General features: G+C 72.9%; 384 protein-coding genes, 4 tRNA genes, 1 other RNA gene and 5 pseudogenes (2 of these 394 running past the window's edge). 150 read left to right on the top strand and 244 right to left on the bottom strand.

The window, feature by feature from the left end; translation table 11 throughout:
- From OG617_RS20945 to OG617_RS20875, 15 genes are all read right to left on the bottom strand, one after another.
- Positions 1 to 348, bottom strand: the start of a protein-coding gene (locus OG617_RS20945; RefSeq protein ID WP_405094743.1) for a hypothetical protein. 459 nt of this gene lie to the left of the window's left edge; only the first 348 of its 807 coding nucleotides appear in the window; it begins with the start codon at positions 346 to 348; its stop codon lies beyond the left edge, outside the window.
- Positions 349 to 408: 60 nt separating this feature from the next.
- Complete coding sequence (locus OG617_RS20940) at positions 409 to 675, bottom strand: hypothetical protein (protein WP_405094742.1); 267 nt, start codon at positions 673 to 675, stop codon at positions 409 to 411.
- 280 nt (positions 676 to 955) lie between these two features.
- Complete coding sequence (locus OG617_RS20935; RefSeq protein WP_405094741.1) at positions 956 to 1,459, bottom strand: hypothetical protein; 504 nt, start codon at positions 1,457 to 1,459, stop codon at positions 956 to 958.
- Complete coding sequence (locus OG617_RS20930) at positions 1,456 to 2,610, bottom strand: DUF4407 domain-containing protein (RefSeq protein WP_405103855.1); 1,155 nt, start codon at positions 2,608 to 2,610, stop codon at positions 1,456 to 1,458. Before OG617_RS20930 ends, OG617_RS20935 begins: the two co-directional genes overlap by 4 nt.
- 96 nt (positions 2,611 to 2,706) lie before the next feature.
- Entirely contained in the window at positions 2,707 to 6,198 is a 3,492-nt protein-coding gene (pglX, locus tag OG617_RS20925; RefSeq protein WP_405094740.1) for a BREX-2 system adenine-specific DNA-methyltransferase PglX, read from the bottom strand.
- Positions 6,195 to 10,328 (bottom strand): BREX system serine/threonine kinase PglW, encoded by a 4,134-nt coding sequence (gene pglW / locus OG617_RS20920; protein ID WP_405094739.1) that lies wholly within the window; start codon positions 10,326 to 10,328, stop codon positions 6,195 to 6,197. The genes pglX and pglW overlap by 4 nt, the downstream gene beginning before the upstream one ends.
- Before the next feature lie 201 nt (positions 10,329 to 10,529).
- Positions 10,530 to 12,497 carry a DNA/RNA helicase domain-containing protein gene (locus OG617_RS20915; RefSeq protein ID WP_405094738.1) on the bottom strand — a complete coding sequence of 656 codons (1,968 nt, stop codon included), beginning with the start codon at positions 12,495 to 12,497 and terminating at the stop codon, positions 10,530 to 10,532.
- A gap of 110 nt (positions 12,498 to 12,607) precedes the next feature.
- A complete protein-coding gene (locus OG617_RS20910) occupies positions 12,608 to 14,512 on the bottom strand; it encodes a DNA/RNA helicase domain-containing protein (protein WP_405094737.1) in 1,905 nt (634 codons plus the stop codon).
- Positions 14,513 to 14,625: 113 nt separating this feature from the next.
- Complete coding sequence (locus tag OG617_RS20905; protein ID WP_405094736.1) at positions 14,626 to 15,003, bottom strand: nucleotide pyrophosphohydrolase; 378 nt, start codon at positions 15,001 to 15,003, stop codon at positions 14,626 to 14,628.
- Positions 15,004 to 15,104: 101 nt separating this feature from the next.
- Positions 15,105 to 16,772: a SulP family inorganic anion transporter gene (locus tag OG617_RS20900; protein WP_405094735.1), complete on the bottom strand. Its 1,668-nt coding sequence runs from the start codon at positions 16,770 to 16,772 to the stop codon at positions 15,105 to 15,107.
- A complete protein-coding gene (locus OG617_RS20895; protein ID WP_405094734.1) occupies positions 16,769 to 17,164 on the bottom strand; it encodes an ArsR/SmtB family transcription factor in 396 nt (131 codons plus the stop codon). Before OG617_RS20895 ends, OG617_RS20900 begins: the two co-directional genes overlap by 4 nt.
- 188 nt (positions 17,165 to 17,352) lie before the next feature.
- Entirely contained in the window at positions 17,353 to 19,788 is a 2,436-nt protein-coding gene (locus tag OG617_RS20890; protein ID WP_405094733.1) for a glycoside hydrolase family 2 protein, read from the bottom strand.
- A complete protein-coding gene (locus OG617_RS20885) occupies positions 19,785 to 20,696 on the bottom strand; it encodes a carbohydrate ABC transporter permease (protein ID WP_405094732.1) in 912 nt (303 codons plus the stop codon). The genes OG617_RS20890 and OG617_RS20885 overlap by 4 nt, the downstream gene beginning before the upstream one ends.
- Entirely contained in the window at positions 20,693 to 21,709 is a 1,017-nt protein-coding gene (locus OG617_RS20880) for a carbohydrate ABC transporter permease (RefSeq protein ID WP_405094731.1), read from the bottom strand. Before OG617_RS20880 ends, OG617_RS20885 begins: the two co-directional genes overlap by 4 nt.
- A gap of 123 nt (positions 21,710 to 21,832) precedes the next feature.
- Entirely contained in the window at positions 21,833 to 23,116 is a 1,284-nt protein-coding gene (locus OG617_RS20875; RefSeq protein ID WP_405094730.1) for an extracellular solute-binding protein, read from the bottom strand.
- Positions 23,117 to 23,495: 379 nt separating this feature from the next.
- On the opposite strand from OG617_RS20875, the gene OG617_RS20870 reads away from it, so the two are divergent.
- Positions 23,496 to 24,515 (top strand): LacI family DNA-binding transcriptional regulator, encoded by a 1,020-nt coding sequence (locus tag OG617_RS20870; RefSeq protein ID WP_405094729.1) that lies wholly within the window; start codon positions 23,496 to 23,498, stop codon positions 24,513 to 24,515.
- A gap of 33 nt (positions 24,516 to 24,548) precedes the next feature.
- Here OG617_RS20870 and OG617_RS20865 read toward each other — a convergent pair whose 3' ends face one another.
- Positions 24,549 to 27,176 (bottom strand): putative bifunctional diguanylate cyclase/phosphodiesterase, encoded by a 2,628-nt coding sequence (locus OG617_RS20865; protein WP_405094728.1) that lies wholly within the window; start codon positions 27,174 to 27,176, stop codon positions 24,549 to 24,551.
- Between the two features lie 259 nt (positions 27,177 to 27,435).
- Here OG617_RS20865 and OG617_RS20860 point away from each other — a divergent pair, with 259 nt between their 5' ends.
- Positions 27,436 to 27,813, top strand: a complete 378-nt coding sequence (locus OG617_RS20860; RefSeq protein ID WP_405094727.1) for a PH domain-containing protein — start codon at positions 27,436 to 27,438, stop codon at positions 27,811 to 27,813.
- 30 nt (positions 27,814 to 27,843) lie between these two features.
- Here OG617_RS20860 and OG617_RS20855 read toward each other — a convergent pair whose 3' ends face one another.
- Positions 27,844 to 28,770 carry a 2-hydroxyacid dehydrogenase gene (locus OG617_RS20855; protein WP_405094726.1) on the bottom strand — a complete coding sequence of 309 codons (927 nt, stop codon included), beginning with the start codon at positions 28,768 to 28,770 and terminating at the stop codon, positions 27,844 to 27,846.
- A gap of 80 nt (positions 28,771 to 28,850) precedes the next feature.
- On the opposite strand from OG617_RS20855, the gene OG617_RS20850 reads away from it, so the two are divergent.
- Both OG617_RS20850 and OG617_RS20845 read left to right on the top strand, forming a co-directional pair.
- The gene (locus OG617_RS20850; RefSeq protein ID WP_405094725.1) at positions 28,851 to 30,116 is read left to right on the top strand and encodes a PQQ-dependent sugar dehydrogenase; all 1,266 of its coding nucleotides are present in this window, start codon (positions 28,851 to 28,853) and stop codon (positions 30,114 to 30,116) included.
- Between the two features lie 99 nt (positions 30,117 to 30,215).
- Positions 30,216 to 31,805, top strand: a complete 1,590-nt coding sequence (locus tag OG617_RS20845) for a metallophosphoesterase (protein ID WP_405094724.1) — start codon at positions 30,216 to 30,218, stop codon at positions 31,803 to 31,805.
- A 45-nt stretch (positions 31,806 to 31,850) separates the two neighbouring features.
- On the opposite strand, the gene OG617_RS20840 is transcribed toward OG617_RS20845, so the two are convergent.
- The 6 genes from OG617_RS20840 to ligA all read right to left on the bottom strand — a co-directional run bounded on the left by OG617_RS20840 (position 31,851) and on the right by ligA (position 42,929).
- Positions 31,851 to 34,208, bottom strand: a complete 2,358-nt coding sequence (locus OG617_RS20840; RefSeq protein ID WP_405094723.1) for a transketolase-like TK C-terminal-containing protein — start codon at positions 34,206 to 34,208, stop codon at positions 31,851 to 31,853.
- Between the two features lie 117 nt (positions 34,209 to 34,325).
- Positions 34,326 to 35,825 carry an Asp-tRNA(Asn)/Glu-tRNA(Gln) amidotransferase subunit GatB gene (gatB, locus tag OG617_RS20835; RefSeq protein WP_405094722.1) on the bottom strand — a complete coding sequence of 500 codons (1,500 nt, stop codon included), beginning with the start codon at positions 35,823 to 35,825 and terminating at the stop codon, positions 34,326 to 34,328.
- A 13-nt stretch (positions 35,826 to 35,838) separates the two neighbouring features.
- A complete protein-coding gene (gene gatA / locus OG617_RS20830; RefSeq protein WP_405094721.1) occupies positions 35,839 to 37,314 on the bottom strand; it encodes an Asp-tRNA(Asn)/Glu-tRNA(Gln) amidotransferase subunit GatA in 1,476 nt (491 codons plus the stop codon).
- A complete protein-coding gene (gene gatC, locus OG617_RS20825; protein WP_405094720.1) occupies positions 37,311 to 37,616 on the bottom strand; it encodes an Asp-tRNA(Asn)/Glu-tRNA(Gln) amidotransferase subunit GatC in 306 nt (101 codons plus the stop codon). The genes gatA and gatC overlap by 4 nt, the downstream gene beginning before the upstream one ends.
- Positions 37,617 to 37,853: 237 nt before the next feature.
- Positions 37,854 to 40,340, bottom strand: a complete 2,487-nt coding sequence (locus OG617_RS20820; protein ID WP_405094719.1) for a putative bifunctional diguanylate cyclase/phosphodiesterase — start codon at positions 40,338 to 40,340, stop codon at positions 37,854 to 37,856.
- Between the two features lie 333 nt (positions 40,341 to 40,673).
- Positions 40,674 to 42,929: an NAD-dependent DNA ligase LigA gene (gene ligA / locus OG617_RS20815; RefSeq protein WP_405094718.1), complete on the bottom strand. Its 2,256-nt coding sequence runs from the start codon at positions 42,927 to 42,929 to the stop codon at positions 40,674 to 40,676.
- Between the two features lie 197 nt (positions 42,930 to 43,126).
- On the opposite strand from ligA, the gene OG617_RS20810 reads away from it, so the two are divergent.
- Complete coding sequence (locus tag OG617_RS20810; RefSeq protein WP_405094717.1) at positions 43,127 to 43,699, top strand: type II toxin-antitoxin system PemK/MazF family toxin; 573 nt, start codon at positions 43,127 to 43,129, stop codon at positions 43,697 to 43,699.
- A gap of 141 nt (positions 43,700 to 43,840) precedes the next feature.
- Here OG617_RS20810 and OG617_RS20805 read toward each other — a convergent pair whose 3' ends face one another.
- The 9 genes from OG617_RS20805 to OG617_RS20765 form a co-directional block, all read right to left on the bottom strand.
- A complete protein-coding gene (locus OG617_RS20805; protein ID WP_405094716.1) occupies positions 43,841 to 44,854 on the bottom strand; it encodes an ADP-ribosylglycohydrolase family protein in 1,014 nt (337 codons plus the stop codon).
- 124 nt (positions 44,855 to 44,978) lie between these two features.
- Positions 44,979 to 45,347: a VOC family protein gene (locus OG617_RS20800; protein WP_405094715.1), complete on the bottom strand. Its 369-nt coding sequence runs from the start codon at positions 45,345 to 45,347 to the stop codon at positions 44,979 to 44,981.
- Between the two features lie 35 nt (positions 45,348 to 45,382).
- A complete protein-coding gene (locus OG617_RS20795) occupies positions 45,383 to 46,387 on the bottom strand; it encodes a methionine synthase (protein WP_405094714.1) in 1,005 nt (334 codons plus the stop codon).
- Positions 46,388 to 46,405: 18 nt separating this feature from the next.
- Positions 46,406 to 47,479: a tRNA 2-thiouridine(34) synthase MnmA gene (gene mnmA, locus OG617_RS20790; RefSeq protein ID WP_405094713.1), complete on the bottom strand. Its 1,074-nt coding sequence runs from the start codon at positions 47,477 to 47,479 to the stop codon at positions 46,406 to 46,408.
- A 140-nt stretch (positions 47,480 to 47,619) separates the two neighbouring features.
- The gene (locus tag OG617_RS20785) at positions 47,620 to 48,795 is read right to left on the bottom strand and encodes a cysteine desulfurase family protein (RefSeq protein ID WP_405094712.1); all 1,176 of its coding nucleotides are present in this window, start codon (positions 48,793 to 48,795) and stop codon (positions 47,620 to 47,622) included.
- A 181-nt stretch (positions 48,796 to 48,976) separates the two neighbouring features.
- On the bottom strand, positions 48,977 to 49,936 hold the full coding sequence (locus OG617_RS20780) for an electron transfer flavoprotein subunit alpha/FixB family protein (RefSeq protein WP_405094711.1): 960 nt from the start codon (positions 49,934 to 49,936) through the stop codon (positions 48,977 to 48,979).
- A gap of 11 nt (positions 49,937 to 49,947) precedes the next feature.
- Positions 49,948 to 50,727, bottom strand: coding sequence for an electron transfer flavoprotein subunit beta/FixA family protein (locus OG617_RS20775; RefSeq protein ID WP_405094710.1), 780 nt, complete (start codon positions 50,725 to 50,727; stop codon positions 49,948 to 49,950).
- Between the two features lie 238 nt (positions 50,728 to 50,965).
- Positions 50,966 to 51,373, bottom strand: coding sequence for a hypothetical protein (locus OG617_RS20770; protein ID WP_161687675.1), 408 nt, complete (start codon positions 51,371 to 51,373; stop codon positions 50,966 to 50,968).
- Positions 51,374 to 51,375: 2 nt separating this feature from the next.
- Positions 51,376 to 52,173 carry a GNAT family N-acetyltransferase gene (locus OG617_RS20765; protein WP_405094709.1) on the bottom strand — a complete coding sequence of 266 codons (798 nt, stop codon included), beginning with the start codon at positions 52,171 to 52,173 and terminating at the stop codon, positions 51,376 to 51,378.
- A gap of 41 nt (positions 52,174 to 52,214) precedes the next feature.
- On the opposite strand from OG617_RS20765, the gene OG617_RS20760 reads away from it, so the two are divergent.
- From OG617_RS20760 to OG617_RS20750, 3 genes are read left to right on the top strand one after another with little or no spacing between them, the layout of a single operon-like run.
- On the top strand, positions 52,215 to 52,607 hold the full coding sequence (locus OG617_RS20760) for a YidH family protein (protein WP_405094708.1): 393 nt from the start codon (positions 52,215 to 52,217) through the stop codon (positions 52,605 to 52,607).
- Positions 52,604 to 52,903, top strand: coding sequence for a DUF202 domain-containing protein (locus OG617_RS20755; RefSeq protein WP_405094707.1), 300 nt, complete (start codon positions 52,604 to 52,606; stop codon positions 52,901 to 52,903). The genes OG617_RS20760 and OG617_RS20755 overlap by 4 nt, the downstream gene beginning before the upstream one ends.
- A gap of 28 nt (positions 52,904 to 52,931) precedes the next feature.
- Positions 52,932 to 53,345 carry a PLD nuclease N-terminal domain-containing protein gene (locus OG617_RS20750; protein ID WP_405094706.1) on the top strand — a complete coding sequence of 138 codons (414 nt, stop codon included), beginning with the start codon at positions 52,932 to 52,934 and terminating at the stop codon, positions 53,343 to 53,345.
- 93 nt (positions 53,346 to 53,438) lie between these two features.
- On the opposite strand, the gene OG617_RS20745 is transcribed toward OG617_RS20750, so the two are convergent.
- From OG617_RS20745 to OG617_RS20730, 4 genes are all read right to left on the bottom strand, one after another.
- Entirely contained in the window at positions 53,439 to 54,254 is an 816-nt protein-coding gene (locus OG617_RS20745) for an ABC transporter permease (protein WP_405094705.1), read from the bottom strand.
- Complete coding sequence (locus OG617_RS20740; RefSeq protein ID WP_396675941.1) at positions 54,251 to 55,225, bottom strand: ATP-binding cassette domain-containing protein; 975 nt, start codon at positions 55,223 to 55,225, stop codon at positions 54,251 to 54,253. Before OG617_RS20740 ends, OG617_RS20745 begins: the two co-directional genes overlap by 4 nt.
- Before the next feature lie 146 nt (positions 55,226 to 55,371).
- Positions 55,372 to 56,994 (bottom strand): acetolactate synthase, encoded by a 1,623-nt coding sequence (locus OG617_RS20735; RefSeq protein WP_405094704.1) that lies wholly within the window; start codon positions 56,992 to 56,994, stop codon positions 55,372 to 55,374.
- Positions 56,995 to 57,065: 71 nt separating this feature from the next.
- Positions 57,066 to 57,839 carry an enoyl-CoA hydratase/isomerase family protein gene (locus OG617_RS20730; protein WP_405094703.1) on the bottom strand — a complete coding sequence of 258 codons (774 nt, stop codon included), beginning with the start codon at positions 57,837 to 57,839 and terminating at the stop codon, positions 57,066 to 57,068.
- Positions 57,840 to 57,936: 97 nt separating this feature from the next.
- Here OG617_RS20730 and OG617_RS20725 point away from each other — a divergent pair, with 97 nt between their 5' ends.
- From OG617_RS20725 to OG617_RS20715, 3 genes are all read left to right on the top strand, one after another.
- Positions 57,937 to 58,458 carry a DUF6232 family protein gene (locus OG617_RS20725; RefSeq protein WP_405094702.1) on the top strand — a complete coding sequence of 174 codons (522 nt, stop codon included), beginning with the start codon at positions 57,937 to 57,939 and terminating at the stop codon, positions 58,456 to 58,458.
- A 327-nt stretch (positions 58,459 to 58,785) separates the two neighbouring features.
- The gene (locus OG617_RS20720) at positions 58,786 to 59,268 is read left to right on the top strand and encodes a DUF6232 family protein (protein ID WP_405094701.1); all 483 of its coding nucleotides are present in this window, start codon (positions 58,786 to 58,788) and stop codon (positions 59,266 to 59,268) included.
- Between the two features lie 81 nt (positions 59,269 to 59,349).
- Entirely contained in the window at positions 59,350 to 60,033 is a 684-nt protein-coding gene (locus OG617_RS20715) for a hypothetical protein (protein WP_405094700.1), read from the top strand.
- Positions 60,034 to 60,037: 4 nt separating this feature from the next.
- Here OG617_RS20715 and OG617_RS20710 read toward each other — a convergent pair whose 3' ends face one another.
- Positions 60,038 to 60,937, bottom strand: a complete 900-nt coding sequence (locus tag OG617_RS20710) for a ribokinase (RefSeq protein WP_405094699.1) — start codon at positions 60,935 to 60,937, stop codon at positions 60,038 to 60,040.
- A 19-nt stretch (positions 60,938 to 60,956) separates the two neighbouring features.
- Positions 60,957 to 61,799 carry an ABC transporter ATP-binding protein gene (locus tag OG617_RS20705; protein ID WP_405094698.1) on the bottom strand — a complete coding sequence of 281 codons (843 nt, stop codon included), beginning with the start codon at positions 61,797 to 61,799 and terminating at the stop codon, positions 60,957 to 60,959.
- A gap of 131 nt (positions 61,800 to 61,930) precedes the next feature.
- Between OG617_RS20705 and OG617_RS20700 the strand changes: the two genes are divergently transcribed.
- Positions 61,931 to 62,947: an ABC transporter ATP-binding protein gene (locus OG617_RS20700; RefSeq protein WP_405094697.1), complete on the top strand. Its 1,017-nt coding sequence runs from the start codon at positions 61,931 to 61,933 to the stop codon at positions 62,945 to 62,947.
- Entirely contained in the window at positions 62,944 to 63,954 is a 1,011-nt protein-coding gene (locus OG617_RS20695) for an ABC transporter permease subunit (protein ID WP_405094696.1), read from the top strand. The genes OG617_RS20700 and OG617_RS20695 overlap by 4 nt, the downstream gene beginning before the upstream one ends.
- A 76-nt stretch (positions 63,955 to 64,030) precedes the next feature.
- Here OG617_RS20695 and OG617_RS20690 read toward each other — a convergent pair whose 3' ends face one another.
- Entirely contained in the window at positions 64,031 to 65,200 is a 1,170-nt protein-coding gene (locus tag OG617_RS20690; protein ID WP_405094695.1) for an ROK family protein, read from the bottom strand.
- A 176-nt stretch (positions 65,201 to 65,376) separates the two neighbouring features.
- Here OG617_RS20690 and OG617_RS20685 point away from each other — a divergent pair, with 176 nt between their 5' ends.
- Positions 65,377 to 66,828 carry a glycoside hydrolase family 3 N-terminal domain-containing protein gene (locus tag OG617_RS20685; RefSeq protein WP_405094694.1) on the top strand — a complete coding sequence of 484 codons (1,452 nt, stop codon included), beginning with the start codon at positions 65,377 to 65,379 and terminating at the stop codon, positions 66,826 to 66,828.
- A gap of 358 nt (positions 66,829 to 67,186) precedes the next feature.
- On the opposite strand, the gene OG617_RS20680 is transcribed toward OG617_RS20685, so the two are convergent.
- Together OG617_RS20680 and OG617_RS20675 are read right to left on the bottom strand one after the other, a co-directional pair.
- The gene (locus OG617_RS20680) at positions 67,187 to 68,788 is read right to left on the bottom strand and encodes a cation:dicarboxylate symporter family transporter (RefSeq protein WP_405094693.1); all 1,602 of its coding nucleotides are present in this window, start codon (positions 68,786 to 68,788) and stop codon (positions 67,187 to 67,189) included.
- Between the two features lie 94 nt (positions 68,789 to 68,882).
- On the bottom strand, positions 68,883 to 69,545 hold the full coding sequence (locus tag OG617_RS20675; protein WP_405094692.1) for a GNAT family N-acetyltransferase: 663 nt from the start codon (positions 69,543 to 69,545) through the stop codon (positions 68,883 to 68,885).
- 478 nt (positions 69,546 to 70,023) lie between these two features.
- Between OG617_RS20675 and OG617_RS20670 the strand changes: the two genes are divergently transcribed.
- Complete coding sequence (locus OG617_RS20670) at positions 70,024 to 70,221, top strand: DNA repair protein (RefSeq protein WP_405094691.1); 198 nt, start codon at positions 70,024 to 70,026, stop codon at positions 70,219 to 70,221.
- A 43-nt stretch (positions 70,222 to 70,264) separates the two neighbouring features.
- Here OG617_RS20670 and orn read toward each other — a convergent pair whose 3' ends face one another.
- Positions 70,265 to 70,861: an oligoribonuclease gene (gene orn, locus OG617_RS20665; protein WP_405094690.1), complete on the bottom strand. Its 597-nt coding sequence runs from the start codon at positions 70,859 to 70,861 to the stop codon at positions 70,265 to 70,267.
- A gap of 67 nt (positions 70,862 to 70,928) precedes the next feature.
- Here orn and OG617_RS20660 point away from each other — a divergent pair, with 67 nt between their 5' ends.
- Positions 70,929 to 72,218, top strand: coding sequence for a glycosyltransferase family 87 protein (locus OG617_RS20660; protein ID WP_405094689.1), 1,290 nt, complete (start codon positions 70,929 to 70,931; stop codon positions 72,216 to 72,218).
- A gap of 37 nt (positions 72,219 to 72,255) precedes the next feature.
- Here OG617_RS20660 and OG617_RS20655 read toward each other — a convergent pair whose 3' ends face one another.
- The gene (locus OG617_RS20655; RefSeq protein WP_405094688.1) at positions 72,256 to 73,464 is read right to left on the bottom strand and encodes an RNA-guided endonuclease InsQ/TnpB family protein; all 1,209 of its coding nucleotides are present in this window, start codon (positions 73,462 to 73,464) and stop codon (positions 72,256 to 72,258) included.
- 22 nt (positions 73,465 to 73,486) lie between these two features.
- Between OG617_RS20655 and tnpA the strand changes: the two genes are divergently transcribed.
- Complete coding sequence (gene tnpA, locus OG617_RS20650; protein ID WP_405094687.1) at positions 73,487 to 73,903, top strand: IS200/IS605 family transposase; 417 nt, start codon at positions 73,487 to 73,489, stop codon at positions 73,901 to 73,903.
- 245 nt (positions 73,904 to 74,148) lie between these two features.
- On the opposite strand, the gene OG617_RS20645 is transcribed toward tnpA, so the two are convergent.
- From OG617_RS20645 to OG617_RS20630, 4 genes are all read right to left on the bottom strand, one after another.
- Positions 74,149 to 74,748 carry a hypothetical protein gene (locus OG617_RS20645; protein WP_405094686.1) on the bottom strand — a complete coding sequence of 200 codons (600 nt, stop codon included), beginning with the start codon at positions 74,746 to 74,748 and terminating at the stop codon, positions 74,149 to 74,151.
- A 154-nt stretch (positions 74,749 to 74,902) separates the two neighbouring features.
- Complete coding sequence (locus OG617_RS20640) at positions 74,903 to 75,634, bottom strand: YcnI family protein (RefSeq protein WP_405094685.1); 732 nt, start codon at positions 75,632 to 75,634, stop codon at positions 74,903 to 74,905.
- Positions 75,635 to 75,649: 15 nt separating this feature from the next.
- On the bottom strand, positions 75,650 to 77,326 hold the full coding sequence (locus tag OG617_RS20635; protein WP_405094684.1) for a copper resistance CopC/CopD family protein: 1,677 nt from the start codon (positions 77,324 to 77,326) through the stop codon (positions 75,650 to 75,652).
- 92 nt (positions 77,327 to 77,418) lie between these two features.
- A complete protein-coding gene (locus OG617_RS20630) occupies positions 77,419 to 78,063 on the bottom strand; it encodes a zf-HC2 domain-containing protein (protein WP_405094683.1) in 645 nt (214 codons plus the stop codon).
- A 107-nt stretch (positions 78,064 to 78,170) separates the two neighbouring features.
- Between OG617_RS20630 and OG617_RS20625 the strand changes: the two genes are divergently transcribed.
- Genes OG617_RS20625 through OG617_RS20610 form a run of 4 tightly spaced genes read left to right on the top strand, consistent with a single transcriptional unit; the run spans position 78,171 to position 81,216 of the window.
- The gene (locus OG617_RS20625; RefSeq protein WP_405094682.1) at positions 78,171 to 78,785 is read left to right on the top strand and encodes a sigma-70 family RNA polymerase sigma factor; all 615 of its coding nucleotides are present in this window, start codon (positions 78,171 to 78,173) and stop codon (positions 78,783 to 78,785) included.
- 31 nt (positions 78,786 to 78,816) lie between these two features.
- Entirely contained in the window at positions 78,817 to 79,338 is a 522-nt protein-coding gene (locus OG617_RS20620) for a MauE/DoxX family redox-associated membrane protein (RefSeq protein ID WP_405094681.1), read from the top strand.
- A complete protein-coding gene (locus tag OG617_RS20615) occupies positions 79,331 to 80,047 on the top strand; it encodes a DsbA family protein (RefSeq protein ID WP_405094680.1) in 717 nt (238 codons plus the stop codon). Before OG617_RS20620 ends, OG617_RS20615 begins: the two co-directional genes overlap by 8 nt.
- Complete coding sequence (locus tag OG617_RS20610) at positions 80,044 to 81,216, top strand: hypothetical protein (protein ID WP_405094679.1); 1,173 nt, start codon at positions 80,044 to 80,046, stop codon at positions 81,214 to 81,216. Before OG617_RS20615 ends, OG617_RS20610 begins: the two co-directional genes overlap by 4 nt.
- Positions 81,217 to 81,269: 53 nt before the next feature.
- Here OG617_RS20610 and OG617_RS20605 read toward each other — a convergent pair whose 3' ends face one another.
- Genes OG617_RS20605 through OG617_RS20590 form a run of 4 tightly spaced genes read right to left on the bottom strand, consistent with a single transcriptional unit; the run spans position 81,270 to position 83,981 of the window.
- Positions 81,270 to 82,034, bottom strand: coding sequence for an energy-coupling factor ABC transporter ATP-binding protein (locus tag OG617_RS20605; RefSeq protein ID WP_405094678.1), 765 nt, complete (start codon positions 82,032 to 82,034; stop codon positions 81,270 to 81,272).
- Positions 82,031 to 82,801, bottom strand: coding sequence for a cobalt ECF transporter T component CbiQ (gene cbiQ / locus OG617_RS20600; RefSeq protein ID WP_405094677.1), 771 nt, complete (start codon positions 82,799 to 82,801; stop codon positions 82,031 to 82,033). Before cbiQ ends, OG617_RS20605 begins: the two co-directional genes overlap by 4 nt.
- Before the next feature lie 11 nt (positions 82,802 to 82,812).
- On the bottom strand, positions 82,813 to 83,265 hold the full coding sequence (locus OG617_RS20595) for a PDGLE domain-containing protein (protein WP_405094676.1): 453 nt from the start codon (positions 83,263 to 83,265) through the stop codon (positions 82,813 to 82,815).
- Positions 83,262 to 83,981, bottom strand: a complete 720-nt coding sequence (locus OG617_RS20590) for an energy-coupling factor ABC transporter permease (protein WP_405094675.1) — start codon at positions 83,979 to 83,981, stop codon at positions 83,262 to 83,264. The genes OG617_RS20595 and OG617_RS20590 overlap by 4 nt, the downstream gene beginning before the upstream one ends.
- 162 nt (positions 83,982 to 84,143) lie before the next feature.
- Between OG617_RS20590 and bcp the strand changes: the two genes are divergently transcribed.
- The 4 genes from bcp to OG617_RS20570 all read left to right on the top strand — a co-directional run bounded on the left by bcp (position 84,144) and on the right by OG617_RS20570 (position 85,955).
- Entirely contained in the window at positions 84,144 to 84,620 is a 477-nt protein-coding gene (gene bcp, locus OG617_RS20585) for a thioredoxin-dependent thiol peroxidase (RefSeq protein WP_396675977.1), read from the top strand.
- Positions 84,621 to 84,651: 31 nt separating this feature from the next.
- Complete coding sequence (locus OG617_RS20580) at positions 84,652 to 85,248, top strand: HNH endonuclease signature motif containing protein (RefSeq protein ID WP_405094674.1); 597 nt, start codon at positions 84,652 to 84,654, stop codon at positions 85,246 to 85,248.
- Positions 85,239 to 85,312: transfer RNA gene (locus OG617_RS20575), tRNA-Leu, on the top strand. Before OG617_RS20580 ends, OG617_RS20575 begins: the two co-directional genes overlap by 10 nt.
- Before the next feature lie 91 nt (positions 85,313 to 85,403).
- Positions 85,404 to 85,955, top strand: coding sequence for a GNAT family N-acetyltransferase (locus OG617_RS20570; protein ID WP_405094673.1), 552 nt, complete (start codon positions 85,404 to 85,406; stop codon positions 85,953 to 85,955).
- Between the two features lie 45 nt (positions 85,956 to 86,000).
- Here OG617_RS20570 and OG617_RS20565 read toward each other — a convergent pair whose 3' ends face one another.
- A complete protein-coding gene (locus tag OG617_RS20565; RefSeq protein ID WP_405094672.1) occupies positions 86,001 to 87,002 on the bottom strand; it encodes a helix-turn-helix transcriptional regulator in 1,002 nt (333 codons plus the stop codon).
- A gap of 62 nt (positions 87,003 to 87,064) precedes the next feature.
- Between OG617_RS20565 and OG617_RS20560 the strand changes: the two genes are divergently transcribed.
- The gene (locus tag OG617_RS20560; RefSeq protein WP_405094671.1) at positions 87,065 to 87,490 is read left to right on the top strand and encodes a VOC family protein; all 426 of its coding nucleotides are present in this window, start codon (positions 87,065 to 87,067) and stop codon (positions 87,488 to 87,490) included.
- An 89-nt stretch (positions 87,491 to 87,579) separates the two neighbouring features.
- Here the strand turns inward: OG617_RS20560 and OG617_RS20555 are convergent, their stop codons facing one another.
- Both OG617_RS20555 and OG617_RS20550 read right to left on the bottom strand, forming a co-directional pair.
- On the bottom strand, positions 87,580 to 88,395 hold the full coding sequence (locus tag OG617_RS20555; protein WP_405094670.1) for an MOSC domain-containing protein: 816 nt from the start codon (positions 88,393 to 88,395) through the stop codon (positions 87,580 to 87,582).
- Positions 88,392 to 89,225, bottom strand: coding sequence for an O-methyltransferase (locus OG617_RS20550; protein WP_405094669.1), 834 nt, complete (start codon positions 89,223 to 89,225; stop codon positions 88,392 to 88,394). The genes OG617_RS20555 and OG617_RS20550 overlap by 4 nt, the downstream gene beginning before the upstream one ends.
- 159 nt (positions 89,226 to 89,384) lie before the next feature.
- Here OG617_RS20550 and OG617_RS20545 point away from each other — a divergent pair, with 159 nt between their 5' ends.
- From OG617_RS20545 to OG617_RS20535, 3 genes are all read left to right on the top strand, one after another.
- Positions 89,385 to 90,464 (top strand): LCP family protein, encoded by a 1,080-nt coding sequence (locus OG617_RS20545; RefSeq protein ID WP_405094668.1) that lies wholly within the window; start codon positions 89,385 to 89,387, stop codon positions 90,462 to 90,464.
- Between the two features lie 346 nt (positions 90,465 to 90,810).
- A complete protein-coding gene (locus OG617_RS20540; RefSeq protein ID WP_405103853.1) occupies positions 90,811 to 92,115 on the top strand; it encodes a sugar transferase in 1,305 nt (434 codons plus the stop codon).
- Between the two features lie 98 nt (positions 92,116 to 92,213).
- Positions 92,214 to 93,599 (top strand): glycosyl hydrolase family 28-related protein, encoded by a 1,386-nt coding sequence (locus tag OG617_RS20535; protein ID WP_405094667.1) that lies wholly within the window; start codon positions 92,214 to 92,216, stop codon positions 93,597 to 93,599.
- Positions 93,600 to 93,725: 126 nt separating this feature from the next.
- Here the strand turns inward: OG617_RS20535 and OG617_RS20530 are convergent, their stop codons facing one another.
- From OG617_RS20530 to OG617_RS20505, 6 genes are all read right to left on the bottom strand, one after another.
- The gene (locus tag OG617_RS20530) at positions 93,726 to 94,961 is read right to left on the bottom strand and encodes a hypothetical protein (protein WP_405094666.1); all 1,236 of its coding nucleotides are present in this window, start codon (positions 94,959 to 94,961) and stop codon (positions 93,726 to 93,728) included.
- 3 nt (positions 94,962 to 94,964) lie between these two features.
- Positions 94,965 to 96,569, bottom strand: coding sequence for an O-antigen ligase family protein (locus tag OG617_RS20525; RefSeq protein ID WP_405094665.1), 1,605 nt, complete (start codon positions 96,567 to 96,569; stop codon positions 94,965 to 94,967).
- The gene (locus OG617_RS20520; RefSeq protein WP_405094664.1) at positions 96,566 to 97,738 is read right to left on the bottom strand and encodes a glycosyltransferase family 4 protein; all 1,173 of its coding nucleotides are present in this window, start codon (positions 97,736 to 97,738) and stop codon (positions 96,566 to 96,568) included. The genes OG617_RS20525 and OG617_RS20520 overlap by 4 nt, the downstream gene beginning before the upstream one ends.
- Positions 97,739 to 97,743: 5 nt before the next feature.
- Entirely contained in the window at positions 97,744 to 98,859 is a 1,116-nt protein-coding gene (locus OG617_RS20515) for a glycosyltransferase (RefSeq protein ID WP_405094663.1), read from the bottom strand.
- Positions 98,846 to 99,991, bottom strand: a complete 1,146-nt coding sequence (locus OG617_RS20510; RefSeq protein ID WP_405094662.1) for a glycosyltransferase — start codon at positions 99,989 to 99,991, stop codon at positions 98,846 to 98,848. Before OG617_RS20510 ends, OG617_RS20515 begins: the two co-directional genes overlap by 14 nt.
- A 157-nt stretch (positions 99,992 to 100,148) precedes the next feature.
- Positions 100,149 to 101,420 (bottom strand): hypothetical protein, encoded by a 1,272-nt coding sequence (locus OG617_RS20505; protein WP_405094661.1) that lies wholly within the window; start codon positions 101,418 to 101,420, stop codon positions 100,149 to 100,151.
- A 104-nt stretch (positions 101,421 to 101,524) separates the two neighbouring features.
- Between OG617_RS20505 and OG617_RS20500 the strand changes: the two genes are divergently transcribed.
- The 6 genes from OG617_RS20500 (at position 101,525) to hutH (ending at position 109,746) form a co-directional block, all read left to right on the top strand.
- Positions 101,525 to 102,379 (top strand): MurR/RpiR family transcriptional regulator, encoded by an 855-nt coding sequence (locus OG617_RS20500; protein WP_405094660.1) that lies wholly within the window; start codon positions 101,525 to 101,527, stop codon positions 102,377 to 102,379.
- Positions 102,380 to 102,392: 13 nt separating this feature from the next.
- Positions 102,393 to 104,048: a urocanate hydratase gene (gene hutU, locus OG617_RS20495; protein WP_405094659.1), complete on the top strand. Its 1,656-nt coding sequence runs from the start codon at positions 102,393 to 102,395 to the stop codon at positions 104,046 to 104,048.
- Positions 104,045 to 105,319: an allantoate amidohydrolase gene (locus tag OG617_RS20490; protein ID WP_405094658.1), complete on the top strand. Its 1,275-nt coding sequence runs from the start codon at positions 104,045 to 104,047 to the stop codon at positions 105,317 to 105,319. The genes hutU and OG617_RS20490 overlap by 4 nt, the downstream gene beginning before the upstream one ends.
- A 229-nt stretch (positions 105,320 to 105,548) precedes the next feature.
- On the top strand, positions 105,549 to 106,943 hold the full coding sequence (locus tag OG617_RS20485; protein WP_405094657.1) for a formimidoylglutamate deiminase: 1,395 nt from the start codon (positions 105,549 to 105,551) through the stop codon (positions 106,941 to 106,943).
- A gap of 74 nt (positions 106,944 to 107,017) precedes the next feature.
- Complete coding sequence (gene hutI, locus OG617_RS20480) at positions 107,018 to 108,220, top strand: imidazolonepropionase (protein WP_405103851.1); 1,203 nt, start codon at positions 107,018 to 107,020, stop codon at positions 108,218 to 108,220.
- Complete coding sequence (gene hutH / locus OG617_RS20475; RefSeq protein ID WP_405094656.1) at positions 108,208 to 109,746, top strand: histidine ammonia-lyase; 1,539 nt, start codon at positions 108,208 to 108,210, stop codon at positions 109,744 to 109,746. Before hutI ends, hutH begins: the two co-directional genes overlap by 13 nt.
- 65 nt (positions 109,747 to 109,811) lie before the next feature.
- On the opposite strand, the gene rdgB is transcribed toward hutH, so the two are convergent.
- The 9 genes from rdgB to OG617_RS20430 all read right to left on the bottom strand — a co-directional run bounded on the left by rdgB (position 109,812) and on the right by OG617_RS20430 (position 116,868).
- Positions 109,812 to 110,429 (bottom strand): RdgB/HAM1 family non-canonical purine NTP pyrophosphatase, encoded by a 618-nt coding sequence (rdgB, locus tag OG617_RS20470; protein ID WP_396676003.1) that lies wholly within the window; start codon positions 110,427 to 110,429, stop codon positions 109,812 to 109,814.
- Positions 110,426 to 111,151 (bottom strand): ribonuclease PH, encoded by a 726-nt coding sequence (gene rph, locus OG617_RS20465; RefSeq protein WP_161687583.1) that lies wholly within the window; start codon positions 111,149 to 111,151, stop codon positions 110,426 to 110,428. Before rph ends, rdgB begins: the two co-directional genes overlap by 4 nt.
- Before the next feature lie 78 nt (positions 111,152 to 111,229).
- Positions 111,230 to 111,976 carry an MBL fold metallo-hydrolase gene (locus tag OG617_RS20460; protein ID WP_405094655.1) on the bottom strand — a complete coding sequence of 249 codons (747 nt, stop codon included), beginning with the start codon at positions 111,974 to 111,976 and terminating at the stop codon, positions 111,230 to 111,232.
- A gap of 233 nt (positions 111,977 to 112,209) precedes the next feature.
- Positions 112,210 to 113,175 (bottom strand): PLP-dependent cysteine synthase family protein, encoded by a 966-nt coding sequence (locus OG617_RS20455; RefSeq protein WP_405094654.1) that lies wholly within the window; start codon positions 113,173 to 113,175, stop codon positions 112,210 to 112,212.
- A 12-nt stretch (positions 113,176 to 113,187) separates the two neighbouring features.
- Positions 113,188 to 113,532, bottom strand: coding sequence for a MoaD/ThiS family protein (locus OG617_RS20450; protein ID WP_161687578.1), 345 nt, complete (start codon positions 113,530 to 113,532; stop codon positions 113,188 to 113,190).
- 73 nt (positions 113,533 to 113,605) lie between these two features.
- On the bottom strand, positions 113,606 to 114,094 hold the full coding sequence (locus OG617_RS20445) for a Mov34/MPN/PAD-1 family protein (RefSeq protein WP_405094653.1): 489 nt from the start codon (positions 114,092 to 114,094) through the stop codon (positions 113,606 to 113,608).
- 53 nt (positions 114,095 to 114,147) lie between these two features.
- Positions 114,148 to 114,642: a DUF2017 domain-containing protein gene (locus OG617_RS20440; protein ID WP_405103849.1), complete on the bottom strand. Its 495-nt coding sequence runs from the start codon at positions 114,640 to 114,642 to the stop codon at positions 114,148 to 114,150.
- A gap of 2 nt (positions 114,643 to 114,644) precedes the next feature.
- On the bottom strand, positions 114,645 to 114,935 hold the full coding sequence (gene clpS, locus OG617_RS20435; RefSeq protein WP_161687572.1) for an ATP-dependent Clp protease adapter ClpS: 291 nt from the start codon (positions 114,933 to 114,935) through the stop codon (positions 114,645 to 114,647).
- A 148-nt stretch (positions 114,936 to 115,083) separates the two neighbouring features.
- Positions 115,084 to 116,868: a hypothetical protein gene (locus OG617_RS20430; RefSeq protein WP_405094652.1), complete on the bottom strand. Its 1,785-nt coding sequence runs from the start codon at positions 116,866 to 116,868 to the stop codon at positions 115,084 to 115,086.
- A 201-nt stretch (positions 116,869 to 117,069) separates the two neighbouring features.
- Here OG617_RS20430 and OG617_RS20425 point away from each other — a divergent pair, with 201 nt between their 5' ends.
- From OG617_RS20425 to OG617_RS20410, 4 genes are all read left to right on the top strand, one after another.
- Positions 117,070 to 119,745 carry a LuxR C-terminal-related transcriptional regulator gene (locus OG617_RS20425; protein ID WP_405094651.1) on the top strand — a complete coding sequence of 892 codons (2,676 nt, stop codon included), beginning with the start codon at positions 117,070 to 117,072 and terminating at the stop codon, positions 119,743 to 119,745.
- 16 nt (positions 119,746 to 119,761) lie between these two features.
- Positions 119,762 to 121,048, top strand: a complete 1,287-nt coding sequence (locus tag OG617_RS20420) for a nicotinate phosphoribosyltransferase (RefSeq protein ID WP_405094650.1) — start codon at positions 119,762 to 119,764, stop codon at positions 121,046 to 121,048.
- A gap of 85 nt (positions 121,049 to 121,133) precedes the next feature.
- The gene (locus OG617_RS20415; RefSeq protein ID WP_405094649.1) at positions 121,134 to 121,715 is read left to right on the top strand and encodes an isochorismatase family protein; all 582 of its coding nucleotides are present in this window, start codon (positions 121,134 to 121,136) and stop codon (positions 121,713 to 121,715) included.
- A 42-nt stretch (positions 121,716 to 121,757) separates the two neighbouring features.
- The gene (locus tag OG617_RS20410) at positions 121,758 to 122,999 is read left to right on the top strand and encodes an MFS transporter (RefSeq protein WP_405103847.1); all 1,242 of its coding nucleotides are present in this window, start codon (positions 121,758 to 121,760) and stop codon (positions 122,997 to 122,999) included.
- 76 nt (positions 123,000 to 123,075) lie between these two features.
- Here the strand turns inward: OG617_RS20410 and ctaD are convergent, their stop codons facing one another.
- Complete coding sequence (gene ctaD, locus OG617_RS20405) at positions 123,076 to 124,833, bottom strand: cytochrome c oxidase subunit I (protein WP_405094648.1); 1,758 nt, start codon at positions 124,831 to 124,833, stop codon at positions 123,076 to 123,078.
- A 141-nt stretch (positions 124,834 to 124,974) separates the two neighbouring features.
- The gene (locus OG617_RS20400; RefSeq protein ID WP_405103845.1) at positions 124,975 to 126,081 is read right to left on the bottom strand and encodes an FAD-dependent monooxygenase; all 1,107 of its coding nucleotides are present in this window, start codon (positions 126,079 to 126,081) and stop codon (positions 124,975 to 124,977) included.
- Positions 126,082 to 126,399: 318 nt separating this feature from the next.
- Here OG617_RS20400 and OG617_RS20395 point away from each other — a divergent pair, with 318 nt between their 5' ends.
- Positions 126,400 to 127,551 carry a GH12 family glycosyl hydrolase domain-containing protein gene (locus tag OG617_RS20395; protein ID WP_405094647.1) on the top strand — a complete coding sequence of 384 codons (1,152 nt, stop codon included), beginning with the start codon at positions 126,400 to 126,402 and terminating at the stop codon, positions 127,549 to 127,551.
- Between the two features lie 152 nt (positions 127,552 to 127,703).
- On the opposite strand, the gene OG617_RS20390 is transcribed toward OG617_RS20395, so the two are convergent.
- The 5 genes from OG617_RS20390 to OG617_RS20370 all read right to left on the bottom strand — a co-directional run bounded on the left by OG617_RS20390 (position 127,704) and on the right by OG617_RS20370 (position 132,671).
- Complete coding sequence (locus OG617_RS20390; protein WP_405094646.1) at positions 127,704 to 128,297, bottom strand: hypothetical protein; 594 nt, start codon at positions 128,295 to 128,297, stop codon at positions 127,704 to 127,706.
- Between the two features lie 81 nt (positions 128,298 to 128,378).
- Positions 128,379 to 129,164: an aldo/keto reductase gene (locus OG617_RS20385; RefSeq protein WP_405094645.1), complete on the bottom strand. Its 786-nt coding sequence runs from the start codon at positions 129,162 to 129,164 to the stop codon at positions 128,379 to 128,381.
- 76 nt (positions 129,165 to 129,240) lie between these two features.
- Positions 129,241 to 131,025 carry a glycoside hydrolase family 15 protein gene (locus tag OG617_RS20380; RefSeq protein ID WP_405094644.1) on the bottom strand — a complete coding sequence of 595 codons (1,785 nt, stop codon included), beginning with the start codon at positions 131,023 to 131,025 and terminating at the stop codon, positions 129,241 to 129,243.
- Between the two features lie 75 nt (positions 131,026 to 131,100).
- Positions 131,101 to 131,493: a cupin domain-containing protein gene (locus OG617_RS20375; protein ID WP_405094643.1), complete on the bottom strand. Its 393-nt coding sequence runs from the start codon at positions 131,491 to 131,493 to the stop codon at positions 131,101 to 131,103.
- Positions 131,494 to 131,777: 284 nt separating this feature from the next.
- Positions 131,778 to 132,671 (bottom strand): sulfotransferase domain-containing protein, encoded by an 894-nt coding sequence (locus tag OG617_RS20370; RefSeq protein WP_405094642.1) that lies wholly within the window; start codon positions 132,669 to 132,671, stop codon positions 131,778 to 131,780.
- Between the two features lie 86 nt (positions 132,672 to 132,757).
- Between OG617_RS20370 and OG617_RS20365 the strand changes: the two genes are divergently transcribed.
- Positions 132,758 to 133,921 (top strand): beta family protein, encoded by a 1,164-nt coding sequence (locus OG617_RS20365; RefSeq protein ID WP_405094641.1) that lies wholly within the window; start codon positions 132,758 to 132,760, stop codon positions 133,919 to 133,921.
- Positions 133,922 to 134,016: 95 nt separating this feature from the next.
- Here OG617_RS20365 and OG617_RS20360 read toward each other — a convergent pair whose 3' ends face one another.
- Positions 134,017 to 134,298, bottom strand: a complete 282-nt coding sequence (locus OG617_RS20360) for an adhesin (RefSeq protein ID WP_405094640.1) — start codon at positions 134,296 to 134,298, stop codon at positions 134,017 to 134,019.
- A gap of 240 nt (positions 134,299 to 134,538) precedes the next feature.
- Between OG617_RS20360 and OG617_RS20355 the strand changes: the two genes are divergently transcribed.
- Complete coding sequence (locus OG617_RS20355) at positions 134,539 to 135,279, top strand: MIP/aquaporin family protein (RefSeq protein WP_405094639.1); 741 nt, start codon at positions 134,539 to 134,541, stop codon at positions 135,277 to 135,279.
- Between the two features lie 71 nt (positions 135,280 to 135,350).
- Positions 135,351 to 136,934 (top strand): D-alanyl-D-alanine carboxypeptidase/D-alanyl-D-alanine-endopeptidase, encoded by a 1,584-nt coding sequence (gene dacB, locus OG617_RS20350; RefSeq protein ID WP_405094638.1) that lies wholly within the window; start codon positions 135,351 to 135,353, stop codon positions 136,932 to 136,934.
- Positions 136,935 to 137,057: 123 nt separating this feature from the next.
- Here dacB and OG617_RS20345 read toward each other — a convergent pair whose 3' ends face one another.
- Together OG617_RS20345 and OG617_RS20340 are read right to left on the bottom strand one after the other, a co-directional pair.
- A complete protein-coding gene (locus OG617_RS20345) occupies positions 137,058 to 137,387 on the bottom strand; it encodes a hypothetical protein (RefSeq protein ID WP_405094637.1) in 330 nt (109 codons plus the stop codon).
- Positions 137,388 to 137,497: 110 nt separating this feature from the next.
- A complete protein-coding gene (locus OG617_RS20340) occupies positions 137,498 to 138,091 on the bottom strand; it encodes a pentapeptide repeat-containing protein (RefSeq protein ID WP_405094636.1) in 594 nt (197 codons plus the stop codon).
- 65 nt (positions 138,092 to 138,156) lie between these two features.
- On the opposite strand from OG617_RS20340, the gene OG617_RS20335 reads away from it, so the two are divergent.
- Complete coding sequence (locus OG617_RS20335; protein WP_405094635.1) at positions 138,157 to 139,389, top strand: serine hydrolase domain-containing protein; 1,233 nt, start codon at positions 138,157 to 138,159, stop codon at positions 139,387 to 139,389.
- A gap of 159 nt (positions 139,390 to 139,548) precedes the next feature.
- The gene (locus OG617_RS20330; protein WP_405094634.1) at positions 139,549 to 140,190 is read left to right on the top strand and encodes an NAD(P)-dependent oxidoreductase; all 642 of its coding nucleotides are present in this window, start codon (positions 139,549 to 139,551) and stop codon (positions 140,188 to 140,190) included.
- A gap of 48 nt (positions 140,191 to 140,238) precedes the next feature.
- Here OG617_RS20330 and OG617_RS20325 read toward each other — a convergent pair whose 3' ends face one another.
- On the bottom strand, positions 140,239 to 140,901 hold the full coding sequence (locus OG617_RS20325) for a DUF6642 family protein (protein WP_405094633.1): 663 nt from the start codon (positions 140,899 to 140,901) through the stop codon (positions 140,239 to 140,241).
- Between the two features lie 315 nt (positions 140,902 to 141,216).
- On the opposite strand from OG617_RS20325, the gene OG617_RS20320 reads away from it, so the two are divergent.
- From OG617_RS20320 to OG617_RS20305, 4 genes are all read left to right on the top strand, one after another.
- Entirely contained in the window at positions 141,217 to 142,005 is a 789-nt protein-coding gene (locus OG617_RS20320) for a D-Ala-D-Ala carboxypeptidase family metallohydrolase (RefSeq protein ID WP_405094632.1), read from the top strand.
- Positions 142,006 to 142,253: 248 nt separating this feature from the next.
- Entirely contained in the window at positions 142,254 to 142,670 is a 417-nt protein-coding gene (locus tag OG617_RS20315) for a YbaB/EbfC family nucleoid-associated protein (protein WP_405094631.1), read from the top strand.
- A complete protein-coding gene (locus OG617_RS20310; protein WP_405094630.1) occupies positions 142,667 to 143,005 on the top strand; it encodes a type VII secretion target in 339 nt (112 codons plus the stop codon). Before OG617_RS20315 ends, OG617_RS20310 begins: the two co-directional genes overlap by 4 nt.
- Positions 143,006 to 143,084: 79 nt before the next feature.
- On the top strand, positions 143,085 to 144,293 hold the full coding sequence (locus OG617_RS20305) for a hypothetical protein (protein ID WP_405094629.1): 1,209 nt from the start codon (positions 143,085 to 143,087) through the stop codon (positions 144,291 to 144,293).
- Between the two features lie 372 nt (positions 144,294 to 144,665).
- Here the strand turns inward: OG617_RS20305 and OG617_RS20300 are convergent, their stop codons facing one another.
- Together OG617_RS20300 and OG617_RS20295 are read right to left on the bottom strand one after the other, a co-directional pair.
- Positions 144,666 to 145,397: a response regulator gene (locus tag OG617_RS20300; protein ID WP_405103843.1), complete on the bottom strand. Its 732-nt coding sequence runs from the start codon at positions 145,395 to 145,397 to the stop codon at positions 144,666 to 144,668.
- Positions 145,376 to 146,713 (bottom strand): sensor histidine kinase, encoded by a 1,338-nt coding sequence (locus OG617_RS20295; protein WP_405094628.1) that lies wholly within the window; start codon positions 146,711 to 146,713, stop codon positions 145,376 to 145,378. The genes OG617_RS20300 and OG617_RS20295 overlap by 22 nt, the downstream gene beginning before the upstream one ends.
- A gap of 130 nt (positions 146,714 to 146,843) precedes the next feature.
- On the opposite strand from OG617_RS20295, the gene OG617_RS20290 reads away from it, so the two are divergent.
- The 4 genes from OG617_RS20290 to OG617_RS20275 all read left to right on the top strand — a co-directional run bounded on the left by OG617_RS20290 (position 146,844) and on the right by OG617_RS20275 (position 150,779).
- Complete coding sequence (locus tag OG617_RS20290; RefSeq protein ID WP_405094627.1) at positions 146,844 to 147,761, top strand: ABC transporter ATP-binding protein; 918 nt, start codon at positions 146,844 to 146,846, stop codon at positions 147,759 to 147,761.
- Complete coding sequence (locus OG617_RS20285; RefSeq protein WP_405094626.1) at positions 147,758 to 148,552, top strand: ABC transporter permease; 795 nt, start codon at positions 147,758 to 147,760, stop codon at positions 148,550 to 148,552. The genes OG617_RS20290 and OG617_RS20285 overlap by 4 nt, the downstream gene beginning before the upstream one ends.
- A gap of 2 nt (positions 148,553 to 148,554) precedes the next feature.
- On the top strand, positions 148,555 to 149,253 hold the full coding sequence (locus OG617_RS20280) for a hypothetical protein (RefSeq protein WP_405094625.1): 699 nt from the start codon (positions 148,555 to 148,557) through the stop codon (positions 149,251 to 149,253).
- Between the two features lie 110 nt (positions 149,254 to 149,363).
- Entirely contained in the window at positions 149,364 to 150,779 is a 1,416-nt protein-coding gene (locus tag OG617_RS20275; protein WP_405094624.1) for an amino acid permease, read from the top strand.
- Here the strand turns inward: OG617_RS20275 and OG617_RS20270 are convergent.
- The 7 genes from OG617_RS20270 to OG617_RS20240 all read right to left on the bottom strand — a co-directional run bounded on the left by OG617_RS20270 (position 150,746) and on the right by OG617_RS20240 (position 156,930).
- Positions 150,746 to 151,441 carry a 4Fe-4S single cluster domain-containing protein gene (locus OG617_RS20270; protein ID WP_405094623.1) on the bottom strand — a complete coding sequence of 232 codons (696 nt, stop codon included), beginning with the start codon at positions 151,439 to 151,441 and terminating at the stop codon, positions 150,746 to 150,748. The two genes, OG617_RS20275 and OG617_RS20270, sit on opposite strands and share 34 nt — an antisense overlap.
- Positions 151,419 to 152,465, bottom strand: a complete 1,047-nt coding sequence (locus tag OG617_RS20265) for a ComEA family DNA-binding protein (protein WP_405094622.1) — start codon at positions 152,463 to 152,465, stop codon at positions 151,419 to 151,421. The genes OG617_RS20270 and OG617_RS20265 overlap by 23 nt, the downstream gene beginning before the upstream one ends.
- The gene (locus OG617_RS20260; RefSeq protein ID WP_396676053.1) at positions 152,449 to 152,661 is read right to left on the bottom strand and encodes a DUF2997 domain-containing protein; all 213 of its coding nucleotides are present in this window, start codon (positions 152,659 to 152,661) and stop codon (positions 152,449 to 152,451) included. Before OG617_RS20260 ends, OG617_RS20265 begins: the two co-directional genes overlap by 17 nt.
- Entirely contained in the window at positions 152,658 to 153,113 is a 456-nt protein-coding gene (locus tag OG617_RS20255) for a hypothetical protein (protein WP_405094621.1), read from the bottom strand. The genes OG617_RS20260 and OG617_RS20255 overlap by 4 nt, the downstream gene beginning before the upstream one ends.
- Positions 153,114 to 153,165: 52 nt before the next feature.
- Positions 153,166 to 154,791 (bottom strand): AAA family ATPase, encoded by a 1,626-nt coding sequence (locus OG617_RS20250; protein WP_405094620.1) that lies wholly within the window; start codon positions 154,789 to 154,791, stop codon positions 153,166 to 153,168.
- 71 nt (positions 154,792 to 154,862) lie between these two features.
- Entirely contained in the window at positions 154,863 to 155,843 is a 981-nt protein-coding gene (locus OG617_RS20245; RefSeq protein ID WP_405094619.1) for an MBL fold metallo-hydrolase, read from the bottom strand.
- A gap of 154 nt (positions 155,844 to 155,997) precedes the next feature.
- Positions 155,998 to 156,930: a serine hydrolase gene (locus OG617_RS20240; protein WP_405094618.1), complete on the bottom strand. Its 933-nt coding sequence runs from the start codon at positions 156,928 to 156,930 to the stop codon at positions 155,998 to 156,000.
- A gap of 136 nt (positions 156,931 to 157,066) precedes the next feature.
- Here OG617_RS20240 and OG617_RS20235 point away from each other — a divergent pair, with 136 nt between their 5' ends.
- From OG617_RS20235 to OG617_RS20225, 3 genes are all read left to right on the top strand, one after another.
- Complete coding sequence (locus tag OG617_RS20235) at positions 157,067 to 158,041, top strand: LysR substrate-binding domain-containing protein (protein WP_405094617.1); 975 nt, start codon at positions 157,067 to 157,069, stop codon at positions 158,039 to 158,041.
- Positions 158,042 to 158,094: 53 nt separating this feature from the next.
- A complete protein-coding gene (locus OG617_RS20230; protein ID WP_405094616.1) occupies positions 158,095 to 159,291 on the top strand; it encodes an endonuclease in 1,197 nt (398 codons plus the stop codon).
- Positions 159,292 to 159,484: 193 nt separating this feature from the next.
- Positions 159,485 to 160,336: an aldo/keto reductase gene (locus OG617_RS20225; RefSeq protein WP_405094615.1), complete on the top strand. Its 852-nt coding sequence runs from the start codon at positions 159,485 to 159,487 to the stop codon at positions 160,334 to 160,336.
- Positions 160,337 to 160,419: 83 nt separating this feature from the next.
- Here OG617_RS20225 and OG617_RS20220 read toward each other — a convergent pair whose 3' ends face one another.
- On the bottom strand, positions 160,420 to 161,361 hold the full coding sequence (locus OG617_RS20220; RefSeq protein ID WP_405094614.1) for an RICIN domain-containing protein: 942 nt from the start codon (positions 161,359 to 161,361) through the stop codon (positions 160,420 to 160,422).
- Between the two features lie 259 nt (positions 161,362 to 161,620).
- Positions 161,621 to 162,133 carry a GNAT family N-acetyltransferase gene (locus tag OG617_RS20215; RefSeq protein WP_405094613.1) on the bottom strand — a complete coding sequence of 171 codons (513 nt, stop codon included), beginning with the start codon at positions 162,131 to 162,133 and terminating at the stop codon, positions 161,621 to 161,623.
- A gap of 88 nt (positions 162,134 to 162,221) precedes the next feature.
- On the opposite strand from OG617_RS20215, the gene OG617_RS20210 reads away from it, so the two are divergent.
- Complete coding sequence (locus tag OG617_RS20210; RefSeq protein WP_405094612.1) at positions 162,222 to 162,908, top strand: SMI1/KNR4 family protein; 687 nt, start codon at positions 162,222 to 162,224, stop codon at positions 162,906 to 162,908.
- A 49-nt stretch (positions 162,909 to 162,957) separates the two neighbouring features.
- Here the strand turns inward: OG617_RS20210 and OG617_RS20205 are convergent, their stop codons facing one another.
- The 6 genes from OG617_RS20205 to OG617_RS20180 form a co-directional block, all read right to left on the bottom strand.
- Entirely contained in the window at positions 162,958 to 163,362 is a 405-nt protein-coding gene (locus OG617_RS20205) for a hypothetical protein (protein WP_405094611.1), read from the bottom strand.
- Entirely contained in the window at positions 163,359 to 163,619 is a 261-nt protein-coding gene (locus OG617_RS20200; protein WP_161687487.1) for a hypothetical protein, read from the bottom strand. The genes OG617_RS20205 and OG617_RS20200 overlap by 4 nt, the downstream gene beginning before the upstream one ends.
- Before the next feature lie 14 nt (positions 163,620 to 163,633).
- Positions 163,634 to 164,341 carry a hypothetical protein gene (locus tag OG617_RS20195; RefSeq protein ID WP_405094610.1) on the bottom strand — a complete coding sequence of 236 codons (708 nt, stop codon included), beginning with the start codon at positions 164,339 to 164,341 and terminating at the stop codon, positions 163,634 to 163,636.
- 744 nt (positions 164,342 to 165,085) lie between these two features.
- A complete protein-coding gene (locus tag OG617_RS20190) occupies positions 165,086 to 165,943 on the bottom strand; it encodes an SAM-dependent methyltransferase (RefSeq protein ID WP_405094609.1) in 858 nt (285 codons plus the stop codon).
- Positions 165,944 to 166,091: 148 nt separating this feature from the next.
- Positions 166,092 to 167,186: an FAD-binding oxidoreductase gene (locus OG617_RS20185; protein WP_405094608.1), complete on the bottom strand. Its 1,095-nt coding sequence runs from the start codon at positions 167,184 to 167,186 to the stop codon at positions 166,092 to 166,094.
- Positions 167,183 to 167,560 carry a globin gene (locus tag OG617_RS20180; RefSeq protein WP_405094607.1) on the bottom strand — a complete coding sequence of 126 codons (378 nt, stop codon included), beginning with the start codon at positions 167,558 to 167,560 and terminating at the stop codon, positions 167,183 to 167,185. The genes OG617_RS20185 and OG617_RS20180 overlap by 4 nt, the downstream gene beginning before the upstream one ends.
- 277 nt (positions 167,561 to 167,837) lie before the next feature.
- Between OG617_RS20180 and OG617_RS20175 the strand changes: the two genes are divergently transcribed.
- From OG617_RS20175 to OG617_RS20165, 3 genes are all read left to right on the top strand, one after another.
- Positions 167,838 to 168,998, top strand: a complete 1,161-nt coding sequence (locus OG617_RS20175; protein WP_405094606.1) for a helix-turn-helix domain-containing protein — start codon at positions 167,838 to 167,840, stop codon at positions 168,996 to 168,998.
- Positions 168,995 to 169,579 (top strand): isochorismatase family cysteine hydrolase, encoded by a 585-nt coding sequence (locus OG617_RS20170; protein WP_405094605.1) that lies wholly within the window; start codon positions 168,995 to 168,997, stop codon positions 169,577 to 169,579. The genes OG617_RS20175 and OG617_RS20170 overlap by 4 nt, the downstream gene beginning before the upstream one ends.
- A gap of 166 nt (positions 169,580 to 169,745) precedes the next feature.
- On the top strand, positions 169,746 to 170,576 hold the full coding sequence (locus OG617_RS20165; protein ID WP_405094604.1) for an inositol monophosphatase family protein: 831 nt from the start codon (positions 169,746 to 169,748) through the stop codon (positions 170,574 to 170,576).
- Here OG617_RS20165 and OG617_RS20160 read toward each other — a convergent pair.
- Entirely contained in the window at positions 170,570 to 171,187 is a 618-nt protein-coding gene (locus OG617_RS20160; protein ID WP_405094603.1) for a DUF6879 family protein, read from the bottom strand. The two genes, OG617_RS20165 and OG617_RS20160, sit on opposite strands and share 7 nt — an antisense overlap.
- Before the next feature lie 767 nt (positions 171,188 to 171,954).
- Here OG617_RS20160 and OG617_RS20155 point away from each other — a divergent pair.
- Positions 171,955 to 172,620 carry a hypothetical protein gene (locus tag OG617_RS20155; RefSeq protein WP_405094602.1) on the top strand — a complete coding sequence of 222 codons (666 nt, stop codon included), beginning with the start codon at positions 171,955 to 171,957 and terminating at the stop codon, positions 172,618 to 172,620.
- A gap of 21 nt (positions 172,621 to 172,641) precedes the next feature.
- A complete protein-coding gene (locus tag OG617_RS20150) occupies positions 172,642 to 173,514 on the top strand; it encodes a peptidoglycan-binding protein (protein WP_405094601.1) in 873 nt (290 codons plus the stop codon).
- 70 nt (positions 173,515 to 173,584) lie between these two features.
- Here OG617_RS20150 and OG617_RS20145 read toward each other — a convergent pair whose 3' ends face one another.
- Together OG617_RS20145 and OG617_RS20140 are read right to left on the bottom strand one after the other, a co-directional pair.
- On the bottom strand, positions 173,585 to 174,922 hold the full coding sequence (locus OG617_RS20145) for a hypothetical protein (RefSeq protein WP_405094600.1): 1,338 nt from the start codon (positions 174,920 to 174,922) through the stop codon (positions 173,585 to 173,587).
- A gap of 24 nt (positions 174,923 to 174,946) precedes the next feature.
- Positions 174,947 to 176,707 carry a hypothetical protein gene (locus OG617_RS20140; RefSeq protein ID WP_405094599.1) on the bottom strand — a complete coding sequence of 587 codons (1,761 nt, stop codon included), beginning with the start codon at positions 176,705 to 176,707 and terminating at the stop codon, positions 174,947 to 174,949.
- Positions 176,708 to 177,003: 296 nt separating this feature from the next.
- Between OG617_RS20140 and OG617_RS20135 the strand changes: the two genes are divergently transcribed.
- Positions 177,004 to 177,219 carry a hypothetical protein gene (locus OG617_RS20135; RefSeq protein WP_405094598.1) on the top strand — a complete coding sequence of 72 codons (216 nt, stop codon included), beginning with the start codon at positions 177,004 to 177,006 and terminating at the stop codon, positions 177,217 to 177,219.
- Between the two features lie 31 nt (positions 177,220 to 177,250).
- On the opposite strand, the gene OG617_RS20130 is transcribed toward OG617_RS20135, so the two are convergent.
- Positions 177,251 to 178,573 (bottom strand): AAA domain-containing protein, encoded by a 1,323-nt coding sequence (locus OG617_RS20130; protein ID WP_405094597.1) that lies wholly within the window; start codon positions 178,571 to 178,573, stop codon positions 177,251 to 177,253.
- A gap of 307 nt (positions 178,574 to 178,880) precedes the next feature.
- On the opposite strand from OG617_RS20130, the gene OG617_RS20125 reads away from it, so the two are divergent.
- Positions 178,881 to 181,043, top strand: coding sequence for a choice-of-anchor J domain-containing protein (locus OG617_RS20125; protein ID WP_405094596.1), 2,163 nt, complete (start codon positions 178,881 to 178,883; stop codon positions 181,041 to 181,043).
- A 28-nt stretch (positions 181,044 to 181,071) separates the two neighbouring features.
- Here the strand turns inward: OG617_RS20125 and OG617_RS20120 are convergent, their stop codons facing one another.
- Complete coding sequence (locus OG617_RS20120; protein WP_405094595.1) at positions 181,072 to 181,287, bottom strand: hypothetical protein; 216 nt, start codon at positions 181,285 to 181,287, stop codon at positions 181,072 to 181,074.
- A 127-nt stretch (positions 181,288 to 181,414) separates the two neighbouring features.
- On the opposite strand from OG617_RS20120, the gene OG617_RS20115 reads away from it, so the two are divergent.
- The 3 genes from OG617_RS20115 (at position 181,415) to OG617_RS20105 (ending at position 186,461) form a co-directional block, all read left to right on the top strand.
- Entirely contained in the window at positions 181,415 to 181,885 is a 471-nt protein-coding gene (locus OG617_RS20115) for a macro domain-containing protein (RefSeq protein ID WP_405094594.1), read from the top strand.
- A 404-nt stretch (positions 181,886 to 182,289) separates the two neighbouring features.
- Positions 182,290 to 183,831: a hypothetical protein gene (locus tag OG617_RS20110; RefSeq protein ID WP_405094593.1), complete on the top strand. Its 1,542-nt coding sequence runs from the start codon at positions 182,290 to 182,292 to the stop codon at positions 183,829 to 183,831.
- Positions 183,828 to 186,461, top strand: a complete 2,634-nt coding sequence (locus tag OG617_RS20105) for a hypothetical protein (protein ID WP_405094592.1) — start codon at positions 183,828 to 183,830, stop codon at positions 186,459 to 186,461. The genes OG617_RS20110 and OG617_RS20105 overlap by 4 nt, the downstream gene beginning before the upstream one ends.
- A 79-nt stretch (positions 186,462 to 186,540) precedes the next feature.
- Here the strand turns inward: OG617_RS20105 and OG617_RS20100 are convergent, their stop codons facing one another.
- Both OG617_RS20100 and OG617_RS20095 read right to left on the bottom strand, forming a co-directional pair.
- Positions 186,541 to 186,840 carry a helix-turn-helix domain-containing protein gene (locus OG617_RS20100; RefSeq protein WP_405094591.1) on the bottom strand — a complete coding sequence of 100 codons (300 nt, stop codon included), beginning with the start codon at positions 186,838 to 186,840 and terminating at the stop codon, positions 186,541 to 186,543.
- Positions 186,840 to 187,175: a type II toxin-antitoxin system RelE/ParE family toxin gene (locus tag OG617_RS20095; protein ID WP_405094590.1), complete on the bottom strand. Its 336-nt coding sequence runs from the start codon at positions 187,173 to 187,175 to the stop codon at positions 186,840 to 186,842. Before OG617_RS20095 ends, OG617_RS20100 begins: the two co-directional genes overlap by 1 nt.
- A gap of 118 nt (positions 187,176 to 187,293) precedes the next feature.
- Here OG617_RS20095 and OG617_RS20090 point away from each other — a divergent pair, with 118 nt between their 5' ends.
- From OG617_RS20090 to OG617_RS20080, 3 genes are all read left to right on the top strand, one after another.
- A complete protein-coding gene (locus OG617_RS20090) occupies positions 187,294 to 190,362 on the top strand; it encodes a DUF3427 domain-containing protein (protein WP_405094589.1) in 3,069 nt (1,022 codons plus the stop codon).
- A gap of 189 nt (positions 190,363 to 190,551) precedes the next feature.
- A complete protein-coding gene (locus OG617_RS20085) occupies positions 190,552 to 192,063 on the top strand; it encodes a B12-binding domain-containing radical SAM protein (protein ID WP_405094588.1) in 1,512 nt (503 codons plus the stop codon).
- 77 nt (positions 192,064 to 192,140) lie between these two features.
- Positions 192,141 to 192,575 carry a VOC family protein gene (locus OG617_RS20080; RefSeq protein WP_405094587.1) on the top strand — a complete coding sequence of 145 codons (435 nt, stop codon included), beginning with the start codon at positions 192,141 to 192,143 and terminating at the stop codon, positions 192,573 to 192,575.
- A 111-nt stretch (positions 192,576 to 192,686) separates the two neighbouring features.
- Here OG617_RS20080 and yidD read toward each other — a convergent pair whose 3' ends face one another.
- Both yidD and OG617_RS20070 read right to left on the bottom strand, forming a co-directional pair.
- The gene (yidD, locus tag OG617_RS20075; RefSeq protein ID WP_396676108.1) at positions 192,687 to 193,058 is read right to left on the bottom strand and encodes a membrane protein insertion efficiency factor YidD; all 372 of its coding nucleotides are present in this window, start codon (positions 193,056 to 193,058) and stop codon (positions 192,687 to 192,689) included.
- A 52-nt stretch (positions 193,059 to 193,110) separates the two neighbouring features.
- Positions 193,111 to 194,280 carry a hypothetical protein gene (locus tag OG617_RS20070; RefSeq protein WP_405094586.1) on the bottom strand — a complete coding sequence of 390 codons (1,170 nt, stop codon included), beginning with the start codon at positions 194,278 to 194,280 and terminating at the stop codon, positions 193,111 to 193,113.
- Positions 194,281 to 194,537: 257 nt separating this feature from the next.
- Here OG617_RS20070 and OG617_RS20065 point away from each other — a divergent pair, with 257 nt between their 5' ends.
- The 3 genes from OG617_RS20065 (at position 194,538) to OG617_RS20055 (ending at position 198,189) form a co-directional block, all read left to right on the top strand.
- On the top strand, positions 194,538 to 196,091 hold the full coding sequence (locus OG617_RS20065; RefSeq protein WP_405094585.1) for a gluconokinase: 1,554 nt from the start codon (positions 194,538 to 194,540) through the stop codon (positions 196,089 to 196,091).
- 43 nt (positions 196,092 to 196,134) lie between these two features.
- Complete coding sequence (locus OG617_RS20060) at positions 196,135 to 197,670, top strand: SLC13 family permease (protein WP_405094584.1); 1,536 nt, start codon at positions 196,135 to 196,137, stop codon at positions 197,668 to 197,670.
- A 360-nt stretch (positions 197,671 to 198,030) separates the two neighbouring features.
- Positions 198,031 to 198,189, top strand: coding sequence for a hypothetical protein (locus OG617_RS20055; protein WP_405094583.1), 159 nt, complete (start codon positions 198,031 to 198,033; stop codon positions 198,187 to 198,189).
- Between the two features lie 86 nt (positions 198,190 to 198,275).
- On the opposite strand, the gene OG617_RS20050 is transcribed toward OG617_RS20055, so the two are convergent.
- The 7 genes from OG617_RS20050 to OG617_RS20020 form a co-directional block, all read right to left on the bottom strand.
- Positions 198,276 to 199,034: a MerR family transcriptional regulator gene (locus OG617_RS20050; protein WP_405094582.1), complete on the bottom strand. Its 759-nt coding sequence runs from the start codon at positions 199,032 to 199,034 to the stop codon at positions 198,276 to 198,278.
- Positions 199,035 to 199,082: 48 nt separating this feature from the next.
- A complete protein-coding gene (locus OG617_RS20045; RefSeq protein ID WP_405094581.1) occupies positions 199,083 to 201,302 on the bottom strand; it encodes a putative bifunctional diguanylate cyclase/phosphodiesterase in 2,220 nt (739 codons plus the stop codon).
- A 263-nt stretch (positions 201,303 to 201,565) separates the two neighbouring features.
- The gene (locus OG617_RS20040; protein WP_405094580.1) at positions 201,566 to 203,038 is read right to left on the bottom strand and encodes a hypothetical protein; all 1,473 of its coding nucleotides are present in this window, start codon (positions 203,036 to 203,038) and stop codon (positions 201,566 to 201,568) included.
- Positions 203,035 to 204,144, bottom strand: a complete 1,110-nt coding sequence (locus OG617_RS20035; RefSeq protein WP_405094579.1) for a hypothetical protein — start codon at positions 204,142 to 204,144, stop codon at positions 203,035 to 203,037. The genes OG617_RS20040 and OG617_RS20035 overlap by 4 nt, the downstream gene beginning before the upstream one ends.
- Positions 204,141 to 205,544: an MFS transporter gene (locus OG617_RS20030; protein ID WP_405094578.1), complete on the bottom strand. Its 1,404-nt coding sequence runs from the start codon at positions 205,542 to 205,544 to the stop codon at positions 204,141 to 204,143. Before OG617_RS20030 ends, OG617_RS20035 begins: the two co-directional genes overlap by 4 nt.
- Positions 205,545 to 205,636: 92 nt before the next feature.
- Positions 205,637 to 205,816: a hypothetical protein gene (locus OG617_RS20025; RefSeq protein ID WP_405094577.1), complete on the bottom strand. Its 180-nt coding sequence runs from the start codon at positions 205,814 to 205,816 to the stop codon at positions 205,637 to 205,639.
- 6 nt (positions 205,817 to 205,822) lie between these two features.
- Positions 205,823 to 206,056: a zinc-ribbon domain-containing protein gene (locus OG617_RS20020; protein WP_350886817.1), complete on the bottom strand. Its 234-nt coding sequence runs from the start codon at positions 206,054 to 206,056 to the stop codon at positions 205,823 to 205,825.
- Between the two features lie 95 nt (positions 206,057 to 206,151).
- Here OG617_RS20020 and OG617_RS20015 point away from each other — a divergent pair.
- Together OG617_RS20015 and OG617_RS20010 are read left to right on the top strand one after the other, a co-directional pair.
- Positions 206,152 to 206,431: pseudogene (locus OG617_RS20015) on the top strand (DNA-binding protein).
- Positions 206,428 to 206,745 (top strand): helix-turn-helix domain-containing protein, encoded by a 318-nt coding sequence (locus OG617_RS20010; RefSeq protein WP_161687434.1) that lies wholly within the window; start codon positions 206,428 to 206,430, stop codon positions 206,743 to 206,745. The pseudogene OG617_RS20015 and the gene OG617_RS20010 overlap by 4 nt, the downstream one beginning before the upstream one ends.
- An 82-nt stretch (positions 206,746 to 206,827) precedes the next feature.
- Here the strand turns inward: OG617_RS20010 and OG617_RS20005 are convergent, their stop codons facing one another.
- The 3 genes from OG617_RS20005 to OG617_RS19995 form a co-directional block, all read right to left on the bottom strand.
- A complete protein-coding gene (locus OG617_RS20005) occupies positions 206,828 to 206,980 on the bottom strand; it encodes a hypothetical protein (protein ID WP_405094576.1) in 153 nt (50 codons plus the stop codon).
- A gap of 95 nt (positions 206,981 to 207,075) precedes the next feature.
- Positions 207,076 to 208,419 (bottom strand): class I SAM-dependent methyltransferase, encoded by a 1,344-nt coding sequence (locus OG617_RS20000; RefSeq protein ID WP_405094575.1) that lies wholly within the window; start codon positions 208,417 to 208,419, stop codon positions 207,076 to 207,078.
- Positions 208,416 to 209,813 (bottom strand): FAD-binding oxidoreductase, encoded by a 1,398-nt coding sequence (locus tag OG617_RS19995; protein WP_405094574.1) that lies wholly within the window; start codon positions 209,811 to 209,813, stop codon positions 208,416 to 208,418. Before OG617_RS19995 ends, OG617_RS20000 begins: the two co-directional genes overlap by 4 nt.
- Positions 209,814 to 209,896: 83 nt before the next feature.
- Here OG617_RS19995 and OG617_RS19990 point away from each other — a divergent pair, with 83 nt between their 5' ends.
- Complete coding sequence (locus OG617_RS19990; protein ID WP_405094573.1) at positions 209,897 to 210,181, top strand: DUF427 domain-containing protein; 285 nt, start codon at positions 209,897 to 209,899, stop codon at positions 210,179 to 210,181.
- Positions 210,182 to 210,507: 326 nt separating this feature from the next.
- On the opposite strand, the gene OG617_RS19985 is transcribed toward OG617_RS19990, so the two are convergent.
- From OG617_RS19985 to OG617_RS19960, 6 genes are all read right to left on the bottom strand, one after another.
- On the bottom strand, positions 210,508 to 211,002 hold the full coding sequence (locus tag OG617_RS19985) for a hypothetical protein (RefSeq protein WP_405094572.1): 495 nt from the start codon (positions 211,000 to 211,002) through the stop codon (positions 210,508 to 210,510).
- Between the two features lie 475 nt (positions 211,003 to 211,477).
- Entirely contained in the window at positions 211,478 to 213,430 is a 1,953-nt protein-coding gene (locus OG617_RS19980; RefSeq protein ID WP_405094571.1) for a vWA domain-containing protein, read from the bottom strand.
- 3 nt (positions 213,431 to 213,433) lie between these two features.
- Positions 213,434 to 214,879 carry a magnesium chelatase gene (locus tag OG617_RS19975; RefSeq protein ID WP_405094570.1) on the bottom strand — a complete coding sequence of 482 codons (1,446 nt, stop codon included), beginning with the start codon at positions 214,877 to 214,879 and terminating at the stop codon, positions 213,434 to 213,436.
- Between the two features lie 63 nt (positions 214,880 to 214,942).
- A complete protein-coding gene (locus tag OG617_RS19970) occupies positions 214,943 to 215,911 on the bottom strand; it encodes an aldo/keto reductase (RefSeq protein WP_405094569.1) in 969 nt (322 codons plus the stop codon).
- A gap of 179 nt (positions 215,912 to 216,090) precedes the next feature.
- On the bottom strand, positions 216,091 to 217,242 hold the full coding sequence (locus OG617_RS19965; protein WP_405094568.1) for a hypothetical protein: 1,152 nt from the start codon (positions 217,240 to 217,242) through the stop codon (positions 216,091 to 216,093).
- Complete coding sequence (locus OG617_RS19960; protein ID WP_405094567.1) at positions 217,239 to 217,751, bottom strand: SigE family RNA polymerase sigma factor; 513 nt, start codon at positions 217,749 to 217,751, stop codon at positions 217,239 to 217,241. Before OG617_RS19960 ends, OG617_RS19965 begins: the two co-directional genes overlap by 4 nt.
- Before the next feature lie 160 nt (positions 217,752 to 217,911).
- Between OG617_RS19960 and mgrA the strand changes: the two genes are divergently transcribed.
- The gene (gene mgrA / locus OG617_RS19955) at positions 217,912 to 218,901 is read left to right on the top strand and encodes an L-glyceraldehyde 3-phosphate reductase (protein WP_405094566.1); all 990 of its coding nucleotides are present in this window, start codon (positions 217,912 to 217,914) and stop codon (positions 218,899 to 218,901) included.
- A gap of 23 nt (positions 218,902 to 218,924) precedes the next feature.
- On the opposite strand, the gene OG617_RS19950 is transcribed toward mgrA, so the two are convergent.
- From OG617_RS19950 to OG617_RS19940, 3 genes are all read right to left on the bottom strand, one after another.
- Positions 218,925 to 219,344, bottom strand: coding sequence for a barstar family protein (locus tag OG617_RS19950; RefSeq protein ID WP_405094565.1), 420 nt, complete (start codon positions 219,342 to 219,344; stop codon positions 218,925 to 218,927).
- A gap of 489 nt (positions 219,345 to 219,833) precedes the next feature.
- Positions 219,834 to 223,430 carry an AAA domain-containing protein gene (locus OG617_RS19945; protein WP_405094564.1) on the bottom strand — a complete coding sequence of 1,199 codons (3,597 nt, stop codon included), beginning with the start codon at positions 223,428 to 223,430 and terminating at the stop codon, positions 219,834 to 219,836.
- Positions 223,430 to 223,810: a hypothetical protein gene (locus OG617_RS19940; protein WP_405094563.1), complete on the bottom strand. Its 381-nt coding sequence runs from the start codon at positions 223,808 to 223,810 to the stop codon at positions 223,430 to 223,432. Before OG617_RS19940 ends, OG617_RS19945 begins: the two co-directional genes overlap by 1 nt.
- 478 nt (positions 223,811 to 224,288) lie before the next feature.
- Between OG617_RS19940 and OG617_RS19935 the strand changes: the two genes are divergently transcribed.
- Both OG617_RS19935 and OG617_RS19930 read left to right on the top strand, forming a co-directional pair.
- Entirely contained in the window at positions 224,289 to 224,891 is a 603-nt protein-coding gene (locus OG617_RS19935) for a GNAT family N-acetyltransferase (RefSeq protein WP_405103841.1), read from the top strand.
- A 67-nt stretch (positions 224,892 to 224,958) separates the two neighbouring features.
- Complete coding sequence (locus OG617_RS19930; protein WP_405103839.1) at positions 224,959 to 226,254, top strand: MFS transporter; 1,296 nt, start codon at positions 224,959 to 224,961, stop codon at positions 226,252 to 226,254.
- A 49-nt stretch (positions 226,255 to 226,303) separates the two neighbouring features.
- Here the strand turns inward: OG617_RS19930 and OG617_RS19925 are convergent, their stop codons facing one another.
- Genes OG617_RS19925 through OG617_RS19910 form a run of 4 tightly spaced genes read right to left on the bottom strand, consistent with a single transcriptional unit; the run spans position 226,304 to position 230,938 of the window.
- Complete coding sequence (locus OG617_RS19925) at positions 226,304 to 227,431, bottom strand: acyl-CoA dehydrogenase family protein (RefSeq protein ID WP_405103837.1); 1,128 nt, start codon at positions 227,429 to 227,431, stop codon at positions 226,304 to 226,306.
- A gap of 47 nt (positions 227,432 to 227,478) precedes the next feature.
- Positions 227,479 to 228,438: an NAD(P)-dependent oxidoreductase gene (locus OG617_RS19920; RefSeq protein ID WP_405094562.1), complete on the bottom strand. Its 960-nt coding sequence runs from the start codon at positions 228,436 to 228,438 to the stop codon at positions 227,479 to 227,481.
- Between the two features lie 8 nt (positions 228,439 to 228,446).
- Positions 228,447 to 229,895 carry an aldehyde dehydrogenase family protein gene (locus tag OG617_RS19915; protein WP_405094561.1) on the bottom strand — a complete coding sequence of 483 codons (1,449 nt, stop codon included), beginning with the start codon at positions 229,893 to 229,895 and terminating at the stop codon, positions 228,447 to 228,449.
- Positions 229,895 to 230,938: an ABC transporter ATP-binding protein gene (locus OG617_RS19910; protein ID WP_405094560.1), complete on the bottom strand. Its 1,044-nt coding sequence runs from the start codon at positions 230,936 to 230,938 to the stop codon at positions 229,895 to 229,897. Before OG617_RS19910 ends, OG617_RS19915 begins: the two co-directional genes overlap by 1 nt.
- 125 nt (positions 230,939 to 231,063) lie before the next feature.
- On the opposite strand from OG617_RS19910, the gene OG617_RS19905 reads away from it, so the two are divergent.
- From OG617_RS19905 to OG617_RS19890, 4 genes are all read left to right on the top strand, one after another.
- On the top strand, positions 231,064 to 231,555 hold the full coding sequence (locus OG617_RS19905; protein WP_405094559.1) for an Lrp/AsnC family transcriptional regulator: 492 nt from the start codon (positions 231,064 to 231,066) through the stop codon (positions 231,553 to 231,555).
- Positions 231,556 to 231,623: 68 nt separating this feature from the next.
- Positions 231,624 to 232,571 carry a nickel ABC transporter permease gene (gene nikB, locus OG617_RS19900; RefSeq protein ID WP_405094558.1) on the top strand — a complete coding sequence of 316 codons (948 nt, stop codon included), beginning with the start codon at positions 231,624 to 231,626 and terminating at the stop codon, positions 232,569 to 232,571.
- A complete protein-coding gene (locus OG617_RS19895) occupies positions 232,561 to 233,484 on the top strand; it encodes an ABC transporter permease (protein WP_405094557.1) in 924 nt (307 codons plus the stop codon). The genes nikB and OG617_RS19895 overlap by 11 nt, the downstream gene beginning before the upstream one ends.
- An 81-nt stretch (positions 233,485 to 233,565) precedes the next feature.
- On the top strand, positions 233,566 to 235,701 hold the full coding sequence (locus OG617_RS19890; RefSeq protein WP_405103835.1) for a thiamine pyrophosphate-dependent enzyme: 2,136 nt from the start codon (positions 233,566 to 233,568) through the stop codon (positions 235,699 to 235,701).
- 142 nt (positions 235,702 to 235,843) lie between these two features.
- Here OG617_RS19890 and OG617_RS19885 read toward each other — a convergent pair whose 3' ends face one another.
- A complete protein-coding gene (locus tag OG617_RS19885; protein WP_405094556.1) occupies positions 235,844 to 236,503 on the bottom strand; it encodes a D-2-hydroxyacid dehydrogenase in 660 nt (219 codons plus the stop codon).
- Between the two features lie 71 nt (positions 236,504 to 236,574).
- On the bottom strand, positions 236,575 to 236,919 hold the full coding sequence (locus OG617_RS19880) for a hypothetical protein (protein WP_405094555.1): 345 nt from the start codon (positions 236,917 to 236,919) through the stop codon (positions 236,575 to 236,577).
- 155 nt (positions 236,920 to 237,074) lie between these two features.
- Between OG617_RS19880 and OG617_RS19875 the strand changes: the two genes are divergently transcribed.
- Entirely contained in the window at positions 237,075 to 238,211 is a 1,137-nt protein-coding gene (locus OG617_RS19875) for a tyrosine-type recombinase/integrase (protein ID WP_405094554.1), read from the top strand.
- Here OG617_RS19875 and OG617_RS19870 read toward each other — a convergent pair.
- From OG617_RS19870 to OG617_RS19860, 3 genes are all read right to left on the bottom strand, one after another.
- Positions 238,208 to 238,429: a hypothetical protein gene (locus OG617_RS19870; protein ID WP_405094553.1), complete on the bottom strand. Its 222-nt coding sequence runs from the start codon at positions 238,427 to 238,429 to the stop codon at positions 238,208 to 238,210. The two genes, OG617_RS19875 and OG617_RS19870, sit on opposite strands and share 4 nt — an antisense overlap.
- Positions 238,430 to 238,939: 510 nt before the next feature.
- Positions 238,940 to 239,012 (bottom strand) — tRNA-Ala (locus OG617_RS19865).
- A gap of 84 nt (positions 239,013 to 239,096) precedes the next feature.
- A complete protein-coding gene (locus tag OG617_RS19860) occupies positions 239,097 to 239,687 on the bottom strand; it encodes a YqgE/AlgH family protein (protein ID WP_405094552.1) in 591 nt (196 codons plus the stop codon).
- Between the two features lie 242 nt (positions 239,688 to 239,929).
- Here OG617_RS19860 and OG617_RS19855 point away from each other — a divergent pair, with 242 nt between their 5' ends.
- Together OG617_RS19855 and mdlC are read left to right on the top strand one after the other, a co-directional pair.
- On the top strand, positions 239,930 to 240,733 hold the full coding sequence (locus tag OG617_RS19855) for an S-methyl-5'-thioadenosine phosphorylase (protein WP_405103833.1): 804 nt from the start codon (positions 239,930 to 239,932) through the stop codon (positions 240,731 to 240,733).
- A 150-nt stretch (positions 240,734 to 240,883) separates the two neighbouring features.
- A complete protein-coding gene (mdlC, locus tag OG617_RS19850; protein WP_405094551.1) occupies positions 240,884 to 242,479 on the top strand; it encodes a benzoylformate decarboxylase in 1,596 nt (531 codons plus the stop codon).
- A gap of 16 nt (positions 242,480 to 242,495) precedes the next feature.
- Here mdlC and OG617_RS19845 read toward each other — a convergent pair whose 3' ends face one another.
- From OG617_RS19845 to pruA, 8 genes are all read right to left on the bottom strand, one after another.
- On the bottom strand, positions 242,496 to 243,599 hold the full coding sequence (locus OG617_RS19845; RefSeq protein WP_405094550.1) for a hypothetical protein: 1,104 nt from the start codon (positions 243,597 to 243,599) through the stop codon (positions 242,496 to 242,498).
- A gap of 494 nt (positions 243,600 to 244,093) precedes the next feature.
- Positions 244,094 to 244,470, bottom strand: a transfer-messenger RNA (tmRNA) gene (gene ssrA, locus OG617_RS19840).
- Between the two features lie 107 nt (positions 244,471 to 244,577).
- Positions 244,578 to 245,057, bottom strand: coding sequence for an SsrA-binding protein SmpB (gene smpB, locus OG617_RS19835; RefSeq protein ID WP_405094549.1), 480 nt, complete (start codon positions 245,055 to 245,057; stop codon positions 244,578 to 244,580).
- 138 nt (positions 245,058 to 245,195) lie between these two features.
- Entirely contained in the window at positions 245,196 to 246,071 is an 876-nt protein-coding gene (gene ftsX, locus OG617_RS19830; RefSeq protein WP_396676168.1) for a permease-like cell division protein FtsX, read from the bottom strand.
- 67 nt (positions 246,072 to 246,138) lie between these two features.
- Complete coding sequence (gene ftsE, locus OG617_RS19825) at positions 246,139 to 246,819, bottom strand: cell division ATP-binding protein FtsE (RefSeq protein WP_117665857.1); 681 nt, start codon at positions 246,817 to 246,819, stop codon at positions 246,139 to 246,141.
- A gap of 118 nt (positions 246,820 to 246,937) precedes the next feature.
- On the bottom strand, positions 246,938 to 248,059 hold the full coding sequence (prfB, locus tag OG617_RS19820; RefSeq protein ID WP_396676169.1) for a peptide chain release factor 2: 1,122 nt from the start codon (positions 248,057 to 248,059) through the stop codon (positions 246,938 to 246,940).
- A gap of 165 nt (positions 248,060 to 248,224) precedes the next feature.
- A complete protein-coding gene (locus tag OG617_RS19815; RefSeq protein WP_396676171.1) occupies positions 248,225 to 248,740 on the bottom strand; it encodes a helix-turn-helix transcriptional regulator in 516 nt (171 codons plus the stop codon).
- Positions 248,741 to 248,906: 166 nt separating this feature from the next.
- The gene (gene pruA / locus OG617_RS19810) at positions 248,907 to 250,535 is read right to left on the bottom strand and encodes an L-glutamate gamma-semialdehyde dehydrogenase (protein ID WP_405094548.1); all 1,629 of its coding nucleotides are present in this window, start codon (positions 250,533 to 250,535) and stop codon (positions 248,907 to 248,909) included.
- Positions 250,536 to 250,973: 438 nt separating this feature from the next.
- Here pruA and OG617_RS19805 point away from each other — a divergent pair, with 438 nt between their 5' ends.
- Entirely contained in the window at positions 250,974 to 252,035 is a 1,062-nt protein-coding gene (locus tag OG617_RS19805) for a hypothetical protein (protein ID WP_405094547.1), read from the top strand.
- Positions 252,036 to 252,093: 58 nt separating this feature from the next.
- On the opposite strand, the gene OG617_RS19800 is transcribed toward OG617_RS19805, so the two are convergent.
- Complete coding sequence (locus OG617_RS19800) at positions 252,094 to 252,603, bottom strand: DUF6912 family protein (RefSeq protein ID WP_405094546.1); 510 nt, start codon at positions 252,601 to 252,603, stop codon at positions 252,094 to 252,096.
- 189 nt (positions 252,604 to 252,792) lie between these two features.
- Here OG617_RS19800 and OG617_RS19795 point away from each other — a divergent pair, with 189 nt between their 5' ends.
- From OG617_RS19795 to OG617_RS19785, 3 genes are all read left to right on the top strand, one after another.
- The gene (locus tag OG617_RS19795; RefSeq protein WP_396676179.1) at positions 252,793 to 253,020 is read left to right on the top strand and encodes a helix-turn-helix domain-containing protein; all 228 of its coding nucleotides are present in this window, start codon (positions 252,793 to 252,795) and stop codon (positions 253,018 to 253,020) included.
- A gap of 99 nt (positions 253,021 to 253,119) precedes the next feature.
- A complete protein-coding gene (locus tag OG617_RS19790; protein WP_405094545.1) occupies positions 253,120 to 253,722 on the top strand; it encodes an Rv3235 family protein in 603 nt (200 codons plus the stop codon).
- Positions 253,723 to 253,972: 250 nt separating this feature from the next.
- Positions 253,973 to 255,031 (top strand): IS110 family transposase, encoded by a 1,059-nt coding sequence (locus OG617_RS19785; RefSeq protein WP_405094544.1) that lies wholly within the window; start codon positions 253,973 to 253,975, stop codon positions 255,029 to 255,031.
- A gap of 194 nt (positions 255,032 to 255,225) precedes the next feature.
- Here the strand turns inward: OG617_RS19785 and secA are convergent, their stop codons facing one another.
- The gene (secA, locus tag OG617_RS19780; protein WP_405094543.1) at positions 255,226 to 258,147 is read right to left on the bottom strand and encodes a preprotein translocase subunit SecA; all 2,922 of its coding nucleotides are present in this window, start codon (positions 258,145 to 258,147) and stop codon (positions 255,226 to 255,228) included.
- A 160-nt stretch (positions 258,148 to 258,307) separates the two neighbouring features.
- Here secA and OG617_RS19775 point away from each other — a divergent pair, with 160 nt between their 5' ends.
- Both OG617_RS19775 and OG617_RS19770 read left to right on the top strand, forming a co-directional pair.
- The gene (locus OG617_RS19775) at positions 258,308 to 259,477 is read left to right on the top strand and encodes a GNAT family N-acetyltransferase (RefSeq protein ID WP_405094542.1); all 1,170 of its coding nucleotides are present in this window, start codon (positions 258,308 to 258,310) and stop codon (positions 259,475 to 259,477) included.
- Positions 259,474 to 260,592: a GNAT family N-acetyltransferase gene (locus OG617_RS19770; RefSeq protein WP_405094541.1), complete on the top strand. Its 1,119-nt coding sequence runs from the start codon at positions 259,474 to 259,476 to the stop codon at positions 260,590 to 260,592. Before OG617_RS19775 ends, OG617_RS19770 begins: the two co-directional genes overlap by 4 nt.
- 34 nt (positions 260,593 to 260,626) lie before the next feature.
- Here the strand turns inward: OG617_RS19770 and hpf are convergent, their stop codons facing one another.
- On the bottom strand, positions 260,627 to 261,247 hold the full coding sequence (gene hpf, locus OG617_RS19765; RefSeq protein WP_405103831.1) for a ribosome hibernation-promoting factor, HPF/YfiA family: 621 nt from the start codon (positions 261,245 to 261,247) through the stop codon (positions 260,627 to 260,629).
- On the opposite strand from hpf, the gene OG617_RS19760 reads away from it, so the two are divergent.
- On the top strand, positions 261,128 to 261,490 hold the full coding sequence (locus OG617_RS19760) for a hypothetical protein (protein ID WP_405104122.1): 363 nt from the start codon (positions 261,128 to 261,130) through the stop codon (positions 261,488 to 261,490). The two genes, hpf and OG617_RS19760, sit on opposite strands and share 120 nt — an antisense overlap.
- A gap of 18 nt (positions 261,491 to 261,508) precedes the next feature.
- On the opposite strand, the gene OG617_RS19755 is transcribed toward OG617_RS19760, so the two are convergent.
- From OG617_RS19755 to mtrA, 4 genes are all read right to left on the bottom strand, one after another.
- Entirely contained in the window at positions 261,509 to 262,186 is a 678-nt protein-coding gene (locus OG617_RS19755; RefSeq protein ID WP_405103829.1) for a ComF family protein, read from the bottom strand.
- 54 nt (positions 262,187 to 262,240) lie between these two features.
- On the bottom strand, positions 262,241 to 264,052 hold the full coding sequence (locus tag OG617_RS19750) for an LpqB family beta-propeller domain-containing protein (RefSeq protein WP_405094540.1): 1,812 nt from the start codon (positions 264,050 to 264,052) through the stop codon (positions 262,241 to 262,243).
- Positions 264,049 to 265,746 (bottom strand): MtrAB system histidine kinase MtrB, encoded by a 1,698-nt coding sequence (mtrB, locus tag OG617_RS19745; protein WP_405103827.1) that lies wholly within the window; start codon positions 265,744 to 265,746, stop codon positions 264,049 to 264,051. Before mtrB ends, OG617_RS19750 begins: the two co-directional genes overlap by 4 nt.
- Positions 265,747 to 265,816: 70 nt before the next feature.
- On the bottom strand, positions 265,817 to 266,506 hold the full coding sequence (gene mtrA / locus OG617_RS19740; RefSeq protein ID WP_117665835.1) for an MtrAB system response regulator MtrA: 690 nt from the start codon (positions 266,504 to 266,506) through the stop codon (positions 265,817 to 265,819).
- Positions 266,507 to 266,709: 203 nt separating this feature from the next.
- Between mtrA and OG617_RS19735 the strand changes: the two genes are divergently transcribed.
- The 5 genes from OG617_RS19735 to OG617_RS19715 are packed head-to-tail and all read left to right on the top strand — an operon-like array spanning position 266,710 to position 272,009.
- Positions 266,710 to 267,561 (top strand): hypothetical protein, encoded by an 852-nt coding sequence (locus OG617_RS19735; RefSeq protein ID WP_405094539.1) that lies wholly within the window; start codon positions 266,710 to 266,712, stop codon positions 267,559 to 267,561.
- The gene (locus OG617_RS19730; RefSeq protein WP_405094538.1) at positions 267,558 to 268,154 is read left to right on the top strand and encodes a DUF4129 domain-containing protein; all 597 of its coding nucleotides are present in this window, start codon (positions 267,558 to 267,560) and stop codon (positions 268,152 to 268,154) included. The genes OG617_RS19735 and OG617_RS19730 overlap by 4 nt, the downstream gene beginning before the upstream one ends.
- Positions 268,151 to 269,713 carry a DUF4350 domain-containing protein gene (locus OG617_RS19725; protein WP_405094537.1) on the top strand — a complete coding sequence of 521 codons (1,563 nt, stop codon included), beginning with the start codon at positions 268,151 to 268,153 and terminating at the stop codon, positions 269,711 to 269,713. The genes OG617_RS19730 and OG617_RS19725 overlap by 4 nt, the downstream gene beginning before the upstream one ends.
- Positions 269,710 to 270,702 (top strand): AAA family ATPase, encoded by a 993-nt coding sequence (locus tag OG617_RS19720; protein ID WP_405094536.1) that lies wholly within the window; start codon positions 269,710 to 269,712, stop codon positions 270,700 to 270,702. Before OG617_RS19725 ends, OG617_RS19720 begins: the two co-directional genes overlap by 4 nt.
- Positions 270,699 to 272,009: a DUF58 domain-containing protein gene (locus OG617_RS19715; protein WP_405094535.1), complete on the top strand. Its 1,311-nt coding sequence runs from the start codon at positions 270,699 to 270,701 to the stop codon at positions 272,007 to 272,009. The genes OG617_RS19720 and OG617_RS19715 overlap by 4 nt, the downstream gene beginning before the upstream one ends.
- Here OG617_RS19715 and OG617_RS19710 read toward each other — a convergent pair.
- Entirely contained in the window at positions 271,987 to 273,000 is a 1,014-nt protein-coding gene (locus tag OG617_RS19710) for a stage II sporulation protein M (RefSeq protein ID WP_405094534.1), read from the bottom strand. The genes OG617_RS19715 and OG617_RS19710 overlap by 23 nt on opposite strands.
- Before the next feature lie 41 nt (positions 273,001 to 273,041).
- Between OG617_RS19710 and OG617_RS19705 the strand changes: the two genes are divergently transcribed.
- On the top strand, positions 273,042 to 273,947 hold the full coding sequence (locus OG617_RS19705) for an RDD family protein (protein WP_405094533.1): 906 nt from the start codon (positions 273,042 to 273,044) through the stop codon (positions 273,945 to 273,947).
- A 38-nt stretch (positions 273,948 to 273,985) separates the two neighbouring features.
- On the opposite strand, the gene efeB is transcribed toward OG617_RS19705, so the two are convergent.
- The 11 genes from efeB to nfi form a co-directional block, all read right to left on the bottom strand.
- Positions 273,986 to 275,266, bottom strand: coding sequence for an iron uptake transporter deferrochelatase/peroxidase subunit (gene efeB, locus OG617_RS19700; RefSeq protein ID WP_405094532.1), 1,281 nt, complete (start codon positions 275,264 to 275,266; stop codon positions 273,986 to 273,988).
- A 46-nt stretch (positions 275,267 to 275,312) separates the two neighbouring features.
- Positions 275,313 to 276,449 carry an iron uptake system protein EfeO gene (gene efeO / locus OG617_RS19695; protein ID WP_405094531.1) on the bottom strand — a complete coding sequence of 379 codons (1,137 nt, stop codon included), beginning with the start codon at positions 276,447 to 276,449 and terminating at the stop codon, positions 275,313 to 275,315.
- Positions 276,450 to 276,470: 21 nt separating this feature from the next.
- Positions 276,471 to 277,391 carry an iron uptake transporter permease EfeU gene (gene efeU, locus OG617_RS19690; RefSeq protein ID WP_405094530.1) on the bottom strand — a complete coding sequence of 307 codons (921 nt, stop codon included), beginning with the start codon at positions 277,389 to 277,391 and terminating at the stop codon, positions 276,471 to 276,473.
- 183 nt (positions 277,392 to 277,574) lie between these two features.
- The gene (gene ahcY, locus OG617_RS19685; RefSeq protein ID WP_396676211.1) at positions 277,575 to 279,074 is read right to left on the bottom strand and encodes an adenosylhomocysteinase; all 1,500 of its coding nucleotides are present in this window, start codon (positions 279,072 to 279,074) and stop codon (positions 277,575 to 277,577) included.
- Positions 279,075 to 279,353: 279 nt separating this feature from the next.
- Positions 279,354 to 280,517 (bottom strand): mannose-6-phosphate isomerase, class I, encoded by a 1,164-nt coding sequence (manA, locus tag OG617_RS19680; protein WP_405094529.1) that lies wholly within the window; start codon positions 280,515 to 280,517, stop codon positions 279,354 to 279,356.
- Positions 280,518 to 280,519: 2 nt separating this feature from the next.
- Positions 280,520 to 281,548 (bottom strand): cation diffusion facilitator family transporter, encoded by a 1,029-nt coding sequence (locus OG617_RS19675; RefSeq protein WP_405094528.1) that lies wholly within the window; start codon positions 281,546 to 281,548, stop codon positions 280,520 to 280,522.
- 87 nt (positions 281,549 to 281,635) lie between these two features.
- Positions 281,636 to 282,832, bottom strand: coding sequence for an SIS domain-containing protein (locus tag OG617_RS19670; RefSeq protein WP_405094527.1), 1,197 nt, complete (start codon positions 282,830 to 282,832; stop codon positions 281,636 to 281,638).
- Positions 282,829 to 283,014, bottom strand: a complete 186-nt coding sequence (locus OG617_RS19665; protein ID WP_117665810.1) for a Trm112 family protein — start codon at positions 283,012 to 283,014, stop codon at positions 282,829 to 282,831. Before OG617_RS19665 ends, OG617_RS19670 begins: the two co-directional genes overlap by 4 nt.
- Positions 283,015 to 283,075: 61 nt before the next feature.
- Positions 283,076 to 284,461, bottom strand: coding sequence for a phosphomannomutase/phosphoglucomutase (locus tag OG617_RS19660; RefSeq protein WP_405094526.1), 1,386 nt, complete (start codon positions 284,459 to 284,461; stop codon positions 283,076 to 283,078).
- Positions 284,462 to 284,530: 69 nt separating this feature from the next.
- The gene (locus tag OG617_RS19655; protein ID WP_405103825.1) at positions 284,531 to 285,637 is read right to left on the bottom strand and encodes a hypothetical protein; all 1,107 of its coding nucleotides are present in this window, start codon (positions 285,635 to 285,637) and stop codon (positions 284,531 to 284,533) included.
- A 144-nt stretch (positions 285,638 to 285,781) separates the two neighbouring features.
- Complete coding sequence (gene nfi / locus OG617_RS19650; RefSeq protein WP_405103823.1) at positions 285,782 to 286,396, bottom strand: deoxyribonuclease V; 615 nt, start codon at positions 286,394 to 286,396, stop codon at positions 285,782 to 285,784.
- 301 nt (positions 286,397 to 286,697) lie between these two features.
- On the opposite strand from nfi, the gene OG617_RS19645 reads away from it, so the two are divergent.
- On the top strand, positions 286,698 to 287,246 hold the full coding sequence (locus OG617_RS19645) for a hypothetical protein (protein ID WP_405094525.1): 549 nt from the start codon (positions 286,698 to 286,700) through the stop codon (positions 287,244 to 287,246).
- Positions 287,247 to 287,324: 78 nt separating this feature from the next.
- Here the strand turns inward: OG617_RS19645 and OG617_RS19640 are convergent, their stop codons facing one another.
- The 12 genes from OG617_RS19640 to OG617_RS19585 all read right to left on the bottom strand — a co-directional run bounded on the left by OG617_RS19640 (position 287,325) and on the right by OG617_RS19585 (position 323,544).
- Positions 287,325 to 288,050, bottom strand: coding sequence for a Clp protease N-terminal domain-containing protein (locus OG617_RS19640; RefSeq protein WP_405094524.1), 726 nt, complete (start codon positions 288,048 to 288,050; stop codon positions 287,325 to 287,327).
- Positions 288,051 to 288,302: 252 nt separating this feature from the next.
- Entirely contained in the window at positions 288,303 to 289,598 is a 1,296-nt protein-coding gene (locus OG617_RS19635; RefSeq protein ID WP_405094523.1) for an ATP-grasp domain-containing protein, read from the bottom strand.
- Entirely contained in the window at positions 289,591 to 294,483 is a 4,893-nt protein-coding gene (locus tag OG617_RS19630; RefSeq protein ID WP_405094522.1) for an amino acid adenylation domain-containing protein, read from the bottom strand. Before OG617_RS19630 ends, OG617_RS19635 begins: the two co-directional genes overlap by 8 nt.
- Before the next feature lie 5 nt (positions 294,484 to 294,488).
- Complete coding sequence (locus tag OG617_RS19625) at positions 294,489 to 295,436, bottom strand: zinc-binding alcohol dehydrogenase family protein (RefSeq protein ID WP_405094521.1); 948 nt, start codon at positions 295,434 to 295,436, stop codon at positions 294,489 to 294,491.
- 29 nt (positions 295,437 to 295,465) lie between these two features.
- Complete coding sequence (locus tag OG617_RS19620) at positions 295,466 to 296,221, bottom strand: thioesterase II family protein (RefSeq protein WP_405094520.1); 756 nt, start codon at positions 296,219 to 296,221, stop codon at positions 295,466 to 295,468.
- The gene (locus OG617_RS19615) at positions 296,218 to 298,494 is read right to left on the bottom strand and encodes a lantibiotic dehydratase (RefSeq protein ID WP_405094519.1); all 2,277 of its coding nucleotides are present in this window, start codon (positions 298,492 to 298,494) and stop codon (positions 296,218 to 296,220) included. The genes OG617_RS19620 and OG617_RS19615 overlap by 4 nt, the downstream gene beginning before the upstream one ends.
- Positions 298,495 to 298,499: 5 nt before the next feature.
- Positions 298,500 to 298,715 carry an MbtH family protein gene (locus tag OG617_RS19610; RefSeq protein WP_405094518.1) on the bottom strand — a complete coding sequence of 72 codons (216 nt, stop codon included), beginning with the start codon at positions 298,713 to 298,715 and terminating at the stop codon, positions 298,500 to 298,502.
- A complete protein-coding gene (locus OG617_RS19605; RefSeq protein WP_405094517.1) occupies positions 298,702 to 303,216 on the bottom strand; it encodes a condensation domain-containing protein in 4,515 nt (1,504 codons plus the stop codon). The genes OG617_RS19610 and OG617_RS19605 overlap by 14 nt, the downstream gene beginning before the upstream one ends.
- A complete protein-coding gene (locus tag OG617_RS19600) occupies positions 303,213 to 309,887 on the bottom strand; it encodes an amino acid adenylation domain-containing protein (RefSeq protein WP_405094516.1) in 6,675 nt (2,224 codons plus the stop codon). Before OG617_RS19600 ends, OG617_RS19605 begins: the two co-directional genes overlap by 4 nt.
- Positions 309,884 to 316,285: an AMP-binding protein gene (locus tag OG617_RS19595; RefSeq protein ID WP_405094515.1), complete on the bottom strand. Its 6,402-nt coding sequence runs from the start codon at positions 316,283 to 316,285 to the stop codon at positions 309,884 to 309,886. Before OG617_RS19595 ends, OG617_RS19600 begins: the two co-directional genes overlap by 4 nt.
- On the bottom strand, positions 316,282 to 321,741 hold the full coding sequence (locus OG617_RS19590) for an SDR family NAD(P)-dependent oxidoreductase (RefSeq protein ID WP_405094514.1): 5,460 nt from the start codon (positions 321,739 to 321,741) through the stop codon (positions 316,282 to 316,284). Before OG617_RS19590 ends, OG617_RS19595 begins: the two co-directional genes overlap by 4 nt.
- Positions 321,742 to 321,774: 33 nt before the next feature.
- On the bottom strand, positions 321,775 to 323,544 hold the full coding sequence (locus tag OG617_RS19585; protein WP_405094513.1) for an ABC transporter ATP-binding protein: 1,770 nt from the start codon (positions 323,542 to 323,544) through the stop codon (positions 321,775 to 321,777).
- A gap of 247 nt (positions 323,545 to 323,791) precedes the next feature.
- On the opposite strand from OG617_RS19585, the gene OG617_RS19580 reads away from it, so the two are divergent.
- Positions 323,792 to 325,039 carry a helix-turn-helix domain-containing protein gene (locus OG617_RS19580; protein ID WP_405103821.1) on the top strand — a complete coding sequence of 416 codons (1,248 nt, stop codon included), beginning with the start codon at positions 323,792 to 323,794 and terminating at the stop codon, positions 325,037 to 325,039.
- Positions 325,040 to 325,124: 85 nt separating this feature from the next.
- Positions 325,125 to 325,952 carry a DUF72 domain-containing protein gene (locus OG617_RS19575; protein ID WP_405103819.1) on the top strand — a complete coding sequence of 276 codons (828 nt, stop codon included), beginning with the start codon at positions 325,125 to 325,127 and terminating at the stop codon, positions 325,950 to 325,952.
- Between the two features lie 55 nt (positions 325,953 to 326,007).
- Here OG617_RS19575 and OG617_RS19570 read toward each other — a convergent pair whose 3' ends face one another.
- The gene (locus OG617_RS19570; RefSeq protein WP_405094512.1) at positions 326,008 to 327,063 is read right to left on the bottom strand and encodes an MsnO8 family LLM class oxidoreductase; all 1,056 of its coding nucleotides are present in this window, start codon (positions 327,061 to 327,063) and stop codon (positions 326,008 to 326,010) included.
- A gap of 130 nt (positions 327,064 to 327,193) precedes the next feature.
- On the opposite strand from OG617_RS19570, the gene OG617_RS19565 reads away from it, so the two are divergent.
- A complete protein-coding gene (locus OG617_RS19565) occupies positions 327,194 to 327,655 on the top strand; it encodes a MarR family winged helix-turn-helix transcriptional regulator (protein ID WP_405094511.1) in 462 nt (153 codons plus the stop codon).
- 160 nt (positions 327,656 to 327,815) lie between these two features.
- Here the strand turns inward: OG617_RS19565 and OG617_RS19560 are convergent, their stop codons facing one another.
- The gene (locus OG617_RS19560; protein ID WP_405094510.1) at positions 327,816 to 328,295 is read right to left on the bottom strand and encodes a substrate-binding domain-containing protein; all 480 of its coding nucleotides are present in this window, start codon (positions 328,293 to 328,295) and stop codon (positions 327,816 to 327,818) included.
- Here OG617_RS19560 and OG617_RS19555 point away from each other — a divergent pair.
- Positions 328,191 to 328,868: an SDR family NAD(P)-dependent oxidoreductase gene (locus tag OG617_RS19555; protein ID WP_405094509.1), complete on the top strand. Its 678-nt coding sequence runs from the start codon at positions 328,191 to 328,193 to the stop codon at positions 328,866 to 328,868. The genes OG617_RS19560 and OG617_RS19555 overlap by 105 nt on opposite strands.
- A gap of 352 nt (positions 328,869 to 329,220) precedes the next feature.
- On the opposite strand, the gene OG617_RS19550 is transcribed toward OG617_RS19555, so the two are convergent.
- The 19 genes from OG617_RS19550 to OG617_RS19460 all read right to left on the bottom strand — a co-directional run bounded on the left by OG617_RS19550 (position 329,221) and on the right by OG617_RS19460 (position 350,885).
- Positions 329,221 to 330,384 carry an acyl-CoA dehydrogenase family protein gene (locus tag OG617_RS19550; RefSeq protein ID WP_405094508.1) on the bottom strand — a complete coding sequence of 388 codons (1,164 nt, stop codon included), beginning with the start codon at positions 330,382 to 330,384 and terminating at the stop codon, positions 329,221 to 329,223.
- Entirely contained in the window at positions 330,381 to 331,619 is a 1,239-nt protein-coding gene (locus OG617_RS19545) for a CaiB/BaiF CoA transferase family protein (RefSeq protein ID WP_405094507.1), read from the bottom strand. Before OG617_RS19545 ends, OG617_RS19550 begins: the two co-directional genes overlap by 4 nt.
- Positions 331,616 to 333,100 carry a glycerol kinase GlpK gene (gene glpK, locus OG617_RS19540; RefSeq protein ID WP_405094506.1) on the bottom strand — a complete coding sequence of 495 codons (1,485 nt, stop codon included), beginning with the start codon at positions 333,098 to 333,100 and terminating at the stop codon, positions 331,616 to 331,618. The genes OG617_RS19545 and glpK overlap by 4 nt, the downstream gene beginning before the upstream one ends.
- Complete coding sequence (locus OG617_RS19535; RefSeq protein ID WP_405094505.1) at positions 333,097 to 334,752, bottom strand: glycerol-3-phosphate dehydrogenase/oxidase; 1,656 nt, start codon at positions 334,750 to 334,752, stop codon at positions 333,097 to 333,099. Before OG617_RS19535 ends, glpK begins: the two co-directional genes overlap by 4 nt.
- Before the next feature lie 52 nt (positions 334,753 to 334,804).
- Positions 334,805 to 335,824, bottom strand: a complete 1,020-nt coding sequence (locus tag OG617_RS19530; RefSeq protein ID WP_405094504.1) for a DUF2804 domain-containing protein — start codon at positions 335,822 to 335,824, stop codon at positions 334,805 to 334,807.
- A complete protein-coding gene (locus tag OG617_RS19525) occupies positions 335,817 to 337,268 on the bottom strand; it encodes an NAD-dependent succinate-semialdehyde dehydrogenase (protein WP_405094503.1) in 1,452 nt (483 codons plus the stop codon). The genes OG617_RS19530 and OG617_RS19525 overlap by 8 nt, the downstream gene beginning before the upstream one ends.
- Positions 337,265 to 337,957 (bottom strand): GntR family transcriptional regulator, encoded by a 693-nt coding sequence (locus OG617_RS19520; protein ID WP_396676229.1) that lies wholly within the window; start codon positions 337,955 to 337,957, stop codon positions 337,265 to 337,267. Before OG617_RS19520 ends, OG617_RS19525 begins: the two co-directional genes overlap by 4 nt.
- A 10-nt stretch (positions 337,958 to 337,967) precedes the next feature.
- Positions 337,968 to 339,131 carry a mandelate racemase/muconate lactonizing enzyme family protein gene (locus OG617_RS19515; RefSeq protein WP_405094502.1) on the bottom strand — a complete coding sequence of 388 codons (1,164 nt, stop codon included), beginning with the start codon at positions 339,129 to 339,131 and terminating at the stop codon, positions 337,968 to 337,970.
- A 34-nt stretch (positions 339,132 to 339,165) separates the two neighbouring features.
- Complete coding sequence (locus OG617_RS19510) at positions 339,166 to 340,038, bottom strand: carbohydrate ABC transporter permease (RefSeq protein WP_405094501.1); 873 nt, start codon at positions 340,036 to 340,038, stop codon at positions 339,166 to 339,168.
- Positions 340,032 to 341,015, bottom strand: coding sequence for a carbohydrate ABC transporter permease (locus OG617_RS19505; protein ID WP_405094500.1), 984 nt, complete (start codon positions 341,013 to 341,015; stop codon positions 340,032 to 340,034). The genes OG617_RS19510 and OG617_RS19505 overlap by 7 nt, the downstream gene beginning before the upstream one ends.
- 14 nt (positions 341,016 to 341,029) lie before the next feature.
- On the bottom strand, positions 341,030 to 342,409 hold the full coding sequence (locus OG617_RS19500) for an ABC transporter substrate-binding protein (protein ID WP_405094499.1): 1,380 nt from the start codon (positions 342,407 to 342,409) through the stop codon (positions 341,030 to 341,032).
- A gap of 58 nt (positions 342,410 to 342,467) precedes the next feature.
- Positions 342,468 to 343,595 (bottom strand): zinc-binding dehydrogenase, encoded by a 1,128-nt coding sequence (locus OG617_RS19495; RefSeq protein WP_405094498.1) that lies wholly within the window; start codon positions 343,593 to 343,595, stop codon positions 342,468 to 342,470.
- Between the two features lie 347 nt (positions 343,596 to 343,942).
- Complete coding sequence (locus OG617_RS19490) at positions 343,943 to 344,140, bottom strand: hypothetical protein (RefSeq protein ID WP_405094497.1); 198 nt, start codon at positions 344,138 to 344,140, stop codon at positions 343,943 to 343,945.
- Positions 344,137 to 345,054 carry an ISAs1 family transposase gene (locus tag OG617_RS19485; RefSeq protein ID WP_405094496.1) on the bottom strand — a complete coding sequence of 306 codons (918 nt, stop codon included), beginning with the start codon at positions 345,052 to 345,054 and terminating at the stop codon, positions 344,137 to 344,139. The genes OG617_RS19490 and OG617_RS19485 overlap by 4 nt, the downstream gene beginning before the upstream one ends.
- A 30-nt stretch (positions 345,055 to 345,084) precedes the next feature.
- Positions 345,085 to 345,900 (bottom strand): IS3 family transposase, encoded by an 816-nt coding sequence (locus OG617_RS19480; RefSeq protein ID WP_405094495.1) that lies wholly within the window; start codon positions 345,898 to 345,900, stop codon positions 345,085 to 345,087.
- 5 nt (positions 345,901 to 345,905) lie between these two features.
- Positions 345,906 to 347,104, bottom strand: a protein-coding gene (locus OG617_RS19475; RefSeq protein WP_405094494.1) for an IS3 family transposase whose coding sequence is annotated in 2 segments (ribosomal slippage) — positions 345,906 to 346,816 and positions 346,816 to 347,104 — 1,200 coding nt in all. Because the reading frame shifts where the segments join, the coding sequence is not laid out codon by codon here.
- Complete coding sequence (locus tag OG617_RS19470) at positions 347,013 to 347,312, bottom strand: hypothetical protein (protein WP_405094493.1); 300 nt, start codon at positions 347,310 to 347,312, stop codon at positions 347,013 to 347,015. Before OG617_RS19470 ends, OG617_RS19475 begins: the two co-directional genes overlap by 92 nt.
- Complete coding sequence (locus OG617_RS19465; protein ID WP_405094492.1) at positions 347,309 to 347,626, bottom strand: transposase; 318 nt, start codon at positions 347,624 to 347,626, stop codon at positions 347,309 to 347,311. The genes OG617_RS19470 and OG617_RS19465 overlap by 4 nt, the downstream gene beginning before the upstream one ends.
- A 301-nt stretch (positions 347,627 to 347,927) precedes the next feature.
- Entirely contained in the window at positions 347,928 to 350,885 is a 2,958-nt protein-coding gene (locus OG617_RS19460; protein WP_405094491.1) for a tetratricopeptide repeat protein, read from the bottom strand.
- A gap of 267 nt (positions 350,886 to 351,152) precedes the next feature.
- Between OG617_RS19460 and OG617_RS19455 the strand changes: the two genes are divergently transcribed.
- The 12 genes and pseudogenes from OG617_RS19455 (at position 351,153) to OG617_RS19400 (ending at position 362,236) form a co-directional block, all read left to right on the top strand.
- Entirely contained in the window at positions 351,153 to 351,491 is a 339-nt protein-coding gene (locus OG617_RS19455) for a transposase (protein WP_405094490.1), read from the top strand.
- A gap of 66 nt (positions 351,492 to 351,557) precedes the next feature.
- Positions 351,558 to 352,628 (top strand): IS3 family transposase, encoded by a 1,071-nt coding sequence (locus OG617_RS19450; RefSeq protein WP_405094489.1) that lies wholly within the window; start codon positions 351,558 to 351,560, stop codon positions 352,626 to 352,628.
- A 74-nt stretch (positions 352,629 to 352,702) separates the two neighbouring features.
- A pseudogene (locus OG617_RS19445) lies at positions 352,703 to 353,389 on the top strand (transposase); the annotation flags it as partial.
- 726 nt (positions 353,390 to 354,115) lie between these two features.
- Complete coding sequence (gene ltrA, locus OG617_RS19440) at positions 354,116 to 355,864, top strand: group II intron reverse transcriptase/maturase (RefSeq protein WP_405094488.1); 1,749 nt, start codon at positions 354,116 to 354,118, stop codon at positions 355,862 to 355,864.
- Positions 355,865 to 355,936: 72 nt separating this feature from the next.
- A pseudogene (locus tag OG617_RS19435) lies at positions 355,937 to 356,455 on the top strand (IS30 family transposase); the annotation flags it as partial.
- Between the two features lie 7 nt (positions 356,456 to 356,462).
- Positions 356,463 to 356,750, top strand: a pseudogene (locus OG617_RS19430) (transposase); the annotation flags it as partial.
- Positions 356,751 to 356,864: 114 nt separating this feature from the next.
- On the top strand, positions 356,865 to 358,613 hold the full coding sequence (locus tag OG617_RS19425) for a helicase-associated domain-containing protein (RefSeq protein WP_405103817.1): 1,749 nt from the start codon (positions 356,865 to 356,867) through the stop codon (positions 358,611 to 358,613).
- 16 nt (positions 358,614 to 358,629) lie between these two features.
- Entirely contained in the window at positions 358,630 to 359,166 is a 537-nt protein-coding gene (locus OG617_RS19420) for a DUF6933 domain-containing protein (protein ID WP_405094487.1), read from the top strand.
- Between the two features lie 202 nt (positions 359,167 to 359,368).
- Entirely contained in the window at positions 359,369 to 360,172 is an 804-nt protein-coding gene (locus OG617_RS19415; RefSeq protein WP_405094486.1) for a transposase family protein, read from the top strand.
- A gap of 538 nt (positions 360,173 to 360,710) precedes the next feature.
- Positions 360,711 to 360,836, top strand: a pseudogene (locus OG617_RS19410) (IS5/IS1182 family transposase); the annotation flags it as partial.
- A 234-nt stretch (positions 360,837 to 361,070) separates the two neighbouring features.
- Positions 361,071 to 361,625, top strand: a complete 555-nt coding sequence (locus OG617_RS19405; protein WP_405094485.1) for a papain-like cysteine protease family protein — start codon at positions 361,071 to 361,073, stop codon at positions 361,623 to 361,625.
- Between the two features lie 11 nt (positions 361,626 to 361,636).
- On the top strand, positions 361,637 to 362,236 hold the full coding sequence (locus OG617_RS19400; protein WP_334444827.1) for a hypothetical protein: 600 nt from the start codon (positions 361,637 to 361,639) through the stop codon (positions 362,234 to 362,236).
- A 261-nt stretch (positions 362,237 to 362,497) separates the two neighbouring features.
- Here OG617_RS19400 and OG617_RS19395 read toward each other — a convergent pair whose 3' ends face one another.
- From OG617_RS19395 to OG617_RS19360, 8 genes are all read right to left on the bottom strand, one after another.
- The gene (locus OG617_RS19395; RefSeq protein ID WP_405094484.1) at positions 362,498 to 363,217 is read right to left on the bottom strand and encodes an IS6 family transposase; all 720 of its coding nucleotides are present in this window, start codon (positions 363,215 to 363,217) and stop codon (positions 362,498 to 362,500) included.
- Between the two features lie 96 nt (positions 363,218 to 363,313).
- The gene (locus tag OG617_RS19390; RefSeq protein ID WP_350884698.1) at positions 363,314 to 363,628 is read right to left on the bottom strand and encodes a hypothetical protein; all 315 of its coding nucleotides are present in this window, start codon (positions 363,626 to 363,628) and stop codon (positions 363,314 to 363,316) included.
- A gap of 275 nt (positions 363,629 to 363,903) precedes the next feature.
- The gene (locus OG617_RS19385; protein WP_405094483.1) at positions 363,904 to 364,218 is read right to left on the bottom strand and encodes a hypothetical protein; all 315 of its coding nucleotides are present in this window, start codon (positions 364,216 to 364,218) and stop codon (positions 363,904 to 363,906) included.
- Positions 364,219 to 364,738: 520 nt separating this feature from the next.
- Complete coding sequence (locus OG617_RS19380) at positions 364,739 to 365,116, bottom strand: hypothetical protein (RefSeq protein WP_405094482.1); 378 nt, start codon at positions 365,114 to 365,116, stop codon at positions 364,739 to 364,741.
- Between the two features lie 19 nt (positions 365,117 to 365,135).
- The gene (locus OG617_RS19375) at positions 365,136 to 365,345 is read right to left on the bottom strand and encodes a flavin reductase (RefSeq protein WP_405094481.1); all 210 of its coding nucleotides are present in this window, start codon (positions 365,343 to 365,345) and stop codon (positions 365,136 to 365,138) included.
- Positions 365,346 to 366,325: 980 nt separating this feature from the next.
- Entirely contained in the window at positions 366,326 to 367,210 is an 885-nt protein-coding gene (locus tag OG617_RS19370) for a phosphotransferase family protein (RefSeq protein ID WP_405094480.1), read from the bottom strand.
- 7 nt (positions 367,211 to 367,217) lie between these two features.
- Positions 367,218 to 368,585: a hypothetical protein gene (locus OG617_RS19365; protein WP_405103815.1), complete on the bottom strand. Its 1,368-nt coding sequence runs from the start codon at positions 368,583 to 368,585 to the stop codon at positions 367,218 to 367,220.
- Between the two features lie 380 nt (positions 368,586 to 368,965).
- Positions 368,966 to 369,041 (bottom strand) — tRNA-Lys (locus OG617_RS19360).
- Between the two features lie 186 nt (positions 369,042 to 369,227).
- On the opposite strand from OG617_RS19360, the gene OG617_RS19355 reads away from it, so the two are divergent.
- Together OG617_RS19355 and OG617_RS19350 are read left to right on the top strand one after the other, a co-directional pair.
- Complete coding sequence (locus tag OG617_RS19355) at positions 369,228 to 370,499, top strand: Ig-like domain-containing protein (protein WP_405094479.1); 1,272 nt, start codon at positions 369,228 to 369,230, stop codon at positions 370,497 to 370,499.
- A gap of 209 nt (positions 370,500 to 370,708) precedes the next feature.
- Complete coding sequence (locus OG617_RS19350) at positions 370,709 to 372,007, top strand: Ig-like domain-containing protein (RefSeq protein ID WP_405094478.1); 1,299 nt, start codon at positions 370,709 to 370,711, stop codon at positions 372,005 to 372,007.
- Between the two features lie 58 nt (positions 372,008 to 372,065).
- Here the strand turns inward: OG617_RS19350 and OG617_RS19345 are convergent.
- From OG617_RS19345 to OG617_RS19325, 5 genes are all read right to left on the bottom strand, one after another.
- Positions 372,066 to 372,138, bottom strand: a tRNA-His gene (locus tag OG617_RS19345).
- A 145-nt stretch (positions 372,139 to 372,283) separates the two neighbouring features.
- Positions 372,284 to 372,730, bottom strand: coding sequence for a hypothetical protein (locus OG617_RS19340; RefSeq protein ID WP_405094477.1), 447 nt, complete (start codon positions 372,728 to 372,730; stop codon positions 372,284 to 372,286).
- Complete coding sequence (locus tag OG617_RS19335) at positions 372,727 to 377,085, bottom strand: toxin glutamine deamidase domain-containing protein (protein ID WP_405094476.1); 4,359 nt, start codon at positions 377,083 to 377,085, stop codon at positions 372,727 to 372,729. The genes OG617_RS19340 and OG617_RS19335 overlap by 4 nt, the downstream gene beginning before the upstream one ends.
- A gap of 17 nt (positions 377,086 to 377,102) precedes the next feature.
- Entirely contained in the window at positions 377,103 to 377,447 is a 345-nt protein-coding gene (locus OG617_RS19330) for a hypothetical protein (protein WP_405094475.1), read from the bottom strand.
- Positions 377,448 to 377,452: 5 nt separating this feature from the next.
- Positions 377,453 to 377,884: a YbaB/EbfC family nucleoid-associated protein gene (locus tag OG617_RS19325; protein WP_405094474.1), complete on the bottom strand. Its 432-nt coding sequence runs from the start codon at positions 377,882 to 377,884 to the stop codon at positions 377,453 to 377,455.
- A gap of 68 nt (positions 377,885 to 377,952) precedes the next feature.
- On the opposite strand from OG617_RS19325, the gene OG617_RS19320 reads away from it, so the two are divergent.
- On the top strand, positions 377,953 to 379,182 hold the full coding sequence (locus OG617_RS19320) for an SUKH-3 domain-containing protein (protein WP_405094473.1): 1,230 nt from the start codon (positions 377,953 to 377,955) through the stop codon (positions 379,180 to 379,182).
- A 2-nt stretch (positions 379,183 to 379,184) separates the two neighbouring features.
- On the opposite strand, the gene OG617_RS19315 is transcribed toward OG617_RS19320, so the two are convergent.
- Positions 379,185 to 380,624: an aldehyde dehydrogenase family protein gene (locus OG617_RS19315; RefSeq protein ID WP_405094472.1), complete on the bottom strand. Its 1,440-nt coding sequence runs from the start codon at positions 380,622 to 380,624 to the stop codon at positions 379,185 to 379,187.
- A gap of 142 nt (positions 380,625 to 380,766) precedes the next feature.
- Here OG617_RS19315 and OG617_RS19310 point away from each other — a divergent pair, with 142 nt between their 5' ends.
- The 5 genes from OG617_RS19310 (at position 380,767) to OG617_RS19290 (ending at position 386,875) form a co-directional block, all read left to right on the top strand.
- On the top strand, positions 380,767 to 382,203 hold the full coding sequence (locus OG617_RS19310; RefSeq protein WP_405094471.1) for a gamma-aminobutyraldehyde dehydrogenase: 1,437 nt from the start codon (positions 380,767 to 380,769) through the stop codon (positions 382,201 to 382,203).
- A gap of 3 nt (positions 382,204 to 382,206) precedes the next feature.
- Positions 382,207 to 383,478: a 4-aminobutyrate--2-oxoglutarate transaminase gene (gene gabT, locus OG617_RS19305; protein WP_405094470.1), complete on the top strand. Its 1,272-nt coding sequence runs from the start codon at positions 382,207 to 382,209 to the stop codon at positions 383,476 to 383,478.
- Between the two features lie 165 nt (positions 383,479 to 383,643).
- Positions 383,644 to 384,924, top strand: coding sequence for a GAF domain-containing protein (locus OG617_RS19300; RefSeq protein WP_405094469.1), 1,281 nt, complete (start codon positions 383,644 to 383,646; stop codon positions 384,922 to 384,924).
- A gap of 41 nt (positions 384,925 to 384,965) precedes the next feature.
- Positions 384,966 to 386,471: an aldehyde dehydrogenase gene (gene adh / locus OG617_RS19295; protein ID WP_405094468.1), complete on the top strand. Its 1,506-nt coding sequence runs from the start codon at positions 384,966 to 384,968 to the stop codon at positions 386,469 to 386,471.
- Complete coding sequence (locus OG617_RS19290) at positions 386,471 to 386,875, top strand: DUF779 domain-containing protein (protein WP_405094467.1); 405 nt, start codon at positions 386,471 to 386,473, stop codon at positions 386,873 to 386,875. The genes adh and OG617_RS19290 overlap by 1 nt, the downstream gene beginning before the upstream one ends.
- Before the next feature lie 139 nt (positions 386,876 to 387,014).
- Here OG617_RS19290 and OG617_RS19285 read toward each other — a convergent pair whose 3' ends face one another.
- The 9 genes from OG617_RS19285 to OG617_RS19245 form a co-directional block, all read right to left on the bottom strand.
- Positions 387,015 to 387,758: a DUF559 domain-containing protein gene (locus OG617_RS19285; protein WP_405094466.1), complete on the bottom strand. Its 744-nt coding sequence runs from the start codon at positions 387,756 to 387,758 to the stop codon at positions 387,015 to 387,017.
- A gap of 347 nt (positions 387,759 to 388,105) precedes the next feature.
- Entirely contained in the window at positions 388,106 to 388,858 is a 753-nt protein-coding gene (locus tag OG617_RS19280) for a G5 domain-containing protein (RefSeq protein ID WP_405094465.1), read from the bottom strand.
- A gap of 186 nt (positions 388,859 to 389,044) precedes the next feature.
- Positions 389,045 to 389,170 (bottom strand): hypothetical protein, encoded by a 126-nt coding sequence (locus tag OG617_RS19275; protein WP_405094463.1) that lies wholly within the window; start codon positions 389,168 to 389,170, stop codon positions 389,045 to 389,047.
- 19 nt (positions 389,171 to 389,189) lie between these two features.
- A complete protein-coding gene (locus tag OG617_RS19270) occupies positions 389,190 to 390,392 on the bottom strand; it encodes a saccharopine dehydrogenase family protein (RefSeq protein WP_405094462.1) in 1,203 nt (400 codons plus the stop codon).
- Positions 390,392 to 391,813, bottom strand: coding sequence for an NAD(P)/FAD-dependent oxidoreductase (locus OG617_RS19265; RefSeq protein ID WP_405094461.1), 1,422 nt, complete (start codon positions 391,811 to 391,813; stop codon positions 390,392 to 390,394). Before OG617_RS19265 ends, OG617_RS19270 begins: the two co-directional genes overlap by 1 nt.
- Complete coding sequence (locus tag OG617_RS19260; protein ID WP_405094460.1) at positions 391,810 to 392,652, bottom strand: ABC transporter permease; 843 nt, start codon at positions 392,650 to 392,652, stop codon at positions 391,810 to 391,812. The genes OG617_RS19265 and OG617_RS19260 overlap by 4 nt, the downstream gene beginning before the upstream one ends.
- Positions 392,649 to 393,563 carry an ABC transporter permease gene (locus tag OG617_RS19255; protein WP_405094459.1) on the bottom strand — a complete coding sequence of 305 codons (915 nt, stop codon included), beginning with the start codon at positions 393,561 to 393,563 and terminating at the stop codon, positions 392,649 to 392,651. The genes OG617_RS19260 and OG617_RS19255 overlap by 4 nt, the downstream gene beginning before the upstream one ends.
- Positions 393,560 to 394,726 carry an ABC transporter ATP-binding protein gene (locus OG617_RS19250; protein WP_405094458.1) on the bottom strand — a complete coding sequence of 389 codons (1,167 nt, stop codon included), beginning with the start codon at positions 394,724 to 394,726 and terminating at the stop codon, positions 393,560 to 393,562. Before OG617_RS19250 ends, OG617_RS19255 begins: the two co-directional genes overlap by 4 nt.
- A gap of 5 nt (positions 394,727 to 394,731) precedes the next feature.
- On the bottom strand, positions 394,732 to 395,916 hold the full coding sequence (locus OG617_RS19245; protein WP_405094457.1) for an extracellular solute-binding protein: 1,185 nt from the start codon (positions 395,914 to 395,916) through the stop codon (positions 394,732 to 394,734).
- 210 nt (positions 395,917 to 396,126) lie between these two features.
- On the opposite strand from OG617_RS19245, the gene OG617_RS19240 reads away from it, so the two are divergent.
- The gene (locus OG617_RS19240; protein WP_387020114.1) at positions 396,127 to 396,639 is read left to right on the top strand and encodes an Lrp/AsnC family transcriptional regulator; all 513 of its coding nucleotides are present in this window, start codon (positions 396,127 to 396,129) and stop codon (positions 396,637 to 396,639) included.
- Positions 396,640 to 396,659: 20 nt separating this feature from the next.
- On the opposite strand, the gene OG617_RS19235 is transcribed toward OG617_RS19240, so the two are convergent.
- Positions 396,660 to 396,869, bottom strand: a complete 210-nt coding sequence (locus tag OG617_RS19235; protein WP_405094456.1) for a DUF397 domain-containing protein — start codon at positions 396,867 to 396,869, stop codon at positions 396,660 to 396,662.
- Positions 396,860 to 397,630, bottom strand: coding sequence for a helix-turn-helix domain-containing protein (locus OG617_RS19230; RefSeq protein ID WP_405094455.1), 771 nt, complete (start codon positions 397,628 to 397,630; stop codon positions 396,860 to 396,862). Before OG617_RS19230 ends, OG617_RS19235 begins: the two co-directional genes overlap by 10 nt.
- Before the next feature lie 777 nt (positions 397,631 to 398,407).
- Here OG617_RS19230 and OG617_RS19225 point away from each other — a divergent pair.
- Positions 398,408 to 399,754 carry an aspartate aminotransferase family protein gene (locus OG617_RS19225; RefSeq protein WP_405094454.1) on the top strand — a complete coding sequence of 449 codons (1,347 nt, stop codon included), beginning with the start codon at positions 398,408 to 398,410 and terminating at the stop codon, positions 399,752 to 399,754.
- Positions 399,755 to 399,767: 13 nt separating this feature from the next.
- A complete protein-coding gene (locus OG617_RS19220; protein WP_405094453.1) occupies positions 399,768 to 401,144 on the top strand; it encodes an NAD(P)/FAD-dependent oxidoreductase in 1,377 nt (458 codons plus the stop codon).
- 11 nt (positions 401,145 to 401,155) lie between these two features.
- On the opposite strand, the gene OG617_RS19215 is transcribed toward OG617_RS19220, so the two are convergent.
- Positions 401,156 to 401,530 (bottom strand): DUF3499 domain-containing protein, encoded by a 375-nt coding sequence (locus OG617_RS19215; protein WP_396678027.1) that lies wholly within the window; start codon positions 401,528 to 401,530, stop codon positions 401,156 to 401,158.
- 174 nt (positions 401,531 to 401,704) lie between these two features.
- Between OG617_RS19215 and OG617_RS19210 the strand changes: the two genes are divergently transcribed.
- Positions 401,705 to 402,154, top strand: a complete 450-nt coding sequence (locus OG617_RS19210) for a metallopeptidase family protein (RefSeq protein ID WP_161687237.1) — start codon at positions 401,705 to 401,707, stop codon at positions 402,152 to 402,154.
- Positions 402,155 to 402,254: 100 nt separating this feature from the next.
- Here OG617_RS19210 and OG617_RS19205 read toward each other — a convergent pair whose 3' ends face one another.
- The 3 genes from OG617_RS19205 to OG617_RS19195 all read right to left on the bottom strand — a co-directional run bounded on the left by OG617_RS19205 (position 402,255) and on the right by OG617_RS19195 (position 407,120).
- Positions 402,255 to 402,512, bottom strand: coding sequence for a WhiB family transcriptional regulator (locus OG617_RS19205; protein ID WP_007074725.1), 258 nt, complete (start codon positions 402,510 to 402,512; stop codon positions 402,255 to 402,257).
- A gap of 716 nt (positions 402,513 to 403,228) precedes the next feature.
- On the bottom strand, positions 403,229 to 405,829 hold the full coding sequence (locus OG617_RS19200; protein WP_405094452.1) for a bifunctional FO biosynthesis protein CofGH: 2,601 nt from the start codon (positions 405,827 to 405,829) through the stop codon (positions 403,229 to 403,231).
- Positions 405,830 to 406,127: 298 nt separating this feature from the next.
- On the bottom strand, positions 406,128 to 407,120 hold the full coding sequence (locus OG617_RS19195) for a hypothetical protein (RefSeq protein ID WP_405094451.1): 993 nt from the start codon (positions 407,118 to 407,120) through the stop codon (positions 406,128 to 406,130).
- A gap of 100 nt (positions 407,121 to 407,220) precedes the next feature.
- On the opposite strand from OG617_RS19195, the gene cofD reads away from it, so the two are divergent.
- Together cofD and OG617_RS19185 are read left to right on the top strand one after the other, a co-directional pair.
- A complete protein-coding gene (gene cofD / locus OG617_RS19190; protein WP_405094450.1) occupies positions 407,221 to 408,171 on the top strand; it encodes a 2-phospho-L-lactate transferase in 951 nt (316 codons plus the stop codon).
- Positions 408,168 to 409,253 (top strand): coenzyme F420-0:L-glutamate ligase, encoded by a 1,086-nt coding sequence (locus tag OG617_RS19185; protein WP_405094449.1) that lies wholly within the window; start codon positions 408,168 to 408,170, stop codon positions 409,251 to 409,253. The genes cofD and OG617_RS19185 overlap by 4 nt, the downstream gene beginning before the upstream one ends.
- Before the next feature lie 133 nt (positions 409,254 to 409,386).
- Here OG617_RS19185 and OG617_RS19180 read toward each other — a convergent pair whose 3' ends face one another.
- Positions 409,387 to 410,382 (bottom strand): winged helix-turn-helix domain-containing protein, encoded by a 996-nt coding sequence (locus tag OG617_RS19180; protein WP_405094448.1) that lies wholly within the window; start codon positions 410,380 to 410,382, stop codon positions 409,387 to 409,389.
- A gap of 350 nt (positions 410,383 to 410,732) precedes the next feature.
- Between OG617_RS19180 and OG617_RS19175 the strand changes: the two genes are divergently transcribed.
- Positions 410,733 to 411,329, top strand: a complete 597-nt coding sequence (locus OG617_RS19175) for an NUDIX hydrolase (protein WP_405103813.1) — start codon at positions 410,733 to 410,735, stop codon at positions 411,327 to 411,329.
- Between the two features lie 107 nt (positions 411,330 to 411,436).
- Here the strand turns inward: OG617_RS19175 and OG617_RS19170 are convergent, their stop codons facing one another.
- On the bottom strand, positions 411,437 to 412,528 hold the full coding sequence (locus OG617_RS19170) for a mannose-1-phosphate guanylyltransferase (RefSeq protein ID WP_405094447.1): 1,092 nt from the start codon (positions 412,526 to 412,528) through the stop codon (positions 411,437 to 411,439).
- A gap of 52 nt (positions 412,529 to 412,580) precedes the next feature.
- Entirely contained in the window at positions 412,581 to 413,726 is a 1,146-nt protein-coding gene (locus tag OG617_RS19165; protein ID WP_405094446.1) for a glycosyltransferase family 4 protein, read from the bottom strand.
- 151 nt (positions 413,727 to 413,877) lie between these two features.
- On the opposite strand from OG617_RS19165, the gene OG617_RS19160 reads away from it, so the two are divergent.
- Positions 413,878 to 414,567, top strand: a complete 690-nt coding sequence (locus OG617_RS19160) for a TIGR03089 family protein (RefSeq protein WP_405094445.1) — start codon at positions 413,878 to 413,880, stop codon at positions 414,565 to 414,567.
- A gap of 53 nt (positions 414,568 to 414,620) precedes the next feature.
- On the opposite strand, the gene OG617_RS19155 is transcribed toward OG617_RS19160, so the two are convergent.
- Together OG617_RS19155 and OG617_RS19150 are read right to left on the bottom strand one after the other, a co-directional pair.
- On the bottom strand, positions 414,621 to 416,666 hold the full coding sequence (locus OG617_RS19155; protein ID WP_405094444.1) for an acetoacetate--CoA ligase: 2,046 nt from the start codon (positions 416,664 to 416,666) through the stop codon (positions 414,621 to 414,623).
- Between the two features lie 155 nt (positions 416,667 to 416,821).
- Entirely contained in the window at positions 416,822 to 417,340 is a 519-nt protein-coding gene (locus tag OG617_RS19150) for an acyl-CoA thioesterase (RefSeq protein ID WP_161687218.1), read from the bottom strand.
- A 23-nt stretch (positions 417,341 to 417,363) separates the two neighbouring features.
- On the opposite strand from OG617_RS19150, the gene OG617_RS19145 reads away from it, so the two are divergent.
- From OG617_RS19145 to OG617_RS19130, 4 genes are all read left to right on the top strand, one after another.
- Positions 417,364 to 418,032, top strand: a complete 669-nt coding sequence (locus tag OG617_RS19145) for a hypothetical protein (protein WP_405094443.1) — start codon at positions 417,364 to 417,366, stop codon at positions 418,030 to 418,032.
- A 256-nt stretch (positions 418,033 to 418,288) separates the two neighbouring features.
- Positions 418,289 to 419,122, top strand: a complete 834-nt coding sequence (locus tag OG617_RS19140; RefSeq protein WP_405094442.1) for a hypothetical protein — start codon at positions 418,289 to 418,291, stop codon at positions 419,120 to 419,122.
- Entirely contained in the window at positions 419,119 to 420,231 is a 1,113-nt protein-coding gene (locus OG617_RS19135) for a hypothetical protein (RefSeq protein WP_405094441.1), read from the top strand. Before OG617_RS19140 ends, OG617_RS19135 begins: the two co-directional genes overlap by 4 nt.
- A complete protein-coding gene (locus OG617_RS19130) occupies positions 420,231 to 422,504 on the top strand; it encodes a BREX system ATP-binding domain-containing protein (RefSeq protein ID WP_396678001.1) in 2,274 nt (757 codons plus the stop codon). The genes OG617_RS19135 and OG617_RS19130 overlap by 1 nt, the downstream gene beginning before the upstream one ends.
- A gap of 50 nt (positions 422,505 to 422,554) precedes the next feature.
- On the opposite strand, the gene OG617_RS19125 is transcribed toward OG617_RS19130, so the two are convergent.
- Genes OG617_RS19125 through OG617_RS19110 form a run of 4 tightly spaced genes read right to left on the bottom strand, consistent with a single transcriptional unit; the run spans position 422,555 to position 428,997 of the window.
- Positions 422,555 to 423,889 carry a hypothetical protein gene (locus OG617_RS19125; protein ID WP_405094440.1) on the bottom strand — a complete coding sequence of 445 codons (1,335 nt, stop codon included), beginning with the start codon at positions 423,887 to 423,889 and terminating at the stop codon, positions 422,555 to 422,557.
- Positions 423,886 to 424,914: a hypothetical protein gene (locus tag OG617_RS19120; protein WP_405094439.1), complete on the bottom strand. Its 1,029-nt coding sequence runs from the start codon at positions 424,912 to 424,914 to the stop codon at positions 423,886 to 423,888. Before OG617_RS19120 ends, OG617_RS19125 begins: the two co-directional genes overlap by 4 nt.
- The gene (gene fxsT, locus OG617_RS19115; protein WP_405094438.1) at positions 424,911 to 428,696 is read right to left on the bottom strand and encodes an FxSxx-COOH system tetratricopeptide repeat protein; all 3,786 of its coding nucleotides are present in this window, start codon (positions 428,694 to 428,696) and stop codon (positions 424,911 to 424,913) included. Before fxsT ends, OG617_RS19120 begins: the two co-directional genes overlap by 4 nt.
- A gap of 34 nt (positions 428,697 to 428,730) precedes the next feature.
- Positions 428,731 to 428,997 (bottom strand): hypothetical protein, encoded by a 267-nt coding sequence (locus OG617_RS19110; RefSeq protein ID WP_405094437.1) that lies wholly within the window; start codon positions 428,995 to 428,997, stop codon positions 428,731 to 428,733.
- 86 nt (positions 428,998 to 429,083) lie between these two features.
- Here OG617_RS19110 and OG617_RS19105 point away from each other — a divergent pair, with 86 nt between their 5' ends.
- A complete protein-coding gene (locus OG617_RS19105; protein ID WP_405094436.1) occupies positions 429,084 to 430,526 on the top strand; it encodes an aKG-HExxH-type peptide beta-hydroxylase in 1,443 nt (480 codons plus the stop codon).
- A gap of 63 nt (positions 430,527 to 430,589) precedes the next feature.
- On the opposite strand, the gene OG617_RS19100 is transcribed toward OG617_RS19105, so the two are convergent.
- The gene (locus tag OG617_RS19100) at positions 430,590 to 431,753 is read right to left on the bottom strand and encodes an acyl-CoA dehydrogenase family protein (protein ID WP_405094435.1); all 1,164 of its coding nucleotides are present in this window, start codon (positions 431,751 to 431,753) and stop codon (positions 430,590 to 430,592) included.
- A 245-nt stretch (positions 431,754 to 431,998) separates the two neighbouring features.
- Between OG617_RS19100 and OG617_RS19095 the strand changes: the two genes are divergently transcribed.
- The 3 genes from OG617_RS19095 to OG617_RS19085 all read left to right on the top strand — a co-directional run bounded on the left by OG617_RS19095 (position 431,999) and on the right by OG617_RS19085 (position 438,791).
- Positions 431,999 to 433,423: a UDP-glucose/GDP-mannose dehydrogenase family protein gene (locus OG617_RS19095; protein ID WP_161687196.1), complete on the top strand. Its 1,425-nt coding sequence runs from the start codon at positions 431,999 to 432,001 to the stop codon at positions 433,421 to 433,423.
- 162 nt (positions 433,424 to 433,585) lie between these two features.
- Positions 433,586 to 438,496, top strand: a complete 4,911-nt coding sequence (locus OG617_RS19090; protein WP_405094434.1) for an SCO7613 C-terminal domain-containing membrane protein — start codon at positions 433,586 to 433,588, stop codon at positions 438,494 to 438,496.
- A 127-nt stretch (positions 438,497 to 438,623) separates the two neighbouring features.
- Positions 438,624 to 438,791, top strand: coding sequence for a hypothetical protein (locus OG617_RS19085; protein ID WP_405094433.1), 168 nt, complete (start codon positions 438,624 to 438,626; stop codon positions 438,789 to 438,791).
- Between the two features lie 64 nt (positions 438,792 to 438,855).
- Here the strand turns inward: OG617_RS19085 and purE are convergent, their stop codons facing one another.
- The 3 genes from purE to OG617_RS19070 all read right to left on the bottom strand — a co-directional run bounded on the left by purE (position 438,856) and on the right by OG617_RS19070 (position 442,657).
- The gene (gene purE / locus OG617_RS19080) at positions 438,856 to 439,347 is read right to left on the bottom strand and encodes a 5-(carboxyamino)imidazole ribonucleotide mutase (protein WP_405094432.1); all 492 of its coding nucleotides are present in this window, start codon (positions 439,345 to 439,347) and stop codon (positions 438,856 to 438,858) included.
- Between the two features lie 41 nt (positions 439,348 to 439,388).
- Positions 439,389 to 440,549: a 5-(carboxyamino)imidazole ribonucleotide synthase gene (locus OG617_RS19075; protein WP_405094431.1), complete on the bottom strand. Its 1,161-nt coding sequence runs from the start codon at positions 440,547 to 440,549 to the stop codon at positions 439,389 to 439,391.
- Between the two features lie 68 nt (positions 440,550 to 440,617).
- Positions 440,618 to 442,657: a thioredoxin domain-containing protein gene (locus OG617_RS19070; protein ID WP_405094430.1), complete on the bottom strand. Its 2,040-nt coding sequence runs from the start codon at positions 442,655 to 442,657 to the stop codon at positions 440,618 to 440,620.
- Between the two features lie 282 nt (positions 442,658 to 442,939).
- On the opposite strand from OG617_RS19070, the gene OG617_RS19065 reads away from it, so the two are divergent.
- The 6 genes from OG617_RS19065 (at position 442,940) to OG617_RS19040 (ending at position 449,004) form a co-directional block, all read left to right on the top strand.
- Complete coding sequence (locus tag OG617_RS19065) at positions 442,940 to 444,619, top strand: hypothetical protein (RefSeq protein ID WP_405094429.1); 1,680 nt, start codon at positions 442,940 to 442,942, stop codon at positions 444,617 to 444,619.
- Positions 444,616 to 445,533 (top strand): hypothetical protein, encoded by a 918-nt coding sequence (locus tag OG617_RS19060; protein ID WP_405094428.1) that lies wholly within the window; start codon positions 444,616 to 444,618, stop codon positions 445,531 to 445,533. The genes OG617_RS19065 and OG617_RS19060 overlap by 4 nt, the downstream gene beginning before the upstream one ends.
- On the top strand, positions 445,530 to 446,354 hold the full coding sequence (locus tag OG617_RS19055) for a hypothetical protein (RefSeq protein ID WP_405094427.1): 825 nt from the start codon (positions 445,530 to 445,532) through the stop codon (positions 446,352 to 446,354). The genes OG617_RS19060 and OG617_RS19055 overlap by 4 nt, the downstream gene beginning before the upstream one ends.
- A gap of 62 nt (positions 446,355 to 446,416) precedes the next feature.
- A complete protein-coding gene (locus tag OG617_RS19050; RefSeq protein ID WP_405094426.1) occupies positions 446,417 to 447,121 on the top strand; it encodes an NUDIX hydrolase in 705 nt (234 codons plus the stop codon).
- Positions 447,122 to 447,215: 94 nt separating this feature from the next.
- Complete coding sequence (locus OG617_RS19045; RefSeq protein ID WP_405094425.1) at positions 447,216 to 448,247, top strand: phosphatidylinositol-specific phospholipase C domain-containing protein; 1,032 nt, start codon at positions 447,216 to 447,218, stop codon at positions 448,245 to 448,247.
- Positions 448,248 to 448,446: 199 nt separating this feature from the next.
- Positions 448,447 to 449,004, top strand: coding sequence for a hypothetical protein (locus OG617_RS19040; protein ID WP_405094424.1), 558 nt, complete (start codon positions 448,447 to 448,449; stop codon positions 449,002 to 449,004).
- 361 nt (positions 449,005 to 449,365) lie between these two features.
- Here the strand turns inward: OG617_RS19040 and OG617_RS19035 are convergent, their stop codons facing one another.
- The 3 genes from OG617_RS19035 to mca form a co-directional block, all read right to left on the bottom strand.
- A complete protein-coding gene (locus OG617_RS19035; RefSeq protein ID WP_405103811.1) occupies positions 449,366 to 451,855 on the bottom strand; it encodes a putative bifunctional diguanylate cyclase/phosphodiesterase in 2,490 nt (829 codons plus the stop codon).
- 228 nt (positions 451,856 to 452,083) lie between these two features.
- Positions 452,084 to 452,365, bottom strand: a complete 282-nt coding sequence (locus tag OG617_RS19030) for a hypothetical protein (RefSeq protein WP_396677969.1) — start codon at positions 452,363 to 452,365, stop codon at positions 452,084 to 452,086.
- Between the two features lie 48 nt (positions 452,366 to 452,413).
- On the bottom strand, positions 452,414 to 453,295 hold the full coding sequence (mca, locus tag OG617_RS19025; RefSeq protein WP_405094423.1) for a mycothiol conjugate amidase Mca: 882 nt from the start codon (positions 453,293 to 453,295) through the stop codon (positions 452,414 to 452,416).
- Positions 453,296 to 453,490: 195 nt separating this feature from the next.
- Here mca and OG617_RS19020 point away from each other — a divergent pair, with 195 nt between their 5' ends.
- Together OG617_RS19020 and greA are read left to right on the top strand one after the other, a co-directional pair.
- The gene (locus OG617_RS19020; RefSeq protein WP_405094422.1) at positions 453,491 to 453,925 is read left to right on the top strand and encodes a DUF4307 domain-containing protein; all 435 of its coding nucleotides are present in this window, start codon (positions 453,491 to 453,493) and stop codon (positions 453,923 to 453,925) included.
- 140 nt (positions 453,926 to 454,065) lie between these two features.
- Positions 454,066 to 454,566, top strand: a complete 501-nt coding sequence (greA, locus tag OG617_RS19015) for a transcription elongation factor GreA (protein ID WP_396677963.1) — start codon at positions 454,066 to 454,068, stop codon at positions 454,564 to 454,566.
- A 53-nt stretch (positions 454,567 to 454,619) separates the two neighbouring features.
- Here greA and ilvA read toward each other — a convergent pair whose 3' ends face one another.
- The 4 genes from ilvA to OG617_RS18995 all read right to left on the bottom strand — a co-directional run bounded on the left by ilvA (position 454,620) and on the right by OG617_RS18995 (position 459,535).
- The gene (ilvA, locus tag OG617_RS19010; RefSeq protein WP_405094421.1) at positions 454,620 to 455,840 is read right to left on the bottom strand and encodes a threonine ammonia-lyase; all 1,221 of its coding nucleotides are present in this window, start codon (positions 455,838 to 455,840) and stop codon (positions 454,620 to 454,622) included.
- The gene (locus tag OG617_RS19005; RefSeq protein ID WP_405094420.1) at positions 455,837 to 456,832 is read right to left on the bottom strand and encodes a DUF4328 domain-containing protein; all 996 of its coding nucleotides are present in this window, start codon (positions 456,830 to 456,832) and stop codon (positions 455,837 to 455,839) included. The genes ilvA and OG617_RS19005 overlap by 4 nt, the downstream gene beginning before the upstream one ends.
- Before the next feature lie 134 nt (positions 456,833 to 456,966).
- Complete coding sequence (locus OG617_RS19000) at positions 456,967 to 458,376, bottom strand: amidase (RefSeq protein ID WP_396677958.1); 1,410 nt, start codon at positions 458,374 to 458,376, stop codon at positions 456,967 to 456,969.
- A 16-nt stretch (positions 458,377 to 458,392) separates the two neighbouring features.
- Positions 458,393 to 459,535 (bottom strand): cystathionine gamma-synthase, encoded by a 1,143-nt coding sequence (locus OG617_RS18995; protein ID WP_405094419.1) that lies wholly within the window; start codon positions 459,533 to 459,535, stop codon positions 458,393 to 458,395.
- A 152-nt stretch (positions 459,536 to 459,687) separates the two neighbouring features.
- Here OG617_RS18995 and OG617_RS18990 point away from each other — a divergent pair, with 152 nt between their 5' ends.
- The gene (locus OG617_RS18990; RefSeq protein WP_405094418.1) at positions 459,688 to 460,107 is read left to right on the top strand and encodes an HIT family protein; all 420 of its coding nucleotides are present in this window, start codon (positions 459,688 to 459,690) and stop codon (positions 460,105 to 460,107) included.
- Positions 460,108 to 460,253: 146 nt separating this feature from the next.
- Positions 460,254 to 460,916: a peptide-methionine (S)-S-oxide reductase MsrA gene (gene msrA / locus OG617_RS18985; RefSeq protein ID WP_405094417.1), complete on the top strand. Its 663-nt coding sequence runs from the start codon at positions 460,254 to 460,256 to the stop codon at positions 460,914 to 460,916.
- 129 nt (positions 460,917 to 461,045) lie between these two features.
- On the opposite strand, the gene OG617_RS18980 is transcribed toward msrA, so the two are convergent.
- On the bottom strand, positions 461,046 to 461,373 hold the end of the coding sequence (locus OG617_RS18980; protein WP_405094416.1) for a PKD domain-containing protein. 1,349 nt of this gene lie beyond the right edge of the window; the window shows 328 of its 1,677 coding nt (coding positions 1,350–1,677); its start codon lies beyond the right edge, outside the window; the stop codon is at positions 461,046 to 461,048.

Genomic DNA, 461,373 nt, shown 5'->3' with positions numbered 1-461,373 from the left:
AAGCGACCGGTAGAAGTCATCGCCGCTGTCCTCCTGACGCTTGCCGGCCGCTCCCATCCACCACCGCGCACCGGCTTCAGCGATCTCCGGGCCGTGGTCGACGGCATGATCAAGTTCCGTGACGGCACCACGGAAAGAACTGACTTTGACCTTGAACCAGACCCAGTCTTTGATCGCCCGAATACGTTCTGCGCTACCGGCTCCAACCTCTTCCGGAACCTGCTGCGACTTCGCAACGAGAGCATCCTTGACTTGGTGCAAGGGAAGCTCCAGGGCAGGAAAACTCAAGCCAAGATCCGATAAGCATCGCTTAGTCGGCCTCACGAAGTAGGGGGTGGGCTGGCTCACTCCGCGATATTAGCCCAAACCCTCGCACTAGAACAGCGCAGGGACGGCACGGCCAACGAATTACTTCGATTCCGAGAAGCCACCAAGTTCGTCGAGTTCGCTGCGCGACATTCCTGTCAGAAGAGCGACAGAGCCAGCGGTGGAGCCATCAAGCTGACGAAGAGCTTCGCCCACTGCCTGCTGGATCTCCGCACGATGATTCTCGATGAACTCACGCACTGCAACGTCAACGACATCCTTCTTCGAGCGACCGAGGAAGTGAGCAGCATGAGAGATCAACTGGTCGGTCTGGGTATCTACCTTGATCGGCGTGGCGGCGGTAGCCATTACTCCCCCTCTTGGTGGACAGGTTACCCAAGTACCAAAGTACCAGCCACCCCGGTTGGCGCAACCGAGACAGCGATCCTCACCGGCCAACTCGGAAACGGACAATATTACGGAAACCCTGTGAGCGACGCAGTCCAGGGCACCTGGGCCGAGCAGTACCTATGCGGCAGCCTCCTTGCGACAGCACCTGGACGGCCCAGACGCTCACCTTCAGCCGCACCGTGTGTTCCGCCTACGTCCGAAAGATCAGACCAGCTCGCTGACGGTCGCGAAGGGGGGATCAGTTCTTGCGTCTGAGATCCAAGCCGTAGACGAGCAAGCCCGCGCCCACAACCAGGCAGGTCATCATGACGAGGACCCGGCCCTTGGGGGAAGCCGGGGTGAACCAGAAGGTGATCAGTTCCTGTATGCCTGCCCCAAGGAAGGCGCCGCCGAAGGCCAGGGCCGACGTGCGCCAGGTGTCGCCGTCGGTGCGGATTAACTCCTTCGTGGCGGCATCGATGTGAATCTTGGAGACGGTCTCCAGGCCACGCAGGCGGGCGATCCGGATGGCCCGAATCCCGATCTCCCTGATTAGACGGGTGTTCGCCTTGAGGAGTTCGGCCGCGCCCTGCCGGCCGAAGTCGAGCGGGGTGTCGCCACCGGTCAGTTCCTCTTGGATCTGCCGCAGCGCCTCATGCAGATCCCTGGTGCCCCCTGCGAAGTCGAAGGGCGCACCGACCGAGTCGTCGCCAGCGCTCCAGCCATCCGTCCCCGCCCCGTCCCGGCTGGCGGTCTCCGTCATCCTCGCACCCCCGGCCGGCCGGAAATCTCGGACGTAAAGTCCTGCTGGCGCTCTTCCAACGCCCTGAACAGGTCCCTTGCGACAGTCGCTCGATGGGCCACCAGCGAGTCGATGTTCTCCTTTTCGAGCATTCGGACGACGCGATCGTGGCCCGTGACGCCCATCAGGATCCTCATCAGGGCGGGAAGCATCTCGATCAGGATGATCGTCAGGCGGAGGGTCCACTCAGCGGCAGCTACGTATCCCCCCTCGGCGGTCAGCTCGCCCAGGGCCTTCAGTCGCTCGATAATGCCGACCTTGCCCTGGCTCTGGCGTGCCCTGGCGACCTCTGTCTCGATCTCCCCCTCGACATCTTCGGAGGCACGGGCCAGGAACTGCCCCGATTCCTCGCGAAGGGCAGCGGTCGAGGCGTTCAGCTTCCGTAGCTGGTCCTGCTTGTCGGAGAGGCCGCTGTCTCTGGCATAGCGATCCGCGATCTGGCGCTTGAGCATGCAACTCGGCCCTTGGCCCGGCCTGCCGCTAGCGCTTTCGCCAGCTTTCCCGGTGCATTCCTTGACCGCCTCCTGTTGGAGGCGACTGGCCTCGGAGGAGATCAACTTGATCTCCGCCTGGAGCGTCGCAGCCTCCCGTCTGGTGCGCGATAGATCATCGAGCTTAACCAGCACCGGATCGAATGAATCCAGCCGCCGCCCTTCACACGCCGGGGAGTCGGGGACGGGCGGCGTCCCGTCGGCCACAAGGCCGTTGCAGGCCCGCAGCTCGCTTTCCAGTCGCAGGACGGACTCCTGCCTCGATCTCGCGACATGCTCCTCGATGGCGGTGTGGAAGATGCCCAAGAGCAACGGCTCAGCCAGGATGACTCCGAGCAGGACCGCCAACGCGAGCCTGCTCAGGGTCCTCGAAATCGCCTGCCGTACGGCGCTGACGCCGGAGGCCGTAGCCAACCACCGGTCCAGGCTGAGGATCAGGGCTCCCCAAAGCAGCGCGATGAACGGGATCGACCAGTTGAAATAGCCGAAGGAGTAGTAGAGGGCCAAGCCGAGGGACAGCGTCGCAAAAGTGGTCGTGATCAGCACCACGGACCCGAGGCTCGTGTACCGGATCCGCTCGCTGGGCACCAGGGTGAGGATGTCCTCGCGCGCCCCGGCCAACGAGCGCAGGAGCCGCGTGACACTGAATGATCGAATGGAGTGGCCGCTCAATTGGTCTCCAGGTTCGCTCTACTGGCCTCGTCCACCACTGTGAGATCAGCCGTTCGCGTGCACCGCCAGGGTGGCGCGGTAGGCGCCAAGCTGAGAAAGCTCGGCATCAACGAGGTCGGTGAAGAACTGTGCGGGTGAGCCGGGGAAGCCGGGTCGCTCGTCGGCGTACCACTGGTGCAGCCACGGCTCCAGCTCGGCGATGCCGGCGAGCAGCGGCAGCAGCCGCTCCGCCGGCCAAGCCGCCTGCAGCTTCCGGTCCAGGTAGACGGTCGCCAGCGCCTGTGCCTGGGCGAGGTGGTCCCACCCAGCCCAGCCGAGCAGTTCCGTGCCGTCGTTGTCTCGGCCCGCCTTCGGGTACGAGATGAACCGCTCCTTCGGCACGTCGAGCTTGCCCCGCGCCCGCCAGTACGACGGCTTGGCGAAGTCGGCCGAGGTGTACTTCGGCGGCACCGCGATCTGCACGTCCTCGCCCGCGTCCTCCAGCCGCTGCTGCATCCAGGTCCGCTCCCACTGCGCCCGCTTGCGCAGCCCGGACGACTTGTAGCGGTGGACGGGGAGGTAGGGCACGTGCTCGTCGGCGACCAGCTTCGCCAGCGTCTTCGTCAGGTCGTAGTCGTCGCGGCCGACCCACAGCTCCAGCACCGACCGGAAGTCCTCGTCGTGGCGCACCTTGTCGGCAAGCTGTGCGACCGACTGCGGCGTCGGCCGGTCACCCCACAGCTCGGATGCCTCCAGCCGGTCCAGCAGCCAGTCCCGCAGCGCCTTGGCCTGCATCGCGTCCCAGCCCTCGGTGGCCCAGCGCCGCTTGCATTCCGGCCGCTCGATCAGCGCGATGTTGCGATCCGACTCGATGACCTCGATCCGCCGCTGCACCAGCGCTCGGTAGTCGTCGGGCCAGTGCGCCGGCAGCTCCGTGATCGGCGTCGACCCGTGCCGCCCGAACCACTGCGTCTCCACCTCGCCGGCCGCCATCTTCCGCGCCAGCACGATCTCGAACGCCCGCTCGCCCAGATTCAATGCCGGCGGCTCGGCGCAGGCCAGCTCCCCCTCAAGTAGCCCGTAGAGCCGGTAGACCTCCCAGTCCAACTCCTCCTGCGCTGCGATCATTCGTGCGCGGGTCGCGTCGTGGTCGGCGTGCGCCGCCCGCAACCGCTCCCGAGTCGGCACGCCGGACTCCGCGACCGCTGCCGGGGTCAGGACGGCGAGTTGCTGCGCCAGCGAGTCGAGCAACCGCGCCCACACCACCGGATACACCTCCGGCAGCGAAAACTCCTGAATCTTCGTACCAGTAAACTCGTACCGATCAGACCACTGTTCTGCGCTGACTCTTGCTCCGTCTCCCCCGATCGGATCACCGCCCTTTGGGTAGCTGACCTGCTTGAGCCAGAAGCAGGCGGTCGAGCTGTTCAGCACCCCAAGCAGCCGCAGATGGTCATCCTCCGTCGCCCCCTCCGGCAACTTGATCACCGGCGCCGACTGCTTGAATACCTTTCCACCACGATCTAGCACAAAGTGGTTGTGCGTCGCCACGAACGCGAAGGCGATGGACAGGGCCGTCCGATAGGCGGAAGCAGTGTGCTGGTGATACTCCCACCAGCGAAGGCCGGCATCAGCCATGCTTCCCTGGAAGGTTCGCCTCGCCGCCAGCATCGCCTTCCAGGGCCACAACTCAACGGAGAGTCCTGCCTCATCAAGGGCCGCGTCGTAGGGATACCAGATCGTGTCTTCGGGGGACGAGTTCCAGTCACGAACCACCTCGCCGATCAGCAGTGGGCGCAGGGCGTCGGAGTGGGCCGAGGTCCGGAGCTTCCGGCCGAGCGGTCGCATGAAAGCTTCATCAGCCCCGGCCCTGATGGCACGCCCTACGGGTAGGTCGATGAGCTTCGACATCTTGATCGCATCAGCCTCCAGCACAGCAACCAAATCGCCTGCCCCGCCCCCGCTGAGACTCCACGGGTGTGCGGCGAGCCGATCACGCGGAAGGCCGATCACGGTCACCCAGTCGGACGGGGTTGACGGGTCATCCACACCCGCCTTGATGGCTGACCACACCAGCCCTACAGCGGGGTCTTCCGGCTGGGCTGGTTCTCCTCGAATACCGAGAACAGTCAAAACGGTTCGAGAGTGCCGGCGGTCCTTGGGCCGTCCGACCAAAATCACGGTTGGCGTGCCGTGGCCGGGGATGTAGGCACCGGAGGTGTCGATGACCTCGGTCAACTCGACCTTGTGAGAGAGGTAGTTCTCCACCAAATGTTTGCCGAACTCGCGTTTCATGAACCCGTTACCGGTGATCTGGCCAACGTGTCCGGCACCCTCGCCGTGCTCGTCAGAGCGCTTGGCCAGGTCGAAGAAGCGTTGGGCGAACGGCACCGTCAGCGCGTACTGCCGGTGACAGACATCGGGGTACTCACTCCGATAGCGGTCGTTCAGCGCCTTGTCCTTGACGGTGATGTACGGCGGGTTGCCGACCACCACCGTGTACTGCCCCTCTTCAAGGTAGGCAGCCAGCACGTCGGCGTCCTCGGTCACGTACGCGAAGGCGTTCCCGCCCTCCAGCTCGGCGAGCATGTCCCCCTGGTGCCGGGATTTCCGCCCCCAGTGCAGCAGTGAGTCACCGGTCGCCACCCGCACCGTCCACGCTGGCGTGCGCTCCAGCGACGTCAGCCCGCACTCCTTCATCGCCGCGATCAGCAGCCGGAACCGGGCGATCGCCACCGCGAACGGGTTAATGTCCACCCCGGTGACCTGCCCGAGCGCCCGCTCCACCAACTCCCGGATGTCGGTCGCCGGCTCGCGCTTCCGCCACATCCTCACCAGCCGGCCGAACGCCCCGAGCAGGAAGTGCCCCGACCCGCAGGTCGGGTCGATGACCGACGTCTCCGGCAGGCCGAACTCCTTCACCGCCGGCTCGAACGTCCGGTCGAGGATGAACTCCTCCACGAAGTCCGGCGTCTGCAGCAGCGCGTACGTCTTCTTCGCGTGCACCGACAGGTCCTGGTACAGGTCGCCGAGGAAGCGGGTGTCGAGATCCTCGACCCGCAGCGACGCCAGGCCCGGCCCACGCCGGAAGAACTCCGACAGCCTCTCGGCCGCCTCGCCGGAGATGTCGAACCGCCACACCGGGTTGCGCTCGTCAAAGATCTTGCCGGTGGCCCGCAGCCCGCGCAGGTACTCGAACGCCTCGCGCAGCCACTCCCGGTCGTTGTGCCGGGGGTTGTCGATCAGGTACTGCTGGCGGTGCTGCACCGCCCGCTCGGCCGGGGCCGCCAGCTCCGGCCCGCCGATCCACAGCGGCTCGACCAGCTCGTTGTCCTCGCAGAAGCGCACGAACACGCAGCCCAGCACCCAGGCGACGGCCGCCTGGTCGAGGACGTCCTCCAGCCAGGTCTCGAACGTCCCCGCAGTGCGCTTCGCCTCTTTCGCCCGGGCGTGCTCCTTGTCCAGCGACGACTTCAGCTCGGAGTCCCGGGCGACCTGCCCGCGCAGGTCGTCGGTGAGCGCGGTGACCTGAGCCTGCAGGGCCTTCAGGGGGATCATCGGGGAACGTTCCTTCTCTCCAGGGCGGGGGCGTCGCTCCGCTCCTCGGGCAGCCACAGCGTCTGGCTGGCCGGGGAGGTGAGCGGGAGTTGCTGGCCGTCGAGCAGGGCAGACTCGGTGCGGCGGACGGGCACCAGCAGCAGCCGGGCGGCGGGGCGGGGCCGGGTGGGGTCGGCCAGCTCCTGGACCAGCCGGAGTTGCTGGTAGCGGGCCAGCGGCGCGGCCTCGGTGATCAGCACCGGCCTGTCGGTGTCGGCGAGCGCCCGCTCGATCGTCGGCATGACCTCGTGCTGGAACAGCTCCACCAGGGACCGGAAGTCGGCGTCGGTCGACCGGCCGGTGTCGGCGGCGACGATCACCTCCCAGGGGAAGCCGAGCGACCGCAGCCGCTCCAGCATGATCGCGGTGACGTCGACCTCGGCAAGGTCGTACCGGTCCAGCAGCGCCCGACGGGCGCGGCCCGGCCGCCGGATCGAGGTGAGCAGCACCAGGAAGCCGCGCCGGTCGATGGCGTCGGTGAGCCGTTGGCGGGTGCGCTCGTCGGCGTCGGGCTCCAGGATCGGCCCGATCGTGCTCAACGAGCGGGTGCCGGTGACCGACGAGGTGCGGTCCGGCGGGACGTACCGGCCGGTGGCCGCATCCCAGAACAGTGGGATCTCCCGCAGCAGGCCGTCCAGCTTCGGCCGGGGCGGCAGCTCCTCGGCGCGGGGGAACCGGGTGTGCACTCTGGCGCGTACCGTCTCGGGGTCGAGGCTCTGGCCAACCAGCGCGCCCGAGGCGAGGCGCAGCGCGCGCTCGGCGGGCATCTTCTCCGCCGGGTAGAGCTGGCCCTGCGCGTTGACGGCAGCCTCGCCACCGCTGCCGGCGGCGGCGAGTTGGAGGAGTCGCGCGTCGCTCAGCGGCGGCATGCCGGCCGGCGGGGGTTCCAGCGCCCGCAGCTCCTCCACGGCACGGGCCCGGGTGGGCAGCGGGTCCGCGCCGGCCAGGACTGCGGCCCGGCGGCCGAGCCGGGTCACGTACCCGAGCAGGTCGTCGGCCGTGCGCTCGGTGCCCGGGTCGTCGGGCTCCCGGCCGATGAGCACGGTGTCGCCGCCGCGCAGCCGCTGCATGGCCAGCCGGGCATCGCCGCCCCGGGCCAGCTCGGTCTCCACGGCGGCGCGGACCAGGCCGATCGCCTGGGCCGTGCGCTTCGGCTCGGCCGTGTAGGAGCCGCGGGCGGCGATCAGCGCCTCGGCGATCTCCTCGCCGGACGCCACCCCGCCGCGCCCGTCGAGCAGCGCGACGATCTCGTCTTGGACGAGGCCGAGGGCGGCGTTCGGCTGCCAGTCCCGGGTGACGATCCGCTTGAGCAGGGTGGAGATCTGTGGCTGCTGCTTGCCGGTCACCCGGGCCACGTCCGACTGGGACGGCCAGCGCAGGTGGCTTCCCTTGTCGTCGGCGGCCTGGCCGAGCAGCACCTGCACGGCCGTGCGGTGCCAGGCGATCCGGCCGGTCACCTCGGGCAGCAGGGTGGCGCAGAGCGCCTCGACGCCCTGGGCGTACGGCCGGACCGGAGTCGCCGGCTCGGGCTCGGCCTCGAGCAGGTCGCGCAGTTCCCGGGTGCGGGCCAGGATCTCCTTGCGGGTCGCGTCGGGGACGCCCCGGGCGCGGGTCAGCGCGGACGGTTCGGCGTCCAGCAGCTCGCCGACGGTGGTGATGCCGAGCCGCTCCAGGGCGGAGCGGGCCCGCGCGGTCAGCTCGGTGGCCTCCAGGGGCGAGCTGCGGCCCAGCGGGGCGACCGCGCCCGTGTCGTCGGTGGGCGCCGCCGGCTCGGGGATCTCCCGGAACACCGCCCGCCAGGCGTCGGTCATCTCGTCGAGGGTGTCGAACCGGTCGGCGGTGTCCCGGGCGAGGGACTTGGCGAAGAAGGCGACGAGCCGGTCGGCGACCGAGGAATCGAAGGCCGCGGGGTCGAGGGTGACCTCGTCGGGGACGGTGGCCGGGTTCGCGCCGTCACCCCACCGGGGCAGCGCGCCGGTGGCCATCTCGTACAGGGTGACGGCGGCGGCGAAGCGCTCGGCGGCGGCGTCGAAGCGCAGCCGGCGCGGCGGCCCGAGGAACGGGTCGAGGTAGGCGGTGGTGCCGGCGGTGAGCTGGTCGGCCGGCACGGCCGCGAGGGAGAAGTCGAAGACGCACAGGTGCGGCTGCTTGTCCTTCGGCCGGGGGCGGGACGCGAGGTTGGCCGGCTTGATGTCCCGGTGCCAGACGCCTTGCCCGTCCAGGAAAGCGACGATCTCGAGCAGGTCCCGGCCGTAGCGCTCCAGCAGGCCCAGCGCCAGCCGGCCGCCACGCAGGTCCTCGGCGAGGGTGCGCTCTCCGGCGTTCTCCAGCAGCAGCGCGGTGCGGTTGCCGACCTTGATCGGGCCCTGCACCAGGGCGGCGACCCGAGAGTCGCGCAGCCTGTCGACGGTGTGGGCCTCGGCGGCGAACCGGTCGGCGTACTGCTCGTCGCGGGCCACCTTGAGCACCAGCTCGCGCCGGCCCTCGGGGGTCTGCTGGGCGACGGAGAGAGCGATCGCGGTGGCGCCGCTGCCGAGGTTGCCGAGCACGGTGAGGCCGCCGTCGAGCACGTCGCCCCGGTGGGCCTGCAGCGGGTCCAGCACCGGCTCGGGCTCCGGCGCGGTCAGCTCCTCCCAGACCAGGTCGATCCAGGTGAGGAACTCCCCGACCCGCTTCATCCGCTGCGCCGGGTCGCCCCGGGTCGCGTCGTAGACGGCCGAGACCAGCGCGTCCGGCATGCCGTCGACGACCGCGTCGAGGTGCAGGCCGCCGTCGGCCACCGCCGCGAGCAACTCCTCGGCGGAGGCCGCCGGCTCGGCCCCGGCGAAGATCCGGTACGCCAGCGCACCGAGGGAGAAGATGTCGAGCTGGTGGCCCGGCAGCTCCTCCAGGATGGCCGCCTCGGGTGCCTGGTAGCGGCGGACCACGTCGTCGAAGAACAGCTCCAGGCTGGCCGGGTCGGTCGGGGAGCCGAGCGTGGTGACCCGGGTGCCCGGCAGCCGGCCGCCGGTCTGCCAGTCGGTCACCACGAGGCTCGGGCGGGCGCTCTCCGGGTCGCAGACGAAGACGGCCCGGGGGCTCAGCGAGCGGTGCGACAGCCGCCGGGAGTGGGCGTGGTCGACGATCTCGGCGAGGTCCTGCACGAGCTGCAGCCGCTGCGCGAGCTGCAGCCGGCCGTCGCGCTCGGCGAGCCACTGGTCGAGGCGTACCCACTCCTGGCGGTGGTCGAAGACGACCGCCGGGCCCCACGGGTGCTCGACCAGGTCGAGGGCGCGGGCGATACCGGGGTGGTGGATGCCCTGCAGCAGCCGGAACTCCCGCTCCGCGGCGAGCTTGATCTTCGGTACGTCCTCCTCGGCGGCCCGGCTGGTCAGGTAGAACCGGACCCGGCGCAGCAGCTCGGCACCGGCGGTGTGGTCGGCGAGGAAGTCCTGCCAGCCGATGCCTTCGGCGAACGGCCGCTGGTGCAGCACGAGCTGATTGACCCGGCGGTCGGCGACCGAGGGGCGGATCCGCGCTCCCCGGACCATCTCGAAGATCTGCCGGCCGCGCACCGCGTCGACGTGGTGCCGAACGTCGACCGGCTGGGCGAGCAGCAACTCCTTGAGGCCGGGCAGCTTCGAGTTGCCGCCTTCGAGCCCGTAGACGTGCTGCCGGCCGATCTCGTCCAGCTCGGAGCGGAAGTTGGCGGCGTGCAGGAAGACCGCCGCCTGCACGTAGGGGACCTTCGCGCCGTGCGGGGCGTACTGCTGGATGACGCTGCGCAGCCGCTTCGCCTTGCGGTTGGCCAGGATCAGCGGGCTGTCGATGACCTGGGTCCGCCCGTTGGGCATGTGCCGCCGCCACTGCTGGCCGTCCCCCGACACCCGGCCCTGCCAGTGCTTGAGTTCCAGCACGTAGAGGCCGCTGCGGGTGAGCACCAGGGCGTCGACCTCGTTGATCGAGCCGTCGGTGCCGACGAACTCCACGTTGGCCCAGACGCGGTAGGGCTCCGCGTCCGGCAGGTATGCGGCCAGCTCGCGCAGGCCCTCCTGCTCGTGCTGGTACGCACTCGGATTGATCTGCTCCCAGCGCGGTGAGTCCTCACGCATGCCGCACCGTGCGTTCCTGCGCGATCATCAGTGCCACTCCCGGATAACCAGACCGTCCTACAGCCCGGTGGACGGTACCGTCCGCTGTCATTGCTGCCCATAGCCGTCAGGTCAAGACAAGTGAACCGGACGTTGGAAAGCGGTATTGACCGCCCCGATTCGGTGCCTCACCTGGGAATTCGGATTCCCTACGCCACCCTGTCAGCTCTTCCGTCGGGAATCCGACAGTCCCTGCTGGATGGTGTCTCTTCCCACCCGTTCGCCGACCCGCCGCACGCCCGGCGCAACCGCCGGGCCACGACGGCGGGGGCGAGGCATCAGCCGCGACAGGAACTCCTGTGTCTCCGGATCGACCGAGTAGAGAAGGGTGCCGAACAATCCCCGGGTGAGCAGCACCTTGTACGCGTTGCGGATCAACCGGTCGAGATTTCTCGCCTTGGCCACTCCGTCGCGGGAAGCCAGCTGGGGATCACGCAACTCGCCGGGCCGGGTGACGAACCGACCGCCCCGTACCACCAGATCCGGTCCCAGAATCACCCCCGACCAGTGGTACTCGAAGCCCTGCGCGGTGTAGATGCAGCCGATCTGGTGAAACCCGCCGGGGTCCGTCGCCCAGTAGGAACTCGACGGGATACCGGGCGGCGGAGCCTCCTCATAGGCGTTCCACGGACGCGCCCACCCGTCGATGCGGACGTCCGGCGCCAGCCGTCCGCCCCGAGACTTCGTCGTCCACGGCCAACAGAAGCCCGCCGAGATCCTGGCCGTCTCGCCCTGATCGTTCTGGTGCCGAAGGATCGACTCCATCTCCTCGGGCGAGTTGGCCAGCGCCAGCCGGAAGTTCTCGTCCCCGGTCCACCGGTACGGGTCCGTGTTCTCCAGCCCCAGCAGGCAGCGCACCCACCGCTCGTACCGAGGGCTGCCGCCACACCGGAACTGCGCGCCCAGGGTGACCTCGTCCACCTCCAGGTCCAGACGATGCGCCGCCTCCCTGATCGCGGCGATGCTGCCCACCTCGTCCGGCCGCACGACCTGGTGGTCGTCGAGGAGGAAGACCGGCACCTTTGCCGCGTCGATCAGCTCCTGCACCTGCGGTCGGTCGGCCCGCCACGACCCACGTGCGCTGCGCTCCCGGATCCGGTGCGACTCGTCGCAGATCAGCACGTCGAGCCCGTCCTTCCGACTGGTCGTGAAGTTCATGAAGTACTTGAACAGCCGATCAGACCGTTGCGACGGGTGCAGCGGCTGCTTGCGGGCGTAGAGCTGCAGGGTTCGGGTGAACGCCTTCGAGCCGGTGGCGTGGTTGACCTGACGCCCCTCCCGCAGCAGGTCGACGAAGAGGTCGAGCGCGATGGCGCTCTTGCCGGTGCCCGGCCCACCGGACACCACCACGACTCGTTTGCGTCGGCCCGCGTCGGCCCACCGAACCGCCCGCATGACCAGCTCGTATGCCTCACGCTGCTCGTCGAGCAGGACGAAATGCCTCCGGCTGCCCACCTCGTCGGCCGCGATCGCCAGTAGCCGCGCGCTCTGTCGCACCGGGCTGGTCAACAGCCGGTGCGCGGCACGCCCGTCGCGGACCTTGGAAAACCTTGCCGCCAGGTAGCCGGGGAAGCGGTCGGCGTGGTCCGGCGTGTAGAGCATGTTGCGGTAGCTCCGGGGCGACGGCCGATCGGGGATGCTGCCGGCAGTGGCGTTGTGCAGGTACGCCATGCCATGCACCGCTTCCGGCCATTCGCGCAGCCGCTCAAGGTGGTCCACCAGGTAGGAGCAGTACGCCTCGACCTGCACCGAGGGGTGCAGCAGCGGCCTCGACGTCCACGGTGCCCGCAGGAGGCAACCGGCCTCGTCGTACCGCTCCGCCGCACTCCACTGCTTCAGCTCGACGACCAGGTACGCCGGGCGCGAGTGCAGCGGTTCGGCACCGGCCAGGATGACGTCGATCCGTTGGCTGCTGCGGGGAAGCTGGTACTCCACCAGCGCGTCGAGGTCACCGAACCCCAGTTCGCAGAGGTGTTGGGCGAGCGCCGGCAGGCTCCTGCGCCACGACTCCCGCTCGGGCTCCTGCACCGAGTACCCGGTGGCGACCAGGTGCGCGGAGACCTCGTCGACGAGTCGCCCCGCTTCGGCCAGCTCCAGGATCTGGGCGGGTGTGGTCTGGTACGCCGGCACTGACGGACCCCCAAGACACGAGAATCTCGTGCGGTGGGGGCATCTCCCTCACAGGAAGCCCGTCGTTCCGCTCAACCGACCGTCACCCTAGCGACACGCTTCGGCTGCCGCTACCCGGCCGCTTTCTCGAACCGGACCTCCGGCGCGTGCTCGACCCGCACCAGGCCGCGCAGGTACTCGCGGGTCTCCTCATCCGTCGCGTACAGCACTGTGCCCCGCATTCCCCGGGTGAGCAGCACCTTGTACGTGTTGCGGATGAGCCGGTCCGCCTCCTGGTCGCTGACCGACTTCTTGCTACGGAAAGCCGGGTCCTTTGACTCCTCGCGGCGAGTCACCAGCCGCCCGTCCCGGGCCACCAGGTCCGGGCCGATGACGACGCCCGACCAGTCGTACTCGAAGCCCTGCGCGGTGTAGACGCAGCCGACCTGCCCGAACCCGTTCGGGTCGGTGGCCCAGTAGGCGCTTCCCGGGGCGTCGCCGACGCTGCGTTCGCTCTTGACGTTCCACGGCCTGGCCCAGTCGCCGATGGTCACGTCCGGCACGAGCGTGCCGTCCGGCCTCGGGTCGCTCCAGGGCCAGCAGTAGCCGGCCGACATCCTGGCCGTGCCGCCGGTCTCCTGCCGGTCGGCGAGCCACTCCTCCATCTCCCACGGCGACTCCACGACCCGTACGTCGAACCGGCCGTCACCCGACCAGACGGACGGCTCGCCGCCGTCGAGGCCGAGCAGGTCCAGGACCCACTGCTCGTACGCCTCGCTGCCGCCGCAGCGGAACTGGTCGTGCAGCGAGACGACATCGAGCTCCAGGCCCAGCTTCTCGGCGAACGCCGAGATGACCTCGACGTTGCCCAGTTCACCGGGCTTGACCACCTGGTGCTCGTCGAGGAGGAAGACCGGCACCCGGGCGACGGAGAGGAGTTCCTCCAGTTGCGGACGGGCGACGTCTCGGCGGGCCTTGGTCGTGTACCGGTTCACCGAGGTCTCGCGCACCCGGTGCGCCTCGTCGCAGATCAGCACCTCGATGTCGTTCGCGCCGGCGTCCATGAAGCTGTTGAAGTACTTGAACAGGCTCTGCAGGCGGGTCGATCCCCGGCCGGCGTAGCGGCGCAGGGTCTGGGTGAAGGACCGGGAGCCGGTGGCGTGCAACACGGACCGGTTCTGCCGCGCCAACTCACCGAGGACCGACAGGGCGATCACACTCTTGCCGCTGCCCGGCCCGCCCGCCACGATCACCGCCTTCTTGTGGTTCGCCGTCCGGGCCCGCTCGACCGCGTGCATGACCAGCTCGTACGCGACGTGCTGCTCGTCGAGCAGGGTGAAGTGCGAGCTTTCCTTCAGCTCGGCCGCCGCGTACGCCAGCAGGTGCCGGCTCGGGCGCACGGTGCTGGTCAGGAACCGGTCCGCGGCACCCGCCCCCGAACTGGCGGCGAACCGGCTGCGCAGGTGGTCGAGCCACCGGCCCCGGCGTTGCCCGGTGAAGATCCGGCTCTGCTCGGTGGCCGGCCGGTCGAGCAGGTCGACGACGTCCCGGTCCACCGCGTTGTGCAGGTACGCGGCACCGCTCAACCGCTTCTGCTCCCGGCCGAGGATCCCCAGGAAGTCGCTGAGATAACGGCAGTAGTCGGCCACCTGGACACCGGGGTGCAGCCGTGGCCCGCGGACCTGTTCGACGGCCACCAGGGTGTCGGATTCCTCGTAGGCCGTGGCATAGCTCCACTGCTTGAGTTCGACCACGAGGTACGAGTCGTCCCCGGTGCGGGGGTCCGTTCCCGCCAGGACCGCGTCGATGCGTCGGCTCGTCAGCGGGAGCTGGTACTCGACCAGCACCTCGACCTGGGCCAGGCCGGCGTCGACGAGATCCTGGGCCAGCACGGGCAGACTGCGCGCCCAGGCCCGCTTCTCGGCGGGAGCCACTCCGTGGCCGCTGTGCCGGGCCCGCTCGGCCAACACGTCGACCAGGCTGCCGTCGGTGGCGAGTCGCAACAGGCCAGCAGCAGACGTGCGGTACGCCGACATGGGGAAGAGCCTCCAGGCAGCACGAAGTGTTCGCGGCCGGGGCTGTCCGTGCTCCGGAAAGCCCATCGGACCGCCTTCTACCCGAAGACCCTATCTATAAGATCAATCTACGGCTACGACTCCGACGCCTTGGCAGCCGAGCCCCGCACCCGGTCCGCCGGGTATCGCCGGCCCGCTTCCGCCAGCTTGTCCTCTGCCGCTCGGACCAGGTCGATCCCGAGTACGTCGGCCAGCCGGGTCAGGTAGATCATGACATCGCCGATCTCGGCGCGCACCCGGCCACCCAGCTCCGGATCGGCCATCAGCCGGATCGACTCCTCCGGCGTCAGCCATTGCAACTCCGCCAGCAGTTCCCCGACCTCGCCGGCCAACGCCATCGCCAGGTTCTTCGGCGTGTGGAACTGCTGCCACTCCCGGTCCTGGGCGAACCTCCGTAGCTGGTCGGCAAGCGCCGCCACGGTCTCCAGGTTGCGGTCGTCACTCCGGCTCATGTATGTCTCGGCTCGTTTCGATGGGTACGTCGGTGCCACCGCAGATCCTGACACGGCTGGCGCCCCGCCGCCTTGGCCCATCAGGCGAGCCGCTCCAGAGGTCAGTGGGCGCCGGCCAGGGCCAGGTGGCGGGCGTGCCGGATCGCCGCCGGGGTGTCCGGGAAGACCAGGCCGTCGCGGCGCAGTTCCTCCGCCACGCCCAGCACGCTGAGCACCTGGTCGTGCCCCGGCGTCACGCCGGAGAGCAGCACCGCGATCCCCCGCCCCCGCAGCCGCCGGATCGCGTCGCCGAGCACCTGCGCGCCGGTGGCGTCCATGGTGGACACCCGAGACATCCGCAGGATGACCACCCGGACGTCGGCGACGTCGGAGAGCTGGAGCAGGAAGTTGTGCGCGGCGGCGAAGAACAGCGGCCCGTCCAGCCGGTACGCCACGATGTGCGCGTCGAGCAGGGCGTGCTCCTCAGCGCTGTGCTCCCCCGGCTCCAGCGGGACCTGCTCCAGCCGGGCGCTGCGGGCCACCGCGCGCAGCGCGATCACGATCGCCACGGCGATGCCGACGGCCACGGCGGTCACCAGGTCCCAGATCACCGTGACGGTGAAGGTGAGCACGAGCACCAGCGCGTCGCCCCGGGTGGCCCGCGCCAGCGCCCAGAGCGAGCCGGCCTCCACCATCCGTACGGTGGTGGCGAGCAGCACCCCGGCCAGCGCGGCGAGCGGGATCCGGCCGACCAACGGAGCGGCGGCGAGCACGATCGCCGCGAGCGCGGCGGCGTGGGTCAGCGCGGCCAGCTTGGACGACGCACCGGCGCGCACGTTCACGGCCGTGCGGGCGATGGCGGCGGTGGCCGGGATGCCGCCGAACAGCGGCGAGGCGAGGTTGGCCAGCCCCTGGCCGAACAGTTCCTTGTCCGGGTCGTGCCGCTCGCCCACGGTCATCCCGTCGGCGACGGTGGCCGACAGCAGGCTCTCCAGCGCCGCGAGGGCGGCAACCGCGAGCGCGGACGGCAGCAGCACGCCGACCGCGCCGAGGTCGAGGAAGCCCAGCGACGGCGCGGGCAGCCCCTGCGGCAGCGCGCCGATGCGGACCAGGTCGACCGGGGCGGTCTCGGCGAGGATCGTCGCGGCGGCCACGCCGAGCAGCGAGAACGGCAGGCCGGGCCGCCAGCGGGCGCCGAGCAGCATCAGCGCCGCGACGCCGAGGGCCACCGCGAGGGCCGCCGGCCGGGGGTGTACGACGAACCGGACGACCGCGTCGGCGGCCACCGCCCACACCCGGTCGCCGTGGGCGTCGGTCACGCCGAGCGCGGCGGGCACCTGTTGCAGGGCGATGACCACGGCGATGCCGGCGGTGAAGCCCTCGATGACGGGGGTGGGCAGGTAGCGGACGTACCGGCCGAGGCGGGCCAGCGCCAGGGCGATCAGCACCAGGCCGGCCATCGCGCCCACCATCAGCACCCCGGTCGGGCCGAACTGCTGCACCACCGGGACCAGCACCACGGTCATCGCCCCGGTGGGGCCGGAGACCTGGAGGTTGGAGCCGCCGAAGACGGCCGCCACCGCGCCGGCGACCACGGCGGTGACCAGCCCGGCCTGCGCGCCCAGGCCGGAGGTGACGCCGAAGGCGAGGGCCAGCGGCAGCGCCACGATCGCGACGGTGAGCCCGGCGAGCAGGTCCCGGCGGGGCGAGCGGCGTACCGCCTGCCAGTCGGCGCGGCCGGGCAGCAGGCCGAGGACCCGGTCGCGGACGGCGGCGGTCGCGGCGCTCACCGGCTCTGACCGGCCCGCGAGCCATCCGACCCGGCGCTCGTGGCGGCGTCGGGATCGGGACCGGTGCCGCCAGCGCGCAGTTCGTCGAGCAGGGCGTCCCGGTCGGTGAGCACCGCGCCGAGGATCCGCCGGCCGGCGGCCAGCAGGTCGGCCACGTCGGGGGTGCTGAGCGAGTACATGACCAGGGGGCCGTCCCGGTACGAGGTGACCATGCCGGCACGGCGCAGCACGGCGAGCTGCTGGGAGAGGTTGGACGCCTCGACGTCGATGGCCGCGAGCAGCTCCCGGACGGGCTTCGGCCCGTCCTGGAGCAGTTCGAGCACCCGGATCCGCGCGGGGTGCCCGAGGGTGCGGAACAGCTCGGCCTTGGCCTGGTACAGCGGCACGGACACCCGTTGACCCTCCCTCGATCGATGAAGACATGACGAATTTACCACTTGCGGAATTCTTCAAGTCATCATGTGAGCTGATCGACACGATGTGCGGGATGCTGCGGCGTCCCGGCGTCGGGTTACCGCAACATCCCGCACGTGGTGTGCCCCTTCCCGCCGTCGGAGGCGTCGGGAAGGGGCCGTCGGATTCAGTTGACCGTGCGCAGGACCGGCCGGGTGGTGAGGGCCGCCGGGTCGAGCGGGCGCGGTGCGCGGACGACGAACGTCGCCGACTCACCCGGCAGCAGGGTGACCAGGGCGTCGTCGACCTCGGCGCCAGGGTCGAGCCGGTCCGGGAACAGGGTCAGGTCGCGCAGGATCGTCCGCGCGGTGACCCGCACCCGCTGGTCGCCGTCGACGTCCTCCACCGTCGCGTCGAACTCCGCAGCCGGCCAGTCGGCGTCGCGGTCCTCGGCGAACACCCAGAATGCCCGCCCGGCCTCCTGACCCGCCTCGGCCACCAGCAACTCCCGCCGGGCATCTTCCGGCCGCGTCAGGTCCGCCGGCAACTCCAGCGTCACCGAGGCGTACGCCGGCACGTCGAGGTCGTACGTCGTCTTCGCCCTCGGCTCGCCGGCCAGGGTGAGCCGGGTGACCGTGGCGGCGGCCCGCCACGGCCGGCCGGTCTCGTTGACCGCCACCAGCGCCAGCCCGCCGTCGCGGGGCTGGACGGTGAGCAGCCGGTCGGCGTACGCGCGGCGCAGCGCGTACCACAGGGGTTTGCGGCGTCCGTCGCCGTCGATCGCCGACCAGGAGGTCACCGGCCAACAGTCGTTGAGCTGCCAGACGATGGTGCCCGCGCAGACCGGCCGGTGCGAGCGGAAGTGCTCCACTCCGAGCTGGATGGCCCGGGCCTGGTTGAGCTGTGTGAAGTAGTGCCACTCGTCGAAGTCGGCCGGCGGCGGCAGGTGCGCGTCCAGGCCGCGCTGGAGCTTCGCGTCGCCGTTGGCGGCCTTCTGGTGGTGGGCCATGCCAGGCGAGTCGTGCGCGAGCGGGTCGTCGGAGATCGCCCGCCGCAGGGTCGCGTACGCCGGGGGCGCCTGGTAGCCGAACTCGGCGACGAACCGGGGGACGTACTCGCGGTATTTGATGTAGTCGTCGGTGTTCCACACGTCCCAGATGTGCGTGGTGCCGTGCGCCGGGTCGTTCGGGTGGATCTCGTCGCCGCCCGACCAGGGGCTGCCCGGCCAGTACGGGCGGGTCGGGTCCAGCTCGGCGACGATCCGGGGCAGCAGGTCCAGGTAGTAGCCCCGGCCCCAGGTTCGGCCCGCGAGGGGCTCCTGCCAGTCCCAGTCGTGCCAGCCCCAGATGTTCTCGTTGTTGCCGGTCCACAGCACCAGCGACGGGTGGGCGGCCAGCCGGGTGACCTGCTCGCGCGCCTCGGCCTCGACCTCGGAGCCGAACGGCTCCTCCTCCGGGTACGCCGCGCAGGCGAACAGGAAGTCCTGCTGGACCAGCAGCCCCATCTCGTCGGCCAGCTCGTAGAAGTCCTCCGACTCGTACCGGCCGCCGCCCCAGACCCGCAGCAGGTTGATGTTCGCCCCGGCGGCCTGGTCGAAGCGCTCGGCCAGCCGCTCCCGGGTCACCCGGTTGGGGAACGCGTCGTCGGGGATCCAGTTGACGCCGCGCACGAACACCGGCACGTCGTTGACGTGCAGGGCGAACGCGGACCCGTGCTCGTCCGGGGCGGTGTCCAGGCGGATTGTGCGGAAGCCGATCCGCCGGGACCAGGCGTCCAGCTCCCGCCCGTCGGCGCCGTGCAGGGTCACCGTGAGGGGGTGCAGCGGCTGGTCCCCGTACCCCCGGGGCCACCACAGCGCGGGGTCGCGGACCTCGACGGTCAGCGCGGCCGTGCGCTGGCCGGCCGCCACGACGGCCTCGGCGGTGGCGCCGGCCACCTCGGCGCGGACGGTGACCGGCACCTCGGCGGTACGCTCGACCTCGACGCGCACCTCGACCCGGCCGACGCCGTCGGCGACGGTGACCAGCGGGCGGACGGTCGCCAGCCGGGCCGTGGACCAGGCGTCCAGGGCGATGCCCTGCCAGATGCCGGCGGTGACCACCGTCGGCCCCCAGTCCCAGCCGAAGTTGCAGGCCGTCTTCCGGATGAAGTTGAAGGGCTCCGGGTACGCGTTGGGCCGGTCGCCGAGCCGGTCCCGGTGCGCCTCCGCGTAGCGGTACGGCGAGTCGAGGCGGACGGCCAGTGTGTTGGCCCCCGGCCGCAGCGCGGGGGTGACGTCGAACCGGTGGCCTCGGTGCATGTTCTCGGCCCGGCCGACCTCGGCCCCGTTGAGGGTGACGGTGGCGACCGTGTCGAGGCCGGCGCAGGCCAGGTCGACCCGGTCGGCGTCGCCCGGTGGCCGGTCGAAGGTGTTCTCGTACACCCAGTCGGTGCGCCCGATCCAGGCCAGCGCCGTCTCGTTGTCGTCCAGGTACGGGTCGGGGATGAGACCGGCGACGAGCAGGTCGGTGTGCACGCAGCCGGGCACGGTCGCCGGGACCGCCCGGTCGACGATCTCCGGCGGCACCTGCGGGCCGGGGACGGCCCGCAGCACCCACCCCTCGGGCAACGGATGCCTGGTCACGACTTCACCGCACCTTCCATGATTCCGCGGACGATCTGGCGGCCACCGACGAACAGCATGATCAGCAGCGGCACGGTGGCGACGAACGCCCCCGCGAGCACCCTCCGGTAGATCACGTAGTTGCCGCTGGCCAGGTCGGAGATGGCCACCATCGAGGTGGGGAAGTCGGTGCCGCTGAGCGTGATCAGCGGCCACTGGAAGTCGTTCCAGGTGCCGACGAACGTGAGCAGGCCGAGCACGGCCAGCGCCGGGCGGATCGCCGGCAGCACGATGTTCCAGTAGACGCGCATCGTGGTCGCGCCGTCCATCCGGGCCGACTCGACCAGTTCGTCGGGCACGGTGTTGAGGATGAACTGCCGCATGTAGAACACCCCGAACGCGGTGACCAGGCCGGGGGCGATGACCGCGAGCAGGGTGCCGTTCCAGCCGAGCTTGCCCATCACGATGTAGAGCGCGACGATGCCGAGCTGGTTGGGCACGGTGAGGGTGAGCACCACGAAGAGCATCAGCCACCTGCTGCCCCGAAACCGCAGCTTCGCGAAGGCGAACCCGGCCAGCGAGCAGAAGAACAGCACCGAGGCGGTGACCGCCGTGGAGACGATGGCGCTGTTGACCAGGCCGGCGGCGAAGTAGACGTCCTGGAGGGAGAAGACCTCGTTTAGGTTCGTCATGAACCGGTCGCCCGGGACCACCGCCGGCGGGATCTTCGCGAGCGCCTCGTCGTTGCTGGTGGCGATGACGAACATCCAGTACAGCGGGAACGCGGAGAGCAGGATCGTCGTCGCCAGCAGCAGGTACGTCCAGACGCCGGCGGCGGTGTCCTGCGGGGCCCGGCCCTTCAGCCGCGCCCGGTTGCGCCCGTGCGACCCACCGTCGGCCGCCCTCGGCGCGGTGTCGACGGCACTCATTGGCGGCCTCCGGACAGACGGTTCGTCAACAGCGTGTTGATGCCGGCGACGACGAGGATGATCAGGAACAGGGCCCAGGACATCGCGGCGGCGTAGCCGAGGTCGAGGTCCTTCCAGCCGACCTTGTAGATGAGCTGGGCGATGGTCTGCCACTCGCCGTTCGGGCCGCCGGTGGCCGCCTGCGCGTTCAGGTCGAACAGCATCGGCTCGGTGAAGAGCTGGAGCCCGCCGATGGTGGAGAGCACCACGGTGAAGACGACGACCGGCTGGATCATCGGCACGGTGATCCGCCAGAGCTGCCGCCACGGGCCGGCGCCGTCGATGGCCGACGCCTCGTAGACGTCGCGCGGGATGGACTGCATCGCGGCCAGGTAGAGCAGCGCGTTGTAGCCGATCCACTTCCAGTTGACCATGGTGGCGATGGCGATCCAGGAGTGCGGCTTGTCGGCCCGCCAGTCGGCCGGGGCGTCGCCCCCGAGGCCCACGAGGCCGAGCAGCCAGTTGGCCATGCCGAAGTCGCGGGAGAAGAAGACGCTGAACACCATGGTCGAGGCGACCAGCGGGGTGACGTACGGCAGCAGGATGCCGACCCGCCACCAGGTCTGCGCGCGCAGCTTGCGGTTCAGCAGCGAGGCGACCACCAGGGCGAGCAGGAGCTGCGGTATCGAGGAGAGCAGGAAGATGCCAAAGGTGTTGTAGAGCGCGTTCCAGAAGTCCTCGTCGCCGAGCAGCTTCGCGAAGTTGTCGAAGCCCGCCCAGGGCGGCAGGGTCGGGTCGTCGAGCTGGTAGTTCCGCAGCGAGACGACCCCGTTGAAGATCAGCGGGAAGAGCCCGAAGACTCCGAAGATCAGGAAGAACGGGGCGATCAGCAGGTACGGCATGTAGCGCATGTCGAAGCGGTACAGCCGGTTGCGCCAGGTGAGCCGCCGCTCGTCGGCCCCGGAGCCGTCGGCGCCGCGCTTGCGCGGGGTACGACGGCCCGGCGGGGCGGGCGCGGCACGGGTGGGGGACATGGGACGCTCCTGGGCCGAGGTGGACTGTCTCCGGGGCGGGATGCCGGAGCGTCGGGGTGCCGGGGTGCCGGGGTGGGACGCCGGGGCGGTGGCGGGACGGCCCCGCCACCGGTCACCGGATCGTCAGGACCTGCCGGCCTTCTCGGCCTCCCTGACCGCCTCCGCCCAGGCGGCGTCCGGCTTGAGGGTCTTGTTCTCCACCCGCTTGATGACGTTCTCCACCGCGACACGGGTCGGGCCGTTCTTCCTGCCCAGGTACTGCGGGGTGAGGCCCTGCGCCATCTTCGGGAAGATCTGCCCGACCGGCGCGTTGTTGAAGAACGGGTTCTTGAACTCGGCGATGGCCGGGTCGGAGTACAGGGCCGGCTGCGACGGCAGGTTGCCGACCTTCTTGAAGACCTCGATCTGCTGCTCCGGCTGGACCAGCCACTCCAACAGCTTGTACGCCTCGTCGGCGTGCTTGCTCTGCTTGGGGACGGTCAGGAACGACCCGCCCCAGTTGCCGCCGCCGCCGGGCACCGCCGCGATGTCCCACTTGCCCTCAGTGCCGGGGGCGGTGTCCTTGATGTGGCCCAGCATCCACGCCGGGCAGGCGAGGACGGCGAAGGCGCCGCTGGTGAATCCCTTGTCCCAGTCGGCCTGGAAGCTGGTCAGGTTGGCCGAGATGTTGGCCTGGAGGGCCTTGACCGTGTAGTCGAAGGCGACCTTCGGGCCGCCCTCCATCTGGAGCTGCTCCTGTTCGCTGTAGAAGCCGGTCTGCTGTTGGCCGAGGACCGGGTTGAACAGGTTGGTCCCGGCGTCGAGGAACTTCTTGTTCGTCCTGGCGGTGTACTGCTGGCCGACCTCGATGAACCGGTCCCAGGTGGGCCAGAGCGCGGAGACCTGGTCCCGCTCGGTGGGCAGGCCGGCGGCCTTGAACAGGTCGGTGCGGTAGCACATGGCCAGGCCGCCGACGTCGGTGCCGAGGCCGATCTGGGTCTTGCCGTCGGCGGACAGCGACTGCTTCCACTTCCACGGCAGGTACTTGCTCTCGTACTGCCCGGCGCCCTTGTCCAGCAGGTTGACGAACTTGTCGGACTGGCTGCGGAACTGGACCATGAAGCCCTCGTCGATGGCGGCGATGTCCGCCGCGCCCGAGCCGGCGACCAGCTTCTTCTGCAGGTCCTCGTGCTGCGCGTTGTACTCGCCCGAGTTGAGCTGGATCTTGACGTTCGGGTGTGCGGCCTCGTACCTGGTCTTCAGGTCCTGGAGCCCGAAGTCGCCCCAGAAGTTGATCTTCAGGGTGACCGCGCCGCCGCCCGCCTCGTCGCCGCCGCTGGCGCTCTTGCCGCTGCACGCGGCCACCACGGCGAGGCTGACCGCGCCCACGGCGACCGCGCGGGCCCAGTGGGTCCAGGACCGTTTCATGTCATCCTCCGAGCAAGATGGGAACGCTCCCGACATCGAGAGACGTCGACTGAACCGGATAAGTGAAGCCACCGTACGATCCCGTCTCTGCGGTGTCAACGAGCGGTTAAGCCCGGGGTCGTTCCGCAACATCCGGCCGCCATGGGAGCGCGATCATGCGTGGTTGACCCCTCTCCGGCCCAACGACCGACGGCGGCGGCGAACCGCCCCCGGCCGACGACCCGTATCCTTAACCGGGCAAGCGATCCGTCATTCCAGCCGCGAGGCGACTCCGGCCCGGGCACCCGCCGGGCCGGTTGCAGTAGCGTGAGGGCCGCCGGTCACCCCGGCGCCGTGACACCCGCCCGGGGCGGGCCCAGCAAGTGGAGGAGACACGCCGGTGAAGCGGCCGACCATCGCCGACGTCGCGCGGCGGGCCGGGGTGTCCAAGGGCGCGGTCTCGTACGCGCTGAACGGGCAGCGCGGCGTCTCCGAGGCGACCCGGCAGCGCATCCTGGCCATCGCCGCCGAGATCGGGTTCAGCCCGAGCAGCGCCGCGCGGGCGCTCTCCGGCGCCACCGCCAAGGCGGTCGGCCTGGCCCTGTGCCGCCCGGCCCGGATCCTCGGCATCGAGCCGTTCTTCATGGAGCTGATCAGCGGCGTCGAGGCCGAACTGTCGGCCCGGTCGTACGCGCTGACCCTCCAGGTGGTCGCCGACCAGGACGCGGAGATCGCGGTCTACCGGCGCTGGTGGGCCGAGCGCCGGGTGGACGGGGTCTTCGTCTGCGACCTGCGCACCGACGACCGGCGGGTGCCGGCGCTGGAGGAGCTGCAACTGCCGGCCGTGGTGATCGGCGGCCCCGGCCACACCGGCTCGCTGGCCAGCGTCTGGTCCGACGAGGCCGCGGCGCTGGCCGAGACGGTGGAGTACCTGGTCGCCCTGGGCCACCGCCGGATCGCCCGGGTCGGCGGCCTGCCCGCGCTGCTGCACACCGAGATCCGCAGCGACGCGTTCACCGAGGTGTGCGGGCGGCTCGGGCTCGACGAGTCGGTCACCGTCTGGTCGGACTACACCGGCGAGGAGGGGGCGCGGGCCACCCGGCGGCTGCTCAGCTCGCCGAACCGCCCCACCGCCGTCATCTACGACAACGACGTGATGGCGATAGCGGGGCTGTCCGTGGCCCAGGAGATGGGCCTTCAGGTCCCCGGCGACCTGTCGATCGTCGCCTGGGACGACTCCCCGCTGTGCCAGCTCGTGCACCCGCCACTGACCGCCCTCGGCCGGGACATCCCCGCGTACGGCGCGCACGCCGCCCGGCAGCTGCTCCGGGTGATCGCCGGCGAGCCGACCGGCGGCCTCCAGGACGAGACCGCGCACCTCACGCCCCGGGGCAGCACCGCGCCGCCCCGGGTCAGGTGAATCGGTTCAGCACCGCTCACCGGCCCTGACCCCTCACCGGGACGCGGACGGGAACTCCTCGAAGTACGCCTCCACCCGCTCGGCCGTCGCCGGGCGGGCCAGCGCGAAGCCCTGCCCGTAGCGGCAGCCGGCCCGGCCGGCGGCGTCCGCCTGGGCCGGCGTCTCCAACTGCGCGGCGACGATTTCCAGGCCGAGCCGGTCGCCGAGGCTGACCACCACGTCGACCAGTTGGTTGTGCCCGCCGTCGGCCCCGTCGACCCGGTGCGGGGCCAGCTTGAGCAGGTCGATGGGGAGCCGGCGGAGCTGGGCCAGCGAGGCGTGCGCCGCCCGGAAGTCGTCCAGCGCGGTGCGCACGCCGAGCGAGCGCAGCCCGGCGAGCCGGGCCACCATCGTCGACAGCTCCGCGCCGATGCGCGGCTCGGCCACCTCGACCACCAGCCGCTCCGGCGACAGCCCGTGGGTGGCCAGCACCGCCGCGGCGCGCTGGAGGAAGTCCGGCGCGGCCAACTCCCGAGGGGTGACGTTCACCGACATCCAGAGCCGCCGACCCCCCGCCGACCAGTCGGCCAGCTGGCGGCAGGCCCGGTCCAGCACCCAGCGGCCCACCTCGCCGACGAGGTCCAGGTCCTCGGCGACGGGGAGCAGCTCGGCCGGGAGCACGGTGCCCAGCACCGGGCTGCGCCAGCGCAGCAGCGCCTCGGTGCCCACCGGCAGCCGGTCGGCCAGCCCGAGCACCGGCTGGTAGACCAGGTCCAGCTCGCCCCGGGCCACCGCGCCGGGCAGCTCCCGCTCCAGATCGAGCCGGCGGACGAGCTGCTCCTCCAGGTAAGCGTCGTACCACTCGATCCGGTCCCGCCCGAGCTGGGCGGCCCGCCGGCGGGCCAGGTCCGCCTGGCGCAGCACGTCGTCGGCAGCCGCGTCGGGGATCTCGGCCAGGCCGATGCTGGCCTGCAACCGGACCTCGTCGCCCGCCACCCGGTACGGCTCGCCGAGCGCCTCCAGCAGCCGGGTGCCCAGCGCGTACGCCAGCACCGGGCCGGCGGTGGTGACCACGCCGAACTCGTCGCCGACCAGCCGGGCCACCAGGTCGTTCGGGCCGACCGCCGCGCGCAGCCGGCGGGCCACCTCCACCACGACCACGTCGCCGACCGCGTGGCCGCGACCGTCGTTGACCGCGCCCAGGCCGTGCAGGTCCACCACCAGCAGCGCCCCCTGCCCGCCCCGCCGGGCGGCCAGCTCGCGCAGCAGCTCGCGGCGGTTGGCCAACCCCGTGAGCTGATCGGTCGCGGCGAGCCGGTGCACCGCGCGCTCCAGCCGGCGACGCTCGCCGACGTCACGCACGTGCAGCGCCAGCGCGTGCACCTCGGGCACCCCGCGCTGGTCGCTGATCGTGGACTCGGTCTCCCGCCACACCCCGTGCCCGTCGCGTATCCGGGCGGCCAGCAGCGTCGGCCGGGCACCGGCGCGCACCTCGTCGAGCAGCAGCGCGGCGCGCGGGACGTCGGCGGGGTGCAACAGGTCGGCGAAGGGCCGGCCGAGCACGTCGGCGTCGATCAGCCCGAACAGCCGGGCCGCGGCCGGGGACTGCCAGCGCACCCGCAGCCCGTCGTCCAGCAGCAGGATCAGGTCGTCGCCGCCCGAGACCAGGGCCCGGAAGTGCGCCTCCTGGGCGGTCAGGCGGGCGGCGTACCGGCGGTTGTCGGTGGCGGTCATCAGCTCCCGGACCACCAGCGGCGGGGTCACCGCCAGCCCGAGCAGGATCGCCCCCGGCGTGAAGTCGCCGTGCGCGTAGAGGTGCCCGCCGGCGGCCAGGGCGGCGATCGCGGCCGGCGCGCTGACCCGGGGCCAGACGGGCGGCGGGCCACCCGGGCGGCGCGGGTCCCCGGCGGCCACCCGGCGACACCCGGCTGCGGTGAGCAGCGCCCCGACGACCAGCGGCCCGATGGTGGTCAGCAGGGCCCGGTCCGGGGCGTCGTAGGCGAGCAGCACGATCAGCCCGAGCAGGCCGAACTGGGCCGCCCCGGCGCCGAGCAGGCAGATCGCCGCACCGGGCCGGCGCCGCCAGTCGGCCAGCGCCGCGACGCCGATCACCGCGAGGCCGAACCCGCCGGCCACCACCGCGACCCGGGCGGCTGGCGGGGTCTCCCCCGGCGGGAGCAGCACCCAGGCGGCGAAGATCAGGCTCAGGCCCAGGCTGACGATGTCGACCACGCGGCGGACCCGGGCCCGGTTCGGCAGCCGGCTGCGGCCGGGCAGCAGGAGCAGCCCGCCGGTGTGCAGCAGGGCTGCGGCCCCGAGACCGGCCGTGCCGACGGCGACCCGCAGGCCTGTGCCGACGAGGGGTAGCACCGCGACGGTCAGCCCGACCGTGGCCACCGCCGCGTCGAGCAGCCCGGCGGCCGAGCGGCAGCGGGTGGCGCGGCGGCCGGCCCGGTCGGGGCCATCGCCGGGCGACCCGGCGGACCGGACGGGCGCGGCCAGCAGGGACAGCCGGACACCGGCCAGGATGCTGCCGGCGGCGCCGGCGAGGGCCACCGCGGCCAGCGGCGGGATCGCGCCGGCGCCGCCGGCGAGGGCGAGCAGCGCCGCCGTCGCCAGCACCAGCAGGTCGGCGGGACGCGGGAGGCTGCGGGAGGTGCCGGAGGGATACGCGACGGACACGGCGATCGCCTTCGTGAGGGGGCACGGGCGGTGCGGTACGACGGTGCGGTTGCGGTCGGCGGCGTCGCCCGGCGTGGCGGTCCGGGGCGGCGTGGGCGCGACTGGTTCGCCGGCCCAACATGATGAAACGATCCATCGTCACCACAGGAAACGGTTACCAGGTCGGGAACATGAGTGATTCAGGTCACTGTCATGGCGCCGGTCACCCGCGTCCCCGCCCGCCCGGGGCCCGACCCCGCCCAGGTGGGATCATCGAGGGGTGAGTAGCGCCGAGACCATCCGCTTCCGCCCCAACCAGGCGATCCTGGTCGCGGCGGTGATCGCCTTCATCGGGGCGCTGCCCCTGGCCGCCGCCGGGTGGTACTTCCTGCCGGTGCTGCTCGTCCCGCTCGCCGTCGCCGTCTGGGCCTGGCGCTCCGGCACGGAGGCGGACGCCCGGGAGCTGCGCCTGCGGGCGCTGACCGGGCAGCGTCGGATCGGCTGGGAACGGATCGTCGAGCTGACCGCCGACGCCCGGGGCCGGGCCGTCGCCCGGCTCGACGACGGCGAGTGGCTGGTCCTGCCCGCGGTACGCGGCACCGAGCTGCCCCGGCTCGTCGCCGTCACCGGCCAGACCCTGCCCGGCCACACCGCCTGACCCGCCTGACCCTGTCGGGCCGGGGACGGGTCAGTAGCCGTCCGAGACCGTGTTGATCAGTGGCTGGCCGGCGACGAACCGCCGCACCTGCTCCCCCACCAGCCGGTACGCCCGGGGCAGCAGCCCGCGCACCGAGCCGGCGACGTGCGGGGTGAGCAGCACGTTGGACAGCCCCCACAGCGGGTGGTCGGCGGGCAGCGGCTCGGGGTCGGTGACGTCCAGCGCGGCCCGCAGCCGCCCGGAGACCAGCTCGGCGACCAGCGCGTCCGTCCGGGCCACCGGGCCACGCGCGGCGTTGACCAGCAGCGCGCCGTCGGGCATCGCGGCGAGGAACTCCTCGTCGACCAGGCCCCGGGTCGCCTCGGTGAGGGGCACCAGCAGCACCACCACATCGGCCTCGGGCAGCAGCGCCGGCAGCTCGTCGACCCCGTGCACCCCCTCGGCGGGGCGGGCCGTCCGGGCGACCAGGGTGAAGGTCACCTCGAACGGCGCCAGCCGGGCGCGCACCGCCGCCCCGATCGAGCCCGCGCCGACGATCAGCACCCGCTTGCCGGCCAGCTCGTCGGTCGGGCAGACCCGGTCGTACGCCCACTCGCGGCGGGACTGGGCGACGGCGAAGGCGGGGAAGCCGCGCAGCTGGGAGAGAACCGCGGTGGCCACCCACTCGGCGGTGCCGGAGTCGTGCACCCCGCGCGCGTCGCAGAGCGTCACCCCGTCCGGGACCCGGCCGACCCAGGCGTCGGCCCCGGCGGAGAGGAGCTGCACCACCCGCAGGGCGGGCAGCTCGCCGAGCAGGGCGGCGGCGTCCCCGCCGGACAGGAACGGGGGCACCCAGAACCGCACGTCGGCCACGTCGGACGGGAGGCGGGACGGCGACTCGGCCACCTCGACGGTGACCCCGGGCGGCACGTCACCGAGCAGGCCGTGACCGGCCGGGTGCGGAATCCATACCTTCACGCCCGACGACGATAGCCGCCCGGCGACGTCGGTCCCCCGCCGGTGCGGGCGAACCACCCGGTGACGGGGCCCGGGCGGCGATGACCGACCGCCCGCCCCGGCGACAGACCCGGGCAGGGCTACCGCGCGGCCACCGCGCAGGACCCGTCCGGGCGGCTAGGCTGGGCAGGGTGAGCCCCCGTCGCCCGTACCCCCGGAAGACCTCCGTACGCGCGGTGGCCGCGGCGTCGTGCGCGGCGCTGCTGCTGGCCGCCGCCGGATGCAGCTTCGGCGAGCCGGACCCGGACCCGGCCGGCGAGCCGCCGAACCTGCCGACCCCGTCCGCCTCCGCCCCCGGCGGCGGCACCGGCCAGCAGATGGTCGCCACCGTGCTGGCCAAGGGCCTGCGGGTGCCGTGGGGAATCGCGTTCCTGCCCGACGGCGGCGCGCTGGTCACCGAGCGGGACAGCGGCCGGATCCTCCAGGTCGGGCCCGGGTCCGGGCGGGACGGGCTGACCGTCACCGCCGTGCAGACCGTGCCCGACGTCGCGGCCGGCGGGGAGGGCGGCCTGCTCGGCATCGCCGTGTCCCCCCGCTACGCGACGGACCGGACGGTCTTCGTCTACCACACCGCCGAGCGGGACAACCGGATCGTCAAGCTGGAACTGGGCGGCCGGCCGACGCCGGTCCTGACAGGCATCCCCCGGTCCGGGACCCACAACGGCGGCGGGCTCGCCTTCGGCCCGGACGGCTACCTGTACGCCAGCACCGGCGACGCCGGCAACCGGGAGTCCGCGCAGGACCAGAAGAGCCTCGGCGGCAAGATCCTGCGGATCACCCCGGACGGCAAGCCGGCCCCGGGCAACCCGTACCCGGGGTCCCCGGTCTGGTCCCTGGGGCACCGCAACGTGCAGGGACTCACCTGGGACGCCGGCAAGCGGATGTACGCGGTCGAGTTCGGCCAGAACACCTGGGACGAGATCAACCAGATCACCAAGGGCGGCAACTACGGCTGGCCCCTGGTCGAGGGGAAGGCCGGCGACAAGCGGTACACCGACCCGCTGGTGCAGTGGAAGACCTCCGACGCGTCCTGCTCGGGCCTGGCCGCGACCGACCGGCTGCTGGTCACCTCCTGCCTGCGCGGGCAGCGGCTCTGGCTGGCCGAGCTGACCGACACCGGCACCATGCTCGGCCAGCCCCGGGAGCTGCTCACCGGCAAGTACGGTCGGCTGCGGGCGACGGTCGCCGCGCCCGACGGGTCGATCTGGGTCACCACGTCCAACCACGACGGGCGGGGCCAGCCGGCCCCCGAGGACGACCGCATCCTGCGCCTGGTCTTCTCCGACGGCGGCGCGGGGCGTGGCTAGCCGCGACGCGTAGCGGCCGTAGCACCCGGACCGCGCGGCGCGGCGCGGCGGAATCCAGGGTTTGCCAAGATCCTTCATTGGGCAGGTCAGAATCTCAGCATGGACGGCCAGGAGAACGAACAGCGAAACACCGGGGACGCCGACACCCCGGCGACCGGTCGTGGCCGGCGCTGGGCCCTCCGGCGCAGAGGCGGGGACGTTTCGCCCGGCCGGGGCCGAGGCCTGGCCCTGACCCGCCGGGTGGGCGTGGCGCTCGCCGTCGTGGCGATCGCCCTGGCCGGGGTGGTGATCGGCACCTTCGCCGGCGGGCGGGTGCAGACCGACATCGGCCCGTTCCGGGCCGAGCTGACCCTCGCGCCCGCGCTCACGGGCGGCACCACCGTCGACATCCCGCCGCTGGGCGCCCTGCACCTGGACAGCCACGACGGGCCGACCCACCTGACCGTGGGGCTGGGGGCACTGGACCAGCGACGCACCGAGGCGCTGATCGGCGACCCGGCGAGCATCAGCCGGGCCAGCCAGTCCGCCGTCACCGACGTCCGCACCGGGGTGATGCGCCTCGGCCTGCGTACCGTCGGCGCGACGCTGCTGGTCACCCTCCTGCTGGCCGCCCTGGTCTTCCGGGACACCCGGCGCACCGCCTGGGCCGGGGGTCTGGCCCTGGCGGTCACCGCCGGCAGCCTCGGCCTGGCCGCGTCCACCCTCCGCCCGCAGGCCATCGAGGAGCCCCGGTACGAGGGGCTGCTGGTCAACGCCCCGGCGATCGTCGGTGACGCCCGGAAGATCGCCAACGACTACACCAAGTACGCCGAGCAGCTCCAACGCCTCGTCGGCAACGTCAGCCAGCTCTACACCACCGTGTCCGCCTTGCCGGTGTACGAGCCGGCACCCGGCACCACCCGGATCCTGCACGTCTCCGACATGCACCTCAACCCGTCCGGCTGGCAGCTCATCCGCACCGTGGTCGAGCAGTTCGGCATCGACGTGGTGATCGACACCGGGGACCTCACCGACTGGGGCAGCGAGCCGGAGGCGTCCTACGTCGGGTCGATCGGGCTGCTCAAGAAGCCGTACGTCTACATCCGGGGCAACCACGACTCGGGGAAGACGGCGGCTGCGGTGGCCCAGCAGCCGAACGCGATCGTGCTGAACAACTCGACCACCACCGTCGCCGGGCTGACCATCGCCGGCATCGGCGACCCCCGGTTCACCCCGGACAAGGAGACCTCGCCCGCCGGCAGCGGCCTGACCAAGCAGGTCGCCGACCAGGTGATCGGGGCCGGAGACCAGCTCGCCACCACCGTCCGCAACTCGCCCACGCCGGTGAACATCGCCCTGGTGCACGACCCGGCGTCGGCCGGGCCGCTGTCGGGCACCTGCCCGCTGGTCCTCGCCGGCCACACCCACGCCCGGCAGGTCTCCAAGCTGCCGCAGGTGCCGGGCCAGATGCCCACCCAGCTCATGGTGGAGGGGTCCACCGGCGGGGCCGGGCTGCGTGGCCTGGAGGGCGAGAAGCCCACCCCGCTGTCGATGACGGTGCTCTACCTCGACAAGGACAAGCTGCTCCAGGCGTACGACGACATCACCATCGGCGGGACCGGCCAGTCGCAGGTCAACCTGGAACGGCACCTGGTGCGGGACCCGAAGGCCGGCGCCGAGGTCCCCGTCACCCCCACCCCGACCCGCTGAACGCGGCGGGCCGGGGGACGGGGACGCGGGAGACGGCGGGGACGGTCAGCGCAGGGACAGGGCGGCCAGGGCGGCGTTGACGATGCTGCCGGGCAGCAGGTCGTGCAGCTCGTACAGCTCGCGGACGCTGCCGGACTGGCCGAACTCGTCCACCCCCAGCGGCACAGCGTGCGCGCCGAGGGCCGAACCGAGCCAGGCCATCGCGTGCGAGGCGGCGTCGTGCACCGTCACCACCGGCACCCGGTCGACGAACGCCGACCGCAGCGCCCCGGGCACGCTCGGCACGGTGGCCGTCCGCACGCCCTGGCGCAGGGTGCGCTGCCAGGCCCGGTAGAGCCGGTCCAGGCTGGTCACGTCGACAACGTGCGCGGCGACGCCCTCCTCGGCCAGCTCGGCGGCGGCGGCCAGCACCTCGGGCAGCACCGCGCCGGACGCGGCGAGCTGCACCACCGGGGCGTCGGCCAGATGCGGGTACACCTCATGCGCGTCCACCAGCCGGTACGCCCCGGCGACCGCCTGCCGGCGCAGCACCGCGTCGCCGAGCCGGGCCCGGGCCGCCTCGAAGGGGGCCTGGTCGATCGGGCGGGTGCTGAGCCGGAAGTAGTACGCCCCGTCCTCGGCCGGCGCGGCGGTGGTGGCCGGCACGCCACCGGCGGCGATCTGCCCGAGCGCGTCGCAGAGCAGCCAGTCGAGGGTGGCCGCGTACGCCGGCTCGACGAAGGTGACCCCGGGCAGCTCCAGCCCGACCGAGGCGGTGATCGTCGACTGGTGGGCGCCGCCCTCCGGGGCGAGGGTGATGCCCGACGGGGTGCCGGCGACCACGAACCGGGAGCCGGAGTACGTGCCGTACAGGAACGCGTCGAGGCCGCGCAGCACGAACGGGTCGTAGACCGTGCCGACCGGCAGCAGCGGCTGCCCGGACAGGTCCCAGGACAGGCCGAGCTGGCCGAGCAGCAGGAACAGGTTCATCTCCGAGATGCCCAGCTCGATGTGCTGGCCCGACGGGCTCTCCGTCCAGCGCAGCATCCGGTCCTCCGTCCAGGACCGCTGGGCGGTCGGGGCGAACACCCCGGTCTTGTTGATGAACCCGGCCAGGTTGGTGGAGGTGGCCACGTCCGGGGCGGTGGTGACCAGGTACGGGGCCAGGTTCTCGTCCCGGGCCAGCTCCACCAGCACCCGACCGAAGGCCTCCTGGGTGGAGACGGGCTTGTTGGCGCGTACCCGGGTGGTCTCCGGAACGGCGACCGGCAGCGCCCGCTCGCGGGGCGCGCGGGACAGCGCCTCGCGGCGCTCGCCGGCCCGGATGCCGGCGGGGCTCGCCGGGTCGAGGCGGTCCCACTCGGTCTCGGCGGTCAGACCCTGGGCGGCGCGCAGGGCGTCGACCTGCTCGGTGGACAGCAGCGCCGAGTGGTTGCGCGGGTTGCCGGCGATCGGCAGCCCCCACCCCTTCACCGTGTACGCGAAGACCACGCTGGGCCGGTCGGTGACCGCGTCGCACTGGGCGTACGCGTCGAGCATCGCCGTGAGGTCGTGCCCGCCCAGGTCGGTGACCAGCGGGCCCAGCTCGTCGTCGGCGATGTCGGCGATGAACTCGGCGATTCCGGCAGGCGCCCCGTCGAGGAACTGCGCGCGCAGCGCCAGGCCGGCCAGCCCGAACAGCGACTGGTACTGCTCGTTGGGCATCGCGTCGATCCAGTCGCGCAGCGCCTCCCCGCCCGGCCGGGCGTATGCCTGGGCGAGCCGGCGGCCGTACTTGACCTCGACGACGTGCCAGCCGGCGGCCTCGAACTGGCCGCGCCACTGGTTGATCCGGATGCCCGGGACGACCCGGTCCAGGGACTGGCGGTTGAAGTCGACCAGCCACATCACGTTGCCCAGCCCGGTGGTGGCCGGGTCGGCGACGGCCTCCCAGATGTTGCCCTCGTCCAGCTCGGCGTCGCCGATCAGCGCGACGAACCGGGAGTGCGGGCGCTCGCCGAAGTGGGCGTCGACGTACCGGCGGGTGACGGCGGCGAACAGCGGCGCGGCAGCGCCGAGGCCGACCGAGCCGGTGGAGAAGTCGACGCCGTCCGGGTCCTTGGTGCGCGACGGGTACGACTGGAGGCCGCCCCGGGCCCGCAACCTCGGCAGGTACGACCGGTCCAGGTTGCCCAGCAGGTACTGGACGGCGTGGAAGACCGGGGAGGCATGGGGCTTGACCGCCACCCGGTCCTCGGCGTCGAGATGGGCGAACCACAGCGCGGTCATCGCGGTGACCAGGGAGGCGCTGGACGCCTGGTGGCCACCGACCTTCACCCCGTCGCCGGTGTCCCGATCGTGGTTGGCCGCGTCGACGATCCGGGTGGCGAGCCAGAGCACCCGCCGCTGGATCTCGTCGAGGACATCGAGGTCGTGCTGGTTCACGGTGGCTCCATCCGGGCGTCGCCGTTGACGCCCTCGCGAGGGGGTGCGGGTAGCCGGGTAGTCGGAAGAGGCGGGAAGGCCGCCGCCGGTCCCGGCGGCGGCCTTCCCGGTCGGGGCTCAGCCCTGGGCGCCGAGGCGCTCCAGGATCAGCTCGCGGACGGTCTTGGCGTCGGCCTGGCCCCGGGTGGTCTTCATGACCGCGCCGACCAGCGCGCCGGCCGCCGCGACCTTGCCGCTGCGGATCTTCTCGGCGATGCCCGGGTTCGCGGCGATCGCCTCGTCCACGGCGGCGGTGAGCGCGCCGGTGTCGGAGACGACCTCCAGGCCCCGGTTGGCCATGATCTGGGTGGGTGAGCCCTCGCCGGCCACCACACCCTCCAGGACGGTCCGGGCCAGCTTGTCGTTGAGCTTGCCGGCGTCGACCAGCCCCTGGAGCTCGGCGACCTGGTTCGGGGTGGCCCCGATGTCGGCCAGCTCCACGCCGGTCTCGTTGGCCCGGCGGGACAGCTCGCCCAGCCACCACTTGCGGGCGGCGGCGGGGGTGGCCCCGGCGGCGACGGTAGCCTCGATCAGCTCGACCGCGCCGGCGTTGAGCACCGACTGCATGTCGGCGTCGGACAGACCCCACTGCTCCTGGAGCCGACGGCGGTGCAGCCGGGGCAGCTCCGGCAGGGCGGCCTTCAACTCGGCCACCCACGCGGTGTCCGGGGCGAGCGGCACCAGGTCCGGCTCCGGGAAGTACCGGTAGTCGGTGGCGGTCTCCTTGGAGCGGCCCGGCCGGGTGCCCCCGGTGTCCTCCTGGAAGTGCCGGGTCTCCTGGGTGATCCGGCCACCCGCGTCGAGCACCGACGCCTGGCGCAGCATCTCCGAGCGGACCGCCCGCTCCACCGAGCGCAGCGAGTTGACGTTCTTCGTCTCGGTGCGGGTGCCCCACTCCGCGCCCGGCAGGTTGAGGGAGGTGTTCACGTCGCAGCGCAGCGAGCCCTCCTCCATCCGCACGTCGGAGACGCCCAGGGAGCGGATCACGTCGCGCAGCTCGGCCACGTACGCGCGGGCCACCTCGGGGGCGAGTGCCCCGATGCCGGGGACCGGCTTGGTGACGATCTCCACCAGCGCGATGCCGGCCCGGTTGTAGTCGACCAGCGACTCGGTCGCGCCGTGGATTCGCCCAGTGGCGCCGCCGACGTGCAGCGTCTTGCCGGTGTCCTCCTCCAGGTGCACCCGCTCGATGCCGATCCGGACCAGCTCGCCGTTGACCTCCACGTCGAGATAGCCGTCGACGCAGAGCGGCTCGTCGTACTGGCTGATCTGGAAGTCCTTCGGCATGTCCGGGTAGAAGTAGTTCTTCCGGGCGAACCGGCACCACTGCGCGATGGAGCAGTTCAACGCGAGGCCGATCCGGATCGTCGCCTCGATGGCCGCCTTGTTCGCCACCGGCAGCGAGCCGGGCAGGCCCAGGCAGACCGGGCAGACCCGGGTGTTCGGCTCGCCGCCGAAGTCCGTCGGGCAGCCGCAGAACATCTTGGTGTTCGTGCCCAGCTCGACGTGGGTCTCCAGGCCGATCACCGGTTCGTAGCGCGCAACGACATCGTCGTACGCGGGCAAGGTGGTCGTCATCGGTGCTCCTGCCTCACAGTGCCGGTGGGGTGAACGTGCCGACCGCGGACTCCAGCGCGGCGGCGACCCGGTACATCCGGTCGTCGGCCATCGTCGGGGCCATCACCTGAAGGCCGACCGGCAGCCCCTCGGAGAGGCCGCACGGCACCGAGATGCCCGGCCCGCCGTACAGGTTCGTCGGGATGGTGTACAGGTCGGCCAGGTACATCTGGTACGGGTCGGCGGTGCGCGCGCCGATCGGGAACGCCACGAACGGCGTGGTCGGCGAGATCAGCGCGTCGACCTGCTCGAACGCGGCGGTGAAGTCCCGGGTGATCAGGGTCCGGACCTTCTGCGCCTGCCCGTAGTAGGCGTCGTAGTAGCCCGAGGAGAGGGCGTACGTGCCGAGCATGATCCGGCGCTTGACCTCGGGGCCGAAGCCGGCCTCCCGGGTCAGCGACATGACCTCCTCCAACGACCGGTTGCCGTCGTCGCCGACCCGCAGCCCGAACCGGACGCCGTCGAACCGGGCCAGGTTCGACGAGCACTCGCTCGGCGCGATCAGGTAGTACGCCGGCAGGGCGTACTTGAAGTGCGGGCAGGAGATCTCGACGATCTCCGCGCCGAGCTTGGCCAGGGCGTCGACGGACTCGCGGAACGCGGCCATCACGCCCGGCTCGCCGCCCTCGCCGGAGAACTCGGTGACCACGCCCAGCTTCACGCCGGTCAGGTCGCCGGTCGCGCCGAGCCGCGCGGCGGCCACCACGTCGGGCACCGGCTGCGGGATGGAGGTGGAGTCGCGCGGGTCGTGCCCGCCGATCGCCGCGTGCAGCAGCGCCGCGTCCAGCACCGTACGCGCGCAGGGGCCCGGGGTGTCCAGCGAGGAGGAGAACGCCACCAGGCCGTACCGGGAGGTGCCGCCGTAGGTGGGCTTCGCCCCGACGGTGCCGGTGACCGCGCCGGGCTGGCGGATCGAGCCGCCGGTGTCCGAGCCGATCGCCAGCGGCGCCTCGTACGCCGCGATGGCGGCGGCGCTGCCGCCACCGGAGCCGCCCGGGATGCGGTCGAGGTCCCACGGGTTGTGGCTCGGCCCGTACGCCGAGTACTCCGTGGAGGAGCCCATGGCGAACTCGTCCATGTTCGTCTTGCCGAGCATCACCGTGCCGGCCGCCCGCAGCCGCTGCACGATCGTCGCGTCGTACGGCGGGCGCCAGCCCTCAAGGATCTTCGACCCGACGGTGGTCGGCACGCCCTTGGTGGTCAGCACGTCCTTCACGGCCACCGGGACGCCGGCCAGCGGGCCCAGCTCCTCCCCGGCCGCCCGGCGCTCGTCTACCGCGCGGGCGGCGGCGAGCGCGCCCTCCGTGTCGACGTGCAGGAAGGCGTGCACCCGGCCCTCGACGGCGGCGATCCGGTCCAGGTGGGCCCGGGTCACCTCGACGGCCGAGGTCTCCCCGCCGGCGACGAGACCGGCGATCTCGACGGCGGTCAGCTTGGTCAGGTCAGTCACGACGCCACATCCTCGTCCAGGATCCGCGGGACGCGGAACCGCTGTTCCTCCACGTCGGGCGCGCCCGACAGGGCCTCCGCCGGGGTCAGGCCCGGCACCACCACGTCCTCGCGCAGCACGTTCGTCAACGGTACGGAGTGGGAGGTCGGCGGGATGTCCGCCGCGGCGACCTCGCCGACCTGGGCGACCGCCTGGAGGATCGTGTCGAGCTGGCCGGCGAAGGTGTCCAACTCCTCCTCCGTGACGGCGAGCCGCGACAGTCGCGCCAGGTGCGCGACCTCCTCGCGGGAGATGGCGGCCATCAGTGCCCCCTTCGTGGCTGTCGTGCTGGTTTCTGACGGGTGGCCCGCCGCGCGTCGGGATGACGATGACGTGCGGTGACCGGAGCGAGTCTATTGTCCAGCACCGACCCGGCGTCCCCGACTCCCCCTCCGGCCCGGCTCCCTCTCCGGGCCCGGCTCCCTCTCCGGGCCCGACTCCTCTCCGACCCGGCGTCCCGATTCTCCCTCCGGCCCGGCGGCGCCCAGGACGCCGTCGGGTCAGCGGCCGCGCGGGGGCCGGCTCTCCGCGCCCCGCGCGGCCGGCCGCAGCGGCCGGTACCGGGCGAGCCACGCGGCCAGCTCCTCGGCCGGCATCGGCCGGGCGTAGAACCAACCCTGCGCCACGTCGCAGCCGGCGGCGTGCAGCAGTCGCCAGGTCCGCTCGTCCTCCACCCCCTCCGCGACGACCCGCAGCCCGAGCGCCCCGGCCAGCTCGATCATCGACCGGACGATCGCGGCGTCGTCCGCGTCGTCGACCATCCCGAGCACGAACGACCGGTCCACCTTCACCTCGGACAGCGGCAACCGGCGCAGGTGCTGCATCGACGAGTACCCGGTGCCGAAGTCGTCCAGCGCGATGGCCACCCCGATGGCGTGCAGCCGGGAGATGGTGGCCAGCACCCGGCGCGGGTCGGCCATCAGCGCGCCCTCGGTGATCTCCAGTTGCAGCCGCTCCGGCGGGACGCCGAAGCGGGCCAGCCGGTCGGCGATCTGGTCGGCGATCTCGCCGGTGTGCAGGTCCCGGACACTGACGTTGAGCGCCGCCCGCAGGCTGATCCCGGCCGCCGACCACTTCGCCAACTGCTCCACCACGTCGTCGACCACCCGGCGGGTGAGCAGTCGCATGACCGCGCTCTGCTCGGCGACCCGGATCAGCTCCTCCGGGTCGACCATCCCCCGGCGCGGATGCCGCCAGCGCAGCAGCGCCTCCACCCCCACCACCTCGCCGGTGGCGATGGCGACCTGCGGCTGGTAGTACATGGTGATCTCGCCGGGGTCGCCCGGCTCGTCGGGCCCCGTCCGCCGGCCGGCCGGCTCCGCGTACGCGACCCCGGCCCCCGGGCCGGTCCCGGGATCCGCCTCCGCCGCCCCGCCACCGCCCGGTTCGACCGTCTGCTCCGGGCCGGCGACGCCCGGTCCGACCGGCTGCTCCGGCCCAGTGCCGGTCGCGGCGGCTCGGTGCCGGATCGGGTCGGCGGCGGTGACGATCCGCTGGATCAGCTCGTCGGGGTGGGCCGGCCCCGAGCGCTCCCGATGCCGGCGGGCACCCCAGCGGGCAAACCCCACGGTCGAGCGCCCCGCGCCGCCGCGGCCGGCGGCCGGAGCGAGAGCTGCGGGCAGCGCGGCGCCGTCCCCGCCGCGCACCCCGGCCGTCCCCCGACCGTCGTCCCGCCCCGCCGGCCCCGATTCGAGTACGCGCCGCAGGTCAGCCAGCAGACCCAGCCGCTCGGCGGAGTTGTGGTCGGACTCGGCGGCGTACACGGCGACGGTGTCGCTGCGCTGCTTGGCGTCGTACATCGCCACGTCGGCGTGGCGCATCAGGGTGGCGAAGTCCTCCCCGTGCTCTGGGTAGATCGCGATGCCGATGGAGCCGCCGACGTCCAGCGGCAGCCCGTCCAGCGCCACCGGCTCGGCGAGCGCGCCCACCAGCCGCTCGGCGGTCTCCCGGGCGGCCTCCACGCCGGTCAGCCCGGTGCTGACGATGGCGAACTCGTCCCCGCCGAGGCGGGCGAGCAGGTCCCGCTCCCCCACCACGCCGGCCAGCCGGGCGCTCACCTCGACCAGCAGCCGGTCGCCCACGGCGTGACCGAGCGCGTCGTTGACGTTCTTGAACCGGTCCAGGTCGATCAGCAGCAGCGCCAGGTGGGCGTCCGGGTCGCCTCGGGCGGCCCGCTCGGCGTGCAGGTGGACCTGCTCGGCCACCTCCGCGAGCAGCGCCTTGCGGTTGGGCAGGCCGGTGAGCGGGTCGAGCGCGCCGAGGTGCTCTTGCTCGGCGGCGAGGCGGGCCATCCGGTACACCGCGAACAGCGGCACCAGCACCAGCGGGATCAGCGCGGCGCTGGCCCGGGCGGCGGCCACCAGCACCGGGGCGAGCAGCAGCAACGAACCGGTGGAGATCAGCTCGTACCCCAGGCCCGACCGGACGCCGGGCCACCAGCGGCCCCCGAAACGCCACCGGATCGCGGTGCTGACCAGCCCGTAGTTGGCCACGAACCAGGCCGCCGCCGCCCCGCCGACGGCGAGCACGTCACTCCAGCCCAGGTGCCCGCCCTCGAAGATCCCGCCGGGCCCCAGGCCCGTGACCACCGCGGCGGCGGCCAGCGCGCAGGCGTACTGGGCAGCGTTGAAGCCGGACCGCCAGGCGGCATGCCCCATCCGCCAGCCGGAGACGACCACCGCGACGGTCTGCACCGCCACGGCCGGACCGAGCCCCCAGCCGAGCAGGATGGCGAAGGTGAAGCAGGTGGACGGGAAGACCGCCGAGGGCTGCCGGCGCCCCGGGGGCACGAACGGCCGTGCGTCGCAGACCACGGCGAGGGCCGCCATCGTCCAGAACGCCACCGGCAGCTCGGCCAGTCGGCCCGGCAGCTCGGTCAACGGCCGGGCCGAGACCAGGATCGCCAGCGCCGCGACGGCGGCGACGAAGCCGTAGAAGGGCGTCACCCGTCCCGGCGGGACGGAGTTTCGCGGATCGACGGCCTCCATCGCACCTCCCGGGCAGCGGCCACGGCGGGCCCTGCGCCCGTCGTGCCCCCATGAAACGCCCTGAGTGCCGCTTTTTCCGAGACGACAGCCACGAATCGGTCGTAGTCGTAATTAAGTTGGTATACGCGACCAGGTGCGGTCAAGTTTCACGACCCGCCTCCGCAGGTCCCCCGGCCGCTCCACCCACGCGGGTGACGCCCGGGGCGATGACACCCGCGCAAGGTGACGCCTGCGCCAGTGATGCCCGCGCGGGTGACGCTTGTGCCGGTGGCGCCTGGGCCAGTGGCACCCGGGTCGGTGGCGCCCGGGTCGCCCGGGGCGGCGGCGGCCGGGTCACTCGCCGACGCGGGCCACCTCACGGGCCGCGTCCGGGCCCTGGTCCAGCAGGACCCGGAAGCCCTCCTCGTCCAGCACCGGCACCTTCAGGCTGACCGCCTTGTCGGCCTTGGAGCCGGGGTTGTCCCCGACCACGACGAAGCCGGTCTTCTTGGAGACCGAGCCGGTGACCTTGCCGCCCCGGGTCTGGATCGCCTCGGCGGCCTGGTCCCTGGAGAACCCCTCCAGGGTGCCGGTCACCACGACGGTGAGCCCCTCCAGCGGGCGTGGCCCCTCCTCGCCGGCCTCCTCGGCCATCCGTACGCCCGCCTCGGCCCACTTGCGGACCACCTCGCGGTGCCAGTCGACGGCGAACCACTCCTTGATGCTGGCCGCGATAGTCGGGCCGACGCCGTCGACCGAGGACAGCTCCTCCTCGCCGGCCGCCTCGATGGCCGCCATCGAGCGGAAGTGCCGGGCGAGGTCCTGGGCTGCCGTCGGGCCCACGTGCCGGATGGAGAGCGCCACCAGCACCCGCCACAGGTCGCGCTCCCGGGCCACGGCGAGGTTGTCGAGCAGCTTCGCGGCGTTGCTGCCGAGGCTGCCGTCCTTGTTGACGAAGAACGGCGACCGGGCCAACTTCTCGGCGTCGAGGGAGAACAGGTCACCCTCGTCGGTGATGACCTGCGCGTCCAGCAGCGCCGCCGCGCCCTTGTAGCCGAGCACCTCGATGTCGAACGCGCCCCGGCCGGCCAGGTGGAACACCCGCTCGCGCAGCTGCGCCGGGCAGCTACGGCTGTTCGGGCAGCGGATGTCGACGTCCGTCTCCTTCTCCGGCCGCAGCGGGGTGCCGCAGGCCGGGCAGGTGGTCGGCATGACGAACGGCCGGGCGTCGGCCGGACGCAGGTCGACCACCGGGCCGAGCACCTCGGGGATCACGTCGCCGGCCTTGCGGATCACCACCGTGTCGCCGATCAGCACGCCCTTACGCTCCACCTCCTGCGCGTTGTGCAGGGTGGCCAGGGCCACCGTCGAGCCGGCCACCAGGACCGGCTCCAGGACGGCGAACGGGGTGACCCGGCCGGTGCGGCCGACGTTGACGTCGATGTCGAGCAGCTTGGTGTTGACCTCCTCCGGCGGGTACTTGAAGGCGATCGCCCAGCGCGGGGCCCGGCTGGTCGAGCCGAGCCGACCCTGGATGGAGACCGGGTCCACCTTGACCACCACGCCGTCGATCTCGTGCTCGACGTCGTGCCGGTGCTCGGCGTAGTACGCGATGAACTCCGCGACGCCGGCCAGGTCGGGCACCACCCGCCAGCGATCGCTGGTCGGCAGCCCCCACGCCTTCAGCGCCGCGTACGACTCGGACTGGGCGGTCGGGGTGAAGCCGCGCCGGGCGCCGACGCCGTGCACCACCAGCCGCAGCGGCCGGGACGCGGTGATGCGCGGGTCCTTCTGGCGCAGGCTGCCGGCGGCGGCGTTGCGCGGGTTGGCGAACGGGGCCTTGCCCTGCTCCACCAGGCTGGCGTTGAGGTCGGCGAAGCCGGCGATCGGGAAGTAGATCTCGCCGCGCACCTCGATGAACTCGGGCACGTCGGGGAACTCTGCCGACGTGGTCAGCCGGGCCGGCACGTCCCGGATGCTGCGGACGTTGGCGGTGACGTCCTCGCCGGTGCGCCCGTCGCCCCGGGTGGCCGCTCGCACCAGCCGGCCCTTCTCGTAGGTCAGGTTGATCGCCAGCCCGTCGACCTTGAGCTCGCACAGGTAGGGCACCGGGCCGCCGGCGTCCCGCTCGACCCGCTCGGCCCAGGCCGCCAGCTCCTCGTCGGCGAAGGCGTTGTCCAGGGAGAGCATCCGCTCGGCGTGGGCGACCGGGGTGAAGTCGGTGGAGAAGGTGCCGCCGACCCGCTGGGTCGGGGAGTCCGGGGTGCGCAGGGCCGGGAACTCGGCCTCCAGCGCCTCCAACTCGCGTAGCTGCCGGTCGAACTCGGCGTCGGTGGTGATCGGGGAGTCCAGGACGTAGTAGCGGTACTGGTGCTCGGTCAGCTCCTGGCTGAGGATGGCGTGCCGCTCCCGCGCCTCGGGGGTCGGCTCGGCTCCCGCCGCCGCCTCCTGCGCCGGGGTGACCTGCTGCGGGACGATGCCCTCAACACCGTCCGGCGCGGCCGGGCCCGCCGTCGACGCCGGATCGTCCCCCGACGCCCTACCGCTCCCCGACGCCCCACCACTCTCCGACGCCCCACTGCTCTCGGACGCCCTGCTGCTCTTGGACATCCCGCCGCTCCCCGACACCTTGCCGCCACCGGACACGTCGTGCGACCTCCCGTGATCAAGCTACCCCCGCACCGTATCGGTCGAGTGTGACAATCCGCCGGCCGCCCGCCGCGCCCGGCGGGCCGTCACCCCGCCGACGTGCGAGGATCGCCGCACGTCGGCGGGCCCGGACCGCCGCCGGACAGGGGGAGGCGCGGATGCCGGACTGGCTGCTCTGGGCGCTGGCGATCGTGCTGGCCGTCGCGGCGGGCTGGGCGTGGAGCGAGTGGCGTCGGCGCAGCGCGGGGCCCAAGCGCGCCCGGCGGGACCGGACCCGGCCGCAGCGGGACCGGCCGCGCCCCGGATCCACCGCCACCCGCCCCGGGCGGGGCACCGGCACGCGGGCCTCGGGCCGACCGGCCGCCCCGCCCCGGCCGCGCGCCGCCGAGCGGACCACCGCCCCCGCCGGTACGCCCCGACCCGGCGAGGTCTGGTGGGCCGAGGTCCCGTACGCCGACGGCACCGGCTCGAAGGTCCGCCCCTGCGTGGTGCTGCGGACCGATGGCCGGGGCGCCGACGTGCTCAAGGTCACCAGCCAGGACAAGTCCGACCGGGACGATCACGTCCGCATCCCCACCCGCGACTGGGACCCCGGTGCCGACCACGACAGCTACCTCGACATCAGCGAACCCATCCGGATCGCCACCTCGGCCTTCCGAGACAGCGCGGGCAGATGCGACCCCACCCTCTGGCGCCAACTCCGCACCCTCCCCCATCTCCCCACCCCCTGACCCCAAACCCCCAAACCCCACCCCACGCCCCGAATACCCCGTTGATCAAGAGGTTTGCGTCGCCAGCGAGGCGGATCCTGACGTAAACCTCTTGATCAACGGACTGGTCGGGGGTGGTCGGGGGTGGGTGGGGGTGGGTGGTTAGTCGTGGGGGGTGGCGAGGGTGGTTAGTTGGTCGGCGTACTCGATTTGGGTGGACCAGGCGCGCGGCCAGGCGGGCAGGCCGTGGGCGGCACCGACGAAGGCGCCGGCCAGGGCCGCGATGGAGTCGGAGTCACCGGCGGTGGTCGCGCCCCGGGCCAGCGCGCCGACCGGGTCGTCGGCGTGCCACAGCGCGCAGAGCAGCGCCGTCGCCAGCGCCTCCTCGGCCACCCACCCCTCACCGGTACGCCGGCACGGGTCGCCACCGTCGTCGGGGCGGGTGAGCGTCGTGGTCAGCCGGCCCAGGGCGGCCAGGCACTCGTCCCAGCCGCGGGCGATGAAGTCCTCCGGGGAGTCCACGCCCGGGCGCTGCCACAGATCGCCGAGCCAGTCCGCCCGGTAGACCCGGCGCTGCTCGCGAGACCGCTCGACGAGCAGCGCCGGCAGCTCGGCCAGGGCGACGCCGTCGCGCAGCAGCCGGACCGCGTAGGCGGTCAGCTCGCTGGCGGCCAGCCCGGTGGGGTGGCCGTGGGTCAGCCCGGCCTGGAGCTGGGCGAGGCCGGCCAGGGTGTCCAGGTCGACGGGGAGCAGCCCGACGGGGGTGACCCGCATGTTGGCGCCGCAGCCCTTCGAGCCGGCCACAGTCGCCTCCTGCCAGCGCACCCCCCGGGACAGCTCGGCGCAGGCCCGCAGGCAGGTCATCCCCGGGGCGCGGTTGTTGTCCGGGCTGACCGCCCAGGCCATGAAGCGCTCCCGCAGCAGCGGCTCGACCGCCTCCGGGGTGAACGCCGACGCGTCGTGCAGCGCCCAGCCCACCGCGAGCGCCATCTGGGTGTCGTCGGTGACCAGCGCGGGATGGCCCTCCAACTCGTGAGGGCCGGACGGGCCGTACCGGCGGCGGATCTCGGCGACGGTCAGAAACTCGGTCGGCCGGCCCAGCGCGTCACCGTAGGCGAGGCCGAAGAGCGAGCCGGAGGCCCGCCGGAGCGAGGAGTCGATCACCCCCGTGATCATGCCGGGCGGTCGCAAGCCGCGCCACGGGAGCGCGGGTCAGACCCAGCACAGAGCGCGGCAGTTCCAGCAAGAGCGCGGGTCAGTCCCAGCACGGAGCGCGGGCCAGTCCCAGCAAAAGCGCGGGTCAGTCCCAGCACAGGCAGAACGGGTGACCGGCCGGGTCGGCGTAGACCCGGAAACCCTCGCCCTCGCCGGGCAGCCGTCGCGCGCCCAGCGCCAGCGCCGCCTTCTCGGCGGCCTCGATGTCGGAGACGGTGACATCTAGGTGGAGCTGCTGGGGCCGCTCCGGGTCCGGCCAGGCCGGCGGGCGCAGGTCGGGCGCCTGCTGGAAGGCGAGCCGGGGATGGCGGCCCACCGGTCCGCCGAGCACCACCCACTCGTCGCCCTCGGAGTCCTCCTCCGCCACCGACAGGCCCAGCAGCTCGGCGTAGAACGCCGCGAGAGCGCGGGGATCGGGGCAGTCGATCACTGTGGAACGCAGTTGTCCAACCATGCCGTCATCCTGCCCGCCGGGGCCGACAGGAAACCTCAGTCCTCGGCGAGTCGCCGCCCCGCGTCCCGGCACGCCTCCAGCACCGCCCGGACGTACTGCGGGCTGGCCCCGGCGAGGCCGCAGGCCGGGGTGATCACCACCTGCTCGGCGAGGCGGCGGCGCGGGAAGCCGAGGCGGTCCCAGATCTGACGTACCCGGTCGGCGACCTGGGCGGAGGTCGGCGCGCCACCGGCCGGCGGCGGGGTGGCCGGGGCGGCGCCGGCCAGCAGCCCGAGCCCGGCGTCGATCGCCTCGCCTAGCGGGTCCAGGTCCCGTACCAGGCTCAGGTCCAGCGCGACCGCGGCCGCGCCGGCGTTGCGGAACAGCTCCAGCGGGACGTCCGGCGCGCAGCAGTGCAGCACGACCGGGACCCCGACCGCCTCGACCACCGCGCGCAGCAGGTCTGCCGCGTCGGGCTGCGCCACCGGACGGTACGTGCCGAGGCCGCTCTCCGTGGGCACGTGCCCGGCCAGCACGGTCGGCAGGGACGGCTCGTCGAGCTGGAGCAGCACCGTGGCCCGGGGCAGCCGGCGGGCCACCGCCGCGACGTGCGCGCGCAGCCCTTCGGCGAGGGACCCGGCAAGGTCCCGCACCGCGCCCGGATCGCGCAGCATCCGCCCGCCGATCGGCAGGTCGAGCGAGGCGGCCAGGGTGTACGGGCCGGCCGCCTGCACCTTGACCGTCCCCGCGTACTCCTCGGCCTGCTCAGCGAGCTGGTCGAGGTCGCGTTCCATCAGGTCCCGGGCCCGGCGCAGGTCCCGGCCCGGCCGGGGGGCGACCCGCCATCGGCCCGCGTACAGCTCGACGGGCAGCTCGACCAGCAGGCCGCCGGTGCGGCCGATCAGGTCCGCGCCCGGGCCGCGCTCGGGCAGCTCGGGCAGGTGGGGCAGCGCGGGCAGCTCCCCGAGGACGACCCGCTGCGCCTCGGCGACGTCGGTGCCGGGCAGCGAGCCGATGCCGGTCGCCGCGCCGGCCGGCCAGGGCCACGCAAGATCTGTCACGGGCGAAGGGTATACGGATCAGGCGGTGATGGTGGCGGAGCCGAGCACCACGTCGCCGGCCGGGTCCGGCCGGTACGCCACCACGGCCTGGCCTGCGGCGACGCCGCGAACCGGGCGGCCCAGCTCGGCGCGCAGCGTGTCCCCGGTCAGCTCGACGGTGGCCGGCACCACGTCGCCGTGGGCGCGCAACTGCACCTCGCACCCGACCGGCCCGGCCGGCCGGGCCCCACCGGTCCACACCGGACGCGCGGCGCGCACCGAGAAGACCTCCAGCGCCTCGGCCGGCCCCACGGTGACGGTGTTGGTCTTCGGTGTGATCGAGAGCACGTAACGCGGCCGTCCGTCCGGGGCGGGCCGGTCCAGGTGCAGGCCACGCCGCTGCCCCACCGTGTACGCGTACGCGCCGGTGTGGCTGCCGACCACCGCGCCGGTGAGCGCGTCGACCACGTCGCCCGGCGCCTCGCCCAGCCGTCCGGCCAGGAAGCCCCGGGTGTCGCCGTCGGCGATGAAGCAGATGTCGTGCGAGTCGGGCTTGTCGGCCACGGCCAGCCCGCGGCGGGCGGCCTCCTCGCGGACCTGCGCCTTCGTCGAGTCGCCGAGCGGGAAGACCGACCGGTCGAGCTGGGCGCGGGTCAGCACCGCCAGCACGTACGACTGGTCCTTGGCGAGGTCGACGCTGCGGCGCAGCAGGCCGTCCGGGCCGAGCCGGGCGTGGTGGCCGGTGACGACGGCGTCGAAGCCCAGGGCCACGGCCCGGTCCAGCACCGCCGCGAACTTGATCTTCTCGTTGCAGCGCAGGCAGGGGTTCGGGGTACGGCCGGCCGCGTACTCGGCGACGAAGTCGTCGACCACGTCCTCGTGGAACCGGTCGGCCATGTCCCAGATGTAGAACGGGATCCCGACCACGTCGGCGGCCCGCCGCGCGTCCCGGGAGTCCTCCAGCGTGCAGCACCCCCGCGCCCCGGTGCGATACGTCTGCGGATTGCGGGCCAGCGCCAGGTGCACGCCGGTGACGTCGTGCCCGGCCTCCACGGCCCGCGCCGCCGCCACGGCGGAGTCCACCCCGCCGGACATGGCCGCAAGAACCCTCACCCCGTCACGCTCCCTTCCCCACCCGAGCGTACCGGCCCCGCCCTCCGCCCCGTCGATCACGGAACGGTGCCGGGGGACGGAAGTGGCGCACGTCGCCGAACCGGACGCCACGAGTCCATCATCGGCGGGCGGGGGTGGGGTTAGCGGGGGGTACGGAGGGCGGCGGCGCGGCGGGCGCGGTCGACCGCGGTCGGGAGGGCCGTCACCAGGGCGTCGATCTCTGCCTGGGTGCTGGTGTGGCCGAGGGTGAAGCGGAGCGAGGAACGGGCGCGGTCGTCGTCGGCGCCCATCGCGATCAGCACGTGCGAGGGCTGGGCCACGCCCGCCGAGCAGGCCGAGCCCGTGGAGCAGGCGATGCCCTGGGCGTCGAGCAGCAGGAGCAGGGCGTCGCCCTCACAGCCCGGGAAGGAGAAGTGCGCGTTGCCCGGGAGCCGGTCGGCGGGGTCGCCGTTGAAGACCACCTCGGGGACGGCGTGCCGGACCCGCTCCACCAGGTCGTCGCGGAGGGCGGCCACCCGGGCCGCGTACTCCTGCTGGCCCTTCACGGCCGCCTCCACCGCGACCGCGAAGGCGACGATGCCGGCGGTGTCCAGCGTGCCGGAGCGGACGTCGCGCTCCTGCCCGCCTCCGTGCAGCAGCGGGGTGGCCGCGACGTCCCGGGCGAGCACCAGCGCGCCGACGCCCGCGGGGCCGCCCAGCTTGTGCCCGGTGACGGTGAGCGCTGAGACGCCGCTGGCGGCGAAGTCGACCGGCACCTGGCCGACGGCCTGGATCGCGTCGGTGTGGAACGGCACACCGTGCTCGGCGGCGACGGCGGCCAGCGCGGCGACCGGCTGGAGGGTGCCCACCTCATTGTTGGCCCACATGGCGGTGACCAGGGCCACCTCGTCGCCGTGCGCGGCCAGCTCGGCGCGCAGCGTCTCCGGGGCGAGCCGACCGGCGGCGTCCACCGGCAGCCACCCCGCCTCGGCCCCCTCGTGGTCGACCAGCCAGTCGACCGCGTCGAGCACGGCATGGTGCTCGACGGCGCTGGAAAGCAGCCGCCGCCGGCCCGGAGACGCGGACCGGCGGGCCCAGAAGATGCCCTTCACCGCGAGGTTGTCGCTCTCCGTGCCGCCGCCGGTGAAGATCACCTCGGACGGGCGGGCGCCCAGCGCGGCGGCCACCCGCTCGCGGGACTCCTCCACCCGGCGTCGGGCACGCCGCCCGGCCGCGTGCAGTGACGACGCGTTGCCGACCTCGCGGGCTGTCGCCAGGTACGCCTCCAGTGCCTCGTCGAGCATCGGAGTCGTCGCGGCGTGATCCAGGTATGCCATCACCGTTCAGCCTACTGACCGGGACACCGACACCCCGACGCCGGAGGCCGCTCCCCGCCCCGCCCCGGGTCACCGAGCAGATCCCCCACCGCGGCCCCGCGGCAAATACACGGAAGGAGTGGCTGTCCCGCGTGGGACAGCCACTCCTTCCGTGTATTTGCGAGCCCTCAGGGGGCGGCGGTCACTTGCGCTTGCGGATTTCCTCCGCCGCCTGGGGGACGACCTTGAACAGGTCGCCGACGACGCCGAAGTCGGCCAGCTCGAAGATCGGGGCCTCGCCGTCCTTGTTCACGGCGACGATGGTCTTCGAGGTCTGCATGCCGGCCCGGTGCTGGATCGCCCCGGAGATGCCCAGCGCGACGTAGAGCTGCGGGGAGACGGTCTTGCCGGTCTGGCCCACCTGGAACTGGTGCGGGTAGAAGCCGGAGTCGACGGCCGCGCGGGACGCGCCGACGGCACCGCCGAGCAGGTCGGCCAGCTCCTCGACCAGCTTGAAGTTGTCGGCGTTGCCGACGCCGCGACCGCCGGAGACGACCACGCCGGCCTCGGTCAGCTCGGGGCGCGAGCCCTTCTGCTCGGCGACCCGGTCGACGACCTTGGCCAGCTTGTCGGTGTCGGTGACCGACACGGTGAGCTGCTCGACGGTCGGGGTGGCGGCGGCCGGCACCGGGGTGACCGAGTTCGGCCGGACGGTGACCAGCGGCAGGCCCTTGGTGACCTTGGACTTCACGATGGCCGAGCCGGCGAACGCGACCTGGGTGGCGGTGCCGTCGGCGGCGAGGCCGACCACGTCGGTCAGGATGCCGTTGTCCAGCTTGACGGCCAACCGGGCGGCGATCTCCTTGCCCTCCTGGGCGGAGGCGAGCAGCACGGCGGCGGGCTGGACCCGCTTGACCAGCTCGGCCAGCACGGTGGCCTTGGGTGCCACCAGGTAGCCGTCGATCTCCTCGCCCTCGGCGGCGTAGACCTTCTCCGCGCCGTACTCGCCCAGCTTGGCGCTCAGCGCCTCGGCGGCGCCGGCGCCACCGAGCACGACCGCGCTCGGCGTGCCCAGCTCGCGGGCGAGGGTGAGCATCTCCAGGGTGACCTTCTTGACGCCGAATTCCCGGGTGGCTTCGACGACGACGAGAACCTCAGACATGTCCAGACCCCTCACACGAACTTCTCGGTGGCGAGGAACTCGACCAGCTGCACGCCGCCGGAGCCCTCGTCGATGACCTTCGCGCCGCCGGAGCGCGGCGGGCGCTTGGTGTGCTCCAGCACGGCGCTGGTCGCGCCGTCGAAGCCCACCTCGGCAGGGGCGACGCCGAGGTCACCCAGGGAGAGCGTCTGCACCGGCTTCTTCTTGGCGGCCATGATGCCCTTGAAGGACGGGTAACGCGGCTCGTTGATGGTGTCCCAGACGGAGACGACGGCCGGGGTCGAGGCGGTGATTACCTCGTAGCCCTCCTCGGTCTGCCGCTCGACGGTCAGGGTGGCGCCGTCGACGGTGAGCTTGCGAGCACCGGTCAGCGCGGCGACGCCGAGGCGCTCGGCGATCATGTGCGGCAGGACCTGGACCCGACCGTCGGTCGACTCCGCGCCGCAGATCACCAGGTCGGCGCCCAGCTGGCCGAGGGCGGCGGCGAGCACCTTCGAGGTGGCCACGGCGCAGGACCCGTGCAGGGCGTCGTCGACGACGTGCACGGCCTTGTCCGGCCCCATGGAGAGCGCCTTGCGGATCGACTCGGTCGCCCGGTCCGGACCCATGGTCAGGATGGTGACCTCACCGCCATGCGCCTCTTTGATCTTCAACGCCTCTTCGATGGCGTACTCGTCCATCTCGTTGATGACGTTGTTCGCCGAACCGCGGTCCACGGTGTTGTCGTCAGGACGCAGGCTGCGGTCCGCGCCCGAATCGGGCACCTGCTTGACGAGTACGACAATGTTCATCGCGCTTCGACGACCCTCCTGTTGGTGTTGCGATTGCTCGCCCGGTCTCGGGCGCAGCCTCGCGCGTCCGTTGACGCCAGGTCAACCGCAGGCTGCTGTGCACTTGCCCACGAATCAATGTTACCCACAGGTAGCTTCGACCTCGGGGCACCTCCGAGTGACACAACTCACCGCGCCCCACTGTCCCCGAGCGGCGCACCGCACGCGGCCCGGCCCGCCGGGTCGCGTGCGGCGGAGGTCAGGCCGGCTCGGCCAGCGCGGCCCTGATCTTGTCGATCGCCGCCGCCTCGGCCGGCGCCACGCCCCGGTGCGCCCGGGCCACCCGGTCGGCGGCGGCGAGCACCAGCGATCGGTAGCCGGCCACGTCCTCCGGGGACTTCTCCCGCAGGATCTCCACCGCCCGGCCCAGCGCCGGCAGCACCACCGACTCGACCTCCAGGGCCGAGTCGCGGGGCAGCGTCGGCAGCGGGCCGGTGGTGAGGGCCTCCTTCACCGGGCCGCCCGCCTGCGCCATCACCCCGGACGCGGCGAAGCTCTCCCGCAGCAGCGCGAGCATGCCCGGATCGGCGTTCGAGACCAGGAAGACCGCGCCGAACGCGCCGGTCTTCAGGGTGAGCCGCTCGTCGTCCGTCAGTCGCTGCCCCATGGTCACGGAGTGTAGATGTAGGGCGTGGTGGTGGTGACCGGGACGAGGCCGAGCCGCTCCAGGATCGGCCGGCTGTCGTCGGAGGCGTCCACCTGGAGCAGGGTGCGGCCACGCTGGGCGGCCAGCCGCGCCCGGTGGACGACCAGCGCCCGGTAGACGCCCCGGCGGCGCCAGCCCTCCAGCGTCGAGCCGCCCCACAACGTCGCAAAGCCGGTGCCGGGGACGTAGCGCACCCAGCCGGCGCTGACCACGGTCTCCCCCGCCTCGGCGACCACCACCGTGATCGACTGCGGGTCGGCGGCGATCTCCCGCTCCAGCCCGTCGGCGAGGTGTCCCCGGCTCTCGCCCCAGACCTCCTCCTCCATGACCACGATCCGGTCCAGGTCGGCGCGGGCGGTCACCTCACGCAGGCGTACCCCCTCGGGGAGCACGGGGAGGGCGGCCGCCAGCGGCGCGACGGGGCCGATCATCACGGTCTCCCGCTCCTCCGGGACGAACCCGGCGGCCCGCAGCCGGTCGGCCAGGTCGGCCGGCTCGTCGTGGCCGTGCAGCTTCCACTCCACCTGCTCGCCCCGGGCCCGGAAGACCTCCACCTGCCGGGCGATCAGCTCGTCCAGCGCCGCCCCGGTCAGGCCCCCCAGGTCCCGGTAGCCGAGGAAACCCCCGCGGTCCAGGCCGAGGATGCAGACCAGCGGCCCGTCCCGCTCCACGGTCACCCCGGCCGGCAGCGGGTCCGGCACCCAGGCCTTCAGCTGGTTGTCGTACGCCTCGCGCAGCGTCATCACGTCAAGATCGGTCACCGGTCCAGGCTAAGCCCGGGGCAAAGCGGATAATCGGCTTCGTGTGGGAGACGGTGCGGCGGTGGTTCGACCCGCGGGAGCTGCGATCGGTGGGCAGCACGCCCGACTACCGGTTCTCCCTGGCCAACGAGCGGACGTTCCTGGCCTGGCTGCGCACCGGGCTGGCGCTGGTCGCCGGCGGGCTGGCCGCAGCCCAGTTCCTGCCGCCGCTGGCGCTGGCGCACCTGCGCGAGGCGATCGCCGTCGCGCTGCTGCTGCTCGGCGGGACGGTGGCGGTGCGGGCCGTGGACCACTGGGCCCGCACCGAGCGGGCCATCCGGCTCGGCGAGGAGCTGCCGGCGTCCCGCTTCCCCGCCGTCTTGGCCCTCGCCGTGGGGCTGGGCGCGCTGCTGCTGGTGGTGGCCGTGCTCGTCCGGGCGATCGGCGGCCGGTGACCAGGGACCCGGGGCTGCAACCCGAACGGACCCGGCTGGCCTGGCGGCGCACCCTGCTCGCGCTCACCGTCGTCACCGTGCTGACCGTCCGGTTGGCCCTCACCGGGGACACGATCGGGGCGGTGCTGGCCGGCGTGGCGATCGCCGACTGGGCGGTGGCGCTGACCCTCTGCTGGGGGCGGGCCGTCGGCTCGGGCCCGATGCGCGGCACATCGCGGACCATGCCCGTGATCGCCCTCGCCGCCGTCGGGCAGGCCGCGGTGGGGGTGCTGCTGGCGGTACGCGGACTGTGGTGATCGGGTGTGGGTGCGCCATGATGGGTGGATGGCCAGGCTCTACGTCCTACTCTTCCTGATCCAGATCGTCCTCGCGGTCTGCGCGCTGATCAGCTGTCTCTCGGCCGAGGAGGGCCAGGTCCGCGGCCTGCCCCGGATCGCCTGGGTGCTGATCATCCTGTTCTTCCCGCTGGTCGGCTCGATCGCCTGGTTCGTCGCGGGCCGGGAGCCCGCCGGGGGACGGCCCCGGGCGGCCGGGCCGGTCGGCCGTGCTCCCGCCGACCGTCGCCGGCCCGTCGCCCCGGACGACGACCCGGAGTTCCTCAGCTCCCTGACCGAGCGCTCCCGCGAGCAGGACCAGGAGCTGTTCCGCCGCTGGGAGGACGACCTGCGCCGGCGCGAGGACGACCTGCGCCGCAAGGAGGGCGACCCGCCCCGGGAGGACGACCGGCCGGGGGGCTGACGCGGCGAGCCCCGTCAGGGGTCCACGGATGCGGAGCCCGGTACGCCCCCGGTCAGGGCACCCGGCCGGAGACGGTCCGCGAGCTGCCGGGGGTCACACTCGACGCCTGAGCGCCCGGACCGCCAGCGGCGCGAAGACGGCGGCGAGGGCGACGGCCCAGAGCATCGACTGGACGACCGGGCCGACCACCGGGCCGCCGACCAGCAGTCCGCGCAGGGCGTCGGCCAGGATGGTCACCGGGTTGACCTCGACCCAGTGCTGGAGCCAGCCCGGCATCCGGTCGGTCGGGACGAAGACGTTGCTGGTGAAGGTGAGCGGGAAGATCACCATGAAGCCGAAGATCTGCACCTTGTCGGGCTCGCTGACCAGCACCCCGACCAGCACCGAGATCCACGCGGCGGCCAGCGAGAAGCCGAGCAGCAGGACGAACGCCCCGAGCAGCCCGAGCAGCCCGTTGCCCAGCCGGAAGCCGAGGATCGCGCCGACGCCGATCAGCAGCGACACCGACCAGGCCTGCTTGACCGTGTCGGCGAGGATCCGCCCGGCCAGCGGGGACCAGCGGGCGATCGGCAGGGCCCGCAGCCGGTCGAACACGCCCTTGGTGAGGTCGTTGTTCAGCCCGAACCCGGTGGTCATGGTGGCGAAGAGGGCGTTCTGCACGATGATGCCGGGCAGCGCGAACGTCAGGTACTCCCCCGGCGAGCCGGAGATCGCCGTGCCGAAGACGTACGTGAACAGCAGCACGAACATCACCGGCTGGATGCTCAGGTCGAGCAGTTCCATCGGGTTGTGCTTGATCTGCACCAGGCTGCGCCAGGCCAGGGTGAGGGTGTGCCGCAGCCCGGCGACCACGCCGAGCCGTCGGGCCGGGGCCAGCCGGTTGTCGGCGGTGACGGTGGCGGAGATCATGCCGGCGTCCTTTCCAGGTCGGCCCCGACCGGGGCGTCGGACTCGGCACGGTGGCCGGTGAGGGAGAGGAAGACCTCGTCGAGGCTGGAGCCGCGCAGGGCCAACTCGGCCACTCCGACCTCGGCGGCGTCGAGGCGGCGCACCACGGCGGGCAGCACCGCCGGGTCGTTCACCGGGACGGTGACGGTGGTGTGCGTGACCTCCGGGGTGGCGGCGGACACCTCGCCGGCGATGGACACCACGGTCGGCAGATCGGCCGGGTCCGCCGGGCGGACCGTGAGCACCTGGCCGCCGGTCTTGGCCTTCAGCTCCTCCGGCGTGCCCTGGGCGATCACCCGGCCGTGGTCGACGACGGCGATCTCGCCGGCGAGCTGGTCGGCCTCCTCCAGGTACTGCGTGGTCAGCAGCACGGTCACCCCGTCGGTGACCAGTTCGCGGACCGTGTCCCACAGCTCGTTGCGGCTGCGCGGGTCCAGCCCGGTGGTCGGCTCGTCAAGGAAGAGCACCTGCGGCCGGCCGACGAGGCTGGCGGCCAGGTCCAGGCGGCGACGCATCCCGCCGGAGTAGGTCTTCGCCGCCCGGTCGGCGGCGTCGGTCAGCTGGAACCGGGCGAGCAGCTCCCGCGCCCGGGCCCGGGCGTCGGCCCGGCTCGACCCGAGCAGCCGCCCGATCAGCAGCAAATTCTCGGTGCCGGTGAGTGCCTCGTCGACCGAGGCGTACTGGCCGGTGAGGCCGATGAGCTGGCGAACCCGGTGGGCGTCGCGGCGGACGTCGTACCCGCCTACGGTGGCGTGCCCCTCGTCGGCGGCGAGCAGGGTGGCGAGCACCCGCACGATGGTGGTCTTGCCGGCCCCGTTGGGACCGAGCAGCCCGAACACGGTCCCGGTGGGGACCGCGAGGTCGACTCCGGCGAGGGCCGTGGTGGCGCCGAAGCGCCGCACCAGACCCTCCGCCCGGATCGCGTACGTCATAGAAAAGCTCCCGTCGTCTCGCTTGTCACGCCACCATGGCCGACGGCACTGACAAACTGCCGAGGCGCGGCTGACGTTACGGCGACGGGCGCTGACAGTCCGCTGATTTAGCCCTCGGCGGATTACGCCGGGGGGCGACGGCGGCCTCAGGCCAGGTTCGAGGAGCGGGGGTACGCGTCGGCCGGGTCGGTCAGGACGTTGACCAGGTACGGCACGCCGGAGGCGAAGGCGCGGTCCAGGGCCGGGGCGAGGTCGGCGGCCTTCCCCACCAGCTCCCCCGCGCCGCCGAGGGCCTCGACGACGTGGTCGTAGCGCAGCCCAGGCTGGAGGTCGGCGGCCACGTCGTAGCCGTACATGGCCCGCATCGGGTGCTTCTCCAGACCCCAGATGCCGTTGTTGCCGACCACGATCACCACCGGGAGCTGCTGGCGGACCAGGGACTCCACGTCCATCAGCGAGAACCCGGCCGCGCCGTCGCCCATCAGCACGCAGACCTGCCGGTCCGGGTGGCTGACCCGGGCCCCCATGGCGTAGCCCATGCCGGTGCCGAGGCAGCCGTACGGGCCGGGGTCGAGCCAGGTGCCGGGCTGGGCGGGCTCCAGGTACTTCCCGGCGTACGAGACGAAGTCGCCGCCGTCGCCGATGGTGATGGCGTCCGGGGCGAGGACCCGGCGCAGCTCGCCGTAGACCCGGGCCGGGCGGATCGGATCGGTCTCGGCGGCCATCTCCTCGGCGTCGCGGGCCTTCGCGGCGTCCTCGGCGACCCGCAGCTCGGCGACCCAGTCGGCGTGATCCGCCCGGTCGCCGGGGTGGTCGGCGAACGCGGTGAGGACCAGCCGCAGGTCGCCGGCGGGCGAGGCGGCCGGCTGGACGTGGGTGGCGCGCTGGCTGGGCGCGTCCACCACGTGCACCACCTTGGCGTCGCCGAAGTCGCCGAAGGCGAGCCGGAAGTCCAGCGGGGTGCCGACCACGACCACCACGTCGGCGTTGCGCAGGGCGACCCGGCGGGCCTTGGCGAAGGAGAGCGGGTGGGTCGGCGGCAGCGCGCCCCGACCCATGCCGTTGGTGAAGACGGGCACCTGCAACGCCTCGGCGGCAGCCCGCAGGGCGTCGACGGCGTCCCCGGCGTACACGTCGGAGCCGGCAATGATCACCGGGCGGCTGGCGGCGGCGATCAGCGCGGCGGCCCGCGCCACCTCCTCCGGGTCGGCCTCGACCGGCGCGGGCGGGGCGACCTCGGACAGCTCGGCGTCGCCGACGGAGAAGACCGCCTCCAGGGGGAGGTCCAGGAAGACCGGGCCCCGGTGCGGGGTGAGCGCGGTGGTCAGCGCGGCGCTGACCGCGCGCGGGATGTCGTCGGCGCTGAACACCGTCTCGGCGTGCTTGGTGACCGGGGCGACCAGCGGCAGGTGGTCCATCTCCTGGAGGCTGCCGGAGCCCCAGCGAAACTGCGGGGCCCGGCCCCCGAGCACCAGCACCGGCGAGGCGTTGAAGAAGGCGCTGGTGAGCCCGGAGACGCCGTTGGTGACGCCGGGGCCGGCGGTGAGCACGGCGAGGCCGGGGCGGCGGTTGAGCTTGGCCACCGCCTCGGCCGCGAACACCGCCGACTGTTCGTGCCGGACGTCGTAGAGCGGGAATCCGGCCTTGTGGGCCGCGTCGTAGAGCGGGAAGACGTGCCCGCCGGAGAGGGTGAACATCTCCCGTACGCCGTGCGCGCGCAGCGCCGCGAGCGCCAGTTCCCCGCCGTGACCTTCGACCCGCTCCGTCATCGCCGATCCCCTCGTCCGTGGCCGGAGTCACACGCTACTGGCCGGTAGGCGGAATGTGAACCGTTCTCGGGTCAGCGGCCGGTGAAGTCCGGCTTGCGCTTCTCGACGAACGCGGCCATCCCCTCGCGCCGGTCGTCGGTGGCGAACAGCACCGCGAAGAGCTGACTCTCCCAGGCCAGGCCGGAGTTGAGATCCATGTCCAGGCCGCCGTCGACCGCGAGCTTCGCCGCGCGCAGCGCCTGCACCGGACCCTTCAGGTACGGCTTGACCAGCTCGACGGCGGCGGAGTACACCTCGGCGGCCGGGACCACCCGGTCGGCCAGGCCGATCCGCAGCGCCTCCTGGGCGTCCACCATCCGGCCCGACATGATCAGGTCCTTCGCCCGGGCCGGGCCGACGAGGCGGGCCAGCCGCTGGGTGCCGCCCGCCCCGGGGATGATGCCCAGCTTGATCTCCGGCTGGCCGAGCTTGGCGTCCTCGGCCACCACCCGCCAGTCGCACGCGAGGGCCAGCTCGCAGCCGCCGCCGAGGGCGTACCCGGTGATCGCGGCGACCACCGGCTTGGGGATCCGGGCGAACGCGCCGAGGGAGCTGGACAGGTCGGCCGCCCGTTCGGCCATGTCCACATAGGACATGTCGGCCATCTCCTTGATGTCCGCGCCGGCCGCGAAGACCTTCTCCCCGCCGTACACGATGACGGCGCGGACCTCGGGATCGGCGGCGGCGGCCGTCGCGGCGGCCCGCAACTCCTCCTGGACCTGCTCGTTGAGCGCGTTCATCGGCGGCCGCTCCAGCCGGATGGTGCCGATGCCGTCCTTGGTCTCCAGCCGCACGAACTCGCTCACGCCGCCCTCACTTCCTCGTCGAAGTCGCGTGCCAACCTTACGGCCCGGGTCGTTGGGGTAGGTAGTCTGGTGTCCGTCCCGCGTCCTGGAGTCCGCCATGGTCAGGTACTACGACGACAGGTCGGTGCAGGTCACCTCCGCCGCCATCCACGTGGACGGCCGGGCGTACCCGCTGGCCGAGATCAGCTTGGTCTGGCACCTGCGCGGCAGCCGGTCCTGGCGGGTGCTCGCCGGCCGGGGCGCGATCGGCGCCGCGCTCGCCGGGCCGCTGGTCGCCGCCGCGCTGGGCGTGGCGCTGGCGCTGTGGCTGCACCGCTCGCTGACCGTCACGATCGCCATCGTGGGGGCCTCGGTGCTGGTCGGGCTCGCCGTCGGGCCGGTCGCCGACTTCCTCTTCGAACACCTGGACCGCTCGTACGCCCGGGGCAGCCGGCAGCTGGAGCTGTGGGTCCGGTGGCGCGGGCAGCCGGTGCGGCTGCTGAGCACCCGCGACGCGCTGCGCTTCGGACAGGTCTACCGGGCCGTACAGCGGGCGGTGGAGGCCGGGCAGGCCCCGGCCCGCGCGGCTCAGAGAGCGACCGGCCCTGCGGGCGGCTCCACGAAGCGCCGGGCCGGCTGACGGCCACCGCCATGAAGCGCCGAGGGCTGCGCGGCCTTGGCGGCCCCAGCGCAGCGTATCGGCCCAGCGCAGCCTGCCGGCCCCAGCGCAGCCTGCCCGCCCAGCGCGGCCGGACCCCCGCTCCCGCCGCTGTGGAGCTGATGTCGTTGATGGATCGGAGCCCCGCGCCGCACCGAACGGGCGAGCCCGAGCCGGCAAACCCCGGTCAGTGATGTCGCAAACGGTTCAGCTCCAAAGGGGACGCCGGCCAAGCCTCCGCCTCAGGAGACGTCGATACCGCAGGTGGACAAAGAGGCGCGACACGACCACCGCCGGTTAGGCTTAGTGATGACCCTCTATTACCGGGACGGCACGGTGCAGGTGACCTCCGAGTCGATCCGGGCGGGCGGCCACTCCATCCCGATCACCGACATCACGTACGTCTGGCACGCGCGCGGGCGGACCACGCTCGCCGTGCGGGGGCGGGTCGTCGGCCGGGGCGTGCTGGTGCTGCTGCTGTCGCTGCCGCCGCTGGTGGCACTGGTCTGCGTGGTCTCGCTCGCCTGGTCGGCGCAGGAGCGGGGCAACTGGAAGCTGGCCCTGATCATCCTGGCCGGGTGCGCCGTCGGGGCGCTGGCCCTGGCCCCTTTCCTGGAGGTGCCGCTCGGCTGGCTGGACCGGTCGTACGAGCGGGGCAGCCGGGTGCACGAGCTGTGGGTGCAGCACCACGGCCAGGAGGTGATGCTGCTGCGCACCCCGGACGCGCTACGGTTCGGGCAGATCTACCGCGCCGTGCAGCGCGCCGTCGAGCAGCAGACGGATCGGGGATGACCGGTCGGCGCGGCGCTCACCCTGCCCCGGCGGCTCGTCGCCGGCGGGCGGTGCTGGATGTCCCGACGCACACTTGGGGGCATGGCGATTCCCCTTCCCCGGCCGACCGCTGTCGTCGGCCTCACCCGGTCCGCCCTCGACCAGGCCCTCGGCTCGGCCGCCTCGCTCGCCGCCGTCCCGGCCCGCGCGTTCGCGGTGCTCGACGGGGTGGAGGCGCTACTGGCCCGGATCAACGGGGTGGTGGACCGGATCGAGGGGACGCTGGACCGGACGGACCGGGTGCTCGGCGACGCCGAGTCCGCCGTCCGAGAGGTGGCCGTGATCAGCGCCTCCGCGACCACCGCGATCGACACCGCCACCGAGGTCGCCACCGCGGCGGCCGTGGTGGTCGCCGCGGCCGAGGGGGTCGCCGGGCGGGCCGCCAGCACGGTGGACACCGCCGCTGGGGCAGCCGACACCGCCGGCGAGCTGCTCGCCGCGTACGAGCCGGCGCTGCGGCGGGCCGCGCCGATGGCGACGCGGTTCGTCGAGGAACTCAGCCACGAGGAGGTGACGGCGGCTATCCGGCTGGTCGACGAACTGCCCAAGCTCAAGGAGCACCTCACCGCCGACATCCTGCCGATCCTGGCCACCCTGGACCGGGTCGGGCCGGACCTGCACGACCTGCTCGACGTCACCCGGGACCTGAAGCTCGCCGTCGCCGGCATCCCCGGCCTGGGCATGCTGCGCCGCCGGGGCGAGAAGCTGACCGACGACGCCGGCTGACCCGTCAGGCCGACGGGGCGTGGAGCTGGTCGATCTCGGCCCGACGGGGCAGGGCCACGGACGCGCCGAGCCGGCGTACGCAGGCCGCGCCGGCCGCCGCCGCCCACCGCACGGCGGCAGGCAGGTCCCGCCCCTCGCCCCAGGCCACGGCGAGGGCCGCCGTGAAGGCGTCCCCGGCTGCCGTCGAGTCGACCACCTCGACCTGCACCGCTGGGACGTACACGGCCTCGGCGTCCCGCTCGACGTACCAGGCGCCGTCCCCGCCCAGGGTCAGCACCGCCCGGGGCGCGAGCGCCAGCAGCGCGCCCGGGTCGTCCCGGCCGCGCCCGGTCAGCGCCAGCGCCTCGTTCTCGTTGACCACCAGCAGGTCGACGGCGGCGAGCAGCTCGTCCGGCACCCGCTGGGCCGGTGCCGCGTTGAGGATCACCCGGGCGCCGACGGCGCGGGCGGCCAACGCCGCCTCGGTCACCGTCGCGACCGGGATCTCCAACTGGGCGACCAGCACGTCAGCCGCGCGCACGGCGGCCAGCTCGCCCTCGGTGAGATCGGTGAACGCGGCGTTCGCCCCCGGGGTCACCATGATCGCGTTCTCGCCGTCGGCGCCAACCATGACCAGGGCGACGCCGGACGCCCCGTACACCACCCGGAGCTGGCCGGTGTCGACACCGGCTGCGGTGATCCGGGCCTTGAGGGTGACCCCGAAAGCGTCGGAGCCGATCGCGCCGAGGAACGCGCAGGACGCGCCGGCCCGCACGGCGGCGACGGCCTGGTTGGCGCCCTTGCCGCCGGGGACCATGACGAAGTCGCTGCCGAGCAGCGTCTCACCGGGACGCGGCAGGGCCGGCGCGGTGGCGACCAGGTCCATGTTGGCGCTGCCCACCACGACCACCCGGGTCTGCTGCACGCTCGACACTCCTCGCGACTCAGGCGGCGCGGGCCGTCCAGCGGTCACCGACGCGGTCGACCGTCAGGGGCAGGCCGAAGGTCTTGGAAAGGTTGTCGGCGGTCAGGGTGTCGGCGAGCAGCCCCTGGGCCATCACGCCGCCCTCGCGCAGCAGCAGGGCGTGGGTGAAGCCCGGCGGGATCTCCTCGACGTGGTGGGTCACCAGGACCAGGGCCGGAGCGTCCGGGTCGTACGCCAGCTCGGCCAGCCGGGCCACCAGGTCCTCGCGCCCGCCCAGGTCGAGCCCGGCGGCGGGCTCGTCCAGCAGCAGCAGCTCGGGATCGGTCATCAGCGCCCGGGCGATCTGCACCCGCTTGCGCTCCCCCTCGGACAGCGTGCCGTACGCCCGGTCGGCGAGGTGGCCGATGCCGAGCTGGCCGAGCAGGGCGTGGGCCCTTGCCTCGTCGGTGCGGTCGTAGCTCTCCCGCCAGCGCCCGACCACCGACCAGGCGGCGGTGACCACCACGTCGGCGACCCGCTCCTCGGCGGGCACCCGCTCGGCGAGGGCTGCGGTGGACAGGCCGATCCGCATCCGCAGCTCGTTGACGTCGGTCCGGCCGATCCGCTCGCCGAGCACGTGCGCCGTGCCCGTGGTCGGGTGCAGCCGGCCGGCGGCCAGGCTCAGCAGCGTCGTCTTGCCGGCCCCGTTGGGGCCCAGCACGACCCAGCGCTCGTCCAGCTCGACCCGCCAGTCCACGTCGTGCAGCAGCGCGGTGTCGGACCGGCGTACGCCCACACCGTCCAGGCTGACCACCAGATCCGCGTCCACGGGGGCGGTGGCGGGGGCGGCGCCGACGACGCCGGGGATCAGGTCACCAGTCACCCGCCCATCCAACCACGCACGACCGCGCCGCCCCCCACGGGCGGCGGCCACGCCATAGGGTGAAGCGCCGTGGCGTTGGTCACCGCACGGGGGAGGAACCAGATGTCGTACCGCCGCCGGGAGTGTCTCGGGTGAGCGCAGTGATCGAGATCGAGGGGCTGCGCAAGACGTTCCACGGCCCGTACCGCAGCCGCCAGGTCGCCGTCGACGGCTTCGACCTGTTGGTGGGGCGGGGCGAGATCCACGGCTTCCTGGGGCCGAACGGCTCGGGCAAGACCACCACGCTGCGCGCCCTGCTCGGGCTGGTCCGCGCCGACGGGGGCCGGATGCGGTTGTTCGGCGAGGAGGTGCCGCGCCGGTCGGCCGCGGTGGCCGGGCGGGTCGGCGCGATCGTGGAGACGCCGCAGTTCTTCGGCAACTTCACCGGGCACCGCACGCTGCGGCTGCTCGCCCTGGCCGGCGGGGTGCCGACCCGGCGGGTGGACGAGGTGCTGGACCAGGTGGGGCTGCGCGGCCGGGGCGACGACGAGGTCAAGGGCTACTCGCTGGGCATGCGGCAGCGGCTGGCGGTGGCTTCGGCCCTGCTCAAGGAGCCGGAGCTGCTGATCCTGGACGAGCCGGCGAACGGGCTGGACCCGGCGGGCATCCGGGAGATGCGGGACCTGATGCGGGACCTGGCGGCCTCCGGGGTGACCGTGCTGCTGTCCAGCCACATCCTCGGCGAGATCCAGCTGATCTGCGACCACGTGACGATCATCTCCCGGGGGCGGCGGGTGGCCGCCGGGCCGGTGGAGGGCGTGCTGGCCGGCCACGACCAGCACGAGTGGCGGGTCGGGGTGCCCGAGCAGGCGCGGGCTGCGGAGCTGCTGCGCCAGGCGGGGCTGCCGGTGGACGAGCGCGCCGAGCACCTCGTCGTCGGCGGGGTGCCGGACGCCGGCGAGCTCAGCCGACTGCTGGGCGAGCAGGGGCTCTGGGTCCGCGAGCTGGTGCCCCTGCGGCCCGACCTGGAGAGCGTCTTCCTGGAGCTGACCGACGACGGGGCGGAGCGTCCCGAACTGCCCTATGAGCCGGCACCCGCCGGCGCTGGCGAGGGCCGGCTCATCGACCTCGACGTGACCGTCGGCGACGACACGGAGGCAAGGGCGTGAACCTGGTACGGGCCGAGGTGGAACGGCTGGCCGCGCGCCGCTTCGTCCAGCTCATGCTGGCGCTGCTGGTGGTGGCGTTCGCGGTGACCGCGGTGACCACCCTGGTCGGCTCGCACCGGCCGTCATCGACCGAGGTCGCCGAGGCCCAGCGGGCGGCGGCCGAGGAGCGGCAGGCCCTCAACGCCAATTACCAGCGGTGTGTGGAAGCCGCGCGGGGCAGCCTGCCGCCGGAGGAGGCGGAGAGCTTCCCGGACGACTGTTCGGCGTTCGACCCGGCCCAGCGGGACCGGCTGCCGGTGGCCGCCGACCATCTCCAGGGGGTGTTCAACTTCGCCGACCAGGCCCGCCCGCTGCTGTATTTCCTGATCCTCTTCCTGGTGCTGTTCGGGTTCCTGGTCGGGGCCTCGTACATCGGGGCGGACCTGTCCACCGGCGGGGTGGTCAACCTGCTGATCTGGCGGCCCCGGCGGATCGCCGTGCTCGGCGCGAAGCTGGGCACGCTGCTCGGCGCGCTGACGGTGGTGTCGGTGCTGGCGTCGGCGGCGTACCTGGGCGCGTTCTGGCTGGTCGGGCAGACCGCCGGGCTGCCCGGGGCGACCGGCGGGGACTTCTGGCCGTGGCTGGGGCTGACCTGGGCCCGCGGGGTGGTGCTCGTGCTGTTCGCCGCGGCGGCCGGCTTCGCCATCGCCACCCTCGGGCGGCGGACGGCCGCCGCGCTCGGCGCGGTGACCGCGTACGCGGTGGTGTGGGAGCTGGGCCTGCGGGTGGTCATGGAGGTGGTCAACATTCCGCGGGGCGAGGACTGGATGGTCTCCACCTACCTCGACGCCTGGCTGACCGGCGAGGCCCGGCTCGCCGACCCCACCGTGTGCCAGGACCTGTCGTCCGGCTACTGCGACGGCACCTACCAGCTCGGCTGGGGGCTCGGGCTGGCGGTGCTGCTGACGCTGACCGGTGGGCTGACGCTGGCCGCGTTCGCCGCGTTCCGCCGCCGCGACCTGATCTGACCATCGCCCGGGGCGCGACAACTTGTTGCAGCGCCCCGGGCGATGGTGAAGAATTCCTACGGTGACGGACGCGTGGTCAGCCCACGGTGCTGCCGAACACCTCGTCCCGCACGGCGTCGAGAGCGGTGCGCAGCGCGCCGTGCAGGACCGGCTCCTCGGTCAGCCCGGTCGGCACCACCCGGGGCCGGACCAGGGTGATCGCGGCCACCTCGCGCTGCACCCGCTCGGCCAGCGCCGTGCCGCCGGCCCGCCCGACCTCGCCCGCGAGCACCACCAGCGGCGGGTCGAGCACCACGCAGGTGCTCGCCACGCCCAGGGCCAGCCGGCGGGCCAGCTCGTCGAGCACCGGTGCGGCATCGGCCTCGACCGCCGCGCGTACCGCCTCGGCGGCGCGGTCGGCGACGATGCCGTGCTCCCGGGCCACCGCCAGCACCGCGTCGCTGCCGGCGAGCTGCTGGAAGGCCGGCTTGGCCCGGCGGGACACGTCGCGTGGGATCGGCGCCCCGGGCACCGGCAGGTAGCCGATCTCGCCGGCCGCGCCGCTGCTGCCGTGGTGCAGCCGGCCGCCGAGCATGATCGCCAGACCGACGCCCGCGCCCAACCAGACCAGCACGAAGTCGGCCAACCCCCGGGCCGCGCCCGACTGCGCCTCGGCGACGGCGGCCAGGTTCACGTCGTTCTCGAAGACCACCGGAGTGTCCAGGTCCTCGCGCAACGCGGCGAGCAGGCCACGGTGCCAGCGCGGCAGGTTGAAGGCGAAGGTGATGTCGCCGGTGCCCGGGTCGACAAGACCGGGTGTGCCCAGCACCACCCGGCGTACGCCGGACAGCTCGGCCCCGGCGCTGCTGGCGGCCTGGACGACGGCGTTGTGCACCACGCCGACCGGGTCGTCGGTGTCCCGGGTGGACTGCTCCACCCGACCGGTCACCGCGCCGGTGATGTCGGCGCAGGCCGCGACCACCCGGTCCGCGCCGACCTCCACCCCGACCACGTACGCGCTGCCGGGCCGGACGGCGTAGAGCTGGGCGTTCGGGCCCCGCCCGCCGGCCTGCTCGCCGACCCGGGCGACCAGGCCGCGTTCCTCCAGCCGCTCGACCAGCTGGCTGGCGGTGACCTTGGACAGCCCGGTCAGCTCGCCGATCCGGGCCCGGGTCAGCGGCCCGCGCTCGAGCAGCAGCTCCAGCGTCGCGCGGTCGTTGAGCGCTCGTAACAGGCGGGGGGTGCCGGGCAGCCGGGTCGCACTCATGCCATGTCCTCTAGCTTTTCGTAAACTTTACTAACCACTACCGACCTGCAGACGGGTGCCCGTAGCCTAACGGCCGCCCGAACCCGGGTGGTCGGACGACCCGGCAGCCACCGTGGTCCCGTCGGCGGCCCCGGTACGACGTTCGTGCCCTCGGGGCACCGGAAGGGAACAGACTCGTGGGGACCGATCCAGGACTACGCCGACTCGTACTGGGCACCCTGCTCGCCGCGTACCCGGGGCCGGTCCCGCCGGACTGGGCCGTCGACCTCGTGCGTGAGGGCCTGGCCGGGCACACCCTGTTCGGCAAAAACGTGCACGACCCCGCCCAGCTCGCGGCGAGCACGGCGGCGCTGCGCGCGGCCCGGCCCGACGTGCTGGTCGCCATCGACGAGGAGGGCGGCGACGTCACCCGGCTCGCCCGCGCCACCGGCAGCCCGTACCCGGGCAACGCCGCGCTCGGCGCGGTCGACGACCCGGCGCTGACCGAACGGGTGTACGCGGCGATCGGGACCGAGCTGGCCGCCCTCGGGATCACCGTCGGCCTCGCGCCGGTCGTGGACGTGAACACCGCCGACGAGAACCCGGTGATCGGCACCCGCTCGTTCGGCGCCGACCCGGCCCGGGTGGCCGTCCACTCGGCCGCCGCCGTCGCCGGCCTCCAGTCGACCGGCGTGGCCGCCTGCGCCAAGCACTTCCCCGGCCACGGCGCGGCGACCGCCGACTCGCACCACGAGCTGCCCATCGTGGACGTGCCGCCGGCCGTGCTACGCGAGCGGGACCTGCCGCCGTTCGCCGCCGCCATCGGGGCCGGGGTGCGGTCGATCATGACGGCGCACATCCGGGTCCCCGCGCTGACCGGGGACGACCCGGCCACCTTCAGCCGGGCGGTCCTGGTCGACCTGCTGCGCCACGAGTACGGCTTCTCCGGGGCGGTGATCACCGACGCGCTGGAGATGAAGGGCGCGGCACTCGCCGCCGGGGGCGTCGGCCCGGCCGCCGTCCGCGCGCTCGCCGCCGGTGCGGACCTGCTCTGCATCGGCTCCGAAGTCGACGCCGCGCTGGTCGAGCGGGTGGCCGCCGAGATCGTCGACGCGCTCGGCGACGGTCGGCTGGGACGGGCCCGGGTGGAGGAGGCCGCCGGCCGCACCGCGGCGCTCGCCGCCCGGCCCCGGGCCGCCGGCACGCCGACCCCCGCCCCGACCGACCTCGGGTACGCCGCCGCGCGGCGCGCCGTCCGCGTCGAGGGCGACGTCACGGGACTGGGCCGGCCGCTGGTGGTCCAGTTGCATGCCACGTCCACGATCGCCGAGGAGCGGGTGCCGTGGGGGCTCGGCCCGCACCTGGCCGGACTGGAGGAGGTGCGGGTGGTGGCCGCCGAAACCGACGCGGCGTCCCTGCGCGGGCTCGCCGGGACCCGGCCCATCGTGCTGGTCGGCCGGCACCTGCACCGGCTCCCCGGCGGCCCCCACCTGGTCGACGCCCTGGCCGCCACGCACCCGGTGACCGTGGTGGAGATGGGCTGGCCGGGTCCGTGGCGACCGACGGGCGCCCGTGCCTACGTGAACACGTACGGGGCCAGCCACGCGAACGGGCGGGCGGCGGCGGAGGTGCTCGGCCTGGCCGGTTGACCCCGAGCTGCCGGGCTGCCGGAGCTGCTCTGGCTCGCGTACCTGGGGGTGGGCCTGCGCCGGGTGCACTACCGCTCGCCGGCCACCCGCCAGGCGCCGACCCCGACACACACTCTGCGTCACTGACACCGGAAGTCGCCCGGTTCGCCGCACCCCAGGTCAAGTCCACTAAACGACACCGGCAACCCGCCGATCACCCCTTGCTCGACCCATTATCGATACGTAGCGTCATGGGCGGGACGGCGGCCGGCGGGAGCGACCGGCCGCCCCACGGGAGGGCCTGGGGGAAGGCTGCGGACCGTGGATCCGGCCCGGGATCCACGGTCCGCGCCCCGCCTGCGGCACCGACCGGCCGGCGTCAGCGCAGGGCGGGCACCGGGCGGGCCGGGTCGGCAACCCGTGCGTCCGCCTCCGTCCCGTCGCGGGGCACGTCGTCCCCGTGCGGGTCGTCGAGCATGGTCACCTCGTCGAACGGGTCGTCGCCGCTCAGCACCCGCTTCGCCCGGTCCCGGTCGAAGCCCTGCGTCCAGGTGCCGACCAGCACGGTGGCCACAGCGTTGCCGGCGAAGTTGGTCATCGCCCGGGCCTCGGACATGAACCGGTCGATCCCGACGATCAGCCCCACCCCGTCGACCAGGTCCGGGCGGTGCGACTGGAGGCCGCCGGCCAGGGTGGCCAGGCCCGCGCCGGTCACCCCGGCCGCCCCCTTCGAAGCGATGATCATGAAGATCAGCAGCGAGACCTGCTCGCCGATCGACAGCGGCTTGCCCATCGCCTCGGCGATGAACAGCGCGGCCATGGTCAGGTAGATCGCGGTGCCGTCGAGGTTGAACGAGTATCCGGTGGGGACGGTGATGCCGACCACCGGCTTGCTCACCCCGACGTGTTCCATCTTGGCGATCAGTCGGGGCAGCGCCGACTCCGACGACGAGGTGGACAGGATCAGCAGGAACTCCCGGCCCAGGTAGCGCAGCAGCTTGAAGATCGAGATCCGGGCGACGAACCAGAGCAGCGCGCCGAGCACCAGGAACACGAAGATCGCGCAGGTGGCGTAGAAGCCGAGCATGATCTGGGCCAGGCTCTTCAGCGCGTCCACGCCGGTCGCGCCGACCACGGCGGCGATCGCCCCGAACGCGCCGACCGGCGCCAGCCACATGATCATCGCAAGCACCTTGAAGACCACCCGCTGGAGCACGGCGACCGCATTGATCACCGGCTCGCCGCGCCGGCCGAGGCTCTGCACCGCGAACCCGACCAGCAGCGCGACGAGGAGCGCCTGGAGCACGTCGCCCTCGGTCAGCGCGGAGAACAGGGTGGTCGGGATGATGCCGAGAACGAAGTCGACGGTTCCCTCGGACTCCCCGCCTGCGGCCTGCTGGCCCGCACCGGCGAGCGCGCCGTCGAGCGCCAGCCCCGAGCCCGGGTGGATCAGGTTGCCGACCACCAGGCCGATCGCCAGCGCGACGGTCGACATCAGCAGGAAGTAGCCGAGGGCGAGGCCGCCGACCTTGCCGACCTGAGCCGCCTTCCGTACCGAGCCCACGCCGAGCACGATGGTGCAGAAGATCACCGGCCCGATCATCATCTTGATCAGATTGACGAAACCGGTGCCGAGCGGGGCGAGGGACTTGCCGAAGTCGGGGAAGACCAGCCCGACCGCGATCCCCGCGAGGACGGCGGCGATGACCGCGAGGTAAAGGTAGCGGGTGCGGTCCCTGCGGCGGAACGGCTTGGCGACGGTGTCCACACCGGGGACGACGTCCGGTGCGGCGGCGCGCGGGCCGGGGGCGACGAACGCGGGCGGGCCGCCGTCCAACGGACCGGGCGGACCAGACGGACCGGACGGACCAGGCGGGCCGCCGTACGGCGGGCCGGGCCGACCGGGCAGGCCGCCCGCCGGCGGGCCGGTGGGATGCGGCCCGGGCTCGGGCTCCGGTGTCGGTGCGCGGTTGTCAGGCATGCGGCCACCCCTACCCGCCGGTGTCCGCCGTCACACCGGCGGCCACGGCGCCGGCCGGGGCCCGCGGGCAGCTACGGGCCACCCGGGCCAGGGCTCACGGCGGGTACACCCCGTACGACCGCCAACCCCGGTCCGCGAAGCCGGCCGCCTCGGCGACCCGCGCCGACGCGACGTTGGTGGGGTCGTGCCGGTACGTCGGCACCGCGCCCCCGTCGAGCACCCGACGGGCGGCCCGGGCGACGAGCCGGCGCGCCAACCCGCGCCCTCGGGCCTCCCGCGCGGTACCGACGGCCAACTCGTGCCCGTGTGCGTCATGCCGCTTGATCGCCGCGCCGGCCAGGTACCGTCCGTCGGCGCCCCGCACCACCAACACCTCGCGGTCGAACAGCCGTAGCCACCGGGGCAGCCCGGGCTCGGTCGACGCGACCCACTCCCCCACGTCCGGCAGCGGAGCCGGGGCCAGCGTCCACCGGAAAACGTCCTCGTGGCACACCCACCCGGGGTGGTCCACGGCGGCCGGCAGGCCGGCGATCAGCCGCCGCTCCGACCGACCGGCCAGCACCCGGACCGCCGGGACGTGCCGGGCCGCCACCGAGAGCACCGTGCCGCTGCCGTCGCCGACCGCGATCGCCGGGCGGAGCCGGCCGTCCCAGGCTGGCAGGGCACGCCGGTGCGAGCGGACCACGTGCAGCCCGGGACCGGCCGGCCACTGCCCGAGCCAGGTCGCCAGATGCAGGTACAGCTGCCGATCAACCACCCGTCCCCCTCCCCCGCCCACCCCACCGACCCCCACCTCACCCTGTCCCCACCCTCCCCCGCCCCGCCCTGTTGATCAAGAGGTTTACGTCAGCCGTTAACGGCTCCGTGACGCAAACCTCTTGATCACCGGGGCAGGACGACCGGGGGTGGGGGTGGGGTGGGGTGGGGTGGGGTGGGGTGGGGTGGGGTGCGCGACATCGCCTGCCGGATCAGCCCCTGCCCGGCGGAGAGCGGTCCCCGACCCGCCGCGGGCCAGCGACACCCTCACCGGCCGCCGCCGGCCGAGAGATCCGGCGGGCCGGGTCCGAAGATCGCGCGCAGGGCCGGTTGAGGCGCCCGACGGGCGGGTAGACGTACAGAAGATCACCGATGACTATCGATTCATTGTCCGGCTGCCGTCGACGGGAACCGGACGCATCGATCGAACGTCATAGCCATTTCCATACATGTACAACTTTCTTTGGGACGGTATGGTCATGCCGAATCTGCCTTATGACCGGTACCAGCAGGACGCCGAGCGCCGCTGGCGGGAGGCCGGGAGCGGGCGGTTCCCTGCGCAGCCTGCGTACCGCGAAGTGCGCAACGCGCGCCGCACGGAGCCGGCGCTGTCCTGGGCGGAGCTGAACCGGCTGCCTGCCGGCGTCTCCACCCGGCGCGGTCTCACCGCCCGCTGAGCCCGCACGGCCGGGGCCGGGGACCGGGGGCGGGGACCGGGGCTCAGAGCTCGGCGGCGATGGCCTTGGCGCTGTCCACATCGGGGCCGGGCAGCGGGACGAAGAGGGTACGCCGGTAGTACTCCAGCTCGCGGATGCTCTCCCGGATGTCGGCCAGCGCCCGGTGGGCCAGCCCCTTCCGCGGCTGCCCGAAGTACACCCGCGGGTACCAGCGCCGGCACAGCTCCTTGATGGAGGAGACGTCGATCATCCGGTAGTGCAGGTGCGCGTCCAGGCGCGGCATGTCCCGGGCGATGAAGCCCCGGTCGGTGGCGATGGAGTTGCCGCACAGCGGCGCGGTGCGCGGGTCCTTGACGTGGCTGGTGACGTAGTCGAGCACCAGGTTCTCGGCCTCGGCCAGGGTCACGGCCGAACGCCGGACCTCCTCGGTGAGGCCGGACTTGCCGTGCATGGTCCGGACGATCTCCGGCATCCCCTCGAGCGCCGCCTCGTCGGCGTGGATCACCACGTCGACACCGTCACCGAGCACGTTGAGGTCGGGGTCGGTGACGAGCGCGGCGACCTCGATCAGGGCGTCCCTGCCGAGGTCCAATCCGGTCATCTCACAGTCGATCCAGACGAGGAGGTCAGCCACGGCCACAGCCTACGCGCAGCCCACGCCCTCGCGCCTCGGCACTGTCGGCCGGATGGACCGCTAGGGTTTCCCCGTGCCAGCCGAACCGATCGCGCCACCCTCCGTCACCGCCGCCGAGCCGGGCGGCCGCAGGGTCCGCCGGCTGGTCACGGTGCTGGCCCTGGCTGCCGTCCTCCCGGCGTTGTACCTGCCCGGGCTGGTGCACGACTTCTTCGATTTGAAGATCTATATGCGGGCGATGGACTGGTGGGCGGCCGGCAACCCGCTCTACGACTACGCGCAGCCGGACCGGGTCCAGGGCGAGCTGTACTTCACCTACCCCCCGCTGAGCGCGCTACTGCTGCGCCCGTTCGCGCTGCTGCCGCTGGGGCTGACGATCGCGGTCTTCACGGTCCTGACCGCGCTCGCCGTGGTGGTGACCACCCGCTGGCTGCTCGCCCCGGTCATCGCCCGGCACGGACTGCCCCGGACCTTCACCCTCACCGTCGCGGTGCTGCTGGTCTTCGCGGTGGAGAGCACCCGGGAGACGATCACCTTCGGTCAGATCAACATGCTGCTGGTCGTACTGATCCTGGCCGACCTGCTCTTCGGGGTGCCGCAGGGGCGGCGCTGGGCGGGGGTTGGCATCGGGTTGGCCACCGCCCTGAAGCTCTACCCCGGAATCTTCATCGTCTACCTGCTGGCGACCCGCCGCTGGCGGGAGGCGGCCGTGGCGTCGGCGACCGCCGCCGGGGCGACCCTGCTCGTGGCGGCCGTGGCCCCGTCGGACTCGTGGCGGTTCTGGACCCACGAGCTGTGGGCGACCAACCGGGTCGGGCGCACCGACTACACCGGGAACCAGTCGCTGTTCGGGCTGCTCAGCCGGTTCACCGCACCAACCGAGCCGAACCGGGCGTTGTGGCTCGCGCTGGCCCTGCTCGTCGCCGGGTACGGGCTGTGGCGGGCCGCCCGCGCCGCCTCGGCCGGGGACGCGCTCACCGGCCTGACCCTGACCGGGCTGGTGGGCGCGCTGGTCAGCCCAATCACCTGGACCCACCACATCTACTGGTTCGTCCCGGCGGTGGTGGTGCTGGTCGACGCGGCGCTGGGCACGAACCCGGCCACGCCCGGCGGGGCGCGACGGCGCCGGTGGCTGACCGGGTTGGCCGTGTTCACCGGCGCGGTGATCATCTACGGGGTGGTCTCGTTCCACGACTGGGGGGTGGCCCCGGTCCACACGGACTCGCCCGGGGAGTTCCTGGTCCGCAACACGTACGTGCTGCTGAGCCTGCTGCTGCTGGTGACTCTGCCGGTCGCCCGGCGGGCCGGGCCGACCACCGCCAGGGACAAAAAATCGCACCAACTGGACAGAACTCCCGATTGACGTCCTCCCCGCCATAAATGGCGAGGATTCCGGTCTGTTACACCCCCGGAGGGGCAAGCTCCCGGTGGGTTACCGCTTCCCTGCGTGGTGCCGGCACGGATGCCGGTCTTACCTGCGCTCCACGGTCGTTGAGGTCCGCCCGTCCGGCGGCCCTGATGTTCCTGGCGGCGTTGACGTCCCGGTCGTGGTGGCTGCCGCACGGGCAGTCCCACGCTCGGATCGACAGGTCAATCCTGTCGTTGATCCGGCCGCAGTCGGAGCACATGCGGGTCGACGGGAACCACCGATCTACCCGGCCGAACGTGCGCCCGTACCGGGCGGCCTTGTACTCCAACATGCTGGTGAACGAAGCCCATCCAGCGTCGTGCACACTCTTGGCCAGTCGGGTCCGGCCGAGACCAGCCACAGCAAGGTCTTCCACGTACACCGCTTGGTTGTCGCGGATGATCGCCGTGGACAGTTTGTGCTGCCAGTCCCGCCGGGTGTCCGCCACCCGCGCATAGGCGCGGGCAACCTTCACGACGGCCTTCTTGCGGTTCTGACTGCCCCGCTGCTTGCGGGACAAGTCCTGCTGCAACCGGCGCAGCTTGCGGGCCGCCCGGCGCAGGAACTTCGGCGCAGACACCTTCGTGCCATCGGACAGGACCGCGAAGTGGGTCAGGCCCAGGTCGATGCCCACCTCGGAGTCCGTCTCCGGCAGCGCCTCGTCCGTGCTGGTCCGCACGACGAACGACGCGAAGTACCGTCCGGTCGCGTCCCGGATCACCGTCACCGACGACGGCTCCGACGGCAGGGACCGCGACCACCGGACCGGCACATCCCCGACCTTCGGCAGCCGCAGCCGCCCGTTGTCGAGAACCTTGAACCGGGAGTTCGCGGTGAACCGAACAGCCTGCCGGTTGTCCTTGCGGGACCGGAAACGTGGCGGGGCCACCTTGCGGCCCTTCCGCTTGCCACTGACCGAGGCGAAAAAGTTCCGGTAGGCCGTGTTCAGGTCGGCGAGGGCCTGTTGCAGCACCACCGCCGACACCTCGCCGAGCCACCCCCGGTCGGGGGTCCTCTTCGCCTCGGTGATGACCCTCTTGGACAGGTCCCCATCCGCGATGTACGGCAACCCCTGTTCGCGGGCTCCTTGCCGTACGCGCAGCCCGTCGTTGAACACCACCCGCGCACACCCGAACGCCCTGGCCAAGGCTTGCTGCTGGCCGGGCGTCGGGTAAAGCCGGTAGCTGCAACGCAACTGCACCCATCGATTGTATCATTGGTTTATGGCCGAAACGGAAGGCATTCGCACTGGTAGACACTGCGTCTTCGCGTTGCACGCCCACTTGGTTTTCGTCACGAAGTACCGACATGGAGTCTTCACTGACCGACACCTCACGCGAATGGAAGAAATCATGCGGGCGGTGTGCGAAAACTTTTCCGTCGAACTGGTCGAGTTCAACGGGGAACGCGACCACGTGCACCTGATGGTCAACTTTCCGCCCACCGTCGCAGTGTCCCGGCTGATCAACTCCCTCAAAGGAGTATCGTCCCGCCGGCTGCGACAGGAGTTCCCCGAACTGGTCGAGCACTATTGGCGGGCGCAACGCCTGTGGTCCGGTTCCTACTACGCCGGATCGGTTGGCGGAGCGCCGCTGTCCGTGGTGCGCCAGTACATCGAAGATCAACGGCGGCCCGTCTGACGGCGGGGTCAGGAACACGGCTTCGCCTCCCCCGTGAACGACGGAGCACTGCCGTGTCTTAGGTAGCGCCTAAACCGGCTAATCTTGCCCCTACCTCGGGCATCTTCCGTGGCACCGATCCCCCGGTGAGGCGGCCCTCCGCGTCGGCAGCGCGGAGGGCCGCTCGCCGTCAAGGGACGAGCTCTTCCGCCAACGCCTCCGGCCAGGGTGCACACCCGCCCCACGGCGTGGGCTCGGGACACCGGTCACGAGGGCTGGCGGGCGCGGGCCGGGCCGGGCGCGGCCGGGCGGATGCGGCGGGGCTCGATGCGCACCGGCCGGGCCGTGGCCTCCGGGTTCAGCGGCGGCCAGGCCAGCGGCGCCGACCGGGACGGCGGGGCGAGGTCGGCCAGGGTGGCCGGGCGGCGGGCCGGGGCCGGCCCCAGCGCCGGGCGGGGCCGGCCGGTGGGCGGACCCACCGCCACCAGTTGCCGTTCGGCGGGGACCGCCGGGGCCGGCGCGGGGCGGGCGCCGAGCGCGTCGAGCGAGGTCATCCCGAGCCGGCCGGCGAGCACCGGCACCTGGTCGGGCTCGACCACGAAGACCACCTCGCGGGGGCGCACCGGTCGCAGCAGGAGCGCGGCGGACACCACCAGCAGGCCACCCAGGACGATCAGCGCCCAGACGGCCACGGGGAGCCACCCGGCGGCGAGTTCCGCGTGCAGGTCCACCGCGCCGATCCGGGCGGTGACGCCGCCGGCGGGGTCTGCGCGCCGGGTCGCGACGCCGAGGGCGGCACCGGCCAGCAGCGCCGGGATCCCGATGGTGAGCAGCAGCATGCCGACGAGCGCGCGAGCGAACCGCATCCGTGTCGTTTCCTTCCGTGGCCGGGTACCCGGACGACCATACCGATGCAAATCGCACAATCACCCGATATCACCAGCAACGGCGTGCGGCGCTGCGGAAAAGGCGCTGGCCCGCCGGTACGGACCGGCGGGCCAGCGGACGGGACGGGACAGCTCAGGACCTCGCGGCGGGCTTCCGTCGGGTACGGGCGAACGCGAGGCCGCCCAGGGCCAGGCCGGCCAGCCCGGCGACCAGCCCCGCCACCCCGAACGCGGTGCCCGCGCCGCCGTCGGAGTCGTCATCGTCGTCGTCCACGTCGGCGGCTGCCACGGCCGGCGCCGACGCCCCCGCCGACGGGGCCGCCGCGGTCAGGGTGAGCACCGGCGCGGGCTTCTCCGGCTCCTCGCCCCCTGCGGCGGGCGGCTCCTCGATCCAGCGCGCCACATTGCCGTCCGAGTACGTCTGGAGCGTCTTGAACACCATCGTGTCCACCTGCGGCAGCGGCCCCATCGAGACCGGGAACTCCTGGAACTGGCCCGGCTTGACCGCCGCGTCGCCGGTCGCCGTCCAGGTGATCTTCGACACCGCCTCGGCGACCTCGCTGCCGTGCACCTGCACCGGCGGGTCCACCTTGCGCTTCTCCACCGCCACCGTCCAGCCCGGGACCGGCATCGTGGACACCGAACCCACCGGGGCGTTCTCCGGCAGCACCACCTCGACCTTGGTGGTGGAGGCCTCGTCGCTCTCGTTCGGCACCCGGAACGCGAACCGACCGTAGCCGCCCTGGATCGCCTCCTTCGGGTTGACCGAGACGTGCGCCGAGGCGGGCGCGGCCACGCCGAGCACCACGGCGACGACGCCGAAGGCCAGGACGGCGGCGGTTGCGGAACGCCGATGACGGAGCATGGGAACTGCCTCTCTCTAGCGGATGCTCACGGTGGCGCTCACCGTGGCCTGGTCGATGTCCGTGGTCCGGACGGTGAAACGGAGCTGCCACTCCCCCGCGGCGGGCAGGTTGATCTCCCCGGTCGCGTGGTTGTCGGTCAGCGGCAGCAGCAGGATCTCGATCGGCTCGATCCCGGCCGCCGGCAGCGCGGCGGTGGCCTTCCACTCCTCCACCGGCTGCGGTCGGTTGTCCAACGTGTACGCGTACAGGTGCAGCGAGTTGTTGCCCCGCGCGGCCGGGGCCATCTCGACCTGGAGGGAGTAGAGCGGGCTGGACAGGGTGGTGGTGAACAGGCCGGCCTGCGTGCCGGCCACGTCGGCGCCGGCGGTGCGGGCCGGCGGCGTCTGCACCAGCGTCGCCGACACCGCGAGCACCACCGCGGTGATCGCCAGCTCCGCCCACACCGCCCGCCGCACCGGCGTCGGCCGCCCCGCGGCGGTACGTCGGCGCACCAGCGCCCGGGAGTACGCGGCCACGCCGAGCACCAGGACGAACAGCACGATCTTGGCCAGCACCAGCCGCCCGTACATGGTGTCGACCAGGGCGGTCGGGGTGGCCACCTCGATCAACGCCTGCACCGTGCCGGCGAGCAGCAGCGCCGCGACGGCCAGCGCCGCCCAGCGCGACCAGATCGGCAGGATCGCGCCCAGCTCCCGCTCGTCGGCCCGACGCAGCAGGAACCCGCCGAGCATCACCAGCCCGCCCAGCCAGACCGCCATGCTGCCCAGGTGCACCGCGTCGACCACCACCGACACGGCCGGGGCGGGCGAGGCGGCCGGGTGCCCGGCCAAGGGCCAGGTGAACAGCGCCGCGCCGCCGAGGATCGCCAGGATCACCCCGTCGGTGCGGCCCACCGGCCCGGCGAAGAGCGGGCGGAGCAGGAACGCCGCCGCCGCGAGCAGGCCCAGCCGGACCAGGTGCGTCGCGCCGTACGTGCTGCCCAGCACGTCGCCGAGGCCAGCCCCGGTCACGTCGAACAGCCCACCCCCGGCGGTGTACGGCACCTGCAGCCACAGCTCGGCGAGCGTGGCGAACACCAGCAGGCCCAGCCCGGTCCAGGCCAGCCGGGCCGGCCCCCGACGGGAGAGCCGACGCGGCCACAGCGCGCCGAGCACCAGCGCCGGGCCGACCAGCAGCAGCAGCCCCGCGTACCCGAGGTACTTGGCGACCTTGACCCCGTTCTCCACCACCGGGTCGGCCCGGTTGTCGGACCCTGTGTCCGTCGGCGGCGTCGACGGGGCGCCCACGGAGTAGGTGAACGCGCCGGACACCGGGTGGCTGTCCGCCGAGATGACCCGGTAGCTGACCAGGTAGGTGCCCCGCCCGGCGGACGGGTCCACCGGCACGGTCACCACAGTGCTCTCGAAGGTCGGCTCCCCCCGGTCGGCCCGCGCGCCGTCCGGGGCGATCACCCGGATCTTCCCGGCCACCTTGCGCACCGGCTCGCTGAACGTCAGCACCACCTCGGCCGGCCCGCCGGGCACCACGGCGGACGCCGCCGGACTGCTGCTCACCAGCACCGCGTGGGCGCTGGCGGGGGTGGCCGGGGCCAGCAGCAGGGCGACGACGGTGACCAGCAGGCCGGCGAGCGCGCCCACCCGCGCGAGCCGGCGGCGGGGAGGCCGGAGATTGGCAGCAGTCATGCCGGCCATGCTCGCCGACGCGGGGGCCGTTCGGCGACCCGGGCCGGCACCCGCGTCGGCCCGGGCCCGACGCCCGGGAGCGCCCGCCGGGATGACCGCCCTCACCCGCGCCCCGCCACGACGGCGGCGCCCAGCGGCCGGTCCGGCTCCCCGCCGGACCGCCCGAGCGCCCACAACAGTCCCGCCTGCGCCACCGCGGCCAGGTGCCCCACCTCGTGCACCAGGGCGGTGGTGGAGTTGGCGATGTCCAGGGCGCTGGTGGCGGCCAGGCAGGCCGCCAGCACCACCGCCACCGGCAGGAACGCCCGGGCCCGCTCGGGCCGCCAGGCGGCCAGCGCGAAACCGACCGCGAGCGCCACGTCGAAGGAGGCCATCTCCCGACCGGTGTGCGGGTCCGCACCCACCCCGAACCCGGCGAGCAGGACCGGTAGCGCCACGGCGAGCTGGGCGACCGCGGCCACCGCCACCGCCACCCGCAGCACCTGACGCCGGGCCCGCGCGGTGGTGGCGGCGACGCCCCGGGCCGCCGCCCGGTCGGCGGCAACCGCCGCGAGGATCGACGTGGTCAGGTCGGGCACCTCCACCGGCCGCAGCCGGGTGAGCCGGGTCACCCGCTCGGCCCGCGCCAGCCAGGACCGGCAGCCGAGGCAGGAACCGGCGTGCGCGTCCAGCGCCGCCGCCGGCGCCTGCGGGTCCTCGCCGTCCAGCCGCGCCGACAACGCCGCGCGCACGTCGTCGCATGTCATGAGCGGATAGTCGGGCCGGGCACCGGGAAAGTTCCCCGAGTGGGCCACGCCATGGAAGGGCCGAAGGACCCTGCCCGGCCCCGATCTGCCGCGTACCCTGGTGTGACGTGATCCCCGCCCCGCGCCACCCCGCCGCCGTCGGTCCGCCAGACGCCGCGGGCGCCGGTGCCCGGGATCCGGCGGTCGACGCCGCCCGGGACGGCGCGACCGACTGGGCGCTCGCCGCGCGCGGCGGCGACCCGGTCGCCCAGGCGGCGTTCGTCCGGGCCACCCAGGCCGAGGTGTGGCGGTTCGCCGCCGCGCTGGTCGACCGGGACAGCGCCGACGACCTCACCCAGGAGACCTACCTGCGGGCGTTCCGGGCGCTGCCCGGCTTCGAGGGGCGCTCCAGCGTCCGGACCTGGCTGCTCGGCATCGCCCGGCGGGCCTGCGCCGACCACCTGCGCACCGTGGTCCGTCGGCGGCGGCTCGCCGAACGGCTGGTCGCCCACGCGCACGCCGACCGCCCGTACCCGGACCCCGCCGGGCAGCTCGGCGCCACCGATCTGGTACGCCGGCTGCCCGCCGAGCGGCGCGGGGCGTTCGTGCTCACCCAGCTCCTCGGCCTGTCGTACGCGGAGGCCGCCGCCGTGGAGGGGGTGCCCGTCGGCACCATCCGCTCCCGGGTGGCCCGGGCCCGCGCCGACCTGGTCGAGGCGGTCGGCGACGCGCTCGCCGGATGACCGGGAACTTCCGTCGGAGCCGGGGCGACCAATGACCATGACCGCACGACACATCGGGGCCGTCCGCTGGCCCGCCGTCCGCCCGTGGCTGGGCGTCGCCGCCCGGCTCGGGCTCGCCGCCGTCTGGCTCGTCGCCGGCGGGACCAAGGTCGGCGACCTGGCCGCCTCCGGGCGCGCCGTCAACGCGTACCAGGTTCTGCCGTACGACGTCGCGACGGTGATCGGCGCGGCGCTGCCCTTCGTCGAGTTGGCCCTGGGGCTGCTGCTGCTGGTGGGGCTGGCCACCCGGCTGGCCGCCGGAGTGTCGGCCGCGCTGCTGGTGGTCTTCGTCGCCGGCATCGCCTCGGCCTGGGCCCGTGGCCTGGCCATCGACTGCGGCTGCTTCGGCAGCGGCGGGCAGCTCGCCGCCGGGCAGGCCCCGAGCTACCTCCCGGAGATCCTCCGGGACCTGGGATTCCTGGCGCTGGCCGGATTCCTGCTGAGCTGGCCCCGCACCCCCGTCTCCGTGGACGGCTGGCTCGCGGGCGCACCTGTGGAGGACGAGGATGAGTAGTCGCAAGGGACAGCGGGACGCCGCCCGGGTGGTCCGGCAGCAACTGGCCCGGGAACGCCGCCGACGGCGGACCCTCTGGACCTCGGTGGCGGCGGTGGCCGTGCTGGTGATCGCCGGCGGGATCGGCTGGGCCGTCTGGTCCAGCCAACGCTCCGACACCTTCACCGCCCCGCCCGGCGCGACCGAGAACGGCACCGGCGTCGCGTACGGGGACGGGCCGGCCACCATCGACCTGTACGAGGACTTCATCTGCCCGGCCTGCAAGCAGTTCCAGCAGACCAGCGGCGCAACGATCGAGCAGCTGGTCAACGAGGGCAAGGCCCGGGTGGTCTTCCACCCGGTGGCCTACCTCGACCGGTTCTCGACCACCGAGTACTCCACCCGGTCCTCGGCCGCCTCCGGGTGCGCGGCGAAGGGCGGCAAGTTCCGGGAGTTCGCCGCCGCGCTGTTCGACCGGCAGCCGCCGGAGGGCGGCGCCGGGCTGAGCAACGACGAACTGGCCGACATCGGTGCCGGCGTCGGGCTGGACCGGGACGACTTCTCCTCCTGCCTCTCCGACGGCACGTACCGGGCGTGGACCGGGCACGTCACCGAGGAGGCGAGCAAGGCCGGGATCACCGGCACACCGACGATCAAGGTCGACGGCAAGGAGCTCTCCGACCGCAGCCCCGAGGGCATCACGGCGGCGGTGGCGGCGGCCGGCAAGTGACCCTCGCGCCACTGCGCCGGGGCGGGCCGGTCCGCCGGGGCGGGCTGGTCCACCCGGGTCGGTTGGTCCGCCGGGGTGGGCTGGTCACCGCCGCCGCGCTGGTCGCCGTCCTCGGCGCCGCCGGGCCGGCCGCCGCGCACGGCGGGGAGGCCCCGGACGGCACCGACTACCGGGCCGAGGTGACGGCGGTCGCCCCGGCCCGCCCGGGGCTGACCGTCCGGGTGGTGGAGGCGGGGGCCCGGCTGGAACTGGTCAACCGCACCGGGCGGCCGGTCGAGGTGATCGGCTACTCCGGGGAGCCGTACCTGCGGGTCGGGCCCGACGGCGTGTTCGAGAACAGCCGCTCCCCGGCGACATACCTGAACCGGACCCTGTCGGGGGACGCCACCCTGCCCGCCCAGGCCGACCCGGCCGCCGCCCCGGACTGGCGACGGATCGACGACGGGCCGGCGGCCCGCTGGCACGAACGGCGCATCCGGTGGCAGGAGCCCGACCCGCCCGCGCGGGTGCGCGCCGACCCGACCCGCGAGCAGCGGGTCCGGGACTGGGCGGTGCCACTGCGCGACGGCACCGAGCCCGTGGAGGTGCGGGGCACCCTCGACTGGGTGCCGCCACCGGACCCGTACCCCTGGTGGGTGGCGGCGACCCTCGGCTTCCTCGCGCTGGGCGCCGCCGGGCTGCTGGCCGCCGGCACCGCGGCGGCGGCGCGGGCGCTGGCCGGGGTCGGCGCGGCACTGGCCGTGGGCGGGGTGGCCGCGATCGTGCTCACCGTCGGCCGGGAGCTGGACGCCGGGTCGTCCGGGGTGGGCGGGGTGCTGGCCGGCCTGCTCGCCGGGCAGGTCTGGGCGCTGCTCACCGGCCTGGGGGCGCTCGCGGCGGGCGGGTACGCGCTGGCCCGCCGCCCCGCCGCCGACTTCGCGCTGGCGCTGGCCGGGGCCTGCCTGACCCTGTTCGTCGGCGTCACCAACCTCGCCGTCCTCGGCCGCTCGGTTCCCCCGGCCCCCTGGCCCGGCGGCCTGGCCCGCCTCCTGGTCACCCTGGTCCTGGCCGCGGGAGCCGGCGCCACGGCCGCAGGCGTCCTCCGTCTCCGCGCCGCCGCCGCGGCCCGCCCCACCCCGCCACCGGCCCGCGTCGATCATGGACTCGCGCAGGGGAACGAACCGTCCTAGCGCCCCGTCCACCGGGCACCACGGCTCCATCGTCATGCCGGGAGGGAGATCGGTCAGGGGCGGGGGGTGAAGCCGTAGGGGAGTTCCAGGCGGTGGGTCGACAGCAGCTCCTGGTTCGCCAGGAGGGTACGGGTGGGGGCGTCGGCGACAATCCGGCCCTCGTCGAGGATGACCGAGCGGTCGCACAGCTCCAGCGCGTACGGCAGGTCGTGGGTGACCATCAGCAGCGTCACCGGCAGGGCGCGCAGGATCCCGGCCAGCTCCCGGCGGGCCGCCGGATCGAGGTTCGACGACGGCTCGTCGAGCACCAGGATCTCCGGCCGCATGGCCAGCACCGTGGCCACCGCCACCCGGCGGCGCTGCCCGAACGACAGGTGGTGCGGCGTACGGTCCCGGTGCTCACCCATCCCCACCGCCGCCAGCGCCTCGTCCACCCGGGCCGTCAGCTCCGCCCCGCGCAGCCCCAGGTTGGCCGGCCCGAACGCCACGTCCTCGGCGACGGTGGGCAGGAAGAGCTGGTCGTCCGGGTCCTGGAAGACGATGCCCACCCGGCGGCGGATCTCCGCGAGGGTCGCCCGGTCCCGGCTGACGGTCAGCCCGCCGACGCGCACCGAACCCTCGGTGGCGGTGAGGATGCCGTTGAGGTGCAGCACCAGGGTGGTCTTGCCGGCGCCGTTCGGGCCGAGCAGCGCCACCCGTTCGCCGCGCGGCACGGTCAGGTCCACCCCGTGCAGGGCGACGTGCCCGTCCGGGTAGGCGAACCGCACGCCACGCACGTCGAGGGAGACAGGATCCGGGGTCTGCACGTACCCGATCATTGCAGGACGACGGCGGCCCCGGCGATGGTGGCCGCGACCAGCGGCACCACCGCCCCGACCAGCCACTGGCCGGCGGTCGCCGCGCCCGCGCCCTGCCAGACCGCCGGCATCCGGCCGGAGTAGCCGCGCGACACCATCGCCAGGTAGACCCGCTCGCCTCGCTCGAACGCGCGCAGGAACAGCGCCCCGATGCCGGCGGCGAAGCCGCGCAGCTGCCACAGGAACCGCGGGTCGTCGCCCCGGGAGACCCGGGCCACCCGCATCCGGCGGGCCTCGCCGACCAGCACGTCCAGGTAGCGCAGCATGAAGGTGGCGATCTGGGTGAGGATCTGCGGGCAGCGCAGCCGGTCCAGGCCGACGATCAGGTCCCGGGTCGTCGTGGTCGCCGCGAGCAGCAGCGACGCCAGTACGCCGAGGGTGCCCTTCGCGATGATGTTCCACCCGCCGAGCAGCCCGTCGACGGAGAGGCTCAGCCCCGCCACGTCGACCCGCTCCCCCGCCCCGAGGAACGGCAGCGCGAACGCGAACAGCACGAACGGCAGCTCGATCGCCGCCCGGCTGAGCAGCCACCCCGGCCCCACCCGGGCCAGCGCGGCCACCATCGCGACCAGCAGGGCGTACCCGCCGAAGGCCCAGAACTCCGCGCGCGGGGTGGCCACCACCGCGACGGTGAACAACACCATCGCGGCGATCTTCACCTCCGGCGGGAGCCGGTGCACCGGCGAGGTCGACTCCCGGTAGAGCACGTGGGCGTGGCCGGCCCCCATCGACGTCCCGCCTACCGGCTGTTCGCCACGCGCGAGGCGTCGTCGCCGCGCCCGCCGCCGACCGGGTCGCCCCCGGCCCGGTCCCCGCCGGTCGGTCCGGCGGCGGTGGCGTGACCGGTGCCCTGCCCCGGGCCCCGGCGGCGCAGCAGCCAGAACACGCCGCCGCCGACGGCGAAGGTGAGCAGCACCCCGAGGACGCCGGAGAGGCCGGTGGAGAGGAAGTCGTTGTCCACGCCCCGGATGCCGTAGTCGGCCAGCGGGCTGTCGGCCAGCTCGTGGTCCCGCGTCCGCTGGGCCGGGCAACTGCCGCCGGTGATCTCGTCCTCGGCGTCGACCGTGCAGCCCTTGAGCAGCGACGAGTCCAGCCCGTCCGGGTGTGACGAGGCGTAGTTGCTGACCACACCGGCAAGCAGCAGGGCGACCAGCAGGCCGCCGACGACGAATCCCCAGGGACGCTTGCTCATCGGGCACCTCCGGCGACCGGGACGACGGGAGCCGGCGCGGCCGGCTTCAGGGCGCGCAGCGCGTACACGAGATCGGGGCGGACCTTCGCGACGGTGACCACGGTGGTCGCGGTGATCAGGCCCTCGCCGATGCCGATCAGCAGGTGGGCGCCGGCCATGGTGCCGGCCAGGCCGGCCAGGTTGCCGCCCAGGTCGGTGGTGCCGCCCAGCCAGTACTGGAGCACGAAGCCCTGGGACGCGACGACGACGCTGACCAGCGCCGAGACGAAGGCGGTCACGCCGAGCCCGGCCGGCGTGCGGGGCAGCACCCGCAGCAACAGGGTGATCAGCAGGTACGCCGCAGCGGTGCCGAGGACGGCCATGTTGCTGACGTTCAGGCCGAGCATGGCCACCCCGCCGTCGCCGAAGACCAGCGCCTGCACGACCAGCACGACCGCCACGCAGAGCGCGCCGACCCACGGGCCGACCAGCATCGCGGCGAGCGCGCCGCCGAGCAGGTGACCGCTCACCCCGGCGGTGAAGATCGGGAAGTTGAGCATCTGGACGGCGAAGATGAACGCGGCGACCAGGCCGGCCATCGGGGCGAGCCGGTCGTCCAGGTCGCGTCGGCCACGCAGCACGCACAGGGCCAGCACCGCCAGCGCGAAGACGGCGAAGAGGGCGGCGACGGGACCGTTGACGATCCCGTTGGAGATGTGCATCGCCAGGGTTTCCACTCGACCTCCCGGGGCGCGGTGGGCGGGCCCACACCGACGGGGACAAGCCTATTTCCAGAGAACCGCTGTTGCCAATAGATTGCAACAAGCCATGAAGTTGATCACGAATGCCGGCGCGTCGCCCCCACCGGCCCACACCGGGGCGGCGGTAGGGTTTCCGCCATGACCGCGCCCGCCCGCCTCAACCCCGGTGACCCCGCGCCCGAGTTCACCCTGCCGACCGACACCGGCGAGACCCTCTCCCTGGCCGACCTGCGCGGCCGGAAGGTCATCCTGTACGCCTACCCCGCCGCGATGACCCCCGGCTGCACCAAGCAGGCGTGCGACTTCCGCGACTCGCTCGCCTCGCTCCAGGCGGCCGGCTACGAGGTGGTCGGCATCTCCCCCGACAAGCCCGAGAAGCTGGCGAAGTTCCGCGAACGGGACGCCGTCACGTTCCCCCTCGTCGGCGACGCCGACAAGGCCGTGCTCACCGCGTACGGCGCGTACGGCGAGAAGCAGTCGTACGGCCGGACGGTGACCGGGGTGATCCGGTCCACCTTCGTCATCGACCCGGACGGGAAGATCGAGCGGGCGCTCTACAACGTCAAGGCCACCGGCCACGTCGCCAAGCTGCGCCGCGACCTCGGGCTGGACTGAGACCGTCGCACCGGGCCACTACCGTTCGCACGTGGTCCGTTACAAGTATCCGCCGGAGGCGCTGGCCACTGCGGCGGCGCAGGCCCGCAGCATCACCGAGGTGATGCGGCTCCTGGGCGTGCGCCTCAGCGGCGGCTCGCACGCGCACATCAGCCGTCAGCTCAAGCGCTTCGGTATCGACACCTCACACTTCACCGGGGGTGCCCACAACCGGGGAGAACGCAACATCCGGGTTTCGGCGTCGGCGCTCCTGGTCCAGCGACCCGAGGGATCGCGACGGATCGCCGGGAGCCGGCTGAAGCGAGCGCTGGCGCTGATCGGGCTGCCGGAGGAGTGCGAGGTGTGCGGCACCGGCCCGAGCTGGCAGGGGGCACCCCTCACGCTGCACGTCGATCACATCAACGGCGATTTTCTGGACAACCGGCCGCACAACCTGCGGCTACTCTGCCCCAACTGTCACAGTCAGACCGCCACGTACGCCGGGGCCCGCCGGCCGGCTGTGGTCGCACCCGATGTGGTCTACGATCCGAAGGCCGTGACACCAACGGGTTTTCCGATCGGCCGGCGACTTCGTCGGCCGCCTCAGTGGTCGTGGAAGATGGCGGTGTACGCGGTAAAGGGGCCGTAGCCCAACGGCAGGAGGCATACGGTTTAGGTCCGTACCAGTGCGGGTTCGAATCCCGTCGGCCCTACTTCTTCACACCTGACACCACCCGCCGAGGGTGGTGTCACGCACGTCACGACACGTAGTGCCCCTGCTGACGGCTGGGCCAGGATGGCGGCGTGAGTCTGCGCTTCGTCCTCGACCCCGAGCTGACCCCCGAGCTGCGCGAGCAGATCGTCCGCCTCTGGGTCGACGTCACCAACGCCGGCGGCGCGGTCGGCTTCGTCGCGCCGGTCACCGTTGCCGACGTCCGTCCCGTCGCCGAGGCGACCTTCGCCGACCTCGTCGACGGCCGGGACCGGCTGCTCGTCGGGTACGACGGCACACGCCCCGTGGCCGTGCTGGTCCTCGCCGACAACCGGTTCCACCTCAAGGCGCACTGGTGCGTGCTGAAGCGGGTGATGGTGCACCCCGACACCCAGGGCCGGGGGCACGGGCTGGCGCTGATGCGCGAGGCGGAGCGGCTCGGCCGGAAGCTTGGCCGGGAGGCGCTGCACGTGACCGTGCGGGGTGGACTGGGGCTGGAGCGGTTCTACGCGCGGCTCGGGTACCGGGAGGTGGGCCGGCTGCCGGGCGCGCTGCGGGTCGCCCCGGGCGACGACCGGGACGAGATCCTCATGTGGCTCGACCTGCCCGCCGGCGGCTGCCCAGACGCCGCCCCGACCGCCTGATCGCCGTCGCCCGTCCAGGCTCGGTGCTCGCCCGTTCGGCTCGACTCAGGACGTCGATGCTGCGGTGCCGGAACCGGCTGCGGTTCTGGTGAACCGGCGGGCGAGGTGTGCGAAGGCGTTGGTCAGTTCGTCGGGGCCGATGACGTCGATGTCAGCGTCGAATCGGGCGACGGCGGCGGCGAGGCTGGGCCATGACCATGATCCGAGGGTGAGCCGGCAGCGGTCGGGGCCGAATTCCTCGACGACGCCGTCGCGGGTGTAGAGGGCTACGGTGGCGGCGGGCAGGTCGAGGATCACTGTGCCTCGGCAGGGCCAGCCCCCGGAGGCGTCGTCGGAGCCGCGAAACCTGCCGATGACGTAGGTGGCGACGTCTCCTCCGGGCAGCACGCGGGGGGCGAAGCGGGGGCCGTTCGGGGTGCGCAGGATGATCCGGTCGACGCGGAAGATGCGCCACTCGTCGCGGTCGAGGTCCCACGCGACGAGGTACCAGCGTCCGTCCCAGGTGATGACGTGGTGGGGCTCGACGCGGCGCTTGGGCTTGTCCGCACTCTCGGAGCCGTAGTCGAAGCGCAGCACCTCGTGGGCGTGGACGGCTGCGCTGATCGCCAGGAGCACGTCGCCGTCGACCGGTGCGATCGGCCGAGTGGTGGGCGGTTCGACGGCGGTCACTCGCAGGGCGTTGATGCGGTGCCGTAGCCGGGCGGGCATGACCTGCCGGATGGTGTTCAGTGCCCGTGCGGCGGCTTCGGCGAGGCCGTCGCCGGGGGCGGGGGCGGTGGCCGCGATCTGCAGGGCGATGGTGAGGGCGACGGCCTGTTCGTCGTCGAACAACAGCGGGGGTAGTTCGGTGCCGGCGCTGAGCCGGTAGCCGCCGTCGGGGCCTTTGACCGCAGCGATGGGGTAGCCGAGTTCGCGGAGCCGGTCGACGTCGCGGCGCACGGTGCGCAGGCTGATGTCCAGGCGTTCGGCCAGCAGCGTGCCGGGCCAGTCCCGGCGGGCCTGCAGCAGTGACAGCAGGGCCAGCAGTCGGGCGGAGGTTTTCGGCATGAATTCGATTCTGCCCGCAGTAGGTGCCACATCCTGGCACCTACTGCTGCGAGCCTTCTCTCATGACGATCACCACCACCACCCACCTGAATTTCCGCGGCGACGCCCGCAAGGCGCTGGAGTTCTACCAGTCGGTGTTCGGCGGCCAGATCGCCCTGGTGACCTACTCCGACGCCCACAACGTCTCGGCCCCGGCCGAGGCCGACCAGATCATGTGGGGCCAGGTCCAGGCCGACAACGGCTTCCACGTCATGGCCTACGACGTGCCCGGCAACCAGTCCTACAGCCCGGGTGACAAGCCGTTCTTCGTCTCCGTCCGCGGCCAGGACGACGACGAGATCACCACCTACTGGAAGGGCCTGTCCGAAGGCGCGACCGTCATCCAGGACCTCGGCCCCGCCGGCTGGGCCCCGCTCTACGGCATGCTCAAGGACCGCTTCGGCGTCACCTGGGTTCTCGACGTCGCGGTCGAGTACCACGCCGGCTGACACTCCACCCGATGCACGCGCCCGGGCGGCCTGGGCCGCCCGGGCCGCCTGACCTGACCATCACGGAGCAGCTGTGAGGCCGCGGCCGGTCAGTCCGCCACCGTCACCGGGTCGCCGACCCGCACCACGCCCGGGCCGTCGGGGACGAGATGCAGGCCGAACAGCAGCTTTCCGCCGATGTTCCGGTGCCGCCCGAGGGTGCGCAGCGGCTCCTTGCCGCGTACCCCGGTCTCCTGGTCGGTGGTGGTGACCACGCAGCGGCCGCACGGGCCGGCGGCGCGGAAGCGCGCGGCGCCGATCCGCAGCCACCGGCCGGCCCAGTCGTCCTCGGCCCAGGCGGGGGTGCCCTCGACGACGAGGTTGGGTCGGAAGCGGCTCATCGGCACGGGCGCCTCGCCGGCCTCGACCAGCCAGCCGTTGAGCGCGCCGAGGGAGGCCGTGGCGGCCAGCAGCAGGGGGTACACGTCGGCGAAGCTGACCCGGTCGCCGGTGTCGTGGGCGCGGTCGCCGGGCGCCAGGTGCCGGGTGGGCCGGGCCAGGTGGACGAGGCGAACCGGGCGGCCGAGCAGGGCGCCGAGCCAGTCGTCGGCGGCCGGCCCGGCGGGGAGCGCGGGGACCGGCAGCCGGTTGCGGAACACCCGCACGGGCAGCGGCGGCGCCCCGGTCGGCTCGGCGACGTCCAGGTCGGGGCGGCCTGCGGCGCGCAGCACCAGGCCGCTGTCGCGGGGCGCGACCCGCAGCCCGACCAGCGCGGTGGCCTCCCGCTGGGTGACGCCGAGGCCGTCGGCGTCGACCACCATCCAACGCCGGTCGCCGGCCAGGCCCCACGGTTCCACCCGGGCGCCGTCGTGGTCCAGCCGGTGGCAGCCCTTGACCGGGTACGTGTGCACGGCCGCGAGCCTCACCAGGCCACCCCGATCCCGTCACCCGGGTACCAGTGCCGGGCCGGGGTCTCCCGGTACGCGAGGAAGCGCCGGCCGGTGCGTTCGGCGTGTTCGGCGAGGACGTTGGTGGTGGTGACGTTGTCGGTGAGCAGCAGCGCGCCGGGGGCGAGCCTCGGCTCGACCGCGTCGAACTCGCGCTTCTCGTGCGCCCGGCTGTGGTCGCTGTCGTGCAAAAAGAGGTCGACGGGCCGGTCGAGGGCCTCGATCGAGGCGACGGAGTCGCCGACGACCAGGTCGACCACCTCCGACCAGGGCGCGGCGCGGGCCAGGTAACCGGCCTCGGGGTTGATGTCCAGCGAGGTGACCCGGCCGGGGTGCCCCTCGGCGGCGTTGCGCAGCAGGGCGGCTGCCAGCACGCAGCTGCCCAGTCCCTTGTCGACGCCGGTCTCCACGACGTGTTGGGGCCTGGTGGCGCGGACCATGGCGTACCAGCCGATCCGGCGCGCGTAGCGAACCTCCCGGTCGGCCAGGCCCCGGCGGGACGCCTCGGCCGTGGCGCGCTCGATGTGCCGGCGCAGTTCCCCGTCGCCCTCGATCTCGGCGAACCAGCCCCGGACCCGGGCCACCGGCACGTCGCACGCGACGCTGACGAACCAGGCCAGGTGCTGCCGGCTCAGCCCGGTCAGCTCGTACGTGTAGTTGTGGTGCTCCCGGGAGGTGACCAGCCACCGGACGGAGGCGGTCAGCACCCTGGCGTCGTGCCTGGCCACCCGGGCGAGCCGCTTGGGGAAGGCGGCGACCGGGGCTAGTCGGGTGCGGGCGATGGCCCGCCGCAGCTTCGTCGCGTCCACGTGAGGGTTCTACCAGTTCCGGGGGGACGCGGGGCGATGAAAGTTTCGATCCACCCGTCGGCCGTCGCCGCGGCCCGTCCCGCCGTCGCGCGCCACCGGGCCGGGCCAGCAGCCGGACCGGGCGCGTGGGCGGCACGCGAAATCAGTACCATCGCCGCCATGTCTCGTCCCAAGCAGGTCGCGGAGCCGGCCGAGGAGAGCCCGGTCGGTTCGACGCGGGCGGGTGCCGGCGCGGAGCCGGCCGTGCGGCCGGTGAAGCGGCGCCGGTGGCGGCGGATCGCGCTCGTGACCGTGCTGGTGGTGGCGCTGCTCGGCGCGGGCGGCACGATCGCCGGCGTGCTGTGGCTGCGGTCGGTCGAGCAGGGCATCGACCGGGTCGACGCGTTCACCGACGTGCCGGAGGAGGCCCGGCCCGAGCCCGTGGTCCGGGGCGCGCTGAACATCATGATCCTGGGCAGCGACTCCCGGGACCCGGAGAGCAGCGGCGGCTCGCGGACCGACACGATCATCCTGGCCCACCTGCCCAAGGACCGGTCGAGCGCTCAGTTGATCTCGATTCCCCGGGACACCTGGGTGTCGGTCCCCCGCTCGAAGGACGGCCGGCACGGCGGCCGGGAGGCGAAGATCAACGCCGCGTTCGCCTGGGGCGGGGTGCCGCTGATGGTGCAGACGGTGGAGAAGTTCACCGGGGTTCGGATCGACCACGTGGCGATGGTCGACTTCGCCGGCTTCAAGGAGATCGTCGACGCGCTGGACGGCATCGAGGTCGACATCGAGCGCGGCTTCACCTCGACCCACTCCCTCAACCCGGACAGCCGGCGCACCTTCGCGCAGGGCCGGCAGACCCTCGACGGCGCGGCCGCGCTGGACTACGCGCGGGAGCGCTACGCCTTCCCCGACGGCGACTTCGCCCGCATCCGCCACCAGCAGCAGGTCATCAAGGCCATCCTGGACAAGGCGGCCTCGGGTGGGCTGCTGACGAACCCGGCCCGGCTCAACTCGTTCGTGCGGGCCACTGCCGACGCGGTCGCCGTCGACAGGTCACTGTCCCTGGTGGACCTGGCCACGGAGACGCGGCACCTGCGCAGCGGTAACCTCGGCTTCTTCACCTGCCCGACCCGGGGCACCGGCCGGGTCGGCAGCGAGAGCGTGGTGTTCGCCGACACCGCGAGGGCCCGGTCCTTCTTCGACGCGGTCCGCCGGGACTCGGTGCCGGACATCCTCAAGGCCGGGGCGTAGCGATCGGATCGCCCGTCCGGGTATGGCGACCGGCGATGGCCGGCCGTATCCTGCCTTCGGCCTGGCGGATCGCCGTCGCCGCCGTGGCCGTGACGGGGGAGGTCACGCAACCATGTCCAGCCAGCCCGCGGTGAGCCGGGAGGTCGCGGTCGCCGCCCACGCCGACGGCGGGGTGCCGCCCGTCGCCGGCGAGGGTACCGACGCCGAGCCTCCGCCGCCTGGCGACCGGTCGGGCGCGTCCCGACCGGCGGAGGCCGCCCCGGGCCGGCCGGGCCTGGACACCACGGCGGTGCTGCCGTACGCGGGATCGCGGGCGTCGCGGCGCACCCGAACGCTGCGGGCGTGGATGATCACCGGCCCGGCCGACCTGGCCGCGCTCCTGGCTCCGCTGCTGCTGACCACGCGGTTCTGGCGCGGAACCCTGGTCATGGCCGCCCTGACGGTGACCGTCTTCGCGGTGGGCGGGCTCTACCGGGCCCGCCGGCACACCAGCCTCCTGGACGAGTTGCCCAGCCTCACCGGGCGGCTGTTGGCCTGCGGGGCAGTCGTCGCCATCATCGCGGCGATGCGGCACGACTCGGCGGACGACGCGGCCGGATTCATGCGCCGGGTGGGGGTGTCCGCCGGCCTGGTCATCGTCAGCCGGGCGGTCACCCGAACCCTCGCCGACATGGCCCGCAGACGCCGCTGGGTCGAGCACAACGCGCTCGTCATCGGCAGCGGGCCGGTCGCCGCGGAGCTGGCCCGGATGCTGCGCCGCTACCCGCGGTACGGCCTGCGCTTCGTCGGCTGCGTCGACGCCGCGGGAGCGCACGCGCCGGGCCGGCTGCCGGTGATCGGCACGCTGGACGACCTGGAGCGGCTCGTCGAGCTGGTCGAGTGCGAGGTGCTGATCATCGCCGACCCGTCCTGCTCGGAGCCCTCCCTGATGGAGCTGCTCCGCCGCCCGGCCAGTTCCGGGTGCGACCTGTGGGCGGTGCCCCGGCTGTGGGGGTCCCGCACCCACGACGGGAACCCGGACCACATCGGGGCCATCCCGATCGTCAAGGTCGGCGACACCACGTTCTCGGGCCCGAAGTGGGCGGTCAAGCGGGCCTCCGACGTGCTGATCGCCTCGGTCGCGCTGGTGGCGCTGAGCCCCGTCCTGCTGCTCTGCGCCCTCGCCACGTACCTGGAGGACCGGCGCGGGATCTTCTTCCTCCAGGAACGGGTGGGCCGGCACGGGCGGCTCTTCCGGGTCGTCAAGTTCCGCTCCATGCGCCCGGTCGACGAGAACGAGTCGCGCACCACCTGGTCGATCGCCCACGACCGGCGGGTCGGCCCGGTCGGCCGGTTCCTCCGCCGGACGTCGCTGGACGAGCTGCCCCAGCTGTGGAACATCCTCAGGGGCGACATGAGCGTGGTCGGGCCGCGCCCCGAACGGCCGCACTTCGTCGAGCAGTTCTCGGCGCAGTACCCGCAGTACGCGATGCGCCACCGGGTCCCGGTCGGGCTGACCGGGCTGGCGCAGGTGAGCGGCCTGCGGGGGGACACCCCGATCTCCGACCGGGCGCGCTTCGACAACTACTACATCGAGAACTGGTCACTGTGGCTGGACGTCAAGGTGATCCTCCGTACGGTGGCGGAGGTGTTCCGCGGCGGCCGGCACTGACGGCGGGTGCCGCCCGTCCGGGGCCCCGCCTGGGTCGTGGGATCATCGATCCGGGCCGGTCCACACCGTTGACCAGGCCGGTTCACGGGAGGGGACCTATGGCCCACGGAGACCTCGACGGCACGTCGGGGACATCGGGCGTCAGCCGGCGGAACGCGCTGCTGCGCGGCGGCGCCGTCGCCGCCGGCCTGGGCACCGCGGCGGTGGGCGTCGCCGCGTTGGGCCCCTGGTCGTCGAACGGCTCCGGCGGCCAGGGCGTGGTCGACGTCCGCGAGCACGGCGCGCGGGGCGACGGCCGCAGCGACGACACGGCGCCCCTGCAACGGGCCATCGACGCCGCGGGCCGGGACGGGGGCATCGTCTTCTTCCCACCGGGGACGTACCTCACCGGGCGGCTGACCCTCCGCTCCCGGGTGCACCTGCGCGGCTCGGGCGGCGACGCGACCATCCTGCGGCTGCGCGCCGGGGCGAACTCGGCCATCCTCGAGTCGGACGGGTTCTCGAAGCTCGCCGGCACCCGGTCCGACCAGGGGATCACGCTGTTCAGCGTGCGCGACCTGACCCTGGACGGCAACAAGGAGCAGAACCCCGCCGCCGGGTACGGGCTGCGGGTCTACGGCTACGGCTACGAGATCTCCGAGGTCATCGTCTTCAACTGCCGCAACGACGGCATCGTCAGCGAGTGGGGGCCGGCCGGGGCGCTGCCGGCGCCCTCGCACCAGATGGAGGCCCGGCTGTCGGCGGTGCGCACGCACGGCAACGACGGGCACGGGATCAACTTCCACGGCCCGCACGACTCGATGTTCATCAACTGCCTGACGTTCGAGAACGGGGCGAGCGGGTTCCGGCTGGCCGGCGACTCGATGGGCACGTCCATGGTCAACTGCCACGCCTGGGGGATCAAGCAGAACATCTCGTTCGACCTGGCGGCCACCGGGATCAGCTGCTCCAACTGCTACGCCGACCTCAACGGCGGGGTCGGCGTCCGGATCTCCCGCAACGACATCCGCTGGATCGGCGGGCTGGTGCTGGGCTACAACCACACCGACCCGCACCCGGAGATCGGGATCCAGTTCGTGCCCGGCGTCCAGCCCGAGGAGCCCTCCGGCTGCCTGGTGGAGAGCAAGGTGGTGAACTGCGGCACGGCGGCCGTGGACTTCGGCGCGGAGCGGGGACTGTCCAGCGTCCGGGTGAGCCTGTCCCAGCCGGGTGCCGTGGACGCCGACGGCCGGGTGATCCCCGGCACCGGCCGCGGCTGGATCGGCACGCCGGCGCCGACCACGCTGGTCGAGATCACCCAGGGCCTCGGGCACCCGGACAAGAACCTCGTGGTGCGGCCCGCGTTCGACCTGCGCGCCGAGGCCGAGCCCAACCGGCCGGGCGACGGCTCGGTGCGCGTCTTCGCGCGGGACGTCGGCGGCCGGACGCAGCTGTGCGCGCTGTTCCCCAGCGGCTCGGTGCAGGTGCTCGCGACCGAGCCCTGACCCCGGACGGGCCTGACCCCGGGTCGGGCCGAGACCAAGGAGGGGACGGTGCCACGGACGAGACGGCAGGCAGGCCGGGGCCACTGGCGGAACGGCAGGCGGGCCGGGCCGCGGTCGGGGAGCGGGTCAGGACCCGGTGCCGCCCCCGGTCGGCACCGCGTCCCGGTCCCGGGCCGGCTCCGCGACGGGCCCCTCGGCGGCCCACGGCCGCATCCGGGCGAGGAACCAGCAGACCACCAGCGCCTCGGCGACCAGCAGCTGACCGACCAGGCCGGCGACGCCGGTGACCCAGAGGGCGGACGCCGCGAGCCCGCCGAACGCGACGACCCGCGACCCGACGGCCGAGACGAGGTAGCGGCGCGGCGCCGCCCAGACCATGTGCCGGGTGGACAGCCAGGTCGCCGCCGTGAGCAGCGCCTTGTAGCCGCAGTACAGGGCGATCACCCCGACGCCGACGGTGGCCAGGTCGGGTGCGACGAGGGCCCGCAGCGGCCCGCTGGCGAGCACCACCGCCGACACCGCCACCAGCGCCACCACGGTCAACGCCCGGGTGCCGGTCCGCCAACGGCCGCGCCGGCCGGCGACGACGTCCTCCCGGACACTGGCCGACAGCACGACGTGGAACGGGCCGAAGACCAGGTCCATCGCCCGCAGGACGACGACGGCGACCGGTCCCGCCACGGCGCCGGCCACCGAGGGCAGCGTGACGGTGTACGACAGGTCGACGGCCGCGGCGACGCAGTACACCGACCCCACCCCCAACCCGCGCCGCAGGCCCGGGCGGACCGCCGCGGGCGCGGCGACGGGGCGGCGCAGCAGCACCCAGGCCAGGACGGCGACCTGGGCGGGCACCGCGACGACGTCGACCCGCAGGTCGAGGGCGACGAACACGGCGCCGCCGAGCAGGGTCCCGACCGCGGTCAACTGCGGGACGAGGTTCGCCCGTCGGGGCGTGCGGGTGCCCGCAGTGGCCCAGAAGAACGCCTCGAGCGGCAGTTGCAGGAGCACCGGCGCGAGCAGGATCAACCGGTCGGCGGCGCCGGTGTCCGGCAGCGCCACCGTGGCGCACAGGTAGCCCACCACGGCGACCGGCGCGAGCGTCGCGGCGGCGACGCGGCCCGCCCAGCTCTCCACGTGCCAGTCCGCCGGGACCAGGCCGGCGGAGAGGGGCCGGCCGACCAGAGCCTCCAGCAGCGTGTACGGGATGGCGAGCAGCGCGCCCTGCAACGCCACCGCCGGCAGCCGGTCGGTGTCCGCCCAGGACGCCAGCAGGAAGACGTACACGCTGCACAGCCGGGTGAGTGCCTGCACCGACAGCTGCGAGCCCTGCAACCGTGCCCCGACGGCGAGCAGCGGTCGCACGGCTCAGGCCCGCCGCGCGTCGGCGTCGGGTGCGTCCGGCTCGGGGTGAACGGTCGGCGCGTCGGCGTCGGCGGAGGCGGATGTGGCGTCGGCGTCGGCGGAAGGGGAGGCGGCGTCGGCGGAGGCGGAGGCGAGGGCCGGGGCGTCCGGCGCGGAGTAGACGGTCGGCGCGCCGGCGGGGGTGGGGGCGAGCCAGGCGACGGGCCAGGCGGCGGGCCAGGGGGCGGGCGAGGGCGGGTCGTCCAGGCGCAGGCCGTACGCCACGAACGCGGCCAGGCACATCATCGCGCCCGGGTACTCCCACGCCTCGATCACCAGGAACGAGGCGGCCAGGCCGGCCAGCACCGCGACGTGCAGCACGGACGTCGGGTGCGCGGCGGTGCGCCGCCACAGCCGCACCAGCCCGTACCCGATGCCGGCGACCAGGACGACAATCGCCCACAGGCCGTACTGGAGGCCGACGCTGACGAAGTAGTTGTCGACGAAGACCTGCGGGCCGGCCGTCACCCGGGACGTGGTGGCCGCGCCGACCCCGCCGATCCCGAGCCCCCAGACGGGCAGGTCGCCGCCGAGCAGCCCGACCCAGACGTCGAACCGTTCGAAGAGGCTGCGGGCGCCGGTGGCGCCGACGGCCGCGAAGCCCACGGCCACGCAGGCGACCACGCCCAGGCCCACCAGCCGCGCGCGGCGTCGCCCGGCGGCCCCGCCGGAGCGGTCGAGCAGCACGGCCGCGAGCACCCCCGCCACCACCAGCAGCGCCCCCGACCGGCTGGTGCTCAGGGCCAGGCAGGCGACGGCGGCGAGCCCTCCGGCGTGCCAGGACCACCGGGCGGGCCGGGCGCGTCGGGTCAGCCACAGGGTCACGTAGCCGAGCAGGTACGCGCCGGCCAGGATGCCCAGCTCGCCGTTGAACTCGGTGAGGCCGGGCACCCGGAAGGTGTCGCCGATGTAGCGGACCGCCCGGTCCTCCTCGAAGCCCCACCGCACCAGCCGGGCCGGGCCGACCGCCAGCTCCCCGACCGCCGCCACGGCGTTGGCCACGAGCAGCCAGGACAGGGCCGTCAGCACCGTCAGCACCTGGGGCCGCGTCAGCGCGGCGAGCACCACGAGCAGCAGCAGCGGGACCAGGGTCAGCCGGACGCCGACGAGGGTCTGGGCCGCCCCGTGGTGGGCGACGCCGATCAGGGTCCACACCACCACGACCAGCAGCACCGCCGCGCCGGTGAGGAGCCGGGTCCGGGTCCACCGGCCGAGCAGCGCGGTACGCGCGAAGAGGACGCCGACCACCGCGGCGGCGGAGACGCTGAGCACGTACTCGCGGCCGCCGAACGCGTCGCCGACGAGCCCCTGGACGCCGGTCATCCACAGCCCCAGCGGGGCGTTGAGCACGATCAGGACGTACACCAGGCCGGGCACCGGGCGGGCCGCGACGACGCCGAGGCCGGCCAGGAAGAGGGGCGCCACCGGGGAGACGCCGGCCAGCGCGCACCCGACGACGGCCAGCAGGAGCAGCGCGCCGCCGACCAGCCAGGGGGTGGGCGGCCGGCGGCGGGCCGGGGCGGTTCCGGGTGCCGTCGCGGCGGGCCGGCGTCCGGTGTCGGGGATCATCGGCGGGTCACCTCGGGTCGCGGGCCGGCACCGGCTCGGGCACCGACCGTCCGGTAGGTCTCGACGACGGCGTCGACGTGCCGGTCCCAGTCGAGGCGCGCCCCGTCGGCGGCGGCCGACGCGGACATCGCCGCGTACTCGTCGTCGGGGGTCCGGGCGGCGCGGCGCAGCAGTTGTGCCAGCTCGTCCCGGGTGCGGAAGACCAGGACCGAGGCGTCCTCGGCCATCGGCGGCCGGGCCATGTCGCTGGCGAGGATGGGCCGTGCCGCCGTCAGCGCCTCCGCGCAGACCAGGCCGAACGTCTCGGCGCACTGGCTGGGGAAGACGAGCCAGCCAGCCCGCAGGAACGCCGCGCGCTTGCCCTCGGCGTCGAGGTAGCCGAGGTACCGCACGGAGCGGGACCGCTCGGCCGCCCGCTCGACCTCGGCGCGCAGCGGGCCGTCGCCGCCGACGAGCAGCGTGCCGCCGACCGCGTCGGCGGCCTCCGCCCAGGCGTCGAGCAGCAGGTCCACGCCCTTGTGCCGGTCCAGGGCACCGAGGTAGAGGAAGACGCGGCGGTCGCCGGGCGGCCAGTCGCGCGGCCCGGGCGGCAGCGGCACGGCGAGCGGCAGCAGCCGGGTGGCCGGCCCCGCCCCCGCAGCGCCGGCCAGGACCCGCTGGCGGGTGCGTTCGGACGGGAACAGCAGGGTGCAGCGCCGGAACTGCCGCAGCACCCACCGGGACCGCAGCCGCAGCAGCGCGTCCAGGGGTGCCGAGCGGCCCAGGTTGCCCAGGGCGTTGTTGGGGTCGCGGACGGCGTGGTCGTGCACGGAGTGGCAGGTGGGCCACCGCCGCGACAGCCGCGCCACCGGCCGGACGCCGAGCCCCTGCCAGTTGTGCAGGTGCACCACGTCGGGGTCGAAGTCGCGCAGGTCGTCCGGGCCCAGTCCGGTCGGGTCGACCAGGTCGCCCAGGTGGGTGCAGAGCTTGGCCAGCCGGGGGGCGAGCCGGGCCAGGCGGGCCGAGACCCGCTCGCCGACCGGCCGGTCCTCCGGGTGCTCCGCGTCGGGCGTCCGGCTGTAGACGCGGACCTCGTGGCCACGGTCGGCGAGCGCCCGGGACAGGTCCCGGACGTACCGCTCCGCACCGCCCCGGACGGCGAAGCCGGAGTGCACCATGGCGATCCGCACGGCCGTCACCGCCCGGCCGGGCGGGTGGCCGTCGGCGCCACGGCGAGCAGGTCGGCGAGGTGGGCCGTCGCGGTACGCCAGGACCGGCCGCACTCCCCCACCGGCGGCCGGGGCGCGGTCGTCGCCTCGGTCACCGCGTCGACGAGGGCGCGCGGCGTCCAGGTCGTCATCCGGGCCGCCCGCCCGCCGGTGGCCTCGTGCAGGGCCGGGTCGGGGGAGACGACCACCGGCGTGCCGAGCCGCAGCGCCTCGGCCGCCGGCAGCCCGTAGCCCTCGAAGTGGCTGGGCATCAGGAACGCGGCGGCGCCGGCGATCGTGGCGGCGTACCCGTCCTCGGGGAGGCGGTCCAGGAACAGCACCCGCTCCGTCGCGGCGCAGCGGGCGACGGCGGCCTCGAACTCCGGCACCCGCTGCCCGCCGGTGAGCACCGCGAGCACGTACCCGGGCAGGTCGGGCAGGGCGTCGACGGCGATCTCGACCCCCTTGTGCGCGGCGTGCCCGGTCACCGCCAGGTAGCGCTCGCCGCCCGCGACGCGCGTGGCCAGCGGGGCGGGCAGCGGGCCGGGTGGGGTGTCGAGGCTGCTGCCCGGGTGCCAGACCGCAGTGCGGTCGTCGCGGACGCCGTACAGGCCGAGGAGGTCGTGCCGGGTGCGGGCGCTGACGCAGAGCAGCCGCGCGGACCGGCCGATCGCGGTGCCGTAGCTGACCCGCCGGTACTGCCGGACGGCGCCCGACAGGCCGTGCGGCCAGAGCCGGAACGCGAGGTCGTGCACGACGGTGGTGACGGGCAACCGGCTGCCCCGCACGGCGAGCGACGGGCTCAGCGACAGCACCCTGGTGGCGGGGGCGGCGCCCCGGTCGGCGCGACCGGTGACGCCGCGCAGTGCGGTGGCCGCGGACGCGATCGCCCGGGCCCGGTCGGCCGGCTGCCGGCTGACCACCTCGACCTGGACGGCCAGGTCGGTCGGGGGGACGGCCCAGTCGGGTGGCGCGGCGACGACCCGGAGCCGCTGCGGGCCGGGCCAGTGCCGGACGACCTCGGTGAGCACCCGGGTGATCCCGCCGTCCCCGACGCCGCTGCACTCGAGGACGGTCGTGTCGACCCGCTCAGCCGGACTCATGCGCGACCCACTCGGCCATCCGGGCCGCGAAGCTGTCCCGCCCGAACCCGGCCGCGTGCCGACGGGCCCGATCGGGGTTGAGCCCGTCGAGCCGTCGCAGGGCAGCGGCGTGGCGGGTCGGTTCCCGCGATGCGACGAGGAATCCGGTCTCGCCCTCCACGACGGTCTCCAGCAGCCCGCCGGCGCGCAGCCCGACGACCGGGGTGCCACACGCCTGGGCCTCGACCGGGATGATGCCGAAGTCCTCGTGCGCGGGGAACAGCAGGGCCCGGGCACCCCAGTACAGCTCCCGGAGCCGCTCCCGGCCGGGCCGCGACTCGAACGTCACCGGGACGGGCGCCCGCGCGGCCAGCCGGCGCAACCGGGCCTCCTCCGGGCCGCCCCCGGCGAGGACGAGCGGCAGGCCGGCCTCGGCGGCGGTCGCGATCATCAAATCGAAGTTCTTGTACGGGATCCACCGCCCGACCCCGAGCAGGTACTCGCGGGCCTGGTCCCGCTGGGCGGCCGGCGGGGCGGCGAAGAAGTCGACGTCGACGGGCGGGTGGATGACCACCGCGTCGCGCCCCCAGTACCGGCGGATGCGGGCCTGGACCTCGCGGGAGTTCGCGGCGTAGGCGTGCACGTGCCGGCTGAGCCGGACGTCCACGGCCTGCAACGCCCGTCGGGGCCCGCTCAGCAGCCGCCCCGCGCCGCGCCCGTCGAAGTCTGGGCTCCAGACGTACCGGGCGGGAGAGTGGACGTAGCTCAGGTGCCGCGTCCGCTCGGGCGGACCGAACCGGGCCGTGTGGCCGAAGGCATGGCTGGAGGAGATCACCACGTCGTACCCGGCGGGACGGGCGGCGGCACGCCAGGCCAGCGGCAGGAACGGCAGCGCGAGGGCCTTGCTGCGGCGCAGCGGCGTCCGGGCCAGCCAGGACTCCCGCAGGCGCAGCCGGTCCCGGGGGACGTCGGACTCGGCCCACAGCACGAACCGGTCGGCGTGCGGGACCAGGTCGGCGATGGCGAGGAAGACGTTCTCGGAACCGCCGGCCGCGCTGAACCACTCGTGGACGAGCGCGACGGAGCGCCCGGCCAACAGCGGCGGGCCGACGCGCGGGGCCGGCACGGGACCGGCGTCCTCGACCGACGTCATGACTTGTCGCCCAACCCGATGCTCCCCAGGGACACGGGGCGCCGCCTCGGACCGGGCGCCCACGAACCCGCCTGGACGGGCGGTGTCACACCGGTCCCCCGACGGCCGTGTCCATTAATGACGCCGTCGCAGCCGTTGTCAACTCCCGCGGCGACCGTCAGCTGGTGCGCCGCCACAGGTCCCGCAGCGCGTCCCAGTTCCCGCCGACGCCGGCCTCGCAGAGGGTCTCCAGGTAGAGCGCTCCGAGCCCGTCGTCGCGGTCCCACCACACCCCGCAGATCGTCCGGCCGTCGTCGCCCTTGAAGGCGTACTCGATGTAGCTGCCGGCGGCCCCGCTGACGCCGCCGGTGGTCCGGGTGGCCTCCCGCAGGCCGGGGGCGAGGGAGCCGCCGGCCAGGTTGAGCTGCTGCCGGTAGGCCCGGGCGGTGTCCTTGGTGGACCTGGCCTCGTAGAGGCCGAAGTGCAGGGACAGCCCGCCGTAGCGGCAGAACACGTGCCGCTTCTCGTCGGCCGGCCGCTTGGGCCCGCCGGCCTCGGTGTCGGCCGCGCAGCCGCCCATCCGGGCCAGCCACGGCTCGGCCAGCGGTGCGAGGTCGCCCTCGAACTTGGGCTTGTTGAGGGAGAACTGGTTCGCCTCGAACGGCGCCACTGTGGGGCTGGCCGAGGGGGCCGGGCCGGGCGCGGCCCCGTCGTCGCCGAGGGTGGTGCCGGCGAACACCCCGGCGCCGCCGGCGACGACCGCCGCCAGCACCACCATGGCGATCCAGAGGCCGGTGCGGCTACGCCGGGGCGGGTCCACCGGCGCGATCCGCCGGCCGGGAGCGGCGAACGTGTCGTACGGCGGGGAGCTGCCGGGCGTCGGCTCGGCGGCCGGCGAGAGCGGCGCTCCGGAGACCGGCTGCGGCGTCACCGCCCACGGCTGGGGCACCCAGGGCAGCTGGGGCGGGCCCGACGTCGGCTGTGGGGGCACCGACACCGGCTGGGGCGGTGCCGATGTGGGCTGTGTCGCCGCCGCGACCGGCTGCGGCTGGGCCGAGATCGGTTGGGCCGACATCGGTTGGGGCGACATCGGTTGGGCCGAGATCGGTTGGGGCGGCGGAGGCGGCGTCGACCCGCCCGCCACGGGCCGGTAGTCCATGCCGAGGGTCTGGAACAGCCGCTGCGGCGCGCCGGCCTCCGTCGGCGGGTACGCCACCCAGGGGTGGGCGGCGGAGAAGTCGGCGGCGAGGTAGCGGTGGCCGCCGGCCGTCTGGGCGAGCGTGTTCGCCGCGTTCGCGAAGGCCTCCCGCCAGCGCTGGTCCGCCGCCGCGACGCCGTCCAGCACCACCACGAGCGCCGGCCGCCCCTGACCGTCCACGGCGGACCATGCCCGGCCGACCTGGCAAGCCCCCACGGCCTCGGTGAACCTGTACGCACCCTCCGGCTGCATGCCCCACTCCTCTGCTCACCCGCCGTGCGGATAGTACAGAGACGGCGCGACAACGACGGTGCTCACGGGTTGCCTCTGAAAGTTTTGATGCATAGAGTCGGCGCATGAATGAAGGACGCACCGTCGGGGCGCCCACCGACCGGGTGGTCGACCTGTTCCGGGGCGTCCGGCTCACCCCGACCCAGCGCCGGATCGCGCACAGCCTGGTGCAGCACGCCGCCACGGCGGCGTACCTCTCCGCCGCCGAGGTGGCCGAGCTGGCCGGGGTCAGCCAGCCGTCGGTGACCCGGTTCGCCGTGGCGCTCGGCCACGACGGCTACCCGGCGCTGCGCCGCCGGCTGCGCGAGCTGACCGGCGCCGCCACCGGCGGGCCCTCCGGCGGCGGCAACGAGCTGCAACGCGCCGTCCGGGCCGAGCTGGGCAACCTGGAGCGGCTGGCCGGGCAGCTCGCCGACCGGGACCGGATCGCCGAGACGGGCGAGTTGCTCGCCGCGAGCCGCCCCCTGCCGGTGCTCGGGCTGCGGGCCGCCGCGCCGCTGGCCGCGTACTTCGCGTACTTCGCCGCCAAGGTGCACCCGGACGTGCGGGTGCTCGACGACGGCGGCAGCCTGCTCACCGACCGCCTTGAGCAGGCTGCCGCAGCCGGGGCGACCGCCCTGCTGGCGTTCGTCCTGCCCCGCTACCCCCGGGAGACCCTGGACGCGCTGCGCGAGGCGCAGGCCGCCGGGCTGACCGTGGTGGCCATCACCGACTCGCCGGTCAGCCCGGCCGCCGAACACGCCGAGGTGGTGCTCCCCGCCGCCGTCGGCACCGATCTGGTGTTCGACCTGCACACCGCCCCGATGACCCTGGCGATGGTGGTCCTCCAGGCCATCTGCGACGCCGCGCCCGCCGAGACCCAGCGCCGGCTGGAGGCGTTCGAGTCCTCCGCCGCCCGCCGCCAGTTGTTCCTCGGCTGAGAGGAGAACCGAGATGTCCCAGCCCGTCCGCGCCGCCCGTGGCACCGCGCTGACCGCCCGGGGGTGGCCGCAGGAGGCCGCCCTCCGGATGCTGATGAACAACCTCGACCCGGAGGTGGCCGAGCGCCCCGACGACCTGGTCGTCTACGGCGGCACCGGTAAGGCCGCGCGGGACTGGCCGTCGTACCACGCGCTGGTGCGCACGCTGACCGACCTGCGCGAGGACGAGACGATGCTGGTGCAGTCCGGCCGCCCGGTCGGGGTGCTGCGCACCCACGAGTGGGCGCCCCGGGTGCTGCTGGCCAACTCCAACCTGGTCGGCGACTGGGCCACCTGGCCGGAGTTCCGCCGCCTGGAGCAGCTCGGCCTGACCATGTACGGGCAGATGACCGCCGGGTCGTGGATCTACATCGGCACCCAGGGCATCCTCCAGGGCACGTACGAGACGTTCTCCGCCGTCGCCGCGAAACGATTCTCCGGGACGCTGGCCGGGACGCTGACGCTGACCGCCGGGTGCGGCGGGATGGGCGGGGCCCAGCCCCTCGCGGTCACCATGAACGGCGGCGCGTGCCTCATCGTCGACGTGGACCGCACCCGGTTGGACCGCCGGGTGCACGACCGCTACCTCGACGAGGTCGCCGACTCCCTGGACGACGCGGTGGAGCGGGTGCTCGCCGCGAGGCGGGACCGCCGGGCGCTCAGCGTCGGCGTGGTGGGCAACGCCGCCACCGTCTTCCCCGAGCTGCTGCGCCGGGGCGTGGAGATCGACATCGTCACCGACCAGACCAGCGCGCACGACCCGCTGTCGTACCTGCCGGAGGGGGTTGAGCCCGCCGACGCCCGGGACTACGCGAAGGCGAAGCCGGCCGAGTTCACCGACCGGGCCCGGGCGTCGATGGCCAGGCACGTCGAGGCGATGGTCGGCTTCCTCGACGCGGGGGCCGAGGTCTTCGACTACGGCAACTCGATCCGGGGCGAGGCGCGCCTCGGCGGGTACGAGCGGGCGTTCGACTTCCCTGGTTTCGTGCCGGCGTACATCCGGCCGCTGTTCTGCGAGGGCAAGGGCCCGTTCCGGTGGGCGGCGCTCTCCGGCGACCCGGCAGACATCGCCGCCACGGACCGGGCGATCTTGGACCTGTTCCCGGAGAACGAGTCCCTGGCCCGATGGATGCGGCTGGCCGGTGAGCGGGTCGCCTTCCAGGGCCTGCCGGCCCGGATCTGCTGGCTCGGCTACGGCGAGCGGGACAGGGCGGGGGTGCGGTTCAACGAGATGGTCGCCTCCGGCGAGCTGAGCGCGCCGGTCGTCATCGGCCGGGACCACCTGGACTGCGGCAGCGTGGCCAGCCCGTACCGGGAGACCGAGGCGATGGCCGACGGCTCCGACGCGATCGCCGACTGGCCGCTGCTCAACGCGCTGGTCAACACCGCCAGCGGGGCGTCCTGGGTGTCCATCCACCACGGCGGCGGGGTCGGCATCGGCCGGTCCATCCACGCCGGCCAGGTCTGCGTCGCCGACGGCACCGCGCTGGCCGGGCAGAAGATCGAGCGGGTGCTGACCAACGACCCGGCGATGGGCGTCATCCGGCACGTGGACGCCGGCTACGACGCCGCCCGCGAGGTCGCCGACCACACCGGCGTGCGGGTGCCGATGGCCGAGGACCGGGCATGACGGCGGACCACGCGGACCACATAGACCTCGCGGACCTCGCGGACCACGCGGACCACGCGGACCACGCGGACCACGCAGACCTGGCCGGCCGGTTCCGGGTGCTCTGGGACTCCATCGCCCCGGTCGGCCGGGACCCGGGCAGCGGCGGCTACCTGCGGTACGCGTTCACGGAGCCGGAACTGGCGCTGCGCGACTGGTTCCGGGCACAGGCCGCCAGCCGGGGCATGCCGGTCACCGCCGACGGCAACGGCAACCTCTTCGCCCGCTGGGGCCACCCGGCCGCCGGGGACGCGGTGCTGACCGGCAGCCACTTCGACTCGGTGCCGCACGGCGGCGCGTACGACGGGCCGCTCGGCATCGTCAGCGCGTTCCTCGCCGTGGACGAGCTCCGCGCCGCCGGGGCGGTCCCGGCCCGTCCCCTCGTCGTGGCCGCGTTCGCCGAGGAGGAGGGGGCCCGGTTCGGCGTACCGTGCCTGGGGTCACGGCTGCTCACCGGCGCGCTCGACCCGGGCCGCGCGGCCGGCCTGCGCGACGCCGACGGGGTGAGCCTGGCCGAGGCTCTGGGTGACCGGCCCGCGGGTGCCCGGCCCGACCTGCTGGGCGGGTTCTCGTGCTTCGTGGAGCTGCACGTCGAGCAGGGCCGCGCGCTGGTCGAGCGTGACGCGCCGGTTGCGGTCGCCAGCGCCATCTGGCCGCACGGCCGCTGGCGCTTCGACTTCCTCGGCGAGGGCAACCACGCCGGTACGACCCTGATGGCCGACCGCCGCGACCCCATGCTCACGTACGCGTTCACCGTGCTCGCGGCGAACAAGGAGGCCCGGCTGCGCGGCGCGCACGCCACGGTCGGTCGGGTCCGGGTCGAGCCGAACGCCACCAACGCGATCCCGTCGAAGGTGACCGGCTGGCTGGACGCCCGCGCGGCCGAGCCGGACACGTTGACCGGCCTGGTCGACGCGGTGCGCGCCAAGGCCACCGAGCGGGCCGGCCGGGACGGCACGGAGGTCACCCTCACCGAGGAGTCGGCGACCCCGCTGGTCGCCTTCGACGGCGGCCTCGGCGGACGGCTGGCGGCCCTGCTGGACGCGCCGGTGCTGCCCACGGGGGCGGGTCACGACGCCGGGGTGCTGGCCGGGCACCTGCCCACCGCAATGCTGTTCGTACGCAACCCGACCGGAGTGTCGCACTCCCCCGCCGAGGCGGCCACGGACGCCGACTGCGCCGCCGGGGTCGCCGCCCTGGCCCGGGTCCTGGAAAAGCTGACATGCACATGAGCCTCCTGCCTGGGGCCGATGCCAGGGCCGGGGCTGGGGCCGGCCAGCGCTGGCGTGGCCGGAGCCGACGCCGGCATGCTCCGGCGGCCCCTTTGGAGCTGATGTCACGAACGCATCAGCGTCACCGCGACCGACCGACGTCGCCTGCGCTCCCGCGCTATCCCGACCGACCGACGTCGCGGACGACACCGATGTCACAAACGATTCAGCTCCAAAGGGGGTGGAAGGGGTGACCGGGACCCGCTGGCTCGCCGAGTACGCGTGGCTGCCCGACCGGGCCGAGCCGACCGCGGACGTGCTGATCGAGGCCGAGGACGGCCGGATCACGGCCGTCACGCCGCTGACCGGCGCGGGCACGCCCACAGCCGGGGTGGAGGTGCTCGGCGACGCCACCCGGCTGCCCGGGCTGACCCTCCCCGGGCTCGCCAACGCCCACTCGCACGCGTTCCACCGGGCGCTGCGCGGGCGCACCCACGGCGGCCGGGGCGACTTCTGGACCTGGCGGAATGTCATGTACGACGTGGCGGCCCGGCTCGACCCGGACAGCTACCTGGCCCTGGCCCGGGCCGCTTACGCCGAGATGGCGCTGGCCGGGATCACCTGCGTCGGCGAGTTCCACTACCTGCACCACGGCCCCGACGGCACACCGTACGCCGACCCGAACGCGATGGGCGCGGCCCTGGTCGAGGCCGCCACGCAGGCCGGGATCCGGCTCACCCTGCTGGACACCTGCTACCTGACCGCCACCGTGGACGGCGAGCCGCTGACCGGGCCACAGCGGCGGTTCGGCGACGGCGACGCGCTGCGCTGGGCCGACCGGGCCTCGGCGCTCGCCGACACCGTCGAACGGACCGGCGGCACCGGGCGGGCCGGCGAGACCAGGCGCGTGCTGGTCGGGGCGGCTGTGCACTCGGTCCGTGCGGTGCCGGCGGAGCAGCTCGCCACCGTGGCCGGCTGGGCCGACCGGCGCGGGGCGCCGCTGCACGTGCACCTGTCCGAGCAGCCCGCCGAGAACGACGCCTGCCGGGCCGCGCACGGCCGCACGCCGGCCCGGCTGCTGGCCGACCACGGGGTGCTCGGCCCGGGCACCGTCGCCGTGCACGCCACGCACCCCACCAGCGCCGACGTGACGCTGCTCGGGGACACCGGCACCGGGGTCTGCCTCTGCCCCACCACCGAGCGGGACCTCGCCGACGGGATCGGGCCGGCCCGCCGGCTGGCCGAGGCGGGCGTCGCGCTGAGCCTGGGCAGCGACAGCCACGCCGTGATCGACCTGTTCGAGGAGGCCCGCGCGGTGGAGCTGGACGAGCGGCTGCGCACCCGACAGCGCGGCCACTTCGCCCCGGCCGAGCTGTTGGCCGCCGCGACCGTCGCCGGGCACGCCGCGCTCGGCTGGGGCGACGCCGGCCGGCTGTCGGTCGGCAACCGGGCCGATCTGGTGACGGTACGGCTGGACAGCGCCCGGACCGCCGGGGTGCCGCCGGTCGGCGCGTTCTTCGCGGCCACCGCCGCCGACGTGACGCACGTGGTGGTCGACGGGCGGACGGTCGTGGCCGACGGCCGGCACCTGACCGTGGACGTGCCGGCGGAGCTGCGGCATGCCATCCAGGAGGTGACCTCGTGAGCCCGGCCAACTGGCAGCACCGCCCGGCCGGGCCGGGCGATCGGGTCCGGCCGGCGCCGCGGAACACCGGCAGCCTGCTCATCGACAAGATCGGGGAGCTGGTCACCAACGACATCAGCGGCGAGGGCGGGCCGCTGGGAATCCGCCGGGACGCCGCCGTGCTGGTCGAGGACGGGCAGGTGGCCTGGGTCGGGCCGGCCCGGGACGCCCCGGCCGCCGACCGGCGGATCGACGCCGAGGGGGCGGCCGTGCTGCCCGGCTTCGTGGACAGCCACGCCCACCTGGTCTTCGCGGGCGACCGGGCTACCGAGTTCGCCGCCCGGATGTCCGGCGAGCCCTACACCGGGGGCGGCATCCGCACCACCGTCGGCGCGACCCGCGCGGCCTCCGACGACGAGCTGCGGGCCACCGTCCGGCGGCTGCGCGGCGAGGCGATGCGGCAGGGCACCACCACCATCGAGATCAAGAGCGGGTACGGGCTGACCATCGCCGACGAGGCCCGTTCGTTGCGGATCGCCGCCGAGTTCACCGAGGACACCACCTTCCTCGGCGCGCACGTGGTTCCCGCCGAGTACTCCCACCGCCCCGACGACTATGTGGGCATGGTGTGCGGGCCGATGCTGGCCGCCGCCGCCCCGCACGCCCGCTGGATCGACGTGTTCTGCGAGCGGGGCGCCTTCGACGTGGACCACGCCCGGGCGATCCTCGCCTGCGGGCAGGCCGTCGGGCTCGGCGTGCGGGTCCACGCCAACCAGCTCGGCCCCGGTCCGGGCGTGCAGCTCGGCGTGGAGCTGGGCGCGGCCAGCGTGGACCACTGCACCCACCTGTCCGACGCCGACATCGACGCGCTCGCGTCGAACCGGGTCGGCTGCATGTGCCCGGACGGCCTGCACACCACCACCGTCGCCACCCTGCTGCCCGGTGCCGAGTTCTCCACCCGTTCGCCGTATCCGGACGCGCGCCGGCTGCTCGACGCCGGCGTCACCGTGGCCCTGGCCACCGACTGCAACCCCGGGTCGTCGTACACCTCGTCGATGCCGTTCTGCGTCGCGCTCGCCGTACGCGAGATGCGGATGACCCCTGCGGAGGCAGTCTGGGCTGCGACGGCAGGTGGGGCGGCGGCCCTGCGCCGCAGCGACGTGGGGCGAATCGCGCGGGGCGCGCGGGCCGACCTGATGATCCTCGACGCCCCGTCCCACCTGCACCTGGCCTACCGGCCCGGTGTCCCCCTGATCCGCCAGGTTCTGCACAACGGAGTGCCGCAATGTCGATCGTGACCGTCCAGCCCACCGGGATCCGCCCCGCCGACGTGCTCGCCGTGGCCCGAGGCAGCGCCCGGGTCGTCCTCGCCCCATCCACCGTGGACGCGATGGTGTCCAGCCGGGCCATCGTGGACCGCATCGAGGCCGCCGGCCGGCCCGTGTACGGCGTCTCCACCGGCTTCGGGGCCCTCGCGAACACCTTCGTCGCGCCGGAGCGGCGCGCGGAGCTGCAACACGCGCTGATCCGCTCGCACGCCGCCGGGGTGGGCGCTCCGATGCCGCGCGAGGTGGTCCGAGCGATGATGCTGCTGCGGGTCCGCTCGCTGGCGCTGGGCCACTCCGGCGTCCGCCCGCTGGTCGCCGAGGCCCTGGTCGACCTGCTCAACCACGACGTCACCCCGTGGGTGCCGGAGCACGGTTCGCTCGGCGCGTCCGGCGACCTGGCCCCGCTGGCGCACTGCGCGCTGGTGCTGCTCGGCGAGGGCTGGGTGCTCGGCCCGGCCGGTGAGCGGATCGACGCCGCCGACGCGCTGCGCGGGGCCGGGCTGACCCCGGTGGAGCTGGCTGCCAAGGAGGGGCTGGCGCTGATCAACGGCACCGACGGCATGCTCGGCATGCTGCTGCTGGCCATCAACGACGCGGCGCACCTGTTCACCATGGCCGACGTGACGGCCGCCCTGGCCATCGAGGCGATGCTCGGCTCGGAGCGGCCGTTCCTGCCGGAGCTGCACGCGATCCGCCCGCACCCCGGCCAGTCGGTGTCGGCGGCGAACATCCACCGGCTGCTCCAGAAATCGGCGGTGATGGACTCGCACCGCGACGACCTGGCGCACGCCGTGCAGGACGCGTACTCGATGCGCTGCGCGCCGCAGGTCGCCGGGGCGGCCCGGGACACCCTGGACTTCGTCCGGACCGTGGCCGACCGGGAGCTGGGGTCCGTGGTGGACAACCCGGTGGTGCTGCCGGACGGCCGGGTCGAGTCCACCGGGAACTTCCACGGCGCCCCGCTCGGCTTCGCCGCCGACTTCCTGGCCATCGCCGCCGCCGAGGTGGGGGCGATCTCCGAGCGGCGGGTGGACCGGCTGCTCGACGTGACCCGGTCCCGGGAGCTGCCGGCGTTCCTCTCCCCCGACGCTGGAGTCAACTCCGGGCTGATGATCGCCCAGTACACGGCCGCCGGGATCGTCGCGGAGAACCGCCGGCTGGCGGCCCCCGCGTCGGTGGACTCCCTGCCCACCAGCGGGATGCAGGAGGACCACGTCTCGATGGGCTGGGCGGCGACGAAGAAGCTGCTCACCGTGCTGGACAACCTGACCAGCCTGCTCGCGGTGGAGCTGCTGGCCGCCGTACGCGGGCTCCAGCTACGCGCCCCGCTGACGCCGTCGCCGGCCGGGCGGGCCGCCCTGGCCGCGCTCGGTGAGGCGGCCGGGGAGCCGGGGCCCGACGTGTTCCTCGCTCCGCTGATGGAGGCGGCCCGGGCCGTGCTGGCCGGGCCGGACCTGCGGGCCGCCATCGAGCGCGAGATCGGCCCGCTCGGCTGACCATCCCGGGGTGGCGCGTGCCGGACACCCGGCACGGGCCTCCCCGATCGGTCCGCCGCCCGCCGTCAGGCCGCCGGCGGGATGACCTTGGCGATCAGCTTGGCCAGCTCGCGCAGCGCCTTGCCCCGGTGGCTGATCGCGTCCTTCTCCGGCGGGGTCAGCTCCGCGTTGGTGCGGTCCTGGCCGTCGCCGAGGAAGATCGGGTCGTACCCGAAGCCGCCCTCGCCGCGCGGCGCGCGCAGCAGCCGGCCGGCCTGTCGGCCGTCGACCAGGTGCTCCTTGCCGCCGGGCAGCACCAGGGCCACCGTGCAGACGAACGACGCGCCCCGGTTGTCGTCGGGCAGGTCGGCGATCTGGTCCAGCACGAGCTGGAAGTTGGCCCGGTCGTCGCCGTGCCGGCCGGCCCAACGGGCGCTGAACACCCCCGGCATTCCGTTCAGGGCGTCGACGGCGAGGCCGGAGTCGTCGGCGATGGTGAGCAGGCCTGTGCGCCGGCAGCCCTCCCGCGCCTTGATCAGCGCGTTCTCGCCGAAGGTCAGGCCGGTCTCCGGCAGCTCCGGGTACTCCTCGACGTCGTCGAGGCCGAGCAGGGCGACCCGGTGTGCGCCGAGCGCGCCGTCGAGGATCCGCTGGAGCTCGATCAGCTTCTTCCGGTTACGGGTGGCGAGCAGCACCTTGTTCATGAGAGAGCCTTCCGCTGTGCCTCGGCCAGTTCCGCGCAGCCGGCGACGGCCAGGTCGAGCAGGGCATCGAGCTGGTCTCGGGCGAAGACCCCGGACTCCCCCGTCCCCTGCACCTCGACGAACTCGCCGGTGCCGGTGCAGACCACGTTCATGTCGACCTCGGCCGCCACGTCCTCTTCGTAGCAGAGGTCCAGCCGGGCCTCGCCCGCGATCACGCCGACGCTCACCGCGGCGACGGAGCGGTGCATCACCTTCTCCGGCTTCCCGGCCAGCGACTTGCGGTCGGCCAGCCAGCTCACCGCGTCGTGCAGCGCCACGTACGCGCCGGTGATCGCCGCGGTGCGGGTGCCGCCGTCGGCCTGGAGGACGTCGCAGTCCAGCACGACCGAGTTCTCGCCGAGCGCCTTGAGGTCGATGCCGGCCCGCAGGCTCCGGCCGATCAGCCGGGAGATCTCGTGGGTCCGCCCGCCGACGCGGCCCTTGACGCTCTCCCGGTCCGAGCGGGTGTTCGTGGCCCGGGGCAGCATCGCGTACTCGGCGGTCACCCAGCCGAGCCCGGAGCCCTTGCGCCAGCGGGGCACCCCCTCGGTGACGCTGGCCGTGCAGAGCACCCGGGTTTCGCCGAACTCGACGAGCACGGAGCCCTCCGGGTGGGTGCTCCAGCCCCGAGTCAGAGTCACCGGTCGGAGTTGGTCGGGCCGCCGCCCGTCAGGTCGCGCCATGCCTGCACCCTATGCGGTGCGGTGATCGAACGGTCCCGGGGTGTCCCGCTGTCCGCGCCCACCACCGGCCGAGGTCGATCAGATGTCGTAGCAGCCGCCCGAGCGGACCACTTCCAGCGGCCCGTCGTACGCGGCGCCGGCCGCCTCGACGGTGAGCGCCTCGCTGCCCCATGCGGCGACCAGGTGGGTCAGCAGTAGCCGGCCCACCCCCGCCTTCGTGGCCGCCTCGCCGGCCTCCCGGCCGGTCAGGTGCAGGTCCGGCGGGTTGTCCACCCCGTCGAGGTAGCTGGCCTCGCAGAGGAAGACGTCGGCGTCCTGGGCCAGCCGCAGCAGCGCCTCGCACGGCGCGGTGTCGGAGGAGTAGCAGAGCACCCGGCCGTCGTGCTCCAGCCGCACCCCGTACGTCTCGACGGGGTGGTTCATCCGGTCGACGGTGACGGTGAACGGGCCGATCGGGAACGTGCCCGGTTCGAGGCCGTAGAACTGGTAGACGTCCTCGACGGTGCTGTTCTCCTGCCCGTAGGCCAGCGCCAGCCGGTCCGGCGCGCCGGAGGGGGCGTACACCGGCAGGACCGGACACGGGCCGTCCGGGGCGTACCGGCGCACCACCACGTATGTCACCGCGTCGAGCATGTGGTCGCAGTGCAGGTGGGTGAGGAGGATGGCGTCCGGGGCGTGCAGCCCGGCGTAGCGCTGGAGGGTGGACAGCGCGCCGGAGCCGAAGTCGATCAGGAGCCGGAAACCGTCGGCCTCGACCAGATAGGCCGAGCAGGGGGAGTCGGGGCCGGGGAAGCTCCCGGCACAGCCGAGGACGGTCAGTCGCATGAGGTTGTCCCGCTGTCACGAACCGTAGTCGTCACGTCGGCCGCCGTCCCGCCCATGATCTTCATCGACGTGTACGACACGCTGCGCAGCCTACGCTGGCGCGCGCCGGGGCAAGAATCATCTAGTGGAAGTTGTCATCAACGTGACACCCGCAGCCGTCGCCGATCCCGGAGACGACGGACGGGCCGGACCGGTCACCCGGTCACGGCCCGTCGGCGCCGTCAGGCTCGCCCTCAGGCCCAGAGCTGCCCCTCCAGGGCCTCCTCGGCGTCGGCGAGGGTGCCGCCGTACGCACCGGTGCTGAGGTACTTCCAGCCGCCGTCGCAGACCACGAACGCGACGTCGGCCCTGCGCCCGTCCCGGACCGCCTCGTGCGCCACCGCCAGGGCGGCGTGCAGGATGGCCCCGGTGGAGAAGCCGGCGAAGATCCCCTCCACCTCCACGAGCTGCCGGGTACGCAGCACGGCGTCCCTGGTGCCGACGGAGAACCGCCGGGACAGAACGGTGGCGTCGTAGAGCTCCGGGACGTACCCCTCGTCGATGTTGCGCAGCCCGTAGACCAGCTCCCCGTAGCGGGGCTCGGCGGCCACGACCTGGATGGCCTCGACCTTCTCGCGCAGGTAGCGCCCGGTGCCCATGAGGGTGCCGGTGGTGCCGAGCCCGGCCACGAAGTGGGTGATCGTGGGCAGGTCCTGGAGCAGCTCCGGGCCGGTGGTCTCGTAGTGCGCCCGGGCGTTCGCCTCGTTGCCGTACTGGTAGAGCATCACCCAGTCGGGGTGTTCGGCGGCGATCTGCTTGGCGGTGGCGACGGCCTGGTTGGAGCCGCCGGCGGCCGACGAAAAGATGATCTCCGCGCCGTACATCCGGAGCAGCTGGATCCGCTCGGTCGAGACGTTCTCCGGCATCACGCAGACCAGCCGGTACCCCCGCAGCTTCGCCACCATGGCCAGCGAGATCCCGGTGTTGCCGCTGGTCGGCTCCAGGATGGTGTCGCCCGGGCGGAGCCGGCCGTCGGACTCGGCCCGGCGGACCATGAACATGGCCGCCCGGTCCTTGATGCTGCCGGTCGGGTTCCGGTCCTCCAGCTTGGCCCAGAGCCGCACCGGCGGCGCCCCCTCGGGCACCGTCGGCGAGAGCCGGGGCAGCCCGACCAGTGGTGTGCCGCCGCAGGCGTCCAACAGGCTGTCGTACCGCGCCATCGCCGCCCCGCCTCAGCGGGCGGCGGCGGCGCGCGTGGCTACCGTGTGCGAGGCGATCGCCGCCGCCGCCGCGAAGCCGAACGCGCCGCCGGCCACGGCCGGCAGGATGGTGATGCTGTCGCCGTCGTTGAGCTTGGCGTCGAGCGCGCCGAGGAAGCGGACGTCCTCGTCGTTGACGTAGACGTTGACGAAGCGGTGCAGCACGCCGGCGTCGGTGACCAGCCGGCCGCGCAGGCCGGCGTGCCGGGAGTCCAGGTCGGCGAGCAGGTCGGCGACCGTGTCGCCGGCGCCCTCGACGATCTTCGCGCCGCCGGTGTAGCTGCGCAGGATGGTGGGGATGCGAACCTCGATGGCCATGGTGTCGTGCTCCTTGTCCGGATGTGCGGTTGCTCGGTGACGGGAGGGAAGGAATGTCGCGATGCCGCTGGGATCAGCGGTCGGAACACTCGTAGTCGACCGTCGCCGGGCTCTGCCCGAACATGTAGGACTGGACGGCGTTCGGGTCCACGGCGGCGTCCACGATCCGGACCGGCTCCTCCGCCACCACGCCGTCGACGATCCGGTAGGAGCGGATCTCCTCGGTGTCGGGCTCGCGGGTGGAGACGAGCAGGTAGTGCGCGCCCGGCTCGCCGGCGAGGGAGACGTCGGTGCGTGACGGGTACGCCTCGGTCGCGGTGTGCGAGTGGTAGATGACGACCGGTTCCTCGTCGCGGTCGTCCATCTCCCGCCACAGCCGCAGGTGCTCCATCGAGTCGAACTCGTAGAACGTCATGGAACGGGCCGCGTTATCCATGGGGATGTGCCTGCTCGGGGTGTCGCTGCCGGCGGGACCGGCGACCACGCCGCACGCCTCGTCCGGGTGGTCCCGGCGGGCGTGGGCGACGATCGCGTCGATGATCGTCCGGTCGATGCTCAGCACGCCGTCCAGCCTAGCCCCTCCGCCCGCCCAGCCGAGGGTGGCGACGGTCACGCTCAGTCGAGCATGGCGTTGAGCAGGGACTCCTGGAGGTATCCGAGGTAGGCGTAGACCGACAGTTGGAACACCCGGCTCGACGACGGGTCGGCGGCGACCGCCTCGTCCAGCTCCGCGCCGAGGTCCGTGCCGTCCTTGACCTCCAGCCGGACGCCCATCGCCAGGCGGGCGTCGTTGAGCGCCCGCAGCCACGCCTCGGCCGCCTCGGCGTCGAGCTGGACCTCGCCGCCGGAGGATTCCGGCAGGGCGGCGAGGATCGCCCCGGCCTGGTCGATCTTGCCGGTCTTCAGGTCGCCCTCGGTGTACCGGCGGAACTCCGCCGTGCCGGCCGAGTCGTCCGGGTAGACCTCGGGGAAGAGCCGGCCCAGCACCGGGTCGGAGTGGTCGAAGCCTTCGGTGAGCAGCCCCACCACCTCGGAGGCCACCTTGCGCAGCACCCGGACCTCGTCGACGGCGAGGGTGGCGACGTACCGGTCGCCCCGGCGTCGGAACATGCTCACGACCGCTCCACCGTGGCCCACAGCCCGTACGCGTGCAGCTGCGCCGCGTCGTGCTCCATCCGCTCCCGGGCGCCGCTGGAGACCACCGCCCGGCCCTTGTGGTGCACGTCCAGCATGAGCTTCTCCGCCTTCTCCCGGCTGTACCCGAACAACTTCTGGAAGACCCAGGTCACGTACGACATCAGGTTCACCGGGTCGTCCCACACGATCGTCACCCACGGCCGGTCAGAGGCCGGCACCTCTTCGGTGGCCGGTGTCTCGACCGGTGCAACCTGCGGAGCCGCCATGCCCCCCATCGTGCCACCGGTTGCCGCGAAGCGATGAACCGGAACGCCGGACGGGTCCGGAGCATCGGCCGGAGCCGCCCCGGCGACCGGCGCGCGGGCCGGCCCGGCAGGACCCCGTCGGGGCCCCACCGGCCGGTCGGGGCCGGCGTCAGGCGAGCAGGATGCCGTGGTCGACCGCAGCGGAGAGCACCGCGCCGAGTGAGCGGCGGACGGCCTCGAAGCGTCGGGAGACATCCCGGGTCAGCTCCAGTTCGACCTCGCGCAGCGCCCGCTGCGCCCAGGACCGGGCGCCGCCCGGGTCTTCGTTGCCGGTGCTGCGCCACTGCTGCCAGCAGCCGCCGGAGAGCGCCACGGCGACCGGCGGGAGCACCTCGACACGCTCCCCGGCCGGGTAGCCGGAGACCGCGTCCACCGCACCGGCGCCGGCGAGTTTGGCCACCCCTGGGGTACTGGTGACCAGCAGCACCCGGTCGAGGTCCCGGCCGGTCGGGTGGTCGGCGAGCCCCCAGCGGACGGCGTTGCCGATCCGCCGCCGGACCCCCTCGGGCACCGGGGTGCCCAGGACCTGCCCTGCGGCCTCGTCGAGCAGAGCCCGCACCGCCGCTTCGCACTGGGCGGTGGCGAGCAGGGAGAGTGCCTCCAGCTCGCGGTCGAGCAGCTGCGGCAGGCCGGCGCAGCCGACCCCGAAGACGATCTCCTGCACCACCCGCAGGTGGGTGTTGGCCAGCTCCAGGGCGACGTCCTGGCGGATCCGCTGGGCGCAGGAGCGGGCCTGCCGGTCCAGCCGCTCGGCCCACCCGGTCGCGTCCGCGCCGGGCGACACCGGGACCCGGCCGTGCGTCCCGGGCAGCACCGGCGGCTGGGCGCTGGCCCGGCGCAGCCCCTCGTCGGCGGCCCAGCCCGCCAGCGCCCGGCGCAGCGCGCCGACGTCGTCCGGCCTGGCCGGGTACCAGTGGGCCGCGGCCAGTGCCGGCACGGCGGCGAGCAGCGCCGCACGGTGCGCGGCCAGCACCACCTCGACCGGACCCGCCGCGTCGACCGGGTCCGCCAACTCGACCGGGTTCGCCGCGTCGACCGGGTCCGCCACCTCGACCGGGTTCGCCGCGTCGACCGGGTCCGGCTCGGCCGGCGGACGGGCGGGCCGCGGATCCACCGGCCCGCCCGTCCGCGCGGACCGCGTCGGCGGCCGGGTGACCCGGCCGCCGGAACCCGTCGGGACGGAAGCCCCCGTGCCGTCCGTCCACGCCGGGTCCCGGCGGCTGTGTGTCACCCGACCCCACGCCCGGGGCCCGTCCGGTCGGCCCGAACCGGCGCCCGGCCACCCGTCCGGGGGCGGGGCCCAGCCCGAGACGCCGGGCGTCACCACGAAGAAGACCTCGGCCGCGGCGTGGGCGGCCTCGGCCAGCAGGTGCAGCTCGGCGGCCGTGAAGGCCTGGTCCGCCGCGATCACGAACAGCAGCGCCCCGGCCCGGCCGACCGCGTCGAGCAGCACCCGACCGCCGGCGACGCCCAGCGTGTCGGTGTCGGGCGTGTCGACGACGGTGAAGTGCCGCAGCAGCGGCTCGGCGACGGTCAGCTCGACCCGGCGCGGCGGCCGGGCCAGCGCCGGGCCCGCCGCCAACTGGTCCGGCGCGTACGCGTGCGGCTCACGGTAACCGGGCACGTAGGCCGCCCGGGTCGGCACCCGGGCGTGGTCGACCAGCAGCCAACTCCCGGGCGGGACGGCGAGCATCCCCGGGGCGAGCCCCAGCAGGGAGGCGAGCACGTCACGCCGGGCGGCGCCGGCAGGGCCGGCGGCGACGACGGCGAGCGGGTCGTCCGGCCGGGGCTCGGTCACCCCGAGCCGGGTGTGCGTCGGGCCGCACCGCGGCGGGCCGGCCGGCCCGCTCGGCTCGTCGGACACGTCGGCCGAGGGGAGTGGACCCGGCTGCATCAGGCTGCCTCCCGGTGAGGCGGCCGTCCTCGGACCCGGCCGCGCGGTTCCTCCGGCGGGGACACCTCCGGATGCGGGAAGAGTACGGCCGGCGGGAACGTGAACCACGCAAAGCGAATACTCAGCGCTGATCGACGAATTACTCAACTTCGGAGCGTCACCGCGCGCACGCGCACCGGCTTCGGTCGATATGCTGCCCCGATGAGTCGGTGGGAGTTCGTCGGCCGCAGGGATGAACTCGACCGCCTGCTGGCCGCGGCGACCGGCGCCGACGGGCGCGGGCTCTTCTACAGCGGGTCCGCCGGCCTCGGCAAGAGCCGGCTGCTGCGCGAGGCGCTGGCCAGGGTCCCCACCGACGGGTACGCCGTCTGCACGGTCTCGGCCAGCGCCACCACGGCGGCGCTGCCGTTCGGCGGGCTGGTCCAGTTGCTCCCGGCCGAGCAGCCGCAGGGCCTCTCCCCGGCGGGCGTGCTGCGCTGGGCGGTGAAGCAGTTGCAGCAGCAGGCCGCCGGGCGGCACATCGTGCTGGCGGTCGACGACGCGCACCTGCTCGACCCGCCGTCGGCCGCGCTGGTGCACCTGATCGGCCGCCTGGAGAACGCCACCGTGGTCGGGACGCTGCGCGACGGCGAGCAGTTGCCGCTGCCGATCCGGGCACTGTGGACCGACGGCCTGGTCGACCACCTGGAGCTGGCCCCGCTGGGGCTTGCGGACACCACCGACCTGCTCGCCGCCATCCTCAAGGGCCCGATCGACCCGTGCTCCGCCGACCGGCTGTGGCGGCTCTCCGGCGGCAACGCGCTGCTCCTGCGCGAGCTGGTCATGGCCGCCCCGCCCGACGAGCTGACCCGCACGTACGGGATGTGGCGGTGGACCGGCGAGCTGACGCTGGCGCCCACCCTCAACGAGCTGATCGACACCCGGATCGGGCAGCTCACCCCCGGGGTCCGGGCGGTGCTGGAGCTGGTCGCCTTCGGCGAGCCGCTCGGGCTGCACCTGCTCGGACAGGCGGTGGAGCCGGCCGACGTGGAGACCGCCGAGGAGCGCGGCCTGATCGCGGTGGAGCGCAACGACCGCCGCACCGACGTTCGGCTGGCGCACCCGCTCTACGGCGAGGTGATGCGGCGGCGCTGCCCGGTCAGCCGCAACCGACGGTTGCAGGCCCGGCTGGCCGAGCTGGTGGAGGCGGTGGGCACCCGGCGCCGCGACGACCTGCTGCGGGTGGCGGTGTGGCGGCTGGACTCCGGCACCGCGCAGGACCCGGCGTTGCTGCTGGGCGCGGCCGCCCAGGCGTTCACCCGGTACGACGTGCCGCTGGCGACCCGGCTGGCCCGGGCGGCGCTGGACGCCGACGGGGGCTTCGACGCCGCGGAGCTGCTCGCCACCCTCCTGATGTTCGCCGACCGGCCGGAGGAGGCGATCGTGATGCTCGACGCGGTCGCCGACGACGCGGCGGAGTCCGGGCGGTGCAGCCGATGGGTCACCGTGCGGGGAATGGTCAGCTACTGGGGTCTCAGCCAGGAGTCCACGGTGGACGATATGGCGGCGCGGGCCGGAAAGCTGCCCGACGCCACCGACCGGGCCCGGGTGAACGCCTTCGAGGCCATCATGCGGCTGCACCGGCTGGACACCGGCCCGGCGGTGCGGCTGGCCCGGGCGGTGCTGGACCGCCCGGCCGCCGGGGTCGCCGCCCGCGAGCTCGCCCGGTGCACCCTGGCGTACCTCCAGGCCGCCCAGGGGCAGCTCACCCTCAGCGGCGCGGCGATCCACCAGGTGCAGGCCGAGGCGGCCCGCTGGCGCGGCGACATGCCGTACCTGCAACTCGCCCTTGAACTGGCCCGGGGGACCCGGCTCGCGCTCGCCGGCGACCTGGCCGGCATCGACGCGATTGTGGACGACGAGTTCGCCGACCTGGCCGGGGCGGGCGACTTCCGGCTCGGCACCGGCTACCTGGCCATCCTCCAGGCGTACGCGGCGCGGCTGCGCGGCCAGAGCGGCACGGCGCTGAAGACGAGCCTCGGCGCGTGCGCAGTGCTGGCCACCAGCCGGGTGTACGCGGGCCTGGCACACGCCGAGCGGGCCCAGGCGGCGGCGCTGCGGGGCGACGCCGCGCACGCCGCCGAGGCGCTGGCCGAGGCGGACCGCACCCAGGCCTCGGGGATGGCGGTGCTCTACCCCTGGCTGGAGCAGGCCCGCGGGGCGGTGCTCGCCGCCGCCGGCGACCCGGCCGGCGCCGCCAGGCACCTCGCCGCTCTGGCCGACCGGCTCCGCGACGACGGGTTCGCCGGGCACGAGGTGCTCGTCCTGCACGACCTGGTCCGGCTGGGCCAGGCGACCGCCCCGGTCGGGCCGACCTGCGGCGACGGCAGCCGGCGGACGGTGGCTCAGCGGCTGGCCGAGCTGTCCGAGCGGGTCGACGGCCCGCTGCCGCCCCTGCTGGCCCGGTGCGCCCGGGCCGTCGCCGACAACTCGGCCGACGAGTTGCTCGCGGTGGCCGACGACTTCGCCGGGCTGGATCTGCGGGTGTACGCCGCAGAGGCCACCGCGGCGGCGACCCGCCGGATGCGGCGGCGCCGGTCCAGCTCGGCCGCCGCCGCCCACGCGCGACTCGGCGAACTCCTCGGCCGGTGCGACCAGGTCGACACCCCGGCGCTGCGGCTCGGGCAGCCCGCCCTCAGCGACCGGGAGTGGGAGGTCGCCCGGCTCGCCGCCCAGGGCGCGACCAGCCGCGCCATCGCCGAGCGGCTCTTCCTGTCCAGCCGGACCGTGGACAACCACCTGCAACACATCTACAGCAAGCTCGGGGTGACCGGGCGCACCGAGCTGCGCTCCGTACTGCGGTCGTACCCGGGCCAGAAGGGCGAGCCTGCGCAGTGAACTCTAGGCTGGGCAGGTGAGCACCTTTCGCCCCGCGCTGCTGACCGACCACTACGAGCTGACCATGATCAGTGCCGCCCTGCGGGACGGCACCGCCGACCGCCCGTGCGTCTTCGAGGTCTTCAGCCGCCGGCTGCCCACCGGGCGCCGGTACGGCGTGGTCGCCGGCACCGCCCGGCTGATCGACCTGATCCGCGACTTCCGCTTCTCGGCCGACGAGGTCGACTTCCTGCGCCGCACCGGGGTGGTCGACGACACCGCCGCCGAGTGGCTGGCCGGCTACCGCTTCACCGGCGACGTCGACGGGTACGCCGAGGGCGAGCTGTTCTTCCCCGGCTCCCCCATCCTCACCGTCTCCGGGGGCTTCGCCGAGTGTGTGGTGCTGGAGACGCTGGTGCTGTCGGTGCTCAACCACGACTGCGCGGTGGCCGCGGCGGCCGCCCGGATGGTCACCGCGGCCCGGGGCCGGACGCTGATCGAGATGGGCTCCCGGCGGGCCCATGAGGAGGCGGCGGTCGCCGCAGCGCGGTCCGCGTACCTGGCCGGGTTCCGGTTCACCTCGAACCTGGCCGCCGGCGCGCGGTACGGCATCCCCACCGCCGGCACCGCCGCGCACGCGTTCACCCTGCTGCACGGCGACGAGCGGGCGGCGTTCGCCTCCCAGGTCGCGACGCTGGGCAAGGACACCACGCTGCTGGTCGACACGTACGACATCAGCCAGGGCATCCGCAACGCGATCGAGGTCGCCGGGCCGGAGCTGCGCGCGGTCCGGATCGACTCCGGCGACCTGACGGTGATCGCCCAGCAGTCCCGCGAGCTGCTCGACTCCCTCGGCGCCACCGAGACGAAGATCATCGTCTCCGGCGACCTCGACGAGTACGCCATCGCCGCGCTCGCCGCCGAGCCGGTCGACATGTATGGCGCGGGCACGGCCGTGGTCACCGGCTCCGGGGCGCCCACCGCCGGCCTGGTCTACAAGCTGGTCGAGGTGTCGGGGCGGCCGGTGGTGAAGCGCTCGGAGCACAAGGCCACCATCGGCGGCCGGAAGGTGGCCGTCCGCCGGCACAAGCCGACCGGCACCGCGACCGAGGAGGTCGTCGTCCCGCAGGGCGTGCCGGACCGGCAGCCGCACGACCGGCTGCTCCAGCGGTCGTACGTGGCCGGCGGCGAGCCGGTCGACCTGCCGACGCTGGACGAGTCGCGGGAGCACCTGCGGCAGTGCCTGATCTCGATCCCGTGGGAGGGCCTGAAGCTCTCCGCCGGCGACCCGGCGGTCCCGGTGACCGTCGTCCCCGCCGGCTGACCCGCCGCCCGCCGCCCGCCGTTCGGCTCGCCACCCGACTCGCCCGCCGACCGGATCACCCGCACCGCGAAGGAGCACCCCTGACATGGCCAACGCGCTGATCATCGTCGACGTGCAGAACGACTTCTGCGAGGGCGGGTCCCTCGCGGTGGCCGGCGGGGCGGGCGTCGCCGCCGAGATCTCCCGGCTGCTCGCCGCCGAGCCCGACCGCTGGGACCACGTGGTGGCGACGAAGGACTACCACGTGGACCCGGGCGCGCACTTCGGCGATCCGGCGGACTACATCGACTCCTGGCCGGTGCACTGCGTCGTCGGCACGGCCGGCTCGGAGTTCCACCCGGAGCTGACCACCGGCCCGATCGAGGCGATCTTCCACAAGGGCGAACGCGCGGCGGCGTACTCCGGCTTCGAGGGGCACGCCGACGACGGCGAGTGCCTGGCCGACTGGCTGCGCGCCCGGGGGGTGGACCGCGTCGACCTGGTCGGCATCGCCACCGACCACTGCGTCCGGGCCACCGCGCTGGACGCCGCCCGGGAGGGGTTCGCCACCACCGTGCTGCTCGACCTGACCGCCGCCGTGGCGCCGGAGACCCTGGACGTCGCGCTGCGCGCGATGGAGGGTGCCGGGGTGGCCATGCACGGCGAGCCGGTGATCCGGGCCGCCTGAGGCGGTAAACCGCTGGCGGGTGTCGTATCCGGGGGCAAGGATATCGCCCGGGAGGTACGGACCGTCGTGAACATGAAGCCTTACCAGCAGGTGCTCGCCCTGCCTGGTCTCCGGTCGTTGCTGCTGGTGTCGGTGCTCGCCCGCGTCCCGCTCACCGCGACCGGGGTGACCATCACCTTCCACGTGGTGTTCGACCTCGGCCGGGGGTACGGCGCGGCCGGCCTGGTCGGGGCGGCCACCACCGTGGGCGCGGCGCTGGGCGGCCCGATCCTCGGCCGGCTGGTGGACCGGCACGGCCTGCGCCCGGTGCTCGCCCTGACCACCGTCGCCGAGGGGATCTTCTGGTCCACCGCGCCGGCGTTGCCCTATCCGGTGCTGCTGCCGGCCGCGTTCGTCGCCGGGCTGCTCGCCCTGCCCATCTTCTCGGTGATCCGGCAGTCGATCGCGGCGCTGGTGCCGCCGCAGCGGCGCCGCCCGGCGTACGCGCTGGACTCGATGTCGATGGAGCTGTCGTTCATGGTCGGCCCGGCCCTCGCCGTGGCGCTGTCCACCGCCGTGTCCGCCCGGTTCACCCTGTACGCCGTCGGCGCCGGCGTCGTCGGCGCCGGCATCGCCCTCTGGCTGCTGAACCCGCCCACCCGCGCCGCCGAAGAGCCGCCCCGCGAGCATCGCCGGGTGCCCCGCCGGGAGTGGCTGACGACCCGGCTGGTCGCCGTGCTGGTGGCCAGCCTCGCCGCCACGCTGGTGCTGGGCGGCACCGACGTCGCGGTGGTCGCCGTGCTGCGGGCCGGCGGCGAGGTCGGCTGGACGGGCGCGGTGCTCGCCGCGTGGGCGGTCGCCTCGCTGGTCGGCGGCTTCGCGTACGGCGCGGTCAGCCGGCAGGTGTCCCCGCTGGCGCTGGTGGCCGCGCTCAGCCTGTGCACCATCCCGGTCGGGCTGGGCGGCGGGCACTGGTGGCTACTCAGCCTGGCGCTGATCCCGGCCGGCATGCTCTGCGCGCCGACCCTTGCCGCCACCGCCGACGCGGTCAGCCAACTGGTCCCGGCCACCGTGCGCGGCGAGGCGATGGGCCTGCACGGCTCCGCGGTGACGGTGGGCATCGCGCTGGGCGCCCCGCTGGCCGGTGCGGTGATCGACGCCTCCGTGCCCTGGTGGGGATTCGTGGTGACCGGCACGATCGGCCTGCTGGTCGCCGCCGCCGTGCTCCCCGCCGAGCTGCGCCACCGCCGCACCCCGGCCCCGGCCCCAGCCGCCCCGGGCGTCGACGAGCTGGCCCCGGCCTGAACAGCTCGCCACGGGAAGAAGCGACGGGCGCCGTACCCCGGTGGGGTGCGGCGCCCGTCGTACGGTGCGGTGTGGGTCAGCGCTGGTCGAGGTTCCCGGCGGTGTCCTCCTGGTAGCTGGCGCCACCGTCGGACTCGCTGCTCAGCGGCTTCGCGCCGCCCTCGGGCGGGCCGGCCAGGCTCTGGCCGGCCGCCAGCTCCGGGAACTTCGCGTCGAACGCCGGGCGCTCGGAGCGGATCCGCGGCATCCGGTCGAAGTTGCGCAGCGGGGGCGGCGAACTGGTCGCCCACTCCAGCGAGTTGCCGTGACCCCACGGGTCGTCGACCTCGACCACCGGGCCGGTCTTGTACGACTTCCAGCAGTTCCAGAGGAACGGCAGGGTCGAGATGCCGGTGATGAACGCGCCGATCGTGGAGATCATGTTCAGCGTGGTGAAGCCGTCGCTGGGCAGGTAGTCGGCGTACCGGCGCGGCATGCCCTCGGCGCCGAGCCAGTGCTGCACCAGGAAGGTGGTGTGGAAGCCGATCATGGTGAGCCAGAAGTGGATCTTGCCCAGCCGCTCGTCGAGCATCCGGCCGAACATCTTCGGGAACCAGAAGTAGACCCCGGAGAAGACGGCGAACACGATCGTGCCGAAGAGCACGTAGTGGAAGTGCGCCACCACGAAGTACGAGTCGTGCACGTGGAAGTCGAGCGGCGGGCTGGCCAGCAGCACACCGGTCAGGCCGCCGAAGAGGAACGTCACCAGGAAGCCGACCGCGAACAGCATCGGCGTCTCGAAGGTGATCTGGCCCCGCCACATGGTGCCGAGCCAGTTGAAGAACTTCATACCGGTCGGGACGGCGATCAGGTAGCTCAGGAAGCTGAAGAACGGCAGCAGCACCTGGCCGGTGGAGAACATGTGGTGCGCCCACACACTCATCGACAGGGCGGCGATGGAGATGGTCGCGGCGACCAGACCCTTGTAGCCGAAGATCGGCTTGCGGGAGAAGACCGGGATGACCTCGGAGATGATGCCGAAGAACGGCAACGCGATGATGTAGACCTCGGGGTGCCCGAAGAACCAGAACAGGTGCTGCCACAGCATCGGCCCGCCGGTGGCGGGGTCGTACACGTGCGAGCCGAGCAGCCGGTCCGCGGCGAGCGCGAAGAGCGCGGCGGCCAGCAGCGGGAAGATCAGGATCGCCAGCAGGCTGGTGACCAGCATGTTCCAGGTGAAGATCGGCATCCGGAACATGGTCATGCCGGGCGCGCGCAGGGTCAGGATCGTGGTGATCAGGTTCACCGCGCCGAGGATCGTGCCCAGACCGGAGATGGCCAGGCCGACGACCCACATGTTGGCGCCGACGCCCGGCGAGTGCTCGACCGTGCTCAGCGGGGTGTAGGCCGTCCAGCCGAAGTCCGCCGCGCCGCCCGGGGCGAGGAAGCCGCCGGTCGCCATCAGGCCACCGAACAGGTAGAGCCAGTAGGCGAAGGCGTTCAGCCGCGGGAACGACACGTCCGGGGCGCCGATCTGGAGCGGCACCACGTAGTTCGCGAAGGCGAACACGACCGGCGTCGCGAAGAACAGCAGCATGATCGTGCCGTGCATCGTGAACAGCTGGTTGTACTGCTCCGGCGACAGGAACTGCAGCCCGGGGCGAGCCAACTCGGCCCGCATGATCAGCGCCATCAGGCCGCCGATCATGAAGAACACGAACGCGGTGATCATGTACATGATCCCGATCTGCTTCGCGTCCGTGGTGCGCAGCAGCCGCGAGAATGCCGACCCCTTGACCGGCTCTCGTACCGGCCAGGGCCGGGTCACAACCGGCTTGGGTGCGACGGTGGTCACGAGTGGCCTCCGGTTCTGGGTTGTGCCGCTCGGCACGCGTGGTTATCTACGAGCCGTCATCCGGAGGAAGGATAGTCCCCGGCAGGTGGGGGTGCCGCGTGGGGTGGGCGGCTACGATCACCCACCGCCCCGGTCCACGCCTCAGAGCGGGTCGACCAACAACCGGTAGTGCTCGCCGAAAATCCGCCCGCCGCGCCCGCGCAACAGCGGGTCGCGCAGCGCCGGCGGGACGTCGCGGGTCCGGTTGCGGTCCCGGGTCCGGTCCCGCACCCACCGGGTACGCGGACGGCGGCGACTCTCGTACGCCATCAGGGCCGCCTCGACGGTGTCGGCCCCCTTCAGCGAGTCGGCCAGCACCACGGCGTCCTCCAGCGCCATGGCCGCCCCCTGGGACAGGGTCGGGGCGGTGGCGTGGGCGGCGTCGCCGACGAGCAGCACCCGCCCCCGGGACCAGCGCCCCAGCTCGACCTCCTCGGTGGTGCCGACGTGCACCCGTTCCAGCACCTCCAGCACCTCCGGCACCGGCCCGCCGTACCCGCCGAACAGCTCGCGGAGCCGGGCCTGCGGGTCGGCCGGCGGCACCGTGCCCGCCTCGTCGGCGTAGCAGTAGAGCCGCCCGGCACCGAGCGGCACGACGAGGAAGCCGGCCCGCTGGCCGAGCAGCGCGGTCCACTCGTCGACCCGGGGGCCGCCCCGGACGACGGCCCGGTAGACCACCTGACCCGCCGGCCGGGACGGCCCGCCGAGCGCGGCCAGGGAGCGCACCGCCGAGCGGGGGCCGTCCGCGCCGACCACCAGGTCGTACTCGGCGGCGGTGCCATCGACGAAGGTGACGCCGACGGCAGCGGGCAGCAGCTCGATCCGGCACACCTCGGCCCCGTGCCGGACCGCGCCGCCGGCCCCGGTGAGCAGTACCCGGTACAGCTCGGACCAGGGCAGCGCCCGGCACTCGCCGACGTCGGCCCAGAGGGCGTCCAGGTCGACCTCACACAGCGGGGCACCGGAGGCGTCGAGGAAGCGCTGCCGGTGGACGACCTGCCCGAGCGGGCGCACCGGGCCGTCGAGGTCCAGCCGGCGCAGCGCCCGCGCCGCATTGCCGGGCAGGTAGAGGCCGGTGTCGACGAGTTCCGACGGGGGCAGCTTCTCGGTGACGTCGGGCCGGAAGCCCGCCATCCGCAGCGCTCGGGCCACGGCCAGACCGGCGATGCCCGCACCGACGACGAGAATGCGCAGGGGGGAGCCACCCATCGTGGTGTACGCCTCCGGAGGGGAGTTCGGCACGCGTTGGAGGCAAGACACTACTCGGTGCGATCGGTGCACGCCAGGGCCGTTCGTCCGGGGCGCGCCCACCCTCGACGGGGCGACGTCGATCGCCGGAGGAGGGCAAGACGCCCGGCCGGCCAGGCCACCACCGGGGCGTGATTCGCGCCGATGAATGCGGCCCGCGGCGAAAACGAGCCGGTCCCGGTTGCGCGAAGGTTTCAGACATGTGAATGTGTCCACAGAGCATGGGAGCGCTCCCGCCGCACCTCTGGAACCGTTCCGACGCCGAAGCCAAGGAGCATCATGAAGCGTCCACTCCGCGCCCTCGCGGCCGCCGGCCTGCTCGCCGCCGGCTCCCTCGTCGCCGTCGCCCTCGGCGGCAGCGCCTCCGCCGACACCCAGATCTGCGAGCAGTACGGCTCGACGGTCATCGGCGGAAAGTACGTCGTGCAGAACAACCGCTGGGGCACCAGCGCCCAGCAGTGCATCAACGCCACCGGCACCGGGTTCGGCATCACCAGCCAGCAGGGCTCCGCCCCGACCAACGGCGCGCCGGTGTCGTACCCGTCGATCTTCGTGGGTTGCCACTACACCAACTGCTCCCCCGGCACGAACCTGCCGGTCCAGGTGAGCCAGCTCAGCAGCGCGCCCAGCAGCATCAGCTACAACTACGTCAGCGGGGCGACCTACAACGCCTCGTACGACATCTGGCTGGACCCCTCGCCGAAGCGGGACGGGGTGAACCAGATGGAGATCATGATCTGGCTCAACCGACAGGGCCCGATCCAGCCGATCGGCTCCCCGGTGGGCACCGCCACCGTCGCCGGGCGCACCTGGGAGGTCTGGCGGGGCAACAACGGCGGCAACAACGTCATCTCGTACCTGGCGCCGTCGGCGATCCCCGCCATGAGCTTCGACGTCCTGGACTTCATCAACGACACGCGAAGCCGGGGCGCGATCACCAACTCCTGGTACCTCACCAGCATCCAGGCCGGCTTCGAGCCGTGGCAGGGCGGCGCGGGGCTGGCGGTCAACTCGTTCTCGCAGTCGGTGAACACCGGTGGCCCCTCGCCCACCACTCCGCCGCCCACCACTCCCCCGCCGACCACTCCCCCGCCGACCACTCCCCCGGCCGGGGGCGGCTGCGCGGTGAAGTACACGCCGAACTCGTGGAACAACGGCTTCACCGCCGACGTGCAGATCACCAACACCGGCTCGTCGACGGTCAACGGCTGGACGCTGGCGTACACCCTGCCGGCCGGGCAGCAGATCACCGGCTCGTGGAACGCCACCGTTTCCCAGAGCGGGTCGGCGGTGACCGCTCGGAACATCGGCCACAACGGGACGCTCGCCCCGGGCGGCACCGCCGGCTTCGGCTACCAGGGGACGCTGAGCGGCACGTACTCGTCGCCGACCAGCTTCACCCTCAACGGCGTGACCTGCACTCGGCTCTGACCCCGCGACGCCGTGGAGGGTGGGGCCAACCGGCCGCCACCCTCCACGGCGTCGGGCCAGCGGAACGGCGAGGACCACACCGCGCTCGGCCTCAGGCGGGGGCGAGCCCTCGCCACACGTCACGGCGACCCGCACAGCTCATACCGCGCCGGTCAGGAGGCGTCGACGGTCCGGACCCGGTGCACCACGCCGTAGCTCGGCGCACCGCCGTAGGTACGGTCGAAGGCACTGCCGCTCACCGTCGTGTCCACCTGCTTCACCACTCGGCGCACCCCCTGCTCGTCGGTCCACTCGGAGCGGGTCGGCTCGCCGGACGCGGTCCAGGTCACCTCGATCCTGGTCGTGCCGCTGGTCTCCGGAGCGGTGCTGCACTCCTCCTGCTCATCAACGGTCGAGCAGTGCCGCCGAAGCTCCTGGTAGGGCAGATCCGCGGCGACCGTGGTGGTGCCGGTCAGGGAGAACGAGAAGTGCTCGACAGGCACGCCGAACGCTGAACGCCACACGTAGTCGCAGACGTAGGCGGTGTCGATCCGTTCGCACCGCACGTCGTGCCACTGAACGTCGATCGTGGTGTTGCCGGCGATCTTCTCCACGTCGACGTCCATGCCGACGCTGTCGCCGCTGCTGTCGAAGAGGGCGTGCGCGAACTTGTCGATCGTGTCCGCCGAGGCGTGCGCGGGCGGCAGGAGAGCCGACGCACCGAAGGCGACGCCGGCAAGGATGAGGGCATGGCGGAAGCGGGTCACACTGCTCCTTCGCGGCGGGAGATCCGAAGTGACCACTGTAGAGGCACACGCCGATATCCCGATGGCCCTTTTCCAGCAGAGTCAGGTACCCAAGGCGTCGATGTCGCGCATCTCCTCGGCGGTCAGCGAGAACCCCCAGATGTCGGCGTTGGCGCGGATCCGCTCAGGCGTGACCGACTTCGGGATCACCACGATCTCGTGGTCGATGTGCCAGCGCAGCACCACCTGGGCCGGTGACACTCCGTGCGCGGCGGCGATCCGGGTCAGCACCGGGTCCGACAGGTCGCTGGACTTGAACGGGCTGTACCCCTCCAGCACCACGCCCCGGTCCCGGTGTTCCAGGTGCCGCTGCCGGTCGTACAGCGACGGGCTCCACCGGATCTGGTTGACCGCCGGGTTCTCCTCGGTGGCCTGGATCAGCTCGTCGATCTGCCCGGTGCTGTAGTTGCTCACCCCGACCGCCCGGGTCAGGTTCTCGTCCCGGGCGGCGAGCAGCTCCCGCCAGACCGGGATGCTGTCGGCCGGCGAGGACGGCGGCCAGTGGATCAGCCACAGGTCGACGTGGTCGGTGCCGAGCGCGCGGAGGCTGGCCTCGATCGTCTCCCGCTCCCGGCCCACCCGCTCCGGCGGCAGCTTGGTGGTGATGAAGATGTCCTCCCGGCGCAGCCCGCTCTCCTGGACCGCCCGGCCCACCTCCTCCTCGTTGCCGTACATGGTGGCGGTGTCGAGGTGCCGGTAACCGGCGTCGAGGGCGGCGAGCACGGCGTCGTACCCGGCCTGGCCCGTGGCCTGCCAGGTGCCGAAGCCGAGCAGCGGCATCCGCACGTCGCCGGGGAGCAGGGCGGTGGGCTGGTCGAGGCTGTCCATGGCGGCTGTTCTACCCGCGATCCCGCCGGCCATGCCCACCGGGGTACGCACGCAACCGGCGCCGCGCGGGGTCGGCTCAGGCCGCCGCCGGGTCGGTGAGCCGCCAGGCGGCGTTGATCAGCCCGATGTGGGACAGCGCCTGCGGGAAGTTGCCCAGCTGGGCCCCCGTGCGCGGGTCGATCTGCTCGGCGAACAGCCCCACATCGTTGGCGTGCCCGAGGATCCGCTCGAACAGCCGCCGGGCCCGCTCCGGCTCACCGGCCATCACCAGGCACTCCACCAGCCAGAACGAGCAGAGCAGGAAGCCGGCCGGGTCGGTGTTCCAGCGCCGTACCAGCCCGTCGTCGGTGCCCAGCTCGCGTTCGACCACCGCGATGGTGGCGCGCATCCGCGGGTCGGACGCCTCCAGGAAGTGCACCACCGGCAGGAAGAGGGCCGAGGCGTCCAGCTCCGTCGAGCCGAAGGCCCCGGTGTACGCGCCGACCCGGTCGTTCCAGCCCTCGCGGAGCACGGTCGCGCGGATCTCGTCCCGGATCGTCGCCCAGCGGCGGGGGTCGGCGCGGTCGCCGAGCTTCGGGGCCAGCATGACCGCCCGGTCCAGCGCCGTCCAGCAGAGCACCTTGGACGACAGGTAGTGCCGGTCGGTGTCCCGGGTCTCCCACATCCCCCGGTCGGGCAGCCGCCAGGTCGCGGCGACCTGCTCGGCGAGCCCCACCACCATCTCCCGCAGCTCTTCCGCGAACGGCTCGCCGAGTTGTTCGTGCAGCCGCCAGACCGCCGAGATGACCTCGCCCGGCACGTCGAGCTGGTGCTGCCGCCAGGCGTCGTTGCCGATCCGGACCGGCCGGCTGCCGGCGTACCCGTGCAGGTGGGTGCAGTCGTGCTCGGAGAGGTCCCGCTCCCCCTCCAGCCCGAACAGCACGGGCACCGGCGTCCCGCCGACCCGGCCGATCGAGCGGGCCGCCCAGGCGAAGAGCCGGGAGGCCTCGGTCGGGCAGGCGGCCACCCAGAAGGCGCGCATGGTCATCGAGAAGTCGCGCAGCCAGGAGAAACGGTAGTCGTAGTTGCGGTCGCCGCCGACCCGCTCGGGCAACGACGTGGTCAGGGCTGCGGAGACCGCGCCGCTGCGGGCGTACGTCAGGCCGGTGAGCACGGTCGCGCCGTGCCGCACCTGCGGGGCGTACGCGCCGTCGTAGCGGTGCGTCTCCCGGAACCCCTCCCAGGCCAGCACCGTCTCGGCGAGCGCGACGACCGGGTCCAGCCGGGCCGGCCGGTCGCGGTAGGCCGGCGCGTACGCCAGGTCGAAGCCGACGCGCTGCCCGGCGGCGACCTCGAACTCCTGCCGGACCCGGTCCTGGTCGGCTCGCAGGGCCGGTCCGGTGCCGCGCAGCACCAGCGTGACCGGCCCGGCGGAGGCCAGCACGCCGCCGTCGTCCTGCTCGTGCAGGTACGGGGTGAGCAGGCCGTACTCGGGGCGCGGAACGAACTCCAGGCCCATCCGGACCCGGCCGGTGAGCCCCTCGACCACCCGCAGCAGCACGGCCGGGGAGTCCATCCCCACCTCGTGGCCGCGCGCGCCGATCTGGGCGGATAGTGCGTCGGTGACCGCGACGCTGCCGGAGGGCGTGTGGTGGACCGTGCGCAGCACCAGCGTGTCCGGCCGGTACGCCCGTTCCACTCGGGACGGCGCGAGCGGCGCGAGCCGCCAGTGCCCGCCCTGCGGGTCCAGCAGCCGGCCGAAGACCGAGGCGCCGTCGAACCGGTCCGGGCACCACCAGTCGACCGAGCCGTCCCGGCCGACCAGCGCGCCGGAGCGGCAGTCGGACAGGAACCCGTAGTCGGAGATCGGCGGCTGGTCCACCCGCGCCGGGTACCCGCGCCCGCCCGGATCAGGCCGGCGAGGGCGCGGGGGTCCTCGCCGGCCGGCCCGGGTCGATCAGGAGGTCGGCGGCTCGTCCTTGCCGGCCGCCTCCGCCGCGTCGGCCTCCTTCTTGGTCCGGTGCACGGCCTGGTCGGCGTGCTCGGGCGGGCCGTAGACGGTGTAGAGGACCAGCGGGTTGGGGCCGGTGTTGACGAAGTTGTGCTTCGTCCCGGCCGGAACGACCACCAGGTCGCCTTGGGCAACCTCCTTCTTCTTCCCGCCCACCCGGGCCTCGCCGGTGCCGCTGACGAAGGTGAGGATCTGGTCGGTGCCCTCGTGGACCTCCTCGCCGATCTCGCCGCCCGGCGGGATGGTCATGATCACCAGCTGGGTGTGCTCACCGGTCCACAGCACCCGCCGGAAATCCGGGCTCTTCTCGGCGACGGTCGCGATCGTGAAATGCTCCATGCCGGGCACATACCCGGTGACGGCCCCTGTCACGCCGGGAACGACAGATGATGGAAATCCTCACTGATCCGGGGTTTGGGCCCGCCCACACCGGGCATCGAGAGCGTCAGCCGGCGCAACTGGGCCGGTCGAGCCAGGTCCCCGCTGGCGTACCGCCGTACGGCTGCGGTGGTGGGAGACGGCCGGAGCGCGGCGACGTTACGACCCCCGGGTCGCGGCGGCGCCGTGCGCCCGTGTCCGGGCCCGCGACACCCGGCCGGTCCCGGACGCCGCCGCCGGGGCTGTCAGCCGTCGCGGTGCAGCCAGGCGAGCAGGTCCGGCGGGGCGAGGGCGGCGGTTCGTGCCCGGTACCGGGCCAACGTCGCCGCGTCGAGCAGCTCCCGGCCCTGCCCGGAACGGCCGCGCCGGAAGAAGGCCGACCGGTCCTTCAGCACGCCCGCCGGGTCGGGGACGAGCCGGTCGGCCCGCTGGCGCATCCGGTCGAAGGTGGCGGCCTCGACCAGCTCCGGCCAGCGCGGCGCGGGCACCTCGATGCCGAACCGGCCGGCCAGCGCGCGCATCTGCCCGTCCAGGTCGGCCACCAGATCGTCGTAGTGCACCAGAAGCACGTTGGGCCGGTCCCGGCGGGCCCAGGCGTCGCCGAGGTGCCACAGCACCCCCTGGAGGGAGTCCATCTCCTCGCGCGGGTCGACCTCCCGGTCCACCCAGCGCCCCAGCGCCTCCACCAACGGGGTACGCGGGGCGGGTGGCCCCTGCGGCGCCGGCTGGCCGGTCAGCTCGGCCATCCGCTCCCGGTCGAGGTTGCCGCTCTGGTGCCAGAGGGAGACCGCCATGTCCAGCGGGTGCCGGGCCACCACGACGTAGTGCGCCCGGTCGTCCAGCGGGATCCCGTCGAGCGGGGTGTGGGTCTTGACGAACCGGCGGTGCGGCTGGGCGGCGAGCCGGGCGTACACCGCGGCGCGGGGTTCCACCAGCCAGTCCAGCCAGGGCGACAGCTCCGGCAACGGCGCCGGCAGGTCGGGCGTGCCGAACACCAGCAGGGCGCAGATCATCTGCATCCAGGTGGTGCCGCTCTTGGACCGGGTGCTGATGACGATGTCGCCGTTGCGAAAGGGGAAACCGCGCCACCGGGCGCTGTCCTCGTCGGGCGAGCGGTAGCGGATGGGGGTGCCGGGCACCCGGGGATGGTAGCGGCCCGCGCGACCGCGCGACCGCATTTTCCGGGTGCCCTGTGACAGGCGCCGATGTGTCGCTACATTGAACTATGGTGCCCGCGCACTGGGGCCGGGCGGCGGAGCCGATCTACCGCCCCGTCCTCACCGGTCGACGAGGCACGCTGGAGGCGCTCCGACACCTCGACGGCGCCGCGGCAGCCCTGCTCGCCCCGGTGCTCGCCGTGTCCACGATGGACAACTCCCTTCCGGACAGTCTCTCCCGGTTGCCGCCAGGGCTGCTGCCGGCGGTCGACGTGACCGCACTGCCCGACGGGGTGGGCGGCGAGCTGATCCGCTGGGGCGTACCGCTGGTCCCGGTGGCCGGGCTCGCGGAGAGCGACGCACGGCTGACGGCGCACGGCCTGGCGGCCCGGGCGTACGCCGGCCGGCTGGTGGTGCGGCTGCGGGCCGGCCTCGACCGGTCGGGCCCGGACGCGACGACGGCTGCGGTGGAGCGGATCTGGCGGCTCACCCGGCTGGCCCCGGAACAGTGCGAACTCCTCGTGGACGCCGGGGACGTCTGCTGCCAGGCCGACGTCCGGTCGGCGGAGCCTCGGGTCCGCCGGCTGGTGGACTGGGCGCGGCGGCACGCCTGGCAGGCGGTGACCGTGGCAGCCGGCGGGGTGCCGCCGACCCTGTCCGGGCTCCCCACCGACGAGCCGGTACGCCTGGACCGCTGGGACTGGCTGCTCTGGCGGCGGCTGGCCGACCTCGGCGTCGGGTACGGCGACTACGGGGTCGACTGCGCGGTGCCCGGGGTGGACGCCGCCGGGGACAGGCTGCCCACCGTCCGCTACACGACCGACGGGGCGTGGTGGGTGTACCGCTGGTCGCGACGGGGCGGCCGGGGCGACGAGCGGGTGGCGGACCTGTGCCGGACGCTGGTGTCGGCACCGCACTGGCCGGCGGGCGGGGCGGGCTTCTCCTGGGGCGACCACGAGATCCTGCGCCGGTCCCGGGGCATGGCCGGTGCCGGGTCGACGACGAACTGGGCGGCCTGGAGCACCTCGCACCACCTGGCGCGGGTGCTGTTCGACCTGGGCCGACCGGACGGGGCGTGGCCGGCGGACGACCGGCGACCCGGGACGCGGCCCGGCGGGGAGGACCGCGCGTGGTCGGGTGGCGAGCGCCGGACCGGCGGGTGGCGCGGCGGCCCGGAGCGTGGCCGCCCTGGGCGACCGCACCGGGGCGGCGAGGCCGGACGGGCCGACTGAGTCGCGGCGGCCACGCCTCGCGGATGAAGCCGGAGCGCTGCTCCATTGTCGGTGCAGCCTGAGCGGCTACTCCTTTGTCGGTGCAGCCGGAGCGACTACTCCTTGTCGGTGAAGCCGAACTGGACGATCCCCTCGTCGTCGACGCTGGCGTCGACCGCGGTGTCGCTGAGCAGTTCGGCGGCGTCGGAGTCGAGGAAGATCCGGGCCCCCTCGGTGTCCACCACATGGTCGCCCTGCGCCGGCTCGGGGACCAACTCGATGGTGAGCGAGCCGGCGTCGGCGTCGGCTGCGATGCGCAGGCCGCCGTCCTGGGCGACGTCCTCCTGGGCGGCGAGGTCGCGGATCACGAGCACGGCGTTGTCGGTCATGGTCAGCATGGTTGCCTCCTCGTGGATTCTTCCCGGTCGCGGGTCGGCGCAGGCCGGGCCCACCCGCGGACGAGCACGCGGGGGAGCTGGGCGACGAAAGGCCCGTCGCCATACGAAACGGGGCAGGTCGCACGCCCCTCCCTGCCCACGGTGCCTCCTGACGGGGCGTCCGTCAAATAGAACATGCTCGACCGGCCCCTCGCATCCAAACCGCCTACGAGCTGCCCCGATGCTCCATACGCTGAGCCCATGGACGACGCGAGGCGGTATGCGGCCGAGTTCCTCGGCACCCTGCTGCTGGTCTTCTTCGGCGTGGGCAGCGCGGTGTTCGCCCGCGTCCAGGGCGGCGTGGTGGTGGTCGCCCTGGCCTTCGGCTTCATCATGCTGGGGCTCGTTTACACGATCGGCCCGCTATCCGGCAGCCACGTCAACCCGGCGGTGACCCTCGGGGTGCTGCTGTCGGGGAAGATCTCGGCCGTCGGCGCGGTGGCGTACTGGATCGCGCAGTTCGCCGGCGCCACCGTGGCCAGCTTCGTCATCTGGGGGCTGACCCGCTGGGGCGCCGTGGCGGACCAGACCGGGGCGCTCGGCAGCAACGGCTACGGGGCGCACATCAACCGGGGCGGGGCGGCGGTGCTGGAGACGGTGCTGACCTTCCTGTTCGTGCTGGTGGTGCTGGTGGTGACCGCCCGGACCGAGCACGCCGGCTTCGCCGGGCTGGCGATCGGCCTGGCGCTCGGCGCCTGCCACCTGGTCGGGGTGACCCTCGACGGCACCTCGGTCAACCCAGCCCGGTCGTTCGGCCCGGCGGTCTTCCAGGGCGGCACGGCGCTGCGGCAGCTCTGGGTGTTCATCGTGTTCCCGCTGCTCGGGGGCGTGCTCGCCGCCCTGGTCGCGCCGCTGGTCGTCCGCCGCGACCCGCGCTACCGGGCCGAGCCGGAGGAGCCGACCGGTTCCGCCCCCGGAGACGCCCGGCCGGCGAACCCCTGACCTCCCCGGTTTGGCAATAACCTTCGCATGATGGGGTTTCCCGGCAGAAACCTGCATGGCAGCATCAGCGCATGCATCGTCGTCTCTTCCCCCGGGCGCTCGCGCTGGCGGCGCTGGTCGCCGTCGCGGCCACGGCCGGCGCCCCCACCGCCACCGCCGAGGCGCCCACCCCCGCCCTGACGCGGCTCACCGCGACCATCGACTCGATCCTGGCCGACTCCCGGCTCGCCGGCGCGCAGGCCGGGGTGGTCGTGGTGGACACCGCGACGGGCGAGACCCTCTACGACCGCAACGGCGACCGTCGGCTGGTCCCGGCCTCCAACACCAAGCTGTTGACCTCGACGGCGGCGCTGGCGCTGCTCGGCCCGGGCCACCGGTTCAGCACCACGGTGAGCGCGGACGGGCGGCGGCGGGCCGGGGTGGTCTCCGGGAATCTCTACCTGCGCGGCGGCGGCGACCCCACCATGCTCGCCGCCGACTACGACGAGCTGGCCACCCAGGTCGCCGCGACCGGCGTCCGGGTGGTGACCGGGGACCTGGTCGCCGACGACACCCGCTACGACGACGCCCGGCTGGGCTCCGACTGGACCTCGGACGACGAGCCCTACTACTACGCCGCGCAGGTCTCGGCGCTGACCGTCGCGCCGGACACGGACTACGACGCGGGCACCGCGATCGTGCACGCCGCCCCGGCCACCACGGCCGGGGGGAAGCCGGCGGTCACCATGACCCCGCCGAACGGATATTTGCGGATCGACAACCGCGCCGAGACCGTGTCCACCGGGGAGACCACCCTCTCCTTCGAGCGCGCACACGGGAGCAACACCGTCGTCGTCACCGGCCAGATCGCCGTGGGCGCGGACCCGGCCAGCGAGTGGGTGACCGTCTGGGAGCCGACCGGGTACGCCGCCGACGTGTTCCGCGCCGCCCTGCGCCGGCACGGCGTCCGGGTGCTCGGCCGGACGGTGCCCGGGCGGGCCACCCCGGCCGACGCCACCCCGATCGCCCAGCACGACTCGATGGCCCTGGCCGAACTGATGGTGCCGTTCCTCAAGCTGTCCAACAACGGCCACGCCGAGGTGCTGACCAAGGAGATCGGCCGCATCCTCTCCGGCTCCGGGACCTGGCCGGCCGGGCTGACCGCGATCAGCGAGTACGTCGCCGACACCGGGATGGACACCGGGACGCTGCGCCAACGGGACGGCTCCGGGCTGTCCCGGCGGAACATGATCCCGCCGGCCCAGTTCGCCGCCCTGCTCGCCACGGTCCGCGCCGAGCCGTGGTTCGACGCCTGGTACGCCGCGCTGCCGGTCGCCGGCAACGCCGACCGTTCCGTGGGCGGCACCCTGCGCAGCCGGATGCGCGGCACCCCTGCGGCGGACAACGTGCACGCCAAGACCGGCAGCCTGACCGGCGCGTCCAGCCTCTCCGGCTACGTCACCGACGCCGACGGGCATCTGCTGGCCTTCTCCGTCGTGCTGAACAACTACCTCGCCTCGTCGGTGAAGGGGCTGGAGGACCAGATCGCGATCGCGCTGGCGTCGTACACCGACAGGGATCCGGGGGCGGAGCGGCAGGCACCGCCCGCCGCGCCCGACACGCCGCGGACCCCAGAGGGACGGGAGTGCTCCTGGGTGAAGCCGATCACCTGTTGACCGACCCGGGCCCCTTCCAGGTGCGGAGGAAGGGGCCCGGGCCGCTGGCCGCTGGCCATGAGGCGGGGCGGGGCCGGGCGGGGCGGCGGGCCCGCCGGGACGGGAGGCGGGCCCGCCGCGTCCTCAGGCGCCGGGGCGGGCGGGCAGGCGGACCGTCACGGTGGGGTCGCCCCGCTCGACCAGCGCGTCGATCTCGGCGGACCGCAGGCCGCGCAGCGTGAGCACCCGCCGGCCCCAGCGGTGCAGCCGGCACGGGTGCGGGCTCGCGTCGTTGCGGCAGACCGTCCCGCCCGACCAGCGCCGAGGCGCGTGCACCACCACCGCCCGCACCGCGAACTGCGCGTCCTCCCCCGTGATGTACGGCGGCAGCGGGATCTCCCGGAGCGTCTCCCCCGACTCCTCGTCGCCGAGGGGGGTCGCGGGACGGACGGTACGGGTGGCGGTGCTGCTCATCGGTGAAGCCTCCACAGAGGATGGACGGACCGGGACAGCAGAAACGTACGGCCGCTCCGCAGCGGCGCGACGGACAAACTGTCCCCCGGGCGGCTCAGGACCGGCCCGGGTCAGCCGACCTGGAAGCCGAGCGCCTGGGCCAGCACCAGCGCCTGCTCGGCGTCGATCAGCGCGTCGACCCGCTCCACCGCGGTCGGGTCGAGCGCGGACAGGTCGCTGCCGCGCAGGTCGGCGCGGGAGAGGCGGGAGCCGTGCAGTTGGGCCCCGGACAGGTCGACGCCGGTGACCGTGGCGCCGGTCAGGTCGGCGCCGGTCAGGTCCACCTCGCGCATCCGCACGTCGGTCAGACGCGCCCCGCGCAGGTCGGCCCCCGGCAGGGCCACGAACGACCAGTCCCCGCCGTCGATTCGCAGCGGACGCAGGTCGCACTCCTCGAAGCTGCTGCCGACCAGCTTGCAGCCGGTGAACTCGGCGTCGAAGAGGTTGCACCGTTTGAACACGCAGCGGGTGAAGGCCGAGTCGATGTGCCGGGAGGCGTTGAACGCCACGTTGCCGAAGGTGCACCCGGTGAAGACGGCACCCCGGCTGACCGCCTCGGTCAGGTCCACGTGGAAGAACTCGCAGCGCACGAAGTGCCGGTCGACCAGTTCCTCGCCGTACCAGTCGTCGTGGCGGAAGGTGACGTCCTCGGTCGGCTCCAGCACCTGGTCAGCCTACTGGGCAAGCCAGCGTCTTCCGCACAGCCCGTACCGGACAGTAGGTTCGGCGGGTGAGTGTGGCGCGCAGCACCGACCCCGACCGCCTCGGCTTCGATCCCGCCCGGCTGGCGCGGATCGACCAGCACTTCGGCAGGTACGTCGACGAGGGGCGGCTCGCCGGCTGGCAGATCGTCGTCACCCGCCGGGGCGAGATCGCCCACTCCTCGACCTACGGCCTGCGGGACCGGGAGGCGGGCGCCCCGGTCGAGCCGGACACCCTCTGGCGCATCTACTCGATGACCAAGCCGATCACCTCCGTCGCGGCGATGATGCTGTGGGAGGAGGGCCGGTTCGAGCTGACCGACCCGGTCAGCCGCTGGCTGCCGGAGTTCGCCGACGCCCGGGTCTACGACAGGGGCCCGGTGACCAGTCCGTACACGGTGCCGGCGGCCGAGCCGATCCGGATCTGGCACCTGCTCACCCACACCGCCGGGCTGACGTACGGCTTCGCCCAGGTCTCCGTGGTCGACGGCCTGTACCGGGCCGCCGGCTTCGACCTCACCGTGCCCGCCGGGGCCGACCTGACCGCCGCCACCCGGACGCTGGCCCGGCTGCCGCTGCTCTTCCAGCCGGGCAGCAGCTGGAACTACGGGGTCTCCACCGACGTGCTCGGCCGGCTCGTCGAGGTCGTCTCCGGCCGGCGGCTGGACCAGTTCCTCACCGACCGGATCCTGCGCCCGCTGGGCATGACCGACACCCGCTGGTGGGTCGACGAGCCGGACGCCGAGCGGCTGGCCGCCCTGTACGCCCCGAACCCGACGACCGGCCAGGTGTTCCGCGCCGACTCGATCGGCCGGGCCACGCTGACCGAGCCGTCGTGGCTGTCCGGCGGTGGCGGGCTGGTCTCGACGGCCGCCGACTACCACCGGTTCACCCAGATGCTGCTGCGCGGCGGCGAGCTGGACGGCGTACGCCTGCTCGGGCCCCGGACGGTGCGCTTCATGACCCGCAACCACCTGCCCGGCGGCCGGGACCTGGCCTCGTTCTCCCCGTCCGGGTTCGCCGAGACGGTGCTGGAGGGCATCGGGTTCGGCCTCGGCTTCGCCGTGGTGCAGGACCCGGTTCCGGCCCGGGTGCCGAGCAGCGTCGGCGAGTACTACTGGGGCGGGATGGCCAGCACCGCGTTCTGGGTGGACCCGGTGGAGGAGGTCACCGCGCTGCTGTTCACCCAGCTCCTGCCGTCGAGCACCTACCCGCTGCGGTCGCAGCTGCGCCAGCTCGTCTACTCCGCCCTCGTCGACTGAGCCGGGCCACCTCCGGGAGGCGGCCAGTCGACGGGCGGCGAGCGGCGGCCTCTCGGCCCGGAATCGGGGAACGGCACCGCCGGGGGCGCTCGGCTCCCTAGCCTGGGGACGGACGACGACGGCCGCGCGGACGGGTGCGGCGCGGGAGGCGGTCAGACGATGAGTGACATCGTGGTGTTCGGGGCCGGCGGCACGGCGGGTTCACGGATCACCGCCGAGGCGGTGAACCGGGGTCACCGGGTGACCGCGGCGGTGCGCCGGCCGGAGGCGGTCAGCTACCTGCCCGCCGGGGTCAACCTGGTCACCGGCGACGCCACCTCGGCGCACAGCGTGCGGGAGCTGGCCCCGGGCGCGGACGCGATCGTGGTGGCGGTCGGCGGCGGGGAGCGGGCGCTGTGGCGGGACGCGGCGGAGAACCTGATCACGGTGCTGCGGGACCTGCCGAACCCGCCCCGGGTGATCCACGTAGGCGGCGGGGCGACCCTGCTCAGCCCGAGGGGTGTCCCGTTCCTTGAGGAGCCGGACTTCCCCGAGGAATACCGGGACTCCGCGCTGGGCCAGGCCGACGCCCTGGCCTGGTACCGGTCCTCGGCGGAGGGGGTGACCTGGACGTACGTCTCCCCACCGCCGCTGGAGTTCCACCCCGGCGAGCGCACGGGCCACTACCGGACCGGCACGGAGGAACCGGTCACGGACGAGGGGGGACGCGCGGTGCTGAGCTACGAGGACCTGGCCGTCGCCGTCGTGGACGAGATCGAGCACCCGCGCTTCGAGAACATGCGCTTCACCGCCGGATACTGAGCCGCCGGATACTGAGCCGCCGGGTGTTGCTCGCGATGCTGCGTGCCATCAATCATGCTTACCGGTGCCCGCCGAGCGGGGCCGGGCTGCGGTCCGTCCCGTGGGCTGGGCCGGCACCCGGGGCCGCGCGGTGGGCCGCCACGCCCGGCCGTTGGCGTAGATCACCCGGAAGCCCAGGTACGCGGCCAGCGGCGCCCAGTGGGCGGAGCCCATCCGCAACTCGGCGGCGTTGTGCCGGTGCCCGTTGGCGAGCACGTCGAGCAGCACGGTCTCGAACGCGGCCGACTCCACCCAGTCGACCTCGCGGGTGAAGCCGCAGATCAACGCGGCGCCGGTGACGTCGAGGAAGTCGCGCAGCACGGCGTCGGACGCCCGCAGCACCGAGCAGCTGCCGAAGTAGAGCCGTCGGCCGTCGCACCGGCCGGCGATCCGCTCGGCCACGTCGGCGAGGTCGACGGAGTCCCAGTCGGTGAGGCAGAGCCGGCTCGGCTCGCCGTGCATGGCGAAGAAGCCCACCCGGTAGTCGGCGTACTGCTTGAGCAGCCAGCGGTCGAGGAAGTAGAAGAGCTCGTCCCTGGTCGCCGCGTCCTTGTGGATGAACCGGATCTTGCCGAGCCGTTCGAGCAGTTCCAGGGTCGGCAGGACCGATCCGCGCTCGTTGAGGTCGCGGTGCCACTGCCCCTCGACACAGAAGACGCCACCGCGTGCCACAGCCACCTCCCCCGCCCCCGGTGACGTTACCGCCGGCCGTTCGCGCCCCGACGGTCACCCTCCGTCGGATCCGAATCACGTTTCCGTCACGTCGCGCCCCGCGTACCGTTTCGGCCGCTCCGTGCATCGGCGGCGCGCAATGGGGTGTACCCATTTCGCCCTCCTTTCCCAGCAGATCACCAGGCACGAATCAAGGCGAGAACAATTCCGGTTATTTGCCTCCAGAAGGACGCCACGATGCGAGGGTGGAACGGACGGGACGTCCCGGTCGACGGACCCGATCACCCCATTCGCTCTCCTTACGGGAGGACTTTCGTGCGTGCCGAAACCTTGAAGCGGGCCGTGGTCGCGTTCGCCCTGTCGTTGCCGGGCGTCGCGATCGCCACGGTGGTGGCCGCCCCGCCAGCCCACGCCGACGGCTGCTACACCTGGAAACGCAACCTGTACCAGGGACGCTCCGGCGACGACGTCCGCCAGCTCCAGATCCGGGTCGCCGGGTGGGCCGGCACCCGGGACATCGTGGAGAACGACGGCCGGTACGGCCCGAAGACCGCCGCCGCGGTCAAGCGCTTCCAGTCGGCGTACGGGCTGAAGGCCGACGGGGTCGCCGGGCCGCAGACGTACACCAAGCTGTACGCGCTCCAGGACAACGACTGCACCCCCCGTCACTTCAGCTACAGCGAGCTGGACAACGGCTGCGGCCTGGGCGGCTGGAGCGGGGGCCCGCTGTCGGCGACGAAGACGAAGGCCAACGCCCTCCGCACCATGTGGAAGCTGGAGGCGCTGCGACGCGACCTCGGGGACAAGCCGGTGCTCGTCACCAGCGGCTTCCGCAGCAAGGAGTGCAACCAGCAGGTCGGTGGGGCGGCGGACAGCCAGCACCTCTACGGCACCGCCGCCGATCTCGTCCCCCGGGACTCGTCGTTGTGCGACGCCGCCCGCGCGGCCCGCGACCACGGCTTCAGCGGCATCTACGGCCCCGGGTACCCGGACCACAACGACCACGTCCACGTGGACTCCCGCCGGGAGAACAACAGCGACCAGACGTCGAACACGACCGTCTGGTCCGCGCCGGACTGCGGGATCGGCGCCGGCGGCGACTGACCGGGGCCGCCAGGCGAAACGCCGCCGGCCCGACCGCGGGAACTGCCCCGCGGCCGGGCCGGCGCGTCGGCGTTACGGGCGGGCGGGGTGGAGACCCGGGCGGCCCGGGAGGGCGGCCGGGGTGGGAACCCGGGCGGCCCGGGCGGACGGTGGGTGGGTGGGTGGGTGGGTTCGGGCCGCAGCGCGGGGCCGCGCCGGGCGGGGAACGTCGCTAGTCTGGGTCGGCTTCGGACGACGGGGAGGCGGCGGTGTTCGGTCGGGACCTTGACGACGCCGAGCGGTGGGTGGCCGACTGGTCGGCCTCGATCTCCGAGCGCGCCGAGCGGGCGCAGCGGCTCGCCGCGCGCGTCGCCGGGCTCACCGGCAGCGCCGAGGCCGCCGGCGGGCTGGTCGAGGCACGGGTCGACAGCTCCGGCGGCCTGGTCGCGCTGCACCTCGACGACCGGCTCACCGGCTGGCCGGCGGCCCGGCTCGAACGCGAGATCATGACCGCGCTGCACCGGGCCCAGGCCACCCTGGCCGGCCGGGTCGCCGAAGCGGTCGCCGACACCGTCGGTGCCGACACCGAGACCGGCCGGGCAGTCCTCGACGGGTACGACCGCCGCTTCCCCGCCCCACCGCCCGACGATCCTCCCGGCCGGCGGCGTCCCGGGGTCGCGCCGTGACCGGTGACCGCGCCCCGGCCGGCGGTACGGGCGGTCCGCCGGCCCTGGAGGTCACCCCCGAGGCGCTGACCGCGCACGCGGCCGACCTTGACCGGATCGGCGCGACGGTCCGGCAGGCGATCGGCGCGGCCGGTGGCATCCGGCTCGGCGGCCAGGCGTACGGGCGGCTGTGCGCGGCCTTCCCGGTGATGCTGGAGCCGCTGCACGACCTGGCCGAGCGGGTGCTCCGCGAGTCGCACGACGCGCTGGACGAGACCGCCCACGGGGTACGCGCGGCGGCGTCCCGATACCGGGACGGCGACCAGCGCGCCGCCGAACGCCTCGACCCGAGGTGACCGTGCCGCCGGCCCGGCCTGTCGTTCCGCCCGCCGGGGCCGCCGTCGGGGCCCGCCGCCCAACGGTGGGGCGGCCCGGATGAGCGCGCCGAACCCGCTGGTCGCCGGGCGGGTGGACAGCACCACCGGCTGGTCGGGCATCGGCCTGGCCGAGGACGTCGACCTGCTGGTCGAGGCGTTCCGCAGCGGCTCCTGGATCGACGGGACGATCGGCGGCTTCGCCACCGGCCTGGACACCCTCGCCGTCGTCGTCGACCCGCTGGGTCAGCTCGTCTCCTGGGGCGTGGCCTGGTTGATCGAGCACCTCAAGCCGCTCTCCGACGCGCTCGACTGGCTGGCCGGCGACCCCGACCAACTCACGGCGTACGCCGCCACCTGGTCCAACGTCGCGGCGGCGCTGCGCTCCTCGGCAGTCGACCTGGACGCGGCCGTCGCCACGGAACTGGCCGGCTGGTGGGGCGAGGCCGGCACGGCGTACCGGGCCCACGCCGGGCGGCACCGCGAGGCGCTGTCCACCATGGGCGCCGGCGCCGAGGCGATGGCCATCATCACCACCGGGACCGGGCTGGTGGTCGCCCTGGTCCGGGAGCTCGTCCGGGACCTGATCGCCGACTTCGTCTCGGTGCTCGCCGTACGGCTGTGGGAGTGGCTCGCCATCACCGGCGGCACACTCGGCGTAGGAACGCCCTGGGTGGTCGCGCAGGTGTCCACGCTGGCCGCGAGGTGGGCCGCGAAGATCGCCCGGCTGCTCACGGGGGTGATCGGCAGCCTCCGCCGGGTCGCCCCGATCCTGCGCCGGCTGGACGGCATCCTGGAACGGCTGGAAGCCCAACTCCGCCGCCTCGCCCGCCACGACCCCACCACCCCGCCGCCACCGCGCCCCGCAAACCTCTACTCAAGCAACAGCGCGCGCAGCAATTGGGACGTTCTTGAGAACGGTCCGGGCACCCCTCGCACCATTGAGAATGTCCACACCGTGGCCGAGAAGCTGGGCATCGATCTGAACGGCGTTGCCATCCATCTCGTCGAAGAGCCCGATGAAGTGCGATACCTCGACTCGATGGACGCGTGCGCCTACACGCCCAGCGAACTGGAAGGGCGGGAAATCCGGATGGGTCCCGCCAGCTTCGCTGACGAAGAGACCCTGGCAGCTACCATCGCTCACGAGTACTGCCACATCCGGCAACTGCACGCGGGGGAACACTTCCGCCGCACGTGGAGAGAACTCGAAGACGAAGCGTACGCAGTCGAGCCCGATGCGTTGGAGCGATTCCGAGGTAACAGATGAGGCGGCTCAGGTTTCGGGTCGACGAGGTTTTCGACCTTCCCGTCCGGTCGGGCCTCGTTGCCTGCGGGACGCTCCTCGGCGGCGAGGAGCTGATCGGGCTTCCGACCTTCGTCGACGAGGTGACCGGGCGGCCGGTCCATGTTATCGGCGTCGACTTCCCGACGCCGAGGACCCGACGCACTGGGCAGCACCTTCTCGTCGTATCGCGAAATGACTCCGAGCTCGTCACCGCCGGACGAACCTGGATATCCCCTCCGGAAGGCGACAGCGTAGCCGCGACTCAACCCGGTCAAGCGGTTGAGTGCTCGTAAGTCCCTGCCGCTCGCCTGGCAAAGTCAGTGTCATGGAGTCGATGATGCGAGGGCGAGGCCGTCAGGCGAGGCCCGCGTCGTGGACCAGGATGGCGACCTGGACGCGGTTGTTCAGGTCCAGCTTGGCCAGCAGGCGGGACACGTACGCCTTGACCGTGGCCACGCTCATGAACAGCTCGGCGGAGATCTCGGCGTTGGTCCGGCCCTGACCGAGCGCCACCGCGACCTCCCGTTCCCGCTCGCTGAGCCCGGCCAGCATCCGTAGGGCCCGTTCGCGGCGGGAGTCGACGCCGGCCGCCCCGAACGCGGTGACGTGCCGGATCAGTTGCCGGGTGACCGTCGGCGAGAGGGTGGCCTCCCCACCGGCGACCCGGCGCACCGCCCGGACGATCTCGGCGGGCGGGGTGTCCTTGAGCAGGAACCCGGCAGCCCCGGCGCGCAGCGCCCGCAGCACCTGGTCGTCGGCGTCGAACGTGGTCAGTACGAGGACCTCAGGCGGGCGGGGCTGGGCGCGCAGCGCCTCGGTGGCGGCGAGCCCGTCCACCCGGGGCATCCGGATGTCCATCAGCACCACGTCGGGCGCGCAGGCGGCGACGGCGGCCGGCACCTGGTCGCCGTCGGCGGCCTCGCCGACCACCAGCAGGTCCGGCACGCCGCCGAGGATCATCGACAGGCCGGCCCGGACCAGGGCGTCGTCGTCGACGATCAGCACCCGCACGGGCTCCCCCGGGTCTCCCTGTCCAGGGCCGCCGCCGTCGTGTTCCCGCCCGGTCATGCCGGCCAGGGTAGCCAGGCGGTCAGCCGGAAGTCGCCGGACCCGTCCCGCCCGTGCTCCAGGTGCCCGCCGGCCAGGCTGACCCGCTCGGCGACGCCGATCAGGCCGGTCCCGGTGCCGGGGATGACGGGCTGCGACCCGGCCCCCACCGGCCAGCGGTTGCGGACGTCGACGGTCAGCCCCTCACCGGGTGCCCCGGACAGCCGGACGGTGACGGCCGCGCCCGGCGCGTGCTTCCGGGCGTTGGTCAGCCCCTCCTGGACGATCCGGTACGCCCCGCGCCCGAGCGCGACGGGCGTGGTCCCGGCCGCCTCGACGGTGTCGACCGCCTCCACCCGCATGCCGGCGGCCCGGGACTCCGCGACCAGCGTGGGTACGTCGGCCAGGGTCGGCTGTGGCCGCTCCACCGCGACCGGCTGCGGCGTCGACGCCGACCGGGCCGCCGGGGCGGGGGCGGGGCGGGCCGACCCGGCCGGCACGTGGCCCGACGACGCCGGGCCGGGTGGGGGCGGATCGTCGGCGCGGAGGACGCCGATGACCTCGCGCAGGTCCTGAAGGGCGGCGTGGGCGCTCTCCCGGATCACGCCGGCCGCCCGGGCGACCTCCTGCGGCGGCGCGTCCGGCCGGAACTCCAGCGCCCCGGCGTGCAGGCTGAGCAGCGAGATCCGGTGCGCCAGCACGTCGTGCATCTCCCGGGCGATGCGGGTGCGCTCCAGCTGCCGGGCCTGCGCCACCCGGAGCTGCTGCTCCGCCTCGGCCCGGTCGGCCCGGTCGCGCAGGGACAGGATGAGCTGCCGCCGGGCCCGGACGAACATTCCCCAGGCGAGCACCGAGCCGATGAAGACGGCCGCCCAGGCCAGCTCGCCCCGGAATCCGAGCGCCGGGTCGGGGCGGAGCATCGCGTAGCTGACGCTGGTCAGCACGCTACCGCCGAACACCAGCGTGGCCTGCGACAGCGGTCGGTGCACCACGAGCGTGAACATGATGACCACGAGGGCCACCCCGGCGGTCGCCGAGAACAGCCCGAGCGGCAGGGTGGCCACCGCCAGGCCGAGGGGCCAGCGGCGGCGGAACCACAGCGCCGCGCAGGCCAGCAGCCCGAGCACGGTGTCGAGTCCCTGCAACCACTCGTACGGCAGCCGCCCGGCCAGCTCCGGGTCGGGCTGGCGGGCGTCCCAGGCGGCGACGACGGCCCAGCCGAGGGCGAACAGGAACAGGTGGGCGTCCACCAGCCAGTCGCGGGTGGTCCGTCGGGGTCGCGCCCCGGACGACGCCACGTCGGCGAGGGCGCCCGGCAGCAGCCAGGGGTGGTCCGGTACGGCGGCGCTGGTCACCACCCCATGCTAGGAAGGCCACGGCCCCGCCGACAGCTACCAAAGTCGACGCCCGCCGTGGCCGGAGGTCGACGTGGTTCTCGACCGGTGACCGCAGCGCCCGGCCGGGTGGCGCGGGCAGGCTCGACCCATGATCGAAGTTGAGCACCTGACCAAGCGGTACGGCGGCCGCGCCGCCGTCGACGACGTCAGCTTCACCTGCGCGCCGGGCAGCGTCACCGGCTTTCTCGGCCCGAACGGGGCCGGCAAGTCCACCACGATGCGGATGATCTGCGGGCTGGCCCCGCCGACCGGAGGCACCGCCAGGGTGTGCGGGGTGCCGTACCGGCGGCTGGCGAACCCGGGCCGGGAGGTCGGGGTGCTGCTGGACGCCTCGGCGCAGCACTCCGGGCGGACCGGGCGGGAGGTGCTGGCGCTGGCCGCCGCCACGATGGGCGTGCCCCGGCGGGAGGTCGACGTGAAGCTCGACCTGGTCGGGCTGGGCGCGGGCGCCGCGCGGCGGCGCGTCGGGGCGTACTCGTTGGGGATGCGGCAGCGGCTCGGCCTGGCGCACGCGCTGCTGGGCGACCCCCGGGTGCTGATCCTGGACGAGCCGGCGAACGGCCTGGACCCGGAGGGCATCTTCTGGATGCGCGGCCTGCTGCGCGACTTCGCCGACCGGGGCGGCGCCGTGCTGCTCTCCTCCCACCTGCTGAGGGAGGTGGAGGCGGTGGCCGACCAGCTGGTGGTGATCGGGGGTGGTCGGGTGGTCGCCTCCGGCGGCACGGACGAGCTGCTGGCCGACGCCGGCACCCTGGTCCGGGCCCGCGACGGGGAGGCCCTGCGGCGGGCGCTGGCAAAGGCCGGCCTCGCCGCGACGGGCGCCACCGGCCCGGCCGCGTCGCCCGGCGGCGGCCTGCTGGTCCCGGCCGAGCCCGGCGTGGTCGGGCAGGCAGCGGCGGACGCGGGGGTCGCCCTCACCGAGCTGCGCCCGGCCGGCGCCGGCGGCCTGGAGCAGCTCTTCCTCACCCTCACCGGCGGCACGTCCACGAAGGAGACCACCGCATGAGCGCGAGCACCGCCCCCATCGCACCCGCCGTCGCCCCGCCGGCTCACCCGGGGGTACGCGGACCGTCGCTGTCCCGGCTGACCGCCGTGGAGCTGCGCAAGCTCGTCGACACCCGAGCCGGCCGGTGGCTGCTGGTCGGCATCGGCCTGGTCTCCGTCGCGATCGTCGTGGTGCAACTGTGGGTGCTGGCCGACGACGAACAGACGTTCACCGCCTTCTTCGTCCCGCAACTGCTCCCCGCCGGCCTGCTCCTGCCGGTGCTGGGCATCCTGTCCATCACCGGGGAGTGGTCCCAGCGCACCGCGCTGACCACGTACGCGCTGGTGCCCCGCCGGGAACGGGTGATCGTCGCGAAGCTCGCCGCAGTAGTGCTGGCCGCGCTGGCGTCGGTGCTGGTCACCCTGGTCGTCGCCGCGGTCGGCACGCTGGCCGCGAAGGCGATGGGCGGGTCGGGCGACTGGTCGTTCGAGGCCGCCCGGCTGTTCCACGCGGTGGTCCTGCAGGTGTTGGGGGTGCTGATGGGCGCGGCGTTCGGCCTGCTGCTGCTGAACACCCCGCTGGCGGTGGTCACCTACCTGCTGCTGCCGACGGTCTGGGCGGTGCTGGCCGGCATGGTCGAGGCGCTGCGGGAGCCGGCCCGCTGGCTGGACACCAGCGTCACCATGGAGCCGCTGTTCGGCCCGGAGGTGACGGCCGGCCAGTGGGGGCGGATGGCCGTGTCGGTGCTGGTCTGGGCGGTGCTGCCGCTGGCCGCCGGATTGGTCCGCACGCTGCGGCGGGAGGTGTCCTGACCATGGGGGCCGGGGACGCGTCGACGCGGGTCGACGGCGGGGCGGGCGAGCTGGCGGTCATGTGGGGCGGCTTCCCGCTGGTCGGGGCCGGCGCCGGCTGGCTGCTCACCGCCGTCGCCGGCCCGGTCGCCGGGCTGCCGTGGGTGCCCGCGCAGGGCTGGTTCGAGCTGCTGGCCGGGCTGCCCGAGCCCCGGGCCACGGCCGGGGCGTTGGCGCTCGGCGTGCTGGCCGGGCTCGTCGTGGCCGGGATCGGCACCCGGGAGCGGCTGCGGGTCGAGGTGGACGCGGACCGGGTCCGACTGCGCCGCGACGGGCGGGACCGGGAGGTTCCCCGCCGGGCCGTACGGGTGGTGTTCGCGGACCGGCGGGACCTGGTGCTGCTGGGCGATGGGGAGGAGGAGCTGGCCCGGGAGCGCGGCGACGTGAGCGCCGGGCGGCTGGCCGCCGCGTTCCGGGCGCACGGCTGGCCGTGGGCGGACGCGGACCCGCACCGGGACGCGTACCGGCGGTGGGTGGACGGGCTGCCGGGGCTGCCGGCGGGGGCGGACGCCCTGCTGCGGGCGCGGCAGCGGGCGGTGGACCGGGGCCGGCGCGGGGACGCCGACGACCTGCGGCGGGAGTTGGCCCGGCTCGGGGTGGTGGTGCGGGACGAGGAGAAGCGGCAGTACTGGCGGCTGACCCGTCGGGCGGCCCCGGGGTGAACTGTCCCCGCACCCGCGCGCGGAGCTTCTCGTTGGACATCTACGTCCGTCACAATGCGGAGGGAATTCTCCACCGACGGCAACGTGGCCGGAACGAGAGGGGACCGACGATGACCTCTGCGGAGAGGGCGCCGGGCGGCGCGGGGATCTTCCGGCGCAAGCCGGTCGAGGAGATCGCCGAGGAGACCGACGAGGGGCTGTCCCGGTCCCTCGGGTTGTGGCAGCTCACCGCGATCGGGGTGGGCGGGATCATCGGCGCCGGCATCTTCGCCCTGGCCGGGGCGGTGGCGCACGAGACGGCCGGCCCGGCCGTGCTCGTCTCGTTCCTGATCGCCGGCCTGGCCAGCGCGGCGGCGGCCCTGTCGTACGCCGAGTTCGCCGGCATGATCCCGAAGGCCGGCTCGGCCTACACCTACGGGTACGTGGTGCTCGGCGAGGCCGTGGGCTGGTTCATCGGCTGGGACCTGCTGCTGGAGTACACGGCGATCGTGGCGGTGGTCGCGATCGGCATCTCCGGGTACTTCGGCTTCCTCCTCGGGGAGCTGGGCCTGGCGCTGCCCGACTGGATGCTGGGCGCCCCGGGCACCGGCGACGGGCACGTGGTGGACCTGTTCGCGGTGGTGCTCTGCCTGCTCATCGCGTTCCTGCTCAACCGGGGGATCAAATCGGCGGCCCGGTTCGAGACGTTCGTGGTCGGGCTGAAGGTGGCCGTGGTGCTGCTGGTGATCGTGGTCGGCTTCTTCCACGTGAAGACCGCGAACTACTCGCCGTTCTTCCCGTTCGGGGTCGGCGGGGCGTTCACCGGCGCGGCCACCGTCTTCTTCGCCGTCTTCGGGTACGACGCGATGAGCACGGCCGCGGAGGAGGCGAAGGACTCCCGCCGGCACATGCCGAAGGCGATCATCTGGTCGCTGGCCATCTCGATGGTGCTGTACGTGCTGGCCACGCTGGTGCTGACCGGGATGCAGAACTACCGGGACATCGACCCGGAGAGCGGCTTCTCCTCGGCGTTCGCGTCGGTGGGGCTGTCCGGGCTGGCCAGCGTCATCGCCGTCGGGGCGATCATCGGCATCCTGACGGTGATGTTCACGTTCATGCTCGGGGTGACCCGGGTGTGGTTCTCGATGAGCCGGGACGGCCTGCTGCCGGCCTGGTTCGGCAAGCTGCACCCGGTGCGCCGGGTGCCCAGCCGGGTCACCTGGATCGTGGGCGTCGGCTCGGCGCTGATCGCCGGGTTCCTGCCGATCCGGCAGGCCGCCGAGCTGACCAACATCGGCATCCTGCTGGCGTTCGTGGTGGTCTGCGTCGCAGTGATCGTGCTGCGCTACCGCCGCCCGGACGCGCCGCGCACGTTCCGGCTGCCGGGGATGCCGGTGGTGCCGGCGCTCGGCGCGCTGTTCTCGATCTGGCTGATCACCTTCCTCGACCCGGTGACCTGGCTGCGTTTCGGCGTGTGGTTCCTGCTCGGCGCGCTGGTCTACGGGTTCTACGGCTACCGGCGCTCGGCGTTGGCCGGCCGGCGCTGAGGGCGGCCCACCGAGGCCAGCAGCTCGTCTAGCGCGTCGACCTCGGCCCAGCCGTTGACCGAGACCCGGCCGGCGGCGTCGACGGTCACCTCGACCCGGTCCGGGGTCCGGGGCAGCTCGTCGAGCAGCCCTGGGAAGCGGTCGTTGAGCAGCGCGAACTCCTGGTTGGTGGAGCCCACCCAGGGCCGGTCGGTGTCGACCAGGTCGGCCCGGAACGGCCCGGCGACCAGCAGGTCGGTCTCGGCCAGCAGGGCGGCCACGTCCTCGCGTCCGCTGTCGACGGCGCGGCGCAGGCCGTCGCGGGTGTAGCCGGTGAAGGTCATCACCGACCGGCCGGCCCGGCGGACCCCGGCGGCCACCTCGGCCAGCGCGCCGGCCTGGTCGAACGGCTCCCCGCCGAGCAGGGTCACCCCTTCGGTGCCGGCGGCGAGGACCCGCTCGACCAGCTCGATCGGCGCGACGAGTTCCCCGCCCCGGAAGGTCCAGAGCTGGGGGTTGAAGCAGCCCGGGCAGCGGATCGCGCAGCCCTGCACCCACAGCGCGGTCCGCTCGCCAGGCCCCTCGGCCCGGGTCGACGCGAGGAACCGGGCCAGCGCCACCAGTTCCGGCCCGGCGGCGGAGCGCCGCACCGGGCCGGTCTCAGAAATCGAGTACGCGTCCACTGGACGTCCCCGGGTAGGCGGGCGGCACGCAGACCAGCAGCTCGCGCAGGCGGGCGTACTCGTGCGGGGCCAGCTCGGCGGCGGCGGCGAACTCGGCGACGCTGCCGAACCCCCGGCGGGCCTCCCGGGCGGCGAGGACCCGCCCGGCGCGGGCGGCGTCGAAGCCGGGGAGCGCGGCGAGCTGCTCCGCCCCGGCGGCGTTGACCTCCACCGGGGACGACGCGGCCGGCGCGGTCGACGGCGGGGTGGTGGGCGGGCCGAAGACGGGCGTCCCGAAGCTCAGCGGCGCGCCGAAGCCCAGCGGCTCGGCGGTCGGGTCGACCATGGGCAGCGGCGTCACCGGCGGCGGGCCGGCGGTCGGGTCGCCCGGGACCTTGGTCGCGGCCGGGCCGGTGGCCCAGTATTCGCCCTGCTGCCCGACGACGGGTGGGCCGGAGAGGTGGCTGCCGAACCCGCCGACCGGCGGGCCGGGCGGCGGGGCGAGGACCCCGGGCGGGTACGCGGACCCGGGCCAGCCCGGCGCGGGCTGGGCGTGCCCGGACCGGTGGCCGGCCCGCCACCGCAACCAGAAGACGTTGACCCCGAGTGCGTGCATCGCGCTGATGACCCAGGCCGCGAACCACAGGCCGAAGCAAAAGTCGCTGGCGGCGCTCTCCTTCCCGGCGACGCCGATTCCGATAAAGCCGCCCCAGCTGGCGAGTAGGTAGACGATGCCGGGAATCCACCAGTCCGAGCGCCGGGCCCGGATGCCGACGTGGAGGAAGCCGATCCCGCCGAAGCAGCTGAACCCGAAGATCGGCAACAGCACCCACCAGCTGTGCCGCAGCCGCCACCAGACGCTGACCCTGGGCGAGCGCACCGGCGGCGCGGCGGCCCAGGTGGGCGGACCGGGCGGGGGCGGGTACCCGGGCGGGCTGGTCGGCGGGTAGCCGGGCGGGCTGGTTGGCAGGTAGCCGGGCGGGTCGGGCGGCGGGTACGCCGCCGGGCCCGCCGCGGGCGGCCAACCGTCAGGCGCGGTCGACATCGTGCTGCTCGTCGGCGACGACGGTGGCCACCCGGTCGCGGTCGGCCGTGTACGCGCTGCGCACCGTCCGCGCGCCGAGCAGGTCCTCCAGCACGGCCACGTAGTCGAGGCAGCTCTCGCCGAGCAGGCCCTGGGTCTCGGCGCTGACCGAGCCGTCCGGGTTGACGGTGACGACGACGCGGGGCTGCCCGGTCACCGGTCCCGCTCCTGCACGGCGAAGACCAGCCGGACCGAGGCGTCCTCGGTGACCTGCTCCGACTCCAGGCGCAGCCCGGCGGCCGGGGCCTGGGCCCGCAGCCGTTCCAGCACCGCGCCCTGCACCTGCCGCCCGTACGCGGCGTCGACCGACCGGACGATCTCCACCGCCCGGTCCTCGTCGACCTCGCCGGTGAGGTGCGCGGTCCAGATGCCGTCCGGGCCGCGGTGGAAGCCGGCCCGTACCCCGGCCCAGTCGGCGGTGATCCCGTCGGCAGCGGCGGTCACCGCCGCTCCGGTGTCCCGCAGCGCGGCGGCGAGCAGCGTCTCGTCGCGCATCCGGGTCTGCACCTGGCAGACCACCCGGCCCTCGCCGTCGCGGTCGGCGGTGGCGGCGTGCACGGCGGCCACGGTGGCCACCGCCAGGGGTACGAGTATCAGCGAGATGCTCACCGGCACTCTCCTGTCGTCGTCGTGGTGATGGGGACGGGGGCGGGGACCGGCATCAGAACTCCACCGCCCGGCCCCCGTGCCCCCCGCCCGGCAGGCCCGGGCCGCCCGCCGGACGGGGGTCGAGGTCCCAGTCCTCGGCGGCGGTCGCGGCGACCGCCCGGTGTTCCGCCCAGCTCCGCACGGCGGCGATCCGCTCGGCCTGGGTGACACTCAACGGAACCATGTTGACGAGTGCGCGCAACAGGTCGTCGCGGCGCAGCGGCCGGCGCTCGGCGTACGCGTCGACGAGCCCGGCGACGACGGCCTGCTCGATCTCCGCGCCGGAGTAGCCGTCGCTGAGCCCGGCCAGCTCGGTCAGCAGTCCCGAGTCGACGGTCAGCTCCCCGGCCACGGCCGGGTGCCGCAGCCGGCGGGCGACGTGCAGGCTCCAGATCGAGGCGCGGTCGGCCCTGGTCGGCAGGTCCACGAAGAAGATCTCGTCGAACCGCCCCTTGCGCAGCAGCTCCGGCGGCAGGGCGGCGAAGTCGTTGGCGGTGGCGATGACGAAGACCGGCCTGGTCTTCTCCTGCATCCAGGTCAGGAACGAGCCGAAGACCCGGGCGGAGGTGCCCGAGTCGCCCGGGCCACCGGCGAAGCCCTTCTCGATCTCGTCCAGCCACAGCACGCAGGGCGCGGTCGCCTCGGCGATCCGGATCGCCTCGCGCATGTTCTGCTCGCTGGAGCCGACCAGCCCGGCGAAGACCTTGCCGATGTCCAGCCGCAGCAGCGGCAGCCCCCAGGCGGCGGCGACCGCCTTAGCGGTCAGCGACTTTCCGCAGCCGGGGACGCCGGTGATCAGCACGCCGCGCGGGGCCGGCAACCCGTACGCGGCGGCCTCGGCGAGCCAGGCACCGTCCCGCTTGGCCAGCCAGCGCTTGAGGTTCTCCAGGCCGCCGACGTCGGCGAGCGCCACCGGGTCGTCGAGGAACTCCAGCAGCCCGCTGCGCCGGACGACCTGCCGCTTCTCCTCGTGCACCAGCCGCAGGTCGCTGGCGTCGAGCACCCCGTCGTCCACCATGGCCCGGGCGAACGCGTTCTCCGCCTCGTGCAGGGTCAGCCCGAGGGCCGCCTTGGCGAACCGTTCGCGGCCCCGCTCGTCCAGGTCGATGCGGATCCGGCCGGTGGCAGCGTTGGCGACGATGATCCCGTCCAGCACCGCGCGGATCTCCGGCTCGGTGGGCAGCGGGAAGTCGACGACCGTGACGTCCTTGGCCAGCTCGACCGGGAGGTCCGGCACCGGGGACAGCAGGACCAGGGTGCGCGGCACGGGGCCGCTGCGGTAGGCCACGGCCAGCTCGCGCAGCCGGCGCACCACCCCCGGATCGGCGGGCCGGCCGCCGGCGCCGAGCGCGGGGTGCAGGTCGGAGATGACCAGCAGGGCCGGCTCGTCGATCCGCCAGGCCGCGTCGAGGGCGGCGACCGGATCGGTGGTGCCCTGCCGCCGGTTGCCGTCGGGCGGCACCAGGCCCCGGGTCGCCGACCAGGTCCAGACCCCGCGCGGGGTCCGGACCAGGGCGACGTCGTGGGCGACGGCGGCGATCTCGCCGAGCACCCGCTGCTCCTCGTACGAGCAGACCTGGAGCACCGGGACACGGGCCTTGAGCAACTGGGACAGGGTGTCGCGGAAGACTCCCACCATCGCAGTTCCTCCCCCGGGGACGCGCCGAGCCGGCCAGACTCTAGCACCGACGGCCCCGGCCGGGGCGGCTGTCAGAAGCGGTACGCCGTGCCGTACTCCGGCACCAGCACCCGGGTCCGCGGGGACGCCGCGCGCACCGCCGCGACCAGCGCGTTGAGTCGGTCGCGGTCGGCCGGCGCGACCGTCGGCGGGTTGACCAGCGGCGTCTCGAAGTTATCCCAGTGCACCGGCACCACGACCTTCGGGTTGCCGAGGGCGGCCATCAGCCGGGGCACGTAGTCCGCGGTGACGGTGCTGGACTGGAGGGCGACCATCGCCACGTCCGGGGCCAGGCCGGTGAGGTCGCGCTCGACGAAGTCGCTGGCACCCATGAGGAACACCGTCGGCCCGTCGGCGATCCGCACCTGGTAGGCGAGGGTGTCGCCCTCCGGCAGGTCGGCGATCGTCTCAGGCCGGGCCGGCGGGGTCACCCGCACCCCGGGGAAGGCCATCGAGTACGACGCGTTGCGGCTGTGCAGCGAGCTGACCACCTCGACGGAGTGGTCGCCGAACTGGAGCACCTCCCCGCCCTTGACCGGGCTGAGCTGCCCGACCGGCAGCCCGTACGCCAACCCGAGGTGGTACGCGGTGAGCGTGCCGACCACGCGCGCGCCGGTGCGCTGGGCGATCCGGGGCACGTCGTTGAAGTGGTCCCAGTGGGTGTGGGTGACCAGGATCGTGCTGGCCCGGTCGACGTACCGGTCGAGGACGTCCTCGGCGACGGTGAGCGGTGTCTCCTGGTTGAACTTCCCGGTGAACAGCCCCGTGTCGTACCGGCTCAGGTACGGGTCGACCAGCACCGTCCGGTCGCCGATGTCGATCCGCCAGCCCGAGGTGCCCCACCAGCGGAAGCTGACGGCTCCGGTGCGGCGGGGGGCGGGGGCCGGGGTGGGCGCGGCGGCCCGGGCCGGGGCTGCCGGTCCGGCGGCGGCGAGGCCGCCGACGGTGACCAGGGCGGCTCCGGCGGCGGCGTCGCGCAGCAGGCGGCGGCGGTCGAGGTGGTTCTCGGGCATGGTGGGTTCTCCCCGTCAGGTGGTGCGGAAGGTACCCCCCGACCTCACCACCGCACCCGGGCCGCGTCCAAGATCGACGGCACGTACGGCCGATACGCGATCGGGTATCGGCCCAGCTCAGCACTCCTGCCCGAGCGGCGGCGGGCCGGGAAAATCAGCCGTCGCGCAGGGCCTCGACGGCGATCCGCGCCGCCTCGCCCATGGCCAGGTCCACGTCGATGCGGCGGGTCGCCAGCCGCTCGGTGCGGGCGAACACCGCCATCGCGTACCGGCGGCCGTCGGGGTACTCGGCGACCCCGGCCTCCAGGTGCAGGCCGGGCAGGGTGCCGGTCTTGGCGCGGACCCGCACGCCGGGCGGGAAGCCGGAGGCGAGCCGGGTCCAGAAGAGCTGCCGGTCCATCAGCTCCCGGACCGTCGCGCAGGCCGGGGCAGGGCCGGCCTCGTCGCGCCAGATCAGGCCGAGCAGCCGGGTCATCTCCCGGGCGGTGCTCGACGTGGTGTGCGCGGGGTCGAGCACCCGCATGGCCCGGACCCGCTCGTCGGAGAGGGTGGGGAAGATCCGGGCGAACTCCGCCTCGGTGCGGGCGCCCACGTCGGCGAGCATCGTCTCCACCAGCTCGCGGGGCCCGCCGACGATCCGGGTACGCGGCAGCCCCAGCTCGGTGGCGAGCATCGGCAGCACGTCCCGGCCGACCCGGCGCAGCAGCAGGTCGGCGGCCGTGTTGTCGCTGACCGACATGGCGAAGTACGCCAGGTCGCGCAGCGACACCTCGGCGTCGTCGGCGCAGCCGGCCACCCCCCAGCCGCCGAGCCGGTCCGCCGCCCGGACCAGCACCCGCTCGGTCGGGTCGAGCTGCCCGACGCTGGCCTGCCGGGCGAACTCCAGCACCAGAAGAATCTTGAAGACCGACGCGATGACCACCTGCTCGTCGGCGCGCACCGCCACCTCGCGGGCCCGCCCGCCCACCCGCCCCGGGTCCGCGTCGCCGAGGGCCCGTTCCGGGTCGTCGTCGACGTCGACCACGTGCAGGCTGGCGGCCACCCCGGCCCGGCCGAAGACGTCCGCGATCCGCTCCCCCACCGTCACCCCGGCACCGTACCGGCGAGCGAGGCCCGGACGTCGGCCCGCCACCGTCGGCGCGCGGACGAGCCGCCGCCGGCCGTCGCCGCCCCGTTTCCCGCCCCGTCCTCCCGGCCGGGTCGCTGGCGTAGGGTCGGCGGCCGTGGACCTGCTCCGGCACCTGCGGCACTTCGTGGTGGTCGCCCGCGAGCTGCACTTCGGGCGGGCGGCCGAGACGCTGGGCATGGCGCAACCGCCGCTGAGCCAGTCGATCCAGCGGCTGGAGCGGGAGCTGACCGTCGAGCTGTTCGACCGGTCCCGCCGGCAGGTGCGGCTGACCACCGCCGGCCAGCTCCTGCTCGGCGAGGCCGACGAGCTGCTCGCCGCCGAGCAGCGGACGCGCAACCTGATGCGCCAGGTCCGGGCCGGGACGCTCGGGGTGCTGCGGGCCGGGGTGCCGCCGGAGACCCCGGCGGTGACGCTGCGCGAGCTGCTGGACCGGCTCGCCGCCCGGGCCCCCGGGCTGGACGTCGACCTGCACGAGCTGACCAGCGCCGAGCAGGTCCGGATGCTCGCCGAGGGGCGGCTGGACGTGGGGCTGCTGCACCACCCGGTCAGCGCTGACGGGCTGCGGTTCGGGCCGGCGGTGGCCGTACCGCTGGGGGTGGTGCTGCCCCGCGCGTCGCCGCTGGCGCGGCCCCGGGAGGTCGAGCTGGCGGCGCTGACCGGCCTGGACCTGATCGCCGCGCCCCGGGCGACGGCACCCCAGTGGCACGACCACGTCCTGGACGTGTGCCGGCGGCACGGCTTCACGCCCCGGCGGGTGCGGCCGGCCCGGAACCCGGAGTTCCTGTTCGGGTTGGTGCTGGCCGGCGGGGCGGTGGCCGTCGAGCCGGCGGCGGCGGCCCGCCGAGAACCGCGCATCGCCTGGCGGCCGGTCGCGGGGGCGCCGCTGGTGAAGCGCACCTCGGCGGCCTGGCCGCAGCGCTCCGGTCACCCAGCCGCCCCGGTCTTCGGGGAGCTGGCCGCCGGGGTGCTCGCCGACGCGGAGCCGACGCGGCCGACCGACCCCCTCACCCCTGGCCCGCGCCCCTGGCCAGTGCTGTTCGAACCCCGATCGGCGGATTCACCCCCGTAAAGTTCCCCGGCGCTCTCCCGGTGTTCACGCATCCGCCGCTAACATCGCTGAGCATGAATACAAAGAGCATCACCCGCTCGCTGTCCGGGCGGCTGATCACGGCGTTCGCACTGGCCGCGGCGCTGGTGACACCCGTCGTGGCGAGCACCTCCGCGTCGGCGGCGGCCCCGCTGACCGTCGCTCAGGCGCTGGCCGCCCAGGACGGCCGCGCGGCCACCGTCACCGGGTACGTCATCGGCCAGCCGACCGCGACGTCCACGGTGATCACGTCCGGCTACACGGCCGACACCGCCATCGCCATCGCCGACACCGCCGCCGAGACCAGCACGAGCAGGATGCTCTACGTCCAGGTGACCGCCGCGTACCGGAGCGGCTTCGGGCTGCTGACCAACCCGGGGCTGCGGGGCAGGCAGGTCACCACCACCGGGGCGCTGACCGCGTACTTCAGCCACGGCGGGTTGAAGAACCCGACCGCGATGAGCCTCGGCGGCGGCACCCCCAACCCGACGCCCACCGCCACGCCCACCCCGTCGCCCAGCCCGACCGGCGGCTCCGGCCCGTACGACTCGACGTACTACGTCAACGCCGTCGGCAAGACCGGCACCGCGCTGCGCAGCTCGCTGCACACCATCATCAGTACGCAGACGAAGCTCAGCTACGACCAGGTGTGGGAGGCGTTGAAGGACACCGACCAGGACCCGGCGAACGCCAACAACGTGCTGTTGCTCTACACCGGCCGGTCGCAGAGCAAGACCACCAACGGCGGCGGGGTCAACGACTGGAACCGGGAGCACGTCTGGGCCAAGTCGCACGGGGACTTCGGGACCGCCACCGGCCCGGGCACCGACGTGCACCACCTGCGCCCCGAGGATGTCTCGGTCAACTCGACGCGCGGCAACAAGGACTTCGACAACGGCGGCAGCGCCGTCTCGGAGGCCACCGGCTGCTACACCGACTCCGACTCGTTCGAGCCGCGCAACGCCGTCAAGGGCGACGTGGCCCGCATGATCATGTACATGGCGATCCGGTACGAGGGCGGCGACGGCTGGCCGAACCTGGAGATGAACAACTCCGTGTCCAACGGCAGCGCGCCGTACCTGGGCAAGCTGTCGGTGCTGCTCTCCTGGAACCAGCTCGACCCGCCGGACGCCTTCGAGAAGCGCCGCAACCAGGTCATCTACGACCGCTGGCAGGGCAACCGGAACCCGTTCATCGACCACCCGGAGTGGGCCGCCGCGATCTGGAACTGACCGGCACCCGCCCGCCCGTTCGTTCGGCCGTTCGTTCGGCCGCCGGAGCCGCCCGGTTGTCGCACATCACCCACCCCGGACCGTGAGGAAACGGCCGGAAGGGGTACGACAACCGGGTGGCACAGCCGGGCCGGACGGCGGCCGGGAACGCTCCCGAACCGGCCGGCCCCGGACGAATGGGAGAGGCAGGCGAATGGCGAACACGATTCCCGACATCGCACTCAACGACGGCAACACCATCCCGCAGCTCGGCTTCGGGGTGTTCCAGATCGAGCCAAAGGACACCGCCGAGGCGGTCGGCCGGGCACTGAAGATCGGTTACCGGCACATCGACACCGCCGAGATGTACGGCAACGAGGCCGAGGTGGGTCAGGCGGTTCGCGCCTCCGGCCTGGACCGTGACGAGGTCTTCGTCACCAGCAAGCTGAACAACGGCTTCCACCGCCCGGACGACGCCCGCAGGGCGTTCGACTCCACGCTCGCGGCGCTGAAGATGGACCACATCGACCTGTTCCTGATCCACTGGCCGCTGCCCACCCGCTACGACGGCGACTTCGTCTCCACCTGGAAGGTGCTGGAGGAGCTCCAGCGGGACGGCCGGGCCCGCTCCATCGGGGTGTCGAACTTCCAGGTGCCGCACCTGGAGCGGCTGGCCGCCGAGGCGACCGTGGCGCCGGCGGTGAACCAGATCGAGGTGCACCCGTACCTCGGCAACGAGGAGGTGCGCGCGTACAACAGCGCGCACGACATCCGTACCGAGGCGTGGTCCCCGATCGCGCAGGGCAAGGTGCTCGACGACCCGACCCTGGTCGACATCGCCGGGCAGGTCGGCCGGACCGTGGCCCAGGTCGTGCTGCGCTGGCACGTGCAGCGCGGCGACATCGTCTTCCCCAAGTCGACCACCCCGAGCCGGGTCGAGGAGAACTTCCGGATCTTCGACTTCGAGCTGGACGACGCGACGATGGCCCGGATCAGCGGCCTGGACAAGGGCGAGACGGGCCGGCAGGGGCCGAACCCGGACACCTTCGACTACCTCCCCGACTGAGCGGACGCGTCGGGCCCTCGTCACCGCCTTCACGACCGGTGGGGAGGGCCCGCCGGCCGGGCCGGGAACCCGTGCCGCTGGCCTCAGGCCGGCGCGACCACATCGACCAGGAAGACCTGGCTGTCTGACGCTGTGCACTGCTGACGGGCCAGTTCCGCGCCGCTGGCCGTCGCGTTTCCCTTGATTCCGAAACAGGCGTCGTTCGCCGCCGAGCGCAGCCGGTAGGCGCTCGCCCCGGCGGGTTCGAGCCGGAACAGTTGCCGGGAACCGCCGGCCACGCAGTCCGTCCAGGGCTCGACCAGGCCCGTCCCGGGGTCGGAATCGCGCACCGTCAGGCACCCGAAGCCCTGGGTCGGGTGGTTCCACTTCATCTGGTGCAGGCCGTCGGCCACGAGTTGCAGGATGGTCTGTGGCGGCTCCGCGCCCGCGCAGGCCCGCTGGACCACGACGGCGTGTTCGTACTGTCCCGTACTGTCCCGGCCCTCGGTCAGGCAGAACTCGGGTACGCCCACCGGGCGGATCCGCACCACGCTTCCTCCGGTGGCCAAGCGCGGGCCGGCGGGCGTGGACGCGTCAGCCCCACCCGGCGGCGCGGCCGGTTCCTCTTCGCGGAGCAGGACCATCGCGCTGACGGCGACCAGCACGACGGCGACCAGCACGGCCACCCCGATCCCCACGCGGCGTCGCCACGGGGCCGGCGGGCGTGCCGGGCGTGCCGGTGGCGGCGGAACCGTTGCCGGGGAACTGCTCGCGGCCAACCTGGCGCGAGCCGCCGACCAGCTCGTGACCTGTTCCTCGCTCCCCGTGCAGGCACGCACGAACGCGGTCAGCACCTCCGGCCGTGGCAGGTTGGGCCGGCGCAGCACATCCGCCGTGGTGCTTCGGGGCAGGACGTCGCCCCAGCCGACCGCACGCTGCTCCAACTCCCGGAGGGTGCACCCGGACAGCTCCTTGAGCTGTCGCATCATCCCGACGAACTCGCTCGCGTCGCGTGCCGTTTCCGGCCGAACACTCCCTGTTCCCACCACGCTCATGCTGCCGGTAGTCCCAGTTCCGGGCAACCTCCGCTGCCTGATGCGCCAGGCATGCTGCGGACAACCGTTCCGGACAGGCCCGTGACCTGCCCGGACAACAGTTCCCTGTCCGGGACACCCGACTTCCCTTCCAGTCGTCGCCGCCATTGGACAAGCTGAGGAGACAGCCACGGGGGGTCGGGGCGGGGGAGTCAGTCGACGGCTCCCCCGTGCCGACGGGTGTCCCACACCGGGAAGGGCGCCGGGGCGGTCAGCGGGTGAGCGCGAAGCGCCAGTCGTTGCAGCGCATCCACCGGCCCGGCGGGTACTCGAATTCGGTCTCGCCGAGCAGCGCGAAGCCGGCCTTGCGGCAGACGGCGTTCGACGGTGGGTTGCCCACCGAGGGGTACGCGTGGGCGTGCCGGTGGGTCCGCTCGGCGCGGGCCAGGGCCAGCGCCTCGCGCACCGCCGCGGTGGCCAGCCCGCGCCCCTGGTACGCGGGCAGGATCGCCCAACCCATCTCGTACACCGGCTCGTCGTGCCAGACCCGCTCCCAGAAGCCGACGCTGCCGACCTTGACCCGCTCGGGCAGCACGACGGTGAACATGTTCCCGCTGCCAGGGCCGGGCCCGGCCACGTAACGGGCGTGCCGGGCGACGACCTGTTCCTCGGTCTCCGGGCCCCCGGTGTGCTCCCGGACCTCGTGGATGTTGAGCCGGCGCAGCAGGTCGAGGTCGCCCTCGGCCCACCGCTCGATGCGCACCCCCGCCGACGTCCCGCCCATATGGCCCTCCTCCGTGCTCGGTGCGCCCAGTCAACCTCAAACCACCGACAGCCCGGCGCGCGTCGGTGGGGCCGGTACGGTCCCGGGCGTGACGGGACACGACTGGTCTGACGTACGACAGAAGCTGAGCCTCCTGGCCGCCGCGCCGACGGCCGACGAGGTGTTCGGGACGGACGGGCACGGCTGGGAGCTGGAGCCGCCGCTGACCCCGGCGGAGCTGGCCGAGCTGGAGGGCCAGTTCGAGGTGGAGCTGCCGGCGGAGTACCGGTCGTTCCTGCTCCAGGCCGGCCAGGGCGGCGCGGGCCCGGCGTACGGGCTGTTCCCGCCGAGGCGGGTCGACGGCCGGTGGCAGTGGGAGGGCGACGGCGCCGACATGACGACCCCGGATTCCCTGGTCCGGCCGTTCCCCTACACCGAGGCGTTCAACCAGGCGGACGACGTGCCCGAGATGCCCGAGGAGGACGACTTCGCCTCGGCCGAGGAGTACGCCACGGCCGAGGAGGCCTGGTGGGAACAGCACAACGCGATCATGTACGACGAGGCTCACTTCGTCGGCCTGCTGTACCTGTGCCACAAGGGCTGCGCCCTGCGGGACGTCCTGGTGGTCACCGGGCCGGCCCGGGGCACGATGTGGGCCGACGGCACCGCCGAGGAGGGCGGGCTGGAGCCGCTGCTGGACGACGACGGCACGCCGCTGGGCTTCGCCGGGTGGTACCGCCGCTGGCTGGACGAGGCGGCGCGTCGCGTCGCGGGGGCGGGAGCGGCCCGCCCCTGACTCCGGCGGCCGGTCGGGGGCCGGCGCGCGACGGCGAACCGGCGGCCGGTCAGCGGGCGTCGGTGACCACGTGGGAGCAGGCGGCGCAGGCGGCGGCGCCCTGCTCGGCGTACCACCGGCAGGAGCGCCGGATCGCGCAGCGCGGCAGCTCGGCCTCGGTCGCCCCGGTGACCTCGCGGTACGAGTCGGCGACGCGGGCACCGAGGCCGCAGTGGTCGCCCGTCCAGAAGCCGCAGGACGAGGTGACGCAGGGGCCGGCGAGCCGGTACCGGGACTCGACCGGCTCCGGCGACCCGGCGACCGTGGCGAGCGCGACCTCGGCCGGGAGTTGCGGCGTGACGTAGGCGACCCGCCCCGCCGGAGTGATCATGCCGAGGAAGACGGTGGCGTTGGCCGCCGGCGTACTCGGGCACATCCGCTCCGGCGGGTCCGGCCGATGGTGGGGCTGGGTCACTTCTGGATCCAGAACCCGAGGTCGTTGATCTTCTGGCCGATCTCGTCGGCGAACGGGCCGTTGATCACCCACAGCCCATACCACTCGGGCCGGAGCTTGATGTTGCCATGCCCGACGGTGAGCGGGTTGGTGAGCTTGCTGCCGGCCACGCTCAGGGCGTTGAGGCCGGCCTTCTGGATCTCCCGGGAGATGAGGCTCTGCTGGTCGGCGGTGAGGTCGACCCCGTCGACGACGAACCGGAACTCGCTGCGTGCCATCTGCTGTCTCTTCTCTACTGGTAGGACTCGGTGCCCAGGCCGAGCCGCAGGCTCGCCCTGGTGAAGGCCGCCCACCCGGCGCGGGAGGCGACGTCGGCGCGATGGCCGGACCGGGCCAGCGCCCGGTTGGCGTGGTCCCGCCAGTCGGTGGTGCCCGCCACCGCGAAGCCCCACAGCTCGCGGCACGCCGCCCCGGCGAAGGCGACCTGCTCGGGTGAGCCGGTGAACGCGGCGGGCCCGTCGGTCACCCGCAGCCCGCCGCCGGGCAGCCGCCGGACGGAGGGGAAGTGGTGGTACAGGCTGGCCTCGGTGGCCAGGTGGGCGGCGTCCCGCCGGGCGGCGGTGAAACCGTCGGCGAGGTGCTCGCCCCGCCGTACGCGCAGGGTGTGCAGGGTGAAGGCGTCGCCGGTGGCGGTCGGCTCGCCGACCACCTCCACCGGGGCGCTCCACGACGGGGGCGAGTTGGCCGACCAGAAGGCCAACCAGGCGGTCAGCCGCTCGTGGAGGTCGGCCTGGAATCCGGCCGTGGCAGGGCCGATGCCGGTCACCAGGAGGCGGGCGGCGGCGATCCGGTCATGGGCGACGGGCGCACCGGCGAGCCCGGTGGACGCGGTGGATGGGGCGGCCTCGGCGGCGGTCCCGGCGACGGCGGTGAGCGCCGAAGCGGCGGCCGCGCCGACGAGGAGACGCCGACGGGATAGGGAAGGAGGAAGGGCTTTCATGGCCCGCCTTTCGGTGACGGCCTTTGCCCGGGGACTCTATCGACCTGGGTAGATCACCAGAGCGGTTCTTCTATCGGGACAGCGACAGGAAAGCTGGGAATCGCTGGCGGCGGAAATCGCTGGTTCATGCATGTCCACCGGCTGAAGATCCAGCCGAGCTGGCATTGATGCCGACGCATGGACAGACACCGGCGCGTGGACCAACACCGGCAGGGTCATTGCGTTGTCGCGGGTGCGGTCTCTGGTCGGCCCGGGGACCGTGGCCCGGGGCGGAGCTGTGGGCGCGGCGGTCGATGCCGTGGGGCGGCGCCTATGGAGCTGAGTCGTTTACGTCATCACCGCCGGTCGGGCCACCGCCGTCGCGTTACCAACCGCCGTCGCGTTACCAACCGCCGTCGCGTTACGCACCGCTCCGTCGGGTCGTCGCTTGCGTTCGCCGATCGCGGCGGGCGTGGCTGATGTCGTATCCGACTCAGCTCCATAGGCGCCGGGAGGCATACCTGCCGTGGAGCGGCGCCCACGCCAGGACCCCCAGACCTCCTGATCGAAACGCTTCCTCCCGACTTCGCAATCGCCCTGCCAACACCGGCGCATGAACCGACAACAGCGCGTGGGCCGACAACAGCGCGTGGGCCGACAACAGCCGGACGACTCTTGGCGTCGATGGCGTCCGCGAGTTCGGCGACGCCGGGGTGGGCTGACCCTGCCGGCCCGCCGCGCCCGTGGCGCCGGCGGGGCGGCGGGTCAGGGCTTGCGGGCGACCGCGCCGTAGATGGACGCCTCGGCCAGCGGCGGTCGCTCGGACTCGGGCACCTCGGCACGCCACTGCGTCACCGGGACGACCCCCGGCTCAACCAGCTCCAGGCCGTCGAAGAACCGGGCGAACTCCGCCCGGGACCGGGGGACGGCTTCCCGTTCGACCGTGCGCGCCGCCAGCTCGACGTTCATCCGCGCGACGACCTCGGCGGGCATGAGGTCGATGGTGACGTGGCTCAGCGCCAGGTAGCTGCCCGACGGCAGCGCCTCGACCAGCCGGCCGACCACCTCGTACGGCCGGTCGGCGTCGGTCAGGAAGTGCACGACCGCGACCAGGAGCAGCGCCACCGGCCGGGACAGGTCCAGCGTGCGGCGCAGCTCATCGGCGGCCAGGATGCGCTCCGGGTCGCGCAGGTCGGCGTCCAGGTATGCCGTCGCGCCGGCCCGGCAGCTGGTCAGCAGCGCCCGCGCGTGGGCCAGCACCATCGGGTCGTTGTCGGCGTACAGGACCCGCGACTCGGGGGCCACGGCCTGGGCCACCTCGTGGGTGTTGTCGGCCGTCGGGATGCCGGTGCCGATGTCGAGGAACTGCCGGACCCCGGCCTCGGCGGCCAGGTACCGTACCGCCCGCTGGAGAAAGGCCCGGTTCTCCCGGGCGAGGGTGCGGATCGCCGGGTACGCGGCCGCGATCCGGTCGCCGGACTCCCGGTCCACGGCGAAGTTGTCCTTGCCGCCGAGCCAGTAGTTGTAGCGCCGGGCGGGGTGGGGCACGCTGGTGTCGAATCGGTCGGAGAGCCGAGCGGTGTGGTCGTCCTGAGGGGTTGCGGAACCCACGGGAATCCTCATCGTTCGTGCGGCCAGGAAAGGCTCCGGCCCGCCGCAGGTTCCCGGTCGGCCGGCGCCCCCACACAGCGTATGCGTCAGATCGCCGGACCGCTGACCCGCCGATCATCGCGGGTGGACACTCCGTGTCTTCTCTGGCCGGCGGGTGCGGTCAGCGGTCGCAGTCGTCGGGCAGGTGGATGCGGGCGGCGGGCACCCCGGCGGCGAGCAGCCGCAGCCGCGTGCCGGCCACCATCGTGGGTGGGCCGCAGGCGTACACCTCCTGGCCCGGCCGATGGTGCCGCAGCGCGACGGTGAGGGCGTCGCCCCGCTCGTCGGGCTCGGCGTGCTCGTCGTGGGAGAACGCGGGCACCACGGTCAGCCAGTCGTGGGCGGTCTGGAGCTTGTCGAGGCTGATCGGGTCGTACAGGTCGGCGAAGGCGCGGATGCCGACGACCAGGGTCACCCGCCGGCCGGCCCTGGTCGCCTGCTCGGCGGCGACCTGCTCGACCAGGGCGCGCAGCGGGGCGAGGCCGGTGCCCCCGGCGACGAGAAGCAGGTCGGCGGTCGAGTCGGGGGCGAGCGTGAGGCCGGCGCCGCGGGGCGGGCCGAGCCAGAGCTGCTCGCCGGGGCGTACCCGGTCGACGAGGCTGCGGGAGACGGTGCCGGCGGCGCGGACGTGCAGCTCGATAGTGCCGTCGGGGCGGGGCGCGTTGGCGGGTGAGTACCAGCGCCACCGGCCGGGCAGGCCGGGCACGCTGACCGGGACGGCCTGGCCGGGGCGGAACGGCAGCCGCCGCCAGGGACGTACGGTGAGAATGGCGACGCCCTCGGCGGGCCGGTCGTGGTCGAGCACCTCGACCGGCCACCAGGCCGGGCCGTCGCCGACGCGGGCGGCGGCGTGCCGGACGGCGGTCAGCGCGCGGACGGCGGCCCGGTCCCAGGCGGCGGCCAGCGCGGTCGTCCACTGTGGGCGGGCGTGGCGGGCCACCGTGGCGACCAGGGCGTCGCCGACCAGCACCTGGTGGTGCGGGCCGAGGTGACAGTCGCGCCAGGCCCGGCCGAGAACGGTCAGCAGCGCGGCCCGCCCGGCCCGGTCGTCGTCGCCGGTGGCGAGCTGGCCGAGGGCCGCCAGGAACAGGGGCGCGTCCCGTTCGGACAGCAGGGCGGGCATCCGGTCGGCGAGCGTGCACCAGAAGTGGTCGGCGGCCCGGTCGATGCCGGCGACGGTGACCGCCCAAGAGGCGGCGAGGTCGACGTCCCTCACCGGCCGGCCCCGGTTGGATGTGCCTCTCCGACGGCCCTGGCTGGGCGTGCCTCCCCGGCGGTCCCCGTTGGGCGTGCCTCCCCGGCGAAGGCGGCGCGGGCTGCGGCGATCGCGGCCTGCGGCACGTCGAGCGCCCAGAGCACCCCGGCGAGGTAGTCGACCAGCCGCCGGTGCTGCTCCTCCCCCAGCCCGAGCCCCGGCCAGGCGTCCGCCGCCGCGCGCCCGTCGAGCGCCGCGCCGAGGGTCGCCGCCAGGTGGTCGGCGAACCGGCCCAGATCGACCCCGACCAGGTACGGCTCCAGCTCCGCGTCCGCCGCTACCAGCCGCAGCCATTGCCACACGGCCTCCCGCACGACCTCGTCCGAGTACGCCACGTTCACGCTCCCTGCTGAAAGGAGGAGCCCTCGTCATCGGATTCGATGCGGGGAGGGCCCCGGTTGATCGGTGGAATGGCGCCGGGGCGGGCGGGGGCGGGGACGCGTCGGGGGAGGACGCATCCCCGGAGCCAGCACCCGCCCCGGGCCATGCGTCCACCCTCGTCGTGGGCATACTCGGCCAGAATGACTACACACTGCACTTGGTCGGTAACCGCACTGCACCCGCTGCCGATACGCTGCCCGAAGGCGACTCGACGTGACCGAAGGTGGCGCGATGACGACGGTGCAGCGGTGGACCGGCCGGGAGACCAGGGCTCTGCGGCATGCGCTGCGGATGAGCATCCGGGACTTCGCCGCGCACCTGGGCGTGGCCGAACGCACCGTGTCGAAGTGGGAGGCCGGGCAAGAAACCGTCTGCCCACGCCCGGAGATGCAGGCCGCCCTCGACACGGCGCTTGGCAGGGCTTCACACAAGGCAGTAGCCAGGTTCAGCACAACCCTGGGCCACAGCCCTCAACCCAGCGGAGAGACCGCCGGCAGGTATCGCGTCCAGTCCCACAAGTTCATCCCGGCATACCTGGGCGCGGCAACGGCGGAACGTCTTGCCTCCGTGACGGCCCTGACGCCACGCCCGCATCAGTGGCTGGACGTGTCGACAACCAGAATTCCGTCTCCGGAAGGGAGCTGCACCGCTCACGTGTACGCCTGCGGTGTGGTGGTGTTGCACCTGGTGCAGGATCTCGAACTCACCGGACTCAGCTCGCTGGCAACGTGGCGTTACAGGAGCTACGAGGACGACCTGCCGTGGGCGGCCGAACAGATCACCGGCTTCCTGCTCGCCGGCCTCGCTGATAAAGCCGTCGAACCGGAGTACGTCCTGTCGATGTATGTCCTTAGCGAGTCGGCGTGGACCGGCGACCAACTGGACAATGCGCTCCGGTTGATCAGCCTGCCGTCGGTGCTGGTCGACCGACATTCGGCCGCAGAACCGCAACCGGTCGAGAATCACATCGAGAGCAGGCTGCTGACCGAGGGGTTCGAGCAGGCTGCGGTCGAGCCGTTCGGCGTCAACGGAGTATCGGTCGGCTATGCGAGCTGGTCCGGATTGGCATACCACGCGCTCTCCCCGGAGCGTGCGTTACCGGTCGATGACCTGGTGGCCTGCGAGATCGACGTCCAGATGCTCTGGGCCTACTGTCGACACATCCAGCGCGCAGTCGAGGAGACCCACGACCCGATGATGCCTCCGAGGTTCGGCTGGCGGTTCCTGCGGGCGGCGCACTCACGCCTGGCCACCGCCCGCGTCCGCGAGACCGCACAGCACTGCATGATGCGACAGGCAGTTCTGCGCACGAGCGGCTTGTCGGAGCGGCTCGTTCAGGCGCAGGCCGCGCTCAGGGAGACCGAGGCCTTGAGTGACAGGGTCAGCGCATGAGTACGACGCGGGCAGCCCTGGTCGTCATCGACATGCAGAACGGCTTCATCAACAATCGCAGCCGACACGTCATCCCAAAGGTCGTGGAGTTGGTCGAGCGCTGGGAGGCAGCCGGGCGGCCGGTGGTCTTCACCCGCTACCACAACTACCCAGGCAGTCCCTTCGAGCGGCTGATCCACTGGACCGCCGTGCAGGGCCCGCCAGCGACTGAGATCGTGCCGGAGCTGACAGCGCATACAGACCGGGCACGAGCGGTCATCGACAAGCGGATCTACTCGTATTTCTCCTCAGAAGGAGCTGACCTGGCGGAGCAGGAGGGCTGGACAGACCTGATCTTCTGCGGGGTGGCGACGGAAAGCTGTGTCCTGAAGTCGGCGGTGGACGCCTTCGAGCGGGATCTGACCCCCTGGCTGGTGACCGACGCCTCCGCCAGCCACGGCGGGCAGGCAGCCCACGACGCGGGTCTGTTGGTTGCCCGACGCTTCATCGGGGCTGGGCAGCTCATCACCGTCAGCGAAGTGGAGGACTCCCTCAAACGTCGCCACCCGAGGCCGCCTCGGGCAGTCGCTCAGGGGCGATGACCGACGGTCGCGCTCCGTCGACCTCCCGACGGAAGAAGGACTCGATCGGCTCGGCAACGTCAAGCAGCGTCAGCAACTGTGTCCAGCAGACGTCGATGAGGTCAGGGTTGACGAAGTTGTCCGCCCTAATCGGGGTGCCGGTCCAGTGGAAGCGAGATCGGCTGCTGTGAGCGGCTACGCCGAACTACTCCCGGTTGCCTTCGAGGCGGTCGGGCGAGGAGCGGAGGCCATGCGGGGACGCTCACCGGGATCGCTGACCGTCAAGGGCGACCGGGACCTTGCCTCCGACTTGGACTTCACGATCGAGCGGGAGCTGCGCGCCTTCCTCCGCCATGCAACACCAGCCATCGGCTTCCTCGGCGAGGAGGAGGAGGGCTGCACAGGTTTAGCAGAGTTGCAGTGGGTTCTCGACCCCATCGACGGCACCGCCAACTTCGTACGCGGAATCCCCCTGTGCGCCGTCTCGCTCGGGCTGCTCCACCGCGACGACGCCGTACTTGGCGTCATCGAACTGCCCTTCCTCGGCAGCCGTTACGCCGCCGCCAGAGGCGATGGGGCGAGCCTCAACGGCCAGCCGATCAAGGCCAGCACCGTCGAAGACCTGAGCGAGGCGATCGTCGCCATCGGCGACTATGCAGTGGGACCAGACGCGTCCGCGAAGAACAGGCTGCGTCTCGCACTGACGGCTCGGCTCGCCGAAAAGGCACAACGGGTACGGATGACCGGGTCGGCCGCCCTCGACCTGGCGTGGCTCGCCGAAGGCCGGATCGATGCGGCGCTGACCCTGTCCAACCATGCATGGGACATGGCCGCAGGAGTGGCGATAGCACGGGAGGCGGGAGCCTCGGTGGTCGACCGCGACGGCACGAGCCACGATGCGCTCTCGGCAATGACGATCGCCGCAGCCCCCGCGTTGTCTGACACGCTGCTGACCCTTCTCGCGAAGGCGGATTCCCAACAGACGTCACCAGATGAGATCGCCTCGGGCAGCTACTGAGCGTCGAATGCCGGCGGCCTGGTCCCGTCGACCTCACGAGCGAAGAACGAGTCGAACGGCTCGGCCTTGTCCAGCAGCGCCGTGACCTGCGCTCGGCAGCCTTCGACTACCGCCGGGTCGACGAACTTGTTCGCCTCGACCGGCGTGCCACTCTCGTCGTACCTGACCTCGTACACCGCCTGCCCGCCGATGACCATCAGCTCCGGCACAGTGCCGTGTTCCTCCTCCATCTCCCCGACGAGACTGGCGTCGAGCACCCGGATCCGCTCGCCGGCATCGGCCCGGTAGCGGAGGAAGTGCAGCTCCCAGATCAGGTACGGGGTGAGTGGCAGCTCGACGATCCGCAGGCGCCGCAGCCCGGAGCCGCGTTCCTCCAGTTGCCGGAAGAACCGCACCAGCTCCGGGTTGGGCTCGGCGGCGATGCGCAGCGCCTCCCGCCACCGGCCCTCCGCGTACGCCTCCCAGCTCGGGCTGCCCGGCTCGCGGAACGTCTGGATCCGCTCGGTCTTGACGATCGGGCCGTCGACGGCTTCGACGGTCGCATAGAAGTCGGCGTCGTACTCCGCGAGATCCAGGCGCTTACCCATCGCCGAGCTGAGCAGGTCACGCATCCGGGATGTCCGGCTTCGCCGCAACAATCATGCTGCGTGGGATGCATCTCTGGCCTGGTCCGGCCCAGCCTGGTCCAGCCTGCAAGATCGCGCTCGATCCGGGAAGTAGTGGCCTTCCGCCGCGACGGAGGCCACTATTTCCGTGTTCGAGCGCGATCTTGCTTAGCTCGTGGCCCCTGATTACTCCGCCCGGGCGCCCGAGCCGGGTAGCGATCATCTCGTCCTCTCCGACACGGAGGCTTTCCACCTGTCACCGCCATCCTTAGCAGATTTCCCTGTCTTCCTACCCGCAGAAATACCCCCAACCGGCAAACTCGTCGGGGGTAAAAGATCAACGTGGCCGGGGTCCCGGCGGCGAGCAGGCCCAGCCGCGACCCGGCGACCATTGGCGGCGACCCACCGACAGGTAGCTGCCCTGACGCCAGCCGATTCCCCATCGCCGACCGGAGCAGGCTCGGAGGCGCGCGGGCGGCTGTGGACGCCAGCCGCGAGCACGAAGGCCGCCACCGCGATGACCGCCCTGCTCTTGGCATGCCACCTCGTTCCACCTGCGGCTCTCGCCGAGGGGTTAGGCCGCCTTGCCTCGGGTAGACGGGCGCTCAGGTGTCACCCGTGACACCCCCGCCAATCGGACCGTAGCGAAGCGGGGTTGGTGCGGCATGCGCGACAAGTGGCTCTGACTTTGCCAGAAAAGAAAAGTGCGTCAGGAATGCGGCTCGTGATGCGACTGCGCGACGGCAGAAAGAGGGCAACCAATGGGATGGCGAGTGGCACGCAGCTTGGAGGTACTGCTGGCACAGCTCAACGCGCGGTTTCCCGGCCGCAGTGTCACCTCTGACGGCTCAATCGGGGATGCTGACCACCAGAAGCGGGACAGCGACCACAACCCATGGTACGGGCCTGGAATCGTCACCGCGCGGGATTACACCCACGATCCGGAACACGGGTTGGACATCCAGCAGATCGCTGACCAACTTCTGGAAAGCCGCGATCCCCGAATCAAGTACGTCATCGCCAACCGTCAGATAGCGACCGCCGGATCCTGGCAGTGGGCCCCGTACAACGGAACGAACCCGCACGACAAGCATGTCCACCTCTCGGTGGTGGCGGATCCGCGCTGCGACGACGAGCAGCCGTGGGCCCTGCCGGTGCTGGGCGAGGTGGCCCCCGATGGCGGCGCGGAGGAACCCAACTTCACCACCCGGGGCAATGGCGTCAACGTTCGGAAGGAACCCCGCCTGGGCGCACCGGTGGTAACGACTCTGGCGGGCCCGACCAGGGTGCACGTGTCCTGCCAGACGCGTGGCGACCAGGTGGACGCGGCGGGCCGGAGCAGCGATGCCTGGGCCCATCTCAGCGCCCAGGGCGGCTACGTCTCCAACGTCTACATCGACCACCCCGAAACGTGGCTCCCGGATGTGAGCGACTGTTGACAACAGGAGGCTTCCCTCGCCATGCATGAGAGCGTCCGTAACTACTGGATTGCCTTCAACGATCCACTCGAAGGACGGGTGCATTTCATGTACCTCGATCAGAAGGGGTGGCTGAGCACCGGCATCGGCAACAAGATCGATGAGACGGTCAAGGCCAACTCGGCGCCGAGCCCTGCGGAGCGGTCGGCATCGCTGGCTCTTGCCGGCCAGTTGCGCTGGCTGGACGGCAACGACTCCGAAGCCACACCGGACCAGGTCGCCACCGACTGGGACGCCGTGAAGGCACGCCTCGATCTGGCGCCGAAAGGGCATCTCGCATTCCAGCCACTGACCGCGTTGCACGTGCAGAACGAAGAGATCGACCGCCACGTTTTTGCCAAGCTGGACGAGATGGAGTCCGTTCTCACCGGTCGTCCGGAGTTTCGCGACTTCGCCACTTGGCCGGCGAACGCTCAACTAGCGGTTCTGAGCATGTCGTGGGGGCTGGGACCGGCATTCAAATTTCCCCGGTTCCAGGAACATGTTGCGGCGCGCGACTGGAACGGTGCCGCCCCCGAGTCCCACTTCACCCCGGACGAGGGGACCATCAAGATCCGGAACAATCTCGACCGGGAGCACCTGCTGATCGCGCAGATCGTCGAGGACCAAGGGCTGCCCAAGGAGCAGATCGCAATGAAAATCTCCGACGTCTTCGGAGTGCAGGGCGCGCTGCTCGCCCTTGGTTGCAAGCCGGGGCCGCAGGACGGTGCGGACGGCCCCTCCACCCAGAGCGCCGTCCGGGAATTCCAGCGGAACTCCAGCCTGGACCCGAACGGCTCCTTCGAGGACGAGGCCATGCTGGGAGCCCTGCGCTCCGAGCTCACCAACCGCGGCTTCACGGTTGTGGGTGGCTGACATGAACGACCCGCCAACTCCCGGGTAACCATCCCGGACGTTGGCGGGCCGTTCGAGCTTGGACCGGGGGTCACCCCTTGGGGGGCAGCACCGGGGGTACCAGGCACAGCCAGCCGATCACCTGCAGACCCTTGCGGGTCAAGGTCCCGCTGGCCTTGTCGAAGTCGGCGGCGGCGATGCAGAACGGACCGAGGCTGGTGCTGCGCGGCAGGGTCTCCAGGTCAGCTCCGCTCCACGTGGCGGTGATGGTGAGATTGCGAATCACCAGCATGCCGACGGTGACCAGGGAGACCTCACCCTCCGGCTGGGTGGCCGAGCCGCTGCTGATCTTTCCCGCCGCGTACCCCGGCACCGACCAGTCGGAGCGGTGCAGGAACGGCTCGTTCCACCAGGGCCGCTCCAGTTGCACATGGCAGTATTCGAACGAAACGGCGAACTGGCCGGACGTTGCGGCTGTGGGCACCGTCTCGCCGTCCACCGCCACGGCCGCCGCCTGGCAGCCGAGGGCCGCGCCGAGCTGCGGATCGATCTCCGCCCCGGCCGGCTGGGCGGTCACCTCCGGTGCTCTCGCCGCGATCGAGGCAAGCGTCGGGGCAGGCTGGCCCGCCTCGGTCAGCTCGGCCGGCATCAGGCGTTGAACTTCGGCCGGCCGTTCGGCCGCCGCCGGTGCGGGCTCGCTCTGCGCCGCGTACGCCACGTAGTTGACCAGGTCTGCCTGTTGTGGGTCTTTCGGCACCTGGAAGGTGAACTGAGGCTGACCGGCGGGGTTGGTCCCCGCCGGCTGCTCGGACACCAGTGGCGCGGACATCAACTGCGGCATGTTGCCGGGCCCCAGCACGCCGCCCGACCCGCCCCCTCCTCCTGAGGGTGGTGCGGCCGGAGTCGCCGGTGCCGCGGGCTCTGCGGGCGGGGCCGTCCCCACCGAGTACGTGTTCCAGCCGGCGGCCTCGGCGGTGAACCAGTCCGGCGGCGACATCGACGTCTCGTACAGGGTGGCGATGCCCACGGGGGCGGGAAGCTTGTTGTGGTCCAGCGCCCGGACCGCGGCGTCCTTCGCCGCCGTGAAGGCCGCCCGTTCGGCGTCACTGGCGGGGGGCGGCGCGCCGGCGCTCGCGCGGACAATGTTCTCGTACCAGGCGGACAGCCGGCCGCCACCGCGTGGCAGGAACCAACCGTTCTTGAGCGCGTTGGCGGCGGGCAACTGGTCGGCCAGGTCCGCCGCCCGCTGGCGGGAGCGGATGTTGCTCGCCGCGCCGTCGGGACCGGTGAACTCCTGCGCGGACAGCGGCCGACCGAGGCTGTCGAAGACCAGGAAGACGCTGCCTGGCCCCTCGCCGCCGGTGACCGGCAACTTGCTCGCGAAAAACTCTTTCAGGTGGGCGGCGAGGTCGTCGAGTGTGACGGGCATGGTCAGCTCCTCTCCCGGCACGCGCTACGGCTTGGGCAGACTCGGGTCGTCCTGCGGCGGCGACAACGGCAGTACTTCGCTCAGGTAGGCGATGATGTTCGAGCCGTTGATCACCAACGAGTCCCCCTCGAACCAGGACCCGTAGTCGGCGCGTACGTCGTTGCCGCCCTCGTCCTTGAAGTCGCCCTGGTAACGGCCGTCCGTGTGGGAGAAGCCCCCGGTGACCGCCAGCGGCCCGAACACCGGGATGCTCACGTTGCCGCCGAACGAACTGCCCCCGCTGCTGCCGGAGCCGGAGTGCTTGTTCCAGTAGCTGGTCAAGGTGTCCTGCACGCTGCCCCACTTCTTGGTGGTGATGCGTACGTTGCGCACCACCAGCACGTGGGTGGGGAGCATCGGCAACCGCCGGTCCTTGCCGGCCTCGCCGACCTGCCCGTCGATGGTGCCGTCGCTGATCGCACCCTTGCGCTCTCCGCGCAGGAACCAGTTCTGCATGTAGAAAAGGTCGGTGGTCAGCCACGGGCGCTTGATCTCGATCAGCCCGTACTGCAACTCGATGGACAGGTCCTCGGCGTTACTGGTCATCTTGGTGCCGTCGCAGGCGGTGTCGGAGAACTGGCTCTGGGTCGAGCTCTCGTAGTCGGAATAGGTGCCGCCGAAGCCGAACCCGACGATCGACATGCCGACACTGCCGCTGTTCGACGAGGAACTGCCGCTCCAGTTTCCGGTGCTGAGGTTGTAGCCGTGCTTCTCGTAGTGGGTGCGGTAGTCACCCGCCGCCCGGGTCAGCGTGTTCCAGCCGATGTCGTTGGCCTCCAAGGTCGCCCACTCACTGGGGTCCAGGTAGGTGTACGCCGCTTTGGCGGTCGTGCCGACGACCGGCAGCATCCAGCTTTCCAATTGTTTCCTGGCCCGTTCGATCATGCCCTGCTCGAGCGGGATGCCGAGGGAGTTCAAGGTGGCCAGGGCACCCTCGACCGCCTCGGCCCCCTGCGTCTTCCAGGTGTCGTACGCCTGATTGACCTTTGCCAGGAACTCGTCGGAGAGCAGGCCCCAGGAGTCGGCCTGGGCCGGGTCGCTCAAGATCTGGTTCTGCGCCCTGGCGTATTCACCCTTCGCCTTGCCGTATGCGATTTGGTTTTCCTTGTACCGCTTGTACGTATCAGTGTCCGTGCGGTCCGCGTTGAACAGGACGGCCTGGGCCTTGGCGATGTCCTCCTTGTCCTTCTCCGACCGCTCCGGCAGCGGGCACGCTTCCATGGCCGCCAGGAGCCCCATGTACTGGATCCCCAGGTGTCGGCCACCTCCGTACCACTGTGCGGTGCCGTCATTGGTCACCATGAGCAGCTTGTCGAACTTCTCGCCCGTACGGAACGTCGCCTCCATCGCGCGCTTGATGCCGTCGTTCGCCGGTGGCGCCGCCGAGCCGGGGTTGGGCGGCCCGGGTATCCCGGGGGTAGGCGGAGTGCCGCCGATCGGGCTCCACGGGCGGGCGTAGTCGCGCGGGTTGATCATTTCGCCGGGATGCAGTTGGGCATACACGAAGCCGGTGGTCGCCGTGCCGTCGGTGCGGGTCGGTCGGCTCTCCTTGATCTGGGTGATGATCTGGTTGAAGATGTCGACCGCGAGCGCTTTCGAGTGGTCCTCAATGGCCACGGGGATCAGCTCCTTACCTGCTTGTGATTCGCGACCGCACAGGGTGGTACGACTGCCGAGCGGGTGCCGGACACGGACGACGCGACGGCCATCCTCAGCACCTGCCCGGCGGTCAGCGGCAGGAGCCATTTCAGGACAGCCCGCGCGGTATCCCCCTGCGCCGGAGGTTCAAACCTTCGTGGGCGGCTTCGGCGCAAGGCTCCGGTCGGCCGGGCGGAACTTCAGCGACAGCGAGACAGCCGAGTGTTTACTGAGGAGGAGCGGCGTGCACGACTGCGATTGGAGCTGTCATGCTCAACAGTTCGGCTCAACCTCCCGGTCCACCGCCGAGCCAGGAGCCCGCTTCACCTGCCGGTGACAATCCTAAGAGCAATTCGCGGCCCTCGTCGACCGAAGGCTCCGATCGCATACAGAGGGTGCGCGCGGTGGCAGGGCTGCTCGTGGTGGTCCTGGGTGACGCCGCGATAGCCGCCGCGGCAATTGTTGGTCTGATCATCATGGATGCGGATGCGGCGGACGCTCAATCCGTAGCCATATTGACCAGCGCCTTCACCGCCATCAGCGTGATAACGACCTCGTATTTCGGCATCAGAGCGGTCACGAATACCGCCCAGAGTTCGATTGCCGCCAGGCAGGAGTGATCGGTAGGGCAGCCGTCGACGAGAGCCACGGTCAGACCGTGGACGCCGATTTCGCCAGCCTGGCCAGCAGATGCTGGTGGGCCTCCCAGCCGTCGGGAAACTTCACCGGGACGTTGAGGTGCACCCGCTCGGTCGACGGGTGGGCGTCCAGCAGCTCCGCGATCCCCGCCCGCGCCACCACCACGCACGCGTGCCGGTGCCGGGACGTCAGCACGCACAACCGCCCCGACTCCAGGTGGAACGCCGTCGCGTCCCGCCGCCCCGACAGCGGGTGCAGCACGATCGTCACGTCGTACTCGCGGCCCTGGAGCCGGTTGGCGGTGTCCACCGTGATGCCCGCCCCGGCCTCGCCGAGGCGCGCGCGGATGGCCGCGACCTGGTCGCGGTGCGCGGCTCCGACGGCGATCCGGTCAGCGGTGACCAGCGTGCCGGCCGGCGCGTGCTCGGAGACGGCGACCGCGCCCCGCCGCAACACCCGCAGCGCCAGGGCGGCGCACGCCGCAGCCGCCTCCGCGTCGGTACGCAGGGTGTGCCGCTCCGGCAGCTCGTACAGCGCCCAGCCCGACAACGCCGCCAGCTCCACCGCCGTGTCGACGGCGTCCCCCGGCCCCGACTCCGTGAACGCCAGCGCCCGGTCGTCGCGACCCGTCCCGGCGCGGAACCCGGTGAACGGGTAGAACGCCGCCGCGACCACCGGCGCCGCCGACGCGGGCAGCCGCCACGACACCGGCAGCCGGTACACCGGCAGCTCCGGGTTGTGCCGCAGCAGCACCGCCACCGCGGACTGCATCGGATCCCAGGTCAGACCCGTCCACCGTGCGGTCTCGACCGTCGAGAACGGATCGAGCTGCCCAGGATCCCCCACGAACAACGCCCGCTCGAACCTGCCGGCCACCCGCAACAGGGCGTCCGACCGCATCTGGTACGCCTCGTCGACGATCGCCCACGGCCAGGAACCGTCGGTGACCATGGCCCACTTGGCGGCCGTACCGATGATGACCGCCGGCCCGCCGAGATCGGCGACCTTCGCGGCGACCCGGACCGTGTCGTGACCCTTCACCCGATCGGTCGGCTTGTAGTCGGTGGCCGAGAGACGGCCGATCCGCAGCCCGGGGGCCTTGCGAGCGAGCCGGTCGATCAGGTCGTCGACCTGCTCGTTGGTCTGCGCGATGACGATCAGCGGCTCACCGGCGGCGGCCAACTCGACGGCGGCGCGGACCACGAGGGTCGACTTGCCGGCGCCGGGCGGCGAGTCGACGACCACGCCCCGATGCTCGCCGGAACGCAGGTCGGCCAGCACGGCCGTGATGACCCGCTCCGCCTCGACGGCGGGCGGCACCTCCAGCCCGAGCATCGATCTCCCCTCCCACCAGGTGCTGCGCACCCTACCCGCAGCCACCGACACGGCAGTATCTACCGCTTGCCGCCGCACGGCTGCGATAGAGAGCACGCGGTCCACGGGGCAGGAGAGCCGGCTCGGTGAAGACGGATCGTGCGGTAGGACGATTGCCAAAGGCAATCAATACCAGTACGAACATGAATGTCATCCCGGTGGATTATGACGGCGACCCCGTCAACCGGATTCACACCATCCCAAAGGGGGGCCCATGGCACGCAGCCGCATCGCCGGTGCAGCAGCCATCACACTCGTCTTACCACTTATGGGCGTCCTTCCCGCGTCAGCCGCGACGGCCGCGCCCGGGCAGGCCGTGGCGAAGCAGGCTCAGCCCAGCGACACCCGGGAGCTCACCCGCAAGGACCTCACGCTGGACGGCCGCAAGGTCGAGACGCCGGCCCGCTACCAGCCGCGCGCGCAGGAACGTTCGAAGACCACGTCCGCCGCTACGACGCCGCCGGTCGGCACCGTCCGGCAGTGGCTCGGGATGGACGACTTCCAGGGCCAGCTCTACCGCAAGGACTACACGCTGCGCGGCTCGGGCAACAACGTCGAGGTGTGGGTCGCCAACGACATCGCCTTCCCGGCCGGCGACTGCCGAACCCAGATCCCCTCGTCGACGCAGATCACCGACGAGCAGGTGGCGAGCTTCGTCCACGAGTTCGACACCAACATGTACCCGAAGGAGACGGCCGCGTTCAGCACGCCGCCGGACCGTGACGGCACCAACGCCCTGCTCGGACCGGACGCCAACGGCAACGGCGGCGACTACACCGGCGGCGGCAACAAGACGGTCACCCTGATCGACAACGTCCGGGACGACAACTTCTACCAGTTCCCGGCCAGCCCGACCTACATCGCGGGCTTCTTCTCGGCCCAGTTCAACGAGCTGTTCGACCGCAACGTCATGACCATCGACGCGTTCGACTGGGCCCACCGCACCGGGGCGAACCCGCCGAACGAGCCCACCGACGACCTGTGCACCAGCCGCCCGGCCCGCCCCTTCAACTACGAGGGCACCTTCGCCCACGAGTGGCAGCACCTGGCGCACTACTACACCGACCCCTTCGAGGGAAACTGGGTCAACGAGGGCCTGGCCGACTTCGCCCAGACGCTGACCGGCTACGTCGACACCACGACGACCGTCTTCGACCGGGGAGCCGACAGCCACATCTACTGCTACCAGGGCTTCGGCACGGTGCAGACGCCGTACAACGTCAACCCGCGCGACTGCGGCGGCCCGGAGAACTCGCTCACCCTGTGGGGCGAGAGCCCGAACCCGAACGCGGTGCTCGCCGACTACGGCAACGCGTACTCGTTCATGCAGTTCCTGTACGACCGGTACGGCACGGACATCATCTCCCGGCTGCACAACGACGGCGAACGGCAGGGCCTGGCCAGCCTGGACGCGGCGCTGAAGGCCAAGGGCGTCAGCAAGATGTACCAGGTCATCCACGACTACCAGACGATGACGCTGGTCGACAAGATCGTCGGCGACTCGCGGCGCGGGATCATGCTCGGCGTACCGAAGAGCCGGGTGACCACGCCGAGCCTGCGCTCCACGGTCAACCTGGCCAACCCGGCCGCCAACGCCGCCCCCGGGGCGGCGCCGAACGGGGCCGACTTCGTACCGCTGCAGAAGGCCGACGGGCAGCTCCTGCGCGGCCGTGACCTGCGGTCGCTGTCGTTCCAGGGCGCCACGACGCTGCCGCCGCTGCCGCTGGCGTGGACCGTCGTGCCGAACGACCCGGACCGCTCCGGTAACCCGGTCCTGTGGTCCGGGAACGCCAACAACATCGACGCCGCCGCGGTCACGTCGGTCGCCGTACCGACCGCCGACCCGACGCTGCGCTTCGCCGCCAAGTACGGTGCGGAGTTCGGCTTCGACTACGGCTACGTCACCGTCTCCACCGACGGCGGCGCGACCTACACCGCCATCCCCGGCGACAAGACGATCGACGGGCCGTTCGGTCCGGCGCTCAACGGGACGACCAACGGGTTCGAGGCGCACTCGTACGACCTGTCCGCGTACGCCGGCAAGACGATCCTGCTCGGCTTCCGCTACGTCAGCGACGGCGGCGTCAACGAGGGCGGCCTGCTGGTCGACGACATCACCGTCGGCGGCACGGCGGTCAGCGACGGCACCAGCCTCGCCCCGTTCGACTCGCCGACGGAGATCAAGCCGATCACCGTCAACAACTGGAACCTGCGGCTGATCGGCATCGACGAGCAGCACTCGATCGCCGCCCAGTTCGAGTTCGACGGCAGGTCGAGCCTGACGCTGAGCCGGGCGCAACTGGCCCTGCTCAGCCTGTTCCCGAAGGTCGTCGCCGTGGTCGCCTACGACGAGCCGACCGAGCAGGTCAACCAGTACGCGCCGTACACGCTGAAGGTCAACGGAGTGGTCCAGCCGGGCGGCACCGCCTGACCTGACCCGGCACAACCCCGGGCACCTGTCACCGATCTGGTGGCAGGTGCCCGGCCCCTTTATCGGGGATCACCCAGCAATCCGTCGTGTCGCGCTCGCGCCCGGTCGCGCTGCCAGCGCCAGAGGACGTTCCTGATCCGGCGCGCTTTCGCCACCCGCCGTTCGCGGCCAGGTCAGCCAGCACGGCCGTGATGACATGCTCCGCCTCGACGGCGGGCGGCGCCTCCGGCCCGACGACGACCATCACCTCCCAGCCTGCCCCACCGGCCTACCCCGTCCCGGATCCGACGCCCTGACGGGGCTGCGCCGGCCGGTGTCGTACCGGCCTGGTACCACCTTCTTGGGCTTCTTGGGCCGAAGGAGGTGCGAGGGTGATTGAGGTGGGTCGTGGTGATCTGCTCACCGCCGATGTGGAGGCGCTGGTCAACGCGGTCAACACGGTCGGTGTGATGGGCAAGGGCATCGCCCTTCAGTTCAAGCACGCCTACCCCGACAACTACGCCGTATACCGGGCGGCATGCAAGGCGGGAAAGGTCGAGCTAGGCCGGATGCTGGTCTTCGACTCGGGCCGCCAGGGCCATCGCCGGTATGTGGTCAACTTTCCGACGAAGGGGCACTGGCGATCCGGATCGACGCTCGCCGGCGTGCGGGCGGGCCTGGTAGACCTGGTTCGGGTCGTCCGGGAACGGCGGATCGAATCAATCGCGGTGCCGGCCCTCGGCTGCGGAAACGGCGGGCTGATTTGGGACGAGGTCCGACCGCTGATCGAGGCCGCCTTCGACGAGCTGCCCGAGGTCCGAGTGCTGCTGTTTCCGCCGCCAGCGGTAGACATTGGAACCTGAATCGGTTCTCTAGCGCGCACTGAAATCCTGACCATTCTCGGTCGATCGGGCAGCCTCGACACTCCATTCGACTTACGATCAAACCCGTCAATATCCTGTAACGGTGCATCAATTGCCTGTGCCGGTGATGTCGCCTGAGTCCGCTACTTTCCGATGATCAGGGCATTTGTGCCTGCTGGGCCAACCCTCGGCCACCTGCCGGTCCCTGCTCCGTCGGCCAGCAGTCATCGGCCGCCCAGGTCGGCGCTCCGCGACACACCACCCCTCTGTCAGGGATTCGATAGCCGAGGTTGCCTTCGCCGATGTCGAAGGGACCTGCCCGTCACCCAGCCCCGTCCGAATGGTTCTCATTAGGCCCCGATGGGGTATTCCACGAGCGCTCCTCACGGGCGAGGATGGCCGGCATGGCGCTTCCCTCCACCGATGCCCCGGCAGCACCCGGCCAGTCCATCATCGAGGGGCCGGACTGGTGCAAGCCAGGGCTGTTGGCCCGCGCCGGGCGGTACCCGCTCGCCGTGGAGGCACCGGTGATGGCGGCGGTCGACATGTTGGTCCCGGGCGTCTCCACGGTGACCCGGTATGCCCGCTACTACAGTCTCTACTGGGCACTCGCCGCCCACGCCGAGCGCACCAGCCTGGACCGCGAGGCGTGCCGGCGGCTCGTTCGCCGCGCGGAGGTTGGCCTAGCCCGGATCTCCGTCGAGTACGACAGCGCGGACGGTCCGCCGGGCCTGGCGCACGGGGTAGACGCGTATCTCCGGCTCGGCCCCGACGACGGCGACGAGTTCTCGATCGCGGACGCGTCCGGGGCCGGTTCCTACTCTCCGCGCAGCTGGGGCTTCTGGTCGCAGTACAACGGACCGAGCGTCGCCCTCGGAACGGTGGCGGTACACGGTGGCGCGCTGCGGGCCGGCCGGCACCCCTGCCCGCCACAGGTCGCCGCGTTCTACGCCCCGCTGATCGCCGCCGCCGACCAGGGCGGCGGGTTGTCGCTTCCCTCCCCCGCGCTCGGCGAACTGAGCCTTCAGCAGGACGCGGGCACCCCCGACTTGGAGCCGCTAGGTCAGGTGCTCAGCGCGACCGGCGATGGGCGACACGACCCGGAGTTGTGGACCGGAAACGACGCGACCAGGCGGGCCACCCTGCGCATCCTGGCCCGATCCGGGCAGCTCAACCCGGACGCCGAAACCTGGCTGGGGGCGTTCATTGCCAGCGTGGCGTATGGGTCGGCGGCGCGGGAGGACCCCCTGCTCGCAGGCGAAGAGCGTACCGCCGCGTGGCGTGGGGTGGTGCTGCGCCACCACTCGGTCGGGGCATGGCGACGTCTCTGGGCGGCGCTGGTGGAGCAGGTCCGGGAGGCGGGGACGGCCTCCCGGGAGCACCTACACGAGTGGGTCACCGCGCACCTTCCCGACATGCCGCTCGCCGCATTCGAGGCCGACCTGCCGACGGTCGTCGACGTGTACGGCGACCCGGCACCGGCTGAGGACGGCCTGCGGAGCGCCGGCCCGGGCGTGCTCACCGACGTGGCGCTACTGCTGTTGGGCGCCCGGCGGCTGGACTCGCTGACCGGCACGACCCTGTTCTCGTTCAAGGGCAAACGCCCCACATATCTCGACCCGACCTGGGTCGCCCAGTTGCGGCGGGAGTTCGCCCGGCGTCCCCTGGCGGAGCTGGGCCGGCGGCTGGTCGACGACATGCTCGCCCAGTCCCGGCGGGTGGCGCTGCGTAAGGTGACGCTGAACCGAGACGGCACCATCTCGCTCTTCAGCCGGCTACACGAGCGCAACAGCGCGTACTTCGCCGACTCGTCGGAAGGTAGCGGCAACATCGGCCTGCGGATCAACCAACTCGCCGGGATCGCGACGCAGGTCGGGCTACTCGCTCCCGACGTAGCCGAACCGGTGACCCCGTGGGCGCAGCGGTTGCTGGAGCTGCCGGCATGAGCGGGGTGGAGCGGTCGTTCCGATCGCCGCTGACCCTGCTGGAGCAGTGGCGGGATCGGGTCGACGGGGCCCGGCTGCACGAGGTGGTCATCACCGGGTACACGGTTGACCTCGGCTTCCTGGAGAAGTTCGCCATCCCGACGGCCCGGGCGCTCGGCGCGCGAATCACCATCCTCGGTGACGCCGGGCAGGCCGTGCACGACCCCGTGGACGTCCGGCGGGCCGGGGTGGCGTACCAGCACGGGCACGCGGTCTGCCGGCGGGCGTTCCACCCAAAGCTGGTGGTACTAAGCGGCGAAGAGGACGTGTGGCTGGCCGTCGGCTCGGGCAACCCGACGCTGTCCGGGTGGGGCTACAACCGGGAGCTGTGGGTGGTCGCCAGAGGCAGTCGGCAGCGTGGGCCAGAGCTGATCGCCGATGTGGCGGACTGGCTGCACGACCTACCCGATGTGGTCGGCATGGCGAGCTGGATCGCCGCAACCCTGCGGCACGTGGCCCAGCGGATGCGGCCGGCGACCCTGGACGAGCAGTGGTCGGGGGCACGAGCTCACGGCAACCTGCGCCGCCCGTTGCTGGACCACCTGCCCACAGACCCGGTGGAGGAGCTGTGCATCTCCGCGCCGTTCTACGATCCGCCCGCCCGGGCGGTCACTGCGGTGACCCGGCGCGCCAAGCCACGGTCGGTGCGGGTCGCGGTGCAGCCCGGCATCGGAATCTTCGACGGCGCTGCCCTGGTCCGGGCCGTCGAGGATGTCGTGGACCAGGAGTTCACCGTGCTGGCCGGCGGACCTGTCCGGCACGGCAAGCTGATCGAATGGCGTACGGCCGACGGCACGGTCGCTGGCCTAACCGGCAGCGCCAACGTCACCACGTCCGCGTTGCTGCTCAGCACGGCGCAGGGCGGCAACTGCGAGCTGGCGGTCCTCGCCCCACAGTCCGACTCGCTGTTCCCCGACGAGGGCGAGCAGCAGCCCGAATCGGCGGTCCGGAAGCTGACATCGTTGCCGTCCTCGGGATCGGCTGCCGGCGGCTCGGCGCCGGTGCTCCTGGGCTGCGCGCTGAATGACGGCACCCTCGTGGTGGAACTCGCCGCGCCGGCCGGGGCGCCGGTGCTCGTCGAGACCTCACCATCGGCGGTGCCCGGCACCTGGCTTGGCATCGGGACCGTACCCGTCGGCCAGGTCACGGCCCGCTTCCTGGTCCCAGAGCTGACCGGCGGGGCGGTCCGCGCGGTCTTCGACGTCGACGGGGTGCGCCGGGAGTCCGCCGTCGTCTTCGTCACCGACCCGTCCCGCTGCCGGCCCCGCCGGGACGTCGGCGACGACGCGCGACTGTCACAGCCGTACGAGCCGGTGGAGATCTTCACCGACCCTGTGCTGGCCCAGCGGTTCACCTGGGACTTGGACCGTCTGGTGGAGCAGGTCGGCACGGGCGACCAGCGCACCGGAGCCTCGACGGGAACCACCGTGAGCGTGCCGGTCGGATCGAGCGACCGGTGGACGGACTTCCTGGAGGACTGCGACCGGCTACTCGGGCCTGGTCTGTCCCGGCTGGTCTTTCCGCATGGCCGGACGACGGGCACCGCCAGGGGAATCGCCTGGTCCATCGACGACGCGGACCAGAGCGAGGTCGCCGAGGACGAGGACGAGGCCGTCCTCGACAACCTGACGGAGGAGGAGACGGAGGCTGGGAAGGCGTCGGTGCCAACCGTCCCGCCAGACGAGCGAACCCGGTACCAGCGCTTTGCGGCACGTTGGGTCGCCGCAGTGACCGAGCCGACCGGGGCCGACGACGGAACCGCCCCGCCACCGATGCCGCTACGGATGACCATCGCCGCGCTATTCCTGACGCTACTGGCCGCCGGTGTGTGGCAGGAGGCCGAGAACTGGCGGGAGGGTCTGCGCCGGCTGGTCCGGTCCCTCGTCCCCGACGACGACGCCCTTGACAAGCTGCCGCCCGAGGCGTTCGACCGCCTGTTCGCGTTGCTCGCGGTCGCCATGGCGACGCTGCGCCAGGGCACCCAGTTGCACGGCGGCCGGGAGGCGGACACTCTCGCCACCGCCGCCTGGCGGGAGGCCGCAGAATGGGTGGCGGAGGCCGGCGCCGACCTCGCCGAGGAACTGCTCCTGCCCGCTACCCAGCCCTACGCCCGCGTCGTCACCAGCGCGGAATTGTGGGACATCATCACCCTGGCCCAGCAGGCTCGCCGCGACCCGTACGCGGAGGCCCACGCGGTCCTCGCCGAGGCCGGCTTGACGGTCAAGGCCAGCGACGGCGTATGGCACGTGGCGGGCGAGTTCCGGAACCCGTACCGGGCAGCGGCGCACGTGGCGACAGAGCTACGGCGGGTCCGCGACCATGTGGTCGTGATTGTCAGGAAGCCCGGGTCAGCAGTGCTCATCGCCGTGGTCGGGCACACGATGGTGCTGGCGGACTCGCAGACGGTCGTATGGCGGCTGTATCAGCTCTCGGGCACCCGGACCCCGGCCTCGCTAGCCGCTGGATACCCAGGGCCGCCACCCGGTGCCCGCATCCGACCACTCGCTCCGAGCCCGCCCGAGGTACGCGAACTCAGCGACACGTTGGGTGTCGACCTGGCGGCCCTCGCCCGACAGATTAGGATGCTATGAGCTGGCAAAACGCTACTGAAGCCAGCAATGGACGCACAACGGCGAGCCGGGCGACTCGCGCCGGTAGGGTCCTTGACGTTCAGGCCGCATCTGCCGCCTGGGCAAACCTGACGTCGAGCTTCATGCCCAGGGCGCGGGCCAGGCGCTCCAGGACAGCCAGGGTCGGCACGGTGCCCCCTGCCTCAAATCGGGCGACGGCGGACTGCGTCATGCCAGCCGCCCTCGCCAACTGGGTCTGGCTCCACCCGTTCTGCTTCCGCAGCTGCCGCACCGTCTGGCCGAGCTCGAAGGCTATGCGCGCCGCCTCATAGGCTTCGGCGGCACCCAGCTCGGCCATCCGACGCTCTCGAAGTTCGTTCCAGTCAGCGCGATCGTTCATCACTCCGCCCCCTCCTTCACCGTGTGCCGTTCCGTCACGCATCGCTCAAACGCCCGACGTGCGCGTTCGACTTCACGCTCTTCCCGTATCCGGGTCTTCCGAAAGACCGTCAACAGGATGATCCGCCGGTCGGACGCTATCCAGTACGTCACTCGCACCGCATCGCGGTCCAGATAGAACCGCAGCTCCCGGAGCTTGCCGTCGAGCTGCTTCGTGTACGGCTCGCCGAGGAGGGCTCCGCAGCTGGCGAGCAGGTCGATATAGAACGCGGCTCTCGCGAATTGTGTGGTCGGCAATCCCTCCAGCCAGTCTCGGACTTCAGGCTCCAGCTCCACGCTACCCAGTCCATAGCACCGATGCTATGACTCTGACTGCGCGGAGTCGTGCTGCTCGGGACGCGTGTCGCATGGGAGAGGGACAGCATGCCTCGTCTTCGCTCGTTAGGTTGCCAGGGTGACGGATCTTGAGTGGGGCATCTACGAGCACCTGATCACCCATCAGCTCGGCGGCCAGATCCACCACCTCGACCCCACCCTGGTCCAGCACCGCCCCCTCGACCCCGCCGACTCCCACAAGCACCTGACCCGTCACCTCGCCACCCTCATCAGCCGCGCCCTGCAAGCCGTCCCGGGCGGCGACGACAAGCTCCACCGCCAGGTCGACCTGGCCAACCGCCTCGCCGCCGCCATCGCGGACCTCAACCCCGACGCCGCCGGCCCCAGCGACCAGGTCGCCGATGCCAAGAACCTCCTGCACGCCATCGCCGCCCCACCCACCCCACCCGCGCAGCCGGCCTTCCCGCAGCGCCCCACCACCCCGCTCTCCACCGGCGCACTCCTGGTCAACGGCCGCCACCAGCCCCGGATCGGCCACGAGGTCACCCACGAGATGGCGTCGGCCAACCACGTCGACCTGCTCTGCGCGTTCATCAAGTGGCACGGCCTGCGCATCGTCGAGCCGGCCGTCCGCGAGCTGATCGGACGAGGCGGCAAGCTGCGGGTCATCACCACCACGTACCTGGGCGCCACCGACCAGCGGGCCCTCGACCGGCTCGCCGAGCTGGGTGCCGAGGTCAAGGTCTCCTACGAGACCAGGACCACCCGGCTGCACGCCAAGGCATGGCTGTTCCGCCGGGGCAACGGCACCACCACGGCGTACGTCGGTTCGTCGAACCTGTCGAAGGCCGCGCTGGTCGACGGGGTGGAGTGGAACGTCCGGATCTCGAACATCGAGCAGCCGCACGTCATCGACACGTTCGCCGCCACGTTCGAGGACTACTGGAACGACCAGGCGTTCGAGGCGTACGAGCCGGGCAGGGACGCCGAGCGGCTGCGGCAGGCGCTGCGCGGCGAGCAGTCGGACAACACCGTCACCGAGATCGCGAACCTGGACGTGCGGCCGTACCCGTACCAGGCGGAGATCCTCGCCGACCTGGACGCCGAGCGGCAGGTGCACGGCCGGCACCGGAACCTGGTGGTGATGGCGACCGGCACCGGCAAGACGGTCGTGGCGGCGCTGGACTACCGCCGGCTACATCGCGGCAAGACCGTCGACTCGCTGCTCTTCGTCGCCCACCAGGAGCAGATCCTCAGGCAGAGCCTCGCGACGTTCCGCCAGGTGATGGGCGACGGTAGCTTCGGCGAGTTGCTGGTCGGCGGCAAGGAGCCGACCGGCTGGCGGCACGTCTTCGCGTCGATCCAGTCGCTGCACCGGCGGGAGATCGACCCCGAGAAGTACGACATGGTGATCGTCGACGAGTTCCACCACGCGGAGGCGCCGACGTACGCCCGACTGCTGGATCGGTTGGAGCCGCGCGTACTGCTGGGGCTTACGGCGACCCCCGACCGGGCCGACGGCGGCGACGTGCGGCGGTGGTTCGACGGCCACGCCGCCGTGGAGCTGCACCTGTGGGAGGCCCTGGAGCGGCAGTTACTCGCCCCGTTCCAGTATTTCGGGATGCACGACGACGTGGACCTGTCGCACCTGCGGTGGAAGCGCGGCCAGGGATACGACCTGGGCGAGCTCGGCGGCGTCTACACCGGCAACGAGGCGCGGGCGCGGCTCATCCTCAAGGCCGTGCGGGACAAGGTCGACGTGGACCGGATGCGGGCACTCGGGTTCTGCGTCGGGATCGGGCACGCCGAGTTCATGGCGGACTGGTTCACCCGCCGGGGCGTACCGTCGGCCGCAGTGACCTCCCGGGCGGACCGCGCCGGGCGGTCGCGGGACGAGCTGCTACGGGAGTTCAAGGCCGGGAAGCTGCGCGTGCTGTTCACGGTGGACCTGTTCAACGAGGGGGTCGACCTGCCGATGGTCGACACGATCCTGATGCTGCGGCCCACGGAGAGCGCGACGATCTTCCTTCAGCAGCTCGGCCGGGGCCTGCGGCTGGACGACGACAAGCCCTGCCTCACGGTGCTGGACTTCATCGGCGGGCAGCACGCCAACTTCCGCTTCGACCTGCGCTGGCGGGCGCTGACCGGGGTGACCCGGCGGGCGATCACCGAGGCGGTGCGGCAGGACTTCCCCTCCCTGCCGAGCGGCTGCCACGTCGAGCTGGACCGGGTGGCGAAGGAGGTGGTGCTGAGCAACCTCAAGAGCGCCATGCCCACCTCGAAGAAGGGCCTGGTCGCGGAGCTGCGGCAGCTCGGGGACGTCAGCCTGGCCGGATTCCTGCGGGAGACCGGGCTGGAGATCGAGGACGTGTACCGGTCCGCGTCGGTCGGTGGGTGGACCGGGCTGCGGCGGCTCGCCGGCCTTGAGGCGTCGACGCCCGGCTCGGACGACCGTGAGCTGGGGCGGGCGGTCGGGCGGATGCTGCACCTCGACGACGTGGACCGGCTGGACCTGCTGGCCCGGGTCGCGGCCGGCGAACGGCCCGCAGCCGGCCGGCTCTGGGACATGCTGCACTTCGACCTGTGGGGGCCGAACGCGTCCCTGGCCTCGCGGGACGAGCGGGTGGCGCGGCTGTGGGCGGAGCCGGCACGCTGCGTCGAGCTGCGCCAGGTCGCCGAGGTTTTGCGCGAGCGGATCCACCGGGTGACGACGCGGGCGGGGGCGCTGCGGGTGCACGCCCGGTACAGCCGCAACGAGGCGTGCGCGGCGTTCGGGATGTCGAACCCGGGGTCGCTGCGGGAGGGCGTGAAGTGGCTTGAGTCCGAGCGGGCGGACCTGTTCTTCGTCACGCTGGTCAAGTCGGAGCAGCACTACTCCCCCACCACCATGTACGCGGACCGGGCGATCACCGACCGGCTGTTCCAGTGGGAGTCGCAGAGCACCACGTCTGCGGCGTCGGTGACCGGGCAGCGGTACGTCAACCACGAGCAGCGGGGGTCGACGGTGCACCTGTTCGTCCGGGAGACCCGGGTGCCGGACCGGGACCTCGGTGCGCCGGCCTACCTGTACGCGGGGCCGATGGCGTACCGGGAGCACACCGGGGACCGGCCGATGCGGATCGTCTGGGAGCTGACCGATCCGCTGCCCGCCGACATGTACTCGGCCGCCCGGACGATCGCCGCCTGACCCTGCTTCCCGCCCGACGCTCTCGGGGACGGGGTTGCACCATCCGATGAGAAAGACATTCACCCTTCTCCATCTCCAGCACGCGTGCTAACCCTGAGCGATGGCGAATGCACCGAGAGTGGCATGGCGTTCGAGCGCAGGCCGCTCCGGCACGCCGTCACCGCCTTTCTCGCCCACGACGAGTGACCGGTGAGCACCTGGGCAGGTACACCGCCCTCGCCCTCCCCTGCCGACAGGCCGGAGCCGTCCGAGCAGCAGCCCATCCTCGGCGTCGAGCCGGGCACGCCGCTCGACCTTCTCCTGGTCAACGCGCCGCTGCGCGACTACACGCTCCGCCCCCGGGTCAACAGCTTCACGCTGCCGGTGCTCGGCATGGGCTACCTCGCCACCTACGCGACCGTGCAGGGCTTCAGCGTCGGCGTCCTCGACGGGGAGTTCCTCGGCCTCGGCGTCGACCGGATCCAGAGCATCATCAACGAGGCCGCGCCCCGCTGGGTGGGATTCAACCTGCTGGCGCCGACGTACGAGCTGAGCGCCCGCATCGCCGCCGGCCTCGACCCCGAGATCCAGATCATGGTCGGTGGTCACCAGGCGAAGGCGAGGCCGGAGGCGATCATCGCGGACCCGCGGTTCGCCCGCCTGGAGGCGCTCATCGTCGGCGAGGCCGAGACCAGGGTCGTCGAGCTGCTGAACGACCACCAACAGCGGGTACGGCTTCCGGGCGTGATGTGGCGGGACCCGATCCTGGGTACGCCGGTCACGGGCGGCGTGCCGGGCACGGCCTGGCACCTGGCCCCGGACGTCAACGCCCTGCCGTTCGTCGACCGGCGGTTCTTCGCCGCCGACCCGTACCGGCCGGGCGACGGGCCGTGGGAGGCGGCGATGGTGGGCGCCCGCGGCTGCCCGTACGGCTGCTCGTTCTGCGGCGCGGCCGTCAGCGCCAACCTGGACGTCGCTGTCCGCACCCGGGACCCGGCCAACATCATCGCGGAGATGGACGAACTCAACGTCCAGTACGGCGTGCGGGCGTTCCGGTTCGTCGACGACCTCTTCCTCGGCTACGAGCGGTTCATCCGGCACTGCATGCCCGCGTTCACCGAGGCCGACGTCGGCGGCCGGTACGTCTGGGACGCCACCGGCCGGATCAACATCCTCGCCCACGCCGACGACGCCCTGCTGGAGACGCTCGCGGCGAACGGCTGCCGGGAGGTCGCGTTCGGCATCGAGTCCGGCAGCGAGCGGGTTCTCGGCCACCTGGGCAGGCGGATCAGGCCCGAGCTGACCCGGGACGTGGTCCGCCGGCTCACCCGCCGGGGCATCAACGTCAGGGGTCACTTCGTCCTCGGCCTGCCCACCGAGTCGCGCGCCGAACTGGAGGCGACCGTCCGGCACGTACGCGAGTTGTGGGACCTGACCGAGAACGCGCCCGGCACCTTTCGGGCGAGCGTCTTCGAGTTCCGCCCCTACCCCGGCACCCCGCAGTGGCGCCGGCTGCTGGCCACGGGCCGGTACGACCCGGCGCGGCTGCTGGACCACAGCGCCGGAAACCTGACCGCCGACGGGTTGGACGAGGCGATGCGGACCGGCGACGAGTTCGACCTCCCGGCCGACCTCCAGTTCGGGGAGGTCGAGTTGCCGCACGTGCGGCGCCGGCTGGTGGAGCTGGCCCGGGCCCAGCACGAGCGGCTGTTCGGCCGCTGACCGGCCGATTCGTCGTCGACGTCACCGGGACGAGGTCCTGGCGGCGCGGGCGCGACTGCGGGGCCTACGGTGCGGGGATGGAACAGCGGATCAGCCTGGTCACCCTCGGCGTCGCCGACCTGCCCCGCGCCCGCGCCTTCTACGAGCGGCTCGGCTGGCGCGGCCAGGAGGTCGAGGAGACCGTCTTCTTCCAGGCCGGCGGGCTCGCCGTCGTGCTGTGGAGCCGAGAGAAGCTGGCCACCGACGCGGGTGTCGCCGACGCCGGCGGGGGCGGTTTCGGCGGGCTGGGCCTGGCCCAGAACGTCCGGTCCCGTGAGGAGGTGGACCGGGTGCTGGCCGAGGCGTCGGAGGCGGGCGGCACCGTCACCCAGCCTGGACGGGAGACGTTCTACGGCGGGTACGCCGGCTGTTTCACGGACCCCGACGGGCACGTCTGGGAGATCGCCTGGAACCCCGGCTTCCCGCTCGCCGCGGACGGCACCATCACGGTCCCCGACTTCGGCGGGGCCTGACCCCGCAGCGCCGTCTGGTGACCGGCGGTCGGTTCGACACGCCGAACACCAGGCCGAAGAGCCCGCCCCCACCTCCGGCCGTCCGCAGTGCAGGGCGGTGAGGGCGGGCGGTCAGCGGACCGGGTCGTGGGTGCCCCGGGGCACATGTGGCTTGCAGCGGCGCAGCCGGTCGGCGGCCATCCGCCCGCCCACGGCCAGCCCGTGCCGCTCGACGGCGGCCAGCCCGTACGCGCTGCACGTCGGGGTGTAACGGCACTGGCCCGGCCAGCGGTGCGACAGCCAGCGCCGGTAGCCGAGGATGGCGGCCCGGCCGGCCCGGTCGACGACGGGCGCCCGGGTCGCCCCGGCGGCCACCGAGCCGAGGGTCAGCATGAACGAGAACAGCCCGAAGTCGCAGCAGTCCGGGCCGTCGCAGTCGCAGTCGGTGCAGGAGTCGCCCCGACGCTTCTTCTTGCGGTGGTGGTTCCGCTTCAGATTGATCACGTCGCCGATGGTGCGACACCCGCGCCAACCCCGCCGCCCCGGGGAGGTGGCCTCAGGTCCAAACGGTGCGGCGGAGCCCGTCGTGGGTGGCGCACGCGTCGGCCCGCCCCCCGGTGAGGCTGAACGCGCCGTCGCGGCACTGCACCAGGTATCCCCGGCCGGCCCAGAAGTCCTGCCCGCAGTCGAAGTAGTCGCACACCCGTATATCCGGCTTGCGGATGCGGGAGCCGCCGCAGTAGTCGTACCCGAACGGGTTGGCCGGGGCGCCGCAGCGCCCGTCGCGCTCCGGGTTGGGTGACGCGGTGCCGCGCCGGGGCTGCTTCGGGGCGGCCCGGCCGACGGCGGCGGCACGGGAGGTCGGGCGCGCCGCCGGCGCCGGGGCGGGGGCGGCGGTCGGAGTGGGGGTCGGGGTGGGGGCGGCGGTCGCGGCGACGGCGACGTCCGAGCCGGGCCGCACCGGGGGGTCGGACTCCAGGAGCACCGCGGGCAGCAGCAGCGCCGCGGCGGCGGCCACCGCGACGGTACGCCGGCCGCCCGGCACTCGGGCGGTGATCCGGGCCTGGCCGGGGGTGGCGATGGCCGGACGGAACGGCCGGCTCTGGTCGTGCTCGGCGATCAGCTCGTCGAGTTGGGCGAGCACGGCTCCCCGCTGCTCGATGGCGTCGGCGAAGGCCAGGGTGAGGGTGAACCGGAACTCGGCGGCGGCCTCGGCGGGCAGCAGCAGCCCGGAGGTGCGCCGCCGGTCGAGGACCTGGATCAGCGTGACCGGCGCCGCCGGGTCGTGGGCCAGCCCGGTCATCTTCCCGTACGCCCAGTCGCGCCGGCCTCGCCCGCCGAGCAGGACCAGCCGGCGGTCGGTGAGCACGGCGATCCCGGCGTCGGTGACCTTGACCCCGTCGGGGCGCCGGTGGTGCAGCGACGACCGGGCCGGGTCGACGCTGAGGTCGGGGGCGGGGAGCACGGCAGTGTGCCGCAGCTCGACCAGTTGCGCGGCGGGCAGCGCCCAGTGGATCCGCTCGCCGGGGGCGAGTTCCACGGGCAGGCCGGCACCCGCCGTCGCGCGCCGGCCGAAGTCGGCCGCCACCGCGCGCAGCCGCCGCAGCTCCTCGTCGCGCCGCCGCCACGCCTGCTCAGCGCCGCGGTACGTCCGCTGTCGTCGTTCGTTCTGCCGGTACGCCCACCGGTACCGCCACGTGGAACCCGTCGAATCAGTCTTCGCCACGCCGACTCCTTAGCCGCGCGAGCCGCCAACCGGGGTGTCATCCGGATCAACGGCGCCGACCGGCCCGACGGACCCGGCGAAGCGGGCGAATCACCTGATCGGTGGACAAGAGCGGACGAGAAGCGGATGACGCCGTGCCGATTCACGTTCCGTCGGCGGTCCTCGGCGACGCCGTGTGGATCGGTGGATCGCTGGGTAACGTCAGCCGCAGCCGGGCCGCGACGCCGCACCGGCAGCACCGACGCGAAGGGGGACCCGTGACCGGCCCGGACCAGCACGCGCGTGTCGTGATCGGGGTCGACATCGGCACCACCAGCACCAAGAGCGTCGCGTTCGACACGGGCGGACGGCAGCTCGCCACCCACTCCGTCGGCTACCCGCTGGACGAGCCGCACCCCGGCTACGCCGAGCAGGACCCGCTGCTGATCTTCGACGCGGTGGTGGAGACGGTCCGCGCGGTGGTGGCGGAGCTGCCCGGGCCGATCGCCGGGCTGTCGTTCAGCACCGCGATGCACAGCCTGATCGGGCTCGACCCGGACGGAAAGCCGCTGACCGCGTCGGTGACCTGGGCGGACTCCCGCGCCAGCCGGCAGGCCGAGCGGCTGCGGGCGGTCCCGTCGGGGCTGGCACTGCACCGGCGAACCGGCACCCCGGTGCACCCGATGGCGCCGCTGCCGAAGCTGGTCTGGTTCGCCGAGCAGGAGCCGAAACTGTTCGAGCGGGTCGCGCACTGGGTCGGCATCAAGGACTACGTGCTGCTGCGGCTGTGCGAGACGCTGGTCACCGACTACTCGGTCGCCTCCGCCAGCGGCCTGATGGACATCCGGAGGCTCGCCTGGGACGCCGAGGCGCTGCGGATCGCCGGGATCACCGAGGAGCAGCTACCGCAACTCGTCCCGACCACCACAGTCCTGCCGGGGCTCACCGCGGAGGCCGCCGCCGCGACCGGCCTGCCGGCGGACACCCCGATCGTCGTCGGCGCCGGCGACGGCCCGCTGGCCAACCTGGGCCTCGGCGCGGTGCACCCCGGCGTGATGGCCTGCTCGATCGGCACCAGCGGGGCGATGCGGGTGATGGTCGAACGCCCCGCCGTCGACCCGCTCGGCGGGGTGTTCTGCTACGCGCTGACCGAGGACCGCTGGGTGGTCGGCGGCGCGATCAACAACGGCGGGATCGTGTTGCAGTGGGCCGGCGACGCGCTCGCCCCCGAACTGGGCGAGGAGTTCGAGGAGAAGCTGCTCGACCTGGCCGCCCACGCACCGGTCGGCTCGGGCGGGCTGATCATGCTGCCGTACCTGCTCAGCGAGCGCGCCCCGCACTGGAGCGCGCTGCCGCGCGGGGCGTACGTGGGGCTGACCCACGGCCACCGCCGCGAGCACCTGGTCCGGGCGGCGCTGGAGGGGGTGTGCCAGCAGCTCGCCCTGGTGCTGTCGTCGGTGCGGGCTGCCGGCAACGAGGTGCGGGAGGTGCGGGCCAGCGGGGGCTTCGCCCGAAGCCCGCTGTGGCGGCAGATGCTCGCCGACGTGCTCGGCATGCCGGTGCGGTTCCCGGCCGGCCACGAGGGGTCCAGCTTCGGCGCGGCGCTGCTGGGCATGCAGGCCCTCGGCCTGATCGCGTCCGTCGACGTCGCCGCCGACCTGGTGAAGATCGACGAGACGGTACGCCCCGACCCGACCGCCGCCGCCGTCTACGCCTCCCTGCTTCCGCTGCACTCCGAGCTGTACGACGCACTCGTCCCGACGTTCACGTCGCTGCGACGGCTGGCCCCGAGCCTGCCGCCGGAGCCACCGCCCACCTCTCCACCCATGTGATCGCCCGTGCCCCTACGGGGACGGACGCCGTCCGAAGGTCGTGATGCCCGTGGTCACACTGCTCGCCGCACCGGCGGAGCCACTCACCGACGCCGGTGACGCCCAACTGATCGTCGCGGCCCTGCTGGGCATCGCCGCGGTGGTGGTCCTGATCGCCTGGGGCAAGGTCCACCCGTTCCTGTCGCTGATCCTCGGCGCGGCCGTGCTCGGCGTCGTCGCGGGGGTGGCGCCCGACGCCATCATCACGTCGTTCAGCGGCGGCGTCGGCTCCACCGTCGGCGGGGTCGGCCTGCTGATCGCCCTCGGGGCGATGATCGGCGGCCTGCTCGCCGAGTCCGGCGGCGCGGACGGCATCGTCACCCGGATCGTCGACAGGGTCTCCGGGTCGGCCCTGCCCTGGGCGATGGCCGGGGTGGCCGCGCTGATCGGCCTGCCGCTGTTCTTCGAGGTCGGCGTGGTGCTGCTGGTGCCGATCGTGCTGCTGGTCGCGAAGCGCACCGACGTGTCGCTGATGAAGGTCGGCATCCCGGCGCTGGCCGGCCTGTCGGTGCTGCACGGCCTGGTCCCGCCGCATCCCGGCCCGCTGGTGGCGATCTCCTCGCTCAACGCGGACCTGGGCCTGACGCTGGGGCTGGGCCTGCTGGTCGCCATCCCGACCGTGATCATCGCCGGGCCGGTCTTCGGCAACATGATCTCCCGGTACATCCCCGCGACGATCCCCGAGGCGCTGCTGCCGACCCGCACGCCGGCCGCCGTCTCCGGCGCCGGGAGCAGCGGGCGCGACCAGGGGCCGACCGGCCGGCGGCAGGCCGGCGTGGACGGCGAACTGCTCACCGACGACGACCTGGTCAACCCCGGCACCGGCCGCCCCGGCGCGCCGGTCGACGACTCCGGCACCGAGACCGCCCGCCGGGCCCCGAAGTTCTGGCCGGCGGTGATCACCGTGCTGCTGCCGGTTGCGCTGATGCTGCTGCGGGCCGTCGGCGAGCTGGCCCTGCCCGAGGACAGCGCCGGCCGCAAGGCCCTGGACATCGTCGGCGCCCCGATCGTGGCGCTGCTGGCCGGGGTGATCGTGGCCATGTTCACCCTCGGCTTCCAGGCCGGGTTCAGCCGCAAGCAGGTCTCGTCGGTGCTCGGCGGCTCGCTGCCGCCGATCGCGGGCATCCTGCTGATCGTCGCGGCGGGCGGCGGATTCAAGCAGGTGCTGGTGGACGCCGGGGTGGGCAACCTGGTCGCCGACGCGGCGGAGAACGCCAGCCTGTCCCCGCTGCTGCTGGGCTGGCTGGTCGCGGTCGGCATCCGGGTCGCCACCGGCTCGGCGACGGTCGCCACGATCACCGCGGCCGGCATCGTCGCCCCGCTGGCGGCAACCCTGGACCGGCCCGGGGTGGCGCTGCTGGCTCTGGCCATCGGCTGCGGCTCGCTGTTCTTCTCGCACGTCAACGACGCCGGCTTCTGGCTGGTGAAGGAGTACTTCGGGCTGACCGTCGGGCAGACGATCAAGAGCTGGTCGGTGATGGAGACGATCATCTCGGTGGTCGGCTTCGCCGGCGTCCTGCTGCTCGACCTGCTGTTGTGACGCCCTGACCGGGCGGCCCGCCGCCCAGCAGGCCCGTACGCCCAGCAACAGCCGGTCCCGCCGATTCCCCACGCAAGGAACCGGCGGGACCGCCGTCCGGCCCCAGCCCTTGCCCCCAGCCTTGGCCCCAAACCCGGACCTGACCCCAGGCCTGGTCCCGCCTAGCCCCGGTCCCCAGATCCGGCCTCAGCCCTGGCCGCAGCCCTGGCCCGAGACCCGGCCCGAGTGCCGGCCCGAGACCCGGCCCGAGTGCCGGCCCGAGACCCGGCCCGAGTGCCGGCCCGAGACCCGGCCCGAGTGCCGGCCCGAGTGCCGGCCCGAGTGCCGGCCCGAGTGCCGGTGTCGCGAGGACGAGTCGCGGTGGCGGGACCGGGGCCGGATCCCGGTCACCGCCTCGATCTGGGCTTCGCCATGGTCACCGGCGCCCCTTTGGAGCTGATGTTCCAAACGCATCACCGCGGTTGGTCATCGGCGCGTTTCACCACCACCACCGGCACCACCGGCACCCCGGCCCAGTGATGTCGCAGACGACTCAGCTCCAAAGGGCCCGTGAAGACACACCGGTCCCGCCGGCGCGACGCTCAACGATCAAGCCCGGGTGGCGATCAGGCCCGGGTGATCGCGTTGGCGTGGATCGCTTCGGCGACGTAGGCGGCCAGCCCAGGGCGGATGCTCTCGAAGTACGCGGTGAACCGCTCGTCGGCCACGTACATGTCGGCCAGCCCGGTGTGGATCTCGTACGTGCAGTCGTAGAACCAGCGGCTGATCAACTGCCGGTGATCCTCGGCCAGCGCCATGGCCTCCGGGCCGTCGGCCGGTGACCCGGAGTCCATCAGCGCGGCCAGCCGCCGCCCCCAGTCCTCGTTCTCGGCCTTGTTACGCAGCCAGTCGTCCTTCGAGTAGCCGGCGGTGCGTCGGCTCGACTCCCGGTACGCCTCACCGTCGCCCCAGCGCCGCTCCGCCTCCTCGGCGTACGCCTCGGGGTCGGCGTCGCCGAAGACCTCGAACCGCTCCTGCGGGGTCAGTCTGATGCTCATCCTTCTCGCCTCCAGCGCGAGCTCGATCGCCGCGACCATCTCCTGGAGCTTCCCGATCCGCCCGGTGAGCAGCTCGTGCTGCCGGCGCAGGTGCGCCTTCGGGTCGGCGTGCGGGTCGTCGAGGATCGCGGTGATCTCCTCCAGCGGGAACCCCAGCTCGCGGTAGTAGCGGACGAGCTGCAACCGTTCCAGGTCCGCGTCGTCGTAGCGGCGATAGCCGGCCGGGGTGCGCCCGCTCGGCGAGAGCAGGCCGATCTCGTCGTAGTGGTGCAGCGTCCGCACCGTCACCCCGGCGGCCTTCGCCACCTCACCCACCGTGTACGCCATAGTTCCCTCCCTTCCGGAACCAGGCTGCCGCCTCCCGTCGCGTGAGGGTCAACCCCGGGGTCGTACCGCCGGGACCAGGGCGGCGCGCAGGTCGGCGAGGTTGGTGGGGCGACCGTAACGCCAGCCCTGGCCGTGGACGCAGCCGATAGCGGTGACCGCCGCATGCTGCTCGTCGGTCTCCACCCCCTCGGCGACCACGGTCAGGTCGAACGCCCCGGCCAACCGGGTCACCATCTCCACCGTCGCGTACGCCCGGGCGTCCTCGCCGAGCCGGGCCACGAACGACCGGTCGATCTTCAGCTCCGTGGCCGGGATGTGGTGCAGGTAGCTCAGCGACGAGTAGCCGGTGCCGAAGTCGTCGATGGCGATCCGGATGCCCAGCTCACGGAGCTGACGCAGCCGCTCCAGAACCGTGTCGCTGCCGTCGATCAGCGCCGACTCGGTCAGCTCCAGGGTCAGCGCGCGGGGCGCCAGGCCGGCGCCGGCGGTGGCCGCGGTGACGGTGGCGATCAGGTCCGGCCGGCGCAGGTGCGCAGCGGCGATGTTCACCGCGACGGTCGCCTCCGGGGCGCGGTCCCGCCAGGTGGCGGCGGCCCGGCAGGCCTCGTGGATCACCCACCGGTCGATCGGCAGGATCAGCCCGGTCTCCTCGGCCAGCGGCAGGAAACTCGCCGGGCTGAGCAGACCCAGCCGGGGGTGCCGCCAGCGCACCAGCGCCTCGGCGCTGCGCACCTCGCCGGTGGCCAGGTCGACGATCGGCTGGTACTCCAGGTGCAGTTGCCCCTCGTCGACGACGCGGCGCAGGTCGGCGATCAGCTCGGCCCGGCTCACCGCCGCCTCCCGCAGCGCGGGCGTGCAGGTGCGGTACACGGACTTGCCGCCCGCCTTGGCGGCGTACATGGCGATGTCGGCGTCGCGGAGCAGGTCGGTGTGGGAGGCGTGCTGCGGGCCGTACTCGGCGATGCCGATGCTGGCCGAGGGGTGCACGCCCGCCTCCTCCTCCCCTGGGGAGGGTTGCAGGGCGGCGAGCAGCCGCTCGGCTACCCGCTCCGGCCGGACCTGCCGGTCGCCGTCGACGAGGACGGCGAACTCGTCGCCGCCGAGCCGCGCGATGCTTCCGTCGTCGGCCACGGCCCGCGCCATCCGGCCGGCGATGCTGGTCAGCAGGGTGTCACCGGCGCTGTGCCCAAACCGGTCGTTGACCTGCTTGAAGCTGTCCAGGTCCAGCAGCAGCACGGCGACCGGGGATTCGTCGCGCAGCGCCCGGCGCAGCCGGCGGGTGAACATCAGCCGGTTCGGCAGGCCGGTGAGCTGGTCGGTGTAGGCGAGCCGCCGAAGCCGGGCGACCAGCCGCAGGTTCTCGTTGGCGGCCAGCCCCTGCCGCAGCGCCAGGACGCCGAGCAGCACCATCATGCCGACGAAGACCATGTGCGGGGTCTGCCCGGTGGGCAGTCTGGCCAGTACCACCGCCACGATCGCCCCACCCACCGGCAGGTACGGCAGGGCGACCCGCCACCAGGGCGGCAGCGGCGACTCGGTGGGCTCGTCGGCGTCGTTCGCGGCCGGGGGCAGCGGGTAGCGGCTGGCGGCGGCGATCAGCAGGTAGCTCAGCGGCCAGCAGACGTCGACCAGGTGGCCGGGGGCGTAGCTGCCGTTCGCGAAGAGCGAGACGTACGCGGCGTCGGCGAACGCCCGGGTGGCCAGGCTGGCCCCGATCAGGGTCAGCGGACGCCACATCGGCCGGGCCGGCCCGGCCACCGCGACCAGGATGGTCAGCTGCACCAGGTCGAGCATCGGGTAGAGCAGCCCGAAGGTGCGCAGCGGGTCGGCGAGGTCGGTGGCGGCGATGTCGCGGAACACCACCACCCAGCCGATCGGGATGAGGGCGAGCCCGACGATGAACCCGTCCAGCACCGTCCGCGCCCGCCCGACGGCGCTGCGCGGGGCGGCGAGGGAGCAGAGCAGCGCGGCGGTGCCGGTGCCGATGCCGAGGGTGAACAGCAACCCGATCAGCGGGGTGTTCGGCAGGCCGCCGTCGTCGAGCCGCTGCACCGCCCACAGTGCCCGGCCGAGCACGGCGAGGCCCATGGTGGCCGCGAGCAGCGCCCAGAACCGGCGTAGCGGCGCGGGGTGCCGGCGGGCCGCGTCGACACACGCGTAGCCGGCCCAGCCCGCCACCACGATCGCGCCGAAATCGCTGACCAGGGCCGCGCCGGGCAGGCGGGCGAACAGCCAGACCGCCTCGGCGAGCAGAACGATCGCGGCCACGACGAGTCCGGCCCGACCGGGCCGGTACGCCCCGGCGGGGGTCGAGCGGGGCTGAGGCGCGTCGTGGGGCAGCACAGCGGTCGCTCCGGCTTCCTCTCCTTGCGCACCTCGACGGTGAGGACCGGTCGTTGACGGCGAACGACGAAAGCGTAGCCAGCCTACGGGCGGGCCGCCAGGGGCGTCCGGCCGCCGGCGGCGAGGGCTGCCGTGGTTCGTGGGGACCGAGCCGAGGCTCACCTCGCCCCGGCCGCGCCGGGGAGCGGTCAGGCCCAATCCTCGGCCGGGGGGCCGCCGTGGGTCCACGGGGTCTCCGCCGGGTCGGGGAACGCCCCCGCCGGCAGGAACGCGTCCGACAGGGTGGTGAGGCTGAGCCGCTCCCCCACCTCCGGCACGGTGCCCGGCGGGGCGGTCAGCCCTCGGCCCATCCCGCCGGAGAGCTCCAGCACCACCTCGGTCTTGCCGTCGGCGGCAGGGGTCAGGAAGACCACCTTCGCCTTCTGCCCCGGCCTGGCCGTCGAGTACAGCGTCGCGCCCACCGGCACCGCCACCGGCTCGGTGGTGACCACCTGGATGCGGGGCCGCAGCACCGGCCGTTTGCCGGTGTCGTCCACCCGCCTCGGGTCGGCCAGCGTCACATCCCCGACGAACGCCTCCCCGGTCAGCCGGTGCTCGGCCATCACCAGCGGGTCGTCGTAGGCGCGCTGGACCGCGTACGAGGTGCCGGCCCGCTCCAGCCGGTGCAGGCGCACGGCCGCGGCCACGGCACCGTCCCGACGCGGCTGCGGCCCGCCGCCGGCGTCGACGTGCTCGGCGTGCGCGGTGAAGGCGTCCCGGTCGCCGGCCCAGCGCCCCTCGACCCGCGCGCCGGGCGGCAGCGCGGCGAGCAGCCCCACGCCGCGCCACATCAGCTCCCAGGTGGGCGCGAGCTGCCCGCGCAGGGCCCGCTCCAGCTCCGCGTACGCGGACCGCCGGGCGGTCTCGTCGTCGGCCGCGTCGGTGTACGCGGCGATGGCCGGGACGAGCACCTTGTTGTCGAACTCCGGGTCGGTGGCCGGGCCGGCGGGCGGGCAGACCGCCGGATCCTCGGCCCGGGCCGCCGCTCGCACGCCGTCCAGCCCCGGCGGCGGGTCGAGCCAGCCGAGCACCGCGGGCAGGTGCAGGTCCTCCACCGCGCTCTGCCCGGTGGCCCAGTGCAGGGTCAGCGCCTCGGTCATCGCCAGCAGGGCCGACGACCCGGGGTGCTCGGCCCGCTCGGCGAAGAAGGTCAGCCAGCGCCCGAGCAGCGGCACCGACGGGTGCACCGGGTACTCGCCGTCGGGCCGGCGAAACCGGGTGGAGCGGCCGAACAGCCGCAGGAACGCGAGCCCGCCCGGGTTCGGCAGCAGCAGCTGCGGCGCGTCGACGTACCGGTACCGGACGTCTCGGCCCCGGTCCACCGCGACGGCCTCGGACACCCCCCGGAAGGAGTCCAGGTAGGGCAGCACGATCCCGGCCAGCTCGGCGGCGAACGCGAAGCGCTGGTCCCGGTTGCGGGGCTGCGGCACGATCAGCAGCCGGGCGTCGTCCGGGGCGGTGCCGACCAGCGCAGCGAGGGGGGCGTTGGCCTCGCCGGCCATGGCCAGCGGCACCAGCACCAGCGGTCGGGGCGACAGGTGCAGGTGCCGGACGGTGGCCACCGGCTGGGCCACCCCGGCGGCGAGCGCCTGGGCCTTCGCGAGCGCGCGCAGCGTACTCATGCGGGTCGCCCGGCCAGGGCGTCGGCGCGCAGCCGGGCCGCGGCCCGTAGCAGCGCGGCGGCCTCCGCCTGCTCCGGCTCGCCGGCGTGTTCCCCGGCGGCCAGCGCGAGCGCCTCCGCCACGGTCGCCACCCCGCCGAGCGCCTCGCGGACCGGCCGACCCAGCGTGGCCGTCTCGTCGCGGGTGGCGTGCCGACAGAAGTACGCCAGCTCGCAGGCGGCCAGGCACTCCGGCGCGTAGCGGGCCGGCACCGACAGCAGGGACCGGCGCAGGTCGGCGGGGTCGGCCGCGGGGTCGGCGGTGAAGCCGGCCGGCACGTCGGCCAGCAGGTCGTCGATCCGGGCCGTCCGGTCGAGCTGCCGGCGCAGCACCAGCAGTTGCTTGCGTACGTCGACGAGGCTGGCCACCGGCTGGTTGGCGAAGTCGCGCGGGCAGACCAGCAGCACGTCCGAGGAGACCAGTTCGGGGTCGTGCCCCTCGGTGGCGAGCAGCTCGCGCAGTGCCAGCACGTAGACGGCGGACTGGATCGCGGCGGCGGCCACCTTGCCCGGGTCGGCCTGCCCGTCGATCACCGGGAACGATTTGACCTCGACCACGTGGAACCGGCCGGCGAGCCGGGCGGCGACCAGATCCGGTTCCAGGTGCACCCGCTGGCCGGCGATGTCCAGGCCGAGCAGCGGATGGTCGAACAGGGCTGCCGGGTCCCCCGCGCCGGTCGGCGCGGCTGCGGCCAGCGCGGCCCGGGACCGCGCGGACCGGTCGGACTGGCCGGACCGGTCGTCGGCGCCGAGGTCGGTCCAGGTCGCCGGGCCGCCCGGGTCGACGCCGAGCCGCTCGGCGACCAGCCGGAGCAGCTCGGCCCCGCCGTCGGCCTTGACCTGCGCCTCGAACGTGTTGCCCCGGGTGATGGCGAACCGGGACTGGCCGAACCGGGCCGGGAAGCCGACCCGCTCGGCCAGCTTCGGCTTGTCCACCCCGGCGCTGTCCAGCACGGCCCGGCGGGCGCAGCCGGGGTTACCGGTCAGGGCGGCGATCGTCCGGGCGTTGTGCCGCCGAGGTGGTGCGTCGCCCCGGATCTCGGCCAGTCGCTGCGCGGTGCTCGTCACGACACGCCACGATAGGCCCTCGCCGCCGGTTCGGCGCGGGCCGCGCCGCGCCGAACCAGCACGGCGACCGTGGCGGCGGCGACCAGCCCCGCCCCGGCCATCACCCAGAGCACGGTACGCAGCCCGGAGGTGAAGCCCGGGTCGGCGAGCCGGCCGGCGGTGGTGCTGGCCAGCACCGCGCCGACCACCGCGATGGCGATCGTCTCGCTGGACAGCCGGGCGGTGTTGATCATCCCGGCGCCGGTGGCCGCCCGGCCCGGCGCGACGCTGCCGATCGCGATCGCGTCGAGCAGCCCGATCGACAGGCCGATCCCCACCCCGATGGTCAGCAGCGGTCCCGCGAGGGTCGCGGCGCCGCTGTCCGGGGCGAGCACGGTGGCCCAGGCCGCCCCGACCGCGACCACCGCCACGGACGCGACGATCACCGCCGGGGCCGGCACCAGCCGGGTCAGCGCGCCGCTGAGCAGCGGCAGCACCAGGGTGGGGGCGGTGAGCAGGATGAGCGTCCCGCCGGCCGCGCCGGGGCTCAGGCCGACCACCGTGGTCAGGTACGACGGCAGGTAGACCAGCAGCGGCACCAGCACCGCCACGGTGGTGGCCGCCGCCAGGCAGACGCCGAGGAACCGGGGGTTCGCCAGCAGGGCCAGGTCGAACATCGGGTCGGCACGGCGGCGCTCCACCCGGACGAAGACCGCCAGCAGGGCCGCCGCCGCGCCGAAGGCCGCCACGATCACCGGCGCGGACCAGCCGAACTCGGGGCCCTGCACGAAGCCGAAGATGAGCAGCAGCAGCGCGCTGGTGAACGTGACGGTCCCCGCCCAGTCCACCCCGCCGGCGTGCGCCGGGCGGGACTCCGGCAGCAACGGGACCAGGGCGAGGACCGCACAGGTGGCCAGCGCCGGGGCGGCGAAGACGGCCCGCCAGCCGAACGCCTCGATCAGCAGGCCGGCGATCGACGGGCCGAACGCGAGGCCGACGCCGATGGCCGTGCCGAAGAGGCTGAACGCGCGGGCCCGGGCCGGCCCCTGGAACGCGTCGGCCAGCAGGGCGGCGGCGCTGGTCGCGGCGGCGGCAGCGCCGATGCCGGCGAGCGCGCGGGCGACGTCCAGCAGCACGATGTTCCCGGCGACCGCGCCGGCCAGCCCGGCCACCGCGAAGATCGCCAGCCCGGCGGCGTAGACCCGGCGGCGGCCGAGCAGGTCGGCGAGCGCGCCGGTGGCGAGCATGAAGCTGGCGAAGGTGGCGTTGTAGCCGTTCACCACCCACTGCACCCCGGCCAGCCCCGCGTCGAGGTCGCGGCCGATGTCCGGCAACGCGACCGAGGCGCCGGTCAGTGAGATGGGCAGCGACACAGTGGACAGCAGGACGGCGATGAGTACGACGGTCGGGCGGTTGCGCACGATTCTCCCCGTTCTTCGCGGCCGTCCCAGCGTAGGTGCCGATGGTCGGGCCGGCGGTTTCAGGGGCTCAGTGGTCGGCGGAGCGGGAATGGTCAGCGGCCGGCGGAGCGGTTCCAGGGCGAGCGGGGCAGGGCGGTGCCGGCCAGCGGGCGACGGGTACGGCGACGCGGGCGGCGACCGGGGGTGCAGGGCGGGCGGTAGACGGTGTGCACCGGCGCGACCGGGACGCCGGCCGGCTGGCGGCCGATCAGCCAGCAGAGGAAACGGGCCACGTGGGATCAGCCGACCGGGAGGCGCTCGGCCTCGGCCTTGGCGATGTCGTACTGGGCGCCGCAGAAGGTGCACTGCTTCGCGTACCGGGTGCGGATCGGGATCAGCGGGACGAAGAACAGGGTGAACCTGGTGGACCGGCGGGTGATCACCTGGGCGGCGTGGTTGCCGCAGTTGCGGCACACCTGCTGCACCACGCCCGACCGGTCGACCTTGGTCCGGAGCCCGAATATGAAGAACATCGCCCCGCATTACCCACTCGCCCGGCCTTCTGCACCCCGATTTGCCATACCCCTCGACAGCACCGAGCCGGTTTACCGTTAGCTATACTCGCCGAATGGAGCCGGAGGAGTGGGACATCTTCGTCGTCGACGAGGTGCGGGCCTGGATCGACGATCTCGACCCGGCAACGCTCGCCCGGGTTGTGCAGGCCATTGACGCCCTGGCCGAAGTGGGGCCGGGTCTCGGGCGCCCCCTGGCGATCCAGCATTCTGCTCGTCGCGGGTGACAAGGCCGGACAGTGGAACGCCTGGTATCAGCAGGCCATCCCACTCGCGGAGCAGCGCTACGAGATCTACCAGAAGGAACGCACGCAGCAGGAAGGGGGAGAACAGTGAGCAACCATGTCCGCTGGAAGGACATCAGGGCCGGGTACGTGGAGCGGGCCGGTGGAGAGGAAGCGGTCGAGGCCGGCAAGCAGGAACTCCTGGCCGAGACCGTCGGCCACCGTCTGGCCGAGGTCCGACGGGCCCGTGGGTTCACTCAACAGCAGGTTGCCGACCGGATGGGGGTGACCAAGGGCCGCATTTCCCAGATCGAGCAGGGCAAGATCTCCGGGCAGGAGGTGGTGGCCCGGTACGCGGCTGCAATCGGCGGGCGCCTGCACCAGGCGATCTACTTCGAGGACGGCGACATCGCCGCGATCGCCTGAGGCCGCCCACAACTCCAGAGGTTCGGGGCGAGACGGCCCCCGTCCGCCACGACTGGTCGGCGTGGCGGACGGGCACCTCTGCTCAGCGGGCTGCGTCGGCGGTCGCCGGCTCCTCCGGGAGCCAGATGGGCTGCCAGTCCGGCATCTGGTGGTAGCGGACCAACTCGCCGAGGCCGGCGACCGTGCCGCTCCACGTCGCGTACGGCGGGTTCTGCTCGTCGAAGCCGCTCTGCACGAAGGTGAGCTTCGTCTTCCCGTCGGACTTTGTCTGTCAATCGGTTCGACGAAAGGGGCGGCCGACGACGGCCGCCCCTTTCGTCCTGTGGTGGGTCAGGCGGTCCAGTCCGGGCGCAGCGGGTAGCCGCTCGCCCCGGCCGGGCCGTTGCGGGTGGCCAGCACCTGGTGCAGCTGTATCTCGTTGCGCTCGAACGCCAGCCGGGAGCCGGCCATGTACAGGCCCCACACCCGGGCGGTGCCCTCGCCGACCTCGGCCACGCACTCGTCCCAGTTCGCCACCAGGTTGCGGCACCACCCCGCCAGGGTCAGCGCGTAGTGCTGGCGCAGGTTCTCCTCGTGGTGCACCTCCAGCCCGGCGTCGTGGATCTCGCCGATCAGCCGGCCCGGGCCGGGCAACTCGCCGTCGGGGAAGACGTACCGGTCGATGAACGCGCCGGAGCGGTGCGGGGCCCGGTTGTCGGCCCGGGTGATGCAGTGGTTGAGCAGCCGGCCACCGGGCCTCAGCCGGTCCCGCAGGGCGCCGAAGTAGACCGGGTAGTTGCGCACCCCGATGTGCTCGGTCAGGCCGATCGAGGAGATCACGTCGAACTGCTCGCGCGGCGCGTCCCGGTAGTCCAGGTGCCGCACCTCGGCGAGATCGGTCAGCCCCTCCCGCTCGATCGCCGCCTGCGCCCACTGCGCCTGCGCCCTCGACAGGGTCACCCCGAGCGCCTTGACGCCGTACTCGCGGGCCGCGTGCCGGACCATGCCGCCCCAGCCGCAGCCCACGTCGAGCAGCCGCATCCCCGGCTTGAGCGCGAGTTTCCCGGCGACCAGGTCGTACTTGGCGGCCTGCGCCTGCTCCAGCGTGTCGTCGGGGCCGCGGAACACCGCGCAGGTGTACGTCATCGAGGGGCCGAGCACCTTCTCGTAGAAGGCGTTCGAGACGTCGTAGTGGTGCGAGATGGCGGTGCTGTCCCGGGACCGGGAGTGGCGCAGCCCGTTCATCACCCGCTTCCAGCGCGGCGCGGCCTCCTGCGGCGGGGGCGGCGGCGGCATCAGCCGCTCCCAGCCCAGCCCGCGTACCAGGACCAGCCCGTCGGCCAGCGCCGGCGGGCGGAGCCTCAGCTCGTCCTTGAGCACCCGCAGCGCCTCGTACGGGTCGCCCGCGTGGACCCCGCCCAAGGCCAGGTCGCCGCTGACGTACGCCCGGGCCATGCCCAGGTCGCCGGGCGCGGTGAGCAGGTACGACAGGCCCCGCTCGGAGCGGATGGCCAGGGTGATCCCGGCGTCGGACGGGCCGACGGCGCTGCCGTCGTACCCGGTGATCCGCACCGGCAGGGGTCCGGCCGTGACGGCGCGGACCACGTCGGCCACGGTCGGGGCCGGGCGCCGGCCGCCGGCCGGCGGGGTGGACGGGACGCTCGCCGCCCCCTGTTCTCGATCGGTCAGGCTCATCTTCGTGCTACCGCCTTCTCGTAAAGTCCGGTGAGCCGGTGGTCCGGGTCGTAACGGTCCTTCACCGCACGCCAGGTTTCGCCGCCGTAGAGGCGGTCGAAGGCCTGGCGGTCGTAGTACGCGTCCGAGTAGAGCGACTTGTGGCCGCCCGCGTCGGACACCGCGCGCTCGATCAGCCGGTTGACGTCGCCGTCGGCGGCGCCCTCGGCGATCGGCACGGTCCCCCAGAAGCCGATGTTGACGTAGTTCTGCCCGGGGCGTAGGGGGTACAGCGGCCAGGGCCGGGCCGATCCGGGGCCGGCCGGCTCACGCAACCGCAGCGGGCAGAGCCAGACCGGGGACATCCGCACCTCGCGGGCGAACCAGTGCAGGAAGTCGGCCATGCCCTCCAGCGGGATCTCCACGTCCTGCACCACCCGCTCCCGGGCGGGCTGGCCGCGCAGCCGGTCGATGCGCGCGGCGACCTGGTGCCGGTGCTCCAGCCGGACGAGGCGGTGGTAGACGTCGCTGCGCCGCCAGCGGGCCGGCCAGACCCGCCGGACGACCGGGTGCTGCACCCCGAACGCCGCCGAGCACCAGAACCAGTCGGTGTCCCAGCGCCAGAGGTAGTCGTGGATGCTCAGCCAGTCGCGGGTGAGCCGGCGCAGCGAGCGGTAGTAGATGTCCTGGCCGGTGTAGTCGCTGACCCGCGGCGCGTCGTCGGCGAAGGTCGCCAGCACCAGGTACGCCTCGCCGGGGCTGAACACCACCCCGTCCATCGCGTCCACCGGCTCCCCGGCCCAGGACCGGGTGGCGGTGATCTCGCCGATGGCGTCGGTCAGCGCGGCCAGGTCGGTGAAGCGGACGTTGCGCAGGGCCACGTACCGGCGCACGGGCGCGAGCTCGATGCGCAGCCGGGTGGCGTAGCCGAGGCTGCCCAACGAGTTGGGGAAAGCGGCGAAGAGGTCGGCGTGCTCCCCGTCGGGGCGGGCTGCGACGATCTCGCCCGCGCCGGTGAGCACGTCCATCTCCAGGACGGACTCGTGCGGCAGGCCGTGCCGGAACGAGGTGGACTCGATGCCGAGGCCGGTCACCGCGCCGCCCAGGGTGATGGTGCGCAGCTGCGGCACCACCAGCGGCATCAGCCCGTGCGCGAGGGTGGCGTCGACCAGCCGCTCGTAGGTGCACATGCCCTGCACGTCGGCGGTGCGCGCCTCGGGGTCGACCCCGATCACCCCGCCGAGGCCGCTGACGTCCAGCCCGGGGGCGCTCGGCGCCGACCTCGGGCGGAACAGGTTCGAGGTGCGTTTGGCCAGTCGCACGGTCTCACCGGCGGGGACCGCGGCGTACGACCGCCGCAGCAGATCCACCGCTCCGTCGTGGTCAACCCCATGATCCACACGGACAGCACACATGAGATCACTGTACGCGCGACGGATCGATCCTGTGGGACGTCCACGGTGGCCGCTCCCACGTCACGCGGCATACCGTGGGCAGCATGCCGAGAGCCATCTGGAACGACCTGGTGATCGCCGAGAGCGCCGACACGGTGGTGGTCGAGGGCAACCACTACTTCCCGCGCACCGCCCTGCGCGATGACGTGCTCCGGGAGTCGTCGACGCACACCTTCTGCCCCTGGAAGGGCACCGCCTCGTACTACACGCTGGCGCACGACGGGCGGACCAGCGCCGACGCGGTCTGGTACTACCCGGAGCCGAAGCCGGATGCCGAGATGGTGCGCGACCGGGTGGCCTTCTGGAAGGACGTCACGGTCGTCGACTAGGCCCTGGGTCGAAGTCGGCCTACCTCGGCTCAGCGCGGGGTTCGCCGGGCCCGCCCGCTGGGGGCTGTCAGGTCTGCTCCCTGGGCAGACGAGCGCCGGTGAACCCCTGACATGGTCCTGGTCCGTACAGCGGTCACGATCGAACGGATCTCGCGCACCCACCCGGGCCACCGCCGGTTCCCGAAAGGCCGCCCAACCCCGATCTACCCGAACTCCGCTCATCGTCGCAACGGCGATCGGCTTTCGCTGACGGCGATCGCGCCCGCCTGCTGCCAGGACACGCTGCCGTGCGCCTACACACGCTCTAGGCCCGGGTGTCGCGGTCGTCAGCCGCGGTGGGCATGCAGCTCCGGGCGTAGGGCGCGGAGCTGGGCGAGGTGCTTGGGCAGGTGGACCCGGGTGTGCAGGTCGAGGGTGCGAGCCCAGGGCAGCGCCTCGTCGACCCGCAGGTCGACGTCCTCGTGCAGGCGGGTCTCGACGAGAGTCTGCGCCGCCGCCGGACCCAGCCGGTCCACCAGTACGCAGAGCCTCTGGCTGGTGGCGCGCAGCATGCCGGCCAGCCCGGCCAGCCCGGTCTGCCCGCCGTACTCGGCGACCAGGGCATCGAGCTGCGGCCGGTGCACGGTCTCCAGGTCGTAGTACGCGAACGGCGACCCGGCGAGCACCGCCTCGGTGGCCTCGCTCATCAGCTCGTCGTTGGCCGCCAGGTGCGCCACGATCTGCTCGGCGCTCAGCTCCCCGCCGCCCGGCGGCTCGAACCCGCCCGCGTCCACCTCGGCGAGCACCTCGTCGTACGCCCGCCGCAACCCCGCGCTGTCCACGATCCCCAGTCAACCCCGGTGCCGGGCGGACACCGGCGGGCTACCGCACCCGGTTCACCCGGACGGGACCGGCCGTCGGGGTGGTCTTGCGGGTCCTTTGGAGCTGAGTCGTTCACGACATCGACCCCGCGCCCCGCGCCCCGCGCCCCGTGCCCGCCCCGCCTCCGTCTCTGGCTCCGGCTCCGTCCCTGGCTCCGGCTCCGTCCCTGGCTCCGGCTCCGTCCCGCCCGACGGACCGAGTGGCTAACGCGTACACGGACCGGGGTGCCAGGTACCCGTGACGAGGCGCGATGCCGAGCACCCCGACGGGGGAAGGACCTCACTGGTGCGGCAGGGCCGTGAGTCGTCTACGACATCAGCTCCAAAGGGACCCGCAAGGGCCACCCCGGCAGGGCGATCGCCGGAGGACGTGGGGGGCCGCCCGCCCCGGGGCCAGCGTCAGCGGCGACGCCGGGCGACCCCGACATGCCCGGCGTCAGCGGCGGCCCCGGCGGGCGCGAAGATAGTCGCTGACCACGTACTCGCCGAGGTCGTCGAGGTCCGGGGTGAACACCCGGCCCCGGGAGCGGCGGGCCACCGCGTCGACGAAGCGGCGCAGGCCCTGGTCGTCGCCGAGCATGAACAGGTTGAGCGTTGCGCCGGCCCGGCTCAACCGGTCCACCTCCCGGATCGTCGCCTCGATCGTCTCCGGCAGCGGCGGCCAGTGGAAGTACGCCTCGCCGTCGTCGGGGTCGAGGTGGGCGGTCGGCTCACCGTCGGTGACCACCAGGACCACCGGCTCCGCGCCCGGATGGCGGCGCAGATGCCGGCCGGCCAGCCGCAGCGCGTGCTGGAGGTTGGTGCCCTGCTGCAGGTCCGGCTCCACCGCCGCCAGTTCCGCCTGGGTGAGCGGCGCCGCCTCCCGGCCGAAGCCGACGATCTGCAACGCGTCCTGCGGGAACCGGGTCGCCACCAGGTGGGACAGCGCCAGCGCCGTCTGCTTCATCGGCCCCCACCGCCCCTGCGAGATCATCGAGTACGACAGGTCCACGCAGAGCGCCACCGCCGCCGACGCCCGGCGCTCGGTCTCCATCACCTCGAAGTCTGCGGGCGCGAGCTGCACGGGCACGGTCGGGCCAGCCCGACGGACCGCCCGGGACAGGGTGCGCACCACATCGAGCGGCTGCTCGTCGCCGTACTCCCATGGCCGGGACGCCCCGCTCACCTCGCCGGCCGCGCCCGCCGAGCGCAGGTCGTGCTGGCCGCGCGGCCCGGCGGTCAGGTCCGCGAAGACCCGGCGCAGGGCGGTGCCGGCGAGCCGGCGCAGCGCCTTCGGGCTCAGCGTCAGCCCGTCGGAGTCCCGGGTCACCCAGCCCTGCCGGCGCAGCTCCCGTTCCAGCTCCCGCAGCCGGCGCACGTCGTCGGCGGCGTCGCGGCCCAGCGTCCGGGACACCGCGTCGACGTCCACGTCGTCCAGGGTGGCCCCGGGCTGGTCCTGGTCGAGGGCGTCCAACAGCTCGTCCAACTCGGCGATCTCACCGAGCGCGTCGGCCGCCTCGCCGTACCCGAGCGACTGCTCGCCGCGGACCCGCTCGCCCCGGTTCCAGCTCAGGTCGGGGCGCAGCGCCCGCAGGTTCGCGTCCAGCGCCGACAGCTCGCCGGCCAGCCGGTCGCCCAGGGACTGGCGCATCAGGCCGGCCAGCTCCTCGCGCTGCCGGTCCGACAGGGACCGCATCAGCCGCTCCCCCGCCGCCGCGCGCCGGGCCAGCACGTCGACCAGCTCGTCGACGTCCCTCGGCCGCTCCGGGAAGAACTCGCCGTGCCGGCGCATGAACTCGGCGAACGCGTCGGTGGTGTCCTCCGACCGGGCATGCTGGGCAAGCAGGTCGTTCAGGTCGCGCATCATCTCGGCGAGCTGCCGCTGGGCGGCCGGGTCGGCTGCGGCCCGCGCCGCGGCCCGCAGCCCGGCGAAGCGCTGCTCCAGCACGTCGCCGCGCAGCCCGTCGAGGATCCGCTGGTACGCCTGCCGGGCCTCGGCGCTGGCCCACGAGTACCCGGAGAGATCCTGCACGGCGCGGGCCGTGGACCGGGGCAGGTTGCCCAGCACCGCCTCGGCGAACCGGGCCGCCTCGTCGGTGCGCCCGCGCAGCTCGTCCCGCTCGGCGGCGAGGGCCTGGTCGAGCAGCGCCCGGGCCCGGGTCACCGCGCCGTCCAGGTCGCCCCGGCGCAGCGTCTCCCGGCGCAGCCGCCGGGCCCGGGCGACCAGGTCGTCCAGGCCGCCCCGGCCCTGTGGGCCGCGCCGCAGCAGGTCACGCAGCGCCTTCCGCAGGCTGCCCCCGGCCAGCATCTCCGCGCCGACCGCGTCCACCGCCGCCCGCACGTCGTACGGCGGGGCGAGCGGGTCCGGCCCGTCGCGCCACTGCCCATACCGGAACCGGTTGCCGGCCACGGCTCAGCCCCGGCTGCCGTAGACGGTGCGCCCGCTGTCGGTGACGTCCTTGCCGAGCCGGCGCGTCAGGTGCAGCCCCTCCAGGACGAACTCCACACCGGCCGCCGCCTGCTCCGGCGTCGGCGCGTCGCCCAACCCGAGCCGGTCGAGCGCCTTGGCCAGCCCCGGCACGGTGCCGACCTGGCGCAGCAGCTCGGCCGAGGAGACCAGCTCACCGGTCTCGACCACCCGCTCGTCGTCCACCAGCGCGGTGAAGCCGGACAGGTCCAGCCCGGCCAGCCGGGCCCGGAACGTGTCGGCGGTGGCGGTGCGCAGCAGGTGAGCCAGGAGCTCGATCTCCCGCCCCTCCTCGCTGCTCTCGAACTCGACCTTGCCGCGCAGCGTCGAGGTCACCGACACGGCGTCGCCGATCCGGGCGACCGGCGCCTCGGATGCCGGCTCGGAGCCGGCGGCGAGCAGGCCGGAGCGGCGCAGCGCGGCGGCGCCGACCGTCTCGGCGGCAGCGATGGCGAACCGGGCGGAGACGCCGGAGCGCTGATCGACCGACGGCGACTCGCGCACCGCGCGGGCGAACCGGGCGAGCACCTCCAGCACGTGCTCCGGCACCTCGCCGACCGGGTCGGCCTCCTGCCGGATCAGCGCCAGCTCCAGTTCCAGCTCCAGCGGGTAGTGGGTGTGGACCTCCGCGCCGAACCGGTCCCTGAGCGGGGTGATGATCCGGCCCCGGTTGGTGTAGTCCTCCGGGTTGGCGCTGGCCACCAGGAACAGGTCCAGCGGCAGCCGCAGCTGGTAGCCCCGGATCTGGATGTCCCGCTCCTCCAACACGTTGAGCAGCGCCACCTGGATCCGCTCGGCCAGGTCGGGCAGCTCGTTGATGGCGAAGATGCCCCGGTTGGTGCGGGGCACCAGCCCGAAGTGGATCGTCTCCGGGTCACCGAGGGTGCGCCCCTGGGCGATCCGGATCGGGTCCACGTCGCCGATCAGGTCGCCGACGCTGGTGTCCGGGGTGGCGAGCTTCTCCCCGTAGCGCAGCGAGCGGTGCAGCCAGGCGACCGGCAGGTCGTCGCCGGCGGACTCGGCAAGGGCGCGGGAGGCGGGGGTGAGCGGGCGCATCGGGTGCTCGTTGAGCACCGAGCCGGCGATGACGGGGGTCCACTCGTCGAGCAGTGCCGCCAGCGAGCGGATCAGCCGGGTCTTGCCCTGACCGCGCTCGCCGAGCAGCACCATGTCGTGGCCGGCGAGCAGTGCCCGCTCAACCTCGGGCAGCACCGTGTCGTCGTACCCGACGATGCCGGGGAAGCGGTCCTCGCCGGTGCGCATCCGGGCGAGGAGGTTGTCTCGGAGTTCCTGCTTGACCGTGCGGTGTCGGTGCCCGGCGGCCCGCAGCTGGCCCAGGGTGGCGGGCAGGTCGGCGGGCGGGACCGGGAGAACCTGGTTGGGCTCAGTCACCCGACCAACGCTAGCGCGGCACCGCCCACCGACCCGCCCCGTCGCCCACACGGGCCGGGGCCCTCACCTCCCCGCCCGGGCGCGGATCAGCTTAGGCAACACCGCGAGGCCGGTGACCGGGCGGAAGGCGCGGGCGGCGGTGGCCAGCGCCGCGTACTCGTCGTCGGCCAGGTCGATCTCGGCGGCCGCGGCGTTGCGTTCCACCTGTTCCACGCTCGACGCGCCGGGGATGGCCACCACGTTGGGGTGGCGCAGCAGGTGGGCCAGGGCGATCTGGCTGGGCGTGGCGTCGTGCGCGTCGGCCACCTCGCGCAGCGCGCCGATCAGCGCGGCGCCGCGCTCCAGGTTCTCCGGCAGGAAGTACGGGTTGGCCCGGCGCACCGCCCCGCTCGGCGGGTTCCGCGCGTCGTACCGGCCGGACAGGAAGCCCTGGGCGAGCGGGCTGTACGCGATGACGATCCGGCCGGCCTGCTTCGCGTACGGCAGCAGGTCCTCCTCGGGCCCGCGGTCGACCATGCTGTAGCGGACCTGGTTGCTGAGCACCCGCCGGCCCAACGCGGCCTCGGCGAACCGCCAGCGGCGCAGGTTGTAGTTGCTCACCCCGACCTCGGCGACCAGCCCGACGTCCTGCAACGCCCGCATGCCCCGCATGGTGGTGGTGTCGGCGACCACCGGATTGGCCTGGTGCACCTGGTACAGGTCGATGGTGCGGACGCCGAGCCGGGCCGCCGAGGCGACCGCCCGCTGCTGCACCACCGGGGAGACCGGCAGCAACGGGAAGATCTTGCTGGCCACCACGACCTTGCCCCGGTCGTCGCCGAGGGCCGCGCCGAGGATTCGCTCGCTGCGGCCGAAGCCGTACACCTCGGCGGTGTCGAAGAGGGTGACCCCGAGGTCGAGCGCCCGCCGGACGATGTCCGCGGCCCGGCGCTCGTAGTCGGGCCCGTAGCCCCACTCCTTCGAGCCGAACTGCCAGGTGCCGAGGCCGATCTTGGAGATGGGCTTGGGGGTGTCGAGCTGAACGAAGCGCATCCCCCGAAACTACGCGAAAGGTAGGGCACCTTATTGACACATTCGGTATAGGAAGGACCCCAGCGTCTCCACGCCCAACGCCTTGGCGCGGACGGGTTCCGTGCCAAGGCGTTGGACAGGGGGTAGCGGGGAAGAGTCAGCCGGGTGGCAGCCGCGCCGGCGGGATCGGGAGCCGCGGCTCAGAACGCCAGCTTCTCGACCCCCGTCTGCAGGCTCGCCGACGCCCCGAGGTATACGCGCTGGGCGCTCTCCGCACCCTCCGCGAACGGCACCGTCCGCGTCACCTTGCCGGCCAGGTCGACGACCTTCACGCTGGGCCGCTCGGTGAGATCAGGATCGCCGTAGTCGTAGACGATCAGGTGCGAACTGTCGTACCAGCCCAGCACCCGACCGGCGGTCGGCACGGAGAACTGCTGGTGGACGATGCCGGTGGCCACATCCACGATCCGGATGTCGTCACTGCCGGGCGGTTCGTCCAGGGCGATCCGACTGCCGTCCGGCGAGAACTGGGCGCCATCACCCAGTAGTCCGTTCGTGACGGGAACAGTGCGGGTCAGTTTTCCCGCGAGGTCGTAGTAACCGATGCCGGTCACCTCCGCCGGCCCGGCCCCGGTCGGGTTGGTCGTGTGGACGAGCGCCAACTCCTTCCCCTGCGGGGTCCAGACGAAGTTCGCCCCGACGGCGTTGCGCGAATTGATGTCGGGTGACCCGACCAGTCGGATGGCCAGGGTCTCCGCGTCCACCAGCAGGAAGCCATGGCCGGGATCGGTTGTCACCTTCGGCTTGTTGGAGATCAGGATCTGCGTGCCGTCCGGCGACCAGGTGGCACCGTCGGTGTAGCCGAAGTTACCCGGCAACCACCGGACCTTCCCGCTGGCCCTGTCCATCAGGCCCCGCCTCGACGGGTGCGCGGTGCTGTTGTCCCCCTCATGCACCAGGACCTGACTTCCGTCCGGGGACGGCACCGCCTCGTTGTACGGGACCTTCTCGTACGTGCCGGTCGCGGGGTCGAGCAGCAGCGAATAGTCGTCTGCGGTCCCGACGTCCGCTGTGCCGTTCACTCCGCTGTAGGCCGTCACGACGAAGGGCTTGACGGACCCCGGCTGGCCGGCGCCGGCCGCCAGAGGATCGTCGGGGCCGGCCAGACCGCCGGCAACCATCGGTACGGCGACGATCGCCGCCGCCACCGCGGCGAGCCCGGCAACGGAGAGGCGGGCGGCGCGCTGCCGGTTGGCCCTGTTTATCGCCCCCCGCGTCAGGTCCGGGGGTGCGGCGGAAGAGGCAAGGTCCTCAAGGGCTTCCCGAACAGCCCCCTCAAGTTGGGCGCTCACTGGTGAACCTCCTGGCGATCGATTAGTTCAGGGCAGAGGGCACGAATCCGCTCAAGGGCTCGGGCGGCCTGGCTACGAACCGTGGCCGGCTTGCACCGCAGGACCTGGGCGATCTCTTCGTCGGGCAGGTCGTCCAGGTATCGCATGACGAGCACCGCACGCTGCTTCGGCGCCAACTTCCGCAGGGATTTCCGTAACGCCAGGCTCAGGTCGACCTGGTCCGTGCGGTCCGTGCCGGGCGAGTCGGGAAGCCGATCGGTGACCACCTCCCGACCCCACATCGGCCGGCGCCACCAGCTCACCTGTTGGCGGTACAGGGCCTTGCGCACGTACGCCTCTGGGTGCCCGTGACGAACGTCCCCCCAGCGGTGGTACGCCTTCGCCAGCACCGTCTGCAGGAGATCCTCGGCCTGCTGTCGGTGACCGGTGAGGGCCAGTGCGGTACGGAACAGCGCGGGTGACCGTGCTCCGACGAAGGCGGTGAAGTCCTGCCGGGTCTCAAAATCCATAGAATCTCCTACGGTTCATGCCCCTAAGAACGCAGCCCGAGCAAGGCCTGCTGCCTCCACCGCCCAACTTTCGAGCCGGCACCGGCCGAGCGACTGCGGCAGAGTGTGCCGACGTCCCGGTACGGCTGACCACCGCCGTACCGGCGATATGGTCGATGCCGTGACCCACCTTGCCGCCGACGGGCGCTACGAGACCATGACCTACCGCCGAGCCGGGCGCAGCGGGCTGCGGCTGCCCGCCGTCTCGCTCGGGCTGTGGCACAACTTCGGCCCGGACCGGCCGTTCGAGCGGCAGCGGGACATCGTCCGGCGCGCCTTCGACCTCGGGGTCACGCACGTCGACCTGGCGAACAACTACGGACCGCCGCCGGGCGCCGCCGAGGAGGCCTTCGGCCGGATGCTCGCCGCCGACCTGAGGGCGTACCGGGACGAGCTGGTCGTCTCCACCAAGGCCGGGTACCTGATGTGGCCCGGCCCGTACGGCGAGTGGGGCTCCCGCAAGTACCTGGTGTCCTCGCTGGACCAGTCGCTGCGCCGGATGGGACTGGAGTACGTCGACATCTTCTACTCGCACCGGTACGACCCGGACACCCCGCTGGAGGAGACGATGGGCGCGCTCGACGCCGTCGTCCGCTCCGGCAAGGCGCTCTACGTCGGCATCTCCAACTACAACTCGGAGCAGACCGAGCGGGCCGCCGCGATCCTGCGCGAGCTGGGCACGCCGTTGCTGATCAACCAGCCGTCGTACTCGATGCTCAACCGCTGGACGGAGGACGACGGGCTGCTGGACACGCTGGAGCGGGTCGGCGCGGGCTGCATCGCGTACAGCCCGCTCGCCCAGGGCCTGCTCACCGACCGCTACCTGGGCGGCATCCCCGCGGACTCCCGGGTGCGCACCAGCGTCTTCCTCGACGAGAGTGACCTCGACGAGAAGAAGATGGCCACCATCCGGGCGCTCGGCGCGATCGCCGAGCGGCGTGGGCAGTCGTTGGCCCAGCTCGCGCTCGCCTGGGCGCTGCGCGACCCCCGGATGACCAGCCTGATCATCGGCGCGAGCAGCGTTCCCCAGTTGGAGGCGAACGTCGCGGCGCTGGACAACCTCGACCTCGCCGCCGAGGAGCTGGCCGAGATCGACGGCCACCTCGGCTGACAAGGCAGCCGCGCCTGGGCCGATCAGCTCATCCGCCACCATGGTCTCGAAGCGGCTGCGACTTCCTGCTCAAGGGCATCCGCCTCGTGCTCGTCGCACAAGAGAATGGCATGGAAGAGAGGACCTTTTCCATAATCTTCAGGTTCGTAGGAATTCGCCCAGTGACGGCCGACTTCAGCGAGAATACTGAAGAAAACTCCTCTCCTGTCGACGTTTTCCCGCAGGATGCGGGGAGCGTTCTCGATGATGATCAGATAGCGGCGGGCCGAAAGCCACTGGAGGTCGCTGAGGCACTCCGAGAGGGCGGGCCAGTTCCATCCGAAGTAGCTCGGAAACCGCAGCGCGTCGGAGAACTGCTCGAACACGCCGTCCACGTCCGTCATTGCAGCCCCGTCCAGGCGGGCCACAGCAACCACACCGGATGGTGGAACGACGTCATCCAAGGAGAGAAGGGTGCTGCTGGGAAGCACTTGGACAGGAGATTCGGAGTCTTTCCACATTTTACGATCCCGGTACGGCCACGACGAACGTCCGGATCTGGATCACCCAAGGTTGGCCGCTGCTCCCCAGTCGTGGGCCAGGGTCGTTGCGTTTGTCGGGGGTGCGGTCCCCGGTCGGCCCGGGGACCGTGGCCCGGGGCGGAGCTGTGGGCGCGGCGGTCGATGCCGTGGGGCGGCGCCTATGGAGCTGAGTCGTCCACGTCATCAACGCCGATCGGGCCACCACCGTCACGTCACCCACCGCCCCGTCGGGTCGTCGCTCACGGTCGCCGAGCACTCCAAGCGTGGCTGATGTCGTATCCGACTCAGCTCCATAGGCGCCGGGAGACACACCCGCCATGGAGCGGCGCCCACGCCAGGACCCCCCAGACATCCTGATCGAAGCGCCCCCACCCGACTTCGCAATCGCCCTGAGCCGTGGGCTGACCGACATCACCACTCCCGGGCGTCCTTTCCTGCCAACCGGCGCAGGTCGTCGGTCAGCTCGGCCGCTACCTGCTCCGGCTCCGCCAGACAACGCCATGCCGGTACTCGACGGACGGGATTGAGGCCGGCGGTGATGTCGAGATGGGCGAGCACCTTACGCAGTCCTCGGCCGTCGGAGGCGCCCGCCGGATCGTCGACGACGACGGCCAGTTCGACATCCGCGTGGCGCGCAAAGAGGTCGATGGTCCGCCCAGCCACGGGGACGTCACGCCGCACGGCGAGGCCGGATTCCCTGAGGGCACGATGCAACCGGTCGGCAGCCACCATTGAGGCATCCGGCACACTGTCGGCGACGTCGCGGCCGAGGGCCAGAGCGGTGAGCAGTCCACGTTGCCCCGACCACCACGAACGGTCGCCGACCACGACGAGCTGGGACCGGGCCCGGGTGATGGCGACGTTCCACAGGTTGGTCTGGTGCACGAGCCAGCCTCGGGTGCGGTCCGGGATGCCGTGCGCCCCGACCGGCGAGACGACCATGATGTCTCGTTCGCTGCCCTGGAACTTATGGATGGTCGCGCAGAGCAGGTTGTCGGTGAGGCCGGCGTCGCCCAGGGCCGAGGCCAGGCGACGCTGGTGCGCGGCGAGCGGCGTGACCACCCCGATCGAGGCATCGGGGTACGCCGCCCGCAGGTGCGCCACCTCGGTGACGACCTGATCGATCTCCACCTGGTTGCGCCCGGAACCGGTCGCCCCGGGGCTGAACCTTCCGGGGGCATCGCGCCAGCGCACCGCAGGCTCGGCCGGTGCGGCCAGCCGGGCCGGGTCGGTCAGCACCGTGAGCCGCCCCTGGTAGACCTCCCGGTTCGGCACCTCGACGATGTCCGGGTGGCACCGGTAGTGCTCGTCGAGAAGGTGCGTCGCGCCCGCCGCGGCGGCGAACGCGTCGTACGCGGAGTGGCCCGTGAAGGTCAGCCGACGGGTGGTCAGCCATCCGGTACTCACATCGGCGCGGGCTCGCTCGGTGACGTCGTCAGTCTCGGGCAGGTCCACGACGGGCGCGAGCTGACGCGGATCACCGATGATCAGTGCCCGCTTGGCGCGGTAGAGCATGGGCAGGATCGCGGGAATGGTGCACTGCGCCGCCTCGTCGATCACCACAAGGTCGTACAGCGCGGGGCTTCTGCGCAGCCGCCGGGCGGACAGCGCGGTCACCGCCCAGCCCGGCAGCACCCGCAGCAGCTCGGGGAAGTAGGCCCAGCTGTCCGACTGCGGCTTGGCCATCTCATCGGCCCGGTCCTGCAACAGGCGCGCTCCCGCAGCCACCCGGCGGGCGATCTGCGCCCGCAGCAGCTCGATGCTGCGGGCGGGCCGTTCGGTGCCGATCAGGTCGGCCAGTCGCCGCCAGGAGGCGTCGGCGTCGGGCAGCTCAGCGAGACGCTGCCGCCGTCCCCGCCAGCGCAGCTCGATCACCGCCCGCTCGGCGAGCGCCTCGACGGCGTCCCGGTCGACGACCCGGTACGCCCGAAGCCGCCACCGGTACCACCATCGAAGCAACCTGCTGGCGAGCGCTCGATCGGTCAGGTGGACGAGCTGCGCCAGAGCTTTGTCGTCGTCCGGCAGCGTGGCCGCACCGGCACCCGGGTCGGAGTCACGCTCGACGGCCAGCTCGGCGAGGTCGCGTTCGAGCAGACGCCGCTCGTCCAGCGTCCCCCGAAGGCCGGCGGCCTCCTCGGCCAGCAGCCGCAGCTCGTGCAGCGGGGTGCGGTCGTCCGGCGTGGGGTGTTCCGCCGGCGGATAGGCCGCGAGGATGTCGGCGAGATGTTTCGGTTCCTGCAGACGGTGTTCCTTGTTGCCGGTACGCACCAGCAGGCCCGGACCGATCAGGTCGGCGACCCGGTCGAGCACCGAGTCGACGGCCTGATTGCTGGTGGAACCGATCAGCACGCTCTGGCCGGCGGCGGTGGCGGTGGCCAGCAGTGCGGTGACCAGTTGACTCTTGCCGGTGCCCGGCGGCCCCTGGGCGACGGTCAACGGCTGCGACATCGCCGCCTGGATGATCTCCTCCTGCGCCTCGTTCGTGGCGCTCATCGCCACCGTCACGACCGGCGTGGCAGGCACCTCGTCCGGGCGCAGCGCCAGTGCGCCCAGTGCGGTCCGCTCGATGAGCTTCGGATTCTTGACCATGCCTCGCAGGTCGTCGACGAGCTGCCGCTGCGGCGACTCGGTGGCGTCGACGGTGTAGAGGATGGCCGCGTTCTGGACCCCGCGCACCGGTCCCGGCCGGATGGTGCCGACGAGCATCGCCGGGTCGAGTTCGACCACCGGGTCCAGCCCGAACGTCTTCATGAGCACATCGACGGTGGCGACCAGGGCAGCGGGGTCACCCGGCACGAAGACCTGCTCGACGCGTTGCCGCAGCTCGTCGGCTTCCACCTCGGAGAGCTGGAACAGGTCGACGAGGGCTGAGCTGGGACGGGGTGGAAAGGAGGCGTGCAGGATGTCGTCCGCGCCGACGGTGACATCACAGACCAGGAGTGGGGCGAGCCGGGGAGGTCTACCCCGACCGGGCCGGACGGCGACGACCGGATAGCCGTACTGCACCTCCCCGCCGTCGGCGCGGGCCCGCGCGGCGAGTTTGGCAGCCGCGCCGCTCAGCCGGACGGGCGTGTCCGAGGTGAGAACGGCCTCGGACCCGGGCGGAGCCGCGACGTACGTACCGGCTGCCTGGGGATCGATGAAGGACTGCAGCACGGTCGACCGCTGCATGCAGTTGACGTAGTAGGTCACCAGGCGGCGCCACTGGTCGGCGTCGAACGGAGCCTCGTCCGCCGGGCTCGCCGTGGCGGCTGCGACCTGCCGCGCGGCGGCGGCGGATCCGGGCACGGTCGCCAGCCGGATCGGCTCGGTGACTCCCTCACTCGACTCGACCGGGCTGTGCTGACGGCGCCGGGCCATCTCGGTCAGGGCGTACCGGGAAAGGTCGTTGGTGGTGATCCAGCCGTCGTCCGCCGTTCCCTCGGCCGCGCCCCGCAGGCCGGTGAGGAGGACCTCGGTGAAGATCGACGGCTGGTCCGGCCCCTGCGCCTTCGACGCCTTCAGGTGGGTGCTGGAGGTCAGGATGAAGGTGCCGCGCTCACGCTTGGTGCGCCGTGGCTCCTCGCGCACCCCGCCACGGAAACGGTGCCGGGCCGTGAACGCGCCGGAGAAGCAGCAGTCGAGGAGGACCACCTTCTGGCTGGCCTTGGTGTGGTTGAGCAGATGGCGCAGGGTGCCGTCGGTGTCGAACGCGGTCGCGTGCAACTGCCCGCAGACCGTGTCGGTCGCGGCCAGGAACAGTGACTGCCCGTCGCCGTGCAGCACGCCGTGGCCGGAGTAGTAGAGCAGCGCCAGGTCGCCGTTGCGCCGCGCGCCGTAGAACTCCTCGACGGCCTGCCGCAGGTGCGCGGCCGGCAGGTCCAGTTCGGCGCGTACGGTGTCGAACTCGCCGGCACCGTCCAGCAGGGCCTTGAGCTGCGCCACGTCCTGTCGTACCGACGGAAGGGGCACAAGCTCGCGGTCGACGTGGCAGGCTGCCGTGCCGAGCAGCAGGGCGTGCCGACCCATCAGTGGCGGGACCGTTCGATCGCGGCCCGCACCGTCCTGATCAGTTCGTCGGTCTGGCCGTGGGTGGGCCGGTCGATGGTCAGCTCGATGTCACCGACCCGCAGGTGCACCCGGCGGCCGGTGTGGCGTTGCAGGAAGGCCAGGACCACGTCGACCAGCGCCTGCACGTAGCCGGGGTCGACGCCCGCCAGCACGGTCACCACGCCGAGCGCCAGCTCGGCGACGCCCTTGGCGGCCGGGTCGGTGGTGGGCTGCTCAACGCGCTCCACCTCGCCGACGTCGCGGAGGTCGTCCGCCAGCTCGTCGGTCATCTGGCCGAGGACGAACTCGTCGTCGTCGGCGAGCGGCGTGAATTCGACCCGGATGCGGACGTGAGACACCCAACCTCCTCGGCGTGCGGTGCTGACGAGGCTACGGAGGCGGTGATGCGTGCGGTTATGTCTGTCGGCTTTCCGATCGACGATCCGAAGGACATCGATCAAGTAGATCCGAAGTGGAGTCCTCTTAATCCGAAGTGGAATGACGTACACAACTGCCCCTGCCGCACGAGCGCAGCTCGCGTTCACGGGACCTGCTCGATGCCGCCGAGGCGACGGTCCACGCGCTGGAGGAGCACACCGATGGTTCGAGCCGGCTGACCCTGCCCTATCTGCTCAGCCTCGCCGCGCTCCGGCCTGGTGGGCCGATTCGTCAATGGATGCGGACCGGCTCGCGTGTGACGCAGATCACGAAAGCAGCGCGCGAGGGGCTTGCTGCGCTCCCGGAGCTCCTCGTCGGAGTTGCGTCTTTGATCTGGCTGACATTGCGGTGCAGGGCCCCACATCGCCCCCTGGTAGCCCCCTAAGCGCGTTGGCCTTTGTGGAGCTGAATCGGCTTCTGGGGGTGATCGATGTTGGCAAGAGGCGGCTCGTTCAGCGGTCCGGCTTTCAATACCGTGACCGCATGCCCGCGTTGATTCTGCCGACCATCCGCCTGCACGCCGCGTTCTTGGAATGCCGCGACGACTGGGGCCCCGGCCTCCACGAGGACGGATTCGGCCTCGGTTCTCACGACGTGGACTCCCTCAAAGGCTTCGCCGCTTGGGTGCACGAGCGGGTCCGACTGACCCATCCGGCCGGCGACCCCTGCCCGGACGAAAAGCACGGCTCACCCCGGTGGATCGTCGAGAACGGCCACGTACTCGGAGGGATCGCCCTCCGGCACAAGTTCGACGACGAGATTGGCCAGATCGGCTACGGCGTCCGGCCGTCCGCGCGCCGTCGCGGACTGGCGAGCTGGGCACTCGGCGAGATGCTCAAGGAGGCTCGCGTCGTCCTGGGCCTAGACCGCGTCCTCATTCCTTGTCTGGCCGACAACATCGCGTCGGCCCGGACGATCGAACGCAACGGCGGCGTCCTCGAGGGCATCCGCGACACCGAGCACGGTCCAGTGAGGCGCTACTGGATCGCCTTGGATCGGTGATAGGTCACGCGTTGCGAACGGCTACCCCGCCGGAGCCAAATCTAGGAATTTCTCGTCTTAGGCCAGGATCGCCCGGGAGGTACGGACCGTGTTGGATCTAAAACCCTACCGGGACGCGCTCGCGCTGCCGGGGTTGCGGCCCCTGCTGCTGGTCGCGATCCTGGCCCGGGTGCCCGTGGCAGCCACCGCGGTGGTGATGACGCTGCACGTACTCGATCTGGGCCACGGTTATCTCGCCGCCGGACTGGCCGGGGCCGCGATGACGGTCGGTTCGGCGCTCGGCGCACCACTGCTCGGCCGGCTGGCCGACCGGCGTGGCCTGCGGCCGATGCTGCTGCTGACCACGGCGGTCGAGGCGCTGTTCTGGGGGACGGCGCCGGTCCTGCCGTACCCGGTGCTGCTCGGCGCCGCGTTCGTCGGCGGGCTGCTCACCCTCCCGGTCTTCTCCGTGGTCCGGCAGTCGATCGCCGCGCTGGTCCCGCCGACCCAGCGCCGTCAGGCGTACGCGCTGGACTCGATGTCGGTCGAACTCAGCTTCATGATCGGGCCGGCGGGAGCGGTGGCCCTGGCCACCAGTGTCTCGTCCACCCTGACCATGTACGCCGTCGGCGGCGGCATCGTGCTGGCCGGACTCACCCTGCTGGGGCTCAACCCGCCGATCCGGGCCCGGGACGAGGAGACGACGCCAGCGCAGCCGCTGCCCCGCCGGCAGTGGCTGACCCCACGGTTGATCGGGCTGCTCGCCGGTGGCGCGGCCAGCACGCTGGTAATCGCTGGCTCCGATGTGGCGGTGGTGGCGGCGCTGCGTGACGTCGGTCAGGTCGACTGGACCGGTGTGGTGCTGGCGCTCTGGGCCTCGTACTCGTTGGTCGGCGGCTTCACCTACGGTGCGCTGTCCCGCCCGATGCCGTCGCTGACCCTTACCGTGATGCTGGGTCTGGTCACCATTCCGGTCGGTCTGGGCAGCGGCGAGTGGTGGCTGCTGGCCCTGGTGCTGCTACCGTCCGGGGCGCTCACCGCGCCGACCGTAGCCGCCACCGCCGACGCGGTGAGCCGGCTGGTGCCGGCGAGCGTACGGGGTGAGGCGATGGGCCTGCACGGCTCGGCGATGGTGGTGGGGCTGGCGCTCGGCGCCCCGCTGGCCGGGGCGGTGATCGATGCCTCCGCACCGGCCTGGGGCTTCGCCGCGACGGGCCTGCTCGGCGCGCTGATCGCGCTGGCAGTGCTGCTGACCGAGCTGCGTCACCGGCGGTCCGACGCCGCCGCCATCGCCGCCGCTCCCACTCCCGATCGGGCCGGCCGCACGACGAACCGCAGGCGGGGAGCCCACGCGCCGCGCCGCACGCGAAGTTCATCGCCATGAGCGAACGAGTCCTACGCCCAGACCTCCCGGCCGGCCAGGCCGGGCCCGCTCACTTGAAGGCGGCGTGGCCGGTCAGCACCTGTCCGATGATCAGCTGATGCACCTCGGAGGTGCCCTCGTAGGTGAGCACGGATTCGAGGTTGGCCGAGTGCCGGATGACCGGGTAGTCGAGGGTGATCCCGGCCGCGCCGAGGATGGACCGGCACTCGCGGGCGATGGCGATGGCCTCCCGCACGCTGTTGAGCTTGCCCAGGCTGATCTGCCGGTGGTCGAGTGTGCCGGCGTCCTTCATCGCGCCGATCTGCAACGCCAGCAGCATCCCCTTGCCCAGCTCCAGCCCCATGTCGGCGAACTTGAGCTGGGTGGCCTGGTACGCGGCGAGCGGCTTGTCGAAGATCAGCCGGCTGCGGGCGTACGCGATCGTCGTCTCCAGGCAGTCGTGGGCCGCGCCCAGCGCCCCGAAGACGATGCCGAAGCGGGCCTCGTTGAGACACGACAGCGGCCCGGACAGGCCGGCGGCCTCCGGCAGCATCGCGTCGGCGGGCAGCCGCACGTCGTCGAGGACGAGTTCCGAGGTCACCGAGGCGCGCAGGGAAAGCTTGCGGGTGATCTCCGGGGCGGTGAAGCCGGGGGTGCCGGCGGGTACGAGGAAGCCACGGACGCCCTCGTCGGTGCGGGCCCACACCACCGCGACATCGGCGACGGAGCCGTTGGTGATCCACATCTTGGTGCCGTTGAGCACCCAGTCGTCCCCGTCGCGGCGGGCCCTGGTCCGCATGCCGGCCGGGTCGGAGCCGAAGTCCGGTTCGGTCAGGCCGAAGCAGCCGATCGCCTCGCCGGCGGCCATCCGGGGCAGCCACTGCTGCTTCTGCTCCTCGGAGCCGAACCGCCAGATGGCGTACATGGCGAGCGATCCCTGTACCGAGACCAGGGAGCGCAGCCCCGAGTCGCCCGCCTCCAGCTCGAAGCAGGCCAGCCCGTACGCGACGGCGGAGGTGCCGGCGCAGCCGTAGCCCTCCAGGTGCATGCCGAGCACGCCGAGCTGCCCGAGTTCGAGGGCCAGGTCCCGGACGGGCAGGCTGCCGTCCTCGTACCAGGTGGCGATCTCCGGGCGGATCCGCCGGTCGACGAAGCCACGTACCGCGGCCTGGAGGGCCCGGGTGTCGTCGTCGATCAGCGTGTCGACGCCGAAGTATGCGAGCGTGGACGCGGGGGTGGACAGGGTCACGATTCGTTTCCTCCCAGGGCTTCTTCCAGGTGCGCGATCACGCTACGCGCGACGGCGACGGCCATCGCGTCCAGCGCGTCGTGGGTCATCGCCGCCATGTGCGGGGTGGCGAAGACCCTCCGATGGTGCAACAGCGGGTCGTCGGGGTCGGGCGGTTCGGGCGCGAAGACGTCCACCGCGTAGCCGCGTAGCCGCCCGGCGTCGAGCGCGGCGAGCACGGCCCCGCTGTCCACGACCCCGGCCCGCGCGGTGTTGACCAGCAGGGCGTCCGGCCGCATCCGGGTGAGCGCGTCGGCGCCGATGAGCCCGGTCGTCTGCGGGGTCTGGGGCACGTGCAGGCTCACCACGTCGGCGTCGCGCAGCAGGTCGTCCAGCGCGACGAGGCGTACCCCCGGGGGCGGGGTGGCCGTCGCGATGTCGTACCCGATCACGTTCATGCCCAGTCCCTGGGCGCGGGTCGCGACGCCCCGGCCGATCGCGCCGAGCCCGACCAGGCCCAGGGTCCGGCCGGCCAGCATGGTCCCGGTCAGCCCGGCCGCGACGACCGAGGACGGCAGCGACCGGCCGGCCGGGAAGGCGCCCCGGGTCAACGACGCGGCGGCCGACGGTGCCTGCCGGGCGAGGGTGAGGGCGGCCAGGATGACGAGCTCGGCCACCGATTCGGCGTTGGCGCCCGGCGTGCTGACCACCCGGATGCCCAGGCGGTCGGCTGCGGCCAGGTCGATGCCGTCCAGCCCGGCGCCGTGGCGGCCGACGACCCTGAGCCGCCGGCCGGCTTCGAGCATGCCGGCCGTCACCGGTGAGGAGCGCACCACGAGGGCGTCGGCGGTGGCCAGTGGCCCGGCGGCGAGGGCCACCGGGTCGGTGGCGTGGGCGACGTGCACCTCGCCCGCCGCCCGCAGCAGATCCATGCCGGCCGCCGCGATCGGCTCGGTGAGCAGGATCTTCGGTGTCATGGGTGTCCTCACCAGCCGGTGTAGCAGGTCACCGGCACGGAATAGAAGTCCCGCGCGTAGCCGCCCTGCTCCCGGGGGCCGTGGTTGGAGGCTCCGGTGCCGCCGAAGGGCAGGTGCAGCTCCGTGCCGGCGGTGGGCAGGTTGACCGAGACGATGCCGGAGCGGGCGTCCCGCTTGAACCGTTCGGCCGCCGACAGCGACGTGGTCACGATCCCGGCGGAGAGCCCGTACTCGGTGTCGCCGGCCACGCTGATCGCCTCGTCGAGGTCGTCGACGCTGATCACGCAGGCGACCGGGCCGAAGATCTCTTCCCGGGCCAGCCGCATGTCGTTGCGCGCGTCGGCGAAGAGGGTGGGCCGCATGAACTGCCCCTCGTCCGGGCGGTGCGTCCCGCCGGCCACCACGGTCGCGCCCTCGTCGCGCCCGATCCGGACGTAGTCGAGGTTCTGGGACAGTTGTTCGGGGCTCACCACCGGGCCCAGCTCACTGAGCGGGTCGAGCGGATCGCCGACCCGTAGCGCACCGGCCGCGGCGGCCAGTGCCTCGACGAACCGGTCGTGGATGCCCGCCTGCACGATCAGTCGGCTCGACGCCGTGCAGCGCTGGCCGCTGCTGAAGAAGCTGCCGTCCAGGGCGCAGCGCACCGCGACCTCCAGATCGGCGTCGTCGAGCACCACGAGTGGGTTCTTGCCACCCATCTCGAGCTGGAACCGCTTGTTGCCGTGGGCGAGGCACTGCTGTGCCACGTGGCTGCCGGTGCCGGTGCCCCCGGTGAAGGAGATGCCGTCGATCCCGGTCGAGGTCAGCAGCTCCTCGCCGACCACCCGGCCGGCCCCCATGACGAGGTTGAACACGCCGGGCGGCATTCCGGACCCGTTGATGATCCGGGCGAGTTCCCCGGCCGAGGCGGTGACCAGCTCGGCCGGCTTGAGCACGACCGCGTTGCCGTAGGCGAGTGCGGGCGCGACCTTCCAAGCCGGGATGGCGATCGGGTAGTTCCATGGCGTGATGATCCCGACGACGCCCAGCGGCCGGCGCCGGACCTCGGCGTGGACTCTGGGGCGGGTGGACGAGTAGACCTCGCCCTGTGGTTGCAGCAGCTGGTGAGCGTAGTAGCGGAAGGTCTGACCGGCCCGGGTGACCTCCCCGCGCGCCTCGCTGAGCAGCTTGCCCTCCTCCCGCGAGAGCAGGACCGCGAGTTCCTCGGTCCGCCGCAGGATGGTGGTGCCGATGCGGTCCAGGATGTCCATCCGGGACCCGATGGGCTGGCCGGCCCAGCCGGGCTGCGCACGGCGGGCGGCCTCGATCGCCGCGCGTGCGGTGTCCCGGCCGGCCACGGCGTACTCGCTGACGACCTCGTCGGGGCGCGCGGGATTGCCGTTCGGCCGGCGTTCCCCGTCGACCCACTCGCCGTTGACGAGGTTGAGGTGGTGCGGCACGACAGGGGCTTCGGACATCAGCTCTCCTCCGTCGAGAGGTAGGGGCGGCGGTCCTGGGTGGAGAGCCAGCCGCCCTCGCCTGCGGGTCGCATGCCCCAGCAGCGGGTCAGCTGGCCCCGGTCCGGCGTCTCCCACGTCGTGATGAGATCGGGCGAGCTGCCCTGGCACGCCTCCCGGACGTGCGCGCAGCGGGGAGCGAACCGGCAACCGGGTGGCATCTCCGACAGCTCCGGCGGGCGGCCGGCGATCGGGCGTAGCTTGCCGCCACGGACGAGGTCCAGCCGGGGCACCGACCCCAGCAGCCCCCAGGCGTAGGGCATCTGCGGGCGGTGGAACAGGTCGACCGTCTCGGCCCGCTCCACGATCTGCCCGGCGCACATCACGTTGACCCGCTCCGCCATGCCGGCGACGACCCCGAGGTCGTGGGTGATGAGCAGGACGGCGGTACGGGTCTCCCGGGCCAGCTCACGCAGCAGCTCCAGGATCTGCGCCTGGATGGTGACGTCGAGCGCGGTGGTGATCTCGTCGGCGAGGATCAGGCGGGGTTGGCAGGAGAGCGCCATCGCGATCATCACGCGTTGCCGCATGCCGGCGGAGAGTTGGTGCGGATAGGAGCTCAGCCGGGTCTCCGCGGCCGGGATGCGCACCATCTCCAGCAACTCGACCGCCCGCGCCCGCGCGGCCCTGCGGCTCAGCCCCAGGTGCAGCTCCAGGGTCTCGGTGAGCTGCTTTCCCACGGTCAGCACCGGGTTCAGCGAGGTCATTGGGTCCTGGAAGATCATCGAGATGCCCTTGCCGCGGATGGCTCGCAGCTCGCGAGGGCGCAGGCGTACCAGGTCCTTTCCTTCGAAAAGGACCTGTCCGCCGGTCACCTCGCCGGCCGGCGGCACGATCAGGCCCATGATGGACTGCGCGGTGGCCGACTTACCGCACCCGGACTCCCCCACCAGGGCCACCGTCTCGCCCGCGTCGACGGTGAAGGAGACCCCGTCGACCGCCGTCACCGAACCCCGTGCAGCACGGAATTCGGTGCGCAGGTCCCGCACCTCCAGCAAGGCCATGGAACCCCCCGCAGTCTGGACGCCTTAACGTCGCCATTCGTCAACCAGGAGTGTTGCACAGACGATGTTCGTCTTCTAGGCTCCCGGCAGCGACGAATACCGCCATCACATGAGTTGGAGCAACGTTGGCATCCAAGAGCTCGATCGAGAAAGATCGCAGCATCATCCGGGAACTCGTCCAGGAGCCCAGGCAGACAAATGTGGCGCTGGCCGCCAAGGTCGGCCTCTCCGAAGGATCGGTTCGGCGGCGGATGGAACGACTCGTCGCGGACGGACAGCTGCAGTTCGCCGCGATCCCCAGCGCCTCGTTCATGGGCCGCCCGGTGCACACGCTCTTCGAGATCCAGAGCTCACCGGGCAGCACCGAACAGCTCATCGACAATCTCGCGGGCATGTCCGAGATCGCGTACGTCTACCACGTGACCGGGCAGTTCGACGTCATCGCCGTCGGTTACTTCGCCTCCAGCAACGCCATGCGCCAGTTCTGGACGGAGCGACTGGGCCACGTCGACGGGGTGATGGAGAGCCGCTCGGTGATGGTGCTGCGGGTCGCCAAGCGTGCGCACGAGTGGGCCCGCGACATGGCCGTCACCGGCGACGACGAGGAGTCCGCCTAGGACACAGGCACGGATCCTGGCGTGCCCGGTTCTGAAGTCTGACCAGACCAGACCGGGAGAGACAAGAGATGCTGCGCATCACGCTGATCCGCCTTATATCGGTCATTCCGGCCCTGCTCGGGATCTCGGTGATCTCAGTCCTGGTGATCCGCATGATTCCCGGCGACGTGATCAGCTCGATCATGGGCCAGGACTTCGGCGACCCCGCGATCGAGGCGGAGATGCGCCGCTACTTCGGGCTGGACATGCCCGTGTACGAGCAGTTCGTGAGGTGGCTGGGCGCCCTCCTCCAGGGCGACCTCGGCACCTCGATGCGCACCGGTCAGCCGGTGCTCGAAGAGATCATGCAGCGCTTCCCGTCCACGTTGCTGCTGGCGGTCTCGGCGCTGCTGGTCTCGATCCTCATCTCCATCCCGCTCGGCGTGCTCAGCGCCACCAAGCGCAACGGCCTGCTCGACGCGAGCACCCGGGTCGTGTCGCTGATCGGGCTGTCGGTGCCGAACTTCTGGCTGGGCATCCTGCTGGTGTACGTCTTCTCGGTCTCGCTGGGCTGGCTGCCGTCCCAGGGCGCGGGGGAGGGTGAGGGCTTCCTGGGCAGCCTGAAGTACCTCATCCTCCCCTCGGTCACCCTCGGCGCCAGCCTCGCCGCGATCAGCATGCGGATGACCCGGTCCAGCATGCTGGAGGTGCTCAACCAGGACTATGTCCGCACCGCCCGCGCCAAGGGGCTGGCCGAACGCGTGGTCATGGTCCGGCACGCCCTGCGCAACTCGCTGATCCCGGTGGTGACGGTGCTGGGCATCCAGGCCGGGGCGCTGCTGGGCGGCACGGTCATCGTGGAGCAGGTCTTCGCGTGGCCGGGGCTCGGCACCATGGTCATCCGGGGGATCAGCCAGCGCGACTACCCCGTCGTCCAGGGGACCCTACTCTTCCTGGCCCTCTTCTACGTCGTGGTCAACCTCCTCGTCGACCTGCTCTACACCTACCTGGATCCGAGGTTGCGCAGTGGTCACTGAAGTCGTTCCCGGCCGCCGCCAACCTCGCGGCAAGCGGCAGCAGGCCAGTACCCCGAAGCCGGTCGGGCGTCGCGGCGGCCACCTGCTGAAGTTGATGACGCGGGACAAGGTCGGCCTGATGGGGCTGGTCATCGTGGTGCTGATGACCGCGGCTGCGGCGTTTGCCCCGCTGATCTCCCCCTACGACCCGACCGCGATGTCCAACCAGCGGCTCGCCCCGCCCGGTGGCGACTTCCTGCTCGGCGCCGACGAGGCCGGGCGCGACCTGCTCAGCCGGGCGCTCTACGGCGCGCGCACCTTGCTGGCGGTGAGCCTGATCGTGGTGACCTGCGCCGGGGCCATCGGCATCCTGCTGGGGCTGCTCGCCGGCTTCTACCGGGGCGTACTCGACGCGATCATCACCCCGGTGACCGACATCATGTTCTCCTTCCCCACCCTGCTGCTGGCCCTAGCGGTCGTGGCCGCCCGCGGACCGGGCACGGAGAACCTCATCCTGGCCCTGGTCATCGTCTTCATCCCCAGCTTCGCCCGGATCGTGCGCGGCACCGCGATGTCGGTGCGCCGGGAGCCGTACGTGGAGTCGGGCCAGGCCGTCGGGCTGAGCAACACCCGGCTCATCCTCAAGTACATCCTGCCCAACTCGATGGCCCCGATCGCGGTGCAGTTCACCACGAGCATCGCCTACGCGATCCTGATCGAGGCGTCCCTGGGCTACCTCGGGCTCGGTGTGCAGCCGCCCCAACCGTCCTGGGGCTCGATGCTCTCCAACGGTAAGTCCTTCATGGAGATGTCGATCTGGCCGTCGGTCGTGCCCGGGGTCTGCATCATGATCGCCGTTCTCGGCTTCAACCTGCTGGGCGACACCCTTCGCGACGTTCTGGACCCGCGGCTGCGGGGCCGCTCCAGTCGCTGACCCGCAAGGAGCACAAACCGCGTGGAATCCATCGACGACCACCTGGTTCGCCGCCTCACCGAGTGGTCTGCGGGTCAGCCGCTGCCCGAGGAGACCTCCCCGGACGTCGACGTCGACCCCGGGCTGCTGGTGGACTACCTCGACGCCCAGATCCAGAGCCGTCACCTCGACCTCGCGCTGCGCTGGTTGCAGGCCCAGCAGGAGGGGTTCTACACGATCGGGTCCAGTGGGCACGAGAGCAACGCCGCCGTCGCGCTGGCGCTGCGCCCGACCGATCCCGCCCTGCTGCACTACCGTTCCGGCGGCTTCTACGCCGCGCGGGCCGGTCAGGTCACCGGTTCCACGCCGATCGCGGACGTGCTGCACTCGGCGGCGGCGTCCCGGCAGGACCCGATCTCCGGTGGCCGGCACAAGGTCTTCGGCCACCGGGACCTGAGCATCATCCCGCAGACGTCGACGATCGCCTCCCACCTGCCCCGGGCCATGGGCCTGGCGTTCGCGCTCGACCGGGGCCTCACCGACACCGGATACCCGGCCGACGCCGTGGTGGTATGCAGCTTCGGCGACGCCTCGGCCAACCACTCCACGGCGGCCGGAGCGCTGAACGCGGTGGGCTACAGCGCCCATCAGGGACTCCCCGTGCCGCTGCTGTTCGTCTGCGAGGACAACGGCATCGGGATCAGCACCCGCTCCCCGCACGGCTGGGTCCGGCGGATGCTGTCGGCCCTGCCCGGCATCGACTACGTGCGCGCCGACGGCACGGACCCCGCCGGCCTGCTGGCCACCGCAGCCGAAGTGACGCACCAGGTGCGTACCCGGCGACGGCCCGCCGTGCTGCACCTGAGCACCGTACGGTTCATGGGCCACGCCGGCTCCGACGCCGAGCTGGCCTACCGGACCCACGCGGAGATCCTCTCCGACCACGCCCGCGATCCGATCCTGGCGACGGCGGCCCTGCTCGCGCGGCGCCGGATCCTCGGCCCGGCCGAGACCCTCACCCGCTACGAGCAGTCCCGCAAGCAGGTGATGAACCAGGCCCAGCTGATGCTGGGCCGGGTCGGGCGGCTGGACGACCCGGCGGCGGTGACCGCGCCGTTGACCGCCCGCCGGGTGGGCCGGGTCGGCGCCGCCGCGCGCCGCGCCGGCACCGGGCGGGAGAGGGCGTTCGGCGACAAGCCCCCCGAGTCCCGTGGGCCGCTCACCCTGGCCCAGTCGATCAACGCCGCCCTGCACGACGCGCTGCTGACCTGGCCGCAGGCCCAGGTCTTCGGCGAGGACGTGGCGCGTAAGGGCGGCGTCTACGGCGTCACCCGGGGGCTGCGGAAGGCCTTCGGGGCCAACCGGGTCTTCGACACGCTCCTCGACGAACAGACCATCCTCGGAGTGGCGCTCGGCGGAGCCCTGGCCGGCACGCTGCCGATCCCGGAGATCCAGTACCTGGCCTACCTGCACAACGCCGAGGACCAGCTGCGCGGTGAGGCCGCGTCGCTGCGCTTCTTCTCCAACGGGCAGTACTCCAACGGCATGGTGGTGCGGATCGCCGGCCTGGCCTACCAGAAGGGGTTCGGCGGGCACTTCCACAACGACAACTCCGTGGCGGTGCTGCGGGACATCCCCGGCCTGGCCTTCGCGGTCGCCTCACACCCGGCCACCGCCCCCGCCCTGCTCCGCCAGTGCCTCGCCCTCGCCGAGCAGGAGGGGCGGGTGTGTGTCTTCCTGGAGCCGATCGCGCTCTACCACCGGCGTGACCTGCACACCGACGGCGACGGCGGCTGGCTCGCCCCCTATCCGGAGCCGGCGAGCTGGGCGGCGGCGGAGAACCCGCTGGGCCAGGTGCGGACGGTGTGCGAGGGCACGGACCTGGCGATGGTCACCTTCGGCAACGGCGTCCCGATGAGCCTGCGGGCGGCCGGGACGCTGGCCCGGGAACGACAGGTCAGCACCCGGGTCATCGACCTGCAGTGGCTGTCACCGCTGCCGGCCGCGAGCATGCACGCCGCGCTCGCCGGGATCTCGCGGGTCCTCGTCGTCGACGAGAGCCGCGCCAGCGGCGGCGTCTCCGAGGCGGTGGTGGCCGCCCTGGTCGACGGCGGCTTCACCGGCCGGATCTCCCGCGTCAACAGCGTCGACAGCTACGTCCCCCTGGGCCCGGCCGCCGACCAGGTGCTGCTGCGCGAGGACGACGTGCTGGTGGCGGCCCGCTCGTTGATCGGGTGAACCCCGACAGGACGGCATGACGGCATTACGGCGGCGGCCCACCCGATGATCGGGTGGGCCGCCGCCGCATGGAAGGCCGGTACGACGAAGACGGCGGCACACTCGGTGTTCGAGTGGGCCGCCGCCTTCGCGGACGTGCCGGTCAGTACCCCAGCTCCGGCTGACGCTTCGTGCCGGTCAACGGCTCACCGGCCAGGTACAGGTCGAAGTTGGCGCAGAAGTCGGCGTAGAGCCGCTGCACGTTGCCCGAACCACGGAACGACGTGTGCGGGGTGGCCGTCGTGCGGGGCAGGCCCCACAACCGGTGGCCCGGAGGCAACGGCTCCTCCTCGAACACGTCGAGCACGGCACCGGCGATCCGGCCCTGCTCCATGGCGTCGACGAGCGCGTCCTCGACGACCAGCGCACCCCGTCCGATGTTGACCAGGATGCCGGTCTCCTTCATCGCCGCGAAGTGCTCGGCGTCGAAGAAGTACCGGTTCTCCCCGGTCAGCGGCATGGCCAGCACCACGGAGTCGGCCTCGGGCAGCAGCGGGAGGTGGTCGGCGAACGACTCCACCCGGTCGAAGCCCTCGGCCGGCGTACCCGCACGGTTGACCCCGATCACGGTGACGCCAAGGGCCCGGGCCCGCCAGGCCACCTCACGCCCGATCCCGCCGGTGCCGAAGACCAGCATGGTGCTGCCGATGAGGTCCCGGCCGACGATCCGCACCCACTCCCGGCGCTCCTGTGCCTCGCGCAGCTCGGGAAAGGCCCGCTGGTGCAGGAGCACCGCGCCGATGACGTACTCGGCGATCGGCACGTTGTAGGAGTTCCCGGATCGGGTGTAGACCAGCCCCTCGTCAGCTCGCGTCGAGGAGTGCGTCGTCGGACCTACGACGATCGCCGTCGCTCGGCCGGGCAGGACATGACACCGGGCCGACGGCCGCGCTGCAGCTCGGCAGCGACACCAACGACCCGTGGGATGGGCAGTTCATCACCACTCACAACGGCCGCCTGCCCAACCCCTTGCAGCTCGGTCGGCTGCTCACCGGGCAAGCCGGACGATGGCGCGGCGAACACGTCATCCGGGCCGGCAAACACGAGCGAGGCAACCGGGCCGTGTTCTGGGTCGAGCACCACGAAGGATGAAACCCGCTGAACCATCTCGGCATCTCGGCGAAACCAGCCCTCTACCTGGGAAAACTGTCTGCCGAGATCAAGGTAGTAGATAAGCATCGATCTCGGCATCTCGGCAACTGCCCTGCCGAGATCGAGGCCGGTTTGCCGAGATGGCTCAGCGAACCCGGAACGATCTCGGAACCTGCTTCCCCAGCTCGCCGGCACCTTTGCCGAGATGTGCGCCGCACCGGCAGGGAAAGGAGGGCAGCCTAATGGGGGGAAACGCCAAGGGGCGTAAGCGCCGATTCGGCAGCGTGCGCAAGCTGCCCTCCGGCGCGTGGCAAGCACGCTACACCGGACCGGACGGGTTGCCCCGCAAGGCACCGACCACGTTCGACACCAAGCGGGCGGCCGAACAATGGCTAGTCGAGACCGAGGCTGAGATGCTGCGCGGGGATTGGCTCGACCCCTACGCCGGGAACATCAGCCTTGCCGAGTATGCCGACAGGTGGATGCGAGAACGGGATCTCAAGGCACGAACGCGCGAGGAATACGAGCGACACATCCGACTGCACGTTCGGCCACAGCTCGGTGACCACGCGCTGAACGAGGTCACCGCACCGCACATTCGAAAATGGCGGGCGGACCGACTCGACGATGGCGTCGGGAAACCCACGGTGGCAAAGACATACCGAATCCTTCACGCCATCTATGCCACCGCCGTTGACGACGACCTAATCCGCCGCAACCCGTGCCGGATCAAGGGTGCCGGCCAGGACAAAGCGGATGAACGGCCGACCGCGACGCTTCAACAGGTGTTTGCCATCGCCGAAACCATCCATCCGCGATACCGCCTGTTCGTGCTCCTGGCCGCATTCGCGCAACTACGGTTCGGCGAAATGGTGGCGCTGCGACGCCGAGACATCGACCTGCACACGATGGACCTACGGGTACGCCGCGCCACGACGGAAATGGAGGACGGTACGCAGATTGACGACGATCCGAAATCTGAGGCAGGGAAGCGGCCCATCAGCCTGCCGTCCGGGCTACGGGGCGACATGGAATGGCATTTGGCCCAGTTCGCCGAGGGCGGCCCGAACGGGCGTTTGTTTCTCGGCGCTCAGGGCGGCATCCCGCGCCGACGCAACTTCAACCATGTATGGCGTAAGGCGCTGACCGCCGCCGGCATCCCTGACAATCTCGGGCTACACCTGCACGACCTACGGCACACCGGTAGCACGTGGTCGGCGCAGAGCGGCGCGACCCTCAAAGAGCTGATGGCGCGCATCGGGCATTCCAGTACGCGCGCCGCGATGATCTACCAACACGCCACCCGTGACCGCGATCACACTATCGCCGCCGCCCTGGACGCGCTAATCGAAGAGGCGCGAGGCAAGCTCAGCGCCTAGTCTAACGATTCGCGCGAGCGAGACTCGGCTACCGGCTCTTTCTTGGCAATTAATTTGAGTACGTCCGACCTGGCCCCGGCCGCAGAAAGGAAAGAGCGCAAGGCCATCACGGTCAGCACAGTTGAGAGAGCCATGAAAACCGCGCCAATAATATTAGCGCCAAAATTGCCACCACCATACATATTCGCAAGGGTAACCAGCGCGGTGATGACAGCCATGACCAAGTAAGTAAGCCCTAGGGCAATGCCAGCTAGCATGTGCGATGTGAGCAGCTCAGGATGTCGAGCATGAACCATCGTGAGCTGCCCGTTTCGCTTACGTTTCCGCTCTTGCCGCTCACTCAGCTTGCGACTCTGACGGGCTATTCGCCGCTGAACCGTAGTGGTTAGCATGTTTGCCGCGATGGAGAGCGGAACACCTAGGAGCAGACCAAGCCAGAAGGAACTTTCCATACATCCCCTCTTGGTGGGCGGTGGTGATGATCGTAACGAAAGTTAACCCTCGTCACCAGCCCGGCCAGAGCCGGCGGCGTCGGTAGGCCCACCCCGCAAGCAGGCAACTGTGATCATGTAGCTGACGCCCGCCTCGGCCAAGGGACGAAAGAAGCTGGCGACAGGCTGCCAAGCATTCGATCTGGCACGGTTCTGGCACACAGCGGCATGAAAGCGGCGGGAACAACAAGCGCCCTGGTGGGAGATTCAATCTCCCACCAGGGCGCTTGTTAAGGGTGGAGCCGAGGGGACTCGAACCCCTGACCCCCACACTGCCAGTGTGGTGCGCTACCAGCTGCGCCACGGCCCCTTACCTTCGCCCCCGGTCGCCCGGGCACGGAGAGAACTATACACACGCCGGCCGCCATGGTCATCTCGCGGGCCCACCCACGGGTCAGTTCAGCGCGACGTCCGGCGGGAAGTGGGCGACCGCCGCCGTCATGCCGCCCTGACGGCGCAGGACCATCGGCCACAGGTCGTCCGGCCGGTCGACGAAGGCGTCCCCGGGCAGCGCGTCGAAGACGAACCAGGACCCGTCCTCGATCTCCTGTTCGAGCTGGCCCGAGCCCCAACCGGAGTAGCCGGCGAAGACCCGGATGCCGCCGATGCTCTCCCGCATCCGCTCCGGGTCGGCGGAGAGGTCGATCGTGCCGACGGCGCCGGAGACCTGGTGGAAGCCGCGCAGCCGCTTGACCGGGCTGCGCATCCGGGCCAGGCAGATCGCCGAGTCCGGCTGCACCGGCCCGCCCTCGAACAGCACCGCCGGGTCCCGGGCCAGGTGGCTCCAGTCGCCGAGGACATCGACGACCGGGACCTCGGTGGCCCGGTTGAGCACCACGCCCAGCGACCCGCCCGGCTCGTGCGCGACGAGCAGCACCACCGTCCGGTCGAAGTTCGGGTCCTTGAGCGTCGGAGTCGCGACCAGCAGCCGTCCGGTCATCGACTCCATCGCACGCCCGCCGATCGCCTGGTCTTCTCCCCGCATGTCAGACATCCGTCAGCCACGCGCCGAGGGACGGGGGCCGCCGCCCCGGACGTCGGCACCGCGGCCGTACCGGACGGCATCGACGCCGGGGCCGAGCGGGGAGGTGGAGGGCCACACCCGCTCGGCACGGGACCCCGCGCTCATCCCTGCTGTCAATGCCATGCCTGGCACCATAGCTTGCGGCCGGGGCGCTGGCTAAGGTCTGACCGGTGGGTGATCGAGTGGGACCGGAGGGGACGACGATGGGGCCGACGGCGGACATCGCGGTGATTGGCGGCTCGGGGCTCTATGCCCTCCTGGAGGGCGCCACCGAGCACCAGGTGGAGACGCCGTACGGGGAACCGTCCGACCCGGTGACGATCGCCGAAGTGGGCGGCCGGCGGGTGGCGTTCCTGCCCCGCCACGGGCGCGACCATCGGCACCCGCCGCACCTGATCCCGTACCGGGCGAACCTCTGGGCGCTGCGGTCGCTCGGGGTGCGCCAGGTGCTCGCCCCGTGCGCGGTCGGCGGGCTGCGCCCCGAGTTGGGGCCGGGCACCTTCGTGGTGCCGGACCAGCTCATCGACCGCACCAGCGGCCGGGTCCAGACGTACTACGACCGGGGCGCGGTGCACGTGACCTTCGCCGACCCGTACTGCCCGGTGGGTCGCCGGACGCTGCTCGACGCGGCGGCCGGGCGGGGGGTGTCGGCGGTCGACGGCGGCACGATGGTGGTGGTGGAGGGGCCCCGGTTCTCCACCCGGGCGGAGTCGCGCTGGTTCACCGCGATCGGCGGGGCGGTGGTCAACATGACCGGCCACCCGGAGGCGGTGCTGGCCCGGGAACTGGCCCTCTGCTACACCCCGATCGCCCTGGTCACCGACCTGGACGCGGGGGTGGAGAGCGGCGAGTCGGTGACCCAGGAGGAGGTCTTCCGGGTCTTCGGCGAGAACACCGACCGGCTGCGCGGGGTGCTGCTGGACGCGGTCGCCGCCCTGCCGGCCGGGCGGGATTGCCCGTGCGGGCGGGCGCTGGACGGGATCACGCTGCCCTTCCCCCTCCCCTGACCCCGGGGGCGGCGCGGCGGCGGCCACCGCAGGCTGGGCGAATCGCCCGATAGGTGAGCCTTTTCCGGATAGATTCGGCAGGTCGGGGGCCCGATCGCCGCGTCGCCTCCGGCGAGGAGGCAGCCCGCGCCGCGACACGGAGGCCCACCGATGGCAACGGTCCGCGAGACGACGTACGACCTGCTCCGGGCGCTGGGCCTGACCACCGTCTTCGGCAACCCCGGCTCCACCGAGGAGCCGTTCCTGCAGGAGTTCCCCGCCGACTTCCACTACGTGCACGCCCTGCACGAGGCGTCCGCGGTCGGGATGGCCGACGGGTACGCCCAGGCCACCGGCCGTCCCGCGCACGTCAACCTGCACACCGCCCCGGGCACCGGCAACGGCATGGGCAACCTGGTCACCGCCTGGCACAACAAGACGCCGCTGATCGTCACCGCCGGACAGCAGACCCGGGAGATGCTGCTGATCGAACCCCGGTTGACCAACCGCCGGGCGGCCGAGCTGACCCAGCCGTACGCCAAGTGGAGCTACGAGCCGCCCCGCGCCCAGGACATCCCGGCGGCGTTCATGCGGGCGTACGCCACGGCGGTGCAGCCGCCGGCCGGGCCGGTCTACCTCTCCCTGCCGCTCGACGACTGGCAGCAGCCGGCGTCCGGGGCGCCCGAGGTGCGTACGGTGGCCACCCGGTACGCCCCGGACCCGACCCGGCTTCGGGAGTTCGCCGCCCAGGTGGCCGCCAGCCACTCCCCGGTGCTCGTCCTCGGCGGGACGGTCGACCGGGCCGGGGCGTGGCCGGCGGCGGTCGCGCTGGCCGAGCGGCTGGCCGCCCCGGTCTGGTCCGCGCCGGCCCCGGAGCGGGCCGCGTTCCCCGAGGACCACCCGTACTACCGGGGCGTGCTGCCGTACGCGATCGGGCCACTGGCCGAGGCGCTGCGCGGGCACGACACGGTGCTGGTGGTCGGCGCGCCGGTGTTCCGGTACTACCCGTACGTGCCCGGGGACTACCTGCCCGCCGGCACCCGGCTGCTGCACATCACCGACGACCCGGAAGAGACGGCCCGCGCGCCGGTCGGGGACAGCCTGCTCGGCGACCCCGGCCTGGCGCTCGCCGCCCTGGTCGACCTGGTCCCGGCCTCCGAGCGCACACCCCCGCCGCCCCGGCCCGCCCCGGAGCCGCCCGACCTGGGCCCACCGCTGAGCCCGGACGGCCTCTTCGCCGCCCTGGCCCGGCACTGGCCGCCCGACGGGGTGCTGGTGCAGGAATCACCGTCCAACCTGGCCGCGCTGCGCCGCCGGCTGCCGGTCACCCGTCCCGGGTCGTACTTCACGATGGCCAGCGGCGGGCTCGGCTTCGGACTTCCGGCGGCGGTGGGGATCGCGCTGGCCGAGCGGGACACCGGACGGGGCCGCCCGGTGGTGGCGGTGATCGGGGACGGCTCGTTCCACTACTCGGTGCAGGCCCTGTGGACGGCCGCACGGCTGCGCCTGCCGCTCGCCGTCGTGGTCCCGGTCAACCAGCAGTACGCGATCCTCAAGTCGTTCGCCGAGCTGAAGCACACCCCCGGGGTCCCGGGCCTGGACCTGCCCGGCCTGGACATCACCGCGGTGGCCCGGGGGTACGGCTGCGCCGCCACGGTCGTCGAGGAGCCCGACGGGCTGGGCGACGCGCTGCGCGCGGCGCTGGCCGCGGACCGGCCCACCGTGCTGCCGGTGCCGATCAGCACCGACGTTCCGCAGCTGCTCTGAGCCCCGGGCGGGCGGCTCAGTGGCGCAGGACCAGCGGCGCACCGGTGGCCACGTCGAGCACCGTCCGGTCGCCGAGCGGCGCCTTCAGGGTGACGGTGACCGGCTTGAGCAGAAGCTGATCGGTGCAGATACCGGTGGCCGGGGTGACGCCGCCGCCGACCACCACCACGTCGTCTCGCTCCCGCACCAGCGGGGTGGGCGCGGTGTCGCAGGCGCCCACGCCGATCCTCCAGGTCAGCCGGGCCCCGTCGACGGCCTGAAGGTCCTGGGCGCTGACCACGCCGTCGGGCACCGGCCCGGTGGGCGCGACGCCCCGGGGCACGGCGGTGACCGAGCCGGGCGCGACCGCGAGCCGGGCCACCGGGGCCCTCAGCTCCTCGACGGTGAACACCCAGGCCGGGACCTGCGCCTCGCCCCGGCTGGTACGCACCGGCGCGGTACCGAGCCGCACGGCGGTGACGGTCAGCGGCACGCAGGCTGCCGACGGCACGGTGCTCACCGGACCGTCCGGCCCCGGCTCGATGGTCGGCCTGCCCGTGGCACCGGGCTCGATGATCGGCCCGTCCGGGCCGGGCGAGATGATCGGACCGTCCGGCCTTGGCTCGATGATCGGACCGTCCGGGCCCGGCTCGATGATGGGCCCGTCCGTGGCACCGGGCTTCGGCCGGAAGCCCGGCCGCTTCTCGGGCGTCGGCCGCTGCGGCCGTCCCTCGCACGGCGGCGGGTCGCCCTGGTCGAGCTGCCGGTACGCCGTGCCGGCACTGACCAGCGGCACGGTCAGCGTCCCGTCGGGGAAGCGGATCGCGGCGTCGGCCGGCTCAGCGGTGGGCACCGCGACCTGCTCCCGGTACCAGCCGTTGCGGAACGCCTGCTCGGTCTCCGGGGTGAAATCGGGGTCCCCGAGCAGCACGGTCGGCTCCTGGAGCGGCACGTAGCCGGCGGTCCAGGCGTTCCCGGGCCGCCACGCCTCGGCCACCTCGGCGGCCCGCTGGTGGAACGGCTCCCACCGGTCGTCGGCGCCGCCGGGGGTGCCGCCGGCGCCCGGCTCCGACCCGGCCGGGGCGCAACCGGCTGCGACGAGGAGCAGGGGCAGACCCACCAGGGCGAGAACTGGACGCATATCCCTTCGACGCGCCCGCGCCGTTTCCGGTTCCCCGGCTTCGGGTCACCGGCAGGGGGTCGTTGCGTTGTCGCGGGTGCGGTCCCTGGTCGGCCCGGGGACCGTGGCCGGGGCGGAGCTGTGGGCGCGGCGGTCGGTGCCGTGGGACGGCGCCTATGGAGCTGAGTCGTCCACGTCATCAACGCCGATCGGGCCACCACCGTCACGTCACCCACCGCCCCGTCGGGTCTTCGCTTGCGGTCGCCGATCGCGGCGGGCGTGGGTGATGTCGTATCCGACTCAGCTCCATAGGCACCGGGAGGCACACCCACCGTGGAGCGGCGCCCACGCCAGGACCCCCAGACCTCCTGATCGAAGCGCTCCCGCCCGACTTCGCAATCGCCCTGAGGCCACCGGCCTCCCCACCGGCCCGAACGACTGTGCGGCCCGAACGACTGTGCGCCCCGGACACGACTGTGCGCCCCGGTCCAGGTGGACCGAGGCGCACAGTCAGGTGGTGGAGGTGCCGGGAATCGAACCCGGGTCCTTCGCCGGTTTGTCAGGGCTTCTCCGAGCGCAGCTCGCTATGCCTCTACTCGGCCCCACCTCTCACGCGAGCGAGTTGGTGTGACGGGCCCAGTCGCTGATTAATCTCGCCGCACGGACCCCGCGACCGGGTCCGATTGGCCAGCCCTCTAACTGATGCCGGCTGACTGGGACGAAGGCGTTCCCAGGCCGACAGACTTAGCTACTCGCCTCAGGCGGCGAGAGCGAAGTCAGCGCGAGTGTTCTTGGCGCTTATAAGTTTCCGACGACCGATTTTCGAGACGACGTCGGCTTCCTCGGCTCGCTTCCCCTGTCGCTGCGTACGAAGTCGAAACCAGTCACCCCCTCGACGGGCCGCCCCTGTTGGCGGCTCCACACAAGCCTAACGCCTTCCGCAACCGGTTTCATCCCGAGGCCCGCTCCGGCGTGCCGGGAACGGATGAACGGGACGAATCAGTCGTCCATGCCCTTGCCGCGCCGGCCGGCGGCCCGGGCGATCTCCCGGTCCGCGTCCCGCTTGGCGAGGTCCTGCCGCTTGTCGTACGACTTCTTGCCCTTGGCCAGGGCGATCTCCACCTTGGCCCAGCCGTCGGAGAAGTAGACCTGCAACGGGACCATGGTCAGGCCGCCCTCGCGGGTCTTGCCGATCAGCCGGTCGATCTCCAGCCGCTTGAGCAGCAGCTTTCGGGTACGCCGGGGCTCGTGGTTGGTCCAGGTGCCCTGGGTGTACTCCGGGATGTGCATGGAGTGCAGAAAGAGCTCACCGTCACGCTCCTGGGCGAAGGCGTCGACCAGCGACGCCCGCCCGGCCCGAAGCGACTTGACCTCGGTGCCGGTCAGCGCCATGCCCGCCTCGTACGTGTCGAGGATGGCGTAGTCGTGACGCGCCTTCTTGTTGGAGGCGACGACCTTGCGCCCCTTCTCCCGTGGCATCGGCGCCACCTCCCCTCGTTTGCGGCTCCCGGCCCCGGGGCCGGAAGCGGAGATCATGCTACCCGAATGACAAGGGCCCTCCGGCACGGATTATTCCGCGCCGGAGGGCCCTGCCGCGTCGGACGGACCCGAGGGTGACTAGACCCGCAGGTAGAACCGGAGGGTCACCCAGGCGGTGACGGCGCTGACCAGACCGCCCACGCCGGCCATGATCGGGAAAACGATGAGGATGTCGCCCCAGGAGACCGGGGAGAGCAGCCCCTGAAGGTCACTGAGCGCACCGTCGAACAGCAGGTATTTGGCCGCTATCAGGGCGACAAGGGCGAGCAGCGAGCCGATCAGGCCCGCGACCACGGCCTCCAGCACGAACGGCGCCTGGATGAACCAGTTGGACGCGCCGACCAGCTTCATGACCGCGACCTCACGTCGCTTGCTGTACGCCGCGACCTGGATCGTGTTCGCGACCAGCAGCAACGCGGCGATTGCCATCACCGCCGCGGCCGCCAGGGCGATGTTCTGGACCGAGGTGAGGATCTTGAAGATCTTGTCCAGGAGTTGGCTCTGGTCGACGATCTCGTCGACGCCCTCGGTGTCCTTGTACTGGTTGTAGATCTCCCGGTACTGCTCGGGGTTGACCAGCTTGAGTCGGAACGACTCGGGCAGGCTGTCCGCCTTGACCGCGCTCAGCAGGTCGGGCGCGTCCTGGAACATCTCCTGGAAACGCTTGTACGCCTCGGCCTTGTCAACGAAGACGACCTCCTTGATCAGGGGGTCGCTCTTCAGCTTGGTGTCGATGTCGGCACGCTGCTGCTCGTTGGCCTCCTTGGTCAGGAAGATCGAGACCTCGATGTTCTTGTAGTAGAGGTCCTTCATGTCGTTTACCTGGCTGTACATCAGACCGCTGGCACCGAGCATGGTCAACGACACGGCCATCGTGATGATCATCGCGATGGTCATGGTCACGTTGCGCCACAGTCCGACCAGTACCTCGGACAGGACGTATTTCACGCGCATCGGGAATTCCTCCGGGTCTCCGGCGTGAGGTGATCGTCGTCAGGCTGCACAGGGGTGGAGCGCCGGCTCACCCGTAGACGCCACGGGCCTGGTCGCGCACGATGCGACCGCTCTCGATCTCGATGACCCGACGCCGCATCTGGTTCACGATGTTGGAGTCGTGGGTGACCATCACGACGGTCGTGCCGGTGCGGTTGATCCGGTCCAGGAGGCGCATGATCTCGATCGACGTGTCCGGGTCCAGGTTTCCGGTCGGCTCGTCCGCGAGCAGGATCAGCGGACGGTTCACGAACGCCCGGGCGACGGCGACCCGCTGCTGCTCACCACCGGAGAGCTCGTGCGGGTAGCGGTGCTCCTTGCCACCGAGCCCGACCAGCTCCAGCACCTCGGGAACGACCCGGCGGGCAACCGCCTTGGTCTTGCCGATCACCTCGAGGGCGAACGCCACGTTCTCGTACGCCGTGCGGTTCGGCAACAGCCGGAAGTCCTGGAAGACACAGCCGATCGAACGCCGGAAGTGCGGTCGCTTCCAGGAGCGCATCGAGGTGACGTCCTTGCTGTTGACGACGACCCGCCCCTTGTTGGGGGTCACCTCGTGCAGCAGCAGCTTGATGATGGTGGACTTGCCGGAGCCTGATGGACCGATGAAGAAGACGAACTCGCCCTTCTCGATCGAGACGGACACGTTGTCGAGCGAAGGCCGGGACGCCTTCGGGTACGTCTTCGTCACTTGCTCAAGCTGAATCACGGGTGGTGAGTCTACGCGGTGTAACCGAGGAACCAAGCCCCACGCCCCGCCGATGCGAGGCGCGTCATCGAAACACCCTGTTAGCGGGAGATCGACGACGCGCTCCGCCCGCGATCGATCACGCTGAGTCGCCGGCGAGCTGTCGCTGCTTGCGCCAACGGATACCGGCTTCGATGAAGCTGTCCAGCTCGCCGTCGAAGACCGAGGTCGGATTGCCCGTCTCCTGCTCGGTTCGGAGATCCTTCACCATCTGATACGGGTGCAGAACGTACGAGCGCATCTGGTCGCCCCACGAGCCGGCGGCGTTCTCCTTGAGCCCCTCCAGCTTGGCCTGCTCCTCCTGGCGCTTGCGCTCCAGCAGCCGGGCCTGGAGCACCCGCATCGCGGACGCCTTGTTCTGGAGCTGGGACTTCTCGTTCTGGCAGGTCACCACGATGCCGGTGGGGATGTGGGTGAGCCGCACCGCCGAGTCGGTGGTGTTGACGCTCTGCCCGCCCGGGCCGGAGGACCGGTAGACGTCGACCCGCATCTCGTTCTCGGGGATGTCGATGTGGTCGGTCTGCTCGGTCACCGGCAGCACCTCGACACCGGCGAAGCTGGTCTGCCGGCGGCCCTGGTTGTCGAAGGGGCTGATCCGCACGAGGCGGTGGGTGCCGGACTCCACGCTCAGCGTGCCGTAGGCGTACGGGACCTTGACCGCGAAGGTCGCGGACTTCAGGCCCGCCTCCTCGGCGTACGAGGTCTCGTAGACCTCGGTGGGGTAGCCGTGCCGCTCGGCCCAGCGCAGGTACATCCGCAGCAGCATCTCGGCGAAGTCGGCCGCGTCCACGCCGCCGGCCCCGGCCCGGATCGCCACCAGCGCCTCCCGCGAGTCGTACTCGCCGGACAGCAGGGTGCGGACCTCCATCTCCTGGATGGCCTTGGTGAGCCCGCCGATCTCGGTCTCCACCTCGGTGAGCACCCCGGGGTCGTCCTCGGCCTCGGCGAGCTCCAGCAGCACGCGGGCGTCGTCGAGCCGGGAGCGCAGACTGCCCAGCTTGCTGATCTCGCCGTTGACGTACGACAGCTGGGAGGTCACCTGCTGCGCCTTGGCCTGGTCGTCCCACAGGTCCGGCGCGGAGGCCTGCTCCTCGAGCCGGGCCTTGTCCTCGTGCAGTCGGTCGAGGTTGAGCACGGCCTCGATGTTGCGCAGGGTGGCGTCGAGTTCCTTGAGCTGTTCGGCGTAATCGGCAGCGGTCACGACAGACAAGACTACTGCGAATACGGGAGGTCAGCTTGCGAGCCCCACGGTGACGGGCAAAAAGTGTCCGCGTGGCTGACGACCCGGGCCTGTCGGCCGCCCTGGTCACGGGCGGATCCAGCCCCGGGGACGGCCCGGTGGCGGGGTGGCGGGCCGTCGGTCGGGTCAGCCGACGGGGGCGGACTTCAGCCAGGACAGGGCGGCCTTGTGGTAGGCGACGGCGAACTCCAGCGCGCTGGCGTCGTACGAGTCGCCCTCCTTCTTGGCGTTCTTCACCTGCTCCCGTACCCGGGCCAGGGCCTCGCTGTGGTATTCGTTGGCGGAGACCTGGAGGTTGCGCAGCTGGGTGGCCGAGTGCAGGCCGCCGAAGGCGACCCGCAGGGCGATCGGGTTGCGGATGGTGTCCCGCCCCGGGTCCTCGGCCAGCCAGCGGGAGAACGTCCGCTTGCCGGCCGCGGTGATCGCGTACGGCTGGCTGGATCGGGGGCCGGGCTTGCCCAACCGCACCAGACCGCGCTCGGCCAGCACCGGGAGCTCGCGGTAGACCTGGCTGCGGGTCATCGACCAGTACGGGGCGAGCTTGCGCTCAGCGGCGGCCATCAGCTGACCGCCTGTCATGGGACCCTCGTGGAGCAGCCCGAGGAGGGCCGCCGCCGTGGGGTTCACTCCGGAATCCGCCATGCCCCTTACGCTGCCACTTTGCCGACCCGGCGTCCAGGATTTGCCATTTTCGCCACCCTGGAGGGTTTCCTTTGTGCACTGTCGGCGGGCGACAGTCCGTTGAGGGTCGGTCACGCTACGCACGGCGAGGGCCCCCGCGACGCGGCGGGAGCCCTTGCCGGACGCGTCAGCCCATGTGGGGGTAGGTGTGGTCGGTCGGTGGGACGAAGGTCTCCTTGATCGTCCGGGGGGACATCCAGCGGACCAGGTTGTGCCAGGAGCCGGCCTTGTCGTTGGTGCCGCTGGCCCGGGCGCCGCCGAACGGCTGCTGGCCGACCACCGCACCGGTCGGCTTGTCGTTGATGTAGAAGTTTCCGGCCGCGTACCGCATGCGCTCGGCCACCGCGTCGACCACCCGGCGGTCGGTGGCGAAGATCGCCCCGGTCAGCGCGTACGGGGCGATCGACTCGGCCTGGGCGACGGCCTCGTCGAAGCGGGCGTCGTCGAAGACGTGCACGCCGAGGATCGGCCCGAAGTACTCGGTGGTGAACGTCTCGTGCGCGGCGTCGGCGCACTCGAACAGGGTCGGCCGGACGAACCACCCGACCGAGTCGTCGGCGGTGCCGCCGGCCAGCACGGTGCAGGAGCTGTCGCCGGAGATCAGCTCCAGGGCTGCGGTGTGCCGGTCGAACGCCTTGGCGTCGATCACCGCGCCGCCGAAGTTGGTGAAGTCGGTGACGTCGCCGTAGGTCAGCGAGTCGGCGGTGGCGGCCAGCCGGTCGCGCAGCCCGCCCTCCCAGAGCGACCGCGGGACGTACGCCCGGGACGCGGCGGAGCACTTCTGGCCCTGGTACTCGTACGCGCCGCGGATCAGCGCGGTGTGCAACGCGTCCACGTCGGCGCTGGCGTGCGCGACCACGAAGTCCTTGCCGCCGGTCTCGCCGACCAGCCGGGGGTAGCCCCGGTAGCGGTGGATGTTGTCACCGACGGTCCTCCACAGTTGCTGGAAGACCTTGGTCGAGCCGGTGAAGTGGATGCCGGCCAGGTCCGGGTCGGCGAGCACCACGTCGGAGACCTCCTCGCCCCGCCCGGTGACCATGTTGATCACGCCGGGCGGCAGGCCGGCCGCCTCGAACAGCCGCATGGTGAAGTGCGCGGCGAACTGCTGGGTCGGGCTCGGCTTCCAGACCACGGTGTTGCCGAGCAGTGCCGGGGCGGAGGGCAGGTTGCCGGCGATCGCGGTGAAGTTGAACGGGGTGACCGCGTAGACGAAGCCCTCCAGGGGGCGGTGGTCGAGGCGGTTCCACACCCCCGGGGAGGAGAGCGGCTGCTCCTCCAGCAGGCCCCTGGCGAAGTGCACGTTGAACCGGAGGAAGTCGATCAGCTCGCAGGCCGCGTCGATCTCGGCCTGGACGGCGGTCTTCGACTGGCCGAGCATGGTGGTGGCGTTGAGGGTGTCCCGCCACGGGCCGGAGAGCAGCTCGGCGGCCCGCAGGAAGATCGCCGCGCGCTCCTCGAACGGCAGGGCCCGCCACATCGGGGCGGCGTCCTTGGCGGCCTTGACCGCGGCGCGGGCGTCGTCGTGGGTGGCGTGGCCGGTGACGCCCAGCACGTGGTCGTGCCGGTGCGGCTGCACCACGTCGATCGGCGCACCCCCGGCCATCCGCTGCTCGCCGGCGATGGTCATCGGCAGGTCGAGGCGCTCGCCGGCCAGCTCGGCCAGGCGTCGCTGGAGCCGCTCCCGGTCGGCGCTGCCCGGCTCGTAGGCACGGACCGGCTCGTTACGCGGCTCGGGTACGGAGAACACGGCGTCCATCGGGGCTCCTGGCGATCTCGGCAGCGGTGGCGAAATCGGACCCATGGGCACCGACCGGGCGGCCGGGACGCCGTACGCCGCGGGCTGCACCGGTCGCGGCGGCGGGACCTGCGCCGATTCTCCCACGCGGCACCCCCGGTTTCGCCCCACCCCGGCCCCACCCCGCCCGACCTGGCCCGAGCCGCGCCACGAACCCCGCCCTGCGAATCACCGCCTGGCCCACCTCGACTCCCGGCGATTCCGTCGCCTGGCCCGCGCCGCACCTACGATTCCTCGCCGGCCGCCACCCGGGGCGCGGGACGGGTGGGGCGCGGCGGAGGGCTGCGGACGGGCGGAGGGCCGGCGGTCGGGCGGCGCGTACCCTGGATGGCCGGTGACCAGCCCCGCCCGCGCGCCGACAGAGCCGGCCGGGTCCGGGCCTCCGTCGAAGGGGAGACGATGAGCAACCAGCCCGGCAGCTCCACCGCCGCGGAGCCGGACCAGCCGGTGCGGGACGCCCCAGCCGGGGCCGACGAGCCCGGCGACGACCGGAGGCCTGCGGCACCCGTGGAGCCGGCACCGGCCGCCGGGGGTACGCCCCCGGCCCGCGCCCCGGGTGCGGTCGTGCTGGCGCTGCTGGCCGTGGGCTGGCTGGCGGCGATGCTCTGGTCCACCCGGGCGGCGATCACCTCCGCCGAGGCGGGGGTCACCGCGATCAGCCTCTCCGCGTTCGCGCTGCCCGGGGTCATCTCGGCCGCCCTGGTGACCGGCGCGGCGGTCGCCCTGGCGGCGACCAACCTGCTGGCCAGGCGGGGCGCCGAGCGGGTCACCCTGCGCTTCGCCGTCGCGGTCGGCACCGGCGTGCTGGTCGGGCTCGCGGCGGCATTGGTGATCAACCTGACCTACTTCGACAACGCGACCACCAACGTCATCGCCGGCACCACCGCCGCGGCGGCGATCATCGGCGGCGCCGTTGCCGGCGCCGGCAACGCCCGGGTGGCCGGCGCGATCGTCGCCGCCGCGCTCGGCGCGCTGGTCTTCGTGGTGGCATTCAGCCGGGCCCGGGACCCGCTGTTCGACCTCTTCGGCGCGGGCGACACCCAGGAGTCGATGGTCGGTGCCGCGAAGTGGGTGTCCCGGTCGGAGTCCCTGCTCGCCGGCCTGCTGGCGGGGCTGCTCGCCTTCGGGTACCTCACCTGGGCCAGGCGGCGCGCCGAGCGGCACGACCCGGCCTCACCCGCCCCCCGGTGGCCCGGCTACCTGCTGGCCGGGACCGGTCCCGGCCTGCTCCTGCTGCTCGCCGAGATCATCATCCGGGTCGGCGGGCGCTCGCTGCTCGACCTGGCCGGCGCGCTGAGCGAGGCGGACGCGGTCGCCCAGACCTCGCTGGGCACCTCCCGGATCGACAACGGGATCTGGGTGCTCTTCGTCGGCGCGCTCACGGCGCTGATCGCCTTCGGTCGCACGCTGGGCCCCGCGCCGGGCGACGACGACGCCACCGAGGCCACGGCCGACCGCTGACGTCGCGCCCCGTCACCCCCGGGCCCGACCCGGCGGTACGGCGACACGGGGGGCGGTGTCAGGACGCGGCGCGCAGCAACTGCTCCAGCTCGCTGACGTCGTACCACTCCAGCTCGTGGTCCTCGGCGCCGTCGACGGTGAACTGGGCGTCCGGGTCGCCGGTCAGCGCCTCGGCGGCCACGGAAACGGCGGCGGCCACGTCGTCACGCGCGTCGTCGCCGTCGACGTGCAGCGCGGCCACCGCCGTCGCCGGCACCGGTCGGACCAGGCGGACCGCGCTGGAGCCGAGCACGTCGTCGGTGCGCCGCAGCGCCGAGGCGGGAACGTCGACGGAGACCACCGCGCGCCGACGGGGCGCGGCAGGATCGTCCCGGAGCAGGAGCAGCGCGTCCTGGGCGGCCCGGATGAACGCGACGTACTCCAGTTGCTCCTCGTCGCCCTCGGCGTACCACTCGCGCAGGGCGGGGGTCACCGCGTGGGCGTCGGTCTCGGGCAGCCCCTGCTCGGGGAGGCGGGCCAGCATCGGCACGATCGCCGGCACGTACACCCGGACAAGCTCCTCGGTCACCGGTACGTCTCCCCCGCTCCGCCTGCCGGCCGGCGTGCGCCGGCCCCGGGCGCCGATCATGCCGTACGCCTTGACCGTCATACACCCCGCACCCGCCGCACGGAGGGTTGCCGCGCGGGCGGCGGGTCGGCGACGCTGTCGGCAGCGGATGGCAAACTGAGGCAAACGACGTCAACCCCGGGAGTTTCCATGGAGCCGAGGTTCCTGCTGCTCTCCGACGTGGCCGCCGAGCTCAACGTGTCGGACTCGCAGGTCTACCACATGGTGCGGGGCGGTGAGCTGCCCGCGATCAAGGTCGGCGGACGGGGGCAGTGGCGGGTCGAGCGCGCCCGCCTTGAGGAGTACATCCAGCGTAAGTACGCCGAGACCGCCGAGTGGGTCCGGGACAACCCGCTGAACGACCGCGACGCCGAGTAGCGACACCACACCGAACGGCATTGACCCCGGGCACCAACCTGGCCGAGAATCGAGGCTGTCGGAGGCAAACGAAGGTAAACGCAAGCATCGGGGGTATCGATGATTGAGTCCCGTCGTCCCGGACCCGTCCGCCCTCCGGTCCGGGTGCGGCCGGCGCCCCCGCTCGACCCGCCGTTCACCGAGGAGCCGGCCGAGGGCTGGCCCCGCCCGGTCGCCGCCCAACTGGCCCTCGACCTGTTCGAGGCGCACCGCCGCGCCCCGGCCCGCCCCGGCGGACGCCCACACGACCCCCGCCCCACCCCGGGCGGTCCCGGGCGGGCCACCCCGCAGGCCCCGCCGCCCGCCGCGCTGGTCACGGCCACGCCGGAGGCCACCCGGGCCGCCCAACGCTTCGTCACCACCTGCCTGGAGATCCTCAACGGGTACCGACCGCCCGGGCAGATCCGCCCGATGAGCGATCCGGCCTGCTCGGCGGACGTGATGCACGAGCTGACCAGGGCGGCGGCGCGCACCGGCCCGGTCCGTCGCCGCTCCACCCGCCCGACCGTGCGGCTGCGCCGGCTACGGGTCTGCGAGCCCCGCCCCGCGGCCGTGGAGGCCGCCGCCGTCCTGGGCAGCGCCGCCGGGCACACCTGGGCGATGGCGCTGCGCCTGGAACACCGGCGCGGCCGCTGGCTCTGCACCGTACTCCAGCTCGTCTGACTGTGAGGCTGGCCTGGTCGGTCCGCAGGTGATGGGCTGATGTCGGCAGCAGTGGGTGTGACTCTTCGTCTGACTGGCTTCGTGCCTTTGTGCGGACTTGTCCGTCCGCTGCTGCCGGCGCCGGCCCGGCGGGAGACGTTTGGCCTGATCAGGAGCTTGACCGCCAGTTAGCGGCTGGCGTGTCTCATCACAGTCCTGCCATCTCCGCACCGGACCGGACCCTTGCGTCCCCACGGTGAGGAGAGAACGCATGTCCATGCTGGCAGAACTGGTCGAAGTCGTCATCGGCGTCGACACGCACAAGGACACCCACACCGCCGCGGTGCTCGACACCCGCACAGGCGGAGTCCTGGCCAGAATCACGGTGAGTACCGATCCCGACGGTTATGTCGAGTTGGTGGCCCTGGCCGAGCAGCACTCGGGGCTGCGGGCCTGGGCGCTGGAGGGCTCCGGCGGCTACGGCGCCGGCCTGGCCCGGCACCTGGCCGACGCGGGTGAGATGGTCGTCGAGCTGGACCGGCCGTCACGCCCGGCCCGCCGTGGCGGGGCGAAGTCCGATGCGATCGATGCCGAACGTGCCGCCCGCGATGCTCTGGCCCGCACCAGGCTGGCGCAGCCCAAGACCGGACCCGAGCGGGCCGCGCTGCAGATGCGCCTGACCGCCCGCCGTGCGGCCGTGGAAGCCAGCGCCGATGCCCAGCGGCAACTGCACGCCATGGTGATCATCGCTCCGGAGGTGGTGCGGGCCCGGTTCCGTGGTCACAGCACCCGGACCATGCTCACCACCGCCACCCGGCTACGCCCCACCACCAACGCCGGCGTAGAGGTGTTCACCTGCCTGACCGTGTTGCGGGACCTCGACCGCCGCGTCCGCTTCCTCGAAGCCGAAGCCACCGCCCACGAGAAGGCGATCCGGACGATCGTGCGCTCCTGGCGACCGGACCTGCTCGACCTCACCGGCGTCGGCCCGATCGTCGCGGCCACCGTGCTCACCGCATGGTCCCACCCCGGACGCTGCCGCGACGACGCCGCGTTCGCCATGCTCGCCGGCGTGGCCCCGATCCCCGCATCATCGGGCAAAACCGTCCGCTACCGCCTCAACCGCTCAGGCGACCGCCAACTCAACCACGCCCTACACACCGTCGTCCTGACCCGGCTACAACGCGACGAACACACCCGCGCCTACGCCGACCGCCGCCGAACCCAAGGCAAGACCGACCGGGAGATCAAACGCTGCCTCAAACGTTACGTCGCCCGAGACCTCTACCGACGCCTTGAAAACCCACCCCAGCCACTTGACGCGCCATAGGAGCGTCCGCACCCGACGTCCGCGCCCGCGCCCCGGAGGTCGGGGCCGGGCACTGAGCCAGGGCCGGCAGCCAGGGCCGGGCACGGCGCCGGAGTCAGGGCGGCCTGGCGGACAGCAGGGCCCCGGCGGTCGCCGGGGCCCTGCTGTGGTGCTCGCTGGTGGGACGGGCGCCGTTGTCGGCGGCGCCGGACGGGTCAGTTGCCGCCGTTGGCCGCGCCGTGGCAGCGCTTGTACTTGCGGCCGGAGCCGCACGGGCACGGCGCGTTGCGCGACGGGCCGCCGGCCTCTCCCCGGGCCGGGACCGTCTCCCGGGCGGAGCTGGCCGCCACGGCGTGCCCGCTCCCGCCGAAGGCGGCCGGGCGGCGCTGAGCCTCGGGGGCCGGCGGGGCCGCCGGCCGGGCCGGCCGCTCGGAGCGGGCCGCGCGCACCGGCGGGGCCTGCTCCTCGGGCCGCTCCACGGCGACCGCCCCGGCTCCGGCCTCACCGTCGATGGTCGGCGCGGAGTACTGCAGGCCCTGCTGCTGGGGGGCGCGGCCCAGGCCCTTGGCCCGGATCTCCACCGGCTTGTCCAGCAGCTGCACCTCCTCGGCCTCGGCCTCGGGCTCGGCCTCCTGGACCTGGACCTCCAGGTTGTAGAGGAAGCCGACCGTCTCCTCCTTGATGCCGTCCATCATGGTGGCGAACATGTCGAAGCCCTCGCGCTGGTACTCCACCACCGGGTCGCGCTGGGCGTACGCCCGCAGGCTGATGCCCTCCTGGAGGTAGTCCATCTCGTAGAGGTGCTCGCGCCACTTGCGGTCGATGACCTGAAGCAGCACCATCCGCTCCAGCTCGCGGGTGCCCTCCTCGCCGAGCTGCTCCTCGCGCCGGTCGTAGGCGGCGTTCGCGTCCTCCTTGAGGCGGGCGAGCAGGAAGTCCTGGTCGAAGCCGGCCCGCGAGCCGATCTCCTCCTCCAACTCGGCCAGGACGAGGCCCACCGGGTAGAGCTGCTTGAGGCTGGACCAGAGCTGCTCAAGGTCCCAGTCCTCGGCGTAGCCGTCGCTGGTGGCACCGACCACGTACGCGCCGATCACGTCGTCGATCATGTTGCGGACCTGCTCGGAGAGGTCCTCGCCGTTGAGCACCCGCAGGCGCTCGGCGTAGATGACCTGGCGCTGCTTGTTGAGCACCTCGTCGTACTTCAGGACGTTCTTGCGGATCTCGGCGTTCTGGCCCTCGATCTGGGCCTGGGCGCTCTTGATCTGACGGGTGACCATCTTCGACTCGATGGGCACGTCCTCGGGGATGTTGAAGCGGTCCATCACCGCCTCGACCGCGCCGGCCCGGAACCGCTTCATCAGCTCGTCCTGCAGGGACAGGTAGAAGCGGGACTCGCCCGGGTCACCCTGCCGGCCGGCCCGGCCGCGCAGCTGGTTGTCGATCCGCCGGGACTCGTGCCGCTCGGTCCCCAGCACGTAGAGCCCGCCGACGCCCGCGACCTCCTCCGCCTCGGCCTCGCAGGCCTGCTTCCACTTGGGCAGGACCTCCTCCATGGCCTTGGCGTACTCCTCCTCGTTCTCCGCCGGGTCGAGGCCGCGCTGGCGCAGCTCGTTGGCGGCGAGGAACTCGGCGTTGCCGCCGAGCAGGATGTCGGTGCCCCGGCCGGCCATGTTGGTCGCCACGGTGACCGCACCCTTGCGCCCGGCCTGGGCGACGATCTCCGCCTCCTTGGCGTGGAACTTGGCGTTCAGCACGGAGTGCGGGATGCCCCGGCGGCGCAGCAGCTGGGAGATGATCTCGGAGTTCTCCACCGAGACGGTGCCGACCAGCACCGGCTGACCGGCCTGGTGCCGCTCGGCGATGTCCTCGACGACCGCGTTGAACTTGGCCTTCTCGGTCTTGTAGATGACGTCGGCCCGGTCCATCCGGACCATCGGCCGGTGGGTCGGGATGGTCACCACGCCGACGTTGTAGACCTTGTTGAACTCGCCCGCCTCGGTCTGGGCCGTACCGGTCATGCCGGAGAGCTTCTCGTAGAGGCGGAAGTAGTTCTGGAGGGTGATGGTGGCCAGGGTCTGGTTCTCCTGCTTGATCTCCACCCCCTCCTTGGCCTCGATCGCCTGGTGCATGCCCTCGTTGTAGCGGCGCCCGTGCAGGATGCGGCCGGTGAACTCGTCGACGATCAGGACCTCGCCATCGCTGACGATGTAGTCCTTGTCGCGCTTGTAAAGCTCCTTGGCCTTGATCGCGTTGTTCAGGTAGCCGACAAGGGGGGTGTTCACCGACTCGTAGAGGTTGTCGATGCCGAGCCGGTCCTCCACCTTGGCCACGCCGCGCTCGGTCACCGCGATGGTGCGCTTGGCGTAGTCGACCTCGTAGTCGCCCTCGCCGTCCTTGCCGGGCTGGAGCCGGGCCACCACGCCGGAGAACTCGCCGTACCACCGGGCCGAGTGCTCGGCCGGGCCGGAGATGATCAGCGGCGTCCGGGCCTCGTCGATCAGGATCGAGTCGACCTCGTCGACCACCGCGAAGTTGTGGCCGCGCTGGACCAGCTCGTCCTTCGACCAGGCCATGTTGTCGCGCAGGTAGTCGAAGCCGAACTCGTTGTTGGTGCCGTAGGTGATGTCGCACTCGTACGCGGCGCGGTGCTCGCTGGCCGGCCGGTTGGGCAGCACCACGCCGACGGTGAGCCCGAGGAACCTGTGCACCTGCCCCATCCAGGCGGCGTCACGCGGGGCCAGGTAGTCGTTGACCGTGATCACGTGCACGCCCTTGCCGGACAGCGCGTTGAGATACACCGCCATGACCGAGGTCAGGGTCTTGCCCTCACCGGTCTTCATCTCGGCGATGTTGCCGAAGTGCAGCGCCGCCCCACCCATCACCTGGACGTCGTACGGCCGCTGGCCGAGCACCCGGGCGGACGCCTCGCGCACCGCGGCGAAGGCCTCCGGCAGCAGGTCGTCGAGGGTCTCACCGTCGGCCAGCCGCTCCCGGTACTGGTCAGTGAGGCCCCGCAACTCGTCGTCGGTGAGGTTGACGTAGTCGTCCTCGATCGAGTTGACGGCGGCGGCGATGGCCTTCAGCCGGCGCACCATGCGGCCCTCGCCAGCGCGGAGGACCTTTTCCAGAATCGACACGGATCAACGCTCCCCTAGACAGTCTCGACCCATCGTAGGCGCTCCGTCGGCCCGATGGTCACTGGTGGCGGCGGTCCGGTCGGCCGAAACCGACATAACGCTCGGACAACGAGCCGGCGGCGGGATATCCGGTTACGCCCAACGCGAACGATCCGGCACGATGGCTCGGGTGGAACCCGTGGAACTCACCGAGGACGGTCTGCTGCTGCGGCCCTGGCAGGCGACCGACTCAGACGTCGTGCACCGGGCCTGCCAGGATCCGGACATCCAGCGCTGGACCACCGTACCTCGCCCGTACCTGCCCGAACATGCCCGCGAATTCGTCACCGAGCTCAGCGCGGCGGCCTGGCGCGACGGCACCGGCGCCCCGTTCGCCGTCTGCGACGCCGCCACCGGGGAGCTGCTGGCCTCCTGCGGACTGGTGGCGCTGGACAAGGCGGCCGACACCGGTGAGATCGGCTACTGGGTGGCCCCCTGGGCCCGGGGCCGGGGCGTCGCGGCCCGGGCCACCCGGGCCGTCGCCCGGTGGGCGTTCGACGCGCTCGGGCTGCGCCGGCTGCTCTGGCAGGCCGAGATCGGCAACCACGCCTCCCTGCTGGCCGCGCTGCGCGCCGGCTTCCGGGTCGAGGGCGAGCTGCGGCTGGCCCACCCGGCGCCCGACGGCCGGAGGGAGGGCTGGATCGGCTCCCTGCTCCCCGGCGAACTGCCCGCGCCAGGCGCCCCCGGCCCGGCCGGCCCGGAGACCCTGGACGCCCGCCGGGCCGCCGTCTTCGGCCGGGCGCAGCCCACCCTGTTCGCCACCGTCGGAGCCGGGGAGCTGCGGCTGCGCCCGATCGAGGAGCGCGACCTGGACGCGATCGCCGAGACCTGCCGTGACCCGCACACGATCGAGTGGACCACGGTGCCGGCCCCGTACGAGCGGGCGAACGCCGAGGGATTCAAGCGGGACGTCGCCGAGGCGGCCTGGGCGCGCGGCACCGGGGCGTACTTCACCGTCGCCGACGGCGACGACCGGTACCTCGCCTCGATCGACCTGCGGATCTGCGCCGCCGACCCGGTGCAGGGCATGGTCGGCTTCATGACCGCGCCGCGCGCCCGGGGCCGGGGGTACGTGCCGGCCGCGACCGTCGCCCTGGCCGCCTGGGGCTTCACCACCCTCGGCCTGGCCCGGATCGAGTGGCGGGCGCTGATCGGCAACACCGCCTCCCGCCGGGCGGCGGAGAAGGCCGGCTTCACCATGGAGGGCGTGGCCCGGGCGGCGCTGACCGTCCGCGGCGGCGCCCGGGGCGACGCCTGGACCGGCTCGCTGCTCCCCGGGGACCTGACGTGAGCGCGCTGCCCGACACCGTCGAGGCCGAGGGGGTCCGGCTGCGGCCGTTCCACGTCGACGACGTCGCGGACACCGCGTCGGCCTGCTCCGACCCGATCACCCAGCGGTTCCTGCCCGACCTGCCGAGCCCGTACACCGAGGCGGACGCCCGGTGGTGGGTCGCCGAGGGCGCCCCGGCGACCTGGGCCACCGGCCGGGCCGCGTACGCGGTCGCGGACCCGGCGACCGACCGGCTGCTCGGCGGCATCGGCCTGAGCAACCCGGTTCCGGCGCGGGGACAGGCGGAGATCGGCTACTGGGTCGCGCCGTGGGCGCGCGGGCGCGGCGTGGCCTCCGCCGCGACCCGGGCACTGGCCGCTGCGGCGTTCGCGCACGGCACGGCCCGGCTGGAGCTGCTCACCCACCCGGAGAACGCGGCCAGCCAGCGGGTCGCGCTCGCCGCCGGCTTCCGGCACGAGGGGGTACGCCGCGCGGCGATCCCGACCCGCGACGGCGGCCGGCACGACCGGGTCTGCTGGGTGCGGCTGGCCGGCGACCCGCCCGGCCCCGTGGCCCGGGCCCTGCCCGATCTGCCCGGCGGCCGGCTCACCGACGGCGTGGTGGCCCTGCGCCCGGTCGGCGCGGACGACGTGGCGGGGATGTACCGGCTGCACCGCCGGCCCGAGGTGGTCGCCAACCGGGTCCCGCCGGAGCCGCCGTCGCTCGCCGACATCGAGCGGCGCTGCCGGCTCGCGGAGAGCCGCTGGCTGGCCGGGGTCGCCGCCGACCTGGCCATCCTGGACGCGGCGACCGGCGAGCTGGTCGGCGGGTGCGCCCTGTACCACGACGAGCCGGCGACCGGGCAGGCGATGATCGGCTACAGCATGCTGCCCGCCGGGCGGGGCCGGGGCCTGGCCACCCGGGCGGCCCGCCTCGTCGCCGGCTGGGCGTTCGACGAGGTCGGGCTCGCACGGATCTGGGCGGGCACCCGCCCCGAGAACGTCGCCTCGCAGCGGGTGCTGGAGAAGGCCGGGTTCTCCCGCGAGGGCCTGATGCGCGGCCGGCTGCCCGGCCCGAACGGCACCCGGAGCGACTCTCTCATCTACGCCCTGCTCGCCACCGACGTTCCCCGCTGACCCGTGCGGGCCAGCGGGGAACGGCCGGTCGGGGTCAGGCGTCGAGGGAGATGATGCCGTAGTCGTAGGCGTGTCTGCGGTAGACGACGCTGGGGCGGCCGGACTCCTTGTCGTGGAACAGGTAGAAGTCGTGCCCGACCAGTTCCATCTGGAACAGCGCGTCGTCGACGGTCATCGGCTCGGCGGGGTGCAGCTTCGCCCGGGCGATGTGCCAGGGCTGGTCGTCGTGCTCCTCCTCGACCCGTTCCGCGACGGCGGTGGCCGTTCGCGAACCGTCGAGGGCCGCGACGGGAGACCCGAGATCCGCCACCGGCAGGTCGGCGGTGGCCGCCGCGACGGAGATCGGCGCGTGCCGGCCCCGGTGGATCCGACGGCGGTCCGCCGCCCGGCGCAGCCGGTTGTCCAGCTTCGCGATCGCGGCGTCGAGCGCACTGTAGAAATCATCGGTGCAGGCCTCGGCCCGAATCACCGGACCACGGGAAACGCACGTTATCTCGACCCGTTGGCAATGGTCGGACTGGCGTGGATTGCGCTCGTGGAACAACTCGACATCAACACGAATAAGTTTGTGATCGTAACGTTCGATCTTCGCGAGCTTCTCGGCTACGTGTACCCGGTAATGATCCGGAACCTCGACGTTTCGGCCCTTGACCACGATGTCCACGTGACCTCCCTTGTTCGGACGGCCTTCGATTCGGAAATCCCGGCCGGCTCGCCCTCTGGGAAGCCCGTGCGGCGTCGACCGGGTCAGTGCGCGGCTCCGCCTCCTCTCACCGCCGGGGGCGGGTGGGAATGCCTTCCTACCCCCGACACGAAAACGCTAACCCTTGTTCGTCCGCCAGTCACCCCCCGCCACGGAAAGGCTCAGAACTTTCACAGGATGGACACGGTCGGGTGAAACGGAAAACACGAAACGTCATCGGCGATGTCGTTTCTCGGTCGCGGCGAGCACCGCGGCGACCTGCGGTGACAGGCCGGTCGCGCTGAGCGCCCGTCCGGCGGCTGCCAGGGTGACCCCGGTGGTGACGATGTCGTCGAGCAACACGACCACCGGCGTCGGCGCTCCGGCGCGGGGCCTGGGCACGGCCGCCCCGGGGCGGGGCCGGAACGCCGACTCCACCGCCCGGGCGCGGCCGGCACGGTCCAGGGTCGTCGAGTCCGGCCGGGGCAGCGCCCGCAGCGGCCGGACCACCCGCACCGGCCACCCGGCCCGGCGCAGCCGGACCGCCGCGTGCCGGGCCAGCCGGTTCAGGTGGTCGCCGTACCGGGCGCGGGCCGCCGCCGCCGAGTCCGGCACCGGGGCCAGCAGCACCGGCCGCGTCCCGCCCACCGCGTCGGCCACCACCTCCGCGAGCAACCCACCCAGCGGCCGGGCCAGCCCGTGCCGGCCCCGCTCCTTGTACGCCAGCAGCGCCTCCCGCAGCGGCCCGGCGTACGGGCCGAGGGCGACGCACGGCGGCAGGCCGGCCGGGGCGGGGGTGGGACGTACGGGGCTGGGGGCCAGCGCCTCCAGCGCCGCCACGCAGCGGGGGCAGAACCCGCGCCGGACGGTCGCCGTGCGGTCCCGGCAGCCGGCGCACTCCACCGGCAGCACCAGGTCGGTGAGATCCGCCCAGAGCCCGCCGACGACGCCGCGCACCGCGCCCGCTCAGTAGAGGAAGAACGGGGCGGTCGGGTTGCCGGCCCGTACCCCGGCCGGCGGCGGGGTCACCTCCAGCACCTGGTCCCGCTTGATGGTGCCGAACGGGTTGTTCTGGTACGCCACCCCGTTCGCCTCGTACATCAGGTTGCCGCCGGAGAACGGCGCCACCTGGTTGAGCGGGTACGTCGACAGGTGGGTGACCCGGGCGCCGACGTCGTTGCGCAGCGCCGTCTCCAGGGCGCCGTCGACGCTGATCTGGTAGACCGCCGGCCGCCCCACCGACCCGGCCAGGTCCAGGCTGGTCTCCGTCGCCCAGTCGACCGCCGAGAGGTCGGTCAGCGAGGTGACCAGCCGGCGGGCCGGGCCCACGGAGACCACCCCGCCGTTCAGGTTGACCGCCGCGACGTACAGGCCACCTCCGACGATCGCCGCGATCCGGTGCCCGTCCAGCGAGGCGGCCACCGCCGTCACCTTGCCCTCGACGGTCAGCGGCAGCACCCGGAGCTGGGCGTTCCCGTCGAACCGGTAGAGCCGGCCGTCGGCCACCACCAGCCCCTGCGGGCGTTCCGGGTCGGGCGAGCGCAGCCAGACCGGCCGGCCCATCGAGGCGTACGACTGGGTGCTGCGCTGGAAGACGCTCACCGGCGCCGCGCCGGCGCCGACCGTGAGCCGCTGCCGCTGGTCCGGCCCGGCCGTCACCAGGGCGGCCAGCACCGCGTCGCCGGAGCGGCTGAACCCGGCCGACACGACGCCCTTGTTGTACGCCGCCGCGACCGGCACCTGGCCGCTCGCCTCGCCGGCGAAGGCGAGCGGGTGGACCGCCCCGTCGTAGACGCAGAACCGCTGCGGGTCGCCGGTGACCGGGTACGCCGGATTCGCCTGACGGTGCGCGGCAAGGTCGGGCACCTTCTTCCGGGACTGGTTGTGGATCTTCAGCTCCAGTTGGCCGTCCAGCTCCGGCAGCGACCAGACGAGTTGGTCGACGAACTGCTCGACCCGCTTGTCGTCCGCGTCGACGGGCATGTCGAGGTTGACCTCCCACTGCCCGTCCGACTCGGTCGCGTTGTTGATCAGGCGGGTGCCGTCCGGCAGCCGGCGCGTCCCCGACCCCAGCCACTCCGACGGCCCGGCCGTCAGCCACCTCACCACCTCGGTGACCCGCCGCTCGTCGGGCACGGCCAGGGGCAGGTAGCGCTGGTCGGGCACCAGCCGGGTGCGGTCGGTGTTCCAGAAGTAGACGGTGTGGGTCTGGTAGTACTGCCGCAGGGCGTCGTCGCTGAGCAGCAGCACGTTCGGCGGCGGGTCCTTGACGTACCAGCCGGCGTCCGGCTTGTCCTCCTGGGCGGCGCTCAGCTTGAACCGGTACTCGGTGTCGGTGGCCACCGGCGGCACCAGCGTGCCGTCGGCGCGCAACAGGCCGATCTGCTGCACCCGGAGGGTGACCTTGATGCCGTCCGTGGTCTCGGTGATCACCGGCGTCTCGCGCAGTCGCACCACGGTGAGAGCCACCTCGCTGGCCTGCTTCTCCTGGATCCGGCCGCGCCCGTCCGGGGCGACGAACTGCTTGACCCGGTAGTAGGCCCGGTCCGCCTCACCCGCGGCGGCGGAGAGGAAGTTCGTGACGAGGGCCTTGCGGTCGGTGCCGCTGGCCGTGGGACCCGGCGGCTCGTCCCGGCGGTAGCTCGACGAGCCGGGCCTGGCGGCGGTCACCTGCCCGTCGACTCTGACCTCGGACTCCTTGGGGATGCCACAGCCGGCGATCCCGGTGAGCAGGATCAGCCCGGCGAGGGGCGCGGCGAGCCTGCGGCGCGGCGTCACGACCCCACCTCCGCGCGGTCGCCGGTCGCCGGGGCGGGCCCGATGGCCAGCGCGCCCCCGGTGCCGGAGCCGATGGCGAGCAGCCCGCCGTCCCGGGGGCCACCGAACGGCAGGGCCGCGTCGCCGGGGACCAACCGCAGCGGGGACGTGGTCAGCCGGTCGCCGGCCCGGGCCGGCAGGGTGAGCCGGAACTGGGCGCCCTGGCCCGGCGCGCCCCACGCCTCCAGCCAGCCACCGTGCAGCCGGGCGTCCTCCAGGCTGATGGACAGGCCGAGACCGGTGCCCCCGGTCTGCCGGGCCCGGGACGGGTCGGCCCGCCAGAACCGGTTGAAGACCAGCTTCTCCTCGCCCGGCTTGAGCCCCACCCCCTGGTCCCGGACGGTGATCGCGACCGCCGTCTGGTCGTGCCCGAGGGTGATCAGGACGGGCTTGGCCTCGCCGTGCTCGACGGCGTTACCGACCAGGTTGCGCAGCACCCGCTCGACCCGGCGCGGGTCCACCTCGGCGATCACCGGGGCGTCGGGCACGTCCAGCTCGATGGCCACCCCGACCCGCTCGGCCAGCCCGGCCAGCCGGTCGGCGACCCGGTGCACCACCGGCACCAGGTCGGTCGGCTCGGCGTCCAGCATGGCGAACCCGGCGTCGAAGCGGCTGATCTCCAGCAGGTCGGTGAGCAGCTCCTCGAACCGGTCCAGCTCGGCCTGGAGCAGCTCGGCGCTGCGGGCCACCGCCGGGTCGAACTCGTCCCGCTCGGCGAAGATCAGGTCGGCGGCCATCCGGACCGTGGTCAGCGGGGTACGCAGCTCGTGGGAGACGTCGGAGGTGAAGCGGCGCTGCAAACGCGACATCTCCTCCAGCCGGACGATCTGCCGTTGCAGGTTGGTGGCCATCTGGTTGAACGACGCGGCCAGGAGTGCCAGGTCGTCCTCCCCGTTGACCACCATCCGCTGGTCGAGCAGGCCTGCGGAGAGCCGCTGGGCCGTCCGGGCGGCCACCCGCACCGGCGTCACCACCAGCCGGGTGACCAGGGCGGCGAGCAGGCCGAGCAGGAGCACCAGCGCCGCCCCGGTGGCCACCACGGTGGCCCGGGCGTCCGCCGCCGTGGCGTCCTGGCGGGTCAGTGGCACCAGGTAGTACAGCTCCACCTGGCCGAAGCTGGTCGGCACCGGCGAGCCGTACACGAGGTATTTCGTGGGGTCGGCGGCCAGCCGGCCGGTGCGGATCTGGCTGGCGATGTTGCCCCCGGCGACCGTGGCCCGCAGCTCGCGGCTGATCAACGGGCCGACCTCCACGTCCGGGGAGAAGCGCGGCTCGATGATGCCGGTGTAGTCGTCGGCGATGATCCCGACCACCACCCCGCTGACCTGCTGCGGGTCCCCGCCGGCCAGGTAGTTGACCGTGCCGTCGATGGTGTCCTGGAGCTGGGCCTCCTGCGCCTGGTTGTAGAGGCTGAGCTGCTTCGCCGCGTAGTCGCTGCCGCTGCTGAGCCGGAGCCGGACGTCGGTCTCGGCGTTCTCCAACAGGATGTTGGTGATCTTGTCGGCGATCAGGTAGGCGAACCCGCCGACGAGCAGGCTGGAGCTGACCAGCGTGATGGTCACCACCCGGACCTGCAACGAGCGGCGCCAGGTCTGGTGCAGGCCGGCCACCAGCCGGGCCACCCTCCCGGCCAACACACGCCACAGCTCCCGCACGGCGGATGGCCGGCGGGTGACCGTGGAGGGGGGACCGGACGTCGGGGAGGTGGTCACAGTACGCCCCAGGCTATCCGGTGCCGGCCTTGTAGCCCACGCCCCGGACGGTGAGGATGATTTCCGGTCGCTCCGGGTCCGGCTCGATCTTGGCCCGCAGCCGCTGCACGTGCACGTTGACCAGCCGGGTGTCGGCGGCGTGCCGGTATCCCCAGACCTGTTCCAGCAGCACCTCCCGGGTGAACACCTGACGGGGCTTGCGGGCGAGCGCGACCAGCAGGTCGAACTCCAGCGGCGTCAGCTTCACCTCCTCGCCGTTGCGGCTGACGGTGTGCGCCGGCACATCGATGCTGATCTGGTTGCCGGGCGGCCCGATGGTCAGCATCTCCGGTGCCACGTCCTCGCCCCGGCGCAGCCGGGCCCGCATCCGGGCCACCAGCTCCTTGGGCTTGAACGGCTTGACCACGTAGTCGTCGGCGCCGGACTCCAGCCCGAGCACCACGTCGACGGTGTCGCTCTTCGCCGTGAGCATCACGATCGGCACGCCGGACTCGCCGCGGATCGCCCGGGCCACGTCGATGCCGCTCATTCCGGGCAGCATCAGGTCGAGCAGGACGATGTCGGGCCGGTTCTCCCGGAACGCGGCCAGCGCCCGTTCCCCGTCGGCGACGAACGAGGGCAGGAAGCCCTCGCTGCGCAGGACGATGCCGAGCATCTCGGCGAGCGCGGGGTCGTCGTCGACCACCAGTACCCGGGCTCTCATGGGATTTATACTTCCATCTCCGTTCGTCTTGGTGGGACCGGCGTCACCCTGACGGGGTCGGCGGTTCGCCGGGATCGGCGTCACCCGGCACGGTACTGCCGGTTGGCCGTCCACCGCACGTCCAGCGCGCGGGGTCGTGTCACCATGACCGGTGCGGGTGCCACCGAGCCCCGGCCATCGCCAGCCGTCCCCGGGGAGTACGCGTGCCAGACGCCGGCCCGACCGCCGTGCTCCCGCGCCGGCCGCTGACCGTCGGGGAGCTGCTCGACTCGGCCGTCCTGCTGCTGCGCGGGCACGCCCGGGTGCTGATCCCGGCCGCGCTCGTCCTCGCCACCGCCGAGCAGTTCCTGCTGCACCCGCTGCGGGTCGCCGCCGGGGCCCGACCGCCCGGCTTCGCGTTCCATCTCGGGCAGCTCGCCCCGTACTGGGGGCTGTTGGCGGTGGGGGCGGCCACCGAGGCGGTGATCGTCCTGCTGCTCGGCAACCCGGCCGCCCGGGCCGCCGGGGCGGCGCTGCTGGGCCGTACCGCCGGGCCCGGCGAGCTGGTCCGGCCCGCCGGGGCCCGGCCGGGGGCGACCGCGCTGCTGGCCGCCGGGGTCGGCGCGGTCATGCTCGTGGCCGCCCTGCTCGGGCCGGGCTGGGTGGTCGCCTGGGCGCTGCTGGGCTCGGTCGCGTCGGCGCTGGTCGTGGACCGGGTCGCCGCCGCCCGGGCGCCGCTGCGCGCCGCCGCCCTCGCGCTGCGCGCCGGCTGCCGGGCCGCCGCCGTCCGCCTCCTCGGCTACCTGGCCTGGTGGATCGTCCGGGTCGGGCTGGGCGTGGGCGTCTTCTACGGGCTGCGCGCGCTGGGCCTCGTGGACCTCACCGACCCGGCCTGGGCCGTGCCGGTCTCCGGCGCGATCTGGGCCGGCGTGAACGGCGTCGCCTACCCTGCGCTGGCCTGCCTCGACGCGGTCCTGCACCTGGAGGGCCGGATGCGCACCGAAGGGCTGGACATCCGGCTCTCCAGGGCCCCGGCGGGACTCGGCGAGCCGGCACTGCTGGCGGCCGACCGGTGAGCCTCAGCCGGTGGTGGACCGAGACCACGGCCGCGCTGGGCGACCACCTGCCGTTGCCGCTGGCCGCGCTGCTCCTGCTGCTGACCGCCGGGCTGGTCGCGCTCGGCTGGTACCACCACCCGGCCTGGGTCCCCCGCCGCCTGCCCCGGCTCCGGCTGCCCCGGCTCCGCCGGGCCCGGTTGCCCCGGCTCCGGCGGCACCGGGGAACCGGCCCGGCCGCCGGCGGGACGGCGGCGCCCGCGCCGGACGCCGCCCCGCCGGACGGGACCGGCCCGCTGGCCGACCAGCTGGCGGCGCAGGGCCGCTACGCCGAGGCGGTCCGGGAACGGCTACGCGGCATGCTCGGCGAACTGGTGGCCCGGCGGGTGGTGGAGCAGCGCCCGGGAATGACGGTCGCGGAGCTGACCTCGGCCGCCACGGCACGCCGTCCCCCGGTCGGCCCGCCGCTCGCCGCCGCCGCCGGGATCTTCTCCGACCTCTGGTACGCCCAACGCCCGGCCGCCGCCGAGCACGACCGCCGGATGCGGGAGCTGGCCGCGGAACTGCACCGGGCCCTTGCGGCCCCGGCCCCGCAGGGCGGTGAGCGGACGTGACCGCCGTGCCGCACCACACCGGGCCCGCCGCCCCGGCGTCCACCACACCGGCGCCCGCCACACCGGCGTCCACACCGGTGCCCGCCAGCGCACCGCGCCGCCGACGTTGGCACCGGCTGGCGATCCCGCTGGGACTGGCCGCGCTGCTGGTCACGATCACCGTGGTCACCCACTCCGTGGACCAGCCCGACCCCACCGAGCCGGGCTTCCTCTCCCCGGTCGCCACCGACGCGGACGGCGGCAGCCGGCTCGCCGACGCGCTGCGCGACCGGGGCGTCGTCGTGCAGCGGGAGACCGACCCGCTGCGAGCGATGCTGGCCACCGCCGGGCGGGCGACGCTCTTCGTGCCCGCCCCGGGGCTGCTGCACCCGGACACCCTCGGCGCGCTGCGCGACCTGCCCGGCCGAACCCGACTCGTGCTGGTCGACCCACCCCGGCAGGTGCTGGAGGCCACCGGCCTGCCCCTGGTCCCCGCCGGCCGGCGGTGGGCCACCCGGGCGGTCGGGCCGGACGTTGACGGGCGGCCCTGCGCGCTGCCCGAGGCGGCCCGCGCCGGGGTCGCCGCCGCCGAGCGGCAGCGCTACGCCGTCCCGCCCGGCCGGTCCGGGGCGACCGTGGACCGCTGCTACGCCGCCGGGCTGGCCCGGGTGCCCCGGTCGACCGAGACCGTGGTGATCGGGGCCAGCGACCCGTTCCGCAACGACCGGATCGCCGAGCGGGGCAACCGGGAGCTGGCCACGGGCCTGCTCGGCACGACCGGCCGGGTGGTCTGGCTCGACCTGGACGGCCCCGCCCCGCCGCCACCGAGCCCCGGCGGCACCGCCGGGCCGAGCTGGCCGGCCGATCCCGGGGGCCCGGGCGGCGGGACCGGCGACGACGGGCCGCCCGACGGCGGCGACGAACCGGGCGCGTCCGGCGACGACCGGGGCGACGGGGACTCCACCGCGGACGGCCGGACCCCGCCCAACCCGCTCTGGGCGGCCTTCCCCGCCTGGTTCTGGGCCCTGCTGACGCAGCTCGCCCTGGCCGCGCTGCTGCTGGTGCTCTGGCGGGCCCGCCGGCTCGGCCCGCCGGTCTCCGAGCCGCTGCCGGTGGCCGTCCGCTCGGCCGAGACGGTGCTCGGTCGGGCCCGGCTCTACCAGCGGGCGCGCGCCCGGGGCCCGGCCGCCGACACGCTGCGCTCCGCCGCCCTGGCCCGGCTGCTGCCCCGGCTCAACCTGCCCGCCGACCCGCCCCCCGACGCGGTGTCCGCCGCCGTCGCCGCACGGGCCGGCGGCACCGCCGCGCAGGCTCATGACCTGCTGTACGGCGACGAGCCGGCCACCGACCGCGAGCTGCTGGACCTGGCCCGCTCGCTGGACCTGCTGACCCGTACCGTCGCGGGGACGCCCGAGGCGGCCCGGGCGGACACCGGCCCGCACGTGCACCCCCCGGTGGCCGCCGGCCCGCGTCCACCGAACCCGGCCGCCGCCGACCCGCAGGCCGACCCGCCCGGCCCCGACCGGCCGGCGGCCGTCCCCCGACCCCGCCCCGCCCCGCCGAAGGAGGACCCCCGGTGACCCGACCCGCCGGAACCGCCGAGCCGCCGACCGCCGGCCCGGACGACGCCCGCGCCGCCCTGCACCGGCTGCGCGCCGAGGTGTCCAAGGCGGTCGTCGGGCAGGACGGGGTGGTCACCGGACTGGTGCTCGCCCTGCTCTGCCGGGGGCACGTGCTGCTGGAGGGGGTGCCCGGGGTGGCCAAGACGCTGCTGGTCCGGACCGTCGCCGCCGCCCTCGACCTGAACAGCAAGCGGGTGCAGTTCACCCCGGACCTGATGCCCGGCGACGTCACCGGGTCGCTGATCTTCGACCCGCGCACCGCCGCGTTCACCTTCCGCGAGGGACCGGTCTTCACCAACCTGCTGCTCGCCGACGAGATCAACCGGACCCCGCCGAAGACCCAGTCCGCGCTGCTGGAGGTGATGGAGGAGCGACAGGTGTCGGTGGAGGGCGAGCGCCGGCCGCTGCCGGAGCCGTTCATCGTGGCCGCCACCCAGAACCCCGTCGAGCACGAGGGCACCTACCCGCTGCCGGAGGCGCAGCTCGACCGGTTCCTGCTCAAGCTCACCGTGCCGCTGCCCAGCCGGGACGAGGAGCTGGGGGTGCTCCGGGCGCACCACGCCGGGTTCGACCCGCGCGACCTGGCCGCGGCCGGCGTACGGCCGGTGGCCACCGCCGACGACCTGGCCGCCGCCCGGGCGGCGGTCGGCCGGGTGTACGTGGCCGACCCGGTGCTCGGCTACGTCGTGGACCTGTGCCGGGGCACCCGGGCCGTGCCGGCGCTGGAGCTGGGCGCCTCCCCCCGGGGCGCGACCGGCCTGCTCGCCACCGCGAAGGCGTGGGCCTGGCTGGCCGGCCGGGACCACGTCACCCCCGACGACGTGAAGGCCGTCGCCCGCCCCACCCTGCGGCACCGGCTGCGGCTGCGCCCGGAGGCGGAGCTGGAGGGGGTCGGGGTGGACGCGGTGCTGGACACGGTGCTGGCCACCGTGCCGACGCCGCGATGACCTGGCGGGCGGCGGCGCTGCTGGCGGCGGGCGCCGCCACCCTGCCACTGTGGCCGGCGCCGTTCGTCGGGGTGGCCCTGATGACCATGGTCGTGCTGGCGCTGACCGCCGTCGACTGGGCGCTGGCCGCGCCGCCGGCCGGGATCGCGGCCGACCGGGACGGGGACCGGCGGGTCCGGCTCGGCGGCACCGCGACCGTCACCCTGCGGCTGACCAACGCCTCGGCCCGTACGCTGCACGCCCGGGTCCGGGACGAGTGGGTGCCGTCGGCCGGAGCACGGCCGGACGTGCCGCCGGGGCGGGTGGTCCGGGTGGACCCGGGGGCGGGCGTCGACCTGCCGACCCGACTCACCCCGGCACGGCGCGGCGACCGGCCGGCGGTCGCGCTGACCGTCCGCTCGTACGGGCCGCTGCGGCTGGCGTTCCGGCAGCGCGCCGGCCGCCCCGCCACCCCGGCGTGGACGCTGCGGGTGCTGCCCCGCTTCGACTCCCGCCGGCACCTGCCGGAGAAGCTGGCCCGGCTGCGGGTGATCGACGGCACCCAGGTGACCCGGGGCCGGGGCGAGGGCACCGAGTTCGACACGCTGCGCGAGTACGTCGTCGGCGACGACGTCCGCTCGATCGACTGGCGGGCCAGCGCCCGCCGTTCCGACGTGCTGGTGCGCACCTGGCGCCCGGAGCGGGACCGGCGGCTGGTCTGCGTCCTCGACACCGGGCGGACCTCGGCGGCGCGGATCGGCGACGAACCCCGGCTGGACACCTTCCTCGACGCCGCGCTGCTGCTCACCGCGCTGGCCGCCCGCGCCGGCGACCGGGTCGACCTGATCGCCGCCGACGCCGTGGTCCGGGCCGTGGTGACCGGCGCGGGCCGCCCGGCGCTGCTGACCCGGCTGGTGGACGCGGTCGCTCCGCTCCAGCCGGCGCTGGTGGAGACCGACTTCGCGCTGATCGCCGGCGAGGTGCTGCGCCGGGAGCGGCAACGCAGCCTGGTGGTGCTGTTCACCGCGCTGGAGGCCGGGGCGCTCGGTGAGGGGCTGCTGCCGGTGCTGCCCCGGCTGGCCGCCCGGCACCGGGTGATCGTCGCCGCGACCCACGACCCCGTGCTCACCGCGCTGACCACCGCCGCGCCGGACCGGCCCGCCGACGCGTACGCCGCCGCGGCGGCCTGGCGTGCCCTGGCCGAGCGGGACCGCCTCCGCGCCGCCCTGACCCGGTACGGCGTCACGGTGCTGGACGCCCCGGCGGACCGGCTGGCCCCCGAGGTGGCCGACGCCTACCTCCGCCTCAAGTCCCTCGGCCGGCTCTGAGCCCCGGAATGTCGACTATGGACCCGGCGGCCGTATCCGGCGCGACGCAGCTCCCGCCGACCGCCCGGCGGCCGAGCACGACGACGTACGCGAGGAAGGCGAGCCAGACCGCCGCGCCGGCGCCGATGCGGAGCGCGGCCGGCAGCGGGGCCGGGGTGACGAACGCCTCCAGGCCGGCGGAGACCGCGAACACGCCGACCAGGCCCACTGCGGCCAGCACGGCGGAGCGGCCGGCCTCGGCCACCGCCCGGCCCCGGGTGAGCCGGGGTGGTGGCGCGATCCACGCCCATGCGGTGCGCAGCCCGACCCCGGCGGCCACGAAGACCCCGGTGAGCTCCAGCAGGCCGTGCGGGGTGATCATGCCGAAGAACACGTCGGCCCGGCCGTAGGAGACCATCACCCCGCCGACCACCCCGATGTTGAGGGCGTTCTGCCAGAGCAGCCAGAGCACCGGCACGACGAGCACCCCGGAGGCGAGGCACTGGGCGGCCAGCCAGGCGTTGTGCGTCCACAGGTGGAAGGCGAAGGTCGGCGCGGAGAACTCCGTGTAGTAGCCGGCGAACCCGGACCGGACCAGCTCGGCGGCGGCCTCCTCGCCGACGAACGCGGCGGCGGTGTCCGGGTGCCCGGCGACATACCAGATGAGGAAGCCGCTGAGCAGGCTGAAACCGGTCGCCACCGCGCACCACCACGGCCAGGCCCGGTAGACCGCCCCGGGGAAGCCGACCAGCAGGAACCGCCCGACGGCGGCCCACGACGGGCGGGGCCGGCCGGTGATCCGGCCCCGGGCCCGCAGCACGAGCTGGGAGAGCTCGGCGACGAGTCCGGGCTCTGGCGAGCGGCTGCGCAGCACCGACAGGTGGGTGGCGGCCCGCTGGTAGAGCGCGACCAGCTCGTCGGCCTCGGCGGCGGAGAGTCGACGCCGGACCGACAGTGCCTTCAGCCGGTGCCACTCGCCCCGGTGCTCGGCGACGTACGCGTCGAGATCCACTGGTCCTCCCCCGTCCGGCGACCATAGTGTTCACTGTGCTGGTGAACGCGCAACCACCGGCACCGGTCGCCGGCGCGTCCGGCGGCGACGCCGGCCTGGTCAGCGGCGAGGCCGTGGCGCTGGACGTCCGGGCCGCCCGGATCGGCTCCCGGGTGCTGGCGCTGCTGCTCGACCTGGTGGCGCAGGCGGGGATCGCGGTGGGCCTGGTGGTCTGCCTGTCGGCGGCGGTTGCCGCGTTCCCGGCCGGGCTCGCGGACGCGGCGCTCAGCAGCGCGCTGCAGACCGTCGGGGCGATCCTGGTCCTGGTCGGCTACCCGACGCTGTGGGAGCGGTTCGCCGGGGGCCGCACGCCCGGCAAGCTGGTGGTCGGGCTGCGGGTGGTCCGGGTCGACGGCGGGCCGGTGGGGCTGCGGCAGTCCCTGACCCGGGCCCTGGTCGGGGTGGCCGTCGAGTGGCCCGGCCTGGTGCTGCCCCTGCTGAGCTGGGTGGCGAGCGTGGCGGTGATGCTCACCGACCGGCGCGGCCGACGGCTCGGCGACCTGGTGGCCGGCACGATGGTGGTGCACACCCGCGTCGCCACCGCCTGGCGGCCCGCCCCGCTGCTGGCCCCGGCGCTGGCCGGTTGGGCGTACGCGCTGGACCTCACCCGCCTCGACGACGACCTCGCGCTGGCCGTCCGGCAGTACGTCACCCGGGCGCACCGGTTCGCCGAGCCGGCCCGGTCCCGGCTGGCCGGGGCGCTCTGGGCGGAGGTGGCAGCCGTGACGACCCCGCCGCCGCCGGCCGGCGTACCGCAGGGGGTGTGCCTGGCCACCGTGCTGGCCGAGCGGCACCGCCGGGCGACCCACCGGCTGCACCGGGCCCGGGCCCGCACCGCGACGCTGTGGCCGGAGCTGGCCCCGGCGCCGGCCGGGGGTGGGCCGCGCGCCGCCGGGGCCGGCGACTGACCCGCCGGTACGCGGGCCAGGCAGGCGGGTCGGGTGGCTCAGCCGAAGAGCGACCGGCCCCAGTGGTCGCCGCCGTCGCGCACCCCGGGCGGGCAGGCGAAGATGCCGCTGGAGACGTGCCGCAGGTACTCGTTCATCGCGTCGTTGCGGGCCAGCCGGGTCTGGATCGGCACGAACTGCTTGCGGGGGTCCCGCTGGTAGGCGATGAAGAACAGCCCGGCGTCGAGCCGGCCCAGCCCGTCCGAGCCGTCCACGAAGTTGTAGCCCCGGCGCAGCAGGCGCGCGCCGTCGTGCTGGCTCGGGTGGGCGAGCCGGACGTGCGCGGTCTCGGCGATCAGCGGCTGGCCATCGTCGCCCTTCGCGGCGAGGTCGGGCTCGTCGAACTCGTCGCCCCCGCCCAGCGGGGCGCCGCTGCCCTTCGTGCGGCCGACGATCTGCTCCTGCTCGACCAGGGAGCTGCGGTCCCAGGTCTCGACCAGCATCCGGATCTTGCGGGTGACCAGGTACGACCCGCCGGTCATCCAGTCCGGCCCGTCGCCCGGCTGGGCCCAGAGCTGCTCGCGCAGCAGCCCGGCGTCCTCGGCCTTGAGGTTGGCGGTGCCGTCCTTGAAGCCGAACAGGTTGCGCGGGGTGGCCTGGCCACGGGACGTGGACGAGGTGCGCCCGAAGCCGAGCTGCGACCACCGGACGCTCACCACGCCCATGCCGATCCGGGCCAGGTTCCGGATGGCGTGCACCGCCACCTGGGGGTCGTTGGCGCAGGCCTGGACGCAGAGGTCCCCGCCGGACAGCTCCGGGCGCAACGCGTCCCCGGCGAAGTGCGGCAGGTCGGCCAGCGCGGCGGGGCGGCGGCCGGCGAGGCCGAACCGGTCCTTCCCCTGGGCGTCGCGGAAGAGCGTCGGGCCGAAGCCGATGGTGAGGGTGAGCTGCGACGGGGGCAGCCCGAGGGCCTCGCCGGTGTCGTCCGGCGGGGCCTCGGGGACGCCGCCGACCGCGCCGATCACCCCGGCGTCCCGCCCGGCGGTCATCCGGGCGGCTGCGGCCGTCCACTCCTGGAGCAGGTCGACGAGCCGGGCCCGGTCCTTGGTGACCACGTCGAACGCGACGAAGTGCAGCCGGTCCTGGGCCGGGGTGGTGATGCCGGCCTGGTACTCGCCGTGGAACGGCACCGCGCCGGCCGCCGCGCCCTGGTCGGCGGCGGCGCGGTCGCCCCCGCCCCGGGCCAGCGCGCCGGCCCCGGCGGCGACGCCGGCCACCCCGGCGACCCCCGCGCCGGCGAGCGTGATCGCCCTCCGCCGGGACACCTGGTTCCCGCTCATGCCCTCACCCTCCCCTGCTCGTCGCTGCGCCCACCGGGACGGTCGGTCACCGGGCGACGACCGCCGCCACCTTGCTGATCGGCTCGGCCAGCGCGTTGATGCTGTCCGAGAGTTCCTTCAGGTCGGCCTTGCTCAGCGCGGTGTGCAGCTTCCAGCCGTCGCCGTCGCGGTGCTTGCCGAGCGCGGTCTCCACATTGGCGAACTCCTTGTCGAGCTGGGCGACCAGCTCCGGGGAGCGCTGCTCCAGGGCGGGGCGGAGCGAGGCGATCGCAGCCTTCGAGCCCTCCAGGTTGGCGTTGAAGTCCCAGAGGTCGGTGTGCGAGTAGCGCTCCTCCTCGCCGGTGATCTTGCCGCTGGCGACCTCGTCGAGCAGCGCCTTCGCGCCGTTGGCGAGCTGGAGCGGGGTGAGCTTCTCGGCGTTGGCCTTGGCCACGATCGCCTTGACGTCGACCAGGAGCTGGTCGGCGATCGGGCCGTCCTTGCTGATGTCGCCGGTCGTCCAGAGGTCCTTCTCGATCCGGTGGAAGCCGGTGAACTCCATGCCCTCCTCGATGACCTCCTCGCGGCCGTCGATCTTCGGGTCGAGGTCGCCGAAGCTCTCCGCCACCGGCTCGATCCGCTCCCAGTAGGTGCGGGCCACCGGGTACAGCGCCTTGGCCTTCGCCACGTCACCGGCCTTGACCGCGGCCACGAACTCCTCGGTCTTGGTCAGCAGGGCGGCGGTCTGGCTGTTGACGTAGCGCTGGTAGCTCGCGGTGGCCTCGGCCAGCGCGGCGTCGGGGGCGACGGTCGCGGCGGTGCCGCTGACCTTCAGTGCCCCCCGGATGCCCTTGCCGATCATCCCGGGCTTGCAGGCCGTCTCGTACGTCCCGGCGGGCAGCTCGACGCGCAGCTCACGGCTGAGCCCGGGGGCGATGTTCTCCACCTCGCCCATCACCCGGTCCCCGGCCGCGTAGACGTAGAACTCGGTGACCTTGGCGCCGGAGTTGGTCACCTTGAAGGAGGTCTGACCGGCGGGCAGGTCGGTCCGGCCGACCTCGCACGCGGTGTCGGTCGCCTTGACGGTGATCGGGCCCCCGTCGCCGGCCGCGCCGCCATCCTTCTCCGCTCCGCCGCAGGCGGCGACGCCGGTGGTGGCCAGCACGCCGGTGGCGGCCAGTGCCAGGAAGCGGGTGGTACGCATCAGGGGTTTCTCCTCGTGAGGTCAGGCGCGCGGCGACGCGGTCGCCGGCCCGGTTCCGCTGGTGGTGGAAGAGTCGGTGCCGGTGGGGGCCGCCGGGCCGGACGGGGCGGCGGCTGCCTTCGTGGGGGGCCGGGCCGGGCCGGCGGGCCGGCGCAGGAAGATCAGCAGCACCGGCAGGGCGTACGCGACCCAGGCGACCGTCTCCAGCACGCTCGGCGCGGGGGTGACGTTGAACATCCCGGCGAGCAGGGCGGCGTACCAGGTGCCCGGGTCGAGGACTCCGGTGATGTCGAAGGCCAGGTTATTCAGGCCGGGCAGCACGCCGGCCTCCTGGAAGTCGTGCACGCCGTACTTGAGGATGCCGGCGGCGACCAGGATCAGCAGGGCACCGGTCCAGGTGAAGAACGTGGACAGGTTGATCTTCAGGGCGCTGAAGTAGAGGCCCACGCCGATGGCCACGGCGCTGACGATGCCGCCGATCAGGGCCAGCAGCGGCCCGCTGTCCCCGGCCGCGCCCTGGGCGGCGGAGTAGAAGATGAGGGCGGTCTCCAGGCCCTCCCGCACTACCGCGAGGAAGGCCATCCCGGCCACCGCGACGGAGCCGACCGCGAGTGCCTCGCTCAGCCGGCCGCGCAGCTCACCGGCCATGGTCCGGGCGGCTCGGCGCATCCAGAAGATCATCCAGGTGACGAAGACGACGGCCGCGACCGAGGTGACCGCCTCGAACAGCTCCCGGTCCTCGGAGCGGGCCAGCAGCGAGGTCGAGGTGTACTCGATCAGCCAGCCGAACAGCACCGAGAGGGCCACCGCGAGCCCGACGCCCGCCCACACCTGGGGAAGCCGGTCCCGGCGCTGCGACTTCACGAGGAAGGCGACCAGGATGCTGACCACCAGGGTCGCTTCCAGGCCCTCCCGCAGGCCGATCAGGTAGGTGGCGAACATCGGGACTCCGTGATCCGTAAGGCATGCCTCGACTAACTTAGGGCAGCCATACCTTCCTCCCGTTTCGTGAACTCGTCAAGTTGTCCACGGCGATGTCACCCGGCCATGCGGCGGGACCGCCTCGGCCGGCACGCGAAAAGACCGGGCCGCCGCAGCGCGGCCGACCCGGTCCCTTCGTGTGGCTCAGTAGCGGTAGTGCTCCGGCTTGAACGGGCCCTCCTGCGAGACGCCCAGGTAGGCGGCCTGCTCCTTGGTCAGCGTGCTCAGCTTCGCGCCGAGCGCGCCCAGGTGCAGCCGGGCCACCTTCTCGTCCAGGTGCTTGGGCAGCACGTAGACGCCGATCGGGTAGTCCTCGGGCTTGGTGAACAGCTCGATCTGGGCGATCGTCTGGTTGGCGAACGAGTTCGACATCACGAAGCTCGGGTGCCCGGTGGCATTGCCCAGGTTCAGCAGCCGGCCCTCGGAGAGCACGATGATCGAGTGCCCGTCGGCGAACTTCCACAGGTCGACCTGCGGCTTGATGTTCATCCGCTCGACGTCGGAGCGCTTGGCCAGGCCGGCCATGTCGATCTCGTTGTCGAAGTGACCGATGTTGCCGACGATGGCCTGGTGCTTCATCCGGGCCATGTGCTCGTTGGTGATGACGTCGAAGCAGCCGGTGGCGGTGACGAAGATGTCCGCCTGCCCGACCACGTCGTCCAGGGTGGCGACCTGGTAGCCGTCCATCGCCGCCTGGAGGGCGCAGATCGGGTCGACCTCGGTCACCACGACCCGGGCGCCCTGGCCGCGCAGCGACTCGGCGCAGCCCTTGCCCACGTCGCCGTAGCCGAGCACGACGGCCATCTTGCCGCCGATCAGCACGTCGGTGGCCCGGTTGATGCCGTCGATCAGCGAGTGGCGGCAGCCGTACTTGTTGTCGAACTTGCTCTTCGTCACCGAGTCGTTGACGTTGATCGCCGGGAAGAGCAGGGCGCCGTTGCGGTGCATCTCGTAGAGCCGGTGCACGCCGGTGGTGGTCTCCTCCGTCACGCCCTTGATGCCGGCGGCGATCCGGGTCCAGCGCTGGCCGTCCTCGGCGAGGGAACGGCGCAGCACCTCAAGGATGACCGCGTACTCCTCGGAGTCGGCGGACTCGACCGGCGGGACGGCCCCGGTCTTCTCGAACTCGACGCCCTTGTGCACGAGCAGGGTGGCGTCGCCGCCGTCGTCGAGGATCATGTTGGGACCCTGGCCGTCCGGCCAGGCCAGCACCTGCTCGGTGCACCACCAGTACTCCTCCAGGCTCTCGCCCTTCCAGGCGTAGACCGGAACGCCGGCCGGGGCCTCGGGGGTGCCGTCCGGGCCGACGACGATCGCGGCGGCGGCGTGGTCCTGGGTGGAGAAGATGTTGCACGAGGCCCAGCGGACCTGGGCGCCGAGCGCCAACAGGGTCTCGATCAGCACGGCGGTCTGGATGGTCATGTGCAGCGAGCCGGTGATCCGCGCCCCGGCGAGGGGCTGGGCCTCGGCGAACTCTCGGCGGATCGCCATCAGGCCCGGCATCTCGTGCTCGGCGAGCTGGATCTCCTTGCGTCCGAACTCGGCGAGCGACAGATCCGCCACCTTGTAGTCGCCCTCGGCGAGGGTGCTCGGCCGGGCCTCGGACGGCCTGCCGCTGGGGGTAGCCGGGAGGGTGCTGGTCATAGAAGCTCCTGTCGAACGAACGGAGTGCTGCGCGACCCTTCACCTTACGCGCGAGAGCGGGCAGCGCGCGGGGCGGTCGGTCGTGAACGGACTTTCCGCCCACTGTCCGGCCGCCCCGCGCATCCCCCCGGTTTGGTTCCCCGCGCGCCCCCGGACCTTCGTCGCGTTAACGCTGCGTACCAATAGAGTCACACTGCGCCAAGGCAACGTCAAGCTATTCCGGAAATTTCGGATATGTGTCGGCTGGCCGGGGCGGCCTTCCCTCGACGGGGGTGACGGTCAGTCGAGACCGGGGGTGGCCACGTACGCCTCGCCCTCGCCGTCGAGGACGAGCGGGCCGGCGTCGGCCGGGCCGATCGCGGACTGCCCCGGCACGAGGGCGACACCGCCCCGACCGTCGTCGACCGAGAGCCTCCCGGCCCGGCAGAGCACCACCCGGGGCCCCGGCACCGCGAGCCGGACCGGCGGCGCGCCGGCGTCCAGCCGCACCCGGTGCAGCGCGAAGTCGTCGACGGGCACCGGCCAGCGGACCACCCCGGCGGACACCTGCTCCGGGGCCACCACCGGGTCGTCGAGCACCTCGAAGCGGAGCACCCGCAGCAGCTCGTCGACGTCCACCCGCTTCGGGGTCAGCCCGCCGCGCAGCACGTTGTCGCTGGCCGCCATGATCTCCACGCCCGTGCCCCACAGGTAGGCGTGCAGGTTGCCGGCCGGCATCCAGATCGCCTCCCCGGGAGCGAGCCGGAGGTGGTTGAGCAGCAGCGCCACCAGCACCCCGGGGTCGCCCGGGTGGTGGGCTGCCAGCGCTCGGGCCAGCTCCGCGTCCGGCCCGGCGGCCTGCGCCGCCAGCACGGCCGCCACCAGCCCGGCCCGCTCCGCCGCCGGCCAGCTCAGCAGCAACCGTACGGCCTCCCGCAGCCCTGCCGGGCCGCCGCGCAGCGCCGCCACCACCGGCTCCAGCGCCGGTACGCCGAACGCGGCCAGCGCCTCGGCTGACTCCGCCGGGTCGCGGAACCCGCAGAGCGCCTCGAACGGCGAGAGCGCGACCAGCAACTCCGGCTTGTGGTGCGGGTCGGCGTAGTTGCGCTCCCCCGCCGGACGCGCCGCGTCGGCCGCGTACCCGGCGCGGGCCTGCTCCGGGTCCGGGTGGGCCTGGAGGCTCAGCGGGGCGTCCGCGGCGAGCACCTTGAGCAGGAACGGCAGCCGGGGGCCGAACCGCTCGACCACCCGATCGCCGAGCCAGCGCCCCGGCTCGGCGGCCAGCAGGTCGACCAGGCTCGCCGCCGCACCGTCGCGCCGCACCGTGGCCGGCGCGCCCGGGTGGGCGCCCAGCCACAGCTCGGCCTCCGGCCCCGCGCTGGGCACCGGGCGCCCCTGCAACTCGGCGATCGCCGAGCGGGAACCCCAGGCGTAGTCCCGGATCCGGCCGTGCAGCGGCTCCACGCTCAGCTCCCGGCGCGGGACTCGTCGGCCGTGGGCTCCGCCGCGCCCGGCACTGCGGCGGGCGCCGGGCCCGGGACGGCCGTGTGCGCCGCGGTGCCGGTGCCGGCCCGCTCGGCCGCGGCGGACCAGATGTCCGGCTCCAGGTAGATCACCCGGGCGACCGGGACGGCCGCGCGGATCCGCGTCTCGACGGCGTTGATCCCCCGGGCCAGCTCCTCGGCGCTCTCACACGCCGGGACGGCGACCTTCGCGGCCACCATCAGCTCCTCCGGGCCCAGGTAGAGCGTCTTCATGTGGATGATCCGCTCGACCTCCGGGCCGGCGGTGACGGCCTGCTCGATCGCGGCCACGTCCTTCGGCTCGGCGCCCTCACCGAGCAGCAGGCTCTTGGTCTCGATCGCCAGGACGATCGCGATGGCCACCAGCAGGACACCGATCATGGCGGTGCCGGCCGCGTCCCACATGCCGTTGCCGGTGATCAGGGTCATCCCCACGCCGAACAGCGCGAAGACCAGACCGACCAGCGCCCCGAAGTCCTCCAGCAGCACCACCGGCAGCTCCGGGGCCTTGGACCGGCGGATGAAGTGCACCCAGGACTGGTTGCCCCGGACGTGGTTGGACTCCTTGATCGCCGTGTGGAAGGAGAAGCCCTCCATCACGATGGCCGAGACCAGCACGACGACCGGCACCCAGTGCCAGCTCGTGATCCCGTGCGGGTCGGCCGCCTTGTGCCACGCCTCGTACAGCGCGAACAGGCCGCCGACGCTGAACAGCACGATCGACACGATGAACGCGTAGATGTAGCGCTCCCGGCCGTACCCGAAGGGGTGCTCGGGGGTGGCGGCGCGCTTGGCCCGCCGGCCGCCGAGCAGCAGCAGGGCCTGGTTGCCGGAGTCGGCCACCGAGTGGATCGACTCGGCCAGCATCGACGAGGAGTTGGTCAGAAGGAACGCGATGAACTTCGTGATCGCGATGCCCACGTTCGCGAACAGCGCCGCGACGATCGCCTTGGTACCGCCGTTGGCGCTCATCGCTCCACCTCGGTTCGCGACTGCGGGGCTCGCGACCCCGACTCACTCCTCACGTTCACGCCGTTCCCCGTTCGATGCCGCACGTGCTCACTGGTTCGCCAGCTCCTTCATTTCTGTGATGGCCGGAACCGCCATCGGGTCCAGTCCGTGTGCCAGGGCCAGGTAGACGGCGGCGAAGTCCGGCACCGCCACCAGCGAGGCGAGCCGCTCCAGCGCGGAGCCGCCCTCGGCGGTCACCACGTCGCACCGCACGCCACGCCGCTCGGCGAGAGTCTGCACGGCGTCGGCCCGACGCTCCTCGACCGCCAGCGGCTCGTCGGCGTCGTCCTCGGGGTTGAGGCCGCCGTCGCGCAGCAGCACCAGCCGCAGCCGGGTGCCCTCCACCTCGGTCTCCTCCTGGTCGGCGAAGATGTCCCGCATTCCCTCGGCGAGGCCGCCGAACACGCCGTCGAGCAGGCCGACCCGCCCCCGGCCGGCCTCGCCGAGCGCCCCGCTGACCACGGGGTAGCGGGCGTTGGCCGACAGGGTGTCGCCGAACCGGCGGGCCGCCACGGTGGCCAGCGGCGACGAGCCCCAGACGATGGGGATCGACCCGGCCAGCCCGAGGGCCAGCGACTTCGCGGGGTTGACGAACGACTCGGCCGTGGAACGGCACCGGTCGGCGTCCGCGTCGAGCCGCGCCGCCGTCTCGGCCAGATCCGCCTCGTTGACCTTCACGAGCCCGAGCGTACGGGCGGCGAGCAGAACCGGCACGGTGAGCGCCCACAGGCTGGCCCGGGCCGGGGCGCGGCGGGGCACCGGGATGAACGGGGCGCGGGCCCGCTCGGCCACCGCCTGCAACTGCGAGTCGGGGGCGCCGACGGCGACCAGCCGGGCACCCCGGCGGTGCGCGGCCTCGGCGGCGCCGAGCGCCTCGGGGCTGCGGCCGGAGGCGCTGACCGCGATCACCACGTCGGCGGCACCCACCCAACCGGGCACGCCGGCGCTGCGGTGCGGGATGACCGGGACCGGGCAGCGCGGCCCGGCGACCGTGGCCAGCACGTCCCCGGTGCGCCCGGCCGTGCCGATGCCGGCGATGACGACCGCCCGGGGGCGGCCGTCGTCGGCGAGCGCGGTGAGGTTCGTCTCGGCGGTCAGGGCGGCGGACTCCCGGACCTGCGCCCCGGCGGAGGCGGTGAACCGGAGCATGCCGCCCGGGTCGCGCTCCGCGAGGGCGGCCGGGTCGTCCAGCAGGGACTCGTCGGCGTCGCGGCGGCCGCTGACTCCGGCCGTTCCCCCCATCACGGCTGCTGCGCGGGTCCGCCGCGCGCCTCGTCGAGCAGTAACACCGGCACGTCGTCGCGCACCTCGAAGATCCGACCGCACTCGGTGCAGGTCAGCGTCTGCGCCCCGGCGTCGTAGTCCAGCGGGGCGTGGTGTGTGTCCGGACAGGCGAGGATCTCGAGCAACTGCGGGTCCAGGGCCATGGTGCGGCTCCTTCCACGGTGCGGGGGCGGCGGTCGACGGTGCCGACCGGCGCAGGCGATCTTATCGGCGAACCCGGTCGAGCACCTCGTCGCGGAGCGAGATCATCCGCTCCTTGGTCGGCGCCTCGACGTTCAGCCGCAACAGCGGCTCCGTGTTGCTGGCACGCAGGTTGAACCAGGCGCCGTCGGCGAAGCTCAGGGTGAGCCCGTCCAGCTCGTCGGTGGTCGCCTCCGGGTACGCGGCACGCACCTCGGCCACCCTCGCCGCCTGGTCGGCCACCGTAGAGTTGATCTCGCCGGACGCGACGTACCGCTCGTACTCCCGGGCCAGCTCGGACAGCGGCAGGTCCTGCCCGCCGAGCGCGGCGAGGGCGTGCATCGCGGCCAGCATGCCGGTGTCGGCGAACCAGAAGTCCCGGAAGTAGTAGTGGGCGGAGTGCTCGCCACCGAAGACGGCGTTGGTGCGGGCCATCTCGGCCTTGATGAAGGAGTGCCCGACCCGGGTCACCACCGGCTTGCCGCCGTGCTCGACGATGATCTCCGACACCGCCCGGGAGGTGATCGGGTTGTGGATCACCGTGGACCCGGGATGCCGGGCCAGCTCGCGGACCGCCACCAGGGCGGTGATCGCCGATGGGGAGACCGGCTCGCCGCGCTCGTCGATGACGAAGCAGCGGTCGGCGTCGCCGTCGAAGGCCAGCCCCAGGTCGGCGCCGTGCTCGCGGACGGCCCGCTGGAGGTCGACCAGGTTCGCCGGGTCCAGCGGGTTGGCCTCGTGGTTGGGGAACGTGCCGTCCAGCTCGAAGTAGAGCGGCACGATCTCCAGCGGCAGCGCCGGCAGCACGGCGTCGCCGAGCACGCTGGGCACCGTCCAACCGCCCATCCCGTTGCCGGCGTCGACCACGACCTTCAGCGGCCGGATGCCGGAGAGGTCTACCAGCCCGCGCAGGTAGGCGGCGTACTCCGGGCGCAGGTCGCGCCGCTCGGTCGGCCGGGTCGGCGCCCCCGCCGGGGGCGCGGCGCCGGAGTCGAGCAGCGCCTGCGCCCGGTCCCGGATCTCGCTGAGGCCGCTGTCCTGCCCGATCGGGCGGGCGGCCGAGCGGCACATCTTGATGCCGTTGTACTTGGCCGGGTTGTGACTGGCCGTGAACATGGCACCGGGCAGGCCGAGAATGCCGGAGGCGTAGTAGAGCATGTCGGTGGACGCGAGCCCCAGCTCGATCACCGACCGCCCCTGCGCCCGGACGCCGGCGGCGAACGCCTCGGCCAGGGCCGGGCCGCTGGCCCGCATGTCGTGCGCGATCACCACCGCGTCGCCGGGCTCGTCGGCGGCGGCGAGCACCTGACCGAAGGCGACGCCGAGCGCCTCGGCCGCCCGCTCGTCCCACTCGTCCGGCACCGTGCCCCGGACGTCGTACGCCTTCACGATCCGGGACAGATCAGACACAGGTTCCGCTCCTTGGCCGCAGGTCCTCAACGCACCTGAGCGTATCGGAGCGCCCCCGCCTCCCCCGCCTCAGCCGGGGAGCCGGGGCATGATCGTCGTCGCGTCGCCCCCGCCGGCCGGCGCGGGCGGCTCACCCGGCCCCGGTGCCTCGGGCTGACCGGGCTGCCGGGGCGGGGCGCCACCGGCCGGGTACGCCGTACCGCCGCCGTAGACCCCGCCGCCGCTGTCCGGCGGGGCAACCGGCGGGCCCGGGCGGGCGCCGTACACCCCGCCGGACGAGGGCGCGGCCGGCCGGCCGTACACCCCGCCGGCGGGCGGTGCGGGTGGTGCGGACGGTGCCGCTGCCCCGCCTCCCGAGCGGTACGTGGTGCCGCCCGGGTTGCGCGGCAACGGCACCGGCGAATACGCGCCCCGGTCGTCGGCCGGCTCCTTGTCGGACCGGGACCGGCGCACCAGCAGCACGATCAGGCCGATGCCCACCACGACCAGGCCGACGCCGAAGAGCATGAACACCGACAGCCCGCCGGAGTCCTCCTCGGCGGCGACCGGGGTGGTCGAGCCGGCCCGGGCGGCGGCTGCGGCCAGGGTCGGGCCGCCGACGTCCACCGCCTCGGTCGGCGCGACGGTCGGGCTCGGCGACGGCGTACGCGTCGGGGTGGGTGACGGGCTCGGCTTCTTCTTCTCCCCGACCACCCGGGCCGCGGTGGCGTCCCGGCCGAGGGCGCGGCCGAGGGCGTTGGTCGCCGCACCGGCCAGCTCCAGCCGGCCGCCCGGCGTGCCCGCCCGGAACGTCACCCGGTAGCGCACCGTGAGGCTCTTGCCCTTGCACAGCATGGGGTTCGTCGGCGTGACCTGGCTCGCGGTCACCCCGCCCCCGCCGCCGGAGACCGACACCGGCAACCACCGACCGGCCATGGCCACCTGGACGGCGACCTGGTTCGCGGCGAGGCCGTCGAGCCGCAGCCCCAGACCGGTGCGGACGAGCACGCAGCCCTCGGTGCGCTTGCGCACCTCGACGTTGACCGCCCCCGGCGAGCCGCCCGGCCGGAAGCTGTCGGTCGAGCGCACCCGCACCGAGTCTCCGTCGGCCAGGGCCGGCGTCGCCCCGACGGCCGCGAGGCCGCCCAGCATCACGCAGACTGCCGCGATCCGCGTCGCCTGCCGACGTACCGCCATGCTCACCTCGCCGTTCCTCCCCGGGTGGGGTCCGCTGGTCAGGTTACTACCGGGTGCTGGACCCGGTAGTTCGTCGAGCGCCCCGCATGTGCTCCTCGTTACGGAAACCGCCCCCGCCGCGCGGGCGGGCGGGTGCCGGGTCCGTCAGCAGGCGGCGGCCAGCGCCTCGCGGCAGAGTCGGTCGGCGGTGCGGGTGGTCTCCGGCAGCCGGTACTTCGGCGTCAGCGCGAGCACCCGGGCGCAGGCGTTGTCCAGGCTCATCCGGTGCCCGACGCTGACGAAGACCGGCTTCACCCCGTCCCGGGTACGCAGCACCCGGCCGATCACCTCCCCGCCGTCGCGCAGCGGCGACCAGGCGCCGCGCCGGACGGCCGGCGGATCCCACTCGCCGACCAGCGGCGTCTTGCCCACCCCGATCGCGGGCAGCCCGGTGACCACGCCTAGGTGGCAGGCGAGCCCGAACCGGCGCGGGTGGGCCAGCCCGTGCCCGTCGCAGACCAGCAGCTCCGGGCGGACGGTCAGCTTCTCCAGCGCGTCCAGCAGCGCGGGCAGCTCCCGGAAGGCGAACAGCCCAGGGACGTAGGGGAAGGCGGGCCGCCCCACGCCGACCGCCCGGTCCACCACGGCCAGCGTCCGGGCGTCCAGCACGGTGACGGCCGCCGCGAGCCGGTCGCCGCTCTCGGCGTACGCGACGTCCAGGCCGGCCACCGTCGCGGGCGCGGTGGGACCCGGGCCGACCAGGTCGGCGAGGGGTCGCATCCGGTCCTGTACGGCGAGCGCCTCGGCCTCGGTGCGCGGCCCGGGGCCGGTCACCTCTCCCCTTCGGGCTCCGACCCGGACCGTTGCGTCGCCTTCTTCGACCCGGCCGCCAGGGGGTCCGTATGGCGGTTGGGTCGTCGATGGGTCAGCCATCGGGTGAGCATGACCCGTCGTCCCCGCGGGTGCAACGGATCAACGTCGGTGGCGACACACCCGACCGGTCCAGCCGGGGTTTTCGCACACCTGTCGGGTAACTTCTTCTGGTCCGAAATTCCGGTCATCGACAGGAGAAGCTCAGCGCATGGGCAAGAAGACGATCCACGTCTCCGACTTCAGCGGCACCGTTCTGCGGCCGGGCGACGAGGTGGTCCGCGTCGTGGTGCTGGAGCACCCCGACCTGGTCGCCGGCCCCGTGCAGTTGGACGCCACCGCGGCCGAGGTGGAGAGCATCGACGACGCCACGCTGGACGTCGCGGTGGTGGAGATCCACGACCAACTCGCTGGCGGCGAGCCCCGCCGGGTGGTGCTGACCGCCAGCGAGTTCGACGCGATGGCCACCGACGTGCCGATGGCCCAGCTGCTGAAGACCGCCGAGCGGGTCCGCCCGCCGAAGGCGCGCAAGGGCGCCGAGAAGCCGGACTACGGCACCATCGAGCACGCCGGCAAGCCGCACCGGGGCCGGGTCACCGAGGAGGAGGCCCTGCTGGTCCGCGAGCAGCTCGACGAGGTCAACAAGCGGCTCGCCGACGCCGGCATCCGGCAGGTCGACCCGGCCGACCCCGAGCACGCGCTCCGGTACGGCTTCCCCGCCGCCGCAACCATCCCTTCGGTGCCGCCCACGGCCTCCTGACGCCGCCCGCCGCCGCCCAGCGGTCGCCGGGCGGCGGCGCGAAGGGCCTTTCCCGCCGGAGTGCACGGGAGGGGCCCTCTACTCCTGCGCGGCGGCGAGAGCCTCGGCGACGGTGGCCTCGACGGCGGCCCCGTCCACGCCGAGGCCGGTGAGCACCCCGGCGCCGTCCTCCAGTTGCAGCAGGCCGAGCAGGATGTGCTCGGTGCCGACGTGCTGGTGGCCGAGCCGCAGCGCCTCCCGCATGGTGAGCTCCAGCGCCTTGCGGGCCCCCGTGTCGTACGGGATCAGGTCGGGGACCGCGTCGGCCGGCGCCGGCAGGGTCGCGGTCACGGCCTCCCGCACCCGCTCCGCCGGTATGCCCTGGGCGACGATCGCCCTCGCGGCGAGGCCGTTGGGCTCGCTGAGCAGCCCGAGCACCAGGTGCTCGGGGCGGGTCTCGGCGTTCCCGGCGGCGCGGGCCGCCTCCTGGGCGGCCGTCACGACGTTGCGGGCCCGCGGCGTGAAGTTGCCGAACCCGCGGTTGGGGTCGAGGGTCGACGGTTCGGTGGACGCCTTCGGCACGAACCTCTTCTGCGCCGCCTGCTTGCTCACCCCCATGCTGCGGCCGATCTCCGTCCAGGACGCGCCGGAGCGGCGGGCCTGGTCGACGAAGTGGCCGATCAGGTGGTCGGCGATGTCGCCGAGGTGGTCGGCCACCACGACCGCCCCGGAGAGCTGGTCGAGGGTGTCGGTGTGGGCCTTCTTGATCCCCGCGATGAGGTCGTCGAGGCGGATCGAGCTGGACATCTGGACAGGATTCGTCATGCGTCAACCATAGGTTGACGCAAGCTATTCGTCAACCTGAAGTTGACGATCCGTCGACGCCGTGAGCGGCGGCCCGTACCGGTGAGCGTGGACCCACCGGGGCAACCGGCCGGCCGGACATCGCCGCCAGGTACTCGGCCATCGTGTCGGTCAGACGACGAGCAGGACCCGGACGTCCCCAGAGCCGGCGCACCTGGCGCAGCCAGGACCGCCCGTACCCGACCAGAACGATGTCCGGCTGTTCTCCGGCGCTCATTCCGCACTCCCGCTTCGGCCGTCCTCGACCCTGGAGGGGACGGTGCTGACATCGAGGACGGCGAGGGCGTCCTCGCCGGCCCGCCGGACCTCGGCGACGGTCCGGCCGAGCGTGACCACCCTGGCGGCCACGCTCGGCAGAGAGACCAGTTCCCCCACCTGGTCTCCCTCGGTGACGAAAACGTCCAGGGCCAGGACACCATCCCGATCCCGGGCCGCCTCGGCACCGGTGATCGCCGTCACCCGCCCCGGCCGGACGTGCTTGGTCAGCAGCATCGAGGCCGAGCGCGGCTGGGCCGGCGGGGCCACGTCCAGCGGCTCGCCGGACATCACCGCCAGGTACGCCGCGACGATGTCGTAGGAGTACGCGTATCCGATCATCATCATGATCGGGCCGCCGGCGAGGCGTCCCGCGCACTCCACCAGCCGGACCACGCCGTCCTCCAGGATCCACTCGCTGTGGATGAACCCCGTGTCGAAGTCGATTGCGGCGACCAGCCGCTCCGCCTCGGCGACCAACTGGGCGTACTGCGCCGGCGGCAGGTCCGGGTCGATGGTCTCGGTCACCGGCACCGGATGCGCGCCCGGGGCGACATCGGTGGCGGTGACGTTGCGGAAGAGCACCTCTCCTCGGAGGACCAGCAGGTTCACGTTGTACTGCCGCCCGACCATGCGCCGCTCGGCCAGGTAGGACTCCACCGCCGAGAAACGCGTGCTGCTGTGCGTCGGCGGGGCGACCATCCGTTCCCAGCCCGCCGGAACCTCGGCGGCGTCCCGGACGATCTGCACCCCGGACGAGCCCGCCCGCGCGGTCGGCTTGAGCACCAGCCCACCGGGAACCCGCTCGGCGAAGGCCACCGCGTCGGCGGGTGAGCGGACGAGCTGCCATTGCGGGCCGGCGACGCCACCGGCCTCCGCCACCTGGCGTAGCAGGAACTTGTCGCCGAGAATCTCCGCCGACGCCGGTCCGGCGCCGGGCAGGCCGAGGCGCTGGGCCAACCGCGCCGCGAACACCACCCCCGCGTCGTCGACCGGGACGACCGCCTGGATCCGCAGGTCCGGATGCCAGACGTGGAACAGGTCGGCTGCCAGCGGGCGTCGGAAGTCCAGCTCGTACAGGTCGCAATCGGGCCAGTGGGCGGCGAGGTGGGCGCGGGCCCCCCGGGCGTACGCCACGGCCGGCTCCTCAATGATGATCACCCGCAGGTCGCCGACGGTGCGGCGCAGCAACGGCAGCCAACCCTGCACGTACCCGACGAGGATCAGGGCCCGCCGATCGTCCGGACTACTCACTGGGGACACTCGCTCTCGATGGCTGGGTCGCGACCCGGTCGACGGCCGCCGCCAGCGATCGGACGGTCGGATTCTGGAAGAGGGTGGCCAGCCCGACGGGAGCGCCCAGGGCCCGGCTGAGCCGGGCCTCCACCTCGATCAGCCTGAGCGACGAACCACCGGCGTCGAAGAAGTTGACATCCGGTCCAAGGGTGTCGCGGCCCAGGGCGGCGGCGCAGACCCGCTCGACCAGCGACACCATGGGCCCGTCGGCACGTGCGGTGACCGTGGCGGCGATCGCGCGCAGCGCCGCGAGGTCCGGCTTGCCGTTCGGGGTGAGCGGCATGGCCGCCAGGATCCGCAGGTCACCGGGGTGCATGGTGGCCGGCAGCAGGTCGGCGAGGTGCCGGCGCAATCCGTCCACGGTCAGCTCCGGCGGCCCGGCCACGTACGCGGTGATTCCGTCGGGCCCGTCGGCGAGGAGGCAGTCGGTCACGTCGGGGTGCTCCCGCAGCACCGCCTCGATCTCGTCCAGCTCGACCCGGGTGCCGTTGAGGCTGACCTGCCGGTCGGCCCGGCCCCGGAACTCGATGGTGCCGTCCGGCCGGGCCATCCCGAGGTCCCCGGTCCGGTACAGCCGCACCCCTTTCTCGCCGTGCGGGTCCGGCCCGAACCGGTGGGCCGTGCCGGTCGGGTCCCCCGGGTACCCGAGGGCCAGGTACGGGCTGCGGACCCGGATCTCGCCCACCGCGTTGACCGGCACCGGGCGCCCATCGTCGTCGGTGAGCAGGATCTCGGCGGTGGGCGAGGCCGGGCCGACCAGCGGCCGGTTGTCGGTGGTCTCCCGGGATCGGGGGTGGCCGTGGTCGATCGTGGCGGCCACCTGGGGGGTCTCGGTGGCACCGTAGTGCGACACCACCCGCGCCCCGGGACAGAGCCGGGCGATACCAGCGACGTCCCGAGCGTCCACCGCGCCGCCGCCGAAGGCGACCAGCCGGACGTCGACCAGCCGGACGCCGGCCGCCTGACCGGCCGCGACGAGCAGCCGCCCCAGGGCGGGGCTCAGGTGCAGAACGGTGATCCGCCCGACGGCGAGCCAGCGGACCAGCGCGGTCGGCGACGCCGCCTCCGAGGCTGCCGGCAGGTGCACCGACGCGCCCACCGCCACCGCGACCAGCACCTCACGGAGCAGGGGGTCGTGGCCGACCCCGGCGAGCGCGGAGAACCGATCCTCCCCGGTGAGCCGGTACGCGGCCGGGTACCACTGGAGCAGGGCCGCCAGCGGGGCCGCCGAGGCGGCCACCGGCCGGGGCTGACCGGTGCTGCCGGAGGTGAACGCGAGGTAGGCCGTCCCGGCAGGCAGCGATCCCGCACCGGACACCGGCGCCGGACCGGCCGGGGACGCTCCGGCCCGAGCCGCCGGGGTCCCGGTGGCCTGGTCCGGACGCACGACCGGGCGGTCACCGCTGGCATCGACCACGACCGGGTCGCCGGCTGCCGCCAGCATCCGCTCTCGGCGGATCGGCGGCAGACCGGCGTCGACCAGCAGAAACGTCCTGGCCCCGGCCAGCACGGCGACCAGGGCGGCGACCAGCGCCGGACTTCGGCCGCCGAGCACCGCCACCGCACGCCGTCGCCCAGGGTCGACGCGGTCCAGCGCCGCCCCGAGGTCGACGACGGCCACGGCGAGCCGGTCGCCCGTCACTGTCTCGTCACCGGCCAGGACCGCGGGGCGGTTCCCGGTGCGCCGCAGGGCGGCCAGGAGGGTGCGCCCGAGTTCCGCCGCGGCCGAGGTGACCGGCGGGTACGCCCGCCAGGGGGACCGCACCGTGCTCGGGTCGGCCCGTCCGACGTCGCCGAGCAGCCGGGCAGCGTCGCGAGGAAGGTCGGCGAGCACCCCGACGCAGTCGGCGGCCAGCGCCTCGATCTGGTCGTGGTCGAACAGGTCCAGGTCGTAGACCAGCTCCAGCCCGAGACCGTCGCGGTCGTCGGCGAAGTACGCCGAGATGTCGAACAACGCCCCCGGCATCGGCGGGGTGAGCACCTCGACCCGGGTCCCCGGGCCGAGGTCCAGCGGCGTCGCCGGATACGACAGCAGGTTGCACCAGATCTGGAAGATCGGGTTGGCCGCGGCGATCCGGGGCGGGGCAAGGTCCCGAACCAGCTCGTCGAAGGGCACGCGCCGGTGGCCCAGGGCCGCGCCGACCTCGTCGGCCACCATGCGCAGGTTGTCCCGCACGGACCGGTTCCGGTCCACGGCCAGGCGCAGGACCAGCGAGTTGTTGAAGAAGCCCACCGAATCGGCGAGGTCCGCGTCGTCCCGGTCGGCGACCGGGGTGCCGATGACCAGGTCGTCCTGCCCGGTGTACCGGTTGAGCACCGTCGCCAGGCCCAGGGCGAGCAGGGGGAACAGCGGCACCCGGTGACGTACCGCGAGGTCGCGCAGCTCTCCGGCCACCTGTTCGGGGAGCCGGTGGGCCACCCGCCCGGCCCGGAACCGGGGGGTGACCGGGCGGCGGCGGGCGAACGGCAGCCGGACCGGCTCGGGCAGGTCGGCCAGCCGCTTCCGCCACCAGACGAGTTCCGACTCGACCACGGCCCGGTGCTCCGGGGAACGGGCGGCGGCGGCGACCGCGGGGAACTGCACCGGCTCGGGGAGGTGCTCGCCCCGGTATGCCCGACCGATGTCGCGCTGGACCACCTCGATGGACCAGCCGTCGACCACGATGTGGTGCCCGACCAGGGCAAGGAGGCAGGTGTCCGCTCCGGTGACCAGCACCTCCGCCCGGAACAGGGGGCCGGTGTCCAGCCGGAACGGTCGGCGCACCACCTCGGCCGCCCAGTCCTCGACGGTGGTGGGGTCGGCCACCACCAGGCCGCCGTCCTCCGGCGGGTCCGCGACCAGTTGGACCGGCCGGGCGGCGACCATTCCGACCCGGGTACGCAGGGCGGCGTGCCGCCCCAGCACGGTGGCGACCGCGCGGTCGAGACGACCCAGGTCGACCGGACCGTGCAGGCGCAGCAGCGCCGGGACGTGGTAGGCGGAACAGTGCGGGTACATCTGGTGAAGCAGGAACAGCCCCTCCTGTTGGGGAGCCAGCGGGGCGCTGCGTCGGGCCCCGGTGACTGGGCGGGCGGATCGCGGCGGCGCGGCGGCGGCGGGCCGGACGTCCAGGACGGCGGCGAACCCGCCGACGGTGGATTCGGCCAGCACGTCCGCGACGGTGACGGCCCGCCCGGTCTCCCGGGCCGCCCGCCCAGCGACGACCATCGCGGACAGGGAGTGCCCGCCGTGCGCGGCGAACTCGCTGTCCGCGTTGAGGTCACGGGCCCCGAAGACCTCCGTCCAGAGCCGGGCGACGTAGCGTTCCCGGTCGGTCATCGGCGGCGCGGCGGACCCGGCGGGGGCGGGGGCAGGGCCGACCGGGGTCGCCCGGCCGGCGCTGAGCAGGGCGGAGACAGCGGCCCGGTCGGCTTTGCCGCTGGCGTTGCGGGGCAGCGCCGCCAGGACCACCAGGTCGGCGGGTACGGCGGCGGCCGGCAGGACGTCGGCCAGGTCAGCGCGCCAGGCACCGGGGTCGGGTTGCCCGGTGACCACCGCCACGACAGCGCCGTCACGGACCAGCGCCACCGCGTCGGTCACCCCGGGCAGTCGGCGCAACGCGTGCTCGATGTCGCCCAGCTCGATCCGTACCCCCCGGATCTTCACCTGATGGTCCCGGCGCCCGTGGTACGCCAGGTCCCCGTCGGGCAGCCGCCGCACCAGGTCGCCGGTGCGGTACGCCCGCCCGCCTGGTCCGGCGCCGGCATCCGGCACGAACGCCAGGGCGGTCGCCGCCGGCCGTCCCAGATACCCCCAGGCCACCTGGGGACCGGCGAGGAGCAGCTCACCCAACTCCTGCGGCCCCACCTCGCGCAGCGCCGGGTCGACCACCCGGGCGCGGACGCCGGACAGGGGCCGGCCGATCACGGGTAGGTCTGCCTCGCCGACCCGGGCCACCACCGTGTCCACGGTGCACTCGGTCGGCCCGTAGACGTTGTACGCCCTCGTCCCGGCCCGGGCGGTCAGTTCCGCCCACAGTCCGTCCCCGATGGCCTCGCCGCCGACCAGGATGCGCAGGTCCCCGGACTGGCCCAGGTACGGCAGCAGCGCCCGCAGGTGGGTGGGGGTGATGTCGAGGTCGGTGACCCGACGGGTGCGCAGCACCTCGGCGAACGCGGCCGGGTCGAGCCGCTCGGCCTCGCGCAGCAGGACCACGGTGTCCCCACGCAGCAGCCGCAACCACTGCTGGACCGAGGCGTCGAAGGACAGGCCGGCGTTCCACACCACCACGTCGTGCCCCGGCCCGGCCGCCCCGCACGCGAGGAGCCCGCCCGCCAGCGCCAGGACCGCCCCGTGCGGCACCATCGCCCCCTTCGGACGACCGGTGGAACCGGAGGTGAACACCACGTACGCCAGGTCGGCGGCGGTGACCTCAGGCAACCGGGCGAGCGCGGCAGGGTCGACGGTGACCGCCCCGCGCAACGCATCGGCCAGATCCGGCACCACGACGTCCGGGCCGGTCGGGGTGCCCGGTTCGGTGATCAGCCGGGTGACGCCCGCCTCCGCCAGGACCGCCGCCTGGCGCCGGGCCGGATGCGCCGGGTCCACCGGGACGTACGCCGCCCCCGCCCGCAGCACCCCGAACAGGGCGACCACCATGTCGACGGAGCGGTCGAGGCGGATGCCCACCACGTCGCCCCGGCCCACCTCGTACCCGGCCAGGGCGACGGCCACCGCGTCGACCCGGCGACCGAGTTCGGCGTACGTGACAGCGTCGTCGGCGACGACGAGCGCCGTGCGGTCGGGGTGGGCGGCCACGGCGCGGCACAGGGCGGCGGGGATCCCGGCGGGGACGGCTTCCATCCGGCTCAGCCCGCGAAGTCCAGGGTGACCTTGCCGGTCGTGACCCGCGCCCGCATGTCGGTCACGGCCTGCGCCACGTCCTTGAACGGGTACGACCGGCCGGTCTCCATGTCGAGCTGCCCCTTCTTGATCATGCCGAACAGCCCCACCATGGTCTCCGGGAACACCTCGTGCCGGTCGGAGACCAGGTTGTACGCGGAGAAGCCGGCGATGGTACGGGTGCCGGCCATCAGCGACTCGGGCCGGACCGGGGTGCTGGGCTCCCCGGAGGCCGAGCCGAAGATCACCATCCGCCCGCACGGCGCCAGCGCGGCGAGGGCCGAGTCGAGCTGCGGGCCACCGTGCATCTCCAGAATCACGTCGACCATGCGACCCCCGTTCGCCTCGACCAGGGCCGCGCCGATGTCGGTGGTGGTGGAGTCCACCGTCTCGTCGGCACCCAGGGCGGCGACGTGCGCACGCTTGTCCGGGGTGGACGCCGCCCCGATCACCCGGCGGGCCCCCCACGCCTTGGCGAGCTGCACGGCGATCGACCCGACACCGCCGGCGGCGGCCATCACCGCGACGGTGTCCCCACGGGTGATCCGGGCCATGGTCCGCAGGATGTGCCAGGCGGTGAACCCCTGGGTGGCCATCGCGAGGGCGGCCCGGTCGGAAACGAAGTCGGGCACCTCGAGGAACTGCTCGGCGACGAACACCTCCGCCCAGGCCCCCTGCCTGGCCCGGCCCAGCATCCGGCGGCCGTCGGCGGCGGTGCCCACCGCCTCGATCCCCGGGCGGTACGGCAGCGGCGGCTTGAGGGAGTAGGACCCCTCGACGATGTGGACGTCGGAGAAGTTGACGCCCGCGCTGCGGACCCGGAGCAGGGTCTGGTTGCCGGCGGCGACCGGATCCGGTACGTCGTGGATCTCCAGGCCTCCGGGGCCGTGGCCGGTCAACGAGATCGCGTGCAAGGGACTTCTCCTAATCGTTGTGTCGCGGGTCAGATGTAGGCGCGGCGGGGCACGGCGGCCAGCACGTCGCGGACGGTGTGGAGCACTTCCTCCCGGGCGGTGTGGACGAAGAAGTGCCCGCCGGGGAAGAACCGTTCGACGGGCGGCGCGACGGTGTGGGCCCGCCACCCGTCGGCCTGGTAGTCGGTGACCGAGGTGTCGCTGACCCCGCGCAGCACCGTGACCGGGAGGTCGAGCGGCGGCAGCGGGTCCACGGCCCAGGTCTCCAGGACCTGATAGTCGGCGCGCAGGATCGGGGTGAACATGGCCAGCAGATCGCGGCTGGCCAGCAGTTCCGGGGGCATTCCGCCGTAGTCGACGGTGCGTTGCAGCAGGGCGTCGTCGCTGAGCAGGTGCATCACGTCGGTGGGGTCCCGGCGGCAGGGGCTGCCGGCTCCGGAGACGATCAGCGCGGCCGGCGGAACGCCCTCCCGGCACAGCTCGCGGGCCAGGCCGAAGGCGACCGCCGCGCCCAGACTGTGCCCGAACAGCACCACTGGCCGGGGTCGCAGCGCGGTGACCTGAGGGGTCAGCCCCCGCAGGATGTCGGTCATCGAGGTCAGCGCCGGCTTGCCGAACAGCTGCTCCCGGCCCGGGAGCAGGACGGCGGTGACCGCGGCCAGGCTCGCCAGGTCGGCGCCCCAGTCCCGGAACGGTGCGACGCCACTGCCCGCGTACGGGACGACGATCAGCACCGGGCGATCGTCGGCGGGGCCCGGCGGGGGGACGAGACGGGCGGCACTCATCGTTGCGCTCCCGGGGACGAGGGGTGTCCGTTGCCGGCGCTCCGCTGGTCGACGCAGGCGATCCGGAACTCGGCGGTGTACCGGCGGCCCGCCCCGTCGGTCAGCCAGAGCTGGTCGGGGGCGGGCAGCATCTCCACGAAGGTGACCCGCCCCGTCGGATCGGCACGGCGCTGTCGCCGGATGCTGGAGAGCAGCACCTCCACCGACAGCGGATTGTCGAAGTCCAGGTGGAACGGCTTGCGCTCGCCGCCGACCGTCACGAACACGTGCCGGGGCATGTCCCGGGCCGCGCCGACGGCCCGCAGCTCGCCGTACGCCCGGTCGGTGCTCTGCTTCGAATTGGGCAACTCGGAGTAGGACAACGTCCAGCTCTCCCGCTGCACCACCAGGTCGTCGATGCACAGCCGGGGGCGGTGGTCGGCGGCCGGCAGGACCCCGAACCGGGTGGCCGCCGCGTTGGCCAGCAGTTCACCGAAGACGGTGGGCACGTCGCCGGCGTACTCCGGGTCGACCGACGAGGTGATGACGACCCGGTCGCCGACGCGGGTCGCGCGCAGCGCCGACACTGGGAGCAGCCGGGCGTCCCGGGGGTGGTACGGCGCGCCGGAGCCCAGTCCCAGGTAGGTGGCGGACGGCGACAGATAGGCCGACGGCGGGACGGTCCGGGAGTTGATCTGCTCGTGGTCCAGCGGGTACAGCGGCGTCACCCGTTCGGCGGGGGCGCTGCGGTCCAGCATTGCGTGCCACCGGTCGCGGTCCGGATGCCAGGCGTCGGCGGCCAACACGTCCATGGTGTTGTGGGCCGGGTGCAGTTCGCCGAGGACAGCCAGGAACCGCCCGTCGCGCAGGTCCGCCGCCGACCGGGCGGCGATCATCAGGTCGGGGCTGTACAGCCGGGTGCCGCGCCACCCCACCACGTCGTGGGCGAAGGCGGACTCGACCAGGGGCCGCAGGACAGCCGCGTCGTGCCCGATCCGCCGCCGGCCCGGGTCGGCTCCGGCGACCAGGAGGGCGTGCCAGGTCCGGCGCAGCCGCTGCGCGACGGCGTCGGCCGGGGACGCGGCCCCCCACTCGGTCGTGGCTGCCACCGCCGTCAGGACCTCCGACAGCGGCACCCCGGCGCCGGGTGCCGGCTCGCGCTCGGCGATCAGGTCCGCGATGAACCGCTCGTACTCCTGGGCCACGGCCCGGGTGAACCAGGCCGCGCTGAACAGCAACAGTTCCAGGGCGGGACGGATCCGGTCCAGCACATCGGCGCCGAGGCGAACCGGAAGGTCGCCGAGGCAGTCCTCGTAGACCACTCCCCGCCCGGCGTAGAAACGGCCGGCACCACGCTGGGGGGCATGCCCGGTGATTCCGACGAACGACTGGTCGAGGCCGTCGAGGGCATCGGCGAGCCGGTCGGCGTCCCCGGCGGCGTCGGCGACCCGGTCGCGGGCTGCCACCAACTCGGCCAGGTCCGCCTGCGCCGCCACCCGACGTCCCGAATCGGCGACCCGGGCGAGTTGGCCGCGCAGGTGCGCCTCCGGGTCGACCCGCCGGGGCACCACCAGCCCGGCGGTGAGGACTCCCATCCCCCGCAGCCGGGTCAGGGCGGCGCCGACCTCCGGCGCGGGGTGGTCGGCGAGTTCGTCCAGCACGTCGGCGACGGTCCGGGTGCCGTCGCACACCTCGACGACCCGGCGCGGCAGCGCGGCCAGCCGCAACGGGGCGTTGTCGGCCAGCAGCACCCCGTCGGCGACGACGGCCACCCCGGCGGCCAGCCGCGGGATGGTCCACGGGTCGAGGCCGTGCCGGGTCTCGATCGCGGCGGCCACCGCCCGCAGCGCCCAGTGCTCGAAGAACACTCCACGTCGGTGCAGCCGGCCCGTCACCGGGCCGACGTCGGTGGCGCCGGTGGTGACCGATCCCCAGACGATCGGCCCGAAGAACCCGATGGTGTCGTTCTTCGCGCAGTACCGGGCCGCGTACGACCAGAGCCGACGCTGCGCCTCGCGGCGTCGCTGCGGCCGCGCGGAGTCGAGGTTGCGCCGTGCCTGCAGGAACATGTTCCGGTTCTGCCAGGTCAACGCCTCGGCGAACAGCGGCTGCCGGACGACCCCGGCCAGGGCCCGTTCCCCGGCGGCCCGCGCGGAGGCATGGTCGGCCCCCGGCTCGACGAGGAGCCAGTCCATCGGCATGCCGGCCACCCGGGCGAAGACCGACGGAAGGAGCGCCCAGTCCGGCCCGTACGGCAGCGGGCCGGCCGGTTCGTGCGGGGCCTGGTCGGCCACGGCGGTCACTGTGGTTCCAGTGCTCGGCGGAGGCTGAGCGGGCGCATGTCCACCCACACCTTCTCGATGTGATCGAGGCACTCCCGGACGCGTCCGGTCACCCCGACCTCGTGCCACCCGTCCGGCACCTCCCGGTCGACCGGCCAGACGGAGTACTGCTCCTCGTGGTTGACCACGACGGCGTAGATGATGGTGTCGTCGTCCTCGTCAAACAGCGCCATGCGTCTTCTCCTCCTCGATGTGGTCAGGCAGGTTCTCCATCTCCTCGCTGAACAGGGCGGCGAGTTTCTCGATGCCGGCCTGGTCGAAGTGCGCGGAGCTGTAGTTGACGGCGAACTGGAACCGGCCGTCCGCGACGCCGGTCTCCACGTCGATCAACTGGTCGCGGCGGGTGGTCGGGTCGGCGATCAGCGACGGCACCGGCACCACGCTCAACCCGTGCCGGTCGGAGCCGTCGACGTCGGCCGACATGGTCCCGGTGTGGTTCAGCGCGATCTGTGGCAGCGGGACGTCAGCCAGCGCCGACCGCGGTTCGGCGTCGCGGAGCAGCCCGAACGACGACACCGGGCGGGGCACCGACTCCACCAGCCGGCGCACCCGCCACCAGGTGTCGGAGAAGGACTCGGTGGGCCGGAACGGCACGGTCGCCGGGTACAGCGCGGTGAACCACCCGACGGCAGCGCTGGTGTCCACCCCACCCAGGGCGGTGTCCCGACCGTGGGTCTCCACGAACAGGTACAGGTCCTCCCCGGACCACCGGCTGTAGGCGCGGGAGAACACGGCCAGGAGGGTGACCAGGACCGGGCTGGCGGTGCCGCCGTCGGCCCGCAGCCGATGCAGCGCGTCGGTGGCCGCCGGGGACACCGCCCCCTCGACGCTCCGGACCCCGGCCAGGGTGTTCTCTCCGCCCGACTCGGTGGTCGGGACCGGCCGGGGAGTGCCGACCGTCGACAGCCAGGCCGACTCCAGCTCCCGCAGGGACCTGGTCTGCTCGGCCGCCGCGAGGGCGTACTCGGGGTAGCCGGCCATCGGCGTGTCCCGGGGCGGTTCACCGGCGGCCAGGGCGGTGTAGTTGCCGAGGAAGTCCTGGATCACCAACCGCCACGAGTAGATGTCCATCACCAGGTGATGCACGGCGAAGTAGAGGGTGGTCTCCTCGTCGTCGAGCACCACCAGGCAGGACCAGAGCGGGCTGGTGGCCAGGTCGTGGCCGGAACGGTGGCCGGCGAGCAGCGACCGGTGCGTGGCCGCCCGATCGTCGGGACGGCCCCGCAGATCCACCACCTGGAGGGTCACCAGCGGGTCGGGTGCCGCCTCGACCCACTGCCGCCATCCGTCGGAGGTGCGCCGGAACCGGGTCCGCAGGGCGCCGTGCCGGCGGGCGACGGCCTCCAGCGCCGCCCGTACGGTGCCCGGGTCGAGGACCTGGGCCAGCCGCATGCCCTGGGCCATGTCGAAGTGGGCCGGGTCGGCGCCGGCGTGGTCCAGGAACAGCCGCTGGATCGGCAGCAACGGGACTTCACCCTCGTGGACCGAGGTCGCCACGGCCGTGTCGGGCTCCCGGGAATCCACGTAGGCGGCCAGTTCGGCCACCGTCTGGTATGCGAACACGTCGCGCGGCTGCAGGTCGATGCCCTGCCCGGCGGCGCGGCCCTTGACCCGCAGCCCGGCGATCGAGTCGCCGCCGAGGTCGAAGAAGTTGTCCCGCACACCGACCAGGTCGACGCCGAGGACCTCCCGCCACACCTCGGCCAGGATCCGCTCCGTCGGGGTGGACGGCTCGACGTGGCCGGTGACGGTGGGACGGCCGTCCACGGTGGCCGGCAGCGCCGCGCGGTCCAGCTTGCCGTTCGCGGTGACCGGCAGGGCGTCGATCTGGGCCAGCATCGGCACCGCGTACGACGGCAGCAGGGCGCGCAGGTGGGCCCGCACCTGTTCGGTGTCCAGGGTCGCGGTCGGGGAGGTCACGAACGCCACCAGGTGTCCGTCGCGCACCGTGACCGCGGCGCCGGCCACGTCGGGGTGGACGAGAAGTGCCGCCTCCACCTCCTGCGGCTCGATCCGGTGCCCGTTGACCGACAGTTGCGCGTCGACCCGGCCGAGCAGGTGCAGCCGTCCCCGCCCGTCAATGGTGCCCAGGTCACCGGTGCGGTACGCCCGCGCGCCGTCGCGGCCGGGGCGGACGTCGGGGACGAACCGCAGGGCGGTGCGGGCCGGATCCCGGTCGTACCCGCGGGCGAGCGTGGGGCCGCTGAGCCACACCTCGCCCCGGGCCCCCACCGGGGCCAGCCTGCCGGCCCCGTCCACGAGGAGCGCGTCCACCCCCGGGTACGTGGCGTCCAGCCAGAGCGTCTCGGCCTGGCCGGCGACGGTGCCGAGGACCGCGTACGCGCTGTCGATGCTGGTCTCGGTGATGCCGTACGCGTTGACCACCCGGGTCCGCGCCCCGGCGACCTCGGCAAGGCGGACGTAGTCGCGGGCGAACCAGGACTCCCCGCCGATCAGGACGGTGCTGAGCTGGTCGAGGCGCTGCCCGGACAGCTCCACCTCGTCCATCAGGGGGCGCAGCAGGCTGGGCGGGATGTCCACGACGTCGACCTGCTCGTCGAGGAGCAGGTCGAGCAGCGCCGCCGGGTCCTCCCCGACCGCCCGGGAGGCCACGACCACCGTCCGGCCGGCGCACAGCGCCCGGAGTATCTCGGCGATCGCCACGTCGAAGGCCGGGTTGGCCAGATGCAGGTGGTTGCGGGTGCGGGCGGCGAACGAGTGGGCCGTCTCCCATCCCGCCACCGCCGCGGCGAGGGCCCCGTGCTCGACGACGACCGGCTTGGATCGCCCGGTGGTCCCCGAGGTGAAGATCGTGTACGCCGCGTCGGTGCGGCCCGCCTCCACCGGCTCGCGGGCGTCGACACCGACACCGTCGACATCGACACCGTCGACATCGGCGTCGGCGACATCGGCGTCGGCGACATCGGCGTCGGCGTCGGCGTCGGCGAGGAGACCGGTCAGGGTCAGCACCGGGGCGTCGGCCGTGACGGCCGGGGCGTCGGTGAGGACCACGGTGGGGGCGACCTGGGCCAGCAGCGCGGTGGTCCGGGCCGCCGGCCAGGCCGGGTCCAGCGGCACGAACTGGCCCCCGGCGAACCACACCGCCAGGGTCGCCGCGACCCGGTCCACGCCACGATCGGCGAGGAGGGCGACCGTCCCGCCGGGGACGACCCCGTGCCGGCGCAGCCGTCCGGCCCCCCGGTCGGCGGCCTGGACCAGCGCCGCGTAACTCACCCGGCGGGGGCCGTCGACCACCGCCACCGCGTCGGGGGACGCCGCCGCCACGGCCCGGAGCACCGCCGGCACCAGCGGCGGCTCCGCGACAGCCGGCGTCCCGCCGGTCAGCGGCGGCGGTGCCGGCACCGCCGTCAGCAGGTCGGACACCCCGGACGCGCTGCCGTCGGCCAGGGTCCGGAGCACCGCGACGAACCCGTCGAGCATCGCCTGGGCCGCCAGAGCCGGGACCTTGGCGTCGTCGTGGAACAGCTCGACCACCGTCTCCGCCCCGCCCGCGACGCTGAGCACGAGCGGGTGGGCGAGTTCCTCCCGGGAGGTGGCCGCGACGATGTCCACCGGGGGACGCCGGTCACCGAACCGGTCGTCGGTGATCAGCGGGTAGTTCTCGACCACCACGATGGTCTCGAAGAGACTCCGGTGTCGGGGCACCTCGGCCACCGACCGGATGTCGCGCAGCGACGCCTCCTCGTACTCCCGGCTGGCCAGGAAACGCCGCTGGAGGTCCTGCAACCAGGTCGCCACCGGCACCCGTCGGGGCACCCGGGCCCGTACCGGGAGGGTGTTGATGAACAGGCCGACCATCGTCTCCGCCCCGGGCACGGCCGCCGGCCGCCCGGAGACGGTGGCGCCGAACAACACGTCGTCGCGGCCGCTGAACCGGGCCAGGACGACCGTCCAGGCGGCCTGGACCAGGGTGTTGAGGGTGACCCGTTCCTGCTTGGCCCGCTGGACGAGCCGGGTCGACTCCACGGCCGGCAGGGTCGCGGCGAGGACCTGGCGGCCCCGGTCGACCGCACCGGGCGCCGGCGCCGGCAGGGGCGTCGGCTCGGTGAACCCCCGCAGTGCCCGCCGCCAGTGCTCCAGCACCTGCACCCGGTCGCGCCCGGCGACCCACCGCAGGTAGTCGCGGTAGTCGGCGGTCGGGAGGAGATCGATCGGGACCCCGGCGCACCGCTGGCCGTACGCGACGAAGACGTCACTGACCACGATCGGGATGGACCAGCCGTCGATCATGATGTGGTGGGAGGTCCACACCATCTCCCACGTGCCGTCGGCGCGTTCGAGAAGCCGCACCCGGTGCAGGGGCGCGCGTTCCAGGTCGAACCCGGCGTCCAGGTCCCGCCGGAGGTGCTCGTCGAGGGCGTCGTCGTCGTGCACGCCGTCGACGACCTCGAGCAGATCGAACGGCTGCCGGTACACGGCCTGCACCGGGGCGGTCAGCCCGGTGTACGCCGCGCAGGCCCGTAGCGCCTGGTGCTTGGTGGCGACCGCGGTCCACGCCGCCCGCAGCGCATCGGTGTCCACCGCCCCGCGCAGGGTGTAGCGGACCTGGCTGAGGTACGCGCGGGCGTCCCCGGCATCGAGGGACTCCAGCAGCATTCCCTCCTGCAGCGGGGTCAGCGGGTAGATCGCCTCGACCATGCTCGGGCCGCTCATTGGGAACGCTCCTCTCCGTTGCTGTTCAGCCGCTCGATCAGGGCGCGGGCGGTCTCCTCGTCGAGACCGGCCAGGCTGATGTCGACGCCGTCGAGCGACGCGGCGGGGTGGGCCGCCCGCTCCGGCTCGCCGGCCTGATCGGTGATCCCGCCGGCGTTCGGCCGCGCCCCGCCACCGGCCCGGGTGGACCGGTCCGCCGGGTCCGCCGGGTCCGACCGGTCCGAGTCGATCGGGGCGTCCGCACCGTCCGCACCGCCCGCACCGTCCGATCCGGCGCGCCCGTCGGCCGGGGCCGGTCCGTCGGCGGATGCCGGCCCGTCAGGCACGGCCGTCGACCCTACGGATCCGGCAACCGTGGTCGCCCCGGCAGCCACCTCCGCCAGGGTCTGCGGGCCGAGCATGTCGGCGACCGCGACCTGGAGCCCCCGCACCTTGGCCCGGGCGACCGTCCGCAACGCGGAGATGGAGTCCCCACCGAGGTCGAGGAAGTTGTCGTGGACGCCGACCCGGTCGGCGCCGAGGACCTCCCGCCACACGTCGGCCAGGGTCCGCTCGGCGGCGCTGGACGCCGGGACGAACGTCGCCGTCGACACGTCCTGGGTGAACACCACGTCCGGCAACCGCCCCCGGTCGACCTTGCCGTTGGCGTTCAACGGCAGGTCGTCGGCACGGACCAGGCGGGGTACCAGGTGACCGGGGAGCAGGTCCCGCAGCCGCCCCCGCAGGGCGGCGAGGTCGACCTCGCCGTGCCGCGGTACGACGAACGCCACGAGTTGGCCGTGCCGTACCGCGACCGCCACCCGGGCGACCTCGGCGAGCCCGGCCAACGCCGCCTCGATCTCCCCCGGTTCGATCCGGTACCCGTTGAGCTTGACCTGGTCGTCGACGCGACCGGCGAAGTGGAGCACCCCGTCCGCCCGCCGGTGGGCCCGGTCCCCGGTGCGGTACATCCGCGCTCCCGGCGGCCCGAACGGGTCGGGGACGAACCGCAGGGCGGTCCGCGCCGGGTCGTCGAGGTAGCCGCGGGCCAGGCCGGCGCCGCCGATGAAGACCTCACCGACCATCTCGTCGGGCACCTGCCGCAGCCCCGCCCCGATGACGTGGGCGGCCTCACCGGGCAGCGCCCGACCGACCGGCACCACCGCCGGGTCGAGGTCGTCCGGGGTCACCGGGTGGACGGTGGACCAGATGGTGGTCTCGGTCGGCCCGTACCAGTTGTGCACCGCCCCGGCCCGGTCCAGCAGCGACCGCCCCAGCCGGGCGGTCAACGCCTCACCGCCGGTCCACGCCTCGATCCCGCGCAGGTCGGCGTCCCCGGCGAGCAGTTCGGTCCAGAGCGAGGGCGTGGCCTGGACCATGGTCACCCCGGCACGACGCACCACCGTGGCGAAGTCGTCCGGGTCGAAGCGCCCGCCCCGGTCGAAGACCACCACCCCGGCGCCGTGGGCCAGCGGGATCAGCAGTTCCGCGACGGAGATGTCGAACGACGCGTTGGTGGCGGCCAGCATCACCGTCCCCGGGCCGTACCGGTCGCCGATCGCGACGTCGAACGCGCTCAGGGCGCCGTGCGGGATCATGACGCCCTTCGGCTCCCCGGTCGACCCGGAGGTGAACATCAGGTACGCCAGCTCCCCCGGGTGCGTGGCGACCGGAGGCCCGGCCAGCGTGGGGTGTGCCGCCAGGTCGTCGATGTCGAGGACCGGGATGTCCGGGTCCAGGCGGGGCCGGGTGGGTGTGGCCGCGACCACGTACCGCAGGGCCGCCCGGTCGCGGATCACCCGCTGGCGGGCCGCCGGCAGGTCGGGGTCGACCGGGACGTACACCGCACCGACGCAGAGGACGGCAAGGATGGTCACCACCAACCGGTGGTCGCGCGGCAGGCAGACCCCCACGGTGTCGCCCCGCCCGACTCCGGCCGCCCGCAGCCCACCGGCGGCCCGCCCGACCGCGTCGGCCAGTTGCCGGTACGTGAGCAGGGCACCACCGGCGTCGCGTACCGCGACCTGGTCCGGCCAGCGGGCCGCCCGGTCGATGACGGTCTCGTGCAGCCCCTGGAGGGGGCCCGGATCCGGTGCCGGGGTGGCGGTCGGGTTGTCCCCCGTCGACCACGCCACGTCGGTCGCCGGCAGGCTCGGGTCGGCGGCCATCGCGGTGAGCACGGTGCGGTAGCAGGAGACCAGGGACTCCACGGCGGCGTCGGTGAAGTGCCGCGGGGAGGCCATCAGAATGAGGGCCAGGTGGTCGCTGTCGTCGGCGGCACTGTGGTCGAACGACACGTACAGGGGGTAGTTGGTGGGGGCCTCCTCCTCCAGGTGCCCCACCCGGCGGACGTCGCCGCCGCTGCTCACCCGCTTCATCGCGTGGAACCGGGTGTAGTTGAACGCGGTCGTCATCAGCTGCTGCCGGCCGAACGCCAGTTCCGTCGCCACTCCCGGGTAGGTACGGAAGCGCAGCAGCCGGCTCTCCTCGGCCAGGCAGGCCCGGGCCAGGTCGGCGAGGGTACGCCCGCCGACGCTGACGGTCAGCGGCAGGGTGTTCAGGTACAGGCCCCGGGTCTGGGTGCTGCCGGCCGTCTCCGGCCGTCCGTTGGTCACCATCCCCAGGGTGACCACGTCCGCGTTGGACAGGACGGACATCACCACCGCGTGCGCCGCCAGCAGCAGGCTCTTCATCGGCAGGCGCAGCCGGATCGTCGCCGCCTCCAGCCCGCGTTGCACCTCGGGGTCGAGCGGCAGCAGGGCCCGCTGCCGGTGTCCGGGCACGCCGCCCTCGGCCCTGGTCGGGATCCGCACCGGCCGGGCCCGGGCGATGACGTCCCGGAACAGCTCGACCGCCGCCGGGTCGGCCAGGGTGCGCCGCTCCCGCCAGACGTGGTCGCCGAACGAGTCCGGCGGCGGGACGAGCCGGGCGATTGGCCGGTTGTCCCGGGCGGCGGCGCACACCCGGTCGTACTCCTCCAGGACCTCGGTGAGGGTGGAGGTGAAGCTCCAGCCGTCCAGGATGGCGTGGCACTCCACCGCGCTGAACCAGAACTCCGTGTCGGAGACGCGGTGGGCGGTGAACCGGACCAGGGGCGGGCGGGTCAGGTCGAACGGCTGGCGGCGCTGCTCGGCCATCCATTCCCGCAGGCCCCGTTGGACCTCGGCGTCGTCCCGGTCCCGCCAGTCGACCACGGGCAGGTCGACGCCGACGTGCCGCCAGACCAGTTGCAGCGGCTCGGAGCAGGTGGCGAGGTCGAATCCGCTGCGCAGCACCGGGTGCCGCTGGACGACCCGGTCGAACGCCTGCCGCAGCAGCGCACCGTCGAAGACGGCGCACCGCACCCGGGTGGTGGTGACGTTCAGGTAGCTGTTCTGTTCCAGTTGGTGAAAGAGCATCCCCTGCTGCAGCAGGGTCAGCGGGTACGCGTCCTCCACCCCGGCGGGCAGCCGGTCGGAGTCGGCGGGGGCGAGCAGGTGCCGGTGGTCCGCCCGGCCGGCCGGGGCTGCCGGCGTGCTCCCGGCCTCCGTCGGCTCCGCCACCGTCGTGCCGGGGACGGCCGCGATCACGTCCCGGATCGACTGGTGGTCGAAGATGTCGGCGACGGTGACCGGCAGTCCCCGGGCGGACATCGCCGTGGCCGCCTGGACCGCCAGGATCGAGTCCCCGCCGAGGGCGAAGAAGTTGTCGGTGACCCGGACGTCGGCGACGCCGAGGAGGTCTTGCCAGACCGCGACCGCCGCCCGTTCCCGGTCGTCGACCGGGTGCCCGCCGTCGGCCGGGCCGGACCGCTGGGGGGCCAGGTCCACGGCCAGGGCCAGCAGGGCCCGCCGGTCGAGCTTGCCGTTGACGGTGCGGGGCAGCCGGTCGAGCCGGTGCACCCGGGGAACCATGTGCTCGGGGAGCCGGACGGCGACGAAGGCACGGATCTGATCCGGGTCGGCCGCCGGGCTGGCCTGCACGAAGCCGATCAACCCGACGCCGGCACGCCCGACCTGGGCGGCGGTCACGGCGGCGTCCGTCACGTCCGGGTGGGCGAGCAGGGCGTGCTCGACCTCGGCGGGTTCGATCCGGAATCCGCGTACCTTGAGCTGCTCGTCGACGCGCCCGAGGTAGTCGAGGTCGCCGTCGGCGCGCTCACGGACCCGGTCGCCGGTGCGGTACATCCGGCCACCGCCACCGGTGATGTCGGGGACGAACCGCAGGGCGGTACGGGCCGGGGAGCCGGCGTACCCGAGGCTCACCCCGGCCCCCGCGACCATGAGTTCCCCGGCGAACCCGACGGGCTGGCGGTTGAGGTCGGCGTCGACCACCACCGTGGCGAGGGTGGGCAGCGGCCGGCCGATCGGGCTCGCGACGCCGACATCGTCGCGGGTGATGTCCCGCCACGTGACGTGCACGGTCGTCTCGGTGATGCCGTACATGTTGACCATTCGAGGGGTCCGGTCCCCGAACCGTTCGAACCATCCCGCCAGGGTGGCCGGCCGCAACGCCTCACCGCCGAACACCACCAGCCTCAGCGAGTCCGGCGTCCCGAGGCCGTCCGTGGTGACCGCCTGGGTCAGCGACCCGAACGCGGTCGGCGTCTGGTTGATGACGGTGACCCGTTCGTCGTGGAGCAGCCGGAGGAAGCGCTGCGGCGTCCGCGCGGTGTCCCGGTCGACCAGGACGACGGTGGCGCCGTCGACCAACGGCGCCCAGATCTCCCACACCGAGAAGTCGAACGCGACCGAGTGGAACACGCTCCACCGGTCGTCGGGGCGCAGGTCGAGCAGGTCCCGCGCCCCGTCGATCAGGGAGCCGAGGTTGGCGTGGGTGACGGCGACGCCCTTCGGGGCGCCGGTCGAACCGGAGGTGTAGATCCGGTACAGCGGGGCGGACCACGGGATCGGCGCCCGCTCCGCGATGTCCGGTCGCGGTGACCGCCGACAGTCGTCGACGTCCACGACCTGCCGGCCGGACGGCACCTCGGGAATGCTCACGTCGGTGAGCACGGTGTCGACGCCCGCCTGGTCGAGGATCTGGCGGATCCGGTCCCGGGGGTGTTCGGCATCCAGCGGGACGTAGGTACGGCCCGCCTTCGCCGCCGCGAGGATGGCGGCGAGCATCCCCGGGGTGCGACCGGTGAGGACGGCGACCGGTGGGGCGTCCGGGCCGGCCGGGCGCAGCCGGGCCGCGATCTGGTCCGCCCAGGCGTCCAGTTCACCGTAGGTGGTCCCATCGGCGACCGCGATCCGGCCGGGGTGGCGGGCGGCGGTCTCCTCGAACCAGCCCACCACGCCCCGGTTCCCTCGTCCGGTCCACCCGGGGGCGGCGGCCGGGCGGCGGTCGTCGAGGCGGACCGCCGACAGGGCGGCCTGCGGTCGGGTCACCACCGCGGTCAGCGCCCGCTGGTAGCTGTCCAGCAGGGAGCGGGCGATGTCGGCGGGGTACACCGCGATGTCGTGCTCCAGCCACAGCCGGGAGCCGGCCCCGACGTCCTCCACCTGCAGGGTCAGGTCGAACTTGGCGGTGCCCAGGTCGACGTCGAGCCGTTCCACCACCAGCCCGGCCACCTGGGTCGCCTCCCGCTCCCGGGTGCGGTGGTGGCTGAACACCGCCCGGACCAGCGTCCGGTCGCCGCCCCGGACCCCTCCGGCGAGGTGATCGGCCACCTCGTCGAACGGGGTGTCCCGGTGGGCGATCGCCTGGATCAGCGCCCGCTGCTCGGCACGCAGCAGGTCGGCGACGGTGGTCGCCGCCCGGGTCGGGTTGCGCAGGCAGACCAGGTTGACGAAGTTGCCCAGCGCCCCGGCGTCCTGCTTCCCGCGGAGACTGACCGGGACACCGACGAGGATGTCGTCGTGGCTGTACAGGGCCCGAAGGACGAGCCGGTACGCGGCGGCGAAGACCGCCGGCCGGGTCACCCCGTACCTCCGGACGAGGGCGTCGATCCCCTCATTCAGGTCGGCGTCGAGGCGGTGGCCGACGCGCCGGCCACGACGGGGACCGGCCGGGCGGGCGCCTGTCGTGGGCGGGTCCACCGGCTCGACCCCGTCCAGGCTGGCCCGCCACCAGGCCGCGCTCTCCGGCGACCGGGTCGCCGGCGGGTGCTGGCGGGGTACGGCCGGCGCGGGGCGCTGCGGAGCGCCCGCGTACCCGGCGAACAGCTCGGTGAGCAGGGTGTCCAGCGCGGCGCCGTCGACCACGATGTGGTGGGCGGTCAGCAGGGCGACGGTACGGGTGCCGTCACCGGCCAGCCGCAACCGCGCCAGCGGGGCGGTACGCAGATCGAACGGCTCCGCCGCCGCGACGGACAACCAGGTGTCCAGGTCCGGTGGGGTCTCGACGACCGGAGCCGGGGGGTGCGCCTCCGGCATCAACTCGGCGTACGCGGTGCCGTCGTTGTCGGCGAACCGGGTACGCAGCGTGGGGTGTCGGGCGACGAGCCCGGCGAACACGGCGGCGAGCCGGCCCGGGTCCAGGTCGCCCCGGATGGCGACGGCGGCGGCGACGATGTACTCGGGGCTGCCCGGGTGCAGCCGGTCGAGGAACCACAGCCCAGCCTCGCTGGGCTGCAATGCCCGCCGAACAGCGCCCGCCCCGGTGCCTGGGGCCCGCTCCGCTACCGCCGACGGGGGCCCGAGCCCGGCGGCAGCCAACCGGCGCTGGAACTCGGCCATCCGCTCCGGATCGTTGAGCTGCAACGTCATTGCGGGCTGCCTCCGAATACCTCCAGCGCGATGCTCGCTGTCAGCCCGGCGCTGTCGCCGGCGATGGCCCGGATCTCGTCCGCCGTCGCCGTGACCGTCCGTACCTCGAACGCCCGCGCGATCGGAAAGTCGATGCTGAAGATGCGCTCGATGGTCTCCACCACGTGCAGGAGCGCGATCGAGTGTCCACCGGCCTCGAAGAAGTCGGTGGTGGCCGACGGGACCGGGACGTGCAGGTTCGCCTGCCACACCGCGGCGACCAGCCGGACGACCGGGTCGTCGTCCGAGGCGGCGGGCCGGCCGGGCTCGGCGGCGTCGCCCCCGAGCCGGGCCAGCAGCGCCTGCCGGTCGACCTTGCCGTTGTCCGACACCGGCAGGGCCGGGACCGGCACGACGACCGGGACTGCCTGCGGGACGAGCCGGGACTCGGCCCAGGACCGCACCTGGACGGCCAGGTCACCGGGTTCGGCGGCCGGATCGCGGGCGACCACGGCGGCGGCCAGTCGCGCCGTCCCGCCCTCGCCGACGAGGACGACCGCCGCCGCCTCCACCCCGGGGTGGGCGGTCAGGCACGCCTGCACCTCCCCCAGCTCGATCCGCACCCCGCGCACCTTCACCTGGTCGTCACGGCGCCCGAGGAAGACCAGCACGCCGTCGGCACGGCGACGAACCCGGTCACCGGTGCGGTACATCCGGACCCCGGTGCCCTCAGGATCGGGCACGAACCGCAGGGCGGTGTCCCGCGGGGCGTCGATGTAGCCCCGGGCGACCAGGGGCCCGGCCACGTACGCCTCGCCCTCGGTGGTCGGGCGGGCGTCGTCGTCCAGGACGTGCAGCCGGCTCGGTGTGAGGGCCACACCGACCAGCGCCGATCCGGGCTCGGCGTCGGCCTGGACACCGGCGCAGATGATCGTCGCCTCGGCCGGGCCGTAGAACACGCTCGGCCGGGCGCCGACCGCGCGCAGCGCGGACAGGAGATCGGCTGACACCGGCTCGCCACCGGTGCCGACGGCGACATCGCGTACGGCGTCGGCGTCCAGGCGGAGCACCTCCTGCCAGAGGCTGGGGGTGGCGAAGGACGCCGTGGGCCAGCCATGTCCCCGGGCGGTTGCGAACGCCCGTACCACCGGGGCCGGGTCGAAGGTGACCGACTCGGTCGGGTAGACGACCGGGCCGCCGCGCAGGGCCGGCCAGCAGAGTTCCAGCACGCTCGCGTCGAAGGTCGGCGCGGCGAGCCCGACCAGGCACCGCGCTCCCGCCCACGGGGCGAAGGCGCCGAAGGCGTCGAGAAACGCGGCGAGCTGGCCGTGTTCCACCACGACGCCCTTCGGCTCCCCGGTCGAACCGGACGTGTGGATGATGTACGCCGCCTCGGACGGCAGCGGACGGTAGCCGGACGCATCGGTGGGACCGGCCCCGACGTGCTCCGACGGGCCGGCGGGGGCGTCGAGCGGCCAGGCGATCCGGGTCAACTGCGCCCCGCCGGTGTCGCCGTCCGTAGCGGGGAGGTCGTCGGCGCCCCGGTCGGCGACCAGCCATCCGGCGGCGGTGACCGAGGCGATCCGGCGCACCCGGTCCACCGGTGGGGTCGGGCCGAGCGGCACGTACACCGCGCCGAGCCGCCACAGCGCGTACGCCACGACCAGCGTGTCCAGCCGGGTCGCCAGCGACACCAGCACCGGCTGGCCACGCTCGACACCCGATGCCCGCAGCCCGGCCGTCACCGCGCTCACCTGCCGGTCCAGCTCCGCGAAGTCGTACACCCGCTCGCCCTGCACGACGGCCGGCCGGCCCGGCTGCCGCGCCACCCGGTCGGCCAACCGGTCGACCACCCCGGTCGCGGCGCCGGCCCACCCGACGTGAGTCTCGACGCCCGGGTCGTCGCCCGGGTCGTCGCCCAGCTCCGCCACCAGCAGGTCCACCAGATCGGCGGCCCGACGCCGGCCGACCTGGCCGGAGTCGAACCGGACGGCCAGGGTGTGCGCCCGACCGTTGGCGGTGACGGTGAGCACCAGCGGTGCCGGCAGGCCGAGCGGGGTCGGCTCGAACCAGTCCACCCGCAGTCCACCCACGGTCGCGGCCTCGTGGCCCTGCTCCCAGCCCACCATCGTCCGGAACGCCGGGACGGCCCGGTCCGGCCGCCGGTCGGCGTGCGCCGTCACCCGGTCGAAGGGCACGAACCGGTACGCGTACGCCGCGGTCAGGCTCTCCTGGACCTGGGCGAGGTGCTCGGCCCGGGTGCCACCGGCCGGCACCGCGCGGACGGCCGCCGTGTTGAGGAACGGTCCCGGGACGTCGGCGCCCGTCGCGTCGCGCAGCGACACCGGTAGCCCGACGGCGAAGCCGGCGGAGCCGCTCCACCGGGCCAGGGCTCGCTGCCAGGCGGCCATCACCACCGAGTACGGGGTGACGCCGTGGCGCCGGGCCACCGCGTCGGCGAGATACGCGTCGACCGGCACCGTGAGCCGCCGGGCCGCCGCGTCCCCCGGGTCCGGGTCGGCGGCCGACAGGTCGAGGTCGACCGTGCCGGCCAGCGCCCGTACGGCGTCGGGCAGCCGGTCGGCCGCCCGCCGGGTCCCCTCCTGCGCCCAGGCGGCGTCCGGGTACTGGATCACCGGGTCCCGCCGGACCGGCTCGCCCCGGCGGGCGCGCTGGTAGTTGTCGAGGAGTTCCCGGACCAGGATGCCGACCGAGTCGCCGTCCACCGCGATGTGGTGCACCGCCAGGTGCAGCACGTGCTCACCGTCGTCGAGCACGGTCAGGTACGGCCGGAACCACGACTCCCGCAGGTCGAACGACCGGCGGATCTCCGCGGCCACGGCCCGGTCGGCGCCGGCCGCGTCCCGGGCGGTCCGGAGGGTGAGGTGACCGGCGAGGACGTCCTCGTCGACGGCGTGCACCTCGGCGCGGACCCCGTCGCCCCACCCGACGATCCAGCTACGGAGCACTCCGTGCCGTTCGAGGAGGGCGACCAGGGCGGCGCGCAGCGCGTCCACGTCGAGCGGGCCGGCCAGACGCAACGGGATCGGCACGACCTGGGCGGCCGGGCCCTGGAGCCGGGCGGCGAACCAGAACCGCTGCTGGGTGGGGGTCAGTGCCGTCCGGTCGCCCGGCTGTGGCCGGCGGGGCGCCGGTGGGCCGTCGCCGGTGTCGTCCGGCCCGACCTCCGGCAGCGCGCCGATCGCCGCGGCCAGCCGGTCCGGCGTCGGATTGGCGAAGACCGTGGCCAGGTCGACGTCGCGGTGGAAGGCCGCGGCGCACCGGGCGGCGAGCTGCGCCGCGCTCAGCGAGTCCCCGCCGCAGGCGAAGAAGTCGCTGTCCGCCTCGACGGTGGTGGCCAGCAGCTCCCCGGCCAGGGCGGCCACCACAGCGGCGGCGCCGCCGACAGACGCGGGCGTGGCGGACGCGGGGGCGGCCGGCGTGGCCGGATCGGTGGTGCGGTCCCGCAGGGCCTGACGGTCGGGTTTTTCCCCGGCGCCCCTGGGCAGGTGGTCCAGGACGTGCACCCGGCGGGGCACGCCGACCTGCGGCAGCCGGCCGGACGCCGCGGTACGCAGCTCGGCCTCGCCGACGGCTCCGCCCGGGCGGAGCACCACCCAACCCACGAAGTGCCGGTCCGGGCCGTCGGTGACCGTGGCCACCGCCTCGGCGACGTCGGGGTGGGCGCGCAACGCGGCCTCGACGTCACCGAGCTCGATCCGGACCCCCCGGACCTTCACCTGGTCGTCGGCGCGGCGCAGGAACTCCAGTCCGCCGCCGGCGGGCGAGTGGCGGACCAGGTCGCCGGTGCGGTACAGCCGTTCCCCCGGTCGCGTCAGGTGCGGGACGAAGGCCAACGCGGTCGCCCGGGGATCGCCGAGGTAGCCGGTGGCGAGCGACCCTCCGGCGAGCAGCTCCCCGACCTCCCCGGGGGCGACCGGGCCCAGTCGGGCGTCGACGACGAGGACCTCGTGGCCGGGTACGGCCGAGCCGATCGACGGGTACGCCGGCACCGCACCGCCCGCGGTGACAGACACCGTGCCGACCGTCGCGGTGATCACCGATTCCGTCGGACCGTACGCGTTGAGCAGGGCGATGTGCTGTGGCGCCGACGCCGCCCACCGGGCGACCGTCTCGGGGGTGAGGACGTCCCCGCCGGCCAGGACGGTGCGCAGGGCGCTGCCGGCGAGGTCCGACCAGGTCGCCTGCGGCGCGTCCGTGAACTGGGCGAACCACGGGGTGGGCAGGTTCGCCACGGTCACCCCGGTCCGCCGGGAGATCCGACCGAAGTGGGCGGGGTCCCACGGCTGCTCGCCGCGCAGGACCAGGGTGGCGCCGGCCAGGAGGGGCACGATGACCTGCTCGATGGCCGCGTCGAAGCCGTGCTCGGCGAACTGGAGGTACCGGTCGTCGGGGCGGACGGCGAGCCGGTCGACCATGCCCCGGGAGTGTCGGAGAAGGACGCCGGTCGCGACGTGGACGCCGCGCGGCACCCCGGTGCTCCCCGAGGTGAAGATCAGGTACCCGGGGGCGGTCGGCAGCTCCGGACCGGGCCGGCCCGGCAGCGGGCGAACCGCCGGCCCGTCGCCGCCCACGTCGGTGATCTCCCAGGTGGCCGCCGCCTGCCGCACGACGGCGGCGCGGCGCGGACCGGGCAGCCGCCGCGACAGCGGCACGTACACCGTGTCGGCGGCCAGGCACGCCAGCAGCCCGATCAGGGCCGGACCGCCCCGCGCGGTGTCCACCACGACCCGGTCGCCGGGTCGCGCCCCGGCCGCCCGCAGCCGCCCGGTGAGGTCGTCGACCGCGTCGCGCAGCTCCTGCCGGGTCAGCGTCGCGGTCTCCCCGTCGACGGCCACGCGCGTCGGGTCGGCCGCCGCGTGCCCGCGCAGGACGTCGAGCAGCTCCGACCCACCGGCCGGGTCGGCGCCCAGCCGTTCGAAGCTGGTCGGCTCCAGGTGGGACGTCCCGGGGCCGGGCTGGTCCGGAGCGGACCGGCCCGTGTCGGGCGGGGCGGGGCACGCGGGGGGCGGGGTCGAGCCGGTCAACTCGGCCAGCTCGGCGTGGAAGGCCCGTGCCAGCCGGGCGATCGTGGCGGGACGGTACAGGGTCGGGTCGAAGACGAGTTTGGTGTGATAGCGCCGGCTGTCGTCGGCGATCTCCAGCACGACCGGCATTTCGGCGGCGCCCGGAGAGGGCAGCCGCGGGACGAGATCCATCAGACGCGGGTCGACGGAGAACTTGTTGAAGCACACGCCCAGGCCGGCGGACGGGCCGGCAGACGGGCCGTAGACGCCCCGTCGGACCCTCTCCAGGGAGGCCTGGGTGGTCCCGAGCGCCCTCGCCATCGCCGCCGCGCAGGCCGCCACCGTGTCCTCGACAGGAGCGTGCGGGTCGACAGTGACCCGGACCAGAGCGGTGTTGACGAACAGCCCCACTATCCGGGCCACGTCCTCGTGGTCGCGCACCGAGACCGGCATGCCCAGGACAAGGTCGGCACGACCGGTCCAGGCCGCCACCACCCGGGCCCACGCGGCGAAGAGCAGCACCGTGTCGGTGGTCCGGCGGGCCTGCGCGGCAGCCCGGACCGCGTCGTGCAGCTCCGCCGGGAGCGCGACGTCGTGCTCGAAGGCGTCCCCCGGCGCACCGACCTGCGGCGACGCGAACCCGCCGGCCGGGGCGGGCCCACCGGCCGGGTCGGGGACGAGGTCAGCCGGGATCCGTACGGGGTAGGGGGCGTCGCCGAGCGCCGCCACCGCCCGGTCGACCTCGGCGCGCAGCGCGGCACGTTGCTCCACCGAGTCGCGCCAGACCGCGTAGTCGGGGTAGTCCATCCGCTCCGACGTGGGCCGGCCCGTGCTCAGCGTCTCCGCCAGGAGGGAAAGGGACTGCCCGTCGCAGGTGAGGTGGTGCACAGAGATCAGCAGACGGCCCTTCCCGTCCGGCAGCCGCAGGTGGGTGAAGCGGATCAGCGGCTCGTGCTCCAGGTCGAACCGGTACCGGGCGGCCTCGGCACGGTGCCGGGCCAGCTCGGCCTGCGCCGCCACCGCCGAGAGGCCGCCCAGATCGACGTACGACACCGGGAAGTCGGCGGCGGGACGCAGCCGGATCGAGGGCACCCCCGCCTCGACCACGACGGCACTGCGCAGGGCGGCGTGCTGGTCGACCAGGGTGCGGCAGGCCGCCGCGATCACGTCCCGGTCCGGCCGGAGCTCGATCTCCGTACTGAGCGTGAAGACCGGCAGCGGGCCGGCCAGCCGGTCGGCGAACCAGAGCCGCCGCTGCGCCTCCGTCATCGGCAGCAGGTCCGGGTACTCGGGAAGCGGCGCCGGCCGCGACGGGGCCGGCGCCATGAATGACCGGCGTCCGGCGAGGATCTGGGCCCGAAGCTCCGCCCGGGTGGGCCGGTCCCCGCTCACGCCCAGCCGTCCCCGGAGCGCGCGGTCTGGTCGACGAGCCGGTCCAACAGGGCGTCGAGCCGGCCGTCCACGAGGACCGCGAGCCGACGCACCGTCGAGTGCTCGAACAGTTCGGCGACGGACAGTTGGATGCCGAACCGCTCCCGGGTCCGCGAGGACAGCTGGACCGCCGTCAACGACGAGCCGCCGAGGACGAGGAACTCGTCGTCGAGGCCGATCGGGGAGATGCCGAGCGCCTGCGCCCACAGTTCGGCGATGGCGCTCTCCACGTCGGTCTCCGGCGGAACGTACCCGCCGAGGTTTTCCGCGCGGGCGGTACCCGCGTTGGCCGTGGTGTCCTGGTGGGTCGTGACCGCGTCGGCGGAGAATGCCTGCATCTCGTCGATCCGATTCTGGAGCGGCCCCACCGAGGTGATCAGTTGTGGCTGGTCCGGCACCGCGATCATCCGGCGGAACAGCTCGATCCCCTGCTCGCTGCTGATCAGCATCAGGGAGTCACCCGACGCCGACGTCGGCCCACCGGCCACCGCCGGTTTGCCCACCGCCGGGTGGGTCGGTGGCGCGTCGGCGGAGGCCGCCCCGGCCGCGGCCTGGGCTCGCAGGATGTAGCTGTCCACCAGCACGCAGACCCGCCCGTCGCGGTCGACGATGACCTCGTCGACCTCGATGAACTCGGGTCGGTCCGGGTCCTGGCGGTGCGTCTGCAGCACCCAGGCCTCGGCCGGGATCGGCGCGTACACCCCCACCCCCGCGTACGAGAACGGCAGGTAGCTCGCCGCCGCGCCCGACAGGCCGTGGGCGGCCTGGTCCAGCAGGGCCGGATGCAACCAGAGCCGAGGGTCGGCGTCATCGGCCACGAGCCGGGCGAGCCCGGTGTCCCCGTCGCGGAAGTACTCCCGGACCACGTCGAAGTACGGGCCGAAGGCCACCATCCCGGAGGACTGCCGGCGGGTGTCGACGGCCGGCAGCGCGGCCCGAACCCGGTCCAGGTCGACCGCCTCGCCGGCCAGCTTGTCGATCGTCCGCAGCACGCCCTGGCAGTGCACCGTCCGCGGGCCCGCCCCGTCCGCACCGACCGTGATCTCGAACGGGGCGCCTTCGGCGGCTCGCCCCGGCGCGAACGACAGGGTCAGGGTGAGCGGGCCGGTGACCACGATCGGGTCGCTGAAGAGGAGGTCCTGGATCCGCACCGGCACCTCGCCCAGGGCGTGGTGGGCTGCTGCACGGACGGACTCCAGGAGCATCGTCGCCGGAACCACCGCCGCACCGGCGATCCGGTGCTCCATGAGGGCCCGGTGCCCGTCCGGGCTGAGCATCCCCTGGTACCGATGGGTGCCGTCCGCCTTCACGGTGACCGACTGCAGGAACGGGTGGTCGAGGGATTCCGTCCGACCGCCCTGGCTGATCGCCCGCAGTGCCTGCACCCCCTGGGATGCGCCCTGGTCGGCCACCATGCCGACCTCGCGCCAGCCGACCCAGTTGATGGAGACGACCCGGGGACGGCCCGGCCGGTCGGCCACCGAGTTCGCGAACGCGTCCATGAACAGGTTCGCCGCAGCGTAGTCACACAGGCCGTACCCGGAGGTGATCGCGATGATGGACGAGCACAGCGCGACGAAGTCGAGTTCCGGGTACTTCTCGGTGGTGAGTTGGTCGTACAGCGCCAGGACCGCGTCGACCTTCGGGCGCAGGACCGTCGCCGCGTTCTGCTCGTCGTGCAGGGCGAGCAACTGCCCACCGGCCAGCCCGGCGGCGTGGACGATGCCGTGCACGGCACCGAACTCCGCCACGGTCTCCCCCAGCACGGCGGCCAGGGCGTCGGGATCGGTGATGTCGGCGGCGACCACCCGTACCTGGGCGCCGAGGCGCTCCATCCGCAGCACCGCCTCGATCCGCAGGCGCACCGTCTCGTCGGTATCCGCCGCCTCGGCCAGCTCCGCCCACCGGGCCCGCTCCGGCAGGCCGGTCCGGCCGACCAGGACCAGCCGGGCCTGTTCCGTCTCGGCCAGCGACTCGGCGATGGTGACGCCGATGCCGCCGAGACCACCGGTGATGAGGTAGACCCCGCCGGGGCGCAGGGCGGACCGGTGGACCGGCCCGTGTCGCAGGGTGGCGTACGACCTGATCGCCCGCCGGTGCCCGCGCACCGCGACCACCTCGTCGGCGGGATGCCGGATCTCGTCGATCAGCCGGGTCGCGAGCACCCGTGCCGGGCCGATCCCGTCCAGGTCGATGTGGCGTACCGTCACCATCGAGGCCTCCCGCGGCAGCGCCCGGAACGGACCCAGTGCGGTCGCGCTGAACGGCACCGACTCCTCACCGGCCACGGAGAACAGCCGGCTGGTGACCACGACCAGTTCCACCGGGTCGCGGACCACGTCGAGCAGGGCGCAAGCCAGGACGGCGGCCCGCCGGTACGACTGGTGCGCCGGGGTCGGGTCGGTGCCGGTCGGGTGCCCCTCCGGGCCCGGCACGTCGTACCCGACGATCACCCGGTCGGGTGCCTGGCCGCTGTCCCACAGCTGCTCGACGACCGTCCGGATCTGGGTCGGGTCCTCCGGGTCCGCCTCGAAGACGCCGAAGTCCTCGATCAGCGCCGGCCCGGCGTCGAGCCGGGTCACGGTGGCGCCGTGGGCGAGGGCCGCGGCGGCGACCTCGGCGGTGAAGGTCGGGTCGGTCCCGAGGACCAGCCAGTGCTCGCCGAAGACCTCCGCGGCCCCGGCGGTACGCGGCGCCTGGGTCCAGACCGGCACGTAGAACGGGGTCTTCAGCGGTTCGTTCGGGATCTGCTCGGTCTCGGCCACCACGGTCCGGGCGGTCGGGTCGGGGTCGACCCAGTGCCGCCGTCGCTCGTACGGGTACCCGGGCAGCTCGACCCGGCGGGGCGCCGGCCCGGTGCGGACGGCGGCCAGGTCGACCGGCACCCCGGCGGCCCACAACGCCCCGGTGGTCGCCAGGACGTGGTCCCGCTCGTCGGTGCCCTCCCGTGCGGTCGGCAGGCTTCCGGCCCACTGCGGGGTCGTGCCCTGCGCGATCGCGGTCTGTCGGGCGAACGAACCGAGCGCGCGTCCCGGGCCGACCTCCAGCAGGAACGGGTTTCCCCGGCGGATCAGCTGGGTGGCCGAGGCCCGGAACCGGACCGGCTGGCGCAGGTGCGTCACCCAGTAGCCAGGCTGGGTGACCTGCTCCGGGTCGGCCCAGTCCCCGGTGACGTTCGACAGGAACGGCACGGTGGGGGCGGCGAGCCGGGTCGCGGCGACCACGGCGGCGAACTCGTCGAGGATCGGCTCCATCATCCGCGAGTGGAAGGCGTGCGAGGTGCGCAGCGGGGTGGCGGTGATCCCGATGTCCTCCAGTTCGGCGGCGAACCGGGCCACCGCCTCCTCGGTGCCGCTGACCACGCACGCCGACGGGGAGTTGTCCGCGGCGATCTCCAGGTCCGGCGGGAGCAGGTCGGCCGCGGCTTCGACGCCGACCGGCAGGGCGAGCATCGCGCCCGGGGCGACGGACTGCATGAGCCGACCCCGGGCGGCCACCACGCGCAGCGCGTCCTCCAGCGAGAAGACCCCGGCGATGGCGGCGGCGGCGAGCTCACCGACGCTGTGCCCGATCAGCGCGGCCGGTACGACTCCCCGGGCCTGCCACAGGGCGGCCAGCGCCCACTCCACGGTGAAGATCGCCGGCTGGGTGACGGCGGTCTGGGCCAGGGCCGCCTGCGCCGCCTCGTCGGTCGGGTCGGCGTGCAGGAGGGTGCGCAGGTCCAGGCCGAGCAGGGGTGCGAGCAGGTCGCTGCAGGCGTCGACCGCTTCCCGGTACGCGGGCTCGGCCGCGTACAGCCCACGTCCCGTCCCGGGGTGTTGGGCGCCCTGTCCGGGCAGGAGGAAGGCGACCTCGCGGTGACCGGTGACCGGGACGGTCGGGTGGGAACCGGCGGCCCGCAGCCGGTCCACGGCCTCCGTCGCCGACCGGGCCGCCACCGCCCGGCGTACCGGGTACGCCGTGCGGCCCTCGTGCAGGGTGAACGCGACGTCGTCGAGGCGGGCGTCGGTGGTCTCCAGGTGCGCCACGAGCCGGTCCGCGACGGTGGCGAGCGCCTCCGGCGTACGGGCGGAGAGGGTGAGCAGGTGCGGCCCGACCGGATCGGGCCGCGGCTCGGGCTCCGGTGCCGGAGCCACCAGGACGTGCGCGTTGGTCCCGCCGATGCCGAACGAGCTGACCGCGGCGACCCGCCGGGCCTGACCGGTCCACGGCTGACGCTCGGTGGCCAGCCGGAACGGGCTGTCGTCCAGCGTGATGGCCGGGTTCACCGGTGCCCAGTTGATCGTCGGCGGGATGATTCCCTCCCGGACCGCCAGGGTCGCCTTGATCAGTCCGGCCACCCCGGCGGCCGCTCCGAGATGTCCGACGTTGCCCTTCACCGATCCCAGCGCGCAGTAGCTGGCCTCGTCGGTGTCCGCCCGGTACGCCTGGGTCAGCGCGTCCACCTCGATCGGGTCGCCGACCACCGTGCCGGTGCCGTGGGCCTCCATCAGCCCGATCGCCTGGGCGGTCAGCCCCGCGCGCTCCAGGGCGGCGCGGACCACCTTTATCTGCCCGTCCACGCCGGGCGCGGCGAACCCGGCACGGAGGCTGCCGTCGTTGCTGATCGCCGAGCCGAGCAGGACGCCGTGGATTAGGTCCCCGGCGGCCTGCGCGTCGGCCAGCCGCTTGAGCACCACCACCGCTCCGCCGTTGGAGAAGATGGTGCCGGAGGCGTCGGCGGAGAACGGGCGGACATGGCCGTCGGCGGAACGAATTCCCCCGGCCTCGTACACGTAGCCCACGTCCAGGGGGAGGTCCACCTGGACACCCCCGGCCACGGCCACGTCGATCTCACCGAGGAGCAGGGCCTGCACCCCGAGGTGCACGGCGACCAGGGAGGTGGAGCAGGCGGTGTACACGGACAGGCTCGGCCCCTGGAAGCCGAGCTTGTACGACACCAGGGGGGCGATGTAGTCGGGGCTGTTGCCGATTCGGATGCTCATCCCGCCGGCCGCGTCGGCCACCGTCGGGTTGGCCTCGATGTAGTCCTCGCGATAGTCGCTGGCCGCGCTGCCCCCGTACACGCCGACCCGGCCGAAGTCGCCCGCCGGGTCGTGCCCGCCCGCGGTCAGGCTGGAGTGGGCCAGCTCCAGGAAGAGCCGGAACTGCGGGTCGGCCAGGGCGGCTTCCCGCGGACTGAGGCCGAAGAAGTCGGCGTCGAACAGGTCGAGGTCGGCGGCGCCGGCGTAGACCCGCCGGTACTCGGGCCGGGTCAGAGTCGACTCCTTGACGCCCCGCAGGCGCGCGACTTCGTCGTCGGTGGCGGCCATCGCCTCGCGGCCGTCGAGGATGTTGCTCCAGAAGGTCTCGACGTTGTCCGCGCCGGGAACCCGGGCGGCCATCCCGACGATCGCAATCTCGCCCTGCTGTGTCATGTCTGTCTGGCCAATCCTTCGTTGCGCGGTGGATCAGGAGGCGGTGGCCGTGCGTCGAACCCCGCCGGACTGCGCGTCGAGCAGCTGCGTCATCGCAAGGGTTCGGTAGAGGTCGTCGGAGTCGATCAGCTCGGCGTGGGTGCCACGGGCCCGGATCCGACCCCCGTCGAGGAGCAGGATCTGCCGGGCCATGGTCACCGTGGAGAGTCGGTGCGCGATGATCAACACGGTGCTGACCCGCGCCACCTCGGCGATCGCGTCCCGCAGGCTCAGCTCGTTGAGTCCGTCCAGGGCGGAGGTCGCCTCGTCCAACAGCAGCACCCGGGGGCGGCGCAACAGGGCCCTGGCGATCGCGATGCGTTGCTGCTCCCCGCCGGAGAGGTTCATCCCCCGGTGCCCGACCCGGGTGTCCAGGCCGTCGGGGAGGCGACGGACGAGGTCGGTCAGCCGGGTCTGTTCCATGGCCTTGGCGAGTTGGGCGGCGGAGGCGTCCGGCGCGGCGAAGAGAAGGTTCTCCCGAAGGGTCCCGGACAGCACGGGCGCGTCCTGCTCCACGTACCCCAGGTCCGCGCGCAGCCGCGGGATGGGCAGGTCACGGACGTCGCGGCCGGCGAACTCCACCACACCGGAGTCCGCCTCGTGGAAGCGCTCCAGCAACGCGAACACCGTCGACTTGCCGGCGCCGGAAGGGCCGACCAGCGCGGTCATCCCGCCCGCCGGCACCTCGAAGTCCACTCCGGACAGGATGTCCGGCCCGTCGGGGGCGTACCGGAAATGGACCGCGCGGAAGGCGACGGCGACCTCGGAGGACGGGCCGCCGCCGAGATACCCGCCGGCGGCGGCGCTCGGAACGACGTCGACGGCCGGGGCGCTTCGTCCGGCACCGATGGGGGGCACCCGGTCGTCCGGCTCGGTGGAGAGCGCCTCGACCTCCTCGATGCGGCGCACGGCGGCCATCCCGGCCTGCAGCCCGCTGACCCCCTGCACGAGCTGGTTGATCGGTGAATACAGGTAGAACAGGTACATCAGGAAGGCGATCAACGACGACACCGGCAGGCTGCCATCGGCCACCCGGGCGCCGCCGACCCCGAACACGGCGAGGAAGGACAGCTGAACGACCAGCCCGGAGGCGGAACTGGCGACGGCGCTCCACCGGGCGGCGGTGATCCCCTCGTCCCGGGCCGTGTCCACCGCGTGATGCATCACCCCGGCCTCGCGCCGCTCCGCACCGTTGGCCTTGATGGTGCGCAGTGCGCCGAGAGCGCGTTCCAACTGGCCGCCGATGTCGCCGAGGGCATCCTGTGCCCGCCGGTTCGCCGCGCCCAGGCGCGGCATGACCAGGGCGATGGCCCCGCCGACCAACAGCATCACCGCGGCCACCACGCCGAACAGGACCGGGTCCAGGTATGCCATGAACCCGGCCATCCCGAGCAGGACGACCATCCCGAGCACCAGGTCCACCAGGTCGTTCGTGGTCGCGTGACGGAGCAGCGTGGTGTCGGCGGTGACCCGAGAGATCAGGTCACCGGGGGGCGTGGTGTTGAGCGCGCCTACCCGCAGCCGCAGCAGCCGGGTGACCAGGCCGGACCGGACGTCACGGACGATCTCCTCAGCGGTCCGGTCGATCAGGTACCGGCCCGCGGCGGCGACGACGGCACCGGCGAGCACGATCCCGCAGAGCAGGACGCTCAGCCCCAGGATCGGTCGCCCCGCACCCAAGCGATCGACGAACTCCCTGGCCAGCAGCGGTGTCGCCAGGGCCGCGGCGCCGCCGGCGGAGCTGACCACGGTGCCGACCGTCAAGACCCGACGGTGAGGACGCACGTACCTGAGCAGTTGCCGGAAAGCCGAGGTGGCGGATGGGTTTGAGGCCATGAGGATACGTGAGCCCCCTTCCTTAAAATCGACGGAGAGTGGCTACACTTTCTCCCGACCCTGTGGGTAGAGCCAGATAACTAACCGTCAATAAGTCATCAAAGTTGGGGGCACGGCCTTGGCGGAGGACCCGAGTCGCGACGCGTCCGCGCCAGGCACCTCGCTCGCCGGCCTCGTGCGCGCCCTACGCAGGCGGGCCCTACTTACGCAGGAAGAACTGGCCAACCTCTCCCGGTTGAGCGTGGGCACGATTCGCGGCCTCGAAACCGGCCGGATCCAGCAGCCACACACCGGCACGCTTCGCAAACTGGCCGACGCGCTTACTCTCAGCGACGAAGAAGCGGCGGCGTTGATCACGGAATCGCAGACACCTCAAACACGGACCGTGACGAATCTGGTGCCGGGCCCGGTGCCGGCGCAGCTTCCAGCCGGCATCCCCTCGTTCGTCGGGCGGGCGGAGCCGATGCGGCTGCTCGATGCCGGCCTGACCTCGAAGGACGGCGCGACGGTCGCCCAGGCGATCGTGGGCAGCGCCGGAATCGGCAAGACGGCCCTGGCCGTTCACTGGGCACACCGGGTGCGCCACCGGTTCCCCGACGGCCAGATCTATCTCAACCTGCGCGGGTTCGACCCGTACCAGGGCCCGTTGACGACCGGCGCGGCCCTCCACAGCCTCCTCGCGGCGTTGCACTGCCCGTCGCACCACGTGCCGGCGAACCCGGACGTGCAGGTCGGCCTCTACCGGACCCTGATGGCTGAACGTCGGATGCTGATCCTGTTGGACAACGCCCGCGACGCCCAGCAGGTCCGCCCCCTGCTGCCGGGGTCGGCAGGTTCGCTGGTCCTGGTGACCAGCCGGGACCGGCTTTCCGGCCTGGGCACCGCCGACGGCGCCGAACTGCTGACGCTGTCTCGCATGCCACTGGTCGAGGCCCGGGAGCTGCTCGTCCGCCGGCTCGGTGTCCGCCGGGTGGCCGCCGGCCACCCGGCGCTCGACGAGATCATCGAACACTGCGACCGGCTGCCCCTGGCGCTGTCCATCGTGGCCACCTTCGCGAACCGGCATCCGGGCACCTCGCTCGGCCACCTCGCCGTGCAGTTGCGCAACGCGCGCCGGCGGCTGGACATCCTCGCCGACAGCGATCCGGCGACGAACATCCGTTCGGTGTTCTCCTGGTCGTACGGGGCGCTCTCCCCGGACGCCGCCCGGTTGTTCCGACTGCTGGCCCGCCACCCGGAGAGCCGCTTCACGGCGAGGAACGCCGCCGCCCTCGCCCTGGTCTCTCCGGCCAAGGTGTACCCACTCTTGTGCGAGCTTGCCCGGTTGCATCTGATCGAGGATCACCCCGACTGCTACATACTGCCGGAGTTGCTGCGCGCCTACGGCGAGGAGCTGACCTACCCGGCGCTGCGGGCGTCGTAGTCCCGCCGGTCATGTTCGGTCAACGCCCGCCGGCAACGGCAGGCCGGGAGGGGTCGGGGTGATGCGTCTTCACGTGGGTTGCGCGATGTGGACCCACAAGGCATGGCAGGGGCGCCTGCTGGCGCACCCGCTTGCGTCCCACGAGCGCCTGCGGCACTACGCGGGCTGGTGCGATGCCGTCGAGGGGAACACGACCTTCTACGCCACCCCGACCAGGGACACCGTGGCTTCGTGGGCGCAGCAGACCGACCCCGACTTCCGCTTCGTGCTCAAGCTGCCGAAGCTCATCACACACGAGCGCCGCCTCGTCGACGCCGACGAGGCGCTTCGGGTCTTCCTGGACGCGATCGAGCCACTCGGCCCCCGGGCCCACGCCCTCTGGATCCAGTTGCCGGGTTCGTTCGGCCCGGCTGACGTCGCCGTGCTCGCCAGTTTTCTGCGCCGGCTCCCCAGCTCCCACCGGTACGCCGTGGAGGTCCGGCACCCCGCGTTCTTCGACGAGCCGCGCTCGGCGGCGCTCCTGGAGGAGGCGCTCGCCGTCACGGGTGCCGAGTGGATCCCGTTCGACACCACCGAGTTCTTCCGGAGCCCTCCGACCAGCGATGCGGAACGGGAGGCGTGGACCAGGAAGCCGCGCGTGCCGTTCCGGTCGCGCGCGCTGACGGACCGGCCGATCGTCCGGTACCTCGGCCGCGACGATCCCGCGCGGACCGTTGAGGGCTGGCAGCGGTGGATCGACGTCGCCGTCGAGTGGCTGCGCGAGGGCCGTTCGCCGACCATCTTCGTGCACACCCCGGACAACGCCGACGCGCCCGTGCTCGCCCGCCGCCTCCACGACGACGTGCGGGCGCGCGTACCCGAGTTGGAGGCACTGCCCGACCCGATGCCGGCCACGCCCCTGACCCTGTTCTGACCGCGATCGCCGCCCGGTCGCACCGGGGCCGCGGGCTCCCGGCCCGCCGTGGGCCTCAGGAGAAGGACTCCGCACGGGTGGTGGGCGGGTGCCGGCGCGGGGTGAGGCCGAACGCCTCGGCGAGGAGTTCGTGGGAGCGCCGCCGGTCGGCGGGGTCGGCGATGAGGTTCTGGATCATCAACTCGTCCGCGCCGCTCTCCCGCACCATCTGTTCCAGGGTCGTGCGCACATCTGCGGGACCGCCGGCCACGAACCGTGGCCAATGCCCGCCCACGATCGTCACGGGCTCGGCCTTCTGCGACGTGGTGAGTTCGCGTGCCCCTTCGTCGGCGGACGGGATCATGGCGTTGCCACCCGCACGGCCCAGGCGGGCGTAGAAGCCCTTGGCCGAGTTCACCAGGTGCTCACCGTCGGTCTTGGTCTCGCCGACGGTGACGTTCACCGCGAGGATCGCCCGTGGCGACTCCAGCCCGAACCCCTGCGGCCTGAACGCCTCGCGGTAGTGCCGCAGAGCGGCCGCGGCGGATCGGGGATTGATGAACCCGGCGAACGTGTAGCCGATGCCGAGGCCGGCGGCGAGGCCCGATCCGCTCGGACTCGATCCGAGCAGCCACGTCTGCGGGACCCCGGGCACCGAGTCCATCAGCCGGTTCCCCGCGAAGGGGTGGCCGTCGGGGAACGACTCGTACAACCAGGCGAGCGTCTCCAGCACCTGTTGCTGGTGATCTGCCTGGGCGGGGTTGCTCCGGTCCCGCTGCAGTGCCAGGTCGATCACGGGGCCGGCCGTCGCGCGTCCCATCCCCAGGTCGACCCGGCCCGGAGCCATCGCCTCAAGCTGCTTGAACATCTCCGCGACCTTGAACGGGCTGTAGTGGTTCATCAGGACCGCGCCCGAACCCAACCGGATGCTCGAGGTCCGCATGGCGGCTGCGGCGATCAACAACTCGGGATGATGGGAAGCCCCTGAGCGGCTCAGGTGGTGCTCGGCGAACCACACCCGATGGAAACCGGTCGCCTCGGCATGGCGGGTGATCTCCAACGAGTCGGCCAACGCTTCGATCTGCGTGGTGCCGGGAGCAACGGTCCCGAGATCGACGATGGACAGCTTCATGGACGGACTCCTCGGAAAGCGGCGAGTGCCCTGGCCCCGTTGACGGCGGAGGCGGGCGGGGCCGACTGTACCGCGATACTTGGTTGGCCCAAACTTGTTGTCTGCGTCCGGGATCAGTAGGGTTTCGGGTGTGCAGTGGGAATCGAGCCTCGACGAGCTGGAGTCCGCGCTGGCCACCGTTCTCCGACTGCTGGCCGACCGCGCCACCGTCGGCGACGTCGCGCGGCGCTCGGGCTACGACCTGCCCCCGGCGTCCTGGTCGTTGCTGGAACACCTCGCCGCGCGGGGAGCACTGCGGGTCTCCGACATCGCGGCCTGCCACGGGGTCGACATCTCCTCGGTCACACCTCGCCTCAAGCGCCTCGAGACCGCCGGTCTGGTGACGCGCAGCCGCCTGCCGACGGACGCTCGCGCCTTCCTCATCAGCATCACCGACGAAGGCGTGCACGCCCTGGAGAGCGTCCACGCGGCCCGGCGAGACATCCTCAAGCAGGCCCTCGACGGCATCGACGCGGCGCAGCTCGCGGTCGCCACCGGGGTGCTCTCCCGGGTTGCGCACCGGCTCGCGGTCGAGCCCGCCCAGCCCGCCTGACCGGCCACGGCACCCATCCGTTCAATCGCTCGGCGCAACTTCACCGCATCGTCGAACCGCCGCGCAAGTGCACGGATTTGGCCGCTGAGCGGGCACATCTGCGAAATCCCTGCCGGAACCGGCGGAGCCGTGCCATGCCGTGAAATTTGTTGCGGTGCGCTCAGGCGGATGCGCGCTGGACGATCTCGGACGGCGCCTCGGTCCAGCCCTGCGCGGCGGCATTGACCGCCGACCTCGCCGCCCGGCGTCCGTAAGCGGCGGTGTCGATCCGAACCGTCGTTAGCGTCGGTTCCCACAGATGTCCCTGATGTTCGTCATCGAAACCCATGACCGCGAGGTCTTCCGGCGTGCGATACCCAAGGCGTGCCATTGCTGCGAGGACGGCGAGGGCGACATCGTCGTTGAGCGCGGCGACCGCGGTCACATTCGTCTTCCCCGCGAGAGCGCGTACGGTTTCGTTGCGTGTCCGGGGGTCGGGCTCCATTGAAACTCGCACCACAGAGAGCGGCGCCAGTCCGAGTTCGAGCGCTGCGCGGTGGGCGTCGGCGACGCGGGCGCAGCCGAACGCACCAGTGTCTCTCGCTGGGATCGCGAGGGCGACGCGTCGGTGGCCGCGTGCGGCAAGGTGCTGCAGTTGCATCCGCGAATGAAAGTGGAAACTGGCCTGATGCCCACGGAACATTCCCCAGACACCGTCCTGTTGCGTGCCATCGAGCAGTCGTGCGATGTCCACGACGGCGCGCGGTGCGAGAATGTGCTGAAGCGCCCGCGTGGCATCATCCGCCTCCGGCGTCACGATGAGGGTGCGGTTGTAGCGGCGCAACTCCTCTTGCATGGCGCAGGTGCGTCGATCATTAACTTCGACTCGCGGTGGGGCCAGGAAAGCCCCAGGCTCAGTGCGACGTACTCGGCCTCGAAGGAGGCTGTCCGCGCCCTGTCCCGCACAGTCGCGCGCGAGTGGGGCGAGCACAACATCCGCGTGAACGCGATCTGCCCGGGCGGATTCACGGACAACGCCAGCGTGTCGATGCACAAGGAGCATCCCGAGATGCAGAAGTTTGCGATGGAGGCTTTCAAGGACAACGCGTTCGGCCGCCTCGGTGATCCGTACGAGGATGTCGCTCCGATCGTCGCGTTCCTCGCGTCCGACGACAGCCACTGGCTCTCGGGTCAGACGATCAACGCCGACGGCGGAGGGTGGATCGCAGCCTGAAGCGCCGCCGCGGCGTGCAAGCCGGAACTCCCCCTGAGGCACCGGTGAGCTCACACCGCCCACCCGCCCTATCCGCCGATCGGACAGTTCCGGTGTTCCGGTCGGCGGATAGGGCCGTTACTCGTGGTTACGCGGGCCGAGAGGCCGGGAGGGGAGCCGGGTCCGGGGCTGGGCGCGGCCGGGCTGCACGCGCTGACCGCCCGCGAAAGTGGCCTGGTCATGCCGCAGAATCGGGCCACCTGAGCAGCGTCCGGAATTGCCCACCGCGCGGGTGACCCAACACCGGTCACCGCTCCCGGCCGCACCGGCTCCAGGTCGTCGCCGTCGGGGCCGGAGACGATCATCGGCGCCGTCAGCGGAAGGCGCCGATCCCGGTCAGCGCCTGACCGACCACCAGCTTGTGCACCTCGCTGGTGCCCTCGTAGGTCAGCACCGCCTCCAGATTGTTGGCGTGCCGCAGCACCGGGTACTCCAGGGTCACCCCGTTGGCGCCGAGGATGGTCCGGGCGGTGCGGGCGATCCCGATCGCCGTCTCGCAGCTGTTCAGTTTGGCCAGGCTGACCTGGACCGCCGTCGCCTGTCCGGCGTCCCGCAATCGTCCGACGTGGACCGCGAGCAGCAGGCCGTTGACCAGTCCTCGGGTCATCTCGGTCAGCTTCTCCTGGGTGAGCTGAAAACCGGCGATCGGCCGGCCGAACGCCTCCCGGCTGCCCGCGTACTCCAGCGCCGTCCGCAGGCAGTCGTAGCCGGCACCGAGCGCGCCGAAGACGATGCCGAGCCGGGCCTCGCCGAGGCAGCTCAACGGGGCACGCAACCCGGTCGCCCCGGGCAACTGCGCCACGCTCGGCAGGCGGACGCCCTGCAACACCAGCGCCGAGGTGACCGAGGCGCGCAGCGAGAGCTTGTGCCCGACCGGCAGGGTGCTGACCCCGGGGGTGTCCATCGGCACCACGAAACCACGGATGCCCTCGTCGGTGCGGGCCCAGACCACCGCCACGTCGGCCACCCCGGCGTTGGTGATCCACATCTTCTCGCCGTCGAGGATCCAGTCGGTGCCGTCCCGGCGCGCGGTGGTGCGCATCGCCCCCGGGTCGGAGCCGGCATCCGGCTCGGTCAACCCGAAGCAGCCGATCGCCTCGCCGGCAGCCATCGCCGGCAGCCACCGTTGGCGCTGCTCCTCGCTGCCGAAGGCGTGGATGGCGTACATCGCCAGGGAGCCCTGCACCGATACCAGGCTGCGAATCCCGGAATCGGCCGCCTCCAGCTCGAAGCAGGCCAGCCCGTAGGAGACCGCACCGACGCCGGCGCAGCCGTAGCCGTCCAGGTGCATGCCGAGCAGCCCGAGTCTGCCGCACTCCCGGGCGATCTCCCGGGCCGGCAGCGTGCCGTCGGCGTACCACCCGGCGATGTGTGGACGGATCTGCTCGGCGGCGAACCGGCGCACCGTGTCCCGGACGTCACGCTCCTCATCGGTGAGGAGCGTGTCGAAGGCGGCGAGTTCCAGCGGATCGGTCATCGGTTCTCCTCCAGCGGGGTGGGTGCGGTCCGGAGTGCCGGTGACGCCGGCTCCTGTGGGGTGCCGAGCCAGGCCAGCACCTGTGCGGTGTGTTCACCCAGCCGGGGTGCCGGCCGGCGGTAGGCGGGCGGGGTGTCGGCCAGCCCGATCGGGTTGGCGACCTGTCGGTCAGGCCACGCCCGGCCCGGTCGGTCGATCTCCACGACCGGGTCCAGCCCCAGCTCGGTGGCAAGGTCGAAGGCCCCGGCCAGGTCGTTGACCGGCCCGCACGGCACGCCGGCGGCGCGCAGGGCGGTGGCCAGGTCATCCGCGGTGAGCAGCGCGGTCCGCTCGCTCAGCGTCGCGATCAGCGACTCGCGGTCGCGTACCCGGCCGGCGTTGCGGGCGTAGCGGGCGTCCTCGGCGGTGTCCGGAATGCCGAGTACCCGGCACAGCGCGACGAACTGGGCGTCGGTGCCGACCGCCACCGCCAGCGGACGGTCGGCGGTGGGCAGCAGTTGGTACGGCACCACGCTCGGGTGGGCGTTGCCGAGGATGCCCGGCACCACTCCCGCCGAGACGTACCCGGACGCCTGGTTGACCAACATGGAGAGCAGCGACGAGAGCAGGTTGACCTCAAGGTGCTGGCCGGCGCCGGTGACGTCACGGTGGCGCAGCGCGGCCAGGATGCCGACGGTGGCGTGCAGTCCGGTGATCACGTCGACCACCGCGACGCCGGCCTTCACCGGCTCGTCGGCCCGCGCCCCGGTGACGCTCATCAGCCCACCCATGGCCTGCGCGAGCAGGTCGTATCCGGGCAGGTCGGCGCCGGGCCCGGAACCGAAGCCGGTGATCGAGCAGTAGACCACGTCCGGATTGTCGGCGGCGACGTCGGCGTAGCCGAGGCCGTACCGTTCCATCGTGCCGGGCCGGAAGTTCTGCACCACGACGTCCGCCCGGCGGGCCAGCTCCCGAGCGGCGGCCAGCTCGGCCGGGTCGGTGAGGTCGAGCACCACCGACCGCTTGTTGCGGTTGATCCCGAGGTAGTAGGTCGCGGTGCCGTCGGCGTCGTAGGGCGGCCCCCAGGACCGGGTGTCGTCACCCCGGCCGGGCCGCTCCACCTTGACCACGTCCGCTCCGAGGTCGGCCAGGAGCATGGTGGCGTACGGCCCGGCGAGGACCCGGCTGAAGTCGGCGACCAGGATGCCGTCCAGCGCGCCGCCCATGCCGCCGGTCGCCTCGCTGTGCCCGCTCATGCCGCCCACTCCCGCACCGCCGTGACAGCCCGCCGCCACCGTACGTGGGTCGCGTCGCGGTCGTCGCCGACGCCGGTCGCGGCCGGCGCGAACTCCCGGTCCAGGTGCCACCGATCGGTGATCTCCCCGAGGTCGGCCCAGACCCCGGTGGCGAGGCCGGCCAGGTAGGCCGCGCCGAGGGCGGTGGTGTCGGTGACGGTGGGGCGGCGCACCGGCAGGCCGAGCTGGTCGGCCTGGAGCTGGCAGAGCAGGTTGTTCACGGCGGCACCCCCGTCGACGGTGAGGCTGGTCAACGGCCGGCCGGTGCAGCGGGCCATCGCGTCGGTGACGTCGCGCACCTGGAACGCGATCGCGTCCAGGGTGGCCCGGGCCAGGTGCGCGCGGGTGCTGCCCCGGGTGAGCCCGAAGACCGCGCCCCGGGCGTACGGGTCCCAGTCCGGCGCGCCGAGCCCGGTCAGCGCCGGCACGAAGACGACCCCGCCGGAGTCGGGCACGCTGGCGGCCAGCGGCTCGATCTCGGCGGCGGCGGGGATCACGCCGAGCCCGTCGCGCAGCCACTGCACCGCCGCGCCGGTGACGAAGATCGACCCCTCCAGGGCGTACGTGGTGGGCTGGCCGTCGAGCCGCCAGCCGACCGTGGTGATCAGTCCCGCCTCCGGCGCGGGGGCGGTCGTACCGGCGTTGGCCAGTACGAACGACCCGGTGCCGTAGGTGCACTTGGAACTGCCGGGGGTGAAGCACGCCTGCCCGAACAGGGCGGACTGCTGGTCACCGACCAGCGCGGCCACCGGCAGGTCGAGCCCGAGGAAGGCGTCCGGGTCGGTCCGGCCGATCACCGCGTTGCTCGCGACGATCTCCGGCAGCGCCGCCCGGGGGACGTCGAACAGCTCGCACAGGTCCTCCGCCCAGTCCCCGGTGGCCAGGTCGTAGAGCAGGGTCCGGGAGGCATTGGAGGGGTCGGTGACGTGGACCCGCCCGCCGGTGAGCCGGGCGGCGAGGTAGCTGTCGACGGTGCCGACCGCGGTCCGGCCGGCTCGTACCCCGGCCCAGGTCTGCGGCTCCTCGGCGGCCAGCCAGGCCAGCTTCGTCGCGGAGAAGTACGGGTCCAGCCGCAGCCCGGTCCGGGCGGTGATCGCCGGTTCGTGCCCGGCGGCCCGCAGCCGTTCACAGAGGTCCGCCGAGCGGCGGTCCTGCCAGACGATCGCCGGCCGGGGTGCGGCCAGGGTCTGCCGGTCCCAGAGCACCACCGTCTCCCGCTGGTTGGTGATGCCGACGCAACTGGGCCGGTGCCCGGCGGCGAGCGCCTCGGCGCTCGCCGCCCGGACCGCGTCCCAGATCTGCTCCGGGTCGTGCTCGACCCACCCGGAGCGGGGGAAGAGCTGCGGGAACTCCCGGTATCCCCGGGCCGCGACCCGGCCGTCGGTGTCGAGGACGATCGCGGTGACACCGGTGGTGCCGGCGTCGATGGCGAGCACGGTCATCCGGCCGCCCCGACCAGGGCGGCCCGGTTCGAGCCGTTCAGGGTCCGGTACCGGGCGGCCTCCCGCTCGGCCCAGGCGTGGTCGTGGCGCAGCGGGCCGGCCATCAGCGTGGCGACCTCCCCGGCGGCCTCGACGGCTCCGCCGGCGGTCTCCAGGCCGGCGTGGCTGCGCCGGAGCAGCACGTCCTCGACGGCGAGCGCGCCCTCGTGCCGGACCGCGTAACCGACCTCGGCGCGCAGTAGGCCCCCGGCGCCGGCCACCGGGCGCAAATCGGCCGGGTCGGCCTCGGTGAGCAGCTCGGTAACCGTCGCGCCGTGGCGCTGCAACAGTCCCTCGACGATGCCGGTGGGCAGCCCGTACTCCCGGGCCAGGGCGCCCCGCCGGTTCCAGGTGGCCTGGAAGCCGTCGGCGCCGACCAGGGGCAGCCGGTCGGTGCAGGAGGGCGGGTAGCCGCCGCCGAGCCGTTCCACCACGGCGTCGATCGCGTCGCGGGCCATCACCCGGTACGTGGTGAGCTTGCCGCCGGCGATGGCCAGGCACTGGTCGTCGATCTTCGCGACGACGTGTTCCCGGCTCAGCTTGGCGGTGTCGGCGGTGCCGGCCCGGTCCACCAGCGGGCGTAGCCCGGCGTAGACCCCGACCACGTCGGCCCGTTCCAGCGGCCGGCGCAGCCACGGGTTCACCTGGTGCAGCAGGAACGCGATGTCGTCGCCGTCGGCGGCGACCTCGTTCGGGGCGCCGGTGTACGGGGTGTCGGTGGTGCCCACCAGCACGGTCTCGCCGACCGGGATCACGAAGAGCACGCTGCGGTCGGTACGCGTGATCAGTGCCCGGTTCACCCGCAGCGCCGCCTTCGGCACCACCAGGTGCACCCCCTTGGAGGCGCGTACCCGGAGCACCTCGCGGCCGACGAGGCGCTGCACCTCGTCGGTCCAGACGCCGGAGGCGGCGAGCACCTGCCTGGCCCGTACCGTGCTCTCGGCACCGGTCAGCTCGTCGCGGACGGTGACCTCGGCCGAGCCGGGGCGGGCGGTGTAGCCGACCGCCCGGACCCGGGTGGCGATCACCGCGCCCTCCCGGGCCGCGGTGCGGGCCGCGGCCAGGGTCAGCCGGGCGTCGTCGACCTGGCCGTCGTCGTACTCGAGCGCGCCGACGGCCATCTCGGCGCGGAGCGCGGGCATGGCCCGGGCCAGGCCGTGGCGGGTGAGGTGCCGGTGGAGGCGGAAGACCCGGTCGGCCCCGCCGGCGGGCAGTTGGCCCATCCCGTCGTAGAGGCTGAGGCCGGCGCCGACGTACGCCCGTTCCCAGATCCGGTGCCGGAGCGGGTAGATGAAGGGCAGCCGGCGGACCAGGTGCGGCGCGAGCCGCCCGCCGAGCAGCGCCCGTTCCCGCAGCGCCTCGCGGACCAGCCCGAACTCCAGCTGTTCCAGGTAGCGCACGCCGCCGTGCAGCAGCCGGCTGGACCGGCTGGAGGTGCCCCCGCCGAGGTCACCGGCCTCGATCAGGGCGACCCGCAAACCCCGGGAGGCCGCGTCCAGCGCCGCACCGGTGCCGGTGATCCCGCCGCCGACGATGAGCAGGTCGAAGGTCCCGCTGTCCAGCGCCGTCAGGGTCGCGGCCCGCCGGGTGGCATCGATCATTCCGCTGTCCACGTGCCAGTCCTTTCCGCAGAATATACAATCTGTCCGCTGTCAATGCGGGGTGTCACCATCGGCGCCGGACCTCCTCGGCCCAGCCGAGCAGGCCGTCCACCGGCACCCGCTCCCCCTCGTCGGTCACCACATGCCCCGAGTAGTACCCGAAGACCTGGTGCTCGTCGCTCTCCACCACCAGCCAGCTGCTGTGTGCGGCCCGGTCGTGGAACGGGGTGAAGACCAGGTCGACCCGGGAACCGACGATCCGCCACGGTGCCAGCCAGTCGTGCGAGTCGTAGAACCAGCTCAACTCCTCGCCGATCTTGTGCAGCCGGCCGTCCACCCGGATCGCGTTCTCGGTCATCCCGGTGCCCACCGTCCACTTGCCACCGAGCTGCAACCCGATCTCCCGGCCGCCGCAGCGACCGCTGGCCGCACCCCAGTTCCAGACGATCGAGTACGGCCAGCGGCCCCGACCGTGGTCCAGCGAGGCGTACGCCGTGTCCGGATCGAACTCGTACGCCTGACCGTCGGCCACCACCCGGCCCTGCGCCCGCAGGCAGTTGTCCTTGCGGGTGTACTGGAACAACCGGTCGTTCCACGGCACCACCACCCCCAGCGACTCGTGCCCCGCCGGCCGGTCCACCAGCAGGTCCACCGAGAGCCGGGCCGACCGGGCGCGCAGCCGGGTCCCGGCCGGAGTCTCGTCGAAGCCCAGCGCGATGCTGCGCCCCCGGGCACGGACCCCGCCCTCGCCCGAGGTCAGCGGCATCGGCGTGCCGAGCGGCAGCATCGACCGCTCGGCGATCTGGACCGTCCGATCGGTGGCGAAGTCGAGGAAGAACGCCGCGTAGGTGACCCGGTAGTCGGCGTGCGAGACGTTCACCGCGACCAGGTGGGTCGGGGTGGTCACGCACCAGTACTCGAACCGCTTGTTGCGCCCCCAGCCGCGCAGGTTGGCCCGGTGCAGCGGCTGCCGGGTCCAGCCCACCGCGTCCGGGTTGAGCCGACCGTCGGGCAGGCACAGGTCGACCCGGCTGGTGATCTCGCGTTCGTGGGTCGGGCCGCTGTCGGCCGGCCGGTCAGCCATCGAGCTCCACCGCCAGGTACTTGTAGTCGAGGTAGTGCTCCACGCCGTGGTGGCCGCCCTCGCGGCCGTACCCGCTGCCCTTGACCCCGCCGAACGGACCCTGCGGCGGCGCGAACGTGCCGCCGTTGACCGAGACCATGCCGAACTGCAACTCCTCGGCGGTCCGGATCACCCGGCCCAGGTCCCGGCTCCAGAGGTACGCGGCCAGCCCGTACGAGGTGGCGTTGGCCCGGGCCAGCACCTCCTCGTCGGACTCGAAGGTGAGTACCGGCGCGAGCGGCCCGAAGGTCTCGTCCCGGCTGACCACCATCTCGTCGGTCACCCCGGCGAGCACGGTCGGGGTGTGGAAGCTGCCGTCGGCGTACGCCCCACCGGCCGGTCGGTCGCCACCGGTCCGCAGCTTCGCGCCCCGGTCCAGCGCGTCGGTCACGTGGGCGGTGACCTTGTCGACGGCCGCGACGTTGATCAGCGGCCCGATCCGGGTGCCGTCGGCGAGGCCGTTGCCGACCGGCAACTCGGCCGTGCGGGCGGCCAGCAGCTCGGTGAACTCCTCGACCACCGAGGCGTGTACGTAGATCCGGTTCGGTGAGGTGCAGGCCTGCCCGGCGTTGTAGAACTTGGCCCGGGCCACCCCCGCTGCGGCCTTGGCCAGGTCGGCGTCGGGGAAGACCAGCACCGGGGCGTGCCCGCCCAACTCCACCGACATCCGCTTGACGTCGTCGGCGCTGGCCTTGATCAGCAGCTTGCCGACCCGGGTGGAGCCGGTGAAGGAGACCTTGCGCACCTGCGGCGCGCTCATGAAGACCTCGGTCAGCTCGGCCGGCCGGGTGGTCGGCACGATGTTGACCACGCCAGCGGGCAGCTCCGCCTCGGCGCACGCCTCGGCGAAGGCCAACGCGGAGAACGGGGTCAGCTCGGAGGGCTTGAGCACCACCGTGCAGCCGGCCGCCAGCGCCGGGCCGACCTTGCGGGTCACCATGGAGAGCGGGAAGTTCCACGGCGTGATCGCCGCGACCACTCCCACCGGCTCGGGCAGCAGCCAGATCCGCGAGCCGGTGCTGCTCGCCGGCACCGTCTCGCCGTACAGCCGGCGGGTCTCCTCCGCGGCCCAGAGCATGTGCTCGGCGCCGGAGAGCACCTCCGCGCGGGCCTCGGCCAGCGGCTTGCCCTGCTCCCGGGTCATCGTCCGGGCGATCTCGTCGGCCCGCCGGGTCAGCACCGCGGCGACCGCGCGCAGCTTGTCGGCGCGCTGGGGCGCGGGCAGCCCCCGCCAGCCGGGCAGCGCCCGTGCGGCGGCGTCAACCGCCGCCCGCGCCTCGGCCGGACCTGCGTCGGCGACCGTGCCGAACACGGTGCCGGTGGCCGGGTCTCGTACCTCGAACAGCCCGCCATCGGCCGGCCCACACCAGGTGCCGTCGATGTACGCGCGTCCTGACTCACTCACTGGGATCTCCTGTCGGCGGCCGTCGGCCGCTGTCCGTTCTGGTGTTGCAGTCCCTGTAGAAGGGCTTCCATGGCGGCGTGCTCGTGTTCCCGGATGAGCCGCGCGGCCAGCTCGAAGTCGTGGGCCACCACCGCGTCGCGGATCGCCACGTGCTCGTCGTGCGACTCCGGCAGCCGCCAGGAGGCGAACCGGAACCCGCGCCTGGCGCTCGAGGTGCGTGACCAGAGCGAGGTGAGCATCCGGTGGATCACCGTTGTCTGCGGGGTGTCCGACAGCAGCGCGTGGAACCGTCGATTCAGGACGGAGAACCCGTCCACGTCCTGCTCGGCGACCACCGGCTCGCACTCGCGCAGCACCACGTCGATCTCGGCGAGCCGCTGCTCGGGGTAGTACGGGCCGGCCAACTCGACGGCAAGCCCGCCGAGGCTGGCCCGGATGCCGTAGATCTCCTGGATGTTGTCCAGCCCGACGGTCGCCACCACCGCGCCCACGTGCGGACGCAGCACCAGCCACTCGTCGGCGACCAGCGACTTGATCGCCTCGCGCACCGGGGTCTCGCTGATGTGCAACGCCTCGGCCACCACCCGGGCCGTGATCCGACTACCGGGTGGCGCTTCGCCCGACATGATCATCCGCTTGATGTGGCTGATCGCGATGTCGGACTTCATCTGGAAGGTATCGGTAGTCACCGGTCGCCCCTCACACTCGCTGCACGGTCAGCTCGTCGATCGCCGCCCGGTCCAGTGTGACGCCGAGGCCGGGGCCCGCCGGCAGCCGTACGGCGCCGGTGGCCGGATCCGGCAGCAGTGGCTCGGCCAGCATCACCTGGAAGACCTCCGGCACGATGACCGGCGGGTCGTACGGGTACTCCAGCCACCCGCAGGCCTCCAAAGAGGCACAGAGCTGGAGGTTGCCGGCGACGCCCAGCCCGGTCGCCCACGCGTGCGGGATGATCCGTCGATGCCGCGCGGCGACCATCGCGCCGAACTGCCGCAGGGCATGGATCTCCTCGCTCTCGTTGGCGTCAGGCTGGTAGATGTCGAAGCAGTCATCTTCCAGCAGCCGGGTCAGTTCGGCGATGCCCCGGTTGTGCTCGCCACCGGCGATCGGCACCGGCGAGGCGGCGGTCAGCGCCCGCTGCGCGCGGTAGTCGTGCCGGGGCAGTGGCTCCTCCAGCCAGGCGACCCCCAGGTCGGCCAGTTCCCGGGCGGTGGTCAGGGCCCGGTCCAGGGACCAGATCAGCCGGCTGCCGTCGGGGGAGTAACGCCACCGGGCGGCGCCCTGGTTGGCGTCCACCATCAACGCGATGTCGGGGCCGACGGCGTCGCGCACCGCCTCGACCTGGCGCACGTCCTCGGCCACGGTGGCCGAGTGGACCCGCAGCTTGATGCCTCGGAAGCCGGCGGCCACCGCCGCGAGCGCGTCGTCGGCCCGCTGGGCGGGATCGCGGACCTCGCCGAAGCTGGCGTACGCCCGTACCTCGTTCGCGACGCCACCCCAGAGCTGGTAGAGGGGGCGGCCGCAGGCCTTGCCGACCGCGTCCCACACCGCGACCCCGACCACCCACGGACGGGGGAAGAAGTACTGCGCCACGTAACGCAGCCGGTTGGCGATGTGCTCGGTGGCGAACAGGTCGTGCCCGACCAGTAGCGGTCGGATGACGTCGCGAATGGTTGCCAGCAGCAGCGGTCCGGATCCGTGCCCCATGTCGCCGCCGGCCACCCCGATCAGACCTGCGTCGGTCTCCACCTCGACCACCACGGCCGCCATGACCCGGTGCTTGCCCTCCGGAGCCCAGGACGGCACGAACGGCCTCGGGTATGGGATCTCGATCAGTGAGGCGCGGACATCCCGAATCCTCATGCTTCCGGCCACCTTCCTGGTGCGACTGCGGGCCTCAGCCCTTGGTCGCACCCTCCGCCAAGCCCTTGATCAACCATTTCTGTACGAACAGCGCGAACAACACCACCGGGATGACGGTGAGCGTGCCGACCGCGGTGAGCGGTCCCCACATCGCGCCCTGCTCGGTGTCCGCCGCCATGCCGGCGATGGCGACCGGAATGGTCGCCGCCTCCCGGTTGGTCAGGACCAGCGCGAACAGCAGCTCTTCCCAGGCCAGGATGATGCTGAAGATCAGCGTCGAGAGCAGCCCGGGCAGGCTGCACGGCACGATGATCCGGAAGAACGCGCCGAGCCGGGACGCGCCGTCGATCATGGCCGACTCCTCCAGCTCCTTCGGCAGGGCCAGGAAGAACGAGCGCATCAGCCACATCACGTACGGGATCAGGAACGTGCAGTACGCCAGGATCAGCGTGATGTGCCGGTCGGTCAGGTCGAACCGGCGGGCCACCAGGAACATCGGCACGGCCAGGGCGATCGGCGGCACGCCCCGGGAGGCCAGGATCAGCCCACCGATCAGCCCCGCGCCCCGGATCGGCAGCCGGGCCAGCGCGTACCCGGCCATCGACCCGGCGACGATCGACAGCAGACCCGCGCCGGTCGCCACGATCACCGTGTTGAGCATCCGGGGACCGATGTCCGCCTGCGTGATGTAGCTCGTGTAGTTGTCCAGCGTGACCGTGCTGAACCAGCGTGGTGGGCTGGCGAAGATGTCGCGGGGCAGCTTCAGCGAGGTGCTGATCATCCACAGCACCGGGAAGAGGAACAGCAGTGCCGCGGCGATCGAGCCGGCGATGCGCAGCCGGTGTCCGGCCCGGCCGCGCCGGGCCGGGCGGCGAGCGTGGATCGTCGGCGCCGTCGTGGTCACCATCGCTTCTCCAGGTAACGGTTGAGCCGCAGGAACAGGAAGGTCAGCACCATGGTGATCGCGAGGACCATGGTCGCCATCGAGGACGCGGTGCCGAACTCCAGGCTGCGGAACGCCTTCTCGTAGATGTAGAGGTTGACCACGTCGGTCGCCTGGCCGGGGCCGCCCTTGGTGGCGGCCAGCGCGATGTCGAACATCTTCACCGCACCGAGCCAGCGCACGATGAACGCGGCGAGGATGACCGGGGCCAGCAGCGGCAGAACGATCTTCCGCAACGTCGCCCACCAGCCGGCGCCGTCGACCCGGGCCGCCTCCAACACGTCGCCGGGCAGCGACATGATTCCGGCGGAGGCGATGAGGACCACGAACGGCGTCCACCGCCAGGTGTCGATGAGCACCAGGCTCACCATCGCCAGGGTCGGGTCGGAGAGCCAGTTGACCGGCCCGATGCCGACCAGCCCGAGCACGTAGTTGACGAACCCCCAGAGCGGGTCGAGCAGCATCTTCCACACCCCGCCGGCGACCACCGGGACGACCACCATCGGGATGAGGAACAGGGCCCGCAGCACGCCCCGCCCGCGCCACTCGACGTTGAGCAGGAAGGCGATGCCGAAGCCCAGCAACATCTGCAGCGGCAGGGCCAACGCCAGGTAAACACCGGTGACCTTGAGCGAGTTGAGGAACCCGGGATCCTCCAGGACGGTGCGGTAGTTCATCCAGCCGACGCTGTGGGCCGGCGTGAACGTGGCCAGGTCGAGCTCGGAGAAGCTGATCCAGACCGTGTAGAAGAGTGGGTACGCCAGCACCGCCGTGAGGATGACCAACGCGGGGGCGAGGAAGACCCAGCGGCTGGCGAGATCCCGCCAGCGGTGGCGCAGGCCCGGGCCGCCGGCCCGGGGGCGGCGCGAACGCCGGTCCCCCGGGCCGGCGGGGGACGATGTGCCACCCCGCGCCGGCGCAGTCTGAGTGTTGGTGGTCATCTGATGCTCCGCGCTCAGTAGCCCTTGGACTTCAACAGCTTGCTGACCTCGTCAGCCGCCGTCTGCAGTGCCTGCTCCGCCGTGGCCTGCCCGGACATCGCCCGGCTGGTCTGGGTCGCCAGGATCTGCTGGATGGCGTCGGACTCGGGCAGCTTGGGCCGCCACATCTTGCCCGCGTCGATCGCCACGTAGCCGTCCGCGATGGCCTTGAAGACCGGGACCAGCCACTCCTGCTGCGGGGTGGAGGAGAGGGTCGACTTGCGGGCCGGGAAGACACCGAGGGTGTTGCTCTGCCACTGCTCGCCCTGCTTGGAGGAGAGCCACTGGAGCAGGGCCCAGGACGCCTCGGCCTGCTTGCTCTTCTTCGCCACCGCCGCGGTCCACATGCCCCGGTGCGCGCCGGCGCTGAGCGAGCCGACCGGCATCACCTGGATGCCCACCTGCTCCGGCTTGAGCGTGGTGGTCTTCGGGTCGACCGCGGTGCCCTTGTAGACGCTGCCCCACATGAACATGGTGGCCGTCTTGCCCTGCCGGAACGCCTCCAGCGGCTCGTTGAACTGGTAGGTGGCGGCGCCGGGCGGGGCGTACTTGAGCAGGTCGATGTGGGTCTGCAGGGCGGCGACGCCGGCCGGCGTGTTGAAGGCCGGCTTGTTGTCCCCGTCGAGGAGCTGACCGCCGTTGCTGTTCAGGATCGTCTGCCAGATCGTCGGCGTCAGCGGATCCTTGGTGAAGTAGGTGCCGACCGCCCAGGCGTCCGGCTTGCCGTCCTTGTTGGTGTCCTGGACCAGCTTCGGCGCCTGCTCCAGGTACTGCTGCCAGGTCAGCTTCGGGGTCGGCTCCGGCAGGCCCGCCTTGGCGTACAGGGTCTTGTTGTAGAACATCAGCAGCTCGTTGGAGCGCACGGGCACGGAGTACTGCTTGCCCTGCCACTCGCCGGCGGCCAGCGGGCCGGTGTTGAAGTCGTCCCAGTCGTAGTCGGCCTTCGTGAACTTGCCCAGGTCGCCCTTGAGGTCCGCCAGGCCGCCGGTCTTGGCCAGCTGCGGGATCCACGGGTCGTCGGCGACGATGATGTCGTACGTCGGGTCCGGGGCGGTCAGCTCCAGCATCTCCTTGGCGAGCAGGTCGCCGTAGGGCACCCCGTCGATGGTGACCTTGATGTTCGGGTAGAGCTTGTTGAACTCCGGCACCATCTGGTCCTGCCACTGACGCGCGAACGCGTCGTTGGCGATCATCCGGATCGAGATGGGCTTTTCGGCGGTTCCGACGCCACCGCCGGTGACTTCGTCGTCGGACGAGCCGCAGGCGGCCAGCGACGCGGTGAGGACGGCGGCGAGGCCACCGGCCAGGACCGCCCGGCGGGTTGTGCCGCGCATGGCGCGGGGGAAGCTACGCACAGGTAATCCCTTTCATGGGGGTGTTTCGGTGGTGGGATGAACGGTGCCGGGGCGGCGACTACCGGGCCGGATCAATCGCGATCTTGACGATGTCGGTCCCGTAGAGCTGGTGCCCCGTGCTGAGTGAGCGCAGTGCCGGTTCCACGTCCCGCAGCGGGACGCGATGCGAGACCACCCGGGTGAAGGGCGGGCCGCCCCGTTCGAGGATCTCCATGGCGCGCAGGTAGCGCGCCTGCATGTCGGGCCCGGCGCCGTACACGCCGGTGATGGTGAGGTCCCGCCGGAGCAGGTCCGTGTAGGGGTTGAAGGCGATGGCGCCCCGGTCGGTGAAGTTGCCCAGCTCGGCGAGGGTGCCCCCGTCGGCGACGTAACCGATCGCCTCGATGAACCCCTCCGGCGAGCCGCTGCACCCGAGCACGGCGGTGGCGCCGCTGCCGCCGAGCGCCTCGCGGACCGCCACGTGCCGCGCCGCGCCGGGAGACAGCGGGGTGATGTCGACGGTCGCGTCCGCCCCCAGCTCGGTGGCGAGAGCGAGCCGGCGGGCGCTGCCGTCCACGGCGACCACCCGGGCCGCGCCGGCTGCCCGAGCGGCGGCCACCACCATCAGACCGATCGCCCCGACGCCCTGCACCACCACGGTGGCACCGAGCCCGATGCCCGCCCGGTGGATCCCGTGCAGGGCCACCGACATCGGCTCGGCCAGCACCGCGACCTCCGGCGGAAGCTCGGTGCGGTAGAAGACCGTCCCCGGGTTGACCAGGTGCAGATAGTCGGCGAACCCGCCGGTCAGCGGTGGGCCGGAGTCCACCGGCGACTTGAAGCCGTACGACGGCGGGCGCCGGGGGCACTGGCCGGGCCGGCGCAGCACCACGCAGGTGTGGCAGGTGCCGCAACTGGTCGCCGGGAAGACCCCGATCCGGTCTCCGACGGCGACGGGCCGGCCGGCGAAGTCGGTGTCCAGCCCGGCGCCGAGCGCGGTGACGATACCGACGATCTCGTGTCCGAGCAGGGCCGGAAAGGTGATGGTCGGCAGCCGCCCGTGGAACACGTGCGCGTCGGTGCCGCAGATGCCGCACAGCTCGACCCGGATCACCGCCTCGCCCGGCCGGGGGTCGGGTACGGGGTACTCGCGGATCTCGACCGGGCCGCCGGGCCCGGTGACGACCGCTGCGCGGGAGGTTGCCATCACCATCGCCTCCGCCCTGCTCTGCCAGATCTACATTCTGGATTCCATAGAATGTAGGGGACCGTAACGTGCCGGCAATGAACTGTCCAGACCTGACTTTCGGCCAACTCGGGGACGCATCGAGGCTGCTCAGCGTGGTTCTGCACGGCAAAACCGTCAATTACGACTAATCCGTTATCGGCGTTTCCGCTGATGGCGGTGACGTGGTCGGGAGGACGTTCACGCCGGCGGCGATGCGACTCCTGGCCGAGGGTGCCGGCTGCGGCGGGGCCGTTTCGTCACTGCTGACGAGAGGCGTGGAGCAGAGTGAGCGCGGCTTGCCCTAGTGGCGGCGGACGTTCGCAGGGCTACGGAAGCTCACGATCGGTATCGTCCGGTCCGTCGAGTGGCGTCCCGGTACCGCGCTGCTCACGAAAGGCGGCTTGGACGCCGGCCTGGAACCGCGTGTCCGCGCCGAGCCCGGCCATCAGCGCGGCGATGTGACGCTGTGCCGTCCGGTAGCTGATGCCGAGATGCCGGGCGATGGCCTCATCGGTCAGGGTCATTGCATGTTGGGGTAACTGCTGGTCACGGCCTGAATGAGGTCGTCTGATCGTCGGTCGGCCCGTCGGTTGGCGCGGGCGATGCTGGTTTCGCCGTTGATGCGGTGCCAGCCGATCGCGGTGTTACGCAGGGTGGCCATGACGGCGGGGCCGGTACCGGTCCGGGCCTGATGTTGGTCTTCACGGAAGGTGACATCTCTGACGTTGTGGACCTGGTTCTCGATCAACCACTCTACTCTGGCCCAGTGCTGCAGGTCGGTGGGTTGGGCGTCGGCGGCGGGCAGGGACGTGATCAGGTAGGCGGTCTCGCGGCTGGTCTTGCCGCCGGTGGTGCGGGTGCGGGTGATCCGGACTGCTTGCTGGGCGTGCGGGAACGCGATCCCGCCCGGGGTGTGCAGGGTGACGGCTTTGACGGTGCGGGTCTCGGTGCGGCCGTGACCACGGTCGCGGGTGCGGTCACCGACCGGGACCTGCGCCCAGGGCAACGTCTTGAGCTGGGTGAACAGGGTTGGCTGGTTGCCCTTGGCCTGCAGAAACAGGTGAGCGCCGCGGGCGGTGATCTGCTCGGCGTGAGACGTCTGGGTATGCAGGGCGTCGGCGACGAACAGGACGCCGTCCAGACTGCCGAGCACGCGCTCGACAGCGTCCAGCAGTGGGGTGAAGGCGGGGATTTCGTTGCTTTTCGTGTCGACCGTGACCTGGGCCAGGACGATGCCGGTGCTGGTGTCCAGCGCGGACAGCAGGTGCACCTGACGGCCGTCGCCCAGGCGGGCGCCCCGCAGCGTCTTACCGTCGACGGCGATCACGGTCCGGTAGCGGCGCGGCCGCACGGCCTGCGGTTGTGCCCGGGAACGCAGCCAGCCGGCCAAAACAGTGCTGATCAGGGCGGCGTCCAGGCGGGTCAACAGCCGCCACACTGTCAAGCCCCGGGTTTGATGGAGATTGGGTTATCTGGTTTCCAGGGGTGCGGTGACCGGCTGGGTCATCGTGTGTAGTGCTTCGTACTCAGCTGGTGGGACGTGGCCGAGCTCGCCGTGTAGGCGCCGGTTGTTGTACCAGTCGATGTACTCGACGGTGGCCATCTCCAGGTCGTCGAGTCCACGCCAGGGGCCGGTGTTGCGGACGAGTTCGGCCTTGTAGAGGGAGTTGAACGCCTCGGCCATGGCGTTGTCGTAGGAGTCGCCCTTGGAGCCGACCGAGGCGACGGCGCCGGCCTCGGCCAACCGCTGGGTGTAGCGAATCGTTCGGTATTGGACTCCCCGGTCGGAATGGTGTATCAGTTTGCGCAGGTCAGCGCCTTGGTTCTCGCGGCGCCAGATCGCCATCTTCAGCGCGTCGAGAGCCAGATCCGTGTAGAGGCTGGTGGCGACCTGCCAGCCGACGATCATGCGAGAGTGCACGTCGAGGACGAACGCGGCGTACACCCAGCCCACGCTGGTGCGCACGTAGGTCAGGTCCGCGACCCACAGCTGGTTCGGGCGGACCGCGGTGAAGTCACGTTTGACCAGGTCACCCGGGCGGCCGGTCTCGGCCGCTGGCCGGGTCGTGCGCGGTGACTTGTCGCGTAGCAGTCCGCGCAGTCCGGAGGCGCGCATCAGCCGCTCGACGGTGCAGCGGGCCACTCGCACGCCGCGTCGGCGCAACTCGTGCCAGACCTTGCGGGCGCCATAGACGCCGTAATTCTCCGCGTGGATCCGCTCGATCACCGCGGTCAGCTCCTCATCGCGCCGCGACCGGGGGGCTTGACCCCTGATCCTGGACACGGGGTTTATGCGGCCGGGGCCAGCGTAGCCGGCGCTGGCCGGGTGTTTTTCTCGTAGGTGATCGGTGGCTGCTGTCCGAGTCGGGAGTGGCGGCGGACGGTGTTGTAGCGGTGCATCCAGCGGAACGTGGTCAGCCGTGCTTCGCGTTCGTTGGTGAAGGCGCGGCGGCCCTGGAGGGTTTCGCGTTTGAAGGTGGCGTTGAACGATTCCGCGGCGGCGTTGTCGGCGGAGCTACCGACCGCGCTCATCGACTGCCGCACCCCGGCTGTGGTGCAGGCGTCAGCGAAGGCCCGGGAGGTGTATTGAGCTCCGTGGTCCGTGTGCATGATCGCCCCGTGCAGGGTGCCTCGCGTTTGCTCGGCGGCGTGGAGGGCGTCGATGACCAGTTCGGTGCGCATGTGATCGGCGATCGCCCAGCCCGCGAGACGCCGGGAGTGCAGGTCTAGGACGGTGGCCAGGTAGAGGAACCCGCGGTCACCGACCGGTAGGTAGGTGATGTCGCCGACGTAGCGCTGATTCGGCTCCGGGGCGGTGAAGTCCCGGCCGATCAGGTCCGGTGCCTTCGCGCCGGCTGGGTCCGGCACCGTCGTACGAGTTCGCCTGCGCAGCCGTAGCCCTTGCACGCCGAAGCGTCGCATCACCCGGGCGACCCGCTTACGGTTGACCGCCAGGCCGGCATCCCGGAGTTCGGCAGTGACCCGTGGTGCTCCGTAGGTGCCGTCGTGAGCGGCGTGGACCGCCCGGATCCGACCCACGAGAGCCGCATCCGCGGCATCCCGGGCGGCCCGCGTTTCGGCGGCCGAGCGCCAGTAGTAGAAGCTCGAGCGGGACACCCCGATGATCTGACACAACCGCTTCACGCCGTAGCGCTGCTGATGGTCGGCGACGAACTGGAAGCGGTTCACCAGCGCGTCTCCCCGGCGAAATACCGGGCCGCCTTCCGCAGAATGTCCCGCTCCTCCTCCAACTCCCGCACCCGCCGCCGCAACACGGCGTTCTCGTCCTCCACCGACCCGGCCGCCGACGACCCCGCCGGCCCGGCCACCGCACCCCGACGCTGATCATCGGCGCGGACCCAACTACGCAACGTCTCCCGATTGACCCCGAGATCATCAGCGATCTGCGCGATCGTCGCCCCAGGCCGAGACCGATACAACGCGACCGCGTCGGCCTTGAACCCGGCCGGGTAGTGCTTCATCACCATCTGTCAGGGACTCCTGATCTCCCCAGACCATCACGATCCAAGGCTCAAGTGTCCAGGACCAGGGGGCAACTCCCCGGGCCGAGGCCGGGCGGGTCTTGGCGGCGTAGTAGGTCGACGGTGCGATCTGTGCCGGCGTGTCTTCGAGCGCCTGCAGGACCGGCTGGACACCGTGTTCGGCCTTCTGGGAGTCGACGAAGTCGACCTTCATCGCGACGGACGGTCCAGCTCCGCCGCGAAGAAACTCGCTGCGGACTTCAGGATCTGGTTCGCCCGGCGCAGCTCACGCACTTCCCGTTCGAGGGCGGCGAGGCGTTCCGCGTCGCTGCTGGTGGTGCCCGGCCGCTCACCGGCGTCGGTCTCGGCCTTCTTCACCCAGGTCCGCAACGCCTCCGGGTGGATGCCGAGCTGCCCGGCGATCCGGCGGATCGCTCCGACCGCGGACGCCGGGTCCCGGCGGGCCTCGACCGCCAACCGCGTCGCTCGCTCGCGCAGCTCATCGGGGTACTTCTTCGGTGCGGGCATCGCTGGTGTTCCTCCCAGGTTTCGACGTCTCCATCAAACCCGGTGCGGGACACCAGCGCCTCGTCAACCATCTCGAACGGCACGATCCGGGCCGGCTCAATCAGGTGACCCGGCGCGAACCGACCCCGGCACGTCCTGGTACCGGCCGCTCACGTCCACACCAGTCGCCTTGCTGCGCCGCACCGCCGGGGCGCCTCTGACGGTCACCGTCGTGGACACGGTGCCGTCCGTCCGTGCGTGCCTTGACGACCAACTGCGACGACTTGCCGCAGTACCGCCACACGTGCGCTTCCCTTTCCGCTCAGCCGCGCAGTGCCTCGTGGGCCACGCGGCGTGCCTCGGGCGGGAGCTGGGGGAGAAGGTCGGCGACGGGGTGGCCGAGTTCCTGCGCTGTCGTGAACAGCGTCCGTGCCCGCGCGACGTCGGCGGCGCCCGCCTCGCCGGTGGCGAACATCATGGCGGCCATGAACGCGGCCCGACCATGGCCCCGTTCTGCGGCGTCGACGTAGAGCTCGACTGCGCGGGACGGGTCGCGTGGCACACCGTCCCCGGTGGCGTGCAGCGCGGCGAGGTTGTGCAGTGCGCGGGTGTGCCCGTGCTGTGCGGCCTGCGTCAGGTACTCGTTGGCGCGTTGGCGGTCCTCCGGCACGCCGAGGCCCGTCGCGTGGATGACGTGCAGCTCGAACAGCGCGTCAGCGTTCCTGCGCGCCGCCGCGAACTGATGGTCGACGAGCGCCGCCGCGAGGTCCTTCTGGTAGCCGTAGCCCTTGCCGCGCATCCAGCCACGCAACAGGTGCAGCCGGCCGTCCCCGTCGCCCTCCGCCTCGCCGATCAGCTCGTCAAGTCGCGCCGCGACCTGCTCTGCGTCCGGCGCGTTCTCGAAGTACGACCAAGTGAGCCAGGCGATCGAGCCTGGCCGGTGACCAAGCCGGTCGGCCGCACGGTATTTCTCCAGCGCCGCGGCCGGCTGTGGTGTCCCGACGAATGGCTTGCGCAGCCAGTCGCCGAGGCACACGTACGCCGCACCGGTACCCGCCCCGGCCAGCGCCCGGGTCATGACCTCGACGGCGTCGGTGGGCAGCAGGCCGACGAGGTGCTCGGCACGCTTGAATGCCTCGTACAACCCGATGCCGGCCTCGGTGAGCAGGTCCGGTACCGACCCGCCGGCCGGCGGCGACCCGGTTGGCGTGAAGCCGTGCCGATCCGCCAGGAGCGCCTTCGCCGTGCGGTACGCCACGCCGCCGCTCTGGCGCGGGTCGGGCGGCGCTGCGAGAGGTTCGGCGAGGGGTGCGACAGGAGCCGCGGCCTTGGCCGCCTTGGCCGCCTCGGCGGCGTCGTGCGCGGCGGCATCCCAGACCGTCTCGCCTTCCGGGTTGACCAGGGTCGCCATCCGGCGGCCGTCCCACGTGCCGTACCACCCGGCCGGGAAGCCGAAGAAGCGGGCGAGATAGGGGTTGCGCCGGTGTAGTTCCTTGCCGGTCATCACCTCGGCGTCGGCCGAGCGTGTAGCGGACGTGCCGATGTACCAGCCGGAGTCGTTGGCGTCCGCCGGTGTGCTGCGCACGAGGTGGATCACTGTCGCGTCGAGCGTGCCCCGCTGCACGGTGAAGTTCCGTTCGTAGCGGACGGATTCCCGGCGGACCTTGGCGAACACGGTGGCCCTGCGTTGCTGGGCCATCACCTCGAGTGCGGGTGTGAGGTCCCACTCCGCCCGTTCCCGCGCCGGGTCGATGTTCCATGCCGCCAGCCGGAACCCGCCGCTGCCGTCGTTGTGGATGGACATCTTCCAGAAGCCCTCGAAGTAGACCTGCCCGTGCTTGTGCCATTTCGCGTCGAGATCGGCGGCGCTCTTCGCGAACTGGGTCCCGAACTCGCGGTACGCCTCGGGCACTCGCGCCCAGAACCGGGTCCCCGCGGCGCTGGTCGCCTCGACGTCCACCATTTCGGTCTTCCCACCCGCCGCCCCGCTCGCGGGGGCGGGCGGCGCGGGGCGCAGCGGATCGCCGTCGGCCCACCACCGGATCGCGTCGGCATTGGGCGGCGGCCACGCGTGCTTGGTGTTCGCGATCGGGTCCAGCGCCTGAATCCCCTGCTCACCCATGTTGATCGCGATGTACCAGTGGCCGGGCCCCTGGGCGCGGTCGACACCGACGAGCCGGTACTCGCCTTGCGTGGTGAGCCGTTCGGCGATCTCCTCCGCCGTCGTCTGCTGCAGCGGTCTGCCGATCTTCGCCTCAAGCTCGGCCTGGTTCGGCCCGGTACGTTGCGCCGGGGTCAGCTCGCCGCCGCAGAGCATGTCGATCGTCGAGGAGACGGCCGACGCCGCGTGATTCACCCTGACCGTGGAAGCGGCCCGTTTCCCGGTGCCGTACATGGCAAGCAGCTCGGCCGCGGTGAACGAGGACTCGACGGCGAGCGCCTGCCCACCCGGTCCGACGATCACCTGCGCGCCACCGCGACCCGGTGTCCAGACATGCACAAGTCCGTCGTCGTACCTGTGCGCGTGCGTGCGCGCCGCGGCCTCGTCGATCCCGAGGATGCCTGCGGCGACGACGACCGGGTCGCTGGGCACGATGCCCATCGGGTAGTGCGGGCGCATTGGCGCCCCGTCGGCGAACCAGCGCACGGCGTCGATCGCCCCCGGCGGCGGAAACGGCATCGGCTCGCGGTACAGGGGGTCGATCGTGACGGCGGTGCCGTCCATGTTGTAGCCGAGGACGTAGTGGCCCGGCCCCGTCGCCCGGTCGAAGGCCACCAGCAGGCAGGCGCCGGGCGGGTCGCCCTGGAGTCGTTCCATGATCTCGAAAGCGCCGGTCTCCTCGAGCTCGCGGCCGACGATCGCCTCAAGGTCGTGCTGGGCCGGGACGCTGTAGAACGGCTCCAGATTCTCCACGCCCCGGACGGTCTTCAGGAACAGCTCCCGGATGGCAACGGCGCTGTTGATCCCGCGCAGCGCCGCGATCTGCTGCTCGTACGTCCGCTGTCCCTGGCGGAAACGGTCCCGCAGGGTCGCGACGTCGACGGCCGCCGTGTCGACGTACATCCCACCGTCCGGTCCGATGACCAGATGGTTGCCACCCCGGCCGGGAAGCCAGACATGCACCGTCCCGTCATCGAGCTCGGTGCTGTGCTGCTCGGCCCACGCCTCGGTCGTGCCGAGCGCCGCCGCCGCGATGGCGGCCAGCCGAGGGGATCGCCGCGCCCACGTGGTCATGCCGCGGAACCAGCCAACGGTGACATCGACGACGAGGAATGCCACGACCACAACCGCGAATCCCGATGACGAAGGTGGTACGTATCAGGGGCACTTGTCAGCGTCACGGCGTCAGCCTACTACGGCAGCCGCCATTAGCTGTCTGACCAGGGTGGACGCCGCGGGTGGGGCGGGTGAGATGGGTGCAGCCGCCCTGATGATCATGTGTGTGTGAAGACAACAAAATCGAGGGCGGCTGCGGCTGCCAGGATAGCGGCTGGGCGGGTGCAGCGGTTACGGGCCGAGCTGATGGAGTGTCTGCGGTCGTGTTTCGTGCGGACGCAGACGTGGCAGCAGGCGACGAAGTACGTGTCCGCGGTGGCCAGTGACCTGCCGAAACGCAACGGGTGGACGATCGCGGAGTACGTCGGTGACCGTAGCCCGGACCGCACGCAGCGGTTGCTGAACCGGGCGGTGTGGGACACCGAGGAGGCGATGAGCCTGGTGCGCCGGTTCGTGGTCGACGGGCTGGGCACGGCAGCCCGACGGCGGCGGGGGCTGGTGGTGGGGGCGTTGGACGAGACCGGTCAGCAGAAGCGGGGCGCTGCCACGTGTGGGGTCAAACGGCAGTACATGGGGTGCGCGGGCCGGGTGGACAACGGCATCAACTGATGTTCCCCGGGTTCGGTGGAGTCGGGTTGGTTGACCCGTCAGGCTCGTCGCTCGTTGAGGAGAGACGTGCCGAGAAGATATCCGCCCGAGTTTCGTCGCAAGGTCCTCGATCTGCTCAAGGCCGGCCGATCTGTCGCGGAGCTGGTCCGGGACTTGGAGATCAGCGATCAGACGATCTACAACTGGCGCCGCCAAGACCTGATCGACACCGGCCAGGTTCCCGGTGTCACCTCCACCGACCAGGCAGAGCTGGTTGCGGCTCGACGGCGTATCACCGAGCTCGAGACCGAGTTAGCGGCGCATCGCCGCGCGGCCGAATTACTCAAGGGGGTGGTGCCCCCAAAAGACCGGTACGCGGTCATCCAACAGATGGCCGCTGAGGGGTTGCCTGTCGATGTCTGCTGCCGCGTACTCGACGTCTCAGCGTCCGGGTACTACGCCTGGCGCAACCGACCGCTCTCGCAGCGGGCGCTGCGCCACGCGTGGCTGACGGAACAGATCCGCGCGGTGCATCTGGCATCGCGCGGCACGTACGGTTCTCGGCGTGTGCATGCCGAACTGCGGCTGGGCCGCGGCCTCGTCGTGGGCTATCACGCGGTGGAAATGCTGATGCGCCGTGCCGGCATCCGCGGTCTGCCTGGTAGTCGCCGGCCACGGCCGAAGCACCAGACCCCCACGGCCAGCGACCTGGTCAACCGCGACTTCACCCGCTCATCGCCGAACCAGCTGTGGGTCACCGACATCACCGAGCACCCGACCCGGGAGGGCAAGGTGTACTGCGCGGTCGTGCTGGACACCTTCTCCCGCAGAGTGGTCGGATGGTCCATCGACGCCACCCAGACGGCCACGTTGGTGACCAACGCCCTGAGCATGGCCATCAGTAACCGCCAACCCACGGGCACCGTGATCCACTCCGATCACGGCGTGCAAGGCGGATTCAACTGGTTGTCGCAACACCTCGATCACGGAGGTTTGCGTTGGGGCGGGGCAAGAAGCAGATACCTGTGGTGTCGGCTGGTGCGCGGCGCCAGTGGGCGTCGGATCGGGCATTGCGACCGCCGATGCGTTCACCGGGGCGGCCGGAGCCGTCTCGTGCGGTGCAGCGGGACTTCTGGCGGCGGATCGCCTCGGGAGTAACGACGGTAGAGGCCGCGGAGGCTGTGGGTGTGTCATGGCCGGTCGGGTCCCGGTGGTTCCGCCACGCTGGCGGCATGCCGCCGATCAGTCTGGGCGAGCCCACGGGCCGTTACCTGTCATTCGCCGAGCGGGAGGAGATCGCGTTGCTGCGCGTCCAGGGGGTCGGCGTGCGCGAGATCGCCCGCAGGATCGGACGCGACCCGGGAACGATCTCACGCGAGCTGCGCCGTAACCGTAACGCGGCGACCAGGGGCGGTAAGCCGGTCTACCGGGCTCTGGTGGCGCAGTGGAAGGCGCAGCAGGCCGGCAAGCGCCCGAAGACCGCGAAGCTCGTGAGCAATGGCAGGTTGCGTGAGTACGTACAGGGCCGGCTCGCCGGCAGCGTCCGCCGACCCGACGGCACGATCGTCACCGGGCCTGAGACGCCCGCGTGGAAAGGGCTGAACAAGCCGCATCGGCAGGACCGCCGCTGGGCGACGGCGTGGAGCCCGGAGCAGATCTCGCACCGGCTCCGTGTCGACTTCCCCGATGATGAGTCCATGCGCATCAGCCACGAGGCGATCTACCAGTCGCTGTTCATTCAGGGGCGTGGAGCGCTCAAGCGTGAGCTGGTCGCGTGTCTGCGCACCGGCCGCGCGCTGCGAGTTCCCAGAGCGCGGTCCCAGAACAAGCCGCAAGGGCATGTCACTGCCGATGTCGTCCTCTCCGAGCGCCCCGCCGAAGCCGCGGACCGCGCGGTCCCCGGGCACTGGGAAGGGGATCGTGCGACACGAAGTCGCACGAGTTTGAGTGGATTTGCCGCTTGGAGGTTCGTCTATTACTGATGGCAAGTCCCGGTCCTGTGTCCGTTGGCTCGTCCCCTCTCCTGACATGCGTTGCTGGTAACGGCGGGGTGTGAAGCTCAGGAGTCAAGCCCAAGGGTTTCCGTTCCGTCCGGGAGCTACAGGCTAAGGGGAAGACCGGACGGGTGAATGCAAATGAACCCTCGATGATGTCTCGTGATCCCAAGCCCTGTCGACGGAATGCGGTAATGGGGTACAGGGCTGGCCGTTGAGAAGCGGCAGGCGCTGGCTGGTAGAGGTCACTCCAGCCAGAAGGACACCGCCGCCTCGGGATAAAGAGGGCACCCACCCCGGTCGTGTCTCACTCGTGCGGAACGTGGAAATCCCGTTGGAGTCCGGGTCTCGATGACCGGTCGGCCGACTGCGAGGAAAGCTCAATTCTTCAGCGGGGACAGGAAGGCCCAAGAAGCGAATGCCGGTAGCCGAAAGGAAACAGGAAATCGGAGGAGTCATCCGATCCTCCATCGGATTCTTCCGTATAACTGGCCGGATACGGGCGATGCCCGGACTCGAAAGGGTGCTGACGTGGGTCTGGTGAGCCTGTGGAGAAACACTGAACAATGACACCGGAACCGAAGGACAAGTTGGACGTCACAGTGACGCAAGTGTTCACTCCGATTGGCTCGTGGTGAGTATGTTGCCGTGGTGAACGGACCGGAGGGCGATGTTATCGACTGGTCGTCGATCGCTTGGCGCCAGGCTGAAGATGCCGTGGGTCGTCTGCGTCAGAGAATTTTCGCGGCGTCGCAGGCGGGGGACCTTAAACGGGTCCGCAATCTGCAGAAACTGATGCTCCGTTCTCGCGCTAACACGCTGATCAGCGTGCGGCGAGTCACGGAGATCAACGCTGGCCGTAAGACGGCGGGCGTCGACGGGAAAGTCGTGCTGCACCCGGAATCCAAGGCTGAACTGGCCGACTGGATGCAGCACGACAGCGCCATGTGGACTGCCCGTCCCGTCAAGCGTGTCTACATTCCTAAGCCCGGAACCACGAAACGGCGTGGTCTCGGCATTCCCGTGATCGCCGACAGGGCCTTACAAGCCTTGACAGCGAACGCGTTGGAACCTGAATGGGAGGCCCGATTTGAGCCGAAGTCCTACGGATTTCGGCCGGGCCGCGGCTGTCACGACGCGATCGGGGCCATCTATTCCACGCTCAACGGTAAGAACCCGCAGCGGGTGTGGATCCTCGACGCTGACCTGACGGCAGCCTTCGACCGGATCGATCACCGGCACCTGCTGACATTGCTTGGCGCGTTTCCCGCCAGGGATCGAGTGGAACGATGGCTGAAAGCAGGTGTGATCGATAATGGCCGGTTCGCCCCGACCGGGGAAGGAACTCCCCAAGGCGGAGTGATCAGCCCGACGCTGTTCAACGTGGCTTTGCATGGAATGGAGAATGCCGCCGGGGTCCGTTACCTCACAGCCGGCAGAGATGCCGGCAGTGCGGTAACAGACAGTCCGGTGCTGGTGAGATACGCAGACGATTTCGTCGTGATGTGCCACAGCCATGAGCGGGCCGACCAGGCCAAGGAAAGGCTACGGCAATGGCTGACGTCCAGAGGATTAGCCTTCAACGAGGGCAAAACTCGTATCGTCCATGCTGGCGATGGGTTCGATTTTCTGGGGTTCAACGTCCGCCGCTATCACGGGAAACTGCTGATCAGACCGAGCAAGGCGGCATTGAGACGGATCCGGGAAAGGCTACGCGGCGAGATAATAGCTTTGCGAGGAGCTAACGCGGCGGCGGTGCTTTACAAGATCAACCCCATCATCCGGGGCTGGTCTGCCTATTACCGGACGGTGGTGTCGAGCGAGATATTCACGGCGCTGGACAACTATGTGTGGATTCTGCTTTACAAGTGGGCGAAACACAGCCACCCGAATAAGTCGAAGCACTGGATCGTTGACAGGTACTTCGGCCGGTTCAACCAGGCCAGGCAGGACAGGTGGGTTTTTGGTGACCGTGACAGCGGCTCCTACCTGATCAAGTTTTCCTGGACGAAGATCGTCCGGCACCAACTGGTCAAGGGCACGGCGTCCCCGGACGATCCTGCTCTCAGCAAGTATTGGGCCGATCGGCGCTGCAAAGGACCTCCAGCAACGGGCAAAGCCACGCTGTATCTTTTGAAGAAACAGCAAGGTCGATGTTCGCTCTGCCGAGGGTTTCTGCTACACGCCGAGCACGCGCCGCAGACCCCAACCGAATGGGAACTGTGGACACGCACGATCCGGAAGGCGATCGTCAGACAACATGTCGTCGCCCCGATCGACGGTAAGCCGGACGCTATTCATTCCCGTCTCATACACGCGTACTGCCTCCGACGGCAGCCAGCCGGCGAAGGCCAAAGGCCAAGCATTCTGCCCGTCAGCGAGCCTCCAGGGCTTGCTTGAGCCGTGTGCGGTTAACGCCGCAAGCACGGTTCTGAGGGGGCCCCGGCGCAGCAATGCGCCGGGGCTACCCGACTGATCATCGGGACGGACCGCTCCGCGATCGGCACGCTCGTCGAGCGCACCAGCCGCTGCACGCTCCTGGTGCATCTGCCTCGGCTGGAGGGCTGGGGCGAGAAACCACCCGTGAAGAACGGTCCCTCGCTCGGCGGCTACGGCGCCGTCGCGATGAACACCGCGCTGACGACATCGATGACGAGGCTGCCCGAGCAGCTGCGCAAGACCCTCACCTGGGACCGCGGGAAGGAACTCTCCGGTCATGCGCAGTTCGCCCTCGATACCGGCACGAAGGTGTTCTTCGCCGATCCGCACTCGCCCTGGCAGCGGCCGACGAACGAGAACACCAACGGGCTGCTGCGTCAGTACTTTCCAAAGGGCACCGACCTGTCGAGGTGGTCCGACGAGGACCTCGAAGCCGTCGCCCTCGCAGTCAACAACCGCCCCCGCAAGATCCTTGACTGGAAGACCCCGGCCGAGGTCTTCGCCGAGCAGCTACGCTCACTACAACAGCCCGGTGTTGCAACGACCGATTGAACTCGCCCAATTCACCTCATGGGCCTTCACCCGCCGAGTTCAGGAAGCCGGCCTGGCGCCGTCGATGGGATCGATCGGTGACTGTTACGACAACGGCATGATTGAGTCATTCTGGGGCCGCATGCAGACCGAGCTGCTCAACCGCCGCCGCTGGCGCACCCGCATCGAACTGGCCAACGCGATCTTCGAGTACCTGGAGATCTTCCACAACCGACAACGCCGCCACAGCTCGCTGGGCATGCTCACCCCGGTCGAGTATGAGAGGCTCCGCCCAGTCGCCCTATCCGTTGCCTGACGCCAACCAACACGGCTCCGCGAAACCCGGGGAACATCAATGTCTCCATCAAACCCGGTGCGGGACATGAGTCCATATGATCAGCTTGCTGGCCTTGACCTGCCGACCCTTCAGGTGTTGGAGGCGGCTCTGGCTCTGGGTGGCCTGGTCACCGATGCGGAGGTGTCGGCGTTGGTCGGCGCCGACGCCATGCCGTACCTGCAGCGTGCCGCCGATGTGGGGCTGGTCGCGCGGCTGCGGGGCCGGCTCACGGTGAATGGCATCATGCGAGAGGTCTTCGACCGTCCGCTGGGTGTCCGCCCGTCGGCAGGGCAGCTCGCCGGCGTGTTGAACGTCGAAGATCTGAAGGTGGTTGCGAACAACCTGGGGCTGCCTACGAAGGGTCGCAAGGCGGACCTGCTGGAGGCGGTGGCGGAGTTCTTCCTCGACACGGACAACGTGCACTCTCTCGTCAAGCGGATGCCGGCCGCGACGCGGACGGTGTTGGAGGAGGCTGACCGGGACGGTGGACAGATCCGTCGCTACGGCGGCAGCAGCATCGCACATCGGAGTCGGTATCAGAACCGCTATCGGCAGGTGCATCCGCTGGACTGGGCCGAGGAGCACGGGCTGGTCTACCGCGTGACTTGGGAGGACTATCAGCTGGCGGGTCAGGTCGCGCTCGCCTTGCGAGGAGCGGACTACCGGGCTCCGTTCCAGCCGCAGGAGCCGCCGGTTGCCTGGCATACGCCGGGTCCCCCGGCAGTGCGCCGCGACGCACAGGCCCAGGGCATCGCCGTGGTCGGGCTGTTGTCGGCGCTGCTGGACGGGGCTGGACGTGAGCCGCTAGCCACGGTCAAGGCCGGCGGCGTGGGCGTGCGCGAGCTGACCCGGACGGCGAAGACGCTGGGCGTGACGGCGTCGACCGTGCGGCTGCTGCTGGCCGTCGCAACGGAGGCTGGGCTGGCCGAACTCGGCGAACGCGTGATCCCGACGGCCGCATACGACCGCTGGCTCAAGCTCGGTCTGGACCGGCGGCTCGCGGTGATGCTCAAGGCATGGCGCGACCTGGACTATCTGCCGTCGTCGCAGACTGGGCCTTGGGTTCCGGAGCACCTCCAGAGCCGGTCTGCGCAAGCCCGGATGGCCGCGCTGCGGGCGCTGGGCGACCGGGCGACGACGAACCTCGAGCAGGCGGCGCAGTGGATGTGGTGGCGGCAGCCGCTGACCTTCGGCGGCACCACGACCGTGCGCGGCATGCTGGACGAGGCCGCGACGTTGGGGGTCCTCGGCGCGGGCGCTGTCGGCCCGGCCGGGCGTGCGCTGCTGGCCGGCACGGACATCGCCGAGGTCGTCGGCGACCTGGGTGAGGTCGCCCGTACCGCCCGGCTGCAGGCCGACCTGACCGCGGTCGTGGCGGGAACACCGAGCCCAGAGCTGGCAGAGCTCCTCGGTGCGGCCGCCGTCGTCGAGTCCCGCGGCACAGCCACGACCTGGCGCTTCAGCCCAGCTACGGTACGCGGCGCGTACGACGCAGGCTGGACCGAGCGCCGCCTGATGAAAGCCCTGACGAAGATCGCCGAAGGCGGACTGCCGCAACCACTGGTCTACCTGCTCGCCGACGTCGCCCGCCAACACGGGTCGGTACGGGTCGCGCCCGTGGCCAGCACCCTGGTCAGCGACGACACCGCGTTGCTGGTGCAGATCTGCGCCGACAAACGGCTGGACAAGCTCAACCTGCGTCTGCTCGCCCCGACCGTGCTGGCCAGCCAAGCCACCACGGCCGACACGATGGCCGCCCTGCGCAAAGCCGGCTACGCGCCCCGCCAGCAGAACGCCGACGGCCGCGACGTCATCGAGAAGACCCGCCGCCACCGCGCCTGACGGGCAGGAGAACACCATGTTGATCGTACGCGCGACCAAGAAACTCCTCGATCACACCAACCCACCGCAGGCTGTCGAAGGAGACCACGACACGACCCTGCTGGGCCCGTGGTACGCCACCGCGCTGTTCTGGCGGCCCCGGCTGGCACTGCTGGTGAACGAGCGAACCCTGCTGCCGCTCCTGCTGCCGCTGGCACCAGCGCGCAGCCTTCCCGCCCGCGTCCCCGACGAGATCGCGACGGTGCTCAACGCCCACCAGGTGCCCAAGGCCCTCATCGCCGACGAGCTACGACACATGCAGGACTGCCGATTCGCCACGACGGCCAACCGCAGCGTCGTCGGGATCATGAACGAGTTCACCAAGCTCGCCGAGATCTACACCGACGATTCAGCCCACCCCAACCTCGTCACACTGTCGCTGCGGCTGGCCACGACGCCCTGCAGCCCTCTGTACGCCACGAACGTCAGCCCCGACCGCGAGCTGGCAGCACTGGTCGGCTCCACCGCTGCCCGATCAGGGAAGGGGGTCGACGGCATGCAACATGGCGAGTAGACCGTCGATCGCCCCCCACTCATTGAGCTGTTCTCGGTAACCGGGCGTCACGGTGTGTGACGGGGCGGTTGGAGGCGGTGAGTGACGCGCCGAAGGTGTTGTGCTGCAACAGAAAAGGGTGAGGCCCGTGTAGGAAGTGGTCTTCTCACGGATCAACTTCACACAGGGGCCTCACGTGTCTGCCAGTGTCACATACACCTGCGTGCTCCCCGCACGCGAGGAGACAGTCCTGTTCGTGTCAGCCCTGCTGCACGCCCGGCGCCAGCGCCAGGGCACCCGCCGTGGGCGGCGGGCGCTGACCTGCCACCAGCAGGCGGTTCTGGTCATACGGTGGTTCCTCGACGGCACCCGCGTCCGGCAGTTGGCAGCCGACAACGCCATCTCGGTGCCCAACGCCTACCGCTGCCTGCACGAGGGCATCGCCGTCCTGGCCGACCACAGACCGTCGCTGCGCTCGGCGCTGCTGGCGGCGAAGATCGCCGAACATCCCCACGTCAACATCGACGGCACCCTGATCCACACCGACCGGTGCGCCGCACCCGGCCCAACCACCGGCGTGGACCTCTGGTGGTCGGGAAAGCATCACCACCACCGCGGCAACATCCAGGTCATATCGTCACCAGACGGGTGGCCGCTGTGGACCTCCGACGTCCGCCCAGGACGTGAGCACGACACCACCTGCGCCCGCACCCACCCCGACATTCTGCCCGACCTCACCGCCTGGACCGAAGACGGCTTCCACGCTCTGGGCGACCTGGGCTACGAAGGCGAAGCCGCCATCTTCACCGTCCCGATCAAGAAGACGCCAGGCGTCAAGCTCACCGACGAGCAGAAGCAGACCAACTGGCTGCAGGCCCATGCGAGAGCCCGCGCCGAACAGGCCAACGCCCTGCTCAAGACGACATTCAGAGCCCTACGCCGCGTCAGCCTCGACCCCAGCCAGATCGGCAGAATCGTCGCCGCCGCACTCGTACTCCTGCACATCGAACACGGCCGAACCACATAATCACCCACCGTCACAAGTGGTTACCGAGAATGGCTCACTGCATCCGAACGCCCTGACCTTCGCCGCTGCACCGGCACCCACCGACAGCCGAACCTTCGAACGTCGTCGCATGCCCGCCGACTCTATCTCTGTAGATCGATTCTGTGGCAGTCCGACCTGCGCGACTGGCAGGCCTTCCGTCAAGCGAGGGTTGACGCCGTCCGTCGCGACGAGGCGGTGGTGACCCGCCCTACCGTGCGGCGGTGCGACGGTCGCCGCGCCCCGGCCGGCTGCCGGCCCACCAACTCCTCACCAAAACGGCCTGTTGTTCTGCGGCGGCCCTCCGGGCTTGCCGCTTTCCGCGCCAGCCGCCGGGCGTCCGGCGTGACGGCCACAAAGCGACAGCGGCAGCGGCCGGCGCGCGCCCTGGCGGCAGCGCGTGCGGCCCGTTCAGGGCCGCCTTGACAGATAGGAAGTTTAAACAATCCCGGTGATGCCCGGAGCGGGATCACTGAGAGTCAACGCCCCTCGCGATGCTCGGGACTCACTACTCGGCCCGGCGAACAGCCTGCTCAAGACCACCTTCCGGGCGCTACGCAACATCAGCCTCTGCCCCTGGAAGATCGGTGACATCGTCGCGGCAGCCCTGGTCATCCTTCACATCGATCGCGAACGAACCACCTGATCACCCAACACCACGACCCGTTACCCGGCAGGGCTCACTGTTCGCCCCGGGCGGCAGCAATTGCACCAATAATATCCACAAGTGGAATGTGTATATCCGGCGAACCGGAGCAAAGCACTCATCCGACGGCTATCGAATGACGATATTGAGTGCCTGCGCCTCCTGTGGCATACTTCGGGTTCCGTCACCTGGGGTGCGTCGTCGGTGCCGACCGGCATAGCGAAAGGACATCGGATGACCCAATTCCGGGCACTCGCCGGCTACGTGGGCCAATTGCAGCAAAAAAGCATGTGGTGCTGGAATGCGACTACCGTCAGCATCACCCATCACTACGACAAGATGACCGACTGGACTCAGTGTAAATTGGCCACCGCGGTGCTCAACGATAGGTACAGTGGGTGGTACACGCAGAACCCTGGCCAGCCAAAGTTCGATTGCTGCGGACCCAATGGGGGGCCTTGGAACTGCGACGAGGGCGGGTGGCCGGATGAAGGGCCACTGCAAACAGTCGGGCATAAGGCCGATGGCCCGAGGCTCGGAGTGCTGTCGAAGCAAGAGATCGCACAAGAGGTGGCAGACAACCGGCCGATTCTCCTGAATATTGCGTGGGCAGGCGGTGGCGGCCACATAGTAAACATCTTCGGGTATAGTCATCTCGCAGATGGCACCGTGACAGATGTCTGGGTGCATGACCCGTGGGACGGCACGTACATCATCCCGTACGAGGAGTTGCGGGACGAGTACAAAACCAACGGCACTTGGACCGCTTCCATGAAATCTCAGCCCTAAGGAGGTTCGCAATGCCGTTGAACATGCCTGAGCCGCCGGGGCGGATGCGGGAGGAAACACGCGCCAAGCTCGGCCGCGTCGCTGGAGTTCGAGGCATGGGCCTGCCTGCGCTGGGCGCGGCCGCCCCCGAGAACGTGGAGGTGTCCACCCCACACCAGGTGTTCACCATGGGACTAGACGATGTCGAGGCCGGTGGCGGCCTGGAGCGGGCACGCCCGGGGGGCTGGCGCTTCCTGCTTGAGTCCGGCGGCGAGGTCATCGCCAGTGCCGAGACTGCGGAAACACCGGAAGGCGCTCGTCCACCAACCTTCAACGAAGGCCCCTACGTGGGAGCCACCGCGACCGCGGTGAAGGCCGCACGGGCGCTGCCGCAGCTCGCGACAGCCCGTTTCGAATTACGGCTGCTACGGATCCCCGCGCTGTACCTGATGGCCCTGTGGCTGCACTCACCCACCACCGACCTGCTCATACCGCTGGCGCCCTCACCGATCGGAAGCGAGGGCAAAGTCGTACCACCACCGGTGTTCTTCCGGGAACTCGCCGCCCACGCCCGCACCCGGGGAGCCAGTGAACCAAGCCAGGGAGCAGGCCAACCGCGTCCCAACCGGTAGAAGGGACCAGGGAGCACCGGCTCCCTAACGGGGCACACGAACGAGGACGACCTTGGGGTGGTGCGGATGGCCTGTCACAGCAGGTCATCCACACACCGCCAGTTCGGCTCCGTCTGGGCTTGACCCGGTTTGACGGACATCCCAGTTCAGAGGGGCTGTGTGCTCCTCCGGAGGATGTTTCATCATGGAAGGCATGGGTAAGAAGGCTCTGTTGCATTGCCGGATCGGTGGGGCACGCCGAGCCGCGTCAGCGGGCACTGGTCAGATCGCTCGTGCCAGTTCGGTGAACGCGGCGGCAACCCGGTGTAGCGGTGGGACGTCGGTGGCGAGTTCGTAGTGTCCACGGCGTAGGTTCTGGATGAAGGCGTGGCCGGTGATGATCGTCCGGGCGGTACGGTCGGTGCGGAGCCCGCGCATCGGTCTGAGCCGGTGCTTGAGCTGGCTGTGATCGGCCTCGATCGGATTGTTGGCGTGCCGCTCGACGTGGTGCCACGCCGACGGGACCAGGTCCTCCAGCACCCTGGCGTAGACGGGAGCGGCGTCCGTCACGACCTCGCTGGGCGTGACCTTCAGTGTGGACAGCGCCCGATGAAAGAACCTCCGGGCCGCGGCGGCGTCCCGACGCGTCGAGACGAGCACGTCGATAGCCTGCCCGTACTGGTCGACGGCCCGATACACGTACCGCCAGACACCGTTGACCTTGACGTAGGTCTCGTCCACGTGCCAGCGGTCACCCGGTGAGTGGCGGGCGAAGCGGGCGGCGTCGGCCAGCAGCGGGGTGAACCGCTGTACCCACCGGTAGACGGTGACGTGATCCACCTCGACACCGCGTTCGGCCAGCAACTCCTCCACATCCCGGTAGGACAGGTTGAACCGCAGGTACCAGCGCACCGCCAGAACGATCACCTCAGGCGGGAACCGGAACCCGACGAATGCTGACGTAGGTGGGGACCAGGACTGGACACCAGACGACGACCTCACCGGCCAAGCAGACCACACCGGTCAGCCCGTAGTCGATCAAGCCTACGTTGAATGCAACAGAGCCCCCGGTCATACCGATGACAGTGCGTGAAGACTTCACGGACGTGAGGTGAGAGTGCTTGCGCCGACCGTGAAGATCGTCCGGCCGTTCTCATCCTCGACGCTGAAGTGCAAACGGATTACTGCCAACCGGTTCCCGACCTGGTCCCGGGCCCATTCGAGCACATCACACGGGAATTCAAGCCCTACTGGAAACTCGACCCCAGGTGCCAGCCGATCGGCGTCATCGAAGACCGGGACCTTGTCGATAAGCGACACGACGGTGCCGTCTGCCTCGTTCAGGTGCACCTCCACCCAGCCTGGCCAGTCTTCATCGATCCACCGGACTGCTTCGACGTGGACATAGTGCATGGCAAAGATGGTCCTCCCCTGGGGCGACCGGCAGGACTCAACCTGCCGCGTGCTACACGCTATGCGCATCCGGATCTGCCGCCGATCGGGCGTCACGTTGAGTAACAGGCGACGCTCGAGGCACGACCTTGCCGATGACAGTGCGGGCTAACCGCCAGCTGCGCATTCGTGCGAGTGTCGATGCAAAGGTGCCCCCGCTGCGAGGGGGTGGTTCCGCTATCGACGAGGCCAAGACTGAAACCGCAGCGTCAAGACCGCAGATATCAGCCAGGCCGTCAGCGCTGGGGGCTGCGCGTTAACTGCCTTCGACGGCAGTCCACAAGCACCGCAAGCGTCAACAGCGCCAAGCATGCAACGAGGGCCACGATTCCGGTCATCGGGCCGAAGTCGTGACTGAAGGGCGTGTAGAGAAAGATCGTTATCCACATAGCGGAGGCAAGGAGCAGCCTTGCCGCACCCGTCATCATCAGCCGCTTCTGGTGCTCGCCCCGCCGCTTGGCACGCCAACCGACGACCACCTGCCAGAGCGCGTAAACGCTCAAGACTGCATTCAATACTACGCAAACGACGAACAGAGAATCATCAGCCACGTCAGCTCCCACGCCGCCCGGGAAGTCCGCCCACGGGCGCCACGGTACGCGACGATCAACACCTTCGCGGTCCCCGGCACCGCCGGACGACAGGCGGGTGCCTGCCAGGCGAGGGCAGCGGCGAAGGTACGCGCGCGATCGTCTCCCTCGAGAAGGGCACAGAAGCCTTTGCGCTCTTTACCCAGCGGTGCACTGATCTGCCGCCGTCCGTGCGCGCACGCCCAACTCGGAACCGTCACGTTCCGTGACAGGAGCCCGCAGCCGGCGACCGCCATGACGAGGCCAACATGACCTCGATCGACCGCTGATACCCAAGGAGGCACAACTTCGTGGGGCGCAACGAAGACCCACCACACTGTGGTTACGAGCGCCCAAGGCGGTGTCGAGACACGCGTCAGGGCTCCGGCGAAGTTCGTCAGGTGAGTTCCGAGTAACGCCAGCCGGGGCCGTGCACGGACGTCGTGGCGGTCAACGGCAATGAGGGTCGGTGGTGTGCCGGCAGTGGCGCACGGGGGCAGGGTCAGCTCAGCCGGCCACCTGACTGCTCGGCCTCCTGGCGAACCAACACCACGAACTCCAACTCTCCGGGCTCCGCCGCATCCGATGCGGCTCCGCCCTCATCGGAGGGCCGCGTGGGCTCGTCGTCGGCGTACTCGCTGAACAGCAGCCGACACGACGCGATCCCGTCGAGCAGGTGCTCCAGCAGATCCCGCGCCGGGCGCCGCGGATCCAACAACGTCGCCCGTACCGGCTCCGACGCCAACACCTCCGCCTGCTGACCCGCAGACAATCCAACGACCAACGACTGAATCCGGGCGTAATCGGCGGCCACCGCCTCCGGATCGACGATCACACCCTCACCGGCCGCGACAGCAGCCCGAAGCAGATCCATCACCACCCGACGCGGAGAAACCCCGTCATCTACGATCCGGCCCGAGCCGGTACGCGTCCTGGACGGCCTCGTTGAGCATCACGACGAGGTAGAGCGCCAGGGACACCCGGCATCCTTCGTACTCGCGCAGCAGGCGGAGCCGGGCCGGCGAGCAGGGCCATTCGGCACCGCAGGCTCGGCACCGCCACAACGGGCGCATCGGCAGGTGCGGGCGGGGCGGTTCGGCACGCGTCACCACCGACCACCCCGCCCACGCCACTCCTGCGCCAACGTTGGGCAGCCGGCCCGGCCCACCCCCGGCGAATCGGGAGTGGAATCCTTCGCCAGCCGATGATTGTCCTTGCCCGCTGTGGCAACCGGTCCCATCGCCCGGGTGTGCGACGCGGATCCCGTCGCCGACCGCTGAGCTGCCAGCACACCGCCCTCACCTCGGCTGGGACGGGCACCCGGCGGGGTCGCGTGATGGGTGCAGTGGCGGCGATGCCGGCCGTTTGATCGCCCGGCCCCACCGGGTGCGGTTGCTTCGCGCCCGAGCAGAAGGCGCCAGCCCCGGCGCAGCCTCTGGGACGCCGTCGACAGACCCTGCATTCGCCACGGCGAGTCGAGCGGATCCGGGGCCGGCGTCGGAAACCGTCCATCGGGCTGGACGGTGTGGGATGAGACGTACAGAGTCATGACCAGCTCTCCAGAAACCCGGCCGGAGTTGTGGTGGTCGAGGGCGGTGGCAGCGTGTGGATGGCGGGCACGCGCACCTGGGCGACGACGCCAGTGCCGCCCGGAGCAGCAGGGCCGATCTTTAGCCAAGTCGTATCACCGGTCACGGGGCCTCCCCCGGATCCCGGGTCCTGCGTTCTTCGCGGAATCCTGCTGGAGGTTGCTCTGCGTGCAGGCATGCTCCTACCCCCGTTCCGACAGGCACCGAGGGGGTGGGCACGGTGTCGCGGCTCTGGGAGCACATCTGCCCCGTGCCGCACCCGCCTCGGGCCGTCACGTCGACCGGTGTTGACTCCGGCCGGGACACGGGCGGCTCGGTCTGGCTACCCAGGTTTCAGGACTTTGCCCGGACCGTTCCGCCTACGCGTTTCCTGGGGTCCACGATCGCTTCATGGCGAGCGGGGAGATAGACCCAGCGTGGCAGGTCACGGTGGACCTCATCGTGTCTGAGCTGGACCAATCCCCGCGCGTCGGCGATCGACGGCTATTCGGCGGCTGGGTTCAGAGAATTTGCCACCGACGGATCTCTGCGCCGTCGTCGACAAGGCCCGCAATCCGATGACGCACCTCCTCGGCAGCATCGGTTCCGGGACGGGACTTGCGGGCGTTGGTCGCGATCATCTGCAGCTCGCGGAGCTGGCACAGCTCGTCGAAGCCGGGCCAAGAGGTGGCATCCCAGCCGTAGGCGGTGGTGAAGTCGGCGAAGGCCGCCGGGCCGGGAGGGTCGAACCGGCGGCAGTGAACAGCGACCGTCGCGATGTCCCACTCCCGGGGCCCGAGCACGGCACCGTCCCAGTCGGCCAGCACGGGCGTGCCATCGAAGCGCCGAAGCGCGTTGCGGATCTGCGGGTCGGACTGGATGAGGCTCGGACCGTGGGGAAACTGCATCGCCTCCCAGCCGGCAGCCAGCACCTCGAGCCGGTCCATCAGCAGATCCTGCTCCATGCCGTTCAGGATCTCCGAACGGGCGACGGACCGGGCGATGCCGTTGATCGGCTGCAGGACCGGCAGCGGTATCGGCGGGGCGGGCAGAGCATGCAGGTCACGAAGAAGTGTTCCGAGTTCGGCGACGGTGATCGGGCGGTGGTCGGCAGAGTCCAGTCGCTGCCAGACCGTGACGGCGTGACCGCTCACCCGCAACGGCTGTGCCAGGCCCGGATGCAACTCCACCGTCGGGAACCGTCGAGCGGCCAGCCAGTCCACCACGGCTACCACCGCACGCACCCGTTCGATGCCAAGGTCACCAGGGGCGATCTTGATCACCACGTCACGGACGGCGTAGACGGCGTTGGTGTGGTGCCGGAGCAGGGCTGCCTCCGATTCTGGGTAACTCAGACGACGACACACCTCGGCAAGCACCGGTCGGGTGCGCGCCTCGACGAACATGGGGCTCCTAGGGACCGAGTGCAGCGGCTGTGCTCCCCAGCCTACGGGCGCGCTCGCGGCACACCTGCACGTAGTCCGTCAACGCGGCCACCTCACCACGCCGGTTGCTACCAGGGATCGCCGACGCCACATCGGTGGCCCGGATCAGGACGATCTCCGTCCGCTGTCTCTCGGGCAGGTCCGCGACGGCCTCGCGTGCGGTCACGGCCGCTTCGGCCGCCCGTCGGTCGTGGGCAAGGCACATCGACCTGTCCAGGGCAATGAGTGCCGCGTCGATCGATACCGCTGGAGCCGCCCCGTACAGCCGCAACGCCTCGTCCTGGACCCGGTACGCCTCCGCCGTGTCGCCCAGCCACGTGTACGTCCCGGAGAGGTACAGCAGCAACCGCTTCGCCGGAAACCTGAACGCCACGTCGGTGTCCTCGTCGCCGGCCTGGTCGAACATCCGGCGTGCCTGGTCGATGGCCGCCCGCGCCTGCCCGGTGGCCCCGACCCGGGCCAGAGCCCGAGCCCGGCCCGCTGCCGCCAGGGCACCTGACGGCGAGGCGGTCGAGGTCACCGCCAGTGCCTCCTCAGCGACAGCGACGGTCTGACGCGGATCTCCGAAGTAGTAGGGCAGCATCGCCGCCTGGGCCCGCACCAGCACCCTCAACCGCGCCTGTCCACTGTCATCCGCCGCATGAATCGCCGTGCGGTACCACCGTCGGGCCTCGCCCACATCCCCCAGCCGCATCAGCGCATCGGCACACATCGTCGCCAACAGCGCCGCCACCCCCGACAACCGGGCCTGGACCACCGCCGGCTGACGCCGACGCGACAGGACCTGAACCTCCCGGCAGTCAGCGGCCAACAGCGACAACATCACCTGGGGCGAAGCAGACGGGTACACCCGCATGTGCTCGCCGGCCGATTCCTCGATCAGATCCAGATGCCGCGGAGCGACACTCGCCGATGCCAAAGCCTCGTCAAGTTCCAGCCGGAGCCGAGCAAGACCGCTCACCTCCACGCTGGTTCCCTCACCCGCCAACGGCCGCTCCGCCCCGATGCCCGCACTGGTCGCGCGGCTGGCATCCTGCACCGCGCCCGCGTCGTCGGTCCGGCCGAGCCCCATCGCCGGACGCGGAATACTCAGGCCGACCGCGATCCGTTCCAGTACCTCGTAGGCCGTGACCTGCCGGACGCCCTTGGCGATCTCCGCGGCACGGTTTGGTGAGACGCCGACGAGAGCCGCGATCCTGCCATAGGACACACCGCGAGCATGGAGAAACCGGAAGGCAGCGGTCACGTCCCGCCGCTGCAGGAACTCGCCGATCGGCCGACCATTCCAGACTCCAGAACTCCACCACTCGGGATCCACCTGCACGCCCACGACCACCCCCGCCCGGACGACCAATCCATCGATCAGCAGCTCAGCGCATCAGGCCTGTGACGGCAAGTCAACATGCAGGCCGGCGCCGACGAACATCCACCAAGAATCGAGGCACACCGCACCGCCCGGAGCCCCCACGGTGGGCCCTCACGGTGACCAGCCCCGGGCGCGATCACGCGTACGGAACACCACCAGGCATGATCACCAACACGGACGAGCCGCACCAGGAGCCTGGAAAACCGACCAGCGTCCACGACCACGCCACCCGTCCGCTGAGGGCCGCACCAGTCCAACGGCTCCCGAGCACCCACCGAGCACCCGACTACCGACACGGAAACGAGAAAGGCTCCGACCCAGGGTAAAACCCCAGGTCAGAGCCTTGCTGCTGGTGCGCCGCCAGGGACTCGAACCCCGAACCCGCGGATTAAGAGTCCGCTGCTCTGCCAGTTGAGCTAGCGGCGCTCGTTGGCAACGGGGAGAACATTAGCATGCCCTCTGGAGCACGCTCCAATCCGATACCCGGCTCCCCCCTTCGGGCAGGCTTACCGGACATAAACTATCAAACTACCGGCCCATACGCCCGCAGGCGACACTTCCTGGCCTTCATGCGGCACGATGTCCGCCAGGTACGCGAGAACAGAGGTGGGAATGGGCAGGTTCGCGCGGGTCGGGGCGATGGTGGGGGCCCTGAGCCTGATGGCGTCGCTGGCACTGACCGGGTGCGGCGATGACCCGAAGAAGGCGGAGTTCGTCGGCGGCACCCCCACCGCCGGCAGCAGCGTCGCTGCGGAATCAGGGACGGCCCCGGCCGCGCCGGCCGCCAGCGCCGGCCCGCCGCTCACGGTCAGTCCGGCGGACGGCGCGAAGAACAGGCCGGTCAGCGCCGAGATCTCCGCGGAGATCCCCGAGGGCGGCAAGGTGACCGACGTCGCCCTCACCGCCGCCAACGGCGGCAAGGTCGAGGGCCGCTGGCGCGCCGACGGCTCGTCGTGGGTTCCGAACAGCGCCTTGAAGTACGGCACCCGCTACACCGCCGTCGTCACGGCCGCCGGCGAGGGTGGCGAGACCCGGCAGGGCACCAGCACCTTCACCACGATGGCCAAGCCGAAGTCGACGATCGCCTCCGGGCTCTACCTGTTCAGCGACAAGACGTACGGCGTCGGGATGCCGGTGGTCGCCGAGTTCCACCCGGGCATCCCGGCCAAGGACCGGAAGGCGGTGCAGAAGCGGATGTTCGTCCGCACCGACCCGCCGCAGCCGGGTGCGTGGCACTGGGTCTCCAACGGCACGCAGGCGTACTACCGGGCGCCGGAGTACTGGAAGTCCGGCACCACGATCACCGTACGGATCGCGCTGGCCGGCATCCCGCTGAGCAACGGCAAGTACGGCAACGTCGACCGGAGCGCCACCGCCAAGATCGGCCGGTCGTTCGTCATGAAGGTCGACAACGCCACCAAGAAGATGACCGTCTACGAGGACGGCCAGGTCGTTCGCACGATCCCGGTCAGCCTGGGCAAGAAGAGCACCCCGTCCTCCAGCGGCACGATGGTCGTCATGGAGAAGAAGGAGTCGACGACCTTCGACACCCGGGACGATCCCAACCCGGCCAACCGCTACGTCACGGAGATCGACTTCGCCCAGCGGCTCACCTGGGGCGGCGAGTACATCCACGCCGCGCCATGGTCCGAGCACGTGCAGGGGCGGCAGAACGTGTCGCACGGTTGCGTGAACGTCTCGACGGCGCACGCGAAGTGGCTCTTCTCGCAGACCAAGGTCGGCGACCCGATCACCATCAAGGGCACCGAGCGCAAGCTCGTCGCCGGTAACGGCTGGACGGCCTGGAGTCTGAGCTGGGCCGAGTTCGTCAAGGGCAGCGCGCTGCCGGTGCCGGAGGGCGGCTCCGGCCCGGCTCTGGCCTGACGAGACGACCGCCGCGGGAGGGCGAGGCGCCCGATTTTCGGGTGCCCCGCCCTCCCGCCGTTCAGGAACAGCGTTCGCGAGGGTCGACATTTTATCAGCATTCGGACATGATGGTCGGCGTGTTTCTCTTCACCCCCCGCAACGGGTACGTGTTTCCGTGCGTCAGTGAGAGACGATGGCAACCGGGGCACCACGACAGTGAGGGAATCATGCGCGCGACCCAGGACCAGCTGACCCGGCGGGACGGCCGCCGCCGGATGTTCGCGGCGGGGCTGCTCGCCGCCGTACTGGCGGTCACCTCCGCCTGCACGAACGACGGCGGCGGGGGCAAGTCGCCGGCCTGGCAGGGCGGCGGCGAGAGCGCACCGAAGGCCACCGCCACGATCACCGGGCCCACGGCCGACGCCAAGGACGTGCCGGCGTCCACCGGCATCGCCTTCACCACGAAGGACGCGAAGGACACCGCCGTCGAGCTGAAGGACTCCGCCGGCGGGGCCGTCGAGGGCAACCTGGCCGCCGACGGCGGGAGCTGGCTGCCGAAGGGCGCCCTGAAGTACGGCGAGACCTACACCGCCACCGTCACCGCCACCGGCGACGACGACAGGCCGGCACAGGCGACCAGCACCTTCACCACGATGGCGAAGCCGAGCAAGCAGGTCCGGATCAGCAGCTTCCTCGGGGACGGCCAGGTCGTCGGCGTCGGCATGCCGCTCATCGTGAAGTTCAGCCGGGCCGTCCCGGAGGACTACCGCGACGACGTCCAGCGCCGGATGACGGTGACCTCCACGCCCGCCCAGGAGGGGATCTGGCACTGGGTCAGCCCCACCGAGATCCGGTTTCGGCCGAAGGAGTTCTGGAAGGCCGGCACCGCCGTCTCGTACCGGATCCAGGCCGGCGGCCTGCCCCTCGGTGACGGCTGGTACGGCCGGGCCGACCTGTCGGTCGACGTCAAGACCGGCCCGGCGGTGATCATGACGGTCGACAACAAGACCAAGCGGATGACCGTCACCAAGGACGGCAAGGTGATCAAGACCATCCCCGTCAGCCTGGGCAAGAAGAGCACCCCGTCCTCCAGCGGCACCATGGTCGTCATCGAGAAGCTGCGCAAGACGGTCTTCGACACCATGGAGGAGCTGGGCCCCGAGGAGGGCTACCGCACGAAGATCGACTACGCCCAGCGGCTCACCTGGGGTGGCGAGTTCATCCACGCCGCCCCCTGGTCGGAGGGGCAGCAGGGCAGCGTCAACGTCTCGCACGGCTGCGTGAACGTCTCGATGAAGAACGGCGCCTGGCTGTTCGCCAACACCCGGGTCGGCGACCCCATCACCGTCAAGGGCACCGAGCGCAAGCTCGCCAACGGCAACGGCTGGACCGACTGGAACATGAGCTGGGACGAGTACGTCAAGGGCAGCGCCCTGCCGTACGACCCGGACGCCGCCGCCTCCCCGAGCGCCGAGGCCACCCCCGGCGACACCGCCGAGACCCCCAGCGCCGAGCCGACCACCTGACCGGCAGCCCCGGACACGACGAAGGCCCCCTCCGTACGGAGGGGGCCTTCGTGTAACGGGTGACTGATGGGAATTGAACCCACGACAACCGGGACCACAACCCGGTGCTCTGCCAACTGAGCTACAGCCACCATGCTCCCCGCGCCGGCTGGGCCGGGCGGCGTGCGGACTAATAATAGCCACACCCCCACCATCCACGTCCACCGGGTTCCGCACCCCTCGCGCCTGCACCACGTCAGGAGCGGCGACGGGGCGGGAGGGCGGGAGCGAGCTCCGCTAGAGGGCTGCGATGGTCGGGTCCGCGCCGAGGCCGCCCTCGCGCTGCAACTGCTCCTCGAACATGACGAAGGTCTTGCGCCTGATCCCGTGGATGAGGGCGCGCTCCTCCGTCGTCAGGCGTCGCCGCTCGGCAGCTGCGGCATCCTCGATCGCCCGCACGGTCCCATAGAGGGCGAAGATCGGACCCTCGCCTCGGAGGTAGCGACCGCGGTCATGCTCCGTCCACTGAACGAATTCGTCAGGGGCCAGCGGAGTGATTTCGCCGCCAACGGCGAACAGAATATCCTCCACAAGGTCGTCAGCCGGGTCCCAGCCCCCGGATTCCACGGACAGGCGCCACGCCTTGACACCGCCCTCCGCAGAGGCGTTCATCTTGACCGGGGACTTGTAGTAGCTGAAGTAGGCAGGCAAGACAAGGCCCGGCATCTGCGCCACGTAAATCATCCATCCAGGGTCGACTGAAGGGCACGCCAGAAATACTGCTGCTCCTGGGCCAGAACGCCATTCCAGATGGCCTGTTCCATGGCGGACATGCTACGGCCTTGTGCCTTGGCCAGAGCCTTGAGGTCTCGGCGCACCTTGTAGAGCGCATGCTCCCACGACGCCACCTCGTCAAGCGCCGCCAGGTGGAGGCGAAACTCGGCCACGTGCCCCGATGACGTACGGAGCATCATCTGCACGTCGCGATAGCCGCTGGCCTGAGGTTTCACTAGGCGGTCATCGAACTCCAGGATGTCGAAGTCGGGATGGCCGGCCAGCATATCGAGGGCGTCGTAAACGTCGGACAAGAAGTTGAAGGAAACCTTCGCCGCCGCGAGATCCGTCAGAAGCGAAACATTTCCGTGGTAATTGACTATCTTGTCCTCGACTCTTTGCCTGTCCTTGGGATGCGGACGTGAGTCGGCATGCGCACCGGCACGTGATCGTCTTGCCAGTTCCTCCGCGAGGGCCGTAACTTCAGCCTGCGCAACGACCGCCTCCAGGTAGAGCTCATCGAGGTAATTGGCCCGGTAGGCCGGGTCATCTCGGCGCTCAAGATCGAAGCCAGGCTGAATCGCCCGTTCTCCCGCATGGGTGAATGAAGCGCTGAGGCTGCGCTGGCTGTCGTTCAGGGGAGTCGGTTGCACTGCGGGAGGGGCTTCGTCGGCAACTGCTGCGGCCCCGCGTTGCGCAATGTCGTCCAGCACTTCCCCGAGCACGTCGATGGCCTGCTGATGATTGGCCAGATCGTGAAGCGTCAGCGGACGCGCCGTCAGCGAGCCCGCGAGCGCCGGCGACGCGAGGATCATGTGGGCCAGGTCCGGCCGATGCGCCAGTTGCGTGGCCAGCGTCTCGGCGAGCATCGGCTCGCCTTTCGGCGGGGTGTGCCACGTGTCGTGGAGCATGGTTCGGACCCGATCGTCGCCGAGCAGTCCCGCCACGGCATGCGCTGCCGGCTCGTCGAGGGACGGCACGAGCCTTCGCAGCGTCGACGCGTCCGCCTCGGCCGCGAACTCCGCAGGAGTCACCCCGGCCGCGAAGATCTCTTCGAGGTTCCGGCCCTCCAGGACGACGGTACGGTCGGAGACTCCACTCGCCTGTCGGTGGGCGCGGGCCTGATCGCGAGCCTGCCGCTGGGCCGGCGAATCGGAGGGCCCGTCTCCGCTGTCAGGTGAGGGATGGGGAACAGCGGGCCGCCCGGCTTCACCTGGTTCAGCTGCCCCCGCAGGAGCCGACCCGGGGCCTTCGAGCAGGTGGACCCGGTTGACGTACAGCTCGTCGTCCGACGGGTCGTCCGGCCCGGGCCGCCACTCCCGCGTCCGGTCCTCGGGCGAGGGCTGCTCGTCGGTCACCTCGGCGCGCTGGCTGAACGTCCCCGGCGGGGCGCCGGGCAGCGGCATCGGACGACCGTTCGGGCCGAGGACCAGGGCGTCGATTCCTGTCACGTTGTGCGGGGCCGGCCCGCCGCTGTGCGTGTAGATCGGCATGTCCGAGACGGCGCCGCTCTGCGGGTCCAGGTAGAGCACGCTCCCGTTCTGGTTGAGCGCCACCCAGGCGTGCGATCCGCCGCCCTCGTACGTGGTGATGAGGAACGCGTAGCTGCCGTGACCGCCGGCCCGCAACTGACCCTCCAGGCTGCCGAACCCCCGGCTCACCGCGTTCCACGTGTCCCCCGGGGAAGCTTCCTCATCGGGGTCCACAACCTTCTGGAAGCGCCCGCCGGTGGTGTCCTCCACCCGCGCCGGGCCGTCGATCTCACCGCCGAGGGGCCGGGTGATGTCCCCGGCGGCGTACCCGTCGAAGGTGCGGGGTGCGGAGACCCGAGGACGCCCGTGCATCCACGTCTCGTAGAAGGAGAGGGTGCAGTCCAGGCAGTTGATGCCCCGGGTGGGGTCGGCGGCCGGGCCACCGTCGTTGGCCAGCCGGAACCAGCCGCCCCGCCGGGGGTCGGCGGTCCGTAGGACCCGCCCACCGGCGTCCCGGGGCACAGCCTGTTCGAGGTCCGACTGGTGCAGCGCCAACGGCGGGCGCAGCCCGCCCCACTGCCCGTAGCGGCGGGACCGGTCGATCGGTGGCGGGTCGTCGTCGCCGGTCAGCGCCGAGGGGCCGTCGCCCTCCACAGCGCCGAGGGTGAGGGAGTAGTCGTCGCTGTTGATGCGCTCGAAGTCCTCCCGGTTGTCCACCTCGACGACCTTGGGGGCCACCCTGCCGGCGAGCACCTCCTCTGCGAGGCCCATCTGCCGGTGGTGCTGGCGCTCCTTCTGCCGGCCGTCCCGGACGAACTGGTCGGCGAGGTCACGGCGGCCTGCGCTGTTCAGGCTGTACGCCTCGCGAATCAGCCAGCGCGCCTGCTCGTAATGCCGCTCAGCCCCCTCACGAAGCTCGGCCGCGCGATCGCGTCGCCGCTTGTCCTCGTACCAGGCACGCTGCCGCTGGGAGTAGTCCTGGTACCGGCGCCGGTCGAACGCCTCGCGCTCAGCGGCCCACTGCGCCGCGTACCACTCGGGTGACCTCGGCACAGGAACGGTGGGATCCGTGCGACCGGGGTGTTCCGGCGCGGGCTGAGGGGTCGATTGCGGAGCCGGACGCGGGTGCGGATGTGGATGTGGATGTGGATGTGGATGTGAGTTTCCGGTCACCGGCAGGGGAAAGCGTGGCGGCGGAGTCGGATCGTGTCCCGTGACCGGGCTGTTCTGCCCGGTCGCTCCGAGTGGGCCGGCGGTGCCGTACGGCGACGCCGACACCACCGGTGGGAGGGTGGTCGGGTTCGTGCCGGACGCCGCCGGGATCGGCGATGAGTGCGGAGTCGACGTCGCGCCCGTCAGTGGAGCGGGGCTCGATCCGCTGGCGGTCGATGAGGTGCCGCCGCCGGCTGCCGGCGGCGGCCCTGTCTCCACGCCTCGGCTCCCGGGTTGGGTGGCGTCGGCCGGGATCGACGACAGCATCGGGTGGGCGGGCGCCGCTGCTTCCACCGAACCGGGGCCGGACTGCGGTGCGGAGGGCAGGCTGACCGCGGAATCTACGGTGCTGGCGGACAAGACCGGCGTCGCCGGGAGCCCGGGAGTGTCAACCGGGGGAACGAAAGGCACCTGCGCATGTGCGGGCGTCGTGGCGGTGGTCGGTGACTGAACGGCAGCGATCACACGCTCGGCCGGGGCGCCACCGTCCACGGGTTGAGGCTGGCCACCCTCCCTGCTCGTCATGCCGACGGTCGTCCCGGCGGCGGGGAGCTGTGCGCCGTCCGCCGTCGTCGGCACCGACCCGGCTCCGAGGTCCGGCGGGGCGAAGGACGCCCCGGCGAGGACCGCCATCCGGCCGTCCAGCCGGTGGTGCAGCGCCGCGTCGGTCTGCCCGGTGGCCGATCCCGTGACGCCCGACGCCGCCGCCCGTGACGCGTCCTCCAGCGACACGGGGCCCTGACCGGTGGCCAGGCTGGCCGCCTGCTCGGCGATCATCTCGCCGGTCATCTCGCGGCCGAAGTGCTCGCCGACCCGCGCCGCCCGGCCGGTCGCGTGCCGGCCGAGACCGGCCAGCGGCGCCACCGCCCCGCCGGCCAGCCCGCCGAGCGCGGACATTCCGGCGTCGGTCAGGTCCAGCCCGTGCCGGCGGCCGGTCGAGTTCTGGTACGCCTGCGTCGCGAGGGTTACCCCGGCCTCCTCGGCCGCCTCCTCCGCGCCGCCGAGTGCCGCCTTCCGGGCCAGGCCCCGCATGCCACCCTCGGCGACCCGCTTGGCGGCGCGTTCCCCGGCCTCCTTCAGGCCCCGTTTGAGGGTCTTGCGGGCCAGTTGCGCCATCAGCTTCTTGAAGATCTGCTGCACCACGAACCGGCTGGCGGTGATCGCGGCACCGGCGGCGGGCGAGGCGGCACCGGCGGTGAGCACCGCCGCCACGGCCAACGAGAGCAACTCGACGACGAGGATGCCCAGCTCGATCCAGACCTCGAGCTTCGCCCCCTCGATGTCGCAGCCGCACTCCTCGACCAGCCGGCCGAGGTCGCCGCCGACGGCCAGCAGGACCGGCAGCGGGGCCTCGTCGCCGTCGGCCACCCGCCGCCAGGCCGCGTCGAACGCCTCGGCCACCGCCCCGATGCCGCCGTACCCGCTCCGCACCTCACCAGCGGCGGCGATCGCGTCCCCGTGCGGCCCGGCCAGGGCCTCGGCCACGCCGTACCACTGGTCGGCGAGGTCCCAGACCGCCCGCTCGTCGCCCTCCGGCCACTCCACGCCGATCACCCAGTCGAGGGCCTCGTAGACCCAGCCGGGCAGCTCCCACGGCGAGTAGTCGAGCGGGTGCGGGATCGGGCTCGGCAACAGGCTCACGGCTGTCCTCGGGGTCGTCAGCGCCCGGCGGGCCGCTGGTCGGAGATCCGGTCGAGCCGTCCGGCGGTCCGGGCGTCCGTCTCCACGGAGTTGTCCACGGACCGCACCACGTCCTCGCCCAGGTTCTTCAGAGAGCGCCCGACACCCGCCCACGCGCGCAGCAGGGTCTCCTCGAATCCGCGGTACTGCTTCTCGAACGCCGCGCCGATGTCGTCGCGACCCCAGGGGCGGGCCGCGCTGGCCCCCGCGATCCGGTCGCCCACCTGCGCGCGCCGGGCGGTCACCGCCTCGCCGGCCGAGGTCAGGTCGGCGCCGCCACGCCGCGCGCGGCCCGGGTCCAGCCAGAGCTGCCCATCGGCCATGCCGCTCACTCCCCGCGCCGCATGACGGCGTCGACCCGGCCCAGCAGGGCCCCGAAGTCGCCGGTGCGGAGGAACTCCACCGACCCCGATCCGGCCGGCAGGTAGCCGGCGACCAACTCCTGTGTGGCGGCGACCGCGGCGGCGGTGGCCCGGTGCGCAGTCGTGGTGATCTTCCGGCTCAGCGCCTTGGCGTCCCGGTCCTGGAACACGGAGGGGTGGACGTCCACCGAGACAAGTTCGCCCCGGGCGCCGGCGACGACGGTCACCTGCCCGTCGTCGGAGCGTTCGGTGACCCGGAGGTGCGCGAGTCGGCTCTGGAGTTCGTCCAGTCCCGAGCGGAGCTGTCGGTACTGCCCGTGCACCTCGTCGAACCGGGCCCGCAGCGCCCGGTTGGCGTCCCGGTCCACGCTCTCGGCCAACGCCACCCTCCCCGTCACCGTCACTGTCGGTAGGCCAGAACATACCGGGTGCCACGGAATCCGTGGGGTCCGGTAACTTCAAACGGGTGATCGACCGTCAGCAGGCCGAACAGCTCGCCACCGCCTGGGCCCACCGGGACTCCCAGCGCCTCGGGCACGAGTGCGCCCCGCTGGTCGAGGAGTTCGACGTCGGTTACCTGATCACGTCCACTGTGGCCCGGTCCGCCGCCGTGCCTCCCGGCGACCTGCCAACCGTGGTGGTGGACAAGGAGACCGGCGAGGTCTCGACCTGGCCCCGCCTGCCCTTCCCCGCAGTGCGGGAGATGTACCGGCGCAGCCGGCCGGCGCAGCCGGCGCCGCGCACGGTCGACCCGGCGAGCCAGCTCCTCCGCGAGGTACGCCGCCTGTCGACACCCGGCGCCGTCGCGCACCTGACCGTCGAGGGTCGTCTCCACACGGCGCAGGGCGCCAAGGGCGACGCCGCCCTGCGGCACCACCCACTGGTCCGTGCCTACCTCGACGAGCTGCCTCCGGGCCACCTGGCGCGGGGCGGAGACCGACACGCGGAAGTGATCGTCGTGTCCGACCTGCTGCACGCGTACGACCACCGCCGTGCCGCCGAGGGTGGGGCGCCGATGACCATGGACGCCTCCCGCTCCCTACTCGAGACCTCCCGGCTCGAGGTGCACCGGGTGCGCGAGCCCGGGGACCCGGCGGGGGGCGCGGCCGAGCGGCCCTGCGACTCGTGCGTGAACTTCCTGGTGCACTTCCACGCGCTCCACTGGTCCGATCTCGCCTACACCCGGGAGCGGCGGCCGGAATCGCAGCCGCCGATCCACCCCGGCCGCTTCCCTGCCGAGGTCGGCGACTCGCTGATGGACGGCGGGTGGGAGGACACGATGTTCAACCCGGCCCTCGCGGCCGGGGCCATCGCGGACACGTGCGAGGTGGCCGGTCAGCTGCACCGGCACGAGCCCTTCGCTGCCGCGGAGGCCGCCCTCACCGCGTTCCCGGCCGTCTATTCCCACCGTCGTGGTCCCGGGCAGGAGGTGTGGATCAGCTGGTTCAACACCAATCCGACGCGGGCGGCGCACTCGGCGGACACCCTGGCCGACTTCGGCTCGGTCCTCGGCATGCGCCTGTTTCCGATCGGCGCGGAGGGCCGGGAGAGCATCATCGCGATCGACGAGCGGGGCCGGGTGTTCGTGCTGGACCAGGCCGGCGAGTGGTTCCTCGGCGCCGACATCGACGCCGCCCTCACCACCCTGCTGCTCGGCCGCGCCCCCGCCCGGGTACGCGACGACGGCACCTGGTAGCGCTACAACAGCATGCCGGTCAGCACCATGACGCGGGGGTCGGTGTAGTCGTCCATCGCGCTGCGTAGGCCCTCCCGGCCGACGCCGCTGCCCTTCACTCCCCCGTACGGCATCTGGTCGGCCCGGTACGACGGCACGTCGCCGACGATCACCCCGCCCACCTCCAAGGCGCGGTGCGCGGCGAAGGCGACGTCGAGGCGGTGGGTGAAGACGCCCGCCTGGAGGCCGTACGCCGAGTCGTTGACGGCGGCGAACGCGGCGGCGTCGTGCTCGACCCGGGCGACCACCAGGACCGGCCCGAACACCTCCTCGGCGTACACCTTCGCGTCGGCCGGCACCCCGGACAGCACGGTCGGCGGGTAGGTCGCGCCGTCGCGCCGGCCGCCCACCTCGATGGTCGCCCCGGCCACCACCGCCTCGTCGACCCACTCCTCGACCCGTTCGGCCGCCGCGACGGAGACCAGCGGCCCGACGTCGGTCAGCTCGTCGGACGGGTCCCCCGTCCGCAGCGCCTCCACCGACGCGACCAGCCTGGGCAGGAAGGCGTCGTAGAGCCACTCGTGCACGTACACCCGCTGCACGGCGATGCACGACTGCCCGGCCTGGTAGTTGGAGAACGTGGCGATCCGGTGCGCGGCGAAGGTCAGGTCCTCGTCGGTGTTCCAGTCCTCGCAGATGACGGCCGCCGCGTTGCCGCCCAGCTCAAGGGTGACGTGCTTGTCGGGCACGGACCGGCGGATGGCCGCGCCGACGGGCCCGGAGCCGGTGAACGACACCACGGGCAGCCTCGGGTCGGCGACCAGCTCGGCGGCCCGCTCGTTGGGCAGCGGCAGCACCGAGAACATCCCCGCGGGCAGCTCCGTCTCGGCGAGGATCTCGCCGAGCAGCAGCGCCGACAGCGGGGTGGCCGGGGCGGGCTTCACCACGATGGGCGCACCGACCGCGATGGCCGGGGCGACCTTGTGCGCGACCAGGTTCAGCGGGAAGTTGAACGGCGCGATGCCGAGCACCGGCCCCTTCGGCACCCGCCGGACCAGGGCGATCCGCCCGGTGGCCGTCGGATCGGTGTCGAGGCGTTGCAGCTCGCCGGAGAACCGCCGGGCCTCCTCGGCCGCCCAGCGGAACGTCGACACCGCGCGTCCCACCTCGGCCCGCGCCCACTTGACCGGCTTGCCGTTCTCGGCGGTGATCAGCGCGGCGGCCTCCTCGGCCCGCTCGGCGAGCCGGCGCGACACGTGGTCCAGGGCCGCCGCGCGGGCGTGCGCGGGCAGCGCCGCGGCCTCCGCCGCCACCCCGGCCGCCGCCGCGACGGCGGCCTCGACCTGGTCGGGCGTGGCGAGGGTGGTACGCCCCACCGCGCGCCCGTCGTACGGATGGGTGACGGTCAGCTCGCCCTCGCCGTGTGCGGGGCGGCCGGCGACGAAGAAGGCTCTCGGCTCCACACCTCGGCAGCCTAGACCACGCGCACTCGCACGGAAACAGTCGCTCAAACCCTTGTCTGCCGCGAATTCGGTAGCCAAGATGGCAGTCAGATTCCGATAACCTCCGCTGTCCGCACCCTCGGCCATCCCTCGGAGACACCTGATGAGCGATCAGCAGAAGCTGCGCAACTTCGTCAACGGCGCATACGTCGATCCGGTGGACGGCGGGTACGCCGACCTGATCGACCCGTGCACGGGCGAGGTCTTCGCCCAGTCGCCGGTCTCCGGCGTCGCGGACGTGGACGCGGCCATGCGGGCGGCCTCCGCCGCGTTCGAGACGTGGCGGGACACCACCCCGGGCGAGCGGCAGAGGGCGCTGCTCAGGCTCGCCGACGCGGTGGAGGCGCGGGCCGCCGAGCTGGTCGACGCGGAGGTCCGCAACACCGGCAAGCCCCGCCAGCTCACCGCCGATGAGGAGCTGCCGCCGGCGGTGGACCAGTTCCGCTTCTTCGCCGGCGCGGCCCGGCTGCTGGAGGGCCGCTCGGCCGGGGAGTACCTGGCCGGGCACACCTCCTACGTGCGGCGCGAGCCGATCGGCGTGTGCGCCCAGGTGACCCCGTGGAACTACCCGCTGATGATGGCGGTCTGGAAGATCGCCCCGGCGCTCGCGGCGGGCAACACGGTGGTGCTCAAGCCGTCGGACACCACGCCGGTGTCGACGCTGCTGCTGGCCGAGATCGCCGCCGAGTTCTTCCCGCCGGGGGTGTTCAACGTGGTCTGCGGCGACCGGGACACCGGTCGTGCCCTCGTGTCGCACCCGGCCCCGCAGCTCGTGTCGATCACGGGCTCGACCCGGGCGGGCATGGAGGTCGCCTCCGCCGCCGCGCCGGACCTGAAGCGGACCCACCTGGAGCTGGGCGGCAAGGCCCCGGTGGTGCTCTTCGACGACGCGGACGTGGCCGCGGCGGCCGAGGCGATCGCGATGGGCGGCTACTTCAACGCCGGCCAGGACTGCACGGCCGCGACCCGGGTGCTCGCCGGCCCCGGCATCCACGACGACTTCGTGGCCGCGCTCGCCGAGCAGGCCCGCAACACGAGGACCGGCGCCCCGGACGACGCCGACGTGCTGTACGGCCCGCTGAACAACGCCAACCAGCTCGCCCGGGTGAGCGGCTTCGTCGACCGGCTGCCGGACCACGCGGCGATCCAGACCGGCGGCTCCCGGCAGGGCGAGCGCGGCTACTTCTACGCGCCGACCGTGGTCTCCGGGCTGCGCCAGGCCGACGAGATCATCCAGGACGAGGTGTTCGGGCCGGTCATCACCGTGCAGCGCTTCTCCGACGAGGACGAGGCGGTGCGCTGGGCCAACGGCGTCGACTACGGCCTGTCGGCCTCGGTCTGGACACGGGACCACGGCCGGGCGATGCGGATGACCCGCCGGCTCGACTTCGGCTGCGTCTGGGTGAACACCCACATCCCGTTCGTCTCGGAGATGCCGCACGGCGGCTTCAAGCACTCCGGGCACGGCAAGGACCTCTCGGTGTACAGCCTGGAGGACTACACCCGGATCAAGCACGTCATGCACAACATCGAGGGCTGACCGGTGGCATCGAGCGAGGAGCTGCACAAGCGGCGCGGCGCGGCGGTGGCCCGGGGCGTCGGCAGCGTCGTCGGCGCGTACGTGGACCGGGCGGGCGGCGGCACGATCACCGACGTCGACGGGCGGGAGTGGATCGACTTCGCCGCCGGCATCGCGGTCACCAACGTCGGCAACTCCGCGCCCCGGGTGGTCGAGGCGGTGAAGGCGCAGGTCGAGCGGTTCACCCACACCTGCTTCATGGTCGCGCCGTACGAGTCGTACGTGGCCGTCTGCGAGCGGCTCAACGCCCTCACCCCCGGCACGTTCGAGAAGCGCTCGGCGCTGTTCAACTCGGGCGCCGAGGCGGTGGAGAACGCGGTGAAGGTCGCCCGGCACGCCACCGGTCGGCAGGCGGTGGTGGTGTTCGACCACGCGTACCACGGCCGGACCAACCTGACCATGGCGCTGACCGCGAAGAACATGCCGTACAAGCACCGGTTCGGGCCGTTCGCCGGCGAGGTCTACCGGGTGCCGATGTCGTACCCGCTGCGGGACGGGGGGCTGTCCGGGGCGGAGGCCGCCGCCCGGGCGATCGAGACGGTGGAGAAGCAGGTCGGCGCGGAGAACGTCGCCGCGCTGCTGATCGAGCCGATCCAGGGCGAGGGCGGCTTCGTCGTACCGGCGCCGGGGTTCCTGCCGGCGCTGCGCGAGTGGGCGACGGCGGCCGGGGTGGTCTTCGTGGCCGACGAGATCCAGACCGGGTTCTGCCGCACCGGGGACTGGTTCGCCTGCGACCACGAGGAGGTCGTCCCAGATCTGGTCACCCTGGCCAAGGGCATCGCCGGCGGCCTGCCGCTGGCGGCGGTGACCGGCCGGGCCGAGCTGATGGACGCGGTGCACGTGGGCGGCCTGGGCGGCACGTACGGCGGCAACCCGATCGCCTGCGCGGCGGCGCTGGCGACGATCGAGACCATGCACGAGCTGGACCTGGCCGCCACCGCCCGCCGGATCGGGGCGACGATGGACGAGCGGCTGTGCGCCATCGCCGCCGGCGATCCGCGGGTCGCCGAGGTACGCGGCCGGGGCGCGATGCTCGCCGTGGAGCTGGTCCGGCCCGGCACCCTGGTCCCGGACCCGGCCGCCGCGGCGGCGGTCGCGGCGGCCTGCCACGCCGCCGGCCTGCTGGTGCTGACCTGCGGCACGTACGGAAACGTGCTGCGCCTGCTGCCCCCGCTGGTCATCTCCGACGCGGAGTTGGCCCGGGGCCTGGACATCCTCGACGGCGCCTTCGGCTGACCGGCCCGCAACCCTCGGCCGGACGACACCGCCCACGACACCGCCCACGGGCCCGTCCCGGCCCGCCACCGGGCCCACGGCGCGACGCCCGGACGGCAACCGGACGGCAACCGGTATTGGCGATCGGCGGTGAGCTGCGTCACGATGGTCGCGAGGAGGTCGCCGATGGCTGACCCGTGGCTCGCCCTGGAGTTCGGCGCCGATCCGGCGGAGCGGATCGCGCAGGTCGGCGCCGCCCACGAGGCGTTCCTCGCGGGAACCGAGCCGGGCCGGGTGCGGGAGGTGGTCCGCCTGTCCTGGCAGCGCTCGGCGCTGGTCGATCCCGAGGTCGCCCCGCCGGTCGAGCTGACCGACGACGCACTGGAGGGCTACCGGGCCGCCCACCCGCTGGCCCGGGTGCTGCCGCTGTTCCGGGACCTGCTCGGCGGCATCGCCCAGGACGGGGCGCACCTGATGGCGGTCTGCGACGCGCACGGGCGGCTGCTCTGGGTGGAGGGGCATCCCGGGGTGCTCCGGCACGCCGAGCGGATGAACTTCGTGCCCGGCGCCCGCTGGGACGAGGCGCACGCCGGCACCAACGCCCCCGGCACCGCCCTGGCCTGCGACCACAGCGTGCAGATCTTCGCCACCGAGCATTTCAGCCGGCGCGTGCAGCGCTGGACCTGCGCCGCCGCACCGATCCACGACCCGGCCACCGGGCGGCTGCTCGGCGCGGTCGACATCACCGGCGGCGACCACCTCGCCCACCCGCAGAGCCTCGCCCTGGTCCGGGCCACCGCCCGGGCCGCCGAGGCCCAGCTCGCCGCCGCCCGCCCGGCCGAGCCCGACGCGATCGCCGTGCGCGCGCTGGGCCGCGACGAGGCGGAGGTGCGCGTCGGCGGGCGGACCGTCCGGCTCGGCCGCCGGCACAGCGAGCTGTTGGTGCTGCTGCTCGACCATCCCGGGGGGCGCACCGGCGAACAGCTCGGCCTCGACCTGTACGGCGACGACCGGCTGCACCCGGTCACCCTGCGCGCCGAGCTGTCCCGGCTGCGCCGGGCGCTGGGGGCGGAGCTGCTCGACTCCCGCCCCTACCGGCTGCGCGCCCGGGTGCGGGCGGACTTCCAGACCGTCACCGAGCTGTTGGAACGGGGTGAGGTGGCGGGGGCGCTCGACGCGTACCCCGGGTCGTTGCTGCCCTCCTCCGACGCGCCGGGGGTCGCGCGGCTGCGCCGGCTGGTCGACGGGCAGTTGCGCGCCGCCGTGCTGGCCGGCGGCGATCCGGCGGCGCTCGCGGCCTGGACCGCGACGCCCGCCGGGACCGACGACCTGTCCGCCTGGCAGGCCCTGGCGCGGGCGCTGCCGCCGGGCGCGCCCCGCCGGCCCCTCGCGCTGGCCCGCGCCCGCCAGCTCGGCATCGAGTACGACCTCGGCCGCGCAACGTCGCTGCAACGTCGGGGTAACTAACCTCGCCGCCGTCACCCCGAGCACCGACGGCGGAGGTACCGATGACGCGCTACGACGCGCCCACCCACTGGCAGTCCCGCTACGACCACTTCATCGGCGGCGAGTACGTCAAGCCGCACGGCGGCCAGTACTTCGAGAATCCCACCCCGATCACCGGCCAGACGTTCTGCGAGGTGGCCCGCGGCACCGCCGAGGATGTCGAACGCGCCCTCGACGCCGCCCACGGCGCGGCCGATGCCTGGGGCCGCACCCCGGTCGCCGAGCGGGCGCTGATCCTCAACCGGATCGCCGACCGGATGCAGGAGAACCTGGAGTCCCTCGCGGTCGCCGAGACCTGGGAGAACGGCAAGCCGGTACGGGAGTGCCTGGCCGCCGACATCCCGCTCGCGATCGACCACTTCCGGTACTTCGCCGGGGCGATCCGGGCCCAGGAGGGCAGCCTCGGCGAGCTGGACGACGACACCGTGGCGTACCACTTCCACGAGCCGCTCGGCGTGGTCGGGCAGATCATCCCGTGGAACTTCCCGATCCTGATGGCCGTCTGGAAGCTCGCCCCGGCCCTCGCGGCCGGCAACGCGGTGGTGCTCAAGCCCGCCGAGCAGACCCCGGCGTCCATCCACCACCTGATCTCGCTGATCGCCGACCTGCTCCCGCCCGGCGTGGTCAACGTCGTCAACGGCTTCGGCGTCGAGGCGGGCAAGCCGCTCGCGTCCTCGCCCCGGGTGGCGAAGGTGGCGTTCACCGGGGAGACCACCACCGGGCGGCTGATCATGCAGTACGCCAGCGAGAACATCAAGCCGGTCACCCTGGAGCTGGGCGGCAAGAGCCCGAACATCTTCTTCGACGACGTGAGCGCGGCGTCCGACGACTTCCTCGACAAGGCGCTCGAAGGGTTCACGATGTTCGCCTTGAACCAGGGCGAGGTCTGCACCTGCCCGTCGAGGGCGCTGATCCAGCAGGGCCACTACGCCGACTTCCTCGCGGCGGCGGTGGACCGGACCCGGGCGGTGCGTCAGGGCCATCCGCTGGACACCGACACGATGATCGGCGCGCAGGCGTCCAACGACCAGTTGGAGAAGATCCTGGCCTACCTGGACATCGGCCGCCAGGAGGGCGCTCGCGTGCTCACCGGCGGGGAACGCGCCGACCTCGGTGGTGAACTGGCCGGCGGGTACTACGTGCAGCCGACCATCTTCGAGGGCGACAACTCGATGCGGATCTTCCAGGAGGAGATCTTCGGCCCAGTCGTCTCGGTGGCCTCCTTCGCCGACCTCGACGAAGCCGTGAAGATCGCCAACGACACCCTGTACGGGCTCGGGGCCGGCGTCTGGACCCGGGACATGAACACCGCGTACCGGGCTGGGCGCGCGATCCAGGCCGGGCGGGTGTGGACGAACTGCTACCACGCGTACCCGGCGCACGCCGCGTTCGGCGGGTACAAGCAGTCCGGCATCGGCCGGGAGAACCACAAGATGATGCTGGAGCACTACCAGCAGACGAAGAACCTGCTGGTCAGCTACTCCCCCAAGAAGCTCGGCTTCTTCTGATGGCCGATCCGGTCGGCGCCGGCACGCGTTTCCCGCCCGACCCGGGCGGCGCGGCGTCGCCCGTCTCCCTCACCCCCGCGGCGGCCGAACTGATCCGGTCGCTGCGGGGGCGGCACGGGCCGCTGATGTTCCACCAGTCCGGCGGCTGCTGCGACGGCAGCGCCCCGATGTGCTACCCGGCGGGCGAGTTCCGCACCGGCGGCTCCGACGTGCTGCTGGCGTCGCTGGCGGTCGACGGCGTCCCCGAGCCCGTCGAGTTCTGGATCTCGAAATCCCAGTGGCAGCTCTGGAAGCACACGAGGCTCACGGTCGACGTGGTCCCGGGCCGGGGCAGCGGCTTCAGCCTGGAGGCCCCCGACGGCCTCCGCTTCCTGATCCGCTCCCACCTCACCCCCACCCCCTGACCCACCCCTCCCCTTCCCGCGATCTTGCAGTTGCGGCCCCCGAAGTGCCCGTTTCACGAGAGTTGTCGGGGCCGCTGGTGCAAGATCGCGGGTGGGCGGGGAGGGGAGGGGAGGGTGGGTGGGTCAGGGGGTTAGGGGGTTAGGGGGTTAGGGCTGCACGGACCGTCGCGACGATGTGGTCAGGGCGGCGGTAGAGGTCACGGTCCGTGAAGTAGCGCATCGTCCAGCCCTCGGCATCCAGCCAGTTGGCACGGTCCCGGTCATGTCGCAGTCGATCACGATCGAGGTGGGACAGACCGTCGTACTCGATGCCGACCCGCCGTTCGCGATATCCCAGGTCGAGCCGGTATCGCGCCACCCCGTCGCCGTCCAGCACCCAGATCTGCGGCTCCGGCGCCGGCAGGCCGCCGTCGATCAGCACCAACCGCAGCTGACTCTCCTGTCGACACTCGGAGCGCCCATCAGCCAACAACGCCAGTGAGCGTGCCTGGCGCACACCCCGTAGCCCTCGATGGACCAAGGCTTCCACGATCAACTCATCCCGGCACACCGTGCCGGACCGAACCGCGGCATCGAGCACCGGGAGAGCGTCCAGTCGCCGAACCGTCCTCGCCAGGTCCACCGCGCATCTGGCAGCCGGCACGCAGGGCAGCCCGTTCACCATGACCGGCTCCGCCGGCAGAGCCGAGTGGTGGACCGCCAGACCGGGAAGGCGGGGCTTGGGGACTTCGGGCGGCAACTGCACATGAACGGCACCTTCGGGCAGGACGCCGAAACCATGTATTCGGGCGGCAGTCTGCCGGGCCAGCATCGCCTCGGGCGGCAGGCACATCAACAGGGCTTGCAGCGAATCACGATCATCGACAGGGCGATTCGCGTACACCCCTCGCCGCACCCGGACAACCCGCCCGTTCGCTACCCGGATCCGGAGCCGCTTCCGCGTGGTGGATTGGAGCAGCGACGCGGTACGCCAAAGTTGAGTCCCCATGCTGGCAGCCTGCCCAGAACCACACCCCAGCCGCTGCACCCACCCCACGCCCTGTGGAAAACCAGCCCCTCCTGTGGAAAACCAACCTGCCCCTCCCTCCCCCTCCCCTCCGCGATCTTGCAGTTACGGCCCCAAACATGACCGCTTTACCGCATTGGTCCGGGCCTCAAGTGCAAGATCGCGGAGGGGAGGGGGTGGGAGGGGGAGGGGGAGGAAGGTGGGGTGGGGTGGGGTGGGGTGGGTCAGTCGTCGCAGGCGTAGCCGTCGTTGTCGCGGTCCAAGTCGTAGATGTCGTCGCCGATGACCTCGATCGGGCCGGTGACGTACGCGGGGCCGTTGCCACTACCGCCTGCGCAGTCCACATCGCTGGCGATCGGCACGCATCCGCCGTAGTTCGGATCGCATCGCCGCTCCCGCTTGGTCCCCACCGCGACGACCTGGGTAACCGCCTGCCTCGTGACGACCGACCGGACCAGCTTGCGGCCGGTGGGCACCCCGTCGGTCAGGGTGACCTGGTACGTCAACGTGCGCACCCCGTTGACGCCCCGGGTCCGCACGGCCCGCTTGCCCTCCGTCAGGGATGGATCCTTGACGGTCCTCTCCGCGTGTCTGATCACCTGCGTCTTCGTCTCGGTGCGGGTCTCCACCTTCGGGGCCGTTGTCGTCGGCGGCGGGGCGGTGGAGGGTACGGGCGCCGGGTCGGAGTGCACCGGCGAGGCGCTGACCGCCACCGGTTCGGGAGTGGAGGCCAGGGAGTCTCCCCGGGTGCTCTCGTTTGCGGTGGCTGGGGTGCGGCCCTGCTGCGGGTCGTCGGCCAGGGCGCCGACGAGGGTCGCCCCGGAGCAGCAGAGCAGGACGGACGACAGCAGGACGCCACCGACGATCGCGCCGACGCGCTGCCCGGGCTGGAGCCGACGGAACCATCCCGGCCTGGCGGCGGGCGGGACGACCGGGAAGGCGTACGGACCATTGCGGTGGGGAGGTTGTTGCGTCACGGCACCGAGTGTCACCGCCCGCCACCGCCCTGGTAACCGCCACAGCGACACTCGCCAGCATCGATCGGGCGGGGATCGGCACGGACAGTCACGGGGCAGGGGCCGTACGTTCCACGCCGGATCGCATCCGGACCACGACGATTCGCCCACCCGTCTTCACCACGCGGACATTCGCCCCCGCAGTGGTCAGCCGTCCGCGGCCACGGTCAGCCCTCGGTGCCGGTCCAGGCCCGAGGCGACCAGCTCGGTCATCTCGTACGACCGCATCCGCTGCCCGGCCTCCAAGGCGGGACGGACGGGTCGACCCCGCAACGGGAGCGGGTGGAACGGGTCATCGTTCCTCCATCCCCCAGGGCGAGCCGTAGCCGGTGAGCAGGTCGAGGAACGGGCGCGGGGGCAGCGCCTCCGGGCCGAGCACGCCGGTGCCGGACCACGCGCCGGTGGCGAGCAGTTCCAGGGCGACGACGGGGTTGACGGCGGTCTGCCAGACGACGGCCTGGTGGCCGTACTCGCGCATGGACCACTCGTTGTCAACGACGTGGTAGAGGTAGACCTCGCGGGGCTCACCCGACTTCGACAGACCCCGCACCCAGGTGCCGGCGCAGGTCTTGCCGCGCATCTTCGCCCCGAGGGTGGCCGGGTCGGGCAGGCAGGCGGCCACCACGTCGCGCGGGGACATCGGCACGCCGCGCACGGTGACCGGTTCGGTGGAGTCCAGGCCGAGCTTGTGCAGGGTGCGCAGGACCTCGATGAACTCCTCGCCGAGGCCGTACTTGAAGGTGACCCGCCGCGCGTCGACCCAGCGCGGGATGAGCAGCACCTCCTCGTGCTCGACGTTGACGCACTCCACCGGGCCGATCCCCTCCGGGAAGTGGAAGACCTCGGGCTCGCTGAACGGCTCGGTGGTGTACCAGCCCCGGTCCTTCTCCCAGATCACCGGCGGGTTCAGGCACTCCTCGATCGTCGTCCAGATGGAGAAGGACGGGGCGAAGGCGTAGCCCTCCACGGTCAGGTTCGCGCCGTCGCGTACGCCGATCTCGTCGATCTCGCCGAACAACTCGTCGGCGGCGTACCGGGCGAAGATGTCGGAGAGGCCAGGTTCGACGCCGATGCCGCACAGCGCGAGCCGACCCGCCCCGGCCCACCGGTCGGCGGCGGCGAACTGGTCGTCGCCGAGCTTCACACCGGTCTCGGCGTGCGGGCGCTTCGGGTGCGGGTGGGACAGGGACATCGCCATGTCGAGGTAGTCGGCGCCGGCCGCGTACGCGCCGTCGAAGATCGGCATGACGAAGCGCGGGTCGACGGCGTTGAGCACGTGGGTGATCCGGTGCTCGCGGCACAGCGCGGCGACCGCGTCGGCGCGGGAGGCGTCGACGGTCGCGGCGACGAAGCGGTCGCCGTGGCCGTCGACCGCGCGGGCGGCGCGGGCGGGGTCGGCGTCGGCGACGACCATGGTGTCGAAGAATGTTCGGCGGGCGGCGATGGCGGCGGCGGCGGAACCGACACCGCCGGCGCCGACGAGCAGGATGCGCATCAGGTATCGAACCCCAAACCAAGACGATCGAGTGTACGGAGCCAGAGGTTGCGCCGGCCGTCACGCGCGTCGGCGCGGGCCAGCGACCAGCGGGTGAGGTGGATGCCGGCGGCCCGGACGGGCTCCGGCGGGAACGGCAGCGGCTTGCCGAGCACGAGGTCGAGCCGGGTCAGCGGGGTGTCCCCGCCGGCCAGCAGGTCGAGCATCACCCGCGCGCCGAACCGGGTGGCCCCGACGCCGAGGCCGGTGTAGCCGGCCGCGTACGCCAGCCGGCCGTCGTACGCGGTGCCGAAGAACGGGCAGAACCGGGTGCAGGTGTCGATGACGCCGCCCCAGCGGTGACTGAAGCGCACGTCGGCGAGCTGCGGGAACGTGGTGAAGAAGTGTTCGGCGAGGGCGGTGAAGGTGGCCGGCCGCTGCTCCAGCTCGGGGGCGACCCGGTTGCCGTGGTGGTAGACCGCGTCGTAGCCGCCGAACAGGATCCGCCCGTCGGCGGTGATCCGGTAGTAGTGGAACTGGTTGCCGGTGTCGGCGAGCCCCTGCCGGTTGCGCCAGCCGATCGCGTCCCGCTGGGCCTGGGTCAGCGGCTCGGTCATCAGGGCGTAGTCGTAGACGGGGACGAGCCAGGCGCGCAGTCGGCGCAGCAGCGGCGGGAACGCGTTGGTGGCGAGGACGACCCGCCGGGCGCGGACGACGCCGGGGGCCCGCCCGGCTCCGCCGAGGGTGGCGGCGCGCAGGACGGGGCCGTCGCCGCGCAGGCCGGTGACCCGGGTGTGTTCGTGGATGCGCACGCCGAGGTCGAGGCAGGCGCGGCGCAGCCCCCACGCCAGCTTCGCCGGGTCGAGCATCGCCACCCGGTCGCGGTCCCACATCCCGCCGAGGTACGTCGGCGAGTCGACCTCGGCGCGCACCTCGTCGCGGTCGAGCAGCCGCGCGTCGTGGCCGTACCGGCGGGCCAGCTCCGCGTCCTCGGCGAGCCCGGCGAGCTGGTACGGCTCGACGGCCACCGCCAGTTCGCCGGTGCGCTCGAAGTCGCAGTCGATTCCGTACGCGTCGACGGTGGCGGCGATGTCGGCCAGGTTCTCCCGGCCGAGGCGTTCCAACTCGGCGATCTCGCCGGGGAACCGGCCCGCCCCGTTGGCCAGCCCGTGGGTGAGCGAGGCGGCGCAGAACCCACCGTTGCGCCCGGACGCCGCCCAGCCGCAGGTGCCGGCCTCGACGATCAGCACGTCCCGGCCGGGGTCGGCCTGCTTGGCCAGCAGGGCCGCCCACAGCCCGCTGTACCCCCCGCCGATCACCAGCAGGTCGGCGGAGTGCGCGCCGGTCAGCGGCGGCAGCGGGTCGGGGCGTTCCGGCCGGTCGAGCCAGTACGGTACGGGCGCCGCGTCGGCGAGCGCCCGGCCGGTATGCGGGAGGATCATGATGGGATCTTCGCCCGGCGGCCGGCTGCCGGGGCGACCGGGAGGCCGGCTCGGCGGGACCGCCGCCCGCGCAGCGAGGTGACCCCGACGAGCAGCAGCGCGATCACGAACATCGCCGTGCCGATGACGTTGACCTGCGGCGGAATGCCCCGCTGGGCGGCGCCCCAGACGTACATCGGGAACGTGACGGTGGTGCCGGCGTTGAAGTTCGTGATGATGAAGTCGTCGAAGCTGAGCGAGAACGCCAGGAGCCCGGCGGCGACGATGCCGGGGAGCACCAGCGGCAGGGTGACCAGCCGGAACGTCTGCCACGGGCCGGCGTACAGGTCCGCGGCGGCCTCCTCCAGCCGCCGGTCCATTCCGGCGAGCCGCGCCTTGACGGTCACCACCACGAACGACACGCAGAACATGACGTGCGCGATGACGACGGTCCAGAATCCCTGCGGCACGCCGGCGGAGACGAACAGGGCCAGCAGCGAGGTGCCCATCACCAGCTCGGGGGTGGCCATCGGCAGGAAGATCAGCAGGTTGATCCCGGACCGGCCGGTGAACCGGTGCCGGACCAGCGCGAACGCCATCAGCGTGCCGAGCACGGTGGCGACGACGGTGGAGATGAAGCCGATCTGGACGCTGCGCAGCACCGAGTCGCACATGTCGGAGGTGGCGCAGGGCTGCCGCCAGTTGTCGAGCGTGAACTCGTTGAAGTCGTACGACAGGCGGCTGGACGGGCGGTTGAAAGACAGTGCGGCGACCACGGCGATCGGCAGGGACAGGTAGCCGAGCACCAGCAGGGCCACGCCCATCACCCAGTGGTCGGCGAGCCAACGGGAGAACCTCACAGCACCTCCTCCGTGCCGGCCCGGCGCAGGTAGCCGAAGACCACCGCGAGGATCGCCGCCATCAGCAGGAACGACAGCGCCGCGCCCTGCGGGTAGTCCAGCCGGACCAGGAACGCCGAGTCGATGACGTTGCCGATCATGTACTCGTTGGGGGTGCCGAGCAGCTCCGCGTTGATGTAGTCGCCGGTGGCCGGGATGAAGAACAGCAGCGTTCCGGCGATCAGGCCGGGCATCGACAGCGGCAGGGTCACCCGGCGGAAGGTCTGCACCGGGCTCGCGTACAGGTCGCCGGCCGCCTCCAGCAGCCGGTGGTCGAGCCGCTCCAGGCTCGCGTACAGCGGCAGCACCAGGAAGGGCAGGAAGTTGTACGTCAGCCCGAGGATCACCGCGATCGGCGTGGCCAGCAGCCGGCCGTCGGGGCCGAGCAGGTGCACGTCGCGCAGCAGCCCGACCAGAGCGCCGTTGTCGGACAGGATCGTCTTCCAGGCCAGGGTGCGCACCAGGAAGCTGGTGAACATCGGGGCGACCACGCAGACCAGCAGCAGGTTCTTCCACCGGCCGGCCTTCTGCGCGATCGCGTACGCCAGCGGGTAGCCCATCAGCAGGGCCAGCACCAGGGCGATCCCGGCGTACCCGAAGGAGCGGGCGAACTGCGGCCAGTACGCCTGCAACACGTCCGGGTAGTTGCCGAACGCCCAGGTCAGCGCGTACCCGGTGGAGAGCGAGCCGCTCGGGTCGTACAGGCTCGCGGCGGCGAGCTGGAACAGCGGCACGGCGAAGAACAGCAGCAGCCAGGCCGCGCCGGGCAGGAGCAGCAGGTACGGCAGCAGCCGGTGCCGCCCGAGCCGGGGCGGCGGCGGGGGCCCCGCCGGTTGCCCCGTCGACGTGGGTACGTGGGCCAGCGCCGTCACGAGGACGCACCCACCGGCTCGTCGACCAGGCCGGCGGTGCGGTCGTCCTGACCCGACTCCCGGGGCAGCAGGAACGCGTGCCGGGGATCCCAGTGCGCCACCACGGACGCGCCGACCGGCAGCCGGCCGCCGAGCCCGCTGTTCGCCGCGAACGCGGACAGCTCGCTGCCCCAGCCGGTGCGCACCAGGTACTGGGTGCTGACCCCCACGTACGAGGCGTCGGTTACCACGCCGGTGACGTGCTGGTGGCCGGCGGGTACCTCGTCGGCGGAGTCGGCCAGGTGCAGCTTCTCGGGGCGTACCCCCAGGTAGACCGCGCCCCGGTCGGCGCGGGCGCGGTCGGCGGGCACGGAGAAAGCGGCCCCGTGGGCGGTGACCGGCACCTCGGACCCGGCGGGCCCGGCGGCCTCGGCGGCGAGCAGGTTGGACTGGCCGAGGAAGTTCGCCACGAACGCGGTGCCCGGGTACTCGTAGATGTCGGCCGGGGCGCCGAGCTGCTCGATCCGCCCCGCGTTCATCACCGCGACGGTGTCGGCCATGGTCATGGCCTCCTCCTGGTCGTGGGTGACGTGCACGAAGGTGATCCCGACCTCGGTCTGGATGCGCTTCAGCTCGATCTGCATCTGCCGGCGCAGCTTCAGGTCGAGCGCGCCGAGCGGCTCGTCGAGCAGCAGCACCTGCGGCCGGTTGATCAGCGCGCGGGCCAGCGCGACCCGCTGCTGCTGCCCGCCGGAGAGCTGGGCCGGGCGGCGGTGGCCGAAGTCGTCGAGCTGCACCAGCGCGAGCATCCGCATGACCTCGTCGTCGACGGAGCGGATGCCGCGCCGACGCAGCCCGAACGCCACGTTCTCGAAGATGTTGAGGTGCGGGAAGAGCGCGTAGCTCTGGAACACGGTGTTGACCGGCCGCTTGTAAGGGCGCAGCCGGGCGATGTCCCGGTCACCGAGCAGCACCTGCCCGCTCGTCGGCTGCTCCAGGCCGGCGATCATGCGCAGGGTGGTGGTCTTGCCGCAGCCGGACGCCCCGAGCAGGGCGAAGAACGAGCCCTGCGGGATGGTGAGGCCGAGGTCGTCCACCGCGGTGAAGATGCCGAACCTCTTGGTCAGGTTGACCAGCCGCAGGTCGCCGGCCGGAGCGTCGCGTCCCGTCGTCTTCGCGCTCATCCCCGTCACGCCCCGATGACCTGCTGGAACTTGCCCTCGTACTCCTTTTCCTGCTTCTCGTCCAGGGCCATGAACACCTTGGACTTCGCTAGCAGGGCCTCGTTCGGGAAGACCAGCGGGTTGGCGGCCAGCTCCGGGTCGATCTTCTCCATCTCGGCCTGCGCGCCCTTGACCGGGCAGATGTAGTTGACGTACGCGGCCAGCTTCGCGGCGACCGCCGGCTGGTAGTAGTAGTTGATCAGCTCTTCGGCGTTCGCCCTGTGGGTGGCCTTGTTCGGCACCATCATGTTGTCGCTGAACAGCATCACGCCGGAGTCCGGCGCCACGAACTTGATCTTCTCGTTCTCGGAGGAGAGCTGGATGATGTCGCCGGACCAGCCGACGCACGCGGCGATATCGCCCTTGGCCAGGTCGGGGGCGTAGTCGTTGCCGGTGAACTTGCGGATCTGCCCGGAGTCGACGGCCTTCTTGAGCTTGTTCAGCGCGTCGTCGAACTGGGCGGTGGTGAAGTTCGCCGCGTCGTGGCCGTTCGACTGGAGCAGCAGGCCCATCGTGTCGCGCATCTCGGACAACGCGGTGACCTTGCCCTTGAGGTCGGGGCGGGTCAGCAGCTCGTCGACCGTGCGGATCTCCTTGGTGACGCCGCCGTTGTAGGCGAGGCCGGCGAGGCCGGACTGCCACGGGATGGAGATCCGGTTCTCCGGGTCGAAGGAGCGGTTGAGCAGCGACGGCAGCAGATTGGCCGTCACGTTGGGAATCTTGGCCGGGTCGAGCTTCTGGATCCAGCCGAGCCGGATCATCCGGGCGGCCATCCAGTCGGTCAGCACGATGATGTCCCGCCCGGTGCCCTGACAGGCGGCGAGCTGGTTCTGCACCTTGCCGAAGAATTCGTTGTTGTCGTTGATGTCCTCGGTGTAGGTCACCTGGACGCCGCTGGAGGCGACGAACGCGTCCAGGCTGGGCCGCTTCGACTCGTTCTTGTCGTCGACGTCCATGTACTGCGGCCAGTTCGAGAACGCCAGCTTCTTCTCCGTGCCGGAGAGGTCTTCGCTGACGCAGCCGGCCTCGGTCTGCTGGGCGCCCTTGGTGCCGCAGCCGGCGAGCGCGCCCGCCGTGGCGAGCATCGCGGCGGATCCGAGGGTGCCGGTGAGCAGACCACGCCGGGTGAGGGGCCGGAGGGGAGTTCGCATGTGACGACTCCTAGGGGGGTCATCGCCGGCGGGCGGGACGGGGGAGGCCCGACGGCGGGAGGGTCTTCAGGCGATGGACGACTGATCCTGACATGAGCCGACCTACCTCACAAGGGATTCCGTTGCCGCGATAGCAATGCACCACGAATTACGCCAGACTGCGCCGGGGCACTACGATTCCCTGGAAGAAGCGGACATGGGGAGCGGACGATGGCCATCCGGCAGCAGGAGAGCGGCAACGGCGGGCGACGCGTCGCCGTCCGCGGGGGTGCCAGTCACGCTCTGTTGGACGACGTCGCCAAGCAGATCATCGAGCAGCTCCAGGAGGACGGTCGCCGGCCGTACGCGACGATCGGCAAGGCGGTCGGCCTGTCCGAGGCGGCGGTGCGCCAGCGGGTGCAGCGGCTGCTCGACGCCGGGGTGATGCAGATCGTCGCGGTCACCGACCCGCTCCAGCTCGGCTTCCCCCGCCAGGCCATGATCGGCCTGCGCACCGACGGCGACCTGGAGGCGGTGGCCGACCGGCTCGCCGAGTTCGAGGAGGTCGACTACGTGGTGATCACCGCCGGCTCGTTCGACCTGCTCGCCGAGGTGGTCTGCCGCAACGACGCCCACCTGCTGGAGATCCTGCAACGGCTGCGCGCCGTCGAGGGCGTGCTAGCCACCGAGGCCTTCGTCTACCTCAAGCTCCGCAAGCAGACCTACAGCTGGGGTACGGCCTGAGCCACCGCCCGGCCTGCCGGTCAGCCTGCGGGCGGCCGGCGGGTGAGGTCCACAAAGGCCCGCCAGGCGGCCGGGCCGAAGCTGAGGGTCCCGCCATCACGGTCCTTGCTGTCGCGCACCAGCACCCGACCGGGCAGGTTGTCGGCCACCTCGACGCAGTCCCCGCCGTTGTTGCTGCTGCGGGTCGCGGTGCGCCAACGGGCAGCCGTCGGCACGTCGGTCAGCTCCACGTCGTCGCCACCTCCCTGATCAGTTCGGTCGACCGGCGGCACGGCAGCGCCTCGCCGGTGACGCTCTCCCACCTGCGCCCCAGGCTAGCAACGTCGACCGGATCGCTCACGACCTGACCGCGAAGCTGGTTGTCGATATACGCCAATTCCGCCCCGTCGGGCAAACGGGCGAGAACGAACGGACCGGCCAGACCGGTGTGCCACGGGTTCTCGGCGGGAATCACCCGGACCTGCACGTGCTCCCGCTCGGCCATCGCCGCGAGGTGGGCGAGCTGGCCGGCCATCACCGCCCGGTCGCCGACCACCCGGCGCAGCACCACCTCGTCGATCACCGCGACGAGCTGTGGCGGGGCCTCGGCGGACAGGACCGCCTGCCGGTCGAGCCGGCCGGCCACGATCCGCTCCACCTCGGCCGCCGGCAGCAGCCCGCCGGTGCTCAGCACAGCCCGCGCGTACCCCTCGGTCTGAAGCAGCCCCGGCACCAGCAACGGCTGGTACGACCGGAGCGAGGTGGCGGACTGCTCCAGCTCGGCCCACGCGCGGAACCACCGCAGGTCCCGGCGGCGGAACGGTTCCGGCCACAGCTCGGCGACCTCCTTGCCGAGCAGGCCGGCGACCGCGAACCGGGTCCGGGGGTGGGGAATTCGCCCGTCCGCCAGCCACCGGGCGGCCGTCTTCGGGTCGACACGGACCTTCTCCGCCAACGACTCGGCCGTCTCCCCCACGGCGGCCATCGCCACCCGCAGCACCTCGTTGCCCATCAGACCTCCCACCACCGGTTACGCATGGTGGACACCATAGCGACGCCCCGTGTCCATGCCGGCCCCGAAACGGCTGGTGGCGGCGGGACCTATTTCGTGCATCCGACATGCCCACCAGCCGTCCGCCAAAGGCCCTGACAATGTCCGCCCACTGCACCCCGCCCACTGCACCGTCCACCCACTACGCCATCCGCTCGGCCCACCCCCACCCCCACTCACACGCCCGCCCCTTGCGCACGCCGCCCGCCCCTTCCGCACGACCGCCTCTTGCGCACGCCCACCCCGCCTCCTGCCCACGCCCGCCGCTTGGCGAAGATGCGCACTCGGGAGCCTTTGGAGCTGATGTCGCAGACGACTCACGCCATCGGCCCGCCCCGGACCGAAGACCCGAGGGCAACGAGTGAGGACGCCCGCCAAGCGGACGACCGAGAGCAGCGCATCCCCGGCTGGAGCGTGATGTCGCAGACGACTCAGCTCCAAAGGGCCCGCACAGGCCCAGCACTCGGCTGGAACCGGCGATGAGGCGGCGAGCGGCACGCCCACGAAGGGCACAGCCACCAACAGCACCGCCATGGGCGGGACAGCGGTGGGCGGGAGTACGAGAAATCACCGGAGGTGCGGATTCCGTTGCCCTTGTCGTTAGCACTCGCTGATTCCGTTGTTGTAGGCGTGTAGTGCCACCGATCTCACTTGCTTTTCCGGTGATGGCTGTGGGATAACCGTGGGCAGAGCGGCCGGTGTCACCCCCTGACCGGCCCGAGACCCGATGGGGCTGACATGGCCAACGCCACCGACCACCTCTGGATGCACTTCACCCGGATGGCCAGCTACTCGGCCGGCGAGGTGCCGACGATCGTGCGCGGCGAGGGCGCGTACGTGTGGGACTCGCAGGGCCGCCGCTACCTGGACGGGCTCGCCGGGCTCTTCGTCGTCAACGCCGGGCACGGGCGCACCGAGCTGGCCGAGGCCGCCGCCAAGCAGGCCGGCGAACTGGCCTATTTCCCGCTCTGGTCGTACGCCCACCCGAAGGCCGTCGAGCTGGCCGAGAAGATCGCCTCGCTGGCCCCCGGCGACCTGAACCGGGTCTTCTTCACCACCGGCGGCTCCGAGGCCGTCGAGACGGCGTGGAAGTTGGCCCGGGCGTTCTTCAAGCGCACCGGCAAGCCGAACAAGCACAAGGTGGTCAGCCGGCACCTGGCGTACCACGGCACGTCGATGGGTGCGCTGTCGATCACCGGCCTGCCGGGCATCAAGAGCGACTTCGAGCCGCTGGTGCCCGGCGGGATCAAGGTGCCGAACACGAACTTCTACCGGGCGCCGGAGCACGGCGACTCGCCCGAGGCGTTCGGCCGCTGGGCCGCCGAGGAGATCCGGCGGGCCATCGAGCGGGAGGGGCCGGACACGGTCGCGGCGGTCTTCCTGGAGCCGGTGCAGAACTCCGGCGGCTGCTTCCCGCCGCCGCCCGGTTACTTCCAGCGGGTACGCGAGATCTGCGACGCGTACGACGTGCTGCTCGTCTCCGACGAGGTGATCTGCTCGTGGGGCCGGCTCGGCGAGTACTTCGGCGCCGTCCGGTACGGCTACCAGCCGGACATCATCACCACCGCCAAGGGCATCACCTCCGGGTACGCCCCGCTCGGCGCGATGATCGCCAGCGACCGGCTGATGGAGCCGTTCCTCACCGAGACCGGCATGTTCGCCCACGGGGTGACCTTCGGCGGCCACCCGGTCTCCTGCGCGGTGGCCCTGGCCAACCTGGAGGTGTTCGCCCGGGAAGACCTGACGGGGCACGTCCGGGCCAACGAGGATGCCTTCCGAACCACCCTGGAGAAGCTGCACGACCTGCCGATCGTCGGCGACGTCCGGGGCGACGGATACTTCTACGGCATCGAGCTGGTCAAGGACAAGGCGACCCGGGAGACGTTCGACGAGGCCGAGTCGGAGCGGCTGCTGCGGGGGTTCCTCTCCACCGCGCTGTTCCAGGCCGGGCTGTACTGCCGGGCCGACGACCGGGGCGACCCCGTGGTGCAGCTCGCCCCGCCGCTGATCGCCGAGCAGCAACAGTTCGACGAGATGGAGCAGATCCTGCGCTCGGTGCTCACCGAGGCGTGGGCGCGGCTGTAGCGGTCGACCGGAGGTGCGTTACCAGGACCTGTCGTACTGGCTGTCCACCGTGGACGATCCGCTGACGCCCCGCCCGCCGCTGGGCGGGGACGCCGACGCGGATGTGGTGATCGTCGGGGCCGGGTACACCGGGCTGTGGACGGCGTACTACCTCGCGGTCGCCGACCCGGCGCTGCGGATCACGGTGCTGGAGTCCGAGATCGCCGGCTTCGGCGCGTCGGGACGCAACGGGGGCTGGTGCTCGGCACTGTTCCCCACGTCGCTGCCGGCGCTCGCCCGCCGGCATGGCCGGGACGCGGCGCTGCGGATGCAGCGGGCCATGCGGGAGACCGTCCGCGAGGTGGGCCGGGTGGTCGCCGCCGAGGGGATCGACTGCGACTGGCAGCTCGGCGGGACGGTGGTGCTGGCCCGCAGTGAGGCCCAGCTCGGCCGGGCCCGGGCCGAGGTGGCCGAGGCCCGCGCGCACGGCCTGGACCCCGACGACCTGGTGCTGCTCGACGCCGCCGAGGCCGCCGCCAGGTGCGCCGCTGAGGGGGTACGCGGCGGGACGTACACCCCGCACTGCGCGGTGGTGCACCCGGCCCGGCTGGTCCGCGGGCTGGCCCGGGCGGTCGAACGCCGCGGGGTGCGGATCCACGAGCGGACGCCGGTGACCGCGATCCGGGCCGGGGCGGCGGTGACCCCGGTCGGGACGGTCCGGGCGCCGGTGGTGGTGCGGGCGACGGAGGGGTACACGCCGGGGCTGCCCGGGCAGCGGCGGGTGGTGGCGCCGGTCTACTCGCTGATGGTGGCCACCGAGCCGCTGCCCGAGCAGACCTGGGCGCGGATCGGGCTGGCGCAGCGGGAGACGTTCTCCGACCACCGGCACGTCGTCATCTACGGCCAGCGCACCGCCGACGGGCGGCTGGCGTTCGGCGGGCGGGGCGCGCCGTACCACTTCGGGTCCCGGGTCTCCCCCGGCTACGACCGGGAGCCGCGGGTCTTCGCCGCGCTGCGCCGGGTGCTGGGCGAGCTGTTCCCGGTGCTCGGGCCGGATGTGCCGGTCAGCCACACCTGGGGCGGGCCGCTCGGGGTGGCCCGGGACTGGTCGGCCTCCGTCGGGTTGGACGCCTCGACGGGGCTGGCCTGGGCGGGCGGGTACGTCGGCGACGGGGTCGGCACCACGAACCTCGCCGGGCGTACCCTCGCCGACCTGATCCGGGGCGCGGAGAGCGACCTGACGTCGCTGCCGTGGGTGGGGCACCGCTCGCCGCGCTGGGAGCCGGAGCCGTTGCGCTGGCTGGCCGTCAATGCGGGCCTGAAGGTGATGTTCTCCGCCGACCGGGCGGAGCTGCGGACGGGCCGGCCGTCCCGCCGGGCGGCCATGTTCAACCGCTTCCTGGGCCACTGACCCCGGCGCGGTCAGTGGTTGGGTGGGATCACCCGGAGGTGGCCACGGCGACCGGTCTGCGGGTGCTGGGGGTGCTGCGGGTGGCGCTGCTCGTCCGGCGGGCGGGGCGGCGCGGGCCGGGCCGCCTCGCGGACCGCCTCGGCGAGGGCGACCAGGTCGTCGGCGCTGGGCGGCGGGGGCTCGAACTCGCCCTCGTGGCGGACCACGTTCCAGCCCCGGGGGGCGGTCAGACTACGGGCGTGCTGCTCACAGAGGTCGTACGTGTGTGGTTCGGCGAAGGCCGCGAGGGGCCCGACCACGGCCGTAGACTCGTTATAGACATAGGTCAGTGTGGCGACCGCTTGCCGGGGGCAGCCGTTTCGGGAGCAGCGCCGTGGTGACCTCACGGCGGGAGGGTATCTCCATTACCGGGTCCGACGCACTGGTTCGCGTTGCGACACGCCCGTCATCGAGATCACAATTCGCAACATCCGACTAGCAGGACCGTGACCGGGCGGGGCGGCGCGCCGCCGGAGCGGTACAGCCGGGGGCCGGGTCGCGCAGCGGGCTACCCTGTGCGCATGACCAGTCCGGAACACCGCCGCCCCAGCTCCGGCCGGCGCGCCCACCGCGACCGGCACGGGCGGGGTCTGCGCGGGCGGCTGGTGCCGGCGACGGTGCCGCTGGCCCGGACCAAGGCCGAGGTCTTCGACGATCTTGTGCTGGACACCGTGGAGACCCTGGAACGACGGTTCGCGAAGGAGCTGGCCGGCGTCGAGTTCGCGGTGGAGGACGTGCCGCCGGACCTCAACGTGTACGACTCCGACGTGCTGGAGGACGGCGAGGTGCCGCTCGCCCGGCTGTTGCCCGGCCGCCCCGGCCGGCAGGAGGTGCCGCCACGGATCGTGCTCTACCGCCGTCCGCTGGAGTTCCGGGCCATGGACCGGGAGGACCTGGCCGATCTGGTGCACGATGTGATCATCGAGCAGGTGGCGAACCTGCTCGGGGTCGACCCGGACGAGCTGGCCTGAGCCCACCCGACGCCGGGCCGCGGGCCTCGTCGGGCGGCCCCCACCGCCCTGGGCCGACTGCCTGAGCCGGGCGGCCCCCACCGCCTCGGCCCGGCAACGCTCAGGCGGCCCGCCGCTTGAGCTTGCGCCGCTCCCGTTCCGAGAGCCCACCCCAGATCCCGAACCGCTCGTCGTGGCCGAGAGCGTATTCCAGGCATTCGGTCTTGACCTCGCAACGCGAGCAGATTCGCTTCGCCTCACGGGTCGAGCCGCCCTTCTCGGGGAAGAACGCCTCCGGATCGGTCTGGGAGCAGAGTGCCTGCTCCTGCCACTCCGGCGCGTTTCCGAGCAGGTCGGCCACCTCAAGCTGGCCGTCCATCTAAAGATGCCTCCTTGTCGCGCACCGGCGTCGTCGCCGCTGCAACCCCCCACGCGGAAGGCGTGCTTGTCCGTACGGTTCCGATTTGTTGCGTTCCGCGCGAACAACCCCATTCAAATTACACGCGTGTAATGCGTGCGCCGTCAAGCCGGACTTGATAATGGAGTCGCCCTCCCGACACGCCACAGGCGACCGCTCCGGCCGCCCAGCCTCGCAACCTGCCCTATCGATTCAGACCCCGGACGAGTAACGCCCTCCTCGGCGAGTTGCCCGAGTTTTCTGCCGTGGCGGTCCACCGACCGACGCCACCAGACGTGCCGGCGGCGGCCCCGACGAGGTGCCCCACCCACAATGCTGATCTTGGTGGGGCACAGGTTAACGCGACTCGGCCGTGATCGCCCGTCGAGCCGAGACCGCCGACCACGCCCCGTCCACATCGTGGACAAAACGCGGCGGTCGAACCTGATCGGAGGGTCAGCACAGGGCCGATGGTTCCCTGCTCGGGCAGGCGTATTCGGCCACCGATCCACCAGAGACGATCACCGCACCGGCGGGTCCGTCGCGTCCCACCAGGCGGTATAGACGCCCGCCTGCCGGACGTGGCGACCGGCACTGTGGAGGACGCCGCCCCGCCCGACGCCCTCCCGCACGGAGAAGCCCTGACCAGCCCGGCCGGTCGCTGACGTCACCTTCTACCCGGCCCGAGAGGCTCCACGCTACGGCCGCGTGTGGCCGTACGTGGTCGTCCGCTTGCGAGCTGGCCGCCCGGCCGCCGTGGCGATGCCCCGCAACTGCTCCTCGGTACGCGCGGAGCCGTTGCCCGAGCCGGCCATCCGGGAGATCGTCTCCTCCATCAGGGTGCCGCCCAGGTCATTGCAGCCCCCGTTGAGCATCGCCACCGTGCCCTCGTCTCCGAGCTTCACCCAGGAGCACTGAATGTTGGCGATCCGGCCGTGCAGCAGCAGCCGGGACATCGCGTGCACCACCCGGTTCTCCCGCCAGGTCGGCCCGGGACGGGCGATCCCGGCGAGGTAGATCGGGGCGTTGGTGTGTATGAACGGCAGCGCCACGAACTCGGTGAACCCGCCGGTACGGTCCTGCACGCCGGCCAGCACCCGGAAGTGGGCCAGCCACTGCCCGGGGTGGTCGACGTGGCCGTACATCATGGTGGAGCTGGACCGGATGCCCAGCTCGTGGGCCGTGCTGACCACGTCGACCCAGGCGGCGGCCGGCAGCTTGCCCTTGGTGAGCACCCAGCGCACCTCGTCGTCGAGGATCTCCGCTGCGGTGCCCGGGATGGTGTCCAGGCCGGCCTCGCGCAGCCCGGTCAGCCACTCCTTCACCGGCACGCCGGCCTTCGCCGCCGCCGTGACGATCTCCATCGGGGAGAACGCGTGCACGTGCATCCCCGGCACCCGGGCCTTGATCGCCCGGATCAGGTCCGCGTACCCGGTGACCGGCAGCTTGGGGTCGATGCCGCCCTGGAGGCAGACCTCGGTGGCCCCGACGGCCCACGCCTCCTCGGCCCGGTCGGCGACCTGCCCGACGGAGAGCCGGTACGCGTCGGCGTCGCGTTCGCGCTGGGCGAAGGCGCAGAACCGGCAGCCGACATAGCAGACGTTGCTGAAGTTGATGTTGCGGTTCACGACGTAGGTGACGTCGTCGCCGACGGTGTCCCGGCGCACGTCGTCGGCGAGCCGGCAGAGCCGGTCCAGCGCCGGGCCATCGGCGGCGAACAGCGCCAGGGCCGCGTCGGTGTGCCGGGGGTCGAGCAGCGCCGCCGGATCGTCGGCGGCCAACCGCAGCCCGGTACGCAGGTCGGCATCGCCCGAGCCGGCGGTCGCCCCCGCAGCCGCGCCGGGTGCACCGGCGCCCGCGTCGGACTGGGCCGCCCCGGCGAGGGCGGGCCGGGGCCGGGCCGCCCCCGCGAGGCTGGCGTCGGCCTGGAGGGCGACCTCCGACCAGTCGCCGTAGACGCTGTCGAAGTCGCCGCGCCGGTCGTCGGTGCGGCCGGTGGTGTCGATGGTGGCGTGCAGGTCGATTCGGCCGCCGCCGAAGACCTCCTCCGGCTCCTGCCAGGGACGGCCCACCGGGCGGGCCGCCTCGACCGCGAGCCCGGTGGCCGGATCGGCCAGCGCCGACACGTGCGGCAGCAGGCGCGGGTCCAGCCACGGGTCGCCGGCCCGGACGTACTCTGGGTAGATCGTCAGCCGCTCGCGCAGCGTGAAGCCGGCCTGCGCGGTGCGCCGGGCCAGCTCGTCGAGCTGCGGCCAGGGGCGCTCCGGGTTGACGTGGTCCGGGGTGACCGGCGAGACGCCGCCCCAGTCGTCGATGCCGGCGCGCAGCAGCAGGTCGTACTCGCCCGCGATGAGATTCGGCGGGGCCTGGATGCGGGCCTTCGGCCCGAGCAGCACCCGGGCCACCGCAACCGTGGCGGCCAGGTCGAGCAGCTCGGCGTCGGGCATGCCGCGCATCGCCGTGTCCGGCTTGGCGCGGAAGTTCTGCACGATCACCTCCTGGAGGTGGCCGTACCCGCGCAGGGCGCGGCGAATCGCGAAGATCGCGTCCACCCGCTCCGCCGGGGTCTCGCCGATGCCGATCAGGATGCCGGTGGTGAACGGCACGCCGACCCGGCCGGCGTCGTCGAGCACCCGCAGCCGGACGGCCGGCTCCTTGTCGGGCGAGCCGTAGTGCGGGCCGCCCGGCTCCGACCAGAGCCGGGTGGCCGTGGTCTCCAGCATCATCCCCATGCTCGGCGCGACCGGCTTGAGCCGCTGCAACTCCGACCAGGAGAGCACGCCCGGGTTGAGGTGCGGCAGCAGCCCGGTCTCCTCCAACACCGCCACCGCGCAGGCACGCAGGTAGTCGAGGGTGGAGTCGTAGCCCCGCTCGTCAAGCCACTCCCGGGCCGCCGGCCAGCGCTCCTCGGGCCGGTCGCCGAGGGTGAACAGCGCCTCCTTGCAGCCCTGGGCGGCGCCCTCGCGGGCGATGGCCAGCACCTCGTCCCGGTCGAGGAACGCGGCCGGCAGCCGGTGCGGGACGGTGGCGAAGGTGCAGTAGTGGCAGCGGTCCCGGCACAGCCGGGTCAGCGGGATGAAGACCTTCTTCGAGAAGGTGACCACGCCGGGGCGGCCGGCCTCACGCAGGCCGGCGTCGCGGATGTCGCCGGCGACGCGGAGCAGTTCGTCCAGGGCCGGGCCCCGGGCGGCAAGCAGGGCGGTGGCCTCGTCGACGTCCAGTGCGAGCCCGGACCCGGCCCGGCGCAGTGCGCGCTCGATGCTGGCCGGGGTGGGGCGGAGCTCGATGCGATCAACCATCAGCCCAGCCTATGCGCCGCGCCGCCGGTGGTCGCTCCCGAAGCTACAACGATCACGATGAATGTCTCGATGGCGACAGGCGTCCCACGTCCACGACGAGCGTCGCCCAGACCGCCTGCTGCCGCGGGGTTCCCACGTCGAGCTGGCGGTCGTCACACCGTCAAACGCGTCCGGCGCTGCCGTCAGCAACGGGTACACGTTCACCGGCACCGCCGACTGGGACCGCGACGCTGAACGGTCACCTGTGACCAGCGGCAGGGGCCCCGGCGGGGACGCCGGGGCCCCGGTGGGCGGCGGTTCAGTCCTCGCGGTGGAAGCGCTGGGTGCGGTCGCTGTCGGAGTCCTGCTGCCCGCCGGGCATGCCCGGCTCGGTGGGCTGACGCGGGATGGCCTGGGTCGGGTCGGCCGACGGCGGCTGGCCGAACGGCGGTGCCGACTGCGGGGCCGGGGCCGGGAACGGTGGTGCCGACTGCGGCGGGGTGAACGGCGGGGCCGAGTACGGCGGGGTGAACGGCGGGGCCGACTGCGGGGCCGGGGCGAACGGCGGGGTCTGCTGGCCGGGCTGGCCGTACTGGCCGGCAACCGGACCGGGCTGGCCCGGCTGGCCGAACTGACCGCCCGGCTGGTTGGGGGCCGGGTAGCCGGCCTGCTGGCCGGGGGCCGGCCAACCACCCTGCTGCGCCTGGGGGGCCCAGCCGCCCTGCGGGCCGGGCTGGCCCTGCTGCTGCGGCTGCTGCGGCCAGCCGGGCTGCGGCTGGCCGTACATGCCCGGGGCCGGCTTGGGCTTCGGGGTGAAGTAGAGGGCGCGCCAGATCCGGACCACGACGAACGCGGCGGTCGCGAAGATCGCCAGCCAGACGATCCGGGTGAGCAGGCCGAGGAACGCGTCGAGCACCTCCGCCTTGGCCAGCCGGTCCACCGTCCAGATCAGCAGGGTGAGCACACCGAGCAGGGCGCCGAAGGCGTACTGACCCAACGCCACCTGGGTGATGAGCCTGGCCCGGGGCACCACCGGGGCGACGTGCGTGGCGAGCAGCACTGCCAGCACCGGCAGCACGGTCGCCTCCAGCCCGGCGAACGAGAAGAAGCTGCTGCCCGCCCGGCTGTAGAAGGTGCTGTAGTCGGTCGGGGCGAGCAGCTGGATGAGGCCGACGAAGAGCAGTACGGCGTTCGCGCCGAGCAGGACGAACGCGATCAGCTCGCGTAGCGGATCGGTGAGTTGGCGAGCCGGGGTGGCGGGGTGGGACGCGGGCGCCGCGTCACCAGACGCGGGCTCGGCGGGGCTGGTCACGAACTCCCCCTCGGAGGCGGTAACGGACAGTTGCCGACGTGAGCCTAGTCTCCCCGGGCACCGGTGCCCCCGGGGCGGGGCGTGCGGAAGGATAGACGCCATGCGAATCGTCGTTCTGGTCGGCGGCATCGGGGGCGCCCGGTTCCTGCTCGGCGTCCGGGCCTACGCCCGCGAGGTGGGGGCCGAAGTGACCGCCGTGGTCAACGTCGGCGACGACCTCTACCTGCACGGGCTGAAGGTCTGCCCCGACCTGGACAGCGTCATGTACACGCTCGGCGGCGGCGCCGATCCCGAGCGGGGCTGGGGGCGGGTCGGCGAGACCTGGACGGTGAAGTCGGAGCTGGCCGCGTACGGGGCCGAGCCGACCTGGTTCGGGCTCGGTGACAAGGACATCGCCACCCATCTCGTCCGCACCACCATGCTGACCGGCGGGTACCCGCTGTCGGCGGTCACCGAGGCGCTGGCCACCCGCTGGCAGCCCGGCGTACGCCTGCTGCCGGCGACCGACGACCGGCTGGAGACGCACGTCGTGGTGGACGATCCCGCCGGTGGCCAGCAGGCGATCCACTTCCAGGAGTGGTGGGTACGGCACCGGGCGGAGATCCCGACCCACCGGTTCGTCTTCGTCGGCGCGGAGACCGCGAAGCCCGCGCCCGGCGTGCTGGACGCGATCGCCTCGGCCGACGTGGTGCTGGTCGCGCCGAGCAACCCGGTGGTGAGCGTCGCCCCGGTGCTGGCCGTGCCGGGGCTGCGGGAGGCGGTCACGGACGGGCCGGCCCCGGTGGTCGGCGTCTCCCCGATCATCAGCGGCGCGGCGGTGCGCGGGATGGCCGACCGTTGCCTGGCCGTGGTCGGCGTCGAGTGCAGCGCCGCCGGGGTGGGCGGGCTGTACGGGAGCCGGTCCTCCGGCGGCCTGCTGGACGGCTGGCTCGTGGCGTCCGAGGATGCCGGCGCCGTGGTGCCGGACGTGACGGTCCGGGCGGTGCCGCTGCTGATGACGGACGAGGCGGCGACGGCGGCGATGGTCCGGGCCGCGTTGGAGCTGCTGTGAGGCTGGAGATTCTGCCGGTGCTGGGCATCGGCGACGTGACCGAGGGCGACGACCTGGCGGCGCTGATCGCTACCGCCGCGCCGTGGCTGCACGACGGCGATGTGCTGGTGGTCACCAGCAAGATCGTCTCCAAGGCCGAGGGAAGGCTGGTGGACGTGCCGGCCGACGGCCCGGAGCGGCTGGCCGCCCGGGACGAGGTGCTGGCCGCGGAGACCGCCCGGGTGGTGGCCACCAGGGGGGCGACCCGGATCGTGCAGACCCATCACGGCTTCGTGATGGCCTCCGCCGGGATCGACGCCTCGAACGTCGACAAGACCCGGCTGGTGCTGCTCCCGAAGGACCCGGACGCCTCGGCGCGGGCCCTGCGGGCGGCCCTGCGCGAGCGCTACGACCTGGACGTCGCGGTGATCGTCAGCGACACCATGGGCCGGCCCTGGCGCAACGGGCTCACCGACGTGGCGCTCGGGGTCGCCGGGATGCCGGCGATCCGCGACCACCGGGGCGAGGTCGACCCGTACGGCAACGAGCTCCACCTCACCGAGATGGCCGTGGTGGACGAGCTGGCCGGTGCCGGGGAACTGATCAAGGGCAAATGCGACCAGGTGCCGGTCGCGGTGGTCCGCGGGTACCTCACTGTCACCCGGGACGACGGCACCGGCGCACGGGAGCTGGTCCGCGACGCGGAGCTGGACCTCTTCTCGCTCGGCACCGCCGAGGCGACGGCGGCCGGGCTGGCCGCCGCCGCGGTGCTGCCGGACGGCCCGGGCGAGGCCCCGGTCGACCCGGCCGCCGTGCGGCGGGCGATCGCCGCGGTGGCCGGCGTGGTCGCCCCCGGCGCGGTGTTCACCCACGTCACCGACGACGAGGTACGCGCCATGCTGGTCGCCGCCGTGCCCCACTGGCCGGAGCGGGCCACCGCCCTGGTGCTCGGCGAGCTGCCGGCCCCGGTCGACCCCGCGGACCTGGTGCGCTTCGGCGCGGACCTGCAACGCCTGCGCACCGCGCTGGCCGCCGAGGGGATCCCGTCGGCGCTGCTGCCGCCGCCGGCCGGCAGCACGGCCAGCGCCGCGCTCGCCCTCTGACGCGCGACCAGCGCCACGCCCATTCCGTGACGCGCGGACCGCGCCGCGCTGACGCGTGATCCTCGCCCCTGAAGCGCGGACCGCGCCCGCTGACGCTTGATCCTTGCCCGCCCGCTGGCTGGCAGCGGTCCGCTCAGGCGTCGAGGATGGCCCGGCCCAGCGGGGTGAGGGTGTGCAGCACCGTGTTGCGGTCCCGGTGGCTGACCAGCAGGCCGGCGTTGCGCAGCACGGTGGCGTGCTGACTCGCCGCAGCCGGGGAGATGCCCAGGCGGCGGGCCACCTCACCGGTGGTGCACCCCTCGTCGGTGGCCGCCAGCACCGCCGCCCGGGTCCGGCCGAGCAGGGCTGCCAGCGCCTCCCGGCCGCTGCCGGTCACGCCGCCCTCCCCGGGGGCAGGGGCCAGCCCGCCCAGCCGGTCCACCGGGTAGACCAGCACCGGCGGCAGCGCCGGATCGAGCAGCGCCACCGGGATGCTGGCGCAGAAGAACGACGGCACCAGAAGCAGGCCCCGGCCGTCCAGGTGCAGCTCCCGGCTGTTCGGATAGCCGTGGATCTCCAGCACCCCCGCCTCCCACCGGGCCATCGGGCGGAGGCTGGCCAACAGCCCCTCGACGCCCCGGTCCAGCAGGGCCCGGGCCCGCCGAGTCCGGTCCGCCTCCACCGCGGCCTGGATGTGCGGCCAGTACGGGCTGAGCGCCAGCGCCCGGTACTGCTCCATCGACTCGGTGAGGTGGCGCAGCATCTCGGGCTCGCCCCGGGCCAGCGCCGCCGCCGAGGAGGGCAGGGGATTCTCCGCGATCACCCGGGTGAGGTCCCGGCGCAGCAGCGGGACGGGCGTTCTCCGCACCGCGTCCAGCCCCGCCTCCAAGCCCTGGACGCTGTCGTGCGGGGTGAGGAAGTCGGGGAAGTAGCCCCAGCCCGGGTTCAGCGCGAACAACAGCCGGAGCTGCTCCTTGCCGACGTGCCTGCGCAGCTCCCGGGAGACGCCGCGACGCCAGCCTGAGGTCAGCGGGTCCTGGCGGCGCACCTGGAGCACGTGCATGCTGAGGGTCATTTCCCAGAGCGGGTCCGCACCCGGGGCGACCCTGGTGCGGAGGATGTCCTCGGGGGAAAAGTGAATCTTCAGCATTGGAGCGCTCCCGTGCCGGTGGACAGCGGGCGGGCCCGCTGGCCGTTCGCACTGTACCCGGACGGCATTTATCTCCATTTTTAAGTGTGGGCTGAAAAACCTCGACGGCCCGGGCCCGACTTCGGCATGCTCTGCTTGCCCCGCAACGGGCCGGTCCGTCGTTCGACGTCGGCCCGGGGCACCGGGGCCGGGGAGGATCCGGCGGCCGGGCGGCACCACGAGGGTCTGCGGCCCTTGTTCCGCAGGGGTGCCACCCGGCCGCCCACCCAGGCAAGGGTAGGCAGCGGACGCACGCCGCCTAGAGTGTCACCGTGCCAGACGTGCGGAAGGGGCCCCTGGTGACGCCTCCGGTGGAGCAGAAACCCTCTCGTGACAGCGCCCCGGGCGTCGGGGCGTACGCGGCCCTGCACGCCGACGCGACGGCCCTGCTGGCCGGATGGACGCCGACCGGCGCGGCGGCCGGGCGGGCCCGGGACCGCACCCTCGACCTGCTGGCCGGCGGGCCGGCGGCGCTAAGCCGGGAGCACCGGGCTGGTCACGTCACCGCGAGCGCGCTGGTCCTCGACGCCACCGGCGAGCGGATCCTGCTCTGCCTGCACGGCAAGTTCCACCGGTGGATGCAGCTCGGCGGGCACTGCGAGCCCGGCGACCGGACGCTGGCCGGGGCCGCGCTGCGCGAGGCGGGCGAGGAGTCCGGCATCGCCGGCCTGGTCGTCGACCCGGTCCCGATCGACGTGGACATCCACCCGGTGGCCTGCCAGGGCGGCTCGCTGCACCACGACGTGCGGTTCGCGGTCTTCGCCCCAGCCGGCGCGACGGAACGGGTCAGCGACGAGTCCGAGGCGCTCGGCTGGTTCCCGCCGGGCCGGCTGCCCGAGCCGCTGGCCGGCGGCACCGCCCAGCTCGTCGCCCCGGCCCTGGCCGCCCTGCGCCGTCGAGCCGGCTGAACCCGGGCCGGCCCGGACCTGGGGGGCGAGCCGGCCACTGGCTGACCCTGGCTGATCCCGGGCCGCCCCCGGGTCCGGGCGGCGGGCCGCCGCCCGGGTCGGACGGGTCAGATGTAGCTTTCCTCGCCCCGGTCCTTCAGCTCGTCGACGAGGGCCTTCACGTCCTGGGCGCGGTCGCGGGGGCAGACCAGCACCGCGTCCGGGGTGTCGACCACGATCAGGTCGTGCACGCCGAGCACGGCCACCAGCCGGCCGGACTGCGGGACCACGACCAGGTTGGTGCTGTCGTGCAGCAGCACGCCCGGTTTGGCGTCCACGCCGAGCACCACGTTGCCGGCCGGGTCGGCCGGGAGCACGTCGCCGAGGGTGTGAAAGTCGCCGACGTCGTTCCAGCCGAAGTCGCCGGGGACCGTCGCCACCCGGCCGGCGGTCGCCGCGCCCTCCATCACCGCGTAGTCGACGGAGATCTTCGGCAGGGTCGGCCAGACCGTGCCGAGGATGTCGTCCTGCTCCGGGGTGCCCCAGGCGGCGGCGATCGCGGTGATCCCGGCGTGCAGCGCCGGCTGCTGCCGGGCCAGCTCGGCCAGGAACACGTCGACCCGCCAGACGAACATGCTGGCGTTCCACAGGTGGTGCCCCGAGCGCAGGTACGCCTCCGCCACCTCTGCGGCCGGCTTCTCCTTGAACTCCCGCACCGGCCGCAGCGGCCCGTCGCCGACCGGGTCGCCGGTGTGCAGGTAGCCGTACCCGGTCTCGGCCCGGGTGGGGGTGATCCCCACCGTCATGAGCAGCCCCTGCTCGGCACCGCGCACCGCCTCGCGGACCGTGGCCACCCACGCGTCGACGTCCCGGATCAGGTGGTCGGCGGCGAAGGAGCCCATCACCGCGTCGGGCTCGCGCAGCGCGATCACCGCCGCGGCGAGGGCGATCGCCGCGCAGGAGTCCCGGGGCGAGGGCTCGACGAGGATGTTCTCCTCGGGCAGGCCGGCAAGCTGTCGCGCCACCGCCGTGACGTGCGCGGCTCCGGTGACCACCAGGATGTGTTCCGGGGTTGTCAGCGGGGCCAACCGGTCGACGGTCGCCTGGAGCAGGGACGCGGGGGTGCCGGTGAGCGGGTGGAGGAACTTGGGATGGCCCGCGCGGGACAACGGCCACAACCTCGTGCCGCTGCCACCCGCCGGGATGACGGCGTAGAGCATCAGCACATCATGCCCGAACCGCCACGCTACGGACGCACCGTCGGCCGAAGCCTCAGGCGCGGGCCCGGCTCCACGCCGCGATGTGCACCTCGGCGCTGGACTCCCAGGTGAACTCCTTGGCCCGGTCGAAACCGGCCTTGGCCAGCGACAACCGGCGCTGCTCGTCGTCCAGCAGGGCGACCAGGTCGGCGGCGATCTGGGCCGGGTCCTCGCTGGTGTAGGCGACGGCGTCGCCACCGACCTCCGGCAGCGACAGCCGCGGGGTGGTCAGCACCGGGGCGGCGCAGGCCATCGCCTCCAGGATCGGCAGGCCGAAGCCCTCGCCGTACGACGGGTAGGCGGCGACCAGCGCCCCGCCGAGGAAGCCCGGCAGGTCGGCGTAGCGCAGGTAACCCGGGCGGAGCAGCCGCAGGTGTGATGGCACCTCGGCGACCGCCCGGTCGATGTCGTCGTCGTGCCCCTGGCCGCCCGCGACGACCAGCGCCGGTGGGTCGGCCCGGTCGGCCACCGCCCGGACCCAGCCACGGATCAGGTTGGGGACGTTCTTGCGCGGCTCCTTCGCCCCGAGGAAGGCGATGTAGCTGCTGTCGCCGAGCCCCAGCCGGGCCCGGACCCGGGCCTTCTCCTCCTCGCCGGGGGCGTGGAAGGCTGCGTGGTCGACCCCGTGGTAGGCGACATCGATCCGGGTCGGGTCGGCGTCGAGCAGGCGGATCAGCTCGTCCCGGGTGGCCTTGCTCGGCACGATCACCCGGCTGGCGCGGCGCAGCGAGGTCTTGATCGCGCTGCGGAAGAACGTCCGGCGGGACTTGTCGTAGTGCTCCGGCTCGGTGAAGAACGTCGCGTCGTGCACGGTCACCGTCACCGGGCAGCCCGCCCGCAGCGGGCACGTGTAGAACGGCGAGTGCAGCACCTGCGCGCCGACCTGCTGGGCCAGCAGGGGCAGGCCGGTCTGCTCCCAGGCGAGCCGGGCCGGCCGGTGCGCCACCGCGGCCGGGGCGGCGACGATCTCCGCGCCGGGCAGCATCCGGCTGTAGCGCTCCAGGTCGGTGCGGAGGCTGACCACGGCCAGGTCGACCCCCTGGCCGCACACCTTGCCGAGGGCGCCGAGCAGGCCATCGACGTATCGACCGACGCCACCGCGGTCGACGGGGACACTCGTGGCGTCGATGAGTACGCGGGGCGGGCGACCGGCGGTCACGGGGCAACTCCTTGAAGTGGCGAATCTGTGGGGAACAACACTCCGGGCAAGCCTACGCCGGAGCCAGGCCCGGACGCTGACTGCGACCCGACGGTACGCCGACCTGTCCTTGTCAACGACTACGGGCGCGGGGGGCGTATCGTTCGCGCCGATGGCCGACAACATTGCTCTGGTGTTCACCGACGCGATCTCGCCCGACCCCACCCGTCCCCTGCTGACCTGGTACGACGACGCCACCGGCGAGCGCGCCGAACTGTCCGGCGCGACGCTGACCAACTGGGTGGCCAAGACTGCCAACCTGCTCGTCGACGAGATCGGCACCGGGCCGGGCGAGTCGGCCGCGGTGCTGCTGCCACCGCACTGGCAGACCGCCGCCGTGCTGCTCGGCTGCTGGTCGGTGGGGCTGACCGTGGCCGGCGGCCCGGGCCCGGCCGAGGTGCTCTTCGCCGCCGTCGACCGGGTCGCCGAGGCGGACGCCTGGCCGGCCGGCGAGCGGTACGCGCTCGCGCTCGCCCCGTTCGCCCGGCCGCTGCGCGAGGTGCCCGCCGGCTTCACCGACTACGTGCTCGCCGTCCGGGCGCACGGCGACCACTTCACCCCGTACCCGAAGGGTGGGCCGCAGGACGCGGAGCTGCTGGCCCGCGCGGCGACCCGCGCGACGGAGCTGGGCATCGCCCGGGGCGACCGGGTCCTGCTGGACGCCGCCGCCCACCCCGACCCCGTCGACTGGCTGCTGGCCCCGCTGATGGCCGGCGCCACCATCGTCCTCTGCGCCAACCTCGACCCGGCCCGCGTGGCGTCCCGCGCGGACACGGAAAAGGTCACCCTGACCCTGACCTGACGCCGACCATTGGCGTACGCCGCTTTCGCGGGCACCCCTGAGTGATCGACGGGTCAGGCGGGGGTCGGGGAGCCCGACTCCGAACGGCGCTGGGCGAAGGCGGCGAAGGCCGTCAGGGACTCCGGGTTGGCCAGTGCGCCCCTGGCCGCCGCGTTGTCGACCGGGGTGCCGGTGAGGATCTTCTTCACCGGCACCTCCAGCTTCTTCGCCGACAGGGTGCGCGGGACGGCCCGCACCTGGTGGATCTCGTCGGGGACGTGCCGCGGCGAGAGGGCGGTACGCAGCTCGCGGCAGATCTTCTTGCGCAGGTCGTCGCCCAGCTCCAGTCCCTCGGCGAGCACCACGAACAGCAGCAGCTCACCCGCGCCGCCCTCGTCGTCCTCCAGGTGCACCACCACCGAGTCGACGACCTCGTCCAGGCCCTCGACGACGGAGTAGAACTCGGCGGTGCCGAGCCGGACGCCGCCCCGGTTGAGGGTGGCGTCGGAGCGGCCGGTGATCACGCAGCCGCCCCGGTCGTTGATGGTGATCCAGTCCCCGTGCCGCCACACCCCCGGGTAGACGTCGAAGTACGCCTCCCGGTAGCGGGCGCCGTCCGGGTCGTTCCAGAACCCGACCGGCATGCTCGGCATCGGCGCGGTGATCACCAGCTCGCCCAGCTCGCCGACGACCGGGGTGCCGTCGGCGGAGCGGGCCTCCACCTTCGCCCCGAGGGCCCGGCAGGTGATCTCCCCGGCGTGCACCGGCAGCAGCGGCACCCCGCCGACGAAGCCGGTGCAGACGTCCGTGCCGCCGGAGAGGGACTGGAGCTGGGGGGCGTCGCCGACGTTGGCGTACACCCAGGTGAAGCCCTCGGCGGGCAGCGGCGCGCCGGTCGAGCCGACCCCGCGCAACGCGGACAGGTCGGCGATCTCCCTCGGCACCAACCCGGCCTTGCGGCAGGCCAGCAGGTACGGCGCGGAGGTGCCGAAGTACGTGGTGCCGGTCTCCTCGGCCAGTCGCCACAGCCCACCCAGGTCGGGGTGGCCGGGGTTGCCGTCGAACAGCACGATCGCCGCGCCCACCGCCGGCCCGGAGGCCAGGAAGTTCCACATCATCCAGCCGGTGGTGGTGAACCAGAGGAACCGGTCGCCCGGGCCCAGGTCGTGGTGCAGGGCGAGCATCTTCAGGTGTTCCAGCAGGATGCCGCCGTGGCCGTGCACGATCGGCTTGGGCAGCCCGGTGGTGCCGGAGGAGTAGAGCACGTACAGCGGGTGGTCGAACGGCACCGGGACGAAGGCCAGCGGCTCGTCGGTCGGCGCGGCCAGCTCGGCCCAGGAGACCACGCCCTCGGGCGCGGCCTTCATTCGGTCCGGAGCGCCGCCCAGCGGCGCGGAGGCCGAATTATGGCCGCCGGCCCCGGCCGGGTCGAGGTACGCGACCGCCACCGTGTGCTCCAGCGACGGCAGGGCGGCCCGGATCGCGGCCACCTCGGCACGCCGGTCGACGGGCTTGTCGCCGTACCGGTAGCCGTCGACGGCCACGAGGACCTTCGGCTCGATCTGCCGCCACCGGTCGGTGACGCTGCGGGTGCCGAACTCGGGGGCGCAGGACGAGAAGACCGCGCCGAGGCTGGCGGTGGCCAGCAACAGCACGTACGTCTCGGGGATGTTCGGCGCGTACGCGGCCACCCGGTCGCCCGGGCCGACGCCGAGCCGGCGCAGCCCGGCCGCCACCCGGCGGACCTGCTCGCGCAGCCCGGCGGCGGTCAGGGTCTCCGGGGCTCGGGTCTGCCCGTGCGCGATCACCACCGGGTCGTCGTCGCCCAGCCCCGGCATCCGCAGCACGTTCTCGGCGTAGTTGAGGGTGGCCCCGGGGAACCAGCGGGTCCCCGGCATCGCCGGGTCGGTCAGCGTGGCCGTCGGCTCGGTGTGCGCGACCACGCCGAAGTGGTCCCAGACGGAGCGCCAGAACGCGTCGAGGTCGGTGACCGACCACTGCCACAGCGCGTCGTAGTCGGCGAACTCCAGCCCGCGGTGCTCGGCCAGCCAGCGCAGGTAGTCGCCGATCCGGGACCGCTCACGCACGTCCGCCGGCGGCGTCCACAGCACGTCACCCACTGCTCCACCCTCCTCCGGGCCCCGCACCACCTTGTGACATGGGCCCTGACGCAATCTTGCCCTACCTCGCAGCGTCACTGTCCGCACCGGGTCCCCGCGCCGGGGCGTGCCGGCCCACACCCCGCCCGGTGTGGCCCGCACCCCACCGAGCGGGGTCAGCTCTCCCGATGCGCCTGGATGGCGCGGCGCTTCGCGAGCCGGTGGGCGCGGCGGATCTCGGCCTCCCGGTAGCGGCGCTCGTCCTCCGGGGTCTCCGGCAGCACCGGCCGGACCGGGCGGGGCGCCCCGCCCACGTCCACCCCCACGAAGACCAGGTACGCGGTGGCCACCCGGACCGGCGCGTCCTCGGCCGAGTCCCAGCGCTCGGCGACCACCCGCACGCCCACCTCCATCGACGTCTGCCCGGTCCAGTTGACCTGGGCGTGTGCGTGCACCAGGTCACCCACCCGGACCGCCTCGGAGAAGATGATCTCGTCGATCGCGGCGGTCACCGCCGTGCCGCCGCTGTGCCGGGCCGCCGCCGCGCCCGCCACGTCGTCGACGAACTTCATCAACACCCCTCCGTGCACGGTCCCGTACAGATTGACATCGACCGCCGTCATGATCCGACTGAGCGTGACGCGGGAGTACGAGGTGGGCTTGCCCTGCGGCGAGGCGGAGGGATGATCTGTCATGCGGGAAACGGTACGGTGCGCGGATGCGACATCTCTGGAGCTTCCTCGCCGGGTTGGTGGTGGCACCCGTCACCTGGGTGCTGGTCACCCTCGGACAGGACGGATCGAGCCGCACGATCACCCGGTGGGTGGAGATCGGCACGTTCAACACGGCCAACCTGATCGAGCCGGCCGTCTACCTGGCCGTCGCCGGCATCCTGCTCGGCCTGCTGGGCACCCTGCGCGTCTCGCCGCTCGGCCCGCTGGTCGCGGGGCTGCTGCTGGTCACCCCGTACGTCGCGATGTTCATCGCGCCGTTCGAGGTACGCGACATCGTCCCCGAGGGTTGGAAGGTGCTGAGCGACCCGCTGCCGCTGCACCTGCCGGTGCAGAACGGCACCCTCTTCCTGCTCGGCGTGCTGCTGCTGATGGCCACGGCCAGCCGGCAGCGGTGGCGGCGCTGGCCGCAGCCGGCGACCGCCCCGGCCGGAAAGCCGGACGAGAACAACTTCACGCTCACCGACTGGCCGCCGCCCGGTAACGGCCCGGACCGGGACAGCGGCCCCGACCGGGACGGCGGCCCGCTCACGCTGGGCTACCCGGACCAGAGCGCGCCCGAGCCGCTGCCCCGGCGTACCGGCGGGGAGTCGCCGTGGTCGGCGCCGCCGCGCCCGGCGAACCGGCCGGAGGACACCACTACCGAGCTGCGCTGAGCGACGGCCGGGGGCGGGCGGGAGCACCGGTACGCCGGCTGCACCCGCCCGCCCGCCACACCCGCCCGGGCCGCCGGTTCCCGGACCGCCCGTCGGTCGCCGGCATCCGGCGCGTCCGTCCGGCGCGTCCGTCCCCTCCGGACGGTTGAGGCCATCCGGGTAAGCCCTACGGATGAGAACGGGCCGACGCGTCAGCGGGATCTCCGGCCGGGCGGCGGTATCCATGGATGGCTCGGTTTCACTACAGTCAGCCGTTATGCGAGTGCCATCCGTCATCGGCCGTCCGGCCGTCGTGGCGACGTGCGCCGTCCTGCTCGTGCTGGTCGTGGTCGGGCTGGCGTACTGGCAGGCCACGGCCGGCCCGAAGGTAGACGACGGGGCCCGGATCTACTGCCTGTCCGCGGAGCACCGGGCCGGCCTGGCGGAGGCCGCCGTGGCGCTGGACCTGGCCGAACCCGGCCCGTCGGCCGACCGGCTGACCTGGCGGACCGGGCTGGGCGACGTCGAGCAGTGGCGGGCGGCCCGGCGGGCCGACTTCGACCGGGCCTGCCTGGGGTTGCTCGCCGCCGGCCGGCAGGGCGGGTCGTCGGGCGGCAACTCGTCCCCCTGGTCCACGGTGGCGCCCTCGCTCGTCCTCGCCGCCGCCAGCGCGGTGCTCGCCGCCTGGTTCAGCGGGCGGCAGGCCACGGCCGGGGTACGCCGGGCCGAGGCCGACTCGCTGCGCACGGCGGGCCGGGAGTACCGGCGCGCGGCGGAGGCGCTGCTGCGCGAGTTGGAGCAGGCCCGACCGGGGCTTCCCCCGGACGACGACGAGGTGCGGAAGTCGCAGCTCGAACTCGTCAACCGGCTGAACGCGGTGGCCGACGCCCGCCGGGGCTGGGAGCTGCCCCGCCGGCTCAGCGCCGCCCTCGACCAGAATCCGGTGGGGTCCCGGGCCGTCCCGGCTGGACGGGACCCGGAGCGCCGGGCCGAGTGGTTCGGTGGGCAGCGGGACGCCCTCAGCCAGCTCGCGACGGAGGTGGAGCAGGTGGCCCAGGCCGTACAGCACTCCGGGCTCCTTCCCGGTCGACCCCCGGCGGGTGTGCGGTGACCGCCACCCCGACCGCTGACGAGCCGCTCGGCCCGAGCCCGGACGCCACCAGGACGGACCGGGTGCCCGACGCCCCGCGCCCGCCCGTGGGGTCGGCAGCCGGCGCGACCGGCGGGCCGGCGCAGGCGGGCGCAGGCGGACCGGCGCGGACCGGGAAGGGCGGGTCGGTGCCCGCCGGGACCGGTCGGCGGCGGCGCGCGGCGAGACCGCCGAACCCCTTCGCCGTGCCAGGCCTGCGCCGCGACGTCGACCCGCTCAACCCGCTGCGCCACCGCGACCACGTGCACTTCTACGTGCCGGTGGACCACACCGAGGAATCCTTCGAGCAGTGCCAGGAGGAGTTCGGCGACCCGTCCTACCTGCACCACGAGGGCCGGCTGGTGCTGGTCACCGGGGAACGGGGATGCGGCAAGACCGCCCTGATCAACCGCTGCGCGCACTGGCTACGGGAGCAGCTCGGCAAGGCCGACCTGACGGCCGAGGTGGTCGACCTCACCCGGGAGGCGCGGGACAACGAGGCCATCCCGCAGCGCCGGGGCAACGTGTGCCGGGCGCTGATGGACAAGCTCTTCGAGCTCCAGTTGCTCACCACGAACCTCGCGTACGAGATGCGGGACAGCCCGGACGACGCGTACCGCAACCTGCCCGGCTGCCTGGAGCGTGACCAGGTCCTCATCGTGCTGCTGCCGCCCTCGGCCGACCTGACCGAGGAGCTGGTCTACTACGGGATCCGGGCACCCCGGCGGGTCGTCTTCTTCGCCGAGACGGCCTACGCGCTGCCCGCCGAGCACCGCCAGGCGCTGGACCGGGACAGCCCGGTGCCGCCCGTCTACCTGCACGTCAGCGGCTTCGACCACCGGCACGCGGACCAGTTCGCCCAGCACCGACTGGACCGGCTGCCGGCCGGCACCCTCCCCCGGCTGGCACCCACCGCACTGGAAGACTTCATCGACAACGGTCGACTGGCAACCATTCGCGAGATGCAATGGTTACTCTACGGCTTGTACGAGGAACTCCGTGTGCAAGATGACCGACCGGATGAGGTGACCTGGGAGCACATCAGCAGACACTTCATTAGGAGACTGCGCGACCTGGAGGGGCAGCCTTGATGGATGCGTTCGACCGGGACCCCGGCGGTGAGGTCAATCCTTACCCGTCGAGTGCCGTCGCCCAGATCGCGGACGCCGGGTCGACCGTCCTCACCATCCCCACCGCCGCCGTCCGGCGGGCGACCGCCGTCATGGACTCCTACCTGGCCGCCGTGCAGGCCCGCCCCCAGGCGTCCCCCGGCCGGGTGCTCGCCGTGGTCGGCGACTACGGCACCGGCAAGACGCACCTGGCGTCGTACCTGATCCGGCACGCCACGAAGCAGTCGGCCGGCTCGGTCCAGTCGCTGCACCTCAACGCGCCGCCGGACACCTTCGTCTCGCTCTACCGGGCGTTCGCCGACAAGCTGGCCGACCGTCGGGAGCTCGTCCACGAGCGCGTCCGCGGCCTGTACGCCGACATCCTCGCCACCGAGCTGCGGACGTCCCGGGCCACCGCGCCCCTGGCCGACTCGCTGCTGGCCGGCTCGATCGACCCCGTGCAGGTGGTGGACACGTTCAGCCTGCCGGAGAACCAGCTCCTCGGGCGGTTACGGGACCGGCTGCGGGACGTCACCGACAACACCGAGTTCGCCCAGGCGCTCACCCTGCTGCTGCGCGGCGGCTTCGAGGACGCGGTGTGGGAGTGGTTCACCGGCCGGCCCCCCTCCGAGGTGCTCCGCGAGCGGGGCATCACCGGCACGATCACCGGCAGCGAGGCCACCGCCCTCCAGGCGATGGGGGTCTTCGCCCTGCTCCTCGGGCACGGCTCGCGCCCCTTCGTGCTGGTCATCGACGAGCTGGACCAGTTGCTCACGGCGGCCGGCCGCCGCGAGGACGAGGCGCTCGACGCGTTCAAGGAGATGCTGCGGGTGTTCGCCGCGTCGAGCACCTTCCTGGTCCTCGCCGGCCTGCCCGACCTGATCACCACGATGCGCCGGGACGTGCGGGACCGGATCGGCGAGCGCGTGCGGATGTCCCCGCTGACCGTCCGCGAGGTGCACGACTACGTCCTGGCCCGCCAGGGCGGCCGGCTGGAGCCGTTCACCGAGCAGACCGTGGGGTACGTCGTCGAGCTGACCAACGGCGTCCCCCGCGGCGTGATCTCGCTGTGCCACCGGCTGTGGCGCCGCGCCCGGGACCAGGGCGGCGCGGTGACCCACCCGATGGTCCGCCAGGTCGCCCGGGAGATCTACGACGCAGGCAGCGCCCAGAACGTCCGCGCGGAGATCCGCCAGGTGCTGGTCGCCGTGGGCTACGAGACGTACGTTCCGGAGTACTTCCTGGACGACACCCCCGGCGGCCGGGTCGACTACTGGGTGCCGATCGGCCGCGACGACGCGGGCTGCGGGATCCTGTTGTCCGGGCCGCTGCTGGAGGAGAGCGACGTCGCGACGGTGGAGCACCGGGCGCGGTCGGTCCGCGCGCACCGCGACTGCGAGCTGCTCCTCGTCGTCCTGGAGCCGCCCCCGGAGCGGTTCCTGCCGCGCATCCGCGACGCGGTGGGCCGGGAACCGTTGCACTACAGCCCCCGGTCCTTCGCCGACCAGCTCGCGGTCGAGTTCAAGGCGATGGCCGCCCGGCTGGAGGAGCGCTACCCGCTGGAGGGGCCGCTGGCCTCCGTGGCGCCGCACCTGTCCCGCCTCGACCGGCGGCAGTCCGCGACCCAGCACATGCTGAGCCTGCTGACCGGCTCGCTGGAAGACCTGCGCGCCCACAACGACCAGCAGCTCGCCGCGATCCACCGGGAGCTGCGCGAGGTGCAGCGCGGGGTCGCCGCGCCGTCCGGCGACGGCACGGGGCGCGGGGAGCTGACCGCCCTGCCGGTCGCCGTGATCGAGCTGTTCGACCGGGCGTTCGCGGCGGTGGACCTGCTCACCCCGGCGGGCGAGCTGCTGCGGCGGGCGTTCCAGGACGACGCCGGTGGGCGCGGCGCCCGGCAGACCGTCCGGGCCCGGATCAGGGCCCCGGAGATCCAGTCGGCGGCCGGGGTGGCGGGGCTGCTCGACGCCCTCGTCGACGCGTTCGGGCGGGCGCTCGTCGAGTGGTACCGGCCGGTCGGCCAGCGCGCCGGGGGGCCGACGCCCCGGGAACGGGAACGGCTGGCCAACATGTGCGGGATCTTCGACGCGGTCTACGAGTACCTGCCGCTGTACCAGGTCCGCAGCCTGCGGGAGCTGGTCGGCCCGGCCGGGGCGGCCCGGCAGCAGCAGGAGGAGGCGGAGGACGTCCTCGGCGACTTCAGCGCCCGGGTGCACCGCGAGCTGCTGACCGCCCTCGGCACCGACCAGCGCTGACAGCCGCCGGGCCGGGCGGGCACCGGCGCTGACCGGCCGGTGTCGGTCGCTCAGCCGGGGCGGGCGTCGGGTCTGGCCGGCGCGGGCCGGGGGCCGGGTTGACCCGGCAGCGGTGTGGCGGTCGGGGCCGCCGAGGACGCCTCGCGCCGGTACGCCTCCCGCAGGCCGTTGCCGAACGCGTGCAACAGGTTGACGGTGACGATGGCCGGGGCGACGACGGCCACCGTCCCGACGAACTGGCGTTCCAGCACCAGCGCGAGGAGCACCGCCGTGATCCCGTTCTGCTGGCCGAGCACGACGTCCAGCCGGTCCGACGGCGGCAGCCGGCGCCCGATCACGACGGCCACCAGCATGTGCGCTGCGACCGCGGACAGCCCCAGCACCACCCCCGGCACCAGGTTCGGCCCTCCGACGAGGACCAGCCCGAGGGCGAACGAGGCGGCCAGGAACGCCAGCCGGGTGAGCCGGTCCAGCACGAGCGCGACGGGCGGCCGGTAGACCAGCCCGGCCAGCGCGATCCCCAGCATGAGGAACTGCCAGACCGCGAACGCGCCCAGCCCCACGAGGATGAGCACCTGGAGCAGCCGCAGCAGCCGGCCGGAGCGGGGCGACCGGTCGGCCGCCGTCCGGCGTGCCCGCTCGGTGCCCCACCACAGCAGGGCGGCCACGGCGGCCAGGGCGAGGTTCTCCGCGAGGGAGAGGCCGAACGACCCGACGCCGGTGTGCGGCGGCGCGGACGACGCGGCCGGGTCCGCCGGCAGCAGGGGCAGGACCCAGGCGGCGGCGTACACGGTCAGCAGGACGGTCACGGGGTCGTCGAACGACGCCCAGGCGCTGAGGATCGCCTTGGCCTGGCCGGACATCCGGGACTGCAACCGGGCCGCCGCGAACGACAGCGGGTCGATCTGGGCGACCGCGACGCCGAGGACCAGGTAGGCGGGCTCCCGGAACGCCAGGTACATCACCGCCGAGATCAGCGACGCCTTGACCAGCACGCCGAGGGTGATCGCCAGCCCGACCAGGCGGAGGTTTCCCCGGGCCGCCCGCAGGTCGATGCCGTGGGTGCTGGCGAACAGCCCGACCGCGAGCAGGGCGCCGGCCACGGTGAGGTAGCCCTCTGACCGGTGGGCGGCGGTCCAGCCCGCCTGCCCGGCGAGGACCCAGCCGGCCGCCGCCAGCAGGACGAAGAGCCCACTGCGCCGCAGCGACGGCAGGACCGCCTCGACCATCCCGGCACGGCCGGGGCGGGCCGGCGGCGCGGGCGCGGCGGGGGCGGGAACGGCAGGTGCGTCGGGGACGGCGGCGGGGACGGCAGGTGCGTCGGGGGCGGCGGCCGGCCCTCGCCCGGCGTACGGCGTGACGGGCGGGTCCGTCGGCCGGCTCATCCGATCAGGTCGCGGCTGAGCTGCGCCGCCTTCTCGTCGGCCGCCCACACCCGGCGCTGGTCGAGGGTGACCCCGAGCAGGTAACGGTCGAGACCGACCGGGTAGCAGTAGAAGGCCCCCTCCTCCAGGTCGAGGACCAGCCGGCGTACCCGGGAGCCGACCACCGGGTGCGCGGCCCGCACCAGGGCCCGCAGCAGCACGTCGATCCGCTGGCCGACCAGGGCGTAGAAGTCCCGGCGGCGGGCCGGGGTGATGTCGTCGAAGAACCGGGCCAGCCGGGGGTCGTCGAGCAGGTCGGCCGTCGCCTCCACCCGCCCGTGGCGGCAGACGGCCGCGTAGTGCAGGTCGTCGGCCCCGAGGCGGCCGGCGCAGACGGCGGCCAGCCCGGCGTACGACTCGTCGCCGGCCCAGGTCCGGGGCCGGGCGACCGCCGGGGCGGCGACGTCGGCCGGGTCCGGGGGGTCGGGGGCGGCCCCGTCGACGTTGAGCCAGCCGCCGTAGTCGGTGGGCTGCTGGCTGACGGCCTCACGCAGCTGGTTGGCGAGCCGGGACAGGCCCACGTCGGCGGCGCGGACCCCCTCCTCCCGGGGCGGCAGCGGCCCCGGCGGATCGTCCGGCCTGCTCACGCAGACCAGGTGCTGCTCCCGGCGCACCTGGAGCGTGAGGAGGACGCCGAGCGCGGTGTGCAGCACGACCCGGATGAGGTCCCCGCTGCGCGCCGGGCGGAGCTGGGCGTCCAGGTCGGTCGTCACGTGCACCACGTCCCGGTCGACGAGCTGCCGCTCCTCGGGGGCGAGGCCGGTGCCCCCCGTCGCGGCCGGGGCCGAGTCGACGTCCAGGGCGAAGTCGCAGACGCCGTTGGTGTACCGGCCCAGGTGCGCGATGCCGGTGACCCCGCGCATCAGCTCCTCGCAGCCGTCCACCGCGGCGGGCCGCCGGCCGTCCAGGTGGCCGCCCAGCGCCACGCCGATGCGGCGGTCCCCGGTGCCGGCCGCCGCCACGCCGGCCGGGGTGTCCGTGCTCATGTCTCCGGCACCTCCATGTCGACGAAGTGGAGCGGGACGCCGCCGTAGGGGTGTCCACCGCTGATCTCGCCGTCGCTGACCACCGTCGCCAGCAGCCGGCGGGCGGCCCGCAGGTAGGGATGGTCGGGGCCGAGCAGGTCGCGGCCCTGCTCGACGACGGCGCGCAGGAGCTGCTCGGCCGGCGCGGCACGGCCCGCGAACGCAAGGTTCCCGGCCTGGTTCACCAGCCCGCCGAGGGTCCACGGATGCGACTCGCCCAGCGTGGCCATGAGGCCGGCCGCCGCCTTCTCCCCGTCGACGACCGCCTCCTCCACGCCGCCCGCGCCCCGCACGAGGACCGCCCGCAGGCTGCGGCCCAGGTGGGTGAACGGGTGCGCCGGGCCGAGGTCGCGCTCGTAGCCGGCGAGGCTGTCCTCGGCCAGCCGGACCGCGCGCTCGCTCTCCCCCGCCAGGTGGTAGTCGACGGCGAGGCTGAGCCGGCACGACCGGGTCCGTGGGTTGTCCTCGCCGAGCAGCCGGCGCAGCGCCAGGTAGGCCCGGCTGTTCAGGTCCTTGGCCCGGGGGAGCTGGTCGCGCCGCCGGTCGGTGACCGCCAGGCTCCGGATGATCCGCAGCAACAGGGTGTCCTCGTCCCCCTGCCCGCCGCCGCCCAGCCGGCGCCGGTAGGCGTCGTCCAGCAGCCGGCGGGACTCGTCGAGGTCGCCCAGCTCGGCCAGGAACCGGCCGATGTCGCTGGTCAGCCAGAGGGTGTCGGGGTTGTCGGCGGCGAACAGTCCCAGCCGCCGGGCCCGGGTCCGCAAACCGACCCGCGCCGCCTCGTCGGCCCGGCCGGCGAGGTAGTAGGAGTTGGCCAGGTTGTGCGCGGCGATCAGGGTCTCCGGGTGGGAGTTGCCGAACTGGTCGCGGAAGCCCCGCCAGGTCGTCTGGTCCTCGATCAGGGCCGGCCGGAACCGGCCCAGACCGCGCAGGTCACCGGCCATCCCCCGGCGGGTCACCAGGACCCGGGGATGGTACGGGCCGAGCAGCGACGCGCCGTGCCGGAGCACCTCCTGGCTCAGCGCGAGCGCCTCGTCGCTGCGGCCCAGCGCCCGGGTGACGTCGGCGAGCCGGGTCGCCAGGCGCAGGGTGAGCCGGTCGTCCCAGCCGTGCCGGGCCAGCCACCGGTCGAGCACGGGTCGCCACAGGCGCAGCGCCTCGGCGACCTCCCCGTCGCCCCGGGCGATCAGGTGCTCAAGCTGCTCGACCAGCCAGCGCCTGACCTCGTCCGGTTCCGTCGCGTCGAGCGCGCCGGAGCTGACCAGGTGCCGGTGCAGCTCGCGGCGGGGGGCCGACGCCGCGGCGACGGTCCGGGGCGCACTGGCGGCCAGGCCGCGCAGGAGCTGGTCCCGCCGCGCGGCCCGTTCGGCGTCGGTCATGCCGTCCCGCAGGGCGGCCTGCACGGCGGGGTGCACCCGGACGGTCCCGCCGCCACCCCAGACGACGTCGGCCAGCCGGAACCGGGCGGCGACCGCCAGCGCCCGGTCCATCTCCCACCCGTCGGCCCGCAGTAGAGCGGCGTCCTCGGCGGAGAGCCCGGCCGCGACCTGGTCGCGCATCGGCCGGGACTGCACCAGCGCCAGGGAGATTCCCGTCGGGGCCACGAACGCGCAGAGCTGCGCCAGCACCACCGCGACCCGGCCGCTGAACTCCTCGCCCATCAGCGCCAGCGCCACCCGGACGATCCGGGGCAGGGCCGGCTCGTCGGGGGCCGGCGGGGTCGGCGCGACCGCCGCGCGGAAGGCCGGCACGGCGGCGTCCGCCGCCCGGGACTCGGTGATCGCCCGGCGCGCGTGCAGCAGGATGCCGGCCTGCCCCAGCAGCCCCGCCGCGAGCCGCAGGTCGAGCGGCAGGGCACCCACCGCGCCGACGACCGCCGCCGCCGGGCCGGGTGACAGCCCCTCCACCTGCCGGGTGAGCAGCCGTACGGCGTCGGGCTCGGTCAGCTCGCCGACGGTGACCGTACGATCGCCGGTGGGCTCGGGGGCGTCGGCGCGTCGGGTGAGCACCACGTGCCCGTTGCCGACGGGCGGCAGCAAGCCGGTCAGCTCCCGGTCGTCGATGCCGTCGAAGACCATCAGCCACTGCTCGACGCGCCGGGACAGCTCGTGCAGCAGCTCCTGGGCCGGGTTGCCCCTCGGCTCGACGCCCAACTCGTCGGCCAACTCGGCCAGCACCGACCGCGCCTCGTGCCGGCTGCCCGCCGCGACCCAGACGATCAGGCCGTAGTCCCAGCGGAACCGGTGCACGTACTCGCGGAGGAGGCTCGTCTTGCCGGCGGCCGCCGGCCCGCGGACCAGCACGGGCTCGGCCTCCCGGCCGGCCAGCAGCAGGTCGCGCAGCACGCCCAGCTCCCGGTCCCGGCCCACGAACAGCCTCGGCCGGGCGGGCACCCGGAACTCGCGGGGCAGGATGCTCCGACCGCTCGGGAAGCCCGCCTGCCAGGCCCGCTCGACGGGCACGGCCGCGACCACGGCAAGGCCCAGAGCCCCACGCAGCCGCTGGCGGGCCGCCTCCTCCGTGCAGCCGGTGAGGTCGACGACCCGGTCCACGCCGGCCGGGTCGCTGCCGCCCGCCTCGGACGAGGTGTGCACGAGCACCAGCTCGGCGTCGCCGCGGGCGCGTACCGCCTCGGCGATCCCGGTCAACCAGCGGTCGTCCGGGTCGTCGGCGGGGGCCAGTGCCAGCACGGTGATCGACCCGTCGCGCCGCGCCGCGTCGGCCGCGTTCCACGGCCGGACCGGAAGGCCGACCGCCGCCAGCTCCGCCCGCAGCCAGTCCGCCCAGGGGCGCTGCGGCGGGGGGTGGGCGAGGAACACGTCGCCGGACTCCTCGGCGGCCTGCCGGCCCAGCCCGTACCGGTACCGGCCACGCGCCGTCTCCGGCTCCGGCGGGACGTCGCGCAGCTCGCCGTCGGTCACCAGGCGCACCAGCTCGCCGTAGGCGGCCAGCAGCCGGTCCCGGTGCGGGGACTCCTCCAGCAGCGGCGCCAGCGGCTGCCCGGCCGGGCCGCCGGGGAGGTCCACCTGGGCGAAGTCGACGCCGACGGCGGGCTCGTCGAGTGCGCCGAGGAACTCCGCGCGTACGGCCTCCGCCCGGCTGCGGACCCGCCCCGGGTCGCTCTCGTCCATGCCCGTCGCGGTGGCGATGATCCGTACGCCGGCCGGCGCGGCCCGGTGCACCTGCCCGGCCACAGCCACGGCGTCGGCGAGCCGGGCGGAGCGGTGCGGGAAGCAGACGACGACCACGTCACAGAGGACCGCCAGCCACTGCGCGACGACGTCCGTGGACTCGGCCGGGTCGAGCAGGACGTAGTCGTACTCGGTGAAGCGCAGTTGCCGGCGCAGCTCGCTGCGGGTCACACCGCCCAGCTCGGCCACCGACGGCCAGGCGGCCGTCTCCGGGATCCAGACCACGTCCAGCCGGCCGGGCGGGGCCGCGTACCCGCGCAGTGTGGGCTGCGTGCCGGCGAGCCCGGGCAGCGAGAAGACCAGGCGGGCCAGGCCGGCCGGCAGGTGGTCGGTCACCGGCGACTCACCGGTGTGGAACATCCGCAGGTGCTCGTGCACCCGCACCGCGCCCCGCCCGGCGTCGACCACCAGGACGCGCCGGCCCGCGCGGGCCAGGGCCCAGGCCAGGTTGCTGGCCACGTTGGTGCGGCCGGTCAGGCTGGTGCCGGCCAGGAAGGCGATGACCCTGGTCTCCGCAGGACCGGCCTCGGACCAGGACGCCGGCCACCCGGTCACCGGCGGACCGACCCGACCCGGCAACGGTCACCCTTCATCTTTTTCCCTCCCCGTCCCCGCCGGCGTCCCCGCCGGACCCGGATCGTCCCCGCCGGCCGCTCCGCAGCCCCCCGGGATCGCTGGTCTGGTTGGGGAACCACAGGAATTCGGCCGTCGGGTCACCTGTCTCGTCGATCAGCCGGCGCAACGACCGGAGCAGCAGCTTCCGTGGAACGGCGTCGAGGTCCGCCGGATCGAGTTCTTCGGCATTGAGAAGATGAGATATCAGCGGCTCGTCGCGGCTGCTCATCCCTTCCGACATGTCTCGTCCAACCTTCGATCCATCGAGGCCACCACTTCGAACGGCACAGCCAGCGTTCCGCCAGTAACATATCGTAGCGTTCATCGATGTTCACCCGTCGCTTCGGTGGACTGTCGCATGGCCGGGGGAGGTCGCGGGTGCGGGCCGACCGGCACGAGATGCCCCCCGGGACGTTCCTGGCGATCGCCCGTGGCGGTGGCGGGCCCTCCGCCGTCCGGCGGCTGCTGGCCGGTCAGTACAGCCGGAACCTGCTCGCCCTGCGGGAGGTCGTGGAGCTGACCGGGGACCTCCGCCACCCGCACGCCGAGCTGGTCCGGCGGGCCTGGCACGACCTTGGTGAGCTGCGGCGCTCGGCCCCTCAGCCGGCCAGGCAGGTGCTCACCTACCCCGCCGTGAGCGCCTGGGTGGCGCAGACCCTGGCCGCGCTGCGGGCCGGCGACGGGCCGGTCGCGCAGCCGGCCATGCTCGGCCCGGTGGTCGCGGCGGCGGCCCTGCGCGCGGGACTCGCGCTGCGTGTCGCCTTTCCGACAGGCCCGACGGGCGCGGCGACGTTCGCCTTACCGACGCTGGGCCTCGTCCGGTCGGCCGACACGCCCGCCCCGCCCGGTGCCCACGGCGGCTCGCAGGTCGTCGAGCTGGTCGTGGACGGCGCCGACGGCACGGTGGCGATCGACGGCGTCACCGTCGTCCCGGCGGCGGCCGATCGGCCCGGTCGGGCGACGGGCCCCGGCGTGGAGCCCGGGGAGCCGGTCTGGTTCCGGACGCCCGTGCTGCGGGCGGGTGGGCGGGTGGGGCTGCGCCTGCGGCTCGACGACCTGGGGTCGGTGGCCCGCCCCGGCGCCGTCGTCCCGGTGGGCCCGGCCGACGCCGCCGTCTGGCGGGCCCGCCTGGCGCCGGCCTGGCGGCTGCTGGCCACCCGGCACCGCCGGTACGCGGCCGAGCTGGCCGCCGCCGTCGCGATGCTGATGCCGCTGGCCCGGGACGGTGCGGGACGGGCGGCCCTGGCCGGCGGCGGGCGGGACGGCACGCCCCGGGAACGCGGCGCGGAGCTGGTGAGCGGGACCTTCCCGGCCGGGGTGGGCTGCATCGCGATCGCCGGCCACGGCGACGCCCAGACGCTGGCCGCCACCCTCGTGCACGAGCTGGCGCACAACAAGCTCGCGGCGCTGGACGACCTTTTCGCGCTCGTCGAGCCGGCCGACGGGGTCCGGCTGTCCGTGCCGTGGCGGGCCGGCCTCCGGCCGCTGCCGGCCCTGGTTCAGGGCCTCTACGCACACGTGCGGGTGGCCGACTTCTGGCGGCGGCAGCGCCACGTCGAGACCGAGCCGGGCCCGCTGCTGCGGGCCCAGGTCGAGTTCGAGCGCGTCCGCCTGGCCTGCCGCGACGTCGCCGGGCGGCTGCTGGCCGGCGACGGACTCACCCCGTACGGGCGGCTGCTGGTGGCGCAGCTCGACGACGTGCTGACCGGCTGGCGAGGGGAGACGGTGCCCCGGCGGGCCGCCGCGCTGGCCCGGCGGTCGCCCGGGTGACGGCCGGATGCCGCCACCCGGTCAGCGCGGTGACGGCCGGACGCCGCCACCACGTCGACGCGGTCAGTCGCGGAGGAGCTGGCGGGCCATCACGACGCGCTGGACCTGGTTGGTGCCCTCGTAGATCTGGGTGATCTTGGCGTCCCGCATCATCCGCTCCACCGGGTAGTCGCGGGTGTAGCCGTAGCCGCCGAGGAGCTGCACCGCGTCGGTGGTGATCTCCATGGCGGCGTCCGAGGCGAAGCACTTGGCCGCCGCGCCGAAGTAGGTCAGGTCGGCGTCGCCCCGTTCGGACTTGCCGGCGGCCGTGTACGTGAGCTGCCGGGCCGCCTCCAGCTTCATACCCATGTCGGCGAGCATGAACTGGATGCCCTGGAACTCGGCGACCGGCTTGCCGAACTGCTTGCGCTCGCGCACGTACCCCTTGGCGTAGTCGAGCGCGCCCTGCGCGATGCCGACGGCCTGCGCGGCGATGGTGACCCGGGTGTGATCCAGGGTCCGCATCGCGGTGCCGAAGCCGGTGCCCTCGGCACCGATCATCCGGTCGGCCGGGATGCGGACGTTGTCGAGGTAGACCTCGCGGGTCGGCGAGCCCTTGATGCCGAGCTTCTTCTCCGGGGCGCTGAAGCTGACCCCCGGGTCGGACTTCTCGACGACGAACGCCGAGATGCCCCTCGACCGGGCTGTGGGATCCGTCACGGCGAAAACCGTGTAGTACTCCGAGACGCCCGCGTTGGTGATCCACCGCTTCACCCCGTTGAGCACCCAGTGGTCGCCGTCGCGAACCGCCCTGGTGGTCATCGAGGCCGCGTCGCTGCCGGCGTCCGGCTCGGAGAGGCAGTACGAGAACAAGGCGTCCCCGGCGGCGACCGGGGTGAGGTACCTGCGCTTGAGCTCCTCGGAGCCGGCCAGGATCAGCGGCAGGGTGCCCAGCTTGTTCACCGCCGGGATCAGCGAGGACGAGGCGCAGGCCCGGGCCACCTCCTCGATCACGATGGCCGTGGCCAGGGCGTCCGCGCCGGCGCCGCCGTACTCGACGGGGATGTGCGGGGCGTGGAAGTCCGCCGAGCGGAGGGCGTCGTAGGACGCCTTCGGGAACTCGCCCGTCTCGTCCGCCTCGGCGGCGTGCGGCGCCACCTTCGCGGCACAGACCTCACGCACCGCCTCGCGGATCGCCCCGTGTTCCTCCGGCAACCGGTAGACGTCGAACGACTGCTCTGCGGCCATGTCAGCCCCTCCCCTTCACCGCTATCATGCGCAGTCTGTAGCGTCTCGGAACCGCCGACCGCGCAGACTGAAGGATAGCCACCAGAGCTCGGGTGATCCTTACCGCCGCGTAGGCTCGGGCCTGACGGAGACGTCGATGCGGCACGGCGCGCACAAAACGACACAATTCCCTTCGGTGCCCGGCCCGGCGCCGCAGCCGAATGCGACGCGAGGAAGCGCCGCCAGCGCGAGCGGAGAAGACAGGCGTGACGATCCCGTACCCGAACCAACCGATGCCGGCAATCGCCGCGGTGACGCCGCCGTCGGGCGCGGCACGCCCCCGGGTCACCTTCCTCGGCACCGGGTACCTCGGTGCGACGTACGCCATCTGCTACGCCGAGCTCGGCTACGAGGTGCTCGGCTTCGACGTCGACGCGGAAAAGATCGCCAAGCTGAACGCCGGCGAGGTGCCGATCCACGAGCCCGGCCTCGACGAGCTGCTGCGGCGCAACCTGGCCGCCGGCCGGCTGCGGTTCAGCACCGACATCGCCGAGACCGCCGAGTTCGGCGACGTGCACTTCATCTGCGTCGGGACCCCGCAGCGGGCCGACGGGATGGGCGCGGACCTGTCGTACGTCGAGGCGTCGGTGACCAGCCTGGCCCAGCACCTCACCCGCAAGGCGCTGATCGTCGGCAAGTCCACCGTCCCGGTGGGCACCGCCGAGTGGGTGGAGCAGCTCGTCGGCAAGCACACCCCGGCCAACCTCGGGGTCGAGGTGGCGTGGAGCCCGGAGTTCCTCCAGGAGGGCTTCGCCGTCGACGACGTGCTGCGTCCCAACCGGATCGTGGTGGGCGTCAAGAGCGAGTGGGCCAACGGCATGCTCTACGCCGCCCACAAGGGCGTCTTCGACCTGGCCGCCACGGAGGACCGGGAGGTCCCGCTGGTGGCCACCGACTTCGCCACCGCCGAGCTGGTCAAGGTCGCCGCGAACGCCTTCCTGGCCACCAAGATCTCGTTCATCAACGCGATGGCCGAGGTCTGCGAGGCCTCCGGCGGCGACGTCACCCAGCTCGCCCGCGCCATCGGGTACGACCCCCGGATCGGCAACCGGTTCCTCCAGGCCGGCCTCGGCTTCGGCGGGGCCTGTCTGCCCAAGGACATCCGGGCCTTCCAGGCCCGCGCCCAGGAGCTGGGCGCCGGCGAGGCGCTGCGTTTCCTGCACGAGGTCGACCTGATCAACCTGCGTCGTCGTACCCGGGTCGTCGGGCTCGCCGCCGAGCTGCTCGGCCGCCGCTCCGGGCCGGCCGGCCCGGACCTGTCCGGCACCCGGGTCGCCGTGCTCGGCGCGACCTTCAAGCCCAACACCGACGACGTACGCGACGCCCCGGCGCTCGCCGTCGCCGGGTTGCTCGGCAAGGCCGGGGCGGACGTGCACGTGTACGACCCGCAGGGCACCGAGAACGCCCGCCGGGTGGCCCCCGAGCTGACGTACGAGTCCAGCATGGCCGACGCGGTGACCGGGGCGGACCTGGTCTGCGTGCTCACCGAGTGGGCCGACTTCCGCAACGCCGACCCGGTGGCCCTCGGCGAGCTGGTCGCCGGCCGTCGGGTGGTCGACGGCCGGAACTGCCTCGACTCGACACTGTGGACGCAGGCCGGCTGGGAGTACCGGGGCATGGGCCGCCCCTGATCCACCTCGACACCGGCGACGGCCGGCCGCGGCGACCCGCTGCGGCCGGCCGTCCGCTGTTCGTCACCGTCAACCCGCCGACAGGTGTCGAAATCCGCGCCGGCTCAGGGCATGCTGCGACAGTGGGAGTCCACAGTGCGGGCCAGCGGGTGGAGGGGTGTCGTGCAGACCTTTCAGTGCTCCTCGTGCGGCCGGGAGATCAAGCCGGCCGCCCAGTGTCCGCACTGCGGCGCGCACCAGGCCCAGTGGGCCGGGCACTTGGCGGACGTCGAGCGCTCGATCGCGGAGATGAAGGCCCGCGAGGCCGCCATCGCCGCCGAGCAGCGGCAGATCGCCGCGAAGATGCAGGCCGCGCTCTTCCAGCGGGACATCCTCACACACGCCGGTGAGGAGCGGACCAAGCAGGCCGCCCGCCCCCGGCGGGTGCTGCGCCGCCGGCCCGGTCGCCGCCCACCCACCGCCGCCGCCGGGGCGCCACCCCGAGTGCCACGGCAGGGCGCCGCGCCGCCCGGGTCGGAGAACCCGCCACCGCCGTCGGCGGCCCGCTGGCTGGACGCCGACAACCCCGAGCACCCGCCGGAGGCGTCCTCGCGGGAGGTGCAGAACATCCCCCTCGGGCTGGGCGCGCTGCTGCTCGCCGTGGCCGCGGTGGTCTTCGCCGCGGTGGCCACCAGCTCGATGGGCGCCCTGTCCCGGCTGGGCATCCTGCTCGTCGCGACGGTGCTGCTGCTGCTCGCCCCGCCGGTGCTGGCCCGACGCGGGCTCACCTCGACCGCCGAGACGATCGCCGCCGTCGGCCTGCTGCTGGTGCCGCTGGCCGGGTACGCGCTGTGGGCGGTGGACCGGATCGGCGGCGGGGGCGTGTCCGGGGCGGTCTTCGCCGGGGTGATCTTCGCGGCCACCGCCGCCGTCGGGTTCGGCTACGCGCTCTGGACGGGGCTGCGCGCCCCCCGCTTCGCCGCCGTGCTGGCCGCGCAGCCGGTGCTGCCACTACTGGCCTACGGGTGGGTCACCGGGCCGGCCGGCTGGGCGCTGGTGCTGACCGTGGTCGCCGTCGTGGACCTGGTGCTGGCCCGTTCCCCGGTCACCGTCGAGCGGCCGGTGCGCGAGGACCTGCCGACGCCCCCAGCCGCCTCCGCCGCCCCACCGCCCCGCCGCCCCACCGAGGACAGCCGGCCGGAGGGCGCCCCGGAGGAGTCCGGCGAGGTGCTCGGCGGCACCGGTGGCGCGTCCGTCGCCGCCGCGCCGGCCCGCCCGGTCCCGGCGCTGGGCACGCTGACCTGGCTGTTGCACGCCGCGGCGGTGGCGCTGGCCCTCGCGTACGCGGTGACCGCGCTGCTGCGCGCCGGCACGGTGCCGGCGGCGTCCGGGGCGGGTGCGGTGCTGCTGCTGGCCGCGCTGGTGGGGCTGGGCGGGGCGCTGGTGCTGCGCCGCCCGCCGCTGCCCGACGTGGCCGCCGGCATCCTCACCCTCGCGGTGATCGGCGCGCTGGGCAGGATCGCGTCGGTGGCCTTCCCCGGCCGGGCCCTGCTGCTGATCGCCGCCGTCATCACCCTCACCGGGCTGGCCGTGCGGGCCGTACCCGAAGCCGCCCGGCGTGGGCCGCAGCTCGCCTCGGCCGCGGCGCTCACGGTCAGCGGCCTGGTGGTGGCCGGCGGTGCGCTGCGCGCCGGGCTGGCCCCGGCGCGGGCCGCCATCCCGGCCTGGGCGGCGGACCTCGCCCGCTACCCGGCCGAGCTGGCCGCCTCGGTCGGGCCGGCGGCCTGGCAGCTCGCCGCCAGCGCCTTCCTGCTCACCGTCGCCGCGATGCTGGCCCTGCCGCCGGAGATCCGCCGCGAGTTCGCGGTGGTCGGGGCGGCGCTGACCGCACTCGCCGTGCCGGCGTCGTTCGGCCTGGGCTGGGTGGCGGCACCGTGGCCGATGGTGCTGGTCGCGATCGGCATCGGCGCGGCCGGGCTCACCGCCAGCACGACGCGGGCCGCCACGGTGCACGCGGTCGCCGCGGCCGTGGTGGGCCTGCTCGGCGCGGGCGCCGGGCTGGCCAGGCCGGCGCTGACCGCCGCTGTGCTGCTCGCCCTCTTCCTGGCCGGCGCGCTGGTCGCGGTGGCACCCCGGATCCGGATCACCCCCGCCACGGCAGGCGTCGTCTCCGCCTGGGCCGCCGGTGGCGCGGCGTTCGCCCTGCCCGGGGCGGTCGCCGCGTTCGTCGCCGCGTCCGTGCCGACCGACCCGACGCCGACCCCGGCGAGTCTGCGCGAGGCCACCGTGCCGGTGCTGGCGGCGAGCTTCCTGGCGGTCTGCGTCACCCTCGGGTACGCCGCCATGGTGCAGGTGTCCGAGCGGCACATCCCGGCGCCGCTGGCCATGGGCACCGGCCTCGGGGCGCTGGCGGTGACCGCCGCCGCGTTCGGCGCTCCCGGGGCCACCGTCGCGGACGCCTGGGTGGGCGGGCTGCTGTTCGTGGCCGGGGTGCTGGTCTTCCTGGCCCCGTCGATCGACGCTGGCCGCCGCTCCGACCTGGCCATGGACGGCTCCGACCTGGCCGCCGCCGCGGTCACCGCGGCGCTGATCGCCACCCTGGTACGGATCGGGGCGGTGCTCACCCCCGGCGGGCAGCTCGTGGTGGCCGCCGCGCTCGTGGCGGTGGTCGCCGTCGCGGCCCGGGCGATGCCCGAACAGTGGCGGCGCGGGCCGATCCTCGGGCTCGCCGTCGGTGGCACCCTGATCGGGCTGCTCGCCGGCTGGAGCGCGCTGCGCGGCGGGTGGGGCGTGCTGGCCACCCCGGGCCCGATCTGGGCCGGCGACCTGTCCGGGTGGCCGGCCGCGCCGGTCGGCGGGTCCACCTGGCAGGCGCCCATCGCGCTGGCGCTGCTCGGCGTCGCGGCCGGGGTGCTGCTGCCGGCCCCCTGGAAGTACGACGTGTCGGGCGTCGCCGCCGTCCTGGCCACCGTCGGGGCGCCGGCCGCCTTCGACCTGCCCTGGTGGTCGCCGGTGCTGGTCGGCCTGGCCGTCGCCACGGCCTTCGGCACGGCCGCGGCGGCCTCGATCGACCCGCGCGCCGGGCTGTCCCGGGCCACCGTGGCCGGGGCCGTCGCCCTGCACGCGGCCGGCGCCGGTCTGGTCCGGCCGTGGACGACCGCGCTGGCGCTGGGCGGTATCGCGCTGATCGGCGTCGTCGTGGCCACCCTGGCCCGGGTGTTCGCCGCCCCGCTGGTCGAGGACGTCGACGCCGAGGGGATGCCGCCGCACCTGGTGCAGATCGGTGGGGCCGCCGCCGGGGCCGCGCTGCTCGCGTTGCCCGGCGCGGTGGCCGCCCTGGCCGCCGAGTTCGGCCGGTCGCCCGAGGTGGTGCTGACCGCCGCGCTGGCCGCGTCCAGCCTGGGCCTGGCCGCGATCGCCGCGGTCCGCCGGCAGGTGCCGCAGTACCTTCCGTACGCCAGCGCGGCCGTGGTGGGCGGCGCGACGGTCACTGCGGTCGCCGCGATCGTGACCGGCCTGCCCGCCGGCGTGTACGCGGCGGCGGGCGCGCTGCTCGGGGTGCTCGCCGAGCTGGTACGCGCCGCCACCGTCCCGCCGGCCGGCTCGGCCCAGCCGATCCGGCGCTGGTCGGTGCTGCTCGACGGCGCCCTGCGTCGGGCGCCCGACGACGATCCGGCGGCGGCGCGCTGGCGGGTCAGCCCGGCTGCCGGGGCGCTGGCCGCCGCCGCGTTGCCGACCGCGCTGGCCGTGGCCTCGCTCGCCCCCACGCTGATGGCGGCGCTGGTCGAGCCCTACCGGTCGCTGGGCCGGGTGTGGCAGGGGCCGCCGCCGGAGCTGATCACCCCGCCCGCCGGTGCGGTCGACCCGGCGCACGTGCTGACCGCGCTGCTGCTCACCGTGACCGCGGCGCTGGCCGCCGTCGGGTTCAGCGGCGGGCGGCGGTCCCGGGCGGTGCCCGTGGTGCTGCCCGGCGCGGCGATGACCCTGCTGATCACCCCGATCGCCACGGGTCACGGCTGGCCGGTGAGCACACTCGCGGCGCTGTCGGTGTTCACCATCTCGATGCTGGGGCTGGCGCTCACCCCGCCCCCACCGCTGGCGGAACGGGCCCGGTCGCTGCGCACCGCCCGGGTGCTGGTCTTCGTCATCGGTTTGGCCGGCGGCGGGGCGGGGCTGCTCGGCAGCCTGGCCACCCGGGAGTTGACCCTGTTCACCCTGGGTGGAGCGGTGGGCGTCGGCACCGTCGCCGCCCTGTACGGCACCACCCAGCGGGCCCGCATCCTGGGCTGGCTGTTCGCCTCGCTGACGGCGCAGTTGTTCGTCCTCGTCGCCGGCCTGGTGGCCGGGCTGGCCGCGGTCTGGTCCGCGTTCGGGGTGCTGGCGGTCGGGGCGGCCCTACAGGTGTTCGCCGCGACCCTGCCCCGGCTGCGCCGCCCCGAGGCGCAGCGCGAGGCGGCCACGGTGGAGTGGAGTGGGTACGCCGCCGCGCTGATCGCCCTGGCGCTGGCCTTCGACTCGCCCCAGCACATCGCCGCGCTGCTCGCCGCCTGGGGCGCCGTGCTCGGGGTGGCCGCCGCCCGGCCGAACCGCCGGCCGGTGGAGCGGCAGATCCTGTTCTGGGCGGTGGTGTTCTGCGAGATCGTCGCCTGGTGGATCCTGATGCGGGTCGCCGACGTGGCGCTGCCGGAGGCGTACACGCTGCCGTTCGCGGCGCTGGCCCTGCTGGTCGGGGTGCTGGAGCTGCGGCACCGGCCGGACCTGTCGAGCTGGGTGGCGTACGGGCCGGCGCTGGTCGCCGCGTTCGTGCCGACCCTGGCGATCGTGCTGGCCACCGACTCCAGCATGCTGCGCCAGGTGCTGCTGCTGCTCGGCGCGGCGGCGGTGCTGATCTTCGGCACCACCAGCCAGCAGCAGGCCCCGGTGATCGTCGGGGCGGCCGTCACCGCGATCACGGCGGTGCACGCGCTGTTCAGCCTCGGCCCGTGGCTGGTGCTGATCCCGGTCGGGCTGGTCCTGCTGGTCCTCGGTGCGAGCAACGAGCGCCGACGCCGCGCCCAGGAACGCCTCCAGACGGCGCTGCGCGGCATGCGCTGAGGCTCGGGGGAGGCCCCCGATCCGCGCGGCTCTCGACGCCCGCCGCTGTCGGCCCTGTCGACCGGCGCTGGAACAACTGGCCCGAAACGGCCACAGAGCACCGCCCTCCATCAGGAAAGCTGCGGACGTGCCGAACCAGCAGTGGTCGTACTCGTCGGGCACCGGATACCTGATGGCCCTGCACAGCGGGATGTGCGCCGGCGTGTACAGCCTGGTGTACAAGGAAAAGGTCTACCAGGCGGTCTGCGGTGGCGGCAGCCAACTGGTCTTCACCACCTGGAACGCCAGCATCTAGCGAAACGCGCACCCAGCCCGGCCGCGACCACGCGCCGGGCTGAGTGTCGCGAGCCGGGTGGCGGTCAGCCCAGCGAGGCGTGCAGGGCGGCCTCCTTCTCGGCGACCAACTCCTCCAGGCCCTCCTGGTAGGCGACCATGCGGGCCCGGAGCGCCTCGTCGGCGGCGGCCAGGATGCGGACGGCGAGCAGCCCCGCGTTGCGGGCGTTGCCGATCGACACGGCGGCCACCGGCACGCCGGCCGGCATCTGGACGATGGACAGCAGCGAGTCCATCCCGTCGAGGTACTTCAGCGGCACCGGCACGCCGATCACCGGCAGCGGGGTGACCGAGGCGACCATGCCGGGCAGGTGGGCGGCCCCACCGGCCCCCGCGATGATCACCTTGAGCCCCCGGTCGGCGGCGGTGCGGCCGTACTCGATCATCTTGTCGGGGGTGCGGTGGGCGGAGACCACGCCGACCTCGTAGCCGACCCCGAACTCGGCCAGCGTCTCGGCGGCGGCCTTCATGGTCGGCCAGTCCGAGTCGCTGCCCATGATCAACCCGACGGTGCTCATGCTGGTCTGCCTCTCGTTGACGACTGCGGGGGGTCGCAGGCTCACTGGTGGCCCTCGCGGAGCCAGCGGGCGGCCCGGGCGGCCCGCGCCCGTACGTCGTCCAGGTCGGCGCCGAGCACCGTGACATGGCCGATCTTGCGGCCGGGACGCACCTGCTTGCCGTACAGGTGGACCTTCGCGCCCGGCTCGGCGGCGAAGAGGTGGTGCAGCCGCTCGTCGATCGACATCCCGCCCGGCTCGCCGCCGAGCACGTTCGCCATCGCCACCGCCGGGGCGGTCAGCGCCGTGTCCCCCATCGGGTAGTCCAGCACGGCCCGCAGGTGCTGCTCGAACTGCGAGGTCCGGGCCCCCTCGATCGTCCAGTGGCCCGAGTTGTGCGGGCGCATGGCCAGCTCGTTGACCACCAGCCCGGCCGACGTCTCGAACAGCTCCACGGCGAGCAGGCCGACCACGCCGAGCGCGGTGGCCAGGTCGATGGCGAGCTGCTGGGCGGCGACGGCCTGCTCCTCGTCCAGGCCCGGCGCGGGGGCCAGCACCTCGACGCAGATCCCGTCGACCTGCACCGTCTCCACCACCGGATACGCGGCGACCTGCCCGAACGGCGAGCGGGCCACCTGCACGGCCAGCTCCCGGCGCAGCGCCACCCGCTCCTCGACGATCAGGCTGGTCCCCCCGGCGAGCAGGGTGGTGGCCAGCTCGGCGGCCTGCGCGGCGTCGTCGACCAGCCAGACGCCCCGGCCGTCGTACCCGCCCCGGGCCGCCTTCAGCACCACCGGCCAGCCCTGGGCCTCGCCGAAGGCGACCAGGTCGGCGGGCTCGGCGACCGGTCGCCACACCGGGTTCGGTGCGCCCAGCGCGGCGAGCCGCTCCCGCATGATCCGCTTGTCCTGCGCGTGCAGCAGCGCGTCGGCCGGTGGGAAGAGCTTCACCCCCTCGGCCGCGAGGGCGCGGATGTGCTCCGTCGGCACGTGCTCGTGGTCGAAGGTGACCACGTCGCAGCCCTTGGCGAAGGCACGCAGGGCGGCGAGGTCGGTGTGGTCGCCGTACCGGACGTCGGCGGCGACGAGGGCCGCCCCGTCGTCCGGTGCCTGCGCGAGCACGCGCAGCGACTGACCGAGGGCGATCGAGGCCTGGTGGGTCATCCGGGCCAGCTGGCCGCCCCCCACCATGCCGACAACAGGCAGACCGGTTCGGGTATCCATCTCGCCCGCCAGCCTAGCGGCGTGCCCCGACCGCCCCGGGCCGAGGTCCGGGGCGGTCTCGGCGGCCCTCACAACTGGGCGCGCAGGTCCTCGACGGTGGTGACCGGGCGCTGGCAGACGAAACCCCGACAGACGTACGCGGTGGGTCGGCCGTCGACCAGCGGCCGGTCGGCCAGCAGCGGCACCCCGGGCTGGTCCGGACGGCCCGCGACGACCACCGCGCCGGGCGGGGCGTGCTGGTACGCGGCGGCGGCGAGGGGATCGCCGGCCGGGTCGTCGGTCACCACGGCGATCTCGTACGGGCCGGAGAGCAGCGCCTCGCCGACGGTGGCCGCGTACCCGGTGAACCGGGCGTGCCGGGCGACGATCGGGGCGACCGTGGCGAGGGCCGCCTCGGCGGCCTCCCGGTACCGGGTCTCCCCGGTCAGCGCCGCGTAGGCCACCAGGGCGGCGACGATCGCCGACCGGCCGGACGGGGTGGCGTTGTCGGTCGGGTCCGCCGGCCGGGTGACGAGCTGCTCGGCGTCGTCGGCGGTGTCGTAGAACCCGCCGCCCGGGGCGGCGAACCGGGCCAGCGCGGTGTCCAGGAGCCCGCCGGCCAGCTCCAGCCAGCGCCCCTCGCCGGTGACCTGGTGCATCGCGCAGAACGCCTCGGCCACGCAGCCGTAGTCCTCCAGCACCCCGGCCGGCTCGCCGACCACCCCGTCCCGGGAGACCCGGCGCAGCCGGCCGTCGACAAGGTGCACGGTGGCCAGGTGATCGGCGGCGTCCCGCATCGCGCCGTCGGCGACGATGGTGACGCCCTCCAGCAGGTTGGCGGCGGCCTCGTCCCCGCCGGCCGCCCTCTGCGCCTCGACGAGGCGGACGAACTCGGCGATCGCGGTGATCGCCAGGCCGTTCCAGGCGGCCACCACCTTGTCGTCGCGGGCGGGCTGGGGGCGGTTGTCCCGGGCGGCCAGCAGCCGCCGGACGACGTCCTGCCACCGGCCGCGCACCGCCGGGTCGGCGTCGTCGACGTCCCGGGCCAGCCTCAGCACGCTCATCCCGCCTTCAAAGGTGCCGGACTCGGTGACCGCGAAGAGGTCGGCGGCCCAACGGCCGTCCTCGGGGCCGAGCACCTCGACGAGCTGGGCCGGGGTCCACGCGTAGGTGAGCCCCTCGACGCCCTCGGTGTCGGCGTCGAGCGCGGAGGCGAAGCCCTCGCCCGGGCGGTGCAGCTCGTCGGCGAGGAACCGGGCGACGTCCCGGGCCACCCGGGCGGCCAGCGGGTCGCCGGTGAGCCGCCAGAGCTGGGTGTAGACCCGCAGCAGCAGGGCGTTGTCGTAGAGCATCTTCTCGAAGTGCGGCACGGTCCAGTGCCCGTCGACCGAGTACCGGGCGAAGCCGCCGGCGAGCTGGTCGTTGATGCCGCCCCGGGCCATCGCCTCGGCGGTGTGCCGGGCGATCTCCAGGCTCTCGGCGGAGCCGGTGCGCTGGTGGTGGCGCAGCAGGAAGAGCAGGTTCATGTGCGGCGGGAACTTCGGGGCCCCGCCGAAGCCGCCGTTGCTCCGGTCGTACTCCCTCGCGAGCTGGGCGGCGGCGTCGTCGAGCAGCTCGGCGGTGAGCGGGGCGGTGGGCCCGCCGACGGCCTGCGCCCCGCCGATCGCCTCGACCACGGCGGAGCCCTGCCGGAGCACGGCCTCGCGCTGCTCCCGCCAGGCGGTGCCGACCGACTCCAGCAGCCGGACGAAGTTCGGCTTCGGGAAGTACGTGCCGCAGAAGAACGGGGTGCCGTCCGGGGTGGCGAAGACCGTCATCGGCCAGCCGCCCTGCCCGGTCATCGCCTGGGTCGCGGTCATGTAGACGGCGTCGACGTCGGGCCGCTCCTCGCGGTCCACCTTGATCGCCACGAAGCCGTCGTTGAGCAGCTTCCCGACGGCGGCGTCCTCGAACGACTCGTGGGCCATCACGTGGCACCAGTGGCAGGCCGCGTAGCCGACCGAGATCAGCACCGGCACGTCGCGCCGTTTGGCCTCGGCGAACGCCTCGTCGCACCACGGCCACCAGTCCACCGGGTTGTCGGCGTGCTGGAGGAGGTACGGGCTGGTGGCGCTGGCGAGTCGGTTCACCGGACGACCATATCCAGCGCGCGGTGCGGCGGCACCCCGGTCCTCCGAGGACGGCCGACGCGACTAATCGTCTTGTTGACACGAACCGGCTCCCCGCCTACCGTCGAGTTATCGTCAAAGTAACGTAAACAGGTTCGGCCGCGCGGGCGTCGGGTCCGCGGGAGCCGAAGGCCGTACGCGGGAGCCCAGGCAGTGGGCGCAGAAGTCCGCGCACGGCCGCCCTTTCCCGGATCACCACCCCGGCCCACCCCGGGCCACGGCTGTCCACGGACGGGATCCCCCATGACCACTCACGCACCCACCGGTCCGGCTGCGGGCCCGCCGGCCCCGCCCCGAATCCCACCGCCGCCGGCCGCGTCCAACACCACCCGACACCTCTGTGCCGGGGCGTACCTCGACGAGGAATTCCAGCGCGCCTGCCTCGCCGAGGTCTACGGCCGGCGCGCGCACCTGATCGCCCCGTCGTACGGCTTCGACCTGGTCACCGTGCTCGGGCAGTGCCTACAGGCCCGCCAGATCACCATCCTCCGGGACGCGATGACCCTCGTCCTGCTGGTGCCGCTGGCCTGCGTGGCCCCGCTGGGGACGGGCTTCGCCATCATCGGGTTGCTCCTGATCTACCTGGTCACCTCCATCCAGCAGATCATCGAAAACACCGCGCGGGAGCTGCGCCAGGGCCAGTCGGCGAGCTCCGGGATCATCTTCAGCCGGGCGATGGCCGTCCTGTTCCGCCTCCTCGGGGCGGTGATCGTGCTCAACCTGCTCGGCAGGTTCATGGACGAACTCGACGACTCAAGCCGCACCGGCAGCTATTCCGGGGGCTATCCCGAGAGCCCCCTCGTCGGGATCTTCCCGGGGTTCGTCATGGCGCTGCTCGTCATGTTCGGGCCACCGGTCGTGGCGAGCCTCGCGCGGCAGAGCCAGCTCAACCAGTTCGCCCCCGGCCGGACGCCGGCCCCACCGGCCCGTTCCAAACGGTTCGACGAGATCCGGCGGCAGGAGAGCGGCAACACCATCGCCTTCTCCGGCCCCTGGCCGTTCATCGGCTCCGGCAGCGTGCTGACGAACTGGGGCTTCGCCCAACGGCTGGTCCGGGCCGGCAACCCACTGACCGGCCTGGCCCCCGAGACGGAACGGGAGTTCCCCACCGCGCCCTTCAGCGCCGCCGAACTGGTCGCCCACCTGCGGGGCGAACTCAGCACCCTGGCGAGGGCGCAGGAGGCCGAGCAGCAGCTCGCCGGGCTGACCGTCGTCGACCGGGTCGTCCTCGCCGGGACCGAGGTCGGGCACCTCGCTCCGTACACCGACCCCGCCCACCTGCTGGCGATCATCCGCCAACCCACCGCGTCGGCCCGGCACTACCTCGTCTGCCAGGTGGTCTCCTGGCACGGCGAGCTGGTCACCACGGTCTACGTGCACGTGGCGGTCCAGGGCAGGTCGCTCTACATGGGGTTCACCTCGACCGCGTTGCCGCCCTGCGACGAGCGGTTCCGAGTGATCGACCAGGTCGGTGAGACCGGCGCGGCGGCGTACCTGCGGGCCGGCGTCCGGGGGCTGCTCGACGCACCGACAACCATCGTCCGCGCCCCCCTCAACCTCGCCCGGAACTGGGGTGGCTCCCTGAAGGACTCCTCCTGGTTCAAGTTCAACGAGTCGTTCCGGCGGGGGTACGACCACGGGGCGCGGGTCAGCGTCCGGGAACTCGCGATGGCCGCCGACACCCGCCACCACCTCCAGACCCAGGAGATCGACAAGTACCAGCGGATCATCGAGCGCCGGCTGCTCGCCGCCGCACTCGACTTCCTGGAGAGCCGTGGAGTGGACACCAGCGAGTACCGCCAGCGGGCCACGGTCCTGCTCAACGCGGCGGCGATCGTCTCCGGCGGGCACCTCGTCGTGCACGGCGACGTGAACAGCACCCAGACGAACACCGCCGACCCGTGGAGGGGAACGGGACGATGAACGCATACCAGGCCCACAACACCGGTCTACAGGTCAGCGGCGGCACCGTCTCGGTCGGTGGTGACGTCCACGCCGTACAGCACAACCACCCGGCCGCCGCACGGACGCCCCTCGGGGCGGGCGGGGGCCGGGAAGGGCGGTCGGCCGACGTCGGGATCCTCACCGTCCTCCGGGAGGAGATGGCGGCGGTCGTCGACGTGCTGAGCCGGGCGCACGACCACCGGGTCGAGCAGGTGCACGGGGGCGCCACGGTGCACCGGGCCACCTTCCCCGCCGAGGGCGGCCCGGTCCGGGTGGTCGCCACCCAGGCCCTTGAGCCCGGCACGCACTCCGCCGCGCTCGCCCACCAGCAGCTCCGCCGACGCTTCGCGCCGCCGCTCGTCCTGCTGGTCGGCATCGCCGGTGGGGTCCGCGCGGACGTGGCGGTCGGCGACGTGGTCCTCGCCGACGAGGTGATCTGGTACGACAGCCGTCGGGAGACCGGGGACGGCCCCCGCCGCCGGGGGCGGCTCCAGGCGACCGCGCCGGTGCTGCGGCACCGGGTGAGCGACTTCCTGGTCCGGCACGGCACGGTCGTCCGGCCGGAGTCGGGCGGGGAGTTCCGCGTCCACCGGGGACCGATCGGCTCGGGCAACGCGGTGGTGACCGACGCCGGCTCGGGCGTCCGGGCCTGGCTGGCCGAGGTGCACGAGAAGACCCTGGCCGTGGAGACCGAGGCGGGCGGGGTGGCCCAGGCGTACTACGAGGAGATCGCCAACGACCGGGCGCTGCGCGGCTGGATGACCGTCCGGGGCATCTCGGACCACGCCGACCGGCACAAGGGGCACGCCGACCACGAGCTGGCGGCCCGGCACGCCGCACTGGTCATGGCACGGCTCCTGCCGTACCTGCGCCTGGTCGAGGACGAGCGGTGACCCGCACCGACGCCCCGCGCCGGGCCGGAACGGCTCCGGACGCCCGCAGGAGGGCGACCCTGCGTGGCAGGCTGACCGGCCGGGAACTGGAGACGTACCTCGTCTCCGGGGCGGCGCTGGTCGTCGGCGCGCTCGGCCTGCTCAACGTGACCAGCCCGGAGGTGGTCGCCGCCGCCACCCTGGCCGTTCTCGGCGTGATCACCTTCGACCTGCTGACCGGGAGCCGGCGACTAAGGAGCGTCGAGTCCACCCTGCGCACGCTGGCCGGAAACCTGCGCGCGGACGGCGTCGACTCGGTGGACCGGCTGATCACCACCGCCGTGCCGGGCGCGGCGGCGGGGCTGGCCGGCGCGCGGGACATCCGGCTGGTCGGGGTGACCCTGAACAGGACGGTCCGCAGCCACCTGGACGAGCTCCGACAACAGTTGGCCGCGGGCGCGACGGTGCGGATCGCGCTCATCGATCCGGCCGGCCCGGCGCCCGAGGAGGCGGCCCGCCGCAACGGGCTGGACGCCGAGGGCGGTCGCGAGGTCTTCGAGCACCGCATCCAGCCCACCATCGACCTGTTGGACTACCTGGCGGCGCAGACGGCCGGCGCCGGGCGACTGGAGGTCCGGCTGCTCCGCTTCGTCCCCGCCTTCGGCATGATGCTGGTCGACCCCGAGCAGCCGAGCGGGCGGATCTCGGTCGACATCTACTCGCACCGACCGGACGGGCGCGAGGCGACGGTCACGCTCCGCCCCGACCGCGACCCGGTGTGGTATCGGCACTTCGCCCGGGAGTTCGACCGGATCTGGGCCGGCGGCCACGCCCGGAAATGACCCGCTCCTCACCTGGTCGACACCTATCCGTCGCCCGCCGGCGCGGCCGATACCCTTCCGGTGTGTCCGACCGGCCGACCGACTTCCGCATCGCCATCGACCTGGCGATCCTCACGATCCGTGACGGTCGGCTGGCGGTCCTGCTCATCGAGCGCGGCAAGCCGCCGTTCGAGGGCCGGGCCGCGCTGCCCGGCGGCTTCGTCCGGGCCGGCGAGGACCTGGACGGCACGGCGGTGCGGGAACTGTCCGAGGAGACCGGGCTAGACGGCCGGGCGCTGCACCTGGAACAGGTCCGCACGTACGCCACGCCGGGGCGGGATCCGCGCGGCGCGGTCGCCTCGGTCGCGTACCTGGCCATCGCCCCGGACCTGCCGGTGCCGGTGGCCGGCACCGACGCGGCCCGGGCCCGGTGGGAGCCGATCGACCACGCGCGGCTGGGCCACGGCTGGCTCGCCTTCGACCACGACACCATCCTGCGGGACGCGCTCGAACGGGCCCGGGCCAAGCTGGAGTACGCGCCCCTGGCCACGGCGTTCTGCGGCGAGACGTTCACCATCGGCGAGTTGCGCGCGGTCTACGAGGCCGTCTGGCAGGTACGCCTCGACCCGCGCAACTTCCACCGCAAGGTCACCGGGGTGAGCGGGTTCGTGGTGCCCACCGGGGAGCGGCGCAACCCGCCCACCGGCCGCCCGGCGGCGCTGTACCGGCGCGGCGACGCGACCATGCTCCACCCGGCGATGCTGCGCCCCGGCACCGGTCGCCAGTAGACCCTGCCCCCAGGGACCCTTCCGTCATTGACGTTCATGTATTTATATCAGTGCATGCCCGGCGACCGTCGCCGGCCCCTCCGAGGAGGCACGCATGCGCGGATCCCGTCCCCTGTCAGCGTTCGCGTCGGTCGCGGTGGTCGCGGCCGTGCTCGCCGCCGGCCCGGCGGAGGCGGCCGTCGACCCGGCCGCCCGGGTCTCGGCGACCACCACCGTGGGCACCCACAACGCGTACGAGCAGGGCACGTACGCCTACCTGGCCCAGGCGCTCGACGCCCGGCCGGGGATGATCGAGCTGGACGTGTGGCCCGACATCATCACCAGGCAGTGGCGGGTCAGCCACTCCAACCCGCTCGGCAGTGCCAACAACTGCGTCGCCGCGACCAGCGCCGCCCAGCTCTACACCGGCACCCGCAACAGGAACCTCGAACACTGCCTCGACGACATCCGGATCTGGCTCGCCGCCCACCCCGACGCCGGCCCGCTGCACCTCAAGCTGGAGCTGAAGACCGGCTTCAGCGGCCGCACCGGGCAGGGGCCGGCGCAGCTGGACGCGCTGCTGGCCGCCCGGCTCGGGTCGGCGGCGTTCCGCCCCGCCGAGCTGAAGGGCGGGCACGCCACCTTGGACGCCGCCGCCCGCGCCGACAACTGGCCGACCCGGCAGCAACTCGCCGGCCGGGTGATCGTGCACCTGATCCCCGGCACCGTCGAGGAGGGCAACCCCACCGACACCCTGTGGACCGACGTCGAGTACGCCCGCCACCTCGCCGGACTCGCCGCCGCCGGGACGCTCGCCTCGGCGCAGGCATTCCCGGCCGTGCACCGGGCCTCAGCCGGCGACCCCCGAACCCGGTACGCCGACACCACTCTGCGGCCCTGGTTCGTGGTCTTCGACGGCGACGCGTCGGCGTACGTCACCGGCGGCATCGACACCGCCTGGTACGACTCCAACCACTACCTGCTGGTGATGACCGACGCGCAGAACGTGCCCCCGGCGACGGGGAACACCGACCCCGACGCGGCGGCGGCCCGAGTGGCCCAGTTGGCGCGGGCGCACGCCAGCGTCGCCTCGGCCGACTGGGCAACCCTGCCGAGCGTGGTGGACGACGTGCTCCCGCGCGGCTGAGGCGGGGGCCTCCGATCATCCGTCGTAGTACCTTCAGCGTAGTGACGTAGTCGACGTCATCGATGCTCGATGGATGCGCGCCCGGATGGCCGGGGCGTGGGTCTTCATCGACGCGGCCCGAAGACCATCTCCGCATCTCCGCAGGTTCTCCTGAGCGTTTCCCCACACCAACCGTCACCGCAGCGACTTGAATAGCGGTGTGCAGGCCAGCAGGGACGGGCGGAGTTGGCGAATCGGCGCCGCCACCGACGTGGAGTGGATCGCCGGTCACACCGCTTCCGCGATCTCGATCACCACCGCCATCCCGCCAATTTTCGACGCCTATGCCACCACGTACCAGGCCGACGACGTCACCGCCGCCGCCTACGAGTACGCCCTGGTTGAGGACCTCATTACGCATACCCCCGACCAGCCCTGGTGGCTGGCCTACCTCGACACCGGCGCCCACGACATCGTCTTCCCCCACGTCCCCAAGGTGTCGCTCTACTGGAACTGGTCGTACGTGTTGGTCGAGGCCGGACCCGACCAGGCCCTCACCTGGCGGACCGGTCATATGCGCCACGGCCGCGGATCGCTACCTGACCTGTTCTTCCCCGCCGATCGATCATGGCTGGTCTCCGCACTCTGGGACGACACCTGGACCTGCATCGGCGGCCCGGAACCGCTGATCAACACCCTCCAACGCGACCCCCTGGCCAACGCCCACCGGGTTCGACCCGACGAAGACGCGCTGCCACCGGAACTGACCCGCGAGTGACACCTAATGCCTGGCCCGGTCGCGCTACCTCAGATCGACGCCGCCCGGGCGTACCTCCAGATCGGCGACCTGCCGGGGGCGGGCCGTGTCCTCGCCGCGGCCGACCGCATTGCGCCGGCCGAGGTCCGTTTGCGGCCTGCGGCGCTCACCGCCCGAGCCGTCCTCCGCGACGAGCCCGTCCCCGCCTAACATCGCGTTGATCAAGAGGTTTGCGTCACAGCGGAGATCCTTTCTGACGCAAACCTCTTGATCACGCGGTTCTGGCCGGCCCTGGGTGGGCGGGGGGCCGAAAAGGCGTCTTCGGCTCGCGCCGAAGACGCTGGTCGTGCTGCGGGGCCGCCGTGTCCCGCGCCCGTGCGGGTCAGGAGGCGCCGTCGGCGCGTAGCGGGAAGACGTTGCCCTGGGCGGCGTCGAGCAGTGACCCGAGCACCGCGCCGATCTTGTCGGCCGGCATCGGCTTGAAGAAGTGGTACCCCTGGGCCGCCGTGCAGCCCAGCTCGGCCAGCGCCAGCCGCTGCTCGGCGGTCTCCACGCCCTCGGCGACCACCCGCAGGCCCAGCTCGTGGGCGAGCCCGACGGTCGCCCGGACGATCGCCGCCGCCTCCGGCGAGTCCGCCATCCGGATCACGAACGACCGGTCGACCTTCAGCTCGTCCACGGCGATCCGGGTCACGAACGCCAGCGACGAGAACCCCGTGCCGAAGTCGTCCACCGCGAGCTGCACGCCCATCGACCGGAGCGTGGCGAGCACCTCGTCGATGATCTCCAGCTCGCTCATCACCACGGTCTCGGTGATCTCCAGCACCAGCCGGCGCGGCGGGACCTGGTGCCGGCGCAGCGCCTCGCCGATCTCGGCCGGCAGCCGGGGGTCGAGCAGGCTGCGGGCCGACAGGTTCACCGAGATCGGCACGTCCAGCCCCTGGCGGGCCCAGTCGGCGGCCACCGCGAGCGCCTTGTCCAGCACGTACCGGGTGAAGGTGCCGAGCTGCTCGCTGTTCTCCACCGGGCGGATGAAGTCGGTCGGGCCGAGCCAGCCCCGGCGGGGGTGCCGCCAGCGGATCAGCGCCTCCACCCCGGTCGGCGCGCCGGTGGCCAGGTCCACCGCCGGCTGGAGGGCCAGCACGAGCTGGTCGTCGGTGGCCAGCGCCTCCCGCAGCTCCGCGAGCAGCGCGAGCTGGTCGGTGCTCGCGGCGTCCCGGGAGCTGTCGTACGCGGCGACGCTGCCGCCGCCCTCCTTGGCCTGGTACATCGCGATGTCGGCCCGGCGCAGCAGCTCGGTCAGGTCGGCGGTGCCGGCGTCGGCGACCACCACTCCGACGGAGACCTCGACGGACATCCGCACCCCGGCCACCTCGGTGGGGGCGGCCAGCCGCTCGGCGATCTCCCGGGCCTGGCGCAGCGCGTACGCCATCGGGGCGGTCCGGCCGCCGAGCACCGGGACGCTGGTGAGCAGCATGGCGAACTCGTCGCCGCCGAGCCGGCCCAGCAGGTCGCCCGAGCGGGTCAGCCCCCCGAGCCGGTTGGCGCTCAGCCGCAGCAGCTGGTCTCCGGCGGCGTGCCCGAGGGTGTCGTTGACCTCTTTGAACTGGTCGATGTCGAGCAGCAGCAACGCCACCGGGTGGTCGTGGGCGCGCTGCCGCAGCGCCTGGTCGCCCTTGCCGAGCATGGCGGCCCGGTTGAGCAGCCCGGTGAGCGGGTCGTGCACCGCCTCGTACGACGACCGGGCGGTGACCAGCCGCAGCTCGCGGTGGGTCGCGGCGTCGTGCAGGGCGGCGGCGAGGGCGTCGGAGAACGCGGCGAGGGCGTCCTGCTCGCGGGCGCTGGGCGGTGCGGTGCGGGGGAAGCGGACCCGCAGTTCGCCAACCCGGGTGGCGCCGACGGTCAGCGGCCGAACCAGCTCGTGCGCGTCGGCGCCGGATCGGGCGGGCGGGCCGACCTCCCGGTCGACCACCTGGCCGCCGGTGTCGCCCCGGTAGCGCCGCCACCGGCCGTCGCCGCGGGCCACGTCCACGTCGACCAGTTCCGCGCCGAAGAGGGTCAGCGCGCCGGCCACCGCGGCGGTGGCGACGCCCCGCTCGTCGAGCTGGTTGAGCGCGGCAGTGGCCTCGGCGAAGGCCCGCCAGCTGCGCCGCTCCTGGTCGGCGCCGAGCCGGTGCCGGTAGGTCTGCTGGAGCAGCCAGAGCACGGGCGGGAGCAGCAGCAGCCAGCGGGCGTCGATCTCCAGCAGCGCCACCACGCCCAGGCCGACGGCCACGTTACCGACGAACATCAGCAGCTTGCCGCGCAGCGCGGCGAGCAGCGGCGGGCCGATCGGCACGCCGTGCCGCAGCGCCACGGTGACCCCGCCCAGCCAGGCACTGACGAGCAGGTACGTCACCGAGCCGGCCACCAGGGCCGGCGCCAGCTCCGGCGTGGGGGCCGCCAGCAGGGGCGTGCCGAGGGCGGTGGCGACGGTGACGGCAAGTGCGGTCGCGGCGGTCAGCGAGGTCGCGATGCGGACGGTCTCCAGCGGTGGCCGGCGGTCGGCGGCCAGGGACAGCACCGTCCAGGCCGCCCCCGCGCCGAGCAGCGTGGCGGCCGGGAGCCAGCCGGCGGGCACCAGGTAGAGGCAGATGATGAGCGCGGCCTCGCCCCAGGTGATGCTGACCATTCCGGAACCGGCGCGGAACCGCAGGCGGGCGAGTTGGGCCACGGCGAACGCCGCGACGCCGATGCCGAACCGGGCGGGCCCCGGGAGCGGGTCGTCGGCGGGCAGGCCCGTCGGAAGGGTGAGGCCGACCGCGGCTGCCGCCAGGGCGGTCAGGGCAACGGCGGCCGTCAGCAGCAGGACCCGGCCCGGGGTGCCGCGCACGCCGAGCCGGTCGAGTTGACCGTCGGACCGGCCGGAGGTCACCGACCTCCCCCGTCCGCAGGTCGTCGCACGGCACGGCGGGCAGCCGTCGCTGACCCGGTCATCGGCGCCCCCTCCCGCGCGCGGCTCGGGGACTTTTGGCCCCCGGCGGAAGGCTAAGCCAAAGCCGGTGGCCGCAACAGGGGGCGACGGCCTGGTTCGGCGTGAATCACGCGCGGATCATCCGTTTCAGCCCTGCTGGGCCCGCTTGGGCGTGTTCGGGCGTGAGTCCTGCATCGCGGTCCCGTCTGTCGGATCGACGACTCCCGCTTCGACCCGGCCCGCGTCGGCGCCGTCCGGCGCCGGGAACCGGTCGGGCAGCCGGCGCAGCCGGGCGTTCATGTTCCGGATCAGCAGCACGGTGGCGGCGGCCAGCACCAGGATGAGGAAGAGGCCCATCGGACCGGCTAGGCCACCCGTGCGGGTGTCACCGAAGTTGTTCTCCGCGAGGACCTGGGCAGCGGTCAGCATGGCGTTCCTCCGTTGTGCGGCTGGTGACCAGGGTATCCCGCCGCCGGATCAGCGGGCATGGGCCGTCTCGCGCACCCCGGCGAAGAGGTCGGACTCGGGCAGCGGGCTGTCGACCACCGAGCGGGCAAGCTCGAAGTCCTCCGTCGGCCAGGCGCGCTGCTGGAGATCCATCGGCATTTGGAACCAGAAGCCGTCCGGGTCGATCTGGGTGGCGTGGGCGCGCAGCGCGTCGTCGCGGACCGGGAAGTACTCCGCGCACTCGACGCGGGTGGTGATCCGGGGGCCCTTGTCGGGGCGGTCATCCCACCGCTTGATCCACTCCCCGTACGGCGACTCCAGGCCGGCGGCGAGCGCCCCCTCGTGCAGCGCCAGGATCTTGCCCTTGGAGAACCCGACGTCGTAGTAGAGCTTGAGCGGCTGCCAGGGCTCGCCGAGCTCCGAGTGGCGCGTTGGGTCGCCGGCGGCCTCGAAGGCGGCGATGGTCACCTTGTGGGTCATGATGTGGTCGGGGTGCGGGTAGCCGCCCTCCTCGTCGTACGTGGTGATCACGTGCGGGCGGAACTGGCGGATCAGGCGCACCAGCGGGCCGGCGGCGACCTCGACGTCCTGGAGGGCGAAGCAGTCCTCGGGCAGCGGCGGCAGCGGGTCGCCCTCGGGCAGCCCCGAGTCGACGAAGCCGAGCCACGCCTGCTCGACGCCGAGGATCGCGCGGGCCGCGTCCATCTCGGCGCGGCGGATGTCACCGATATCGGCCCAGACGTCCGGTCTGTCCATCTTCGGGTTGAGCACGCTGCCGCGCTCGCCGCCGGTGCACGTCACGACCAGGACGTCCACCCCCTCGGCCACGTACTTCGCCATGGTCGCGGCACCCTTGCTCGACTCGTCGTCGGGGTGCGCATGGACGGCCATGAGACGCAGCTGCTCTGCCACTTGCGGCGCTCCTCGTTCGTGCCCACCGGCGCTGACCTGTCGACGACGCGAGCCGACCTGTCATCCTTGACTCATCATCGCTTGACTCATCATCGGTGACTCAGCGCTCGTCCGTTGAGTCAGCGCCGGGCTGGGAAGATGGACTCTGCCATTCTTGCCGATGCCCCCGACAACAACGCCAGGAGATACCCGCCGGTGACCGAGACGCACGCCACAATCACCTCCGGCGCGCCGGTGTTCCCACCGGGCCGCTACGGCCGCCGCCGCGAGCCCACCCGCCGCCGCCCGGCGCTGGTCGCCCTGCTCGCCGTCGCCCTGGTGGCGGCGCTCGGCGTGGCCGCGTTCAGCGAGTACAACAAGTACGGCGACCCCGACTACGACGCCCAGGTGATCACCTACACCGACATCACCGACTCTCAGGTGGTGGTCGACTTCCGGGTGACCGTCCCGGCGGGCGGCTCGGCGATCTGCGCGCTGCGGGCCCGCTCGCACGACGGCGCCGAGCTGGCCCGCGAGGAGGTGACGGTGACCGCCCCCGCAGGCGAGTCGCAGGTGACCGCCCGGCACCGGCTGACCACCAGCGCCCGGCCCTTCATCGGCGAGGTGGTGCGCTGCCGACCAGCCGGCTGAACTGCCGGAACACCTCGCGCCACGCGTACTGCGGGTCCCGTCGTCGGCACCCGCGGTAATCGTCGGCACCTCAACGAGCGGCGCACTGGTAACTTGGTAGCTCACCTGTCAGCCAGTCCGCACAACCGAGGAGACCGCCTGTGTCCAACACTGACAACGAGGCGCCCGCCACCTGGCTGTCCCGGGACGCGCACGACCGCCTCCAGGGCGAGCTCGACGAGCTGATCGCCGGCCGGACGGCCATCGCCGCCGAGATCAACGCCCGGCGCGAGGAGGGCGACCTGCGGGAGAACGGCGGCTACCATGCCGCCCGCGAGGAGCAGGGCAAGGCGGAAGGGCGGATCCTCTACCTGAAGGAGCTGCTGCGCACCGCCAAGGTGGGCGAGGCACCGACCGCCGACTCGGTGTCCCCCGGCATGGTCGTCACGATCTACTTCGACGACGACACCGACGACACCGAGACGTTCCTGCTCGGGTCGCGGGAGATCTCGGCGACGACCGAGCTGACCGTCTACAGCCCGGAGTCGGCGCTGGGCAAGTCGATCCTCGGCACGCGGCCCGGGCAGACCGTCACCTACACCGCCCCCAGCGGCGCGGACATCAAGGTGACCGTCGTCAGTTTCGAGCCGTTCGCGGGCTGAGTCACCCCCGACGATGACCCCCGGGGCCGACGGCCCGGCCCCGGGGCCACGGGTCAGGACTCGGCGGCGAAGACCACCTGGTAGCCGCTGGCCCGCAGGGCACTGATCAGCGTGTCGGAGTGTTCGACGCCCCGGGTCTCCACCGACAGCGCCACCTCCACCTCGCCGAGCCCCAGGTGCGGGTTGGCCCGCTGGTGCTCCACGTCGACGACGTTCGCCCGGTGCTCGGCGATCTCGCTGAGCAGCGAGGCTAGCTGTCCCGGCCGGTCCGAGCAGCGCACGGTAACGCGCAGGTACCGGCCGGCCGCCGCCAGTCCGTGCTCGATCACCCGCAGCAGCAGCAGCGGGTCGATGTTGCCGCCGGAGAGCACCGCCACCACCGGCGTCTCGACCTGCACCACGCCGGCCAGCAGGGCGGCCACGCCCACCGCGCCGGCCGGCTCCACCACCTGCTTGCCCCGCTCCAGCAGCATCAGCAGCGCCCGGGAGATGTCCTCCTCGGAGACGGTCACCACCTCGTCGACGAGCTCGCGGACGTGGCTGAAGGTGATCTCCCCCGGGCGGCCCACCGCGATGCCGTCGGCGATCGTGCTGAACACGGGCAGCCGGACCGGCTCGCCGGCGACCAGCGAGGGCGGGTACGCCGCCGCCCCGGCCGCCTGCACGCCGATCAGCCGCACGTCCGGCCGCAGCGCCTTGGCCGCGACCGCCATCCCGGAGATCAGGCCGCCCCCGCCGACCCCGGTGATGATCGTCTTCACGTCCGGGCACTGTTCGAGGATCTCCAGCGCCACGGTGCCCTGCCCGGCGATCACGTCCCGGTGGTCGAACGGGTGGATGAGGACCGCCCCGGTCCGCTCGGCGAAGGTCTGCGCCGCGACCAGCGACTCGTCGACCGTGTGGCCGGCCAGTTCGACCTGGGCGCCGTACCCCTTGGTGGCGGCGACCTTCGGCAGCGGCGCGTTCACCGGCATGAAGACGGTGGCGCGCGTGCCGACCAGCCCGGCGGCCAGCGCCACCCCCTGCGCGTGGTTGCCGGCGCTGGCGGCCACCACGCCCCGGTCGCGCTCCGCCGCCGACAGCCGGGAGATCCGCACGTACGCCCCGCGCACCTTGTACGACCCGGCGCGCTGCACGTTCTCGCACTTGAGCCAGACCGGCCCGCCGAGCGCGGCGCTCAGCGGGCGGGAGGGCTCCAGTGGGGTGGTGCGGGTGATGCCGGCGAGCAGTTCCCGCGCGGCCCGCACGTCGGCGAGACCGACCAGTTCCGTCATGCCCCGATCGTGCCACCCGCCGCTCCGGCTGCCGGCGGCGACACCGTGCTCAACGCGCCCGCTACCTGCGGCGACGGGTCTGTGACGGGCAGCTCCGGAGACACCGCGACCGGGGAGCCGGCGGGTGCCACAGACGGCAACGCCCCGGCAACCGGCGGACCGGCGGGTACCACCGACGGCAACGCCCCGGCGGGCGGGGCTGCGGCGGCCGGCGGGGTCTCGGCGGCCGGCGAGGCGGCGGGCTGCGGGGCAGGGACTCCCGGCCAGCCGTACGGGACGGGGGCGCCCGGCCAGCCGGGCGGGGCCGGCCAGACGGGGACGGCGAGCGCGATCCGGGCCTGCTGGGCGGCGGTGATCCGGCGGACCAGCACGATCAGCGACGCCGCGGTGGTCAGGCAGGCGGCCAGCGGGACCAGGTTGCGGACCAGCGCGTCCTGGTAGAAGCCGACATACGCCTGGTAGCCGATGTCGTTGAACGGGTGCTCGGGCAGCCGCTCGTACTCCCGGCTGTCGTTCCAGCTGGCAAGCCGCTCGCCGAGGCTGAACACCAGCCAGGCGGCCCACCACACGCCCACCAGGACCGGGGTGCGGGCCCGCCACAGGCTGTCCCGGGCAATGCCCGCCACCACCCGCACCGGCACCACGAAGTTCGCCAGCGGCACCAGCCACCCGGCGATCGCCCAGCCCGGGTCGAGCTGCGGCAGCGCGCCGGGGAACGCGTCCAGGTTCTTCCGGGCCCGCCAGGTCCAGATGATCATCAGCACGGCGGCGGTCAGGTAGGCCGCACCGAACGGCAGGATGAACAGCACCTCGAGGAGCACGGCGCCCAGCAGTACGTCGGTGTCCTGCGCCTCGGCGGCGCGGCGGGCCAGCACCGCGCCGACCGCCGGGTAGAACGCCACCAGGGTGTAGAGAACCGCCGTGGCGGCGACGGCGGCCACCACCGCGCGCCCGAGCCCACCCACCGGGTACGTCGGCACCCCGGGCGCCACGGACGGCTGCCCGAGCGGGGTACGACAGGTGGAGCATTCGTTGAGGGCCGGGGATGTCCCGTCCCCGCAGGTCTGGCACCGCATGTGATCCGTCCGGGTGTGTGCGTCGGTCAGGGAGCGCACACGCTAGACGATCAAGCGGTGGCCGGTGACCCCGTCCCGACCCGGGGGTAGCCGGGGGCGTGCCGGGCCCAGGGCGCCTGGAGCTCGAACTGGCCGGCGACGCCGAGCAGCAGCAGCTCCGAGCCGGGCGGGCCGACGAACTGCACCGCCACCGGCAACCCGTCGGGGCGGCGGCCCACCGGCACCACGATCGCGGGCAGCCCGGCGATGTTCCACGGGGCGGCGTACGGGGCGTACGAGATGCTGGCCTTCATGTTCGCGCTCCAGGACCGGCCGGACCAGCCGGCGGCCTCCGGTGGCGGGCCGGCCAGCGCCGGGGTGAGCAGCAGGTCGACCGAGTGGTCGGCGAAGAAGCCGATCGAGCGCTCGCGCCAGGCGATCCGGTCGGCCTCCCGGACGTACCCCCGGCGGTGCGCCCACTCCCCCAACGCGACGTGCCGGCGGTTGCGCCGCTGGAGGTCGCGCCGGTCGAGGCCGGCGGCCCGCACGTCGGCGGCGGCCGCCGCGAACCAGGTGGCGATGCCCTGGAGACCGAGCCGGGTCGGGTAGACCGGGTCGGCGGGGACGGCGTCGTGGCCGGCGGCGGCGAGCAGCCGGCCGGCGGCGGCCACCGCGTCCCGATTGGGTGCGTCCGGCGAGATGCCGCGCACCGGGGACCGCAGCGAGACGCCGACCCGCAGCCGATGCGGCGGGACCAGCTTCTCCTGCGGCCGGCCGGCGAGCACCTGGAATCCGACGGCCGCGTCGGCGACCGTGGAGGTCAGCATGCCGTGCTCGGTCAGGCCGAACCAGTCGTCGGCGCCGAGCTGGCAGGGGACCACGCCCCGGCCGGGCTTCAGCCCGACCAGGCCGCAGCAGGCCGCCGGGATGCGGATCGAGCCGAGGCCGTCGTTGCCGTGCGCCATGGGCACCAGCCCGGCGGCGACCGCGGCGGCAGCCCCGCCGGAGGAGCCACCCGGGGTGCGCCCGGAGTCCCACGGGTTGCGGGTGACCGCGCTGCCGTCGTCGGTGAGCGCCCAGAGGCCGAGTTCCGGCATCCGGGTCACCCCGAGGATCACCGCGCCCGCGCCGCGCAGCCGCCGGACCACCTCGTGGTCGGCCTCCGCCACCGCGCTGCGCACGGCGGCCGATCCGTTCCAGGTGGGCAGGCCGGCGACGGGGGTGTTCTCCTTGACCGCGACCGGCACCCCGGCCAGCGGCAGGTTCGCCAGTTCCTCCTGCTCGTCGACCTTCTCCGCCTCGGTGATCGCCTCCCCGCCGCGCACCGTGCGGAACGCGGCGAGGTCGGCGTCGACCCGGGCGACGTGGTCGAGGTGGTCGGCCACGACCTGGGTGGCGGATACGTCACCTCGGCGTACGCCGCGGGCGATCTGCTTCGCGGTCGCGCCCACCCAGGTCGGCATGATGTCCTGCACGGCCACCCTCCCCAGCCAGCGGTCAGCCCAGCGCCTGCTCCAAGTCGGCTAGCAGGTCGTCGACCGTCTCGATGCCGACAGACAGTCGCACGAGATCGCCGGGAACTTCAAGCGGCGAGCCGGCAGCACTTGCGTGTGTCATCCGGCCCGGGTGCTCGATCAGGGATTCCACCCCGCCGAGGGACTCGGCGAGCACGAAGAGCTCTGCCCGGTTGCAGATCTCCACGGCGTGCTCCTCGCCACCGGCGGCCCGGAAGGAGATCATGCCGCCGAACCGGCGCATCTGCTTGGCGGCCACCTCGTGCCCGGGGTGCGACGGCAGGCCGGGGTAGATGACCTGACCGACCTTGGCGTGCCCGTCCAGGTACGCGGCGATCCGCTCGGCGTTGTCGCAGTGCCGGTCCATCCGGACGCCCAGGGTCTTGATGCCGCGCAGGGTCAGCCAGGCGTCGAACGGGCCGTTGATCGCGCCCATCGCGTTCTGGTGGAAGCGCAGCTCCTCGCCCAGGCCGCGATCGGCCACCACCAGCGCACCGCCGACGACGTCCGAGTGCCCGCCCACGTACTTGGTGGTGGAGTGCACCACCACGTCCGCGCCGTGCGTGATCGGCTGCTGCAGGTACGGCGACGCGAAGGTGTTGTCCACCACCAGCAGCGCCCCGGCGTCGTGGGCGAGGGCGGCCAGCGCGGCGATGTCGGCGATGCCGAGCAGCGGGTTGGTCGGCGTCTCCACCCAGACGATCCGCGTCGCGCCGGGCCGGATCGCGGCCCGCACGGCATCGACGTCGGAGACCTTGGCCGGGGTGTACGCCAGCCCCCACCGCTCGGCAACCTTCGCGAACAGCCGGTACGTGCCGCCGTACGCGTCGTCCGGAATCACCACGTGGTCGCCCGGCTTGCAGGCGGCGCGCAGCAGGGTGTCCTCGGCGGCCAGGCCGCTGGCGAAGGCGAGCCCGACGGGGCCGCCCTCCAGCGCGGCGAGGCACTCCTGGAGCGCGTCCCGGGTGGGGTTGCCGGAGCGGCTGTACTCGTAGCCCTGCCGGGGCGCGCCGACGGCGTCCTGGGCGTAGGTGCTGGTCTGGTAGATCGGTGGGATCACCGCGCCGGTGCGGGCCTCGGGGTCCTGTCCGGCGTGGATGGCGAGCGTGTCAAAGCCGTGACTCATGCCCGAGACGTTAGTCGGCCGGTCCCATCCGTTGGGCATCTCCCGGCCCGACTCGGGTCGGCCGGTCCCCTACTCGGTCAGCTTGGGTGCCCCGGCCTGGCCGAAACGATCCAGCGACGCGCTCGGTGCTGGACCGGGACTAGCCTGGCCGGATGGGCGGGTGCGTGTTCTGCGGGATCGTGGCGGGCGACGTGCCGGCGTTCCGGGTGGTCGACGCCCCGGACGGGGTCGCCTTCCTCGACACCCGGCCGGTGTTCCGGGGGCACGTGCTGGTGGTGCCGCGCACCCACCTGGTCACCCTGGCCGACCTGCCGGCGGATGCGCTGGCCGGCTACTTCGGGCTGGTCCAGCGGCTCGCCGTGGCGGTGGAGTCCGGTCTGGGGGCCGGCGGCACGTTCGTGGCGATGAACAACCGGGTGTCCCAGTCCGTGGCGCACCTGCACACCCACGTGGTGCCCAGGACGAAGGGCGACGGCCTGCGCGGCTTCTTCTGGCCCCGCACCCGTTACGCCGACGACGCCGAGGCCCGGGGGTACGCCGAACGGGTGGCCGCCGCCCTGGTCGGCGGGTGAACCGGGGCGGAAGCCGGTCGGGGCGGACCCGCCACCGCCCGGGTCGCCACGCCGGGGCGGGTCGCGGCCTGATCGCGGGCCGGGCGGGTAAGGAACCGGGGCCCGGCGGTGTTGCACGCGGGGAGAAGTACGAGAGGAGTTCCATCGTGTTCCTTCGCCGCATGAAGGCCGAACTGCCCACCCCCGACCAGGCCCTCCCCGGCCGCCCCATCGCGATGCCGATCGGCGACCGGCACGAGGTCCTCGGGTCGTCCCTGAAGGGGCCGTTCCCGGAGGGCGCGCGGGTCGCCGTCTTCGGCATGGGCTGCTTCTGGGGCGCCGAGCGCCTGTTCTGGGCCCTGCCGGGCGTGCTCACCACCTCCGTCGGCTACGCGGGCGGCGTCACGCAGAACCCGACGTACGAGGAGGTGTGCTCGGGCCGCACCGGGCACGCCGAGGTGGTCCAGGTGGTCTACGACCCCGCAGGGATCAGCTACGAGGACCTGCTCAAGGTCTTCTGGGAGAACCACGACCCGACCCAGGGCATGCGCCAGGGCAACGACGTGGGCACCCAGTACCGGTCGGCGATCTACGTCACCGGCGACGACCAGCTCGCCGCCGCGCAGGCGTCCCGGGACGCGTTCGCGCCGATCGTGGCGCGGGCCGGCAAGGGCGAGATCACCACGGAGATCGACCGGCTCGGCGATTACTACTTCGCCGAGGACCACCACCAGCAGTACTTGGCGCCCACGAAGAACCCGAACGGGTACTGCAACCACGGGCCGAACGGGCTGAGCTGCCCGGTCGGCGTCGCCCGCACCACCGGCTGACGGACGTCACGACGGCCAGGTCGATACGGCTTCGCCCCACCTCGATGATCAAGAGGTTTGTGTCAGGATTCGCCGCCTCGCAGACGCAAACCTCTTGATCAACACAACTAGGCGGGTGGTCGGGCGGCGTCAGGCCGCCCGGAGGACTACGGTCCAGGTGGTCGTCGTGGTGCTGGCCGCCGCGGCCGTCGCGGTCAGGCCGCCGTACGCGCCGGTCGGGACCGAGGCGCCGGAGTCGGCGAGCAGCCCGGTGACCCGGCCGCCGCCGGTCTGTGAGCCGTTGCTACGCGCCTGGACGCCGGGCGGGGCGGTCAGCGCGGTGGACGTGGCGTCGCCGTGCGTCCAGTACGACACGGCCCAGCCCCGCGCGGCGGTCACCGGGGCGGTCGGGGTGACCCGCACGGCGGAGCTGGCCGGGTCGGTGGCCCGGGCGTGCCCTGCGACGGGGCCGGACGGG

Source organism: Micromonospora sp. NBC_01412, from assembly GCF_045040215.1.
In the GTDB taxonomy this organism is placed as follows: Bacteria; Actinomycetota; Actinomycetes; order Mycobacteriales; family Micromonosporaceae; genus Micromonospora; species Micromonospora rubida.
Note: the sequence above shows the minus strand (reverse complement) of the source record. Positions and strands in the feature narration are given on the sequence as shown.

Excerpts from the sequence above, each read along its gene's own strand:
- bcp (WP_396675977.1), top strand. The coding sequence starts at position 84,144 with ATGACCGCGCCCGCCCGCCTCAACCCCGGTGACCCCGCGCCCGAGTTC.
- OG617_RS19630 (WP_405094522.1), bottom strand. The coding sequence starts at position 294,483 with ATGGAAGCCGTCCCCGCCGGGATCCCCGCCGCCCTGTGCCGCGCCGTG.
- OG617_RS19570 (WP_405094512.1), bottom strand. The coding sequence starts at position 327,063 with ATGAAGCTGTCCATCGTCGATCTCGGGACCGTTGCTCCCGGCACCACG.
- OG617_RS19150 (WP_161687218.1), bottom strand. The coding sequence starts at position 417,340 with ATGACAGATCATCCCTCCGCCTCGCCGCAGGGCAAGCCCACCTCGTAC.
- OG617_RS19170 (WP_405094447.1), bottom strand. The coding sequence starts at position 412,528 with ATGCTCTACGCCGTCATCCCGGCGGGTGGCAGCGGCACGAGGTTGTGG.
- OG617_RS19775 (WP_405094542.1), top strand. The coding sequence starts at position 258,308 with ATGGCTCGGGTGGAACCCGTGGAACTCACCGAGGACGGTCTGCTGCTG.
- OG617_RS20105 (WP_405094592.1), top strand. The coding sequence starts at position 183,828 with ATGAGCGGGGTGGAGCGGTCGTTCCGATCGCCGCTGACCCTGCTGGAG.
- OG617_RS20690 (WP_405094695.1), bottom strand. The coding sequence starts at position 65,200 with ATGAGTGCGACCCGGCTGCCCGGCACCCCCCGCCTGTTACGAGCGCTC.
- OG617_RS20080 (WP_405094587.1), top strand. The coding sequence starts at position 192,141 with ATGGAACAGCGGATCAGCCTGGTCACCCTCGGCGTCGCCGACCTGCCC.
- rph (WP_161687583.1), bottom strand. The coding sequence starts at position 111,151 with ATGGCGCGACCTGACGGGCGGCGGCCCGACCAACTCCGACCGGTGACT.
- OG617_RS20245 (WP_405094619.1), bottom strand. The coding sequence starts at position 155,843 with ATGCCCGAGAACCACCTCGACCGCCGCCGCCTGCTGCGCGACGCCGCC.
- gatC (WP_405094720.1), bottom strand. The coding sequence starts at position 37,616 with ATGGCCGCCATCTCCCGCGAGGAGGTCGCGCACCTGGCGCGACTGTCG.
- OG617_RS19640 (WP_405094524.1), bottom strand. The coding sequence starts at position 288,050 with ATGACGAATCCTGTCCAGATGTCCAGCTCGATCCGCCTCGACGACCTC.
- OG617_RS19030 (WP_396677969.1), bottom strand. The coding sequence starts at position 452,365 with ATGCTGACCGCTGCCCAGGTCCTCGCGGAGAACAACTTCGGTGACACC.
- OG617_RS20500 (WP_405094660.1), top strand. The coding sequence starts at position 101,525 with ATGAATGAAGGACGCACCGTCGGGGCGCCCACCGACCGGGTGGTCGAC.
- pglW (WP_405094739.1), bottom strand. The coding sequence starts at position 10,328 with ATGCGTGAGGACTCACCGCGCTGGGAGCAGATCAATCCGAGTGCGTAC.
- OG617_RS20160 (WP_405094603.1), bottom strand. The coding sequence starts at position 171,187 with ATGCGTGACCTGCTCAGCTCGGCGATGGGTAAGCGCCTGGATCTCGCG.
- OG617_RS19675 (WP_405094528.1), bottom strand. The coding sequence starts at position 281,548 with ATGAGCGCCAACGGCGGTACCAAGGCGATCGTCGCGGCGCTGTTCGCG.
- OG617_RS19505 (WP_405094500.1), bottom strand. The coding sequence starts at position 341,015 with ATGACCACCAACACTCAGACTGCGCCGGCGCGGGGTGGCACATCGTCC.
- OG617_RS20400 (WP_405103845.1), bottom strand. The coding sequence starts at position 126,081 with ATGGGTGGCTCCCCCCTGCGCATTCTCGTCGTCGGTGCGGGCATCGCC.
- OG617_RS20050 (WP_405094582.1), bottom strand. The coding sequence starts at position 199,034 with ATGGCGTACACGGTGGGTGAGGTGGCGAAGGCCGCCGGGGTGACGGTG.
- OG617_RS20630 (WP_405094683.1), bottom strand. The coding sequence starts at position 78,063 with ATGACATGCGACGACGTGCGCGCGGCGTTGTCGGCGCGGCTGGACGGC.
- OG617_RS20800 (WP_405094715.1), bottom strand. The coding sequence starts at position 45,347 with ATGGTTGGACAACTGCGTTCCACAGTGATCGACTGCCCCGATCCCCGC.
- OG617_RS20440 (WP_405103849.1), bottom strand. The coding sequence starts at position 114,642 with ATGTTCCGACGCCGGGGCGACCGGTACGTCGCCACCCTCGCCGTCGAC.
- OG617_RS20170 (WP_405094605.1), top strand. The coding sequence starts at position 168,995 with ATGAGTACGACGCGGGCAGCCCTGGTCGTCATCGACATGCAGAACGGC.
- OG617_RS20395 (WP_405094647.1), top strand. The coding sequence starts at position 126,400 with ATGAAGCGTCCACTCCGCGCCCTCGCGGCCGCCGGCCTGCTCGCCGCC.
- OG617_RS20750 (WP_405094706.1), top strand. The coding sequence starts at position 52,932 with ATGGCCAGGCTCTACGTCCTACTCTTCCTGATCCAGATCGTCCTCGCG.
- OG617_RS20430 (WP_405094652.1), bottom strand. The coding sequence starts at position 116,868 with ATGCAGCCGGGTCCACTCCCCTCGGCCGACGTGTCCGACGAGCCGAGC.
- OG617_RS20645 (WP_405094686.1), bottom strand. The coding sequence starts at position 74,748 with ATGCGGTTCGCTCGCGCGCTCGTCGGCATGCTGCTGCTCACCATCGGG.
- OG617_RS20620 (WP_405094681.1), top strand. The coding sequence starts at position 78,817 with ATGACCATGACCGCACGACACATCGGGGCCGTCCGCTGGCCCGCCGTC.
- OG617_RS20375 (WP_405094643.1), bottom strand. The coding sequence starts at position 131,493 with ATGGAGCATTTCACGATCGCGACCGTCGCCGAGAAGAGCCCGGATTTC.
- OG617_RS19100 (WP_405094435.1), bottom strand. The coding sequence starts at position 431,753 with ATGGCCGCAGAGCAGTCGTTCGACGTCTACCGGTTGCCGGAGGAACAC.
- OG617_RS19390 (WP_350884698.1), bottom strand. The coding sequence starts at position 363,628 with ATGCACTATGTCCACGTCGAAGCAGTCCGGTGGATCGATGAAGACTGG.
- OG617_RS19200 (WP_405094452.1), bottom strand. The coding sequence starts at position 405,829 with ATGGTTGATCGCATCGAGCTCCGCCCCACCCCGGCCAGCATCGAGCGC.
- OG617_RS20515 (WP_405094663.1), bottom strand. The coding sequence starts at position 98,859 with ATGAGTCCGGCTGAGCGGGTCGACACGACCGTCCTCGAGTGCAGCGGC.
- mtrA (WP_117665835.1), bottom strand. The coding sequence starts at position 266,506 with ATGAGAGCCCGGGTACTGGTGGTCGACGACGACCCCGCGCTCGCCGAG.
- OG617_RS19210 (WP_161687237.1), top strand. The coding sequence starts at position 401,705 with ATGACCAGTCCGGAACACCGCCGCCCCAGCTCCGGCCGGCGCGCCCAC.
- OG617_RS20000 (WP_405094575.1), bottom strand. The coding sequence starts at position 208,419 with ATGAGCCTGACCGATCGAGAACAGGGGGCGGCGAGCGTCCCGTCCACC.
- OG617_RS19795 (WP_396676179.1), top strand. The coding sequence starts at position 252,793 with ATGGAGCCGAGGTTCCTGCTGCTCTCCGACGTGGCCGCCGAGCTCAAC.
- OG617_RS19545 (WP_405094507.1), bottom strand. The coding sequence starts at position 331,619 with ATGAGCGGGCACAGCGAGGCGACCGGCGGCATGGGCGGCGCGCTGGAC.
- OG617_RS19550 (WP_405094508.1), bottom strand. The coding sequence starts at position 330,384 with ATGACCGATCCGCTGGAACTCGCCGCCTTCGACACGCTCCTCACCGAT.
- OG617_RS19110 (WP_405094437.1), bottom strand. The coding sequence starts at position 428,997 with ATGTCGGAAGGGATGAGCAGCCGCGACGAGCCGCTGATATCTCATCTT.
- OG617_RS20355 (WP_405094639.1), top strand. The coding sequence starts at position 134,539 with ATGGACGACGCGAGGCGGTATGCGGCCGAGTTCCTCGGCACCCTGCTG.
- efeB (WP_405094532.1), bottom strand. The coding sequence starts at position 275,266 with ATGAGCGGGAACCAGGTGTCCCGGCGGAGGGCGATCACGCTCGCCGGC.
- OG617_RS19880 (WP_405094555.1), bottom strand. The coding sequence starts at position 236,919 with ATGCTTATCTACTACCTTGATCTCGGCAGACAGTTTTCCCAGGTAGAG.
- OG617_RS19715 (WP_405094535.1), top strand. The coding sequence starts at position 270,699 with ATGACCTGGCGGGCGGCGGCGCTGCTGGCGGCGGGCGCCGCCACCCTG.
- OG617_RS19910 (WP_405094560.1), bottom strand. The coding sequence starts at position 230,938 with ATGGCCTTGCTGGAGGTGCGGGACCTGCGCACCGAATTCCGTGCTGCA.
- glpK (WP_405094506.1), bottom strand. The coding sequence starts at position 333,100 with ATGACCGTGCTCGCCATCGACGCCGGCACCACCGGTGTCACCGCGATC.
- OG617_RS20060 (WP_405094584.1), top strand. The coding sequence starts at position 196,135 with ATGCCCGTGGTCACACTGCTCGCCGCACCGGCGGAGCCACTCACCGAC.
- OG617_RS20020 (WP_350886817.1), bottom strand. The coding sequence starts at position 206,056 with ATGTTCTTCATATTCGGGCTCCGGACCAAGGTCGACCGGTCGGGCGTG.
- OG617_RS19620 (WP_405094520.1), bottom strand. The coding sequence starts at position 296,221 with ATGAGTGCCGCCCGTCTCGTCCCCCCGCCGGGCCCCGCCGACGATCGC.
- OG617_RS20725 (WP_405094702.1), top strand. The coding sequence starts at position 57,937 with ATGGTCAGGTACTACGACGACAGGTCGGTGCAGGTCACCTCCGCCGCC.
- OG617_RS19400 (WP_334444827.1), top strand. The coding sequence starts at position 361,637 with ATGCCGTTGAACATGCCTGAGCCGCCGGGGCGGATGCGGGAGGAAACA.
- OG617_RS19845 (WP_405094550.1), bottom strand. The coding sequence starts at position 243,599 with ATGCGTCCAGTTCTCGCCCTGGTGGGTCTGCCCCTGCTCCTCGTCGCA.
- gatB (WP_405094722.1), bottom strand. The coding sequence starts at position 35,825 with ATGACGACCACCTTGCCCGCGTACGACGATGTCGTTGCGCGCTACGAA.
- cofD (WP_405094450.1), top strand. The coding sequence starts at position 407,221 with ATGCGAATCGTCGTTCTGGTCGGCGGCATCGGGGGCGCCCGGTTCCTG.
- OG617_RS19160 (WP_405094445.1), top strand. The coding sequence starts at position 413,878 with ATGGCCGACAACATTGCTCTGGTGTTCACCGACGCGATCTCGCCCGAC.
- ahcY (WP_396676211.1), bottom strand. The coding sequence starts at position 279,074 with ATGACCAGCACCCTCCCGGCTACCCCCAGCGGCAGGCCGTCCGAGGCC.
- OG617_RS20490 (WP_405094658.1), top strand. The coding sequence starts at position 104,045 with ATGACGGCGGACCACGCGGACCACATAGACCTCGCGGACCTCGCGGAC.
- OG617_RS20525 (WP_405094665.1), bottom strand. The coding sequence starts at position 96,569 with ATGATCCCCGACACCGGACGCCGGCCCGCCGCGACGGCACCCGGAACC.
- OG617_RS19655 (WP_405103825.1), bottom strand. The coding sequence starts at position 285,637 with ATGGCGGTACGTCGGCAGGCGACGCGGATCGCGGCAGTCTGCGTGATG.
- OG617_RS19405 (WP_405094485.1), top strand. The coding sequence starts at position 361,071 with ATGACCCAATTCCGGGCACTCGCCGGCTACGTGGGCCAATTGCAGCAA.
- OG617_RS19915 (WP_405094561.1), bottom strand. The coding sequence starts at position 229,895 with ATGTCCGAAGCCCCTGTCGTGCCGCACCACCTCAACCTCGTCAACGGC.
- ligA (WP_405094718.1), bottom strand. The coding sequence starts at position 42,929 with ATGTCCAAGAGCAGCAGGGCGTCCGAGAGCAGTGGGGCGTCGGAGAGT.
- OG617_RS19860 (WP_405094552.1), bottom strand. The coding sequence starts at position 239,687 with ATGCGGGGAGAAGACCAGGCGATCGGCGGGCGTGCGATGGAGTCGATG.
- OG617_RS19945 (WP_405094564.1), bottom strand. The coding sequence starts at position 223,430 with ATGGGTCGGCACGCCCTGCTGCTCGGCACGGCAGCCTGCCACGTCGAC.
- OG617_RS20905 (WP_405094736.1), bottom strand. The coding sequence starts at position 15,003 with ATGAGCCGGAGTGACGACCGCAACCTGGAGACCGTGGCGGCGCTTGCC.
- OG617_RS19300 (WP_405094469.1), top strand. The coding sequence starts at position 383,644 with ATGGCTGACCCGTGGCTCGCCCTGGAGTTCGGCGCCGATCCGGCGGAG.
- OG617_RS20540 (WP_405103853.1), top strand. The coding sequence starts at position 90,811 with ATGATCACCGGCCCGGCCGACCTGGCCGCGCTCCTGGCTCCGCTGCTG.
- OG617_RS19330 (WP_405094475.1), bottom strand. The coding sequence starts at position 377,447 with ATGGCCGATGGGCAGCTCTGGCTGGACCCGGGCCGCGCGCGGCGTGGC.
- OG617_RS20640 (WP_405094685.1), bottom strand. The coding sequence starts at position 75,634 with ATGCTCCGTCATCGGCGTTCCGCAACCGCCGCCGTCCTGGCCTTCGGC.
- OG617_RS18990 (WP_405094418.1), top strand. The coding sequence starts at position 459,688 with ATGGGCGGGTGCGTGTTCTGCGGGATCGTGGCGGGCGACGTGCCGGCG.
- OG617_RS19140 (WP_405094442.1), top strand. The coding sequence starts at position 418,289 with ATGCGAGTGCCATCCGTCATCGGCCGTCCGGCCGTCGTGGCGACGTGC.
- OG617_RS19490 (WP_405094497.1), bottom strand. The coding sequence starts at position 344,140 with ATGACCCTGACCGATGAGGCCATCGCCCGGCATCTCGGCATCAGCTAC.
- OG617_RS19530 (WP_405094504.1), bottom strand. The coding sequence starts at position 335,824 with ATGGCTGACCGGCCGGCCGACAGCGGCCCGACCCACGAACGCGAGATC.
- OG617_RS20290 (WP_405094627.1), top strand. The coding sequence starts at position 146,844 with ATGATCGAAGTTGAGCACCTGACCAAGCGGTACGGCGGCCGCGCCGCC.
- OG617_RS19355 (WP_405094479.1), top strand. The coding sequence starts at position 369,228 with ATGGGCAGGTTCGCGCGGGTCGGGGCGATGGTGGGGGCCCTGAGCCTG.
- OG617_RS20250 (WP_405094620.1), bottom strand. The coding sequence starts at position 154,791 with ATGGTGGGAGTCTTCCGCGACACCCTGTCCCAGTTGCTCAAGGCCCGT.
- OG617_RS20130 (WP_405094597.1), bottom strand. The coding sequence starts at position 178,573 with ATGCTCGGGCTGGAGGTGCCGCCCGCCGTCGAGGCGGAGCGGGTCATC.
- OG617_RS19340 (WP_405094477.1), bottom strand. The coding sequence starts at position 372,730 with ATGATTTACGTGGCGCAGATGCCGGGCCTTGTCTTGCCTGCCTACTTC.
- OG617_RS19995 (WP_405094574.1), bottom strand. The coding sequence starts at position 209,813 with ATGTGTGCTGTCCGTGTGGATCATGGGGTTGACCACGACGGAGCGGTG.
- hutH (WP_405094656.1), top strand. The coding sequence starts at position 108,208 with ATGTCGATCGTGACCGTCCAGCCCACCGGGATCCGCCCCGCCGACGTG.
- OG617_RS19875 (WP_405094554.1), top strand. The coding sequence starts at position 237,075 with ATGGGGGGAAACGCCAAGGGGCGTAAGCGCCGATTCGGCAGCGTGCGC.
- OG617_RS19815 (WP_396676171.1), bottom strand. The coding sequence starts at position 248,740 with ATGGCGGATTCCGGAGTGAACCCCACGGCGGCGGCCCTCCTCGGGCTG.
- efeO (WP_405094531.1), bottom strand. The coding sequence starts at position 276,449 with ATGCGTACCACCCGCTTCCTGGCACTGGCCGCCACCGGCGTGCTGGCC.
- OG617_RS20285 (WP_405094626.1), top strand. The coding sequence starts at position 147,758 with ATGAGCGCGAGCACCGCCCCCATCGCACCCGCCGTCGCCCCGCCGGCT.
- OG617_RS20265 (WP_405094622.1), bottom strand. The coding sequence starts at position 152,465 with ATGTCGACCGCGCCTGACGGTTGGCCGCCCGCGGCGGGCCCGGCGGCG.
- OG617_RS19645 (WP_405094525.1), top strand. The coding sequence starts at position 286,698 with ATGGGCAAGAAGACGATCCACGTCTCCGACTTCAGCGGCACCGTTCTG.
- OG617_RS19250 (WP_405094458.1), bottom strand. The coding sequence starts at position 394,726 with ATGAGCGCGAAGACGACGGGACGCGACGCTCCGGCCGGCGACCTGCGG.
- OG617_RS20940 (WP_405094742.1), bottom strand. The coding sequence starts at position 675 with ATGGCTACCGCCGCCACGCCGATCAAGGTAGATACCCAGACCGACCAG.
- OG617_RS19230 (WP_405094455.1), bottom strand. The coding sequence starts at position 397,630 with ATGGGCAACGAGGTGCTGCGGGTGGCGATGGCCGCCGTGGGGGAGACG.
- OG617_RS19610 (WP_405094518.1), bottom strand. The coding sequence starts at position 298,715 with ATGGCGCTGTTTGACGAGGACGACGACACCATCATCTACGCCGTCGTG.
- OG617_RS20820 (WP_405094719.1), bottom strand. The coding sequence starts at position 40,340 with ATGGAGGCCGTCGATCCGCGAAACTCCGTCCCGCCGGGACGGGTGACG.
- OG617_RS19240 (WP_387020114.1), top strand. The coding sequence starts at position 396,127 with ATGGCCATCCGGCAGCAGGAGAGCGGCAACGGCGGGCGACGCGTCGCC.
- OG617_RS20230 (WP_405094616.1), top strand. The coding sequence starts at position 158,095 with ATGAATACAAAGAGCATCACCCGCTCGCTGTCCGGGCGGCTGATCACG.
- OG617_RS20885 (WP_405094732.1), bottom strand. The coding sequence starts at position 20,696 with ATGAGTGCCGTCGACACCGCGCCGAGGGCGGCCGACGGTGGGTCGCAC.
- OG617_RS19310 (WP_405094471.1), top strand. The coding sequence starts at position 380,767 with ATGAGCGATCAGCAGAAGCTGCGCAACTTCGTCAACGGCGCATACGTC.
- OG617_RS19600 (WP_405094516.1), bottom strand. The coding sequence starts at position 309,887 with ATGACGTTGCAGCTCAACGATCCGGAGCGGATGGCCGAGTTCCAGCGC.
- OG617_RS19125 (WP_405094440.1), bottom strand. The coding sequence starts at position 423,889 with ATGAGCCGGCCGACGGACCCGCCCGTCACGCCGTACGCCGGGCGAGGG.
- OG617_RS20780 (WP_405094711.1), bottom strand. The coding sequence starts at position 49,936 with ATGTCTGAGGTTCTCGTCGTCGTCGAAGCCACCCGGGAATTCGGCGTC.
- OG617_RS20565 (WP_405094672.1), bottom strand. The coding sequence starts at position 87,002 with ATGCCGAAAACCTCCGCCCGACTGCTGGCCCTGCTGTCACTGCTGCAG.
- OG617_RS20595 (WP_405094676.1), bottom strand. The coding sequence starts at position 83,265 with ATGAGCAAGCGTCCCTGGGGATTCGTCGTCGGCGGCCTGCTGGTCGCC.
- OG617_RS19105 (WP_405094436.1), top strand. The coding sequence starts at position 429,084 with ATGTTCACCCGTCGCTTCGGTGGACTGTCGCATGGCCGGGGGAGGTCG.
- OG617_RS19045 (WP_405094425.1), top strand. The coding sequence starts at position 447,216 with ATGCGCGGATCCCGTCCCCTGTCAGCGTTCGCGTCGGTCGCGGTGGTC.
- OG617_RS19075 (WP_405094431.1), bottom strand. The coding sequence starts at position 440,549 with ATGGATACCCGAACCGGTCTGCCTGTTGTCGGCATGGTGGGGGGCGGC.
- OG617_RS19515 (WP_405094502.1), bottom strand. The coding sequence starts at position 339,131 with ATGAGGATTCGGGATGTCCGCGCCTCACTGATCGAGATCCCATACCCG.
- OG617_RS19590 (WP_405094514.1), bottom strand. The coding sequence starts at position 321,741 with ATGACACAGCAGGGCGAGATTGCGATCGTCGGGATGGCCGCCCGGGTT.
- OG617_RS19205 (WP_007074725.1), bottom strand. The coding sequence starts at position 402,512 with ATGGACGGCCAGCTTGAGGTGGCCGACCTGCTCGGAAACGCGCCGGAG.
- cbiQ (WP_405094677.1), bottom strand. The coding sequence starts at position 82,801 with ATGGGGGCCGGCCACGCCCACGTGCTCTACCGGGAGTCGACCTCGCCG.
- OG617_RS20415 (WP_405094649.1), top strand. The coding sequence starts at position 121,134 with ATGGCCAACGCGCTGATCATCGTCGACGTGCAGAACGACTTCTGCGAG.
- OG617_RS20140 (WP_405094599.1), bottom strand. The coding sequence starts at position 176,707 with ATGGCTCCTGCCGCTGACCGCCGGGCAGGTGCTGAGGATGGCCGTCGC.
- OG617_RS19855 (WP_405103833.1), top strand. The coding sequence starts at position 239,930 with ATGGGGCCGACGGCGGACATCGCGGTGATTGGCGGCTCGGGGCTCTAT.
- hutU (WP_405094659.1), top strand. The coding sequence starts at position 102,393 with ATGTCCCAGCCCGTCCGCGCCGCCCGTGGCACCGCGCTGACCGCCCGG.
- OG617_RS20225 (WP_405094615.1), top strand. The coding sequence starts at position 159,485 with ATGGCGAACACGATTCCCGACATCGCACTCAACGACGGCAACACCATC.
- OG617_RS20145 (WP_405094600.1), bottom strand. The coding sequence starts at position 174,922 with ATGCCCGTCACACTCGACGACCTCGCCGCCCACCTGAAAGAGTTTTTC.
- OG617_RS20785 (WP_405094712.1), bottom strand. The coding sequence starts at position 48,795 with ATGGCATACCTGGATCACGCCGCGACGACTCCGATGCTCGACGAGGCA.
- OG617_RS20775 (WP_405094710.1), bottom strand. The coding sequence starts at position 50,727 with ATGAACATTGTCGTACTCGTCAAGCAGGTGCCCGATTCGGGCGCGGAC.
- dacB (WP_405094638.1), top strand. The coding sequence starts at position 135,351 with ATGCATCGTCGTCTCTTCCCCCGGGCGCTCGCGCTGGCGGCGCTGGTC.
- pglX (WP_405094740.1), bottom strand. The coding sequence starts at position 6,198 with ATGATCCCCCTGAAGGCCCTGCAGGCTCAGGTCACCGCGCTCACCGAC.
- OG617_RS20670 (WP_405094691.1), top strand. The coding sequence starts at position 70,024 with ATGCCGAATCTGCCTTATGACCGGTACCAGCAGGACGCCGAGCGCCGC.
- OG617_RS20125 (WP_405094596.1), top strand. The coding sequence starts at position 178,881 with ATGGGCGTCCTTCCCGCGTCAGCCGCGACGGCCGCGCCCGGGCAGGCC.
- OG617_RS20745 (WP_405094705.1), bottom strand. The coding sequence starts at position 54,254 with ATGATCTCCGCCACCGTCACCGCCGACAACCGGCTGGCCCCGGCCCGA.
- OG617_RS19960 (WP_405094567.1), bottom strand. The coding sequence starts at position 217,751 with ATGGATTTTGAGACCCGGCAGGACTTCACCGCCTTCGTCGGAGCACGG.
- efeU (WP_405094530.1), bottom strand. The coding sequence starts at position 277,391 with ATGTTCGCCACCTACCTGATCGGCCTGCGGGAGGGCCTGGAAGCGACC.
- OG617_RS19420 (WP_405094487.1), top strand. The coding sequence starts at position 358,630 with ATGTTGATCGTACGCGCGACCAAGAAACTCCTCGATCACACCAACCCA.
- purE (WP_405094432.1), bottom strand. The coding sequence starts at position 439,347 with ATGAGCACCGTCGGGTTGATCATGGGCAGCGACTCGGACTGGCCGACC.
- OG617_RS19870 (WP_405094553.1), bottom strand. The coding sequence starts at position 238,429 with ATGGCTGTCATCACCGCGCTGGTTACCCTTGCGAATATGTATGGTGGT.
- OG617_RS20120 (WP_405094595.1), bottom strand. The coding sequence starts at position 181,287 with ATGGTCGTCGTCGGGCCGGAGGCGCCGCCCGCCGTCGAGGCGGAGCAT.
- OG617_RS19065 (WP_405094429.1), top strand. The coding sequence starts at position 442,940 with ATGACCACTCACGCACCCACCGGTCCGGCTGCGGGCCCGCCGGCCCCG.
- OG617_RS20635 (WP_405094684.1), bottom strand. The coding sequence starts at position 77,326 with ATGGCCGGCATGACTGCTGCCAATCTCCGGCCTCCCCGCCGCCGGCTC.
- OG617_RS19665 (WP_117665810.1), bottom strand. The coding sequence starts at position 283,014 with ATGGCCCTGGACCCGCAGTTGCTCGAGATCCTCGCCTGTCCGGACACA.
- OG617_RS20740 (WP_396675941.1), bottom strand. The coding sequence starts at position 55,225 with ATGACGTACGCGATCCGGGCGGAGGGTCTGGTGCGGCGCTTCGGCGCC.
- OG617_RS20150 (WP_405094601.1), top strand. The coding sequence starts at position 172,642 with ATGCATGAGAGCGTCCGTAACTACTGGATTGCCTTCAACGATCCACTC.
- OG617_RS20450 (WP_161687578.1), bottom strand. The coding sequence starts at position 113,532 with ATGGCCATCGAGGTTCGCATCCCCACCATCCTGCGCAGCTACACCGGC.
- mdlC (WP_405094551.1), top strand. The coding sequence starts at position 240,884 with ATGGCAACGGTCCGCGAGACGACGTACGACCTGCTCCGGGCGCTGGGC.
- OG617_RS20770 (WP_161687675.1), bottom strand. The coding sequence starts at position 51,373 with ATGGGGCAGCGACTGACGGACGACGAGCGGCTCACCCTGAAGACCGGC.
- OG617_RS20195 (WP_405094610.1), bottom strand. The coding sequence starts at position 164,341 with ATGAAAGCCCTTCCTCCTTCCCTATCCCGTCGGCGTCTCCTCGTCGGC.
- OG617_RS19920 (WP_405094562.1), bottom strand. The coding sequence starts at position 228,438 with ATGACACCGAAGATCCTGCTCACCGAGCCGATCGCGGCGGCCGGCATG.
- OG617_RS19350 (WP_405094478.1), top strand. The coding sequence starts at position 370,709 with ATGCGCGCGACCCAGGACCAGCTGACCCGGCGGGACGGCCGCCGCCGG.
- OG617_RS20510 (WP_405094662.1), bottom strand. The coding sequence starts at position 99,991 with ATGACGTCGGTCGAGGACGCCGGTCCCGTGCCGGCCCCGCGCGTCGGC.
- OG617_RS20385 (WP_405094645.1), bottom strand. The coding sequence starts at position 129,164 with ATGGACAGCCTCGACCAGCCCACCGCCCTGCTCCCCGGCGACGTGCGG.
- OG617_RS19990 (WP_405094573.1), top strand. The coding sequence starts at position 209,897 with ATGCCGAGAGCCATCTGGAACGACCTGGTGATCGCCGAGAGCGCCGAC.
- OG617_RS19465 (WP_405094492.1), bottom strand. The coding sequence starts at position 347,626 with ATGCCCGCACCGAAGAAGTACCCCGATGAGCTGCGCGAGCGAGCGACG.
- OG617_RS20100 (WP_405094591.1), bottom strand. The coding sequence starts at position 186,840 with ATGAACGATCGCGCTGACTGGAACGAACTTCGAGAGCGTCGGATGGCC.
- OG617_RS20110 (WP_405094593.1), top strand. The coding sequence starts at position 182,290 with ATGGCGCTTCCCTCCACCGATGCCCCGGCAGCACCCGGCCAGTCCATC.
- OG617_RS20545 (WP_405094668.1), top strand. The coding sequence starts at position 89,385 with ATGTCTCGTCCCAAGCAGGTCGCGGAGCCGGCCGAGGAGAGCCCGGTC.
- OG617_RS19560 (WP_405094510.1), bottom strand. The coding sequence starts at position 328,295 with ATGCAACTGCAGCACCTTGCCGCACGCGGCCACCGACGCGTCGCCCTC.
- OG617_RS20365 (WP_405094641.1), top strand. The coding sequence starts at position 132,758 with ATGGTGCCCGCGCACTGGGGCCGGGCGGCGGAGCCGATCTACCGCCCC.
- OG617_RS19060 (WP_405094428.1), top strand. The coding sequence starts at position 444,616 with ATGAACGCATACCAGGCCCACAACACCGGTCTACAGGTCAGCGGCGGC.
- OG617_RS19265 (WP_405094461.1), bottom strand. The coding sequence starts at position 391,813 with ATGATCCTCCCGCATACCGGCCGGGCGCTCGCCGACGCGGCGCCCGTA.
- OG617_RS18995 (WP_405094419.1), bottom strand. The coding sequence starts at position 459,535 with ATGAGTCACGGCTTTGACACGCTCGCCATCCACGCCGGACAGGACCCC.
- tnpA (WP_405094687.1), top strand. The coding sequence starts at position 73,487 with ATGGCCGAAACGGAAGGCATTCGCACTGGTAGACACTGCGTCTTCGCG.
- ftsX (WP_396676168.1), bottom strand. The coding sequence starts at position 246,071 with ATGCGCGTGAAATACGTCCTGTCCGAGGTACTGGTCGGACTGTGGCGC.
- OG617_RS20605 (WP_405094678.1), bottom strand. The coding sequence starts at position 82,034 with ATGATCGGGTACGTGCAGACCCCGGATCCTGTCTCCCTCGACGTGCGT.
- OG617_RS20175 (WP_405094606.1), top strand. The coding sequence starts at position 167,838 with ATGACGACGGTGCAGCGGTGGACCGGCCGGGAGACCAGGGCTCTGCGG.
- OG617_RS19180 (WP_405094448.1), bottom strand. The coding sequence starts at position 410,382 with ATGCTGAAGATTCACTTTTCCCCCGAGGACATCCTCCGCACCAGGGTC.
- OG617_RS20805 (WP_405094716.1), bottom strand. The coding sequence starts at position 44,854 with ATGATCACGGGGGTGATCGACTCCTCGCTCCGGCGGGCCTCCGGCTCG.
- OG617_RS19970 (WP_405094569.1), bottom strand. The coding sequence starts at position 215,911 with ATGCGCTTCGTTCAGCTCGACACCCCCAAGCCCATCTCCAAGATCGGC.
- OG617_RS20735 (WP_405094704.1), bottom strand. The coding sequence starts at position 56,994 with ATGACGGAGCGGGTCGAAGGTCACGGCGGGGAACTGGCGCTCGCGGCG.
- OG617_RS20215 (WP_405094613.1), bottom strand. The coding sequence starts at position 162,133 with ATGGGCGGGACGTCGGCGGGGGTGCGCATCGAGCGGTGGGCCGAGGGC.
- OG617_RS20305 (WP_405094629.1), top strand. The coding sequence starts at position 143,085 with ATGAGCGCGCCGAACCCGCTGGTCGCCGGGCGGGTGGACAGCACCACC.
- OG617_RS19575 (WP_405103819.1), top strand. The coding sequence starts at position 325,125 with ATGTGGACCCACAAGGCATGGCAGGGGCGCCTGCTGGCGCACCCGCTT.
- OG617_RS20280 (WP_405094625.1), top strand. The coding sequence starts at position 148,555 with ATGGGGGCCGGGGACGCGTCGACGCGGGTCGACGGCGGGGCGGGCGAG.
- OG617_RS20910 (WP_405094737.1), bottom strand. The coding sequence starts at position 14,512 with ATGTCGGCGTACCGCACGTCTGCTGCTGGCCTGTTGCGACTCGCCACC.
- OG617_RS20360 (WP_405094640.1), bottom strand. The coding sequence starts at position 134,298 with ATGCTGACCATGACCGACAACGCCGTGCTCGTGATCCGCGACCTCGCC.
- OG617_RS19805 (WP_405094547.1), top strand. The coding sequence starts at position 250,974 with ATGAGCAACCAGCCCGGCAGCTCCACCGCCGCGGAGCCGGACCAGCCG.
- OG617_RS20455 (WP_405094654.1), bottom strand. The coding sequence starts at position 113,175 with ATGGCGCGGTACGACAGCCTGTTGGACGCCTGCGGCGGCACACCACTG.
- OG617_RS20845 (WP_405094724.1), top strand. The coding sequence starts at position 30,216 with ATGGACGGCCAGGAGAACGAACAGCGAAACACCGGGGACGCCGACACC.
- OG617_RS19790 (WP_405094545.1), top strand. The coding sequence starts at position 253,120 with ATGATTGAGTCCCGTCGTCCCGGACCCGTCCGCCCTCCGGTCCGGGTG.
- OG617_RS19290 (WP_405094467.1), top strand. The coding sequence starts at position 386,471 with ATGGCCGATCCGGTCGGCGCCGGCACGCGTTTCCCGCCCGACCCGGGC.
- OG617_RS20680 (WP_405094693.1), bottom strand. The coding sequence starts at position 68,788 with ATGCCTGACAACCGCGCACCGACACCGGAGCCCGAGCCCGGGCCGCAT.
- OG617_RS20200 (WP_161687487.1), bottom strand. The coding sequence starts at position 163,619 with ATGGCACGCAGCGAGTTCCGGTTCGTCGTCGACGGGGTCGACCTCACC.
- OG617_RS20720 (WP_405094701.1), top strand. The coding sequence starts at position 58,786 with ATGACCCTCTATTACCGGGACGGCACGGTGCAGGTGACCTCCGAGTCG.
- OG617_RS20505 (WP_405094661.1), bottom strand. The coding sequence starts at position 101,420 with ATGCAGCCGGAGGGTGCGTACAGGTTCACCGAGGCCGTGGGGGCTTGC.
- OG617_RS19785 (WP_405094544.1), top strand. The coding sequence starts at position 253,973 with ATGTCCATGCTGGCAGAACTGGTCGAAGTCGTCATCGGCGTCGACACG.
- OG617_RS20850 (WP_405094725.1), top strand. The coding sequence starts at position 28,851 with ATGACCGACCGCCCGCCCCGGCGACAGACCCGGGCAGGGCTACCGCGC.
- OG617_RS19495 (WP_405094498.1), bottom strand. The coding sequence starts at position 343,595 with ATGGCAACCTCCCGCGCAGCGGTCGTCACCGGGCCCGGCGGCCCGGTC.
- OG617_RS20040 (WP_405094580.1), bottom strand. The coding sequence starts at position 203,038 with ATGAGTACGCTGCGCGCGCTCGCGAAGGCCCAGGCGCTCGCCGCCGGG.
- smpB (WP_405094549.1), bottom strand. The coding sequence starts at position 245,057 with ATGCCACGGGAGAAGGGGCGCAAGGTCGTCGCCTCCAACAAGAAGGCG.
- OG617_RS19370 (WP_405094480.1), bottom strand. The coding sequence starts at position 367,210 with ATGTTCGTCGAGGCGCGCACCCGACCGGTGCTTGCCGAGGTGTGTCGT.
- clpS (WP_161687572.1), bottom strand. The coding sequence starts at position 114,935 with ATGGCGGCTCCGCAGGTTGCACCGGTCGAGACACCGGCCACCGAAGAG.
- OG617_RS20535 (WP_405094667.1), top strand. The coding sequence starts at position 92,214 with ATGGCCCACGGAGACCTCGACGGCACGTCGGGGACATCGGGCGTCAGC.
- OG617_RS19130 (WP_396678001.1), top strand. The coding sequence starts at position 420,231 with ATGGATGCGTTCGACCGGGACCCCGGCGGTGAGGTCAATCCTTACCCG.
- adh (WP_405094468.1), top strand. The coding sequence starts at position 384,966 with ATGACGCGCTACGACGCGCCCACCCACTGGCAGTCCCGCTACGACCAC.
- OG617_RS20460 (WP_405094655.1), bottom strand. The coding sequence starts at position 111,976 with ATGCGACTGACCGTCCTCGGCTGTGCCGGGAGCTTCCCCGGCCCCGAC.
- OG617_RS20935 (WP_405094741.1), bottom strand. The coding sequence starts at position 1,459 with ATGACGGAGACCGCCAGCCGGGACGGGGCGGGGACGGATGGCTGGAGC.
- OG617_RS19605 (WP_405094517.1), bottom strand. The coding sequence starts at position 303,216 with ATGAGCGGCCCGAGCATGGTCGAGGCGATCTACCCGCTGACCCCGCTG.
- ilvA (WP_405094421.1), bottom strand. The coding sequence starts at position 455,840 with ATGACGGAACTGGTCGGTCTCGCCGACGTGCGGGCCGCGCGGGAACTG.
- nfi (WP_405103823.1), bottom strand. The coding sequence starts at position 286,396 with ATGCGACCCCTCGCCGACCTGGTCGGCCCGGGTCCCACCGCGCCCGCG.
- OG617_RS19145 (WP_405094443.1), top strand. The coding sequence starts at position 417,364 with ATGCGACATCTCTGGAGCTTCCTCGCCGGGTTGGTGGTGGCACCCGTC.
- OG617_RS20275 (WP_405094624.1), top strand. The coding sequence starts at position 149,364 with ATGACCTCTGCGGAGAGGGCGCCGGGCGGCGCGGGGATCTTCCGGCGC.
- OG617_RS20345 (WP_405094637.1), bottom strand. The coding sequence starts at position 137,387 with ATGAGCAGCACCGCCACCCGTACCGTCCGTCCCGCGACCCCCCTCGGC.
- OG617_RS20560 (WP_405094671.1), top strand. The coding sequence starts at position 87,065 with ATGACGATCACCACCACCACCCACCTGAATTTCCGCGGCGACGCCCGC.
- OG617_RS20615 (WP_405094680.1), top strand. The coding sequence starts at position 79,331 with ATGAGTAGTCGCAAGGGACAGCGGGACGCCGCCCGGGTGGTCCGGCAG.
- OG617_RS20425 (WP_405094651.1), top strand. The coding sequence starts at position 117,070 with ATGAGTCGGTGGGAGTTCGTCGGCCGCAGGGATGAACTCGACCGCCTG.
- OG617_RS20715 (WP_405094700.1), top strand. The coding sequence starts at position 59,350 with ATGGCGATTCCCCTTCCCCGGCCGACCGCTGTCGTCGGCCTCACCCGG.
- nikB (WP_405094558.1), top strand. The coding sequence starts at position 231,624 with ATGCTGCGCATCACGCTGATCCGCCTTATATCGGTCATTCCGGCCCTG.
- OG617_RS19270 (WP_405094462.1), bottom strand. The coding sequence starts at position 390,392 with ATGCGCATCCTGCTCGTCGGCGCCGGCGGTGTCGGTTCCGCCGCCGCC.
- OG617_RS20190 (WP_405094609.1), bottom strand. The coding sequence starts at position 165,943 with ATGAGGATTCCCGTGGGTTCCGCAACCCCTCAGGACGACCACACCGCT.
- OG617_RS19120 (WP_405094439.1), bottom strand. The coding sequence starts at position 424,914 with ATGAGCACGGACACCCCGGCCGGCGTGGCGGCGGCCGGCACCGGGGAC.
- OG617_RS20880 (WP_405094731.1), bottom strand. The coding sequence starts at position 21,709 with ATGTCCCCCACCCGTGCCGCGCCCGCCCCGCCGGGCCGTCGTACCCCG.
- OG617_RS19510 (WP_405094501.1), bottom strand. The coding sequence starts at position 340,038 with ATGGTGACCACGACGGCGCCGACGATCCACGCTCGCCGCCCGGCCCGG.
- OG617_RS20810 (WP_405094717.1), top strand. The coding sequence starts at position 43,127 with ATGCCGGACTGGCTGCTCTGGGCGCTGGCGATCGTGCTGGCCGTCGCG.
- OG617_RS19470 (WP_405094493.1), bottom strand. The coding sequence starts at position 347,312 with ATGAAGGTCGACTTCGTCGACTCCCAGAAGGCCGAACACGGTGTCCAG.
- OG617_RS19245 (WP_405094457.1), bottom strand. The coding sequence starts at position 395,916 with ATGCGAACTCCCCTCCGGCCCCTCACCCGGCGTGGTCTGCTCACCGGC.
- OG617_RS19225 (WP_405094454.1), top strand. The coding sequence starts at position 398,408 with ATGGCCAACGCCACCGACCACCTCTGGATGCACTTCACCCGGATGGCC.
- OG617_RS20875 (WP_405094730.1), bottom strand. The coding sequence starts at position 23,116 with ATGAAACGGTCCTGGACCCACTGGGCCCGCGCGGTCGCCGTGGGCGCG.
- OG617_RS20330 (WP_405094634.1), top strand. The coding sequence starts at position 139,549 with ATGAGTGACATCGTGGTGTTCGGGGCCGGCGGCACGGCGGGTTCACGG.
- rdgB (WP_396676003.1), bottom strand. The coding sequence starts at position 110,429 with ATGAACAAGGTGCTGCTCGCCACCCGTAACCGGAAGAAGCTGATCGAG.
- pruA (WP_405094548.1), bottom strand. The coding sequence starts at position 250,535 with ATGGACGCCGTGTTCTCCGTACCCGAGCCGCGTAACGAGCCGGTCCGT.